Raw genomic sequence first — 327377 nt, forward strand, 5'->3', positions numbered from 1 at the left:
CCAGGACCGAGTGGGCTACACTCGCTCACCCTCCTATCTGATCTTCGACGAGCGACGGCGCTCCGCCGGTCCGATCACCTATCACGACCGCGGCGCATCGGCGTTCGGGATCTACGACTGGAGCATGGACAACCGGGCCGAGATCGATGCCGGCTGGATTGCGAGCGGGACCACCCCGGGTGCGGCGGCCGAGGCGGCCGGCATCGCTGACGGTCGCGCCGTGGACGCTGCCGTCGCCGCCTACAACGATGCGATCGCTGCTGGGACAACGGATCCGGTCGGGCGTCCACCCGAAACCATGATCCCGTTGGACCAGCCGCCGTACTACTGCCTCCCGCTGTACTGCGGAGGCCCGTACACCACCGGTGGTCCGCGGCGCGATGTGCTCGGCCGGGTGCTGCATGTCACCGGCGAACCCATTCCCGGCCTGTTCAGCGCGGGCGAGATGGGCCAGGCGGTGGGTCTGCTCTATCCGACATCGGGTGCGTCGATCACCGAAGCCATCTGTCTGGGCGAGATCACCGGCGAGTACCTGGCGGGGACGCAGCGGTGACGCAGCGATCGGGAGTGCCCGGCGACCTGTTCGACGTCTCCGGTCGCACAGTTCTGGTGACCGGCGGGACCAAGGGCATCGGACGCGCGATCGCCGAAGGCTTCGTCCGGGCCGGCGCGCACGTGATCATCTGTTCGCGCCACGCCGATGAGTGCGAGGGCGTCGCATCGGAGATGGCGCAGCACGGCCGATGCCAGGCGATACCAGCCGATCTCGGCACGGTGCAGGGTTGCCGGGACTTGGCCGCCGCGGTCGCACAGGAAGTCCCGAAGCTGGATGTCCTCGTCAACAACGCCGGGGCGATCTGGGTGGAGAAGCTGGCCGACTACCCTGAATCGGGCTGGGACAAGATCTATGACCTCAACGTCAAGGGTGTCTTCTATCTGGTCCAGGCCGTACTGCCGCTGCTGTACGCCGCGGCGGACCCGTCCCATCCCGCCCGCATCATCAACATCGGGTCGATCGACGCCTATCACGTTCCGGACCACGAGACCTACGCCTATTCGTCCTCCAAGGCGGCGGTCCATCACCTGAGCCGCCACCTCGCCGCCCGGCTGGCACCCGAGGCGATCACCGTGAACACCATTGCGCCGGGCCGGTTCCGCAGCCGGATGCTGGAGCGGGCGATCGAGAAAGAGGGTGAGAAGCCGCTGCTGGCTCCGATCCCGTTGAACCGCTTCGGGGAGGACGACGACCTGGCCGGCACGGCCATCTACCTTGCCTCGCGGGCCGGCTCCTTTGTCACCGGTGCGGTACTGCCCGTCGACGGCGGCCACTCGACGCTGCTGTAAGGCAGTAAAAGTAATGGCATACAACAAGATCCGAATATCCATCGATAAGGAGCCACCGTGCTGAACACGTACCGCGAGAAGTTTTCCGGCTTGAAGTTCGAGAACAACCAGCCCGGGGTTCTCGAGGTGATCTTCGACGGCCCGAACCTCAACGCGGTCACCGAGGTGACCCACGCGGACATTCCCGCGATCTGGCCCGTCATCGACCGCGATCCCGAGGTGCGTGCTGTCATCGTCCGAGGCGCGGGCAAGGCCTTCTCGGCCGGGGGAGACTTCGGTCTGATCGACCGCCAGATCGAGGATTACGGGTACCGCATGCGGATCATGCGTGAGTCGCGGGAACTGTTCTACAACATCCTCGGCTGCAGCAAACCGATCATCTCGGCGATCCACGGTCCCGCCGTGGGCGCGGGCCTGGTGGTGGCGCTGATGGCGGACATCTCGATCGCGGCTCACGACGCCCGCATCATCGACGGGCATACCCGCCTCGGAGTCGCGGCCGGTGACCACGCGGTGGTCTGGCCGCTGATGTGTGGGATGCCCAAGGCGAAGTATCTGCTGCTCACCTGCAAGGAGATCTCCGGGCAGGCGGCGGCCGATGCCGGGTTGGTCTCGCTGTCGGTTCCCAAGGAGGAACTGCTCGAGAAGGCACGCGAGATCGCCGGCGAACTCAGTAGCGGGGCGCAAGAGGCGATCCGATGGACCAAGTACTCGTTGAACCAGTGGTACCGCCAGAGCGGCCCGATCTTCGACGTGTCGCTGGGGTTGGAGTTTCTCGGGTTCGGCGGCCCCGAGGTCGTCGAGGGCGTCAGCTCGCACCGCGAGCGTCGGAAGCCTGTCTTCCCCACCGGGCTCGCGTCCGACCCATCCTCGGCAGAGAGCTGACCCGATGCCTCGGTCGCTCCCGGAGTTGCTGTTCGAGCCCCGCAGTGTGGTCGTGTACGGCGCGTCGTCGGACCCGGACAAGTTGTCCGGGCGCCCGCTCGACTACCTCAAGAAGTTCGGCTACCCGGGCCGGATCCTCGCGGTGAACCCACGCCGAGACGTCGTGCAGGGTGTCCCGTCCTACCGCTCGGTGAACGAGATTTCCGGTGAGATCGATCTGGCCGTCATCGTGGTGCCGGCCGAAGCAGTGCCCGACGCGATCGCCGCCTGCGCGGAGCGCGGTGTCGGTGCCGCGATCGTCTTCGCGTCCGGGTTCGCGGAAAGCGCAGACCGGGAACAGCTGCAGCGGCAGATCGCAAGCGCAGCCGGGGAGGGCGGCATGCGACTGCTGGGGCCGAACTGCCTGGGCGCGTTCTCCGAACCGCACCGGGCGTTCGCGACCTTCTCGACCGCCTTCGACGTTGAGGGCCGCCGCCCCGACAGCCCTATCGCCTTCGCCTCCCAGAGTGGCGCCGTCGGCACCTTCACCTACAGCGCGATGACGGACTACCGACTGGGTGTGCGCTACTTCGTCAACACCGGCAACGAGGCAGATGTCACCGCCGTCGAGGTGCTCACCGCGCTGGTCGACGCCGACGACATCGAGGTTCTCCTATGCCATATGGAGGGCTTCCGTGATCCGGCGGCATTGGACGATCTCGCGAGCCGCGCTGTCGCCGCGAACAAACCGTTCATCGTCCTCAAGGCCGGCCGAACCGCCGTAGGACGCCGCGCCATCGCCGCGCATACCGCCAGCCCGGGCGGAGACGATGCCGAGTTCGACGCAATTCTCCAGCGGCATGGCGCAATTCGGGTCGCCGGGATGGAGGAGATGGCCGATACCGCCCTCATCTTCGCCGCCGGCCGGCGGCCGAGGGGGCGCAGGGTCAGCATCGTCACCCTCAGCGGCGGGGCCGGAGCACTCGCCGCGGATGCGGCAACCGACGTCGGTCTCGTGGTGGAAGGGTGGGGCGAGGTCCCGCGAGACAAACTTGCGGACCGATTGCCGTACTTTGCATCCACATTGAATCCGGTGGATATCACTGGCGCCATGATCAACGACGTCGGCATCCTTGACGCTGCCCTCGACGTGGCGTGTGCCGCCGACGAGACTGACATGGTGCTCCTGGTCCTGGGTAATGCCGACAAGGCGGCACCTCGGGTGATCGAGACGGTGCACAGGGCCTGGCAGCGCACCGACAAACCGTTCGTGGTCGCCTGGACGGGCGGCTCGGGCGAGGCACGCAGCGATCTGCTGGCGCTCGGTATCCCGACCTACTCGGATCCGCTGCGCGGCGTCCGAGCGCTGGGACTGCTCACGCGGTTCAGTCTGCTCGCCTCCAACCGAAGGTGAGGGGCTCTGTGCTAGTCCCGCGCGAGGTCGGCGGTGCCGTTCGTCGTCCGCTTGGCGGCGGCGAAGGTGCCGAGCTTGTCCAGGTTCTGCACCACGAATTCGCCCTCCTGCAAGATGTGGTCCCGCATCAGGATGCGGGCCGAGCGGGCGTCCCGGGTGCGGAGGGCGTCGACGATCTCCGGATGGATGTCCACGGTGGCGTCGACCTGGTCGGAGAAGGCTGCGTAGAAACGGTTCGGGAGGTAGCGCACGATGGTGCCCAGCAGCATGGCCAGGCGATGCGAGTCGGCCGACCTGTTGATCAGCCGGTGGAACTCGTGCCCGAGTCGTTCCAGGGTGGCGGCGTCGCCGGCCTTCACCGCGCGTCGGTGATCGGCATTCAGTTGCTCGAGGCGCTCGATGTCAGCGTCGCTGATTCGCTTCGCGGCGCGGGCCGCCAGCTTGCCGGCGATCAGGGCTTGCACCCAGAAGAGATCCTTGACGTCCTGCCGGGAGAACGCGGCCACCACGAACCCTCGTCGAGGCAGCTGTTCGACCAGACCCTCGCCCCGTAGGATGAGCAGACCCTCGCGGACCGGTGTATTGCTCACCCCGAGTGCGGCTGAGATCGGTTCCAGGCGCAGGAATTCGCCCTGTTTGATCTGACCCGACAGAATGAGTTCGCGAAGATAAGCGGCAACCTCCTGGGGAAGCTGCTGGTGCTGATCGGCTCCGGTGCCGGGCGGCGAAACTCGGACCATCTGTGATCTCCTAAGGCGGTCCAAAGTCAGAACGGCGCATAATGTGTGATCCGCGAACGAGAGCGTTGCGCCGATGCAGCGACTTGTCCATTTTGCGGCTACATTATCGAATATAGTGTATCAGAATCGCTAGATCGCACAGCAGAATCCCAGGGACACGCTGTGTCAAATTCGCGGGCCTGCCTCGGGGCGCTGCTTCGCGGGCTTTGAAACATGTAGGTGTCGAGAGGCGTAGCCGAGAGAACGGCCTGTTCGAGTTAATGGGCCGTACAAAGTTGGGCCCTCGGGTAACCTCGCCGGCCGCGGGACCTTAATATATTGTATTTCCAGGACCATTGACACTCCCCGAGATATGGCCGTACATTAGCTAGAGGTCACGCCTTCGAAAGGGGTTAGATCATGACTATTGGCCAGGCGCAGGATTTGCTCATTCAAGCCAATGAGCTGCCGTGGCAGGAGTACGGCCCGGGAATGTCGATCAAGGTTCTTCGGGTGAGCGAGGAGACGGGCGCGTGGACCTGCCTGTTGAAGATGGAGCCGGGATCGGTGTTCACCCGACACTTCCACAAGGGCGCCATCGACATGTACGTGCTGAAGGGTGAGCTGAAGTATCGCGCCGGCGTCGTCAAGGAGGGTGGCTTCGCCTACGAGCCGCTGGGCGTCCTGCACGAGGCGACGAACGTCGACGTCGAAACCATCATCTACAGCCACCTCTATGGCGCCCTTGAGTTCATGGACGATGACGACAACGTCATCTTCATTTTGGACTGGGCCTGGGCGAAGGACTACATCGCGGCCGCGACTGCCGTCGAGTCCGACGGCCGGCTTTCCGAGATCAGCTACCAGCGGCAGGATGCGCTCCAGGGTTAGTGGGTCGACTATCTCTCCTAACGAGAATGCTTGTGGACCAAAGGATTTGGTGTTGAGGGTGGTCGACTCTCGCCGTCGGCGACTGCAACTCATCGGCTTGGGCGGCGGCGTGTCGTCCTCCAGGGAAACAAGCACCCGGGCGGGCATCGCGCCGACTCCGGCGTATCTGCATCAAATGACATCCGCCCGGATCGGTGGGCGCCCGACGGAGCCAAGGCAGGCACGACAATAATGATGTTGCGCGAGGGGCAGGTCGCCGTGGTCACCGGCGCGGCGGGCGGGATCGGTCTGGGGATGGCAAAGGTGTTCGCCAGACGCGGCCTGAACGTCGTCATGGCCGATGTCGAGGAACGGGCCTTGGCGGCAGCGGCCGCAGACGTCGCGTCGGCAGGCGTGACCGTGGAGTCGGTGGTGACCGATGTCAGCGACAGAGACCAGGTGTTCACATTGGCGCGCAAGACATTTGACGTATTCGGTCATGTCGACGTGCTATGTAACAACGCTGGGGTGTTCTGCGGTCTGTTGCCGGCGTGGGAACTGGACGACTCGGATTGGCGCTGGACCGTCGACGTCAACCTCTGGGGCGTGATCCACGGCATACAGGCCTTCATGCCCCGGATGGTGGAGCGCGGATCGGGCCATATCGTCAACACCTCTTCGTTGACCGGTCTGAGTCCGGTTCCTTTCAACGCGCCGTACAATCTCACCAAGTACGGCATCATCGGGCTCTCCGAGACGCTTCGTCTGGACCTCGACAAGACCGGTGTCGACATCGGGGTGACGGTGTTGTGCCCGGGCTATGTCCCTACCGGCATCGGTACTGCCGACCGGAATCGGCCGGCAGAGCTCACCCCGCAAGCGCGGGCCGGCGGCGATCCGTTTCTGTTCGGCGGCGACAAGGATCGCGCGGAGTCGGCGAAGCACGCCGATCTGTCGACTGCGCCGCCGACGCAACCGGAGGATGTGGGGCGCATGGTTGTTGGCGCGATCGAGACGAACACGCTGTTTCTGGCGACCGGTCCGGATGTCGCCGAGGCCGCGCGGTCGCGGACCAAGCGGCTTTTTGCAGACATCGACGGGTGGCAGGTCACCGACGTGGTAGCAGGAAAGGCGGAAATTTAAGTGCTGGAACAGGATTCGGGGACAAACGTGGCCCAGGACTTCAACATTTTTGACCCGCGATTCGCCGAGGACCCTTGGCCGACGCTGGCGAAGCTGCGGGGCACCTGCCCGGTTGCGCGCAGCGACGAACTCGGTGGCCACTGGGTGGTGACCTCGCACGAGATCGCCAACAAGGTGCTGGTGGACTGGCGGACCTTCTCAGCCGAGAGCGTGGGTATCGTCCCGCTGGAGAGCTTTCTGGGGCCCTTCATCCCGGCCGAAAGCGACGGTCCCGAACACACCCGATACCGGCGGATCCTGAACCCGGCGTTCTCCGCACGGCGGGTCCTGGAATTGGAGGATCGGATCCGGTCCTCGGCACGGGATCTGCTGCGCCCCATCGTGGAACGCGGATCCTGTGAGTTCATCGCGGATTTCGCAAGCCAGTTGCCGGCCTACGCATTCATGGCCATCATGGGCCTTCCCGCCGAGGACGTACCTCAGGTGCACCGGTGGCACGACGAATTCATGGCGGGCCTGGGACCGGACCCCGACATGCGCGAGTATGCGGAGAAGACCATGCTTCCGGCGTTCCTGGCGTACATGAACGACGCCATCGACGCCTGTGTCGCGGACCCGGGCCGCACCGGTCTGATGGCAGAGATGGTCTCGGTCCTCGATACCGAGGATGGGCTGACTCGCGACGAGATCGCTCGCCTCGGAATCATGATCATGTTCGCCGGATTCGGCACGACCGAGGCGTCGTTCGGCTTCATGCTGAATTACCTCGCCCAGCATCCGGATCAGCGGGCCAGGATCGTCGAGGATCCGTCGGTGCTGCCGGCCGCACTGGAAGAGCTCCTGCGATTCCATCCGATCGCGAACCCGGCGCGAGTGGTCAAACAGGAGGTCGAACTGGGCGGGGTCAAGCTCCAGCCCGGCGATCGAGTCCTGAACGTGCTGTACTCAGCGTCGCACGATGAGGCTCTTTTCGAGGATCCCGACACCGTTGACTTCGACCGCCCGAACAAGCGTCATCTGACGTTCGGCGCGGGCGAGCACCTATGTCTGGGGCGCCATCTCGCTCGTCTGACGCTCCGGGTCGGACTGGAGGAGATTCATCGCGTGATGCCGAACTACCGTGTGGCACAGGGGCATTCGATGCAGTTCCGGCTGGGTCAAGTTGCGGGTGTCACGCAACTGCAGCTCGAGATTCTTTCCTGACAGCGGAGGTCTGAACAGTGTGGTGGGAGAACGACGGCAGTAGGACATTCGCGAACGTGCTCGAGGACGTACCGATCCCCTTGGGCACCATCATCTCGGGGACGAGGGATCTTGCCGTTGTCGAGTTGGTGGCCACGGTGGGGTTCGACTTCGTCTGGCTGGACATGCAGCACGCCGCGGTGAGCATCGAGACCTTGGCCGACATGTGCCGGGTGGCGAGACTGGCGGGGGTGGTGCCCATCGTACGGCCGGACATGGTCAACGGCGACTGGGTCCACAAGCTGCTCGATGTCGGAGCTCAGGGGATCGTGTTCTTCGACGTTCGGACGGCGGCTCAGATCAAGGAGTATCGCGAGTGGGTGCGTCGGCCGGACGGAACTCAAGCGGCGCTGATCACCCAGATCGAGAGTCGCGAGGCGCTGGACAACGTGCGTTCGATCCTCGAAGAGGGACGGCCGGATATGGTGCAGATCGGCCGGCACGACCTCTCGACTGATCTTGGTGCGGCCGGCGACATGCGGGATCCATTGGTGCTCAATGCGATCGATGAGATCGTGAAGGCGGCAGGGGAGTTCGGGGTACCGGTGGCCGCAGGCGCTTACGGTCGGGAGGACGCCGAAGACCTGCTGGCCCGCGGCGTCCGGTGCCTGCACTACTCCAGTGATATCGGGCTGTTGCTGGCCGGTTACAAATCCGGGCTGGCCTGGCTCAAGGAATTGACCGAGGGCGCATCCCGATGACGGTCGGTACTGCTCAGTTGCTCGACGGCCTTGTGTTCCCCGAAGGCCCGCGCTGGCATGACGGCGAGTTGTGGTTCTCGGATATGTTCGACGGCAGGGTCTTTGCGGTCGACGAGCAGGGCCGTTCACGGGATATCGTCACCGTACCCGGGCGTCCGTCCGGACTGGGCTGGTTACCCGACGGACGGCTGCTTGTCATTTCGATGCAGCATCATCAGCTGCTGCGCCTCGATTCGTCCGGCCTACAATCAGTGGCCGATCTCGGCGCCCTGGTCACCGGTGAGCTCAACGACATGGTCGTGGACGCAAAGGGGACCGCCTACATCGGCAGCACCGGTGTGGATGCCACCGATCAGGCACAACTAGACGAATGGGCCGATACGGCGTTCGACGGCGAGGCGCCGGCCCGCGGAAACATCGTCGCGGTCAGGCCGGATGGTGAGATCCGTGTGGTCGCGGAGGCAATGAGCGGACCCAACGGGATGGTCATCACTCCGGATCAGAAGACGCTGATCGTCGCGGAGACCGCGGGGCACCGTCTGACGGCCTTCGACCTCGGCGCCGACGGGTCACTGTCGGGGCGCCGCGTATTCGCGGACCTGCCGGAGCGGATGCCGGACGGAATCTGCCTCGATGCGCAGGGATACGTCTGGGCCGGTTGTCCTTTCACGCAGGAATTCGTGCGGGTGGGTGAAGGGGGAGTGATCGCCGATCGTATCGAGTTGCCGGGTCGACTTGGCGTGGCATGCATGCTGGGCGGAGCGGATCGGCGTACCTTGTTCCTGCTCACCGCCGAAGCGACAGTGGAAGACCTGATGCAGGGCAAGTCCAAGGGTTCCATCGAGACCGTACGAGTGGATGTCGAGGGAGCCGGGACCCCTTAGACCCGGGACGTCGCCACCCGGCGGGCGAACCATCGAAAACTTTCTACATTTTATGTGATCTGAGATGAGACAGGGGTAAACTTCGTATATGACGCTTCTTGATGGCAAGGTTGCATTCATCACCGGTGTGGCACGCGGGCAGGGCCGCTCGCATGCCGTTCGGATGGCAGAGGAAGGCGCCGACATCATCGGTGTCGACATCTGCGCCGACATGAGCACCGTCCCGTATGCGCTGGCAAGCGAAGAGGACCTGGAGGAAACAGCTCGGCTGATCGAGAAGACGGGTCGTCGTTCCGTCCTCCGAAAGGCCGATGTACGCAGTTTGCCGGCGCTTCGGGCCGTCGCCGAGGAGGGACTCTCCGCCTTTGGGCATATCGACGTTGTCGTCGCCAATGCCGGGATCGCCCCGATGGGCGTCGCCGACACCGAAGAGGGCCGGATCGCGGTGTGGGACCAAGTCATCGCGGTCAATCTCACCGGTGTATGGAACACGGTGCTTGCGTGTGCGCCGTCGATGGTGGAGCGGGGTGAGGGTGGCTCGATCATCCTGGTCTCGTCCACTGCTGGACTCAAGGCGGTAGGCTATCCCGGGCAGATCGGTGGCGAGTCGTACGGAGCTGCGAAGCACGGGGTCGTCGGTTTGATGCGCCATTTCGCCTTGGAACTGTCCCCGGCAAGTATCCGTGTCAACACCGTGCACCCGGCCGGGGTGGCGACCCCCATGGTGATGAATCCCGCGATGGAGAAGTTTCTGGAGGACTTCGCCGAAGGCAGTTGGACGCCGAGCAATCTGCTGCCCGTGGAGATCCTGGAACCAGATGACATCAGCAACGCGGTGCTGTACCTCGGCTCGGACCTTTCGCGTTATGTCACAGGTGTGACCCTGCCGGTAGATGCCGGCTTCGTGGCCAAATAGCCACTGCGGATCTGAGAAGGAGTGCCTCACCAGTGAGGCGCTCCTTCTTTTTTGAGTTCTTCTTTGAGGCGATGCTGTTGAAGTGCAGCCGGTTTCGCCGGTCGGCGTGATGCGGCGTGTTCGAGATGATCACCACCCCAGCGCTGGAGACGCCGGAGCCTCAGGTCATCAAATCCCAGCCCGGCGGGATCGTCACGAGCGAACGATCGACCTCGTCGACCGAAGCCACGCCCAACAACCCGAGCGTCCGGTCGATTTCGTATCGGAAGTTCTCGAGCACCTGGCGGACACCGTCGTCGGCGGCCACGGCGAATCCCATGACGTATGCACGGCCGATCATCACCGCTCGCGCGCCGAGCGCGAGGGCCTTGACCACATCGGTGCCCTGCCGGATACCGCCGTCGACGAGCACCTCCGCAGCCCCGCCAACCGCATCGACGACCGCCGGGAGTGCGCGCAGCGTCGGAATCGTTCCGTCCAGCCCCATGCCACCGTGATTCGACACCACGACTGCGGCGGCGCCCTCATCGACGGCGCGGCGGGCATCGTCGGCGGTCACGATTCCTTTCGCGACGATCGGGCCGGCCCAGTTCTGCCGGACCCAAGCAAAGTCCTCCCATTCGGCGATCAACTTCGATTGCGGGCCGAGAGAACCGACCGCCTCGTTCACGACACCGAGCTGGAGTCCGTCGCGGACGAACCGATACGCCCATCGAGGCCGAACCATGAGCTCAGGTGCAAACTCCATGCAGTTCTTCAGGTTCATGCGAAACAGCGGGCGCCGCCGGGGAATGACGGGCGTATCCACGGTGATCATCAGGGCCTGGTAACCGCACCGAGCCGCTTGTTCGATGACGTTCTCCATGTGCTCGCGACCACGCGACATGGAGACGTGTTGCCACAGCGGTCCGGTTCCCGCCGCCGCGACCTCCTCGACGGAATGCCCCGAACTCATGCTCACGGCGCTGATGGTGCGGGCATCACCCGACGCGCGAGCAACCGCGAGGGCGCCCCGTGGATGCATAACGCGCAGGGCACCGACCGGGGCGGTGAGTAGCGGCATCGAAATCGGACAACCGAGGACCGTCGTTTGCAGGTTCCGGCCCTGTGGTGCCGACGCCGCGCGCGGGCGGAACATCACCTGGTCGTATACCGCGACGTTCTCTCGTGCGGTCACGCCGCGATCAGGGCCGCCGGCGGTCTCGTTGTAGAGCGTACGAGGGAGTCGCCGACGCGCGAGTCTCGCGGCATCTTCGTAGCTTTCGAACTGATCGCGGCGGCGCAGCACCGGCGCGGGCTTCGGGGACTCGAGGGTTCGCTCCATACCGACCTATTCGTTGACGATAATCACCTGGATTGGGCATCGTTACGCCGCGGCGCGCACGGCTTCACGGAAGAGAAATCACGGTCGCGCAGTCAACGTTGTATCTCGAGTCCGGCCAGGGTTCCTTCTTCGCGCCAATCGCTGAGCAACTGGAAAAAGGCCGTGCTACCCGCCGCGTAGACACCGGCCATGATTCCGTTGGCGTTGTCGATGTGGCCTTCGGAGTTGATGTAACCCGGCGTGCACGCCTCGAGGAAATTCGTCTGGCCCTCTACCGAGCTGTGAATCTCGGCCACCCAGGCGTCCTCCGCCTCCTGCGTGGGTTCGACCCACTTGAGGCCGCGCTCCCGAGCCTGCTCGATCACATAGCGCATGTGGGAGGTCTGCTCGTCGACGGCATGCGGATAGTTGAACGAGAGCCCACCTTGTGTGACCCCGACAAAGAACATGTTCGGGTACCCACGGCTGTGCAATCCGTAAAGGGTCCGTAATCCCTTGGCCCACTTGTCCGACAGCTCGAGGCCATCGCGACCGACGATGTCGAAGCCGATCCGTTCCACGAAAGGCTTGCCGAGATCGAAGCCGGTGGCGAAGAGGACGCAGTCAAGCGGATACTCCTTGCCACCCACCACCGGTCCGGCTTCGGTGAAGCGTTCGATACCCTTGCCCTCGGTGTCGACCAGGGTGACGTTCGGCCGGTTGAACGCCTGTAGATAGGTGTCGCTGAAGCCGGGTCGCTTGCACAGCGCCCGGTAGTAGGGCTTGAGGGCTGCGGCGGTGGCGGGGTCCTTGACGATCTCGTCGACTCGGGCTCGGATGCGCTCCATGACGTTGAAGTCGGCCCGCTCCAGCGCCGCTGCCAACTCCTCCGGCGTCGGGTTGTCGCTGGAAAGCTCGAGTTCCGTTAGTCCGCTGAGGACGTCGGTCCACCCGTCGTCGACGAGATTCAGCTCCGGGATGACGCCGGTGCCGAACGCGCTGAAGTTGCGCATCCGCTCCCTTTGCCAACCCGGCTTCAGTGACGCGACGAACTCGGCGTCGGTGGGCGCATTGTCCCGTCGGCTCACGGTGGAAGGCGTGCGCTGGAAAACGAAGAGGTGCTTGGCATATTCTGCGGTGGAGGGCACGACCTGCATGGCGGTTGCGCCCGTGCCCACCACACCGATTTCCTTGTCAGCCAGACCGCTGAGCCCGCCGTCGGGTCCGCCGCCGGTGTAGTCGTAGTCCCAGCGGCTGGTATGGAACATGTGCCCCCGGTAGGTGTCGATGCCGGGGATTCGGGGGAACTTCGGGGTGTGCAGCAGGCCGTTCGAGATCGCGACATACTGAGCGATGATCTCGTCGCCGCGGTCGGTCGAGACGATCCAGCGCAGGCGGTCCTCGTCCCACCGCATGCCGGTGATCTCGGTCCCGAAAAGTGCGCCTTCGTAGAGGTTGTGGCGTTTGGCCAGGGACTGTAGGTAGTCGCGGATCTCCGAACCCTTGGCGTACTTCTCGGTCGGCATGTACCCGGTTTCTTCCAGCATCGGGAAGTAGATGTACGACTCCACATCGCACTGGAGGCCGGGGTACCGGTTCCAGTACCACACCCCACCGAAGTCGCCGGCCTTGTCGATGACGCAGATCTTTTCGAGCCCGGCATCGCGCAGACGCACACCCGTCATGATTCCTGCCAGACCGGCACCTAGGACGACCGCATCGACCTCGGTGGTCACGGGGTCGCGTTCCGGGGCCTCCGCGTACGGATCCTCGGCGTACGGTTTCCAGTCACCGGTCGCAGGTTGATACTGGTCGAGCGTGTCCAGCCGCAGGCGCTTGTCGCGCTCGATCCGGTATCGCTCACGGGCGGCTTGGATGTCGGGATCGATATCGGTCACGAGAGACTCCTCATAATACATCATATAGTATATGGGCTTACGTCAAGAATGTAGCGATCGGCGGCCCCGAGTTTGTTCAGGGCTTTCGTGGTGTGAGCGCACCGAAATTCCCATGGCGGGCAACGGTATCCAACAGACCGAGACGGGTCGGGCGGGGTCGGAAACTCACGACCCCGCCCTCAAGTCCCGCCTACACGGGAGTCCATCGGCTCGATCAGAATCCGATCTTCGCGATACCGTGCTCGCTGGCGAACTCGGGGTGAACGGCCTGGGTATGCGGAAGGGCGACCGGAGGTTGGAGCTTGTCGGTTGGCCGGTAGCCCGCGTCGAGTCCGAAAGCCTTGCGCCCGTTGATATCGACGATCTTCGTTGCGGCGGATGCGCTGATGCCATCCTGTATTGCTATGGCGCTGTGGCCGCCCACCTGGGACGCGAGGTCGTTGTGGGCGTAGTCAGTGCCGAAGGCGAGCACATTCTCGCCGAGTGCGGAGGTGAGCAGTGCGAGGTCCTCGTCGACGAAACACCCTACGAACATGTTCTTTTCCTCCAGGACCGATGGATCGATCGCTCCTGCCTTGAACTCTGGCGATTGGCTGGCGACGATTCGGCGATAGTGGTGGAGCAGAGACAGCGCCCACGTCGCACCGACTTCGCTGAAGTAGAAGCGCAGCCGCGGAAAGCGCCGGTTCAGGTCGGTCGCCAAGACGGTCCAGAATGCCGACAGTGGTGAGTTCACACTGGCGTCCCAGTATGACGCCATACTGCGGAAAGCCGTGCCGATGGAGAACGTCGCGGCACTGTTCGACAAGGGTGCCCCGATGTGGACCACCACCGTGAGGTCGAGGTCCTGCAGTCGGGCATAAAGCGGGTCGAAATAAGGATCGTCGAGGTAGCAGCCGTTCTCGACCGCATGGAGATGCACGGCCTTCGCGCCGTGAGCCGCGGCGAACTCCGCCTCCTGGATGGCCCGGTCCAGCATCCGGGTCGGGATTTCCGCCGCCCACACGAAACGTCCGCCGGTGCCATCCACCCGCTCGGCCATCCAGCGGTTCCAGCTGCGCTTGATCGCAGCCTCGGCGATCGGATGCCCCATGGCGGACGTCAAAAATGTTGTCGTGTAGAGCATCTGCACGTCGATACCGAGCACGTCCAACTCGGCGATCCGGCTCGAAGGGTCTCGCATTGTTGCGGCGTCCGGGAAGTACCGATTGCCTGCTGTGGCCTTGAGCAACCCGTCCTCGGGGTAGACGCCGGCCCAGGAATCGCCCAGCCGCCAGAACCCCGGGAAGGAGGTACCCGCCCCCCCGACACCGCCGCTCACCTGAAGCGGGAACGGACGGTACTCGCTCTCGGACGGATCGAAATATTCCCATGTGTCCGCACACTCAAGAACATGGCTGTCCGTGTCGATGAATCCCACGGCCTTTCCTCCAGACTTCGTCGGCAATCTACCTGGCGATATTCGACTATATTTTATATCGTCCACGAACCGATGGTCAAGGGTGGGCCTGCTCGTAAATGGCGCACCCTGGGCGCTCAGGCCGGTAGCGACCCTGGAACGAGCGGGATGGCAACCGTCCGCACGGTGTCGGTGAGGCGCCGGCTGCGGTGGCCCCGTCCGGACGTGTCCTCGGCCAGTAGGAGTTGGCCTGGACCGATTCTGCGGACTTCGCCTCCGCCCACCTCGATCTCGACCTCACCCTCAAGCCAGAGGACGAACTGCCGGTTCCGCTCCACGTTCCACGCGCCCCACCCGCCTGATGAGGGTGATCCATCGTCATCACTGTCGGGGTCGACCGTCGTGAAGGTGAGCGGGCCGCCGACGGGCAGCGAGCTCCAGCTGCGGGCGCTGATCCCGGTCGCCGTCCGCATCGAGTGCACCGGCACCTCGACGTCCTCGAAGTGTGATTCGCCGTCGCTGCCCGGGTAGATCCGCAGGTACTCCACGGAATTCTCAGTGCTCAACATCCGTCCTTTCGTCATTGCCGCAGGCGCGGCTATTGGCACCACCATCCGGGCACCAATCCAGCATATATTTTCCACGATCCTACGCCGAGGCGTTGACTGGTTGTTGGGTGTTACCTAGAGTTGCTCACCAATGGCCGCCGCAGCATCGGCGAGCACCGTATGAAAGACGGTTGGCACCCAGTGTTTTCGTACCAGTTTTGGCTGACATCGTCCATGCAGAAATTCGACAAGGAGCACTCACCAGAAAATGTCTATCAGCGACGCGGAAGTGCGAGACCTGCTCGATCGGGAAAGTATCAGGACGGTACTGCTGAAGTACGCCGCTGCGGTTGATACGCCGGACATCGAGCGTTTCGACGAAATCTTCGCCCCCGAGGTCAGTGCTCAGTTCAATGTTGCGACCGTCGACGGATTGGAGGCGCTGAAGGCGCATTTCCAGGCGTCGATCGATGCGGGCGATGGCCAGGAAGACAGCCACGGCCTCATCTGGGGGAGAACGATGCACTTCTACGGCAACATGTCGATCGACGTAGATGGCGACCAAGCATCAAGCGACACATACCTTCTGACGATGATCGTCACCACCGCAAGCAAGGCAGTGATCCGCGCGAATCGTTACCGTGACACGTGGGCGCGTCGCGACAAAGGTTGGCTGATCACCAGCCGCAGGCAGAAGACGAACTGGGCGATCGAAGCCGACGCAGATCTGGATCCGCACTGACCGGAACCCAGCCGCCGACGCAGATGGTTGCATGGTGCGGCCCTTACTTCGCGGTGAAGCCCGCGTCGACAGGCAGGGCCACACCGGTGACGTAGCGCGACAGGTCGGATGCCAGGAACAGGACGGCATCGCTGATATCGCGAGGCTCCAGCATTTCCACGGGCAGCAGGTTACCCAAAGTCACGTTGGCTTCGCGGAAGTCGTCAAAGAACGCCTCCATTGCAGGGTTCAGCACCATCGGCGTGGCCACCCCGGCCGGGTGCACGGTGTTGACTCTGATGCCGGCGGTGGAGAGCTCCAGGGCGAACTGGCGCATCAAGCCGACCACGCCGTGCTTGGCGGCACCGTATGCCTCGTTCCCGAGCTTCCCCGGAACTCCGATCGGCTTCAGACCGGCGGTCGAGGAAATCAGGATGATAGAGCCTCCCTCGCCACGCTCGATCATCGATGGACCACACGCCAGCACGGTGTTCCAGACACCGGTGAGGTTGACGGCGAGGATATCGTCCCAAGCAGCCTGCTGTTCTTCGGCTGTCTTCTTGGCACGCGTGTTCCCGAGCGCGGCGTTGGCCACGACGACGTCGATATGGCCGAATGCCGCGCAGCCCGCCGCCACCGCGGCCCGGAGTTCGCCCGCCCGGCGGACATCGGCCTTCTGGACATGAGCACGGCCACCGGCCTGTTCGACGAGGTCGGCAGTCTCGGAGAGTTCGTCTTCGGTAGCGAGCGGATAGGGCACGGAATCGACGTCTGCGCAGATGTCGACACCGACGATGTCGGCACCTTCCTGCGCGAGTCGGACGGCGTGCGACCTACCCTGGCCCCTTGCGGCGCCGGTGATGAATGCGACCTTGCCTTCGAGTAGACCCACGACTGAATCTCACCGTTCTCTCATACACCGGATGTCGGCAGCTCAGTGAATGCGACGCCGGTGAGTCGCATCGACTCCTCCCACAAGCGGGCGGAGGTCTCGGCGTCATGTGCGCGTCGAGGCGGGTCGATGACGACGGGGGCACCGCGCATGTTTCTGTACCCGCCGGGAACGACATACTCGCCGCCGACAAGGTTCGGTGCCGTGGCCGCGTAGAGCGAGGGGAGTGCGCCGCCACTGGCAGGTTGTCCGAACATACGCTGAGCGACGGACATCGCGAACTCGGACGGCCGCCGTCTGCGCCCCCAATCGGAGCCCTTCGCCCGCACGATGTTGGTAGCGGCGATGCCCGGGTGGCTTGCTGTGCTGATCAGGTCCACGCCGAGGCGTTTGGATCGTCGATCCAGTTCGAGTGCGAACATCAAGTTGGCGAGCTTGGATGCCGTATAGGTGGTGACGAAACCGTAACTGTTCTCGGACTGGAGGTCGGCGAAATCTATGCGCCCGAACGCCGCAGCGGTGCTGGTCACCGTCACGACCCGGGCTCCAGGCCGTGCCAACAGGACCGGGAGTAGAAGACCGGTCAGCGCGAAGTGCCCCAGATGGTTGGTTCCGAACTGCATCTCGAACCCATCGACCGTGAGCCGGCGAGGGCCACCCGAGACCCCGGCATTGTTGACGAGGATGTCGACCCCATCATGGTCGAGCGAGATGTGTTCCGCGAACTGGGCGATCGAATCCAGATGGGCCAGATCCAACGGATATACCTGCACTGCAAGCGATATCGATCGGAGGCGATCAGCGGCCAGGCGACCGCGGTCAGGGTCGCGGCACCCCAGCACCACATGCGCTCCACGAGTAGCCAGTCCTCGCGCCGTTGCGAAGCCCAGCCCACTGTTGGCTCCCGTGACGATCGCGACCCGGCCGGCGAGTCGACCTGTGTCATCCGCGGTGGGGATCTTGTCCGGTCCGCTCATGCAGTCACTCCTGCTGTCGAGGCGATGAGGTCGGCGGCGCGGTTGCCCATCATCATCGCAGTGGCGTTCGGGCCGCGTGAGATCAGCGTCGGCACGACAGACAGGTCGGCGACCCGAAGGTTGTCGATACCGTGGACCCGGCAGTGTTCGTCAACCACTGTCCCCGGCACCGATGCAGGACCCATTCGGCACGTGCCCATCAGATGCCCGCTGGGGGCCGGATTACGAATCATCCAGCGGTCGAGCTCACGGTCGCTCGGGAGCGCCTCGATGATCTCGGAGGAGAGCTCCTTGACCATCGGTCTGAAGGCCGCGCTGCGCATCAGGCTCACTGTCAGCCGGATGGCCTCGCGCATCTGCCGCCTGTCCTCGGGCTCGCTGAACAGGTGGTGCTCGAAGCGAGGAAACACCGACGGATCGGCGGAGGTGAGGGTCATCGAGCCCCTACTGAGCTGGTTGAGAACCGAGACGATGAAGACGTTGGATCTCACCGACGACGTAAACCGTACGAGCGACGGCAGATCCGCTTTTCGGAGGGCGCGAACGGCGCCGATCGGGTGACTTGCCAACGCCACCGCGGACCGGACCCGGGACAAGCCTGCCGCGGCGCCCAAGAAGGCGTCGATCTGCGGCAGAATCATCGGCATGATCTCGACATTGCTCGCGATGGCGGAGTTGCCCGCGGTGGTGTGCAGCACCGCTTCGACGAGCCCGCGGTTGTTGGGGACGGCAGTTGATTTCGCTGCCGGCTTGAACCCTATGAACACCTCGGTGTGGTCCATGAACTCCTGACCCACACCGGGCAGGTCGTGCACGACGGTGATGTCGTGCGCGACGAGTTGATCAGCTGGGCCGATTCCCGAAAGCATCAGCAGATGTGGGCTTTTCGCTGCGCCTGCCGAGAGAATGACCTCCTCGGAGCGGATGGTGCGGAGCTTCCCGTCGATGACGACTTCGACGCCTACGGCACGTTGACCCTCGGTCACCACCCGTGAGACGACGGAATTTCCCCGGACCGTGAGGTTGGGTCGGCCGCGTCGGGGCGTCAGGTATGCCAGAGCAGAGTTGACCCGCACTCCGTCCCGGACGTTCGTTGGAACAGGGCCGATACCATCACCGGTGCGGAGTGCGTTCTTGTCCAGGTCCTCGGTGAAGCCGTGATCGAGACAGGCCCGGACGAAGCTTTCGCTGATCGGTGCCATCTCGCCGGGCATGGCGCGGGTGATCGGGATCGGACCGGACGAGCCGTGTGCAACTGCGTCGGCGCCGAACTCCCGATCGGCCTCGCTCTCGCGGAAGTAGGGGAGGACCGCGTCGAACGACCAACTGGGGTTGCCTGCCGCGGCCCATCGATCGAAATCAGAGGCGAGTCCACGCACGCAGTATGCGCCGTTGACCGCGCTGCCGCCGCCGATCACCTTGCCGCGCGGCATCGGCATCCGGGACGCCGGCGTCCATTGAGCAACACTGGGCCAGACGAACGGAGAACCTGGAGCCATCGCGGAAATGACGTTGGCCCGTTGGATCTCCAATGGAAAGTCCTCGGTACGCACAAAGTCCGGGCCGGCCTCGAGCACCAGAACCGAGCGGTCCGGATCGTCACTCAATCGTCCGGCCAACCCGGCCCCCGCCGATCCCCCACCGACGACGATGACATCGAAACGCTCCACCGCATTCCTTCCGATCGCGCTCAGCGCCTCATGGCACGGGGTCCTCAGCTCGCAGTCGCGACCGGTTCAGGTTCGGCGGAAGCCGGGATCGGCAGGTGGGTGCGGAGCAGTTCGGCCCCGCCTGACCAGGTCCAGCTCTGGGGGTCGAGCCTGCCGAGACCGCCCGACTCGAGGCAGTCGCCGAGCTTCGTGGCCAGCTGTTCGGACGTCGGTGGCAGCTGCGGAGATCCGGGCGGATAGCGCAGGCTGTTCGACAGCAGCCGGCCGTCGTTCGTGCGCACCTCGATGTGGAACTCGCCGTCCAGAAGCCAGTCGCCGCCGGGATCGAGTGTCACATCGACCAACTCGACAAGGCGGGTAGCGGCCGGCCTACAGACAGCAGGGTCGGTGAAGCTCTCAAAGCCCGGATACGGGTCGAGAAGGGCTGTGGCTAGCGCGTATTCGAGACTGAACTTGCCTTCGAGGCCGGTGACGGGGCGGTGATGGATCAGGGGCGCGACGGTGGCCTCCGGTGTTCGCACCGAGATGCCCGCGACCTCTTCCGCGCTGAGCGCGAGTGCTTGCAGGGCGGTGATCGGCCGTTGCAGCGCGTAGCACGCGGGAAATATCTTGATGGCGAGTCCGCCGGGCACGGCGGGCGCGTCGAGCTGCAGCCCGGCTGCGGTGCCGTGTTCGCGGCCGCCGAGCAGGGCAATCCACGAGTCGAGAGCAGTGAGGTCAGCGGTGGCGCCGGCGGCGGCGAGTCGCGCCGCGCGCAGGCCCGTCTCGACCGCAAAGCCGACCTGTAGGGACTTGGCGTCAGTGCCGAACGCCCGCTGCACCCCGCCGGCACCCGGGACCGCCAGGGCCATCGCGGTGGCGATCGCCTCCACGCCGAGACCCATCGCCACGGCCGCTCCGACCGCAGCTGCCGGCGCACCGGCGGTGCAGGTTGCGTGCCAGCCCGCCTCGTAATGCTGCCAGCCCAGTACGTTTCCCAGGCGGGCCATGACCCCTGCAGCGGCGAGGTAGGCTCGGGCTCCGCCGCCGGCGGCCAGGACTGCAGGCACGCAGACCACGCTGATATGGGTGGTCGACTCCATGTGCAGGTCGTCGAAATCGAGGACGTGACCGATCGCCGCCCAGCGCGTGGGCTCAGGGAGGACAGCCGCCGTCGAGGCAAGTGGATGGTCACGTGCCGCCAGCGTCACGGCCAGCGTGTCTCGCAGCGAGCGCTCAGCGAGGGCGAAGTCCTGCTCGGACGGCTCGAAACGGGCGGCCCATTCGGCCAGTTGTAGCGCGGTCGGTTTCACGGCTGCTCGTCACTCCCGCCAACTTGTGGGCATGTATACCTGGAGACCGACGAGCTCGGGCGCCGCCGGAAGATTTGTACGGCCAATATTGGCGATTGACGACCATTTGTCAACTGAACACCGTACGATCGCTCCGTTAATATAATATACGTGCCGCTCGCGTCGGAAGCCACGTGTTCCAACCGAGACGGTCGCCGAGTTGATGTGGCGGCCAACGGTATTCATACATCACGGGCGTCTGCGTGGGCATGGCACCCGCTACACGGAGGCATCGAGTACACATGGTTTGGCCAGCAGGAGAATCAGCATTTGTCACCGGAGCTGCCTCGGGAATCGGCCTGGGTGTAGCGCGCGCACTACTCGCGGCCGGGGCCAACGTGGCGGTTGCCGATATCGACGGCGCCCGAGTCGACGATGTTGTGCAGCAGCTGGCCGCCGCAGACGGCGCCGGCACCGTGACAGGTGTCGTGCTCGACGTGAGCGATCCGAAGCAGTGGCAGGCCGCAGCCGATCAGGCGGAGTCGGCGATCGGCCCGGTTTCCATCTTGTGCAACAACGCGGGTGTGACGGCAGGCAGTCGGATCGCGGACACGTCGTGGGAACTGTGGCGGTGGGTGCAGAGTGTCAATATCGACTCCCAATTCCTCGGGGTGTCCACCTTTCTGCCTCGTATCGAGAGTCGTGGTGGCCGCGGGCACATCCTGAACACCGCCTCGATGGCGGGCTTGGTGCCGATCGTCACCCAGGGCGCATACGCAGCATCGAAGTTCGCCAGCGTCGGCCTGTCCATCGTGTTACGAGATGAGCTGCAGGGCACCGGGATCGGTGTTTCTGTACTCTGCCCCGGCTCGGTTGCGACCAGGCTCGGGCGTACCGCCGCCGAGGGGGCGGCGAAGATCACCGGTGAGACGGTCAGCGAGGACGTCATGCAGCTGCACGAGTCCTTACTGGCCGGTGGCGCCGACCCGGATGAGGTTGGCAAGCAAGTGGTCGAAGCCATGCAGGACGGCCAGTTCCTCATAATCACCCACAAGGAGTGGACACCACTCGTCGAGCGGGTGCAGGGCGAGATCCTGGACACCTTCCATGATTTCGATGGCCGTCACGGCGTCGACGTGAACGCCCAGATGCTGGCATCGGGCGCCAACATCGACGGGACGGTGAAGTCGTAGCCCGTGCGGTGGCTGTGAACCAGAGGAGCAGAAGACGATGAGTCGGTCCGATATCGACGAGATTCTCACCATTGAGCGAACTCTTCTTACCGCCACCAGCATCGAAGAGGCCTTGCATCACTACGAGCCCGATGTCGTGCGCTACACCTTTGTGCCTCCGCATCAGATGGTGGGTCACGATGCCGTCGCGGCGTATTTCGACGCCATGTTCACGGCGAACAGGTCGGACTCGAAGGCGGAGTTCGTCACCGATCCCGTGGTCGTGCTCGAGGGCAACATGGCTGTGGCGTTCTGCATGGAGCAATACCGGTGGACCGAAGCGGATGGCATGCCCTACGAGTGCGTGTTCCGGGTGACCGACTGCTTCCACAAGGTGGACGGCAAGTGGAAGATCTACCACGCGCACATCTCCTGCCCGATCAACTACGAGACCGGCCTGATCCAGAAGACATTGGTGGAGTAGACCCGAACGGGAGATCTCCAGGGCCGGCCGCGCAGCTGCAGCGGTCGCGCCGGCGTTCGATGAAGCCGGTTTCGGTAGTGCGTCGGCGCGCCGCCAGTTGTCGGCGGACCGCTTGGGGGCAGGAACTTCGAGCGAGAGAACGAGAATACGTTCGAGCATGAGATCATCCTCGATGTGCACGGGACGTGTCGGCGCCGCACTCGCCCAATGGATTCTTCGCGGCTGTGTTGGCGACCAACAGCTCGAAGAAGAGCCCACTTTCCGAAGGTGGGATCGCATTCGCGACGGAAGCGGAGTTTGCGCAGTCGGCAGCAAAGCACGTTGCCGAACTCGATCGGCGATGCATCGATGTTCAGGTCATCGGGCCGAGGCCGGTGATGATGGCCTCGGTGGTCAACGTATTGAGTATCGCCGCCAAGGCCGCGCCGCCGGGATCCCTGCCGACTGCCGCGTCGCGAGCGGCCGGACTGGCCATCACCAAGGCGCTGTCGAAAGAATTGGGCCAGAATGATATCCGGATCGACGCCGTGCTGCTGGGCACCATCGAGAGTGGGCAGTGGGAGCGTCTGTCGGAGCGCACCGGACGGTCGATCGACGAGATCTATACACAGATGAGCAGCGGTGTGCCGTTGGTGTCGGGTCGGAAGGGCGTCGGAGTTCGCCGATCTCGTCACCTACTTGCTCCGCGCGTTCGTCGTATATCACCGGGTGCGCGATCAACCTGGATGGCGGGGCCAGCCCTGTGGTGTGAGACGTCAGGGCATCGGCCACGATCGGCGATCGCGACAGGACTTTGACCCCGACCGGACGTCGAAAGGGAGATGTGGAGAGACAGTTGGGATTCCGCACAATCGGTACTGGCGTTGCAGCACTCGAGGTTTCTACCATCGGGTACGGCTGCATGGGCCTCGATTGCGCGTGGGGCCCGCCGATGTCGCCCGCCGACGCCGTCGCCGTGGTGCGCCAGGCCTTTGATCGCGGCGTCATGTTCTTCGACACCGCGGAGGCATACGGCCAGGGAAGCAACGAGCTCATCGTCGGACGCGCCCTTGAGTCGGTGCGTGACGACGTGGTGATATCCACCAAGTTCGGCTATGCCGGTGGACGGCCGGCGGACGGAACCGACAGCAGGCCCGCGAGCATCCGGCGGGCCGTCGAGCGGTCGCTCGGGCGCCTCCGTACCGATCACATCGACCTGCTCTTCCAACACCGAATCGATCCGGCAGTCCCGATCGAGGACGTCGCCGGGGCAGTGCGGGAGCTCATCGAAGAAGGCAAGGTGCGCCACTTCGGGCTCTGCGAGGTCGGTGTCGCCACGATCCGCCGCGCGCACGCAATCCAACCGGTGACTGCGCTGCAGAGCGAGTACTCGTTGTGGTGGCGCGAGCCGGAAGCACAAATCATCCCGACGCTCGATGAGCTCGGGATCGGTCTCGTGCCGTTCAGTCCGTTGGGCAAGGGTTTTCTGACGGGCACAATCACCGCCGGCACCGTCTTCGCTGATGGTGATGCCCGCGCCGATCCGGGTGCGTACCCTCGCTTCACCGAGGACAACCGGCGCGCGAACCAGCTGTTCGTCGAACTCATCCGCCAGGTAGCCGACGAGTTCCACGCGACGCCCGCCCAGGTAGCGTTGGCCTGGATTCTCGCGAAGAGCCCGACGTATGTGCCGATTCCGGGCACCACCAAGCTGCAACGTCTCGGTGAGAACCTGGCCGCTACGGATCTCGTCCTGACCGCAGAACACGTCGGGCGACTCGATGCAGGGGCGGGTGAAATACAGGTCGCCGGCGACCGCTACAGCGCACGGCTGCAGCAGCTCATCGATCGCTGATGCTGCAAGAAGTCATATGAGATATCCACCGGGTCCGCCATTCCGGACTGGAGCAGGGTTGGATCCGCCTGGACTATTTGCTCGGCTGTCCTGCTGGCCGGCACCGAACCGGACCAGTCCAGCACAGTAACGCGGTTGGTTATCGCCCACCGCCCATCGCGGCGACTGAACGCATCCAGGTAGTGCTCACAATAGAGCGTATCCAGCGAGCCCCCGTCGGCAGGCTCTTCCGAGCGCGAACGACACGTCTCTACGCGAGCGGAGCCGCCATCGAGTTCGATCTGCATATTTGGTGACGTAGTGCGATGTCTTGGCGCGCGGGCTGCGAGAGTTCTCGGTGTAGTGAGTTCGAACAAAGTCGCCAGCAGATCCTCCAGAAGCATTGCGGCCCAAAGTCGCACCTTCGTGATGGCAGCTCAGGGCGAGGCCGCGATCTCGGCTGTCGGCGGCTCGGGCGCGGCGATGGATGACGTCAGAAATTTTCTGACGGTCGACGATCCGGCGCAGAGTCGCCTCGGTGGGGTTGACCACGGCGTGCCTTTCTCGGTGTTGTAGGGACCAGGTGTGCGAGGAAGCGCGCTCCGTCGGCCCGATCAGGTGCGAGATCGTGGAATGAAGCGGCGATTCGTCGAGGACTTGTCAACACACCGCCCGGCACGTCCAAAGAATCCTTGTCCCACATAAAATATTATGTACACTGAGAACGGCAGTGCGTCCGGTTTGCCGAAAACGGCATGTAGAAGCGTTTGAACATCGATAGAGTGATCTATCGACGTCGAGTACGGGATCGAGGATGCCGAAGTTGAATTGGTGCCGCGGCCATCGCCGGTCCGCAGCCTCCCGTGCCACGGCCGGTCTCCCGAAAAGCTAACGACCCCTTGGGCCAACGACGGCCAGGACAGGATCGGAGAACTCAAGATGAATCTTGACGAAGTCCGCGAGAAGTATCGCGCCGAGCGGGACAAGCGTATCCGCGCGGACGGGGATGCCCAGTATCTGGAGACTGGGGGCGAGTTCGCGCACTTCGCCAACGACGATCCGTATGCGTCGGAGCCACCGCCACGGGAACCGCTGAACGACGAGATCGACGTCGTGGTCATCGGCGGCGGATTCAGCGGCATGCAGATGGCAGCCCGGCTGTTGGAACGCGGCGTCGACAACATCCGAATCATCGAAGCCGCCGCCGACTTCGGCGGGACGTGGTACTGGAACCGCTATCCGGGAGCGCAGTGCGACATCGAGTCGTATATGTACCTGCCGCTGCTGGAGGAGACCGGGTACATACCCAAGGAGAAGTACTCCTACGCTCCGGAGATTTTCGAGCACGCACAGCGTATTGCGAAGCACTACGGGCTCTACGACCACGTGTGCTTCCAGACCCGCGTGAAGGAAATGCACTGGGACGAGTCGAGCCTGCGGTGGATCGTCACGACCGACCGCGGCGATGCCATGCGCTCCCGCTTCGTCGTAGTCTCCACCGGCCCGGTGAGCCGGCCCAAGCTGCCGAACATCCCGGGGATCAACGACTTCAAGGGACATAGTTTCCACACCAGCCGGTGGGACTTCAGCTACACCGGCGGCGACCACAACGGCAACCTCGAGAAGCTCGCCGACCAACGGGTGGCGATCATCGGTACCGGTGCGACCGCCATCCAGTGCGTGCCGCACGTCGGCGCGTCAGCCAAGGAACTGCTGGTGTTCCAGCGGACCCCGTCGTCCGTCGACTGGCGTCGCAACAAGCCCACCGATCCGGAATGGGCGGCCTCGTTGCAGCCGGGCTGGCAACGTAAGCGGCGGGAGAACTTCGACAGCATCGCCGTCGGGGAGCCGGTCGAAGAGGACCTGGTCGACGACGGTTGGACCGAGATGTTCAAGGAGCTGAACCTCTCGGCCATCGCTCCGGTCGGTGTGGCGCGCGACTTCAAACCCACTCCCGAGATGCTGGCTCAGCTGGCCGAGATGGCCGAGATGGCCGACCTGAAAGAGATGACCAAGATCCGGTCTCGCATTGACCAGGTCATCGAGGACCCGAATATCGCGGAGGCATTGAAGCCGTGGTATCGCCGGTTGTGCAAGCGGCCCTGTTTCAACGACGGCTACCTCGAAACGTTCAACCGGCCCAACGTGAAGCTCATCGACGTCGCGGCCTCCCACGGCGTCGAGCGCATCACGGAGAAGGGGCTGGTCGCCAACGGCCAGGAGTACGAGGTCGACGCCATCATCTGGGCGACCGGCTTCGAGGTCACGACGCCGTTGCGCCGACGGATCGATTTCGACATCGTCGGCGAGGGCGGGCAGTCGCTCTTCGATTACTGGTCGGACGGATTCAAGACCCTGCACGGGCACTCCAGTCGGGGCTTCCCCAACTGGTTCTACATCGGCCTCGGTCAGAACGGGCTGTCGTTGAACATGACGGCGGTCTTCAATGACCAGGCGGTCCACATCGCCTACATCATCGACGAAGTCCGCAATCGTGGTGCGCGCGCGGTGCAGCCGACCAAGGAAGCCGAAGAGGCCTGGGTCGCCGAGATCCGTTCGCTCGCGCTCGGAACCACCGCGTTCTTCGAGCAGTGCACGCCCGGCTACTACAACGGCGAAGGCAACACCGAGCACCTGGTCAGCTCCGCCTTCACCGAGTCCTATGCCCCGGGCATCAACGCGTTCAACAACCTGCTTGCCAAGTGGCGTGCCGGCGGGGACCTGGACGGCCTGGAACTGACCTCCTGATCCCAGTGCCGTTTCTGCCGACCGCCTTATCTCAAGTCCCGAGCGTAAAGGAAATGCCATGACGACGACTTACGACGCTGCCAAATCGACTGGGCCCAAAGAGGAAGTCGAGCGGATCGCCGAGATCGAGCGCATCCTCATCGAGGCCAGGAGCACCGAAGAGGCCATACCGTATTTCACCGACGATCACGTCCGTTTCACGTTCATCACTCCGACCCAGTTTGTGGGCATCGAGGCGGTTCGGGACTACTTCGATCAGCAGTTCGGCTCGATCAAAGACATCGAGTCGAAGTTCATCACCCCGCCGGTCATCACGGTCGACGGGAATCTGGCGTTTTCCTACTGTTTGCAGCAGTACGACTGGACGAATCCTGACGGTTCGCTATGGGCCTGTGTCCAGCGTGTCAGTGACACCCTTCGCAAGGAGGGCGGCGAATGGAAGGTGTTCCACACCCACGTCTCTTCGCCGATGAACCCGGCGACCGGTCAGATCGAGATGTCATTGGTGGAGTGAGTGCCACGTAGGCGCCGCGCGAGGACATCGCGCCGACGTTCTGGCGCTACCGGGCATCATATATAATGTATACTTAGTGTGGATCGGACATGCTCGTCCCCGGCGCGTGCCCGACACACTGACCGCTGCAGCATGCACGTTCGTTCGGGGAGCGTAAAGGTGGGAACTTGTCTCGGACCGCTGTCATCGTCGGGGTAGCCGACCACGAGCTGGACCGTGGCCGCCTCACCCCGGCGACAAGCGTGCTCTCAGCCCAGGCCCGTGTCGCTCGGGCCGCGCTGGCCGAGGCCGGACTCGGTTTCGGTGATGTGGATGGGCTACTGACGTCGGGAATGTGGGGTATTCCTGGTCCGGGGCAGCTGCCGACGCTCACCTTGGCCGAATTCTTCGGCATACAACCGCGTTTCAGTAACAGCAGTAACATCGGCGGCTCGGTGTTCGAGTCGTTCGTCCCGGCTGCCGCCCGTGCGATCGAGAAGGGTGACTGCGAGGTCGCCCTCATCGTCTTCGGCAGCACGCAACGCAGCGACCGCGGGCGGGTCCTCGGACGACGTGAACCGATCCTCACGACGCAGTATGAGACGCCATGGGGTCTGCCACTTCCGGTCGGTGCTTATGCACTCTGCGCCATGCGCCATATGCACGAATATGGCACGCGCCGTGAAGATCTCGCGCAGATTGCGGTGGAAACCCGTCGCTGGGCCCAGCTCAATCCCGCGGCCACCAGTCGGGACCCGCTGACCATCGACGATGTGCTCACCAGCACCGAGCTCTGCGATCCGTTGCGGGTCCTCGACTGCTGCCTGGTCACCGACGGTGCCGGGGCTATCGTGATGACCACAGAGGAGCATGCCCGCGCGGCTGGTGTCACGCCCATCTACCTTCGTGGCCACGGCGAATACCAGAGCCACTGGACCGTCGGCGCGATGCCGGATCTGACGGTGGCACCTGCAAAGCACAGTGCGGCTGCGGCGCTGCAGATGGCATCGGTCGGGGTAGATCAGGTCGATGTGATCGAGCTATACGACTCCTTCACCATCACGGTGCTCATGACCCTGGAAGCCCTCGGGCTCTTCGAGCCCGGGGAAGGGGGAGCGTGGTTGGCGGCGGGCAACATGGGTCCGGGCGGCGCGCATCCGGTGAACACGGCAGGCGGCGGGCTCTCGCACGCCCACCCTGGGATGTATGGCATCTTCCTGCTCATCGAGGCGGTTCGGCAGTTGCGGGGTGAGGCTGGTGACCGTCAGGTACCCGCCGCGAGGACCGCGCTGGTGAACGGCACCGGTGGCGCGATGTCCAGTGCCGCAACGTGCATTCTGGCGACGAGTTAGGGAAGGCCACGTGACTCGACCACTGCCCACAGTCGACCCTGACAGCGCACCCTTCTGGGAGGCGATCGCACGTCGGGAACTCCTATTGCCCTACTGCCCGGCCTGCGATGCGGCGTTTTTCTATCCGCGGCCGCACTGTCCGACATGCTTCGGCGACGAACTGAGCTGGCGGCCGTATCCCGGCACCGGGGTCGTCCATTCGTACACGGTCGTCCGCAGGGCGCCGGGCCCGGCGTTCGCTCCTCTCGTGCCGTACGTCGTCGCCCTGCTCGATCTCGATGGGGGCGCCCGCATGATGGGAAACGTCGTCGTCGATGACCCGGATGACATGCGGATCGGTGCGGCGGTGGTGCTCGATTTCACCGTCGTCGAGCGCGAGGACGGCGAGGTCGTGCTGCCGCTCTTCCGTCTCGCACCGTGACACCCAATCGACCTGGAGGCATACCGATGAAGACACCCGCACGGCCGCTGGGAGAGCACTCGATGGCGGAATTCTTCAGCCCGCGCAGCATTGCGGTGGTCGGCGCGTCCGACACGTCCGGTTGGTCGAACAACGTCGTGCAGAACAACCGCATCGCCGGTTTCACCGGTGAACTGGTGGGTGTCCACCCCCGGCACAAGACCGTGTTCGGCGCGCCGGCGGTGCCCAGTCTGCGCGACCTCGACCATGACGTGGATCTCGCTTTCATCATCGTCGGAACCAACTCGGTGGAGGCTGTCGTCGACGACGCCATCGAAGCGAAGATCCGCAACATCGTGGTGGTCTCAGCCGGGTTCCGGGAAAGCGGTGACGACGGCCGGGTTCTGCAGGACCGGTTGGCCACCAAGGTCGACGAAAACGGTCTGACCATGCTCGGACCGAACTGCATCGGGTTCGTCAACGCCCACAGCCGGGTCGCACCGTTGGGCGCGGCGATGCCACCCGCCCCATTCACCGCCGGCCCGGTCGCAGTGGTCACCCAGAGCGGCTCGCTGGCCGGTGCCGTGCTGCGTTTCATGCGCGGCCAGGCCGTTGGGCTCAGCTTGCTGGCCACCCTGGGCAATGAGGCGACGACGAGTGCCGTCGACGTCATCAACCACCTCATCACTGATGACCAGACCCGGGTCATCGCGCTGTTCCTCGAAGAGATCAGTGACGCGGCCGCTTTCGCCGACGCGGCACGCCGGGCGGCAGAGGCCGGTAAGCCGATCGTTGCGCTCAAGGCCGGCTCCAGCCCGCTGGGCCAGGAGATCGCGCTCGCGCATACCGGGGCGATCGCCGGTGATGACGCCGTGGTCAATGCGTTCCTCGAGGCCAACGCCGTCGTGCGGGTGCGTTCGTTGGAGGAGTTGGTGTCCACGGCAGCGCTGCTCGCCTATCACCCTGCGCCGCGCGGCCGCCGGCTCGGCGTGTTCACCTTCTCCGGTGGAGCCTGCGACCTCATCGCCGACCGTGCCGACGAGTTGGGCCTGCAGCTTCCCCAATTCGGGGACGACACGGCGTCGGAGATGCGGACGGTGCTCCCCGACGGGGTGACCATCCGAAATCCGTTGGATGTCACCGGTGTAGGACTCGCACGTCGCGGCGATTCGGCCCTGACACCCGTGGATCGTGCCGTTCAGGCCGGCACCCATGATCCGAACCTGGACGTGATGATCTCCGTCGACGTCCCCCCGCCGAACAATGCACCGGCCGACCCCGAGGTGGCGCGGTTGGGGCAGGATCGGCTGGACGCGTTGGTCGCGGCCAAGGCGGAATCGCCGGTGCCGATCGTCTTCACCTCGATGACGTGCTGCGACCTCGGTCCGTACGGTCACGAACTGTTGAGCTCCCGTGGACTGGTGATGATGCCCAGCATCGATCTGACCATGTCGGCCATCGATGGAGCCGCGCGCTGGCACGTGGCGCGCGAACGCCTGCAAAGTCGGTCAGCGCTGTCCCCGGCCGATCCGCCGGTCGGGGCCGTCGATGTGAAGTCCGGGGTCTGGTCGGAGGCAGAAGGACGAGACCTGTTGGAGCAGCTCGGGTTCCCGGTGGTACCGGGCCGCCTGGTACACACCGCGGCGGAAGCTGTCGCCGTAGCGCAAGAACTCGGGGATGCGGTGGCGATGAAGCTGTGCTCGGCAGCGATAGCCCACAAGTCCGACATCGGTGGAGTCGCACTCGGGCTGCGCGAGCCCGAGGAGATCGCCGCGGCGTTCGACCGGCTCACGGCGACCGGGCGTGCGGCGCTCGACGGTGGCGAACTCGACGGAATCCTGGTGACAGCGATGCGCTCGGGCGGAGTCGAGTTGCTCGTCGGCGTATCGTCCGACCCGGTGTTCGGACCGGTGCTGACCGTCGGCTTCGGCGGTGTGTGGGTGGAGATCCTGCGCGACGCGAGCACCCGGATCTTGCCGGTCACCGCGGTCGAGATCAAAGAGATGCTCATGGGTCTTCGCGGCTCCCGGCTGCTCACCGGGGCGCGCGGTGCCCGACCGGTCGATCTCGACCGCCTGGCCGAGACGCTGGTGCGTCTGAACGAGGTGCCCGCCGCCCTAGGTGATCGATTTGCGTTCGAGATCAATCCGGTGTGGGTGAACGGCGACCGTTTTGAGGCACTCGACGTGCTCGTTGTGGGCCAACAGGATTCGGGACGATGACACTGGACCTCGATGCTGTCGGGCGGACCGGTCCGGAAACGGTCCATGAATGGACCAGCAAGGACGCGATGCTGTATGCGCTGGGCGTCGGTGCGGGTCAGGATCCGGGAGGCGAGCTCGAATACACCACAGAGCTGGCACCCGCAGGGCAGCGTGTGCTACCGACCATGGCGATCGCGATCGCGATGGCCGGCAGCGAACGACCGGACTTCGGCGACGTCGACCGCACCAAGCTCGTCCATGCCGAACAATCGGTCACGATCCACGAAGAACTCCGGCCGAACGGGCGGGTGCGATTGCAGACCACGATCACCGGCATCCGCGACAAGCGGACCGGGGCGCTGATCTCGTGGCGTACCACCGGCCGCGACGCGTCGACCGGACAGCCTCTCTTCACGACCGAGGCCTCCGGCTTTCTGCGTGGCGCCGGCGGGTTCGGGGGCGACCCGGGCCCGTCGACGAAGGTGCTCTTTCCGGAGCGTCCCGCGGACGACACGATCACCATGTGCCTCCGTCCAGAGCAGGCACTCCTGTACCGACTGTCGGGTGATCGAAACCCGCTGCATGCCGACCCGGAGTTCGCCGCGCGCGGCGGATACGACCGACCGATCCTGCACGGGCTGTGTACCCTCGGCTTCGCCGCCCGGGCGCTGTTGGGGCGCCGCAGTGAGCCGAAACCTCGGTTGCACTCGCTGAGCGTCAGGTTCACTCAGGTGCTCTACCCGGGCGACGAGATCTGCGTGCACGTCTGGGACTGCGGGCCGGACGAGGTCCTGTTCCGCGTGCTGGCCAAGAACGGCGCGGCGGTAATCGACAATGGCTCGGCGGCGTTTCTGCCGTCGGCAGCGCAGGAAGGTGATCGATAGTGTCGCTTCAGCTCTCCGATGCAGACGAGGCGTTCCGCACCCGGATGCGCACGTTCTTCACCGAGCAGATCCCGACTGAGTTGCGAGTCGCAATCGCGGACGGCCGAGCTCCTTCTGCCGAGGACATCGTGGCCACGCAGCGGATCACCAACGCGGCAGGGCTGGCTGTCCCACACTGGCCGGAGCGCTGGGGCGGCCAGGACTGGACACCGCTGCAGCACCACATCTGGCAGCACGAGATGAACCTGGCCTGTGTTGCGCCGCCACTGTCGTCGAACACCAATCTGGTCGGCCCTGTGCTTGCCGAGTTCGGTAGTGACGAGCAGAAGGAGCGGTTCCTGCCGGCCGTCGCCAACCTCGATATCTGGTTCTGCCAAGGGTTTTCTGAGCCCGAGGCGGGCTCTGATCTGGCTTCGCTGCGCACTGCGGCGGTGCGCTCCGGGGACAAGTTCATCGTCAACGGGCAGAAGTTGTGGACGACCAATGCCCATCACGCGGATTGGATCTTCTGCCTGGTGCGGACCGACCCGTCGGCCTCCCGCCCGCAGCGCGGCATCTCCTTCTTGCTCATCGACCTGAAGACGCCGGGGATCACGATCCGCCCTATCTACCTGATCGACGGTGCTCACGAGGTCAACGAAGTCTTCTTCGAAGATGTCGAGGTGCCTGCCGAGAACCTGGTGGGCGAACTCAACAAGGGCTGGCAGTACGCCAAGTTCCTGCTCGGCAACGAGCGATCTCGCAGCATCCCGGTCGGAATGACCAGACGCCAACTGGCCCGAGCGAAGGCCCATGCTGCGCGGACGACCCGGGCCGGAAAGCCGCTGCTGACGCAGCGATGGGTGGCAGAGCGGATCGCGTTGATCGAGAACGAACTTGTCGCGGTCGAGATCACGGCTTTGCGTTCGAGTGCGAATTCGCACGGAGGCGAACCCGACCCGGCCTCATCGGTGCTCAAGCTGCGCATGTCCGAGCTCCAGCAGGAAGTGACCGAGTTGCTGGTCGACCTGGCGGGCCCGAACTCGGTTGCCGCTCATCCAGAGAGTGAGTCCGACATCGCGGCCTGGGTGCGCCATGCCGCCGCCGATCACATCAACTATCGGAAGACGACGATCTACGGCGGCGCGAGCGAGATCCAACGAACAATCATCGCCAAATCGATCCTAGGACTGTGAGATGCACGTCGACCTAGCCTTCAGCGAAGAGCAAGTTCTGCTCCAGTCCAGCGTTCGCAAGCTGCTCAGCCAGGGTGGTGATTTCGTCTGGTCCAGTGCGTCCGACTTCGACGCGGCATTGTGGACCGAACTGGCCGAGCTGGGTGTGTTCGATTTCGCGATCGACGGCATCGCCGACAGCGATGACGGCGGCGTTCGCGAAGCCATGATCGTCCTGCACGAGCTCGGCCGGTCGATGGCGCGGGTGCCGTATCTGGAGGTTGCTGTCCTGGCCCGGGCGCTGATCGAAGAATGCGCCGCACCGGAGCACAAGTCCCAGCTGCTCGGCGGGATCGCCTCGGGAGAGCAGATTCTGGTCCCGGCGTTCGCGGAGCCCGACGACGGGACCCTTTCGGCGAGCCCGGCCACGGTGGCCCGTGAGGAAGGCGGCCGGTGGATCGTTTCGGGCGTCAAGGAACCGGTGGCCTACGGCGCGGCCGCGACACGGCTGCTGGTCACCGCATCGGTCGGCGGTGAGGCCAGGTTGTTGCTGGTCGATCCGCGGGATGCGGCCGTCGAGGTGAGCGCCTACCCCGCGGTCGATTACTCGCCGACCGCCAGGGTCGTGTTCGGTGACGCACCCGCCGAGTTACTGGACGTTGCTGCGCCGCTCCACGACCGGCTCAGCAGGATCGAAGCGATCGTCCAGACCGCGGCCAGTGCGCAGGCGGTGGGCGTCATGGAACGCGCGCTCGAACTGACCGTCGACCACCTCAAGGCGCGTCGACAGTTCGGCCGCCCGCTCGGGGACTTCCAGGCCCTCGCGCATCGCGCTGCGGACATGTACATGGCGATCGAGTTGGCGCGTAGCGCGGCACTGTATGCCACGTTGGCATTGGCGGGACTCGTGTCCGACCCGCTTGCCGCTGCCGGCGCCAAATTGCGGGCCGGTCATGCCGGGCGCTTCGTCGGCCAACACGCGATCCAGCTGCACGGCGGCATCGGTGTGACGCGCGAGCACGCGATCGCGCACTACGTCGCCCGACTCATCTCGCTGGATGTCTCGTTCGGGACGTCACAGGAGATGCTCGACCTGTTGGCAGGTCGCATCGACCAATACGAGCTGCGGCGAATTGTCTAGGAGGACATGTGAATAGTCAACGAGTATCCCTGGTGACCGGCAGTGCTCAGGGAATCGGCGCGGCGATCGCCCGCAAGCTCGCCGAGGGCGGTTGCGCGGTCGTGCTCGCCGATCTGGCTGTCGACAAAGCACAGGATGTCGCGCAGTCCATCGTCAACTCCGGCGGCAAGGCCATCGCCGTGCGGTGCGACGTGTCGAATCGCGAGGACGCCGAAGCGGCCGTACAGGCGGCGGTCGACAACTACGGCAGCCTGGACATCCTGGTCAGCAACGCCGGCGTCACGCGCGACAACCTCATTCACAAGATGACCGACGATGACTGGGACCTCGTCATCGCGACTCACCTCACCGGCGGCTTCTACATGGCCCGCGCCGCGCAGCGGGTCATGGTCAAGAACCGGTATGGCAAGATCGTCTTCATCTCTTCGGGGTCTGCGGCCGGAAACCGTGGGCAGGCAAACTATTCGGCCGCCAAGGCCGGTTTGCAGGGCATGGCGCGCACGCTTGCCCTGGAGTTGGGCCCGTTCGGTATCAACGTCAACTGTGTCTCCCCGGGGCACATCGACACCGAGATGACCCGTGCGGTCGCCGCGCGACTTGGCCTGGAATACGAGGACGTCGCGAAGGACAAGATCGCGGCCAATTCGATCAAGCGGGTCGGGGTACCGGATGACATTGCCAACGCGGTTCGGTACCTCGTCTCCGACGAGGCAGGATATGTGACCGGCCAGGTGGTCAACGTGCACGGACGCCCGTCGCTGTGAATCTCGGTATTGCCGGCCGCCGCGCACTCATCACCTGCGCGAGTTCGGGTCTCGGCCTTGCCTGCGCGAAAGCCCTTGCCGCCGAAGAGGTCGACCTGGTGCTGTTTGCGCGGAACGCGGACGGGCTGGAGCGCGCCAAGAGCGAGTTGGAGATCGGCAAGCACGCTCGCATCGATCTGGTGACCGGCGACATGAGCGCCAAGGCGGATGTCGCCGCACTGGCCCGGTCGGTACGGGCCGGCGGGGGAGCGGACATCCTGGTGCTGAACACACCGCGACCGCCGAGCCCGATGCGGGAGTTCCTCGACGAGGACGACGATGAGCGGTGGCAGGACGCCTACCGCGATCAACTGCAGGCCGCGCTGCTCGTGTTGCGGCACTGCGCGCCTCTGTTGGTCGGCTCCGGGTGGGGCCGGGTCGTGGCGATCACCTCGGCCAGCGTCAAGCAGCCGATGCCACGGCACGCGCTGTCGACGGTCTTTCGGGCCGGAGTGCAGGCGTCAGTCAAACATCTGGCCCAGGAACTCGGACCGTCCGGGGTCACCGTCAACGCGGTGGCGCCGGCCACCGTGGTGACGCCGACGTTCGGGACCTATCACGATCTGGAGGCCCGAGTCGCCGGTACCTTGGTCAAGCGGGCCGGTCGCCCGGAGGAGGTGGCCGCCGCGGTTGCCTTCCTGGCGTCGGACCTCGCGGGCTTCATCACCGGCCAAGTGCTCCAGCTGGACGGTGGGCAGACGGCGTCTCTCGTCTGAGTTCACTCTCGGGGCGTGGCGATCAACGTCCTCGGCCAGGGAAATCTGCAGGCACTGCCTCGGGCTCGATGCTCTGCGAGGACTCCGGTCAGTGTGGGTACACCTGTGCGTCGGAATCCAACGAACAGTCGGGGCGTCCTGATCTTTTCCCGATCGACTGCGTTTCTGATTTCCCTGTTGTCAACAGACCTATGCCGGGCGGGCTTCCTTGCTCACTGTATTGTCCAACCACCGTCCACAGTGACCGTCGATCCGGTTGCGAACGATGCGGCATCTGAGCACAGCCACACTGCCACATCGCCGATCTCCTCCGGCTGTGCCAGCCGTCCGATCGGGTGAACAGCCGCGAGGGCGTTCACCGTCTCGTCCGAGTGTTGCGCCATCATCGGCGTGAGAACACCACCTGCGCACACTGCGTTCACTCGGATTCCGTGCTGGGCGTACTCCAGTGCCACCGACTTTGTCAGCCCGTTCACTCCATGTTTGCTCGCGCAGTACCCCGCCCCTCCTGGCACCCCGATCAACCCGCCTCCCGAGGAGATGTTCACGATGGCACCGCCGCCTCGCTTGAGCATCTCGATCACCTCCGCCTTCATACAGAGCCAGACGCCTTTGAGATTGAGGGCGATGGCCTGGTCCCACAACTGCTCACTTGCCTCGGCAATAGGCACCCCTTGCTGTCCGCCCACGCCGGCACTGTTGACGGCCCAGTCCAAACGCCCGTAGGTGGCGACGGTCTCTTTGACCAACGCGTCGACATCCGCCCACCGCGTCACGTCTGTCTTGATGAACACCGCTTCACCGCCTGCCGCGTCGATGAGCTGGACTGTTTCCTGCCCCGCATCCTCGCCTCGGTTGGCGATCACCACCTTCGCGCCGTGCCGGGCAAACGCCAGGGCCGTTGCACGCCCTATGCCCGAGCCCCCACCGGTGACCAGCGCAACCTTGCTATCCGCGACTGGAACCATACTGCGTCCTTCGTGTGTCAGGGGCATGTCCAGCGCGGGGTACTTACATCGCCTCGGACTTGGTCGAATTAAATCCTCTGCCCTGGAGGCGATTTGACTCAAACGCGCGCTGCTTCACAGCCGAGTTCCAGGTGGATCGTGACGTGTGGGATCTCAGTGCGCCAGTCGTTCATCGCAACGGTTCTCGGCGATCGCCTCGCGAGCTGGTGACTGACAATCAGCGTCCCAGGGAGGAGAGCGGTTTGTGTACGTCGCCGCGCGGGAAGTGATCTGCCTCCGGCGGAGTGAGAATCTCCTCGAGTGTCGGGCCGACCGTGTTCGCGACCGATCGAAGGGTGTGTGCATCGAAACCGTAGAGGTCGATGGCATTCTCGCCGAGAATGAGACGGGCTTCGTCGACGGGGACGCCGGCACCACCGATGATGGCGCGCATGTACTCGCGATGGCCTGGCCCCAGGCCCCAGGTGCCCTCCGGATGCGGGAAATCCATCCCGATCGTCATCTTGGTCAGGCCGATCTCGTGCCGAGCCTGCACTTCGGCTTTCGACACCACCGATGAGCCGAGGTGGCATTGCCGTGCGAAATACTCCGAAGGCCGATGCTTGACGATCTCGTGCACGTCGCGGCGGAGGTAGCTGCCCTCCCAGGAGTAGTCCATGTTCACGAGTTCGCCAGGGACCCAACCGGATCCCTGCTCGGTGAAGATGACTTGAAGTTTTGGGTGACGTTCGAGTACGCCACCCCAGATCAGCTGCTTGAGCAGGTAGTGGCAGAAGAAGAACATCGGTGGCGAGAAAATGGACATGGCCATCGCCGGATGCGGCAGCGGCGGGAGTTTGGGGACGTACTCCGAGGCACCCGAGATGGCGATGTGGCTGGCGACGGGCATCTGGAGGTCCTCGAGCAGACTCCAGATCGGTTCGTGCCGCTCGTGGAACACCGGGTGTTCCTCGCCGAACATCGGCATGACGATGCCGCGGAGTCCGGCGGTCTTCGCCCAGCGGATCTCCGCCAGCGCCGCGTCGACGTCCTCGAATCCTACGACCGCCAAGCCGGCGAATCGGTCCGGTGCGGCCGAGACGAAGTCGACGAGCCAGCGGTTGTAGGCCTTGTTGCCAAGCGCGATCTGTTCGGGGGTCCGACGGTAGTCGAGCGTGGCGGCGACAAAGGGCGCGTATAGTTCCCACGGCAGTCCGAAATCCGGAAAGAGGACTTCGGCCGCGACGCCGGCTCGCTCCATCTCCTGTAACCGGGCGGCTGCGTCCCAGGTGCCCTCGAGACGGTCTTGGTCGAGGACCTGTCGTTGCCAGATTTCGACGACGTCGAGGTCGAAGGCCTTCTCCATGGATTTGCGCTCGCTGTTACGTGATCCCTTCTCGCGATACACGGAACAGAACGCGTCGAACTCGTCGTGATACCTCGACGGCATGTAGTCGCGGTACTCGTGCATGCGCGCCGTGGCGTGACCGTCCGACGATATCATCAGCAGTCTCGGCTCGTCAGCCATGGTGGTCTCCGGTGCTGAACAGAACTCCTTGCTCGATGAGCGCGTCGACGTCGCCGGCATCCATCACCTCGACGGCGATCTCGCGACTGTGCTGGCCGACGCGCGGAGCACTGCCGGTACGCTGCGGACGCTCACCGCCGAAACGCCAGGGCACTCGAACAAGCTGTACCCCTTCACTTTCCGGTTCCAGCAGATCGAGCCATTGCACTTGTTCGTCCCGACGAAAGCCGTCCATGCTCAATGCGGGCGCAAACGGAACATCGAAGTCGAGCAGCAGTTTGTGCCAGTGCGCCGCCGGGCGCTTGACAAACTCGAGCTCCAGAATCGGGGTCAGTGCCGCATAGTCGGCCATCCGCTCGTTGAAAGAGCCAAACCGAGGATCTGACAACAGGTCTGGGCGCTCGATGGCGGCAGTGAGCGACCGCCAGAACTTCTCCGACGAGCTGAGGTGCAGGACGATGAACTGGTCGTCAGCCGTCCGTAGGCAGAAATTGAGCGCCTGAGGATGCCGGCTCTGGCGAGTCGGGGCGATGCCGCTCTCGCACAGTTGCGTCATGGCGTCTATCGTCAGTGTGCTGACGGCCTCGGTGATGGAGGTGTCGACCTGCCAGCCGACGGTGTGTCGATTTCCGACCAGCGCAGCGAGAACGCCGGTGGCGGTGGACAGTCCCGTCACCAGATCAGCAAGGCAGGTCCCGACCAGCCTAGCGTTGCCGGCGTCGCTCAGGGTGTGTACCAGACCGCCGAACGCCTGGCCGATCATGTCGTATGCCGGCCGTTGCGCCATCGGACCGCCTTCGCCGAACCCAGTGACCGATGTGTAGATCAGATCCGGCTTCAGTCGGGTCAACTCTTCGGGGCCAAGACCCAGCGCCGTCATCCGCCCCGGACGCATGTTCTCCACGATTGCATCGGCGGTGGGCACCAGCGCCTTCACCAGCGCGACACCCCGCTCGGATTTGAGATTTACTGCCAGACTGCGCTTTCCAGCGTTGTACTGTTTGAAGTACAAGCTGGCATCGTCGACGTTGCGCCGGAAATCGTCACCGGGTCCGGGACGTTCGATCTTGATGACGTCTGCTCCCAGGGAGCACAGAATCGACGTTGCGTACGGGCCGGCGATGTAGCCACCGAACTCGATCACTCTCAGTCCGCGTAGCGGCAGCTGCTCCATGGGATTCCCTGTCTTTCAGGCCGTCTCGAGCTCTATCACGCCGATCGGTTCTCCTACCGGTACCACGGCGCCGACCTCCGCGATGATCTGCTTGAGAACGCCGGTCGCCGGTGCGGGCACCTCGGAATCGACCTTGTCGGTCGACACTTCCACCAACGGGTCGAATTCAGCGACCCGATCACCGACGGCAACAATCCAATTCAGGATCTCGCCCTCATCGACCGATTCGCCGAGCCGGGGCATTACGACGATGTGCTCTGTCATTGTTCTCCATTTCTGATCGCCTCGAGACGTTGCTGCTCAAGGGTGGGGCTGAGTGTCTCGTATACGTGGTCGAAGATTGCCGCGGGCCCAGGGCGCGGCAGTGCCGTCACACGATGTACCGCGTCGACAACCCGCTTGCGGACCGTCTCCTTCAACTCCGTCAGTTCTTGCTCCGCGACCAGGCCGGCGCGAAGACAATACCTGACCACCCGGCCGATCGGTTCCAGCTGCAGCGCGTCTTCGACCTCGCGATCACAGCGGTAGGCCTTCGGATTGTCCGATGTGTTGTGGAAGCCGAGCCGGTAGGTCCGACATTCGATGAGCGTGGGCCCAGTGCCCGCACGGGCACGATCCACGGCGGTTCGCGTGGCGTCGAAGACCGCGAACAGATCGTTTCCGTCGACCGTCACGCCGGGCATTCCGTAACCGGCGCCGCGCGCGGCGAGGGTCGGGGCCGCGGTCTGCGATGCGACAGGTGTGGAGATTGCGTAGCCGTTGTTGATCACGACGACGACCAAGGGAACATGCTGCACACCTGCAAGATTCAGTGCCTCGTGAAAATCGCCCTCGGAGGTGGCGCCGTCACCGCAGTACACCATGACGACGCCCGGTTCGTTCTTCAGCTTCAACGCCCAGGCCAAGCCGGCCGCATGTGGCAGCTGAGCGCCGATTGCCTGCTGCCGGGGCAGCAGGTTCACGCCCGGTGGAATCGCTGCGTGGTCTAGTCGGCCCATGTAGGAACTCAAGAGGTTGTCGAGTGGCAGACCGTGATGCAGCAGAGCGGGTTGTTCCCGGGAAGCGGGGACGATCCAATCTATTGCGGGATCCAGTGTCATGGCCGATCCGAGTGCCGAGGCCTCCTGGCCGTGGACGGGTCCGTACACCCCGAGGCGACCGAGACGCTGCAACTTGATTGCCAGTTCGTCCAATTCGCGAGACTCGAGCATCCGCTCCAACGCCTCGCGAACCTGAGACGGTGACATCGGACAATCCCCGTCCAGGCGCCCCTCGGGGCTCAGACGGGACGGTACGACCTGCGGGCCGGCGGGCGTACTGGCGTGCATCAACTCGGCCATCAGTCGAAGCCGAGGACATCGGTCACGGCGTCGATCACGCGCCTGACGGACGGAAGGTAATGGTCTTCCAGCGTGCCGGCCGGATACGGTGCGTCGTAACAAGCCACCCGCCGCACCGGACCGGCCAACGCCCGGAAGGCTTCATTCTGTGTCACGGCTACGATTTCGGCGCCGAACCCACCGGTCAACGGACCCTCGTGGACGACGACGACGCGACCGGTGCGCGAAGCCGCGTCGATGAGGGTTTCGACGTCGAGGGGGACTAGCGTGCGCAGGTCGAGTACCGACGCGGCCACTCGGTGCTCCTGCAGTTGATCGGCCACCTCCAGGCACAGGTGAACTGCTGCACCCCAGGAAACGAGCGTGACGTCGGCGCCGGTGCGTACCAGGCGGCCGCCGCCGGTTGTCACCGGGTCGTCGGTCGCGACATCGGCGCGGAGCTTTCGGTAAAGGCGCTGGGGCTCGACCACCAACACGGGGTCGGGATCCCGGATGGCTGCCCGCAGCAGCGTCAGGGCATCTTGCGGAAAAGCGGGGCAGTACACCTTGATTCCGGGGGACTGGGTGAACTGCGTTTCCACCGCATCAGCGTGGAATTCCGGTGTCCGGGTGCCCCCACCCGATGGTGCTCTGATCGTCACCGGCATCGGGTACCGGCCGCGGGACCGCGTTCGGAAGCGGGCCAGCTGGGGGCCGATCTGGTGGAAGGCCTGATGTGTGAAACCCAGGAACTGGATCTCGGCCACCGGGATCAGGCCGCCGACCGCCAGTCCGATGGACGCGCCGATGATCGCACCCTCGGACAGCGGCGTATCGACAACCCGGCGCGCCCCGTACTTCTCGTGAAGGCCTGCAGTGGCGCGGAATACGCCGCCAAGCCGGCCGACGTCCATTCCGAGCAGCAGCATTCGCTCATCTCGGTCCATCTCCAGTGCCAGCGCGAGTCTGATGGCCTCGATGACGGACATGTTCGTGTTCCCGGTGGGAGGCGACTGCAGGCCGGGACCAGCATCCGGGGAGACGATCGTCACTCGCACAGTAAATGGCCGCACAAAAGCGTTTGTCAAGCACTTGGGCCTGTCGATCAGAATCGTGGGACGACTTTCCCGGCGAGATAAGTGTGCGGGTCGTCCCGCGTGGGAGCGTTGATACGCTTGACATCCGTTTGTACGGCCATTTAACTGATGCGGTGCGACCTGCCGAGGCGTGCAGGCGGTCCGGCAGTCCATCGTCATCGGGCTGACGCCGGCCGCGGCCTGCTCTCCCAAGGTGAGGGAAATACACCGAACGTGACCCGTTGGTCGATTCCTCCATCTATAATAAAATATATTCAGCGTTGTGGCGTTGGAGAGAGGGAGTGCTGAATGAAGGAATCGGGCCGGTACGACACCATCATCGTGGGAGCCGGATCGACGGGCTGTGCGTTGGGTGCTCGGCTTGCGGAGGACCCCTCCCGCTCGGTGCTGATCGTAGAAGCAGGAAAGCGGTTCGGCGGCATCGAGAACTACCCCGACGACATGAAGTTTGCACGGTCGACCGCGGCCGCCATGCCGGGTCATCCCAACGCGTGGTCGATGATGGGCGAACTCATCCCAGGCACATCCTTTCCCGTGTCCCGCGGCAAGGTCCTCGGCGGTTCGAGTGCGACCAACGGGGCAATCTTTCTCCGTAGCAACCCCGACGACTACGACGGTTGGGCACGCCTCGGAAACTCGGAATGGTCCTATGAAAAGGTGCTGCCGTACCTGATCAAGCAGGAGACCGACCGCGATTTCGGCGCGACCGCCATTCACGGTGGAACGGGACCGATTCCGGTCAACCGGTGGGGCAAGAACGACCTGGCGCCGGTATCGGAGGCCTTCGCTGAAGCGTGTGTCGGCGCCGGGCACGCCTGGGACGACGACATGAACAGTCCCGACAGCACCGGCGTCGGGTTGCTGCCGTTCAACGCCGTTGATGGCATCCGCCAGAACGCCGCGGTGTGCTATCTGGAACCGATCGCCGGCCGGTCTAATCTGACAATCATGGACGAGGCGCTGGTACACCGGGTGGTGTTCGACGGGTACCGGGCGGTCGGAGTCGAGGTGTCGCGTCCCGGCGAGGGACTGATCCGGCTATCGGCCGATGAGGTCGTGCTGTGTGCGGGGGCTTTGAAATCGCCGCAGCTGTTGATGCTTTCAGGTATCGGGCCGTCGAACGTGCTCAAGCCGCTCGGGATCGACGTGGTCCACGAGTCGCCGTACGTCGGCCAGAACTTCATCGACCATCCCTTTGCCAACCTGAAGTACCGGACCGACAAGTACATTCCCAACGCCGGCAAACGGCCGTTCTCCGAAGTGGCGCTGAACTTCGACCCTGACAGCAGCGGGACAGCAGAGCTCCGGATCTACGCGCAGCTCTACACCCATATGAACATGCTGTTCGGCATCTTCCACGGTCAGGGTATGTCCGATCGACTGCGGGCGACCGGAAACGCGGTGGCCCACCTGGGAAGCACCTTGCGCAGCCTGCGGGGAACCTCGCTGAAGGCGCTGAAGAACGAGGTGTCCGAACGGGGTGACCTGAACATCGGCCCCAGCCTCGGCACTGTGGACAGCCGAGGACAACTCAGCATCTCATCCACGGATCCGGCGGCGTCCCCGGTCATAGAGTTCAGGTATATGAGTGAACCGAAAGACCTGGAACGTATGAGATTCGGTGTTCGTACCGCTGTCGAGCTGATGAACCGACCCGAGTTCCAGCGTCTGAAGCCGGAGGTGACCACCGCGCCGTCACGCGACGAGCTGCGCAACGATGCAGAACTCAACAAATGGATCCTGGCCCACCTGAGTACGTCGTTCCACGCTTCGGGCACATGCAAGATGGGTCCGCACAGTGACGAGACGGCGGTGGTGGATCAGTACGGATCGGTCCGGGGAGTGGATGGGCTACGGGTGATCGACATATCCATCCTGCCCACGATTCCGCGGCGTCCGACCAACGCCACAGCGGTGATGCTCGGTGAGCGAGCGTCCGCATTCATGCAGGCGACCAGCCAGTCTGCACATTGAGGCAGCGACAACCAAGGAGAGGGACAGGGACAATGAGTAGCACCATCACCACCGAGGTCGGATACGACACCATTTCTGTGCAGCCGATGCCGGGCGGAGTCGGTGCGCAGATCGTGGGTCTCGATCTTCGAGACGAGTTGAGTGACGCCGTCATCAACGACATTCGCGTCGCCCTGGCCAACCACTGCGTCGTGTCCCTGGGCGTCCAGGACATCAAGCCCTCGCAGTATGAGGCGTTCGCCAAACGCTTTGGCAAGGTCTACATCCCGTCGCTCACGGGTTGCGTCATGGCGCCCGGCACCGAGGGGCTCGCCGTTCTCGACGCCGAAGGCGTTGGCGTCACCGCCCGCAAGGCGGGCGGTGACTGGCATGTCGACGAACTGTGGACCGCCACCCCGAACGAGTTGGCCACGATCCGTTCCGCGGAACTCCCGCCGCGTGGAGCCGGGACCGCATTCTCCAGTATGTACAAAGCCTATGACGCACTGACGCAGCCGATGAAGGATCTCATCGACCCGTTGCAGGCCGAGTATTCGGCCAGCATCTCGGTGAAGAACTACACCCTGATGGCGCAGAAGACCGATGAGCCCGAGCGCCGGGAGCGTTATGAGGCGGCTGCGCGTAACGCCGCCGCGCTGCCGCCGGTGGTGCATGACCTGGTCAAGGTGCACCCGATCACCGGGCGGAAGTACCTGTGCTACACGCATCATGTCTTCGAGCGTGTGGTCGGACTCAGCCAGCCCGAGAGTCAGATGCTGTCTGAATTCTTGTACGCGCACATCGCGTCACTGGACTTCATCTATACCCATCACTGGACGCTGGGCGAAGTCGCCATGTGGGACGAGCGTCTCTGCCAGCACGCCGGTGTTCTGCACCAGGGTGTTCCGGGCGAACCACCGCGGGTGATGTGGCGCGTCTACATCCAGGAGAATCCGTACACCCCGGCCTCGAACTAGGCAGTTCGTTCGCTGTCCCGTACCCGCGGAACCGCGGCCCGCATCGACATACCACCGCCGACATCCTGAAACCGGATTCCCGTCGGCATTGCTTGAGGAGGTTCAGGTTGACCGTATCCACCGGCGCTGTGCGCGAGCAGTTGAACAGGTCGGATTTCGAGTTCATGTATCGGGTCATGAAGACCTCGATGGTGGCCGATGACCGGGCACGGTCCGAGGCACGTGCCGGCGCGCTGCGTGCCGCCTTCTATCCGGTCAGAGGTCTGGAAGGCGTCTGCGCGGCGCTGGGCGCAGCCCTGGACGAGAGCGACTACGTGGTTTCGACGTACCGGAATCTCGGGGACCTGCTGGCCAAGCGGGTGCCGCTGCGAAGCATCATCTCCGAGCTTTACGGGCGATCGGACGGAACGGGACGGGGCAAGGGCGGCCCCATGCATATCAAGGACGCTTCCGTCGGGTTGATGGCCACCAGCGGCATTGTCGGCGCGGGAATTCCGATCGCAGTCGGCCTCGGCCTGGCGACGCAACTCGACGATTCTCCGCGTGCGGTAGTCGTGACTTTCGGCGACGGAGCCACCGCTACCGGGGCCTATCACGAGGCCATCGCCCTGGCCGCTGTCTGGCGCTTGCCCGTAGTCTTCGTCTGCCAGAACAACCAGTGGGCCGAACACACGCCGATCGTCGACTACACGTCCTCGCCTGAAATCGCGAAGCGGGCCGGCGCGTACGAATTGCCGGCCACCCGCGTGGATGGTTTCGATCCGATCGCCACATACGGAGCCCTGCGCGAGGCAATTGACCGGGCTCGTAACGGCAATGGACCGACGTTCGTCGAATGTGTGACCTACCGGCTCGGCAGCCACAGCGCGAATGCCGATTACTCCTACATGCCGAAGGACGAGCTGGCTGCGGCGCAGGTCCGCGATCCTGCCCCGACGTTCCGGCGTTGGCTCCTCGGCGAGGGAGTGCTCCAGGAGGCGGATTTGAGCGCCATTGACGACGACATCAGTGCCGCGGTGACAGACGCCTTCGATTTCGCGCAGAACAGTGCGCGGCTCGGACCAGACGAGCTGTACAGCGACGTATTCGGTGACAAGGAATGGGTGACTGGTCGATGAAATCATTGACAGAAGCGCAGGCTGGGCCGTCCAGCACGATGTCGATGGCGGTCGCGCTCAACTCCGCTCTCGACGCGGCGTTTGCCCGGCGCAGCGACGTGATCGCGCTGGGCGAGGACATCGCCGACCCGGCCGGTGGCGTGTTCAAGGTGACCAAAGGTCTGTCGACGAAGTATGGGGCCGACCGGGTACGTTCGACACCGATCGCCGAACAGGCCATTGTCGGTGCCGCGATCGGTGCCGCCCTCGGTGGTTACCGCCCCGTGGCCGAGATCATGTTCTTCGACTTCATCACCATCGCGATGGATCAGATCATCAATCACGCGGCAAAACTCCGCTATGTGAGCGGCGGACACTCGAGTGTTCCGATCACCATCCGCACGGCGATCGGCGACACGCGTTTCGGTCCGCAGCACTCGCAGTCGCTCGAGGCCTGGTTCATGCACACACCCGGAATCAAGGTGGTGATGCCGTCGAATCCGATCGATGCCAAGGGCTTGCTCACCGCGTGCATCGATGATGACGACCCGTGCCTGTTCATCGAGAACGTGAATCTGATGTTCTCGGTGAAGACACCGACACCGGACACCGAATACCAGATTCCCCTCGGGTCGGCGCGCATCGTCCGGCCCGGCGATGACGTCACTCTGATCACCTACGGGGCCATGGTGTCTGTGGCCGAGAAGGTTGGCGACATGCTGGCAGCGGAAGGTATTTCCACCGAGGTCATCGACCTTCGGAGTCTGGTGCCGCTCGACTTCGAAACGGTGTTGCGCTCGGTCGAACGTACCCGACGAGCGGTGGTGCTACACGAGGCAACGCGGTTTTGTGGCCCGGGTGCCGAGATCGCCTCGGTAATCACCGAAGAACTGTTCGGTGATCTGCTTGCTCCGACCTTACGCATCGGTGGCGCGTTCAGTCCTCGCCCGTTTACGCCGCTCGGTCATTTGCCGGATTCCGATCAGATCGTCACCGGGGTCCGAGAACTTGTAACGGGCGGTTGAGTACGGAAGACGAGCCGATTCGTCGATCCGGCTCCGTGACGGCGTCGCGCCGGCCGTCGGCCACCTCGGAACGGCTCCAGTCGAGAGCCGGGTGCGGTTGCTCTCGATGGCGATGACTCCCGCGCGGAACGGCCTACTTGACGGGAGGTCGCATGGGCCCGCAAACTGACATTAACAAATGTCAGATTAGTCACGAGCGTGGCGGGAAGTGACGCACGTTACCGGGCGGTAGAGCGTCGACACCAACTCGGTGAACATCTACAAGGGAGGTGGGTGAGGCGTGACGCATTTTCCGCGCGAGAGCGGTTCGCATCTGGAGGGCGTGTCCCTGATTCCGGCGACGTTCCAGCATGTTTGCCGATGTCCTGCCCGTTCTGACTACATCGAGTTGTGCTTCGAGACAGCAGAGGGACCGTGGAGGTGGTGCTTACCCGAACCGTCTGAGCCGAGCAAAACCGAGTTCAGCAGTGGCGTACTCGCGCTTACTGAAGGGCCATATGGCGTCCGGGCTCGTTGCGTCGAGGATGGCCGGTTTGGGTTCGTCCTGCCGATCTCGCAAGCCCTTCCGATGATTCTCGGTGGTTCCCGCACATTGGTGGCTCGAAAGCTGGTCGAGCGAGGATGGTAGCAAGATGGCCGTTGTGGGGCAGACGGCCCCGCCGATCGACATTTGCTGGCGCACTTTGTTGTCTTTCGATGGTGCTGGCGTTGTTGTGCAGTACCTCGGTCGGTCGTGCGGGTGCGGATCCGTGGGATCCGGCTCCGCCGATCTTGCCGGAGTTTGTTCCGGCTGCGAGTAGTTGGGCTCCGCAGTTTCCGTATCCTTATGATCAGACGCGCAAGAACGTGACGGATGTCGATATCAATGCGATGCGGGAGATGTGTCAGTGGTTCAATGCGCAGTATCGCGATCTGCGCAACCAGTTGGACAAGTTCGGGTTCAATCTGTTGCAGGCGAACAATGATTGGACTGCCGGCATGATCCAGGCCCAGGCTGACAATGTGGCCATGAATGTGGAGCGGACGGTCGCGTTCCTGACTCCGCGGACGACGGCGCTGACCATCAGTCAGGACTTCGCCGGGGATCTGTATTTCCCGATCTACCAGGGTGAGCCGTTCTATCGGTTGTGGCAGGAACTGTCCAATGTCGGGGTGGGTATCCGTGCGCGCAATACCGCGTGGGTGTATGGGCCTTCACAGCAGCGAGTCAAACGGTGGGCCAGCCAAATCGAGCGATCACGTATCTGCGACCAGTGATGGCCCGGGTGTGCCAATGAGCGTTTCCGAGCCCTGAAGTGGTTCCCGTAGACCTTCTTGCCGGTTTGAAGGGGGACGCCCGGAGAGATCGCTCCGAGTTGATCGGTTGGTTGCTCGACCGGGGTTTCACTGTGGAACAGATTCGGCAGTCGGACACGCCGATGCTGCTGCCTGCAAATCGGGTCATGGGTGAAGACGGTGTGTACGTGTCGGAGCGTCAGGTCGCCGTCTCATCGGGTGTCGAGTTGGAGCTCCTGAGGCGTCTGCAACATGCAGCTGGTCTGCCTCGAATCGACGACCCTGATGCCGCAGTTCTGCATCGCGTTGATGCTGAAGCCGCCGCCGCAGCAAGCTACTTCATCGATTTCGGACTTGACGTGGATGACGCGATAGCTGTCGTCCGTGTACTGATGGAAGGCCTCAGCCACACCGCAGCGCTGCTGCGCGATACGAGTTTCAAGATCTGGACAAAGCCCGGCGCGACAGAGATCGAATTGGCGCAGTCGGCCGAGGCCCTCACTCGTGACGCTGCACCCCGAATACTGTCGGTTGTCCAAGGGCTTCTACTTATGCAGATGCGACGGATGTTCGAGGCCGAGGGCATCGGATCTGCCGAGAGAGCGGCGGGCGAGTTGTCCGGGGCGCGGATGGTTGCCGTCGCCTTCGCCGATCTGTCCGGGTTCACGCCGCTTGGCGAGGTCGTCGCGCCAGAAGATCTGGCGCGAGTGGCGAGTGTGCTCTCCGATCTTGCGCATGACGTGGTGACCGCGCCGGTACGTTTCGTCAAGACAATCGGCGATGCAGTGATGTTGGTCAGCCCGGAACCGTATCCTCTCGTCGAGACTCTCATCGTGTTGCTCGATGAGGCGGCCGGCTGTGGGTTGCCACCAATGCGTGGGGGCGTGACCATGGGCCGAGCTGTCAGTCGCGCAGGCGACTGGTTCGGCAGTCCCGTGAACGTGGCGAGCCGTGTGGTCGGTCTCGCGGAGCCCGGCAGTGTCCTGGTTGCCGAGCCTGCTCGTGAACTCATCGGCGACGTGGCAGGCCTCGTGTGGAATTCGATAGGTAGGCAATCTCTTCGGGGCGTTGCCGCGGAGGTCGAACTGTTCCGTGTGGACCGCGATCGCGAAGGTCAGGGCCGGCAGCTGTCATGAACCTTGTCCGTCATCGCCGCAATGGCCGACGGCCGACCGCTGGTCAAACGTAGACCAGCTACCACAAAGTACTTTCACTCGGGATACTGCATTCGCCGAGGGTGGGATCGCTCACCGCGTCCTGCGGGCAGCGGGAAGTAGGCTCGCCGACTCGAACAGCGCGGCGATATGATCGGCGATCTCGTCCGCGCCGGCATTGATCTGGCCTTCGACCCAGGCCAGCGTGAGTTCCGAGCAGGCACCCGCGAGCGCGTACGCGGACATCTGCATGCTCAGTTTGTCCGCCGGAGTGGTGGCGCTTGTCGGAGGGAACTCCGACATCATGATCTCGACAGAGTTGTGCACCAGTCGGTTGCGTAGTCGAGTGAGACTGCCGGTGGCGCCGAATGTCTCGACGAGCACGAAGCGTGCCAGCCGCGGATCGGCGGTGACCGCGTCGATGAACAACATGATTCGAGCTCGCAGTCTTTCCGGACCCGGCTCCCCGGGGGGTTCAGGCGTCAGTTGCTCCTCGACCAGGTCGTCCATCAGCGCGTCCACGAACGTGTCGATCGAGTCGAACTGTTCATAGAAATAGCGCTTGATCAGACCGGCCTTCTGGCATATCTCGCCGACGGTCACGCTCGCGATGCCGCGCTCGGCGAAGAGCGCAAGACCGGCGTCGAACAGTCGTTGCCGACGATCTGTTCGACGCTGGGCCGCTGGTATCCCTCCGTATACGCGTCCAGGCTCCGTCATAGGACGAGTATGGCACCAGCCATCGCCGCAGAACTCGTGGCCAGTGCAGTTGCCACGACGGTTCGGCGGTGCTCGCTTCGGCGTCGCTTGCAGGAATCGCCCTGAATAGGATAATCATATTACTGTTAGACGGGTCGAGAGGTGGGTTTCGAGGTCAATGCGCGAGGTGGCGATTGCCGGCGTTTACCAGACGGTCCAGGGTGATCTGAATGATCGGAATCAGACCGAGCTGTGGTGGGAATGCGCACGCGGTGCCACCGCCGACGCCGGCCTCGGCCTGGGCGATATCGACGGACTGATCGGAGAGGGGCCCAGCGGGGTGGGTCTGCGGCCGAACATGCCGGCCAATGCCCTGGGCAACGATCTGCTGGGTAAGCCGCTGCGGTTCCACGCGGCGAGCAGCATCGGGGCCGCCAACACGGCAGCGGGGGTCAACCTGGCGGTCTACGCGATCGCCTCCGGGCGTGCTGACTGCGTGGTGATCGTGAACGCGGTGGCCGGGCCCACCGAGGGTGTATTCAGCGGCAACCGCGACGAGGCCGTCGCCGCGATGGGCAAGTTCAGCGGTCCGTATGAATACGTGTACGGCACCACCCGGGTGTCTGACTACGCGGTGTTCGCAATGCGACACATGTACGAGTTCGGTACGACATCCGAGCAGCTCGCCGAGGTAGCCGTCGCGCAACGGGCGAGTGCCACCCTGCATCCGCTGTCCGTCAACGGAGGCCGTGGCCTGATCACCACCGACGACGTGCTCGACTCGCGGATGATCGCCGACCCGCTGCACCTGTTGGACTGCTGTGCCATCAACCAGGGCGGCGGTGCCATCGTGGTCACGACCGCCGACCACGTGCGAAGCCAGGGACGTCCGGTGGTGTCGCTGCTCGGGTACGGCGAGGGCCACAGTCACATCGACGTCAACTCGGTTCCCAGCTTGGCCGAATTCGCCTCGAGCAAGGTCGCCGCCGACACAGCGTTCGCCGAAGCCGGCGTGAGCCGCGACGATATCGACGTCACCGGCATCGGTGACCACTTCACCATCAACGTCATCCTCGGTCTGGAAGGCGCGGGATTCTGCAAAGTGGGTGAGGGCGGTGCGTTCGTCGAGGGCGGCACACTGGGTGTCGCGGGTTCGTTGCCGACCAATACTGCCGGCGGTTTCCTGTCCTTCAGCCACGCCGGGCGGTGCGGGTTGTTCACCCTCGCCGAAGTGGTCGAGCAACTTCGCGGTACCGCCGGCCCCCGCCAGGTCGCGAACGCGAGGTACGGGTTCGTCAACGGGGTCGGCGGGGCGATGCAGAACAACTTCGCGATGGTCCTCGGGAGGGTCTGAGATGGCGGACTGCGCATTGCGACGGCCCGCCGTCGGCCGAAGTGGGTGGTGGCGTCGGGCAACCGGGTCAAGGAGTGCCTGGTGAGTTCGGAGCGGAAATCGATCTTCATTACCGGTGCGTCGGCCGGTATCGGTAAGGCCACGGCGAAATTGTTCGGCGACCGAGGCTGGCGGGTGATTGCGACGATGCGGCGGCCCGAGGCGGCACCCGACGTAGCGGCATTACCGGGTGTCGAAGTGCTCACACTCGATGTCGCCGATCCGTCCCAGATCGAATCAGCTGTCGCACAAGCGGTCTCGAAGGGAACCGTGGATGTGGTGCTCAACAATGCCGGCTATGCGGTGCCTGGTCCACTCGAAGGACTGTCCGATGGGCAGATCACCGACAATGTCGCCACCAACTTGCTTGGTCCGATCCGGGTGGTGAAGGCATTCATCCCACACTTTCGCGACAATGGCGGTGGCCTGTTCATCAACACCAGCTCGATCGGCGGTCTGATCACGGTGCCGCTGAGCGCCATGTACCACGCCACCAAGTGGGGTCTCGAAGGCTGGAGCGAGAGTATGGCCTTCGAGCTGAGCCGGGTGGGCATCGGTATGAAGATTCTTGAACCGGGTGGTGTCAACACCGAATTCATGTCGCGTTCAATGGAGGTCGCTGCCTACCACCCGGCTTACGGCGACATGTTGGACAAGTTCCTGAGCGGAGTCTCCGACCAGATCCAACAATCCTCGACAGCGGAGGATATCGCCGAGGTTGCGTACCGGGCCGCCACCGACGGTACGAACCAACTTCGCTATCTGGCCGGACCTGACGCGATCGCGTTGCACAAGACCCGACTCGAACTCGGCGCGGAGCAGTTTCGAGAAGTCGCACTGCGCGAGTTCCTCAAGAAGGCCTAGCGCCGTGTCGTGAACTGTCCTTCGCGCGTTCGGCATCCACCAGACCGGCCCTAGCATTAAGTACAATCCTATATAGGCTAGTCCCGATCCTCGACCTCCGAGAGGCATGAATTTAGACATGTCCGACTACGCAAAGTTGCTGCCCGAGGCCATCCCGGCCTGGCAGATGCCGTTCTGGGAGTCGCTCAAGCGCCATGAGGTACACGTCCAGGTCTGCGACGACTGCGGGAAGCACCGCTATGCACCCAAGGAGATCTGCGCGCAGTGCCACTCGGTGAACGCGACATGGACGCCGGTCGCCGGGACCGGCGAAATCTATACATACACAGTGGTGCGCCGGGCCCCCACCAAGGCCTTCCAGGCCGATGCACCGTATGTCATCGCCCATATCGCGATGGACGAGGGATTCCGCATGATCGGCACCGTGTCGGATGTCGACCCCGAGACCGTCCGGATCGGTGACCGGGTCGTGGTGGACTACCTCGACGTCACCGCGGACTGGACCCTGCTCACCTTCGTCCCGGCCTGAGGTAGGAACATGGAACTGGTAATCGACCCTGCCCTCGACGAATTCCGCGAGGAGGCCCGCACCTGGCTCGAGGAAAACGTGCCGTCGGAACCGCGACCGCATGCGGCCGGCGCCGCGATGCGTGATTTCGATATCGCCTGGCAGCGCCGGATGTATGACGGCGGCTGGTCCGGTATCGACTGGGCACCCGAGTACGGCGGACGTGGACTGTCCCTGGTGCAACAGGTCACCTGGTACGAGGAGGCGGTGCGCGCCGGCGCTCCCACAGACAGCATCTTCGGCGTCGCCTTCGCCCACGCCGGGCCCACGCTCATCCTGAAGGGCAGCGAGGAACAGAAGAGCTTCCACCTGCCCAGGATCCTGCGCGGCGAATCCCCATGGTGTCAGGGTTTTTCCGAACCCAATGCGGGGTCGGACCTGGCATCGCTGCGGTGCCGCGGCGTGGTTGAAGGCGACCACGTCGTGGTGACCGGGCAGAAGATCTGGACGACCTACGGCGAATTCTGCGACTACGGTGAGCTTCTCGTGCGCACCGACCAGGAAGCCCCGAAACACAAGGGCATCAGCTGGCTGATCGTGGACATGAAGTCTCCCGGTATCGACATCCGCCCGATCACCTCGATCGACGGCTTCCCGCACAACTGCGAGGTCTTCTACGACGAGGTGCGCATCCCGCTGTCCAATGTCGTGGGCGGGCTCAACAACGGCTGGAGCGTGGCGATGGCGACGCTGGCCGCCGAACGGGGACCCGGATTCCTCGATCGCCGGCTGGAGGTCATCACCATCGTCGACGACCTCATCGACGAGGCCAGAGAGCGCGGACTGCTGGCCGACGGCGACATCTACCGGCGGCTCGCCGAGACCCGTGCCGCGGTGACCGCGATCCGGTCGATGGCCTATTTTCAGGTGTCCGCGGCCGTTGCCGGCATGCAACTCGGGCCCGAGGTGTCGGCGAACCGAACCTTCCTGGTGGAGACGAAGATGGAGGTCGCCCGGCTCGCGGTGGACATCCTCGGGCCTTCGGTGCTGGAGAACGGACGCTGGGCCAAGAACTGGCTGACCGCGTTCTCCGGTCCGATCGCCGGCGGCACGACCGATATCCAGAAGAACATCATCGGAGAACGAGTGCTGGGACTGCCGCGATGAACCTCTACCCGGACGACGACCAGGTCGGGATCGCCGACGCGGCCCAGCACTATCTGGCCACCGAACTCCCGATCGGCCGGATCCGGGAAATGCATTCCGGCGCAGAGGCTATCGGCCCGGCGGCGTGGACGAAGTGCGCCGAACTGGGCTGGCTCAGCCTGGCGGTGCCCGAGGACGAGGGCGGAGTCGGCCTCGGGGTGCCCGAAGAGTCCATGCTGGCCCGCGAGCTCGGACGGGCACTGACACCGGGGCCGTTCGCGGCGACGGCGATCGCCGCCGTGGTCGCCGCCGGTGCCGGTCAGAGGGAGCTTGCCGGTGACCTGATGGCGGGCACCGTTCGTGCCGGCGTCGCGATCGGTTCGGGCCGAGTCCTGGACGCGACGCCGGAGGGTTTGGTGCTGTCGCTGAGCGGTGATCGGGCCGAGCTGTATCGGATCGCAGCGCTGCAGCCGCTGGACTGTGTCGATCCCGGAGCACGCCTGCATACGGCCGAGCTCGGCGAGGTCGTCGCCGCGGTGGACGATCCGTTGCTGCGCAGCCGGCTGCTGGTCTGGCTGTCCGCGCAGCTGCTCGGCGTTCTCGAGGCCGTCCGCGACATGTCGGCCGCGTACGCCGTCGCGCGTGAGCAGTTCGGTCGCCCGATCGGCGTCTACCAAGCGGTCAAACACCGCTGCGCCGATATGGCAGTGGGTGCCTACGCGGTGGCGGCCCAGGTCAACGCCGCGGCCGTGATGGTGCAGGCTGGTCACCCGGATGCGGCGTTTTATGCCGCCTCGGCACATCGACTGGCGGTGGCCCGGGCGCGGACCGCGGCCTCGGACAACATCCTCAACCATGGCGGCATCGGCTTCACCTGGGAGCACGATTCACATCTCTACCTCAAACGGGTCGAGTTGCTCGATCAGGCCGCCGGCCCGCGCCAGGACACCTGGGACGCATTGATGTCCCCGCCGCGCCACCAGTTTCGCTGACCCCTTTCACCAAGGAGCACAATGACTTCCGTCGACACCACCGCGTCCCTGTTCATCAACGGCGAGTGGCGCGGCGCCGATGCGACTTTCGAGGTCACCGATCCGGCCACCGGAGCGGTGATCGGTGCGGTCGCCGACGGCACCCGTGCCGACGCCGCCGCCGCGGTGGCAAGTGCCGCTGCGGCTTTCGACGCCTGGGCCGGATTGACCGCCTACCAGCGGTCCCGCTACCTCTACGACGCACACCAACTCATGCTGGACCGGGCCGAGGATCTCGCACAGCTGATGACCCTGGAGCAGGGCAAGCCGCTGCGCGCGTCGCGTACCGAAGTGCAGTACGCCGCCGACTTCCTGATCTGGTTCGCCGAGGAGGGCAAGCGCCTGTACGGGCAGACCATCCCGTCCTCGCGCGCCGATCAGCGTTTCATGGTGATGCATCAGCCGGTCGGCGTCGTCGGCGCGGTGACACCGTGGAACTACCCGATCTCGATGATCACCCGAAAGGTCGCACCCGCCTTGGCCGCCGGCTGCACGATCGTGCTCAAGCCCGCGGAGCAGACCCCGCTGTGCGCGGTCGAAACCTTCAAGATCTTCGAGGATGTCGGGCTGCCCGCCGGGGTGGCGAACCTGGTGACCACCGCCGACCCGGCCCCGGTCGGCGAGGAGTTCCTGACCAACCGGGCGGTGGCCAAGTTGACCTTCACCGGCTCGACCGAGGTCGGCAAGTACCTGGCCCGCGGGGCCGCCGACCAGCTCAAGCGGGTCTCGATGGAACTGGGCGGCCACGCCCCGTTCATCGTCTTCGATGACGCCGACCCGGTGCACGCCGCCAAGGGCGCGGCCATGATCAAGGTGCTCAACACCGGGCAGGCGTGCATCGTGCCGAACCGGATCTTCGTGCACCGCTCGATCGCCGACACCTTCCTGGAGACGTTGGTCAAGCGGCTGCAGGGGATGCGCGCCGGCGCCGGTGTCACCGACGGTGTCAGCATCGGTCCGCTCATCGACGGTGATGCGATGGCGCGGATGGAACGCCAGGTCGCCGACGCCGTCAGCAAGGGTGCCACGGTGCTGACCGGCGGTGAGCGTCTGCGCGGGGACGGTTTCGACGGTGGCTATTTCTTTGCACCGACCGTGATCTCGCAGGTGACACCGCAGATGACCATCTACCGGGAGGAGACCTTCGGTCCCATCGCACCCGTCGTGCTGTTCGACACCGACGACGAGGTGCTGGAGATGGCCAACGACACCGACTACGGTCTGGCGTCCTATGTCTACACCCCGAATATCGGGCGAGCCTTCCGGGCCGCCGAGCGATTGCGCTTCGGCATGGTCGGCATCAACGACATCAATCCGACCTCGGCGGCGGCCCCGTTCGGCGGGGTCAAGGAAAGCGGTATCGGTCGTGAGGGCGCCCAGCAGGGTCTGCTCGAATACGTCGACACCAAACTCGTCGGTATCAGCGTGGGGTCCTGAGATGGCCGAGCTGGTCGCGGAGCGCCACGGCGCGACGACGGTGATCACCATCAACCGCCCGGAGAGCATGAACTCGCTGACCGCGGCGCACCGCGCCGAGATCACCGAGATGGTGCGCGAATTCAACGCCGACCCGAGCCAACTGGTGGCGGTCGTCACCGGCACGGGCGAGAAGGCGTTCTGCGCCGGTGCCGATCTCAAGGAGATGGCCGACCAGGCGTCGACGGGCCGCGCCGTGCCGATGGCGCAGGCCCCTGACTTCGCCGGTGTCGGCGCCAGCGAGAAGCCGGTCATCGCGGCGATCAACGGCGCCGCCATCGCCGGCGGACTCGAGCTGGCCATCTGCGCCGATATCCGGGTCGCCTCGACCAACGCCTGGTTCGGCACGTTCGAGGTGAAGCGGGGCATCGTCGCCGGGGTGGCCGTCAACGTGCTGCCGCGGCTGATACCGATCGGTGCGGTGATGGACCTGATGCTCACCGGCGGCCGGATCGGCGCCGAGGACGCCTACCGGCTGGGCCTGGTCCAGCAACTCGTCGAGCCGGGCGAGCTGATCGACCGGGCACTGGAGAAGGCCGCGGCGATCGCCGCGAATTCCGGGCCGGCGGTGTGGGCGACCAAGGCGATCGTGAACTATTGGCGCGATCTGCAATTGGCAGAGCAGCATCGGTACTACCAGGCCGTCACGCACCGGCTGCTGCTGTCGGGCGAGTTCCTGGAGGGCCCGCGCGCGTTCGCGGAGAAACGCGAGCCGAACTTCTCCAACGCCTGGCCGGACCCGTTCGACGCGCGCTGAGCGCTACTGCACGGGGAAGTCGAGCTGGCTCAGCTTGGACTCGTAGCGCCAATCGGAGCCGACCTTGACGAAGGTGTCGGTGTAGAAACCCGTTGCCTGTACCCGCGGCCCGTGCTCGCCGACCACGCAGAGCGTCAGGTACGAGATCGCCACGATGTGGGTGTCGGTCTGCTCCTTGATCCAGGTGTTGGTGACGATGTGCCGAAGCTGCTCGGTGCGCGCGGCGAAACGCTTGGTGAACCGTTCGACCAGGGCATCGCGACCGACGGTCGGCCCGAAGGTCTTGCCGCCCTGCACAATCGTGGTGAAACTGCCGTTCTCGGCGTACAGCGACGCGAGCTCCTCGGCCTGCTTGGTGTCATACAGCCATGCCGAGTAGGCGATGAGGTCGCGGATGTCGTCGAGCGTGCTCACGGGTGAGATTCTCCTGGCTCAATCGATATCGCTCTGGCCGACGGCGGGGATGTGGCGGGTCACATCGGGCGATCGATGCAGTGGCTCGATCCAGTCGACATAGAACGTGCGCTTGGCAAACCGCCAGGCGCCGTCGGATCTCGCGAACTCGTCCAGGTAGCGCAGGTGGACGGTCATGAGTTTGCGTTCACCGTCCTCGGTGTGCACATGGTATGCGGTGCAATAGGTTTCGCCTGTCGCGGTGTCCCCGTCGAGCGCGACGGTGCTCTGACCGAGGAAGTGTTGGGTGACCTCGTAGTTGTCGAGAACCTGTAAATAGGGTTTGAGGTTGTCCAGACCGCCGATCACCTGCGACGGTGCGCACCCCTCGCCGTCCATGTGGATGACGAACTGGGCATCCGCGGTGAACAGTGACAGGTGCTGGTCGATCAAGCGGCGGTCGGCGCAGTGGGCATACCTCTCGACCAGCTGGCGGATGGCGAGGCGATCGGCGTAGTCGGAGGCTGTGGTCTCGCGCTCGGTCATGTTCGTCTAACCGCCTGTCTGTGTCGGCGGTTCGGCGAGCAGTGGTGCCAACCGCTTGCAGACCGTCTCGATGTTGCGCATGACGAGGTCTTCGGCCATGCCCCCGATCGACGCCCATAGATAAACGGTGTCAACGGGGGCGCCCGCGGTTGTCGAACGGATGCGGTCGGCCACGAGTTCGGGTGTGCCATAGCTGAAGGATCCCAGCGCTGACATCTTGGTCGAGCTCAGTATCCGGTCCAAGTCGACAGGCTTCGGTTCCGGCGCATCGGTGCCCTTGACCATGTGGCGACGGTAGGAATCGAAGTGCTGGGTGAGGTGCCGGGATACCGTGGGCCAGTCCCGTTCAGGGTCTTCGCATACCCAGGCGTTGAAATAGCCTGCCATCATGCCGATATCCGGTGAGTATCCGGCTTCGACGAGCCCGTCACGGTACGGGCACCACAACGAGGCATCGACCGACAACAGACGCTCGCCGAGCAGTCCGGCACGCCGGGCCCCTTTCGGTCCCTGGTAACCGAGCCAGATCGGGACCGGATCTTGCACCGGGGCGGGCCGAACTCCTTCAGGTGACCAGAGTCGGCGCAACTGCCGGACGGTGTCGTCGGTGCGCGTATATCGCCGCTGAAGCGTCGTGCCGAACAGCTCGAACTCGGGTACCCGGTAGCCGGTGCCCAAGCCGAGGTCCAATCGGCCACCCGAGACCAGGTCTACCACCGCACCCTGCTCGGCGATTTCCGCCGGATGATGGAGCGGTGCGATGAGGATCGAGGTGCCCAACCGGACCCGACTGGTACGCGCGGCCGCAGCGGCTGCGAGCGTCAGCGGGCTGGAGAGATAATCGTCGTCGAAGAGGTGGTGTTCGGAGAACCACAGCGACGATGCGCCGAGGCGCTCTGCCTCCTCGCACGCCTCCAGTGTGAACCCATACAAGCGCGAGGGATCATGCCGCCACTGCTCGGGGTTCCGGAGATCGAAACATAATCCGACCTTCACGACGTGTTCCTCTCTCCCGAATCAGTCGGGGCGGGATCTCTCGGCGTGAGACGATACCCGGGTTGTGGACCCGCGAAGTCCCAATTCCGGAGGATCTCGAAATAGGCCAGCGGCCCGGCCGGATAGCGCAGCCCGGTGAACAGGTCCGCACTGCTCTTCGCCGATCCTTCGGCGTTGAAGTAGCCCGGCGTGCAGTCCTGCAGAAATTCCAATTGCTTTTCCAGAAGGGGTGATTCGACGATCCCGGCCACCCATTCGTCGATCGCCTCTGGACTCGCCTCGATGACCGCGTTGTCGTGTGCCACAGCGCCGGCTATGGCACGGGCGATGTAGCAGGCTTGCTCGTCGAGCATGTGCACTGCGTTGAGCGCGGCGGCCGTCTGCGCGTTGCCGCCCAGGAAGAACAGGCTGGGGAAACCGTCGGTCGCCATCCCGTGCAGCGTGCGGATACCGGTGGACCAGTGTTGCGTCAGGGTGGTCCCGTCGCGGCCCTCGAACTCGAACCCGGTCAGTTGCGCGAATGAGTCGGGGGCGTCGAACCCGGTTGCCATGATGAGGCAGTCGATCCGGTGTTCGGCGCCGCCGGCGACGACGCCGGTCGGGGTGAATGCTTCCAGGCCGCGACCGTCGGTGTCGACCAGCCGGACATTGTCTCGGTTGAACGCCTCGAGATAGTCGTCGTGCCAACCGGCTCGCTTACACCACCAGCGATACCACGGCTCGAGGATCGCGGCGGTGTCCGGATCGGTGACGGTGGCCCGGACGCGGGCGCGGACCTGGTTCATCAACCGGAAGTCGTTCATCTCCGAGATGACCGCGAGTTCTGCTGCCGTCGGTTTGCGTCCCAGCCGCTCGATGGTGACGGCCTCCGGTTCGGCGAGCATGGCGCATGACTCGGTCCAGCCGTCGCCGACCGCGTTGTCGGCCAGAGGCACATGACCGGCCGGCGTGCCCTGCATGATGTGCTGCTGGAAGTTATCGCGCCGCCGCCGCTGCCAACCGGGCTCGGAGCGGTCCACCCAGTCGGGACCGACTTCGCGTTGATCGCGAACCCCGACGGTCGACGGTGTCCGTTGGAACACGACGAGTTCCTTGACGTACGGGGCCACCGCCGGAACCACCTGCAGCCCGGTCGCTCCCGTCCCGATGACGCCGACCCGCTTGTCGGCCAGGGCGGTCAGGTCGGGTCCGGTGTAGTCGTAGTCCCACCGGCTGGTGTGGAAGATGTGGCCGGTGAATTCGTCGACACCGGGAAGCACCGGAAACTTGGGCTGACTCATGCGGCCGCAGGCGATCACCAGGTAGTCGGCCGTCAGCTGGTCGCCGCGGTCGGTGCTGACCGACCAGCGGCTCTGGTCGGCGTCCCACCGAGCGGCCTCCACCGAGGTGTGAAAGCATGCGCGGTCGTAGAGCTGGTAGGTCTTGCCGATCGTGCGGCTCAGCTCCAGCAACTCCGGGGCATACGAATACCGGTGCTGCGGTATCCAATCGAGTTCCTCGGCGAGCGGAAGGTAGGTGTGTGCCTCGATATCGCACATGGCGCCCGGGTAGCGGTTCCAATACCACACTCCGCCGAAATCGCCACCGACCTCGATCACGCGGACATCGGTGACGCCGGACTCGTACAGTCGAGCACCCATCAGCAGGCCGCCGTAGCCACCGCCCACGATGATGACGTTGGTGTGCTCGGAGATCGGTTCCCGTTCGATCCTCGGTGTCCACGGGTCGTCCGCAAAGTGCGCATAATCGCCTTTGGCCGAGGTGTATTGGGCCTTCCCCTCGGGGCGGATACGCCGATCGCGCTCGTCCCGGTACTTCTCGCGTAGCCATTCGGGATCGAAGTCGATATCGCCGGCAACCGGATGGTAGGTCATTGGTGCTCCTTTACGGGCCGGTGGTTTTCCAGCGATTCAGGCATTGCGGCCACCGTCGACCGCGACGGTCTCGCCGGTGATGAAGCTGCTGTCGGACGAGAGGAGAAAGCGGACTGTGGCGGCGATCTCTTCGGGGCGCGCGAGGCGGTTCATCGGCTTTTGGCTGAGACTGGCACCTGCTGGTGCGTTCGTGCGGAGGCCTGACCGGATGGCCTCGATCATGCGGCCCTGAACACCCGTGGGGCAGACTGCATTGACGCGAATGCCGGCGCCGGCGGCTTCGAGTGCAGCAGTGCGGGTGAGCCCGATGACGGCGTGCTTGGACGCCGAGTACGCCGACATGTTGGCCACGCCGCGGAGACCGCTGGTGCTCGCCATGTTGACGACTGCGCCGCCTGAAGTCATGTGACGCAGGACGTGTTTGAGTCCGAGGAAGACGCCTTTGATATTGACTGCAAGTACTGCATCCAGGGCTGATTCCGGATAATCGGTGATCGGCCCGATCCAGCCCTCGATACCGGCATTGTTGACGAATCCGGTGATTTGGCCCTTGTCTCGGGCGAATTCGACATATCGCTGCACGTCGACATCGGAGGTTACGTCGACCGCGATCGTGACGGCTTCCGTTCGGGCCCTGAGCGTCTCGGCCAGCGGGGTCAAGCCGTCACCATCACGATCGACCAGGACCAGGGTGCCGATGCCAGGGGAGTCTGCCAAGGCATGCGCCACGGCGGTGCCTATCGTACCGGCGGCGCCTGTGATGATGGTGACGTTGTTTGTCGAGTTCTCGGTCATCTTCACTCTCGTCGGCATCGTCATGCGGGTGCCGGCCACAGTGCGTCGTCCTCGATGACGGCCAGCGCCACCGCCGTTCGACCGTGGAAGCGGTCGATGTGTCCCCGGCCGGTCCGGTCGGCTGCCAGAACAACGTCCCCGGCGGCGAACCGCTCGATGTGGCGGTCTTCGACCTCAAGCTCCAGACATCCGGTCAGGATCAGCACCAACTGATTGAGCACCTCGGGGTGCCAGTCGATGAACGCACCGTCCGGATACTCCCCGAACATGAGGCCGACGACAGGCCGGGCAGCGGACCAGCGGTCGGTCTCACCGGGGAAGAAGTCGTCGAATCCGTGAAAAAGTGAGGTGTCGTCCGGTGTCTTGCGCATCTGTTTGACGTTGGGTGTGCGATCCGCGGACGGTCCCGCGCCGGATTCGGGGGTTACCCACGGGCCATGGCGCTCGACGGGACCGGTGAGGTCGAACTGGACCAGCCGGGTCTGTCGATCGGCGGATATTCGGTATCCACCAACGGCGGCAGGCTCGGCCATGACGACGTCACCGGGCTGCAGTGCCACCTCGGTGTCGGATGTGGCGATCCGGAGCACCCCTGCGGAGATGAAGATGATTCCACCGAAGTGCTCCGCGACAGATCCGGTGAGGGGGCCCGCACTCAACGTGATGGTTCGGATCCGGCTCGCCGGAACATACTGTCGTTGGACCAACGGCTCTTCACCGCGCGCTCGTCGTCGGTAGCCCTCGGCGTCATACGGACCAGGGACATGTGGCATCGGCAGGGTCAGGCCGTCGACCCAGGCGCCATCTGTCCGGTGAAGCTTCACGGCCTTCACGATTCGCGTCCCCCGGGTGTACCGAGCCGCATGGCGATGTAACCGGCGATCTCGGTGACGGCCTGGCGGCCTTCCGGAAGGAAGGACCAGAACAGCGGCCAGACGTGGAACATGCCGGGGTAGTTCGACAGGGTTGCTGTCCCAGCGGATTCGTTGACGCGCTGAGCAAGTGCGATGGCCTCGTCGTGGAACAGTTCGGAATCGGTGGTGAGGATCAGCAGCGGAGGCAGCTGGTCACACGGGTCCCAATGGGGTGACGCGTAGACCGTGGCGCGCGGGTCGCGCCCTGCGAGGTACATCGAGCCGTGTCGCAGGATGCTCGCCTGACGCAGCACCGGATCTCGATGGCGATTGCGTTCCATCGACTCCGATGACGCGGTCAGATCAAGCTCCGGACAGATCAGCACGGCGCAGCGGGGCTGAGGCAGACCGCTGTCACGCAGTGTCAGTAGCAGTCCGGTTGCCAGTCCGCCACCGGCGCTGTCGCCGAGTACCAGGGTGTTGCGGGCTCCGTATTCCTCGATCAGCTCCAGATAGACGGCGCCGGCGTCATCGAGCGCCGCTGGAAACGGGTGTTCGGGGGCCAGTCGGTAGTCGCAGACGACGATCTCCAGGCCGGTCTCCAGCGCAAGCACTCCGGCGAACCCGCGGTAGCCGTGCGCCGAGCCCATGACGTAGCCACCCCCGTGCAGCATCAGCATCGAACCCACGGGGGTATCTGTTGCCCGAACTCGTAAGCACCGGACTCCGCCCACAGAATCCTCGACGATGCTCAACCCGTCCGGGATCGGCAACTCGGCGAGCATGCGTTCGTAACCGGCCCGGATGTCGGCGACCGTCGGATTGGGGGTGGTGACTGTGCCGGCGATCATCGCGATGGCGCGGTCGTACGGCGACTGCTGGTGCGCACCCTCAGGTGGGGGCACGGCGATCCGATGGCGCTCAGCGCGGGTGTCCTCCACGCACTCGTCTCCCTCGCAGCTGGACTCTCGGTAGCGGACCTTGCTACATCTATAGGATTGAACTATTAGAAAATCTAGGTGGCATGCCAGGTCATGTCAACAAAGGCATGACCTGCTCGGCGAGCCAGCGCAGCCGGTCCAGGTATTGCTCGTAGTCGGCCACTTTCGGTACCGGCAGCGTCACCTCGTTCACGCCCATCTCGCCGATGGCGGCGATCTGATCGACCATGAATTGGACGTTCCACGTGTCGAAGTCGTGCTGGTCGTCCTTGGTCGTGTGTGCGTCGCCGAGTCGCAGGAAGGAGAGGTTGTAGATTACGTCGATGCGTTGGCCGCGGTAGGACGGATGAGTCTTGATCCGGTCGATTCCTTCGCGAATCTTCTCCGGTGGTGTTTGGAACGGTGACCAACCAGTGCCGAACCGGGACACGCGACGAAGCGTGGCTGCGGCATCCCCGCCGAACACCAGTGGCAGCCCGCCGGTCTGTAAGGGTTTCGGTTCCGCGGCGATATCGGCAAATTCCACGAATTGACCTTTGTACGAGGCGAATTCATTTGACCAGATGGTCAGCATCGCTTCGATGTACTCATCGACCATCCGTCCGCGGCGGCGGAAGTCTACGCCGAGGGCTTCGAACTCCTCCTTCAGCCATCCGACCCCGACGACGAGCTCGGCGCGTCCACCGCTCAGCCAGTCCAGGGTGGCCCACTGCTTGGCCTGGACGACCGGGTGCTGAAGGGGCACGATCGAGACGCTGGGCGAGATTCGAATACGTTCAGTGTGTCCAGCGAGATAAGCAAGCGCGGTGGTGGTGTGGACGTAATGGGCGCCGGAGTTGTCCGTGTGGCTTCTGGGGATGGCGAAGTGTTCGCCAACGGTGAGGCGGTGGAACCCGAGTGAGTCGGCGAGGTCGGCAATGGCGCCGATTTCCCTGCCCCCCACGTGGTCTTGCCACGGTCGAACCAGGGTGGCGACCCTTGAGGTATTGGGAACCGTGAGGCTCAAGCGCATGGGGTACTCCTGTACGTGCTTGCCGCGAGTGCACTGGACGGCGCAATTAGTACAATGATATACCTATTACGCAACAAAGGATGCAGGTCGAATGTCCGACTCGCGCCGCAGCGAGATGACGCTGCCCGACTCCGTTCGCCTCAGCACTCGATTGGACCCGACATCATGCAAACCCGCGCAGCACTGCTGCTTGAACAACCCGGCAAGTGGCATGTCGCCGACGTCGAACTCGGAGAACCCGGGCCGGGTGAGGTGCTGGTCCAGATGGTGGCTGCCGGCCTGTGTCACTCAGACGACCACATCACCTCGGGTGACCTTCTGGTCACCAACTTTCCGTTGTGCGGTGGACATGAAGGTGCCGGGATCGTTCGGCGTGTCGGACCCGGGGTCGATGCGGTCGGCGTGGGTGACCACATCGTCACGTCGTTCCTTCCCAGCTGTGGGCGCTGTCGTTGGTGCGCAACGGGTTTGCAGAATCTCTGCGATTCGGGCGCGACCACCCTGGAGGGCAAGCGCCCGGGCGACACCTTCCGTATGACCATGCCCTCCGGTGAAGGGGTCGCCAAGATGGGACTGCTCGGAACATTTTCCGAGTGGCAGGTCTACCACGAGTCGTCGGTGATCAAGGTCCGCCAAGATGTGCCGTTCACGGTGGCTGCGATTGCCTCCTGCGCGGTTCCCACGGGGTGGGGATCATCGGTGGTTGCCGCCGATGTGCAACCGGGTGACGTCGTGGTCGTCATGGGGACCGGGGGAGTGGGCATGTCCGCAGTCTTGGGTGCGGTCCACGCGGGTGCTTCGCACGTCATTGCGGTCGATCCCGTGAAGTTCAAGCGCGACACCGCGCTGGCCATGGGTGCAACGTGCGCGTTCGACAACATGCAGGATGCGACGCGATTCGCCCGGAGCGTGACCAATGGGCAGGGCGCCGACTCGAGCATTGTCACCGTCGGACTCCTCGACGGTGAGGCGATCAACCAGGCCTTCGCCGCGATTCGCAAGGCCGGCACGTGCGTTGTCACTGCTCAGGGCGACACCCGGGCCCGTGGCATACCCGGCATCAATCTGTTCGAGATCTCGATGTTCCAGAAGCGGATCCAGGGTGCGATCTACGGGATGACGTCGCCGCGGCGGGCCGTGCCGTGGCTGCTCGATCTCTATGCCGAGGGCCGCCTGAGGTTGGACGAGCTGGTCACGACAGAGTACGCGCTCGACGAGATCAACGACGGGTATGCCGACATGCACGCTGGACGTAATATCAGGGGAGTCATCCGATTCCCGGATTGAGAGAGCGCGAACTCAATTCGGGCGGGTGGCACCGCAGCGGACGATGTCGAGTTCGCGCTGTTGAGCTCTGGCCCGAACCCACCGCATGCCCGAGGAGGAGGTGCCGTCACCCAGGTGAGGTCAGCGGGGCCTCGGCGAGATCGAACAGTTGCGCCGGATCCTTGTAGTAGACGTCCGAGCGTGCGATCTTGCCGTCCTCGATCCAGTAGAACTCGGCGACGGGCATGCTGACCTGGCGGCCGCCGTCTTTGGAGTGGAACGTGGCGGTCATCCGGGTGACCACGAATTCGCCCACGTCATAGAACGATTCATCGGACAGCTCAAGATGTCCGAACAGGTTGTGCAGCAGGCCGATCAGGCGTCGCTGCCCCTCTTTGCCGGTGTAGGTACCCGCGTGCGGCATCGAGCCGGATTCGACCGTGACCACATCGTCGGCCAGCACGGCAAGCGCGCCTTCGACGTCTCCTGCCTTCACGCATTCGACGAAGGTTCGTACGACACTGACATCTTCCGCGGACACGGTTTCTTCCTCTCGGTTGATGAGGATTCATATATATGATTACCCTATTAGGTAATGTAGAACCGCAGCGGACTGTGCGTCAACACCTTTGACGCGATCCGTGCGCCGACTCTCTCATTCGAGTCTGCGAACTCAAGTACAGATGAGCGAACCTCGAATCACACCATGACCCGCGACTCGGGGTTCGCCGGGGAGGAAGGAACTCGAATGGCACGAGACGCTGTGGCCTCGCAGATCCGCTCGGCGCCCGGTGTGGTCGACGAGGAACTGGTGCGCGAGATCCGCTCGCACGCCGGTCAGCCGATCGAGGTCGATCTCGGTGTTGTCGGGGAGCTGATGATTTCGCGGTATGCCCGGGCGGTCGGTCTGACCGATCCGGTGCACTACGACCGTGAAGCTGCACAGAAGCGCGGGTATCGCGATATCGTCGCGCCGCTCAACATGCTGCCCTCCATAGTCGACTGGACCGAAGGTGCGCCGGTGGATCGGCTGCGACCCGATGGCACACCGTTCGACGAGAAGACCGTCGGCATACCCGCGACCGGGTACCGGCTGATGGGCGGCGGCGAGCGAATGGAGTTCCACGAGCCACTCGTCGCCGGGAGCAGGGTGATCTTCACCGCGTCGATGACTGGTGTGGACCTGCGCGAAACGCGCAGCGGTCCGATGGCAATCATCAAGTACCGTAACGACTACCACACTGACGCGGGAGTGCTGCTGATGTCTTGCGAGCGTAGCGTTCTGGTGCGGAACGGAGACGCCGCATGACCACGCAGTTCTACTTCGAGGACCTCGCCGTTGGTGACTCTCTCCCCGAAACCGAGGAGGCGACCAGTCAGGTCCAGCTGTTCCGTTACAGCGCGGCGACTTGGAACAGCCACCGGATCCACTACGACAGGTCCTACGCAGAGTTCGAGGGATATCCCGATGTCCTGGTCCAATCGCATCTGCACGGCGCGTTCCTGACCCGGTTCTGCACCGAGATCGCCGGCCCGGCGGGCGTCGTCGAGATGATCGATCACTCGGTACGGCGATATGCCGTACCCGGGGACACCCTGACATGTCGCGGCCGGGTCACAGCCCTCGAACCGGGCGACGATTCCACCGGCGTGATCCTGTTGGAGATGGAGGAGGTACGTGGCAGCGACGGGGCGATATGCGCGCCGGGCAGCGCCCGCATTCGTCTGCCACGCCGGACCGCAGGAGATGTGAAATGACCGACCGGGAAATGTTGCGGATCGCGAACTGTTCCGGATTCTTCGGCGATCGGCTCTCGGCGGCACGTGAGATGGTCGAGGGTGGTCCGATCGACGTGCTCACGGGCGATTACCTCGCCGAGCTGACGATGATGATCCTGTGGAAGACCCGTCGTCGCGGTACCGACGGGGGATATGCGGCCACTTTCCTCAAACAGATGGAAGGCGTGCTGGGGACCTGTCTGGATCGCGGTATCAAGGTGGTCGTCAACGCCGGCGGGTTGAACCCTGCCGGCCTGGCCGAGCGGTTGGGAGAACTCGCAGAGCGGTTGGGCCTGGCGCCCTCGGTGGCCTTCGTCGGCGGAGACGATGTCCTGGCTCAGATGTCCGACCGTGACCTGCCGTTCACACATCTCGACACCGGTCGTTCGTTGCGCGATCTCGACCGCGAAATCATCACCGCCAACGCCTATCTCGGTGGCTGGGGAATCGCCGAAGCGCTCAGCGCGGGCGCAGACGTGGTGATCTGCCCGCGAGTGACCGATGCCGCACTTGTCGTGGGCCCGTCCGCATGGGCGTTCGACTGGGCGCGGGACGACTGGGACCGGCTCGCCGGTGCCGTCGCGGCGGGCCACATCATCGAGTGCAGCGGCCAGGCAACCGGCGGCAACTACTCATTCTCCGGCGAGATTCCGGACATGCGCCACATCGGTTTCCCGATCGCGGAGATGTATCCCGACGGTTCGTCCATCATCACCAAGCACGATGGCACCGGTGGGGCCGTGACAGTCGGTACCGTGACGTCACAGTTGCTCTACGAGATCGCCTCTCCGCAGTACCTCAATCCCGACGTCACCACCGACTTCGGCGCCCTGCACGTCGAACAGGTCGGTGCGGACCGGGTTGCCGTCACAGGCGCTCGCGGCACGCCACCGCCGCCGGAACTCAAGGTGTGTGTCAACTACCTGGGCGGTCACAAGCAGACACTGACCCTTCTGCTCACCGGCGACGAACCCGAGATCAAGTCGCAGATGCTCATCGACGGCCTGTTCCACGAACTCGGCGGCAGCGATCAGTTCGACGAGGTGACGACCACATTGCTACCGGGTGATCCGGATGCCACCCACAACGCGCAGGCGGTGTCCCGGTTGCTCGTCACCCTCAAACATCAGGATCCGGACAAGTTGGGCCGCAGGGTTTTCGATGTGCTCGCGAGTCTTGCTTTGGCGAGCTACGCCGGCTTCGCCGCTGATCTCGACAGCAGCCGCTCATCCAGCGCCTACGGCGTCTACTGGCCTACCCTCATCCCGCGCGACCGGGTCACCCACACAGTCACCTTGTCCGACGGTATCACCAGGACCATCGCGGATCCGCCGACTGCTGCCCTACCCGAAGCGGGATCGCCGGTGTCTGGGTGCGAAACCTACTCCACTGCAGTGGAATTCGATGGCCCAACCGAGCGGGTCCACCTGGGCCGGATTGTCGGAGCACGCTCCGGCGACAAGGGGGGAAACGCCAATATCGGCCTGTTCGCCGACTCGGATCTCGGCTACGCTTGGCTGCAGCACCACCTCACCGTCGAGCGGCTGCGTGAGCTGCTACCAGAGGCGGACGGCTTGGTCGTCGACCGCTACTCGTTTTCGAACCTCCGTGCCCTCAACTTCGTCATCCGCGGACTGCTGGGCGACGGAGTCGCATCGAGCACGCGAGTGGACCCGCAGGCGAAGGGGCTGGGCGAATTCCTCCGGTCCCGCACTGTCACGGTGCCGGTGGATGTCCTTGAGCGGGCCGACGCGGCGCGGCGGGCCGAGGCGGCCCGGCTTCGGTGCGCTGACACCGCGGGGGTGCCGGCATGACATCCGGTTCGATTCGCCACGCGTGGGTGCCGTTGACGGATGAAGCGGTCCGACAATGCCCGGTGTCGGTCGGCGTCTACGAGCTCGCGGATGAGACCGGCCGGATGGTGGACGCCGGATATGCCGGTGGACGCGCCACCTTCGGACTCCGCGGCGAACTGCGCGAACGACTGGCTGCGGCCACGACGCCGCTGTTGTTCCGTGTCGAGGTCAACGCCCAGTATCTCACTCGCTACCACGACTTGCGGCGTGCATTGGCCGCCGCCCGTCCTTAGAAAGAAGCCCAGCGATGTCGCTCGTTCTCACCGATGTACAACATGAACTTGTTCAGATGGTCCGCAAGTTCGTCCGCACCGAAGTGGTGCCGCTCGAGCACGAGCTCGACCCGGACGCCAGCAGGATAGATCCGGCCATCCGGGATCGGCTGCGGGACAGGGTGCGGCAGATGGGTCTCTACAACCTGGAGATGGACGAGGCGCACGGCGGCCCCGGACTCGACTACGTGACGCGCAGCCTGATCGCCATCGAGACCTCGCAGCACCGCGCGGGTCTGTACACCCCGTGCTATGAGGCTTTCGGGCCAATGCCGTTGGCAGCGTTGACCGATGGCACTGAGGACCAGAAGGATCGCTACCTGTGGCCGACACTACGTGGTGAGAGAATGGGTTGCTTTGCCCTGACCGAGCCCTCCGGTGGCAGCGATCCTCGGCGGGCGATCAAGACCTGGGCCCGCCGCGACGGTGACGACTGGATCATCAACGGCTCCAAGATGTGGATCAGCCTGGGAGCTGACGCCGATTACGCGATGGTGTTCGCGCGTACCGCAGCAGAGGGCGACGTCCCGGACGGGATCACCTGCTTCATCGTCGACACCGACACCCCTGGCTTCGAGGTACGTCGGGTGATTCCGACGATCCGTACCGGACACGAAGCCACGGAGTTGCAGTTCGACGACGTCCGGGTGCCCGATGCGAATGTTCTGGGACAGGTCGGCCGCGGTTTCGCCCTGGCGAACAAGAAGCTCACTGCCAACCGAATCCCTTACAGCGCTGGATGTATCGGCGTCGCAGTGCGTGCCCAGGAGCTCGCCATCGAGTACTCGAAGATGCGGTCCGTTTTCGGTAAGACGCTGGCCGAACATCAGGGTATCGAGTGGATGTTGGTGGACAACGAGACCGATATCCGCACCGCCACGCTGCTCGTGCTCGAGGCTGCCGCCCGCGCCGACCATGGACTACCGTTTCGAACGCATGCGGCGATGGCGAAGATTGCCGCGACCGAGGCCGCGGCCCGCGTGGTGGACCGGTCGATGCAGATCCACGGCGGCATGGGTATGGCGAAGGAGATGCCGCTCGAACGCTGGTATCGCGAACTCCGGATTCGCCGTGTCGGGGAAGGCCCCAACGAGGTTCAGAAGATGATCATCGGCCGCGAGCTGCTGGGCCGGCCGTACGAGTTCTTCCTGACGGCGATGTCGTAGGGGTAGCGATGAAGGCACTCGCAGGAATCACTGTTCTGGACCTGGGACAGATCTATCTGGGACCGTACTGCTCGATGCTCCTGTCGCGTCTCGGGGCCGACGTGATCAAGATCGAACCGCCCGGTGGGGAAGCGGTGCGGCTGCGCCGCACCGATGAGCCGACCGCGGCGTTCGCTTTGCTCAATGCCGGAAAACGTGGTGTGAGCCTCGATCTGAAGACCGCGGCCGGTCGTGATGTTCTCAAGCGCTTGGTCGACGAGGCCGACGTGCTGGTCGAGAATTACGCACCCGGAGTGATGGACCGACTCGGGCTCGGCTACGACGTGCTGAGCGCGATCAACCCCCGACTGGTGTACGCCTCTGGCAGCGGCTACGGAAGCTTGGGACCCAACGCCCATCTCAAGGCGATGGACCTGACCATCCAGGCGATGACCGCCGTGATGGCAGTGACCGGCTTCGCCGATCGGCCTCCGGTGAAGGCGGGTATCGCGGTCGCCGACTTCATGGGCGGCGTCCACCTCGCCACGGGTGTGCTGGCCGCCTTGGTGCAACGGGGACAGACCGGCCGTGGCGATCGCGTCGAGGTCTCGATGCAGGACGCGGTGCTGCCGAGTCTGACGTCCAATCTCGCCGGGTTCCTGGACAGTGCGGGCACGGCACCGGAGCGCACCGGGAACCGGCATGGCGGGCTGGGTGTCGCGCCGTACAACGTCTATCCCACCACCGACGGCTGGGTGGCTGTGCTGGGGATCAGCGATCGCCACTGGGCTGCTCTGTGCGGCCTGATGTCCGTCCCCGGTCTGTACGAGGATCCGAATTTCCGGACCAACGAGGCCCGGATCGAACGTATCGACGAAGTGGACGCCTACATGTCGTCCTGGTCGTCGACGCATTCGACAGACAAGGCGGTCGAACTGCTGGAGGAGGCCGGCGTGCCGTGTGCGCCGGTGCGGACATTGCGCAGCCTCTTCGATGACCCGCACATCCGGGCCCGCGGGATATTGGAGCCGCTGCAGACAGCAGATGGTAAGCAACAGTGGGTTTTCGGTTCGCCGATCCGCGTCGGTGAGGCGATCCCGCAGCCGCCCACATGCGCACCTCGGCTGGGGCAGCACACCGACGAGGTACTGCATGAGCGGCTTGGCCTGGAGACCGCCGATCTGGTAGAGCTGCGCCGCGACGGCGTGATCTGATCGCTCGCGACCATTCAGTCCGCGCCGCGGACGATCATCTTTCCGGGCAGGGGATTGCCCCGGAGTGCTGTGATGGCCGACGGCACCTGATCGAATGACCAGATCCGGCTGATCGGTGTGCGCACGCTGCCGTCGGCGGCCATCCGCGAGAGGGCGGCGAAAGTGGCGCGATCGCGCTCGGGTCCCATCGCGCCCGCGAAAACGCCGACGATGGTGTGGTTGGACAAGGCGGTACGCTCCCCGTTCGGCTGATGCCAGGTCCCGCTGGCATAACCGACCACCATCAGGCGACCATGTGGAACGAGGACTGCCGTGGCGGCGTCGCTCGCGGCACCACCGACCGGGTCGAATACGGCGTCGACAGAGCCGCCGTCGAGCAATTCCCGTACGCCTGCATCGACGGAGGTCCGGCTGCGGTCGATGACGTCGTCGGCACCGAGCGCACGGCAGAAGTCGGTGCCGGTGCGGCCACTCGCGACGGCGATGACGTGCGCACCGAGAGCTCTGCCGACCTGGATGGCGGCGGCGCCACTGCTGCCCGACCCGCCCAGGACCAGGAGCTTCTCACCCGGTTGCACATTGCCGCGGTGGACCAGGGCGCCGTAGGCCGTGCGAAACGGGATGAAGAAGCCGGCGGCGTCCTCGTCGCCCAGGACATCGGGCGCGTGGCACACCCGATAGTCGTAGGCGAGGCAGTAGTCGGAGAACCCACCCCAGCCCTCGGCATATTGCGTCAGGGCCAGCACCCGGTCCCCGGCACGGAAGGCCGAATGGATCCCGGCGGCCACCACCTCGCCGACGACTTCCTGGCCGGGCGAGATCGGCGGTGCGGTGACCAGCGGGTAGCCGCCCTCCGTCATGAGAAGATCCGGCAACCCGACGCCGGTTGCACGCACCCGTATAAGTATCCCATCGTCGGGAGGCGCTGGGGCCGTGATGGTTTCGATTCGCAGGACGTCATGGGGAGCGCCGAATCGGGCTGCCCGCCAGCCCCGAACTGTCGTCATGCCGCGGCCGCCTCTCGGGTCCGGTCGATTTCTCGGCCGACCATAGCCAACTTCCGTCATTTGGGTCAATCCTGTATATCTTTGTCGGAACCTGCCGGGAGAATTCACGGCGGGAGCAGCGGCAACGGCTTCGAGGAGGACTGGACATGACTGGGCATTTCGGTACCCATTACGTCAATGGGCAGCGCACGCCCGCACATGGCAGTGAGGTGCTCGACGTGGTCAACCCGGCCACCGAGCAGGTGATCGGATCGGTCGTCGACGGCGACGCCGACGATGTCGACACGGCGGTGCGCGCGGCGGCTGCCGGCGGCCTCTCGTGGGCTGCCGTCCCCGCCGTCGAGCGCGCTGCGATACTTCGTCGCTTCGCTGATGAGTTCGAGGCGCACCTCGATGAGATCGCCGAGTTGGTGACGCGACAGAACGGGACACCGATTCGGCTCTCCCGGTTCATCACCCGCGGCGTCCCCGGCTACTACCGATACTTCGCGACGTTGGCGGAGAACCTGGCTGAGGAGGAGTCGCTGGCGACGCCGGCGGGCGGTGTCGTGCTGCAGCGCACGCCCCGGGGCGTCGTGGCTGCCATCACCCCGTGGAACTCGCCGCAGGTGATGCTCTCCTGGAAGGTCGGTCCGGCGCTGGCCGCGGGCTGCGCAGTGGTGCTCAAGCCGTCGCCGGAAACCACGCTGGATGCCTTCCTCGTTGCCGAGCTCGCCACCAAAGCCGGTGTGCCCGACGGCGTGTTCAACGTGGTGAGCGGCGGGCGCGGAACCGGAGCCGCTCTGGTCGAACACCCGCTCGTGCGAAAGGTTTCGTTCACCGGGTCAACGGTCGCGGGGCGAACGATCGCCGAGGTGTGCGGGCGGGCGTTGAAGCCGGTCACTCTCGAACTCGGCGGCAAGTCCGCGGCGATCCTGCTCGATGACGTCGACCTCGAGGCGTTCGTACCTTTCGTCGCGGCGGCTTGCTCGCCCAACACCGGGCAGGTGTGCACGTCGCTGACCCGCATCTTGGCCCCTGCTTCGCGCTACGACGAGGTGGTGGAGGTGGTGAGCTCGGCCATGAACGCCATCCCTGTCGGCGATCCCATGGACCGGGCCAACGTCTTCGGGCCATTGGTTTCCGAGCGCCAGCGTGACCGGGTCGAGTCCTACCTGCAACTGGGTGTCGCAGAGGGTGCCAAAGTCGCCACCGGTGGCGGACGCATGGACGGATTCTCAACGGGCTATTACATCGCCCCCACGGTCTTCAGGGACGTCACCAACGATATGCGGATCGCGCGCGAGGAGATCTTCGGCCCGGTTCTCGTCGTGATCCCGTACCGGGATCTCGACGAGGCCGTCGCCATCGCCAACGACTCCGAATATGGGCTCAGCGGCGGCGTGTTCTCCCGTGATCACGACCTTGCCGGTGCGATTGCGCGCCGGATCGAGACGGGCACGATCGGGGTGAATGCCGTTGGTGTGCCGGTCGAGGCGCCCTTCGGCGGTGTCAAGAGCAGTGGCCTGGGGCGGGAGACGGGTCCGCGGGCTTTGGAGCCCTATCTGGATGTCAAAACGATCGTCGGCTGATCTTTCGGAAGTCATTGATCCGCATTATTTGATCTGATACGTTCAAGTATCAGATGTGGTCCACGACACAAAAGGCGGAGATTGTGACGGCAAATCTGGAGCGGACAGCGACATCGGACGCGAGCGCATTCAAGCCAAAACTGCCCATTCGGGACGAATTGATCACCAAGGAGGTCTGGACCGGTACGCACCGGCAGCTGCGCGAGATGGTGTCGGACCCCAGGCACGGTCTGTTCGGTCCGGATTCGTGGACGTGGAAGATGATCTCGCCGATGCCGGCCATCGTGCAGATGCTGTATCAGGGTGGTCTGCGCGAGATTCCGATTGCCGAGATCATGATGGGCACCATGGGTTCCGTCGTCGTGAAGGATTACTCGGGACGGATGGCGCGCAATTATGACGCCTTCATGTCGTGGTATTGCGGGGATCTCGATGCGGCACTGAAAATGGCGAGCAGGATCAACGGGTACCACAGCCAGGTCGGCGGCATGGCGCCGTATAAGTGTGGTCACATGAAGCAGGGGCAGGCGTTCCGGGCCGTCGAGAAGCAGCTGATGATCAAGACCGTGGCGACCATGATCTTCCCGCTCAAAGAATTCTACGAGGCGATGTACGAACCGCTCACGCCTGAGCAGTGCGAAGAGTACTACGAGGAGGCCAAGACCTTCGCGATGCTGTTCGGTATCGAGCGGGACGACATGCCGGCCGATTGGGTCGCATGGGAGGCGTGGTGGCAGGACCGGCTCGAATCCGACGAGTTCGAGATCACCGTTGACGTCCAGCGCCAGCTGCCTTTCCCGCAGATGAACGGCGAGCATTCCGACAGGCCGTTTCTGATGCGGAAATTCGAAGACTGGATGATGGCTTTCGAGCTCAACATGCTGCCGGACGTGACCCGGCGCAAGTACGAGCCGTTCACGAAATGGGCGAAGCGCCGCCCGCGATACACCGCAGCGGTGATCAGGCTCCTCCGGGCGATGCATTACCGGTTGCCTGCCGGACTGGTGACACCGCCACGCTTACGCGAGGCACAACGTCGCTGCGGCGTGGCGGGCAAGGAGCTTCGATTCGAACGATGGCTGGCGGGGAAACTGCGGCATCCCTTCGGAGAAGCGATGCCAACGCTGACCACGCCGATGGGCCCGGAGTACGCGCCACACAACTCGCCGGCGCTGAAGATGCGGCCGATCTGACCGCAGTCCGAACTCTGGACTCCGTGGTCCGACTGACCGTCCGGTCAGTCGGACCACTTTTTTGGCTCGGTCAACGGAATTCAGCCACGTCGGGCTTTGAACTCGAGGCGGGCGACCGTGCGGGCATGCACCTCGTCGGGGCCGTCGGCGATACTCACCCAGCGGGCGGTCCGATACAGCTCGGGCAAGCGGAAGTCATCCGTGAGGCCGGCTGCGCCGAACGCCTGGATGGCTTGGTCGATCACCCGGCGAGCCATCCGCGGGACCGCGACCTTGATCATCGCGACCTTCGCCAGCGCCGCCCTGATTCCTTCGCTGTCGATGGTTTCAGCGGCGTCGAGGGTCAGCAACCGAGCCATGTCGATGTCGATACGCGCCTCGGCGACCTTCTGCTGCCAGTGTTCGTTGTCGGCGAGGGTCCTACCGAATGCCGTGCGTGTCAGCAGGCGGTCGCACATCGCCTCAAGCGCGCGTTCGGCCAGTCCGATGGTGCGCATGCAATGGTGGATGCGCCCCGGCCCGAGTCGGCCCTGTGATATCTCGAAACCTCTTCCCTCGCCGAGAATTACATTCTCGGCGGGTACCCGCACGTTGTCGAAGGCCACCTCGGCGTGACCGGTGTAGCCTTCGAGCACACCCAGTACCGGCAAGGGGCGCACGATCGTCACTCCCGGTGTCGTGGGCTCGACCAGAATCTGAGTGTGCTGGGTGTGCCGGGATCCGTCGTTGCTCGACCGCCCCATCACGATCCAGATGGCGCACGACGGATTCAACACGCCGGTCGCGAACCACTTGCGGCCGTTGATGACGTACGAATCGCCGTCACGTTCGATGGTCGTCTCGATGTTGGTGGCGTCCGACGAGGCCACTCCAGGCTCGGTCATGAGGTAGGCCGAACGGATCTCGCCGGCCAGTAGTGGGGTCAGCCAGCGTTGCTTCTGCTCCGCAGTGCCGTATTTCCAGAGCAACTCCATGTTTCCGGTATCGGGCGCGCTGCAGTTGAACACTTCTGCAGACCAGATGATTCGGCCCATCTCCTCGGCCAGCGGCGCATACTGCCGGTTGGACAGACCGGCGCCGAATCCAGGTTCGGGCAGGAACAGGTTCCACAGTCCGGCTTCACGGGCTTTGGCGGCGAGTTCCTTGATGACCGGTGGGGTGGCGTTGCCTGAGTTCTGAACTTCGCTGTCCCAGCGGCTTTCGGCGGGTACGACATGTTCGTCGATGAAGGCGCGCAAGCGGGGGAGCAGCGTGTCAATGGATGTTGTCGTAGTCATATCGGTTTCCTCAGCGAAGGGTGGTGCCGCCGTCGACCAGCAGCATCTGACCAGTGATGTATGAAGATTGAGGCGATGCGAGGAACAATGCGGCAGCGCCCATTTCCTCTGGGGTGCCCCAGCGGCGGAGCGGGATCTTGGCCAGTGTCGCCGCGTAGACATCATCGCGATCGCGACTGGGCCGAGTCAGTTTTGTTTCCACAAAGCCGGGCGCGATGCCGTTGACACGGATTCCGTCGCGGGCCCAGGCATCGGCCAACGATTTGGTCAGCGTCACCAGGGCACCCTTGCTGGCGCCGTAGGCCGGCTGTCCGGGGGTGGAAATGAACGACGATGTCGAACCGACATTCACCACGGTTCCGTGCGCGCGGGCCAGATCGTCGTGAAACCTGACACAGCAACGCATCACGCCGTGGAGGTTCACCTCGACCACTCGGGCGAATACCGCTGGGTCGTACTCGGCACGGTGGTAAGCGACCGTGCCGACACTGTTGACCAGCACGTCGATCGCCGGTCCGGGTGAGAATTGCGCGACGGCATCGGCATCGCTGACATCAAGTTGGTGGTACGCCATGCCGCCGAGGTCGGACCCGTCCTCGTCCGCGTAGTCCCCGGCGTTCGGGCGGGTACCCGTGACATGGACACTCGCACCCTGGCCGAGGAACGCCCGCGCGATACCGTTGCCGATTCCGCTCGAACCGCCGGTCACCAGTACCGTACGCCCGTCCAGGCCTAGATCGAGCATGTTACCGCCTCGAGACGAGCCTGTTCGATCAATCCCGTTGATGCCCGATGGAATTGCTCACCCAGCGCGGTGGGCGCCTCTCCGCGGCTGGCTCGCACCGCCGTACCCTCCAGCAGCACCGCCAGCCGGAAGGCGGCCAACACCTTGTACCAGGGCAGGATGTCGAGATCTCTACCCGTCCTCGCCTCGTACTTCAAGATGATCTCACGTTCTGCGGCCAGGGCGGTGGTGTGTGGTACGGGCATGATCTCCGCAAATGCCTTCCTTCCGTTGGCTGTCGGCCAGCACACGAGAAACTGGGCGAGATCGAGTAGCGGATCCCCGATGGTGGCCAGTTCCCAGTCGACGATGGCGCTGACGGCGCCGGTGTCGGCAGACAACAGGACGTTGCCCAGATGAAAGTCGCCGTGCACGATGCCGCTCGACTCCGAGATCGGCCGATGGCCCTCGAGCCACTGCGCAACCGAATCGATCGTCCGCATCGGTAGTCCCTCATAGTTCGGACCGGGTCGATACGATTCGAGCTGCCACATCCACCGGGGCACTTGACGTTCGAGGAAGCTCCCCGGCCTCGCCATGTCGCCGAGGCCGACGCTCGCATAGTCGACCGCGGCCAGATCTGCGAGAGCGTCAGCGGTGCTCATGCCGATGCGATGTAGAGGGAAGGGCGAATCGGTGAAGCCGTCTGGCCAGCCCGATGGTGCGACGAATCCGTCAACCGCTTCCATCACGTAGAACGCACTGCCCATGAGGGCGGTATCGGATTCGGCGGCAACCAGGCGCGGGTGGGGGACCGGCGTTGTCGCGAGCGCTTTGAGGACGCGCGCTTCGCGGCGCATCGTTTCGTCACTGTTGGGACGTTTGACCTCTGGCGGCATCCGGAGCACGTACCGCCGGGCCGCCCGCCGGAACGCGATCAGTTGGTTCTGGGTCCCGCCGGACAGTGAGCGCATCTCGTCGACGGGCCCGGCGCCGACCCCATGCAGATCCAGCCAGGGGATCAACCAGGGAAACTGCATCGTCATGCTCCTTGAATGCCGGTGCTCGCACGCCGCAATCCACTCGTGCCACACCTGCACCTGTTCGTCCGGCGGATTCATGTGTGTCGGTGAGCGACTATTGCCTATACAGACCAATCCTATATAGGTTAGGTTGGTATTCCAATCTACCGTCGTTCGAGGTTGGTGAGAAGTGATGTGAACAAGTCGAGCCGCATCTCGACGGTTCCTGGTGCGTTCGCACTATCGCGCATCTGACACTGATACGTATCAAATGGTTAGCGGGGCGGCAGAGGTTCCGCCCTGCCTCGGTGTAGGGAGGACGTGGCGCATGGCTGAGTCCGGGCTTGGCGAGTATGAATCGGCAGAAGGGCTGGGTGCCCGGCTCATCCGATTCCTCACTCGGCACGACGAACGGCATGCGTCGGCTCGCGTGGTGGATATTCGTCCGATCGGTGGCGGGTACAGCCGTCAGATGTGTCGCGTCACGCTCGACATCGGTGGGCAGCCCGACGAACTCGTGCTGCGCAGCGACCCGGTGGGGCAGGCGATGATCGACACCGACCGAGCGGTGGAGTGGTCGGTGCTGCAAGCCTTGGCCAAAGTGGGTGGGGTCGCGATCTCCGTTCCCCGGTGGTTCGACGAAGCCGGCGAGATCACCGGTGCACCAGCTCTCTTGGTCGACTACGTGTGCGGATCGCCGTGGTCTCGGGTACCGCCGGAAGAGGCCGACGGGGCCATGCTCGCCCGAAAGCTCGGCGACCTTGCGGGCACCGTCCATGCCATCCCCGTCGGAGTCCTCCCGGCCGAGCTCGAGTCACCGCCAAGTTGGTCGGACTACATCGACGGTCGTATCGGCAAACTGCGGCAGGCTGAGCGTGCTTTTCCGGGCGGCGACCCGGTGTTGCGGTACCTGGTGTCCTGGCTCGACGCGAACCGACCTGTTGAGCTTCCACTCACATTGGTACATGGCGACTTTCAAGTGTCCAATGTCCTGCTGCAAGACGACGGCAACCTGGTGTTGTTGGACTGGGAGCTGGCGCGCATCGGTGATCCACGGGAGGACCTCGGTTATCTGGGCATCGTTGGTGCGGTGTCGGGCGTCGATCCTCTTGCCGAGCATTACGGCACTCTGCACCAGGCGTACCGCGCCGCGACCGGCCTCGGCGAAGACACCGTCAACCGTCAGACCATCGCGTACTTCGCCATCATCAGTGCGATAGAGGGCGTCGTGCGTTTCCTCCAGCCTCTCGGTGCCGCAGCCGGTGCGCGCGCCGTACCAACTGATATTGCCTATGTGGCCCTGGGCTTGACCGGTTTCCGTGCCGCCCTCATCGATGCGACGACCACTGCGACCGAGAGGGGCAGGCGATGATCACCACACCGACAGCGTCGCAGGCGGTCCGTGCGGTCGCCGCTGACCTCGATCGGCAGATGCCCACTGCGGTCGATGCCACCACACAGAAGGCGATCGCGATGATGGTCGCCGTGTTGAACGCCAGCGCCAATCGGGTGGATCTCGAAGAGGAGCTCATGCGCGCTGAGATCGCCGAAATCACCGATATGGCAGATCGGTTCACCTGGTCGACGGAAGATGCTGCGCTGACTGCCGCGTTGGCTGCGCTGAATCAGTGCCCAACGGACGCCAGCACGGTGCGGCGTTACGCGCTGGCCGGCGAGATCCTTTCCTGTGCAGCCGAAGCGTCGATCGCAAGGGCTGACACCGTAGCCGAGGACGCCGTCCGTCAGCTGTTGCAGTCGCGCCTACACAACGAGGCTCGATTGATCGGATCCGGCTTCGCGCTGGTCGCGCGGGCATGAACGAATTAGGAGGCAATGTGGAAGACACTGCATCGGAGACGGCGGTCGAGGATCTGAGCACGATGCTGGTCACCGGGCGGGTGCGCACTCCACGGGATGCCCTGACGGAAGCCGTGGATGCCGAACGTCTCGGTTTCCGGCGGGTCTTCGTGTCCGAGCGGTACGACCTGAAAGAGGCCGGCGCGTTGCTCGGCGGGGTGGGGGCGTTGACCGACACCATCGGCATCGGCACCGCCGCGCTCGCCGTCGGTTCACGTCACCCGCTGGTGACGGCTGCCCTCTCGGCCACCATGCAGGCGATGTACGGTCCCCGATTCATTCTCGGTCTGGGGCGTAGCGATGCAGCGCACTTCGTCGACCAGGGCATGCGGGAGGCCTCGTATCCGGCGCTGGTCGAGTACGCCGACATCATTCGGCGTCTCTGGGCTGGTGAGTCGGTCAGCTACGACGGTGAGCTCGGATCTTTTCGCGAGTTGCGCATGGCCGACCCGCTTGACGGGCCCCCTCCAGAGATCTGGAGCATCATGCTCGGGGGTCCGAGGGCGTGCCGCACCGCTGCCCGGTTCGCCGACGGGGTGATGTTCACCCCGTTCCTGACACCGGAAGCGGTTGCCAACGCGGTCGGCTGGATCCGGACGGAGCGGGAACGCGTTGGCCTGGATCCGTATTCGATTCGTATCTGCCAACCGGTCGTGACCGCTCCGGAACTCGACGACGATCGGACCTTGATCCAGACGGCCGGCCGGTTCGTCAACTACGTCGCGTCAGGGCCCACCAGCTTCCGTATCTACAAGGAATACAACGGCTGGAGTGAAAGCGTGATGACCGAACTGCGCAATCATCCGCTCTTCCGCCAAGTGCGTGAGGGCATCACGGTCGATCGGACCTTCACCCACGCCGATCTACTGGAGCCGGCGCGTCACGTTCCCGAGGAATGGATGCGGGAGACCGCAGCATTCGGGTCGATCGACGAATGCGTGAACACCCTTGCGGCCTATCGGGAAGCCGGAGCCGACGAAATCACATTCTATGGAACGACTCCGCAGGAGAACGCAAAACTGATCGAAGCCTGGCGTGCGAGATCCACTGCCGCAGCGGGAGTCAACTGATGGGTCCCAAGACGTGGGCGCTGGTCACCGGTGCGTCATCGGGAATCGGCTTGGAGTTCGCCCGGGCTCTCGCGGCAGACGGCCGCGACGTGATCGTCGCCGCGCGACGGATCGATGAGCTCGAACGCATTGCCGAGGAACTTCGGCAGCGCCATGGAGTGCAGGCGGTGGCACTTCGTGCGGATCTCTCCGAGGACGACGGCGCGGCAAAACTGGTCGCCGCCGCCGAGTCGGTCGGCCCGATCGAGGTGCTGATCAACAATGCCGGCTTCACGTTGGAAGGGAGATATGTAGAGCGGGAGTGGAGTGCGCAGAAGGGTTTCCTGAACACGATGCTGGCGGCGCCTTCCGAGCTGGTGTGGCGCCTTGTGCCGAGCATGCTCGAGCGCAAATCGGGCACAGTCATCAATGTGTCATCGCTTGGAGCGTTCTATCCGTCGTCTCCGACTTACAGTCTGTACGCGGCGACCAAGAGCTTTCTGTTGAAATTCACCCGGACGCTCGCCGAGGAGTACCGAGGCACGGGGGTGACGTTCACCGCGGTGTGTCCCGGATTCACCCGGACCGCGTTCATCGAGGACGACACGCTGGCGGGAGAGAACCTTCGCGCGGTTCCATCCTGGTTGATCGCCGAGCCGTCCAGAGTCGCGCAGCGCAGTTTGGCTGCGGCTCGTTCGGGTAAAGGCGTCGTGTACGCGAGTAACCCCGATCGTGCGGTTGCGGCGTTGCTGCGCCACGCTCCGCAGGAGCTCACCAGCCGGGTGGTCGGTGCTTGGACGACCAGGAGCTACGACACGTGGATTCGAGCGCACCGCTGAGTCCGGGCACCCGCAACGGCGTCCCGTGCGGCAATCCGCTAGTAGATTAGGCTGTACCGATGTCAATTGGTGCGCCTGGATCTGACAGCACTGTTCGGGTTCCGAAGACTGCTGATGTGGTGGCGAGTGCGCTGCGTCGCGACATCATCCGTAATGAACTCTTCGACGGGGACCTCCTGCCGACCGAGGCCGACTTGATGGCGCGATTCGGTGTGTCACGCCCGTCGTTGCGGGAGGCACTGCGGATTCTGGAATCGGAGAAGTTGGTCGTCGTTCGTCGCGGCAATCAGGGTGGCGTGCGGGCGTGTCGGCCGAGCGTATCGGTGGCGGCCAATTACCTGGGTCTGGTGATGCAGGCCGAGCAGGTCACCCTTGCTGATGTGTTCGCCGCGCGAGTGGCGATCGAACCCGAGGCAGTTCGGCTGCTGGCTGGATTGCGGAACCGCAGTCAGGCGGTGGCGGAACTCTCCGAGCTGCTCGAGCGCGAGGGGCAGCTCACCGACGATGTTGATGCCTATCCCGCGGCGACTTTTCGTTTCCACCAGAGGCTGGTCGAGCTGTCGGGTAACAAGACGCTGGCACTGTTGTGGGGGACATTGCAGTATGTCCTGGCGGGTGAGATGAGGGATATCGGCACCGGATTCACCCCCAAGCAACGTGCCCTCAGGGTCAAGAGTATCCGGCGCGCTTTCGCGCTCATCGAGGCCGGTGAAGCCGAAGCGGCTGCCGAGTTCTGGCGCCATGAACTGGCCGAAGCCGGCAAGCGCGTCATACAGCGACACGGAGCCAAGACCGTGGTCGATGTTCTCGGCTAGTCGACTGTAACGAATGCCGCTGAGCGGCATCTATATTGATCCAGCGCTGCGTAGGGCTGCGGGGAACACCCGGGGCCGTCCGTATCGGAGGTTCTTCCTGGCGTCGTCGCGGATGCGCTGTTGTCCCGTCCTTGTGGGCGGGCCGCACCCCGCGCTTTCCTGAGGTGTCCATCGTCTGGTCGGTCGACCGTGCGATATTGACAACGGCGATTCGCACTGCCTACCTTATAGTCCAATCATATATAGCTTAGAGATGACGATGCAGCGCCGTCGTGTGTTCGGACGGCCGGATGTCGAGGCCGCAGCCGGGTCCTCTGACGCACCGACCACCGATCGAACAACCAGGAGAATTGAATGCGTGACGCAGTCGACGTTGTCGTTGTGGGTGCGGGCTTTGCCGGTCTGTACCAGCTGTACGCCCTTCGTCGGAGCGGATACACCGTGCAGGTCATCGAGGCGGGCGATGACGTCGGTGGCACCTGGTATTGGAATCGTTATCCCGGTGCCCGATGCGATGTCGAGAGCATGGACTATTCGTACTCCTTCTCGCCAGAACTCGAACAAGAGTGGACGTGGTCGGAGAAGTACGCCACGCAGCCGGAGATTCTCCGGTACATCCACCACGTCGCGGACCGGTTCGAGCTGAGGCCGCACATCCGTCTGTCGACTCGGGTCACCAGTGCGGTGTACGAAGATTCGACACACAGCTGGACGGTCTCGACCAACCGCGGTGACGTGATCCGGGCACGGTTCCTGATCATGGCCACGGGCTGTCTGTCTGTACCCAAAGTGCCGGAAATTCCTGGTGCTGAGCGATTCTCGGGTCAGATCCTGCATACCAGCGACTGGCCCCACGACCCGGTCGACTTCCTCGGTAAACGGGTCGCGGTCATCGGGACGGGCTCATCCGGTATCCAGACGATTCCGTTGGTGGCGGAGCAGGCCGACGAGGTCATCGTCTTCCAGCGCACACCGAACTTCGCGTTGCCGGCCCGTAATCGGCCACTGACCGCCGACGAGATAGCAGAACGTAAGGCGACCTATCGGCAGTGGCGGGAGAAAGCGAGGATCAGCGATCCGGGAGTGCCGGCGACCCGCTCGGCACTCGCTGTATCAGATCAGGAGCGGACCGCCGCCTACCAGGCGGCCTGGGACAAAGCCGACCTGCCGGGAATCGTGCGGGCCTTCACCGACATCCTGCTCGATGCCGAGGCCAACAAGACAGTGGCAGACTTCCTCGGCGACAAGATCCGCGAGATCGTCGAGAACCCAGAAACCGCTGAGATCCTCACGCCCCGTACGTATCCCTTTGGAACGAAGCGGCCGTGCCTGGACACGGATTACTACCGCACATTCAATTGCGATCACGTTCACCTGGTCGATGTGCAGCGACACCCCCTGGTGGAGATCACCGCGGACGGGTTGCGTAACACCGAACGCGAGTACCGAGTCGACACGATCATCTTCGCCACCGGATTCGATGCAATGACCGGTGCTCTGCTTGCCGTGGACATCCGAGGCCGCGGCGACCGCTCCCTGAAAGAAGAGTGGGAGGACGGCCCGCGTACCAACATGGGCCTCGCGATTGCCGGCTTTCCGAACATGTTCATCATCACCGGGCCGCTCAGCCCGGCGGTCCTCTCGAACGTCGTAGTCGAGATCGAGGCTCACGTCGACTGGATCACCGCATGTATCGAGCACCTGGATCAACACGGGTACACCGAGGTCGAGACGACTGCCGAGGCGCAGGACACCTGGGTGCGGCGCACGGCGAGCCTGGCCGCCAAGACGTTGTACCCGCAGGCGGCGTCGTGGTACATGGGTGCGAATGTCCCCGGTAAACCCCGAGTTTTCATGATTTACGTCGGCGGTGTCGGGTCGTACCGGACGTGGTGTGACAGGGTAGCGGCCGACGGCTATATCGGCTTTGCGTTCGATCGGGTACCGCATACTCCATGATCGAGCGATCGGCGACTTGGCGGTGGAAACATCGATGACGGCTCGGTGACCAAATGGCGGCGGGACCGGTCGTAATATCCGGCCTTTGGCGGGTATCCGTCGGTCAGTAGGCCGACGAGCATGGTGGAGTCCGTGTGCATCGACGCAGCAACGAGATTTCCTGGAGTCCGGATGTTCAGTGCCACCGATAAGTTGCCATTCGACCCGGAGTTGGAAGCGATACTCGCCGCTGTTCGCGATCAGGTACCCAATGTCACGTTGGACACGATCGAGGACTTGCGCAGGGCTCCGGCGTGGATAGTTCGAGCACGATGCTGTGGCCGTCACCCAGGCCGCAATCGCCACCAGGAATGATTGGGTGGCAAAGCTTCTCGGCAGGCGTCGGTAGACAAGCCCGGTATCTGGGTTCGGCTGGCGACCGAAACAGTTAGTAGATCAATCTAGTAAACTCGAGATGGCAACGCGAAGCGCGGGGCCGGCAGTCAACTTGGTCGGGTTCAGGTGACCCCGACACGGTCTGGCTGACGGGCTTGACGCCATAGGAGTCATAGGGAAGGCAGTCGTAGATGAAAGCCGCGCAGTTTCATGGCAAGGAAGACCTCCGTGTCGAGGAGGTGCAGGAACCCAGTCCCGGGCCGGGGCAAGTGAAGTTGCGCAATGCGTATTCGGGGATCTGTGGCTCCGATCTGCACTTCTACTTCTACCCTGAAGCGCTACCGTTCGATCTCAACGAGCCGCATCCGCTCACCGGCGCGTGTATTCCGCAGACTCTGGGTCACGAGTTCGCCGGTACAGTGGTCGAGGTCGGAGAGGCTGTGACCGGTGTGAAGGTCGGTGATCGTGCCGCCGTCTACCCGCTTGCGGCCTCCTGCGGTGAATGCGTGGCGTGCCGTAAGGGTTTGCGCTTTTCCTGCAGGCTGATGGGCTCGATCGGTGCCAATGCACCCGGCGGTGGTCTGTCTGAATTCGTGACGGTCGATGTGTCGCAGCTGCACCTCTTACCGGAGAATGTGGACCTGCGGCTTGGCGCGCTGGTCGAGCCGATGGCGGTCAGCTGGCACGCCGTTGTGCGCAGCGGTGTTCAACCCGGCGGCAGCGCACTCGTCGCTGGAGCCGGTCCAATCGGCATCGGCGCGTGGTTTGCGTTCAAGGCGCGTGGAGTGGAGAACGTGCTGGTTTCTGAGCCCAGTGCGGAGCGCCGGGCGATCATTGCCGCACTGGGCGCGCACGTCGTTGATCCGGTGAACGACGACCTTGCCGCGGTGATCGCCGAGTTCACCGGTGGGGCCGGGGTGGACGCAGTCATCGATGCTGCCGGAGCCGCCGCCGCGATCACATCGGGCTTGGCAGGTCTGGCCGCCGGTGGCCGGCTCGTCGTCGTCGCGCTTCACGAGCACCCAATGGAATTCCAACCCACCATGCTCATGATGGGTGAGACCGAGATCGTCGGTGCGGTGGGTTATCAACCCGAGGAATTCGATGCCGTCATCGCCGCCATGGCCGAGGGGGTGTATGACACCACCGGCTGGGTGGAGGAGATTCCGCTCAGCGGGATCGTCGATGCGATCCACGCCCTGCGCAACGGTACGGGCGCGAAGATTCTCATCAAGACGGACTGACACCCAGTTCGCCGCGACCGCGGCGTAAAGGGTCGGGTCGATGAGCCGAGTCAGACGGATGGCCCCGGAGTGGCGTCATCCGTCTGACTCGGAGCGGTCAGAGTTCCAGCGCTCGACGGAAGAACTCGGCGCGGGTGGCGGACGAGGCCTGGGACACGGCCGCCTGCGCGATGTTCTCGAATCCGTGGAAGCCACCGCCCCACATGTGCAGATCCACGCTCACCCCGGCTTCGCTCAGCTTCATCGCGTAGCGGACGGCTTCATCACGAAAGCCCTCGGCGGATCCGACATCGATGAAGGTACGTGGCAACCCGGACAAGTCCTTGGCTCGCGCCGGCGCCGAATAATACGAAACGTCTTCGGTGCCGCGTCGGGCACCCAGCAATGCGGTCCAGCCGTACAAGTTGCCGTTGCGGTCCCAGGTTCCGTCGTCATCAAGCATGCGGGAGCTGTGGGTCTCGAACCGGTCGTCGAGCATGGGACAGACGAGCACTTGGTGGCTCACGTGCGGGAAGCCCTTGTCGCGGGCCATGAGTGCGATGCCTGCGGCGAGCCCCCCGCCGGCGCTGGTACCGGTGACGATGATGCGTGAAGGGTCGATTCGCAGCTGGCCGGCGTTGTCGGCACACCAGCGAAGTCCCCCGTAGCAGTCCGTGATCGGCGCCGGGTCGGGATGCTCGGGTGCGCGCCGGTATTCGAGCGAGACGACGACCGCGCTCCCGTTGACCACGTGCGAAATGTGGTCATCCAGACCAAGGTGGCGTCCGCCGGCGACCATTCCACCACCGTGGAGGTAGTAGATCAACGGCCAGGGGCCGTCTCCCTCGGCAGGAGTGAGCACGACGAGCGGCAAGTCGGCCTCGGCGGTCGGGATGATCAGCTCATCCACCTGGACTCGTCCGCCCGCGGTCAGGTCGATCGGATCCCGGCCAGGTATCGCCGCGCTGGTGATTTCGCGCATCTGCTCCAGCGTTTCGTCGGTGAGCGGCGGTACGGACGCACGAATCGCGTTAAGCCCGGGTACGAGCTCGGGATCATACGGTGGGCGTATCGGCGCCGGGCCGAATGTGTCAGCGGTCTGGGTCATGAAGAACCTCCTTCATCATCCAGTGAACAAGCTCTATGCCCGACACGACAGCCGCCAATGGGTGCGATCACTGCGTTGGTTGCCGACAACCGGCGGTAGCGGATGGGTTCGATACGTGAATCCGTTCGGCGGCCATCGCGATACGCCAAAGCGTCAACGTGGTGCTCACGCGGGCGCATCCGGTGCTGCTGAGCGGGCTGTACCCGAGCCGGCGTTCCAGCCATGCGATGTGTTGGCGGAGGGTGGAGTGGTGCACATTCTGTGATCGCGCGATCTCGCGGAGGCTGGTATGACCCAGCAATGCCTCCAGGGTGGGCACCACCCATGGTCGCTCCGCCTGCAGCTCGATCATCCGGCGCACATCGGGAGCTTGTTCGGCGGTTTCCGGGTCGATGTTCTCGATGAGGGTGGCGATGCTGCCGAGCTCGCCAAAGTGCACGTGCGTGTGATTACCGGTGGCGAGGTCGACCGCTATCCGCAGCGCGGTGACCGCGTGTCGCCACTCCCGGTGGATGTCGGCGCCGGCGCAGGTATGGATTCCGGCAGCGATGTCGGCAGGAATGCGGTTATGTGCCAACGGCGCTGGCGAGAGGTGGATCTGGTGCGCGTCGATGACAAGGCCCCGGGGCATGCGCCGGGCGTCGGTCAGGTGAGTAGCTATCACGGTGACCGTCGAGCCGAGCCCCAGCTGACGCAGCGCGTTGTCGCGGTCGGCAGGGGAGGCGTCAGGCGCGCACGCAATGCGCGTGGCGGCCACTACCGGGGAGGTGTCGCGGGCCTTCTTGACCGCGTGCAGGCTGCGCGCGAACCGCTCCAGGATGAGGTGGTCCAAGGACCACGGCGGACCGTCTCGGTCCAGCCAGACGGTGATGTCCTCGAATCGCTCGGTCTGACGTGAGGCGGTCCCAGGGGGGATCTCGTTGACCGCGCGACCGGCGGAGTCGACGCCCACCCGCAGGCCGCGTTCCGGATCTTCCAGTCCCACAGGACAATCAGCCAGCGAGGCGGCTGCCCTCAGCATGGCCAGCGCCGAACACCGTTCGTCAACCAGGGTGTCGAAGTGCTCGATCACGCGGAGCGCGTCTGCTGCGCCACCGTCGATGGTGTTGAGCTTGACTATCCACTCTCTCACCAAACACACCCCTCGAACCATAAGGCCCGCCATGTCACCGATGGCGGGCCTTACGACGTCCTGTTGTGGTATCTAGTGATTCGAGTCGGCCGCATGCGCGGCGGCGCGGTCCAGCCGCGGCACCGGCGGCGGGAACTTATCCGTCAACCGGGAAACGCCGGGGATTTCACCAAAGTCGGGGCCGAAGAACTGGGCCACCGTCCTGGCGAAGCCGGTGTCCATGTACATCCGCTCGGCCTTGATCTTGTCACCTTCGAAGTCCATCACGACGTTGTAGCTGCCGGTGGTCCGGACGCCGTTCTCGTCGTCGAAGAACACGTGCGCCTCGCGGATGAGACTGCCGGCGGCGGTGATCGCGTGCGTGCGCTTCTCCGCCCAGAAGTTGCGCACATCGCCGCCGTGCAGGAGGCGAACGTAGGTTTCCCTGACCGCGCCCATGCCTTCGACGTGCCAATTGAGCCCTGGGAACTCATAGATGGGGTTCTCGACCAGCGTTGCCAGTGTGCCGTCGATGTCGAGGTTGAACTCGGCCATCTCGTGGATGGCGAGGAGCTCTTCCATCTGGTCCAGGGTGAGTGTTGTTGCCATGGTCTTCCTCTCTGAGCTGAACTCACAGTCTGACATGACTTCATGTCAGATACCGTCAAAATGGTGAAATTGGTGGCCACCGCGTATGTGGGCCCGGTGGCCACCAAGACTGCCAGTTGATTACTCGAACGTCCCTAGAGGCGGACGATGGTGCGGCCCTTGACGCCACCGCCGAGGATGCTGCCCGTCACCGCAGGGATCTCGTCGAGGCCGATTTCATGCGAGATGCTCTCTGCCAGGTTCTTCGGCTTGAGGTCGGCGCCCAGGCGCTTCCAGACCTTGGCGCGGAGGTCAGCCGGGCACTGCACCGAGTCGATACCGAGCAGGTTGACGCCGCGGATGATGAACGGCAACACGGTGGTGCCGATGGCGAAGCCGCCGGTCAGTCCGCAGGTGGCGACAGAGCCGCCGTAGCGGGTGGTGCGCAGCAGATAGGAGGTGGTGTCTGCACCCACCGGGTCCACCGCGCCGGCCCACAGCTCGGCCTCCAAGGGGTTGTCGCTCGCCCCGGAGACATCCTCGCGGCTGAGGATCTTGCTGGCGCCGAGGTTCTGGAGGTACTCGTGTTCGGATGCCTTACCGGTGCTGGCGGCCACCTCGTAGCCGAGACCGGCGAGCATGTTCACCGCAACGCTGCCCACGCCGCCGGTCGCGCCGGTGACCAGAACCGGTCCGTCGCCGGGCTTGAGGCCGTTGTCCTCCAGGCGCTGGATCGAGAGACCCGCGGTGAACCCGGCCGTGCCCAGTGCCATGGCTTCCTTGAGCGTCAGGCCTGCGGGCAGTGGCTCGACCCAGTCGCTGGAGAGCCGAGCGTATTCGGCGTACCCGCCGAACTGTGAAATGCCCAGGTCGCGCCCGATTGCCAGGACTTCCTGGCCGGCGGTGAACCGTGGGTTGCTCGACTCGACGACGGTGCCGGCGAGGTCGATGCCCGGAACCATGGGATATGTGTAGACGACGGGACTTTCCGGCAGGCAGGCCAGACCGTCCTTGAAGTTGACGCTGGAGTACTGCACGCGCACGGTGACGTCGCCTTCGGGCAGATCGGCGAGCGTGAGCTGGCTGACGCCGGCGGTGAAACCGTCGTCACCCTTGTTCAGGACGAACGCGTTGAAAGATTCGGACATGACACCCTCCTAGATGGGCTCCCAGCGACAACGTCTGCGGAGGCCGCAGCGACTGTGGTCTCGGGCAAGCACTTTCTTCACTGGTTACTGCAATGGGACCGGATCTATCGCAGGTGGTCTGGCCGTCCGCATCCGTGGTACCCGTGAGGTTGGAGACGCGACGCGCCGGACCGTGCCGAGCGAGACGATAGATTGATCTAGTCGCTCAGCCTAACGGCGGCGGTGCGACCCCGTCAACGGGCCGGTCCGATGGCCCGGGAACGAAGATGCGCGCCGGACCGATTAGATGTGACAATCATTGACTGCGCGATGCCGATGTGATTAGGCTCATGTTCGTAGATCAATCTATTTAGTGTCGGCGTCGACCCAATCTGTGCGAACGCTGTCGAGCAGTCCCCTGGCAGCGGGAAACGGCCCGGTCGGGAATGGATCTGGTCTCAGCCCAGTGATGGATCGAAGGAGACACGCAGGCCATGCCGGAAATGACCAAGAACGAAATGGAAGAAGTCCTGCTCGCGCACGAAAAGGGCGAGCTGGAGGAGGACCTCGACGCCACGATGGCGACCTTGGTCGACAATCCCCACTACGAGCTCCCGACGCTGGGCTATGCCTTCGATGGCTACGACGCCGTCCGCGAGGCCTACAGCCGCATCATGCCCGGCACTCGGACCCGCAACGTGGCAGCCAAGATGCGGGTACACGCCATTGACAGCAACACGCTGGTCCGTGAGGCGCACGTGTCGTTCAACACGCGTTCCGGCGAGCGGGTCAACGGCAATTACATCGTCGTGATGTCCTTCGATCCTGAGCAGAAGCTGATTTCCGGTGAGCGGATGTACATGGACACCAACTTCGCGGCGATGATGTCGGAGAACCTCGGTCCGGATTTCGCCGACGTGCCCGGTGTTACGAAGCTGAGCGATGTGGCTCCGACGATCGACCGACACGACGCCTACGAGGTGGCCGAGCGTAAGGGCATCACCATCAACTAGCCGCTCGGTTCTTGCCTCTCGCGTTGCTCCTGCGGCCAGGGCGTGAAAGCGCGAGTAGTGACCGCCCTGACTGCAGGATCAACCGAGAGGAAGCCAACTGTGGGCGAAATTCAACTGAGAGCCACATTTCCGAATATCGCGAGCGAGAAGCTGGAGGAGTTCAAGGCCCTCGCGGAGAAGGCAGTCGTCTCGGTGCGGGGTGAAGCCGGCGCACTTCAGTACGACTGGTTTCTGAGCGATGATCAGACAAAGTGCGTGGTTCTCGAGAAGTACGCCAGTTCTGAGGCCGTACTCGCGCACCTGGCGAATGCCGGTGGCGTGATCGGTCAACTGGCGGGACTCGGCGGCGGCCTCGACCTCGAGGTGTTCGGCGACGTGTCACCGGAACTGCGGAAGGCACTGGCCGCCGCGGGGCCACCGATCTACGCGCCGTTGCTCGGCTTGTAGCCGATATCTGACTCTGAGTGACAGGGCAATCTGAACGGCCACTGAGGAGCACGGATGCTGAGCTTTGAGGGGCAGGTCGCGATTGTCACGGGTGCTGGGCGCGGTATCGGCCGTGCAACAGCGCTCGCGCTGGGCAAGCGCGGTGCCAAAGTGCTGGTGAACGACTATGGCGGCGGATTCGACACGTTGACGCCCGGCACCAGCGAGGTAGCACAATCGGTGGTGGACGAGATCGTGGCCGCCGGCGGCGAGGCGGTTGCGAACGGGACTGCCGTCGGGACGGGTGACAGCGCGCAGTCCATCGTCGAGGCTGCGACGAAAGCATTTGGGCGCGTGGACATCCTTGTGAACAATGCGGGTGGCAGTCGTCCTTTCCACAATGTGGATGAGGACGCGGATGAGAATCTGGAAGGCGTGATCCGCAGCAATCTGCTCGGCTCACTGATGTTGATGCGTCGGGTCTGGCCGCTCATGCGTGCGCAGAAGTACGGCCGCATCGTCAACACTTCGTCGAATACGGTGCTGGGACAACAGGGAATGCTGGCATACGTCGCTGCGAAGGGCGGTATCATCGGCATCTCGGGCTCCGCCGCCATCGAGGGCCGGCCCCTCGGCATTCTTGTGAATACTGTTTTCCCCCAGGCCTATACCCGCAGTGTCGATGACACCGCCGAACCCGGCGCCATGGACTGGTTCAGGTCCCACACGCCAGAACTGGTGGCCGAGGGCATTGCATTTCTCTGTAGTCGAGAATGCGACGCGTCCGGTGAGCTGTTCCGGATCGGCGGCGGGCGGTTCAGCCGCTACGGCATATATGGCAACAAGGGGATCGAGAGCGCCGATCTGACCACCGAGTTGGTGGCAGAACGTTTTGACGAAAGCGGCGACATGAGCGATGCGGAGGTCATCCCCGACGCCGCGTACGACATGGCGCGATTCAACGCAGAGCTGGATCCGGACTGGCAGGGAGACCTCAAGTCGGACTGGCGGAAGTAAGTTCTCGCCGCTGAATTCTCACGGCGACCGGGTCTGGGGATCTAGGTCAGAACTCGAGAACCGATCGGCCTCAACACTCCAGCTTCGGGCATCGGCCTCGGAATCGGTATCAGGGAACGATTCCACCGGTCGCCAGCACCAGTTGCCCGGTGATCCACCGTGCATCAGGCGATGCCAAGAGCGAGACCGCGTCAGCGATATCGGCCGGTAATCCGATGCGGCCCAGCGGTGTCCGCGCGATCAGAGCATCATCCTGTTCTTTGGTGTTCGTGCCGATCAGGTCCGTTCTGGTGAATCCCACCCCGATCGAATTGACGGTGATATTTCGCGGCCCGAGCTCGGCGGCAAGCGACCTGGTCGCGGCTTCAAGCCCGGCCTTGGTCGCCGAGTAGACCGTGCTCCACGGCACTGGATGGACCGTTACGCACGAGCTCATGTTGATGATGCGGCCGCCGTCAGGCAGCACTGGAGCAGCGGCCTGGATCGCAGCGATCGGCCCGAGGATATTGACCGCGAACTGCTTGCGTGTGAATTCTTCGGTGACGTCCTCGATGGGCTCTCGGCCCACCTCCTGTACGGCATTGTTGACCAGAATATCGAGGCGTCCGAACTCCTTCACCGTCTTCTCGACGAGCATCTGGGCCTGCGACCACTGACCCAGGTCGGCCTGGATGGCGATCGCCTTGCCGCCCGCCTGCTCGATACGCTTGACAACTTCCTGCGCTTTGTCCGCTGAGGCAACATAATTGACCACGACTGCGGCCCCGTCAGCGGCCAGTCGTTGCGCGGTTGCCGCGCCGATGCCCCGCGACGATCCCGTAATGATCGCGACCTTGCCTTCTAGATTTGCCATTCGAACTCTCCTTGAAATTGACGGAATCTTTGGCGTAGTGCACTTCGTGTTGCGCGGTTTCAGTCGATCGCAGCTCGCGCGGCAGCCGCCAACTCCCGGGGCCGGGCGGCCAGGACATCGAGCGGAGTCGAGGGGCGCCCCATCATCCCGGCGGCGTAGCGTTCGTGGACACCTTCCGCGATGCACGCGAGCCGCCACAGTGCGAAGCTGACATAGTAGGGGAGGGTGGCGGTATCACGACCGGTCAGTTGCTCGTAGCGGGCGGCAAGTTCGGGGACTGTCGGAAAACCTGCTGCGTGCCGCGGTATCCAGCCGTCGTCCTCGGCGAGGGTCCACCAGGCCGCGAGCCAGCCCAGGTCGGCCAACGGGTCGCCGACGGTCCAGAGCTCCCAATCGAGGACGGCCTCGATTGTGCCGGTCGGGGCTACGAGCATGTTTCCAAGCCGAAAGTCGCCGTGTGTCAAGCTGATCCACCGCTGAGGTGGCTCCGCCTTGTTGAGGATACGGTGAACCTCGACGATCTCCGGTGGCGGGCTGCCGACCTGATTCATCCAGAAGTCCAGTTGTCTGGCGATATAGGAGCGGGTCGGGGCATCGCGCCGCCGGTTCACCATGTCAGGATCGATACGGTGCAGGTCCGCCAGGGTGGTCACGATATCGCTGCCAAGTCGGTGTCGAGCTGAATGGGTAAGTGTATGAGCGTTCTCCGCACTGTCGATGACCAAACCGTCGACATGCTCCATGACATAGAAGTCGGCGCCGATCACCTCGGCATCCGTGCAGAATGCCACTGTCGGCGGGACCGGTACGGCACTGGCTTGTAGGGCGGTAAGGATCCGCCATTCGCGTTCCATGGAGTGGGCACCCGTACGCAGTGGACCGACCGGCGGCCGGCGCAGCACCCTGGAATGCCCTGCCCGATCGGTGACCCGGTAGGTCAGATTCGAGCGCCCGCCGGCGAGCAACTCGAACGACAGCGGTAGCTCCACATCCGGCACTGTCGTTGCGAACCATTGCTCGACCGCGGCAGGATCGATCCCGATGAGGTCGGCAGAGGTGGACTGCCCGCTCACGTGCTCTCCATTTCGGCGCGGGCGATGGACCGAAGGTGGACCTCGTCGGGGCCGTCGGCAATACGCATGGTCCGCGCGGCTGCCCACAGTGACGCCAATGGTGTGTCTGCGCTGACCCCGGCTCCACCGAAGATCTGCACCGCGTCGTCGAGGATTCGGCAGACTCCTCGTGGTACCGCCACCTTGATTGCCGCGATTTCGGTGCGAGCGGCATGTGCTCCATGCTGGTCGATAAGCCACGCCGTCTTGAGGACCAGCAGCCGCAATTGTTCGATGGTGATGCGTGCGTTGGCGATCCACTCGCGGATCACACCCTGGCTGGCCAGCGGCCGTCCAAACGTCGTACGCTCGGCAGCCCTCAGCTTCATCAGGGATATGCCCCGTTCGGCCATTCCGATCGCGCGCATGCAGTGGTGGACCCGTCCCGGTCCGAGCCGTGCCTGAGCCATGGCGAACCCCGCCCCGGCCGTACCCAGGAGGCTCGTACGTGGTAGTCGAACGTCGGCGAAGCTGACCTCGCCGTGGCCGTTTTGATCAGTGAATCCGTAGTAGCTCAGATCGCGTACCACCGAGACCCCGGGAGTGCCGACGGGAACGATGACGAACGAATGCCGCCGGGCACGGTCGGCTCCAGGGTCGCTGATTCCCATCACGATGTAGAACGCCGTGCGGGGATCCAAGGCGCCGGTGGTCCACCACTTGCGTCCGTTGACCACGATCTCGTCACCCTCGAACCGCACCGTGGTGCCGATGTTGCCGGCATCGCTACTTGCCACGTCTGGCTCGGTCATGGCGAAGGCGCTGCGAATCTCACCGCGTAGCAGTGGAATGAGCCACCGCTCGCGCTGTTCCTCGGTGGCAAAGAGGTCCAGCAGTTCAATGTTGCCGGTGTCGGGCGCCGAACAGTTCATCGCCTCCGGAGCCAGCTGCGGATACCATCCGGTGCGCTCGGCCAATGGCGCGTAGTCGAGCACACCCAGGCCGTGTGCCGGCTCGGTGGACTGTGGCAGGAAGAGATTCCACAGCCCGCAGGCATATGCCTCGGCCTTGAGTTCTTCGATGATCCCGGGCACCTCGTGAGGCGTACCAGCCGCGGTGAGGTCGCGTCGCTGCTGCTCGTAGCGCGACTCTGCGGGGGCGACCCGACCGTCGATGAACGCGTTCACGCGTTCGAGGTACTCGGATGCGCGTGCGCTCGGTTCGAAGTCCATGGCTCCATTCCGGTGGTGAACAAACCCAAGCTGCGATGTTGCGTGGTTACCTGGGGGACATGCGGATTGCGCCGTCGAGGCGGATGACCTCGCCATTGAGCATCGGGTTCTCGATGATGTGCACGGCCAGTGCGCCGTACTCGTCGGGATCACCGAGGCGAGCCGGATGCGGTACCTGCTGCCCAAGCGACTTCTGAGCCTCTTCGGGCAACGAGCCGAGCAGCGGGGTCTTGAACAGCCCCGGCGCGATCGTGCACACCCGGATCAGCTCACGTGACAGGTCCCGCGCGATCGGCAGCGTCATACCGACCACACCGCCCTTGGACGCCGAATACGCGGCCTGCCCGATCTGTCCGTCGAATGCCGCCACCGAGGCGGTATTGACGATCACACCGCGTTCTTCGCCGGTCAGAGGCTCGGTCTTGGCGATCCGCTCGGCGGCCAGCCGGATCACGTTGAACGTGCCGATCAGGTTGACCTCGACCACCTTACGGAACCCGTCGAGTGGGAACGCACCGTTCTTGCTCAAGGTCTTGATCGCATTACCGATACCTGCGCAGTTGACGTTGATCCGCACCGGACCCAACGACTCCGCGACATCGAGCGCTTCGGCCACGCCCGCCTCATCGGTGACATCGGTGGCCACGAACCTGGCCCGATCACCCAGTTCGGCCACCATCTCCCCACCCTTGAGGTCGATCACCACCACCGAAGCACCCGCATCCAGCAGCCGCTTGGTGGTGGCCAGGCCGAGGCCGGAGGCACCGCCGGTGACGACGGCTACCGCGTCCTTGATCTCCATGTTTCAGTATCCCTTGGTCGTGGTGTTGTCAGCCGGTCTGTTCGGCTTGGTACTCACAGGCCGATCGGATCAAAGAACTGCAGTTTCGGCTCGCCGTCGATCATGTCGATGATCTGGTTCATGATCCCCGTTTCCATCCGCCAGGCGACATAGCGCTCGTAGTCCTCGCGGCTGTTCCACTTCTCCAGCACCAGAATGTGTGCGGGGTTGTCCTGATTGCGTACGAATTCGATGCACACACAACCCTTGTAGGGTCGGGTATCGGGAAGAATCTTCACCATGAAATCGCGGAAGTCCTGGTAGCGACCTTCCTTGATGATCAGTTCCATAGTTGCCTGAATGGTCATATCCAATCCTTGCGATGTCTATGTGGTGACCGGACTGATGCCCTGCGCCAGGATCTGGGGAGTGATGTCGGGCCCGTGCCGGTTGTCGAATTCGTTGAATGCGGTTCGTATCTCGCTGTGCACGGCTTCGACGAGCGGCCACCAATCGCGGTGGGTGATGATCAGGAACTGCCCGTTCTGCATGGCCTCGACGACCTGTTCCCCGACACGGTCGGGGTCCGCACCCTGCGCCAGGAGTGCGCTGTTTCCCTCCACCACAGCGGAATTGACTTCCTCGCCGAGCAGACTCGCTTCGCCTGATCCTGAGGTTACGGCGATTCTGGTGTTCACCGTGCCGGGGCACAGCACCGAGACACCGATATCGGTTCCCTGGAGCTCACTGCGCAGCACCATCGACAGACCGAAGCTGGCGAACTTCGCCGAGGAATAAGCGCCGACCCGGGCCATCGGTACGATCCCGGCCATCGAAGCGGTGTTGAGGATGTGTGCACGACCACCACGGTTCTTGAAACGCGGCAGGAAGGTCGAGATGCCGATGAACTGTGCTTCGATGTTGATTCGGTAGACCCAGCGCCAGACATCCAGCGGCGTGTGGTCGAGGTCGGCACCGCCGTTGGCGCCCGCGTTGTTGCACAGGATCGAAATCGGGCCGAGGATCTCCTCCGCCCGATCGGCCGCGGCCGTCCATTTGTCAGCGTCGGTCACGTCGAGGGGCACTGCCACCACCGATCCGCCTGCTTCGGTCAACTCCTGTTCGACCGCGGTCAATCTGGCGGCGTCGATATCGGCGAGCGCCACTTTGGCACCCGCCGCAACGAGTGCCCGGGCCATACCGAGCCCCATTCCGGATGCCGCTCCGGTGACGAAAGCTGCTTGTCCTGCTGGCCAATTCGTTGTCATGCAAGCATGGTAGGTCGATATGACAGCTCAATATGTCAGATTGGCGAGACCGACCGCGATAAGTTCTATTTCTCCCTGCTCGGGTCGATCGCGAGTCCCTGCGATTCGGCCCACGCGTAGGCGTCGTGCTTGGCGATGATCGGCAACTTGTCGGCCGTCCGCGAGACGCCCGGCACCTCGCCGAAGTCGGCGCCGAGTTGCTCGGACATCATCTGCCCGAACAGAGGGTCCATGTACATGCGCTCGCCCGAGATGAGCTTCAGGTCGGGGTCGAACGCCAAGACCACCAGGTACAGCCCGCTGACGCGCTTGCCTTCGAGGTTGTTGAAGGACATGACGGCCTCGCGCAGCAGCGTGTTCTCGGAGGTTGCATGAATTCGCTTCTCAGCAGCGACATCTCGGTGGTCTACCGGCAAGATTCGACGGTACATTTCCCGCACTGCGGCCTGCCCGTCGATGATCCATCCGAGAGCAGAGAGCTCATAGTGCGGATCAGGTACCACGGTGGCCATCGTGGCATCGATATCCTGTTCCAGCTCAGCGATCTCGTGAGCCAGCAGGACGGCTTCCATTTCCTCCAGCGTCATGCTCATCGGGCCTCCTTCGAACAGGTCTGTGGTATCGAGGACCGCGGAGAAGGAGCCGTCACCGCCCCGCGGTCCTCGGGCTCATCCGGTCGCGACGGTGACTTCGTAATCGCTTGTGACAGAGTCGATCACGTACTCGGCAATCCGGTCGCGGTGCTCTTCGGCGCTGCCGAGCAACGCGGCATCGGTGAAGGCTCGCTTGAAGTACAGGTGCGCCTGGTGCTCCCAGGTGAAGCCGATACCGCCGTGGACCTGAACGGTGTCGGTGGCGATGCGGGTGAAGGCAGCCGAGCAGGTTGCCTGCGCGATCGATGCAGCCAACGCCGGGTCGTCACTGTTGTCCTCCAACGCCCATGCGCCGTAATAGGCGGCCGACCGGGAGTGTTCCTGCTCCACGAGCATGTCGGCTATGCGGTGCTTGACTGCTTGGAACGAGCCGATGGGCCGACCGAACTGCAGGCGTTCCTTGGCATACGAGACGCTCAGGTCGAGCAGGTGCTGGGCCCCGCCGACCTGTTCGGCGGCCAGCAGCACGGAACCGACGTGCATAGCGTGCTGACATACCTCGGGCGCCTGTGCCGGGCCGGCGAGCAGTGCGGCGGGTGCATCGACGAACTCGACTGTGGCCTGCGGCCGGGTGAGGTCCATGGTGGACAGCACAGTTCGTTGCACACCGGAATCTGTCGTATCCACGACGAACAGCGCTGTCCCGTCGGGGCCGGTCGCAGCCACCAGCAAGATATCTGCTGCGTCGGCGTCGACGACGCGTTCGGCCGTGCCGGACAGTGTCCACGTTTCACCTGAGCCGGTGGCCTGCACGGTCACCGCCTCGGCGGCGAAGCGCCCGGCCTGTTCGGGGACGGCGAAGGCCGCGGTGCGGGTCCCCGCCACCAGCAGCCCCAGGGTCTCGGTCCGCACTGCGGTATCCGGCGCGGCAACGAGCGCGGGGATCGACAAGGCGAGGGTGCCGAATACCGGCCCGCAGAACAGCGCGGCGCCCAGCTCTTCCACCACGATCGCGGCGTCGATCAGGCCGCCGCCCGAACCCTCGAGCTCCTCCGGGACTCCGAGACCGAGCACGCCGAGCTCGGAACCGAGTCGCGCCCAGGCCTTTTGGTCGAACGCTGGCCTGGACTCCATCAGTTTCCGGACAGTGGCCTCGTCGGAATGGTCGGCGCAGAAGCCGCGGACTGCCGTGCGCAGCTCCTGCTGTTCGGGTGTGAACGCGAATTGCTCGGTCGGGATGTGATCAGGGTCAGCCACGGGGCACCTCACGCCAGGGTCGTCCGGAGTCAGCGCGAAGATCTCCGGGAAGTCCCAGGATCCGTTCGCCGAGAATATTGCGCAGCACCTCAGAGGTACCGCCTTCGATGGTGTTGGCGCGTGAGCGCAGGAAGCGTTGTTGGATCGGGCCTCCGGCGTTCGCATCCTCGGCGGTGACCTCGCGCATGTTGTAGCCCTCGTAGAGGGTGCCCTCGGGGCCGAGCAAGTCCATGCAGAACTCGTAGACGCGCTGGTTGAGTTCGGCGCCGACCAATTTGTCGATCGATCCCTCGGGACCGGGACCACTCACGGTCGCGGTGGCTCGGGCCCGCTCCGAGGTGAGCCGCTGCGCCTCTGCACGGAGCCAGAGTTGAGCAAGGCGGTCCCGTCGGACGGGGCTGTGGCGGTCGGGGCGCTGCGCCCAGAGTGCGACGGCGTCGCCGATCGTGCCGGTTCCGCGACGGACCCCGGCCGCACCGATCGAGCTGCGCTCGTTCATCAGTGTCGTCATCGCCACGCGCCAGCCGGCGCCCACTGCGCCGATGCGGTGCGTGTCCGGGATTCGGACGTCGTTGAGGTAGACCTCGTTGAACTCCGCCTGGCCGGTCATCTGGCGCAGCGGACGGACCTCGATGCCCGGGTCGCGCATGTCGACGACGAAGTAGGTCAGTCCCTTGTGTTTCGGGACATCTGGATCGGTGCGGGCAATCAGGATCCCCCAATTGGCGCAGTGCGCCAGGGTCGTCCACACCTTCTGTCCGTTGACGATCCAGCCATCGCCGTCCCGGACCGCCGAGGTGGCCAGACCGGCGAGATCGGATCCGGCGCCCGGCTCAGAGAAGAGCTGGCACCAGATGTCCTCGGTGGTGGCCAGGGGTCGCATCCACCGGTGCTTGAGTTCCTCGGTCTGGGCGTACTCGACCAGGGTCGGTGCGGCCATGCCGTAGCCGATGATGTTCAGGTCGTACGGCGAGGGCGCGCCGGCCTTCTGGAAGATGGCGTCCGCAACTCCCTGGTATCCGCGCGAGATCCCGAGGCCACCGAGACCCTCCGGGAAATGCACCCACGACAATCCGGCGTCGTAGCAGGCTCCGAGGAACTCTGTGATGGGAACAGACCGGGGGTCGTGTTCTCCGACGACTCGGTGCGCGGCTTCGGCCACCCGCGTGGATTCGGCATCAGTGCTCAACGTCTACTCCAGTGATTACGTCACGCATGCGAGAAGACCGCATTGGACTCCTTCTGTCATCGCGGGCACACGGGGCCATCCGGTGCAGCCTGCAAAAAAATCGACCCTAGCCGTAGATAGAACGATCTACTACGCTGACGGTAAGTGATGCCCTCTGCGGTGTCAATTGCGGAGTGTCAATGTGGTTGACACGTGGGCGAGTTCGCGGACTGGTACACGGCAACGACCGACATCAACGTGGATGGGAGCACACTATGGTCTGGCCGGCTGGAGAAGCAGCGTTCGTGACCGGAGCTGCATCAGGTATCGGGCTCGGCATCGCGCGGGCGCTGGTGGCGGCTGGAGCGAAGGTCGCTCTTGCCGACATCGACGGCGAGAGGCTCGCCGATATCCGCCGCGAACTCGCCGACGCCGGGGGAGTGGTCACCACCGTGGAACTCGACGTCAGCCACGCCGGCGGGTGGACCGCGGCCGCCGATCTGGCCGAGGAAACGCTGGGGCCCATCTCGATCCTGTGCAACAACGCCGGCGTGGCTGGTGGTGGAGCAATCGAAGAGACGCCGTTCGAAGTCTGGCGCTGGGTGCACAAGATCAACGTCGATGCACAGTTCCTCGGAGTGTCAGCATTCCTGCCGCGCTTCAAGAGCCGGGGCGGGCGCACGCACATCATGAACACCGCGTCGATGGTGGGATTGGTGCCGATGGCCAACTTCGGCGCCTATGTTTCGTCCAAGTTCGCCAGCGTGGGATTCTCCCTGGTGCTGCGTGAGGAACTGCGTGGCACCGAAGTCGGCGTTTCCCTGCTGTGTCCTGGCGTGGTGGCTACCCGACTGGCCATGACGGCCGAGCAGGCCCAGGCCAAACTCCTCGGTCGTGAACCTGATCTTGTTGCCGCAGAGCAGAACCGCGCTCTGCAGGCGCAGGGCGCGGACCCCGATCGCGTCGGCGAGCAAGTTGTCGCGGCGATGCAGGACAACCAATTTCTGATCGTCACCCATGGTGATTGGGAGCCGCTCGTCGCCGGTCTGCACCGCGAGGTTGAAGAGGCGCTCACGGGGTTCGACGGCCGGTACGGCACCGATGTGACCGTGCAGATGATGCTCAACGGCGTGAACCCTGGTGCTTCGTAGCGAGAACCGCACCCGCGCCGGCAGGAACCAGTAGGAAGATGAACTGACGTGGCACGCATGAATCAGGGGTGGGTGCTCAAGCAGCGGCCCGAGCAGGAGATTCAGAGTTCCGATCTTGAGTTGGCCGACTTACCCGTTATGCGACCTGGGCCCGATCAGGTCTTGGTCAAGAACGTCTACCTGTCGATAGATCCCACCAACCGGGTGTGGCTCAGCGGCCGCGATCAGTACCTGCCACCGGTGGGCGTTGGTGAGGTGGTGCGCGGAATCACGGTCGGTGTCGTGGAAGACAGCGCTTCAACCCGGTTTCAGCCCGGTGACACCGTCCTCCTGGGGGAGGGCGGGTGGCAGCGGTACTCGACGTATGACGCCGCGGCGGTGACGCGCATCCGGAGCCGGGACAACATCCCGTTGACCGCTTCGTTGTCGGTCCTGGGCACCACCGGACTGACGGCGTACACAGGGTTGCTGGACATATGTCGCCCAGGTCCCGGTGAGACCCTCGTGGTTTCTGCGGCCGCGGATGCTGTCGGATCGATCGTCGGCCAGATCGCGAAGATCAAGGGCTGTCGGGTGGTCGGCATCGCGGGCGGTGCGGAGAAATGCCGGTGGATCGTCGATGAGCTGGGTTTCGACGGCGCGATCGACTACAAGGCGGAGAATGTGGCCGAGGCGCTGGACCGGTTGTGTCCGGGGGGCGTGGACATGGACTTCGAGAACGTGGGCGGACCGATCATGGATGCGGTCTTCTCGCGGATGAATGTCAACGGACGGATGGCGGTGTGCGGCCTGATCTCGTCGTACAACTCGGACGGACCGATGGTCGGACCTACAGACTTCGGCCGAGTCCTCATGCAGCGCCTGACAATTCAAGGGTTCGTCGTGCTGGACCACTTCTCCCGTGCCCGGCAGGCTTACAGCGATCTGGCGGACTGGATCGAATCCGGACAGCTGCGCTGGAAAGACCATGTGGTGCAGGGCCTGGCGGCCGCGCCGGAAGCGATGCACCGCCTCTTCACCGGAGATCACGATGGAAAGCTGATTGTGCAGGTCTCCGACGAACCGCCGCGTTCGGAATCGGTGAGCCATTCGAGAGTAGGGGTAGCCCAACGATGATCCAATTCGAATCCAACACCGCTGACCCCGCCCTGCTCCGCCAGGCGTTCGGGTGCTTTCCGTCCGGTGTGACGGCAGTGTGTGCCATGGTCGATGGTGGGCCGATGGGCATGGCGGCCAGCTCGTTCACTTCGGTGTCGCTGGAACCGGCATTGGTCTCGCTGTGCTTCCAGTCGTCGTCGGGCACTTGGCAGCGGCTACGCGAATTGCCGCGATTGGGCATCAGCGTCCTGGCGCAGGGCCAGGATGAGATCTGCATGAGCCTGGCCCGCAAGTCACCCGACCGTTTCGCAGGGATCGGGTGGGACAGCACGTCCGAGGGGTCGGTGTTCGTGCATGGGGCCACTGCCTGGCTGGAGTGCTCGGTGTATGGCGAACTTCCGGCCGGGGATCACGAGGTCGCGCTATTGAAGATCCACGGCCTCCAGGCCAAGCCGGGTGTCGCCCCACTGGTCTTCCACGGCAGCAAGTTCCGCCGGCTCGCCGGCATCGCCTTCGGCGGCGACGTGGCCGACTTCGTCGAGCACGAGAACTAGTGCATCTCGGGTTGTGCTATGGCACTGACCATTTGGCTTTGAGGTCACCGGCCAGGTGATCCGGGCGACCGGCGGTTTCCTCCGGTAGGCCGCACCTACGAAAATTGGCTCGACGCCAAAAGCGTCGAGCCAATTTTTTGGGCTGCTATCGATCAGGACTTGCCTGCGGCCGCTTCAGCGGCAGCCGCCATCTCGGCCTGCGCCTGGATGATGTTGTCCATCAACGATGGCTTGTCGAGGGCGAACGGCAGCTTGTCCATGCCGCCGTAGGGGTTCTGGAAGCTCGCGACTTCCTCCGGGGTGTTGTCGACATACACTTCCAGCTGATTACCGTCGGGATCGTAGAAGTAGACGCTCTTCGCGACGCCGTGGTTGATGGTGTAGGCGATCTTGACATCCTCGCTCAGCAGGGTGTCGTACGCCTCGCGCAGGTCGTCCTCGCTGCTGAGTTTGAAGGCGAAGTGCTCCATGCCGACCTGGAAGAACTTGCTGTCCGGCGCTTCGGCACCGACTTCGGCGATCCCCAGTTCGTGGTGATCGCGTCCGGTGGAAAGGAATTTCACCATCGGGTCGATGGACCCCATCACCTTCAGTCCGAGGACCCGGGTGTAGAAGTCGAGGGACCTCTCCATGTTGCGGACTTTGATGACGACGTGCGCAACCCTCTCGATCTTGATCATTGCTTTGGCCTCTCCAATATTCGTTCCGCTGGGCGGCTTTCGGCGCTGCGCGCTGCAGTGCTGCCTCGCCGGAAGAGCAGCAGAAACCATTTTACTAGATCAATCTATAAAGTGACAAGCGTCGCTGCCGATCGACTGCCGATCGGGGTTGGTGTCAGAAGACCATGTAGCCGCCGTCGATGACGATCTCGTCACCCGTCTGGAACCCACCGATACCGCTGGCCAGGTAGACGGCGATGCGCGCGAAGTCGGCCGGCTCCCCCCAGCGCCGCTGCGGCATGCGCTTCATGACGTTCTCTTCGAACGCCGGATTGCTCATTTCTCGGGAGATCAGCGGCGTCTCGGTCCAGCCGACCACCATCGAGTGTGCGTTGATTCGATACCGTGCCAGCTCGATGGCGCAGCTGCGCATCATCGCCGCCAAGCCGGCCTTGCTCGCCGCGTAGGCCTGGCCGCGTGGGGTGCCGTGGTGTGCCGAGACGCTCGAGGTGCCCACCAGCACGCCTCCGCCGCCGCGCTCCACCATGTGCCGGGCGGCGGTGCGCAGCGTCAGGAATGCCCCGTCGAGATTCACCCGGGTAACCCCCTGAAAATCTGCCAGAGTCGTTTCGAGGAACGGGATCTCGGGTGCGCGGACGCCGGCGTTGGCGAAGCATGAGTCGACCCTGCCGAAGTGGTCGAGCGTCTCCGCGAAAGCAGTGGCCACGGCGTCCTCGTCGCCCACATCGCAGCGGACGGCCCGAACTCGTGTGCCGTGCTTGGCGAGTTCCTCCGCGGCGGTCTTGTTGCGTTCGACGTTGGTGCCCCAGACGCAGACGTCGGCGCCGCTTTGGGCCAGTCCGTGGCCCATGGCCAGGCCGATGCCGGAGTTGGCTCCGGTGACCAGTGCGACGTGTCCGGTGAGATCGAAGAGGGGAGACATGCAAATCCTCGGAGTTGTCCGGGCGGCCCGGAGGGTTGTCGAATTTCCGCGCCGCGCGACTGTGACGGGTGCGAACAGCGTGAAGTCCCCACTGTGGGCAGTGGGGACTTCATCTGGAGGTCAACGAATTTTCGAGTACTCGGTCGGTTCGATGAACACCGACGTGGCGCCGGCGGTGACCTGCTCGCCACTGGCCCTCGCCGCTTGCCATTCCGGATCGGCCCAGAAGGCCTCCCATGACTTGGCCGCGGCCTCCCGGCTGGTGTGGGCGACGATGTAAGTCAGGGTGTCGGTCGCCTTGCCATCCTCGTCGGTTTGTACCCAGAAACCGATGTTGGTCATGCCGTGCTTCTCGAACAACGCCGCGGCGTGATCGCCGATGCGAGCCACGAGTGCGTCGATCTTGCCCGGGACCGCTTCGTAGGTACGAAGTTCAAAAACACGTGTGTCAGCCATTAGATCAATCTATCGTCAGGTGTTCGGGAGGTCAACGCTCCGGTCCGCATCGATGTCTCGGCGCTGGACTGCCGTCGGAACCGTCGAATCGAAAGGTGTATCTGGTGAGCGATATTGCGGGTTCGTACTGGTTGAACGCCAGGACGCAGCGGTGGTTCGTGTTCAGCGGTGTGGCCGCCGTCCCCGTGATGTTCCTGGGCTTGGTCCTGGCGCGGGTGTTCCCGGCACACAACGCGACATGGAGCGCGGAGACGATCGTGGGGATATACAGCACGAATTCCGACGTGATTCAGCTCGGGTGCCTGTTGATGATGGTCGCGTTCGCGGTCTGGGGTTGGTGGCAGGCGGTCATCTCGCTGTGGGTCTGGCGGATGGAATCGCCCCGGTATCCGATTCTGACTTTTGCGACGCTGATCTTGGCGGCCATCAACACCATGGTCGTCGAGATCATGTCGATCATGTACGCGGTAGCCGCGTTCCGGGCAGGTCGGATCGCGCCCGAGATCACCTTGACCCTCAACGACATCGCCTGGTTCTTCTACTACTACACTTGGCCGCCATACGTCCTGTGGCTTGTGGCCATCGCGATCGCCATTTTGCGCGACAAACGCAGCACGCCGTACTTTCCGCGCTGGCTGGCCTGGTTCACCTTGGCGCAGGTCGTCACTATCTTGCCCAACAGCCTGCAGACGTTCTCGTTCGGACTGGTCGGCCCGTTTGCCTGGGACGGGTTTGTCACGTGCACCGTGGTGGCGAGCTTTCACGGCGTGTGGACGATCTTGCTGGCCGTTTACGTGCTGAAGGCGATCTCGCGCGAAGAGGCTGAGCTTCGGTCGGGTGAATCATCAGTCGAGAGGCTTGACGAGATGAGCGGCTGGGGCCACCCCGGGGGAGTCGCTGGGGCCGAAATCACAGGCGATCGATGACGTAGACCGGGCGACAGATTGATCTAGCGGTTATCCTATGCGAGTGTCCACCACGACGACAACCGCAGGTAAGCCCGCCGATACCAAGGCTCGGCTGCTCGAATCTGCTACCGATTTGTTCAGTCGGCAGGGTTTTGGGGCGACCGGCATCAAAGCTGTCCTGGCGGCGGCCGAGGCGCCATACGGCTCGCTGTATCACTTCTTCCCGGGGGGGAAACAGGAGTTGGGTGCCGCTGCCCTCACCCATGGTGGTGGGCGCTATCGAGAACTTCTCGAATCGGTGTACCCCCCGGACGCCGACGTCGTCGAGGCGACGGCAGACTCGTTCCGCCAGGCGGCTGACCTGCTGGAAAAGACGGACTATGGGTACGCCTGCCCGATCGCCACGATCGCGTTGGAAGTGGCCAACAACGACGAGCTGATGCGGACCGCCGCCGCAGATGCGTTCGAATCATGGCTTGAGGTACTGGAGCAGCGTTTCACCGCTGCCGGCATGGCTGCCGATCGTGCTCGTGATGTTGCGGTAGAGATCTTCTGCTTGATCGAAGGCGCGGTCCTGCTGTCGCGCACCACGCGATCCTCGGTGCCGCTGCATACCGCTGGGCGTTCGGCGGCGGACGCCGTCGCGGCCGGGCTTGCCGCTGCCCTGGAGTAGTCGCAACGTTCGGCGGAAGGGCGCACGAGCGTCCAGCCGAATCTGGTCAGGCCGCACTGAGCCCTGTCACGTTCCGACGCCCTGTCACGTTCCGACGCCCTGTCACGTTCCGACACCGTCAGCCCTGCGCCACCACGCGGGTGGGGCGCAGTGTGACCGCGACGCGCCCCGCGGTCGGCGCCCCGGAGGCTGTCGGATCCTGGCCGTAGTGCCGGAACACCCGCTCGAAGAGCGTGAGGTCGGAGTCGTCGTCGACGTTCACGGTGCCTCGGATCTCGAGCGTGCGGAATGGGTTCTCCGGGTCGATGATGAACAAGGTTGCCTGCGGACGCTCGGTGACATTCCTGTACTTCTGACGTGTGCGCAGCAGCGAGATCTGCACGGCATCGTCTTCGATCACGAACCAGACGGCCGTCACTTGGGGTGTCCCGTCGGCGCCGATCGTGGACAGTGACGCGACCAGTGGCGCGTCGATCAGGTCGCGATGAGACTCGGGAATGATCGCCATATTGAACCTTCTGAATCGGTGAATGTGGAGACAGGCGCGGCCTGTTCTTCTAGGGTTGACGCTGTCGGACAATTGTGATTGTCTGATTGTGCTAGAGCAATCTATCTAGTCCGTCACACCGGCGAGACGGCGGGTCCGAAATTACCCGCTCACGTCGAACCCGAATCCGTCGGACTAGTGCCACAGAACCCATACACTCCACCGCCCGGTACTTCACCGGCCAACCAGCCCTCGGAGGTAGCGATGAAGCTCCTTGCACACGACGTTGACGCTCACGAGATGATCCCGAGCACGCGACTCGGCGACTACTTCGGCCAGGCCGGCCGCATCATGGGTGCGCTCTTCGAGGCCACCGACCGGTTGCGCCCCGATCCGACCGACACCAACATGCACGTCGCGGTCGATGACGTCATGGAGATCGACGAGGACTCCATCTGGAAGGTCAAGGGACCCAAGGCGCCCAGCGCCATCGACCTGACCCGGCGGGTCGAGGTTCTCGATGCCATGGGGATCGAGAAGCAGCTGGTGTTCCCGACCACGGCCATCGCCGCGATGATGGTCGGCGGTATGGACGACTTCGGTTTCGAGCAGCGTTTCGGTGGGGACACCACGATGCTCGAAGGCCTGTCGCGGCCGGAGTTCTCCAAGCTGTTCCTGCGTGCTTACAACGACTTCGCGATCGAGAACGCCAACCTCAACGGTGGTCGCGTCCGCCTCGTCGGCATCATCCCCACCAGCGACGACATCAACGAGATGGTCACCGAGATCAAGCGACTCATCGACGGTGGGGTCAAGGGTGTCTACCTGCAGGCCGACGTGCCGCCGGGCGGCGTGTCCCCGGCACACTCCTCGATGGATCCGCTGTGGAAGTTGCTGGAAGACAACGATGTCACCGCCAACTTGCATATCGGCACGGAGTTCTTCTTCCTGGACCCGCGCTGGACCTTCGCCGAGACCTTCCAGGATCTGTTCCAGTCCCCGGAGATCCCGAACACCAACATCGGGATGTTCGCGACCTGTCACATGGCGATCGACAACTACCTGAACGCCCTGGTCCTCGGCGGCGTTTTCGAGCGGTTCCCGCGGCTGCGCCTCGGCCTGTTCGAGGTCGGTGCGCACTGGGTCGGCCCGGCCGCCCGACGGATGGACATGTACTGCAAGGTGTTCCCGGGTGCGGCCGCAGCCAAGCTGCCGATGAAGCCGTCGGAATACATCGCGCGCAATGTGCGGGTGTCGCCGTTCAACTTCGAGCCGATCGATCGCTACATCCAGGATGACCCGGAACTGGTCGACGTGTTCTGTTACTCGACCGACTACCCGCATGTCGAGGGCACCAAGGACTCGATGAACAAGATGCTGGCCAAGGTCGAGCCACTGGGTGAGGAGATCACCACCAAGTTCTTCCGGACGAACGCAGAGTGGCTCTTGCCGTGAGTGTCGGCGACCAGGCTGCCGTCCCAAGCCTCGGTCCGCTCGGTATCTGGTCGTACCACCTCGATGTCCAGCCGATGGCCCGTGCTCAGCAGGCCGTTGCCGAGCTCGATGATCTCGGCTTCGGCTCGCTGTGGGTGCCGGAGGCTGTTGCCCGGGAGCCGTTCGCCAACGCCGCGCTGTTGCTGGGGGCCACCGCTCGTATGACGGTGGCCACCGGCATCGCCAGCCTGCACGCGCGCAGCGCGATGACGATGAACGCGGGCTGGCGTACGCTGAGCGAGGCGTTTCCCGGGCGGTTCCTGCTCGGCATCGGCGTGAGCCATCAGCCCATGGTCGATGTAGCTCACCAAGGTCGGTACGGAACCAAGCCGTACAGCACCATGGTCGACTATCTCGACACGATGGACAACAGCGAATTCTGGGGTGCCGCAACGTCTGTTGCACCTCGCCGGGTGCTGGCCGCACTCGGACCACGGATGCTGCGGTTGGCCGCCGAGCGTGGGGCCGGTGCGCACACCTACTTCGTTCCGGTCGAACACACGGCGGCTGCTCGCAAGGCACTCGGGGAGAAGGCCGTGCTCACACCCGCCCAGACCGTCGTGTTCGAGACCGACCCGGCGGCAGCACGTCAGATCGCCCGCAGCTTCATGTCGAGATATCTCGGTTTGCCCAACTACACCAACAACCTTCGACGCTTGGGGTGGGGCGATGACGATCTGCACGGTGGCGGAAGCGACCGGCTCGTCGACGCGATAGTTGCCTGGGGTTCCCTCGATCAGATCGCGGCGCGGGTGCAAGGGCACCTCGACGCGGGTGCAGACCACGTGTGCGTGCAAGTACAGACCGGAGACCTCCAGCACATGCCGGTGGCCGAATGGCGCGACCTCGCGTCGATCATCCCCGCCCTGCGCGCCAGATCAGCCCCCTCACCCCTCCCAAGCACCGAATAGAGAGTTCACAATGCCGCACAACGCCGCTACCAGCTATCTCGCCGCGCTCGTCGAGCACGGCGTCGAATACTTCTTCGTCAATGCGGGAACCGATTTCGCGCCGATCGTCGAGGCCTATGCCCTCAACAAGGACAACGACCCGAAGCTTCCCACGCCGGTGCTGTGCGCCCACGAGAACCTGGCCGGCGGCATGGCCCATGGTGCCGCTTTGGTGACGGGACGGCCTCAGGCCCTGATGCTGCACGTCAACGTCGGTACGGCGAATGCGGCATGCTCGGTCGCCAATGCGGCCCGTGATCGGATTCCACTGCTGGTCACCGCGGGTCGGTCGCCGATCCTCGAGGGCGGCGCGGTCGGTGCCCGCGACCTGCCCATCCACTGGTCGCAGGAGATGTTCGACCAGGCGAGCCTGGTCCGTGAATTCGTCAAATGGGACTACGAACTGCGCGATCCCCGCCAGGTCGAGTCCGTGGTCGACCGTGCCCTGAGCGTCGCCAACGCCCACCCGCGGGGCCCGGTATATCTCGCCCTGCCCCGTGAGGTGCTGGCCGAGCCGGCGCAGGCCCCCGCGGTGCCGGTTGCGCGCACCCCCATCCCGGCCACTGTGCAACCCGATCCGGACGCCATCGAGGAGCTCGCCGAACGGATCGCGGCGGCCGAGTTCCCGGTCATCGTGGCCACCGCCAACGGTGTCGAGCAAGAGTCGGTCGAGCTGCTCGGTGAGTGCGCCACCCGGTTCGGTATCGGTATCGCCGATCCGTGGGCTCGCTACCTGAACGTCGCATACAACCATCCGCATCGGGTGGCAAACATGGACGTGGCCACCACCGTCTTCGAACGGGCCGACGTCATCGTCTTCCTGGAGAGCGACGTGCCGTGGATGGAGACGCACACGCCGCCTCCGGCTGACACCTATATCGCTCAGGTCGGTGTCGATCCGCTGTACGCGACCTACCCGATCCGGTCGCATCGCTCCGACCTGAACATCAGTGCCACCCCGGCCGCCTTCCTCAGTCGGCTGTCCGCCGCGCTGGAGGCCCGTACCGACCGTATCGACCTGGGCCGCTCGGACGAGATCCGCGCGATGGCCGCGGCACGCCAGGGCCGTATCGACGCCCAGCGCCGTGACGAGAACGGTCGCGATGCAGATCAGCCGATCACCGCGGCGGCCATCTCGGCCGTTCTGGGTGAACTGCTGGACGAGGACGACATCGTGTTCAACGAGTACGTGGCGACCGCCTGCCTGCTCAACCGCACGAAGCCCGGCACCTACTACTTCCTGCCCGCCTCGGGTGGGCTGGGCTGGGGTCTGCCGGCCGCGCTGGGCGCCCAGTACGCCGCACCGGACCGTACCGTCGTCGCGACGCTCGGTGACGGCGCCTACATGTTCGCCAACCCGGCGGCGTGCCACCACGCGGCTGCCAAGCACAACCTGCCGGTGCTGACCATCATCGCCAACAACAACAACTGGTGGGCCGTCGACATGGCGACTCAGCTCGTCTACCCGGAGGGCGAAGCGGTTGCCACCGCCGAGGGACGTTTCTCGGATCTCTCGCCCTCGCCGGACCTCGCGGCCTACTGCACCGCCTCGGGCGGGTACGGCGTGACCGTTAGCCATCGCAGCGAGCTTGCCGGTGCGCTCAAGGAGGCGCTGCGCGTCGTGCGTGACGAACGGCGGCAGGCCCTCGTCGACGTCCGAACCGTTTGAGCCCTGCGACCCAAGCCGTGTCGCAGGCCCGGTCAGCGTTGCCTGGGTCTGCGACTCCCGATCTGGAGATCTGATGCGATACAACCACGCTGAGCTGTTCGCCGGCGTTGCGGCTGCCATACCCGAGCGAGACTGCATCGTTTTCCGGGACCGTCGGCTGACCTACCGTGACGTCGCCGCGCGAGTAAACCGGCTGGCGAACCTGCTGCTGTTCCACGGGATCACCGTTCACACGCCTCGTGCCGAGCTGCAGCAGTGGGAATCTGGTCAGGATCACGTTGCGCTGTACCTGCACAACGGCAACGAGTATCTGGAGGGGATGCTCGGCGCAGCGGCGGCCCGCGCAGTGTCGTTGAACGTCAACTACCGCTACGTCGAAGCCGAACTCACCTACCTGCTCAACGACGCCTCGGCACGCGCGATCATCTACCACGCCCGGTTCGCGCCCACCCTCGCCGCGGTCCTGCCATCGCTGCGCCGGCCGCCGACGCTGCTGCTCCAGGTCGCCGACGAATCCGGCAACGCACTACTGCCCGGCGCCCTCGACTACGAGGCCGCGCTCGCCGCGGGCAGCTCGGACACCCCCCCGACCGAGCCGGATGCCGACGATCTCTACCTGCTCTACACCGGTGGCACAACCGGAATGCCGAAGGGCGTGATGTGGAACCAGGCCGAAATCCTGCAGAGCGGGCTGGGCGGGTTCCTACCCGAGGGCGTCTTCGACGCAACGACCCTCGCCGAGGGCGTCGACCTCGTCGCCGCCGCCGACCGCTCCGTGGTGCTGCCGCTGCCGCCGCTGATGCACGGTGCGGCCCAGTGGATGGCGCTGGCCGGACTTCTGGGCGCCGGGACAGTGGTTTTTCCCGACGTCGTGGACCGGCTCGACACAGAATCGATCTGGCAGCTGATCGACCGCGAGGGCGTGCAACGGATGAACATGGTGGGCAACGCATTTGCCACCCCGCTGTGCGATGAGTTCGAGCGTGGTGACCACTCCGGAAAGTCCTTGCAGCTGATCGGTGTGGGCGGTGCGGTCACCAGCGCATCGGTCAAGGACCGCATCCTGCGGCTACTACCGCAGGTGGTGATCGCCGACGTCGCCGGATCCTCGGAGACCGGCTCCCAGCTCACCAACCTGAGCACCAGCCAGTCGCCGGCGACCTCCGGTGTCTTCACAGCCGCAGCCGGTACCTGTGTGGTGGCCGAGGACCATGGTCGCGTCCTCGACCCGGGCGATCCCGAGACCGGATGGTTGGCCCGCGAAGGCGCAATTCCGCTGGGCTATCTCAATGACCGTGACAAGACCGAACGCACGTTCCCCACGATCGACCGACGGCGCATGTCACTGCCGGGCGATCGGGCGCGGCACCGGGCGGACGGCTCCATCGAGTTGCTCGGACGGGACTCGGTCACGATCAACTCGGGCGGGGAGAAGATCTTCGCCGAGGAGGTCGAGGAAGCACTGATCGCGCACCCGTCCATCCGCGATGTGGTCGTGGTGGGACGCCCCAGCGACCGCTGGGGCAGCGAGATCGTCGCTGTCGTGGAACTGGTCGCCGGGCTCAACCCGACAGACGAGGAGCTGCTGGTGGATGCGGCGAAACGGCTGGCCCGGTACAAGCTTCCGAAGTCCGTTGTCCGTGTGGACAAGGTGCTCCGCAGCCCCGCAGGGAAGGCCGATTATCGATGGGCCAGAGACCTTGCCGCCGCAGCTGAATCGCCCGCACAGAAGGAGCTGATCAAATGACCATGACCACCGACTCACCTGTAGACGTCACACCTGCTGAGCTGCAAGGCCTCCTGGATGCGCAGCGCGCCGCGCAGTCCTTGGATCCGATCCCGGATGCCGCGACACGGCGCGATCGCATCGACCGCTTCGTCGCGGCGGTCCTGGAGCACAGCACAGAACTTGCCGAAGCGCTCGATGCTGACTTCGGCGGTCGTCCTGCGACCACCTCGATGGAGCTCGATATCCTCGGCGGGATGGGATCCATCGCCTATGCCCGGGAAAACCTCGAGGCATGGATGGCCCCGATCGAGGTGCCCGGCGGGCTGGGTGGTGCATTCCCGACTTTCGTCCAGAATCGTCCCAAAGGCGTTGTCGGCGTGATAAGTCCGTGGAACTTTCCGGTCGTGCTCGCGTTCGTGCCGACCGTCGAAGCGTTGGCCGCCGGCAACCGGGTGATGATCAAGTTCTCCGATATGACGCCGCGCACCGGGGAAGTGTTCGCTCGCGCAGTCGCTTCCAGGATGAGCCCCGAGGAGGTTGTGGTCGTCAACGGCGGGTTGCCGACCGCCACTGCCTTCACCGATCTGCGCTTCGACCACATTTTCTTCACCGGCTCGCCGAAGGTCGGACGTCTCATCGCCACCGCCGCCGGAAAGAACCTGGTGCCGGTCACGCTTGAGCTCGGCGGCAAGAACCCGGCCATTGTCGCGCCTGATGCCGATATCGCCGACGCGGCAACACGTCTGGCCGCTGCCCGACACGTCAACAGTGGACAGGTGTGCCTGTGCCCCGACTACGCCTTCGTTCCCGAATCCGGCAAGGACGCCTTCGTCGAGGCCTATAAGAAGGCGGTGCTGGCCCACTTCCCGACCTTCGTCGACAACTCGGACGTCGTCTCGATCGTCAATGACGCCAACTATGCACGGGTCTCCGGACTGGTCAAAGATGCGAAGTCCAAGGGAGCCGTCGAGATAGTCATCGTGCCGGAGGGGGAAAAGGACCGGGTGCCCGACGCCGGGTCTCGCCGGTTCCCGCCGACCCTGCTGCTCGACGTCCCGGAGAGCGCCGAGATCAACACCGAGGAGATCTTCGGTCCGGTGCTGGTGGTGCACACCTACTCCGAGGTCGACGAGGCGATCGCCTACGCTGCCACCGGTGAACACCCACTCTCGTCCTACTGGTATGGCGCGGATACCGACGATTTCCAGCGGTTCGTTCTGAAGACCACATCTGGTGCGGTGTCGCGTAACGACTTCGGCTTGGCGTATGTCAACGATGCTGTGCCGTTCGGTGGCGTCGGCATGAGCGGATCGGGCGCCTATCACGGCAAAGCCGGCTTCGACACGTTCTCCCACCAGCGTCCGATCGCACAAAGTGACCTGCCGACACCCTTCGCGGCGGCCTTCACGCCGCCGCTGACCCCTGAACGGGTCGCCACCGCAACGGGAACGGTCGCCGCGATCCTGGCCGACACCGCGTCCCGGCTGGATTGACGGGCGGTCCGGAAGGTGGGCGAGTTCCAGACAATTGTCTATGAGCGGCCGGCGGACAAGGTCGCAAGGATCGTGCTGAACCGGCCCGAGGCCAGAAACGCGCAGAGCATGCGGATGCTCTATGAGCTGAACGATGCATTCGACATTGCCGCACAAGATGATTCGGTGAGCGTGATCGTCTTGGCCGCCAACGGTCCGCATTTCTCCGCTGGGCATGACCTGCGCGAAGGAGATGCGCTGCAGGTGGTCAAGGATCACCAGCGAGTCGGCACGTGGTGCGGGTTCGGCTGTGCTGGTGCGGAATCGCAGATGGCGGTCGAGAAGGAGATGTACCTCGGGCTGAGTGAGCGCTGGCGCAACCTGCCGAAACCTACGATCGCTGCCGTACAGGGCAAGGTGATCGCCGGCGGTCTCATGCTGGTGTGGCCCTGTGATCTCATTGTCGCGGCCGACGATGCACTGTTCCAGGACAACACCGTGTCGATGGGCGTGAGCGGCGCCGAGTTCTTCAACCACCCGTTCGAGGTCGGAGTCCGCAAAGCCAAGGAGATGCTGTTCACCTCCGACTTCCTCACGGCCGCGGAGGTCCACCGGCTCGGGATGGTGAACCATGTTGTGCCGCCCGAGGAATTGGACTCGTTCACGCTGCAGTTGGCGTCGCGTATCGCCGAGAAGCCGCTCTTTGCACTCAAACTGGCGAAGGAAGCCGTCAATGTCGCTCAGGACAATCAGGGGCGGGCCAACGCCATGCAGACCTCGTTCGCATACCACCAGCTGTGCCACAGTCACAACCAGCAGGTTCACGGCATGCTGATCGACCCCGGTTTCATGGAGAAGACATTCAAGTCGAAATCCTAGGTGCGAGCGGAACGGCTCAGCGGACTCCGAAGGTGTTGCCCGCCAACGGAGTGCGCCGTTTTGTGATCCACGATTTCGACATCTCGCCCGAGATGTTGCCCGGCTGGGAGGTACTGGGCGTCGAACTGGTCGTTCCCAGTTGCCCGGTGGGGCCGGCCGAAGGGTGCACTGCGCGGTAATCTGGCGCCGGGCGTGTCAGGGGTCGCGTCGGCGTAGGCCGTCGAGCAGCAGATCTATCAGTCCTTCGTGGTCGGAGACCGGAAAGAACTCGGCCGTATTGTTGGCGTGCAACGCGATAGCGCCGATCACAGCATCCGCCACAGTGCTCGGTTTGATGTCGTCGCGAACTTCATCGCGGGCGATCGCGTCGTGTAATGCGTCCTCGATGGCCGCCAGGCAGCGATCGACCGAGTCGCGTTTGAAGACGGTGTACATGTCGGGGTAGTCGGCGATCTCGGCGGCGCACCGCTGCAGGATGCTGAGACGCGGTTCGACGAACACGGCGGCGACCTGCTCCAGCAGGATCGTCAGATCTTCGTGGATCGACCCGGTGTGTGGGGGGTTGCAGTCGGCTGCCAGGGTCGACATCCCGGCCAGGATGAGGTCCTCGCGGTGCGGCCAGCGCGCATAGATGCTGCGCTTGGCCGCGCGGGCACGTGCGGCCACCGAGGTGATGCTGAATTCGGCGATGCCCTTGTCCATCAGCTCGTCGACGGCGGCGGCCAGAACCCGATCGTCAACGGATGCATCCCGCGGTCGTCCGCGAGGCCGGGTGGTCACGCCGGAAGTATAGGTGACGCCCCATTCGGCTCGGTTGCTTCGTCGGGAGGCTGGCAAGCCGTGCCGTCACCGGCATATCGCCTGATAGGCGATATGAGCTGATATATGTCACGGCAACCGTTGCATAATGGTGGGACGCGATGTAAGCTGGATCACACAGCCCCGTCGGATGAGTCGACCGCCGCAAAGGCGAAGGCCGTCAACGAAATCCGACACCAGATCGTCACGTGTGGCGGCAATTCACAAGTCATGGACCGGCAGCCCGTCAGGTCCACCATCGAAAGCACGGAAGGTAGCAAGCATGGCAAAGATGACCGCCGAGGAGATGGACCATATCCTCATCGTTCACGAGATCGCCGAATTCGACAACGATGTCGAAGCGGTGATGGCGACCCTCGCGGACAATCCGCAGTACGAGCTGCCCAACATGGGCTGGCACATCAAGGGCGAGGTGGCTGTCCGGGAGCTCTACAACCGCTGGCTCAGCGGCGCGGACAAGCGAAACATCTGGGCGGAGAAGAGGGTTCAAGCCTATTCAGCAGATGGCGACGCGATGATCCGTGACGCGTTCGTGTTCTACGACAACGACGCCGGCGAGCGAGTCACCAGTCGGTACTCGACGGCCTTCTCCTTCGAGAATGGCAAGATCAGCGGTGAGCGTATGTTCATGGAGCCGCCGTTCGCGAAGGTCATGAACGACATCCTGGGTCCGGATTTCGGTGAGATCGAGGGTGTTTCGAGGATCGAAACCATGGGTCCGCCGCCGGTTCCGCGGCTGGATCGCGCCGCCGAGCACGCCGCCCGTCCGAATCACTGACAGCTCACAGCCCGATCGGTGGTGTGCGGCATCCTCCGGTGCGGCACGCCACCGATCGGCTCTCCCCGGATGGCGGTCCCGAATGAGCCGCGATCCCAAATACTTTGAGAGGTCGCAATGAAACTCCTTGCGCATGATGTCGACAGTCACGAGATGATCCCGAGTCACCTGCTTGAGGATGTCCTCGGCCAACCCGGCCGGATCATGGGCAATATTCTTGCAGCCGCCGACCAGAATCCGGGGAATGCGGACGCGATGTGTCAGCCGGACATCGTGGGCGACACGAGGGAGATCGACCCCGACGATATCTGGAAGGTCAAGGGCCCGTCGGCGCCGAGCGCGATCGATCTCGGACGGCGCGTCGAGGTTCTCGATGCCATGGGCATCGACAAGCAGCTGGTCTTTCCGACCACTGCGATCGCAGCGATGATGGTCGGCGGCATGAACGACGCCGCCTATGCAATGCGCTGGGGCGGTGACCTTTCGGTGTTCGAGGGAATGTCCAGGCCGGACTTCACGAACCTGTTCCTGACGGCGTACAACGACTGGGTCATCGACAACGTGGATCTGGCCGATGGACGCATCCGCATGGTCGGGATCGTCACCACCCAACCCGATGTGAACGACATGGTCGTCACAGCCAGGAGGCTGGTCGAGGCCGGCGTGCGCGCCGTGTACATACAGGCGGACGTGCCGCCCGGTGGTGTCTCGCCGGCGCACTCGTCGCTGGACCCGCTGTGGCGGCTCTTGGAGGAGAACGATGTTGCCGTGACGCTGCACATCGGCACCGAGTTCTTCTTCCTGGATCCGGGCTGGATGATCGCCGAGACACTCCTGGACCTGTTCCAGTCCCCGGAGATCCCGAACGCCAACATCCAGCTGTTCTCGACGGTGCACATGGCGCTCGACAACTATGTGTCGGCGATGGTCCTCGGCGGAGTGTTCGAGAGGTTCCCCCGGCTGCGGCTCGGCATGATGGAGGTCGGGGCCCATTGGATCGGAAATGCCGCGCGCCGGATGGATATGTACGTCAAGGTGTTCCCGGGTGCAGCCGCAGCGAAATTCCCGCTGAAGCCCTCTGAGTACATTGCCCGCAACGTACGGGTGTCGCCGTTCAACTTCGAGCCGGTCGACCGATACATCCAGGATGATCCGAATCTTGCCGATGTGTTCTGCTTTTCGACCGACTACCCGCATGTCGAGGGTACGAAGGACTCGATGAAGACCATGCTGGCCAGGGTCGAGCCGCTGGGGGAGGAGATCACGACCAAGTTCTTCCGGACGAACGCGGAGTGGTTGCTGCCGTGACCGATGACGGCCCGGTTGCATTTATCCCGAGAACCTCGAAGCGACACGTGCGGGAACGGCAATCGCGTGGATTCCAGTGAGCGCACCGTCATCACCTACTGCAGGATCTGCGCTTCGAGTTGCGGGTTGAAAGTCACCGTCGACGAGGCGACGAACTCGATCACGCGTATCGGTCCGGACAAGGAGAACCCCTACACCTGGCGGGATTTCTGCGCCAAAGGTCGCACTGCCGGCGAACTCGTCGGCCACCCGCGTCGGGTGGTGGAGCCCATGCGCCGGGTGGGGGACCACTACGAACCGGCAACGTGGCGGGAGGCGATCAACGACATCGCCTCCCGTGTGAACCGGATCATCGAGGACCACGGTGCCGACGCTGTCGGGTCCTACCACGGCAATCCCGCGGGCAATTCGATGGCAACGTCGATCTTCTTTCCCGGCTTACTGGACGCGATCGGGACGGGAAATCGATTCTGGGTCGGTTCGGTCGACCAGAACAATGTGCACGTGGTGAGCGAAAAGCTCTATGGATCCCCGCTGATCTCGCTGATTCCTGATGTGGATGAATGTGATTGCTTCCTGCTCATCGGGACCAACCCCGCGGTGAGCAAGATGCACTGGGTCGACGCGGTGGCTGATGGCTGGCAGCGTGTCCTCGCTGCTCAAGCGCGCGGGGCCGATCTGATCGTGGTCGATCCCCGGCGCACCGAGTCGGCCGCGAGCGCGACGACACACGTACCGATCCGGCCCGGCGGTGACTGGGCATTCCTGCTCGGCATCATCAAGGTCGTGTTCGAAAATGGTTGGATCGCAACCGATGTGCGGCCGAAGATCACCGGGGTAGCCGAACTGAGAGCGCTCACAGAGGCGGTCGACCTCGAGCAGCTCGCGGTTCATGCCGGGGTAAACGTGGCACTGATCGCCGATGTCGCCGAGAGGTTCGCCACAGCGCGAACGGCCTTCTGCAGCGCGCGGACGGGCGTGTCGCAGACGCCCACCGGGACCGTCGGGGAATGGTTGTCCATGGTCTTGAACCATCTCACCGGGCGAATCGATGTCCCCGGTGGTCGTCGATTCGAACGGAGCTATGTCGACACCGTCGGGCTGTGGGGCCGGTTCACGCCGCCGGCCACACATCGAAGCCGCATCCGCGGCCTCGAACCGGTGGCGGGGTTCCATTCGGTGGCCGAACTCGCCGACGAGATCACCACGCCGGGCCCCGGGCAGATCAAGGCGATGTTCTTACTGGCGGGAAATCCCGTCGTATCCGGACCGGATGGGGCCGCGCTCGATCGTGCCTTTGCCGCGCTCGATCTGTTGGTGGCCATCGATCTCGTCCAGCGGGAGAGTCAGCGCCATGCTGACTGGATCCTGCCCGGCACCCATTGGCTGGAACGCGACGAGCTTCATGCGCTCATCCACTCGCTGTACGACGAACCCTATGTCCAGTACGGCCGCCGAGCTGTGGCACCTCCGCCGGGCAGCCGGCAGGAATGGGAGATCTTCGTTGATCTCGCAATAGCGATGAAGCGGCCGATGTTCGGCACACGCGGCGTCAACACGTTCATCCGGGCGACTCGATGGCTGGCCAAGATCACCGGGAAGCGGGCTCTGGCCTTCCGGCCGGAATGGATCGAGCGCGCCCTCGTCAGACTCGGCCGGCGCCTGAAGTGGAAGGACATCCTCAACCACCCACACGGCTGGATCTACGCCGAAAAAGAGTACGGACAGCTCGAATCCGTACTGCGCACGCCGAGCCAGGTCGTCAATCTGGCTGATCCCGAGTTGATGGACGAGGTGCGCAGGCTGGCCCAACTTCCTGCGCCCTGTCCGCCACCGGGGTTTCCGCTGTTGATGATCGGCCGGCGTCGACTGGAGTCGATGAACTCGTTCCTGAACGAAAATCCGGGTCTGCACCGGCGGACGCGAACGAACGTCGTCGAGATTCATCCCTCGGACGCCCAGCGCAACGGGATCAGCGACGGTGACACGGTCCGCGTGTGGAGTGCAGTCAACAGCATCGTGGCCCCGGCGAGAGTTTCGGACGCGATGCGTCCGGGCGTCATCGCTACCGAGCATGGTTGGGGTTCAACGGTATACGCACCAGATGGCAGTGTCATGCCTGAAGTGCACGGCGCGAACCGGAATCTGTTGGTGTCGAGCGTCCAACTCGATCCGTTCAGCCAGATTCCGGCGCTGAACGAAACCTATGTGGCGGTCGAGCGGGTGCCGTCCTAGAGCGCGTCGACGGTGTCAGTGCTGCTGGCTTTCGGGCATGCGTACGATCAGGCCGTCCATGGCGTCGCTCACCTCGATCTGGCACGACAACCGTGAGTTGGCCTCGACGCCATCGGCGAAGTCGAGGATGGTTTCTTCCATGGTGGTGCGCTCGCCCGTCCGACTCAGCCACGCCTCGTCCACGAAGACATGGCACGTGGCGCAGGAGCACGAACCGCCGCAGTCCGCATCGATGCCGGGGATGTCATTTCTGACTGCCCCTTCCATCACCGAGAAACCGGGTTTCACGTCGACGGCATGCTCGGTACCGTCGTACTCGATGTAAGTGATCTTGGCCATGTGCTCCCTTTCACCGCCTTCGGAGTGCGTTAGGCGGCAACCTCTTTCATCGACACCGTCATGTCCACAAGTCGTTCTCGGGCAATCGGCTTCTGCGAGGCGATCAACTGTTTTCCGGCCATGAATTCCGGTGCGGCGTTGACCGCTTCCACGGCACGGATCACCTCGCCCTTCACGTGAAAGACGGCGAAGCTGCCGGCAGCGGGATCTCCGCGCAGCAGGACCGAGTCGGCATCCACCGCGAGCCCACCGATCTGAAGTTTCAGATCGTATTGATCAGACCAGTTCCAGGTGACTTCAGGCCGTAACGTTGGCTTGCCGACGATGGCCGCGGCGGCCTGTTTGGCCTGTTCCAAGGCGTTGGCAACGCTTTCCAAGCGGATGTCGCGGTCATAGAGCGGCATGGGTCGGCGGGTCAGGTCGCCGATCGCGAAGATGTCGGGATCCGACGTCCGGGCGGTCAGATCCACGATCACGCCGTCAGCACACTCAAGGCCCGCTTCCTGCGCCAGCTCGGCGTTCGGAACGGCGCCGATCCCGACAAGTGCTGCGTCGCAATGGATTGTCCGCCCGTCCTGGAGCACCACCCCGGTGACGCGACCGTTCTCGCCCTCGAACGCGGTGACGGCGACGCCCAGTTCGAACGTCACGCCGCGGGCGCGATGGTAATCCTGAACGAAGGTCGACAACTGCTCACAGGCGACCCGTGCCAGCACGCGCGGCATGACCTCGATGACCACCGCCTCGGCGTGCAGGGCTCGGGCGGACGCAGCCGCTTCGAGTCCGATATAGCCGCCCCCGATCACCGCCAGGCGTTTGCCTTTGCCCAACGACGCCTTGAGCATCTCGGCGTCTGCCGAATTACGTAGGAACAGAACCCCATCGAGGTCGGCGCCAGGTACCGGCAACGGCCTCGCGCGGGCACCCGTGGCCAGGATCAGCGTGTCGTAGTGGACCGCTCCGCCGGTGTCGGTGTGCACCGTCTTGGCGAGGCGGTCGAGCTTGACCGCCTTCTGGTTCAGCCGCAGATCGATATCGCGTTCGGCATAGAAACTGGCCGGCCGCAGCGCCAGCGAGTCGGCATCGGCCTCTCCTTTCAACCACGCCTTGGACAGCGGCGGCCGCTGATAGGGGACGACCACCTCCTCTCCGAGGAGGGTGATGGGCCCGGCGAATCCGTGTTGTCGCAGGGTTGCCGAGGCCGAGCCGCCGGCGTGGCCGCCGCCGATGATCACGATATGCGGGCCAGGCTCGCTCACGACACCTTCTCGGTCATATTGCTAGCTGGTCGGCTGGATGCCGAGATATCGATCCAGCGTCTTGTGGAAATGGCCGATACGAGCCTCGCTGCGTGCGAGGACCACTTTCTTGAGCGCCCGGTTGCGCAGACCGCGCTGCTGGCGCGGGATCTGCTCCCGGTCCTGGTCGAGCACGAGACCGAGGCTCTGGTCTTCCGGGATCCAGCTGTGCGGCGTGGCAAGCTTCTCGCGATCCTTCGGGGGAACCCACTGGTAGTTGACCACGTCGAAGATGCATCTGTTCGGATCGCCGGAGGGGTCGGGGCGGAACCGGAACAGCAGCGTTTCACGTGCGCGGACGACCATGGTTGTGTTCGGGAACAGCAACCAGGAATGAGCATCACTCATCTGGTTGTCGGTCATGCCGGAGACGTCTTGTCCCTCGGCCTCCGCCGCAGCGCGGTTCGCCTGCTGGAAGAGGGTGCGGACCGAGACACCCGGGGGGAACACAATCTTGCCGGCCGCGTCGAGGTAGGGGGTGACGAGTTCTTCCATAGGGTTGCTTGCGCCGGGCCCCTGGATGGCCTCGGCCATCGAGCCGAAACCTTTGACGATTCGTTCCGGTCCGACATCGCCGAGGCGCGGGCTCGGAACCGCGTAGGCCACGGTGAACACGTCATGGTCGCCGAAGAATCCGTAGTGCATCTGTTGGTCATCGCTGGTGGTCAGCACCTGGGGGTGGATGGCGTGTACGTGATACTGCTCGATGAACGCTTCGATGCCAATTTTCCAGTTCGCTGCCAGAGACTGGCTCACGTTGAGGCCCAACGGAATCAGCTCTTCCGTTCGGTAGGGCTCCAGCAGCGCCTTGACGTCGTCCCCGAGATAGTCGTCGAGCGAGCGCGCGTGGGGGTCCGGATTGATGAAGACGAATCCGCCGAAGAGACTGGTCTGGACGGGGACCAGCCCAAGGTTCGCCTTGTCGCAGGAGCCGAAGGTTTCTTCGTCGGAGATCTTGCGGAGACGGCCATCGAGTTCGAATTGCCAAAGGTGGAATGGGCAGGTGAGGCGCGCGGAATGGCCGTGCCCTTCGCACAAGGCGTTGCCGCGATGTCGGCACGCATTGATGAAACCTCGAACCACGCCGTCATTCCCGCGGACGATCAAATAGGACTGATCGAGCAGCGTGTATTCGAACCAGTAGCCCGGCTCCGGTACTTCGGACTCGTGGCAGGCGATCTGCCAGGTGTGCGGCCACAGCCGCTCGCGCTCAAGTTCGGCGAATTCTTGTGACCGGTAGCGTTCGGGGTCGAGCTCCATCGGCCATTGGGTGGTGTCGAGGTCGGCGACCATCGGACCGGCCTCAAGGCGCTGAGCCGGGGACAGGTGTGCCTCCGGTGCGTAGACAGATGCGGACATTTCGTAGCTCCAAATTTGTTGTCATTGCGGCGGGCTGGCCGGATGTGGTGGTTCGGTACCGTCCGAATGGTTCGATCTCCAAGGCGGTTGGGGATCCGGTGCGTTGCAGCGGATCCCGCAGGAAGCAGAGTGAAACGGAATAGCCGCCCCGAGGACGTCGCGCGTGAAGTAGATCAATCTATCTGTTGTGAGTCCGACCGTAGAACCGCCGCCGGAACACTGTCAATAGCTGGGCGTTTGCGAATTTACCAAATCTGACACGTATACGTGTCGGATTGAGCTAATCTCGCGGCAGGCGACCTCAAGCAGGACCGCTTCCAAGCGCTGGTGCCCGTCGGCGGGCCTCGAAACCTGTTGTACCGGAGGGGTTGGAGAGCAGGCCGACAGCCTTGGCCACCCATTGTCGACGCACGGTTTGTGCTCGGAGTGGACCCCGTATCCGTCGTTGGCGAATCTGAAAATGAAGGAGTGCAACATGTCTGGACCGAGCGTCGGGGTCTTCTTGCCCACCATGAGTCCTACGGCGGACATACCGCCGGATGTTGTGGCGGCTGCTCGACACGCCGAGGCCTTGGGTTTTGAGTCGGTGTGGGTGATCGATCAACTGGTGGCCGGCAGTCAGATGGCCTTTCATGAGAGCGTCACGGTGCTGGCTGCGGTCGCTTCGGCCACCGAACGTGTCAGGCTGGGCTTCGGCATCATGGTGCTGCCGCTGCGGCCGGTGGCCTGGGTGGCCAAGCAGATCGCCACGTTGCAGCATCTCTCCGGTGACCGGGTGATCTTTGGTGTCGGTATCGGCGAGGACCGCCACCCGGGATCCTGGGGAGCCGTGGGCGTTCCTCGACGGCGGCGCGGCCGATTGACCGACGAGGCGCTGCGGGTGCTCCCGGATCTGATCGCCGGCCGTCCGGCGCCGGGGGAGGACGGTGTCGAGTACCGGTTGCTTCCAGGTGCGACTGTTCCGCCGATGCTGGTGGGCGGCATCTCGGAAGCGGCCCTGAACAGGGCCGTCGATGTCGGCGGATGGTACGGCCTACCGTTACCGCCGGCCCAGATCGGGCGGATCCGCCAGGGCCTGGCTGAACTGGCCGCGGCCAAGGGCCGTCCGACGCCCGCCGTCACGGGGTTCGTGACGGCGTCCATCGCCGGCGATCCGACGATGCCCGATCGTCAGGCCGCGGTGAAAGCTATGGCGGACCCGGCCGGGATGTGGGGATTTCCGTACGAGGTTGCCGACGCCATGATCTCCGGCGGAACTCCGGCCGAGATCGCCGAGGAGCTGGCCGCCCTGGGCGAAGCCGGCGTCGAGCGGGTGACGGTGACACTGGTGGGTGACTGGTCCCGGCAGGTCGAGTTGCTCGCCGAAGCCGTCGGCATGCTCCCCTGATAGTGACTCGCAGCCGGCCTGCCGGCCAGATCCGCTGTGATGTGCTGCGGCACAGTGGAGAAGCGTGGGCCAAGCCACTCAAAATGCTTGACCTGGGCGGCTGTGGAGAGAAAACTGATACCTGCCGGTATCAGATAGATCGATCAGCCAACGATGGGAACGGCGCGATATGCGAGCCAGTTTTGATGTGCGGAATGCCGATGCGAGCACCCTGTCCAGTCCGGAACTGCGACCGATTACGATCGTCTCCGCGGACTCGCACGTGTCGTTGCCGCCGAAGATGTACAAGGAGTATCTGGATTCCGAGTACCACGGCTCGTGGGGTGTTTTCCTCGACGACATCGAGTTGATCAACAAGGTCGTCGATCTGCAGGGGTATCCGTTCCCGCCGGAGGCACTGGAGGTTTACGACAAGCGTGGTGTGGTCGAGAACGCCGGTGAGGTCGGCTTTTTTGATCCGGTGTGGCGGCTGCGTCAGGTGGAGGCCGAGGGGATTGCCGCGGAGTTCTTACATCCGCTCGGACCGATCGGTCCCGCGCCGTTCATCGATGTGACGAACTCGCGGTGTTCACCCGAGTTGCGGATGGCGGGGGCACGTGCGCACAACCGGTTTCTGGCCGAGTTCTGTTCGGAGGCTCCCGGCCGCCTGCTGGGGGTGCCGTTCATCTATCCGTGGCCGGATTGGGATGCTGCGGTCGCCGATATGGTGTGGGCCCGGGAACAGGGTTTCTTCGCTATTTTCCCTCCCTACACCGCGGGTGCGCCCGGGGATCTGCCGGCCCTGTACGACTCCTGGTGGGACCCGATGTGGGCGGCATGTCAGGACCTGGGTCTGGCAGTGCACATCCACGCCGGCTTCGGCAATCCCCAGGGTGCGGTTGCCGAGTTGGCGCGGCAAGCCTTCGGCAACCCCGACGGGGCCGGAGGCGGCAACATCCTCTCGATGATCGACATGAGCATGCTGCCCAAGTTCGATCCCGACGCCGAAGGCGAGGCGCCGCCCTCGTTCCTATCCGCGTTCTTCGAATCGTTCACCGAACGTCGGCCGTTGTGGCAGTTGATGTGGGGTGGCGTGTTCGACCGGTTTCCGAAGCTGAAGGTGGTGTTCACCGAGATCCACGCCGATTGGCTGCCGGCGACACTCGCGTATCTGGATCGGGCCTATATGGCTGTGCCAAGTGAGATGAAGCTGACGCCCACGGAGTACTGGCAGCGTCATTGTGCGGTCGGGACATCGCTGATGCGTTACGGCGATGTGGCGGTGCGCCACGAGATCGGTCTGAACAAGATGATGTTCGGGAGCGATTACCCGCATACCGAAGGGACGTGGCCGAACACGCACGATTGGATCCGAACGACACTGGGCTCGGTTCCCGAGGTCGAGGCACGTGCGATCTTGGGGGAGAACGCGATCGAGTTCTACGGGTTGGATCGCGCCTTGTTGGAGAAGACGGCCAAGCGGGTCGGCCCGTTGCCGGGTGAACTGTTCAGCGGCGAGCCGGTCGATCCGAAGTTGATCCGGCACTTCGAATTCCGGGCGGGCATCAACAAACCCATCAACTTCGATGTCGATCAGATGAACGAGGCGTTTGCCAGCGATCGTGCGGGTGCCATCACCGCTCTCGCGGCCACCACGAACCCCAGATGACCGTGTCGATACCCCTGACAACACTTTGGTTTTGAAGGTCGACCTGGAGAGAGGGCAATATGTCGGAAACTGCTGAACATACCGAGATCGGCGTCGAAGCTGTGGACCCGGAGGAGGTCGCCCGACTGCAGGCTGCGCTCTTCCGGCACGGTTTGATGGAGCTGGAGCAGGACCTCGACGGGACGATGGAAACCGTCGCCCCGGAGCCGCACTACGAACTCATGAACGTGGGGTGGCGGCTGGAGGGTAGGGATGCAGTACGCGAGATGTATCGACGCATGTACGCCGGCCCTCAGCCCCTGTCTGCCGAGCAAAGGATCGTCGGCGCGGCGCCGAACTCGATGACCATCGAGGTGGCAGTCCGTTTCGACTGTTTCGAGCCCGATGTTGTCAGCCACGATCTGACGATCCTCACCTTCGAAGATGGCTTGGTCGCTTCCGAACGGTTCTATACAGACCCCAATTTCACCGAAGCAATGCGACAAGCGCTCGGTGACGATTTCGGAGATGTTCCAGGCGTGTCGCGTATCTAGCGTCGTCGGGCCGCTGCCGTGGCGCACAGAGTGTGGGTTGTGTCACGGCAGATGCTTGACACGGGCTACATCACAGAGAGAAACTGACATGGAGATATGTCAGATATCGACAGCCTGAGAGGAACACTGATGCGAGTCAGTTTTGACGTCCGGAAAGCGGACGCGTCCACTTTGTCCAGCCCGGAGTTGAAGCCGTTCACGATGGTCTCGGCGGATTCGCACGTGTCGTTGCCGCCGAAGATGTACAAGGACTATGTCGACTCGAAGTACCACGATGCGTTCGACGGCTACCTCGAGGATGTGGGAGTCATCAACCAGGTCGTCGGGCTCACCGGCTACCCGGCGCCCGAGGAATCGCTCGAGGTGTACGACAAGCGCGGGGTGGTGTCGCGGGCGGGTGAGGTCGGATACTTCGATCCGGTGTGGCGGCTGCGCCACGTGGAGGCCGAGGGCATCGCCGCCGAATTCCTACATCCGTTCGGGCCCATCGGTTTCGTGCCGTTTCTCGATCCGCAGAACTCGCGGCGATCGAACGAGTTGCGCAAGGCGGGCGCACAAGCGCACAACCGGTTTTTGCAGGATTTCTGTTCCGAAGCTCCCGGTCGCTTGCTGGGGGTGCCGCTGATCTATCCGTGGCCGGACTGGGAGTCGACGGTGGCCGAGATCGAGCGTGCCCGGGAGTCGGGTTTCCACGCCATCTTCCCGCCGATGACGCCGGGGTCGGCGCCCGACGACCTGCCGCCCTTGTATGACGCTTGGTGGGACCCGATGTGGGCGGCGTGCCAGGACCTGGGCATGGTCGTGCACATCCACGCCGGTTTCGGCAATGCGCAGGGCTTCGTGGTCGGCTGGATACGCAGCATGTTCAGCCGCACCAGTGGTGAGGCCGCGAGCGGGGAAGGATTGGCGGCACTCGACGAAAGCATGCTGCCCAAGTTCGATCCGGACGCCGCACCCGATGGTGCCGGGACGAACTCCTTCTTGAGCGAGCTCTTCGAGACGTTCGGTGAACGACGGCCGTTGTGGCAGTTGATGTGGGGCGGGGTGTTCGACCGGTTCCCGAAGTTGAAGGTCGCCTTCAGCGAGATCCACGCCGATTGGGTGCCGGTGACGCTGGACTTCCTGGAACGCGCGCATGCGGCGAACCCAGGGCAGATGAAGCTGAAGCCGAGTGAGTACTGGGCACGGCACTGCGCCTGCGGAACCTCGCTGATGCGGTACGGCGATGTGGCCGTGCGCCATGAGGTGGGAATTGACAAGTTGATGTTCGGTAGCGATTTCCCGCATTTCGAGGGAACGTGGCCGAACACGCACGACTGGATCCGCGCGACACTGGGGTCGGTGCCCGAGGTTGAGGCGCGAGCCATTCTGGGGGAGAACGCGATCGAGTTCTACGGTCTGGATCGAGCATTGCTGGAGAAGACGGCCAAACGGGTCGGCCCGTTGCCGGGTGAACTGTTCACTGGGCAGCCGGTGGATCCGAAGTTGATCCGGCACTTCGAGTTCCGGGCCGGGATCAACAAACCAGTCAACTTCAACGTCGACCAGATGAGCCAGGCATTCGAGGAAGACCGGACCGGGGCGTCCCAGGCGCTGACCGCTGCTGGAAGCGGTGCCTGAGCGTCGGCACTGATCAAAACAGGCTGAACACGAACAGATTTCAAGCTGCCGGTGTTCCCCGGGGGCAATCCCCCGGGGAACACCGGTGCAGGTGTTACGTACGCGTTGCGTGACAGCGCGAAGTCAATTAGCCTGCCTAACATGACAATTCACAAATTCTCCGCGACTGCCGCTGACGGTTCCACGCAATCACTCGATGCCTACGCCGGCCGCGTGGCACTCATCGTCAATGTCGCCAGCAAGTGTGGATTCACCCCACAGTACGAGGGTCTCGAGGCGTTGTACAAGGAGAACCGCGACCGTGGACTGGAGATCCTCGGCTTCCCGTGCAATCAGTTCGGTGAGCAAGAACCCGGCTCGGATGCCGAAATTCAGGATTTCTGTTCGACGAATTACGGCGTAACCTTCCCGGTTTTCGGCAAGGTGGAGGTCAACGGTCCCGATGCCGACCCGTTGTACGCCTATCTGCGCGCGCAAGCCCCAGGTGACTTCGGCCCCTCGAATGGTCCGCTTTACGACCACATCAAGGCCACCCGGCCCGAGGCGCTCGACACCGACGAGGTGAAGTGGAACTTCACGAAGTTCCTGGTCGGCCGCGATGGCGAGGTGCTCCGCCGTTTCGAGCCGACGGTGACACCGGAGGAGATCAGTTCGGAGATCGCCGACCTTCTTGACTGATCGGGCTCGGAGGATCTCGCTCGGTGCGGCAGCGCCCGGCCTTCCCGGGCTATGCGATGCGACCCTCGGTCACCCGGTCTGTGGCGCGGCGGCATATGCTTGCCCGAGCAAGGTACACGGTGGTGAGGAGTACAGTTGTCGGCTTCGCGCACGAGCCGCGTTTACGGTGGGGCTACGACCGAGGAACGGGTCGCCGAGCGGCGAAGCCGGCTGGTGGCCGCCGGCATGAACTTATTCGGCTCAAAAGATTCCGGATCCGTGAGGATCAAGGATGTGATCGCCGAGGCGGGGTTGACCGAGCGGTACTTCTACGAGAGTTTTCCGGATCTCGAAGCGCTGTTCAGTGCTGTGTTCGAGCTGGCAATGGACATGATCGAACGTGATGTGAACTCGGCTATTGTTGGTGCTCCCGAGGATGCCATCTCGCGGGTATCGATCGCGTTGCGAGCCGCGCTGGACTCGCTATCCGATGACCAGCGGATGATCCGCATCATCTTTGTCGAGGCGCTCGGAAAAGGCGGCAGAGTCGGCCTGCAGCGTAATGAGGTTTTTGCCCGTGCCGCGCAGAACTTCCTCTTCTGGTCGGGATCTGACCTGAGCGACCCCGAACGCGTTCCGGTAGCTGCTCGCATGAGAGCGCTGGCGGTTTCGGGTGCGGCTTCGGAACTGCTGGTTTCATGGGCGGAGGGACTTATCGACATCAGTCCCGCTGAATTGTCGGACTTCCTGGTCGGACTGTACTGGCGCATCAACCTCCCCTGATATCCGGGTGCCGTAGGACGGGCGCAAGGGGCTGATGCCTTCGCGTGACGTCGAGTGCCTGGACCTCCGGCACCGGACTGGCCACCTCGGCTCGCCGCGGCCGACCAGTTCGGCACAGTCGATGTCCAATTCCGACTCATCCGGAAATCCACCGCATCGTCATCGCTCGCATATGCCGTCAGATCGCCACTCGTTGTCCTGTCGTTGCGGCCCTCACCGAGCACCGCGTCGTCAGCACCGACGAGGATAGTCCCGAAGGGACAATTCCCTTCGGCGACGACCGACAACACATCGTCGGACTCCGCCAACGCCGTGGCTCGCGAATCACCACCTATGGCCCGGACTCATCCCGGCACCGCCGATCTCGCGATGATCGGCGCTCCCAATATGTGGCGGGGTGACGCGGCCGTATTCCACGCTCACGCCCAGCTCAGATCGTCAGCGTGCCATCGTCATTGATGGTCCACTCCGGGTTGAGCGCAACCTCCCAGACGTGACCGTCGGGATCGGCGAAGTATCCCGAGTAGCCACCCCAGAAGACTCTCTCCGCCGGTTTCAGGATGGTCGCTCCGGCCGCTTCGGCCTGGGCCAGTACGGCGTCGACATCGACTTCGGTGCGCTGATTGATGGCAATGGTGATACCGCTGAACCGCCCGTCGACCCGATGATGGGCGTCCTCGGCGAGATCGTCGCGGCCGAACAGGGCCAAGGCGATACCGGGCAGTTGGTAGAAGACCACTCCCTCGGGTGCGTCCTTGGGTTTCCACCCCAGCCCTTGCTCGTAGAACGCGCGGGCCCGCCCGAGGTCATCGACGCCGAGGGTGATCAGGCTGATGCGTTGTTCCATGGGCCTGACGCTACGCACCGCCTCCGACACCGGGGTGATAGGTGCCGATCGACCACTGTCGGCCCTCCGGGTCGAGCAACTCGGTTCGGAAGTTCCCCCACGCCGTCGTCTCCGGCGCGATCAGGACCGTCGTCCCCGCATCGATGGCACGCTCGTGGATGGCCGTGACCTCGTTCTCGTCGACCACGACATACAAGCCGGAACCGACACAGTCACCCTTCGGAGCCGGCACGTCGTAGCCCCGGTCGTCGTGTTGCACGCACACCACTGCGTCGCCCCGGCGCAGTTCGACGTGAAAGAGCCGCTCGCCGTCGCCGAAGCCGCGCACCATGTCGAACCCGAGGATCTCGCGCAGCCAGCCGACCGCGGCCGCAGGGTCGCGGTAACAGATGAATGCGCTCAGCTGCGCAGAAGCCATGGCTCAGGTCTACCCGGCGCCACCGACACAATAGGGTGCCGAATTGGCCATCCGGAAGCGCTATTTGACCGAGTGCTGCGGCCCCTGCGCCTTCTTGTACAGCGCCTTGAGCATCCGGTCGCGGAACGCGGCGTTGTCGATCAACTTGATCCCGGCGTCGGCGATCTTCGGATAACCGATCAACTTGTGCATGTAGCGCCCGCGGCGGTACTCCTTGCCCCAGGCGGCTTCCATCCGCTGCGCGTAATTGGTGAAGTCGTCGGGTCCACCGTTCTGCAGGGCCGCGACCGCGCATTCACCGGCGGCGAGCCCCGACTCCAACGCCTTGGAGATACCCGCACCGGAGGCCGGTTTGCCGGCACCCAGGGAGTCGCCGGTGAACAGCACACCCGGCTGCCATGGCGGCCAGGCCGTGAAGCCCATCGGCAGTCGCCAGGCCCGCACGCTCTTGTTCTTCTTGAGTTCCTCGATCGGCGGCGCCTCCCACTCGGGCGGCAGCGTGCGCAGGAACTCGCCGAGGAACTGCGTGGCGTTGATCGCCTGCCAGTCCTTATAACTGTTCACATAACCCAGGCCGATGTTGAACACGTTGTTGCCCATCGGGAAAACCCACCCGTAACCGGGCAGCTGATCGCCTTGGAACAGCAGCTTCAGGTAGATGTCGAGGCTGTCGTTGTCGGGCCGGTTCAGTTGCATCTCGGAGCGGATCGCGATGGCCGAGTAGCCGTTGTACTCGGAGTCGAGCTTCAACGCGCGCTTGATGGGGGAGTAGGCGCCGTCGGCGGCGATGACGGCATCACCGAGCACCTTCTCGCCACTTTTGAGCACAACGCCGACAACGCGGCCGTTGGCGTCGAACTCCGGGCCGGCCACCTCGCTGCCCTGGCGCACCTCCGCCCCGGCCGACTCCGCGTGCTTGAGTAGCACGGTGTCGAGGTGTTCACGGGCCACGGTGTGGCCGTGATCGGGCATGCCGGGGCGGCGCGGGAAGGACAGCTCCCAGGCGCTCGGGCTGTACACCGTCACCTTGTTGACCTTGTGATAGGTGGCGACCTCGTCGGCCAGACCCATCTTCTGCAGATAGCTGACAGCGCGGGCGGTCAGCCCGTCTCCACACGGCTTGGACCGGGGGAACTCGGCCTTGTCCAGGACCACCACCTTGGCGCCGGTCTGGGCGGCCTGCCAGGCGGCGGCCGAGCCGGAAGGGCCTCCGCCGGCGATCACAACGTCGTATCGGGCAGTCATTCGCTCGTCTCGGTGAAAGTGGGCATGACATTGCGATGCTACTCGTGTCGTTCGCCGCGCGCTGCGCGAGCAAAGGCGTCGTCGGCCGCTTCCGCCGCGCCGGGCAGGGCTGTCTGAGCAGGTCAGCGACCACCCCCGGTATGGTGGACGGGTGCGTAGACCCTCGCTTCCCCTTCCGGGACAGCCCGGCGTGAAGGTCGATGCGCGCAGTGAGCGGTGGCGCGAGCACCGGAAGAAGGTGCGCGCGGAGATCGTCGAGGCCGCCTTCCGCGCCATCGACCGGCTCGGCCCCAACGTCAGCGTGCGCGAGATCGCCGAAGAGGCGGGCACCGCGAAACCCAAGATCTACCGGCACTTCACCGACAAGTCCGACATGTTCGCCCAGATCGGCGAGCGTATGCGAGACATGTTGTACGCGGCCGTCATCCCGTCGATCAACATCGAGACCGACTCGGCCCGCCAGGTCATCGGCCGGGCCGTCGCCCATTACGTCGAACTCGTCGACCAACATCCGAACGTGGTCCGGTTCCTGCTGCAGGGCCGGTTCGCCGATCATTCCGCCGCGGCGATGTCCACCGTCAACCGGGGCCGTGATATCACCCTGGCCATCGCCGAGATGGTCAGCGGTGAACTCAAGGACATGAACCTCAAGCCGGAGGTGTTCGATCTCGCGGCCTTCGCGCTGTTCGGCACCGCCGCATCGGCGACCGACTGGTGGCTCGGCGGAAATGAGAACGGCACCCGCCGGATGCCCGCCGACGATTTCGTCGCGCACATGACGACGATCATGATGGGCGCGGTGAACGGCACCGCCGAACTGATGGGTGTCGAGATCGACCCCGACCAGCCGATTCACAACGCCGTCCGGCGTCAGGACACCTCCGAGCACGCTGTCGGCTGAGCCGGCGCCGCGACACGCCAGACACAAGTTGTTGTGTTGGCGCGCGTTGTCGTCCCCCAGTTGTAGTGTCGTGGCAGCAGTCACCACATAGCGAATTGGGGTCCAAGGTGTCCGATGGAATGAAGCTGATCGACCGCGTCTCGGCCATCAACTGGAACCGTCTGCAAGACGACAAAGATGCCGAGGTGTGGGAGCGGCTGACCGGCAACTTCTGGCTGCCCGAGAAGGTGCCGGTGTCCAACGACATCCCGTCCTGGGGCACCCTCAACGACCACGAGAAGCAGCTCACCATGCGGGTCTTCACCGGCCTGACGCTGCTGGACACCATCCAGGGCACCGTCGGCGCGGTCAGCCTGATCCCCGACGCGCTGACCCCGCACGAGGAGGCCGTCTACACCAACATCGCGTTCATGGAGTCGGTGCACGCCAAGAGCTACAGCAACATCTTCTCCACGCTGTGCTCGACGGCCGAGATCGACGAGGCCTTCCGCTGGTCGGAGGAGAACCCGAACCTGCAGCGCAAGGCGCAGATCGTGATGGACTTCTACAAGGGTGACGACCCGCTCAAGCGCAAGGTCGCCTCGACCCTGTTGGAGAGCTTCCTGTTCTACTCCGGCTTCTACCTGCCGATGTACTGGTCCAGCCGCGCCAAGCTGACCAACACCGCCGACATGATCCGGCTGATCATCCGCGACGAAGCCGTGCACGGCTACTACATCGGCTACAAGTTCCAGAAGGGGCTGGCGCTGGTCGACGAGGCCAAGCGCACCGAGCTCAAGGATTACACCTACGAGTTGCTCTTCGAGCTCTACGACAACGAGGTGGAGTACACCCAGGACCTCTACGACGGGGTCGGCCTCACCGAGGACGTCAAGAAGTTCCTGCGCTACAACGCCAACAAGGCCCTGATGAACCTGGGCTACGAGGCGTTGTTCCCCAAGGACGAGACCGATGTGAACCCGGCCATCCTGTCGGCTCTGAGCCCGAACGCCGACGAGAACCACGACTTCTTCTCCGGGTCGGGTTCCTCTTACGTGATCGGCAAGGCCGTGGTGACCGAGGATGAGGACTGGGATTTCTGACTTAATTGTCGTAGCAAACACTCCTGCGGTTGTGGCAGTAACCGCGATTGGGCGGGTGAACTCGGCGCCTGCGTGCTAGAAACGCAAGCGGAATCAGCACGCCGCTAACGGCACCGAGGACTGGAGATCCGCCATGACCGAGCCCGTCAGCGGTGCGCAACCGGGCGAGTCACCCGCGGAGCCGAAACCGTCGGGTTGGCGCAACCTCGTCCACGCGCTGCATCCGAAGACCGTCTGGCACATGGCGGACGGGCAACCGGTGGTGCTCAAACAGTTCGTCCAGTTCTGCCTGATCCTGGTATACCCGGGCTGGGTACTGGGCATCTTGGGCTGCTTGGTGGTCTACGGACTGTTCTATGTGACCGTCTACCCGGTGCTGTGGTTGCTGTTCTGGCCGATGCGGGCCTGGATGAAAAAGAACCGCCCAGAGGAGTGCGCGGAGAGTCGGCGGAAGAAATAGCGGCGGACGTTTGCTCGTTCTTCCGAGTGGGCATTCTCACGAAGTTCACGGCTTTCGTTGAGGGTCCTCATCGGTTCACAGCGGAGTGTGAACGGTGACGGTTTCATACCGGCTCGAGGAGGACACCATGGCTGCGACCGCGATCAGCGATTCCAACGTTGTCGAGCTAACCCCGCGGCGCGCCCAGCGCAACCTGCGGGCACTGCGCGAGGCGCAGCGTCGCCACCCGTCCTACCTGGGCAAGGCGGCACGCGAGGCGGCCGCGCCGGCACCGTGCCGGGTGCTGCAGTTCACCCGTTGACGTCAGCCGGGATCGAGGCGCTGAGAGTGGTGCCGACACCCTGGGCGCTCGTCATCCCGAACTGACCCGACAGCGCCTCCACCCGGTCGCGCAACCCGACCAACCCCGAACCGGCCCCGGCGGCCGCACCGCCCACACCGTCGTCGGTCACCGACAGCGACAGCACACCATCTTCGACCGCGACGCGGACCGTGACCATCTCCGCGTCGGCGTACTTGGCGGCATTCGTCAGCGCCTCGGCGACAACGTAATACGCCGCGACCTCGACCGACTCCGGCAACCGCGCGTCGACCTGGACGTCGAGTTCCACCGGGACGGGTGACCGGCGGGCCAGGGCCCGCAGCGCCGGACGTAGCCCGCCCCGCGACAGCACCGCCGGATGCATTCCGCGGGACAGTTCCTGCAGATCGGTGTGTAGCTCGGCCAATCCGTCGACCACCCGGGACAGTTCACCGCGGACCTGTTCGTCGGCGGTCGTCTCGATGGCCCGTAGTTCCAGGCTCAGCGAGACGATCCGCTGCTGCGCACCGTCGTGCAGATCCCGCTCGAACCCGCGACGGGCCTCATCGGCTGCGGCCACCAACCGGGCCCGCGACGCCGTCAGCGCGGCACGGGTCTCGGCATTGGCGATCGCCGTGGACACCAGGTCCGCGAAATCGCCGATGTGATCCTCGCACTGCGCCGAGATCGACTCGGGTGCCCGCGATCCCACGATCAGCGCACCGCGGACGGCACCGTCGACGATCAGTGGGGCGCCCGCACCGGAGCGCACCCGCAACTGCTGCAGACGGTCGGCGATCGGCCCGGTGGCATCCGAGTAGTCGTCGATGCGCGCCGGCGCACCGGCCGCCCGGATGCGGCCGCTGATATTGTCGCCGGTCAGCGGAAAACGCTCACCCACAGCCATTCCCGGGGAATCCGGCAGATCGTGGGCGGCCACCACCAGACAGGTGTCATCGTCCTCGAAGCGCACCAGTGTGACGTGATCCACGTCGAGGCTGAGCGCCAGTTCGCGCACCGCCACCGCGTACACCTCCGACACCTCTGCCGACCGGGCGACCAGGGTGGCGACCCGCCGCAGCGCAGCCTGTTGGCCTGCGAGCTCATCGGCGTGCCGGCGGCGCTGCTCGGCCTCGGCTGCGCGTAACCGGGCTTGGCCGACCAGCACATTGGTCAGCAGCGCCAGCGTCAGGAACACCGCCAGTGCTGGAGCCAACGAATCCCGGCCCTCCAGATGCAGATACGCGTAGACGCCGGCACTGGCCAGCGAGGTCGCGATGGCCAGCGGAAAGTCCCAGCCGGCCGAGACGACCAGCACACCCAACAACAGCAGCGCACCGAACGCGTTCTCCGGAGCCACCAGTCGCAGCAGCGCCACCAGACCGATCTCCAGAGCCAGGAAGCCGATCGCGACCACGATGCCCACCCCGAGCGGACGCGCGTTCGGGCGCACGAGCTGTTCCAGCAGTCGGTTCGGCAGCGATTGCCAGTTCACCGGTCGATGGTAAGGGTGAGTGCGGCAAGACAGGCCACGTCAAACCCGAAGTTTCCCGTTAACGGGAATGTCATTCGTGGTCCGGCCTGACAGTCTGGAAGACATGAGTGCCGCACGCTGCCTGATCGTGGACGACAGCGCCGCGTTCCGTGCTGCCGCCCGCAGCATGCTGGAACGCGGCGGCTTCGAGGTCGTCGGGACCGCCGGCGACGCCGCCGAGGCGGTGCGCCTGACCGCGCAGCTGCATCCCGATGTGGCGCTGGTCGACGTCGACCTGGGCGCCGACAGCGGGTTCGATGTCGCCAAGCAGTTGGCGGGCGTGGCCGTGATCCTCACCTCGACCCACGATGAACAGGATTTCGCCGATATGATCGTGGCCAGCCCGGCGCTGGGGTTCCTACCAAAGCTGACGTTGTCGCCGGATGGGATCCGGGAACTGCTGGCCCGTTAGCGCGATTCCAGGTACATGATGACCGCCCGCACCCGGCGGTGATCATCACCGGTCTCCGGCAGGTCCAGTTTGGTGAGGATGCTGCGGACGTGTTTCTCCACGGTGCCCTCGGTGACCCACAACCGTCGGCCGATCCCGGCATTGGACAGGCCTTCGGCCATCAGCGTGAGCACCTCGCGTTCCCGGGTGCTCAACGCCGCGAGCGGGTCGTCACGACGGCGGGCCGAGACCAGCTCGGCCACCAGTGCCGGGTCGACCACCGACGCACCGTTGGCGATGCGTCGCAGCGTGTCCACAAAATCGGTGACATCGGTGACCCGGCTCTTGAGCAGATATCCGATGCTGCGTCCACCGGCCAGCAGTTCCATGGCGTGGTCGACGTCGACATGCGCGGACAACACCAGGATGGCGGTATCGGGTGAGCGCTCCCGGATGGCCCGGGCGGCCTCCAGGCCCTCGGCGTTGTGATCGGGCGGCATCCGGATATCGACCAGGACCATCTGCGGCTGCGCATCGTCGACGAGGCGCATGAGCTCGCTGGCATCCCCGGCCTGCCCGGCGACGTCGAAGCCCTCCCGCTGCAACAGGCTGGCCAGCCCCTCGCGCAGCAGTACATCGTCGTCGGCGATGACCACCCGCAACTCGCTCATGCTGTCCTTCCGCCGCCGAGCGTTTCGGCGCGGCGACATTGTCGCACCCGGCGCGGGCCTGTGCCGTGAACCGGCCAGATATGGGGGCTAGCCGGTAGTGCCGTATCAGGAAATCCGCCCTCTGGGTTGGCCGCCAGCATCGACGATTTCGGCTACCGAGAAGTCAAGGCTGAGAAGTATTCGGCCGTTCGAGGAGGACATGACATGACCACTGCACCGCCGCGCAGCATCCACAGCATCTCGCTGCTGGACAGCGATGACGTCGAACTCAGCGAGTTCGGATCCATCCACCGTGTCACCGCCGATAACTTCGGCATCCTGCGCGGCCTGTCGATCAAACGGCTGGTGCTCAATCCGGGGGCGATGCGCACTCCGCACTGGCATGCCAATGCCAACGAGCTGACCTACTGTGTGCGCGGCGCCGCGCTGGTGTCGGTGCTCGACAACGGCAGCAGTTTCTCCAGCTTTGTCGTGACTGCCGGGCAGATGTTCCATATCGATTCCGGTGCACTGCATCACATCGAGAACATCGGCACCGAGCCGGCCGAGTTCATCATCGCCTTCCGCAATGAGCGGCCGGAGGACTTCGGGTTCGGTGCCACCCTGGGCGCTTTCAGTGATGCCGTGCTGGGCAACACCTACGATCTGCCGTCCGCGGACCTCGCGACGATCCGGCGTGACACCCGCGACCGCAAGTTGGCCGCTGTCAGCGGGGATCCGGAGATCCCGGCCTCGGCGTACTTCGGCGACCCGCACAAGTTCGACATCGAGGGGCAGCCGCCGGGCCTGACGTATGCGTACGGCAACGCCCGTTTCGCCCGCGATCAGTTCTGGCCGGCGCTCAAGGACATGTCGATGTACTCGCTGCGGGTCGCCGAAGACGGCATGCGCGAACCGCACTGGCACCCGGTGACCGCCGAGATGGGCTACGTGCAGCACGGTTCGGCACGGATGACGATCATGAAGCCCGATGGGGCACTGGATACCTGGTGCCTGAACGAGGGCGACCTGTACTTCATCCCGCGGGCCTATCCGCATCACATCGAGAACACCGGCACCGACGACTGGCACTTCCTGATCTTCTTCGACCAGCCGGTCCCTGCCGATATCGGCTACCGCGCCTCGGCGAGTGCGTGCTCGCGCCGGGTGCTCGCCGCCGCGTTCGACACCCATGTCGATGCGTTGCCGGTGTTTCCGCTGACCACCGCGGATCCGCTGATCGTGCCGCGCCGCAACCCCGTCGACGCGTGACGCCGACCGTCGGCCGACCCGTCGACCGGGTCGAGGGTCGAGACAAGGTCACCGGCGCAGCGCATTACACCGCGGACATCGCTGTGCCCGGATTGGTCCATGCGGTGCTGGTGCAATCCGAGATCGCGCACGGCACCGTCACCTCCGAGTCCGTAGCCGGAGCCGCCGCCCGGGCCAAGGCGGCACCAGGTGTGCTGCACGTGCTGACACCGCTGAACTGCCCCAGCTTGAACGTCCTGCCCGCGGAGATGACCTGGGACCTGCCGCTGGAGCGGCGGCCGCCGCTGTCGGATCTCACCGTGCAACATGTCGGCCAGCACCTTGGGGTGGTGGTGGCCGAGACACTCGAAGAGGCGGCCGCAGCGGCGGCCCTGATGCGATTCGAGTACACCTGCGCCCCGGCGCAACTGAGCGCCGCGCAGGTACTTGTCGAGCCGGTGCCCGATGACGAGAAGGACGGCCAGATCCGGCACGGCAGCTATCGGCCCGACCACTTCGTCAAGTTGGCCGAGGAGAAACTGCAGGACCGCCGCGGCCCCGAGGCCGAACCCGAGGGTGTGCGGGTGGCAGGGCGTTTCACCACGCCGATCAACGCGCACTATCCGATCGAGCTGGCGGCCACCATCGCACAGTGGGATGGGCCGGACCTGACCGTGCATGACACCACGCGGTGGATCACCGGTGAACGCCGCGCATTGGCGGCTTACCTGGGCATCCCGGAACATCGGGTGCGGATTCTGTCCCCGCTGGTCGGCGGGGCGTTCGGATCCAAGAGCTTCCTGTGGATGCACGTGGTGCTGTGTGCCCTCGCGGCCAAGGTCGTCGACCGCCCGGTGAAGGTGGTGCTCACCCGCAATCAGATGTTCTGTTCGACCGGGCACCGACCGCGCACCGAGCAGCAGCTGTCCCTGGTGGCCGATGCCGCGGGCGCGCTGCTGAGCACCGAACAACACGCGCTCACCGAAACCTCGACCGTTGCCCACTTCTGCGAACCGGTCGGCATGGCGGCGCGATTCCTGTATCGGTCGCCGCGGCTGGTTGTGTCCCATACGGTGGCCCGGATCAACTCGCCCACACCATGTTTCATGCGCGGCCCCGGTGAGGCGCCGGGCTTGTTCGCCCTGGAGGTGATGATGGACGAACTGGCCTGTGCGACCGGGACGGACCCGGTGGCGCTGCGGCTGGCCAACGACCCGGAAGTCGATCAGCCCACCGGCAGGCCGTGGTCGGGCAAGCATCTGCGGGAGTGTTTCACCGACGGTGCGCAGCGGTTCGGCTGGGCGGCCCGACGGCCCGCGCCGCGTGCCCTGCGTCGCGGTGCTGTCCAGGTGGGGTGGGGGACGGCGACGGCAAGCTATCCGGGCCGTCGGATGCCGGCCGGGTGCCGTGTCATCACCACCGCCGACGGGCACGTCCGGTTCGCCGCCGCCACCCACGAGATCGGCACCGGGGTGCGCACCGTCATGGCGCAGATCGCCGCCGACGGCACCGGCCTGCCGCTCGATGCCGTCGGATTCGACTCGGGTGACTCACGATTCCCCGATGCGCCGTACAGCGGGGCATCCCAGACCACCGCGACAGTGGGCTCCGCGGTCGACCTGGCGGCGCGGGAGTGGCGTCGGCGGCTGGGACAGGTGGTGACGTCGGCGGACGAACTGAGCGCCATCCTGGCGTCCCGGCCTGATCTCGTCGAACGACTGTCCTTCACCGTCGACAGCGGCGGACCGGCCGACACCGGGCCGCTCTCACAGTCCTTCGGCGCCCATTTCTGCGAGGTCGAGGTCGACGAGGAGATCGGGCGGGCCATCGTGACCCGCTGGACCGCGGTGCTCGACTGCGGGCGGGTGCTCAACCCGAAGCTGGCCCGCAATCAGGTCATGGGCGGCATCATCTTCGGCCTCGGTATGGCGTTGATGGAGAAAGTGTCCCTCGATGAACGGGCGGCGGCTCCATTGGGCGAGTACTACCTGCCCACGCACGCCGACATCCCGGATTTCGACATCACCTTCATCGACACGCCGGACTTCGGGCTGGATCCCGTCGGGGTACGCGGCATCGGTGAGATCGGAACCTGTGGGGTGGCTGCGGCGATCGCCAACGCGATCTTCCATGCGACCGGCAAGCGGCTGCGTGATCTGCCGATCACGTTGGAATCACTGATGGAGCGGCATTGATGACCGAACTGGGACTGACGATCAACGGTGCGCCGGTGCGATTGTGTGTCGACATCCGCACCACTCTGCTCGATCTGCTGCGGGAGCGGTTGGCCCTGACCGGTACCAAGAAGGGCTGCGATCACGGACTGTGCGGTGCCTGCACGGTGACGGTGAACGAGGAACGGGTGCTGAGTTGCCTGACGCTGGCCGTGTCCATCGACGGCGCCGACGTCGGCACCATCGAGGGCGGCGATGCTATCGACGATGTGCAGCGGGCCTTCGTATCTCACGATGGGTTCCAATGCGGTTATTGCACTCCGGGCCAGATCACCTCGGCGCGGGCGCTGCTACGCGAGCATGCCCGCGGTGATCTGTCCGCTGCCACCTTCGAAGGTTGCCGCGCGGCGATCACCGATGGACCGGACGCGCTGTCCGACAACGAGATCCGCGAGCGGATGGCGGGCAACATCTGCCGCTGCGGCGCCTATGCCAACATGCTGGCGGCCGTGAAGGCGATTCTACCGTGAAGACCTTCACGTTCAGCCACGCCGACTCGGTCGAGGATGCGGTGCAGCGCGCGGCGGCCGGCGCGCGGTACTACGCCGGCGGGACCAATTTGCTGGATCTGATGAAACTCGGGGTCGAAACGCCGGAGACCCTGGTCGATATCGGGCGGCTGGATCTGGCGGAGGTTCGTGCAACACCCGAGGGTGGTGTGTTGATCGGCGCCGGCGTCACCAACAGTGCGGTCGCCAACCACCGGTTGATCCGGCAGCAGTATCCGATGCTGTCGCAGGCGATCCTGTCCGGTGCCACCACCCAGATCCGCAATATGGCCACCGTCGGCGGCAACCTGATGCAGCGCACCCGCTGCCCGTACTTCATGGATCCGTCCTTCAGGAACTGCGACAAACGAGCGCCCGGGACGGGATGCGCTGCGCGCGAGGGTTTCCACCGCGAACATGCGTTGTTCGGTGCCGGCCGTGGCTGTGTGGCGGTGCACCCCTCCGATATGGCGGTCTGTTTGGCGGCTCTCGATGCCCGCGTGCATCTGCTGGGGGTGCAGGGGCCGCGCCGGGTCGACATCGCGGACTTCTTCGTCCTGCCCGGTGATGCGCCGCAGCGGGACAATGTGGTCGGGGCGGACGAACTGATCGTCGCGGTCGAGCTGCCGGGCTCGCAGTTTTCCCGGCACAGCTGGTATCTCAAGATCCGGGACCGGCACAGCTACGCGTTCGCGCTGGTGTCGGTGGCCGCGGGGCTGGAACTGCGTGACGGAGAGATCGCCTCGGCCGCTGTTGTGCTCGGTGCGGTGGCGGCCCGGCCGTGGCGGGTGCGCGCGGCCGAGGCACAGCTGATCGGGCGGCCGGCCACCGAACAGGTGTTCCGCGCGGCAGCCGATGAGCTGATCGCCGGGGCGGAGCCGCTCGCGCAGAACGGATTCAAGGTCGATCTCGTGTACAACGCCGTCATTCGGGCGCTGCGGGTGGCGGCGTCGTTAAGCTGAGCCGATGACCGTCTCATCGTTGATGGCGTCGATTCTGAACTGGCTGCGTGCCGGCTATCCGGATGGTGTGCCGGGTCCGGACCGGGTGCCGCTGCTGGCGCTGCTGCGCAGCACACCGTTGACCGAGGATGAGATCAAGGAGATCGTGCGCAATATCGCCGAGGCCGCGGCGCCTGCCGATATCGACGATCCGATCACCCGCGACGACATCGCGGCGTTCATCGCCGAGTTCACCCATCATGACGCCGGGCCGGAGAACACCGCACGGGTGGCGGCCCGACTGGCTGCGGCGGGCTGGCCGCTGGCAGATCTGGGGTAGATCAGACCCGGGGTTCCCAGGGCTGTTCGTTGGCCTCCATGCGCTGGCGTTCCTCGGTCTGTTCCTCGGCCCAGTGGTCCTCGAACCGCTTGCCCGGGTGAACATTGGGCCCCTTGTTCAGCACACTGGACAGCCACTTGGGTGGCTGTGCGGGTTGCCATTGCGGCAGTGCGGTACTCAACGCCGCCATGGTCTTCAGCGCGACGAAGACGCCGAAGAAAGTGGATGGTGCCCCCGTGATGGCGATGCCGAGGAAACCGATCAGCAGGGTCATGTGAATGACCATGACCCGACTGAGGGCCTGACTGCCGATTTGTTCCAGTTGGCGAAACGGCCAGCGGCGCAAGCTGATCAGATCCACCAGAAAGTCGATCGTCATGAAGGCCAGCACGCTCAGGCACCCGAAACCGACACTGCGCCAATCCACCTGGACCAGGTGCCCGACATGGTTGTGGTTCAGCAGGAACAGCACGGTGCCGAGGAACAGCCCGTGGAAACCGCAGAAGCTCAGGCTGATCACCGCGAAACTGGACATGTAGGTCGACAGTGGTTTGCGGCGTCGACCCGGCCGGTATACCGCACCCTCGCCGCCGGGTGCGTTGTAGTTGTAATGGCCGTGCCGGGGTGACCAGCGCTGGTGCAGCGCGATCCGCGCGATGATGAACAGGCAGGCCGCCACCGTCTCGAACCAGTACACCGCCAGCGTGGTGCCGCCGGCCCAGTCCTGGGTGAACCAGCCCAGCGCGGGCACCGCGATCACCCCGAGCATGGCGAGAACGTGCACGATGCGGGTCACGGCGATGATCGTCGCATGCAAATCGGGCGGCCGCCGGAAACTGGCGGCCGCCCGATCGCGGTGTGTGGCTGTCGGTTACAGCGTCGCGGTGTCGATGACGAACCGGTACCGGACGTCGCTGGACACCACGCGGTCCCAGGCCTCGTTGACATACGCGGGCTCGATGACCTCGATCTCCGGGGTGACGCCGTGCTCGGCGCAGAAGTCGAGCATCTCCTGGGTCTCCGGGATGCCGCCGATCATCGATCCCGAGATGCTGCGCCGGCCGCCGGCCAGCGGGAAGAACGGCACCTCCAGGGGATACTCCGGGGCGCCCAGTTCGACCAGGGTGCCGTCGACCTTGAGCAGGCCGAGGTACTGGCCCAGATCGAGATTGGCCGACACGGTGTTCAGGATCAGGTCGAACTTGCTGTCCAGCTTTTCGAAGGTGTCCGGGTCGCTGGTCGCGTAGTACTCGTCGGCGCCTAGGCGCAGGCCGTCCTCCATCTTCTTCAGCGACTGGCTCAGCACCGTCACCTCGGCGCCCATCGCGTGGGCGAGCTTGACGCCCATGTGGCCCAGTCCGCCGAGGCCGATGATGGCGACCTTCTTGCCGGGACCGGCGTTCCAGTGCTTGAGCGGGGAGAACAGCGTGATACCCGCGCACAGCAGGGGAGCGACCTTGTCCAACGGGATGCTGTCGGGGATGCGGAGCACGAACTTCTCGTTGACGACGATGGCCTTGCTGTAGCCACCCTGGGTGACGGTGCCGTCACGGTCGGTCGCGCCGTAGGTGCCGATCATGCCGGTGCCGGTGCAATACTGCTCCAGGCCGGCCGCGCAGTTGTCGCACTCCTGGCAGGAGTTGACCATGCAGCCGACGCCGACATGGTCGCCGACCTTGTACTTGGTGACCTCGGAGCCGACCTGGGTCACCACACCGGCGATCTCGTGGCCGACGACGAGCGGGTAGGCCTGCCCACCCCACTCACCGCGGGCGGTGTGGATATCGCTGTGACATATGCCGGCGAACTTGATGTCGAAGGCCACGTCGTGCGGGCCGACGTCGCGGCGCTCGATGGTCGTCTTGGTCAACGGTGCGGTCGGCGAGGTGGCGGCGTAGGCGGAAACGGTGGTGGTCATCGATGATCCCTCTTTACATGCGTCTTTGTATGGTCTCGTGCGAATACGTGCACCTTCACCCGACAGTAGTGAAGGAAACAGAATCGGGCGCAGCAGTGCGCCCCGCGAATGCACAACCTCGCATGTGCCGGGCTTAGTCCCGGAACCCCTGTGAGTTGGCTTAAAGTCCCGCGGCGCGGAACCTGGCGTTGAAGCTGACCCGCTCGTAGCGGGCCACCCCGGCCTAGGTGTACGGGTCGGCGGGGTCAACGCGTCGGCGTCCTCGGCGGACATGTCGGCGGCGATCAGCACCGCGCCGACTGCGATTCCAGTCGGCCGGCCAGCAGGATACGACCGGCTTCGACCTCGATGCCCAGCCATTCCAGGTGGGCGGGCCGGGTCTGGTCGATGACGTCGAGGGGCTGCAGTTATGTGATGTTGAGGACGTGAAACACGAGCGCAGAGACTAGTTGATCGGGGCGTTGAGCCAGCGCAGGTCCTCGATGATGCCGCGCGCGGCCACCACACCCTGGCCGGTCTGCCACACCTCGTTGTTGACCGCAAAAACCCGGTTGTCCTTGCTCGCCGACAGCGCACGCCATGCTGCGCTTTCGAGCACCTCGGGGGCCTGGTCTCGGGCGGCCGGCGAGTCGAAGGACAGGTAGACGATATCGCCGTCGGCGGCCGACAGGTCGGTGTCCCCGGACAGTTCGGTGATATCGATCTCGAGATAGGGCTTATCGGTAAACCTTTGTGCGGCAGGGCGATCCACCCCAACGGCGGTGAGCACCGAGGCCGGGAAGTTGTCGGCGCCGTACACCCGCACGGTGTTCTCGGTGAACTGCACCACCGAGGCCTGGAAGTGGGTGGCGTCGTTCTCGGCGCCGACATCGCGGGCGTCACGTTCGAAATCGTCGAGCACCCGATCGGCCGCCTCGCCGCGGCCGGCCGCCACCGCGATGCTGCGCAGGGTTTCGCGCCAGTCGGGGGCGCCGCCGGTGAATACGGTCGGGGCGACCGAGCTGAGCGATGCGAAGTCCTCCAGGCTGTGCCCGGCGGACCCGAGGATGAGCTCGGGATCGGCGGCGCGCACCGCGGCCACGTCGGTGACGGCGGGAGCGTCATGCAGCACGGTGCCCAGATAGGACGGCGACGGTGGCGTCGTCCCGACCACCCGGCTCTGCAGCCCGAGCGCGCATAGTGCATCCAACTGGCCGGGGGCCAGCGCCACGATGCGCTGCGGGTCGCCGCGCATCTCGGTGGTCGCGGGCACACCGTCGGAGGACGCGTTGCGTACCGCACGGGTGGCCGGGTCGGCAGGAGCCGGATCGGCCGCACAGGATTCGTCGGGCCTGCGCTGGTTGCCCAGCACACCGGCATCGGCGATGCGGGTGGTGCTCGTCACCGGGGCGCCGGGTCCCGGTGCGGAACCGGGGGTGGGCACCGAATCGGAGGCTCCGCATCCGGTCAGCATGGTCAGTGTGGCCGCGACACTCGCGGCGAATAGGCCCGTGCGCGCAGTGCCGGCGAGGGTGGGAAACAGCACGTCGCCGACGGTAACATCCACCCGCTGCCGCGAATCTACGACAGTTTGTAGGACCCATGCCGCCGCCGACGGTGATGGGGGATAAGATCACGAACGAGCACTGCCGGGATGACCCGTCGACTTTTTATGGAGGATCTGTTGGTAGCCGAAGCGCCCCCAATCGGAGAACTCGAGGCACGGCGTCCGTTCCCGCAGCGGATGGGCCCCAAGGGCAACCTGATCTACAAGCTGATCACGACGACCGATCACAAGCTGATCGGCATGATGTACTGCGTCGTCTGCTTCATGTTCTTCTTCGTCGGCGGCCTGATGGCGCTGCTGATGCGTACCGAACTCGCGATGCCGGGACTGCAGTTCCTGTCCAACGAGCAGTTCAACCAGCTATTCACCATGCACGGCACGGTGATGCTGCTGTTCTACGCGACCCCGATCGTGTTCGGCTTCGCCAACCTGGTGCTGCCGCTGCAGATCGGCGCGCCCGACGTCGCCTTCCCGCGGCTGAATGCGTTCTCGTTCTGGCTGTTCCTGTTCGGCGCGCTGATCGCCATGGGTGGCTTCATCACCCCCGGTGGCGCCGCCGACTTCGGCTGGACCGCCTACTCGCCGCTGACCGACGCCATCCACTCCCCGGGCGCCGGCGGTGACCTGTGGATCATGGGCCTGGCCGTCGGTGGTCTGGGCACCATCCTCGGTGGCGTCAACATGATCACCACCGTGGTCTGCATGCGTGCCCCCGGCATGACCATGTTCCGGATGCCGATCTTCACCTGGAACATCCTGGTGACCTCGATCCTGGTGCTGCTGGCCTTCCCGCTGCTGACCGCCGCGCTGTTCGGTCTGGCCGCCGACCGCCACCTGGGTGCGCACATCTACGACCCGGCCAACGGTGGTGTCCTGCTGTGGCAGCACCTGTTCTGGTTCTTCGGGCACCCCGAGGTGTACATCATCGCGCTGCCGTTCTTCGGCATCGTCTCCGAGATCTTCCCGGTGTTCAGCCGGAAACCGATCTTCGGTTACACCACCCTGATCTACGCGACGCTGGGTATCGCGGCACTGTCGGTCGCGGTGTGGGCGCACCACATGTACGCGACAGGGGCCGTTCTCCTTCCCTTCTTCAGTTTCATGACGTTCCTGATCGCGGTGCCGACCGGTATCAAGTTCTTCAACTGGATCGGCACGATGTGGAAGGGGCAGTTGACCTTCGAGACACCGATGTTGTTCTCGGTGGGCTTCCTGATCACCTTTCTGATCGGTGGTCTGTCGGGTGTGCTGCTGGCCAGCCCGCCGCTGGACTTCCACGTCACCGACAGCTATTTCGTCATTGCGCACTTCCATTACGTGCTCTTCGGCACCATCGTGTTCGCCACCTACGCGGGCATCTACTTCTGGTTCCCGAAGATGACGGGCCGGCTGCTCGACGAGCGACTGGGCAAGCTGCACTTCTGGCTGACCTTCATCGGCTTCCACCTGACCTTCCTGGTGCAGCACTGGGTCGGTGACGAGGGCATGCCGCGTCGTTACGCCGACTACCTGCCCAGCGACGGGTTCACCACGCTGAACGTCATCTCCACCGCGGGCGCGTTCGTGCTCGGTGTGTCGACGCTGCCGTTCGTGTGGAACGTGTTCAAGAGCTGGCGTTACGGCGAGCCGGTTGTGGTCGACGACCCGTGGGGTTACGGCAACTCGCTGGAATGGGCCACCTCGTGCCCGCCGCCGCGGCACAACTTCACCGAGCTGCCCCGGATCCGTTCGGAGCGTCCGGCGTTCGAGTTGCACTACCCGCACATGGTCGAGCGGATGCGGGCCGAGGCCCATATCGGCCGTGCGCACGGGCCCGACGACGGCGACGTGACCCGACTCGACGACGAACACGTCCGTACCTGATCCGACTCGCCCGACCGAGGCATCCAAACGGAGGTAACTGTGCCAACGGCCTCGCAGTCCGTTGACGCTGCACGTGGACGTTCGTCGCTGCTGATCACCGTCACCGGTGTCGATCAGCCCGGCGTGACATCGGCATTGTTCGAGGTGTTGTCACGGCATCACGTCGAGCTGCTCAACGTCGAACAGGTGGTCATCCGGGGGCGGCTGACCCTCGGTGTGCTGGTATCGGTCGAAACGGCCGTCGCCGACGGCACCGAGTTCGCCGATGCGGTGCGCGCCGCCATTCACGGTGTCGGTCTGGACGTCTCGATCGAACGCAGCGATGACAAGCCGGTGATGGAGGAGCCCTCCACCCACACCATCGTGGTGCTGGGCCGACCCATCACCGCCGGGGCGTTCGGGGTGGTGGCCAGTGAGGTCGCCGCACTCGGGGTGAACATCGACTTCATTCGCGGGGTGTCGGACTACCCGGTGACCGGCCTGGAACTTCGGGTGTCGGTACCGCCGGGGGCGGTATACGCCGAGCTGCAGAACGTGATGGCCCGCACCGCCGTCGACCAGGGTGTCGACATCGCGCTGGAGGACTACAGCCTGTCGCGGCGGACCAAACGCCTGATCGTGTTCGATGTCGACTCGACGCTGATCCAGGGCGAGGTCATCGAGATGCTGGCCTCACACGCCGGCGCGGAGGCCGCGGTCGCCGAGGTCACCGAGGCGGCCATGCGCGGCGAACTGGATTTCGCGGAGTCGCTGCACAAGCGGGTCGCCACCCTGGCCGGGCTGCCCGCCGAGGTGCTCGACGATGTCGCCGAGCAGATCGAGCTCACCCCCGGTGCCCGCACCACGATTCGCACCCTGCGCAGGCTCGGTTATCACTGCGGCATCGTGTCCGGTGGATTCCGCCAGGTGATCGACCCGCTGGCGCACGAACTGAAACTGGATTTCGTGGCCGCCAACGAGCTCGAGATCATCGACGGCAAGCTCACCGGCCGGGTGGTCGGCACGGTGATCGACCGGCCCGGAAAGGCCAAGGCGCTACGCGATTTCGCCGATCAGGCCGGGGTACCGATGGCCCAGACGGTGGCCGTCGGCGACGGCGCCAACGATATCGACATGCTGTCGGCGGCCGGGCTCGGTGTGGCCTTCAACGCCAAACCCGCGCTGCGTGAGGTCGCCGATGCCTCGCTGAGCCATCCCTATCTGGACACCGTGCTGTTCCTGCTCGGGGTCACCCGTGGCGAGATCGAGGCCGCCGACGCGGTCGACGGCACCGTCCGCCGGGTCGATATCCCTGGCTGAAACCCGGCTACACCACAACCGCGTGGGTTTCCGGGGCGACCGTCACCCCGGTGATCGAGTGCCACGCCCGGGCCATCAGATCGACGGCGGCCTCCAGCTGCGGCTCCGGGAGCGCATAGGGCACCCGGATGAACCGCTCGAGCGTGCCGTCGACGCCGAAGCGGGGACCGGCGGGCAGATCGAGTCCCAGCCGCGATGCCGAGGCCGACAGCGCGGTGCTCATCGGCGCGGGCAGTTGCACCCACAGCGACATCCCGCCGCGACCGGGACCGGGCCGCCACTCGGGTAGCTCGCGGGCCAGCAGGTCGACCAGGAACGCTCGCCGCACCCGCAGCAGCTCGCGGCGTTCGGGCAGTACGTCATCGCGGATCTGCAGAAGCCTTGCCGCCGTGAGCTGTTCGAGAATCGGGGTGCCCAGATCGACCGCCGAGCGGATGGCCGCGATGGTGGCCAGGGTGGCGGGTTCGGCGCGGATCCAGCCGATTCGCAGGCCGCCCCAGAACGATTTGGACATCGACCCCACGGTGAGCACCAGATCACGACGGTTCGGTACCGCGGCAGCCAGCGGTTCCGGCGGTGCGTCGTCGACCCACATGTCCATGATCGACTCGTCGACGATGGTGCGGGTACGGGTCTCGGAGATGATGTGGCCCAACCTGTTTCGGTCGGTGGACGACATGGTGAACCCGGTCGGGTTGTGATTGTCCGGGATGAAATAGGCCAGGCTCGGGGCCAGCTGCCGGATGGCGGCGTGTACGGCGTCCAGTTCCCAGCCCTGTTCGTTGAGCGACACGGGTACCGCCCGTGCACCGGAGGTCGAGATCGCCGACAGCGCACCGTGATACGTCGGCTGCTCGACCAGTACCCGGTCACCGGGCTGGGTGAACGCGGCCAGGATCAGGCCGATGGCGTGCTGGGCGCCGCTGGTGATCATGATCTGGCCGGCCTCGGTGGGTAGGCCGCGTGCGGTGTAGCGGTCGGCGACGGCGGTGCGCAGCGCGCACACCCCGGTCAGCTCGTGACCGGGTTCGGCCAGATACGGCGTGATATTGCGGGCCGCGTCAGAAAACGCCTCCAGCACCGCCGCACTCGGTGCCGACAGTGCGGCGGCGGCCAGGCTGACCGACGGGGCCGTCGGATCGGTGGGCGTGACGGGGCGCTGCGGCAGGGCTGCGGTGCTGCGGGCTCCGCGGCGGGCATGGAGATAGCCGTCGTCGCGCAGTGCGGTGAAGGCGGCGGTCACGGTGGTTCGCGACACCCGCAGCACATCGGCAAGGGCGCGCTCGCTGGGCAGCCGGGCGCCGACGGGGATGCGGCCGTCGACGATGAGCAACCGGACCGCGTCGGCCAGACCCAGATAGGCCGGCCCGGTCAGACTGGAAGTGCGCCAGTTGCCGAGTTCGCGAGCCAGTAGGTCCACATCCAGTGATCTGGCACCCATATCGATGGACATAAGAGCCAGTCTCCGTCAACTGGCTATTGATGTGCAAGCCAAAATGACTGGATTATCGGTTCATGAGAGAAAACTGGATGTCTCGGATGGCGGGGAAGTACCGGCGGTCGGGACCATATGACCGGCACCGGGCCAGTGACCCGGACAGTGCCGATGCCCGCCGGATGCGCAACGAGCTCGACGCGATCCGCGCGCGTTTCCCCGACCACGCATGACCCGGGCCTTCACCCGCGCCGCACTCCTGCTGGTCGGACTATCCGGGTACGGCTTCTCGATGGCCATGATGGTGCAGGCCGGCCTCGGACTGGACCCCTGGGATGTCTTTCATCAAGGCCTGGCCCGGCACACCGGGATGACGATCGGGACCGCGTCGGCACTCGTCGGCATCGTGGTGCTGCTGGCCTGGATCCCGCTGCGTAACCGGCCCGGGATCGGGACGGTCGCCAACGTCATCGTCATCGCGGTGACCGTCGACCTGGGTATCGCCCTGCTGCCCGCGCCGCAGGACATCAGGGTGCGGGTCGCCATGATGCTCGGTGCGGTGTTGCTCAACGCGGTCAGCACGGTGCTCTACATCGGCGCCGGGCTGGGGCCCGGACCCCGTGACGGATTGATGACCGGTCTGGTGGCCCGGACCGGCCGCTCGGTCCGGGTCATCCGCACCGGCATCGAGGTGACGGTGCTCACCGCGGGCTTCCTGCTCGGTGGCACCGTCGGCATCGGCACAGTGGTGTACGCCTTCGGAATCGGGCCGCTGGTGCAACTGATGCTGCGATTCATGCCTCGCCGACTGCTGTTTCACGATTTCGGCGCGCCCACGCGAGCGGGGCGCACCCGAGTCGCCGAACCCGCCGACACTACGATGGGCGGGTGCCAGCAGACGAGCCCGTTGCAGACCCCGACCTGCTGATCGACTTCGCCAAGGTCACCCTGCGCCGCGGTGGCAAAACCCTGGTGGGCCCCATCAACTGGGCCGTCGAACTCGACGAGCGCTGGGTGGTGATCGGCCCCAACGGTGCAGGGAAGACCTCGCTGCTGCGCATCGCCGCGGCGATCGACCATCCGTCCTCGGGCACCGCGTTCGTGCTCGGTGAGCGGCTCGGCCGCACCGATATGAACGAGCTGCGCTCGCGGGTGGGGTTGAGCAGTTCGGCGCTGAGCCAACGGATTCCCGATGACGAGATCGTGCGCGATCTGGTCGTGTCGGCCGGCTATTCGGTGCTCGGCCGCTGGCGGGAGCGATACGACGAGGTCGACTACGAGCAGGCCGTCGACATGCTGGAGAGCCTGGGCGCCGAGCATCTGGCCGAACGCAGCTACGGCACCTTGAGCGAGGGTGAGCGCAAACGGGTGCTGATCGCCCGCTCGCTGATGACCGACCCCGAACTACTGCTGCTCGACGAACCCGCCGCCGGGCTGGACCTCGGTGGTCGCGAGGAGTTGGTGGGCCGGCTGGCTGATCTGGCCGCCGACCCGGATGCACCGGCCCTGGTGCTGGTGACCCATCACGTCGAGGAGATCCCGCCGGGCTTCAGCCACTGCCTGCTGCTCTCGGAGGGCAGTGTGATCGGGTCCGGACTGTTGACCGATGTGCTGACATCGGAGAATCTGTCGCGGGCGTTCGGGCAGTCGATCACGCTCGAACTCATCGACGGTCGGTACTTCGCGCGGCGGACCCGCAACCGCGCGGCACACAGGAGACGTGCGCAATGACAGACCCGCTGGTGCCACGGCCCGCGTCGACCGTGATGCTGCTGCGCGATCAGGGCACGCCGGAATCACTGGAGATCTTCCTGATGCGCAGGCATTCGGCGATGGACTTCGTCGCCGGGGTGATGGTGTTTCCCGGCGGCGGTGTCGACGACCGCGATCGCGGAACCGGGATCGACTGGTATGGACCCGGGCCGGATTGGTGGGCACAGCGGCTCAACGTCCACGTCGACCTCGCCGAGGCGCTGGTGTGCGCCGCGGCACGGGAAACCTTCGAGGAATCCGGGGTGCTGTTCGCCGGTGCGGCCGACGACTCCGACGTCCTGGTCGACGATGCCTCGGTGTACCGAGAGCAGCGGGCGGCCCTGGCCAACAACTCGCTGTCCTTCGCAGACTTCCTGCGCGCCGAGAAACTGGTCCTTCGCGCCGATCTGCTGCGGCCCTGGGCAAACTGGGTGACCCCCAAGGAGGAGCGCACCCGCCGTTACGACACTTACTTCTTCGTCGGCGCCATCCCGGACGGCCAGCGCGCCGACGGCGACAACACCGAAAGCGACCGCGCGTTCTGGTCCACCCCGCAGGCCGCCCTCGACGAGTTTGCCGACGGCCGCTCGTTCCTGCTGCCACCGACCTGGTCGCAGCTGGATTCGGTCAACGGCCGCACGGTGGCCGACGTGCTGGCCACCGAGCGCCGCATCGTGGCGATGGAGCCGAGCCTGACCGCGGACAAGGGGACCGGCGACTGGGATATCGAGTTTTTCGACGGCGCGCGCTACAACGAGGCCCGCAATCGTCGCGCACCCGACGGGTACGGGACGACATGACGGAATTCGTCTCATCGGTGGTGACCGACGCGATCGGCACCCTGGTGCTGTCCCGGCCACCCACCAACGCGCTGACCCGGCAGATGTACCGCGAGATCGCGCAGGTCGCCGGCGAGCTGGGCGCCGATACATCGGTGTCCAGCGTCATCCTGTTCGGCGGGCACGAGGTGTTCAGTGCCGGTGACGACATCTCGGCGCTACGCCGCTTGGATGCCGCCGATGCCGAGAGCGTCACCGTCGCGTGCCGCGCGGCGCTGGACGCCGTCGCCGCCATCCCGCAGCCGACGGTCGCCGCCGTCACCGGATATGCGCTCGGCTCGGGCCTGGCGTTGGCGCTGGCGGCGGACTGGCGGGTGGCCGGGGACAACATAAAGGTCGGCGTCACCGAGGTGCTGGCCGGGCTGCTGCCCGCTGCGGGCACCGACCGGCTGGTGCGCGCCGTCGGCGCGGCGCGGGCCAAGGATCTGGTGTTCAGCGGCCGGTTCGTCGGTGCGCAGGAGGCCCTGGCGCTGGGACTGATCGACGAGATGGTGGCCCCCGACGGTGTGTACGACGCCGCGCTGGCCTGGGCCCGCCCGCATGCCGAGATGCCCGCCAACGTGCTGGCCGCGGCAAAAGCCATGATCGACGGCGCTGGTGACGGGGTTGCCGGATACGTCGGGGTCTTCGGAGCAACCGTCGGCCGTTAGAGTGCCGGTATGACGAGCACGGACCACACGCCCGCCGGGAGTTCCGCCGAAGAAGACCCGGCTCCCAACCCGCACGCCACCGCCGAACAGGTCGAGGCGGCGCTGAAGGACACCAAGCTGGCGCAGATCCTCTACCACGACTGGGAAGCCGAGACCTACGACGACAAGTGGTCGATCTCCTATGACCAGCGGTGCATCGACTACGCCCGTGGGCGCTTCGACGCCATCGTGCCCGAGGACGTGCAGCGCGAGCTGCCCTACGACCGGGCGCTGGAACTGGGCTGCGGTACCGGGTTCTTCCTGCTCAACCTGATCCAGGCCGGGGTGGCCCGGCGTGGTTCGGTGACCGACCTGTCCCCGGGCATGGTCAAGGTCGCCACCCGCAACGGTCAGGGGCTGGGCCTGGACATCGACGGTCGGGTCGCCGACGCCGAGGGCATCCCCTACGAGGACAACACCTTCGACCTGGTGGTCGGCCACGCCGTGCTGCACCACATTCCCGATGTGGAGAAGTCGCTGCGCGAGGTGGTGCGCATCCTCAAGCCGGGCGGCCGGTTCGTCTTCGCCGGTGAGCCGACCAGCGCCGGCAACGTCTACGCGCGCAATCTGTCCACGCTGACCTGGCATCTGTCGACCAACATCACCAAGCTGCCCGGTCTGGAGAGCTGGCGGCGCCCGCAGGAGGAGCTCGACGAGTCCTCGCGCGCCGCGGCGCTGGAGGCCGTGGTGGACCTGCATACCTTCGATCCGCAGGATCTGGAGCGGATGGCCACCAACGCCGGTGCCGTCGAGGTCGCCACCGCCAGCGAGGAATTCACCGCCGCCATGCTCGGCTGGCCGATCCGCACCTTCGAGGCCTCCGTTCCGGCGGGCCGATTGGGTTGGGGCTGGGCGAAATTCGCCTTCAACAGCTGGACCACGCTGAGCTGGGTGGACGCCAACGTCTGGCGCAAGGTGGTGCCGAAGGCCTGGTTCTACAACGTGATGGTCACCGGGGTCAAGCCGTCCTAGCCTGGACCGTCGACGATGTCGACTATCTGCGCGGTGACGCCGGTCGCGCGGCGCTGGCCGAGGTGGCCTGCCTGGCATTGAGTGATGCCGGCCGGGTGGCCGATATCGCCTCGGTGCGAAACAGTTTCGGTGACCGCACCGCCGTGCTGGTGGAGACCACGCTGCTGCGCCGCCGCGCCCAGGCCAAGTTCGCCGATCCGGCGTCCTGGCTGTTCACCGATGACGCCCTGCAACAGGCGACCGCCGAACCGGTCGCGGTGCACCGCGCGCACCGATTGTCCGGGCGCCGCGTCCACGATGTGACGTGTTCGGTCGGCGCCGAACTGGCGGCCCTGGCGCCGCGGGCGGCGTCGGTGTTGGGCAGCGATCTGGACCCGGTGCGACTTGCCATGGCGCGCAACAACGTTGCCGGGGTCGAGGTGGTCCGGGCCGATGCGCTGGTCCCGGTGACCCGGGATACCGTGGTGGTCGCCGATCCGGGCCGGCGCGCCGGCGGACGGCGCCGCTTCGATCCGCGGGCGTATGCCCCGGCACTGGACTCGCTGCTGGAGGTGTACCGCGACCGGGATCTGGTGGTGAAATGCGCACCCGGTATCGACTTCGATCAGCTGGCGCGGCTGGGCTTCGCCGGTGAGATCGCGGTGACCTCACTGGGCGGCAGTGTGCGCGAGGCCTGCCTGTGGTCACCCGGGCTCAGCGATGTCCGGCGTCGCGCCACCGTGCTGGACCGCGCCGAGGAGTACACCGACGCCGACGCGGAAGACTGCACCGTCGCGCCGGCCGGGCGATGGATCGTCGACCCCGATGGTGCGGTGGTGCGGGCCGGTCTGGTCCGCCAGTACGCCACCCGGCACGGGCTGTGGCAGCTGGACCCCGATATCGCCTATCTGTCCGGCGCCGAACTGCCGGCCGGGGTGCGCGGATTCGAGGTACTGGCCCAGGTCGGCTTCGACGAGAAACGGCTGCGCCGGGAACTGGTGGCCCGCGACGGCGGTGCCGTCGAGATCCTGGTCCGCGGGGTCGACGTGGACCCCGATGTGTTGCGGCGGCGTCTCAAGCTGCGGGGCGGTCAGGCGCTGTCGGTCGTCATCGCCCGCATCGGTACCGGTGCGGCGAGCCGGGCGGTGGCATTCATTTGTCGGCCGTCGCGATAGCGCCACAGGTAATCTTGATCGCAGCGGTGCCTGTACCGCCCTGTTCTCCGGAGGATCGGACAAAAATGCGCGTACCCCCGTTGGCCGTCACCGTGCTGGCCGCAGCCACCACCGCCCTGCTGGGGCTCGCGGGTGCACCGGGCGCGTCGGCCGCGCCACCCACGTGCAGCGATGTGGACGGCGTGCTGAGCGCCGACAATCTCTGCACCATCACCCAGTCCGACCCGGCCTACAACCTGAACATCAGCTTCCCGGCCACCTTCCCGGATGCCAAACCCGTCATCGAGTACGTCAAGCAGACCCGTGACGGCTTCCTCAACGTCGCGAAATCGCCGGACTTCCGCGGGATGCCCTACGAGCTGGACACCACGGCGATCCAGTACAGCTCGGCGGTACCGCCGCGGGGCACCCAGTCGATCGTGTTCACCACCTACCAGAACATCGGTGGGGCGCATCCGCAGACGTTCTACAAGTCGTTCAGCTGGGATCAGGCCTACCGCAAGCCCATCACGTTCGAGAACCTGTTCCGTGAGGGTGTCGACGCGCTGCCGGTGATCTTCCCGGTGGTCCAGGCCGAGCTGGCCAAGCAGTCCGGCATGCCCGATCCGGTGCTGCCGGAGGCCGGTCTGGACCCGGTCAACTACCAGAACTTCGCCATCACCGAGGACGCAGTCATCTTCTTCTTCAGCCAGGGCGAGCTGCTGCCGGAATCGGCAGGCGCCGTGCAGGTTTCGGTGCCGCGTGCGACGTTGGCCCCGCTCCTGGCCTAAGCGGGAGCGAACCCGAAGACCTGGCCGTCACTGGTGGCGGTGACGACCCGTCGGTCGTGCCCCACCGACACCCCGACCGGGAATCCGGTCGCCTCCGGTAGCGGGTAGCGGTTGATCTCACGGCCGTCGGAGCTGTCGAACACCAGCAGTGCCTGACCGCGCTCACCGTCACGGACGACGGTGTAGCCGATGCGCATCCCGGCCAGGCTCGAGGTGGACAGCGGTTCGATATCGCCGTGGCTCCAGGCGATCTCGCCGTCGGCGGTGACGCCGACGAGCTGCGCCCCGGGTCCGCCGCCGACGATGATGTCACCTCGCGGTGTCACCGAGGGTGGGGTGAGCGGCTGAAAGTCCAGTGCCACCGACCATTTGGCGTTGCCGCTAGTGGTGTCGACGGCCCACAGCCGACCGTCGCGACCGTTGACGTAGGCGACCGTCCCGTCGGCGGAGAGCACCGGGCTGGCGATCGGGCCGCCCCCGACGGCGTCGCTGGTCCACTCCTGGGTCAGTGACGGGGTCTGGTCGGCGCGGTAGCGCAGTCCCATCAGGACCGGAGCCTCGGCGTCGGGCTCCCACAGCCCGGCCACCAGGATTCCGGACTCGGCGTTGAAGGCCGGTGCCGCCGAGACCGGGCAGCCGCTGCGCGCCGCGGCACAATCGTCGAGGCCGCGTTCGGAATCGGTGGGGTCGACGCCGGCGATCAGGTCCAGCGGGGTGCCGATGACGGTGCCGCGGTGCGCGTCGAAGACCAGCACCTGGCCGAGGTGGGTGAACACCAGCAGGTGCCCGGGGTCGAGAAGCCGTGGCGTCATGGGCATCCCGATGACCGGCTGTCGCCACCGAATCCACTGCGTCGGGGGATAGGACATCACCGCGCCCGGCTGGCCGATGTAGACGTTGTCGAAGCCGTCGAACAGCGGGCTCGCGAATCCGCCACCCTGCCACAGTCGTGTGCACCAGCGTTGCCGGGCGTTGTTGTCGGTCTCCCAGACCATCAATGAGCAGCCTGCGGGGGTCTGGCCGTTGACCGCGAGGTAGTTACCGGAGCCGAGCGCGACCTGGGCGCCGAGTTCGCCCTTGACCGACCGCTCCCAGTCCGCGCGCAGCGCCTCGGCGCCGTCGACCGGGCTATAGCTGGTGTTGGCGGCGTCGGCGTACTGGGCCGACCAGCCGTCCGACGCGTGGGCCTGGACCCACGAGTCGGTGTTTCCGCAGGCTGAGACGACCATGGCGGTCGCCCCCACAACGGCGGCAAGCCGGCGCGCAGATCTTCGGAGAGCAGGCATCGAGTCCCGAGACTAGCCCGTCACCGGTATGGGTAGGCTGACCGGCCATGACGACGATGTGGGGTGCGCCGTTGCACAAGAGGTGGCGCGGTTCGCGCCTGGGCGATCCGCGTCAGGCGCGGTTCCTGACCCGCGAATCGCTGCAGTGGGTGCTGGCGAACAAGGCGTACACACCGTGGTACCTGGTGCGCTACTGGCGGCTACTGAAGTTCAAGCTGCGCAACCCGCACATCATCACCCGGGGCATGGTCTTCCTGGGCAAGGGCGTGGAGATCGAGGCCACCCCGGAGCTGTCCACCATGGAGATCGGCCGCTGGGTGCACATCGGCGACAAGAACACCATCCGTTGCCACGAGGGGTCGCTGCGCATCGGCGACAAGGTGGTGCTGGGCCGCGACAACGTCATCAACACCTACCTGGACATCGAACTCGGTGACTCGGTGCTGATGGCCGACTGGTGCTACGTCTGCGATTTCGACCACAAGATGGACAGCCTGGAACTGCCGATCAAGGATCAGGGCATCGTCAAGAGCCCGGTCCGGATCGGCCCGGACACCTGGGTGGCCGCCAAGGTGTCGGTGTTGCGCGGGACGTCGGTGGGCCGCGGCTGCGTGCTGGGTGCGCATGCGGTCGTCAAGGGTGAGATCCCGGACTTCTCGATCGCGGTCGGCTCGCCGGCCAAGGTCGTCAAGAACCGCAAGGTGGCCTGGGATGCATCGGCGGCCGAGCGGGCCAAGCTGGCGGCCGACCTGGCTGATATCGAACGCAAGAAGGCCGCGCGCTAGGTTCTCAGGCCAGCGCGTCGTCGAGCAGTCGCTGCCACGCCGGCTGGGTGTCCGCGGCGCGCTGGGCCGCGTCGGCACCGTAGAAGAAGGCGTTGACCCCGGCTGACGTCCGGCCGCCGGGCGCGCAGGTGCCGAGCATGACGGTCCCGGCAGCCAGGCGCGCCACCAGATAGCGCTGCGCCGGGTCCTGGCTCACCCGCTCGACGGTTGCCTGCCCGGCTCCGGTGGCGCCCACCTGACCGTCCCCGAGGTCGAACGCGGCCAGCAGCCGTTTCCACACCTCGGGTTGGGGCAGGTCGGCGGTGGCCGCGACGTGGAACGTCACCGCCGGCTGACCGACGAAGTGCGCCAGGTAGGTCTGCAGCACCGCGAAGTGGCCGGGCCAGCCGGTCTCGAACCCCTCGATCTCGTCATCCCAGTCCTCGGCGTCGGTGAACAGCGAGTGTACCATCCGGATGACACACCGGTCCCCGGACCGGCCGGTGACGGTGATCTCGGTGGCCACCGGCGGAGCGTCACCGCACCAGTCCTTCTCGACATAACCGAGGCGCTGCGGGGGATCCCATTCGGTGATCTCGCCCTGTGAGCTGCCGTTCGGGCCGAAGTCGAATCGAATTGTCCCGCCCAGCTTCTCGTTGATCTCGGTGTTGGTGAACCAGCTGGTGTTGCCGGCGCCGGTGGCGATCGCCTGCCATACCTGTTCGGGGGTGCCGGGCACCACCAGGCTCATCTCGACCCAGCGTTTGCCGTCTTCGTGATTCACGGGCATGTCATGCTCCTTGCTTCTCGGCGGGCATCGGGTAGGAGGCGATGATCAGCCGGTGCGCTCGGCTGCCGCCGTCGTGGTGGTAGCGGGCCGCCAGCGTGGCGACCGCCTCGGAGAGGTCCCGGGTGAACGCCGCCCGCTCCGCCGGGGACCGGAAACCGATCGCCGTGTCGATGCACAGCGTGGCCAGTCGCTTGTCGCAGCGGCGCGCGGTGACCCACAGTTCGCCGACCTCGCGCACCACCCGCGCGGCCAGAGCGATGAGATAACCGGCGGACAGCCGGTCGTTGGCCTTGCCCGGGTCGGCGGCGACATCACCCAACGCACTGGGCGACACCACATAGGACGCCGCGCTGGCGATGAGCAGCCGCTCGGTGAGGCCACCCCAGGGCCGCTCCTCGGCCACCGAGACCAGCTGGTGCCGTTCCAACGCGTGCAGGTGGTAGTTGACCTTCTGACGTGTCAGTCCGACCCGCGCCGCCAACGTCGCCGCGGATGCGGGTTCGGTCAGTTCGGCCAGCAGCTTGGCGCGCACCGGATCGAGCACGCACGACGCCGCCGCGGGGTCGGTGATCACCTCAACCTCGACCATGCCCCGAGTCTGCATTGACAAAATTATTTGTCAAGGGTTGCGTGAGATTCGGCGAAACTCGCGTACCCGGGGTTACGGCGCGCGCAAATGCCCCGGGTACGCGGGTTTCGGCAGGGGTGATCAGCCGTAGTCGGGCAGCGGCCGTTCGACGATGAGCCGACGCGGCTGGGGCTGGCGTTCGGCGCGTTTGGCGGCCAGATACACCTGGGCGGTGTGGTCGGCGACCGTCGGCCACGAGAAGTCGGTCAGCCGGTCGCGGGCGGTGACGGCCCGCTGCTGGGCGGCCGCCGGATCGTCGAGGACCCGGCGGGCGGCGGCGGCCAGCGCGGCGACATTGCGCGGGGGACAGGAGACCCCGGTGACCCCGTCGATCACCGCCTCGCCCAGGCCGCCGACGTTGGAGGTGACCAGCGGTATGCCGGTGGCCGCGGCCTCCAGGGCGACGATCCCGAACGGCTCATAGTGTGACGGCAGCACCGCGGCGTCGGCGCGATGCAGAAGGTTCACCAGTCCCTGATGGTCGACTCGACCGATGAACTTCGTGGCTTTGAGCACCTTGTGCTTACGGGCCTGCTCGGTGAGGAAGTCCAATTGGGTGCCGTCGCCGGCGATGGTCAACGTGGTACCGGGATGGGACTTACGGATGCGCGGCAGTGCCGCGATCGCGTCGTGCACACCCTTCTCGTACTCCAGTCGGCCGAAGTACAGCAGCTCCGACGGACCGTCATGGGCGCGCCGCGGGGCGAACGGCCAACCGTCGGTGTCGATTCCGTTGGGGATGACGGTGGTCTCGGCCAGCCCGGGGCCGAACAGCGCGGTGATCTCCTCGCGCATCGACGCCGAACAGGTGATCAGCGAATCGGATTCGTGCACCAGCCAGGATTCCAGGGCGTGCACCTGACGGCTGACCGCACCCGACACCCAGCCGGAATGCCGGCCCGCCTCGGTGGCGTGGATGGTGGAAACCAAAGGCACGTCGAAGAATTCGGCCAACGCGATGGCAGGATGCGCGACCAGCCAGTCGTGTGCGTGCACCAGGTCGGGCTGCCAGTCCCGCAGGGTCAGGCCGGCGCGCACCATTGCATGCCCCATGGCCATCGTCCAGGCCATCATGTCGGTGCCGAAGGTGAACTCGTGCGGGTCCTGGGCTGCGGCGATGACGCGCACCCCCTCGCTCACCTCGTCGGTCGACGGGTGAGTGCTCGGGTCGGTACCGGTGGGTCGGCGGGCCAGCACCACCACTTCGTGTCCGGCGGCGACCAATTCGGTGGCCAGGTGGTGCACGTGCCGGCCCAGGCCGCCGATGATCACCGGCGGGTACTCCCAGGACACCATCAGGATCTTCATCGATGTCCTCTGCTCTTCGCGCAAGCGCTCATCGGTGGCCTCATGCGCTTCGCGCAAGCGCTCATCGGTGGCCTCATGATTTTCGCGCAAGCGCTCATCGCGGAAGCCTCCTGGCGTCCAGTGCGCCGAACAGTCCGTCGGCGCGGTTCCAGTCGTGCGCCAACCGTTCGGCCTGGGGTCGGCGACCCGAGGCCAGCGCGGCGCTGATCTCCCGGGTGGCATGGGCGTGCAGGTGTGCGCGGTAGCGGGCGTACTCGGCCGCGGAATCCTTGCTGACCATGAAGGGCCAGTCGCTGGACACCGTCAGCAGCGTCTCCCGCAGGATCTGATCGGCGACCAGATCGCGGCCGCCCGCCTGCGGATGCATCATCGCCTTGTCGACCGCGGCCAGTGCGGTGTCGACCACCTCGGCGTTGAGCCGCACCAGATCGGCCACCTTCTCACCGTTCCACACCTGCCAGTCCTTGCCGGAACCCCAAGAGCTGGCCGGCAATTCGACCGGGCTGCCGACAAAACCGTCGGCGATCGCATCGGAGAGGGTGCCGACCCGGATCCCGGCGGCGGGCAGGGCGCGCAGCAGTCGCTCCAACCATTGCGGACCCTCATACCACCAATGCCCGAACAGTTCGGTGTCGAAGGCGGCCACCACATGTGCCGGTCGGCCGATGCGCTCGGACTCGCCGATCAGCCGGCGCCGCACCACGTCGACAAAGTCCGCGACGTGCACGTCGATGGCGGCCGAGGCGCGTTCCGGGTCATACGGCGCCTTGGCTTCAGAGGCCACATTGCGACCGGTGACCCGGGCGGGCTTGAGTCCGGTCAGATGGTCATAGGTGTGGAAGTCGCGGTAGGCGGCGTGGCCAGGGTAGCCGGATTTCGGTGACCACACCCGGTAGCTGACCTGCAGGTCGCGGCCGAACGCCACCACATCGCTGTCGCCGACCGGGCGACCGAGCGCGGTGTCGCCGTGCAGCGACGGTCCGTCGACCATGAAGTGGCCGACACCTGCTGCGGCATAACCGATCTCCATACCGGGTGCGTAGGCGCACTCAGGTGCCCAGATGCCCCGCGGGGTGTGCGCGATGCGGTGCCGGGCGTCGGCGAGTCCCTCGCGCAGCGCGAACTCGCGAAGGCGCGGATTGAGCAACGGCTGGAACGGATGCGCCAACGGCCCGCCGAGCAGTTCGATGGTGCCCGCCTCGACCAGCGGGCGCAGCACCGGGCTGCCACCATGAGACCACCGCGTCGTGAAATCGTCGAGCGCCGCCTCAGCCGTGGCGGCCTCACGAATGCCGAACTGGCGCAGTGCTTCCGGGGTGGCATAACCGCTGTCGGGGCCGCTGCGCACGGTGGTCGCCTCCAGCGCCCGCAGCCGCCAGTTGGCCAGCCAGTGGTGCATACCGGTCAGGCTGTATGGATCGTCGAGCTGTGCGGTGACCACCGGGGTCATGCCCAGGGTCAGCAGATGGCCGCGACCCTCGGCGGCCAGTGTGTTCAGCACCCGCATCAGCGGCAGGTAGCAGGCGGCCCAGGACTGGTAGAGCCATTCCTCGCCGACCGGCCAGCGGCCGTGATGGGCCAGCCATGGCAGATGTGTGTGCAGCACCAGGGTGAACATCCCCGGTGCGGGTGTGACCTCCGGCGGGCAGGAGCGCAGCGACCGGGGAATCGACTCAGTCACCTCGCACCGCGATCGCCACCAGATCGAGGCTGTCATCGATGTTGCGGGCATCGGTCAGGTCGAAATCGTCGACACCCACCGCGGCCACATCGGCGAGCAGCTGCTCCGACCACGGCGCATCGGCGACCGCACGGGCGATCTGTGCGTCGATGATCGAGCCGCCGTGCCGGGCGTCGATGACGGCCAGCCCGGCACCGTGGAAGACCCCGAGCATGGACTCGACCCGGAAGCTGCCGTCTTCGAGCAGTTCGGTCAGTTCGGCGGCGTTCAGCTCCCGGGTGTGGAACGGGTTCAGCGGTGTGTCGCGGCCGGGGGAGAAGGTGATCCGGTTCGGGGTGGACATCAGCAGCTGTCCGCCGGGGCGCAGCACGCGCGCGCATTCGGCGACGAACTGGCCCTGATCCCACAGGTGCTCGATCACCTGGAAGTTGACCACCACATCGACCGAACCATCGGCTAATGGCAGCTCGGCCAGATTTCCCAGGTTCATCTGGACGCGCGGGTACTTGGCACGGATGTGCGCGACGGCCTGTTCGTCGTAGTCGACGCCGACGACCGAGCGGGCGACGCCGGCGATCAGATCGGCGCCGTACCCCTCGCCGGGGCCGGCTTCCAAGACGTCCCGACCCGCGCAGCGATCGGCAAGGTGCTGGTATACGACCTCGTGCCGGCGGAACCAGTAGTTCTCCTCGGCCAGGCCGGGAATGGTGCGCTCGCCGGTCAGGGGCAGGGAGTCCCCCGCGCCGGTGCTGTCGACGGAACCGAATGTGCTCATTGGAAGGCAGGCTAACCCGTGATGGCCGGTTCGCGAACGGATGCCCGACCGACCGTGCGGTCGGGAGATGCCGATTGACCAGTTATGGTGTCCTTACGTGCCGCTCAAGTTACCGACGAGTAACCTGGTGGCCGTTGCGTGAAACGTGATACGCCCAGGCCGGCAGACGGCCTCATCGAGGAGGACGACCCACACTCATGACGAACATCGTGGTCCTGATCAAGCAGGTCCCTGACACCTGGTCGGAGCGCAAGCTCACCGACGGTGACTACACGCTCGACCGCGAGGCGGCTGATGCCGTGCTCGACGAGATCAACGAGCGCGCCGTCGAAGAAGCGCTGCTCATCAAGGAGCGCGAGGGCGGCGACAGCACGGTCACCGTGCTGACCGCGGGCCCCGAGCGCGCCACCGAGGCCATCCGCAAGGCGCTGTCCATGGGCGCCGACAAGGCCGTGCACCTCAAGGACGACGGCCTGCACGGGTCCGATGTCGTCCAGACCGGGTGGGCGCTGGCCCGCGCGCTGGGCACCATCGAGGGCACCGAGCTGGTCATCGCCGGTAACGAGGCCACCGACGGCGTCGGTGGCGCGGTCCCGGCCGTCATCGCCGAATACCTCGGCCTGCCGCAGCTGACCCACGTGCGCAAGCTGAACGTCGAGGGCGGCAAGGTGACCGCCGAGCGCGAGACCGACGAGGGCGTCTTCGGCCTGGAGGCCGCGCTGCCGGCCGTGGTCAGCGTCAACGAGAAGATCAACGAGCCGCGCTTCCCGTCCTTCAAGGGCATCATGGCCGCCAAGAAGAAGGAAGTCACCGTCCTGACCTTGGCCGAGATCGGTGTCGAGGCCGACGAGGTGGGTGTCGCCAACGCCGGCACCAAGGTGCTGTCGTCGACCCCGAAGCCACCGAAGACCGCGGGCGAGAAGGTCACCGACGAGGGCGACGGCGGCACCAAGGTCGCCGAGTACCTGGTTGCCCAGAAGCTCATCTAGTCGCCGATCCCTCATCCACACGTAAAAGGACATATTCATGGCTGAAGTACTCGTGCTCGTCGAGCACGCCGAAGGTGCACTGAAGAAGGTCAGCACCGAACTGATCACCGCCGCCCGTGTTCTGGGCGAGCCGTCGGCCGTCGTGATCGGCGCCGAAGGCACCGCCGCCGCGCTGACCGACGGCCTCAAGGCCGCCGGTGCGGCCAAGATCTACGTCGCCGAGTCGGCCGACGTGGACAGCTTCCTGGTCACCCCGAAGGTCGACGTGCTGGCCGGGCTCACCGAGTCGGCCGCTCCGGCTGCCGTCGTCATCGCCGCCAGCGCCGAGGGCAAAGAGGTCGCGGGCCGGCTGGCCGCACGGCTGGGCTCGGGCCTGCTGGTCGACGTCGTCGAGATCAAAGAGGGTGGAGTAGGCGTCCATTCCATCTTCGGTGGCGCGTTCACCGTCGACGCCCAGGCCACCGGTGAACTGCCGGTGATCACCGTCCGTCCGGGTGCCGTCGAGGCCGCCCCGGCCGACGGTGCCGGCGAGGTCGTCGCCGTCGAGGTTCCGGCCCAGGCCGAGAATGCGACGAAGATCACATCGCGCGAGCCGGTCGTCGCGGGCGACCGCCCCGAGCTCACCGAGGCCAGTGTCGTGGTCGCCGGTGGTCGTGGTGTCGGCAGCGAGGAGAACTTCAAGATCGTCGAGGAGCTCGCCGACTCGCTCGGTGCCGCCGTCGGCGCTTCGCGTGCCGCCGTGGACTCCGGCTACTACGCCGGCCAGTTCCAGGTCGGCCAGACCGGCAAGACCGTGTCGCCGCAGCTCTACATCGCCCTGGGCATCTCCGGCGCCATCCAGCACCGCGCCGGTATGCAGACGTCCAAGACGATCATCGCGGTCAACAAGGACGAAGAGGCCCCGATCTTCGAGATCGCCGACCTCGGCATCGTCGGTGACCTGTTCAAGGTCACCCCGCAGCTGACCGAGGCGGTCAAGGCCCGCAAGGGTTAAATTTCTCTGCGCGAGCAGACACAAAGTGCCCCTTTTCCTCGCGAAAAGGGGCACTTTTGTTGGGGGCACCTCCCTCTGGGGGACTGCTCGCGGTGTTCATGTTTCGTGCACGGACACGTCACGCAGCCGATGCCGCCCGGAGACCCGCAGGCGCGACCGTGCTGTGTATGAGCGACGTATCTGTACTCATACCGGCTGATGACATCAATCAGGCGGCTGCCTCCGGGACGCCGCGCTACACCCTGTTGCTGTCCACCGATCCCGAGCACATCGAGGCGGCCCAGCGACTGCGCCACGATGTGTTCACCTCCGAGCCCGGATTCGCTCTTGCGGGTGCGGCCGACGGGCTCGACGCCGACCGCTTCGACCAGTTCTGCGACCACCTGCTGGTCCGCGAGGACGGCTCCTGCGAGCTGGTCGGCTGCTATCGGATGTTGCCGCCGCCTGGCGCCATCGCCGCCGGATGCCTCTACACGGCAACCGAATTCGACGTCAGCGCCCTCGATGCGCTGCGGCCGTCGCTGGTGGAGATGGGTCGCGCCGTGGTGCGCGCCGACCACCGCAACGGCGGGGTGGTGCTGCTGATGTGGGCCGGCATCCTGGCCTACCTGGACCGCTGCGGTTATGACTACGTGACCGGCTGTGTGTCGGTCCCGACGCACCCGGCCGGCGAGGAGCCCGGCCGGACGCTGCGTGGGGTACGCGATTTCGTATTGCGCCGCCACGGCGGGCCCGCCGAGTTGACCGTGCGGCCCTACCGCCCGGTGGTCATCGACGGCCGCGGCCTCGACGAGATCACCCCTCCGGCCCGGGTGAGCGTTCCCGCGCTGATGCGCGGCTACCTGCGACTGGGCGCCGAGGTCTGCGGCGAACCCGCACACGACCCCGATTTCGGTGTCGGTGACTTCCCGGCGCTGCTGGACAAACGGCGGGCCGATGTCCGCTACCTCAAACGGCTGCGCTCGGTATCGCAGGCCACCGACGGTGAGGATCGCTCATGACACACGCCTGGCTGCCCACAGCCTCCTGCGATGCCACCTGCATGCCCGCCGGCGCCGCGCCGCTGGGGTCGCGACCGGCCATCTGGACTCGCAGCACACTGCGCATCACCGGCGCGGTCCTGCTGTTTCTCGCGGTGCCACTGCTCGCGGTTCCGCTGCCCGGGCGCTCGCACCTGCAACGCGCCTACTGCCGGCTGATGCTGCGCTGTGTCGGTGTCCGAATCACCGTGTCGGGCGGCCCGATCCGCAACCTGCGTGGGGTACTGGTGGTCAGCGGGCATGTGTCCTGGCTGGACATCTTCACCATCGGTGCGGTGCTGCCCGGATCGTTCGTGGCCCGCGCCGACCTGATCGACTGGCCGGCACTGGGAATTGTGGCCCGGATCATGAAGGTCATCCCGATCGAACGGGAGAGCCTGCGCCGGCTGCCCGCCGTTGTCGGAGCCGTCGCCGCCCGGCTACGCAACGGGCAGACCGTCGTCGCCTTCCCGGAGGGCACCACCTGGTGCGGGCTGGGCTACGGACCGTTCCGGCCCGCGATGTTCCAGGCCGCCATCGACGCCGGACGCCCGGTGCAGCCACTGGCCCTGACCTACCACCACCGCGACGGCAGCCCCTCGACGGTGCCCGCCTATATCGGGGAGGACACGCTGCTGGACTCGATCCGGCGGCTGGTCACCGCCCGGCGCACCGTCGTGCACGTCCGGGTCGAGTCGCTGCAGTTGCCCGGCGAGGACCGGCGCGAACTGGCGGCACGGTGCGAGACCGCGGTGCGTGGAACCCGCCGGGCACCCGTCGGCCACGGCCATGCGCTGGTTGCCTGACCTCGATGCGTTAGACAACCCGGCCCGGCGGCTATCCTTGATGGGCCATGAGCGCCGTCTACCTGGATCACGCCGCCACCACCCCGATGCATCCCGCTGCCATCGAGGCGATGACGGCCGTGCTGGCGACGGTCGGCAACGCCTCCTCGTTGCACACCTCCGGCCGGGCCGCGCGGCGCCGGATGGAGGAGGCCCGCGAGACGCTGGCAGGTCTGCTGGGCGCTCGTCCGTCGGAGGTCATCTTCACCGCCGGGGGCACCGAATCGGACAACCTGGCCATCAAGGGCATCTACTGGGCCCGCCGCGATTCGTCGCCGCAGCTGCGCAGGATCGTCACCACCCCCGTCGAGCACCACGCGGTGCTCGACGCCGTCGAATGGCTCGTCGAACACGAGGGCGCCGAGGTGAGCTGGCTGCCTGTCGACGCCGACGGGTCGGTATCTGCCGAGGATCTGCGCACCGTGCTGGCCGCGCACGACGACATCGCGCTGGTCTCGGTGATGTGGGCTAACAACGAGGTCGGCACCATCCTGCCGATCGCCGACCTGGCCGCCGTGGCAGCCGAATTCGACATCCCGATCCACAGCGACGCGATCCAGGCGGTGGCACACATCCCGGTCGACTTCGCTGCGAGCGGGCTGTCGGCCATGAGTGTGGCGGCGCACAAGTTCGGCGGTCCGACCGGCGTCGGAGCCCTGGTATTGCGCCGTGACACCGCCTGCGTGCCGATTCTGCACGGCGGTGGCCAGGAACGTGACGTGCGTTCGGGGACACCGGATGTCGCCGCCGCCGTGGCGATGGCCACCGCCGCTGCCATCGCGATCGGAGAGCTCGCCGAGACCGGGTCCCGGATCCGCGCGCTGCGCGACCGTCTGATCGCCGGGGTCCAGGCCGCCATCGAGGATGTCGACGTCAACGGTGCCGACGGCGACCGCCGGCTACCGGGCAACGCGCACTTCACCTTCCGTGGCTGCGAAGGCGATTCGCTGCTGATGCTGCTGGACGCCAAGGGTGTCGAATGCTCCACCGGTTCGGCCTGCACCGCCGGAGTGGCCCAGCCCTCCCATGTGTTGATCGCGATGGGCGCCGACCCGGCCGCCGCACGCGGGTCACTGCGACTCTCCCTGGGGCACACCAATACCGACACTGATATCGACACCGTCCTGGCGGTGCTGCCCGCCGCCGTGGAACGTGCCCGACAGGCTGCATTGGCCAGTGCGGGGACCGTACGATGAGGGTCTTGGTCGCGATGAGCGGCGGCGTGGACTCCTCGGTGGCCGCTGCCCGGATGGTCGATGCCGGCCACGATGTCGTCGGGGTGCATCTGGCGCTGTCCGCGTCGCCGGGCACCTTGCGCACCGGATCGCGGGGCTGTTGCTCCAAGGAGGATGCCGGCGACGCCCGCCGTGTCGCCGATATCCTCGACATCCCGTTTTATGTCTGGGATTTCGCCGACCGGTTCAAGGCCGAGGTGATCGACGACTTCGTCGAGTCCTACGCCCGCGGGGAGACTCCCAACCCGTGCGTGAAATGCAATGAGACGATCAAGTTCTCGGCTCTGTCCGCGCGCGCGTTGGCCCTCGGGTTCGACGCCGTGGCGACCGGGCACTACGCCCGGCTGGCCGATGGCCGACTGCGTCGCGCCGTCGACGCCGACAAGGATCAGTCCTATGTGCTCGCGGTGTTGACCTCCGAGCAGCTGCGGCACGCGGTGTTCCCGATCGGGGACACCCCCAAGACCGAGATCCGCGCCGAGGCGGCCCGGCGCGGACTGGCCACCGCGGACAAGCCGGACAGCCACGACATCTGCTTCATCCCCTCCGGTGACACCCGCGCCTTCCTGGGCGCCAAGATCGGCATCCGGCCAGGTGCGGTCGTCGACGCCGGGGGTGCGGTGCTGGCCGAGCACGACGGCGTGCACGGGTTCACCATCGGTCAGCGCAAGGGCCTCGGGATCGGCGGACCCGGCCCGGACGGACAGCCCAGGTATGTCACCGGTATCGACGCCGCCACCGGCACGGTGCGGGTGGGTCCCGCGCAGGATCTCGATGTCTGGGAACTGCTCGGGGACAAGCCGGTGTTCACCGCCGGTGCCGCCCCGACCGGGCCGGTCGAGGGTGTGGTGCAGGTGCGCGCCCACGGCGGCCTGGCCGAGGCCGTCGTCCGGGTGGTGGACGGCCGGTTGGTCGCCGATCTGCGTGAACCGCTGCGCGGGGTGGCTCCGGGCCAGACGATGGTGCTCTACCGTCCGGATGCCCACGGTGACGAGGTCATCGCCAGCGCCACCGTCACGCGCGCGTGAGCGCTTTCGCCGCCGCCACCGGTATCGGTTCCTGGCCGGGCACCTCGGCGCACCAAGCCGCCGAGATCGTCGTCGGTGAACTGCACACCCTGGCGCATCTGGTCGAACTGCCGGCGCGTGGAGTCGGGGCCGATCTGATCGGTCGCACCGGCGCGCTGTTGGTCGATATCGGCTTCGACACCGCCGCCCGTGCCTACCGGATGGCACCCGGTCGCAGCGCGGTGCTGCGTCGGGCGGTCAGCCTGCTGGGCGAGGACCTCGACGCGTTGGAGGAGGCCTGGGAGAAGGCCGGTCTGCGCGGTGGCGGTCGCACCGTCAAGGTGCAGGCCGCCGGGCCGATCACGCTGGCTGCCCAGCTGGAGCTGGGTAACGGGCACCGCGCCATCACCGACGTCGGGGCGTTGCGTGACCTGGCCGGCTCGTTGGCCGAAGGACTGTCCGGGCACCGCGCCGAGGTGGCGCGGCGCCTCGATGCAGAGGTCGTCGTACAACTCGACGAGCCCTCGTTGCCCGCGGCGTTGGCCGGCCGGCTCACCGGGGTGACCAGTCTGTCCCCGGTGCATCCGGTCGACGAGCAGGTGGCCGCCGCCCTGCTCGACGAGGTGGCCGGCGCGGTCGGCGGTGCTGTCGCACTGCACAGTTGTGCTGCCGAACTACCGTGGAAACTGCTGCAGCGCAGTGCTTTACAGGCAATATCGGTCGACGTGTCGACCCTGCAGGCGGCCGACCTCGACGGGGTGGGGGAGTTCATCGAATCCGGCCGGACGGTGCTGCTGGGTGTCGTCCCCGCAGCCGCCCCGGATCGGCGCTGGGTCCCCGAACATGTCGCCGCGGCGGCGGCCGCGGTGACCGACCGGTTGGGCTTTGCCCGCACCGTCCTGCGTGAGCGTGTCGGCATCACCCCGGCCTGCGGTCTGGCCGGTGCCACCGACGGCTGGGCACGCACCGCCCTCGGTCTGGCGCAGAAGGCAGCCGACGGTCTGCAGACCGATCCCGACGCGATCTGAGCAGTCCACCCGACTCAGGTTTGACGAGCGGTAAAGTGGGCACCCGACGGCGGGGAGACTGTGAGCACACCGAAACGCTTACTGACGACCGGAGCGACAGCGACGGTCGCTTTTGCGCTGCTCCTGGGCTCACCCGCCGATGCCCTCGCCGACCGCGGGGATCGCGGGGATCGGGGTTCGCACTCCTCGCAATCCGATCGCCGCGGCGATAGTGGCCAGCGCGGCCGCGGTGAGCACGACAACCACCGTGAGAACGACCGTCGCGATGACCGCGCCGAGAGCCGTGACCCACGGACCGGTCGGGGCGAACAGGACAGCACGCCGGATATCCGCCGCACAGTCGCCGAAACCGATACCGACACCGAATCGGGGACCGAGGGCACCGAGGAAGAGTGGGTGAGTGAATCACCCGCAGCGAGTGCGCGAGTGAGTGCCACGGAGAGTCGGCAGGCCACCAGCGTCGCCGAGAACCGGCAGGCGACCAGTGCCGCCGCCACCACCGATACCGCCGAACCTGCCTCGTCGGGGCCGCCGCGGCCGGCCGTCGCCGACCGCGCCGGCTCCGAACGTAGTCCGTGGAATCCGCCGCCGGGCACCACGTTCGACATGCCCGAACGACCGGTGGCCGTCGTCGAACCGGCGCCGTCCCCGTTGCCGCAGGTGACCGCACCGGTGGCCCAACTGGTGATCATCGACGTACCGCCGGCGACGCCGCCGGTCGACATCGTGCCGGAACCCGTTGCGGCGGCGCTGAGTCCGGCACCGCGCGTCGTCAAGATGGACCAGTCGATACTGCGGCTACCCGAGACGCCGCGGCCCGGGCAGCCGATGTCCTCGTGGTTCGGCATCCTGGGCCTGCTGTTGATCCCGGCGGCCGGCGCGGCGCTCGGCTATCGCCAGGCGCGCGCCGCCCGCGCGGTGCAACAGCTAGTGACTCCGTAGGTCCTTGCGCAGGATCTTGCCCGAGGCCGACTTCGGGATGACATCGATGAACGCCACCTGACGGACCTTCTTGTACGCCGCGACCTGGCCGGCGACGAACTCCATGACGGTGTCGGCGTCCAGGTCGGTATCGGGTTGGCGCACCACGAAGGCTTTGGGCACCTCCTCGCCGGATTCGGTGTCCACCACCCCGATCACCGCGGCATCGGCGATCGCCGGGTGGCTCAGCAGCACGGCCTCCAGTTCGGCGGGCGGTACCTGATAGCCCTTGTACTTGATCAGTTCTTTGAGCCGGTCGACGATGAACACACAGCCGGTGGCGTCGACGCGGGCCAGGTCGCCGGTGTGCAGGAACCCGTCGGCGTCGATGGTCTGCGCCGTCGCGGCCTCGTTGTTCAGATAACCGGCCATCACGTTGGGGCCCTTGAACCACAGCTCGCCGGTCTCGGACAACCCGGATTCGGGCAGCCCGATCTCGTCCCCGGAGGCCGGGTCGATCAGCTTGCTCACCGAATTGGGCACCGTCCACCCGCACGACGCCATCGGCGCGGTGGCGCCGAGGGCGGACCGGCCGCCGTCGAACGGGGTGATATGGCTGACCGGGCTGAGCTCGCTCATCCCGTACCCCTGCACCAGTGGGCAGCCCAACCGCGCCGTCACGGCCTTGCCCAACTCCTCGTCCAGTGGTGCCGCGCCCGACATGATGCCGCGCAGCGAGGACAGGTCGTACTCGTCGACCAACGGATGCTTGGCCAGGGCGACCGCGACCGGCGGCGCGATGAACGCGTGGGTGCATTTCTGGTCGGCGATATTGGACAAGAACTCGGTCAGGTCGAAGCTGGGCATGATGACCAGCTGGGCGCGGGCGTGCAGGGCGGCGTTCAGCAGCACCGTCATGCCGTAGATGTGGAAGAACGGCAGCACGGCCAGCACCCGGTCGCCGGCTTCCATACGCTGCACCGGACGGATCTGGGCGACATTGGACACCAGGTTGTGATGGGTCAGCATCACGCCCTTGGGATTGCCGGTGGTGCCCGAGCTGTAGGGCAGCACCGCCAGATGGGTCGCCGGGTCGAAATCGACTGCGGGAACGGGATATCCGGGGCCGAGCAGATCGGCGGCGTTGGGGTGACCGTCGGCGTCGGCGCCCGGGCCGTCCAGCACGACGACGGCCGACGGATCGAGGCCCGCACCGACCGCACCCTCGACGGCCTGCGGCTTGAGTGCCGAGATCGTGACCAGCATCGCGGCCTTGGAATCGGTGAGCTGCTTGGTGATGTCCTTGGCGGTGAACAGCGCGTTGATGGTGGTGGCGGTGGCACCGGCGCGCAGGATGCCATGGAACGCGACGGCGAACGCCGCACTGTTGGGTGCCAGCAGGCCGACGACCGCGCCCGGGCCGAGGTTACGTTGGGCCAGTGCGCCGGCGAAGGCGTCGATACGGGCGATCATCTCGCGGTAGGTGGTGGGGGTACCCGACTTGGTGTCGAGCAGCGCGACCTCGTCCAGCACGGCCGGATCGATATCGGCGAAAAGGTAGTCGTAGACGCTTGACGTGGGAATCTGCACCTGGGGAAAGGGGCTTTCGATACTCATGGTGACGCCTATCTCATCATGACTTCGCGGGCTTCGTGGCGGCTCGGGCGGATGCGCACCGTTCACCGCGATACCGCCGGTACTGCATAACGTACAGTGTCGTGATGGCCGCCAACGTGGACAACCCGCCCGACCTCCCCGGCGTCGAACATCGTTACCTCGACCTCGGCGCCGGGGTGACGATTCACGTCGCCGACGCCGGGCCCGCCGATGGTCCGCCGGTCATGTTGGTGCACGGCTTCCCACAGAACTGGTGGGAGTGGCGCGACATGATCGGACCGCTGGCCGCCGACGGCTACCGGGTGCTCTGCCCGGATCTACGTGGCGCTGGGTGGAGTTCGGCACCCGATGACCGCTACCTGAAAAACGATATGGCCGACGACCTGGCCGCGGTGTGCGATCGACTCGGTGTCGGGCCGGTGAAACTCGTCGCCCACGACTGGGGCGGGCCGGTGGCCACCATCTTCCTGCTGCGCCACCCGGAGAAGGTCGCCGCATTCATGGGGATGAACACCGCCGTGCCCTGGCTCAAACACGACCGCAAGGCGATCCTGGAGATCTGGCGGATGTGGTACCAGGTTCCGATGATGCTGCCGCTCATCGGGCCGAAGGTGATCGCCGACCGCAAGACCCGCTACTTCAACATCCTGGGCCCCTGGGTGGGCGGCAGCTTCCAGACACCGGCCGAGGACATCAACTTCTATGTCGCGTGCATGCGCCGACCCGGCTATGCCGAGGCCGGTTCGCGCTGGTACCGCACCTTCCAGCGCCGGGAGGCATCACGTTGGCTGCGCGGCGAATTCGACGATCACAAGGTCACCGTCCCGGTGCGCTGGTTACACGGCACCGACGATCGGGTGCTCACCCCGGACCTGCTGCGCGTACTGCCCGAACACTGTGCGGACTTCGAGCTGGAACTGGTCCCCGGAGTGGGGCATTGGATCGTCGAGCAGCGCCCCGAACTCGTGCTCGACCGGCTACGGACGTTCCTCGCGACCACCTAGGATCGGAGGGTGTGAGGTTGTCCACCCTGGATCTGGCGACACGAAAGTTCTGGCGGGCCACCGGCCGTGAGGTGGATCTGCGCGGTGCACACGACTGGCTGCAGGCTCCGCTGGGAGACGGTGCGGACGACTGGTTGGCAGCGGAGGCGACCCGACGCGGTGGCACCTTGGTCGAAGACGATCCCGATGCCGGTCTGCAGCCGTCACTTTCGGTGCTGGCCGGGCCGGGATTCGATCCGGCTGCCGTGCATCGGTTGATCCACGACTTCTACACCCACACCGCCCGCTGGCGTATGGAGGTGTGGAGTAGTTGGTCGCCCCTGTTCTGGCCGGCGGGCGAATTGGTCTCGCGGCTGTTCGGTCGGCGGGTGCAGCAGCTCGCCCTGCCGATGCGGCCGCTGGACGTCGCCTACGGTATGGAGGGGCGGGTCTCGGTGATCAGCGACGCCACCGGCGCCCAGGTGGCCGCCGGCTGGGTGCGCACCCTGCGCCGCAACGGTGACACGGTGTTCAGCGGATGTTATTCGCGCAGAACCCTTCCCGGTGCGCCCACGCCGAGTGTGCACGTCACCTTCCCGCTGGAGGACGGCAACGTCCAGGTGTTCCTGCAGCCGCAGAACCGTCGCGGGGGTGGGCTGCGGCTGGTGTCGCCGCCCGGCGGATGGGGTGCGGACGGGGCCTACGTTCTTGTGCGCGACGGCGGTCGGCACTTCGCCCGCCGCGTTCCGTTGCACGAGACGTTTGATCTGTATCTCGACGACGAGGGCGTGTTGCGTACCGACCACGTCCTGCGGATCGGCAACCTGACCGCGGTTCGCCTGCACTACAAGTTGGAACGCCAAGGGACATAACCGGTGTGGCCGTCCCAGTGCCCGTGCTCGGACAACGGTCGGAACCGGTAGGTGGCGAACTCGCGGTGAAAGTCTCGCCGACGCCGCTCGGTCATCGCATCGGCATGCCGGCTCGGTGCATCGACCGGACCCCGGCTCGGTTCGTTCCCACCCGGATCCCGCCCGTGCACCATGTCGGTCATCGCCCGTACCGACCGCCAGATCGAGAAGGTCGATATCGACCGTGGTGGGCGCATCGCGGCCAAGGCCAATGTGACGTCGGGATGGTCGCGGACCAGACGCTCCACCGGCTTGCCCCAGTGCAGAAACCGGGGAATCTCCGGCAGGCGCATCCGGGCCAGCGTGACCGCGACGACGGGTTCGGAGTCGTCCCAGGTGTCGGCGCGCTCGGGCAGGTCGGGTAGGGCGGCCAGGGTCGACCAACGTCGCAGGTATGCCATCCGGACATGCCAGCCGGAGTCGAACCATTCGCCTGCCGGGCTAGTCAGGAACTTCTCGACGGCGGACTCGTCCTCCCAGCGGGCGAACATGGCCAAGTGGCGCAACTGCATTCGGTCCGGCGACAGCGTGGGTGCACCCAGTCGCATCAGCGACAGGCATTCGGCGTGGCGCAGGCCCGGCACGTCGCGGGGTGGGCGGCCCAACAGGGGCAGCGCCGTTCGCGACGGTAAGCGGACGAGGTGGAACGTGAACAGCTCAGCGCTCATCGAGTTGGCGGATCAGCTTTTTCGAGGCGATCAATCGGAACGAGGCGTCCAGGAGTTCGGTGACCTCGTCCCAATCCACCTTCGCCGCGGTGAGATCCAGGCCCAGCCAGCCGAACGGGCCCATGTAGGCCGGGAAGAAGAATCGAGCGTCTTGTTCGAGTGATCGGCGGTCGGACTCGTCGACCTTGACCAGCAGCGAGTAAGGATAGGCGACCATCCTTTCTGCGCCCTTCACGTTGCCGCCGTACATCGCGAACATCTTCGGTGCACAGAACACCGGTCGTCCCCAGGAGATCTTCTCGAACGCCTCGGGGAAGCCCAGGGCTAGTTCGCGCAGCTCGGCCAGCCCGAGATCGTCGTCGGAGAACATCACCGGATGGGGCACAGGTAGCAGTCTAGACGTCCCGAACTTGAGTTAGGCTGCCCTTACTTGCGCAGGTGAGGAGAGTGATGATGCCGACCACTTGGATGGACACCGTGCTCCGGCAGACGCGGCGGGTCAGCGATACGCCGTATCCGCACTGGGCGGCGGCGCTGCTGAACAATCCCGTCCGCCGCCTGATCGGGCGACCGGGCGCGGTCATCGACTCGCTGCGGCTGGCCGGTGACGAGCGGGTGCTGGAGATCGGACCGGGGCCCGGTTACTTCAGCGCCGAATTGGCCCGCCGGCTACCCGTGGGCCGGCTGGATCTGTTCGATCTGCAACCACAGATGCTGGACCGGGCTCGGCGCCGATTGGCCGGTATCCCGGGCTGCCACGTCGGTTTTCACGCCGGCGACGCCGGCTCGGGGCTGCCGTTTCCCGACGAATCCTTCGATGTCGCCTTCCTGGCGGCGGTGCTCGGCGAGGTACCCGACCCGGACACCTGCGTACGGTCCCTGGAGCGGGTGTTGCGCCCTGGTGCGTTGCTGGTGTTCGTCGAGGCCTTCCCCGACCCCGACCGCCAAAGCGTCGCGGCGCTGCGTGAGCTGGTGCAACCGCGCGGGTTCGTCCTGCAGAGTTGGGTGGGCACGACCTGGCGTGACGTGGCCCAGTTCCGCCGGGTGCCGACACTGTAAAGCTGTCGGGGGCCTGCACTAGCCTGACCAGAGTGAGCTCACCGGACGCGCAGGAACGTGGTCGCTGGCAGGAACTTGCCGAGGAGGTGCGCGGTCACCAGTTCCGGTACTACGTCAAGGACGCGCCGGTCATCTCCGATGCCGAGTTCGACATCTTGCTGCGCCAACTCGAGGCGCTCGAAGAGCAGTATCCGGAACTGCGCACCCCGGACTCGCCGACCCAGTTGGTCGGCGGAGCGGGATTCGCCACCGATTTCGCCGCGGCCGATCATCTGGAGCGTATGTTGTCGCTGGACAACGCGTTCGACACCGACGAGCTGTCGGCCTGGGCAGCGCGGCTGGGCGCAGAGGTCGGCACCGAGATCGACTATCTGTGTGAGTTGAAGATCGACGGTGTCGCGTTGGCGCTGGTGTATCGCGACGGTGTGCTGGTGCGCGCGGCCACCCGCGGTGACGGCCGCAGCGGCGAGGATGTCACGCTCAACGCCCGCACCATCGACGACATCCCTGAACGGCTCACCGGCACAGACGAATTCCCGGTGCCTGCGGTGCTGGAGGTGCGCGGCGAGGTGTTCTTCCGGGTGGCCGATTTCGAGGACCTCAACGCCGGACTGGTCGCGGAGAGCAAACCACCGTTCGCCAACCCGCGCAACAGCGCCGCCGGGTCGCTGCGCCAGAAGAACCCAGCCGTCACCGCCCGGCGACGGCTGCGGATGATCTGCCACGGCCTGGGCAAGATCGAGGGCATCACGTTCGGCTCGCTGCACGACGCCTATCGGGCGCTGGGCGCCTGGGGGCTGCCGGTGTCCACGCACACCACCAAGGTGGTGGGCATCAAGGCCGTCGCCGAACGCATCGCCTATTGGGGTGAGCACCGCCACGATGTCGAGCACGAGATCGACGGTCTGGTGGTCAAGGTCGACGATGTCACCCTGCAGCGCCGCCTCGGCGCCACCTCCCGTGCCCCGCGTTGGGCCATCGCCTACAAGTACCCGCCCGAGGAAGTCACCACCAAACTCCTCGACATCCGGGTGAGCGTCGGGCGCACCGGCCGGGTCACCCCGTTCGCGTACATGGAGCCGGTCAAGGTGGCCGGCTCGACCGTCGGACTGGCGACCCTGCACAACGCCACCGAGGTCAAGCGCAAAGGTGTGCGGATCGGCGACACCGTGGTGATCCGCAAGGCCGGTGACGTCATCCCCGAGGTACTGGCCCCGGTCGTCGACCTGCGCGACGGCACCGAGCGGGAGTTCGTGATGCCGACCCAATGCCCGGAATGCGGCACCACGCTGGCTCCGGCCAAGGAGGGCGACGCCGATATCCGTTGCCCCAACACCCGCAGCTGCCCGGCGCAGTTGCGCGAGCGGGTATTCCACGTCGCCGGCCGCGGTGCCTTCGACATCGAGGGGCTGGGGTATGAGGCCGGCACCGCACTGCTGGCCGCCGGGGTGATCACCGACGAGGGTGACCTGTTCACCCTGACCGCCGAGCAACTGCTGCGGACCGACCTGTTCACGACCAAGGCCGGCGAACTGTCGGCCAACGGCAAGCGGCTGCTGGCCAACCTGGGCAAGGCGAAATCCCAGCCGTTGTGGCGGGTGTTGGTCGCGCTGTCCATCCGGCATGTCGGGCCCACCGCCGCGCGCGCACTGGCCGGTGAGTTCGCCAGCCTCGATGCCATCAGAGCGGCCTCGGAGGCCGAACTCGCGGCCGTCGAAGGGGTCGGGCCGACCATCGCCGCCGCGGTGATCGAATGGTTCGACGTCGACTGGCACCGCGACATCGTCGACAAGTGGCGCGCCGCCGGGGTCCGGATGGTCGACGAACGTGACGCCGGGATCGAACGCACCTTGGAGGGGCTCTCGATCGTGGTGACGGGGTCGCTGACCGGCTTCTCCCGCGACGAGGCCAAGGAGGCGATCCTGGCCCGCGGCGGCAAGGCCGTCGGGTCGGTGTCGAAGAAGACGTCCTATGTGGTGGCCGGGGATGCGCCGGGATCCAAGTACGACAAGGCGATCGAGCTCGGGGTGCCGGTGCTCGACGAGGACGGGTTCGCCAAGCTGCTCGCGGAGGGACCGGAGCCCGTGGCCGAAACCGACGCCGACGTCGACTAGCGATACCCCAGCCGCATGTCCTCGACGATCCGCGGATTCTCCAGCGTCGAGGGCTCCAACACCTGCGGTGCATTGTCCGGCGGGAACACCGTCGCCGCGTCGAGCACCTGCTGGGTCAGGAAGCGCAGTGGGGGAGCGGTTTCGGGCACCGTCGGGGTGGGGGCCGGAGGGCCCCGGCGGGCCAGGGCGAAACCCCAGTCGCCGAATGTCGGCACGTGCACGTGATACGGCGTCACCGCGAAACCCGCGGCCCCGAGGGTGGACACGGTGCGCCAGAACGCCTTCGGCGTCGAGAACGGGCTGCCGGACTGTACGACCACCAGCGCGTCGGGGGCCAGCACCCGGGTCGCCAGGGCGTAGAACTCCTGTGAGTACAGCCGGCCCAGCACCGGATTGTCCGGATCAGGCAGGTCGATGATCACCGCATCAAAACCGCCACGCGGCGCATCACGCAACCACGTCATGGCATCGTCGACGACGACCTGCACCCGCGGATCGTCCAGTGCGCCGCCGTTGGTGTCTCGCAGCGGCCCGCGGGCCAACTCGATCACCGCGGGATCGAGTTCCACCTGCACGATCGTCTCGACGTCGGGCATCCGCAGCAGTTCCCGGGCAGCCAGCCCGTCGCCGCCGCCCAGGATCAGCACCGACGCAGCCCCGTCGCCGAGCGCGGGATACACCAGACTCTCGGTGTAGCGGTACTCGTCTCGGGTCGAGAACTGCAGTCCGCCATCGAGATACAACCGGGTATCGGTGCCGCGCCGGGTCACCACGATCTCCTGATACGCCGACTGCTGGTAGGCGACGATCGGGTCGGCGTAGAGGCGCTGCCGGGTCGTGGTCTGGATCCCGTCGGAGGTGATGATCAGGGTGGTCAGGGTCAGCGCCGCGACCGTCAGCACCGATAGTGCGGCCGCGAGTTGGCGCCGGCTGATGATGGCGCGCAACAGGAACACCGAGACCACCGCGGCGGCGGCCAGATTGATCATGCCGGTGACCGCGGCGCCGCGGATCATGCCGAGCTGAGGCAGCACCAGAAACGGCCAGGCCAATCCGCCGATCAGCGCACCCAGATAGTCGGCGGCGTTCAGGTTCGCCAGCACCCGGCCGGCATCGGCGGCGCCCGCGGTGCGGCCGCGCTGCAGCAGTGTCATCAGCAGCGGCACCTCGGCACCCACCAGCGTGCCGATCAGCGCGGTCCCGAGCACCAGGATCCACAGCCCGTCGCCGATGAACGAGAACGCCACATACATTGCGGCAGCCGATAATCCACCGATCAGGCCGAGCAGTGTCTCCACGGCGATGAAGGTGATCGCCGCATGACCGAGAAACGGTTTGACGGCCAGCGCACCCGCACCGAGCGCGGCGACGAAACCGGCGACGATCAGCGAGGTCGCGACGATCCCGCCGCCGTGCAGGCTGGTCGACAGTGTCAGCAGGGCGAGTTCGTAGATGAGCCCGCACGCGGCGCACGCCGCCACCGCGGCGAGCAGCAGCGCCCGCCACCGGGTGGTGGTCATGACTGCGCCTCCGTCATGACAGCGCGGCGGCGTTCACCCCTCCCACCGCCAGCAGGATCACCGCGGTCGCGATGGCACCCGGGTGCAGCTTCTCATCGGCGATCAGATCGCGGAACCGCCCGGGTACCAACGCCTCCAACACCAGCAGTGTCACCCCCTGCAGCAGCACGCCGACCAGTCCGTACACCAGGGCATCGACCAGTCCCTGGCCGAGTTCGGCCGAGCTCGCGATGATCGCGGTGGCCGTCACCAACGACAGCGCCCCGTACATGCCGGAGGCCACCGCGACCGCGTTGGGGTGATGGTTGACGAACAGCAGCTCGCGCAGGCTGCCGGGGGTCAGCAGATCGGTCATCAGGAACCCGGCGCCGAACACCACGATCCCGACGACGAAGTACAGCGCCGCAGCGACCACGTTCTGGGTCAGTAGACCCCCGTCGACGGAGCCGAACTCAAGCGCAAGATTTGACGGCACCGCCGTCGTCGCCAGATATGAGGTAGTACCCATCGGTTCTCCGCTCCTACTTCGATCCGCCGGGTCCGCCGGGGCTGCCGCCCGAACCACCCGCTGGTGAGCCCGGGGTGAACCCCGGACCCAGGAAAATGAATCCGCCACCGCTGTAACGGGCATTGGTGTCCTCGACCCGAATGCTGCACGGGTACTGGCCATCCGGGCCCACGGTGACGATGTCGTCGTTGTAGCGCAGGTACTCGGTGCCGCGGTCGCTGGCCCGCGCCTCGGGTGCGTCGTACCGTGCGATCTCGTCGGCGACCTGTTGGGGTGAGCCGCTGCATTCGTAGCGTCCGTTACCGCCGTCGGCCGAGTACTGCCGGTACGTGTCGCCGACGTGACCGCGAACGTCCTTGCCCAGCATCAGCATTCCGGCGAGCAGCAGGATCGCGCCCAGAGCACCCATGCCGCCGGCGAGCCAGAACAGGAAGGTGCGGGTCATGGCTGCCACCGGCTCACGGTGTGCACGACGGTGCCGCCGCAGCTGTCCGGATACAGATGCCAGGTCTGCCACCGCCACCCGGGGCCGTCGGGCTCGGCACACAGCGCCGTCAACGCGGCCTCATCACCGGGGAAACTGCCGCCGAGCCATCCGCTGTCACGTTCGCAGTGGGCGCGCAGATCCGCAGCGATGCGCCGGAAGGACTGATCGTCGTGGGTGGCGATGTCCGAGCGCAGTTGATAGCCGGGTCCCTGTGCGTGGGGTGGCAATTCGGCGCTGTCGACCAGCACGGTGCACGACACCTGTTCGGTGAAGCGGCCCACGCTGACCACGTGTGAGGCACCGAGCACGCCGAGCACCAGTTCGGTGCCGTCCGGGTGGACCAGCGTCGCACTGGCCAACGGAACCGGGGCCGGGGCATTCAGGGTCAGCCGTAGGCCCGCACCGCTGACGTCGGCGGGCAGCACACTGAGTCGGTGCAACGGCACGGTCGCCTTATGCGCCCGCGGGCGGGGCCGGGTAGACGGTCAGCTCTCCGGCGCGAACGGGCCTGCCGTAGGACACTTCCCAGGCCATCCCCGGGGCCCACCGCTCGTAGCCGAGTTTGGCGCCGGCGGGGCCGCTGTAATCGACATAGTCCATCTCGCCGCCGGCGGGCAGCCCGGTGGTGCCCTCGGTGGTGTAGGACGCGCGGCCGTTCTCGTCGACGCTGAAGGTGGCTCCGTCGACGGTGATGCTGCTGCCCGGATCTGACGGCAGGTCGGTGCGCTTGTACCACCACACCAACTCCAGGCGGCCCTCGTCCTCCTCGACGCTGAACCACACCGGCGGCTCGTCGGGGTTGCCCTCCAGCAGGTGCTCCCACCAGACGAACGGACCCTCACGCAGGGTCACCGAGCCGCGCACCACATAGTCGATGCCGCCGTGACTGACGATGGCGCCGGGCCCGAGCTGGCGCGGACCGAAGGTCTCGGTCTGTGTGGCGAACCGCATCGGATCCTGGCGGGCGCCCGGTGTACTGGGCTGCTTCGGGCGGCTACGTGCGACGAGGAAAACGACCACTGCGGCCAGAATCAACACGATGGCGAGGACGATCAGCAGTTCTCCCACGCAACACCTTTCACGGTCCGGTCACAGGCCACGTTCCACGGTAACAGCCGAGCCCACAGCGGACTCTCAGCTTCATCAGCGAACGGAGGTCAGCCCACGATGGTGGCGACGATGCCGGCCAGGTAGCCGAGCCGGGCGACCTCTGACGGGCGGAACGCCGGACCCCCCGCGCGGCCGAGCACCACCGCGGTGTTCGGATCACCCAGCGGGGCCGCCGCCAGCGCCATGTCCATATCCCGCCACACCTGGGGCACCCAATCTCCGGTGGCGTCCAGGGCCTCGGCCCGCTGCAACGGCAGCCAGGGGGCGGTCTGGGCCTGGGTCTCCGGGGACCCGGAGCTGCCGACGACGCGCTCGACACCGTCGCCGACGGCCCGCACGACGGTGCACCAGCCCACCCGCAGCACCTTGGGTGCCTCGTCGGCGAGCACCTGCAGCTTGTCGTGGCGGCCGTGGGCGGCGGCGATGTGGTCGATGAGCTCCAGCTCGCGATGGGCCTCCAGGAGGCCGGTGTGCGGCCGCACGCTGTCGACGTACACACCCTTGATGTGCTCGGCGGCGGTGATCAACGAGTCGGGCATGGCCCCGGGTGGCAGTTCGACGACCAGGTCGTCGATGGCGTAACCGGCTCCCCGCTCGACGACGTCGAGGGAGAGGATGTCGGCGCCCACCGAACCGAGCGCGACGGCCAGCGAGCCGAGGCTGCCCGGTCGGTCCTCCAGCTGGACCCGCAGCAGATAAGACGGCACGGCGATCACCCTGTCACAGCCCACGGGTCGCGGCGATTCGACCCGTGGGTCACGACTAGGCTTGTGCGCCGTGTCCCAGATTTCCCGAGACGAGGTCGCCCACCTGGCGCGACTGGCCCGGCTCGCCCTGACCGACGGTGAGCTGGACAGTTTCGCCGGCCAACTCGATGCGATCCTGGCCCATGTCGGCCGGATCCAGTCCGTCGACGTCACCGGCGTCGAACCGACGGACAATCCGCTCAAGAGCGTCAACGTGACCCGCCCGGACACCGTGGTGGCCGGATTGAACCAGGACCAGGCGCTGGACGCCGCGCCGCGGGCCGAGGACGGTCGGTTCGCCGTGCCGCGGATCCTGGGGGAGGCCGAATGATGAGCCCGAGACGAGCGCGAGTGAGGAGCGCAGCGAAGCGAGGACCGGAGCGAGTGGGAGTCGAGGCATGAGTTCCGAGTTGATCAGGGAAGACGCCGCGACGCTGGCCGTCAAGATCGCGTCCAAGGAGCTGTCCTCCACCGAGGTCACCCAGGCCCACCTGGACCAGATCGCCGCCACCGACGAGCGCTACCACGCCTTCCTGCATGTCGGCGCCGAGCAGGCGCTGGCCGCGGCGGCCGAGGTCGACAAGCGGGTCGCCGCCGGTGAGACGCTGCCCTCACCGCTGGCCGGTGTACCGCTGGCGCTCAAGGACGTGTTCACCACCACGGATATGCCGACCACCTGCGGGTCGAAGATCCTGGAAGGCTGGAACTCGCCGTACGACGCCACCGTCACCACCCGGTTGCGTGCCGCGGGCATCCCGATCCTGGGCAAGACGAACATGGACGAGTTCGCGATGGGCAGCTCGACCGAGAACTCCGCCTACGGCCCGACCCGCAACCCGTGGGACACCGACCGGGTACCCGGCGGCTCCGGCGGCGGTAGCGCGGCCGCGCTGGCCGCGTTCCAGGCCCCGCTGGCCATCGGCACCGATACCGGTGGCTCGATTCGCCAGCCCGCCGCGCTGACCTCGACGGTCGGCGTCAAACCCACTTACGGCACGGTCAGCCGGTTCGGGCTGATCGCCTGCGCCTCATCGCTGGACCAGGGCGGTCCTTGTGCGCGCACCGTTCTGGACACCGCGCTGCTGCACCAGGTGATCGCCGGGCACGACCCGCGCGATTCCACCTCGGTGGACGTGCCGGTGCCCGATGTGGTGGCCGCCGCCCGTGCCGGTGCGACCGGCGACCTCACGGGTGTGCGCGTCGGTGTGGTCAAGCAGCTGCGCGGCGAGGGTTATCAGCCCGGGGTGCTGGACGCCTTCAACGCCGCGGTTGCCCAGCTGGAGGGCCTCGGCGCCGAGGTGACCGAGGTGGACTGCCCGAACTTCGACCACGCGATGGCCGCCTACTACCTGATCCTGCCCTCGGAGGTGTCCTCGAACCTGGCGCGTTTCGACGCCATGCGGTTCGGGCTGCGCGTCGGCGATGACGGCACGCACAGCGCCGAAGAGGTGATGGCGCTGACCCGCGCCGCCGGATTCGGCCCAGAGGTCAAGCGCCGCATCATGATCGGCACCTATGCGCTGTCGGCAGGATACTACGACGCCTACTACAACCAGGCGCAGAAGGTCCGCACCCTGATCGCCCGCGATCTGGAGCAGGCTTACGAAAAGGTCGACGTGCTGGTGTCGCCGGCGACCCCGACGACCGCGTTCGGAATCGGCGAGAAGGTCGACGATCCGCTGGCCATGTACCTGTTCGACCTGTGCACGCTGCCGCTGAACCTGGCCGGGCACTGTGGCATGTCGGTGCCGGCCGGGCTGGCCGCCGAGGACAATCTGCCGGTCGGGCTGCAGATCATGGCCCCGGCGCACGCCGATGACCGGCTGTACCGGGTCGGCGCGGCCTACGAGCAGGCCCGCGGAGCGCTGCCGACGGCGCTGTAGGTCAGTCCAGGATCCGGCGTGCGACGTTGGTGCTGACCAGGTCGAGCAGCTCGTCGGAGCGCCCGGCCATGATGGTCCGGATCGCGTACAGCGAGAAGCCCTTTGCCTGTTCGACGGTGATCGCCGGCGGGATGGACAGCTCCTGACGGGCGGTCACCACGTCGACCAGTGCGGGCCCGTCGTGGGCGAAGGCCTCGGTCAGTGCGGCGTCCAGGTCACCGGGTTGCTCGACGCGTCGGCCGAACATGCCGAGCGATTGTGCGACGGCCGCGAAGTTCGGGTTCTGCAGGTCGGTGCCGAAGGTGACGATGCCGGCCGCCTTCATCTCCAGTTCCACGAAGTTCAGTGACGAGTTGTTGAACACGATGGTCTTCACCGGCAGCCGGTTCTGGGTCAGCGTGATCAGCTCACCGAACAGCATGGTCAGCCCGCCGTCGCCGGCGAAGGCCACCACCTGCCTGCCGCGGTCGACGGTCTGCGCGCCGATCGCCAGCGGTAATGCGCAGGCCATGGTGCCGTGGTTGAACGACCCCAGCAGCCGTCGGCGCCCGTTCATCCTCAGATAGCGGGCCGCCCACACCACCGGAGAGCCGACATCGACGGTGAACACTGCGTCATCGGCGGCCAGTCGGTCGGCGACGGCGGCCAGGTGTTCCGGTCGGATCGGGGTGCGGTCACGGTCGTTGCCGGCCAGTTCGTCGAGCCGTCGGCGGGTCTTGCGGTAGTGCGCCAGCGAGCGGTCCAGGTGGCTGCGGTCGGGTTTGTCGGTCAGCAGCGGCAGCAGCGCGGGCAGGGTGTCGGCCACCGAGCCCACCAGGCCGATGTCGATCGCGGTGCGCCGACCCAGGTTGCGGCCGCGGATGTCGAGTTGGATGACGGTGGCGTTCTCGGGATAGAACTGCCGATACGGGAAGTCGGTGCCGAGCATGAGCAGCACCTCGGCCTCCTTGATGGCCTTGTACCCGGAAGCGAAGCCGAGCAGGCCGGTCATGCCGACGTCGTACGGGTTGTCGTATTCGACGAACTCCTTGCCGCGCAGGGCATGCACGACGGGTGCCTTCAACGTCGCCGCGAGCGTCACCAACTCGTCGTGGGCGCCCTCGACACCGGCGCCGGCCAGGATGGTGACCTTGTCTGAGTTGTTGAGAACCGTTGCGGTGCGACGTAACTCGTCATCGGTCGGTCGGATCATCGAGCGGGTGAGCCGCACCGGGTTGATCCGGGCGTCGGTCTTGTGCAGCAAGATCTCACCCGGGATGACGACGACGGCCACCCCGTTCTCAGCGATGGCGGCGCGCATGGCCATCTCCAGCACCCGCGGCGCCGATTCTGCGGTGGTCACCAGCTCGCAGTACACGCTGCACTCGCGGAACAGTTCCTGGGGTCGGGTCTCCTGGAAGTACTGCGAGCCGATCTCCGCCTGCGGGATGTGCGCGGCGATGGCCAGCACCGGCACCCGACTGCGCTGCGCGTCGAACAGCCCGTTGATCAGATGCAGATTGCCGGGTCCGCAGCTGCCGGCGCAGACCGCCAGCCGACCGGTCAATGCCGCATCGGCCGCGGCGGCGAAACCGGCGGCCTCTTCGTGCCGGACGTGTTCCCAGCTGAAGTCGTCGGCCCGCCGGATGGCGTCGGTCAGGCCGTTGAGACTGTCGCCGGGGAGCCCGTAGATCCGCGTGACATCGCTGGCCTGCAGGGTCGCGATGACGTGATCGGCAACTGTCGTCATGACTCAACCCTAGGACCACTTTCGTGTGCTCAACGCGCCCGCGCTGGACGGAACTGGCAGGATCGAGGCCATGCGTATCGGAGTGCTGACCGGTGGCGGTGACTGTCCAGGCCTGAATGCGGTGATCAGGGCGGTGGTGCGGACCAGCGACGCCCGCTACGGATCCTCGGTGGTCGGATTCCTGGACGGCTGGCGGGGCCTGCTGGAGGACCGCCGGATCCAACTCGCCAACGACGATCGCAACGACCGGCTGCTGGCCAAGGGCGGCACCATGCTGGGCACCGCCCGGACCAATCCGGACAAGCTGCGCGCCGGTCTGCCCCAGATCAAGCAGACCCTCGAGGACAACGGCATCGATGTCCTCATCCCGATCGGTGGTGAGGGCACCCTGACGGCGGCCAACTGGCTGTCCGAGGAGGGCGTGCCGGTGGTCGGTGTGCCCAAGACCATCGACAACGATATCGACTGCACCGACGTCACTTTCGGACATGACACGGCGCTGACCATCGCCACCGAGGCCATCGACCGGTTGCACAGCACCGCCGAGTCACACCAGCGTGTGATGCTCGTCGAGGTGATGGGCCGGCACGCCGGCTGGATCGCGCTGAACGCCGGCCTGGCCTCCGGCGCGCACATGACGCTGATCCCGGAGCAGCCCTTCGACGTCGAGGAGGTCTGCCGGTTGGTGAAACGGCGCTTCCAGCGCGGAGATTCGCATTTCATCTGTGTGGTCGCCGAGGGTGCCAAACCGGCCGAGGGGTCGATGCAGCTGCGTGACGGCGGTATCGACGAATTCGGTCATCAGCGATTCACCGGTGTCGCTGCACAATTGGCCGTCGAGATCGAGAAGCGGATGAACAAGGAGGTCCGCACCACGGTGCTGGGCCATGTGCAGCGCGGTGGCACGCCCACCCCGTACGACCGGGTGCTGGCCACCCGCTTCGGGGTCAACGCCGCCGACGCCGCGCACGCCGGCGAATACGGGATGATGGTGTCGTTGCGGGGGCAGGACATCGGCCGGGTCGCGCTCTCGGATGCGACCAAGCAACTCAAGCTGGTTCCGCAGAGCCGCTACGACGACGCCGCTGCGTTCTTCGGCTAGCCCGAGCCCACGGCGGGTATCGGCCGGGCACTAAAATCACCACCATGACCGCCTCGACTGCCGAACTCGCCGACTACGACGACGTCATCGCCGAGTACGACCCCGTGATGGGCATGGAGGTGCACGTCGAACTGTCGACCGCCACCAAGATGTTCTGCCCGTGCGCGAACAAGTTCGGTGCCGAGCCCAACACCCAGGTCTGCCCGGTCTGCCTCGGGCTGCCAGGGTCGCTGCCGGTGCTCAACCAGGCCGCGGTCGAGTCGGCGATCCGGATCGGGCTGGCGCTCAACTGCGATATCGCGCCGTGGGGCCGCTTCGCGCGGAAGAACTACTTCTACCCGGACCAGCCGAAGAACTACCAGATCAGCCAGTACGACGAGCCGATCGCCGTCAACGGCTACCTGGACGTCCCGCTGGAGGACGGCAGCACCTGGCGCATCGAGATCGAGCGGGCGCACATGGAGGAGGACACCGGCAAGCTGACCCACCTGGGCAGCGACACCGGTCGCATCGCCGGCGCCACCACCTCACTGGCCGACTTCAACCGCGCCGGGGTACCGCTCATCGAGATCGTCACCAAGCCCATCGAGGGCACCGCGGAACGGGCACCCGAGATCGCCCGCGCCTACGTCACCGCCCTGCGTGATCTGCTGCGCGGACTCGACGTCTCCGATGTCCGGATGGACCAGGGCTCGATGCGGTGCGACTCCAACGTGTCGCTGAAGCCCAAGGGCACGACCGAGTTCGGCACCCGCACCGAGACCAAGAACGTCAACTCGCTCAAGAGCGTCGAGGTCGCCGTCCGCTACGAGATGCGCCGCCAGGCCGCCGTGCTCGGCGCCGGCGGCACCGTTACCCAGGAGACCCGGCACTTCCACGAGGACGGTCACACCACCGCCGGCCGCAGCAAGGAGACCGCGCAGGACTACCGGTACTTCCCGGAGCCCGACCTGGAACCGGTCGCCCCGCCCGCCGAACTCGTCGAGCAGTTGCGCGCGACCATCCCGGAACTGCCCTGGCTGGTACGCAACCGAGTCCAGCAGGAGTGGGGCATCTCCGACGAGGTGATGCGCGACCTGGTCAACAACGGTGCCATCGACCTGGTCGCGGCCACCGTGGCCAAGGGTGCCTCCAGCGAGGCTGCCCGCGCCTGGTGGGGAAACTTCCTGGTGCAGAAGGCCAACGAAGTGTCCGTGTCCGTGTCCGATTTGCCCATCACCCCCGCCCAGGTGGCCGCCGTCGTCAAACTCGTCGACGACGGCAAGCTTTCGAACAAGCTGGCCCGCCAGGTGGTCGAAGGTGTGCTGGCCGGTGAGGGTGAGCCCGAGCAGGTGATGAACGACCGTGGACTGGTCGTGGTGCGCGACGATTCACTGATCCAGGCCGCCGTCGACCAGGCGTTGGCCGCCAATCCCGATGTCGCCGACAAGATCCGGGGTGGCAAGGTGCAGGCCGCCGGCGCGATCGTGGGTGCGGTCATGAAGGCCACCAAGGGTCAGGCCGACGCCGCCCGGGTCCGGGAACTGGTGCTCGCCGCCTGTTCTTGACTCGACTTCGGCGCGGAAACGTTCAGTCACCGAACGTTTCCGCGCCGAACTCGCTAGGTCTTGTCGGCGTTCTGCCGCGGGAACCCGCCGCCGGACGGGAACAGCGGGAAGACGACATCATCGGTGTTCTCGGCGTCCCCGGAGGTCTTGTTGACCGTGGCACCCCAGATGTTGCCGTCGGGGGAGACCGCCAGCGCCCAGGCGTGACCGTGCTGGTCCTGGCGGACCACCTCGGGCTCGCCGGTGACCGCACCGGTCTCCGGGGCCAGCCGCAGCGCCACCGTCTGCTTGGTGTTGACCAGGTTCACCAGCACCGTGCCGTCCAGCGCGGCGCAGCCCGCCACACCCGGTCGGTCCGGCCACGTCCACACCGTGGACACCTGCGAATCCTTGGTGATCTTCTGCATCCGGTCGGCCGACGGGGTGCGATCGGTGACGTAGAGCGCTCCGTCGGACGGGTCGACGCACATCCCGCCACCGGCACCCATCCCGGACAGCGCCGTGGTGGTGGGGGCCTGATTGACCGTTGTCGGCTGCTCGATGCGCAGCACCTTGCCGGCCAGCGAGGCGGGATCGTTCGCCTGCGCCGGATTGCCGGCATCGCCGGTGAACACCAGCAGCGTGGTGGGGCTGGTGAAGATCAGCGAGCCGGCATTGCCGACCGCGCCCTTCGGGATGCCGGTCAGGATCGGCTTGGGGATATCGCCGTCGGCGATGCGGATGACGCGGTTGTCGGTGGGGGTGCTGATATAGGCATACATCAGCCGGTCCTGCTGGTAGGTCGGCGACTTCACGATGTCGAGCAGACCGCCGTCGCCGGCCGGGTCGACCGGGATGGTCAGTTTGACCACCGGCTCGGCCCTGGTGGCCACTTCCTTGATGACACCGGTCTGCCGCTCGGCCACCAGCGCCGACTGGCTGTCGCCACCCATGATCAGCCCGCTGGTGCTCTCCAGGCAGCCCTGCATCACGCCCTGGGCCTTGCACGCCTTCGGGAACGGGGTGGCCGGCAGTGGTGGTGGCGGCTCGGGTTTGGTCGGGGGCGGCGGCGCCATCTGAGGTTCGGTGGTGAACGGCTGGGACTGTGCGTCGTCGAACCGCGCACATCCGGAGCCCGCCAGCATCACCGCGCACAGCACCACGGCAATCCGCGCCGGTCCGCCCAATGTCATGCTGGCCAGGTTACGGATTGTCCGGCGGTGCGCGCCACGAAGGGCGGCTGAGCGGGCACGTGTGTCACAACTTGGCAACAGTGCGGACAAGGTGCACAATGCGCCGCGCCAATCCCTGGTTATGGGGTGAGGAGCCCCTACCCTGGTTTTCGTGACCGCTGAACCTCAGAACCTGACCGACTGGCAACGGCCCGCGTCGGCGCAGTTGGTCGACCCGGAAGACGATCTTCCCTCGTCGACCTACGGGGGCGATTTCGAGACCACTGCCATTCCGCGTTACGACACCGGTGGCGAGTCCAAATCGGACCAGCCGAACTTCCCGCTGCTCAACGACCCCGAGCCGCTGCCCTATGTGTCGCCGGCGGCGTCCAACCCGTACGCCACGACACCGGCCGCGCCGGCCGAGATCGGTCCCTACGACGCCGAGCGGCAGATCCGTGCCGCCGGCCGGCGGGGCACCCTCGACCTGGGCCTGCTGTTGCTGCGCCTGGGTCTGGGTGTGTTGATGGTCGTACACGGCCTGCAGAAGGCCTTCGGCTGGTGGGGCGGAGCGGGCCTGTCCGGTTTCGAAGGCTCGTTGGCCGAAGCGGGCTACCAGCACGCCGGTCTGCTGACCTACGTCGGCGCCGGTGCCCAGATCGGTGCCGGTGTCCTGCTGGTCCTGGGTCTGTTCACCCCGATCGCCGCCGCTGCTGCGCTCGCCTACCTGATCAACGGCCTGCTCGCCGCGGTCGCCGCCGGCCAGAACGTCGGCTTCACCGATTTTGTCGTCCCGTCCGGACACGAGCATCAGGTCACCCTGGTGCTGCTGGCCGCCGCGCTGACGCTGACCGGACCGGGGCGTTATGGCTTCGACGCGGGCCGCGGTTGGGCCCGCCGCCCGTTCGTCGGGTCGGCCCTGGCACTGCTGCTCGGCATCGGCGTGGGCGTCGGCATGTGGGTGCTGCTCAACGGCGCCAATCCGATCGCCTGACGCCGATCAAGCGGCGAGGCACGAGCCGCGTTGAGTAGTCGGGCCATCAGGCACGGCCTGAGTGCTACTCGTAAGGGTTGGGCACCCGGCCGCCGCTGGCCGCCGTCAACAGCGGCAGCGTCGCGAACGTGACGGCGGGAAGCATGATTTCGCTGCCGTCGGTGCGCCGGGCCCGCGCCCATGCCGACCGCCCGAACCGCAGGCCCGCAATATCGGTCCACGGCAAGGTTTCTCCACCGAGCAGCGTCCGCGTCGACACCTGATCGCGGTCGGCGACCGTGCGGTAGCGCACGATGATCGTCGAGGCGATCACCGGAAAGGCCAGCAGAACCCAGCTCCAGCTGGGCAGCGCGTAGATCAGCGCGAAGATCCCGAGAGTGATGAAGCCGACCGCGATATGGGCCATCGGGGAGATGCGGATGACAAGCGGGGAAGGCTGACTCACGCAGGCCATCCTCTCATCGACTGAGTACGACCTCCGCGCCCACAGGGGCAATTTGACCTTTGCGCCGTGCGGGGACTACCGTCTTCTGCTATGTACACCCCGGGCGAGCTCGTAGTAATTGGTTGGCGCGTTGATGCCGCGCTAGCTCTCTGCCGGGCCTAGCCAAACAGCATCGACGCGCCAACCCTCGTACAGCGGACTCCGCTGACGGGGGTTTTTTGCTGTCACAGGACACCACAACACAATTCACCTACCGGACCAAAGAGGACACAGTGAGCGCACCCACCACGCGACCGCCGGAGCCGACCCAGCGCACCAATGGCGCAGCGGCTCCCGCCAAGGCGGCACCGAAGGCCAATGTCGTTGCCCCGCAGCAGATGACCGGTGCGCAGTCGGTCGTGCGGTCGCTCGAGGAGATCGGCGTCGAGGTCATCTTCGGCATCCCCGGTGGCGCCGTGCTGCCGGTCTACGACCCGCTGTACGACTCGCAGAAGTTGCGCCACGTGCTGGTGCGCCACGAGCAGGGGGCAGGCCACGCCGCCAGCGGCTACGCGCATGCCACCGGCAAGGTCGGTGTGATGATGGCCACCTCCGGTCCCGGTGCCACCAACCTGGTCACCCCGTTGGCCGACGCCCAGATGGACTCCATCCCGGTCGTGGCGATCACCGGCCAGGTCGGCCGCGCGCTGATCGGCACCGACGCCTTCCAGGAAGCCGATATCACCGGCATGACCATGCCGATCACCAAGCACAACTTCCTGGTGCGCGACGGTGACGACATCCCGCGAGTGATCGCCGAGGCGTTCCACATCGCCCAGAGCGGCCGGCCGGGCGCGGTCCTGGTCGACGTCCCGAAGGACATCCTGCAGGGTCAGTGCACGTTCGCCTGGCCGCCGGTGCTGGACCTGCCGGGCTACAAGCCGAACACCAAGCCGCACAGCCGGCAGGTGCGCGAGGCCGCCAAGCTGATCGCCGAGGCCCGCAAGCCGGTGCTGTATGTCGGCGGCGGCGTGATCCGTGGTGAGGCGACAGTCGAGCTGATGGATCTGGCCGAGCTGACCGGCATCCCGGTGGTCACCACCTTGATGGCGCGCGGTGCGTTCCCCGACAGCCACCCGCAGCACATGGGCATGCCGGGTATGCACGGTTCGGTGTCCGCGGTGGCCGCTCTGCAGAAGAGCGATCTGCTGATCGCGCTGGGCACCCGCTTCGACGACCGGGTCACCGGCAAGCTGGACTCGTTCGCCCCGGACGCCAAGGTCATCCACGCCGATATCGACCCCGCCGAGATCGGTAAGAACCGGCATGCCGACGTGCCGATCGTCGGTGACGTCCGCAACGTGCTGACCGATCTGCTGGAGGTGCTGCGGCGCGGCACCGGCGGGCAGGAGCGCAGCGACGGGGGATTCGGCCCGGTCTCGGCGGCGTCGCTGCAGCTGGGCAACTGGTGGGAGTACCTGTCCAGCATCAAGGCGACCTACCCGCTGAGCTATGGCCCGCAGAGCGACGGCAGCCTGAGCCCGGAGTTCGTCATCGAGAAGCTGGGCCAGCTCGCCGGACCGGAGGCGGTCTACGTCGCCGGTGTCGGCCAGCATCAGATGTGGGCCGCGCAGTTCGTCAAGTACGAGAACCCGAAGACCTGGCTGAACTCGGGCGGTCTGGGCACCATGGGCTACTCGGTCCCGGCAGCCATGGGTGCCAAGTTCGGTCGGCCCGAGGCCGAGGTGTGGGCCATCGACGGTGACGGCTGCTTCCAGATGACCAATCAGGAGCTGGCCACCTGCGCCATCGAGGGTGCGCCAATCAAGGTCGCGCTGATCAACAACGGCAACCTGGGCATGGTGCGGCAGTGGCAGACGCTGTTCTACGAAGAGCGGTACAGCCAAACGGATCTGGCCACCCACAGCCGCCGGATCCCCGATTTCGTGAAGCTGGCAGAGGCGCTGGGCTGCGTCGGATTGCGTTGTGAGCGTGCCGAAGACGTCGAATCGGTGATCCAGCAGGCGCGTGAGATCAACGACCGACCGGTGGTCATCGACTTCATCGTCGGCAAGGACGCCCAGGTGTGGCCGATGGTCGCCGCCGGCACCGGCAACGACGAGATCCAGGCCGCCCGCGGTATCCGGCCGCTGTTCGACTCCGAAGAAGGGCACGCCTGATGACTCTGTCCACCCACACCCTGTCGGTGCTCGTCGAGGACAAGCCCGGCGTGCTGGCGCGTGTCGCCTCGCTGTTCTCGCGGCGCGGTTTCAACATCCAGAGCCTGGCCGTCGGCGCGACCGAGCAGAAGCATCTGTCGCGTATGACGATCGTCGTGGAGGTCGAGGATTTCCCGCTGGAGCAGGTCACCAAGCAGCTCAACAAGCTGATCAACGTCATCAAGATCGTCGAGCAGGATGAGGCGCAGTCGGTTTCGCGGGAACTGGCACTGATCAAAGTGCGCACCGATGCGGCCACCCGCAGCCAGGTTATCGAAGCGGTTAATCTATTCCGGGCAAAGGTGGTGGATGTGTCCACCGAGTCACTGACCATCGAGGCCACCGGGACCCCGGAGAAGCTCGAGGCATTCCTGCGAGTGCTCGAGCCGTACGGGATCCGGGAGATCGTGCAGTCCGGCATCGTGTCGCTGGCGCGCGGGCCGCGCGGTATCGGCACGGCCAAATAGCTTTCAAAACGAGAAACAACGAGAAGGAAAAGCAAGTGGCAATCGAACTGTTCTACGACGACGACGCAGATCTGTCGATCATCCAGGGCCGCAAGGTCGCGGTGATCGGCTACGGCAGCCAGGGCCACGCCCATTCGCTGTCGCTGCGTGACTCGGGCGTGCAGGTCAAGGTCGGCCTGAAGGAAGGCTCGAAGTCCCGCGTCAAGGTCGAGGAGCAGGGCCTGGAGGTCGACACCCCGGCCGCGGTCGCCAAATGGGCCGACGTGATCATGGTGCTCGCGCCCGACACCGCGCAGGCCGAGATCTTCCGCAACGACATCGAACCGAACCTGGAAGACGGTAATGCGCTGTTCTTCGGCCACGGCCTGAACATCCACTTCGGCCTGATCAAGCCGCCGGCCAACGTCACCGTCGGCATGGTCGCCCCCAAGGGCCCCGGCCACCTGGTGCGCCGCCAGTTCGTCGACGGCAAAGGTGTGCCCGCGCTCATCGCCATCGATCAGGACCCCAAGGGTGAGGGCCAGGCCCTGGCGCTGTCCTACGCCGCCGCCATCGGTGGTGCCCGCGCCGGCGTCATCAAGACCACCTTCAAGGAAGAGACCGAGACCGACCTGTTCGGTGAGCAGGCCGTGCTGTGCGGTGGCACCGAGGAGCTCATCAAGACCGGTTTCGAGGTCATGGTCGAGGCCGGTTACGCCCCCGAGATGGCCTACTTCGAGGTGCTGCACGAGCTCAAGCTCATCGTCGACCTGATCTACGAGGGTGGCATCGCCCGGATGAACTACTCGGTGTCCGACACCGCGGAGTTCGGTGGCTACATTTCCGGTCCGCGCGTCATCGACGCCGACACCAAGGAGCGCATGCGCGGCATCCTCAAGGACATCCAGGACGGCACCTTCGTCAAGCGCCTGGTCGCCAACGTCGAGAACGGCAACAAGGAGCTCGAGGGCCTGCGCAAGGAGAACGCCGAGCACCCGATCGAGGTCACCGGGAAGAAGCTGCGCGACCTGATGAGCTGGGTCGATCGGCCGATCACCGAAACCGCTTAGCGCTTGCTTCGATTTGTGGCGTCTTACCCGTAACCATCACGGGTGAGACGCCACAGGTCGTTCTAGGGGTGCGCTTCGTGGCCTGCGCGGCCCTCGGTGCGGCGTTCTTCCTTCATCTCCGCCTCGTACACGTGCCGCTTGCCGCCCGTCAGTTCGTCACGCACCCGTTGCTCGTGGGCACGGAACAGGGACCAGTAATCGTCGTCGAACTCCTCGACGACCTGGAAGGTCCACCGGCCATTGATGACATTGCGGCCGACCATGTCCTCGCTCAGCCGGTCGGCGATATCGGGATGCCCGGCCGCCCGCAGTGCATCCGCCGCCTCGCCGAGCAGCAGGTCGGCATGACCCATCAGTTGGTGGAACGAGTACAGATGGCCGCGGGCGCGTTCCACGTACTCCAATGCTTCGGACACCTTGCCGACGGCACCGACCGTCTCATCGGAGACCCCGTCGGGCCGGGCATGCGCATCATCGAGCCGGGACACCTGTAGGGAGTACCCGCGGTGCGGCGCAACTACTCAGGACGACAGGCGCCCGGCGACCCGGGCTGACGGTCATGGCTTCAGCGTAGGCAGGTCCCTGATCCCGAATTCGCGTCGCAGGACCGTGCGCGCGGCATAGAACCCGGCCATGCCGTGCACACCGCCGCCGGGCGGGGTGGCCGAGGAACACAGGTAGGCCTTGGGGATCGGGGTCGACCACGGGTTCCACCGTGGGGTGGGTCCCGCGATGGCGCTGCGCATGTTGTTGCCGCCGACGCCGATATCACCGCCGACCAGATTGGCGTTGTGCCCGGACAGTCCGGCCGCGGGCACGCTGCGCACGGCGACGACGACATCGCGGAAACCGGGGGCGAATCGCTCGAAGATGTTGATGACGGAGTCGGCCATGTCCACAGTCGACCCGGCCGGTACGTGCGCGTAGGTCCACAGCGGTCGCCGGCCCTGCGCGTCGATGCGGCCCGGGTCGGCCAGATGCGGCAGCGCCGCGAGCACCATCGGCCATTCGGCGTGGCGGCCCTTGGCGATCTCGGATTCGGCCAGCGCCATCTGCGCCCGGGCGCCGCCCATGTGCAGGGTCGGTGCGTGGATCAAACGTTCATCGCGCCAGGGGATGTCGCCGGACAACACAAAATCGACCTTGGCCACGCCGGGTCCGTAGCGGTAGCGCTGCAACGCCTTCGTGTATCCGGCAGGCAGCATCGACCCGTAGATCGACAGCAGTGCCGTCGGTGCGGTGTCATAGAGCACCACCCCGCCGGGCGGTGCGCTGACCCGCTCGCCGAGAACGAGTTCGCCGCCGTGGGCGCGCAGATCGGCCAGCAGCGCATCGGGGATCGCCTGCGACCCCCCGACCGGGATCGGCCAGCCCACCGCGTGGCCCAACGTGGCGAGCATCAGCCCGGCGCCGGAGGCGACCAGCGACGGCATCGTCGAAATAGTATGTGCGGCAACGCCGGTGAATAATGCACGGGCGTCCTCGCCCTTCAGGGTGCCCCACAGCGGGCTGCCCTGGCCCAGCAGTCGCGGTGCCACCTTCAGCGCCGCGGGTATCGACGGCGGCAGGGATCGCTTGTCGCCAAGCAGGAGTCCGACGACACCGTCACAATCGGCGGCCAGCGGCCCGAGCAGGCGGCGCCAGGAATCACCATCGGACAGCTCGGCGCAGGTGCGGTCGATATCGCGGTAACCGACGGCAGCGGGGGCATTCGGCAACGGGTTGGCATAGGCGATATCGGGCACCGCCAGCTGCACACCGCGGGCCTGCAGGTCGTAGGCGGCGAAGAACGGGGAGGCCAGCGCCAGCGGGTGCACCGCCGAGCAGATGTCGTGGCCGATGTCCGGATACTCCGGATCGGGCAGTGTCCGGGCACCGCCGCCCACGGTGGTCTGCTCCTCGATGACCCGCACCGACAGACCGGCCCGGGCGAGGATGACGGCTGCGGTCAGGCCGTTGGGCCCGCTTCCGACGACGGTGACGTCCACGCCGTCCAGTAGACAACATCGGTGGAAGTGTCTGCTCGTTTCGGTGCTGACAGCACGTGACTGTGGTGCCGAGATCGGCACACACTAGGCTGTAGCGCCGTGAGTCTCCCCGTTGTACTGATCGCCGACAAACTCGCCGCCTCGACCGTCGCCGCACTCGGCGACCAGGTCGAGGTCCGCTGGGTCGACGGCCCGGACCGCCCGAAGCTGCTGGAAGCCGTCGCCGATGCCGACGCCCTGCTGGTGCGGTCGGCCACCACCGTCGACGCCGAGGTCATCGCCGCCGCGCCCAAGCTCAAGATCGTCGCCCGCGCCGGCGTCGGCCTGGACAACGTGGACGTCGATGCCGCCACCGCCCGCGGCGTGCTGGTGGTCAACGCGCCGACCTCCAACATCCACAGCGCCGCCGAGCACGCGATGGCGCTGCTGCTGTCCGCGGCCCGTCAGGTCCCGGCCGCCGACGCGACGCTGCGCGAGCGCACCTGGAAGCGCTCGTCGTTCTCCGGCACCGAGATCTACGGCAAGACTGTCGGCGTGGTCGGCCTGGGCCGCATCGGCCAGCTGGTCGCGGCGCGGCTGGCCGCCTTCGGCACCCACGTCATCGCCTACGACCCGTATGTGTCGACGGCACGGGCTGCCCAGATCGGCATCGAACTGGTCAGCCTGGACGAACTGCTGGGCCGCGCCGATTTCATCTCGGTGCACCTGCCCAAGACCAAGGAGACCGCGGGGCTGATCAACGCCGAGGCGCTGGCCAAGACCAAGCCCGGCGTCATCATCGTCAACGCCGCCCGCGGCGGCCTGATCGACGAGCAGGCGCTGGCCGACGCGATCAACAGCGGTCAGGTGCGGGCCGCCGGTCTGGACGTGTTCTCCACCGAACCGTGCACAGACAGCCCGCTGTTCGACCTGCCGCAGGTCGTGGTCACCCCGCACCTGGGCGCCTCCACCGCCGAGGCCCAGGACCGCGCAGGCACCGACGTGGCTGCCAGTGTGAAGTTGGCGCTGGCCGGCGAGTTCGTGCCGGACGCCGTCAACGTCGGCGGCGGAGCGGTCGGTGAAGAAGTCGCGCCGTGGCTTGAACTGGTGCGCAAGCTGGGTCTGCTGGTCGGTTCGCTGGCCGAGGCGCCGGTGGTGTCGCTGTCGGTGCAGGTGCGCGGCGAGCTGGCTTCCGAGGACGTCGAGATCCTGCGACTGTCGGCGCTGCGCGGCCTGTTCTCCGCCGTCGTCGACGAGCAGGTCACCTTCGTCAATGCACCGACCCTGGCCAAGGATCGTGGCGTGACGGCCGAGATCAGCACTGCCAGCGAGAGTCCCAACCACCGCAGCGTGGTCGATGTCCGCGCGGTGTTCGCCGACGGCGGCGCGCTCAATGTGGCGGGCACCCTGTCGGGGCCGCAGCAGGTCCAGAAGATCGTCCAGATCAACGGCCGCAACCTGGATCTGCGGGCAGAGGGCTACAACCTGGTCGTCAACTACACCGATCAGCCCGGTGCGCTGGGCAAGATCGGCACGCTGCTCGGCGGCGCCGACGTCAACATCCTGGCCGCGCAGATGAGCCAGGATGCCACCGGCGAGAGCGCGACGGTCATGCTCCGCCTGGATACCGATGTGCCCGAGGATGTGCGCACCGCGATTGCCTCGGCGGTCGGTGCCACCACCCTGGAAGTGGTCGATCTGTCATGAAACTAGCTGTCATTGCCGGTGACGGCATCGGTCCCGAGGTCATCGACCAGGCGCTGCGGGTGCTCGACGCCGTGCTGCCCGGGGTCGAGCGCACCGAGTACGACCTCGGTGCCCGGCGCTATCACGCGACCGGAGAACTGCTCACCGACGAGACCATCGAGGAACTTCGCGGGTACGACGCGATCCTGTTGGGCGCCATCGGGGATCCCTCGGTGCCCAGCGGTGTCTTGGAACGCGGCATGCTGCTCAAGTTGCGCTTTGCGCTCGACCATCACGTCAACCTGCGGCCGGGCCGGCTCTATCCCGGTGTGGCCAGCCCGCTTTCGGGTGTCACCGGTATCGACTTCGTGGTGGTGCGTGAGGGTACCGAGGGGCCCTACACCGGCAATGGCGGCGCGCTTCGTGTGGGGACACCGCACGAGGTGGCCACCGAGGTCAGCGTCAACACCGCCTTCGGTGTCGAGCGGGTGGTGCGCGATGCCTTCGCCCGGGCGAAGTCCCGCCGCAAGCATCTGACGCTGGTTCACAAGACCAATGTGCTGACCTTCGCGGGCAGCTTGTGGTCGCGGGTGGTCGCCGAAGTGGGTGCCGAGTACCCCGACGTCGAGGTGGCCTACCAGCACATCGACGCCGCCACCATCCATATGGTCACCGACCCGGGCCGCTTCGACGTCATCGTCACCGACAACCTGTTCGGCGACATCATCACTGACCTGTCGGCCGCGGTGTGCGGTGGCATCGGCCTGGCTGCGAGCGGCAATATCGATGCCACGCGCACCAATCCGTCGATGTTCGAGCCGGTGCACGGCAGCGCGCCCGATATCGCCGGGCAAGGTATCGCCGACCCGACCGCCGCGGTGATGAGCGTGGCGTTGCTGCTCGGCCATGTCGGTGAGACCGAAGCGACGGCACGTGTCGACAAGGCTGTCGGTGAGCATCTGGCGACCCGTGGGGATGCCAAGCAGTCCACCAGCGCGGTCGGCGACCGGATCCTGTCGCTCCTCTAGAGCACGCGCAAAGGGCCCCATTTCCGCCGGGAATGGGGCCCTTCGCGACTGCTCGCGGGCGGACGGTCAGCGCGGTGCGTTCAGCGCCGGCGCCATGACCTCCTCGATCGATCCCGACAGGTACTGCGCGTACGGTGTCGTGACGTGGTAGAGGCCGGAATACACCAGTTGATCGGCGATCACCGCGGGGCAGACGTCGGCGCAGAACCAGGGATCGATGTCGACATAGGTCTGCCCGGTGAGCTCCGCGGCCTCGGCCCAGGGGCCCTGAGCCGGTAGCACCTCAGCCGCCGGTTCCGCACACTTGGTGAGATCGCTCGGGTTGTTCGCGACACACTCCGACGGACTTTGTGACGGGCGCGGGATGTTGCCGATGGTGAACGTCTTTGTACCCGGTGGCAATTCGTTGATGGTCTGCACCAGGGCGTCGCGCCAGATCTCCGGGGTCGTCTCCTTGCCGGGGCCCTGATTGCCACCGTCGAAAAAGCCGGTCATCAGCACGATCTCGGCCTTCTCCTGACCGATGACCTGCATTCGCCAGTCCTGCCATTCATCACATTCGGTGTAGGGCCGCTCGAGCTGGTACTGGTAGTAGTTCAATGTGGCGGGGCCGCAATTGCTCTTGGCCAGCACAATCACCCGCCACCCGTTGCGCTTGCCGATCAGATCCAGCGCGCCGTGCCACATCGAGGCAGCCGAATCACCGATCAGCACCATGGTGCGTTCGCCGTCCTTGTCGCCGACGGTGCACGGTCCGAGGTCGTCGAGTCGGCTCTGCTGCAGCGGTGGGTCACAATCCTCCAGCGACCATTGGTCGGCGTAGTCGCCGCTGGCGGCCAGCAGTTGGTCATTGGTGATGTTCGCGGGGAGATCGCGCGCGCCGGCGGCGGCCTGCACCGCTGCCAGGACTTCGGTTTGCGGTACCGCGCTGGGTGCCGAGCCTGTCGCTGCCGGCTCCGGTAGCCCGCCGAGGGCGGGCCGATCAGATTGCGCCTGACACCCGGATGCCATCAATGCGGCGCACAAAGCCATGCCCGCAATCATTTTGGCGCTCGACAACATCGCCATGCACACGATCCTTTCGCAGAACTCTCAGAACAACTGCTGTACAAGGGGGACCGGCAGCGCCCAGCGGTAACGCTCGAAGGCGGCGACCGCGAACACGATGGCGATGCTGACCGGGATGATCGCCAGACTGAGCCACGGACGCGCCGCGAGGATGCGCGACCGACGGATGGGATTCTCGAAACCGTGATACATCGCCGCCGCTGACGCGAAGGTGGCGCCGATCAGCAGCACCAGAACCGGCCACGAGAAGTCGTCGCCGATGCGGGCGGCAGTGATGGTCAGGATCGGCCAATGCACCAAGTAGAGCGAGTACGAGATATCGCCGACGTACGTGAACACCCGACTGCTCAAGATGGCGGTGGGCACGGTGCGCTGTTCGTGCATGCCGCCGATGAGGATGAATGCGGCGCCCAGCACCGGGATTGCGGCGATCCAGCCCGGGAAGCGGCTGGTGTCGTCGAGTGACAGCACCGACCAGGCGGTCGCGCCGACACCGCACCACACCAGGGCGCCGGCCACCCGTGACTGCGCCGATATCGTCGCGGCCAACCACGGTTGCGCCACGGCGATCAGGGCGCCGATCGCCAGTTCCCACGCTCGGGTGAGAGGAGAGAAGAATGCCTCGACCCCGTTTGTGGCCGTCACGGTGATCGAAAGCAGGTAGCTGGCAACCACGATCACCACAAGCAGCCCGAACAGCAGGTGGCGCAACGTGGCTCGCTGTGAGCGGGCCGCGACTGCGATGGCCATCAGCACCAGCAGGGGCCACACCAGGTAGAACTGCTCCTCGACGGCCAGCGACCAATAGTGCTGTAGTGGAGAGGGATCGCTGCCGAGGCGGGCGTAATCGGTACCGGTGGCGATGAAGTGGAAGTTCGCGAGGAACAACGATGACGCCGTGGCGTCCGGAAGCACCCGGGCTCCGCGCAGGAAGTTCGTCAACTCGAAGGTCGCGATGACCGTGAGGGCGATGACCAAGGTCGCCGCGGGGACGATCCGACGTGCTCGCTTGGCATAGAAGTCGAGGAACCATGCACTGGGGGATCGGGTGGACTTGTGCAGGAGCATCCGGGTGATGACGTAACCGGAGATCACGAAGAAGACGTCGACCCCGATGAATCCACCGGGGAATCCCGGCACCCCGGCATGGTCGAGGATGACCACCAGTACCGCGACGGCCCGCAGACCCTGAATGTCGGCGCGGCGGTGCCGGGCCGATGGTGCGTGGGGATCGGGCTGCCCACCGCGTGCGGCACCTACTGCAACCGCCACCGGCCCTGCCTTCTATCTGGGAACTCGCTGTACAAAACGCTGTGAGTTACCTGTGCAACTCTTGCCGGGCACCATAGCAGTTAGATTAGGCTTACCTCAATTCGAGTGGGCGGGCTGTGCGGACACCGGCCGCTACCTGCGGTTATCACTTGTGGTAAGCCGCTGGCTGCCCGAAGCTCGGCCAGAACAACTGATTTGCTGAAATCGCTGGTCGGCGGCACGCGGATATCGCGATGAATCAGCCCACCATGCGAGGTCTAACTGGCATGGGACTCATCGACATCGAATTGTTCGCGACGCTGGATCTGGTCGGGCAGGCGCCCGGCGGCCCCGACGAGGACCCGATCGGGTTCGGCTTCGGCGGATGGCAGGCACCGCTGGTCAATGAGACCGCAGGTGCGCAGGTGGCTGCCGCCTACGACGGCACCGATGCGCTGCTGCTCGGCCGGCGCACCTATGACATCTTCGCGGCCCATTGGCCGCAGCAGGACGACGAATTCGGGGCGATGTTCAACCGCATCCCGAAGTACGTGGCCTCGCGCGGCAGGCCAGACCTGTCCTGGGCGGGGTCGACGCAGCTCGGTCCCGATCTCGGTGCGGCCGTGCGCGAGATCCGGGACCGGCACGAGAAGATCAAGGTGGTCGGCAGTCTCAACCTGGTGCAGACGCTGTTGCGGGAGAAACTGTTCGACCGGATCGACCTCTGGCTGCACCCGATCATGCTCGGCGTCGGAAAGAAGGTGTTCGACGACGGCGTGATCCCGACCAATCTCACACTGCTCGATCCGCCCGCGGTGTGCCCGACGGGCACGGTGTATCTGCGCTACGGACTGGCAGAGGGGGAGCCGGCGACCGGAGATATGGCCGCGCAGCCCTGACGAGCAGGCGCAAACTTGCACGAAAAGGCTTAAAAGCGCAAGTTTGCGTCTGCTCGCGAGAAGGCTAGGAAACGCCGGCCAGTGCGTCCACCGTCGAGAGCGCCTGGGCCACACCGGATACGATCGATGCCAGTCGGATGGCTTCGAAGATCGCGGTGCGTTCCACCCCGGCATCGCGGAGCACGGTCTCATGGGCGGCCAGGCAGTGCCCGCAGCCGTTGATCGCCGACACGGCCAGCGACCACAGCTCGAAATCCTCCTTCGCCACACCGGGATTGCCGATGATGTTCATCCGCAGACCGGCGCGCAGGTCGTCATAACGACCGTCGAGCTGACCCTTGGTGCGGTAGAACACGTTGTTCATGCCCATGATGGCCGCCGCGCCCAGGGCCGCGTTGTAGGCATCCTCGGACAGGGTGTCCAGCGCGTCCTCGCTGATCTCACGGAGCACCCGCTGCGATCTGGTAGCCGCGGCCGTCGCAACCAATGCGCCCCACAGCTGCTGCTCGTTGAGCTCGGTGGTGCGCACGATTGTGCCCAGATTCAGCTTGAGATCCTTGGCGTACTCGGGCAGCGCGTCCTTGATGTTGTCGACGGACATGATCAGACCGCCTCGGCCAGCAGCTCGCCGGCGTCGATTGTGGGATCGCCCTTGCGCCAGTTGCATGCACACAGTTCGTCGGACTGCAGGGCGTCGAGCACGCGCAGCACCTCATCGACGTTGCGGCCCACCGAGCCCGCGGTGACGGACACGAACTGGATCTCGTTGTTCGGGTCGACGATGAAGGTCGCGCGGTCGGCGACACCGTCGGCGTTGAGAACGCCGGTGGCCACGGCGAGTTCGCGCTTGAGGTCCGAGACCATCGGGAACGGCAGCTTTTTGAGCTCGTCATGCTGTGCACGCCACTGGAAGTGCACGAACTCGTTGTCCACGGAGACGCCGAGTACCTTGGCATCACGGTCTTCGAACTCGTCGTTGAGCTTGCCGAACGCGGCGATCTCGGTGGGGCAGACGAAGGTGAAGTCCTTGGGCCAGAAGAACACGATCCGCCACTTGCCGTCATGGTCGGCACTCGTGACGCGGGTGAAGTAGTCATCGGGCTGCTTGGCGTCGACCTTGGTCAGGTCGCCGCCGATCACGGCAGTCAGGTCGTAAGCGGGGAACTGGTCGCCGATCGTCAGCAACGGCATCGAGCACTCCTTAATCTGGAATAATTCCAATGTACGACTCAATTGTGCGTGCCGTTCTGCGCGTCGACAAGCCGTACCCGCGTGATGGTGGACACAACACCGTGGGTCTGAAAGTTGTTCGTAGATGTGCTATTTCACGCGCGCGCGGCAGTGCTGGCGTCCGGGTCGGCCGGTACCAGTGGGTATGCCGCGATGGGGAACAGTGCGCACACCGCAAATGCCAATGGGTAACCCACAACACCGATCAGCGCGCCGAACAGCGGTGAGGCCACGGCGGTCGCGAGGTGCTGGCTGGTGTTCTGGGTGCCCAGCGCACGGCCGCTCCAGAATGGTCCGGCGATCTCGGCGATGGCGGTGAATGCCAGACCGTTGTCCGACACCGTCACCACCGAGGCGATGACCATCAAAGCGATACTCACCGGGGAGTCCAGGGCATCGGTGAGCGCGAGCAGGGCCAGCGTTGCCGATGCTGCCGCGGCGATATAGCGGATGGGCCGCAACCGGGATCCGATCACATCCGACCATCGGCCGGCGGCGATGCGGCCGCCGGCGCCGAGCACCTGAGCGAAGGTCACCAGTGCACCCGCCGATGCCGCCGACCAGTCGCGGTCGGTCATCAGCCACACGAGCATGAAGGTCCACACGAAACCCTGCGGGATGACCAGCAGCACCGAAACCGCATGAATGCGCACCAGAACCGACGAACCCCGGTACGGATTGGCCAGATGTGCCGGTGGCGCCTCGGCCCGCGGGGGGCGGGGTGGGTCGAGCACGCCGGCCGCACAGATCACTGCCGACGCCGCGCAGACGATGGCGGGGAACAGCAGTGCGGTGGCGATGCCGTGGCTCTCGGCCACCCGTGGGATCACCAGGGCTCCGATGCCCACGCCCAGCGGTGTCGCGGTCTGTCGGATACCCATCGCCAGGCCGCGTTGCTCGGGCGGGAACCAGCCGACGACCACCCGGCCGCTGGCGGAGTTGCTGCTCGCGGCGGCCATGCCGCCCAGTAACAGGAACGCCCCGACCGCCCACAGTGAGTTGACCGCGGCGGCGCCGAAGGCGAAGGCCGCGGTCAGTGCCGATCCCACGGTGAGTACGAAGCGTTCGCCCACCCGATCGACCAGCCAACCCCATGCGATCAGCGTCACCACCATTCCGAAGCTGGGCATCGCCGAGAGCAGGCCTGCCGCAGCCAGATCGAGGCCACGATCGCGGTGCAGGGTAGGAATCAGAAACGCCGCTCCGTTGATGAACACGTTGGCGCATGTGGTCGCGGTCAGCGCGATGACCAGCATCGACCAGCGGCGGGCGGTGCTGATCGAGCGGTCCATGCTGCCCATGTTGCCACGGCGATCTCAATATATTGAATCTTGGTACCAATATATGAGACGCTCGACAGAGGCCGGTCCCGCGCACGGGCGGTGTCGGCGGCTAACTAGGCTGGAGCCATGCGCCTCGGTCGAATTGCCAGTCCAGACGGGGTCGCCTTCGTGGTCATCGAAGGCGACTCGACAGCCAGTGCCGTATGCCGCGAGATCGCCGAGCAGTACCTCTCGCGCAATCCCACCTTCACCGGGCGCAGCTGGCCGCTGGCCGATGTCCGGCTGCTGGCACCGATCCTGGCGTCCAAGGTGGTCGCGATGGGCAAGAACTATGCCGCCCACGCCCGCGAGATGGGTAGCGAGGCGCCCGAGGATCCGGTGATCTTCCTCAAGCCCAACACCGCGATCATCGGCCCCAATGTGGCCATCACGCTGCCCGCCGACGCCAATCCGGTGCATCACGAGGGTGAGCTCGTCATCGTCATCGAGCGGCCCTGCAAGGATGTTCCGGCCGCCAAGGCCGCCGAGTACATCCTCGGCTACACCATCGCCAACGATGTCTCGGCACGCGACCAGCAGGCCAAGGATGGTCAGTGGATGCGGGCGAAGGGGCATGACACTTTCTGCCCGGTCGGGCCGTGGATCGAAACCGCGGTCGACCCGAGCGATCTGGACATCCGTACCGAGGTCAACGGACAGCTGCGACAGGACAGCAACACTGCGCTGCTGCTGCATGACGTCGGCGCGATCGTCGAATGGGTATCGGCGGTGATGACATTGCTGCCCGGCGATCTGATCCTGACCGGTACGCCTGAGGGCGTCGGCCCGATCGAAGACGGTGACACCGTCAGCATCACCGTCGAAGGTATCGGCACGCTCACCAATCCCGTTGTGCGAAAGGGAAAGTAGATGACCCCCGAGATGAGCGCGAGTGAGGATCGTGCGAGGACCGGAGCGAGTGGGAGTCGAGGCATGACCCAAGAGAACGTCCGGGTACGTTTCTGCCCGTCGCCCACCGGCACTCCGCATGTCGGCCTGGTCCGTACCGCGCTGTTCAACTGGGCCTACGCGCGACACACCGGCGGCACCTTCGTCTTCCGGATCGAGGACACCGACGCTGCTCGCGACAGCCAGGAGAGTTACGACGCCATCCTCGACGCGCTGCGCTGGCTCGGGTTGGACTGGGACGAGGGTCCGGAGGTCGGCGGGCCGTACGGGCCGTATCGGCAGTCCGAACGCTCCGAGATCTACCGTGAGGTGATCGCGAAATTACTCGACGCCGGCGAGGTCTACCCGGCCTACTCCACCCCCGAGGAGGTGGAGGCCCGGCACCTGGCGGCCGGCCGCAATCCCAAGCTCGGCTACGACAATTACGACCGCGAACTCACCGACGCCCAGCGCGCCGAGTTCGAAACGCAGGGGCGCAAGCCCGTTCTGCGGCTGCGGATGCCCGATGCGGATCTGTCGTGGACCGACCTGGTGCGGGGCGAGACCACCTTCGCCGCGGGCGTGGTGCCCGATTTCGCGATCACGCGAGCCAGCGGTGATCCGTTGTACACCTTGGTCAATCCGGTCGATGATGCGCTGATGAAGGTCACCCACGTGCTACGCGGTGAGGACCTGTTGCCCTCGACGCCGCGGCAACTGGCGCTCTACCAGGCTTTGATCCGCATCGGGGTCACCGACTTCATCCCCGAGTTCGCGCACCTGCCAAGTGTTCTCGGTGACGGCAACAAGAAGCTGTCCAAGCGTGATCCGCAGTCGAACCTGTTCCTGCACCGCGACCGCGGCTTCATCCCCGAGGGCCTGCTGAACTATCTGGCACTGCTGGGCTGGGGCATCGCCGACGATCACGACCTGTTCAGCCTGGACGAGATGGTGGCCGCCTTCGATGTCGCCGACGTCAACTCGAATCCGGCCCGGTTCGACCAGAAGAAGGCCGACGCCATCAACGCCGAGCACATCCGGATGCTCGAGCCTGCCGATTTCACGGTCCGACTGAAGAACTTCCTGGCAGCTCACGGACATGACACCGGCCTGGACGACGCCGGGTTCGCCGAAGCGGCCGCCCTGGTGCAGACCCGCATCGTCGTGCTCGGCGACGCCTGGGATCTGCTGAAGTTCTTCGACGATGCCGGCTTCGCCATCGACGAGAAGTCCGCCGCCAAGGAGCTCAAGCCCGAAGCGGCCGCCGTGCTGGATGCGTCGCTGACGGCGTTGCAGGGGCTGGGGGAGTGGACGACCGCCGGGATCGAGGAAGCGCTCAAGGCGGCACTGCTGGACGGACTGGAGCTCAAACCGCGCAAGGCCTTCGGTCCGCTGCGGGTGGCCGTCACCGGTGCGACGGTGAGCCCGCCACTGTTCGAGTCGATGGAACTGCTCGGTCGGGACCGCAGTCTGGCGCGGCTGGCGGCGGCCAGAGACCGGGTGTGAAAAGTGGTCCGAAATCTTTGGTAGTCTTCTCGTCGGCCCGGTAACCACCAGAGAGTGATCCTCACCGGTGGGAAATGGTCCGAAAGGTGCTCTGAGCTGCAGCGATGAGCACCAAATGGGGTATGGTGTAATTGGCAACACTAGGGATTCTGATTCCCTCATTCTAGGTTCGAGTCCTGGTACCCCAGCTGTCCCGGCGATTAGGCCAGTAGAAGCTCCTGAGCTATGCTGACCGTCCGGAACAAGTTCTAGCCCCCGTCGTCTAGCGGCCTAGGACGCCGCCCTCTCACGGCGGTAGCGTGGGTTCGAATCCCATCGGGGGTACAAACAAAAGTCCCAGGAGAAATCCTGGGACTTTTTTGTCCGGTGGTCTGAACCGATCACAGGAATCCGATGTTCCGACGGCCGGGCCCGATCGACGGCTCCGGGTCGGCGCCCAACGTCTTGTCGAGCAGCTCGTGATAGACGTCTCGAAAATCGGTTGTGGTCTTCAGATCGCCGTCCTGTAGGTCGGTCAGGCTCGGGGCGTCGCCGTAGAACCCGCCGCGGACGGGCTCGCCGACGATCAGGACCGGACCCGAGGTGCCGTGGTCGGTGCCCTGGGTGGTGTTGGCGGCCACCCGCCGGCCGAATTCCGAATAGATCATCGTGACCACCCGCCGGCCGTAGGCGTTGTTGCGCATCTGCTTCAAGAACGGCGTCAAGGCGGCATCGACGGCGGCGAGCAGTCGCTGTTGGTCACCGCGCTCGTTGGCATGGGTGTCGAAACCGCCGAGTGAGACCATGTACACCTTGGTGGGGACACCGGCGCGGACACATTGGGCCACCAACTCCAGATCGTCGGCGAGTTGCTTGCCGAGATCGGTCGCAGCGGTCGGCGGCAGTGGACTGTCGGTGAAATTCCGGAAAGTGTCATCGGTCACGCGATAGGCCCGGTAGTCGTCGCGGACCGCGGCCATAGCCGGGGTGTCGAGCGGGTCCGGCGCGCTCAGCGCTTCCAGCGCTGCGGAGATGTCGGCAGGCATCTTCGGGATCGTCGCCGAAAGCCCGGCTGCGGTGCGCTTTTCGCCGATGGCCAACGGCGGCAACACAGTGCCGATGTTGACTGCCCGCAACGGGTCGTCGCCTGTGGTGTCCAGCCAGCGCCCGATCCATCCCGATGCGGTCGGATCGTCAGGGGAGGCGGTCTGCCAGATGTCCATGGATCGGAAGTGACTTCGGTCCTGTCGCGGGTACCCGACGCCGCGGATGATGGCCATGTTGCCCGCGTCCCAGGATGCGGCCAGACCGGTCAGCGCAGGGTTCAGTCCGACGGTCCCGTCGAGATCGAGCACCGAGCCCGGCCTGAACGCCAGGTCGGGGCGTGCGTCGTAGTATGCGTTGTCGGTGTATGGGATTACGGTATTGAGACCGTCGTTGCCGCCGTAGAGCGTGAGGATCACCAGGATGCCGGTATCGACGGGCAGGGGCTGGTCCTGTGCGCGCTCGAACAACTGGGGCAGCGTGACCGCCGCTCCTGCCGCCGCAGCCAGGCCTGCCGCGCCGGCACTTGCGATCAGAAACCTCCGGCGATTGATGTCGGTGATTGTCTTCGCCTCCAACTCCACTAGACCGTCAGGTATTCGGGCGTGTTGACGGCAGCCGTGATCAATCGATCCGGGTTGCCGGCCAGCGAGGACAGCGCCGCGGCCGTGGTGTCCGACCAGGCTCCGATACCCAGTAGGTAGCCCGCCGCGTCGACGCGATCGCCCATGGCGGCATCCTGGACCAGCGATGCATCGCCGAGAGGCACGAAGTTGTCTGCTGCCCAGACCCGTGCCGCCGCAGCAGTATTGGACAGCCACACCCGGCCCTGCGGCCAACCGTCGACATCGGGCGGAGCGAACGGGCGCTGGCCCATCACCTTGAGCACGACGTCGCAGGCGGTCAGCGTCTTCGGGCCGTCGAGCGGTACCGACAGCGAGCGCAGCATGCCGATCAGCCACTCCACCGGCGTGACAACCGCGGTGCCGGTGCCGGCGATGAAGTCCGGATCGAGAAAAATAGCCTTGGTCAACGCCTTCAGATCCCGGTTCGGGCCGTAGGCGGCCACGAGTCGGTCCGAGGTGGCTGCGCCCGGGTCGGCATCTGTTGCCAACAGCCGCCACAACTTCGAACTGACGAAACGTGCCGAGGCGGGATGTGCGAGCACGATGTCGCAGAACTCGCGGTCCCCGAGCGGGCCGGTCACTCCGAGCACGGTTTTGGTGCCGCCGTCGTGCTGGGCTGCCACCAGCAGTGTCCCGTTACCCAGCGTGTCGACGCGGCCGGTGAGTGCCCGCGCCCCCTCGCGCACGTCGCTTTCGGTGTAGCCGTTGTCGTGACCGAGGGCGAAGAGTTCCATGAATTCGCGGGAGAGATTCTCGTTCGGCGCCTCCTTGGTGTTGCCCAGCCCGTCGAGCCAGCGCAGCATCGCGGAGTCGGTGAGCATGGCGTAGGCCAGGTCGCGGAAGTCGCCGAGGGCATGCCGGCGCAGCGTCTGGTTCTGGGCCGCCATGAACTCCGCGGCCACCACCTTCTCCACCGAGGTGGCGAAGTGGTTGTGCCAGACGAATGTCAGCTTCTCGTGGATCGGTTGGCGCACGGCCACCATCCGTCGGATCCACCAGCCGGACAGGTCCTGCATCTGGGACAGCATGGTGCTGACAAAGGGGCCGGTGGCGGCTTCGCTGGTCGGCAACGCGGGGGTGGCGTAGGACGCCATCGGGGTCGCGATCGCACCGGGGTCGGCGGCCGGGTCTGCGCCGAGGACCCCGTCGAGGTAAGCGCTGCGATCTTGAACCACCGCCGCATCGACGTCGCGTCCGGACGCGCCGAAACCCGACCGCCGCAACATTCGCGCGGTGGCCTGCCATTGCGCTGATTGAGAACCCGTGATCGACACCTCCGGCCGGCATCGATGTGCCCCAGCCGTCATGAGGATAAGGGGCGCGTGGACAGTTTGCTATAGGCGGCGGGTGAGGGCTTCGGCGGCGGCCAACAGATCGGCGGCCCAGCGCGCCCCCGGCCGTCGACCCATCCGATCGATCGGGCCGGACACCGACACCGCGGCGATGACGGCTCCGCGCCCGTCGCGCACCGGTGCGGACACACTGGCGACACCGGTCTCGCGTTCGGCCGCACTCTGCGCCCAGCCACGCTTGCGCACCTCGGCCAGTGTCCGCTCGGTGAACTTGGCCGCCGGTAGGACCGCCTGCTGGGTCGCCTGATCGCTGTAGGCCAACAGAACTTTGGCGCCCGAGCCTGCGGTCATCGGAAGCCGGGTCCCGACGGGCACGGTGTCGCGCAATCCGACCGGCGGCTCCAACGCTGCCACGCACACCCGCGATGTACCCTCGCGCCGGTAGAGCTGCACACTTTCACCGGTGAGTTCGCGCAGCCGCGGCAGTACCACTGCGCCGGCGGCCAGCAGCGGATCGTTGACCTGACCGGCCAATTCGGTGAGGGCCGGCCCCAGTCGCCACCGCCCCTCGCCGTCGCGGGCCAGCAGTCGGTGCACCTCGAGGCCGGCGGCCAACCGATGCGCGGTGGCTCGGGGCAGGCCCGTGCGCTCGCACAGTTCGGCCAGCCCGCACGGGGACTCGGCCACCGTATGCAGCACGCCCACCGCTTTGTCGAGGACGCCGATACCGCTATCCTGTCTCACAGGGAGATACTAGCGTTCCGCATTGTGAGATAGCCAGCCCGTCACGGCAGGACGCCCGAGTCGAATAGAGAAGCCCATGGAGCAGCCCAAGCCACGCACTTTGGCCGAGAAGGTATGGGACGACCACGTCGTGTCCCGCGGCGCCGGTGAAGGAGCGGCCAAGGAGCCCGACCTCATCTACATCGATCTGCATCTGGTGCACGAGGTCACCAGTCCGCAGGCCTTCGATGGTCTGCGACTGGCCGGCCGCCCCGTGCGCCGCCCCGATCTCACCATCGCGACCGAGGACCACAATGTCCCGACCGTCGACATCGACAAGCCGATCGCCGACCCGGTTTCGCGGACACAGGTCGAGACACTGCGCCGCAACTGCGAAGAATTCGGGATCCGATTGCACCCGATGGGCGATGCCGAGCAGGGCATCGTGCACATCATCGGTCCGCAGCTCGGCCTCACCCAGCCCGGTATGACGGTGGTGTGCGGTGACAGTCACACCTCGACGCATGGCGCTTTCGGCTCGATCGCCATGGGAATCGGCACCTCCGAGGTCGAACACGTCATGGCCACCCAGACTTTGGCGCTCAAACCGTTCAAGACCATGGCGGTCAACGTCGACGGTGAGCTGCCCGACGGGGTCAGTGCCAAGGACATCATCCTGGCGGTGATCGCGAAGATCGGTACCGGTGGCGGGCAGGGCCACGTCATCGAATACCGGGGCAGTGCCATCGAATCCTTGTCGATGGAAGGCCGGATGACGATCTGCAACATGAGCATCGAAGCCGGTGCGCGGGCGGGCATGGTCGCCCCGGACGAGACGACATACGAGTTCCTCAAGGGTCGCCCGCATGCGCCTACGGGGGAGGATTGGGACGCCGCGGTCGCGGCCTGGAGCCAGTTGCGCACCGACGAGGGAGCCGAATTCGACACCGAGGTGTACCTGGACGCGGCGGAACTGAGCCCCTTCGTCACCTGGGGCACCAACCCCGGACAAGGTGTGCCGCTGTCGGCCACCGTCCCGGACCCGGAGCTGATGCACAGCGATGACGAGCGCCAGGCAGCCGAGAAAGCCTTGACCTATATGGACCTTCAGGCCGGTACGCCGATGCGGGATATCCCGGTGGACACGGTGTTCGTCGGGTCGTGCACCAACGGCCGTATCGAGGATCTGCGCGTCGTCGCCGAGATCCTGGACGGCCGCACGTTGGCCGAGGGGATCCGCATGCTCATCGTGCCCGGTTCCATGCGGGTGCGGGCCCAGGCCGAATCCGAAGGCCTGGGTGCGATCTTCACCGCCGCGGGCGCCGAGTGGCGGCAGGCCGGTTGCTCAATGTGCCTCGGTATGAATCCGGACACACTTTCCCCCGGCGAGCGCTGCGCTTCGACATCGAACCGGAATTTCGAGGGCAGGCAGGGCAAGGGCGGTCGGACCCATCTGGTTTCGCCTGCGGTGGCCGCCGCCACCGCGGTCCGGGGCACGCTGTCCTCACCGGCAGACCTGGCCACCGTCGCCGCCCACTAGACGTCGAACTTTCAAGGAGTACTAGGACATGCAGGCATTCCACACCCACAAGGGCATCGGCGTCCCGCTGCGACGGTCCAATGTGGACACCGACCAGATCATCCCGGCGGTGTATTTGAAGCGGGTCACCCGAACGGGTTTCGAGGACGGTCTGTTCGCCGCCTGGCGCAACGATCCGTCCTTCATTTTGAATCTGGCGCCCTTCGACAAGGGTTCGGTATTGGTCGCCGGACCGGACTTCGGGACCGGATCCTCCCGCGAGCATGCCGTCTGGGCGCTCATGGATTACGGATTCCGGGTCGTCATCTCGCCCCGATTCGCCGATATCTTCCGGGGGAACGCCGGAAAAGCGGGTCTGCTGGCCGCCGAAGTCGCTCACGATGATGTCGAACTTCTCTGGAAGCTGATCGAGCAGAATCCGGGCTTGGAAATCACTGTGAATCTTCAAGATCGAACCATCACCGCCGGAACGGTCGTGGTGCCGTTCAACATTGATGACTACACCGCCTGGCGGCTGCTCGAGGGGCTCGACGATATAGGCCTTACGCTGCGGAAACAGGATGAAATCGCGGCCTATGAGCAGGCTCGTCCGAGCTTCAAACCGACCACTCTGCCGGCCTGAATTCGGGCCCTTCGGAGCCCCAAATATGGCCCGGCAACCGCATTCTCGGACGCGGGTACCACTACCTATGTGGGCCAACCAGATTGCCGAAATATCTCTCAGCTACGACTGAAACTGCGCGTGGCTCTTGGAAATATGCAGCAAATAGGTTTACCGTGTCCTCTAGTCGGTCCAAGGTGGACCACTGGACTTCGGAGGGTTTGCATGAACAAAGCAGAGCTCATCGACGCACTCACAACCAAGTTGGGCACCGATCGTCGACAGGCTACTGCCGCGGTTGAGAACATCGTCGATACGATCGTGCGTGCCGTGCACAAGGGCGAGAGCGTCACCATCACCGGCTTCGGCGTCTTCGAGCAGCGTCGTCGCGCTGCCCGTGTCGCTCGCAACCCGCGCACCGGTGAGACGGTCAAGGTCAAGCCGACGTCGGTTCCGGCCTTCCGTCCGGGCGCGCAGTTCAAGGCGGTTGTCTCTGGCGCGCAGCGCCTCCCGGCTGACGGCCCGGCCGTCAAGCGTGGTGTCGCGGCCGCCCCGGCCAAGCGCACCGCCGCGAAGAAGGCCGCTCCGGCCAAGCGCGCTGCGGTGAAGAAGGCCGCGCCGGCTGCCAAGAAGGCGGCTCCGGCGAAGAAGGCCGTCGTCAAGAAGGCAGCTCCGGCTGCCAAGAAGGCCGCACCGGCGAAGAAGGCTCCGGCTGCCAAGAAGGCCGCACCGGCGAAGAAGGCTCCGGCTGCCAAGAAGGCCGCACCGGCGAAGAAGGCTCCGGCCGCCAAGAAGGCCGCACCGGCCAAGAAGGTCGTCGCCAAGGCTCCGGCCAAGAAGGCCCCGGCCAAAAAGGCTCCGGTCAAGCGCGGTCGTCGCTAGTCGATCTACCCAAAAACACCCCAAACCGCCCGGTTTGGGGTGTTTTTGCGTGTCAGTCCAGTATCGCCAGCGGACTGCCGATATGGTCGGCGGCAATCGGCCCGTTGGAATCCGAGGACAGCACCCACGTGCTGGCCTTGCGGTTACGTGACTTGTCGGGGCGGACCCCGCCGCGGTCGCACCACCAGCTGATCAGATCGGGGATGACCGCGCCCTGCGTGCAGATCACCGGAACCCCACCGGCTCCCGCGATATCCAGGATGCGGTGCCGGGCGGCCTTACGATCTTCGGCGTAGGCCTCTTCGGTGAGGGTCGGCTCGACCTCGATCGGCACCCCGAGTTCCTGCGCCAGCGGTTCGACGGTCTGCTCGCACCGCACCCGGGGGGCGGCGTGGACGTGGGTGGCCCCGAACGCCAGTAGCTGACCGACCAGCGATTCGGCCTGTGCCCGGCCGTGCTTGTCGAGCGGCCGTTTACGGTCCTCACCCTTGTACTTGGCCCGGGACCCGGCGCGGGCATGCCGGACGATCAGCAGGGTTTCGGTGTCGTACGGTGCTTTGGTGAAGCGTCGCAGCACCTTCCGGTCCGCCGGATAGTGCACCTTTTTCATGGCCTCGTCGACCGGCAGCCAGCGCAGCTCATCGACCTCGTCGGCCGCGTGGAATTCACCGTCGACCGTACGTGCAGCCCAGTAGACGACCCGCTTGGTGGTCTCACCGACGGGATAGGTGACGACACACAGCCGTCGGCCCAACCGACTGGCGAATCCGGTCTCCTCGCTCAGCTCACGAACAGCGGTGACCGGATGTGTCTCGCCGGGATCGACCTTGCCCTTGGGCAGTGACCAGTCGTCATAGCGGGGCCGGTGCACCACGGCAACTTCGGTGCGCCCCGCCTGATCCCGCCACAACACCGCACCCGCCGCGTGAATTGTCTTTACCTTGCGTCGGGTCTGGGTGTCCGACACATCAGCTCCTCGATACTGTCAGCGGACACGTCTGGCGGATCACGGTGCGCGATGCCTGGCCATGAGCTCGACCTGGTGGTCGCGCACCGTCTGGCCCGGCAGCGGCAGCGCGGTCCACCGACCGTCGGGCTGAAGCTCCCAGCAGCGGGTCGCCGGATCCATGGTGGACTCGAACATCTCGTCCAACTGCGTGGTCAGTCTCGGATCCTTGACCTGTGCCATCACCTCGACGCGACGGTCCAGATTACGATGCATCATGTCGGCACTGCCGATCCAGAACTCGTTGATGGCGCGGAAGTGAATAATTCGCGAGTGTTCCAGGAACCGCCCCAGAATCGAACGCACGACGATGTTCTCGGACAGTCCCGGTTGACCGGGGCGCAGTGCACAGATTCCCCGGACCACGACCTCGACTCGCACTCCGGCCTGCGAGGCACGGTAGAGCGCATCGATCACCTGCTCGTCGACCAGCGCGTTGGCCTTCAACCGGATCCGGCCCTGCCCGGTCTCCAGGTGGGCCGCCGTCTCCTGCTCGATGCGGTTGATGATGCCCTTGCGGACGCTGTGCGGCGCTACCAACAGATTGCGGTAGGACACCTTGCGCGAATACCCGGTCAGTGAATTGAACAGGTCGGTCAGATCGGCGCCGATCTCGGGGGCCGCGGTCAGCAGGCCCACATCTTCATACAGGCGGGCGGTTTTGGGGTTGTAGTTACCCGTGCCGATGTGGCAGTAGCGCCGGATCGCCGATCCCTCGCGGCGCACCACCAGCGCGGTCTTGCAATGCGTCTTCAGACCGATGAGCCCGTACACGACGTGCACCCCGGCCTGCTCCAGCGCGCGCGCCCACTTGATGTTCGCCTGTTCGTCGAAGCGCGCCTTGATCTCCACCAGTGCGACGACCTGCTTGCCGGCCTCGGCGGCGTCGATCAGCGCGTTGACGATCGGTGAGTCACCGGACGTGCGGTACAGAGTCTGCTTGATGGCCAGCACGTTCGGGTCGGCGGCTGCTTGTTCGATGAACCGCTGCACGGTGGTCGAGAACGAATCGTAGGGATGGTGCACCAGCACGTCCCCGTCGCGCAGCGTCGCGAAGATGCTCTTGGGGGTTTCGCGTTCACCGAATGCCGCCGGGGTGGCGGGCACGAACGGGCGATCCTTGAGGTCGGGCCGGTCGACACCGTAGATCTGCCACAGTGACGAAAGGTCCAGCAGTCCCGGTACCTCGATGACATCACCGGGATTGACATCGAGTTCGCGCAACAGCAACTCGAGCATGTTCTCGGTCATGTCGTCGGCGACCTCGAGACGCACCGGAGAACCGAAGCGCCGGCGGGCCAGTTCACGCTCCAACGCCTGCAGCAGATCCTCGTCGCGATCCTCGGCCACCTCGAAGTCCGCGTTGCGGGTGATCCGGAAGGCGTGCTGCTCCACGATCTCCAGACCGGGGAACAGGACCGACAGGAACGCACCGATCAGTTCTTCCAACGGCAGGAAGCGCACCGGGCCGGGGGTACCGTCCTGCGCTTCGCGGCGTGGCAACTCGACGAAGCGGTCGACGTTGTCGGGCACCTTGATTCGGGCGAAGTGCTGGGTACCGTCATCGGGTTGGCGCACCGTGATGGCCAGGTTCAGGCTCAGCCCGCTGACGAACGGGAACGGGTGCGCGGGGTCCACCGCCAGCGGGGTGAGCACCGGGAAGACCTGCTCGTGGAAATACTTGGACAGCCCATCGCGCTCGTCCTCGCCGAGGTCGGCCCAGCTGACGATCAGGATGCCCTTCTCGGCCAACGCCGGTCGCACCGACTCGAGGAACACCTGGGCGTGCCGGCTGGCGATCTGCTGGGTGCGCTCACCGATGCGGCGCAGCTGCTCGCGCGGGGACAGGCCGTCGGCCGAGCGCACCGACAGGCCCATCTCGTCGCGGCGTTTCAGGCCGGCCACCCGCACCATGTAGAACTCGTCCAGGTTCGACGAGAAGATGGCGAGGAACTTGGCTCGCTCCAGCAGCGGCAATGACGTGTCGGCAGCCAGTGCCAGCACGCGAGCGTTGAAATCCAGCCAGCTCAGCTCGCGGTTGAGATAACGATCCTCGGGAAGCGCGTCGTCGACGGCATCGAATGAGGCCGCCGGCGGGGCATCGGGAGCCGAGTCGTGCGAATCCGTCGTCCACTCGGCTGGTGATGTCTCGGCTTCTGTCATTGTTCGATCATCGCCTATCCCGATCGCGCATTCCAGTAGGAGGGGTCAGCGCTGACAGCCCGTCGGGCACAGCTGTCCGGCGACCTGCGCGGTCGCCGCACCGACGCCGAGAATGAGCGCGGCGGTCAGATCCTCCGGGGTGTCGATATCGCAACGCAGCCCAGGCCAGTCGCCGGTCAGCTGTACCGCCCCCGAATCGGCGTGCCGCCGTGTGGATTCCGGGCCGAATCGAGGATCCAACGGGGAATCGAAGGCAAACAGCGCGGCGGTGCCGGTGCCGTGCCGGTCGCCGACGAAGCTGCGTCGATGGTGCGCCGCGGCGGCGATCGCCTCGGCGAGCTCGGTGGCTCGAAGCGCCGGAAGATCTCCCTGAATAACCACGATATTCGCTGTGGCGCTTGCGCTTTCGGCAGCAGCGAGGGCATTGTTGAGTGGGTCGGGATGGCCCGGCGGCGTGGGATCCATGAACACCTGGGCGCCCAACGCGCGCGCGGCGGCCGCAGCATCCGGGTCCGGGGTCACCACCGTGACCGAACTCACCGCCGCAACCGCTGCCGCCGCGGTGACGGTATCGGTCAGCATGGCGAGCACCAGCTGCTCGCGGGCGGCGGCCGACAGTACCGGCGCCAGTCGCGTCTTCGCCGCGGTCAGTCGTTTCACCGCGATCAGCACGCCGACCTGCGGCCGCCCGGTGGTGCCTGTCATGCCACCATCCTGCCAGTACCGCCGATGCAGCTAGGGTTGAGCCGTGGTCGAAGCCGCGGTGATGGGTGCAGGTGCATGGGGAACTGCGCTGGCGAAGGTACTGGCCGATGCCGGGAACGGGGTGCGGTTGTGGACCCGGCGGCCCGAGTTGGCCGCCGAGATCAACAGTTCCCGCCGCAACCCGGGCTACCTCGGTGACACCGAGCTGCCCGCGGGCATCCAGGCGACCGGGGATCCCGCGGAGGCCCTCGACGGTGCGTGCACCGTTCTGCTCGGCGTGCCGTCGCAGACACTGCGGTCCAACCTGGACAACTGGAAACACCTCATCGGCGATGACGCGACGCTGGTCAGTCTCGCCAAGGGCATCGAACTCGATTCCCTGATGCGGATGACGCAGGTCATCATCGCGGTCACCGGCGCGGATCCGGCCCGGGTGGCCGTGGTGACCGGACCAAATCTGGCCAAGGAGGTTGCCGACGAGCAGCCCGCCGCCACCGTGGTGGCCTGCACCGACTCGGGCCGTGCGGTGGCGTTGCAGCGCGCGCTGTCCACACCGTACTTCCGGCCCTACACCAACTCCGATGTCGTCGGCGCCGAGATCGGCGGTGCCTGCAAGAACGTCATCGCGCTGGCCTGCGGTATGGCTGCCGGTGCCGGGCTGGGGGAAAACACCTCGGCAGCGATCATCACCCGCGGTCTGGCCGAGATCATGCGATTGGGAATCGCGTTGGGCGCCAAGGGGGCAACGCTGGCCGGACTGGCCGGGGTGGGGGACCTGGTGGCGACCTGCACCTCGCCGCAATCGCGTAACCGCACCTTCGGGGAGCGCCTCGGTATGGGTGGTTCGATGGAATCGGCACTACACGCCACCCAGGGTCACGTGGCCGAAGGGGCGACCTCGTGCCAGTCGGTGCTCGCGTTGGCGTCCAGTTATGACGTCGAGATGCCGCTCACCGACGCCGTCTACCAGGTGTGCCATCACGGGTTGTCGGTCGAGCAGGCCGTGATGCTGCTGCTGGGGCGTAGCACCAAACCGGAGTAGGCCTGGACGGGAGATCAGCACAAATGGAATACGGCGATTCCACCCGCACCGTCAATGCCGTTGGTGCGCATGCGGTTCCGGGTGATCCGGTGGCGCCGGTCCCGGTTCCGGCATCGGCCTTCCACCTGTCCGACGACGAGTCGGCGACGCTGGACACCTACGGCCGAGCCTCCAATCCGACCTGGCGGCAGCTGGAATCGGCGCTGGCCGAGCTCGAGGGCGCGGCCGCGGCGGTGGTCTTCGGTTCCGGGATGGGCGCCATCAGCGCGGTGCTGCGGGTGCTGGCCAGACCGGGTGCGACGCTGGTGGTGCCCGCCGACGGCTACTACCAGGTCCGCCGGTACGCCGCCGAATATCTGGCGCCACTGGGAGTCTCCGTCGTCGAGGCGAGCGCCGACCAGATGTGTGCGGCTGCCGGGCATGCCGATGTGGTGCTCGCCGAAACACCGGTGAACCCCACCCTGGATGTGGTGGATCTGCACCGGCTCGCCAATATCTGCCGGGGCCGCGGCACCATCCTGGTGGTGGACAACACCGCCGCGACGCCGCTCGGCCTGCAGCCGCTGTTGTTGGGAGCCGATCTGGTGGTCGCCAGTGCCACCAAGGCGCTGTCCGGTCACAGCGACCTGCTCGCGGGGTACGTCGCGGGCAGCCATCCCGAGCTGATGGCCGCCGTCGAACGCGACCGGCTGTTGGCAGGCCCGATCCTGGGCCCGTTCGAGGCCTGGCTGGCGCTGCGCAGCCTGGGTAGTGCCGGGCTGCGCATCGAGCGGCAGTGCCGCAACGCGCACGCCGTCGCGTTGATGCTGCGTGATCACCCGGCCGTCCGGTCGGTGCGGTATCCCGGGCTGCCCGACGATCCCTCGCACCCGGTCGCGGTCGAGCAGATGCGCCGATTCGGCGGGCTGGTGTCGGTGGAACTGGCCGATGCCGCGGCCGTACACCGGCTGATCGAACGCAGTGCCCTGCTGGTGTCGGCGACCAGTTTCGGTGGTATCCACACCTGCGTGGACCGGCGCGCCCGCTGGGGTGACCCGGTTCCCGAAGGGTTCGCGCGGATCTCGCTGGGCATCGAGGACACCGACGATATCGTCGCCGATATCGAGGGTGCGCTCACCTGAACAGCCGGTCGGTGGCCCCAGCCGGTAGCCTCTGCAGGTTGTGAGTGCCCGTACCCGAGTCGCCGTCATCTATGGCGGACGCAGCTCCGAGCACGGGATTTCCTGTGTTTCTGCAGGCAGCATCCTGCGCAATCTCGACCCGGACCGGTTCGAGGTGGTCGCCGTCGGCATCACCCCGGATGGCAGCTGGGTGCTGACCGATGGCCGGCCCGAGACGCTGGCCATCACCGCCGGCGAACTGCCGAACGTGTCCGACGGCACTGCGTTGGCGTTGACCGCCGATCCGGTCCGCCGCGGTGAGCTGCTGTCGCTGGGAGAGGGTGCCGGCGAGGTCTTGACCTCGGTCGACGTGGTCTTCCCGGTGCTGCACGGACCGTACGGTGAGGACGGCACCATCCAGGGTCTGTTGGAGTTGGCCGGGGTGCCCTATGTCGGTGCCGGGGTGCTGGCCAGCGCCACCGGGATGGACAAGGAGTTCACCAAGAAGCTGTTGGTGGCCGAGGGCCTGCCGATCGGTGACTACATCGTGCTGCGACCCGGTCAGGACACCGTCGGCCTCGACGACCGGGAGCGACTGGGCCTGCCCGTTTTCGTCAAGCCCGCGCGCGGTGGCTCCTCGATCGGGGTCAGCCGGGTGACGGCATGGGATCAGCTGCCCGCCGCGATCGCCGATGCGCGCCGACACGACCCCAAGGTCATCGTCGAGGCCGCCGTGATCGGCCGCGAGGTCGAGTGTGGTGTCCTGGAGTTCCCCGACGGCCGGGTCGAGGCCAGCGAAATCGGCGAGATCCGGGTGGCCGGTGTGCGCGACCGCGAGGACACCTTCTACGACTTCGCCACCAAGTACCTCGACGATGCCGCCGAGCTCGATGTCCCGGCCAAGGTCGACGACGATGTCGCCGAGCAGTTGCGGGCGCTCGCGATCCGGGCGTTCCGCGCCATCGACTGCCAGGGCCTGGCCCGCGTCGACTTCTTCCTCACCGAGACCGGCCCGGTGATCAACGAGATCAACACCATGCCCGGGTTCACCACCATCTCGATGTACCCGCGGATGTGGGCGGCCAGCGGGGTCGACTACCCGACGCTGCTGGCCACCATGGTCGAGACGGCGATCGCCCGGGGCACCGGCCTGCGCTGACCTTCCCGCCCAAACGTACAAACGGGCCAAATTGTGCGAGTAGCTGCGTACCAAACGTCCATCTCGGCGGGGGAATCTAGCGTGCCGGGCCCGGCGTGGGCTGCTGCGCCGGCATCGTCCGCGCGATCGCCTTGGAGATGAGCTGGATTGGCGTCGGCCCGGAATCCGAGGGCAGGGTCAGTGCCACGTAGGCGCTGCGGTCGACAGCGAACCACGTGCTCACCCCGTGCTGGCTGACCTCGAACCACTGCACCTCGTCGACGACCTGCACCGGGGTGCCGACCACAAAATCGATGGGCCGGTCCAGCCCGCACCGCATGATCACCGGATCGGCGTCCGGGTCGGCCTGCCAGGCGGCTGCACCGGCGGGCACCGGTTCGACGGCCTCGGCGCGCCGGTAGTCACCGAGTTGTTCGGGAAGTACATCCATCAGCGCGGTGCACTCCGCGGACTCGGCCTGCGGCGCCGGTGCGGCGGCAATCGGCACCGGCTTGTCAGCCGGCGCGGCCTGTCGGGTCGCGGCGAAGGTCAGCAGCACGATCACGGCCGCGACCGCGACCCCGACCGCGGCGATGATCAGCGAGCGGGGCGGGCCGTCCCTGTCAGCCGGGTGTTCATCGGGGTCGGTCACGCCGTCAACTCTATGGCTGGCCTGTCTCGGCGATCGGGCAGGTCAGGGTGCGCGTGATGCCGGCCACTTGCTGCACCCGATCGACCACGGTGCGCTGCAGTTCCTCCTCGGAGTCCGCGCCGAGGCGGGCCACCACGTCGTAGGGGCCGGTGACGTACTCGGCCGAGACCACCCCGGACAGGCCGGTCAGCTGCTTCGCGACGACCTCGGCGCGGCCCACCTCGGTCTGAATCAGCATGAATGCCTCCACCACTGGGGTGCCCTCCGTTTCCGCTGCCTAGACTCAAGCAGGCAATAAACGTACCGCAGGTCGCGCCGGTGGACAGGGCGCCGATCCTCAGGCAGGACGGTGAGATGACCGACAACGGGCCGACTCTGGCGCAGGTCGGCGAGTTCGGTGTGATCGATCGGATCGTCGCCGATCGAGCCCAACCCGCGGCGGTGACCCTCGGCCCCGGCGATGACGCCGCCGTGATCGCCGGGGTGACCGCGGTGTCCACCGACATGCTGGTGCAGGACCGGCATTTCCGGCTGGACTGGTCACGCCCGTACGACGTCGGCCGCAAGGCGATCGCTCAGAACGCCGCCGACATCGAGGCGATGGGCGCGACGCCCACGGCGTTCGTCGTCGCCTTCGCCGCCCCACCGGACACCCCGGCCGCCGCGGCGCAGGAGCTGTCCGACGGCATGTGGGCCGAAGCACAGCGCTGCGGCGGCGGGATCGCCGGCGGTGATCTGGTGAGCGCACCGCTGTGGGTGGTGTCGGTGACCGCGCTCGGCAATCTGGATGGGCGCGAACCGGTCCGCCGGGACACCGCGCGGCCCGGACAGACGGTGGCCGTGGCCGGCGATCTGGGCACCTCGGCGGCCGGACTTGCCTTGTGGCTCAAGGAGGTCGGTGGCCATGACGAGCTACGTGCCGCTCATCTGACGCCACATCCGCCGTACGGGCAGGGAAGGGTTGCGGCCGAATCCGGGGCCACCGCAATGACCGATGTCTCCGATGGGCTGCTGGCGGATCTGGGGCACATCGCCACCGCATCGGGCGTCGGGATCGACCTGTCGCAGCAGGCGTTGGCCGCCGATCACGACCGGTTGGCGTCGGCCGCCGCGGCAGCCGGCCACGATGCCTGGAGTTGGGTGCTCGGCGGCGGTGAGGAACATGCGCTGGTCGCGGTCTTCGGCGCGGCGGTGCCACCGGGTTGGCGGGTGATCGGGACGACGACGGACGGGCCCGCCGGCGTCCTGATCGACGGGCGGCCATGGCACGGAAGTGCGGGCTGGCAGTCCTACTGACCCGCGGGCACGCTAGTTTTGGCCCTCGTGACCGCACGCCCGTTGACCGAAATCGTCGAACCCGGCTGGGCCCGGGCCCTGGAACCGGTGGCCGGCCAGGTCGCGCAGGTGGGGGAGTTCCTGCGCGCCGAACTGGCCGCCGGGCATCGCTATCTACCCGCCGGTGAGAATATCCTGCGGGCGTTCACCTATCCGTTCGACGCGGTGCGGGTGCTCATCGTCGGCCAGGATCCCTACCCGACGCCGGGGCACGCGGTCGGGCTGAGCTTCTCGGTGGCCCCCGATGTCCGGCCGGTGCCGCGCAGCCTGGTCAACATCTTCACCGAGTACAGCGCCGACCTGGGTCACCCGACGCCGTCGAACGGCGACCTCAGCACTTGGTCGCAGCGCGGTGTCATGCTGCTGAACAGGGTGTTGACGGTGCGCCCCGGAACACCGGCGTCGCACCGCGGAAAAGGTTGGGAGGCCGTCACCGAATGCGCCATCCGCGCATTGGTGGCGCGGCCGGAACCGCTGGTGGCGATCCTGTGGGGCCGCGATGCGGGCACGCTGAAGCCGCTGCTCACCGAGGCCGGGTGCGGTGTCATCGAATCGGTACACCCGTCACCGCTGTCGGCGTCGCGCGGGTTCTTCGGCTCCAGACCGTTCAGCCGCACCAACGAACTATTGGCGCAACTGGGCGCCGAGCCGGTGGATTGGCGACTGCCCTAGCGATGACCTCGCCGGCCCCGGTTGTACGTGGCTTCAGGATGATCGGCGATGTGGGGTCCCGGCTGTACTGAGGTAGGTCCCGGAGCGATTCTGCGTCCCTGGTTTCAGCCTCGCGAGCACTCGCCCGTCGTGACTGAAACCTGGTAGGTCTGACAACGGTCGCGCGCGACGTGCAGTCACAAAACGACGGTCACCGAGAGGTGACCGTCGTTCTTGGTGTGGATCGAGGCGGCGAACCGCGTGAGCGGAACTAGCCGCGGGTGACCTTGCCGGCCTTCAGGCAGGAGGTGCAGACGTTGACACGCTGCTTGTTGCCACCCGGACGCGCCACGGCGCGCACCGACTGGATGTTCGGGTTCCACCGTCGGCTGGTCCGGCGATGGGAGTGTGAAACCGACTTACCGAAGCCGGGGCCCTTTCCGCAGACATCGCACACGGCAGCCATGTGTAAAACTCCTCGTATCAGTACTGGTAGGCCAACGACCCACACGGGGTGACCCGACAACCTGGCCAGGATACCCGGCCCGGGAACCGATCTCCAAAACGGCTCACAACCTGTGTATGTCCACAGCCGCTGTCAGCGGTGATGACTATTCTGACGCGCACGGCTGGTGGGACGTTCGGGAGGTGTAGATGTCGGCTGCGCGGCTCGACGCTCCGACGTTGAGACGCTGGGCGCACACCGCGGTCGGGCAGCTGATCACCCACGCCGACGAGATCAACCGCCTCAACGTCTTCCCCGTCGCGGACTCCGATACCGGGACGAACATGCTGTTCACCATGCGGGCGGCGGTGGCGGGCACCGAGGGCCGCGACGACCTGGACCTGGTCGCGCTGACGGCACTGTTGGCCGACGGGGCATTGCGGGGAGCCCGCGGTAACTCCGGGGTGATCCTGTCGCAGATCCTGCGCGGCCTGGCCGATCTCACCGCCGACAAACACCTGGCCGTCATCGACGGGCCGGCCTTTGCGGCCGCACTGCGGTGCGCTGAAACCCTGGTGGTCGCCTCGATGGGACAGGCGGTGCCCGGCACCATCGTCTCGGTGCTGGCCTCGGCCGCCGGTGCGGCCGAGCAGCACGCCGATGCGGATATGGCCGTGGTCGCCGCGCAGGCAGCCGCGGCCGCGGCCGTCGCCCTCGACTACACCACCACCCAGCTCGATGTGCTGGCCGCGGCCGGCGTCGTCGACGCCGGCGGCCGCGGCCTGCTGGTACTGCTCGACGCCATGACCGCCACCCTCACCGGCACCGCGCCGGCCCGCCACACCTACCACCCGGCGGCGGCCAATCCCGAGCCCGCGCGCACCGAGCCGGCGCCGCCCCGGTTCGAGGTGATGTATCTGCTGACCGGCTGCGCCGCCGATGCCGTCGAGGGGCTGCGCACCGCCCTGGATGCGTTGGGTGATTCGGTGGCGATCACCGCCGGGCGCAACGGCGCGCATTCGGTACACGTGCACACCGACGCCGCCGGTGCGGCGGTGGAGGCCGGCTTGGCCGTTGGGGTGCCCAGCGGCATTCAGGTCACATTGCTCACCGGTGCCCGGCCGGTCGCCGCGGGCAGCCTCGACCGTGCGGTGCTGGCCGTGGCCGACGGTGCCGGAGCGGCAACGTTGTTCGCCGACGAGGGCGCGCGGGTGCTGTGCCCGACCGACGGTCACCCGATCAGCGCGCAACAGCTGTTGCGCGCTCTGGTGGACGCCGACGCCGCGCAGGTCATGTTGTTGCCCAACGGTTATGTCGCCGCCGAGGAGTTGGTGGCCGGCTGTACCGCGGCCACCGGTTGGGGTATCGAGGTCGTCCCGGTCCCCACCGCGTCGATGGTGCAGGGTTTGGCCGCGATGGCGGTGCATGACGCCGAACGCCACGGTGTCGATGACGGTTACACCATGGCACGGGCGGCCGCGGGCGCCCGGCACGGCTCGGTCCGGATCGCCACCGAGGACGCGCTCACCTGGGCCGGGTCCTGCAAAGCCGGTGACGGGCTGGGTATCACCGGTGACGAGGTGCTGATCGTCGGACGTGATGTGGTGGCCGCCGGTGCCGGGCTGATCGACCTGCTGTTGGCGGCGGGTGGCGAGTTGGTGACGGTATTGGTCGGTGCCGGCGTCGATGATGGTGTGGGGGATTGGCTGCGCGAGCATGTCCGGCGCGAGCATCTGGGTGTCGAACTGGTCAGCTACCGCACCGGTCACGACGGCGACGCATTGTTGATCGGAGTGGAGTAACCGTGGCGGTTCTGGGCGATCTGCTGTCCCATGTGCTCGGCGCGAAGGCCGCGACCTCCCTTGAGGAGGCCTTCGGCCTGCGCACCGTCAACGATCTGCTGCGGCATTATCCGCGCAAGTACAGCGACGGCATCAGCGTGCGCGAGGAAGGTGAGGAGATCGAACTCGACGAGGGGACACATGTCACCTTTGTCGACACGATCACCAAGGCCGAGTCCAACTACATGCGGCGCCAGCCCGGCAAGAAACAGCGCAAGTTCCTGCGGGTCACACTCGGTAACCGCAACCCGGCCATCACCGCGACCTTCTTCAACGCCGACTACCTGGTCAACAGTCTGACCGAGGGCACCCGGGTGATGCTCTCCGGTGAGATCGGCTACTTCCGCAACACCCTGCAGTTGTCGCACCCCGCCTTCCTGGTGCTCGATTCGCCGACCGGCCGGACGATCGGGACCCGGTCCTTCGCGAAGATCGCCGACGCGTCCGGGGCATCTGGGGACGGTGTGCTGGCCGCGTTCGACAAGGAGTTCTTTCCGATCTACCCGGCCACCAAGAAACTGCAGAGCTGGGACATCTTCGCCTGTGTCAGTCAGGTGCTGGCCGTGCTCGACCCGGTGCCCGAGCTGCTGCCGGAATCGATTCTGCAGCAATGGGATCTGATTTCCGAGGATGCCGCGCTGCGCGGGGTGCACCTGGCCGAGAACTCGTTGGAGCGCGCTGCTGCGCAGGAGCGGCTGACCTACGACGAGGCCGTGGGTCTGCAGTGGGCGCTGGTCTCCCGGCGCTACGGCGAGCTGGGCGAGACCGGCCCGTCGGCGCCGGCGCGCGCGGGTGGGCTGCTCGCCGCGCTGCAGACCCAGCTGCCCTTCGAGCTCACCGGTGGGCAGCGTGAGGTGCTCGAGGTGATCTCCGGCGAGTTGGCGGGCACCCGGCCGATGAATCGCATGCTGCAGGGTGAGGTCGGCTCGGGTAAGACCATCGTGTCGGTGTTGGCGATGCTGCAGGTGGTCGACGCGGGTATGCAGTGCGCGCTGTTGGCCCCGACCGAAGTTCTTGCCGCACAGCACTATCGGTCGATCCGGCAGGTGCTGGGTCCACTGGCCATGGCGGGCGAACTCGGCGCGGCCGACGGCGCGACCGGGGTGGCGTTGCTCACCGGGTCCATGTCGCCGCAACAGAAGCGCCAGGCCCGTGATGCGATCGCCTCCGGTACGGCGGGCATCGTCATCGGCACCCACGCGCTGATCCAGGAGTCGGTGGAGTTCGCCCAGTTGGGCATGGTGGTGGTCGACGAACAGCACCGCTTCGGTGTCGAGCAGCGGGATCGGTTGCGCGCCAAGGCGACCGGCGGGATCACCCCGCACCTGCTGGTCATGACCGCGACACCGATCCCGCGCACCATCGCGCTGACGGTCTTCGGTGATCTGGAGACCTCCACCCTGCGTGAACTACCCCGCGGGCGCCAGCCGATCGTCAGCAATGTGATCTTCTCCCAGGCTCAGCCCACCTGGCTGGACCGGGCCTGGGCGCGGATCAACGAAGAGGTCGCCGCCGGGCGGCAAGCCTATGTGGTGGCCTCGCGCATCGACGAGGAACCGGACAAGAAGAACGGCAACGAGCACGGCCCGCCGCCGATCACGGTGCTGCAGATGCTGGAGCGGCTGCGCACCGGCCCGCTGGCCGGGCTGCGGCTGGGCCTGATGCACGGCAGGCTGGCGCCTGAGGAGAAGGACGCCGTGATGGCGGAATTCCGTGCGGGCGATCTCGACGTACTGGTGTGTACCACCGTCATCGAGGTCGGCGTGGACGTCCCCAACTCGACGGTGATGGTGGTGATGGACGCCGACCGGTTCGGTATCAGTCAGCTGCACCAGTTGCGCGGCCGGATCGGTCGCGGCCAGCATCCGAGCCTGTGTCTGCTGGTGACGCGGATGCCCCCGACCTCCAAGGCCGCCGAGCGGTTGCGGGCGGTGGCCGGGACGTTGGACGGGTTCGAGCTGGCCGATCTCGATCTGCGGGAACGTCAGGAGGGTGATGTGTTGGGCTACAGCCAGTCCGGGCGGCTGACCACCCTGCGCTACCTGTCGCTGGCCGAACATCTTGAGGTCATCCAGGAGGCCCGCGGCTTCTGCGAGAGGGCGTATCTGGACAGCCCTCGGCAACCCGGCCTCGATGTGTTGGCCGCACCGTTCTCCGATACGGACCGTGTGCAGTACCTGGACATGTCGTGAAACGCGCCGCGCTGTTCGCGGTCGGTGCGGCGTTGGCCGTGCTGGTGGCGGTGCAGACCGGCGCCGAACCGGGCACGGGCTCATCACATTACGTGGCCGATGCCGAGATACCGACGGTGGCCGCGGGGGTCGACGTGCTGGCCGGGGTGGCCGAGATCCCGGCGCGAATACCCGGATATGACTACCGGCGCGATGCGTTCGGGGACGCCTGGGATGACGCCAACGACGCGCCCGGCGGGCGCAATGGCTGTGACACCCGCAATGACATCCTCGACCGTGATCTGATCGAGAAGTCCTACGTGTCGATCAAACGTTGCCCGACGGCGGTGGCGACGGGCACGCTGGTCGACCCGTACACCAACGAGAAGATCGCCTTCGTGCGCGGCAACCAGATCGGCGCCTCGGTGCAGATCGACCACATCGTCCCGTTGGCGCTGGCCTGGGATCTGGGCGCGCGCAATTGGCCCGATGCGCTGCGGTTGCGCTTCGCCAACGATCCGGCCAACCTGCTCGCGGTCGCCGGCGGCGCCAACCAGGACAAGGGTGACAGTGAGCCGGCCATCTGGATGCCGCCGAACCGCGCCTTCTGGTGCCAGTACGCGGTGCAGTTCGCCGAGGTGTTGCGTGGCTACGGGCTGCCGGTGGACGCGTCGTCGGCGCGGGTGCTGCGCGAGGCTGCCGGTACCTGCCCGACCGGTTGAGCTGCGGATTTCGGATCGGCGAACTCTGGCATCAGGGTGCTCCACAGCCGAGTTCGGGAATTCCCGGCGATGCGTTCGGAAATCCGAACATCTTGGTTTCGGATCCCAAAGTTGTTGCGAAGAACCATCTTTCGATGGACGTGCAGTTGCGCGCGGCGCGTCGGTCGGATACTGTCGGCTGCAGCGAAGGGGAGTAGCCCCCAATCGGACAATCGACACACTGGATACACCGGCAATGACGTCGGATATCCCGGTTGCCCGGACCGGCCCGCGCCGGTGGACGAGACCTTCGGCCGTTTTGCCAATCGTGGCTGTCGGCCGGAGTCCGCTCACTCTGGCAGCCACTGAGCCGGGAGGTGCACATGTGGTCGGCCCTGCTGCTGAGCTTTGCCGTGATCTTCGTTGCAGAGCTAGGTGACAAGAGCCAGCTGATGGCGATGACGTTCGCGTTGCGTTATCGCTGGTGGGTGGTGGTGGCTGCCATCACTGCGGCGACGACCGTCGTGCACATTCTCTCGGTCGCGATCGGACACTATCTGGGCGCCGCATTGCCGACGCACCTGCTCGGCCTCATCGCCGGCGTGATGTTCATCTTCTTCGGGGCGTGGACGCTACGCGGTGACAAGCTCAGCGATGGTGAGGCCGGCCTGGCCCAACGCGCCACTGCCCCCGCGTTCTTCGTGGTGACGTCGGCGTTCTTTCTCGCCGAACTCGGGGACAAGACGATGCTCGCCACCGTCACGCTGGCAGCTGACAACCACTGGGTGGGTGTGTGGATCGGATCGACGGTAGGAATGGTGGCCGCCGACGCCTTGGCCATCATGGTCGGAGCCGTGCTGGGCAAGCATCTGCCGGAGCGGATCATCCAGATCGGGGCCGCCGCGTTGTTCCTACTGTTCGGCTCGTACATGGTGTTGGAGAACGTGTTCCCGGCGGCGCCCTTGGTGGCGATTGTCGGCGGCACCGCGGCAATCCTGGCCGCCACCGCTCTCGCGCTGCGCGCGCTCCCGGACCGGCTGCGACCTGCGGTGTTGCTCCGCGAAGCGGCCCCCGCCGCGGAAGGTGAATCGGAACGGAGCGCGCTGTAGTCGCTTGACTACGCCAAAGCCTGGTCCTCGTGTAGTCGTGTGACTACACGAGAGGGCAAGGCCGTCGTCGGCCGCGATGCGGTGGTGGCGGCGGTGCTGGCGGCAGTGACGGAGTTGTACTCCGAGAATGGACCGGCCGCCACGTCGATCCGTGAAGTGTCCACCCGCAGCGGGGTCAACCACGGATTGGTGTTCCGGCACTTCGGCTCCAAGGAGCAGTTCGTCACCGCGACGCTGAACCACCTCGGCGGGTGGGTGGCCGAACCGATCGAAAGCAATGCCCCCGCCACCGAACTCGACACGGCCCTGCAGCAGCCTTCCACCGTGATGGCGCGTGCCCTGCTGGAAGGGTTCGCCATCGAGGACGCCCAGACCAACTTCCCGGGCATCGCCTTGTTCCTGGACGCGGTGCGCTCCCAGCACGGCGATGAGCAGGGCGCGCGCATCGCGGCGGCCAACGCCGTGGCCCTGCAACTCGGTTGGCGCCTGTTCGGCCCCTTGCTGCGGGCCGTGTCGGGGCTGGAGGATCTGCCTGCCGAGGACCTCCGGGCGGCTGTCAACGCCGAGATCGCTCGTGTGATCACACCCCACACCGACGATTGGACGGGACACGTCTTGGACAGCTATCCGAAAAATCCGAAACCGGCGACGGCACACACCGTCGTGGCGAATCGAAAGGTGCTCACCGAACTCGACTTCGGCAACACCGACGACCTGCGTGACGCGAACCGTGGTTTCCTCGGCGGGGTACCGGACGGGCGGATCGCCGCCCCGATGGATCGACACTGCTGAAACTGAACAACCTTGCGCATCGACCCGGCCACACCTGCGCCGGACAGCGTGAACCCGAGCCTGTGGCGGGTGGTGGCGCTCAACGGCGAAGCCGGACTCTACGAGGTCACCGACGGCATCTATCAACTGTGCGGCCTGGACCTCGCCAACATGACCGTGGTCGAGGGGGAGCACGGCATCATCACCCGTGGTCATTACGGCACCGTCAGTCACAACGCGCCTTTCCGATGTTCTTCCCGATCGTCACCCGTCCGGCGGTGCCGGGATGATCCGCCGACGGAAGTGGTTGCCGCGCGCCGCTGTCGCCACTCTGGGTGCTGGTCGTGCTCGGCGGTGCGGTGGTCTATCTGCATCGTGAATGGCTGATCGACCGCGCCATTCGGCATCAATTGCAGGACATCACGGCACCCGGATTCACGGCTGCACCCGACGAGTTCAAGGTGATGCTGTGCGGCACGGGATCACCGCAATTGAGCGCAGCCAAGGCGCAGGCCTGCACGTTGGTCGCCGTCAACGGAACGATCTTTGGGTTCGATGTCGGCGAGGGGGCCACCAAATCGATGGCGGTGGTGGACGCGATCAACGCGGCCTACCGGATCGATATCGGTTACCGCACCGCCAACATGCCCGAGCAGGGTTCCGCCGCGGCCGCCCAGGCGCGGCCTGCCGAGATCGACTTCCCGCCCGATGCCACCGATGTCCGTTTCTACGACCGCGATGGCATCACCGTCGATGCACACCTGGTGGATCACGCCCCGGTGGAACCGGCCCTCGGCTATGTCATCACCTACGCCGGTGAGAAGGTGTTCATCAGCGGGGACACCAAGCTGAGTCCGCTGAACCTGCCGGCAATGCAGGATGCGGACCTGGTGGTCCACGAGGCCTACGCGGGTCATCTTGTGCGACAGGCGATTCCGGTGATGTGCGAGCTGGGCCTCGACGAGCAGGTGCAGGTCGCCGAGCGCACCACCGGCTGCCACGCCGATACCCTGGAGCCGGCCGAACAGGCCCACGTCAAACACCTCGCGCTGACGCACCTGGCGCCCTACCCGGACGGATTCCTGGCCCGGCAGCTATTCATCCAGGGAATGGGAGACCGGTACAGCGGGCAGATCACCGTCGGGCGCGACGGCACGGTCACACCGTCTGACGGCGCATCTACGGAGCCAGGGCGTAGATTGGGGCGATGCAACAGCGCGGGTTCGGCGATCTGGAGGCGACGGTGATGGACCGCGTCTGGGCCTCGCCGGACGGCACCACCGTCCGTGCGATCTTCGACGACCTGGCCGACGCCCGCCAAATCGCCTACACCACAGTGCTGTCCACAATGGACAATCTGTACCGCAAGGGCTGGGTCCGGCGGGAGCGCGAAGGTAAGGCCTACCGATACTGGGCCACCATGACCCGGGAGGAGCGCTCGGCCAATCTGATGCGTGCCGCGTTCGACTCCGGAGGCAACAGCGAGGCCGTACTGGCGTTCTTCGTCGAACAGATGACCGCCGAGGAATCGGCGCAATTGCGGGCAGCGCTGCGGCATTCTCCCAAGCGGTCGCGATGACCGCCGCGACCTACCTACTGCTCTACGGTGCAGCCGTCAGCTGGCTGGCGCCACCGATGCTGACCCGGCTGACCGGACGCGGTCTCAACCCGCGGCTGGGGGTGGCGGCCTGGCTGACGGCGCTCGCCGCGGTGTTGACGGCGTGGGTGGTCGCGGTCGCGCTGATCGTCAGCGCCGGCGTGACCGGTCTACCCGGATCTGCCACGGTCGTACTGTGTCTGGAGATGTTGGGCATACCGGAGCAGTCGGTCACCCCGGGCGCGGTCAGCCTGACGATACTCGTCGTCGCCGGCCTGTTGATCTCCGCGCTTGTGGCGGTCCGGGTCAGCCGCACCGTCGCGGCTTCGCGTGCCCGCAGCTGCGAACACGCCGCGGTGGCACGGATCCTCGGGGCGCCCACCGACCGGCCGGATGTCTTCGTGATCAGCGCCGACCGGCCGGCCGCGTACTGCGTGGCAGGGCGCCCGCACGCGATCGTGCTCACCACCGCGGCGGTGCAAACGCTTGATGCCGCGCAACTCGGGGCAGTACTGGCACACGAGGATGCCCACCTGGCCGGACACCATCACCACCTGCTGATGGTGCTACGCGCGTTGGCCGGCAGTCTTTCTCGGCTGCCACTGTTCACGCGCGGTGCGGTGGCGGTGGCACAGCTGCTGGAGATGTGCGCCGATGACACCGCGATCCGGCGGCATGGCAGCCGCCCGTTGATCGCCGGGGTGCTCAAACTTGCCGGCGCGCAACCGGCTGTCGGTGGGCTCGCGGTGGCCGCGCACAGCGTGGCGACACGGGTGAACCGGCTGCAGGCGCCGGCCGACCGGATCACCCTCGGGTGTCACAAGCTGGCCGGCGCCGCGGTGATCGCGGCGACCGTCGTCACGCCGATCCTGATCAACCTGGTGTGCCGGCACTGATCACAGCGCGGCGTTACCCACCTTCCACTGGTCCCAGGGGATGTTCCAGTCGCCGAGGCCGTCCGTTCCGGGCAGGGTCGGGCCGACCGTGTTGACCACCTCGACGATGTCCCCGCGTTTGGTGTTGTCGTAGAACCATTTCGCGTTCTCGGTACTGGCGTTCAGGCAGCCGTGGCTGACATTCGCATAACCCTGGCTACCCACCGACCACGGTGCGGCGTGCACGAAGATCCCGCTGTAGGACATTCGGGTCGCCCAGTTCACCTCGGTGCGGTAACCATCGGGGGAGTTGACCGCAACGCCGTAGGTCGACGAATCCATCACCATGTGCGGCAGTCGCTCGGCGACGATATAGGTGCCGTTGTCGGTCGGCGTCGAGTTCTTGCCCATCGAGATCGGCATGGTCTTGGCGACCTCACCGTTGACCCGCACGGTCAGCATCTTCGTGGTGTCATCAGCGGTCGCGATCACCTCGTCGCCGATGGTGAAGCTGCTGGCGGCGTCGTCCTGCCCGAACAGGCCGTCCCCGAGATCGGCGCCATAGGTGCGGACCTGGACATCGACCTTGGTGCCGGGCTTCCAGTATTCGGCGGGCCGCCAACGGACTTCGCGATTGTTCAGCCAGTAGAACGCACCCTCGACCGTCGGCTCGGTGGTGATCTTGATGGCCCGCTGCGCGGCGAGTCGGTCCGGGATGGGCTCGTCGAAGCTGACCGCGATGGGCTGCCCGACACCCACCACCTCTCCATTGCCGGGCAGCACGTAGGGCATGGTCAGGTTCTGTGGCGAATGGGTTTCGAAGGTGGCACTGCTGCGGGTGCGCCCACCGAGGCCCAGTGCCTCGGCATGGAGTGTGTAGGTCCGGTTGTAGCCCAACGGTTCGGCCGACTGCCAGGTGACGCCGTCGGGGCTGAGCTCGCTGGCGACCACCCGGCCGGACTCGTTGACCAGGGTCACGCCGTCGAGCACGCCGGCCTCGGCGGTGACGGTCACCGGGGACTCCACCGGGACGCCGATGGCGCCGTCGGTGACCGACATCTGCAACCGGGGCACCAGCAGATCGCCGAACGGGGTGCCCTTCTCGGTGATGGTCTGCGGTTGGGCCTGCGACGGTGTCGTGGTGCACCCGGTCAGTCCGATCACCAGTGCGGACAATGCGATCAGGGCCATCGTGACCGCCCTGAGATCGCGTCGCCGCGCATTGATTCGTCTCATGCCCGTCGTCCTGTCGCTTGCGGTGGCCGTTGCGCTACCATCCTACGGACTTACTACGTAGATGCACGCGGCCGACTCGTGTGCCGGGAGGTACCGTGCTGAGAACCCCGCTTGGTCGCATGCTGCTGACCGCCCTGGTGGTCATCGTCGTGACCGCCGTAGCGATCGTGGTGCTGGTCATGCGTTCCGACGATGCCGCGCAGCGCCTGCCCGCAGAAACCGGCGGTGTAGAGGTGGTCCGCGCCGACAGTCACCGACTCAACGACCCGCCCGATGCGAAGGTGACTTTCGTCGAGTTCCTGGATTTCGAATGCGAGGGTTGCCTGGCGGCCTACCCGATCGTCGAGCAGTTGCGGGCTGATTTCGGTGACCGAGTGGAGTTCGTACTGCGTTACTTTCCGCTGGCGGGGCACTTCAACGCCGAGCGCGCCGCGCGTGCTGTCGAGGCGGCCGCGCAACAGGGGCGACTGGAGGCGATGTACCACAAGATGTATGAGACCCAGCCGCAGTGGGGCGAGCGCAGCACCCCGGCCGACGATGTGTTCCGTGGATTTGCCGCGGAACTCGGGTTGGACATGGACCGTTTTGACGCCGATTATGCCGATCCCGCCACGGCCGCGCGGGTCCGCTCGGATTTCGAGGACGGCCTGGCGCTCGGTGTGATGGGCACTCCGACGTTCTTCGTCGACGGTCAGCAGATCCTGGTACAGGACCGCGACGATCTGCGGCGTGCCCTCGAACAGGCGCTGCAATGACCACCGTGCTACGGGTGGCCGTGGTCGGCGCGATACTGCTGATCGCCGCGGTGACCGGCCAGTCGGTGGCCGCCGCGGCATGCCGGGCCGGGGACACCGTGTGCGTCTTGCAGCAACGCCTCGAGGCTGCCGAGCGCTACCTGACCGACCGGCCCGGCACCGTCGGCTTTGTGCTGCGCGACCGGGTGACCGGCGCCAAGTACCGCAATGCCGCTGCGGCAAAGCCGATCTGGACAGCCTCGACCATCAAGTTGGCGATGGTCGCCGACCTGCTTGCCCGTGAACAATCCGGGTCGGTGCGACTCACTGCTGCCGACCGCGAGGACATGGTGGCGATGCTCCGCAGCTCCGACAACGACGCTGCCGACGCACTGTGGTCCCGATACGGGGGCACCACGAATGTGTTCAATACGAACTTCCCTCGGTACGGCATGCGGATGGTGAGCCCGCAACCCGGGTTCGGTGATGTCTTCCCGTACTGGGGGTTCCAGAAGGGCACAGCCGATGACTTCGACGCCCTGATGAATTTCGTGTTGACGAGCTTGCGGCCGGCGAACGCGACCGCCGTCGTCGCCGAGATGCAGCGTGTCGACGGTGACCAGCGGTGGGGTGTCTGCGGTGTCGGCCCGGCGATGACGCCCGGCTGCAAGAACGGATGGTCCCAGGAGCAGGGCGGCTGGGTGGTCAACAGTGTCGGCTTCGCAGGTCCGCAGCAGCGCTACACACTGGCGATCATGAATTCTCTCGATGGCGAGGGCGGTTACGACGACGGCGTGGCGACCACGTCCGAACTGTCACGAATCCTGCTGGCGTCCTAGCGGTTACGGCGGGTAGACCTGCTTGATGCTGCCATCCGGGTTCAGCTTCAGGAAGCCGGTGCCCGGCTCCGTCGAGTGGATGATCAGCTCCAGGCCGCCGCCCTCGGCGCCTTCGATGATCAGGTAACTGCCCGTGCCGACCGGCGCGCCCGTGTGTTGCGGCGCATTACCGAGGACGTCGGCCACCGCGTTCGTATTGATCTGGCTCAGATCGGACAGGATGTCGAAGGCGCTGGTCGACATTGATGGGCCCCACTCCTCCCAGCCGTCGCCACGGTAGGTGAAGCTGTCTTTGACGTTCGGATTGGTCGGGGTCGGTCGGTCGTAGACCGCGTATTCGGGATAGGCCACCAGGGAGAAGCCCATGGTGTCACCGAACTTGTCGCGCATCGTCTGCAGCAGACCGGTCAGCCCGTCGGCGGTCTGGATCTGCGGCGGGCTCACCGGTGTCGGAGTGGCCGTCGGTGGGTTGGTTTGCGGTGCAGATGTATTCGTGCTGCGACGCTGAGTTTCGGTCGGGCTCGCCAGCTGCTGGCCCGGAGCGGGTCCGTCGTCTCCGCTCATCACCAACACGACGGCGACCACGGCGATGACCAGTGCGGCGACGAGTCCGATCGGGATGAGGATTGCCGGACCGCGCCACCACGGCTGGGCGGCCGCGGGCTGCCACGGCGGCGGTGCCGGCCAATGATGCGGTGGTGGCTGGTGCCCCATCGGTGGGGCACCCGACGGCGGATACGGCGTTGCAGCCGGGAAGGGGGCCGGTGTCGGGGCCGGCCAGTGCCCCGCCGTGGGCTGCGCATGCGCGGCGGAGGGGCTGACCGCGGCGCGGGCGGCGGCGGCGAGTTCTCCGGTGGTGGGGTAGCGGTGCTCGGGTTTCTTGGCCATCCCCGTCGCGATGACCTGATCCATCTGCGGTGAGATACCGGGCTGCATGGTCGAGGGCCGTGGCGGCGGCAGTGTGAGGTGGCCGGTTATCTGGCGTTCGACGCTGTCACCCGGGAACGGCTGCGATCCGGTGAGGCACTCGTGCAGCACACACGTCAGTGCATAGATGTCCGCCCGGGCGTCGGAGCTGTCGCTGGACAGCCGCTCGGGCGCCATGTAGGCCAGCGTGCCGATGGTGGATCCGGTGCTGGTGAGTTTGGTTCCGCCGGTGCTCTGGGCGATCCCGAAATCGATCAGATAGGCAAAGCCCTCGGGTGTCACCAGGATGTTGGAGGGCTTGACATCGCGGTGCACCAGCCCGACCCGGTGCGCGGCCTGCAGTGCCGCGGCGATCTGCTCGGTGATGGCGACGGCTCGCTGCGGAGACAGCGGTCCACCGTCGAGAAGCTCGTTGACGGTCTTGCCGTCGATCAGCCGCATCGTCACGTACAGCCGGCCGTCGATCTCGCCGAAATCGTGGATCGGGACGATATGTGGCTCGTCCAGGCCGGCAGCCATCTGCGCCTCACGGCGGAAGCGTCGTTGGTAGGTGTCGTCGTCGGCGAGGTTGGGCGGCAACACCTTCAGGGCGACCAGCCGGTTCATCGCGGTGTCGAAGGCTTGCCACACTTCGCCCATACCGCCGCGACCCAGCACCTTCACCAGGCGGTAGCGGCCGAACGGGGTGCCTTCCACCGGCTAACCATAAGGCACGCCGATGCCCGACTCGTGAGCTGCGGTCATCCGCTACGGAAATGGGCGCTGGCACCGCTTCGAAGATCGTCGCCAGTACTGGGAAAACCTGTGCGATTCCTGTGAGGGCAAGGCCCCCACCAGCGGGAACATCTCGCTAAAGTGAGCTTCCCTAACGTTAATTTTGTTTGCTGGAAGGCGCGGTGGGTGTCATGAGGGTGTGTGTTGTCGGTGCGGGTCCGTGTGGGCTGACGACGATCAAACAGCTGGTGGACGAGGGGCACGACGTCGTGTGCTTCGACAAGAACGCCGACATAGGCGGGATCTGGTTCCGGTACGAGGGCGACGGCGATCAGATGAAGGCCTACGACAATCTGGCGTTGACGATATCGATGAAACTGATGGCGTACTCGGATCATCCGTTCGCCGGCGGCAGGGTGTTCTACAACCGCGCGCGCTATCTGGAGTACCTCAACGACTACGCCGAGCGATATCAGTTGCGGGACCGGGTGCGCGCGGGCCATGCGGTGACCGACATCCGGCGTGCCGGTGACGGCTGGACCGTCGTGGTGCGCCACGACGGGCTGGAGAGCAGGCACGAATTCGACGCGGTCGCCGTCTGCTCGGGACCGTTCAAGACGCCCAATCGCACCATCGGTGGGCTGGAGGACTTCACCGGGGAGATCGTGCACTCGTCGGAATACCGGGACAACGAACGATTCCGGGGCAAACGTGTGCTGATCGTCGGGCTTGCCGAATCCGGTGGCGACATCGTCCGCGAGATCGCCGACGTGGCGGCCGAGTGCACACTGTCGATCCGCTCGTATACCTACCTGCTGCCGCGGATCGTGGATGTCGACCGCACGACCGACCACGGGACCGTCCGCGCGCACCACCACGAGATGTACCGGCGCGCCACGACACGTCCGCTCGTCCCCGCCACGGTCTGGGGTCACAGCGTGGCGGCCAAGTTCCTCGTCCTGCTGGCCTCCGTCGTCTACGGTTGTGCGGCAACCGTGTTCGGCGCGCTGCGCGGGATCGGCCGCCGACGGTCGGCGGCCGAGACCGGCTCGAATCCGATGGGCGAGCCCCGCCATCCGGCGAAGATCGACATCGGCACACTCGACAACGCCGCGAACCGGAATCTGATCAGGACGTGGAACCATCGGTCGCATCCGCAGGGCAGCTGGAGCCAACGGGGCATCTTCTGCAAGAACGTCAGCTTCATCCCGGCCATCGCTGAAGGGCGGGTCATCGTCAACGATTCCGGTATCCTCAGCGCGCAGGGCGACAGCGTGCTCTTCCGTGATTCGGCCGTCGGGGAATTCGACACCGTGGTGCTGTGCACCGGTTTCACCCAGGATCTGTCCCTCGGTGACCTGACGGTGACCGACGGCAATGTGCGCAATCTCTATAAGCACTTCCTGCATCCCGAGCATGGCGGAACGGTCGCCTTCATCGGGTTCGTCCGACCGTTCTCCGGGGGAATTCCGGTCTGCGCCGAGATGCAGGCCCGATACTTCGCGCGGGTCTGCAGTGGAAAGCTGCAACCTCCGACCGATCTGGACGATGTCATCCGCGCGGACCGGGAATGGGAGGAGTACTGGACGGCGCTGAGCCCGCGGCACACCGAGTCCATTCCGTCGCAGATTCTCTACCTCGACTCCCTGGCCCGCGAGATCGGCTGCCTGGTGCCGTGGTGGAAAATGGTGATCAACCCGAAACTGTTCGTGCAGTTGTGGTTCGGGAGCTTCAACCCGTCGGGATACCGCATCGTGGGTCCACACAACCGCGGCGCTGCGGCGCTGGAGGATCTGTACTCCGAACCCGTCGCCAACAAGAAGGACACCGCGCTGCGTTTCTCGCTGCTGCAGTTGATGCCGTCGGGAGTTCATCCCAGAGACCTGATGGGTGAGTCCAAGGCGGTCGCCCGGCTGGGAACGCACGGGGCCCGGATCGGCGGGTCCGCTGTGGTCGACGCCGATGCCGCTCGGTGATGCCCTGGCGGGGCTGACCACGCTCGCGGCGATCGTGCTGGCGTCGCACGCCCTCGCGACGCTGTTCGCCCGCTGCGGGCAACCCAGAGTGCTCGGGCCCATCACACTCGGAATCGCTACCGCCACCGCGCTGGCGGCGTGCGAGGAAGCGTTGGGCTGGACGCCGATGACGGACCCGTCGTTGCATCTGCTTCAGGATGTCGGCACCGCGGGACTGCTGCTGCTGATGTTCTCGGTCGGTGCCGAACTGCGCGGTGCCGGAAAGACCGGTGGTACCGCGACCGGGTGGCGATTGATGGCCAGCGTGCTGCTCCCGATCGCGGTGTGCGCTGCGGCGGCGTGGCCGTTCGCGGATCTGCTGCGGGCGCCGCGTGGGAGCCCGCACTGCGGATGGGTGTTCGTCGGTATCGCCCTGGGCGTCACCGCGGTACCCGTACTGGTACTCATCATCCGCGACCTCGGCATCGCCGGACTGCCGGTTGCCCGGGCGGCGTTGCACATCTCGGTGGTCACCGACGGACTGGCATGGATCCTGGTGTCCGGCATGGTGATTGCCGGTACTGACCGGCACCTGCTGTCCGGCCCGGCACTCGCTGTCGGCATGATGATGCTGGGCGTGGTGACGGTGGTCATCCCGTACGCCACGCGCCGCCTGGCGGTGACCCACGGCGGTCGACGGGTGGTCCTGATGGTGGTCGCCGCGCTGGCCGGTGGGGCCGCCACGCAGCTGTTGGGATTTCACCCGGCGATCGGCGCCATCGTCGCGGGCTTCTGTTTCCCGGCTGCGGTGGTCGACGAGTCGGCCGGCACGGCCTTCGGTGCGGCACTCGACCTGCTGCTACCGGCCTTCTTCGTCAGCGCGGCGATAGCCGTTCCGCTGCAGGCGCTGCGCGAGCTGGGTAGTTGGCCCGGGGTGGTCTGCCTGGTCACCCTCGGTGCGGTAGCCGTGGCGGCGAAGTTGATCTCGGGAATGGTCTTCGGGGCGGTCAGTAAGTGGCCGGTCCGGATGTCGGCGAGTCTGGGGGCGTTGCTGAACTGTCGTGGCGTCACCGAGATTGCGGTGGCCACCGTGGGTTTCGATTCGCAACTGATCGGCCCGTTCGCATTCGCAGTGCTGTGCGGGCTGGCGATGGTCAGCGTGGTGGTGACCGCGCCGCTGTACCGGGCGTTCGCCGCTCGGGAGGTCGCGACCTCGGCGCCAGGCTGAGCTCAGCCGGCCTCGGTCCGCGTCTGCTGTGCGGCGACCGCACCGCCGAGCCAGCGTCGCAGAAAGCTCCGCAATTGGTCCGGCGAGCGGTTGGTGTCGTTGGGCGCGACGAAGAACGACAGCATGGTGCGCAACGTGAACTCCACCAGCTCGTGCAGGCTGTCCTCGTCGTATCCGTGTGCGGCCCAGTCGACGTCGAAGCGGTCGACCATTCGCATGCCGATGGCGCGGGCCTCCTGTGAGGTGAGCGCCTCACTGCGGTTGTGCGGGTAGGACTCCGACAACAGGATGCCGAGGTGCGGTGTGCGGGTGATCTCGTCGAGGGTGAACAGCGTGCCCTCGGTGATGGCCTCGGCCGGATCGTGGATCCCGCGCACCTGGGCCGCGAGCCGGTCCAGGAAGGCATCCACCGAGGCCATTGCCACCGCGTGCATCAGCGCATCCGAGGTGGGGAAGTACCGGTACACGGTCTGCCGGATGATGCCCAGTGAATTGGCCACATCGGCCAACGAGATCGCCGCCCCGGTGGCGCTCACGAGGTCTACGGCGGCGGTGACGATGCGCAGGGTGGCTTCGTCATCGGTCTGCGGGGGATCCCCGCCCCATCCGCGCCTGCGTGCCATCGGCACCTTCCTTTCGGGTACGCGACGCTAGCACGCGGAAAGTAATCATACAGTTAGACGCTTTCACGTATGATCGTGTGATAGTTTCCGGTCATGACCGACCTCCAGGTGCGCAAGATGCGCTTCGCTTTTGCCGACCACGACGTGCCATTTCTGTGGAATGAGACGAACCCTGCGTTCTCGGCGATGGCCAATGCGGTGTCCTTTCTGGCCATCGCGTTCGAGAAGATGATCGTCAGCACCATGGCAGAGGCCAAGCCGCTGTTGGTCGACTCGCCGATCGCCGACGAGGCCGACGCCTTCGTCCGCCAGGAGGGCCAACATTCGATGGCGCACCGGCAGCACGCCCGCGGACTCATCAAGGCCTACCCGGCGCTCAAGGAGACCCTCGACGAGGTGATCGCGGCATTCGACGATCTGGTCGCCAACAAGCCGCTCAAGTACCGGTTGGCCTACACCGCCGATCTGGAGGCGACGTTCACCCCGGTGTTCAAGCTGATGCTCGACAATGACGCCACCCTGTTCGCGCCGGGTGACGACCGGGTGGCCTCGCTGTTCCTGTGGCACTTCGTCGAAGAGGTCGAACACCGCAGTTCCGCGCTGATCATCTACAACGATCTGGTCGGCGACCCGTGGTACCGCGCCAGGGTGGCGCCGTCGATCTTCAAACACGTCCTCGACGTCGTGCGGATGGCGTGTGACGGTTTCAACCGGCATATCCCGCTGGAGGTGCGAAAGGTCGACGCCGTGTCCACCTTTGCACTCGAACGCGCCAAGAACGCGCTGCTGCAACGGGTCGGCCGGCGGCCGGATTACGGCCCGTTCCAGAGTCCGTTCCCGAATCTGGGCAAGCGCGAAACACTCACGGCGCTGGTCGGTATCGTGCGCTCTCAGATCCCTGGCCACGATCCGACACACGAGAAGTTGCCCGCGCTGGCCGGCGAATGGTTCAAACGTTATGACGAGGGATATGACGTGACCCAGTGGTATACGAGCCAGGAGGTGGCCGCCGATGTCTGATCTGTGTCGCCCCACCTTCGAGCAACTCGCCGAGCGGCTGGGTTTCAGCTGCGCCGAGGCCGGTGGACTGGTCGAGGTCCGCAATCCGTTCGCACTGGAGAACTGGACGCTGCCGGTGCTCGAGCTGACGATCATCGTCGGCGCCGTCCTGGCCCTGGTGTACGCGGTGATCCGGCTGCGGCGCCACGGTGACGCCACCAACCTGGTGCTGTGGTTCGGCGCGATCGCCTACCTGTTGATCATCGAGCCGCCGCTGTACTTCCCGGCTGCGTTCGGCATCGAGGAACACATCGACACGATGTTCGCGCACAACGTGTTCACCGTCGAATTCCTCTGGGGCAGACTGCCGCTCTACATCGTCGCCATCTACCCGTTGATGGCCACCATCGCCTTCGAGATCGTCCGGACCCTCGGCGTCTTCCGGCGCTACGGCACCTTGGTCGGCGCCGTCTGCGTCGGCTTCGTGCACCACGCCTTCTATGAGGTTTTCGATCACCTCGGCCCGCAGCTGCGGTGGTGGGAGTGGACGCTGGAACATCCGATGAACCAGCCGCTCCTGGATTCGGTGCCGCTGCCCAGCGTCGTCGTGTTCGCGGCGCTGTGGCCGATGTCGCTGGCGTTCTGTGTGCAGTTCTTCGTCGGACGACACGTCGACCGCGGCCGGCGTTTCACCGGCGGACAGATCGTCTGGCGCACGGTTGTCGTCGGCCTGTTGGCCTCGATCGGCACCGTCCTGCTGCCGTCGCCGGCGACGATCATCGGCTCCTTCACCAACTTCACCGTCATGGGTGTGGTGTATGCGCTGGAGCTGGTGGTGATCACCGTGGTGGCGGTGCCGGTGCTGGTCAAACAGTGGCAGCGGTTGCGCAACACCGCGGCCTCGGCCACCGAGGCGCGCTACGTCAATCCGCCGATGATCCGTTACGGGGTGCTCTATCTGGCGGTGATGGCCGTGCTGTGGGTGACCGCGCTGCCCGCCTACTTCGGTGCCGTGGACGGGGTCACGGCCAACGGCGATCCGATCGGCAGCCTGTGGTACACGGTGTTGTGCTTCGTCATCGCCGGCCTGAGTGCCTTTGCCGCGCTGACGGTTTCGGCGGCACGGCCGGTGAAGCAGCCCGTTTCGGTGTCCTGAGAGCCCGCCGAGCAGACGCAAACTCCCCCGGAAACGTTGGTTTCGGGGGAGTTTGCGTCTGCTCGTGAGTAAAGGGCTAACTACCGGTATAGGTGGCCGGGTCCGGCCGGAACCGGGTGCCGTCGTCCAACGCGGTGAGCGCAGCCTGGTGCTCGGCGGCCAACTCGAAATCGAACACGTCCAGGTTCTCGGCGATCCGTTCCGGCTTCGCCGAGCGGGCCACCACCGAGTTGTCCAACTGCAGATTCCACCGGATCAACACCTGGGCCGGGGTCTTGCCGTACTCGGCGGCGATCCCGGCGACCGTCGGGTTGTCCAACAGCTTGCCGACACCCAACGGGCTGTAGGCCTGGGTGACGATGCCGTGCTCGGCGTGCGCGGCGCGCTGTTCGGTCTGCACGAGCTGCGGGTGCAACTCGATCTGGTTGACCGTGGGCACCACGTAGGACAGGTCGATGATGTTCGACAGGTCCTCGGGAGTGAAGTTCGCGACACCGATCGACTTGGTCAGGCCGTCCTCACGGACGCGCAGCAGCCCACCCCAGCTGTCGACGTACTTGCCGGTGTCACCGCCGGGCCAGTGGATCAGATACAGGTCCACGTAATCGAGCCCGAGCTTTTCCAGGCTGACCTTGGCGGCATCCTGGGAAGCCTGGAAACCCTGATCGCCGGTGGCCAGCTTGGTGGTGACGAAGATCTCGGCGCGCGGAATCCCCGACGCGGCGATGGCCCGGCCGACACCGGCCTCATTTCCGTAGGAGGCAGCGGTATCGATAAGGCGCACACCGATTTCCAGTGCGGCCGCAACGGCGTGCTCGGCCTCGGCGTCGGTCAGCTCGCCGACGCCGAGGCCGAGAACCGGCATCGTGTTGTCGTCGTTCAAACCGGTATTGGGCACCGCTGCTGCCGATGTCATTGTCCTGCCTATCCCGTGAAGTTGAAGGTGCGTGGGTCGGGCCCCAACCGGTTCCCGTCATCGAGCGTCGCGATGGACGCGACGTCCGCCGCGCTCAGCTCGAAGTCGAACACGTCGAAGTTACTCGCTATCCGATCGGGGTTCACCGACTTCGGGATGACGATATTACCCAGCTGCAAGTGCCACCTGATCAGCACCTGGGCTGGCGTTTTGCCGTGCGCCTCGGCGACGGTTGCCACGGCGGGATCGTCGAGCAGACCGCCCTGACCCAGCGGGCTCCACGACTCGGTGGCGATGCCGAGCTCGGCGTGCAGGTCGCGCAACTCCTGCTGGGGTAGCCGCGGGTGCAGTTCGATCTGATTCACCGTGGGTACGATGCCGGTGCCGTCGATCAGCGTCCGCAGGTGCTCGGGCGCGAAGTTGCTGACGCCGATGGATCGGACCCGGCCGTCGTCACGCAACTTCGCCAGTGCCTTGAAGCTCTCGACGTACAGGTTGATCTCGGGCAGCGGCCAGTGGATCAGGTACAGGTCCACGTAGTCGACATCCAACTTCGCGACACTGGCGTCGAAGGCCGCCAGGGCCTTGTCATAGCCCTGTTCGGCGTTCCACAGCTTGGTGACCAGGAAGATGTCCTCGCGCGGTACCCCGGAGGACTTCAGTGCCTGGCCCACCTCGGTCTCGTTCTCGTAGGCGGCCGCGGTGTCGATGTGCCGATAGCCGGTACGCAGCGCGCTCTCCACGGCAACCCTGGTGTCCTCGGGCGGGGTCTGCCAGACTCCCAACCCGACCGTGGGAATCGAATTTCCGTCGTTCAGTAAGAGCGTGGGGCTTGAAGGGGCAGTCATGACGCAGAGTCTGCCAGCGCGGCAGAACCCGAGCCCGGCGCGGCTCAAGGTCGCGAACGTCGCGAGCCGGGTATCGGTACCGGTGATGGCACGCATCCCGAACCCGGTGAAGCGGCTGCTGCTGGGCCGACGTTCGGTCACCATCGACGGCAACACCTTGGACACCAGCCTGCAGTTGCTGCTGACCGCGCAACGGGCATCCCGGATTGGGGGCCTCGTGGCCAGCGACGACGTCGCCGTCGCCCGCGCCCAACTCGACGCCGCGTCGGCCGCGTTCGGCACCGACATCGTAGTGCCGACACACGATTTCACCGTGCCGGGACCGGCCGGGCCGCTCACCGTGCGGCACTATCGCGCCGAGCCGGGCGCACCGCTGCTGGTTTTTCTTCACGGTGGCGGTTTTGTCGTCGGCAGCCTCACCACGCACGACGGGTTCTGCCGTCGGCTCAGCCAGGACGCCGGAGTGCACGTGCTGTCCGTCGACTACCGGCTGGCTCCCGAACACAAGGCGCCGGCGGCCGGTGAAGACTGTTTCGCGGCCTACCGGTGGGCGCTGGAGAACGCCGCCGAGTTGGGTGCCGATCCGGAACGGGTCGCCATCGGCGGCGACAGCGCGGGCGGCAACCTTGCCGCGGTGGTCACCCAGGCGGCCCGGGATGAGGGTGTGGCGCTGCCGGCGCTGCAGCTGCTGATCTACCCGATGGTCGATCCGGTGGCCGAGACCGTGTCGCGGTCGCTGTTCGCCGACGGCTTCTTCCTGACCAAGGCCGATATCGAGTGGTTCGACCTGCATTACATCGATGGAGCCGAGATTCCGCAGGACGACCCGCGGGTGTCGCCGCTGCGCGCCCCCGACCTGTCGAGGCTGTCCCCGGCACTGCTGGTCACCGCTGGTTTCGACCCGCTGCGCGACGAGGGTCGGGCGTATGCCGAGGCGCTGGCCGCCGCCGGGGTCCCGGTCGATCACCGTGAGTACGGCTCACTGGTCCACGCGTTCATCAATTTCTTCCCCCTCGGCGGCGACAGTGAACTCGCCGTGGCCGACCTCACCTCGGCGCTACGGGCTCATCTGAGCCGGTAGGCTGCATTCCGTGGCGAACAAACCGAAGAAGCAGGCCAGTTACGACTTGAAGGCCGCTGACCGTAAGCGCAACCTTCTCGTCCAGATCGGGCTGACCTCGGTCGTCGTCCTGTTCGCGGTGGCGCTGGTGCTGTGGATCGTGCTGTCGGGTGAGACCAAGCCCGACGCCGGTGAGGCACGGGCTGTTCGCGTCGAGACCAGCGATGTGGTGAAGAACGACGACGGCGTCGACCCCAAGGTGGTGCTCTCGGTCTACGAGGATCCGCTCTGCCCGCACTGCGGCGCCTTCGAGAAGGCCTTCGGTCCCACCATCAACCAGCTCATCGACAAGGGCGTCATTGCCGTCGACTACTACATGGTCGGCATCCTGAACAGCGCCGCCAACCAGAACTACTCGTCGCGCGCCAGCGGTGCGGCCTACTGCGTGGCCGACGAGTCCAATGAGGCCTTCCGCCGATTCCACGGCGCCCTTTATGCCCAGCAGCCGCAGGAGGTCGGCGGCGCCTACCCGACCAACACCCAGCTGGCCGAGACCGCGCGCCAGGCCGGCGCCGGCGGCACCGTCGCCGAGTGCATCGACAAGGGCCGCTACGTGGAGATGGCCGCGGGCATGGCTCAGGCGACGGGTATCAACGCCACCCCGACCGTGCGGATCAACGGTGAGGACTACCAGTACAGCACTCCGGAGGCCCTGGTCGGCGAGATCAAGGAGATCGTCGGCGACGTGCCGGGGCTCCCGTGACCACTGAGCTACCCGCCGCCGATATCGACTCGGCCGAGCCCGCGGCGGAGACGGGCGGGCTGCGCAAGGCCAGCGCGATCGGGGTGCTGATCGCCGGTGTGCTCGGCCTGGCCGCCGCAGCCGCGCTGACCATCGAGAAGATCGAGATCCTGATCGATCCGAGCTATGTGCCGTCGTGCAGCCTGAACCCGGTGCTGTCCTGCGGGTCGGTCATGACCACACCGCAGGCCTCGGCGTTCGGATTCCCCAACTCGCTGATCGGCATCATCGCCTTCACCGTCGTCTTGGTGACCGGCGTGCTCGCGGTGGCCAAGGTGGCGCTGCCGCGCTGGTACTGGACCGGGCTGGCCATCGGCACCGCGCTCGGCGTGGCGTTCGTGCACTGGCTGATCTTCCAGAGCCTGTACCGGATCGGTGCACTGTGCCCCTACTGCATGGTGGTGTGGGCGGTGACCATCCCGCTGCTGGTGATCGTCGCCTCGATCGCGCTGCGCGCCGAGGGCGCGACCGGGGTCGGCGGGGTGGTCTATCAGTGGCGTTGGTCGCTGGTTGCACTGTGGTTCACCGCGGTGCTGCTGCTGATCCTGGTCCGCTTCTGGAACTACTGGTCGACGCTGCTCTGATTCGGCTTCAACGTTGCCGAATTTTCACAGCCGGGGGATCCGGCGCGGTGAGCAATCCGCTGGTCAGTATCCTCATACATGCACATCAGCCCGCAATTTGGTGCTGCCCTGTGCGCCGAATCTGACAACTGGACCGACCAGTTCGGTCCGGGCCGTCGCGATCCGAAGGTGAAGAGGAGACGAGTTCGATGATTTCGAAGCTCTTGGTGGCCAATCGCGGCGAGATCGCCATCCGCGCGTTCCGCGCTGCGACCGAGATGAACATCGCGACCGTCGCGGTCTATCCGTTCGAGGACCGCAATTCGCTGCACCGGTTGAAGGCCGACGAGTCGTATCAGATCGGCGAGGAGGGCCACCCGGTCCGGGCCTACCTGTCGGTGGACGAGATCATCCGGGTCGCGAAGCATGCCGGCGCGGATGCGGTCTATCCGGGTTACGGGTTCCTGTCCGAGAATCCCGAGCTCGCTTCGGCGTGTGCGGCCGAGGGCATCACCTTTGTCGGACCCTCTTCGGATGTGTTGGAGCTGACCGGGAACAAGGCCCGCGCGATCGCGGCGGCCAAGGCCGCCGGCCTGCCGGTGCTGACCTCCTCGGAACCGTCGGACTCGGTGGACGACCTGGTCGCCGTATCGGAATCGATGGAATTCCCGCTGTTCGTCAAGGCCGTCTCCGGCGGCGGTGGCCGCGGCATGCGCCGCGTCGCAGAGGCCTCGGGCCTGCGTGAGGCGGTGGAGGCGGCCTCGCGGGAGGCCGAGTCGGCCTTCGGCGACGGCCGTGTCTACCTCGAGCAGGCGGTCATCAACCCGCGCCATATCGAGGTGCAGATCCTGGCCGACGGCGCCGGCAACGTGATCCACCTGTTCGAGCGGGACTGCAGCCTGCAGCGCCGGCATCAGAAGGTCATCGAACTCGCGCCGGCGCCCAACCTGGACCAGGCCGTGCGCGAGAAGATCTGCAATGACGCCGTCGCGCTGGCCCGCCATATCGACTACTTCTGCGCGGGCACCATCGAGTTCCTGCTCGACGAGCGCGGCCACCACGTCTTCATCGAGTGCAACCCCCGAATTCAGGTGGAACACACGGTGACCGAGGAGATCACCGATGTCGATCTGGTGTCCAGTCAGCTGCGCATTGCCGCGGGGGAGACGCTGGCCGATCTCGGGCTGAGCCAGGACGGCCTGCAGATCCGGGGCGCTGCCATGCAGTGCCGGATCACCACCGAGGACCCGGCCAACGGTTTCCGGCCCGACACCGGCCGCATCACCGCCTACCGGTCCCCGGGGGGCGCGGGAGTGCGCCTCGACGGTGGCACCCACATCGGTGCCGAAATCAGTGGCCATTTCGACTCGATGCTGGTCAAGTTGACCTGTCGGGGGCGGGATTTCGACACCGCGGTGCGACGAGCACGGCGGGCGGTCGCGGAGTTCCGCATCCGCGGTGTGTCATCGAATATCCCGTTCCTGTTGGCGGTCATCGACGATCCGGATTTCCGGGCCGGGCGGGTGACGACGTCGTTCATCGACGAGCGCCCGCAGTTGTTGACCTCGCACACCCCGGCCGACCGGGGTACCAAGATCTTGAACTATCTGGCCGATGTCACCGTCAACAAGCCCCACGGGGAACGACCGTCAGCCGTTTACGCACAGGACAAACTGCCCCCGTGCGATCTGAAGAGCAAGCCGCCGGCCGGTTCGAAGCAGAAGCTCGTGGAGCTGGGGCCGGAGGGTTTTGCCAAGTGGCTCAAGGACTCCCCGGCTCTGGGCGTGACGGATACGACGTTCCGGGATGCCCATCAGTCGTTGCTGGCCACCCGGGTCCGGTCCAACGGGTTGTTGTTGGTGGCGCCCTATATCGCACGGTTGACCCCGCAGTTGCTGTCGGTGGAGTGTTGGGGTGGCGCGACCTACGATGTGGCGCTGCGGTTCCTGAAGGAGGATCCGTGGGAGCGGTTGGCCGCGTTGCGGGAGGCGATGCCCAATATCTGTCTGCAGATGTTGCTGCGGGGCCGCAACACCGTGGGCTACACCCCGTATCCGGAGTTGGTGACCCAGGCTTTTGTGGATGAGGCGACCGCGACCGGGGTGGACATCTTCCGGATCTTCGACGCGCTGAACAATGTGGAGTCGATGCGGCCGGCCATCGACGCGGTGCGCGCCACGGGGACCGCGGTGGCCGAGGTCGCGATGTCCTACACCGGGGACCTGTCGAACCCGGCCGAGGATCTCTACACCCTGGACTACTACCTGCGCCTGGCCGAGCAGATCGTCGAGGCCGGCGCGCATGTGCTGGCGATCAAGGACATGGCCGGACTGTTGCGCCCGCAGGCCGCCACCAAGCTGGTGACGGCACTGACCGAACGGTTCGATCTGCCGGTGCATGTGCACACCCATGACACCCCGGGCGGGCAGCTGGCGACCTATCTGGCGGCCTGGACCGCCGGTGCGTCGGCGGTCGACGGTGCCTCGGCGCCGTTGGCGGGCACCACGAGTCAGCCGGCGCTCTCGGCGATCGTGGCCGCCACCGCGCATACAGATCGCGACACCGGCCTTGATCTCACAGCGGTGTGTGATCTGGAGCCGTACTGGGAGGCGTTGCGCAAGGTGTATACGCCGTTCGAGGCCGGGCTGCCCGCCCCGACCGGGCGGGTGTACACCCACGAGATCCCGGGTGGGCAGTTGTCGAATCTGCGTACCCAGGCCGTCGCGTTGGGGTTGGGGGATCGGTTCGAGGATGTCGAGAACGCCTATGCCGGTGCTGATCGGGTGTTGGGCCGGTTGATCAAGGTGACCCCGTCGTCCAAGGTGGTCGGCGATCTGGCGTTGGCGTTGGTGGGTGCCGGGGTGGATGCGTCAGAGTTCGCCACCGACCCGGACCGCTACGACATCCCTGACAGTGTGATCGGGTTCCTGCGGGGTGAGTTGGGGGATCCGGCCGGTGGTTGGCCGGAACCGTTGCGCAGCAAGGCGTTGCAGGGCCGCGCCGACGCCAAACCGGAAACCCCGCTCTCGGCCGAGGACGAGGTGGCGCTCAAGACCGGTGGGCGCAACCGCCAGGAAGTGCTGAACCGGCTGCTGTTCCCGGGGCCCACCAAGGAGTTCCAGGCACACCGTGAGCAATACGGCGACACCTCGACGCTGAGCGCCAACCAGTTCTTCTACGGCCTGCGGCAGGGTGAAGAGCACAAGGTCGTTCTGGAACGCGGTGTGGAGCTGCTCATCGGGCTGGAGGCGGTGTCCGAGGCCGATGAACGCGGGATGCGGACCGTGCTGTGCATCCTCAACGGCCAGCTGCGCCCGGTGCTGGTGCGCGACCGCAACATCGCCAGCGATGTCGCCGCTGCCGAGAAGGCCGACAAGACCAACCCCGACCACATCGCCGCCCCGTTCGCCGGTGTCGTCACCGTCGGTGTGGCCACCGGTGACACGGTCGACGCGGGGCAGACCATCGCGACCATCGAGGCCATGAAGATGGAGGCGGCGATCACCGCACCCAAGGCCGGCACCGTGGCCCGTATCGCGGTCACCGGCACCGCCCAGGTCGAGGGCGGCGACCTGCTGGTGGTCGTGAGCTGACCCGGATCATCGCCGGAGTCTACGGCGGGCGCCGAGTCTCGGTGCCCGCCAGTGGGACTCGTCCCACCACCGACCGGGTGCGCGAATCGCTGTTCAATGTGCTCGCCGCGCGTATCGATTTCGACGGGATCGCCGTGCTCGATCTGTACGCCGGATCCGGTGCACTGGGTCTGGAGGCACTCTCACGGGGGGCGTCCTCGGCGCTGTTCGTGGAATCGGACCGGCGCGCCGCCGCGGTGATCGAGACGAACATCGTCACGCTCGGTGTCCGCGGTGCCGCGGTGCGCCGCGCACCCGTGGTGAAGGTTCTCCAATCCACCGGGCGCCCGGTCGATCTGGTGTTTGCCGACCCGCCGTACGAGGTGAGCACCGGCGCCGTCGAGGGTGTACTGGCCGCGCTGGTCACCAACGGATGGGTGCGTCCGGGTGCGCTCGCGGTGATCGAACGGCCGGCCGGTTCTCCGGTGCTGACCTGGCCCACCGGCTGGGCAGGCGAGGAAGAGCGCCGCTACGGAGACACCCGACTGGAGTTCGGCGGTATCGCGTAGCGTCTGGGGACATGACTGGCGCCGTATGTCCCGGATCCTTCGACCCCGTCACGCTCGGCCACGTCGACATCTTCGAACGGGCTGCCGCCCAGTTCGATGAGGTCGTGGTGGCGGTGCTGGTCAATCCCAACAAGAAGGGGATGTTCAGTGCCGAGGAACGTATCGAGTTGATCGAGGCCTCGACGACACATCTGCCCAATCTGCGCGCGGAATCCGGTTCGGGATTGGTCGTCGACTTCGTCAAGGAGCGTGGCCTTACCGCGATCGTGAAGGGTCTGCGCACCGGTACCGACTTCGAGTACGAGCTGCAGATGGCCCAGATGAACAAGCATGTCGCCGGTGTGGACACCTTCTTCGTGGCGACGACACCGCAGTACTCGTTCGTGTCCTCGTCGCTGGCCAAGGAGGTCGCCACGTTGGGCGGCGATGTCTCCGACCTGCTGCCCGAACCGGTGAACAAACGTCTGCAGGCCAAGCTCAAGGGGTAGTTTTCCGCGACACACCGGCCACAAAACCAAGTCACACGAGTAACACCAGGCACACTGGTCACTAACAACTACGCCTGGAGGGTGCTGCCGTGTACCGAGTGTTTGAGGCCCTTGACGAACTCAGCGCGATCGTCGAAGAAGCGCGTGGTGTCCCGATGACGGCCGGCTGCATGGTCCCGCGCGGCGATGTCCTGGAATTGCTCGACGACATCAAGGACGCCATCCCGGGCGAGCTGGACGATGCCCAGGACGTGCTGGATGCCCGCGACGGCATGCTCAACGAGGCCCGCGACCACTCCCAGTCGATGGTCGCCACCGCCACCGCCGAGGCCGACTCACTGGTCGACCACGCCCGCGGCGAGGCCGACCGGCTGCTGGCCGACGCCAAGGCCCAGGCCGACCGGATGGTCGCCGAGGCCCGCGCCCACAGCGACCGGATGGTCGGCGAGGCCCGCGAGGAGGCCGGCCGGATCGTGTCCACCGCCAAGCGCGAATACGAGGCCACCACCGGGCGCGCCAAGTCCGAGGCCGACCGCCTGATCGAGAACGGCAACGTCTCCTACGAGAAGGCCGTCCAGGAAGGCATCAAAGAGCAGCAGCGGCTGGTGTCGCAGACCGAGATCGTGCAGACCGCGACCGCGGAGGCGACCCGGTTGGTCGACACCGCGCATGCCGAGGCGGATCGGTTGCGCGGCGAATGCGATATCTACGTGGACAGCAAGCTCGCCGAGTTCGAGGACTACCTCAACGGCACGCTGCGTTCGGTGAGCCGGGGCCGGCACCAGCTGCGCACCGCCGCCGGCACCCACGACTACGCCACCCGGTAACTCAAAGCTGGCCGTGTCGGGGCGGTTTCGTCGCCGACAGCGTGTAGCGCCCGATGTGCTGTAGCTTCCACCGCGTCGCATCGTGCAACGTGTGGGTGCGGGCGTCGCGCCAGTAGCGGGACAGATTCGCCGCACCGGAGGCGCTGCGCGTCCCACCCAACTCGAACAGGGTGCTCGACGCCTCGAGTGAGGCCCGGGTGGCGGCGACCTTGGCCACCGCGACGGCCACCGACGCCTGCGCCGCACTGTCCTCACTCAGATCGGCCGCGGCAGCATCAACCGTCCGGGCGGCCTCGGTCAGCAGCGCCTGGGCACCGCGGACCGTCACCGTCAGCTCGCCGGCCAGATGCACGACCGTCGGGTCGTCGGCCGCGGTGTCGACGCCGGCCTCGAAATGCGGACGGGCCTTGGCTGCCTGTCGGACCCCCTCGGCCAGCGCGGCCGTGGCGATCCCGACATCCAGTGCGGCGTGGAACAACTGGGCCCGCGCCCCATACACACTGGGCTGCTTGAAGATCGGGGTAAACGGCACCACCTGGGCGGCCGGCACCCGGACGGCCTGCAGTGTCACCGTGCCGGATGCGGTGGTGCGCTGACCCATCCCGTCCCAGTCGTCGACGACCTGCAGGCCATCGATATCGGTCGGCACGAAGGCCAGAGCCTTCGAGGTCGACGATGTCGGGGTCTCACCGGGATTGTCGGGTAGCGACGCCCGCACGATCACCCAATCGGCGAACAGCGCGCCCGTGGAGTAGTACTTACGCCCGTCGAGCAGATAGCTGCCCGGCTCGGTCTGCACCAAGGTCGTGGCATCCACATCGATGGGGTGCGGCCCCCGTTCGGACTGGGCATTGGCGAACAACGCACCGCCGAGCACCTTCTCGTAAAAGAACGCCTGCTGGGCGTCGGTGCCCCGCAGCCGCAACGCCTCCAGGAAGGTGTAGTGCGAATGCGGGATCTGCGCCAGCGACGGATCGCCGTGCGCCAGCAGCCGGAACACCTCGGCCAGCACGGCCGCCGGCGCGGCGATGCCGCCATATGCCACGGGTACCGTCAAGGCCAGCAGCCCAGAATCCTTGAGGGCCTGCACCTGTTCATGCGGTAGCTCACGGCCGGCGTCACGCGCCGCCGCGCCCTCGGCGAACAGCGCGGACAGGTCGGCGGCCACTGCCAGCGCCTGTGCGGTGTCGGCGATCCGGGTGGCGGTCCCGCTGCCTACGGAGTGAAGACGTGGAGTCACCTCGGGATCATGCCCAGCCTTCGTGATCCGTACACGCGTTCGGTTCAGGGTGATTGTTTCGCCGCGAGTTATCGCTGCAGGAACCGGGCCAGACTATCGTCGAGTTCGGACCACCACGTGGTGCTCGGTACCGGACCCACCGTGCCGGTGCACGGAGAGGCGAAGGATTTGTCCCGGTAGCCGGTGATGCTCTCGTCTTTGTCGTGCTCCCAGGTGACAAAATGCTGCCGCACCATCTCCAGGTCGAAGGTCCGGTAATCGGTCAGCGTCATAAGATCGCGTACATAGTCGGTCTGGAAGTCGATCTGGCCCATGATGTCCTCGACCGCGGCGTACTTGGCCAACCAGGTGTCGACGTCGGCGGCCATGGTGTCGGCGCTGGGCAGCACCAGTCGGCCCAGCACCACATCCCGCGCGAGGAAGGCCTGCGCATCGAACATGTTGAACGTGTAGTACTGATCCTGCATGCCCAGGTACAGCAGCTTCGGGTTCGCCGTCCACACCACGCCCTTGTACAGCCCGGCCGGGTACAGGTTGTTCGGTGTCTCCAACCGCAGCGCGGGATCGATGAACGGGAAGTGATGCTGGTAGCCCGTACACAGCACGATGGTGTCGACCTCGCGGCTGGTGCCGTCGGAGAAGTGCGCGGTGCGACCCGAAACATGCTGCAGTGCCGGGACTTCGGTGATGCCGTCCGGCCACCCGAAGCCCATCGGCGCAGTGCGGTAGGCGATCGTGATGGATGCCGCGCCGTACTTGAGTGATTGCAGCGCGATGTCCTCGGCCGAGTAGCTGCTGCCCAGGATCAACAGGTCCTTGCCGGCGAACTCGACGGCATCGCGGAAGTCGTGGGAGTGCAGGATGCGCCCCGGGAAGGACTCGAAGCCGGGGTACTCGGGCACGACGGGGGTGGAGAAGTGCCCGGTGGCGACGATGACGTGGTCGAACGTCTCGGTGCGCAGCACACCGGTCCCGGACTCCCAGTTCTCGACGGTCACCGCGAAACCGTCACCGGCCGCGCTGATATCGCGTACCGCGGTGTCGAACTGGATGAACTGACGCACGTTGCTCTTCTTGGCCCGGCCGATGATGTAGTCGTAGAGCACCTCCCGCGGCGGGAACGACGGAATCGGACCGCCGAAGTGCTCGTCGAAGCTGTAGTCGGCGAACTCCAGGCATTCTTTGGGGCCGTTGGACCACAGGTAGCGGTACATGCTGCCGTGCACCGGATCGCCGTGTGCGTCCAGGCCGGTGCGCCAGGTGTAGTTCCACAGCCCGCCCCAGTCGCTCTGCTTCTCGAAGCACACCACCTCGCCGACGTCGACACCGTCGGCGCGGGCCTGTTCGAAGGCGTGCAACTGGGCCAGACCGCACGGGCCTGCGCCGATCACAGCGGTTCGGGTCATCGGGTTCTCCTCACGAGCGGGGCCGGGACTTGTCGGGGTCGTAGAACGGGAACGTGGTGACGGTGGCGGGAATCCGCTTGCGGTGGCCGTCGAGCTTGCCGATCTCGACGCGGGTGCCGGGCTCGGTGTACTGAATCGCGAGGCGGCACAACGCGATGCTGGCGCCCAGCACGGGGGAGCGGACCCCGCTGGTCACCACGCCCACCCGGGAGCGGCCGATGTGCACACAGTCGCCGTGGTCGGCGGTTTCGTTTCCGTCGAGTCGCAGACCGACCAGTGCGCGCTGCGGGTGCGTCTTGCGTTCCAACAGCGCCGCGCGGCCGATGAAGTCGTCGGTCTTGGTCTTGAGCGGCACGGTGAACCCGATACCTGCCTCGAACGGGTCGATCTGGTCGTCGAACTCGTGGCCGGCGGCCACCAGACCCGACTCCACCCGCAGCAGCTCGAGGGCCTCCAGGCCGAGCGGGGCCAGCCCATGCGGTTCACCGGCCCGCCACACCGCATCCCAGAGCGCCGTGGCGTCGTCGGGATGCACCCACAGCTCGAAGCCGAGTTCACCGGAGTAGCCGGTTCGCGAGACCAGTAGCGGGATACCGTCGGGCCCGCCGAGGCGTCCGACCAGGAAGCGGAACCACCCGAGATCACGCAACGCAGGTTGGGTGGGTGGTGTCCAGATGAGCTCGGCGAGCAGATCGCGGCTGGCCGGCCCCTGCACGGCGATATTGTGCAGTTGATCCGACGAGTCCTTGATCCACACCTGCTGCAGGCCCAGCTTCTCGGCCTGGGTACGTAACCAGATCCCGTCGTAGGGATCACCGCCGACGAACCGGAAGTTGTTGTCGCCCAGCCGCATCACCGTGCAGTCGTCGACCACACCACCGGCCTCGTTGCACATCGCGGAGTACACCACCTGGCCGCGAGCGAGCTTGCGGATGTTGCGGGTCAGCGTGGTCTGCAGCAATGCCTCGGCATCCGGTCCCAGCACCTCGAACTTGCGCAGCGCGGACAGGTCCATCACTGCCACACGTTCCCGACAGGCCCAGTACTCCTGGTGCGGACCGTAGTTGTCAAAGCTCGTGGGTAACCAGTAGCCCTGGTACTCGGTGAAACTCGAGGTCAGTTCGCGGGTTCGGGTGTCGAACGCCGACGGTTTGGTCAGTACCGGATCGGCGTCCGGTGTCAGCCGGTGTCCCACCGCCACAGAGAACCTCCTGGTGGAGTCGTAGACGCGTATGTGGATATCGGTGGGCAGCCAGCCATTGGCCGGATCGATATCGTCCGGACAGGCCGAGGAGGCACAGACCAGGTCGGTACAGGCCCGCAGCAGCACGTAATCGCCGGCCCGCGACCACGGTTCGTCCGAGGTCAGCTGGTGTGCCGCGTCGAAGGCGGTGTTGTAGAACAGGTTCAGCGCCGGCCACCCCGCGCGGGCGGCCACCCCGTACCGGCTCAGCGCGGCGTTGAAGTTGTCCGTGCAGTTGATGTGTCCGGGGTAGCCGAAATCGGCGTAGTACTTCGCATTACACGCCAGCGCAAAGGTGTCGTGCCGGCCGACGGTATCGCGCACCACCTCGATCAGCGGTCGGGCCCGGCCGTCGAAGAACTTGCCGGCCAGCCCGGGCTGGGGATAACTGCCACCACCGATGGTGCGGGTGGTGGTGGCGTCGAGTCCGTACTCGTGGCCGGTGTCCAGACCGCGCGCATCGAACGCCAGAAAATCCGAGCACTGTTTACCCAGCACGTCGATCACCTGGATGAACTGTCCGGCGCAGATTTCGTAGGACGATGCGGTGGACGCGTCGATCCGCATGTCCCACAACGGTTCGGCCAGCGGCGCGGGCAGTTCACGTTCCTCGGGCCGCAGCGGGCGGGCGCGGTGCACCTCCAGCAGTAGCTCCGAGGGTGGGTTGGCGTCATCGTTGAGCAGACTCATCGGTGCCGCCGGCGCGGCGGCCAGCACCACCGCATCGGCGTCGACCGCGAAGCCGACCCGGGCACCCGCCGGTGAGTCGCCACCGAACAGCCGGATGGCGCGGGCATCGGCCTGGTCGACGTCGAGCAGCGACAGGATCCGCCCGGCGGCATAGCCGTTCTCGTCGGGTCCGGCCACCAGTCGGCGCAACACGGTGGCCGGCGCGTCGTGCACCGCGCCGGCAACGGCATGCGGATCGGTGGCCAGCACCGTCAGCTCGGCCGGCTGCCTGCCGTAGCGGTCGATGACCTCGAAACGGTCACCGCCGGCCACGGTCAGCGCGGTGACCGAGCCGGGCGCGACCCGGAAACGTTCGATCATGGCGTCCCGCAACGGGATCTAGGGTGCGAACGACCGGTAACCGACGTAGAAGGCCAACGCACGATCCGGCGTCGAGAACAGGATGCGCGAGCCCTTGGGGAAGAAGATGGCGTCCTTGGCGCGGGCGATCTGCACCTGGCCGGTGTCCGGGTTCTCCAGCCGGAACTCGCCTTCCAGGACGACCTTCATCTCGTCGTAGGCATAGTAATAGTCCAGCGGCGCATCGGTATTGCGCAGTTCGAAGTAGCCCGAGCACATCGGCACGCCGTCCGGGTTGGCGTAGACGTCGTCGATGAAGCCCTCGGTGCCCGGGTACTGCGTCAAGGGCATCTGCGGCAGTGTCTCCCAGAAGCCGGATGTCACCTGGAAGATGGGTGGGGCGGTGCTCGTCACTGGACCTCCATCGTGATTTCTCTCATGAAACAACGTCTGATGAGAGGAAACCAGTCTGGGGTTTCGGCAACATTACGCCGACGTTAGGGCTCCAGAACGCCTGCGGTGCGTCAGCGGGCGCCGACAAACGGGATCGACACGCTCGGTGCCTCATGGGATCCCGAGTTGAACAGTCCGCGCTGCCGCAGGATCGGCACCACACCCTCCCCGAACCAGAACAACTCCTCCAGGTGCGGGTAGCCGGAGAAGATGAACTCGTCGATGCCGATGGCCGCGTACTCGGCGATCCGCTCGGCCACCTCGGTGTGGCTGCCGACCAGCGCCGTGCCCGCCCCGCCGCGCACCAGGCCGACACCCGACCACAGGTTGGGGGCGATCTCCAGACTCCGTGCGTCACTCCAGGTTCCGTTGGTGCGGTTGGCCTCGTGCAACGCCAGCATCCGCTTCTGACCCTCGGACTGGCTGCGTGCTAGCCCGGCCTGTGCGTTGGCGACGGTCTGCTCGTCCAGGGCCGCGATCAGCTTGTCGGCCTGTGCCCAGGCTTCCGCGGAGGTGTCCCGGGAGATGGTGTGCAACCGGATGCCGAAACGCAGTCGGCGACCCTGTTCTTCGCCGAGTGCCCGGATCCAGGCGATCTTCTCGGCGACCGCGGCCGGCGGCTCACCCCAGGTCAGATAGACATCGGAATGCCGCGCGGCGACCGGCCCGGCCGCCTTGGAGCTGCCGCCGAAGTACAGCGGCGGGATCGGATTCGGCGGCACCGCCAGCGCCGCCTCCTCGACGTCGATGTAGGTGCCCTTGTGGGTGACGGTCTCACCGGCCCACAGCCGGCGCACCACGTCGAGGAATTCGTCGGCCCGGTGATACCGCGCGTCCTTGTCCAGGTGATCGCCGAACGCGCGCTGCTCGTGCGCCTCACCGCCGACCACCACGTTGAGCAGGATGCGCCCCGGCGCGTGCCGCGCGAACGTCGCCGCCATCTGCGCCGACAGTGTCGGGCTGACCAGGCCCGGGCGGAACGCCACCAGGAAGGCCAGCGAGGTGGTCTCGCGGGCCAAGAGCGCGGCGGTGACGAACGCGTCCTCGCACCACGCTCCGGTCGGGATCAGCGCACCGGTGAAATCGAAGCGCTCCGCGGCCCGCACGATCGATGCCAGATAGTCGATCGAGGCCTCCCGATCGCCACTGGCCGACCCGGCCGGCGTACCGTGCCCGCCACCGACGATCAGCCGGCTGTCGCCGTAGGTGGGCAGAAACCAGTGCAACTTCACGGTCACAGAATTCGTCCTTACGCAGCCAGTTGTCCTCGTGCCGTCGAGTATCGGCCGCCGCCGCGGCAGCGACGGTTCCGCGCGGCGCCCGGTGCCGGACGCAATGACCTCACCGGCTACGGGACGGGCCCAGACTTAAAATCTCGCTGATCCGGTGTCGGGTGCCGGTCAGTGGTATGGCCGTCAAAGTAGAATCGACGGATGGCCGCCAAGAATCCGCTCGCGATCGACATCTCGCGTCTGGGCCGTCGGCCGGGTTCACTGATGGAGGTGCGCGAGACGGTGCCGTCACCGTCGCGCATCGGCCTGGACCTGATCCGCGTCGAGCAGGGCGCCTCGCTGGATCTGGACCTGCGCATCGAATCGGTATCCGAGGGTGCCCTGGTCACCGGCACGGTCTCCGCACCGACCACCGGTGAGTGTGTGCGCTGCCTCGAGCCGATCACCGGCGATGTGACCATCGACCTGACCGAACTGTTCGCCTATCCGGGCAGCACCACCGAGGAGACCACCGAGGAGGACGAGATCGGCCACGTCGTCGACGACCGGGTGGACATCGAACAAGCCATCGTCGACGCCGTCGGACTGGTGCTGCCGTTCACCCCGGTGTGCCGGGAGGATTGCGCCGGGCTGTGCCCGGACTGCGGGATCGTGCTGGCCCAGGCCGAGCCGGGGCATCAGCACGACAAGATCGATCCGCGCTGGGCCAAACTCGCCGCACTGCGCGACGAGGTGGGAGGCTCCAGTGACAACTGAACACGAGGCGCTGATCGAGGCGCTGGGTGTCGAGCTGTCCGCAGAACTGTTGACCATCGCACTGACGCATCGCAGCTATTCCTACGAGAACGGCGGGCTGCCCACCAACGAGCGGCTGGAGTTCCTCGGCGACGCGGTGCTGGGGCTGACCATCACCGAGGAGCTCTATCACCGCCACCCCGACCGTGCCGAGGGTGATCTGGCCAAACTGCGGGCCAGCATCGTCAACACCCAGGCGCTGGCCGACGTCGGGCGCAAGCTCCGTCTGGGGCAGCACCTGCTGCTGGGCAAGGGGGAGGAGAGCTCGGGCGGGGCGGACAAATCCAGCATCCTGGCCGACGGCGTCGAATCCCTCTTGGGCGCAATCTATCTGGAGCGCGGCAACATGATCGCGCGGGAGGCCATCCTGCGCCTGTTCGCCGAGTTGCTCGATACCGCGCCGACACTGGGCGCCGGACTGGACTGGAAGTCGAGTCTGCAGGAGCTCGCCGTGGCGCGCGGGCTCGGGCCGCCCGCCTACACGGTGACCGCGCAGGGGCCCGACCACGACAAGGAATTCACCGCGGTGGTCACCGTCGCCGAACGCGAATACGGGCGCGGCACCGGACGGACCAAGAAAGAGGCCGAGCTCAAGGCCGCCGCGGCGGCGTGGAGCACCCTCGACGCCGCGGGCACCGACGAGACGACCGACGGTGCCGGAGCTTCCTGAGGTCGAGGTGGTGCGTCGCGGCTTGGACGCACACGTACTCGGCCGGACCATCGCCGATGTGCAGGTGCTGCATCCGCGCGCCGCGCGCCGGCACCTGGCCGGTTCGCTCGACCTCACCGCGCGACTGCGCGGTACCGAGATCACCGGCACCGGACGGCGCGGCAAGTATCTGTGGCTCACACTGAGCAGCGGCGAGGCCATCGTCGTGCACCTGGGGATGAGCGGGCAGATGCTCATCGGGGAGGTGCCCAACCCGTCGCACCTGCGGATCGCCACGACGTTCACCGACGGCACCTCGATGAATTTTGTCGACCAGCGCACCTTCGGTGGCTGGATGCTGGCGGATCTGGTGACCATCGACGGCACCGACCTGCCCGAGCCGGTCGCGCATATCGCCCGTGACCCGCTGGACCCGGCGTTCGACCGGGATGGTGTCGTCACGGTGTTGCGGGGCAAGCATTCCGAGATCAAGCGCCAGTTGTTGGATCAGACGGTGGTGTCCGGAATCGGCAACATCTACGCCGACGAGGCGCTGTGGCGGGCGAAGGTCAACGGCGCGCGACTGGCGTCGGCGTTGACCCGCAAGCAGCTGGCCGGGGTGCTCGACGCCGCGGCCGAGGTGATGACCGGGGCGCTCGGCCAGGGTGGCACGTCCTTCGACTCGCTGTATGTCAATGTCAACGGTGAGTCCGGCTACTTCGATCGGTCGCTGGAGGCCTACGGGCGGGTCGACGAACCGTGCCGACGCTGCGGCGCACCCATGCAGCGGGACAAGTTCATGAACCGGTCGTCTTTTTACTGCCCGAAATGTCAACCGCGGCCGCGGATTCGGCGCACCGCTATCTCTGGCTGAACTCCACCGCGGCGGACATGCAGACCTTCCACTTGCCGTTCTCCTTGCGGAAGTATGCGGTCTCGAACGGTCCGTTGGCGCCCATGTTCGCCGAGGCGACATCGCCCTTGACCTTGATATCGGTCGCCGACAGGTCGGTCGTCGGTGCGGTCTGGGGCACCTCGATGCCCTCCAGGATCTGACCGAGTTCGCCGAGGGCACTGAACATTCCGGCCTCGGCGGCGCAGAAGTACTGACCGAGGTCGGAGAACTTGCCGGTGCTGCCGGCCGCACTGAAGTCCTGGACCAGCTGTTGGATCTCGGCCTCGTCGCCGGAGGCCAGGATGTCGTCGCTGTTGCGGAGCAGGAAGACCCCGCCGATCACCAGGGCCGCGACGACCAGGATGGTGGTGACACCGCCCAGGATCCACCAGGTGGTGTTGTTCTTGCGGGGCGGTTGCGGCGGATACGGGTAGCCCGGGGGCGGGAATCCGTAGCCGTAGGGCTGCTGTTGTGCAGGGGGTGCAACGTCATAGGCCGGGTACTCGTACGCCTGCTGCGGGGGTTGCTGCCGCGGGTCCCACGGACCCGGCGGTCCCGGTTGCTGCGGCGGGTAGTACGTCACTGAAAGGCTCCTCGACTGGTGTCTTTCAACACTAACGCGCCTGGCAACCACCAGCGCGTCCGTACACTCGCCCGCGGACGCCAGTCTTTAACTCGGATATCAGGAGGCCAGTCACACGATGACCGAACTGTGGGTTGAGCGCACCGGAGTGCGCCGCTACACCGGACGCAGCTCGCGCGGCGCCGAGGTGCTGGTCGGCTCCGAAGATGTCGAGGGCGTGTTCACCCCCGGTGAGTTGCTGAAGATCGCGCTGGCCGCCTGCAGCGGGATGAGCAGCGACCATCCGCTGCGTACCCGCCTCGGCGACGACTACCCGGTGACCATCCGGGTGTCCGGGGTCGCCGACCGCGAGCAGGAGGTCTATCCGCACCTGGACGAGCGCCTGGAGGTCGACCTGTCCAGCCTCACCGAGGAAGAGCGGGTCCGGCTGCTCACCATCGTGCGGCGCTCCATCGACAAGGTCTGCACCGTGGGACGCACCCTCAAACAGGGCACCGAGGTGACCTTGAGCGTGACCGATGTCGGCCAGTCCTGACGTCCGGCTCAACGCCTGGGTACACGGCTACGTGCAGGGCGTCGGCTTCCGCTGGTGGACCCGGTCCCGGGCGCTGGAGCTGGGCCTGACCGGGTACGCGGCTAACAAGCCCGACGGCCGGGTACATGTCGTCGCGCAGGGACCGCGGGCCGATTGCGAGCGGCTGCTGGAGCTGCTGCAGTCCGGCACGACCCCGGGAACAGTCGATAACGTGGTGGCCGACTGGTCCGAGGTCGGCGACCCGATAGCGGGCTTCAACGAACGTTAACCCCCGCGACGGTAGGGTTTCACGTCATGCATCTCAAGAGTCTGACGCTGAAGGGCTTCAAGTCCTTCGCCGCGCCGACGACTCTGCGCTTCGAACCGGGCATCACCTGCGTCGTCGGGCCCAACGGATCGGGTAAATCCAACGTTGTCGACGCCCTGACCTGGGTGATGGGCGAGCAGGGCGCCAAGACGCTGCGCGGCGGCAAGATGGAGGACGTCATCTTCGCCGGCACCTCCTCGCGGGCGCCGCTGGGCCGTGCCGAGGTGACCCTGACCATCGACAACTCCGACAACGCGCTGCCCATCGAGTACTCCGAGGTGTCGATCACCCGCCGGATGTTCCGCGACGGTGCCGGCGAGTATGAGATCAACGGCAGCAGCTGCCGCCTGATGGACGTGCAGGAACTGCTGAGCGACTCCGGTATCGGCCGGGAGATGCACGTCATCGTCGGGCAGGGCAAGCTCTCGGAGATCCTGGAGTCCAGGCCCGAGGACCGTCGCGCCTTCATCGAAGAGGCTGCCGGTGTGCTCAAGCACCGCAAGCGCAAAGAGAAGGCGGTCCGCAAGCTCGACTCGATGCAGGCCAACCTGGCCAGGTTGACCGACCTGACCACTGAACTCCGTCGTCAGCTCAAACCGCTGGGCCGCCAAGCCGAGATGGCGCGTCGTGCGCAGACCATCCAGGCCGATCTGCGCGACGCCCGGCTGCGGCTGGCCGCCGACGATCTGCTGCGTCGCCAGACCGAGTTCAACGACACCAATCAGGCCGAGACCACGCTGCGCCGCGAGCATGACGAGGCGACCTCGCGGCTGGAGGTCGCCTCGGCCGAGCTTGCCGCGCACGAGTCGGCGGTGGGCGAGCTGACCGAACGCGCCGAAGCCGCCCAGCAGACCTGGTTCCGGTTGTCCGCGTTGGCCGAACGTGTCAGCGCGACGGTGCGGATCGCCACCGAGCGCACCCAGCTGCTCGACGTCGAACCCGAGACGTCGACGGGTCGTGACCCCGACGCGCTGGAGGCCGAGGCCGATCAGGTGGCTCAGCGGGAGCAGGAGTTGCTCGCCGAGTTGGAGGCCTCCCGGGAGACGCTGGAGTACGCCCGCGCCGAGTTGGCCGAGCGCGAGAACCTGGCCGCCGAGGCCGAGCGCGCGCACCGCGCCGCTGCCCGCGCCGAGGCCGACCGACGGGAGGGCCTGGCCAGGCTGTCCGGGCAGGTCGACACGCTGCGCGCCCGGGTCGAGTCCACCGATGACGGCATAGCCAAACTGGTGGCCCGCATCGAGGAGGCCGCTGCCCGGGTGCAGCACGCGCAGGCCGAGTTCGAGACGGTGCAGGCCCGGGTCGGGGAACTCGACGAGGGTGAGGTCGGGCTCGACGATCAGCATGACCGGTCGGTGACCGCGCTGCGACTGGCTGACGAGCGCGTCGCCGAACTGCAGGCCGCCGAGCGGGGCGCCGAGCGTTCGGCGGTGTCGTTGCAGGCCCGTATCGACGCGCTTTCGGTCGGTCTGGAACGCAAGGACGGCGCCGCCTGGCTGTCCGAGAATCATGTTGAGACAGGGCTTTTCGGCTCAGTTGCCAAGCTGGTCCGGGTGCGCCCGGGCTACGAAGTGGCGGTGGCCACCGTGCTGGGCCCGGCCGCTGATGCGCTGGCCGCGGACAATGTCGGCGCCGCCCGGGCCGCCGTCGCCGCGTTGAAGGAAGCCGACGGCGGTCGCGCGGCGATCCTGTTGGGGGACTGGCCGGTTAGTGATGGCCGCAATGGTGAGGTACTGCCCGACGGTGGTCAGTGGGCACTCGATCTGGTCGAGGCGCCCGATCGGTTACGTGGCGCGATCACCGCGCTGCTGTCCGGTGTGGTGGTGGTTTCGGACCTGGCTGCCGCACTGGATCTGGTGGCCGCGCGTCCGCATCTTCGGGTCGCCACCGCCGAGGGAGATCTGGTGGGCGCCGGCTGGGTCAGCGGTGGGTCGGATCGTAAGGTCTCCACACTGGAGATCGCCTCCGAAATCGACAAGGCCCGAACCGAACTCGCGACGGCCGAGCGTCAAGGCGGCGAGTTGGCCGCTGCGCTGGCCGGGGCCAAAGAGGAGCAGGCGGCCCGCCAAGATGCCGCCGAGCAGGCGCTGGCCGCGTTGAACGAATCCGACGCGGCGATCTCGTCGATCTACGAGCAGTTGGGCCGGTTGGGTCAGGAGTCGCGCAACGCCGACGCCGAATGGCAGCGGCTGATCAAACAGCGCGACGAGCTGGAGACCGGGCGTACCGCCACCGTCGAGGAGCTCACCGAACTCGAATCGCGACTGCACAACGCGCAGCAGACCCCGATGTTCGAGGTCGACGACACCGAGGACCGTCAGGAGTTCGCGCTGGCCGCGGAGACCGCGCGGGCCACCGAGGTGGAGGCCCGGCTGGCGGTGCGGACCGCCGAGGAGCGCGCGAATGCCGTTCGCGGGCGCGCGGATTCACTGCGGCGCTCGGCGGCCGCGGAGCGTGAGGCGCGGTTGCGCGCGGCCCGTGCCCGGGAGGCCCGCGAGCACGCCGCGACGGTGGCCGCTGCGGTGGCCGATTCCGGCCGGCTGGTGGCGGCACGGTTGGCCGCGGCGGTGTCGACGGCCTCGCGCACACGTGATCAGCTGGCCGTGGAACGTGGTGCCCGTGCCGAGGCGTTGAACCGGGCACGCGCCGAGGTCACCGAGCTGACGGCGTGGATCACCGCGCTGACCGATTCGCTGCACCGCGACGAGGTGGCCAAAGCCCAAGCGGCCCTGCGTATCGAGCAGCTGGAGCAACAGGCGCTGGAACAGTTCGGGCTGGCCGCCGCGGACCTGATCGCTGAGTACGGACCCGATGTGCCGCTGCCGCCCACCGATCTGGAGATGGCCGAATACGAGCAGGCCCGTGAGCGGGGTGAGCAGGTGACCGCGCCGGCGCCGATGCCGTTCGACCGCCCGACCCAGGAGCGACGGGCCAAGAAGGCCGAGCGCGAGCTGTCCGAGCTGGGACGGGTGAACCCGCTGGCGCTGGAGGAATTCGCCGCGCTGGAGGAGCGCTACAACTTCCTGTCCACGCAGCTGGAGGACGTGAAGGCGGCGCGCAAGGACCTGATGGATGTCATCGCCGATGTCGATGAACGGATTCTTCGGGTGTTCGCCGAGGCGTATGAGGATGTGGAGCGCGAATTCACGCAGGTGTTCGCGTCGCTGTTCCCCGGCGGAGAAGGTCGGTTGCTGTTGACCAATCCGGATGATCTGCTCACCACCGGTATCGAGGTGGAGGCGCGGCCGCCGGGTAAGAAGGTCAAGCGGCTGTCGCTGCTGTCCGGTGGCGAGAAGTCACTGACCGCGGTGGCGATGTTGGTGGCGATCTTCCGGGCCAGGCCGTCGCCGTTCTACATCATGGACGAGGTCGAGGCGGCGCTGGACGACGTTAACCTGCGCCGATTGCTGGGGCTGTTCGAGCAGCTGCGTGAGAAGTCGCAGCTGATCGTCATCACGCACCAGAAGCCGACCATGGAGATTGCCGATGCGTTGTATGGCGTCACCATGCAGGGTGATGGCATCACGCAGGTTATTTCGCAGCGCATGCGTGGTCAGGACCTGGTCGGGGCCGGCTAGATTTTGGTGCGGTTCGGGGGCGCCGCGCTCCGGTAGGGTTTTTGGGGTTGGAGGGGGCCCGATGACGCTTGAACCGTTGAAGGTGGACGCCGAACTGCTCAAGGCGGCGGGGGAGCGGTTGCTGAGTGCCGCGCAGGGCTTGCCAGATGCGCCGGAGCCGTTCACCCCGTCGTACGGATCCGATGCGCTGTCGCAGGCGTTGGCCGCCGATGTACCCAAGGCCGAGGCACCCATCATCGAGGGGTTGCCGCCGCTGAAGGCCGCGGCGATCGGGACCGCGGAGTCGGTGATCGAGGCGGCGCAGCGATACGCGACGGCCGACGCGAAGCTCAAGGAGACGATCGAAGGACAGGCTTCGCAGCTGCCGTCTGCCGGCGGTTCTTCGGGTGGCGGAGGTGCTTCTGGCGCGGCTGTTTCCGGTGGTGCTGCGAGCGCTGCGGTGCCGGCGGCAGCATCGACGGCTTCTTCGGCTGCTGGCGGCATCGGTGGCCAGATGGGCGGGATGCTCGGTATGCCGATGCAGATGGCACAGCAGGCCGGGCAGATTCCGCAGCAGGTCGCGGGGATGGCCGGATCATTGCCGCAGTCGATGATGCAGGGCGCGCAGCAGGTCGGTGAGCAGGTGCAGCAGATCGTCGAGCAGTTCTCGACGGAACCGCCGTCCGAGGAGAAGGACGAAGAGCGTTCAGTTGCCGACGGTATCGGCGAACGCGCCCCGGTGGAGCGGCCCGAGTCACGCTCGCAAAGCGATCCCACCGTCAACCTGTAGCGGCGGGCGGTCGCGCGCCGAATTTGGGGCGACAATGCCCCTGCAGAAGCGGTACTACCCGTAGTACTACGTGGCCATCGCGGATATGGCGTCCGAGGTCAGCACGCTGACGTGTTGCCAGTAGATCCAATCGGTGATCGCGGCCCGCTGAACGTCGGGATCCAGCGCCGTGTGGGCGCGGTGGAGCGCGACTGCCTGGAGGTAGTTGGCGTAATTGACCATGGCTTTGAGGTGGGCGCCGGCGCGGTCGGGGTTCGCCGACAGCAGCGGTTTGCAGACTTCGAGCAGCAGGTTGATGCGGTTGCCTGGCGGCGGGGTGTTGTCGGCCGGTGCCGGCGGCAGGAGTTCGGCCAGTCCGGTGGGGCCGATGGTCGCGAGTTTGGCGGCGACGTCGGGAGCGATGACTTCAAGTTTGTTGCGGCCCTGCATTTTTCCGTTGTCGGGCATGTCCTCGGGGGTGAGGATGTCGCGGGCGGCGCCGAGGTCGAACCCTTTGAGGTTTTCTTCGGTGCCGCAGACGGCTTGCAGGGTGGCGTTGTGGTGGCGGGCCCATTCTTGGACGGCCAGCAGCGGGTAGGTGGCCCAGGTGCCGCGGACTTGGGCGGGGATGGATTCGTCGGCGGTGACCATCTTGACCTGTGGGGGCATGAAGACGTGGTCGGGGATGTAGGCCAGGCCGTAGTTGTTGGCGGCCAGGATGTGGCCGTCGGTTGTGGTCGCGGTGATCCAGAACAGGCTTGGGTCGGTGATGCCGACGTTGAGCGCGGCGGCGATGTGGCGGGCGAGTTGGCGGGGGTTGTTGCCTTTGCGGCGCAGAGCGCCGGCGGTGGCTGCGGCGGCGATGGCGTCGCGCTCGGCGCGGGCGGCCGAGATGGGGACCGGTGCGGCCGCGGCGCCGGCGGCACCTTGGTTGGTGGATGCGGGAGCGACGCCGGGGCCGAGCGGTCCGGCGCCGGTGGGGGCCACGGGTGCGGCTGGGGCCGGGGTGGCCGGGGGCGCCAGGGGCATGGAGGGTGCCGCGGTCGGGGGTGCTGAGAGTCCGGCGGCCGGGGCGCTGGGGGCGGCGGGACCGCTGGTGTGATTGACCGCGGCGGCCGGGGAAGTGGAGCTTGAGGTGTCCGGTGCTTGGTAGACCGGTGGGGGCGGCGCGGCCGCCGGTGAGGGTGAGCTGAGTGGGGATTGTGTCAGTGGGGCCGAGGTGTTGCCGGCGGCTTTGGTGACGTCGCTGAACCCCTTCTGGAAGTCCTGTTGTGGGGTGTTGACCGGGGCCGCACCGGAGTTCGTGTTCGGGCCGGCAGAGGCAGCGGGGGACTGCGAGCCACCACCAGAGGCGCCGCCGCCGGACAGGCCGCCGCCGCCGGAGCTGGAGCCGCCACCGCTGGAGCCGAGGCTGGGGGCGCCAGGGGAACCGCCTTTGGGACCGGCCGAGATGGGATTGGCTGGTTGGCCGGGGAGCGTCGAGCTGGGGCTGACAGGATTTGCACCAGTTCCACCGCTGTGCGCTGGAGGTGGTGGAGCTTGAAGTCCCGGCGTTTGATTCGACACGGTTTGGATTGGTGGCGTAGCGGCAGGGCCGGGTTGGGCTGGCGAAACTGGCGGCGCGTTAGGGACGGGCGCTTGGTTTGTAACAGTTTCTGCTGGTTCGGACGCCGGCTGTTGGGGTTCGGTGACAGTCGACGGCGGTGCAGCTGCCTTAGGTGATGGATCGGCACTTACTTGTTGCTCACGCAATAGGGTGGGCGCCTGATTCGTCACTGTCTGCGGATGATCCATTGGTTTGGGAGCGGCCGTCGAATTGACGAAGTTAGATTGAGACTGGGGCGTCGACGGTGGTGCGTTCGTACCGGATGCTCGAAGCAGGCTTTCTAGCGATTTCGCGAGGTCGCGTTGCGACAACGTCCAGTCTGCTAGCGCAGCAGACTTGGCAGCAGCAGAAACGTCAGCGACGTTCGCTTCGCGCGTAGCGTCGATTAGTTTGGCAATCCTATCCGACCGAACTTCAGGCTTAAGGCTGGCTGCTTCGAGCGCAGCGATCTCTGCTTGGCAGGCAGCAACTCGAGTGTGAATCGCAACTTTGGTATTCAATATGACGGTAAACAGATTCTGCATCCACGTCACAATCCGAACAAGAGCAGCCTGCTTGTTTATCATCACGTCGATCGACTGTTGGGCTGCCGCAGTTCCTGCAGCAGCGCCGCTACCTGCCCAGATCGAGCCTGATCCGATTTCGGTCTGCTCATGGAGCCATGACTCAAGACTGGTGGTGAGTTGATGTAGGACATCGATGAGTTCGACAGCGCGGTTCAGAAACTCAGTTTCGTCGACATCGGGCCAGCCGCCATTCGCCAGCATTTCTTCCGCATATTTGCCTGCCGGCCTACCAATGCCCATTGCAATTAGCTACCTACAGCCGCGCATGCGTTGAAAGGAACAAAACCGGATGACGATGCAGCACCCGACAGGTAGCTGTCAGCCGGTTCATAGGTAGGTATCGCGTTGACAAACGCTCGCCAATATGACGCCGATAGGACGGCGAGGTCCTCGAAGGTCTGATCGCCGCTAACCCGGCCGGTGGATTCGAGATCATCAGCGTACTCAGACATAAGTTTACCCATGCGTTCCATGGATGATCGTTGTTCGGCAGTCCAATTGCTCGCCGGGATGTTTGGGTCCAGATTGACCCATGGCGTGGCATTCTTCTCAAATTCGAGTTGCAGATCCGCCCATCTACTGCACTCGTCGTTTGGGCCAGAAGCCATGAACAAAGGCGGGTTGTCGATATCAGTTGTAGGTGATTTGTTAGATGGTTCTCCAACGGGGGCGGAAAGTGGTGCACGAGCGGCAGCTGAGCCTTGGTCGATCGCTGCGCAGATTGAGATCAAAGTGTTGGCGGTCGCGTTCGCGACTTTGGCCAATTCATTATCTTTCTCTGTGTAGCTGGGTACGGCTGCTGCGTACGCTCGCCAGTACGCGATCGATTGTTCATAAAGTTCGCGCATAACTCGATGAGGAGTCATTTTGGCAAGAGCGATGGTTTGATCTGCAGCGATTGACATCGCTTCTGCCACCGCTTTATGAATGGCGGATTGGTCGCTGGTCCAATCTTCAGCGGGAATCGTGATGTCACGATCCTTCCAGCCTTGATCTTGTTGATTAGATAGCGTGGTCGATATAGGGCGCCACGGCGCGCACGTGGGGTCCTCGGTGATGATCGAAACTGGACCAGTATCGTTTGTGCTTGCGATATCACCGGTCGCGGGCGGAGTCCCATTGGCGGTGTGCGTCGGTCCATTCTCGCCGTCACGCGTAACTAAGAGCGTCGCACCGACTGAGATCGCTATCACCAGCAACACTGCAACGCCGATCAGCAACCATTTGAGGACGTTGCTCTTTGGCGGCGTCGGCGGCGGCCCCCACCCCGGTTGTTGCGGTGACCACTGTCCAGGCCCATACGGCGGTTGACCTTGGCCGTATGGGGGCTGCGGCGGTCCCCAGTTGCCCGGCGGCGGAGGATTCGTCACTGGCGCCACCTCTGAGAATTGCGCGCCGTCACCAACCCACCCCCATCGTCGTCGAACATCAACAGTCTGATGCTAGCCACGCTGGCCCGTCTGCCAGTTTAAGTGAGCTGACAACGCACCCTGCGCACTTCTTTCACCGTGCCGTCGCAGCTGGTGTTGGGCTGAACGGACCACTCGCTGTCTCTCACTGTGGTGTGGTTTCGGCTGGCCACCCCGGTGTTGCCGGCGAGGTGGGGAAATCAGATCGGGGATAGGAATTCCCGGGACGGAAATCGCGGTCTGCTGGGGGGCGGTCCGCCCGTGCTTCACACTCGACTTGGTCTTCTGATTCGTTGGCCCATTCAGCCAGCGCGAAGTGCCCCCCTTGGAAGTTGCCGATATGCCAGCCCCCGAACACGTTCGTTGACGGAGTGCGTGCTGGGCCTTGTTGGGGTGGACGGGTCTCGGCGTTCTCGGGTGAAACCAATTCGATTCGGAATGCACGGATGCCCGCGCCTGGCCCTACACCCCCGACGTTTGCGTGATAGTCGCCATCCTCCTCGGCTGCGGTGCCGTACATGTAGGCACAGGCAACAGCTTCTGCGTTTCGGCCGGATTGATCGATCCGGAGTATGTGGTGTCGTAGCGTCCCGACCCATGTTTTAGGACGGTTGGGCGTAGGCCAGAGGTCTTCAGTGCCGGCTGGACCGTCGGAGCTGTTGGCATCCACGGATTGTGCGAATCCTGGATACAGATACTTTGTATCTTCAGTAAGAGCTGCCAAGTAATAGGATTCCATGTAGGCGCGCACGGGAACGGCGGGTCCATGGAGTAGATCGATGTCTGGCTCGGCTGTCCACACTACGGTGAAGTCGTTCAAAGCTTCTGGCCACCCGGCAGGTGCTGATTCTGTATGCGGCAGTTTTGCCTCGGGCGACTGGCAACCGGCGCCGATCATCATCGTCAGCATCAAAGTGCTAGCGATCAGACGTTTTTGGTGTCGTCGGTTCAACTCTCTCCGTCCGTCTTCGGGGCCGATTCGATGTCAGGATCTTGGGTGACGTTGTTGTACCGGTTTGTGTACACCTCGTCCGGGCCCTTCGCATTTGACACGGAAGTTTGCTCGCCGACTTGCCCATTCAGAGTGGTGGCGTAGATGTCGTCGGTTACGCCCGGTGGCCTGGTTAGACGTGGGTTCTCCGGGTCGGTGCGGTCAACCCAGCCTTCTGGTAGCGAGAGTGGATGCCCCGCAGCAAGCATCGAGTTGAGGATCTGCTCACTGGCTCGCGTCGTCGTCATATCTGGGAGTGGCCTATCCACAGGAGGAGGCGCGTTCTCGAATAGCTGTTGGCCGAAGACGAATCCTACTTGGCCGATTACGGGTCCGGCGACTATCCCGGCTCCGGGGATGGTGGAAGCGCCGGTGCTCAAGCCAGCGACGGCCGCGTCGAATCCGTTCTTCTTCCACTGAGTCTCGTTTACTGTCGCATCGTATCCATTTTGTTGAAAAGCTTGGAATGCTTCATGCGCGCCAACATCGACGAGGCCGCGCATTGTGGCCGCGGCGTACATGTGTGAATGCGCGTTTGGATCTTGGGGGTTCATGGCAAACGCAGTCTCGTGCTTGATCGCTTCCCGATATGCTGCCTCGTTGATCACGCCTGCGGCGTCTTCGTCTGTATTGAGGACGGCGAAGACGCCCTTCGCGTTGGGCATCAGACCGTCTTCGCGGTCGTCGTCCTTGTCGATCGTGAAGTTCGATGTGTCGCCGACCCCGGCCATGTCGTCCACAAACGGTACGAGCCCTTGTGCATACCGTTCGGTCAGTTCGGGGTTGAGTTGCCCTAGCGTCTGGCCGTCGATATTCATCAGCTCGGGCCTGTGCTCGCCCAGGTATGTGGCGTATCTGTCGGCGACTTCCGCGGCCATCTGTGACGGCTGACCATCGGGTCCAAGCTCACCGGTCCAACTGAACAGGTACCCCGCGGCCTTGCCGTCGTCTTCCCATTCTGTGGTGTTGATGTCGTGCAGGAAGTCATCGACATCGACGCCGTTGCGGCCCATGAGATGGTCATTGATGATCTGGTGGTCGTCATCGATGGCCTCGAGGATCGCTTGCGCCGTGGTCTTCCGATCGTCGTACGTGCCGTACTGGTCTGGCACATCCATGATCTTGTCCGCGGCGACGATGAGCTTCCGGTCGAGTTCGGTGCCCGTCTGGAGCTTCGGGTCTCCGTCCTTGACGATTCCGGCGATGTCGGTGATCTCCTTGCCGTACTGCAGCGTCGTGCCGTGGCCGCCGTAGTCGCCGGTCAGGCTGGACCCGGCGTTGTCGAGCGCATTCTGGACGCTGTCCGGCAACTGACTGGCCGACCCGGTCACCGGACCTTCGGCGCCCATCATTTCGACATCGTCGTTACTCATCAGCTGCCAGGAGTCGGCGAGGATGTTCTTGTTGTCGCCGAGCGCATCTCGTGCGTCCGTGAGCTCGTCGACGCTCATGCCCTTCTGCTGTTTTTGCATCTGAGTCAGGTAGGCATTCTGTTCCGGTGTCAGAGCGGTGCCCGGCTGGATGGAGTCGAGGACGTTGTTCACCCGCTCGGCCGATCCGGAGTCGCCGTCCTTGAGCGCCTCCTCAACGTCGCGAGCGGCTTGCTGCTCGATCGGTAGAGCGTGCGCCTCCTCATCGCCCAGCATCTGGGCATCGCTGTCCTGCTTCTCCTCTTTGTCGGTCCCGCCGAACTTCTGATCCTGCAACGCATCCCACTCGGTCCCGAGTTTGGTGATGTCACCGGCGACCCGGTTCAGCTCGGTGTTCGAGGTGTTGACGATGCCGGATAACTCCGACAGGCCGCGCGAGACGATGGGCAGCAGCAACTGCTCGCGGTTCTTACCCGGCGGCACCGAGGCGGCAGCATCGACGACCCACTGACGCAAGGTGTCGAGATTCTGTCGCCCCATCGTGACGACCTGCGCGGACTGGTTGACCTGGGCGGCCAGTCGCTTGTCCAGCGAGGCCAGTTCGCCGAGCACCCGGGCGTGTTCGGTATTGGCCGCGCCGTAGGCGTTGGCGGCCGTCCCTGTCCACGCCGATCCCGGCGCGGCGGTCTGCACCGTGGTCTGTAACTGCTGCAATTGGGCGCTCTGGTCGAACTGCGCACCGGTCTGTGGCACACCGGAACCGAAGGTCTGTCGGGCCTTGTCCCAGGTCGACAGAAACCCTTCGAGCGCACCCACCAGTCACTTCCTCCCCGTGAAACCATCCTCATCGTAGGCACGCATCGCACTCAGCAAATGCACCAATTTGGTTGCGGATGCAGGAAGCCAATATGGCAAAAGTGACAAAACTTACACCGCATACCGGTAGCGTCCAGGCAGTGGAGCTGACCCTGCAACGCATCGGCGCCTGGTGCGGAACCGTCATGATCCTTCTCTACGGCGCCAGCTTCTCCGGCATCGCCCAACTGTTCCCGCCGCTGTCACCGGCCGCCTCGGCCGACGAGATCGCCGCCTTCTTCGTCGACCACAAGCTGTGGATCCGCTTCGGCGTCTCCGGCGCACTACTCAGCGCCGTCCTCGCACTCCCATTCCTGGCCGCGATCATCCTGCGCATCCGCCGCGTCGAGGGCCGCTTCGGCATGCTGTCGATGACCCAACTCATGGCCGCCACCGTCTTCGTCCCGGCCCTGCTGTTCCCGCAGTTCTTCCTCGGCGTCGCCGCCTACCGCCCCGAAGAACGCTCGGCCGAACTGACCCAGGCCCTCAACGACGTCTTCTGGCTGTGGTTCATCGGCATCGTCGGCACCATCATCATCCAGAATCTGACGTTGGCCGGCGCGGCCTTCATGGACAAAACCGACCCGCCGACTTTCCCGCGCTGGTACGGCTACCTCAACCTCTGGGTCGCCACGCTGTCGCTACCCGGGTGCGTCGTGGTCGTCTTCAATGACGGGCCACTGGCCTGGGACGGCATCTTCGCCTTCTACATCCCGGGCCTGGTCCTGGTGGTGTGGCTGTTCTCGACCACCGCGGTGATGCTGAACTCCATCAAGGCGGAACAACAAGCCCTCGTCGCCGCGTGACCGCCACCAAAGCGCCGCCCATCCACAAAAAGATCCCGGGCGAAAGCGGCACCTGGGTCTTCCTTTTCGGCGACATGCTCGTTTTCGGCGCTTTCTTCGTCACCTTCCTCGTCGAACGCGCGAAGGCCCCCGAGGTGTTCGACGACGCCCGCACGACTCTGCACATCGGCGTAGGCGTCATCAATACCCTTGTGCTGCTCAGCAGTTCGCTATGTGTGGTGCTCGCCCTCAACGCCATGCGCGCCGGCCACCGCGCACTCGCCACCAAGGCCACGGCGACCGCGATGGCCTTCGGGGTGCTGTTCATCGCACTCAAGGTCTACGAATACATCTCACTGGGTACCGCCGGGCACGGCCCCGGCGCCAACGACTTCTACCTCTACTACTTCATTCTCACCGGACTGCACCTGTTCCACGTCTGCCTCGGCCTCGGCGCGCTGACCTTCGTGCTCACCCAAACCAGAAGAACCGAACTCAGCGACACCCGCACCGCACTGGTCGAGGGCGCCGCCTGCTTCTGGCACCTGGTCGACCTGCTGTGGATCTTCCTGTTCGCCCTCCTGTACCTGGTGAGCTGAGATGACCGCCCTGAATCTGCTGCGCAACCGCGCCGGCGCCAGCTGGCTGTTCCTGGTCGCCGCCACGGTGCTGTCCTGGGCCGTCGGCGCCGAACACGGCACCGGCTCGCTGATCGCCGTCGTCGTGCTCGGCATCGCCGCCATCAAGGTGCGCCTCGTCGGTCTGGACTTCATGGAACTGCGGCACGCCCCGCTGCCGCTACGCGCGGCGTTCGAGACCTACTGCGTGGGCATGTGGGCGCTGCTGTCCGCGCTGTACCTGTGGCTTTAGATAGCGTCGACGCCGACGGCGCGTAACGCCGCCAGATCAGCGGCCCCGCACCCGTGCAGACACACCCGCAACTCCGCGATGAACCTGCCCAGCCATTCCTCGACGGCCGCCGTCGACTCGATGGCCGGCACCAGCAGGGGATGGGCGACGGCCACCACATCGGCGCCCAGCGCGATCGCCTTGGCCGCGTCCATGCCGGTGCGAATGCCGCCGGAGGCCACCAGCGGCGTCGTCGGCAGCGCCGAACGCACCTCGACCAGGGCCTGCGCCGTCGGGATGCCCCACTCGGCCAGTCCCAGGTCATCGATGGTGCCGTAGCGCACGAACTGCTCCACCCGCGCCCACGACGTGCCGCCCGCACCGGCCACATCGACCGCGGCCACCCCGAGACCGGCCAGCGACCGGGCTGCGGCCGCCCCGATCCCGTGGCCGACCTCCTTGAGCAGCACCGGATAGCCGATCGCATCGACCACCTCGCGCAGCCGAGTCAGCGAGCCGGCGAAGTCGGTGTCACCATCGTGTTGCACCGCCTCCTGCAACGGATTCGTATGCACCGCAAGGGCATCCGCACCCACACCATCCAGCGCGCGGCGTAGTTCGGGCACCATCTCCAGGCTCAGCTGAGCCAGCCCGATATTGCCGATCACCAACACGTCCGGGGCGACTTCGCGGACGTGGAAACTGGGTACCGAGTCCTCGCCGAGCATGATGCGCTGCGAACCCAGCATCATCCCGATACCGAGCGATTGCGCCGCGGCCGCCAGGTGCCGGTTGATCGTCCCGGACAACTCGGAGCCACCCGTCATCGCCCCGATCAGCACCGGCGCCCGCAGCCACTTGCCCAGGAACTTCACGCCGAGGTCGATCCGGGTCAGATCCGTCTGCGTCAAACAGTTGTAGGGCAAGCGGTAGCGCTCCAGCCCGGTGGTCACTGTCTGGTACTGCACGGCCTCGGACAGGCACACGTCGATGTGTCGACGTTTGCGGACCTGAATGCGGTCATCGAAGCCGGGGCCGATCGTCACCCGCACGAGACTGCCACACCCGTCCTCGGCAAGCGGGCTTCGATGAGATGCCGGCTGGAATGCGCGACGAAGCATCCGTCGGCCGCGATGCGCCGGTGCAGGTCGGCCAACCGGTCCCGGTACCGCTCAGCCGAGAAGTCCGGCACCCACCAGATCACCTTGCGTAACAGGTACACGACGGCGGCGATATCGAAGATCTCGATGCGGGTTCGGGCCGTCCGTAGGTCGACGACCTCCAATCCCGCGGCGCGCGCTGCGGCGGCCTCACCGTCGGGTTCGCGGTTGCGTCGGCTGTCAGGTAGCGGTCCCAGGAAGAATTCGATCAACTCGAACGCACTCGCCGGACCCACATGCTGGGCCAGGTAGCTGCCACCCGGCCGCAACACCCGGGCGATCTCGGCCCACGGCACCGTCGCGGGATGACGGCTGCTCACCAGATCGAACGCCGCCTCGGCGAACGGCAGCGTGTCCTCCGGCGCGGCCACCACCGTGACACCGTCGAGCAGTCGTGTCGCCGCCGCGACATTCGGCGGCCAGGCCTCGGTGGCCGCCAGCACCCGCGGCCGCGAACGAGCGGCGACCAGCGCCTCACCGAACACCTCGCCGCCGCCGGTCTGGATGTCCAGTGCGGCCGCGACGGTGCCGAGCCGCGACGCCAGCAGTCGCACATAACCCCACGGCGGTCGTTCCTCGGTGGCCCGCCCGTCGAGCCAGCCGAAATCCCAGCCGGTGACATCGGCGGACTCACCCTCGGCGATCAGCGCGTCGAACCTGCCCGAACCCACGGCACCAGTGTCCCGTGGCACCCGCGGACAACCGCCCCTGAGACAATGGCGGCGTGTCAGATGCCTTGTGGATCGCGCTTGCGGTCGTCGCTGTCCTGGTCGTCGTCGCACTGGTCGTCGGACTGGTGCGCTACCGCAAGCGGCGGATCACCCTGTCCGCCCCGGACACCACCACCCAGCTCGACAAGTCGGGCGGCTACAAGGCCTCGGCGGGCATCACGTTCAGCGGACCGAGCACCGCGCCACCGGCCGACAAGGTCGACCCGACCGGTCTGCCGGGTGTCGGCGACGACGCCGCCGTCCCGCGTGACGCCCCCAAGCGCACCATTGCCGACGTCAAACTGCCCGAGCCGCCGGTCGTCGAACCGCCGACCGTCGAGCCGAAGCCGGTCCTCGAACCGGAGCCGAAGCCAGAACCGAAGCCCGAGCCGACCCCGGAACCCGAACCGGCGCCCGTCCCTGAGCCGACCCCGGAACCCGAGCCTGAGCCCACACCGAAACCCGAGCCCGTACCGGTCGTCGAGGAGATCGCCCCCAGCGAGGGCCGCCTGGAACGCCTGCGCGGGCGCCTGGCCAAGTCGCAGAGCACCCTGGGCCGCGGCGTGCTGGGCCTGCTCGGCGGCGGTGACCTCGACGAAGACTCCTGGGAGGAAATCGAGGACACCCTGCTGATCGCCGACCTCGGCCCCGTGGTCACCCAGTCGATCCTGGCCTCACTGCGCTCCAAGATGGCCAGCGCCTCAGTACGCACCGAGGCCGATGCACGCGCCATCTTCAAAGAGGTGCTGATCGGCGAGCTGCGTCCCGAGCTGGACCGCTCCATCCGCGCCCTGCCCCACGCCGACAAGCCGTCGGTGCTGCTGGTCGTCGGTGTCAATGGCACCGGTAAGACCACCACGGTCGGCAAGCTGGCCCGGGTGCTGGTCGCCGACGGCCGCCGCGTCGTGCTGGGGGCCGCCGACACCTTCCGCGCCGCCGCCGGCGATCAGCTGCAGGCCTGGGCGTCGCGGGTGGGCGCCGACGTGGTCCGCGGGCCGGAGGGGGCCGACCCCGCCTCGGTGGCCTTCGACGCCGTCGACAAGGGCATCGAAACCGGCGCGGACGTCGTCGTCGTCGACACCGCCGGTCGGCTGCACACCAAGACCGGCCTGATGGACGAACTCGGCAAGGTCAAACGTGTCGTCGAGAAGCGGTCCAAGGTCGACGAGGTGCTCCTGGTGCTCGACGCCACCATCGGCCAGAACAGCCTGCCGCAAGCCAAGGTGTTCGCCGAGGTCGTCGACATCACCGGGGTGGTGCTGACCAAGCTGGACGGGACGGCCAAGGGCGGCATCGTGTTCCGCGTACAGCAGGAACTCGGGGTGCCGGTGAAACTCGTCGGACTGGGTGAGGGGCCCGACGATCTGGCGCCTTTTGAGCCCGCCGCGTTCGTCGATGCGCTCCTCGGGTAGCACACTTCGCAACGGGGAAACACAGGTGTAACAGACAATGGGAATCCGTTCACGCCGAAGAAACATCTGTGAACCACAGATGAAACGAGGGCAAAAGAGTCTCTTCGGGAGGCCGATTCGTCGGCGAAATCCCGAGGAGGTTCAAACAAAGTGGTTCCCGGCTTGCTTGACGTGGCCTTGGCCATACCTGACGAAAACTTTCTGCCATTCGGCCCAGACGGGCTGAGTGCAGGCGACACGGCGTGGGTTCTCGCATCCGCCGCCCTGGTGCTGTTCATGACGCCGGGCCTGGCGTTCTTCTATGGCGGTCTGTCGCGGCAGAAGTCCGTGCTGAACATGATGATGATGTCGTTCGGATCGCTGGGCCTGGTCAGCGTCATCTACGTCCTGTGGGGCTACTCGATGTCGTTCTCGGCCGGCCACACCGGTGAGACGCCCGGCCTGTTCTTCGACAACCCGTTCGCGCTGTTCGGTGTCAACCAGCTTGCCGAGGCGCGCGAGATCAACGGCGTCGAGAGCTACGTCCTCGGCGGTTTCGGCACCGTGCCCGCCATCGTCTGGGTCGCCTTCCAGCTGACCTTCGCCGTCATCACCGTCGCCCTGATCAGCGGTGCGGTGGCCGAGCGGATGAAGTTCGGAACCTGGCTGGTGTTCGGCGGCCTGTGGGTCACCTTCGTGTACTTCCCGCTGTCGCACATGGTTTGGGGCGGCGGCCTGCTGTCGGGCTCCGATATCGGCCTGGCGGCCAAGATGTTCGGTGTCGATGAGGAAGGTGCGGCCAACGTCGCGCCGATCGACTTCGCCGGTGGCACCGTGGTTCACATCAACGCCGGTATGGCCGCGCTGGTGCTCGCCATCCTCCTCGGCAAGCGCACCGGTTTCGGAAAGACCGCCTTCCGTCCGCACAACATCCCGTTCGTGATGCTGGGTGCGGCCATCCTGTGGTTCGGCTGGTTCGGCTTCAACGTCGGCTCTGAGGGCGCCGCCGACATGCTCGCCGGCCTGGTCTGGGTCAACACCACCGCCGCCACCGCCGCCGCCATGCTCGGCTGGTTGATCGTGGAGAAGTTCCGCGACGGCCATGCCACCAGCGTCGGTGCCGCCTCCGGTGTGGTCGCCGGTCTGGTCGCCATCACCCCCGCGTGTGGCAACCTGACCCCGATCTGGTCGCTGGTCGTCGGTGCGATCGCCGGCATCCTGGCTGCGCTGGCCATCGGCCTGAAGTACAAGTTCGGCTACGACGATTCGCTCGACGTCGTCGGCGTCCACCTGGTCGCCGGTCTGTGGGGCACGGTGTCGCTGGGCTTCTTCGCCACCGATGCGGGCCTGTTCGTCGGCGGCGGTTACGAGCAACTGGTCGTCCAGATTGTCATTGCCGTTGTCGCGCTGGTCTTCACCGCGGTGCTCACGACCATCATCGCCTTCGTGGTCAAGCCACTAGGCTGGCGGGTCAGCAAGGAAGATGAAGACACCGGTATCGACGAGACCGAGCACGCGGAAACCGCTTATGAACTCGCATGATCGGGAACAATTGACTTCAGTTCTGGAAGGAATCGACTAAATGAAGCTGATCACTGCGATCGTCAAGCCATTCACCCTCGAAGACGTCAAGACCGGCCTGGAGCAGACGGGCATCCTCGGTATGACCGTCAGTGAGGTGCAGGGCTACGGGCGCCAGAAGGGTCATACCGAGGTCTACCGCGGCGCGGAGTACTCGGTGGATTTCGTGCCCAAGGTGCGCGTCGAGGTCGTCGTCGACGACTCGGCCGTGGACAAGGTCGTGGACGTCATCGTCCAAGCGGCCCGCACCGGCAAGATCGGAGACGGCAAGGTGTGGGTGAGCCCCGTGGACACCGTTGTGCGCGTGCGTACCGGTGAGCGGGGAGTCGACGCACTCTGATCACACAGTGATGGAGGTCGTTTCCCGGCCGTGCAGTAGAAACGTTCGAGTGTAGGGCCGGGGGAGGAACCGAAATGACTGATCAGACAAGAGATCCCGCCGCTGGGGCATCCCGATGGGAGGCCCCGGCGGCGGGATCGCCGCGTCCGGCCACTGATTTGGCCAAGGCCACCGAGCAACTGGTCAATACTGGTGGCAAGCAACTGGATTCGTCGGCACTGCGTGATGCGCTGCTGGATCTGCACGAATTCTGGTTGTCCACCAAGGCCGCCGAGATCGGCATCACGCCGACCAGTGGATTCGCCATCGTGGCCACCGGAGGGCTGGGCCGCGGCGAGCTGCTGCCGTACTCCGACCTGGACCTGACACTGCTGCATGACAACATGCCGCCCGAGATCGTCAGTCAGGTCGCCGAACTGCTGTGGTACCCGCTGTGGGACGCCAACATCCGTATCGACCACAGCGTGCGCACTGTCCCCGAGGCGCTCAAGGTCGCCGGCGAGGACATCGCCGTCGGCATGGCCATGCTGGACGCCCGCCACATCGCCGGCGACTCCGAACTGTCCGGTCTGCTGACCGGCGGTGCGCGGCGGCAGTGGCGCATCGGGATCGCGGGACGCTACGACGAACTCGTCGAGCACACCAACGCCCGCTGGGAACGCAGCGGGCAGATCGCCCACCGGGCCGAGCCGGACCTGAAAAACGGCCGCGGCGGTATCCGCGACGTCCAGCTGCTCAACGCGCTGGCCATCGCCCAGTTGGCCGACGTGTACCCGAGCCGGCTGCTGGCCTCACCGACCGGCACCCTGGGCGGGGCGCACCTGTCGCTGCTCAATGTGCGCACCGAACTGCACCGTGTCTCACGACGCGGCCGCGAACAGGTGCTGGCCCAGTACGCCGACGAGATCGGCGCCGCATTGCGCATCGGGGACCGTTTCGACCTGGCCCGGGCCATCTCGGATGCCGCTCGGACCATCAGCTACTACGTCGACGCCGGGATCCGCACCGCCGGAAACGCGTTGCCCAAGCGCGGCTTCGCGGCATTGCGCCGCCCCACCCGACGCCCGCTCGACGAGGGCGTCATCGAATACGCCGGCGAGGTCATCCTGGCCCGCGACGCCCGACCGGAACGCGATCCGGGCCTGATCCTGCGGGTGGCCGCCGCTTCGGCCACCACCGGGCTGCCGATCGCCGCATCCACCTTGAGCCGGCTGGCCGGTGCCGCACCGGAACTGCGCACCCCGTGGCCGCGGGAGGCGCTCAAGGACCTGCTGGTGCTGCTGTCGGCCGGACCGGCCGCGGTGGCCACCGTCGAGGCGCTGGACCGCACCGGGCTGTGGGGCCGGCTGTTCCCGGAATGGGGTGCGGTGCGCGACCTGCCGCCCCGTGATGTCGTGCACATCTGGACCGTCGACAGACACCTCGTCGAAACCGTTTCCCGGGCCGCCGCATTCACCACCCGGGTGTCGCGACCCGACCTGCTGGTGCTCGGCGCGCTGGTGCACGATATCGGCAAGGGGCGCGGTGGGGACCACAGTGTCATCGGTGCCGAACTGGCCACCCAGATCGGTACCCGGCTGGGCTTGTGGCCCTCCGATGTCGAGGTGCTGTCCAAGATCGTGCGCTACCACCTGCTGCTGCCCGATACCGCCACCCGGCGGGACCTGCAGGACCCCAACACCATTGCCGCCGTCGTCGACGCACTCGGCGGTGACTCGCTGCTGCTGGAACTGCTGCACGCGCTGGCCGAGGCCGATTCGCTGGCCACCGGCCCGGGGGTGTGGGGCGACTGGAAATCCTCACTCATCGGCGATCTGGTGCGCCGCTGCCGGCTGGTGATGGCCGGTGAGCCGCTGCCCACCCCGGACCCCGTCGAACCCCGCTATGTGGAACTGGCCGCCGATGCCGGTGTCCATGTCGAGATGGTGGCCGGTGAAGGCCCGCACATCCACAACGTCACGATGATCGCCCCCGACCGGCGCGGGCTGCTGTCCAAGGCCGCCGGGGTGCTCGCCCTGAATTCGCTACGGGTGCACTCGGCATCGGTGAACAGCCGAGACGGCGTGGCAATCAACACCTTTGCGGTGTCCCCGCACTTCGGCATACCGCCGGCCGCCGAGCTGCTGCGCCAGCAGTTCATCCTGGCCCTCGACGGTGGCCTTGACGTCATCGAGACCCTGGAACGCCGCGACCTGGAGGCCGCGGCGGCCGGTCCGACGCGGGCGGGGGAGACCCCGGCATCGGTGCCCGTCACCAATGCCACTGCACCGCCGCGCATCCTGTGGTTCGACGGTCACAGCCCGGGCGAGCTGGTGCTGCAGGTGCGCGCCAGCGACCGGCCCGGGTTGCTTTCGCGCCTCACCGCGGTGATCGAACGCGACGGCCTCGACATCACCTGGGCCAAGGTGACCACGCTGGGCTCGGTGGTGATCGATGTGTTCAGCATCGTGGTGCCATCGGTGGAGGCCAACGAGGCACGCATCGAGGCGGTCCGTGACGAACTGGAACGCGACCTGTATGCGGTGCTGCCCACACCGCCGCGCAAGAAGGTCTCCGAAGCGAGCTAGTCTGCCGCGGCGACCGTCACCCAGGTGTTGTTCACCGCTGCGGTCCCGGTGAACGTATCCACCCGATCGGGGTCGTGCAGATCGTTGACGTTGGCGCCGGGCAGCGTATTCGCGTGCAGCCAACCTGTGTTGCGGTGTCCCCAGCCGTGCGGCACGGCGACGGTGCCCACCCGCATCTCGTCACTGATGTCCACCGGGATGTCGATCTGCCCGACTTCGGAGGCCACCCGCACCAGGTCACCCTGGGTCAGGCCGCGGGCTGCGGCGTCGGTGGGATGCATCAGCACGGTGCACTTGTTGTTGCCGCCGGTCATGGTCGGCACATTGTGCAGCCAGGAGTTGTTGCTGCGTAGATTGCGTCGGCCGATCAGTTGCAGACGACCGTCGGTGGGGCCGTCGGGCCGCGCGGCCAGCCGGGCCGCCGCGTCGGCGACGAATTCGGCCGGGGCCAGTTGCACCCGGTGGTCCTTGGTGGCGATCACCTTGTCCAGCCGTGGCTGCAGCGGACCCAGATCCACACCACCGGCGCTGTCCCGCAGGGCCTGCATGGTCACCCCCTTGCGGCCACGTCGCAGCCGGCCGTAGGGGCCGGTGGCCAGTGCCAGGCCCGCCAGCCGCAGCGGGTCGGTGGCGGCGATGAAGCGCTCCCGCAACGGTGTGGCGAGCCGGCGCAGCGGGGCGGGCAGCAACTCGAAGGTCAACCGGGACAGGATCTCCCAGTCCTCCATCGCGCCGGGCACCGGTTCGAAGGTGCGGTGCTGATAACGGATGTTGTTGCGCACGCTGAAGACCGTGGTCAGCAAGCCGACATCCTCGCGCTCCAGCGGTGACACCGGCGGCAGGATGAAGTCGGCGTGCCGGGTGGTCTCGGTGATGTACATGTCCACGGCCACATACAGATCCAGCGCGCCCATCGCCTCGTCGAGGCGACCCTTCTGCGGGATCGAGGACACCGGGTTGCCGGCGTAGGTGATCATCGCGCGGATCTTGCCCGGGCCGTCGGTGAGGATCTCGTCGGCCATTGCCACGGCGGGCAGCTCGGTACGGAATGCCTTGTGGCGGCCCGACCGGTCGGTCCACCAGCCGTGCCCGACCGGCATGAACTTGGCCAGCCGCGGAACGTCGACGATGGGAGTGGAGAACATGGTGCCGCCGGCGCGGTCCAGGTTGCCGGTGACGGCGTTGATCACCATGACCAGCCAGCTGACCAGGGTGCCGGTCTCCTGCTGGCAGATACCGATGCGGGCATAGATGGCCGCGGATTCGGCGGCCGCGTGTTCGCGGGCGAGCGCACGGACCTCCTCGGCGCTCACCCCGGCGATCTCGGCGACGGCTGCCGGGGTGGCCTCGGCGACCAACGCGCGCAGCTCGGCCCAACCAGCCGCCCACCGGTCGATGGTCGCGGTGTCGCACAGGTCCTCGGTGATCAGCACGTGCAGCATGCCGAGCAGCAGGTGCACATCACCACCGGGTTTGACCGCGACATGCTGATCGGCGAGGCGGGCGGTCTCGGTGCGGCGCGGATCGATGACCACCACCTTGCCGCCGCGATCGCGGACGGCCTTGATGCGTCGTTTGGCCCCGGGCATGATCGACAGCGACCCGTTGGACACCGCCGGATTGGCGCCCAGGATGACCAGTCGCTGGGTGCGGTCGATATCGGTGATCGGCACCAGCGCGTTGGACCCGAAGACCCGCCAGGCGGCGTACTCGTGCGGCATCTGATCGATCGACGAGGCCGAGAAGAAATTGGGTGTCAGCAGCGCGATGCGCAGTGCCAGGCCGTAGAGCGCACCGGAACTGTGCGCGGCCGGGTTGCCGAGGTACATGCCGAGCGCCCGGAACCCGTGTTTGCGCCGGACCGCGCGCAACCGGGAGCCGATCTCGTCGAACGCCTCGGCCCAGCTCACCGGCTCGAAGGAGTCCCCGACACGCCGCATCGGCGTGCGCAGCCGGTCGGGGTCGTGGTGCAGCGCGCCCATCGCGGTGGCCTTGGGGCAGATGTAGCCCTTGGAGAAGATGTCGTCCGGATTACCGGCGATGCGGCTGACCCGACCGTCGGTGACGGTGACGTGGATACCGCAGTGCGCCTCGCACAGTGTGCACTGACTGATATGCGTCGTGCTCTCGGCGTCGGCAGACGTGCTGCGTGCCTGGCTGAGGGGGAGGTCTAGGGCTGTCATCGGGGCCTCCGGCCATATCTGTCATCGGGCGTTGACAGATTAACGCCGAGATGTCGCCCGAGGCCAGAGTGCGCCGTGAGTTCATCTCGACAGACCGTTAGGCTTACCAGGTGTTTGAATCGCTGTCTGACCGGTTGACCGGTGCTCTCCAGGGGTTGCGTGCCCGCGGCCGGCTGACCGACGCCGACATCGACGCCACCGCCCGTGAAATCCGACTGGCCCTGCTCGAAGCCGACGTGTCGCTGCCCGTGGTGCGCGCCTTCGTCGGCCGCATCAAGGACCGCGCGAAGGGCGCCGAGGTGTCGGCGGCGCTGAACCCGGCCCAGCAGGTCGTCAAGATCGTCAACGAGGAGCTCATCGGCATCCTCGGTGGCGAGACTCGTCAGCTCGCGTTCGCCAGGAACCCACCGACGGTCATTATGCTCGCCGGTCTGCAAGGCTCCGGTAAGACGACCCTGGCCGGCAAGCTCGCCAAATGGCTTAAGGCACAGGGGCATACGCCGCTGCTGGTGGCATGTGACCTGCAGCGTCCCGGTGCGGTGCACCAGCTGCAGATCGTCGGCGAGCGCGCCGGGGTGTCGGTCTTCGCCCCGCACCCGGGCGTCTCCCCGGACGGCGTGACCATCGACCAGATGACCACCGGCGACCCGGTCTCGGTGGCCGCCGCCGGTCTGGCCGAGGCCAAGGCCAAGCACTTCGACGTCGTCGTCGTCGACACCGCCGGGCGCCTCGGTATCGACGCCGAGCTGATGGCCCAGGCGGCCGCGATCCGCGACGCCGTCAATCCCGACGAGACGCTGTTCGTCCTCGACGCCATGATCGGCCAGGACGCGGTGACCACCGCCGAGGCTTTCGGCGCCGGTGTCGGTTTCACCGGTGTCGTGCTGACCAAGCTCGACGGTGACGCCCGCGGTGGTGCCGCGCTGTCGGTCCGTGAGATCACCGGTGTGCCGATCCTGTTCGCTTCCAGCGGCGAGAAGCTGGAGGACTTCGATGTCTTCCACCCCGACCGGATGGCCAGCCGTATCCTCGGTATGGGCGACGTGCTGTCGCTCATCGAGCAGGCCGAGCAGGTCTTCGACGCCGAGCAGGCCGAGGCCGCCGCCGCCAAGATCGGTTCGGGCGAGCTGACCCTGGAGGACTTCCTGGAGCAGATGCTCGCCATCCGCAAGATGGGCCCGATCGGCAATTTGCTGGGCATGCTGCCCGGCGCCGGACAGATGAAGGACGCGCTGGCCGCCGTGGACGACAGCCAGCTCGACCGGGTGCAGGCCATCATCCGCGGTATGACACCGGCCGAGCGTGCCGACCCGAAGATCATCAACGGTTCGCGCCGGTTGCGTATCGCCAACGGTTCCGGCGTGTCGGTGGGCGAGGTCAACCAGCTGGTCGACCGCTTCTTCGAGGCCCGCAAGATGATGTCGCAGATGGCGGGCCAGATGGGAATGCCGTTCGGGCGCAAGGGCGGCGGATCCAGTCGCAAGGCCGCCAAGGGCAAGAACAAGCAGGCCGGTAAGAAGAAGGGCCGGCCACAAACAGGGAAAGGTCCGACCCAGCCGAAGAATCCGATGGGCGCCGGGATGCCCGCCGGGTTCCCGGACCTGTCCAACATGCCCGCGGGGCTCAACGAGCTGCCGCCGGGCCTGGCCAATATCGACCTGTCAAAGCTGAAGTTCCCCGGGCAGAAATAAGGTCGATGCATCTACCACTGCATATCCGAGGCCGAGGGTTACCCGATGGTGAGGAGGTGCAGTGGTGGGTGGCCCACGGTCACCTGTCCGCCGAGGCGGTCGCCGATGCCGACACCGTCTTCGACGGAGGCTGGATCATCCCCGGGTTGGTCGACGCGCACTGTCACGTCGGGCTGGGGCCCGGCGGGGCCACCAGTGTCGACGAGGCCGTCGAACAGGCCGAGACCGAACGTGACGCCGGAGCGCTGCTGCTGCGCGACGCCGGTTCGCCGGTGGACACCCGCAGCTTCGACGACCGTGACGACCTGCCCCGGATCATCCGGGCCGGCCGGCATCTGGCGCGGCCCAAACGGTACATGCCCGGCCTGCCGATCGATATCGAGGACGAGTCGCAGCTACCGGAGTATGTCGCGCAGCAGGCCCGCTGGGGCGACGGCTGGGTGAAACTGGTCGGCGACTGGATCGACCGGGGCGTCGGTGACCTGGCCCCGCTGTGGTCCGACGAGGTGCTGGTCGAGGCGATCGCGGCCGCGCATGCCGAGGGTGCGCGGGTCACCGCGCACGTCTTCGGGGAAGAGGCACTGCCCGGGCTGATCAAGGCCGGCATCGACTGCATCGAACATGGCACCGGGATCACCGAGGACACCATCGATCTGATGCTGGAGTACGGCACCGCGCTGGTGCCGACGCTGATCAATATCGAGAACTTTCCGGGCATCGCCGACAAGGCCGCGAAGTACCCGACCTACGCCAAACACATGCGTGACCTGTACGCGTCGTGCCACCAGCGGGTCGGTGCCGCCCATGAGGCCGGTGTGCCGATCTTCGCGGGCACCGACGCCGGCGGAATGGTCGCCCACGGGCGTATCGGCGATGAGATCACCGCGCTGCGCCGGGTCGGGATGACGCCGACGGAGGCGCTCGGTGCGGCCTGCTGGGATGCCCGGGCGTGGCTCGGGCGACCCGCACTCGAGCACGGCGCCTCAGCGGACCTGCTGTGCTTCCGCGACGACCCGCGCGACGTCGGCGTCGCCAATCCGGATCTGGTGATCCTGCGCGGCCGCGTCTGGGGCTAGCCGATCTCACGCCGAGATTGACGTTTCGGCTGATTCTTCTCGCACTTTGCCGCCCAAAGGTGAGATTGGGCGGAACGGGAGTGCGGCTCAGTACACGTCGCGGACGTACCGGTGGCTCTTGATCAGGTCATTGACATAGGCGTGTGCGGCCGCGGCGTCCAAGCCGCCGCAGCGGGCGACGATATCGTGCAGTGCGGCGTCGACATCCTTGGCCATCCGGTCGGCGTCACCGCACACATACACATGCGCGCCGTCGCTAAGCCACCGGTAGAACTCCTCTGCATTCTCCTGCATGCGCTGCTGCACATAGACTTTCGCGTCCTGGTCGCGGGAGAACGCCAGGTCCAGGCGGGTCAGCACTCCGGACTCCAGGAACCCGTCGAGTTCCTCGCCGTACAGGTAATCGGTACCGCGTCGCCGGTCGCCGAAGAACAGCCAGGACCGCCCCGTCGCCCCGGAGGCCCGGCGCTCCTGCAGGAACGCCCGGAAAGGTGCGATGCCGGTGCCCGGGCCGATCATGATGACCGGGACGTCGCCGGCGGGCAGGCGGAAATGGTTGTTGGGCCGCAGGTGCACCCGCAGGGACTCACAGCGGTCGGCCAGGTAGGTCGAGGCCACGCCGCCATGTGCGCGGCCGCCGTGGTCGTAGCGCACGCTGGCCACCGTCAGGTGTACCGATTCCGGATGTTCCAGCGGGCTGGACGCGATCGAGTAGTCGCGGAACTGCAACGGCCGCAACGTATCCAGCACCTCGTCGACCTTCAGATCGGCGAGCGCGACGATATCGAGCACATCCTTGCCGTACAGCCAGGAGTTCTCGGTGCCACCGTGGGTGTCACCGGACTGCAGCGCCTTCGCCACCTCGGCGTCGGTGGTGCGCGATGCTGCCAGATTCAGCAGCGCCTTGGACGGCGTACGGATCTCGAAATGCTCGGTCAACAGGGTGCCCAGCGGCTGGTCGTGCCCGCTGACGGTGTGCTCGGCACCGACGCCGAAGGCGGCCAGCAGCGAGTCCACCAGCGCCGGATCGTTGGTGGCGTGCACCGCGATGGAATCGCCTGCGTGGTAGCTGATCCCGGTTCCGGACAGGTCGATCTCGAAATGCCGGACCTCCTTGTCCGATTCGGTGGCATTGAGCCACCGGTTGACCGCGAGGCGTGCGGTGACCGGCACATTGCGGTCCCGGGGCTCGGCACGCTCGACGGGCGGAGCCCCGGCGGCCGGGGCCTCGCCGGCGCCACCCTGCTGGGCGGTCAGCTGCTTGACGATATCGGCGGTCCAGGCCTTGGCCGGGTCCTCGTAGAACCCGTCGACGTCGACCCGGTCGACCATGCGGTGCGCGCCGAGCGCCTCAAGGCGTTCGTCGAGCAGCTTGCCGGCGTTGCAGAACAGTTCATACGAGCTGTCACCGAGCGCGAGCACTGCGAAGTGGAGATGTTCGAGTTGCTCGGTGTCGGCGCTGATGGCCTCCCAGAACAGCGTGGCCGAATCGGGGAACTCGCCCTCACCGAAGGTCGAGACCACGACGATGAAATGCGTGGCATCCTGCAGCTGGCTGAGTTCGACCTGATTGAGCTCCACGGCCTCGACCTCGATGCCGATCTCGCCGACCGATTCGGCGAAGGTCATCGCGGCGTCCTCGGCGTTGCCCATATCGGTGCCGAACGCGACGATGAGTGAAAGGTCAGATTGGCCGGCCACAAAGCCCCCTCGGTCACGCGCTGGACGGGTGTCAAGCACTCAAATTAGGGTGACCTTACTTGGTTGGTCGCGGTGGTGGGGAGCTACCCCTCATGGCTGGCCGAAGCCCCAGTCCAACAAGCTGATGGCCTGGCCGTACAGATCCCCCGAACCGTACATCTGTACCACAACGAGCCTGCGATTCCCGCGCTGCGCCGCTCCCACATACGTCTTGCGGGCCAGATTGGTGAACCCGGTCTTGCCGCCCAGATCGCCGGGATAGCGGCTGAGCAGCTCGTTCTGGTTGGACAGGGTCTTGCCGGGGAACGCCGCCGACGGTGACTGCATGATCTGGGCGATCAGCGGATAGCGCAGCGCGGCGCGGAAGATGACGGCCAGGTCATGCGGGGTGGTCGTCGATTCCCAGCCGGGCCCGTCCAGGCCGGACGGGGAGGAGGCCCGGGTGCCGCGGGCGCCGACACTGGCGGCCTTGCGGTTCATCGCGGCCACCGCGACGCGCTGGCCGCCGAGCATATCGGCCAGCATGTTCGCCGAATCGTTGCCCGACACCATCAGCAGCGCGCTGAGCAGTTGGGTCACCGTGTAGGCCTGACCGGGTTTGAGCCCCGCACAGGAGCATTCGACCTTGGTGTGCGACTGGTTGGCGCGGGCGAAGTTGTCCGGGCGCAGATTGTCGAGCACCGTCATCGCCAGCAATACCTTGATGGTGCTGGCCGGGGCGTAGGAGCCGTAGGGGTCGTTGGCCGCCAGGACCCGTCCGGTGTCCAGGTCGGCCAACAGATACGCCTTGGCCGGGCCGTTGATGAACGTCTGCGCGCCAATGGGTTCCACGGTGGGCGCCGCGTGCGCGGGCGCCGCGATGACCGTGCTGAGGGCGAGCGCGGTCGCCGCGAACAGATGCCGCACGTGCGTCACGCTAGGGAGCGCAGGACTCGAAACGTCGGCGGGACGGTCTCTGTCGGGTCTCGACTACAGTGGGGTCTCGACTACAGCACGCCGATACTGGCGGCCCGATTCTGGGCGAATCCCCAATCCAGCAACGCCGACGCCTGATCCCAATAGGTCGGCCCGCCCTCGCGCACCAGACCGAACATCAGCACCACCACCAACCGGCGTCCGTCGCGTTGGGCCGCACCGACGTATGTCTTGCGGGCCAGATCGGTGAACCCGGTCTTCCCACCCAACATGCCCGGGTAGCGGCCCAGCAACTCGTTCTGATTGACCAGGACCCGGTCGCCGGTGCGGCCGGGGAACACCGCCGTCGGCTGCGCGGTGATGGCCGCGAAGGCCGGATTGGCCATCGCCGCCCGGAACAGCACCGCGAGATCGTGCGGGGAGGACCAGATGTCGATACCGGGACCGTCCAGACCCGACGGGCTGCCCGCCACCGTGGCGTGCGCACCCAACTGGGCGGCCTTGGCGTTCATCTTGCCCACCGCCGCCGGTATGCCGCCCAGCATGGTGGCCAAGGTGTTTGCTGCGTCGTTTCCGGACACCAGCAGCAGTCCCTGCAGCAGCTGATGGACGGAGTAGGTGTGCCCGGGCGCCACCCCGGCGCAGTTGCACTCCACCCGGGTGTCGACCTCGTTGGCCACCACCGTCGCGTCCAGGGGGAGTTCGTCGAGCACCACCATGGCCAGCAGCACCTTGATGGTGCTGGCCGGTGCGTAGCGGCCGTAAGCGTCGCGCGAGGCCAGCAGAGCGCCGGAGTCCATATCCGCGATCACCCACGCCTGCGCAGGTCCGTCGGGTATCGGCACCGATCCGAGCGGCTGATCCACCGCCGGGATCGCAGCCGCCGAACCAATGCCGGCGGTGAGGAGAAGGAGCACCGAAATGAGACCGGCGACAAGCCTGCGCATGGGTTGTGAGCCTAACGACCTTTCGACTCCAGAGGTTTGGGGAGGTCGCTGACCGGTAACGTAAGACCAGCGCGAACCAGAGTGGCCACAAACCTCCGAGGGGGACGAAAACAATGTGCGGCATCGCCGGCGAGATTGCTCGCGGACGGTCGGCAGATCTCGGCGCAGTCGCCGAGATGGCGCAAACAATGGTGCCGCGAGGCCCCGACAGCGGGGGTGTCTGGTCCCAGGACGGCATCGCCTTCGGGCACCGCCGGCTGGCCATTATCGATCTGTCCAGTCACGGTCACCAACCGATGCACGATCCCGAACTCGGGCTCACCGTCGCCTTCAACGGGTGCATCTACAACTACCCGCAACTGCGCCAGGAACTGCTCGGCAAGGGCTACCGGTTCTTCTCGCACAGCGACACCGAGGTCGTCCTCAAGGGTTACCGCGAGTGGGGCGACCGGGTCGTGGAGCACCTCTACGGCATGTTCGCCTTCGCGATCACCGAGGTGGACAGCGGCCGGGTGCTGCTGGCGCGCGACCGGCTCGGCGTGAAACCGCTGTACTGGACCGAGACCGCCGACGCCTTCCGGTTCGCCTCCTCGCTACCCGCGCTCCTGGCCGCAGGCGGTGTCGACACCGACATCGACCCGGTTGCACTGCATCACTATCTGAGCTTCCACTCGGTGGTACCCGCCCCGCACACCATTCTGCGCGGGGTCAAGAAACTGCTCCCCGGCACCGTCATGACCATCGAACCGGACGGTAAACGTTCCGAGCACACCTACTGGGAGCCGGTGTTCGAGCGCGCGGCCGAACGCGCCGACTGGTCGGATACCGAATGGGAGGAGGCCATCCTCGCGTCGTTGCGCACCGCGGTGGAGCGCCGCCTGGTCGCCGACGTCCCGGTCGGTTGCCTGCTCTCCGGTGGTCTGGACTCCAGCCTGATCGTCGGCCTGCTCGCCGAGGCCGGTCAGCACGGCCTGGCCACCTTCTCCATCGGCTTCGAGGCCGCCGGTGGCGAGGAAGGTGACGAGTTCAAGTACTCCGACGTCATCGCCCGGCACTACGGCACCGATCACCATCAGATCCGCATCGACACCGCCCGCATGCTGCCCGCGCTCGGCGGGACGATCGGCGCGATGAGCGAGCCGATGATGAGCCACGACTGCGTCGCCTTCTACCTGCTGTCCCAGGAGGTCAGCAAGCACGTCAAGGTGGTGCAGTCCGGGCAGGGCGCCGACGAGATCTTCGCCGGTTACCACTGGTACCCGCCGATGGCCCACGCGCCCGACGGGGATCCGGCCGCCGCGCTGGCCAGCTATCGGCAGGCCTTCTTCGACCGCGACCACACCGCACTGAACACGCTGGTGGCGCCGTCGTGGCGGCTGGACGCCGATATCGCCGGTGATTTCGTGCTCGACCATTTCGCGCATCCGGGGGCGGCGACCGCCACCGACCGGGCACTGCGGCTGGACACCACCGTCATGCTGGTCGACGATCCGGTCAAGCGCGTCGACAACATGACGATGGCGTGGGGACTGGAGGGCCGGGTGCCCTTCCTCGACCATGAGCTCGTCGAGCTGGCCGCGACCTGCCCACCGCACCTCAAGACCGCATACGATGGCAAGGGTGTGCTCAAGGAGGCCGCCCGCAAGGTCATCCCGCACGAGGTCATCGATCGCCCCAAGGGGTACTTCCCGGTGCCGGCCCTCAAGCACCTGGTCGGGCCGTATCTGGACCTGGTGCGCGATGCCCTGCACAGCGACGGCGCCCGCGCCCGCGGCCTGTTCAACCCGGCCGAGGTCGACCGCCTGCTCGCCGATCCGAACGGTTACCACACCCCACTTCGGGGTAACCCGCTGTGGCAACTCGGTCTGCTGGAACTCTGGCTGGCGCACCACGTGGATGGGGTAGGAAACGCATGACCCTGCATAAGCCGACCTTGCAGAAAGAAGTCGTGCAGGACCTCGGCTGGGGTCGGCTGGTGTTCGGCCAGACCTTCGACGACCCGGGGGAGCTGGGCACCGCGCTGCGTGCCGAGGCCAGTGGCCGCCGCGATATCGGGATGTACCTGGAGGCGCCGCATGTCTTCGTCGCCCTCAACCCGCAGGAATTTTTCATCGACCCGAGCTTCACCTACCGCCTGGATCTCACACAGCCGCTGGCCTACCGGCCCGCCGACCTGCCCGGGGTGACGGTGCGCCCGGTGCAGTCGATGGCCGACTGCGCCGCGATCAACGAGATCTACCTGCAGTGTCGGATGGTGCCCGCCGATGTCGACCTGATGTGGCACAACAGCCAGGCCGAACCGCACATGATCTACCTGGTGGCCGTCGACGAGCACACCGGAGCGGTGGTCGGCACCGTCACCGGAATCGACCACGCCCAACTGTTCGACGATCCGGAGAACGGGTCCAGCCTGTGGTGCCTGGCGGTCAGCCCCACCCTGTGTCGGCCGGGTGCCGGCGGACTGCTGGTGCGTTCACTGGTCGAGGAGTTCATCCGCCGCGGCCGGGCCCAGATGGACCTGTCGGTGCTGCACGACAACGAGGGCGCCATCGCGCTCTACGAACGGATGGGTTTCGAGCGTGTCCCCGAGCTCGGCGTGAAGCGCAAGAACGCGATCAACGAACGGTTGTTCGCGCCCGCACAACCCGAAGAAGAACTGGCACAGCTCAATCCGTACGCCCGCATCATCGCCGACGAGGCGATCCTGCGGGGTATCGCCGTGCAGGTCCTCGATGCGCAGGGCGGCTATCTGAAGATGACCCACGGTGGCACCAGCGTCGTCACCCGGGAGTCGCTCTCGGAGTTGACGAATGCCGTGGCGATGAGCCGCTGCGACGACAAGCGCATTGCCCGCAAGGTCGTCGGCGAGGCCGGAATCGTTGTGCCGCAAGGGGTGAACGCCACCTTCGGCGAAGACGACCACCGGTTCCTGGCAAGGGTCGGCTCCGTGGTGGTCAAACCGGCACGTGGCGAGCAGGGCAACGGCATCACCGTTGGGGTCACCCGCCACGACGAGCTGGACCGGGCCTTGCAGGTGGCCAGCAAGAACTGTCCGGATGTGTTGATCGAAGAGCGTTGCGCCGGTGAGGATCTGCGCATCGTGGTGATCAACGGCAAGGTCATCGCGGCGGCGGTGCGGCGCCCACCGGAGATCGTCGGCACCGGCAAACACACGATCGGTGACCTCATCGAGGCGCAGAGCCGCCGGCGTGCGGCCGCCACCCACGGTGAATCGAAGATCCCGCTGGACTCGGTCACCGAGGACACCGTGCGGGAAGCGGGTTGGGACCTCGGTGATGTGCTGCCGGCCAACGAACGGCTGATCGTGCGGCACACCGCCAACCTGCACACCGGCGGCACCATCCTGGACGTCACCGACGACCTGAACCCGGTGCTGGCCAAGGTCTCCGTCGACGCCGCCGACGCCATCGGGATCCCGGTCACCGGTATCGACCTGATGGTGCCCTCGGTCGCCGGTGAAGAGTACGTCTTCATCGAGGCCAACGAGCGGCCCGGATTGGCCAACCACGAACCGCGCCCGACGGCGCAGGCGTTCGTGGATCTACTCTTCCCCCGTACCGCGGCGACGCCCTGGGCCTGGCAGCCCGATCCCGTCGATCAGGGCTAGTTCCTGCGTGGTCGCTGTCGCGCTGTTCCATTGCTTGAGAAGGAGGCGTTTTGTCCAAACGTGCAGTCATGCCGGAGGCCACCCGGGCGTGGATGATCGACACGCTGCTGGGACTGCTGCAGACCCCGAGCCCGTCGGGCCGCACCGATGCCGTCATGCAGCTGATCGGCGACACTCTCAACGAACTGGGCCTGCCGTTCACCCTGACCCGCCGCGGCGCGCTGACCGCCGAGCTGCCCGGTGAGTCCAAGACCACCGACCGTGCGGTCGTCGTGCACGCCGACACCATCGGGTGCATGGTCCGCGACCTCAAGGACAACGGTCGCCTGGAACTCATCCCGGTGGGCACCTTCTCGGCGCGGTTCGCGACCGGTGCGCGGGTGCGGATCTTCACCGACGACGCGGACGAGTTCTTCACCGGAACCGTGATGCCGCTCAAGGCCTCCGGCCATGCCTTCGGCGATGCGATCGACACCCAGCCCACCGAGTGGGAGCACGTCGAGGTCCGCATCGACCGCAAGGTCGGCACCCGTGCGGATCTGCAGAAGCTCGGCTTCAACGTCGGCGACTTCGTCGCACTGATCGCCGCGCCGGAACTGACCGCCGACGGTTACATCGTCTCGCGACACCTCGACGGCAAGGCCGGTGTGGCCGTCGCGCTGGCGCTGGCCAAGACCGTCGCCGAGGAAAAGATCGTGCTGCCGCACAAGACCACCATCATGGTGACCATCACCGAGGAGGTCGGCCACGGCGCCAGCCATGGCCTGGACCCCGACGTCGCCGAACTGGTGTCGGTGGACAACGCGGTGTGCGCGCCGGGGCAGCACTCCCTCGAGGACGGCGTGACCATCCCGATGGCCGATCTGCACGGGCCGTTCGACTATCACCTGACCCGCAAGCTGTGCCGGCTGGCCGATGAGCGCCGAATTCCCTACGCGCGCGATATCTTCCGGTTCTACCGCTCGGATGCTGCCGCGGCGATCGAGGCCGGCGCCAACACCCGTGCCGCGCTCGTCGGGTTCGGTCTGGACGGCAGTCACGGCTGGGAGCGCACCCACATCGACTCGCTGGAAGGTGTGTACAACCTGCTGTTTGCCTGGTTGCAGACCCCGCTGACCTTCGCCAAATGGGATGCCAAGCCGACCGGCAAGTTGCGCGACTTCCCGTCGTCCAAACAGCCCGCACCGACCGAGCAGTGGGTGCCGCTGTCGCGCGGCGAGCACGCCGAGCCGGGGGAGTGGTCCGGCGATCACTGGCCGCCTTCGGAGGGTCCGGTAGGGCCGTCCGTCTGAGTGGTTCAATCGAGAACGTGCTGAGCCTCGAAGAGATCTCCGACCGTCTCGAAATCCAGCAGCTGCTCGTCGCGTACTCGACGGCGATCGACAACCGCCGCTTCGACGACCTCGATCAGGTGTTCACCGCGGATGCCTATATCGACTACCGCGCCATGGGCGGGGTTGACGGGCATTTCCCGGAGGTGAAGGCCTGGCTGTCCCAGGTGCTGCCGAACTTCCCGGCGTATGCCCACATGCTGGGCAACTTCGATGTCCGGATCTTGCGTGATCCGGCTGGGGACACCGCGACTTCGCGCACGCTGTGCTTCAACCCGATGGTGTTGGGCGGTGACGACGGGCAGGTGCTGTTCTGCGGCCTCTGGTACGACGACGAGTTCATCCGCACCGCCGAGGGGTGGCGGATGACCAAGCGTGTCGAGCAGAAATGCTTCGACCGGGTGGTGTAGCCGGGATTTGGGCAGGCCATACCCGCTCTGGCACAATGGGCGGCTGTCCGTTCGCGACCCGTTAGATGCGCCGCGCGGCGGTCACACACGTAAGGCAAAACCGGATCCCGGCACTCCCGCCGGAGATCGCCGAATTGCAGCGTGGCAAGCACAGGAGTGATTCATGGCTGTCAAAATCAAGCTCACCCGTCTGGGCAAGATCCGCAATCCCCAGTACCGCATCTCCGTCGCCGACGCGCGTAACCGCCGCGACGGCCGCTCCATCGAGGTCATCGGCCGCTACCACCCGAAGGAAGAGCCGAGCCTGATCGAGATCGACTCGGAGCGCGCGCAGTACTGGCTGGGCGTCGGCGCCCAGCCCACCGAGCCCGTTCTCGCGCTGCTGAAGATCACCGGTGACTGGCAGAAGTTCAAGGGCCTGCCGGGCGCCGAGGGCACCCTGAAGGTCAAGGAGCCCAAGCCGTCCAAGCTGGATCTGTTCAACGCCGCGCTGGCCGCTGCCGATGACGCCCCGTCCGGCCAGGCCGTGACCCAGAAGAAGAAGAAGGCCCCCAAGGCCGAGGAAGGCGCGGCGGCTGCTGAGGCCCCGGCCGCAGCCGAAGAGTCCGCCGCCGAATGAGCTCCGTCGTCGTCGACGCCGTAGAGCACCTGGTGCGCGGGATCGTCGACAACCCCGACGATGTCCGGGTCGACTTGGTCACCAACCGGCGCGGCCGGACCGTCGAGGTGCACGTTCACCCCGATGACCTGGGCAAGGTCATCGGCCGTGGCGGTCGGACCGCCACCGCGCTGCGCACGCTGGTCGCCGGTATCGGCGGTCGCGGTATCCGCGTCGACGTGGTGGACACCGACCAGTAAGCCATGGAGCTGGTCATCGGACGGGTCGCCAAGGCACACGGTGTCACCGGCGAGATCGTCGTGGAGGTCCGTACCGATGATCCCGCGGAGCGCTTCGCCCCGGGTGCGTCGCTGCGCGGCCGCAAGCCGCGCGGCGGTCCGGAACGGACCTATCAGATCGAGACGGTGCGTGAGCACGCCGGTCGACTGCTGGTGCGGTTGACCGGCGTCGCCGACCGCAACGCCGCCGACGAGATGCGCGGCACGTTGTTCCTGGTCGATTCTGGGGATCTGCCCGCCATAGACGACCCCGACGAGTTCTACGACCATCAGCTCGAAGGGCTCGCGGTGCGCACCGTCGACGGCACCGCGGTGGGCACGGTCGGTGAGGTGCTGCATACCGCCGCGGGCGAATTGCTGTCGGTGAAAACCCCCGAGGGCACCGAGATCCTGGTTCCGTTCGTCAGCGCGATCGTCACCGCGGTCTCGCTGGCCGACGGCACCGTCGAGATCGACCCGCCCGACGGTCTGCTCAACATCGAAGACGTGTAGCGCCATGCGGCTCGACGTCATCACGATCTTCCCCGCCTATCTCGACGCGTTGCAGCAGGCATTGCCGGGCAAGGCAATTGCGTCGGGCATCATCGGCCTCGGGGTGCACGACCTGCGGGAGTGGACCCACGATGTGCACCGCTCGGTGGACGACTCGCCGTACGGTGGCGGCCCGGGCATGGTGATGAAGGCACCGATCTGGGGTGCCGCGCTGGACGATATCTGCACACCCGAAACTCTTTTGGTGGTGCCGACCCCGGCGGGCCGGCCGTTCACCCAGGCCACCGCGCAGCGCTGGAGCACCGAGTCGCATCTGGTGTTCGCGTGCGGGCGTTACGAGGGCATCGATCAGCGGGTCGCCGATGACGCCACCCGGCGGATGCGGGTCGAAGAGGTCTCGATCGGCGATTACGTGCTGGCCGGCGGCGAATCCGCAGCCCTGGTGATGATCGAGGCGGTCGTCCGTCTGATCCCCGATGTGCTGGGCAATCCGGCGTCGCACCAGGAGGATTCGCATTCCGACGGTCTGCTCGAAGGACCGAGCTTCACGCGGCCACCGGTGTGGCGCGAGCTGGAGGTCCCGCCCGTGCTGCTGTCCGGGGACCACGCCAAGATCGTGGCCTGGCGACGCGAGCAGTCGCTGCAGCGCACCCGGGAACGTCGGCCAGATCTGTTGCCGGATGACCGGGTCGACGGCGTGTAGGTCCCGCTGAGGTACGTGAGTTCAGCCGAGTCGCTGACGGTGCCGAGTTGGCTCACACCAGGTAGGTGGCATGAGCCGGCCGGACCTACAGGTGGCCACCAGGGAAGATGGTGTGCACCGCATCGGTGATGGTCTGGCGGGCCTCGTCCGCCCCGGCGGCCTGCATCGAGCTGATCGCCATCACGTAGCGGCGGTCGGGCCCGATGACGCCGGTGGACAGATGCATCCAGTCGGCGCCGACACAGCACATCCAGCCCTGCTTGACCGCGACCGGCTCACCCGGGATTCCCTCGGGGATGCCGAACCGCTGCGGATACACCCCGCCGGGCACCATGCCGTCCGGTGCGGTCGGGGTGGATTGCGCAAGGTTGGCCAGGATGATCGCCGCCCGTTCCGGCGGGAGCCCACCGGAACCGGCGAGCAGCTTGTCGTAATAGCGGACCAGATCGGTGACGGTGCTGATGGTGTTGAACCAGCGGCCGTTCCCCGGGGCCGTCGTCGAGGACAGCGCGTACCGGCCGGCGACCCGTTCGACGATCTCGCTGCCACCGCTGCGATTCCAGAACACCTCGGCGGCGCTGTCATCAGATGAGCGAAGCATCACATCGAGCATGACGCGATCCTCGGGGCTCAGCTCGGTCTCGCCGTTGGCCTCCTGCAGCAGCAGATCATCGGCGATGAACAGTTTGACCACCGACGCGATCGCGATGGTGTTGACGACGCCGTTGGTCACCAGTTGACCGGTCTTTCGGTCGAGCACCGCGACCGTGAGGTCTGCACCTGCGGCGGCGGCGTCGGCGCTGGCCTCGGTGACCCGGCCCTGCAGGCCGTCGAAGGTGGCGGCCGGCTGAGCGGGCGGCGCCTCGGGCAGCGGTGCCGATGTCGCCAGTGGCGCGACGACGGTGAGCTGCGGGGCGGCCGGCGAGGCCGGCGCGGCGCTGTAGCTCCTGGCCTCGCACCCGGCGACCAACGTCGCGGTACACGCCGCCACCAGGGCCACCAGTCGTGCATGCGATGGCCGTGGCATGGGCTCCTCCAGGTGATTGCGGGGCGGGCAGTCCCGGCCACGATGACAAGACTTCTACCCCTGTTGTCTGTAGCCTAACCACCGAGGCAGCAGGCTGCCGGACGGGCAGTCGGGCGTTTCACAGAGCGATCGGGACGCGATTTCGCCTGCTGGCCCTTGTCTGGCACAATTGAGCAGTCGTCTGCGCAGGGTCACCCCCTGCTGCCTGGCACACACAGTCAGATCCGCCCGAATACGTCGGCTCGGCTGCGCGAACACTGCGCCGCCCACGAAGAGCCGCCAACAGCAAGGAAGAGTCACCGATGAACACGCTTGACTTCGTCGACCAGGCGTCGCTGCGCGACGATATCCCGGCTTTCGGCCCCGGCGACACCGTCAACGTGCACGTCAAGGTCATCGAGGGTTCCAAGGAGCGCATCCAGGTCTTCAAGGGTGTCGTGATCCGTCGCCAGGGTGGCGGCGTCCGCGAGACCTTCACCGTGCGCAAGGAGAGCTACGGCGTCGGCGTCGAGCGGACCTTCCCGGTGCACTCGCCCAACATCGACCACATCGATGTCGCCACCCGCGGTGACGTTCGTCGCGCCAAGCTGTACTACCTGCGCGAACTGCGCGGCAAGAAGGCGAAGATCAAGGAAAAGCGCTGACGCTTGCGCCGGGTCTCGGCCTCTCTTCAGCCTCGCTGGCTACCCTGATGCCGTGACCGACGACGCCGAGGACACCGCGACGCCCGAACAGGGCACCGACACCGACGGTGACGAGCAGCAGGAGCCGAAGAAGAAAAAGGGCGGCGCCCTCCGCGAGGGTGCCATCCTGGTCACCATCGCGCTGGTGCTCTATTACGTGATGCTGACCTTTGTCGCGCGTCCGTACCTGATTCCTTCGGAGTCGATGCAGCCGACATTGCACGGCTGCCCGGGCTGCGTCGGTGACCGGATCATGGTCGACAAGCTGACCTACCGGTTCACCGAGCCCGAGCCCGGCGATGTCGTCGTCTTCAAGGGCCCGCCCAACTGGAACATCGGCTACAAGTCGATCCGCTCCGACAACACCGCGATCCGGTGGGTGCAGAACGCGCTGTCCGTCGTCGGTTTCGTCCCGCCGGATGAGAACGACCTGGTCAAGCGCGTCATCGCGGTCGGCGGTCAGACGGTGCAGTGCCGCGCCGCGACCGGGCTGACCGTCGACGGTAAGAAGCTCAACGAGCCGTACCTCGATTCCACCACCATGAACGCCGACACCGAGATCTACCCGTGCCTGGGCAATGAGTTCGGCCCGGTGACGGTGCCCGAGGGCAAGCTGTGGGTGATGGGTGACAACCGCACCCACTCCGCGGATTCGCGGTCGCGGTGCTCGAATCTGCCGCAGGACGCCCAACGTGGGCTGATCTGCACCGGTGACCCGGAGGCGGGAACCATTCCCGTCGACAACGTCATCGGCAAGGCGCGGTTCATCGCGTGGCCGCCCGGCAGGTGGGGCGGCGTGAGCAGCGTGAACCCGCAGACGGCCCCGCAGGCCGACTAGGAGTCGGTGCCTTGCCGGCAAGCTGGCCGCCCAGAACCGTGATCCGCAGGTCCGGTCTGCGCACCCTGGAATCGGCGCTGTACCGCAGCGGGTTGGGGCCGGTGGCCGGGGTTGACGAGGTCGGTCGCGGCGCCTGTGCGGGACCGCTGGTGGTGGCGGCTTGCGTGCTGGGCCCCAACCGGCTCACCAGCCTTGCCGCGCTGGATGATTCGAAGAAACTCAACGAGGCCGAGCGTGAGCGGCTGTTCCCGCTGATCCGGCGGTACGCGCTGGCCTATCACGTGGTGTTCATTCCGTCGGTGGAGGTGGATCGCCGCGGGGTGCACCACGCCAATATCGAAGGTATGCGCCGCGCGGTGGCCGGACTGCCGCTGCGACCCGGCTATGTGCTCTCCGACGGCTTCCGGGTGCCGGGGCTGCCGATGCCGTCACTGCCGGTGATCGGCGGAGACGCCGCGGCGGCCTGTATCGCGGCTGCCAGCGTGCTGGCCAAGGTCAGCCGGGACCGGCTGATGGTGGCCATGGACGCCGATCACCCCGGATACGGCTTCGCCGAGCACAAGGGGTACAGCACCGCCGCCCATATGGCCGCCCTTGAGCGGCACGGTCCGTCCAGCGAGCATCGCCATTCCTTTGCGAACGTGCGAAGAGTTACCGGTACGGATGCCGCGGTGTCGCGGTTGGATGTGACGGCGGCGTGGGGAATGATGGAACCCAACCTAGACGAAGGACAGCAGAGCAGATGAGTGCCGAGGATCTCGAGAAGTACGAAACCGAGATGGAGCTCTCGCTGTACCGCGAGTACAAGGACATCGTCGGGCAGTTCAGCTACGTCGTGGAGACCGAGCGCCGGTTCTATCTGGCCAACAGTGTCGAGATGGTGCCCCGCAATGCCGACGGTGAGGTCTACTTCGAGCTGCGTCTGGCCGATGCGTGGGTGTGGGATATGTACCGACCCGCCCGCTTTGTCAAACAGGTCCGGGTGATCACCTTCAAGGACGTCAACATCGAAGAGGTCGAGAAGCCGGAGTTGCGGCTTCCCGACTGAGCATGGCCTGCGGGGCAATGCGCCCCGACATTGCCCAACGACGGTCGGCGTCCGGGGAAGCCGACGTGGACGTCGCGTCGCCCCTCTTGCGGGGCCAATGGCCCTGAACTGCACCGTCTTTCGGTCAGCCACCTTTTCTATCCGGCGATCCGCCGCGCGTTGACCGGCGGCGGCGGTGATCTTGTTGTAATCGAAAAGGGTTTGCCTTCAACTGGGTCGCAAAAGGTCGCTCAGCGTTACACAACGTGAGGTGACCCACAGTGCTTGAAAACGGTTGTGTTTGTGTGTTTATCGTGGCGTAACACCAACGAATTCGGCCCGTATCAACCAATTTCGCCGTTCTGGAGGTGAAACACTGTGCACTTTTCAGCATTTCGACCAGGTGCAACGCAACGAACAACGCCGTTCTGCGTACTGCGACCACGCCGCCACGGTGTGGAAGCAGGTACGCATAGGTGAGCCTGACGATCTCGACCGGCCAACCGGCGCCCACACAGGTGCCGCCGTCGAAACCGGAGCCACATGTCCATAGATTTCCGAGAACACGGAAGTTGTCCGGGGCCGGCGCAGTGCCGGCCTTTTTGCTGTTGATCGCCGCGCTGGCTGCCGGGACGCTGCTGCTGTTGCGGGCGCCCGTCGCGCCACATGTCGCCGAGACCGTGCCCGGGGAACTGCAGGGCGCCGCCAACCGGGTGGCCACGCAATACCTGGCAACCACCGACCGTCTGGTGCAGACCGCCGAGAACGATCGAGCGGCCATCGCGGCCAAGAGACGCGGTGCGCTGTTACGGCTGTCGCGTGCCAATCCCGATATCGACGGGCTGGCGTTGATCGACACCGCGTCACGTGCCGTCCTCACCAAGCGCGGCGACACCGTCGCGATCCCGCCCGCGCTGCCTTCCGAGCAGGACGGTGCCGTCGCCGCGGTCGTCGACGACGAACTGGTCATCGCCGTGGCGGTGTCACCACAACGAACACTGGTCGGCTCGTCGCCGGCGCGACCGCCCGCGGCCGCACCCGGACAGCGAGTCCTGATCACGCGTGCCGACGGTGCGGTGCTCGCCGAGTCGACCGGCCGCCCGGTTGTGCCCTCGACCATCACACAATCGGTCGCGATGACGGCCGCCCGAGGCGAAACCGATTTCGCCGTGGACGACTCGCGTCTGGCCGGGGCCGCCAACCGGGGGATACTCGCCATCCCGAACCGCTCCGATGCTCCGGATCACGTGGTTGCCGTGGGTGCAGCGCCGATCCGCGACGGCCTCTCCGTGCTGGTTGGCGGCGAGGTGCCGGTCACCTCGGCCGAGACGGTCAACCCGGGCCGCGCCGCGGCCGTTGCGGTGGCCCTCGGCGGTCTGGCGGCGGCCGCACTGTTGTACCTGTTGTTGGTGCGACCGGTGCGCAGGCTGCGCGCCGATGTCGACGGTGCGGTCGCCGACGTCGACGACGGCCGGATGCCCACCGGTCGCATCCGCCGATCCCGCCTGCGGCAGGTCGATCGCATCTCCGGTGCGATGATCGGCGTATTGCCCACTGCCGAAGGACATCTCGGCGATCGTCACAAGATCACCGTGCCCGGTACCGGACTGATCCTGGCCGCGGGCGCCGTCTTCGTCACGGCACTGACGGTGGCGTTCGCCGGAGTCGGCGTCCACGAGTCCGCCCGCACCGACACCCTCACCGAGCGCAGCAGGGTGACGGTGGAGGACACCGCGGACAGCCTGGAAAACGCCATGGCTACCGGTTTGGCCGCAGTACAGGCCACCGCGGTACCGAAAGTCGGTGACGTACGCGATGATTGGTCGGCCGCAACGGCGGTCTTGCGCGCTCAGCGCCCGGTGTTCCGGTCGGTCTACGTTCGGGCCGACACCGGCGAAATCGTTGCCGCCGCGGGTGAGGCACCGCTGGCAGAGGTGATTCCGCCGGCCGCGCTGGCACAGCTGAACACGTCCGGACCGCAGCCGATCGTCACCGCCGCCGAGCGTACCCCGGACGGAAAGTTCACCGTGGTGGGCGAATACGATGTGCGAGCCCTCAACGACATACTGCGACGGGCCGACAGCCCGACCGCGGTGTACGACGGCGGTGCCCGCACGGTGCTCGGCTCGGACGGCTATGTCTCGTTCAGCGAACTCGACGAGCCCGCACTGCGCCGTGTCGCCGCCGAATCCGGTCTGGCGCCCCGGGCCGACGTGCAGTCGGTCGCGGGCACCGATCAGCTGGTGGCCGCGCAACGCCTCGGGCAGACGGAGGTGACCGCCGCACTGGGCTGGACGGTTCTGCAGCACCGCGAGGTCACCGTTGCCCGCTATACCGTCGACCCGATCGGTCGCGCCGTCACCGTGATCGTCGGCGCCGCAGCGCTGCTGGTGCTCGGACTGCTGTGCTGGAGCTACCTGGCCATCATCCGGCCGCTCGGGTCGACCGAACGCTGGTTGACCGACATCGCCGCCAACCCCCGCCGTGCCCGCCCCGCCGGGCCACCACCGCGGCGGCTCGACGAGGTGGGCGCGGTGATGGCCGGCCTCGACCATTGTGTGAACCGAGGGGAGCGCCGATGAGCTTTCTGTTCAGCGTCTACCTGGCCGGTTGCACGATCATGTTGATCGCCGGCCTGCTGGAGCAGCGGGCACACCACCGCAGCCTGCACAGCATCCCGCAGCGCGTGGTGATCAACGGTATTCGTGGCAAGAGCTCGATAACCCGGCTCTGCGCCGGTGCGCTGCGCGGCGGCGGTGTCAGCACGGTCGCCAAGACCACCGGTACGGCCGCACGTTTCATCGGACCCGACGGCGTCGATCGGCCCATCTACCGGAAGTTCGGCATCGCCAACGTGATCGAACAGGTCGCGATCGTCCGCCGTGCTGCCGCCTACCGGCCCGATGCGTTGGTCATCGAGTGCATGGCCGTCCTGCCGGATCTGCAGGAGATCAACGAGCGCAAGCTGATCCACTCCACCATCTGTGTCATCTGCAACGTGCGCGAAGATCACCTGGCCGAGATGGGCCCGACACTTCCGGACATCGCCCGCTCCCTGTCGCGATCGATGCCGCGGGGCGGGGTGTGCATCACGGCCGAGAAGGAGCAGATCGCGGTGCTGCGCCAGCAGGCCAGGCGGCGCCGGTGCGAGCTCATCGAGGTCGACCCCGACGATATCGATGATGCGACGGTGGCCGCGTTTCCCTTCATCACCTTCAAGGAGAACATCGCCATCGCGATCGCCGTCGCCGGAATGTGTGGGGTCGAACGTGAATCGGCTCTGCGCGGCATGATCGAATCCGCGCCGGACCCCGGCACCGTCGCTGTCGACGAATACGACACCGGCGGCCGGCGCCTGCGATTCGCGAACCTGTTCGCTGCCAACGACCCCTCATCGACGATGATGAACATCGAGCAGCTGACCGAGCGTGGACTCATCGACCGTCCGCTGAACATCGTCATCAACTGCCGCCCCGACCGGGTCGAGCGCAACGGTCAGATGGGTGCGTTGACGGCCACCATCGACCCCGAGAAGATCATCCTGATCGGTGACCCGACCAGATCGGCACGGGTCGCGGTACCGCCCGAGTTGACGGATCGGATCCAGGATTTCGGCAGCCGCCCCGACTACGACGAGCTGCTGGGCGCGGTGGTCACCGATGACGGCCGGGGTTCGGTCGTGACCATCGGCAACATCCACGGTCAGGGCGAAGTGCTGCTCGACCATGTCCGCAAGCTCCCAGCACCCACGGAGGACGCATGCTGAACGGAACACTGGGACCCGAGGCCGCGACGATCGCACTGGCGATCGGACTGATGTTCGCCTTCGTGTGCTACCTGGTCACCAATCTGTCCCCGGGCGGGATGATCACCCCAGGGTGGCTGGCGGTGACCGTCACCGAAGATCCACGCAAGGTCATCGTCATCGCCGGGGTCACCGTGCTGACCTTCCTGTCGACGCTGGCGCTGCAACGTGGCGTGATCCTCTACGGCAAGCGCCTTTTCGCCGCCGTGATCATGGTCAGCGTGCTGTTCTCCACCGGGCTGTTCCTGCTGGTGCACAACGACTACCCGGTGCTGTTCGTGCACCAGACGCTGGGATTCATCATTCCCGGCCTGATCGCCTACCAGTTGGTCCGCCAGCCCCGCCTGGCCACCGTCGCGGGCACCACCGCGGTGAGTCTGGCCACCTACGGCGTGCTGGCCAGCGGGATCCTGCTGAATCTGGTGCCCACCGGCTGACCGATACGAAGGGAGAAGTCCATTGCGTATGACTGGGTTACATCAACGCACCATCAGGCAGATCGCCTTCACCGCGGCGGGCGTGCTGATCGGCGTCGGCGGCATGGCCAGCGGGGCGGTGCGAGACGAGACCGCCGCGGGGGCGGCAGGGCCGGCCGTCGAATCATTCTCGGCCGCTGTAGATCTGCGCTTCGAGCGGCAACCGGACCCGGCACGCACCACGGTGATCGACGGCACCGGTCGGGTCGTCGCCACCTTCACCGACGGGGCGCGCACCGTCAACCTGCTCGGGCCCAACCGCCGATTCAGTGAACCCGGGGGCGCAGCGGTGGCGTCCCAGACCTGGGTGCGCATGCTGTCGGCGCCGTGGGCGGCCGGGGACGAACACCAACCGTGGTTCCGGCCGTGGCTGGACGGTGCATTACGCGACCGCACACCGGATGTGCTGGCCGCGGCGACCGAGTACCTCCCCGGCCAACCCGTGCACCGCGATGCCCGCTTCGGAGGATTCGACACCGACGGCGACGGACGTGGTGAGCACGCTGACTTCTTCGACTATCTCGGCCAGACATGGACCTACGCCGACGGCCGGGTGAAGCAACCCGACCCGGCCCAACGCGGCGCCGTAGATGCGCCCGGGTTCGTGCGACTGGTATTCGGGCACCGCTCGGGTATGCCGGTGCGCGCCGACAGCGATGACGAAGCGGACGCCATTCCCCGCAGCGCCGATGACATCGCCACTAAGGGGCCGGGCGCGGTCGTCGTGCCCGACCGGCAGTCCAGGGTGACCCGATTCGGCGCCATCCAACCCGGTGATCTCGTGTTCTTCGACACCGATCCCGACCAGCGGACCGATGTTGTGGGTATCTACCTGGGGCGTGACGAGTCCGGCCACCTCCGGTTCATCGCCAGCCGTGCCGCCGCGGACGGACCCACCATGAGTGATGCGGGCGGAGCATCCACCCTCGACGGCAATGGCGACTATCCGTCCGGGTTCCGCAGCGTGAAGCGGCTGTGAGTGTCGGCCACGGGAAGTTGGACCGCCGTGCCATGTTGCGGGTGTTGACCGGTGCGGCGGCCGCCGGGATGTCGGCGGCCTGCGGCGCACGGGTGGAGCAGAACTCGACGCGAACGCTGGATCACGAGATCGACATGTTGACCGCGCGACTGAGCCCCCGGCAGCACTATCGTGCGCCCACCGATCCCGAGGCGCGGCGGGCGGTGCGCGGTGTCGAACAGTTGATATTCGGTGACATCGAGGCGGCACGAGGCCGATTCGCGCCATTGGGGTTCACGGTCGAGCAGTTGCACGACGCGCCCGCCCGACGTGACTGCCTGCTGGCCGCCGGGGAATCCGAGGGCCGGCGCACCTGGGGTCTGCTGGCGGTGCCGGCGGCGGACAACCGGCCCGGCACCCTGATCGAGGTGCCCCATCCGCGCGCCGACCGGGACACCGAAGGTATCGGTTTGCAGCTGTTCCGTGCGATACCGGACGCCGGACTGCTCGTCGCCGGGGCCCACCGCCGCGCCGCGAAGGGCACGGCCGATGTTGCGCATCAGCCGGATTCACTGTTCCATGCCATCGCCCAGGAATTCGGTCGCCAGGGTTCGATGCAACTTCAGCTGCACGGCTACGCCGACGAGAGCCTGCACGGAACCGATGTGGTGATCTCCAGCGGCCGGGCCAGGGTGGGGGAGCGCGCCCGCCGGCTCGCCGATGCGTTGGAGGGGATCGGACTCGATGTGTGCCGGGCCTGGCGCGACGGCTGTGGCGCACTGGAAGGCCGGACCAACGCCCAGGGCCGGACCGCGGGTCGGCACGATCTGGAGTTCGTGCACCTGGAGCTCAGCCATACGACACGGACGGATACCGCACGGTGCGAGGATCTTGTCGGTGCGGTCGCCGGTGTGCTAGGCGGCATCGGGAATAGGTGACCGCGGGCCCGGGTATGTACCTGTCATGGAGAAAGCAGATTTCGATGCGATGAACCGCGCCGTGATCGAGGAGTTCCGCACCACGGGCGGCACCGCGGGCGGGGTGTTCACCGGTAAACCGCTGGTGCTCGTCCACCACACCGGCGCGAAGTCGGGTGCCGAGCGCATCGCACCGCTGGTGCCGCTGCTCGACGACGGCCGGGTCTACATCTTCGCCAGTAAGGGTGGTGCGGACAGCAACCCCGACTGGTACCGCAACCTGGTGGCCAACCCCGCCATCACCGTCGAACTGGGCACCGAGACCTACGCCGCGTCGGCGCGGGTGCTCGACGGTGCCGAGCGCGACGAGATCTACGCCAAGCAGGTCGCCGCCGAGCCGCAGTTCGGTGACTACCAGCACAAGACGACGCGGGTCATCCCGGTGGTGGAGCTGGTCCGTTCCTAACCACGCAGGTGGGTGTCGAAGAAGCCGAATACCCGGCGCCAGGCATCCTCGGCGACGGCCTCGTTGTAACCGAACCCGGTGACCCGCATCAACGCCTGGGCGGGCAGCTGGTTGGCGAAGCTGTGCCCGGCGTCGGGATAGACCTTGATGTCGGCATCGATCTGATGCGCGGCCACCGCCTTGTTGAGCTTCGCCGGAGCGCCGCGGCCCAACGGATCCTTGGCCCCGAAGCTCGCCACGATGGGGCAGGCCCCGCTCAACGTCTCTTCGAGGTTCTTCGGCAGCGGTGTGCCGTAGAACGGTGCGGCCGCTCCGAAACCCTTGGGGGACATGATGAGTGCAAACTGTCCACCCATGCAGAAACCGGCGATCCCGACGGTGCCGGTGCAATCGGCGCGCCCGGTCAGGTAGTCGCGGGCCGCCAACAGATCATCGATGGCCGGACCGTGTTTGGTGAGCGCGGCCCGCATCACCTTGGTGATGCAGCGGGCCCGGCCGCCGCGGGCGTACAGGTTCGGGGTGATGGCCAGATAGCCGGCGGCGGCCACCCGCTCGGACACCGCCTCCTTGTCCGGGAGGTAGCCGATGGCGTCGTGCACGATCACCACACCGGGCCAGGGCCCGGCGCCGTCGGGTGTGTCGACCAGGGCGTCGATGGGACCGTCCGGGGTGTCCAGGGTGATCTCCAGGGTGATCGTGGTCATAGCCCCAACCTAGAGCCCGTATGGTCAGTTGTCGTGTCTGACTCCGTCGAACTGGCGCCCCAGGTCATCGCCGCCGTCGCGGCTCTGCGCGACCACGGCGACGTGCCGTTGCGCTGCCACAAGGGTCCGATCCGCACGGCGGTGGCGGCCGCGGTGCGGGCCCTGCGGGACGACGAGCTCGGATCGAAGGTGCGGCCCTGGGACCTGTCTGCCCTGCGTACCGCCGCTGCTGGGCTGGGTGCGGTCAGTGGAGCGACGGCTGTTTTCGTCGATGCCGAGGTGCTGGTCGCCGAGATCCACCCGGGTGGGCGGCACATCGTGTTGCGCGGGGTCGAGGACGGCTGGCGGCTGGTGCGTTTTCTCGGTGACGGGGAACGTCCCGATCAGGTCCGGCTGGCCCCGGAGACCACCCGGGAGATCGAACTGGAGATGCTCTCCCCGGAGGCGGTGCTGATCGCGCTGGGTATCGCCAAACCCGACGATGTGGAGCTCGACATCGACTCCGAGGACCTCGGACAGGGCGAGACGGAGACCCGGTACCGCTACCTGTTCACCGACAACGGACGCTCGGTGCTGGCCGAGGAGGTCAAGTCGGAGATCTTCGACGGCGCCACCCCGTGTTCGCGGTGGGTGCGTGGAGTGGTGATCGACCGGGGCCGCGGTGTGCTGCTCACCGCGAACCGGGAACGGGCCCTGTTGATCCAGGGTTGATACCTTGACCGGGTGACTGGTGTGGCGACGGGGCCCCTGGCGGGCGTGCGGATCATCGAGATATCGAGCTTTGTGGCAGTGCCGCTGGCCGGAATGACACTCGCCCAGTTGGGTGCCGAGGTCATCCGCATCGATCCCGTCGGCGGCGCCGCCGACTACCGGCGCTGGCCGGTCACCGATGACGGTGACAGCATCTACTGGGCCGGGCTGAACAAGGGTAAGCAGTCGGTGGCCGTCGACATGCGTGCCGCCGCGGGTCAGGACCTGATCCGCCGGTTGATCGCCGACGCCGGTGTGCTGATCACCAACGTCGCCGGGCGCGCTTGGCATTCCTATGACGAACTGGTCGCCCTACGTCCCGATCTGATCCACGCCGAGATCTCCGGGCGGGCCGATGGCACCACCGGTGTGGATTACACGGTCAACGCCGCGGTCGGGTTTCCGATGGTCACCGGACCCACCAACCTGGCGACTCCGGTCAACCACGTGCTGCCGGCCTGGGATGTGTCCTGCGGGCTGTACACCGCACTTGCGGTCACCGCCGCGGTGCGCCACCGCGACAGCACCGGCCGCGGTGCACGGCTGGCGATCCCGTTGGAGAATGTCGCGCTGGCCACCGCAGGAAATCTGAGTTTTCTCACCGAGGCGCTGCTGGGCGGGCCGGAGCGGCCCCGCGTCGGCAACGCCATCTTCGGGCAGTACGGCAACACCTTCACCAGTCGGGACGGTGCGGTGTTCATGCTGGTGGCGTTGACCGGCAGGCATTTTCGCGATCTCACCGAGCTGACCGGCACCGCGACGGCCGTCACCGCCCTGGGTGAGGCGCTGGGCGCCGATTTCACTGACGAGGGTGACCGTTACCGGCACCGCGACGCGCTGACCGGGTTGTTCACCCTGTGGTTCGCCGAACGTGATGCCGACGAGGTCGCTGCCGCGCTGTCGCAGACCTCGGTGTTGTGGGATCGCTACCGCAGTTTCGCCGAGGTCGCCGCCGATCCGCGGGTCACCGAGAACCCCCTGTTCACCCGGCTCGACCAACCGCGGATCGGTCCGCATCTGGCGGCGGGACTACCGATCTCGATCGACGGCGGCTATCCGGCGGCCGAACCGGCACCGGCACTGGGCGATCACACGGCGCAGGTGTTGACGGCGCTGGGGCTGTCCGGTGCGGAGATCGATGACCTGCTGGGGTCGGGAACCATCGCGTGAGCGTGCTGCTGGACCTGCTGACGCTGCATCCGTTGGGTTCTGACCGCTGGTCGGGGCCGGCTGCCGGACCGGCGGGCAAGCGTTCCTTCGGCGGGCTGTTCGCCGCGCAGAGCCTGGCCGCGGCGTGCGCGACCGTGCACGCCGACAAGCAGCCCACCAATATGCATCTGCAGTTCCTGCGCGGTGGTGAGGCCGGCGACGGCACCGATTACGACGTCGAGCGGGTGTATGACGGGCGGACCGCCGCCGCGCGTCGGGTGCAGGGCCGCCAACACGATCGGTTGCTCACCACCGCCACGGTGTCGTTCTCGGCGCCGATGGCCGGGCCCGAACACGGTGCCCGTCACCCGATGCCACCGCATCCGGACACCCTGGACCCGTCTGTCTCACTGGGCCCGGCACCGTCGGTCCCGCTGGACGAGTTCGACCTTCGGATCGACGATCAGCGCAGCGCGGGGGAGTTCGTGCGCCGGCTGTGGTGGCGCACCGTGGTCCCGCTACCCGAGGACGCCGTGCTGCACACCTTGGTGGCGGTCTACCTGACCGACCTGTACGGCGTCGATCCGGTCTTCCAGACGCACGGACACTCGATGCGCGAGCGCGTATTTCGCAGCGGCACCACCGATTCGTCGGTGTGGTTCCATCGGCGGGTGCATGCCGATCAGTGGAATCTGCTGGAGTCGCGGTCCCCGGCCTCGGCGCGGGGCCGGGGTCTGGTCACCGCGTCGCTGGTGCGCGCCGACGGGGTCATCGCCGCCACCGCGGTCCAGGAGGGCCTGGCTGCCGATCGGTGACGAGGCCGGCGTCGCAGCCAGTTCAGCGCCTGGGCCAGCACCACGCCGACCACCAGTGCGGCCAGCATTCCGAGCAGTCGGTGCGTGCCGAACAGCGGATAGACCTGGAAATGCGTCAGATAGATGTAGAGCGAGGCATCGGCGAGCACGGCCAGTACGCTCGTCGCCCCGACCGGGCACCGGACCGCGGGCAGCCAGATGAGCAGACACAGCCCGGTGAACACCAGCGCCTCGCGGAACGGATCCGCGAAATAGCCGTAGAGGGTGACCGCGGTGACCGCGGTGAGCGCGGCGCGCTGCCAGGTCGACGACGCCTTGGATACCGCCCACCCGAGGGCGAAGAACCAGAACGCCAATATGCTGAACCAGGCGGCCTCGCCGGTGACCGTGTACCGGATGGCCAGTCCGGCGGCCAGAAACACTGCGGCGAAACCCCATTCGTGCCGCCGCTCGAGTCGGTCGACCGGCGGTAGTGCCAGCAGGCAGGCCGCCAGCACCAGGATCCACACCAGTACTTCGATGAACCACAGCCGGCCGGCGGTCATACTGTCGAACGGGCCAAGGAGCTTGTTGGCCAGCAGCAGATTCGTCCACCCATAGTGGTCGCTGACGAGCATGGTGAGTGCCACCCAGGCGACGGCGGGCACCGCGATCCAGCCGATGGTGTTGCGTAGCTGTCGGATTCGTTCTGCCCGCGGGGCGGCCGTCAGGCAGAAGCGGCCGAAGTTGTAGCCGGCCACCCCCAGTAGGATGTGCGCCCCGCCCCACATCTCGAACAGTTCGGCATGTGATCCCACGATGAGCACGATCGCGACGGCTCGCAAGGCCACGCTGGTGTCGAGGGTGGCGGTCCAGCGGCGCCGCCGCGGCTGCGCAGCCTCGAGGTCGGCCAACGGCATGCGGTGCCACTGCGCGGGGAGGTGTCCCAGCGCGCGTTCCAATCGCACCGATGCCGTCACGTAGGTCAGCGAGTTGCCGCCCAGGTCGACGAAGCTGGCCGCCGTGTCGATCTGCGCGGGGTCCAGGTGCAGCACGTCGGCGAACACCGCACGCAGCGGTGTCACCGCGGCGGTCTCGGCGTGCAGTGCGCGCACCGCGGGATAGTCGGGCTTGCCCGACGGCAGCATCGGCAGGCTCTCGACACCGACCGCGCGCACCGAACCGCCGGGCAGGCCGGTCATCTCGGTGACCGCGGCGCGGGCGGCATCCGGGGGGCCGGTGGTCGCCACGACCAGGGTGTCAGCGGCGACGGCGCACAAGGCCGGCAGCTCCCGTTCGCGCAGCGTGTTCTCCACTCGCTGCAGATCGATGCGTAGCCCGAACAGCTTGGCGAAGCGGTTAACACGCCCGACGATCTCGAAGAGACCGTCCGGTGCCTGTCGGGCCAGGTCGCCGGTACGCAATTCGGCGGGGCCGGCCCCGCCGGCGAGGTCGGCGCGGGAGTGCGCGTAGCCCATCATCACATTGGGGCCGGTGTAGACGAGCTCACCGTCGGTGTCGATCCGCAGCTGCCCGCCGGGGATGGCCCGGCCGATCGCATCGGGTCGGTCGATCGCGAGTTCAGGTGGTAGGTAAGCCATCCGGGCGGTGGCCTCGGTCGCCCCGTACATGACGAACAGTTGCCAGCCGCTGTGCCGGCCGAGCTCGGCGAACGCCCGGACCCGCTGCGGTGCGAGCGCCCCGCCGGCCTGGGTGACATACCGCAGATGCGGCAGATCCATCGCCGCGAACCCGATCCGGTCGAGCAGATCGAAGGTGTAGGGAACACCGGCGAACGTGGTGCCCCGGTGGGCGCGGAACAGCCGCCAGAAGGCGTCGTCGATGACCGACAGATCGGTGAGGATCAGTGCCGCCCCGCGCAGCAGGTGGCTGTGGATGACCGACAGGCCGTAGCAGTACGACATCGGTAATGTTGTTGCCGCGCAATCGGTGTTGCGGATGTCGAGATAGTCGGCGATGGAGCGGGCGTTGGCGATCAGATTGGCTGCCGACAGTCGCACCAGTTTGGGGGAGCCGGTGCTGCCCGAGGTCGACAGCAGCAGTGCCAGATCGGGATGCAGTTGCGGTGGCGGGCTGTCATGCCGGTGCAGTCCATCGGCGTCGATCACGATATTGGGGCGGTAGGTGCTCAGCAGCTCACTGTGGTCCCCACCCGGTGGCACCGGGATCACGACGTGGCCACCGGCCAACGCGCCGAGATAGTAGGTGAGGGTGGCGATATCGTTGCGGGTCTGCAGCAGGATGAGCTTTCGGCGGGATCCGAACTCGGCAGCCGCCGACTCGACCAACCGGGCCAGCGACCGGTAACTCAGGGTGGTGTCTGCGGTGTGGACGGCAGGCTGTTCGCCGTGGCCGAGCAGATGGTCGACGATACCTTTCATGGCAGCACCAGGGCGCGGCCGATGACCGCGATGCGCACCTTGGTGTCGACCGTGGGTGGGTCGATGCTGTGCTGGCGCACTGTGATCGGCGGGATGTCACCGATATCGATGGTGAGCAGCACATCGTGGCCGAGGAACTCGGTGGCCAGCACGGTGCCGATACCGGGTTCGGTGATGTCGACCTCGTCGGTGATCTCGGCGGCCACCAGCTGTTCCGGGCGTAGCAGCGCGGTGCCGGGCCCGTCGGGTGCCGGGGTCGCCAGTGCGATGCGGCCGAGCGCGCAGTCGACGTGACCGTCGCGCACCGTCGCGGGCAGGAATACACAGTCGCCTAGGAACTCGGCGGTGAACCGATCGCCGGGGCTCCGGTAAACCTGTTGTGGAGTGCCGATTCCGGTGAATCGGCCGTCCCGCATGACGGCCACCTGATCGGCGATGGACAACGCCTCGCCCTGGTCGTGGGTGACCAGCAGGGTGGTGACTCCCGCATCGGTGAGCACCTTGGTCACCGCCCGGCGGGTGGCCGCCCGCAACCCGGTGTCGAGTGCGGAGAACGGTTCGTCGAGCAGCATCAGGGCAGGCCGCCGCGCCATGGCGCGGGCCAGTGCGACGCGTTGCTGCTGCCCGCCGGACAGTTCGTGCGGGCGACGTGCTGCGAACGATGGATCCAGCGAGACGGTGTCGAGCAGCTCGGCCACCCGGGCATCGCGGTCCCGGCCGCCGAGCCCGTAGGCGATGTTCGCCCCGACACTGAGGTGCGGGAACAACGCACCGTCCTGGGCCACGTAGCCGACCGAACGGCGATGCGGTGCCACCGATGTCTGTGCCGAGGCGACCCGGCGCCCGGCGATGTCGATGGTCCCGGCGTCCGGTTTCTCGAATCCGGCGACCAGTCGCAGCAGGGTGGTCTTCCCGCAGCCCGATGCGCCCACCACGGCGGTGATGCTGCCCTGCGGCAGCGTCAGGTCGACTCCGTCGAGAACCGGTGCGCCGGTGAAGGATTTGGTCAGCTCATGGACCCGCAGGACATCGGTGTTCATGACGCCGCCCGGGTGGCTTCGCGGAACAGGGCGACGGTCACCGGGATCGACAATGCCACCAGCACCAGTGCGTACGGTGCGGCGGCGGCGTAATCGAGTTCGCTGGACAGCGACCAGAACCGCATCGCCAACGTCCGGGTACCGGTCGGGGCTAGCAGCAGCGTCGCGGTCAGTTCGGTGGCCACCGCGACGAACACCAGGGCCGCGCCCGCACCTGCCGCCGGTGCGGTCAAGCGCAGGGTCACCTGCACAAAGCTGCGGGCCGGCGAGACACCCAGTGACCGGGACGCCTCCTCCAGTCCGGGCGGGATCTGTGCCAACCCGGAGCGCAGGCTGATCAAGGCGCGTGGCAGGAACATCAGCACGTAGGCGCACAACACCAGCACTACGGTCTGATACAGCGGGGGAGCGAACCGGATCGCGACGGTCACCAACGCCAGGGCGGTGACGATGCCGGGCATCGAACTGGTGACGAAGTTCGCACCCTCGACGGCGCGGGCGAACGGCCCGCTGTAGCGGACCGCGAGCCAGGCGAACGGGAAGGCCGCCACCGTGGTCACCCCGGCAGCGAGGGCGGCCAGCACCGCGGTCTGACCGAGCGCCTGCGTCAGGTCGCCGTAGTCCCATACTGCGGCACCACCGATCCACAGCCAGCGCAGCAGCGTCCACACCGGCACCCCGAGCGCCAGTATTGTCAGGGTCGCCAGCGCGGCGCACGCGGGAACGGCCCAGCCGCCCAATCGGATCGGGGTGATGGTCCGCGGTGCGCCGGAACCGACCCGGGCGAATCGCGCGCTGCCCCGCAGCGCGGCCTCTCCTGCCAGCAGTGCCAGGCACAGCAGTACCAGCACGCCGGCCAGGGTGGCGCCGGCCGCACCGTCGAAGGTGGCCTGGAACTGCTCGAAGATGGCGGTGGTGAAGGTGGAGAAGCGCAGCATCGCGAACGCTCCATATTCGGCCAGTAGGTGGACCCCGATCAGCAGGCCGCCGCCGAGGATCGCCAGCCGCAGCTGCGGCAGCACCACCCGGAAGAACACCCCGACCGTGCCGGAGCCCAGCGCCTGTGCGGACTCCTCGATGGCCGGGTCGAGTCGGCGCAGGGTCGCCGCCGCGGGCAGGAAGACGAACGGAAAATAGGACAGCGTCGCCACCAGGACGCCGGCGCCGAACCCGTGTAGCGTCGGCCAGACGCTGACCCAGGCGTAGCTGTTGATGAAGGCGGGCACCGCCAGCGGGGCCACCAGCAGCGGCCGCCACACCGACCGGCCGATGACATCGGTGCGTTCGACCAACCAGGCCGCTCCGACGCCCAGCACGACGCACAGCGGCACGCAGACGGCGACCAATCCGACAGTGTTGAGCAACAGTTCGCCGACCCGGGGACGGACCACCAGCTCGTAGATCCGGGCGGGCCCGGTGCTGACGACCGCCCACACGACATAGCCGAGCGGGATGAAGGTCGCGGCGACCAGTAGACCGATACCACCGGTCAGCAGCGGACCGGGCCGGGCGGGGGGACGGGGTCCGGCGGTGGGTCGGTCGGTGTGCGTCGAGACCACCTAGAGCAGGCCAGCCTTGGTCATCAGGTCGGTGACCTTCGCCGCGTCCAGGGTGGACGGGTCGACGGCCGGGGCCTGCAAGGTGTCCAACGCGGGCAGCGCCGGATTGGCCGGCACACCGCTGGCCACCGGGTACTCGAAGGAGGTGCCCTTCTCCAGGACTTCCTGGCCGGCCTGGGAGGTGATGAATTTCAGGAACTGCTGTGCCTGATCCTTCTTCTTGCTCGATTCGAGCACGCCACCTCCGGAGATGCTGATGAACGCACCCGGATCCTCGTTGCGGAAGTAGTGCAGCGCGGTGTTGGCGCTGATCTCCTTGGTCTTGGCCTGATCGCGGAACCAGTAGTAGTGGTAGATGATGCCGCCGTCGATCTCGCCGTCGTTGGCGGCGCGGAGGGTGGCGATGTTGTCCTGCAGCAGCGTGGCATTGGACTTCATCGCCGCCAGCCAGGCCGCGGTGGCCGGTTCACCGGTCAGCTGCAGCATGGCCGAGACGATGGCCTGGAAGTCGGCCTTGGCCGGTGGTGCACCCCAGCGGCCCTTCCACTCCGGCTGTTGCAGATCCATGATCGACTGCGGCAGTTGGGCTTCGGTGAGTTTGGTGGTGTTGTAGACGAACACCGTGGTGCGAGCCGCGACCCCGGTCCACTTGTTGGTCGACGGCCGGTACTGGGCGGGCACCTGTTCCACCGTGGCAGGGTCGACATCGGCGAACAGCCCGGCCTGCTCGACAGCCGCCATCGCCGGTGAATTCTCGGTGAGGAACACATCGGCCGGTGACGCGTCACCTTCGGCGATGAGCTGGTTGCCCATCTCGGTGTCACCACCCTGCCGGTAGGTGACCTTGATCCCGGTCTCCTTGGTGAAGGCGTCGATCCACTCCTTGGTGAGCGACTCGTGCTGTGCGTTGTAGATCAGCAGCTCATCGCCCTGATCGCCCGATGAGCACGCCGTCATGGCGCTCACGAAGGTCAGGATGGACAACGCCGCGACGATGCGGTTCCACGGGGTCCTCATTGCAGGAATCCTTGCACTTCGGACCAAGGTGAGGCTGTCCTTCCAGCATATTCACAGTTAATCCAGCTGCGCCTCCGTCCAGTGGATGGACTGGCTGTCCGCGACGCGACGGAAGTGCAGCGCGGTGCGTCGGCCGAACCGGCGATCACCGGCCAGGCGCGGCGGTAACGGCAAGCGGTACAGGTCGGTGCCGACCGGTGTCGCGCCGGCCCGCTCTGCCTCGTCGAAAGTCAAGTAGCGCATGGCGATCGGACGTTGCTCGGCGTCGGGTAGAGCGGCGATCTGGCGGACCGACAGTTCGCCGCCGATGACGGCGCGATACAGCGGCTCGTCGAACTCGGTGCCGTGCAGGTAAAACGCACCCGACCCGTCGGCCCATTCGATGGCGCGTCGGTTGGTATCGCAGTGCGGCACACCGTCGGCATATCGGGTGACGGGAAGCGGAACCAGCAGCACCTCGCGGCGGATCGGCAGGATCCAACCCAGGCCCAGCTGTTCGGCGGCGCGCATCGTCGGGGCGAACCGGGCCCAGCGACTGACCGAGACGACGGTGTTGGGCGGTAGCCACGCCGCCTCGGGCATACCGGCCACGAACCGGTTGTAGAGCACATCGCGTTCGTTGCGCATGAGCACCGTTTCCGGTACCCCGTCGACATCGCTGTTGCCCGACCAGCGGGCCATCCGCCGCCACCGAGCGTCCGGGCCGACCAGCGACGCCGTACGCAATGCGTGTTCCAGATTCGGGACGACCGCGTAATGGGTGTGCCGGTGGACGTCGTAGGACAGGCAGAACTGAGTGACCAGAGCGGTGGCTGCGGCAGCGTCGAACGTCGTGGTGGGTGGCGCGAAACCGGGCCGAACGACGGGGCTGGGGGTCGTCATGGCGCGAGCGTAACCAGGGGGTCTGACAGGGGTTTGACATAGCCATTTCGCGACAAGACGGTGCAGCGGGGCGGCCGATCACGCAGGATCGGAGGATGAAATCGATTGTCGCGATCACGCTCGGCGGTCTGACCGCACTGTCCGTCCTGGCAGCCCCGACCGCGGTGGCCGCGCCACCGTGCTCGGCGAGCAACCTGGCCACCGTCGCCAGCGGCGTGCTCGCGCAGGCGGGCGGCTATCTGGACACGCATCCGTCCGCCAACGATGTGCTGACCGCGGCGGCCAATCAGCCGACCGCCGATGCCGAGCAGGCGATCCGCGGCTACTTTCTCACCCACCCGGGTGAGTTCCTGGACCTGCAGAACATCGCGCGACCGCTGATCGACCTGCGGCGCTCCTGCGGGGTGGCGGTGTCGCCGGGGCAGTTGGCGGCGCTGATCGACGCCCTGAGTTAGCCACCGGTAGCGGGATCTGCGTGCCGCGATGGTCGATATCGAACTGATCGGCCTCCCATTCGACGGTTACGGCCGTGCCGGACACCAGGCTCACGCGGCAGCTGCTCTGCGCCGGGCCGGCCTGGCGGCGGCACTCGGTGCGGTCGTCATCGACGAGGACATCGTGTTGCCGGCGCCGGATCCGAGGCGCGGTGACAGCAGCCTGATCAACGAACCGGCGCTGATCGCCATGACCGATGCGTTGAACGTCCGCGTCGGGCGCGCCATCTGGTCCGGCCGGTTCCCGGTGGTGGTGGGCGGGGACTGCGCGATGCTGCTGGGCATCGTGACCGGTCTGCGCGACCACGTCGGCGATACCGGCCTGGTGTTCGTCGACGGGCACGAGGACACCATGCCGCTGGATGTCTCCGAGGACGGCGAGGCGGCCAATGCCGAGATCGGGCTGCTGCTCGGTATCACCGGCCGGCTGCTGGGTGGGCCACTGGGCGCACGGTTACCCGCCCTGGATCCACGTGATCTGGTGGTGCTCGGCCCGCGCGACGAGGCATGGCGCGCGCAGTTCAACGTCGGCACCCTGGCCGATGCCGGCGTCTGGCTGGCGGCGTTGCCCGCCGTCGCCGCCGATCCGGCCGGTGCCGGCGCTCGCGCGCTGTCGGCTCTACGCAGCCAAAGGTGGTGGCTGCACATCGATCTCGACGTGCTGGACCCGGTCGTCTTTGCCTCGCAGGGTCTGCCCGACGTCGCCGACGAGCCGGGCGGACTGACGTGGGAGCAACTGCACGAACTTGCCTCGACGATGATCGGTTCCGGTGGCTGTGTGGGTGCCAGCCTGGTGATCTACGATCCCGACCAGGACGTCGACGGCGCTGACGCCGCGCGCATCGTCGCCTTCGCCGGGGATGTGCTCGGTGCCCGTCAGAGCCGACCGTAGCGGCTACGCACGAAGCTGTAGGCGCCGAAGGCCGCGATCCCCAGTGCGGCCAGGATCAGCAGGAACTGGCCGAACGGGACCTGGCCCAGTGTCTTGACCGCGGCGTCCAGACCGGAGGCCTTGGCCGGGTCGGCCTGCAGCGTGGCGAACACCACGAGTAGCCCGGCACCGGCCAGCACCAAGCCCTTTGCCGTGTAGCCGGCAATGCCGACGGCGTTGATGCCGGTGCCCCCGGAGACCCTCAGATCCTTGAAGAACTTCTTCGACACGCCCTTGTACGCGTGATAGGCGCCGACACCGAGCACGCCGAGCCCGACGATGATCAGCACGGCCTTGCCCCAGGTCGACTGCATCAGTTGTGCCGACAACCCGGCGTTCTGCTGTCCACTGGACTGGCCAGTGCCGGTCGCAAAGCGCATGGCGGAGAATGCGATTGCGATGTTGGCGACCGCCAGACCGATGGACTTGGAGCGTTTCCAGGCCGGTGAGTCGTCGTCACCGGAACGTTCGCTGGGCTTGGACCCGACGATGGACTCGGCCATATGCCACAGGCCCAGGGCGAACAGCCCGATAGCGGCCGCCCACAGGATGAACTCACCGGCGGGCTGGGCGGCCAGGGTCGCCAACGCGCCGGACTGGTCGGCGTTGCCGGCCGTGCCGAAGGCCAACCTCGCGATGATGAAGGCGAGCAGCAGATGCAGCACGCCGCTGGCGGCAAAGCCCGCCCGGGCGGCGTACTGGAAAGTGTCGCTGTCGGTGGCCCGGTCCACGGCGCCGTGGACCGGGCTGGCACCCATACTCATGGTTTCTCCTGAGAGGCCGTCATGTTGATGGCCCCGGGTACCACTTTTTGACGGGCGCGAAACTATCCGATGATGAGGCTGCCGGCCTGGCTGGTGGCGCGTGCGTAGCGGTCCTGGACGTCGGCCCAGTTGACGACGTTCCAGAAGGCCTTGACGTAGTCGGCCTTGACGTTCTTGTACTGCAGGTA

312 protein-coding genes, 2 tRNA genes and 4 pseudogenes (1 of these 318 cut by a window edge) are annotated in these 327377 nt (G+C 66.1%); 195 read left to right on the forward strand and 123 right to left on the reverse strand.

Annotated features, from left to right (window positions below; translation table 11 throughout):
* The 4 genes in view from ACLBYA_RS07620 to ACLBYA_RS07635 are tightly spaced (at most 60 nt apart) and all read left to right on the forward strand, a layout consistent with a single transcriptional unit that may run on beyond the window.
* Window positions 1–553: the final stretch of an FAD-dependent oxidoreductase gene (locus ACLBYA_RS07620; protein ID WP_447708773.1), read on the forward strand. It extends 971 nt beyond the left edge of the window; 553 of the gene's 1524 nt are visible here — the last part of the coding sequence; the start codon falls outside the window, past its left edge; the stop codon is at window positions 551–553.
* Entirely contained in the window at window positions 550–1344 is a 795-nt protein-coding gene (locus tag ACLBYA_RS07625) for an SDR family oxidoreductase (protein WP_447708774.1), read from the forward strand. Before ACLBYA_RS07620 ends, ACLBYA_RS07625 begins: the two co-directional genes overlap by 4 nt.
* A gap of 60 nt (window positions 1345–1404) precedes the next feature.
* A complete protein-coding gene (locus tag ACLBYA_RS07630) occupies window positions 1405–2229 on the forward strand; it encodes an enoyl-CoA hydratase/isomerase family protein (RefSeq protein ID WP_447709069.1) in 825 nt (274 codons plus the stop codon).
* Window positions 2230–2233: 4 nt separating this feature from the next.
* Window positions 2234–3622: a CoA-binding protein gene (locus ACLBYA_RS07635; protein ID WP_447708775.1), complete on the forward strand. Its 1389-nt coding sequence runs from the start codon at window positions 2234–2236 to the stop codon at window positions 3620–3622.
* Window positions 3623–3633: 11 nt separating this feature from the next.
* On the opposite strand, the gene ACLBYA_RS07640 is transcribed toward ACLBYA_RS07635, so the two are convergent.
* The gene (locus tag ACLBYA_RS07640) at window positions 3634–4362 is read right to left on the reverse strand and encodes a GntR family transcriptional regulator (RefSeq protein ID WP_447708776.1); all 729 of its coding nucleotides are present in this window, start codon (window positions 4360–4362) and stop codon (window positions 3634–3636) included.
* A 399-nt stretch (window positions 4363–4761) separates the two neighbouring features.
* On the opposite strand from ACLBYA_RS07640, the gene ACLBYA_RS07645 reads away from it, so the two are divergent.
* The 6 genes from ACLBYA_RS07645 to ACLBYA_RS07670 all read left to right on the forward strand — a co-directional run bounded on the left by ACLBYA_RS07645 (window position 4762) and on the right by ACLBYA_RS07670 (window position 10097).
* Window positions 4762–5232, forward strand: a complete 471-nt coding sequence (locus ACLBYA_RS07645) for a 2,4'-dihydroxyacetophenone dioxygenase family protein (RefSeq protein WP_447708777.1) — start codon at window positions 4762–4764, stop codon at window positions 5230–5232.
* A gap of 231 nt (window positions 5233–5463) precedes the next feature.
* On the forward strand, window positions 5464–6354 hold the full coding sequence (locus tag ACLBYA_RS07650; RefSeq protein ID WP_447708778.1) for an SDR family NAD(P)-dependent oxidoreductase: 891 nt from the start codon (window positions 5464–5466) through the stop codon (window positions 6352–6354).
* Complete coding sequence (locus ACLBYA_RS07655) at window positions 6355–7557, forward strand: cytochrome P450 (protein WP_447708779.1); 1203 nt, start codon at window positions 6355–6357, stop codon at window positions 7555–7557.
* Between the two features lie 56 nt (window positions 7558–7613).
* Window positions 7614–8297 (forward strand): HpcH/HpaI aldolase family protein, encoded by a 684-nt coding sequence (locus ACLBYA_RS07660; RefSeq protein ID WP_447708780.1) that lies wholly within the window; start codon window positions 7614–7616, stop codon window positions 8295–8297.
* Window positions 8294–9181: an SMP-30/gluconolactonase/LRE family protein gene (locus ACLBYA_RS07665; protein WP_447708781.1), complete on the forward strand. Its 888-nt coding sequence runs from the start codon at window positions 8294–8296 to the stop codon at window positions 9179–9181. Before ACLBYA_RS07660 ends, ACLBYA_RS07665 begins: the two co-directional genes overlap by 4 nt.
* A gap of 88 nt (window positions 9182–9269) precedes the next feature.
* The gene (locus ACLBYA_RS07670; protein ID WP_447708782.1) at window positions 9270–10097 is read left to right on the forward strand and encodes a mycofactocin-coupled SDR family oxidoreductase; all 828 of its coding nucleotides are present in this window, start codon (window positions 9270–9272) and stop codon (window positions 10095–10097) included.
* Window positions 10098–10257: 160 nt separating this feature from the next.
* Here the strand turns inward: ACLBYA_RS07670 and ACLBYA_RS07675 are convergent, their stop codons facing one another.
* From ACLBYA_RS07675 to ACLBYA_RS07690, 4 genes are all read right to left on the reverse strand, one after another.
* Window positions 10258–11421, reverse strand: a complete 1164-nt coding sequence (locus ACLBYA_RS07675; RefSeq protein ID WP_447708783.1) for an alpha-hydroxy acid oxidase — start codon at window positions 11419–11421, stop codon at window positions 10258–10260.
* Between the two features lie 92 nt (window positions 11422–11513).
* Window positions 11514–13298, reverse strand: a complete 1785-nt coding sequence (locus ACLBYA_RS07680) for a flavin-containing monooxygenase (RefSeq protein WP_447708784.1) — start codon at window positions 13296–13298, stop codon at window positions 11514–11516.
* 214 nt (window positions 13299–13512) lie between these two features.
* Window positions 13513–14718, reverse strand: a complete 1206-nt coding sequence (locus ACLBYA_RS07685; RefSeq protein WP_447708785.1) for an amidohydrolase family protein — start codon at window positions 14716–14718, stop codon at window positions 13513–13515.
* Window positions 14719–14834: 116 nt separating this feature from the next.
* Window positions 14835–15263, reverse strand: coding sequence for a hypothetical protein (locus ACLBYA_RS07690; protein ID WP_447708786.1), 429 nt, complete (start codon window positions 15261–15263; stop codon window positions 14835–14837).
* Window positions 15264–15513: 250 nt separating this feature from the next.
* Between ACLBYA_RS07690 and ACLBYA_RS07695 the strand changes: the two genes are divergently transcribed.
* Window positions 15514–15987 carry a nuclear transport factor 2 family protein gene (locus tag ACLBYA_RS07695; RefSeq protein WP_447708787.1) on the forward strand — a complete coding sequence of 158 codons (474 nt, stop codon included), beginning with the start codon at window positions 15514–15516 and terminating at the stop codon, window positions 15985–15987.
* Window positions 15988–16030: 43 nt separating this feature from the next.
* On the opposite strand, the gene ACLBYA_RS07700 is transcribed toward ACLBYA_RS07695, so the two are convergent.
* From ACLBYA_RS07700 to ACLBYA_RS07715, 4 genes are read right to left on the reverse strand one after another with little or no spacing between them, the layout of a single operon-like run.
* Window positions 16031–16858 carry a mycofactocin-coupled SDR family oxidoreductase gene (locus ACLBYA_RS07700; RefSeq protein WP_447708788.1) on the reverse strand — a complete coding sequence of 276 codons (828 nt, stop codon included), beginning with the start codon at window positions 16856–16858 and terminating at the stop codon, window positions 16031–16033.
* A 20-nt stretch (window positions 16859–16878) separates the two neighbouring features.
* On the reverse strand, window positions 16879–17835 hold the full coding sequence (locus ACLBYA_RS07705; RefSeq protein WP_447708789.1) for an oxidoreductase: 957 nt from the start codon (window positions 17833–17835) through the stop codon (window positions 16879–16881).
* Window positions 17832–19505, reverse strand: a complete 1674-nt coding sequence (locus ACLBYA_RS07710; protein ID WP_447708790.1) for a GMC family oxidoreductase — start codon at window positions 19503–19505, stop codon at window positions 17832–17834. The genes ACLBYA_RS07705 and ACLBYA_RS07710 overlap by 4 nt, the downstream gene beginning before the upstream one ends.
* A gap of 44 nt (window positions 19506–19549) precedes the next feature.
* On the reverse strand, window positions 19550–20797 hold the full coding sequence (locus ACLBYA_RS07715; RefSeq protein WP_447708791.1) for an MmgE/PrpD family protein: 1248 nt from the start codon (window positions 20795–20797) through the stop codon (window positions 19550–19552).
* A gap of 281 nt (window positions 20798–21078) precedes the next feature.
* Between ACLBYA_RS07715 and ACLBYA_RS07720 the strand changes: the two genes are divergently transcribed.
* The 15 genes from ACLBYA_RS07720 (at window position 21079) to ACLBYA_RS07790 (ending at window position 36140) form a co-directional block, all read left to right on the forward strand.
* Entirely contained in the window at window positions 21079–21969 is an 891-nt protein-coding gene (locus tag ACLBYA_RS07720; RefSeq protein WP_447708792.1) for an SDR family NAD(P)-dependent oxidoreductase, read from the forward strand.
* A gap of 37 nt (window positions 21970–22006) precedes the next feature.
* Window positions 22007–22432 (forward strand): YybH family protein, encoded by a 426-nt coding sequence (locus ACLBYA_RS07725; protein WP_447708793.1) that lies wholly within the window; start codon window positions 22007–22009, stop codon window positions 22430–22432.
* A gap of 185 nt (window positions 22433–22617) precedes the next feature.
* A complete protein-coding gene (locus tag ACLBYA_RS07730) occupies window positions 22618–23229 on the forward strand; it encodes an SDR family oxidoreductase (RefSeq protein WP_447708794.1) in 612 nt (203 codons plus the stop codon).
* 38 nt (window positions 23230–23267) lie between these two features.
* The gene (locus ACLBYA_RS07735) at window positions 23268–24266 is read left to right on the forward strand and encodes an aldo/keto reductase (protein ID WP_447708795.1); all 999 of its coding nucleotides are present in this window, start codon (window positions 23268–23270) and stop codon (window positions 24264–24266) included.
* A gap of 342 nt (window positions 24267–24608) precedes the next feature.
* Window positions 24609–24821, forward strand: a complete 213-nt coding sequence (locus tag ACLBYA_RS07740) for a hypothetical protein (RefSeq protein WP_447708796.1) — start codon at window positions 24609–24611, stop codon at window positions 24819–24821.
* A 363-nt stretch (window positions 24822–25184) separates the two neighbouring features.
* Entirely contained in the window at window positions 25185–26993 is a 1809-nt protein-coding gene (locus ACLBYA_RS07745; protein WP_447708797.1) for a flavin-containing monooxygenase, read from the forward strand.
* A 58-nt stretch (window positions 26994–27051) separates the two neighbouring features.
* A complete protein-coding gene (locus ACLBYA_RS07750) occupies window positions 27052–27507 on the forward strand; it encodes a YybH family protein (RefSeq protein ID WP_447708798.1) in 456 nt (151 codons plus the stop codon).
* Window positions 27508–27674: 167 nt separating this feature from the next.
* The gene (locus ACLBYA_RS07755) at window positions 27675–28838 is read left to right on the forward strand and encodes an acetyl-CoA acetyltransferase (RefSeq protein WP_447708799.1); all 1164 of its coding nucleotides are present in this window, start codon (window positions 27675–27677) and stop codon (window positions 28836–28838) included.
* A gap of 10 nt (window positions 28839–28848) precedes the next feature.
* On the forward strand, window positions 28849–29259 hold the full coding sequence (locus tag ACLBYA_RS07760; protein ID WP_447708800.1) for a Zn-ribbon domain-containing OB-fold protein: 411 nt from the start codon (window positions 28849–28851) through the stop codon (window positions 29257–29259).
* Between the two features lie 26 nt (window positions 29260–29285).
* Complete coding sequence (locus ACLBYA_RS07765) at window positions 29286–31460, forward strand: acetate--CoA ligase family protein (protein ID WP_447708801.1); 2175 nt, start codon at window positions 29286–29288, stop codon at window positions 31458–31460.
* Entirely contained in the window at window positions 31457–32326 is an 870-nt protein-coding gene (locus ACLBYA_RS07770) for a MaoC/PaaZ C-terminal domain-containing protein (RefSeq protein ID WP_447708802.1), read from the forward strand. The genes ACLBYA_RS07765 and ACLBYA_RS07770 overlap by 4 nt, the downstream gene beginning before the upstream one ends.
* Entirely contained in the window at window positions 32326–33501 is a 1176-nt protein-coding gene (locus ACLBYA_RS07775) for an acyl-CoA dehydrogenase family protein (RefSeq protein WP_447708803.1), read from the forward strand. Before ACLBYA_RS07770 ends, ACLBYA_RS07775 begins: the two co-directional genes overlap by 1 nt.
* 1 nt (window position 33502) lies before the next feature.
* Window positions 33503–34621 (forward strand): acyl-CoA dehydrogenase family protein, encoded by a 1119-nt coding sequence (locus ACLBYA_RS07780; protein WP_447708804.1) that lies wholly within the window; start codon window positions 33503–33505, stop codon window positions 34619–34621.
* An 8-nt stretch (window positions 34622–34629) separates the two neighbouring features.
* Complete coding sequence (fabG, locus tag ACLBYA_RS07785) at window positions 34630–35385, forward strand: 3-oxoacyl-ACP reductase FabG (protein ID WP_447708805.1); 756 nt, start codon at window positions 34630–34632, stop codon at window positions 35383–35385.
* Window positions 35382–36140, forward strand: coding sequence for an SDR family oxidoreductase (locus ACLBYA_RS07790; RefSeq protein WP_447708806.1), 759 nt, complete (start codon window positions 35382–35384; stop codon window positions 36138–36140). The genes fabG and ACLBYA_RS07790 overlap by 4 nt, the downstream gene beginning before the upstream one ends.
* Before the next feature lie 212 nt (window positions 36141–36352).
* Here ACLBYA_RS07790 and ACLBYA_RS07795 read toward each other — a convergent pair whose 3' ends face one another.
* From ACLBYA_RS07795 to ACLBYA_RS07820, 6 genes are all read right to left on the reverse strand, one after another.
* The gene (locus ACLBYA_RS07795; RefSeq protein ID WP_447708807.1) at window positions 36353–37108 is read right to left on the reverse strand and encodes an SDR family oxidoreductase; all 756 of its coding nucleotides are present in this window, start codon (window positions 37106–37108) and stop codon (window positions 36353–36355) included.
* A 217-nt stretch (window positions 37109–37325) separates the two neighbouring features.
* Entirely contained in the window at window positions 37326–38615 is a 1290-nt protein-coding gene (locus ACLBYA_RS07800) for an amidohydrolase family protein (RefSeq protein WP_447708808.1), read from the reverse strand.
* On the reverse strand, window positions 38608–39789 hold the full coding sequence (locus ACLBYA_RS07805) for a CaiB/BaiF CoA transferase family protein (protein WP_447708809.1): 1182 nt from the start codon (window positions 39787–39789) through the stop codon (window positions 38608–38610). Before ACLBYA_RS07805 ends, ACLBYA_RS07800 begins: the two co-directional genes overlap by 8 nt.
* A 15-nt stretch (window positions 39790–39804) precedes the next feature.
* Window positions 39805–40032 carry a biotin/lipoyl-containing protein gene (locus ACLBYA_RS07810; RefSeq protein WP_447708810.1) on the reverse strand — a complete coding sequence of 76 codons (228 nt, stop codon included), beginning with the start codon at window positions 40030–40032 and terminating at the stop codon, window positions 39805–39807.
* A 17-nt stretch (window positions 40033–40049) separates the two neighbouring features.
* Window positions 40050–41129, reverse strand: coding sequence for a thiamine pyrophosphate-dependent enzyme (locus ACLBYA_RS07815; RefSeq protein WP_447708811.1), 1080 nt, complete (start codon window positions 41127–41129; stop codon window positions 40050–40052).
* On the reverse strand, window positions 41129–42097 hold the full coding sequence (locus tag ACLBYA_RS07820) for an alpha-ketoacid dehydrogenase subunit beta (protein WP_447708812.1): 969 nt from the start codon (window positions 42095–42097) through the stop codon (window positions 41129–41131). Before ACLBYA_RS07820 ends, ACLBYA_RS07815 begins: the two co-directional genes overlap by 1 nt.
* A gap of 396 nt (window positions 42098–42493) precedes the next feature.
* Between ACLBYA_RS07820 and ACLBYA_RS07825 the strand changes: the two genes are divergently transcribed.
* The 6 genes from ACLBYA_RS07825 (at window position 42494) to ACLBYA_RS07850 (ending at window position 49668) form a co-directional block, all read left to right on the forward strand.
* On the forward strand, window positions 42494–44179 hold the full coding sequence (locus ACLBYA_RS07825) for a GMC family oxidoreductase (RefSeq protein ID WP_447708813.1): 1686 nt from the start codon (window positions 42494–42496) through the stop codon (window positions 44177–44179).
* 32 nt (window positions 44180–44211) lie between these two features.
* Window positions 44212–45135: a TauD/TfdA dioxygenase family protein gene (locus tag ACLBYA_RS07830; RefSeq protein WP_447708814.1), complete on the forward strand. Its 924-nt coding sequence runs from the start codon at window positions 44212–44214 to the stop codon at window positions 45133–45135.
* A gap of 107 nt (window positions 45136–45242) precedes the next feature.
* A complete protein-coding gene (locus ACLBYA_RS07835; protein WP_447708815.1) occupies window positions 45243–46253 on the forward strand; it encodes a thiamine pyrophosphate-dependent dehydrogenase E1 component subunit alpha in 1011 nt (336 codons plus the stop codon).
* Window positions 46250–47257 (forward strand): alpha-ketoacid dehydrogenase subunit beta, encoded by a 1008-nt coding sequence (locus ACLBYA_RS07840; protein WP_447708816.1) that lies wholly within the window; start codon window positions 46250–46252, stop codon window positions 47255–47257. The genes ACLBYA_RS07835 and ACLBYA_RS07840 overlap by 4 nt, the downstream gene beginning before the upstream one ends.
* A 696-nt stretch (window positions 47258–47953) precedes the next feature.
* Complete coding sequence (locus tag ACLBYA_RS07845) at window positions 47954–48514, forward strand: hypothetical protein (RefSeq protein ID WP_447708817.1); 561 nt, start codon at window positions 47954–47956, stop codon at window positions 48512–48514.
* Between the two features lie 38 nt (window positions 48515–48552).
* The gene (locus tag ACLBYA_RS07850; RefSeq protein WP_447708818.1) at window positions 48553–49668 is read left to right on the forward strand and encodes an adenylate cyclase regulatory domain-containing protein; all 1116 of its coding nucleotides are present in this window, start codon (window positions 48553–48555) and stop codon (window positions 49666–49668) included.
* A gap of 111 nt (window positions 49669–49779) precedes the next feature.
* Here ACLBYA_RS07850 and ACLBYA_RS07855 read toward each other — a convergent pair whose 3' ends face one another.
* Entirely contained in the window at window positions 49780–50406 is a 627-nt protein-coding gene (locus ACLBYA_RS07855; protein WP_447708819.1) for a TetR/AcrR family transcriptional regulator, read from the reverse strand.
* 157 nt (window positions 50407–50563) lie between these two features.
* Here ACLBYA_RS07855 and ACLBYA_RS07860 point away from each other — a divergent pair, with 157 nt between their 5' ends.
* From ACLBYA_RS07860 to ACLBYA_RS07890, 7 genes are all read left to right on the forward strand, one after another.
* On the forward strand, window positions 50564–51739 hold the full coding sequence (locus tag ACLBYA_RS07860) for a thiolase family protein (protein ID WP_447708820.1): 1176 nt from the start codon (window positions 50564–50566) through the stop codon (window positions 51737–51739).
* An 81-nt stretch (window positions 51740–51820) separates the two neighbouring features.
* Complete coding sequence (locus ACLBYA_RS07865) at window positions 51821–52642, forward strand: SDR family oxidoreductase (protein WP_447708821.1); 822 nt, start codon at window positions 51821–51823, stop codon at window positions 52640–52642.
* 118 nt (window positions 52643–52760) lie between these two features.
* Entirely contained in the window at window positions 52761–53171 is a 411-nt protein-coding gene (locus ACLBYA_RS07870; RefSeq protein ID WP_447708822.1) for a Zn-ribbon domain-containing OB-fold protein, read from the forward strand.
* A gap of 9 nt (window positions 53172–53180) precedes the next feature.
* Window positions 53181–54317 carry an acyl-CoA dehydrogenase family protein gene (locus tag ACLBYA_RS07875; protein ID WP_447708823.1) on the forward strand — a complete coding sequence of 379 codons (1137 nt, stop codon included), beginning with the start codon at window positions 53181–53183 and terminating at the stop codon, window positions 54315–54317.
* Complete coding sequence (locus tag ACLBYA_RS07880; RefSeq protein ID WP_447708824.1) at window positions 54314–55288, forward strand: acyl-CoA dehydrogenase family protein; 975 nt, start codon at window positions 54314–54316, stop codon at window positions 55286–55288. Before ACLBYA_RS07875 ends, ACLBYA_RS07880 begins: the two co-directional genes overlap by 4 nt.
* A gap of 21 nt (window positions 55289–55309) precedes the next feature.
* On the forward strand, window positions 55310–56764 hold the full coding sequence (locus ACLBYA_RS07885) for an NAD-dependent succinate-semialdehyde dehydrogenase (RefSeq protein ID WP_447708825.1): 1455 nt from the start codon (window positions 55310–55312) through the stop codon (window positions 56762–56764).
* A 1-nt stretch (window position 56765) separates the two neighbouring features.
* Window positions 56766–57560, forward strand: coding sequence for an enoyl-CoA hydratase/isomerase family protein (locus ACLBYA_RS07890; RefSeq protein ID WP_447708826.1), 795 nt, complete (start codon window positions 56766–56768; stop codon window positions 57558–57560).
* 3 nt (window positions 57561–57563) lie between these two features.
* Here ACLBYA_RS07890 and ACLBYA_RS07895 read toward each other — a convergent pair whose 3' ends face one another.
* The 8 genes from ACLBYA_RS07895 to ACLBYA_RS07930 form a co-directional block, all read right to left on the reverse strand.
* A complete protein-coding gene (locus ACLBYA_RS07895; protein ID WP_447708827.1) occupies window positions 57564–57974 on the reverse strand; it encodes a nuclear transport factor 2 family protein in 411 nt (136 codons plus the stop codon).
* A gap of 18 nt (window positions 57975–57992) precedes the next feature.
* Window positions 57993–58499, reverse strand: a complete 507-nt coding sequence (locus ACLBYA_RS07900) for a nuclear transport factor 2 family protein (protein WP_447708828.1) — start codon at window positions 58497–58499, stop codon at window positions 57993–57995.
* A gap of 6 nt (window positions 58500–58505) precedes the next feature.
* Window positions 58506–59495: an LLM class flavin-dependent oxidoreductase gene (locus ACLBYA_RS07905; protein WP_447708829.1), complete on the reverse strand. Its 990-nt coding sequence runs from the start codon at window positions 59493–59495 to the stop codon at window positions 58506–58508.
* Entirely contained in the window at window positions 59492–61369 is a 1878-nt protein-coding gene (locus ACLBYA_RS07910; protein WP_447708830.1) for a flavin-containing monooxygenase, read from the reverse strand. Before ACLBYA_RS07910 ends, ACLBYA_RS07905 begins: the two co-directional genes overlap by 4 nt.
* 36 nt (window positions 61370–61405) lie before the next feature.
* Window positions 61406–62164 (reverse strand): SDR family NAD(P)-dependent oxidoreductase, encoded by a 759-nt coding sequence (locus tag ACLBYA_RS07915; RefSeq protein ID WP_447708831.1) that lies wholly within the window; start codon window positions 62162–62164, stop codon window positions 61406–61408.
* A gap of 20 nt (window positions 62165–62184) precedes the next feature.
* Complete coding sequence (locus tag ACLBYA_RS07920; protein WP_447708832.1) at window positions 62185–62988, reverse strand: hypothetical protein; 804 nt, start codon at window positions 62986–62988, stop codon at window positions 62185–62187.
* Between the two features lie 5 nt (window positions 62989–62993).
* The gene (locus ACLBYA_RS07925) at window positions 62994–63959 is read right to left on the reverse strand and encodes an alpha/beta hydrolase fold domain-containing protein (RefSeq protein WP_447708833.1); all 966 of its coding nucleotides are present in this window, start codon (window positions 63957–63959) and stop codon (window positions 62994–62996) included.
* Window positions 63960–64050: 91 nt separating this feature from the next.
* A complete protein-coding gene (locus ACLBYA_RS07930; protein WP_447708834.1) occupies window positions 64051–64971 on the reverse strand; it encodes a TIGR03619 family F420-dependent LLM class oxidoreductase in 921 nt (306 codons plus the stop codon).
* A gap of 165 nt (window positions 64972–65136) precedes the next feature.
* Here ACLBYA_RS07930 and ACLBYA_RS07935 point away from each other — a divergent pair, with 165 nt between their 5' ends.
* Window positions 65137–66258: an NDMA-dependent alcohol dehydrogenase gene (locus tag ACLBYA_RS07935; RefSeq protein ID WP_447709070.1), complete on the forward strand. Its 1122-nt coding sequence runs from the start codon at window positions 65137–65139 to the stop codon at window positions 66256–66258.
* Between the two features lie 106 nt (window positions 66259–66364).
* Here the strand turns inward: ACLBYA_RS07935 and ACLBYA_RS07940 are convergent, their stop codons facing one another.
* Window positions 66365–66778, reverse strand: a complete 414-nt coding sequence (locus ACLBYA_RS07940) for a nuclear transport factor 2 family protein (RefSeq protein WP_447708835.1) — start codon at window positions 66776–66778, stop codon at window positions 66365–66367.
* A gap of 252 nt (window positions 66779–67030) precedes the next feature.
* Here ACLBYA_RS07940 and ACLBYA_RS07945 point away from each other — a divergent pair, with 252 nt between their 5' ends.
* The 6 genes from ACLBYA_RS07945 to ACLBYA_RS07970 are packed head-to-tail and all read left to right on the forward strand — an operon-like array spanning window position 67031 to window position 72503.
* Window positions 67031–67546, forward strand: coding sequence for an FAS1-like dehydratase domain-containing protein (locus ACLBYA_RS07945; protein WP_447708836.1), 516 nt, complete (start codon window positions 67031–67033; stop codon window positions 67544–67546).
* Window positions 67543–67995 carry an acyl dehydratase gene (locus tag ACLBYA_RS07950; protein ID WP_447708837.1) on the forward strand — a complete coding sequence of 151 codons (453 nt, stop codon included), beginning with the start codon at window positions 67543–67545 and terminating at the stop codon, window positions 67993–67995. The genes ACLBYA_RS07945 and ACLBYA_RS07950 overlap by 4 nt, the downstream gene beginning before the upstream one ends.
* Window positions 67992–69830, forward strand: coding sequence for an acyclic terpene utilization AtuA family protein (locus tag ACLBYA_RS07955; protein ID WP_447708838.1), 1839 nt, complete (start codon window positions 67992–67994; stop codon window positions 69828–69830). The genes ACLBYA_RS07950 and ACLBYA_RS07955 overlap by 4 nt, the downstream gene beginning before the upstream one ends.
* Window positions 69827–70105 carry a DUF7508 domain-containing protein gene (locus tag ACLBYA_RS07960; RefSeq protein WP_447708839.1) on the forward strand — a complete coding sequence of 93 codons (279 nt, stop codon included), beginning with the start codon at window positions 69827–69829 and terminating at the stop codon, window positions 70103–70105. Before ACLBYA_RS07955 ends, ACLBYA_RS07960 begins: the two co-directional genes overlap by 4 nt.
* Window positions 70106–70119: 14 nt before the next feature.
* Window positions 70120–71310 carry an acyl-CoA dehydrogenase family protein gene (locus tag ACLBYA_RS07965; RefSeq protein ID WP_447708840.1) on the forward strand — a complete coding sequence of 397 codons (1191 nt, stop codon included), beginning with the start codon at window positions 70120–70122 and terminating at the stop codon, window positions 71308–71310.
* An 8-nt stretch (window positions 71311–71318) separates the two neighbouring features.
* Window positions 71319–72503 carry a CaiB/BaiF CoA transferase family protein gene (locus ACLBYA_RS07970; RefSeq protein ID WP_447708841.1) on the forward strand — a complete coding sequence of 395 codons (1185 nt, stop codon included), beginning with the start codon at window positions 71319–71321 and terminating at the stop codon, window positions 72501–72503.
* Window positions 72504–72517: 14 nt separating this feature from the next.
* Here ACLBYA_RS07970 and ACLBYA_RS07975 read toward each other — a convergent pair whose 3' ends face one another.
* A complete protein-coding gene (locus ACLBYA_RS07975; protein WP_447708842.1) occupies window positions 72518–73570 on the reverse strand; it encodes a zinc-binding dehydrogenase in 1053 nt (350 codons plus the stop codon).
* An 86-nt stretch (window positions 73571–73656) separates the two neighbouring features.
* Between ACLBYA_RS07975 and ACLBYA_RS07980 the strand changes: the two genes are divergently transcribed.
* Both ACLBYA_RS07980 and ACLBYA_RS07985 read left to right on the forward strand, forming a co-directional pair.
* Window positions 73657–75081: an aldehyde dehydrogenase gene (locus ACLBYA_RS07980; protein ID WP_447708843.1), complete on the forward strand. Its 1425-nt coding sequence runs from the start codon at window positions 73657–73659 to the stop codon at window positions 75079–75081.
* Between the two features lie 83 nt (window positions 75082–75164).
* A complete protein-coding gene (locus tag ACLBYA_RS07985; protein ID WP_447708844.1) occupies window positions 75165–76274 on the forward strand; it encodes an oxygenase MpaB family protein in 1110 nt (369 codons plus the stop codon).
* Window positions 76275–76354: 80 nt separating this feature from the next.
* On the opposite strand, the gene ACLBYA_RS07990 is transcribed toward ACLBYA_RS07985, so the two are convergent.
* From ACLBYA_RS07990 to ACLBYA_RS08000, 3 genes are read right to left on the reverse strand one after another with little or no spacing between them, the layout of a single operon-like run.
* The gene (locus ACLBYA_RS07990) at window positions 76355–77551 is read right to left on the reverse strand and encodes an acyl-CoA dehydrogenase family protein (protein ID WP_447708845.1); all 1197 of its coding nucleotides are present in this window, start codon (window positions 77549–77551) and stop codon (window positions 76355–76357) included.
* 10 nt (window positions 77552–77561) lie between these two features.
* A complete protein-coding gene (locus ACLBYA_RS07995; protein WP_447708846.1) occupies window positions 77562–78296 on the reverse strand; it encodes an SDR family NAD(P)-dependent oxidoreductase in 735 nt (244 codons plus the stop codon).
* The gene (locus ACLBYA_RS08000; protein ID WP_447708847.1) at window positions 78284–79396 is read right to left on the reverse strand and encodes a phosphotransferase family protein; all 1113 of its coding nucleotides are present in this window, start codon (window positions 79394–79396) and stop codon (window positions 78284–78286) included. The genes ACLBYA_RS07995 and ACLBYA_RS08000 overlap by 13 nt, the downstream gene beginning before the upstream one ends.
* Before the next feature lie 229 nt (window positions 79397–79625).
* Here ACLBYA_RS08000 and ACLBYA_RS08005 point away from each other — a divergent pair, with 229 nt between their 5' ends.
* The 7 genes from ACLBYA_RS08005 (at window position 79626) to ACLBYA_RS08035 (ending at window position 87435) form a co-directional block, all read left to right on the forward strand.
* On the forward strand, window positions 79626–80669 hold the full coding sequence (locus ACLBYA_RS08005; RefSeq protein WP_447708848.1) for a phosphotransferase family protein: 1044 nt from the start codon (window positions 79626–79628) through the stop codon (window positions 80667–80669).
* Between the two features lie 101 nt (window positions 80670–80770).
* Window positions 80771–81115 (forward strand): hypothetical protein, encoded by a 345-nt coding sequence (locus ACLBYA_RS08010; RefSeq protein WP_447708849.1) that lies wholly within the window; start codon window positions 80771–80773, stop codon window positions 81113–81115.
* A gap of 62 nt (window positions 81116–81177) precedes the next feature.
* Window positions 81178–82224 (forward strand): TIGR03857 family LLM class F420-dependent oxidoreductase, encoded by a 1047-nt coding sequence (locus ACLBYA_RS08015; RefSeq protein ID WP_447708850.1) that lies wholly within the window; start codon window positions 81178–81180, stop codon window positions 82222–82224.
* Window positions 82224–83042, forward strand: a complete 819-nt coding sequence (locus ACLBYA_RS08020; protein ID WP_447708851.1) for an SDR family NAD(P)-dependent oxidoreductase — start codon at window positions 82224–82226, stop codon at window positions 83040–83042. The genes ACLBYA_RS08015 and ACLBYA_RS08020 overlap by 1 nt, the downstream gene beginning before the upstream one ends.
* A gap of 116 nt (window positions 83043–83158) precedes the next feature.
* On the forward strand, window positions 83159–83857 hold the full coding sequence (locus ACLBYA_RS08025) for a FadR/GntR family transcriptional regulator (protein ID WP_447708852.1): 699 nt from the start codon (window positions 83159–83161) through the stop codon (window positions 83855–83857).
* Window positions 83858–84211: 354 nt separating this feature from the next.
* On the forward strand, window positions 84212–85816 hold the full coding sequence (locus ACLBYA_RS08030) for a flavin-containing monooxygenase (RefSeq protein WP_447708853.1): 1605 nt from the start codon (window positions 84212–84214) through the stop codon (window positions 85814–85816).
* 566 nt (window positions 85817–86382) lie between these two features.
* Window positions 86383–87435 (forward strand): alcohol dehydrogenase catalytic domain-containing protein, encoded by a 1053-nt coding sequence (locus ACLBYA_RS08035; protein WP_447708854.1) that lies wholly within the window; start codon window positions 86383–86385, stop codon window positions 87433–87435.
* Window positions 87436–87532: 97 nt separating this feature from the next.
* On the opposite strand, the gene ACLBYA_RS08040 is transcribed toward ACLBYA_RS08035, so the two are convergent.
* From ACLBYA_RS08040 to ACLBYA_RS08055, 4 genes are all read right to left on the reverse strand, one after another.
* Window positions 87533–88522 carry an alpha/beta hydrolase gene (locus ACLBYA_RS08040; protein ID WP_447708855.1) on the reverse strand — a complete coding sequence of 330 codons (990 nt, stop codon included), beginning with the start codon at window positions 88520–88522 and terminating at the stop codon, window positions 87533–87535.
* A 67-nt stretch (window positions 88523–88589) separates the two neighbouring features.
* Window positions 88590–89663, reverse strand: coding sequence for a hypothetical protein (locus ACLBYA_RS08045; RefSeq protein ID WP_447708856.1), 1074 nt, complete (start codon window positions 89661–89663; stop codon window positions 88590–88592).
* Between the two features lie 63 nt (window positions 89664–89726).
* Window positions 89727–90242: a hypothetical protein gene (locus ACLBYA_RS08050; protein ID WP_447708857.1), complete on the reverse strand. Its 516-nt coding sequence runs from the start codon at window positions 90240–90242 to the stop codon at window positions 89727–89729.
* Between the two features lie 134 nt (window positions 90243–90376).
* A complete protein-coding gene (locus ACLBYA_RS08055; RefSeq protein ID WP_447708858.1) occupies window positions 90377–91369 on the reverse strand; it encodes an acrylyl-CoA reductase family protein in 993 nt (330 codons plus the stop codon).
* 473 nt (window positions 91370–91842) lie between these two features.
* On the opposite strand from ACLBYA_RS08055, the gene ACLBYA_RS08060 reads away from it, so the two are divergent.
* The 3 genes from ACLBYA_RS08060 (at window position 91843) to ACLBYA_RS08070 (ending at window position 93804) form a co-directional block, all read left to right on the forward strand.
* Window positions 91843–92361, forward strand: coding sequence for a hypothetical protein (locus ACLBYA_RS08060; protein ID WP_447708859.1), 519 nt, complete (start codon window positions 91843–91845; stop codon window positions 92359–92361).
* A gap of 99 nt (window positions 92362–92460) precedes the next feature.
* Window positions 92461–92808, forward strand: a complete 348-nt coding sequence (locus tag ACLBYA_RS08065) for a putative quinol monooxygenase (RefSeq protein WP_447708860.1) — start codon at window positions 92461–92463, stop codon at window positions 92806–92808.
* 54 nt (window positions 92809–92862) lie between these two features.
* Window positions 92863–93804 (forward strand): SDR family NAD(P)-dependent oxidoreductase, encoded by a 942-nt coding sequence (locus tag ACLBYA_RS08070; RefSeq protein ID WP_447708861.1) that lies wholly within the window; start codon window positions 92863–92865, stop codon window positions 93802–93804.
* A gap of 109 nt (window positions 93805–93913) precedes the next feature.
* On the opposite strand, the gene ACLBYA_RS08075 is transcribed toward ACLBYA_RS08070, so the two are convergent.
* From ACLBYA_RS08075 to ACLBYA_RS08115, 9 genes are all read right to left on the reverse strand, one after another.
* The gene (locus ACLBYA_RS08075; protein WP_447708862.1) at window positions 93914–94657 is read right to left on the reverse strand and encodes a glucose 1-dehydrogenase; all 744 of its coding nucleotides are present in this window, start codon (window positions 94655–94657) and stop codon (window positions 93914–93916) included.
* Window positions 94658–94716: 59 nt separating this feature from the next.
* Window positions 94717–95730, reverse strand: coding sequence for a phosphotransferase family protein (locus tag ACLBYA_RS08080; protein ID WP_447708863.1), 1014 nt, complete (start codon window positions 95728–95730; stop codon window positions 94717–94719).
* Window positions 95727–96941, reverse strand: a complete 1215-nt coding sequence (locus ACLBYA_RS08085; protein ID WP_447708864.1) for an acyl-CoA dehydrogenase family protein — start codon at window positions 96939–96941, stop codon at window positions 95727–95729. The genes ACLBYA_RS08080 and ACLBYA_RS08085 overlap by 4 nt, the downstream gene beginning before the upstream one ends.
* A 46-nt stretch (window positions 96942–96987) precedes the next feature.
* Window positions 96988–97743 (reverse strand): 3-hydroxyacyl-CoA dehydrogenase, encoded by a 756-nt coding sequence (locus ACLBYA_RS08090; protein ID WP_447708865.1) that lies wholly within the window; start codon window positions 97741–97743, stop codon window positions 96988–96990.
* Window positions 97744–97796: 53 nt separating this feature from the next.
* Window positions 97797–98090: a putative quinol monooxygenase gene (locus ACLBYA_RS08095; protein ID WP_447708866.1), complete on the reverse strand. Its 294-nt coding sequence runs from the start codon at window positions 98088–98090 to the stop codon at window positions 97797–97799.
* An 18-nt stretch (window positions 98091–98108) separates the two neighbouring features.
* Window positions 98109–98990, reverse strand: a complete 882-nt coding sequence (locus tag ACLBYA_RS08100; protein WP_447708867.1) for an SDR family NAD(P)-dependent oxidoreductase — start codon at window positions 98988–98990, stop codon at window positions 98109–98111.
* 65 nt (window positions 98991–99055) lie between these two features.
* Complete coding sequence (locus ACLBYA_RS08105; protein WP_447708868.1) at window positions 99056–99583, reverse strand: hypothetical protein; 528 nt, start codon at window positions 99581–99583, stop codon at window positions 99056–99058.
* A 75-nt stretch (window positions 99584–99658) separates the two neighbouring features.
* On the reverse strand, window positions 99659–100840 hold the full coding sequence (locus ACLBYA_RS08110) for an acyl-CoA dehydrogenase family protein (protein WP_447708869.1): 1182 nt from the start codon (window positions 100838–100840) through the stop codon (window positions 99659–99661).
* Window positions 100833–102029 (reverse strand): acyl-CoA dehydrogenase family protein, encoded by a 1197-nt coding sequence (locus tag ACLBYA_RS08115; RefSeq protein ID WP_447708870.1) that lies wholly within the window; start codon window positions 102027–102029, stop codon window positions 100833–100835. Before ACLBYA_RS08115 ends, ACLBYA_RS08110 begins: the two co-directional genes overlap by 8 nt.
* Before the next feature lie 284 nt (window positions 102030–102313).
* Between ACLBYA_RS08115 and ACLBYA_RS08120 the strand changes: the two genes are divergently transcribed.
* Genes ACLBYA_RS08120 through ACLBYA_RS08130 form a run of 3 tightly spaced genes read left to right on the forward strand, consistent with a single transcriptional unit; the run spans window position 102314 to window position 104811 of the window.
* Window positions 102314–103159, forward strand: coding sequence for an SDR family NAD(P)-dependent oxidoreductase (locus ACLBYA_RS08120; protein ID WP_447708871.1), 846 nt, complete (start codon window positions 102314–102316; stop codon window positions 103157–103159).
* Between the two features lie 57 nt (window positions 103160–103216).
* Window positions 103217–104275 carry an NADP-dependent oxidoreductase gene (locus tag ACLBYA_RS08125; protein ID WP_447709071.1) on the forward strand — a complete coding sequence of 353 codons (1059 nt, stop codon included), beginning with the start codon at window positions 103217–103219 and terminating at the stop codon, window positions 104273–104275.
* Window positions 104272–104811, forward strand: a complete 540-nt coding sequence (locus ACLBYA_RS08130; protein WP_447708872.1) for a flavin reductase family protein — start codon at window positions 104272–104274, stop codon at window positions 104809–104811. The genes ACLBYA_RS08125 and ACLBYA_RS08130 overlap by 4 nt, the downstream gene beginning before the upstream one ends.
* Before the next feature lie 152 nt (window positions 104812–104963).
* Here the strand turns inward: ACLBYA_RS08130 and ACLBYA_RS08135 are convergent, their stop codons facing one another.
* From ACLBYA_RS08135 to ACLBYA_RS08145, 3 genes are all read right to left on the reverse strand, one after another.
* Window positions 104964–105581, reverse strand: coding sequence for a VOC family protein (locus ACLBYA_RS08135; RefSeq protein ID WP_447708873.1), 618 nt, complete (start codon window positions 105579–105581; stop codon window positions 104964–104966).
* Window positions 105582–105645: 64 nt separating this feature from the next.
* Window positions 105646–106413 (reverse strand): SDR family NAD(P)-dependent oxidoreductase, encoded by a 768-nt coding sequence (locus ACLBYA_RS08140; RefSeq protein ID WP_447708874.1) that lies wholly within the window; start codon window positions 106411–106413, stop codon window positions 105646–105648.
* A gap of 120 nt (window positions 106414–106533) precedes the next feature.
* Window positions 106534–106869, reverse strand: a complete 336-nt coding sequence (locus tag ACLBYA_RS08145) for an NIPSNAP family protein (protein ID WP_447708875.1) — start codon at window positions 106867–106869, stop codon at window positions 106534–106536.
* A 104-nt stretch (window positions 106870–106973) separates the two neighbouring features.
* On the opposite strand from ACLBYA_RS08145, the gene ACLBYA_RS08150 reads away from it, so the two are divergent.
* Window positions 106974–107795, forward strand: coding sequence for a hypothetical protein (locus tag ACLBYA_RS08150; RefSeq protein ID WP_447708876.1), 822 nt, complete (start codon window positions 106974–106976; stop codon window positions 107793–107795).
* A 43-nt stretch (window positions 107796–107838) separates the two neighbouring features.
* The gene (locus ACLBYA_RS08155; protein ID WP_447708877.1) at window positions 107839–108450 is read left to right on the forward strand and encodes a TetR/AcrR family transcriptional regulator; all 612 of its coding nucleotides are present in this window, start codon (window positions 107839–107841) and stop codon (window positions 108448–108450) included.
* Window positions 108451–108568: 118 nt separating this feature from the next.
* Here ACLBYA_RS08155 and ACLBYA_RS08160 read toward each other — a convergent pair whose 3' ends face one another.
* Complete coding sequence (locus ACLBYA_RS08160) at window positions 108569–108958, reverse strand: PPOX class F420-dependent oxidoreductase (protein WP_447708878.1); 390 nt, start codon at window positions 108956–108958, stop codon at window positions 108569–108571.
* Window positions 108959–109201: 243 nt separating this feature from the next.
* Between ACLBYA_RS08160 and ACLBYA_RS08165 the strand changes: the two genes are divergently transcribed.
* The 6 genes from ACLBYA_RS08165 to ACLBYA_RS08190 all read left to right on the forward strand — a co-directional run bounded on the left by ACLBYA_RS08165 (window position 109202) and on the right by ACLBYA_RS08190 (window position 117130).
* Complete coding sequence (locus tag ACLBYA_RS08165) at window positions 109202–110392, forward strand: amidohydrolase family protein (protein WP_447708879.1); 1191 nt, start codon at window positions 109202–109204, stop codon at window positions 110390–110392.
* Window positions 110389–111342: an LLM class F420-dependent oxidoreductase gene (locus ACLBYA_RS08170; protein ID WP_447708880.1), complete on the forward strand. Its 954-nt coding sequence runs from the start codon at window positions 110389–110391 to the stop codon at window positions 111340–111342. The genes ACLBYA_RS08165 and ACLBYA_RS08170 overlap by 4 nt, the downstream gene beginning before the upstream one ends.
* A gap of 10 nt (window positions 111343–111352) precedes the next feature.
* On the forward strand, window positions 111353–113050 hold the full coding sequence (locus ACLBYA_RS08175) for a thiamine pyrophosphate-requiring protein (protein WP_447708881.1): 1698 nt from the start codon (window positions 111353–111355) through the stop codon (window positions 113048–113050).
* 73 nt (window positions 113051–113123) lie between these two features.
* Entirely contained in the window at window positions 113124–114797 is a 1674-nt protein-coding gene (locus ACLBYA_RS08180; RefSeq protein ID WP_447708882.1) for an acyl-CoA synthetase, read from the forward strand.
* A complete protein-coding gene (locus ACLBYA_RS08185) occupies window positions 114794–116272 on the forward strand; it encodes an aldehyde dehydrogenase family protein (RefSeq protein ID WP_447708883.1) in 1479 nt (492 codons plus the stop codon). Before ACLBYA_RS08180 ends, ACLBYA_RS08185 begins: the two co-directional genes overlap by 4 nt.
* 15 nt (window positions 116273–116287) lie before the next feature.
* Window positions 116288–117130 (forward strand): enoyl-CoA hydratase, encoded by an 843-nt coding sequence (locus ACLBYA_RS08190; protein ID WP_447708884.1) that lies wholly within the window; start codon window positions 116288–116290, stop codon window positions 117128–117130.
* Window positions 117131–117325: 195 nt separating this feature from the next.
* Here ACLBYA_RS08190 and ACLBYA_RS08195 read toward each other — a convergent pair whose 3' ends face one another.
* Window positions 117326–117910: a TetR-like C-terminal domain-containing protein gene (locus ACLBYA_RS08195; protein WP_447708885.1), complete on the reverse strand. Its 585-nt coding sequence runs from the start codon at window positions 117908–117910 to the stop codon at window positions 117326–117328.
* Window positions 117911–118220: 310 nt separating this feature from the next.
* On the opposite strand from ACLBYA_RS08195, the gene ACLBYA_RS08200 reads away from it, so the two are divergent.
* The 3 genes from ACLBYA_RS08200 to ACLBYA_RS08210 all read left to right on the forward strand — a co-directional run bounded on the left by ACLBYA_RS08200 (window position 118221) and on the right by ACLBYA_RS08210 (window position 122270).
* Window positions 118221–118727, forward strand: coding sequence for a hypothetical protein (locus ACLBYA_RS08200; RefSeq protein WP_447708886.1), 507 nt, complete (start codon window positions 118221–118223; stop codon window positions 118725–118727).
* A gap of 117 nt (window positions 118728–118844) precedes the next feature.
* Window positions 118845–120035 (forward strand): amidohydrolase family protein, encoded by a 1191-nt coding sequence (locus ACLBYA_RS08205; RefSeq protein ID WP_447708887.1) that lies wholly within the window; start codon window positions 118845–118847, stop codon window positions 120033–120035.
* A 3-nt stretch (window positions 120036–120038) separates the two neighbouring features.
* Window positions 120039–122270, forward strand: coding sequence for a molybdopterin-containing oxidoreductase family protein (locus ACLBYA_RS08210; RefSeq protein ID WP_447708888.1), 2232 nt, complete (start codon window positions 120039–120041; stop codon window positions 122268–122270).
* A 15-nt stretch (window positions 122271–122285) separates the two neighbouring features.
* On the opposite strand, the gene ACLBYA_RS08215 is transcribed toward ACLBYA_RS08210, so the two are convergent.
* The 3 genes from ACLBYA_RS08215 to ACLBYA_RS08225 are packed head-to-tail and all read right to left on the reverse strand — an operon-like array spanning window position 122286 to window position 125266.
* Entirely contained in the window at window positions 122286–122609 is a 324-nt protein-coding gene (locus ACLBYA_RS08215) for a 2Fe-2S iron-sulfur cluster-binding protein (protein WP_447708889.1), read from the reverse strand.
* Window positions 122610–122638: 29 nt separating this feature from the next.
* On the reverse strand, window positions 122639–123868 hold the full coding sequence (locus ACLBYA_RS08220) for an NAD(P)/FAD-dependent oxidoreductase (RefSeq protein WP_447708890.1): 1230 nt from the start codon (window positions 123866–123868) through the stop codon (window positions 122639–122641).
* A gap of 21 nt (window positions 123869–123889) precedes the next feature.
* The gene (locus ACLBYA_RS08225; RefSeq protein ID WP_447708891.1) at window positions 123890–125266 is read right to left on the reverse strand and encodes an aromatic ring-hydroxylating oxygenase subunit alpha; all 1377 of its coding nucleotides are present in this window, start codon (window positions 125264–125266) and stop codon (window positions 123890–123892) included.
* 475 nt (window positions 125267–125741) lie between these two features.
* Here ACLBYA_RS08225 and ACLBYA_RS08230 point away from each other — a divergent pair, with 475 nt between their 5' ends.
* The 6 genes from ACLBYA_RS08230 to ACLBYA_RS08255 all read left to right on the forward strand — a co-directional run bounded on the left by ACLBYA_RS08230 (window position 125742) and on the right by ACLBYA_RS08255 (window position 131894).
* Complete coding sequence (locus ACLBYA_RS08230) at window positions 125742–126653, forward strand: LLM class flavin-dependent oxidoreductase (protein ID WP_447708892.1); 912 nt, start codon at window positions 125742–125744, stop codon at window positions 126651–126653.
* Between the two features lie 262 nt (window positions 126654–126915).
* Window positions 126916–128301, forward strand: coding sequence for an amidohydrolase family protein (locus tag ACLBYA_RS08235; RefSeq protein WP_447708893.1), 1386 nt, complete (start codon window positions 126916–126918; stop codon window positions 128299–128301).
* A 59-nt stretch (window positions 128302–128360) separates the two neighbouring features.
* On the forward strand, window positions 128361–128834 hold the full coding sequence (locus tag ACLBYA_RS08240) for a nuclear transport factor 2 family protein (protein WP_447708894.1): 474 nt from the start codon (window positions 128361–128363) through the stop codon (window positions 128832–128834).
* A gap of 129 nt (window positions 128835–128963) precedes the next feature.
* The gene (locus ACLBYA_RS08245; RefSeq protein ID WP_447708895.1) at window positions 128964–130454 is read left to right on the forward strand and encodes an amidohydrolase family protein; all 1491 of its coding nucleotides are present in this window, start codon (window positions 128964–128966) and stop codon (window positions 130452–130454) included.
* 141 nt (window positions 130455–130595) lie between these two features.
* Window positions 130596–131132, forward strand: coding sequence for a glutathione peroxidase (locus ACLBYA_RS08250; RefSeq protein ID WP_447708896.1), 537 nt, complete (start codon window positions 130596–130598; stop codon window positions 131130–131132).
* Between the two features lie 135 nt (window positions 131133–131267).
* Window positions 131268–131894, forward strand: coding sequence for a TetR/AcrR family transcriptional regulator (locus ACLBYA_RS08255; RefSeq protein ID WP_447708897.1), 627 nt, complete (start codon window positions 131268–131270; stop codon window positions 131892–131894).
* A 430-nt stretch (window positions 131895–132324) separates the two neighbouring features.
* Here the strand turns inward: ACLBYA_RS08255 and ACLBYA_RS08260 are convergent, their stop codons facing one another.
* Genes ACLBYA_RS08260 through ACLBYA_RS08270 form a run of 3 tightly spaced genes read right to left on the reverse strand, consistent with a single transcriptional unit; the run spans window position 132325 to window position 134404 of the window.
* On the reverse strand, window positions 132325–132741 hold the full coding sequence (locus ACLBYA_RS08260) for a VOC family protein (RefSeq protein ID WP_447708898.1): 417 nt from the start codon (window positions 132739–132741) through the stop codon (window positions 132325–132327).
* 10 nt (window positions 132742–132751) lie between these two features.
* Window positions 132752–133159 (reverse strand): VOC family protein, encoded by a 408-nt coding sequence (locus ACLBYA_RS08265; protein ID WP_447708899.1) that lies wholly within the window; start codon window positions 133157–133159, stop codon window positions 132752–132754.
* Window positions 133160–133219: 60 nt separating this feature from the next.
* Window positions 133220–134404: an NAD(P)/FAD-dependent oxidoreductase gene (locus ACLBYA_RS08270; RefSeq protein WP_447708900.1), complete on the reverse strand. Its 1185-nt coding sequence runs from the start codon at window positions 134402–134404 to the stop codon at window positions 133220–133222.
* Window positions 134405–134555: 151 nt separating this feature from the next.
* On the opposite strand from ACLBYA_RS08270, the gene ACLBYA_RS08275 reads away from it, so the two are divergent.
* The 4 genes from ACLBYA_RS08275 to ACLBYA_RS08290 all read left to right on the forward strand — a co-directional run bounded on the left by ACLBYA_RS08275 (window position 134556) and on the right by ACLBYA_RS08290 (window position 137148).
* On the forward strand, window positions 134556–135305 hold the full coding sequence (locus ACLBYA_RS08275) for a TetR/AcrR family transcriptional regulator (protein ID WP_447708901.1): 750 nt from the start codon (window positions 134556–134558) through the stop codon (window positions 135303–135305).
* A gap of 119 nt (window positions 135306–135424) precedes the next feature.
* On the forward strand, window positions 135425–136387 hold the full coding sequence (gene nrdF / locus ACLBYA_RS08280) for a class 1b ribonucleoside-diphosphate reductase subunit beta (RefSeq protein ID WP_447708902.1): 963 nt from the start codon (window positions 135425–135427) through the stop codon (window positions 136385–136387).
* A gap of 133 nt (window positions 136388–136520) precedes the next feature.
* Window positions 136521–136847 carry a hypothetical protein gene (locus tag ACLBYA_RS08285; protein ID WP_447708903.1) on the forward strand — a complete coding sequence of 109 codons (327 nt, stop codon included), beginning with the start codon at window positions 136521–136523 and terminating at the stop codon, window positions 136845–136847.
* Between the two features lie 127 nt (window positions 136848–136974).
* Entirely contained in the window at window positions 136975–137148 is a 174-nt protein-coding gene (locus ACLBYA_RS08290; RefSeq protein WP_447708904.1) for a hypothetical protein, read from the forward strand.
* Here the strand turns inward: ACLBYA_RS08290 and ACLBYA_RS08295 are convergent.
* Window positions 137138–138643 carry an ATP-binding protein gene (locus ACLBYA_RS08295; protein ID WP_447708905.1) on the reverse strand — a complete coding sequence of 502 codons (1506 nt, stop codon included), beginning with the start codon at window positions 138641–138643 and terminating at the stop codon, window positions 137138–137140. The two genes, ACLBYA_RS08290 and ACLBYA_RS08295, sit on opposite strands and share 11 nt — an antisense overlap.
* A gap of 103 nt (window positions 138644–138746) precedes the next feature.
* Here ACLBYA_RS08295 and ACLBYA_RS08300 point away from each other — a divergent pair, with 103 nt between their 5' ends.
* Entirely contained in the window at window positions 138747–139094 is a 348-nt protein-coding gene (locus tag ACLBYA_RS08300) for a response regulator (RefSeq protein ID WP_447708906.1), read from the forward strand.
* Here the strand turns inward: ACLBYA_RS08300 and ACLBYA_RS08305 are convergent.
* Window positions 139091–139744, reverse strand: coding sequence for a response regulator (locus tag ACLBYA_RS08305; protein ID WP_447708907.1), 654 nt, complete (start codon window positions 139742–139744; stop codon window positions 139091–139093). The two genes, ACLBYA_RS08300 and ACLBYA_RS08305, sit on opposite strands and share 4 nt — an antisense overlap.
* A gap of 204 nt (window positions 139745–139948) precedes the next feature.
* Here ACLBYA_RS08305 and ACLBYA_RS08310 point away from each other — a divergent pair, with 204 nt between their 5' ends.
* Genes ACLBYA_RS08310 through ACLBYA_RS08330 form a run of 5 tightly spaced genes read left to right on the forward strand, consistent with a single transcriptional unit; the run spans window position 139949 to window position 144977 of the window.
* Window positions 139949–140995: a cupin domain-containing protein gene (locus tag ACLBYA_RS08310; RefSeq protein ID WP_447708908.1), complete on the forward strand. Its 1047-nt coding sequence runs from the start codon at window positions 139949–139951 to the stop codon at window positions 140993–140995.
* Window positions 140992–143169 (forward strand): xanthine dehydrogenase family protein molybdopterin-binding subunit, encoded by a 2178-nt coding sequence (locus tag ACLBYA_RS08315; protein ID WP_447708909.1) that lies wholly within the window; start codon window positions 140992–140994, stop codon window positions 143167–143169. The genes ACLBYA_RS08310 and ACLBYA_RS08315 overlap by 4 nt, the downstream gene beginning before the upstream one ends.
* On the forward strand, window positions 143169–143678 hold the full coding sequence (locus tag ACLBYA_RS08320) for a (2Fe-2S)-binding protein (protein WP_447708910.1): 510 nt from the start codon (window positions 143169–143171) through the stop codon (window positions 143676–143678). The genes ACLBYA_RS08315 and ACLBYA_RS08320 overlap by 1 nt, the downstream gene beginning before the upstream one ends.
* Complete coding sequence (locus ACLBYA_RS08325) at window positions 143675–144658, forward strand: FAD binding domain-containing protein (protein WP_447708911.1); 984 nt, start codon at window positions 143675–143677, stop codon at window positions 144656–144658. The genes ACLBYA_RS08320 and ACLBYA_RS08325 overlap by 4 nt, the downstream gene beginning before the upstream one ends.
* Window positions 144659–144662: 4 nt before the next feature.
* Window positions 144663–144977, forward strand: a complete 315-nt coding sequence (locus ACLBYA_RS08330; RefSeq protein ID WP_447708912.1) for a DUF3349 domain-containing protein — start codon at window positions 144663–144665, stop codon at window positions 144975–144977.
* Window position 144978: 1 nt separating this feature from the next.
* On the opposite strand, the gene ACLBYA_RS08335 is transcribed toward ACLBYA_RS08330, so the two are convergent.
* The 4 genes and pseudogenes from ACLBYA_RS08335 to ACLBYA_RS08350 all read right to left on the reverse strand — a co-directional run bounded on the left by ACLBYA_RS08335 (window position 144979) and on the right by ACLBYA_RS08350 (window position 148348).
* Window positions 144979–145773: a DUF6498-containing protein gene (locus ACLBYA_RS08335; RefSeq protein WP_447708913.1), complete on the reverse strand. Its 795-nt coding sequence runs from the start codon at window positions 145771–145773 to the stop codon at window positions 144979–144981.
* A 75-nt stretch (window positions 145774–145848) separates the two neighbouring features.
* A complete protein-coding gene (locus tag ACLBYA_RS08340) occupies window positions 145849–146895 on the reverse strand; it encodes an NAD(P)-dependent alcohol dehydrogenase (protein ID WP_447708914.1) in 1047 nt (348 codons plus the stop codon).
* Between the two features lie 160 nt (window positions 146896–147055).
* Window positions 147056–147302: pseudogene (locus tag ACLBYA_RS08345) on the reverse strand (YciI family protein).
* Between the two features lie 38 nt (window positions 147303–147340).
* A complete protein-coding gene (locus ACLBYA_RS08350) occupies window positions 147341–148348 on the reverse strand; it encodes an iron-siderophore ABC transporter substrate-binding protein (protein WP_447709072.1) in 1008 nt (335 codons plus the stop codon).
* A gap of 210 nt (window positions 148349–148558) precedes the next feature.
* Between ACLBYA_RS08350 and ctaD the strand changes: the two genes are divergently transcribed.
* On the forward strand, window positions 148559–150304 hold the full coding sequence (gene ctaD / locus ACLBYA_RS08355) for an aa3-type cytochrome oxidase subunit I (protein ID WP_447708915.1): 1746 nt from the start codon (window positions 148559–148561) through the stop codon (window positions 150302–150304).
* Window positions 150305–150343: 39 nt separating this feature from the next.
* A complete protein-coding gene (gene serB, locus ACLBYA_RS08360; RefSeq protein ID WP_447708916.1) occupies window positions 150344–151603 on the forward strand; it encodes a phosphoserine phosphatase SerB in 1260 nt (419 codons plus the stop codon).
* 7 nt (window positions 151604–151610) lie between these two features.
* Here serB and yczR read toward each other — a convergent pair whose 3' ends face one another.
* Window positions 151611–153056, reverse strand: a complete 1446-nt coding sequence (gene yczR, locus ACLBYA_RS08365) for a MocR-like transcription factor YczR (RefSeq protein WP_447708917.1) — start codon at window positions 153054–153056, stop codon at window positions 151611–151613.
* 62 nt (window positions 153057–153118) lie between these two features.
* Here yczR and ACLBYA_RS08370 point away from each other — a divergent pair, with 62 nt between their 5' ends.
* The 8 genes from ACLBYA_RS08370 to ACLBYA_RS08405 all read left to right on the forward strand — a co-directional run bounded on the left by ACLBYA_RS08370 (window position 153119) and on the right by ACLBYA_RS08405 (window position 159214).
* Entirely contained in the window at window positions 153119–153271 is a 153-nt protein-coding gene (locus ACLBYA_RS08370; RefSeq protein ID WP_447708918.1) for a hypothetical protein, read from the forward strand.
* Entirely contained in the window at window positions 153268–153966 is a 699-nt protein-coding gene (gene yczE / locus ACLBYA_RS08375; protein ID WP_447708919.1) for a membrane protein YczE, read from the forward strand. The genes ACLBYA_RS08370 and yczE overlap by 4 nt, the downstream gene beginning before the upstream one ends.
* Window positions 153927–154769, forward strand: coding sequence for an ABC transporter ATP-binding protein (locus ACLBYA_RS08380; RefSeq protein ID WP_447708920.1), 843 nt, complete (start codon window positions 153927–153929; stop codon window positions 154767–154769). Before yczE ends, ACLBYA_RS08380 begins: the two co-directional genes overlap by 40 nt.
* Window positions 154766–155590: an NUDIX hydrolase gene (locus ACLBYA_RS08385; protein ID WP_447708921.1), complete on the forward strand. Its 825-nt coding sequence runs from the start codon at window positions 154766–154768 to the stop codon at window positions 155588–155590. The genes ACLBYA_RS08380 and ACLBYA_RS08385 overlap by 4 nt, the downstream gene beginning before the upstream one ends.
* A complete protein-coding gene (locus ACLBYA_RS08390) occupies window positions 155587–156279 on the forward strand; it encodes an enoyl-CoA hydratase-related protein (RefSeq protein ID WP_447708922.1) in 693 nt (230 codons plus the stop codon). The genes ACLBYA_RS08385 and ACLBYA_RS08390 overlap by 4 nt, the downstream gene beginning before the upstream one ends.
* Window positions 156280–156288: 9 nt before the next feature.
* Window positions 156289–157290, forward strand: coding sequence for a class I SAM-dependent methyltransferase (locus ACLBYA_RS08395; protein ID WP_447708923.1), 1002 nt, complete (start codon window positions 156289–156291; stop codon window positions 157288–157290).
* A complete protein-coding gene (locus tag ACLBYA_RS08400; protein WP_447709073.1) occupies window positions 157248–158444 on the forward strand; it encodes a THUMP-like domain-containing protein in 1197 nt (398 codons plus the stop codon). The genes ACLBYA_RS08395 and ACLBYA_RS08400 overlap by 43 nt, the downstream gene beginning before the upstream one ends.
* A gap of 65 nt (window positions 158445–158509) precedes the next feature.
* Window positions 158510–159214 carry an esterase gene (locus tag ACLBYA_RS08405; RefSeq protein ID WP_447708924.1) on the forward strand — a complete coding sequence of 235 codons (705 nt, stop codon included), beginning with the start codon at window positions 158510–158512 and terminating at the stop codon, window positions 159212–159214.
* Here ACLBYA_RS08405 and ACLBYA_RS08410 read toward each other — a convergent pair.
* The gene (locus ACLBYA_RS08410) at window positions 159211–160443 is read right to left on the reverse strand and encodes an outer membrane protein assembly factor BamB family protein (RefSeq protein ID WP_447708925.1); all 1233 of its coding nucleotides are present in this window, start codon (window positions 160441–160443) and stop codon (window positions 159211–159213) included. The two genes, ACLBYA_RS08405 and ACLBYA_RS08410, sit on opposite strands and share 4 nt — an antisense overlap.
* Window positions 160444–160547: 104 nt before the next feature.
* Between ACLBYA_RS08410 and ACLBYA_RS08415 the strand changes: the two genes are divergently transcribed.
* On the forward strand, window positions 160548–161285 hold the full coding sequence (locus tag ACLBYA_RS08415) for an acyltransferase (RefSeq protein WP_447708926.1): 738 nt from the start codon (window positions 160548–160550) through the stop codon (window positions 161283–161285).
* A 4-nt stretch (window positions 161286–161289) separates the two neighbouring features.
* Here ACLBYA_RS08415 and ACLBYA_RS08420 read toward each other — a convergent pair whose 3' ends face one another.
* The 5 genes from ACLBYA_RS08420 to ACLBYA_RS08440 all read right to left on the reverse strand — a co-directional run bounded on the left by ACLBYA_RS08420 (window position 161290) and on the right by ACLBYA_RS08440 (window position 166446).
* The gene (locus tag ACLBYA_RS08420) at window positions 161290–162054 is read right to left on the reverse strand and encodes an SRPBCC family protein (RefSeq protein WP_447708927.1); all 765 of its coding nucleotides are present in this window, start codon (window positions 162052–162054) and stop codon (window positions 161290–161292) included.
* A 1-nt stretch (window position 162055) separates the two neighbouring features.
* Entirely contained in the window at window positions 162056–162643 is a 588-nt protein-coding gene (locus ACLBYA_RS08425) for an ArsR/SmtB family transcription factor (protein WP_447708928.1), read from the reverse strand.
* Between the two features lie 120 nt (window positions 162644–162763).
* A complete protein-coding gene (locus ACLBYA_RS08430) occupies window positions 162764–163990 on the reverse strand; it encodes a glycosyltransferase family 4 protein (RefSeq protein ID WP_447709074.1) in 1227 nt (408 codons plus the stop codon).
* 94 nt (window positions 163991–164084) lie between these two features.
* Window positions 164085–165608: a 1,4-alpha-glucan branching protein domain-containing protein gene (locus ACLBYA_RS08435; RefSeq protein WP_447709075.1), complete on the reverse strand. Its 1524-nt coding sequence runs from the start codon at window positions 165606–165608 to the stop codon at window positions 164085–164087.
* 55 nt (window positions 165609–165663) lie between these two features.
* Window positions 165664–166446, reverse strand: a complete 783-nt coding sequence (locus ACLBYA_RS08440; protein ID WP_447708929.1) for a class I SAM-dependent methyltransferase — start codon at window positions 166444–166446, stop codon at window positions 165664–165666.
* Window positions 166447–166643: 197 nt separating this feature from the next.
* Here ACLBYA_RS08440 and ACLBYA_RS08445 point away from each other — a divergent pair, with 197 nt between their 5' ends.
* From ACLBYA_RS08445 to ACLBYA_RS08480, 8 genes are all read left to right on the forward strand, one after another.
* Window positions 166644–167435: an electron transfer flavoprotein subunit beta/FixA family protein gene (locus ACLBYA_RS08445; RefSeq protein ID WP_447708930.1), complete on the forward strand. Its 792-nt coding sequence runs from the start codon at window positions 166644–166646 to the stop codon at window positions 167433–167435.
* A 37-nt stretch (window positions 167436–167472) separates the two neighbouring features.
* Window positions 167473–168429, forward strand: a complete 957-nt coding sequence (locus tag ACLBYA_RS08450) for an electron transfer flavoprotein subunit alpha/FixB family protein (protein ID WP_447708931.1) — start codon at window positions 167473–167475, stop codon at window positions 168427–168429.
* Window positions 168430–168596: 167 nt separating this feature from the next.
* The gene (locus ACLBYA_RS08455) at window positions 168597–169430 is read left to right on the forward strand and encodes a GNAT family N-acetyltransferase (RefSeq protein WP_447708932.1); all 834 of its coding nucleotides are present in this window, start codon (window positions 168597–168599) and stop codon (window positions 169428–169430) included.
* Window positions 169427–170254, forward strand: a complete 828-nt coding sequence (locus ACLBYA_RS08460; RefSeq protein ID WP_447708933.1) for a lysophospholipid acyltransferase family protein — start codon at window positions 169427–169429, stop codon at window positions 170252–170254. The genes ACLBYA_RS08455 and ACLBYA_RS08460 overlap by 4 nt, the downstream gene beginning before the upstream one ends.
* 47 nt (window positions 170255–170301) lie before the next feature.
* On the forward strand, window positions 170302–171489 hold the full coding sequence (locus ACLBYA_RS08465) for a cysteine desulfurase family protein (RefSeq protein ID WP_447708934.1): 1188 nt from the start codon (window positions 170302–170304) through the stop codon (window positions 171487–171489).
* The gene (mnmA, locus tag ACLBYA_RS08470) at window positions 171486–172556 is read left to right on the forward strand and encodes a tRNA 2-thiouridine(34) synthase MnmA (protein WP_447708935.1); all 1071 of its coding nucleotides are present in this window, start codon (window positions 171486–171488) and stop codon (window positions 172554–172556) included. Before ACLBYA_RS08465 ends, mnmA begins: the two co-directional genes overlap by 4 nt.
* The gene (locus ACLBYA_RS08475; RefSeq protein WP_447708936.1) at window positions 172553–173563 is read left to right on the forward strand and encodes a methionine synthase; all 1011 of its coding nucleotides are present in this window, start codon (window positions 172553–172555) and stop codon (window positions 173561–173563) included. Before mnmA ends, ACLBYA_RS08475 begins: the two co-directional genes overlap by 4 nt.
* Window positions 173564–173623: 60 nt before the next feature.
* A complete protein-coding gene (locus ACLBYA_RS08480) occupies window positions 173624–174505 on the forward strand; it encodes a hypothetical protein (protein ID WP_447708937.1) in 882 nt (293 codons plus the stop codon).
* On the opposite strand, the gene ACLBYA_RS08485 is transcribed toward ACLBYA_RS08480, so the two are convergent.
* Window positions 174491–176101, reverse strand: coding sequence for an AMP-binding protein (locus ACLBYA_RS08485; RefSeq protein WP_447708938.1), 1611 nt, complete (start codon window positions 176099–176101; stop codon window positions 174491–174493). The two genes, ACLBYA_RS08480 and ACLBYA_RS08485, sit on opposite strands and share 15 nt — an antisense overlap.
* Before the next feature lie 104 nt (window positions 176102–176205).
* Between ACLBYA_RS08485 and ACLBYA_RS08490 the strand changes: the two genes are divergently transcribed.
* Both ACLBYA_RS08490 and ACLBYA_RS08495 read left to right on the forward strand, forming a co-directional pair.
* Window positions 176206–177105, forward strand: a complete 900-nt coding sequence (locus ACLBYA_RS08490) for an alpha/beta fold hydrolase (protein ID WP_447708939.1) — start codon at window positions 176206–176208, stop codon at window positions 177103–177105.
* 11 nt (window positions 177106–177116) lie between these two features.
* A complete protein-coding gene (locus tag ACLBYA_RS08495; protein ID WP_447708940.1) occupies window positions 177117–177956 on the forward strand; it encodes a hypothetical protein in 840 nt (279 codons plus the stop codon).
* Here the strand turns inward: ACLBYA_RS08495 and ACLBYA_RS08500 are convergent.
* Window positions 177929–178663 carry a hypothetical protein gene (locus ACLBYA_RS08500; RefSeq protein ID WP_447708941.1) on the reverse strand — a complete coding sequence of 245 codons (735 nt, stop codon included), beginning with the start codon at window positions 178661–178663 and terminating at the stop codon, window positions 177929–177931. The genes ACLBYA_RS08495 and ACLBYA_RS08500 overlap by 28 nt on opposite strands.
* Window positions 178653–179048: an MmcQ/YjbR family DNA-binding protein gene (locus ACLBYA_RS08505; RefSeq protein ID WP_447708942.1), complete on the reverse strand. Its 396-nt coding sequence runs from the start codon at window positions 179046–179048 to the stop codon at window positions 178653–178655. The genes ACLBYA_RS08500 and ACLBYA_RS08505 overlap by 11 nt, the downstream gene beginning before the upstream one ends.
* A gap of 83 nt (window positions 179049–179131) precedes the next feature.
* On the opposite strand from ACLBYA_RS08505, the gene ACLBYA_RS08510 reads away from it, so the two are divergent.
* Together ACLBYA_RS08510 and ligA are read left to right on the forward strand one after the other, a co-directional pair.
* Window positions 179132–179722, forward strand: a complete 591-nt coding sequence (locus tag ACLBYA_RS08510) for a class I SAM-dependent methyltransferase (RefSeq protein ID WP_447709076.1) — start codon at window positions 179132–179134, stop codon at window positions 179720–179722.
* Window positions 179723–179754: 32 nt separating this feature from the next.
* Complete coding sequence (gene ligA / locus ACLBYA_RS08515; protein ID WP_447708943.1) at window positions 179755–181836, forward strand: NAD-dependent DNA ligase LigA; 2082 nt, start codon at window positions 179755–179757, stop codon at window positions 181834–181836.
* On the opposite strand, the gene ACLBYA_RS08520 is transcribed toward ligA, so the two are convergent.
* The 6 genes from ACLBYA_RS08520 to ACLBYA_RS08545 all read right to left on the reverse strand — a co-directional run bounded on the left by ACLBYA_RS08520 (window position 181833) and on the right by ACLBYA_RS08545 (window position 186168).
* A complete protein-coding gene (locus ACLBYA_RS08520; RefSeq protein WP_447708944.1) occupies window positions 181833–183356 on the reverse strand; it encodes a polyamine aminopropyltransferase in 1524 nt (507 codons plus the stop codon). The genes ligA and ACLBYA_RS08520 overlap by 4 nt on opposite strands.
* A 13-nt stretch (window positions 183357–183369) precedes the next feature.
* Window positions 183370–183864 (reverse strand): DUF350 domain-containing protein, encoded by a 495-nt coding sequence (locus ACLBYA_RS08525; RefSeq protein ID WP_447708945.1) that lies wholly within the window; start codon window positions 183862–183864, stop codon window positions 183370–183372.
* A 13-nt stretch (window positions 183865–183877) separates the two neighbouring features.
* On the reverse strand, window positions 183878–184309 hold the full coding sequence (locus tag ACLBYA_RS08530) for a DUF4247 domain-containing protein (RefSeq protein ID WP_447709077.1): 432 nt from the start codon (window positions 184307–184309) through the stop codon (window positions 183878–183880).
* Window positions 184306–184797: a DUF2617 family protein gene (locus tag ACLBYA_RS08535; protein WP_447708946.1), complete on the reverse strand. Its 492-nt coding sequence runs from the start codon at window positions 184795–184797 to the stop codon at window positions 184306–184308. The genes ACLBYA_RS08530 and ACLBYA_RS08535 overlap by 4 nt, the downstream gene beginning before the upstream one ends.
* Window positions 184798–184804: 7 nt before the next feature.
* Complete coding sequence (locus tag ACLBYA_RS08540; RefSeq protein ID WP_447708947.1) at window positions 184805–185419, reverse strand: DUF4178 domain-containing protein; 615 nt, start codon at window positions 185417–185419, stop codon at window positions 184805–184807.
* An 89-nt stretch (window positions 185420–185508) separates the two neighbouring features.
* Window positions 185509–186168 carry an amino acid-binding protein gene (locus ACLBYA_RS08545; protein WP_447708948.1) on the reverse strand — a complete coding sequence of 220 codons (660 nt, stop codon included), beginning with the start codon at window positions 186166–186168 and terminating at the stop codon, window positions 185509–185511.
* A gap of 70 nt (window positions 186169–186238) precedes the next feature.
* Between ACLBYA_RS08545 and gatC the strand changes: the two genes are divergently transcribed.
* Complete coding sequence (gene gatC / locus ACLBYA_RS08550) at window positions 186239–186538, forward strand: Asp-tRNA(Asn)/Glu-tRNA(Gln) amidotransferase subunit GatC (protein ID WP_447708949.1); 300 nt, start codon at window positions 186239–186241, stop codon at window positions 186536–186538.
* 67 nt (window positions 186539–186605) lie between these two features.
* Window positions 186606–188090: an Asp-tRNA(Asn)/Glu-tRNA(Gln) amidotransferase subunit GatA gene (gene gatA / locus ACLBYA_RS08555; protein ID WP_447708950.1), complete on the forward strand. Its 1485-nt coding sequence runs from the start codon at window positions 186606–186608 to the stop codon at window positions 188088–188090.
* A gap of 1 nt (window position 188091) precedes the next feature.
* Here gatA and poxB read toward each other — a convergent pair whose 3' ends face one another.
* Window positions 188092–189819 (reverse strand): ubiquinone-dependent pyruvate dehydrogenase, encoded by a 1728-nt coding sequence (gene poxB, locus ACLBYA_RS08560; RefSeq protein ID WP_447708951.1) that lies wholly within the window; start codon window positions 189817–189819, stop codon window positions 188092–188094.
* A 70-nt stretch (window positions 189820–189889) separates the two neighbouring features.
* On the opposite strand from poxB, the gene ACLBYA_RS08565 reads away from it, so the two are divergent.
* Window positions 189890–190921, forward strand: a complete 1032-nt coding sequence (locus ACLBYA_RS08565; RefSeq protein WP_447708952.1) for an ATP-dependent 6-phosphofructokinase — start codon at window positions 189890–189892, stop codon at window positions 190919–190921.
* A 44-nt stretch (window positions 190922–190965) separates the two neighbouring features.
* Window positions 190966–192468: an Asp-tRNA(Asn)/Glu-tRNA(Gln) amidotransferase subunit GatB gene (gene gatB / locus ACLBYA_RS08570; protein ID WP_447708953.1), complete on the forward strand. Its 1503-nt coding sequence runs from the start codon at window positions 190966–190968 to the stop codon at window positions 192466–192468.
* Between the two features lie 53 nt (window positions 192469–192521).
* On the opposite strand, the gene ACLBYA_RS08575 is transcribed toward gatB, so the two are convergent.
* The gene (locus ACLBYA_RS08575; protein WP_447708954.1) at window positions 192522–193640 is read right to left on the reverse strand and encodes a PQQ-dependent sugar dehydrogenase; all 1119 of its coding nucleotides are present in this window, start codon (window positions 193638–193640) and stop codon (window positions 192522–192524) included.
* A gap of 151 nt (window positions 193641–193791) precedes the next feature.
* Between ACLBYA_RS08575 and ACLBYA_RS08580 the strand changes: the two genes are divergently transcribed.
* Window positions 193792–194613, forward strand: coding sequence for a DoxX family protein (locus ACLBYA_RS08580; RefSeq protein WP_447708955.1), 822 nt, complete (start codon window positions 193792–193794; stop codon window positions 194611–194613).
* 64 nt (window positions 194614–194677) lie between these two features.
* Here the strand turns inward: ACLBYA_RS08580 and ACLBYA_RS08585 are convergent, their stop codons facing one another.
* Window positions 194678–195067 carry a PH domain-containing protein gene (locus ACLBYA_RS08585; RefSeq protein WP_447708956.1) on the reverse strand — a complete coding sequence of 130 codons (390 nt, stop codon included), beginning with the start codon at window positions 195065–195067 and terminating at the stop codon, window positions 194678–194680.
* A 263-nt stretch (window positions 195068–195330) separates the two neighbouring features.
* On the opposite strand from ACLBYA_RS08585, the gene ACLBYA_RS08590 reads away from it, so the two are divergent.
* From ACLBYA_RS08590 to ilvC, 3 genes are read left to right on the forward strand one after another with little or no spacing between them, the layout of a single operon-like run.
* Entirely contained in the window at window positions 195331–197217 is a 1887-nt protein-coding gene (locus ACLBYA_RS08590; protein WP_447708957.1) for an acetolactate synthase large subunit, read from the forward strand.
* Window positions 197217–197723 (forward strand): acetolactate synthase small subunit, encoded by a 507-nt coding sequence (gene ilvN / locus ACLBYA_RS08595; protein ID WP_447708958.1) that lies wholly within the window; start codon window positions 197217–197219, stop codon window positions 197721–197723. The genes ACLBYA_RS08590 and ilvN overlap by 1 nt, the downstream gene beginning before the upstream one ends.
* Window positions 197724–197770: 47 nt before the next feature.
* A complete protein-coding gene (gene ilvC, locus ACLBYA_RS08600; RefSeq protein ID WP_447709078.1) occupies window positions 197771–198772 on the forward strand; it encodes a ketol-acid reductoisomerase in 1002 nt (333 codons plus the stop codon).
* Window positions 198773–198834: 62 nt separating this feature from the next.
* Here ilvC and ACLBYA_RS08605 read toward each other — a convergent pair whose 3' ends face one another.
* Both ACLBYA_RS08605 and ACLBYA_RS08610 read right to left on the reverse strand, forming a co-directional pair.
* Entirely contained in the window at window positions 198835–199260 is a 426-nt protein-coding gene (locus tag ACLBYA_RS08605; protein ID WP_447708959.1) for a hypothetical protein, read from the reverse strand.
* A 69-nt stretch (window positions 199261–199329) separates the two neighbouring features.
* Window positions 199330–200760: a phytoene desaturase family protein gene (locus ACLBYA_RS08610; RefSeq protein ID WP_447708960.1), complete on the reverse strand. Its 1431-nt coding sequence runs from the start codon at window positions 200758–200760 to the stop codon at window positions 199330–199332.
* Window positions 200761–200859: 99 nt separating this feature from the next.
* Here ACLBYA_RS08610 and serA point away from each other — a divergent pair, with 99 nt between their 5' ends.
* Together serA and ACLBYA_RS08620 are read left to right on the forward strand one after the other, a co-directional pair.
* A complete protein-coding gene (serA, locus tag ACLBYA_RS08615) occupies window positions 200860–202446 on the forward strand; it encodes a phosphoglycerate dehydrogenase (protein WP_447708961.1) in 1587 nt (528 codons plus the stop codon).
* Entirely contained in the window at window positions 202443–203453 is a 1011-nt protein-coding gene (locus tag ACLBYA_RS08620) for a 3-isopropylmalate dehydrogenase (RefSeq protein ID WP_447708962.1), read from the forward strand. The genes serA and ACLBYA_RS08620 overlap by 4 nt, the downstream gene beginning before the upstream one ends.
* 66 nt (window positions 203454–203519) lie before the next feature.
* Here the strand turns inward: ACLBYA_RS08620 and ACLBYA_RS08625 are convergent, their stop codons facing one another.
* Entirely contained in the window at window positions 203520–204485 is a 966-nt protein-coding gene (locus ACLBYA_RS08625) for an SGNH hydrolase domain-containing protein (protein WP_447708963.1), read from the reverse strand.
* Between the two features lie 60 nt (window positions 204486–204545).
* Window positions 204546–205793 carry an acyltransferase family protein gene (locus ACLBYA_RS08630; protein ID WP_447708964.1) on the reverse strand — a complete coding sequence of 416 codons (1248 nt, stop codon included), beginning with the start codon at window positions 205791–205793 and terminating at the stop codon, window positions 204546–204548.
* A gap of 266 nt (window positions 205794–206059) precedes the next feature.
* Between ACLBYA_RS08630 and ACLBYA_RS08635 the strand changes: the two genes are divergently transcribed.
* A complete protein-coding gene (locus ACLBYA_RS08635) occupies window positions 206060–206671 on the forward strand; it encodes a dihydrofolate reductase family protein (protein ID WP_447708965.1) in 612 nt (203 codons plus the stop codon).
* 64 nt (window positions 206672–206735) lie between these two features.
* Here the strand turns inward: ACLBYA_RS08635 and ahpD are convergent, their stop codons facing one another.
* From ahpD to ACLBYA_RS08650, 3 genes are all read right to left on the reverse strand, one after another.
* Window positions 206736–207272, reverse strand: coding sequence for an alkyl hydroperoxide reductase AhpD (gene ahpD / locus ACLBYA_RS08640; protein ID WP_447708966.1), 537 nt, complete (start codon window positions 207270–207272; stop codon window positions 206736–206738).
* Window positions 207273–207274: 2 nt separating this feature from the next.
* The gene (locus ACLBYA_RS08645; protein ID WP_447708967.1) at window positions 207275–207862 is read right to left on the reverse strand and encodes a peroxiredoxin; all 588 of its coding nucleotides are present in this window, start codon (window positions 207860–207862) and stop codon (window positions 207275–207277) included.
* Window positions 207863–207996: 134 nt separating this feature from the next.
* Entirely contained in the window at window positions 207997–209193 is a 1197-nt protein-coding gene (locus ACLBYA_RS08650) for an MFS transporter (protein WP_447708968.1), read from the reverse strand.
* A gap of 117 nt (window positions 209194–209310) precedes the next feature.
* Here ACLBYA_RS08650 and ACLBYA_RS08655 point away from each other — a divergent pair, with 117 nt between their 5' ends.
* From ACLBYA_RS08655 to ACLBYA_RS08670, 4 genes are all read left to right on the forward strand, one after another.
* Entirely contained in the window at window positions 209311–210093 is a 783-nt protein-coding gene (locus ACLBYA_RS08655) for a fumarylacetoacetate hydrolase family protein (RefSeq protein WP_447708969.1), read from the forward strand.
* A 63-nt stretch (window positions 210094–210156) separates the two neighbouring features.
* The gene (gene gltX / locus ACLBYA_RS08660; protein ID WP_447708970.1) at window positions 210157–211617 is read left to right on the forward strand and encodes a glutamate--tRNA ligase; all 1461 of its coding nucleotides are present in this window, start codon (window positions 210157–210159) and stop codon (window positions 211615–211617) included.
* Window positions 211618–211733: 116 nt separating this feature from the next.
* A tRNA-Gln gene (locus ACLBYA_RS08665) sits at window positions 211734–211805 on the forward strand.
* Between the two features lie 63 nt (window positions 211806–211868).
* Window positions 211869–211941, forward strand: a tRNA-Glu gene (locus tag ACLBYA_RS08670).
* Between the two features lie 56 nt (window positions 211942–211997).
* On the opposite strand, the gene ACLBYA_RS08675 is transcribed toward ACLBYA_RS08670, so the two are convergent.
* The 3 genes from ACLBYA_RS08675 to ACLBYA_RS08685 all read right to left on the reverse strand — a co-directional run bounded on the left by ACLBYA_RS08675 (window position 211998) and on the right by ACLBYA_RS08685 (window position 215302).
* Window positions 211998–213203 (reverse strand): DUF1501 domain-containing protein, encoded by a 1206-nt coding sequence (locus tag ACLBYA_RS08675; protein ID WP_447709079.1) that lies wholly within the window; start codon window positions 213201–213203, stop codon window positions 211998–212000.
* Window positions 213204–213223: 20 nt separating this feature from the next.
* Complete coding sequence (locus tag ACLBYA_RS08680) at window positions 213224–214492, reverse strand: DUF1800 domain-containing protein (protein WP_447708971.1); 1269 nt, start codon at window positions 214490–214492, stop codon at window positions 213224–213226.
* A 108-nt stretch (window positions 214493–214600) separates the two neighbouring features.
* On the reverse strand, window positions 214601–215302 hold the full coding sequence (locus ACLBYA_RS08685) for an IclR family transcriptional regulator (protein WP_447708972.1): 702 nt from the start codon (window positions 215300–215302) through the stop codon (window positions 214601–214603).
* A gap of 76 nt (window positions 215303–215378) precedes the next feature.
* Between ACLBYA_RS08685 and leuC the strand changes: the two genes are divergently transcribed.
* From leuC to ACLBYA_RS08700, 3 genes are all read left to right on the forward strand, one after another.
* Window positions 215379–216821, forward strand: coding sequence for a 3-isopropylmalate dehydratase large subunit (leuC, locus tag ACLBYA_RS08690; RefSeq protein WP_447708973.1), 1443 nt, complete (start codon window positions 215379–215381; stop codon window positions 216819–216821).
* 28 nt (window positions 216822–216849) lie between these two features.
* Window positions 216850–217443, forward strand: coding sequence for a 3-isopropylmalate dehydratase small subunit (gene leuD / locus ACLBYA_RS08695; RefSeq protein ID WP_447708974.1), 594 nt, complete (start codon window positions 216850–216852; stop codon window positions 217441–217443).
* 204 nt (window positions 217444–217647) lie between these two features.
* Window positions 217648–218304 carry an HU family DNA-binding protein gene (locus ACLBYA_RS08700; RefSeq protein WP_447708975.1) on the forward strand — a complete coding sequence of 219 codons (657 nt, stop codon included), beginning with the start codon at window positions 217648–217650 and terminating at the stop codon, window positions 218302–218304.
* 52 nt (window positions 218305–218356) lie between these two features.
* Here the strand turns inward: ACLBYA_RS08700 and mutT1 are convergent, their stop codons facing one another.
* Genes mutT1 through cofC form a run of 3 tightly spaced genes read right to left on the reverse strand, consistent with a single transcriptional unit; the run spans window position 218357 to window position 222178 of the window.
* Entirely contained in the window at window positions 218357–219271 is a 915-nt protein-coding gene (gene mutT1 / locus ACLBYA_RS08705) for an 8-oxo-(d)GTP phosphatase MutT1 (RefSeq protein ID WP_447708976.1), read from the reverse strand.
* Window positions 219272–219310: 39 nt separating this feature from the next.
* On the reverse strand, window positions 219311–221473 hold the full coding sequence (locus ACLBYA_RS08710) for an RNA degradosome polyphosphate kinase (RefSeq protein ID WP_447708977.1): 2163 nt from the start codon (window positions 221471–221473) through the stop codon (window positions 219311–219313).
* 45 nt (window positions 221474–221518) lie between these two features.
* On the reverse strand, window positions 221519–222178 hold the full coding sequence (gene cofC / locus ACLBYA_RS08715) for a 2-phospho-L-lactate guanylyltransferase (RefSeq protein ID WP_447708978.1): 660 nt from the start codon (window positions 222176–222178) through the stop codon (window positions 221519–221521).
* Window positions 222179–222221: 43 nt separating this feature from the next.
* Between cofC and ACLBYA_RS08720 the strand changes: the two genes are divergently transcribed.
* The 3 genes from ACLBYA_RS08720 to ACLBYA_RS08730 are packed head-to-tail and all read left to right on the forward strand — an operon-like array spanning window position 222222 to window position 225479.
* Complete coding sequence (locus tag ACLBYA_RS08720) at window positions 222222–223220, forward strand: NAD(P)H-dependent glycerol-3-phosphate dehydrogenase (protein WP_447708979.1); 999 nt, start codon at window positions 222222–222224, stop codon at window positions 223218–223220.
* 23 nt (window positions 223221–223243) lie between these two features.
* The gene (locus ACLBYA_RS08725) at window positions 223244–224341 is read left to right on the forward strand and encodes a cystathionine gamma-lyase (RefSeq protein ID WP_447708980.1); all 1098 of its coding nucleotides are present in this window, start codon (window positions 223244–223246) and stop codon (window positions 224339–224341) included.
* Window positions 224342–224381: 40 nt separating this feature from the next.
* On the forward strand, window positions 224382–225479 hold the full coding sequence (locus ACLBYA_RS08730) for a D-alanine--D-alanine ligase family protein (RefSeq protein ID WP_447708981.1): 1098 nt from the start codon (window positions 224382–224384) through the stop codon (window positions 225477–225479).
* Window positions 225480–225555: 76 nt separating this feature from the next.
* Here the strand turns inward: ACLBYA_RS08730 and ACLBYA_RS08735 are convergent, their stop codons facing one another.
* A complete protein-coding gene (locus ACLBYA_RS08735) occupies window positions 225556–226110 on the reverse strand; it encodes a DUF3515 domain-containing protein (RefSeq protein ID WP_447708982.1) in 555 nt (184 codons plus the stop codon).
* A gap of 10 nt (window positions 226111–226120) precedes the next feature.
* The gene (locus tag ACLBYA_RS08740; RefSeq protein ID WP_447708983.1) at window positions 226121–226363 is read right to left on the reverse strand and encodes an Lrp/AsnC family transcriptional regulator; all 243 of its coding nucleotides are present in this window, start codon (window positions 226361–226363) and stop codon (window positions 226121–226123) included.
* 101 nt (window positions 226364–226464) lie between these two features.
* On the opposite strand from ACLBYA_RS08740, the gene ACLBYA_RS08745 reads away from it, so the two are divergent.
* Both ACLBYA_RS08745 and ACLBYA_RS08750 read left to right on the forward strand, forming a co-directional pair.
* Entirely contained in the window at window positions 226465–227406 is a 942-nt protein-coding gene (locus ACLBYA_RS08745) for a thiamine-phosphate kinase (protein ID WP_447709080.1), read from the forward strand.
* Between the two features lie 27 nt (window positions 227407–227433).
* Window positions 227434–228117 carry a uracil-DNA glycosylase gene (locus ACLBYA_RS08750; RefSeq protein WP_447708984.1) on the forward strand — a complete coding sequence of 228 codons (684 nt, stop codon included), beginning with the start codon at window positions 227434–227436 and terminating at the stop codon, window positions 228115–228117.
* Window positions 228118–228367: 250 nt separating this feature from the next.
* Here the strand turns inward: ACLBYA_RS08750 and rpmB are convergent, their stop codons facing one another.
* Window positions 228368–228562, reverse strand: a complete 195-nt coding sequence (gene rpmB / locus ACLBYA_RS08755; protein ID WP_030135717.1) for a 50S ribosomal protein L28 — start codon at window positions 228560–228562, stop codon at window positions 228368–228370.
* Between the two features lie 188 nt (window positions 228563–228750).
* Between rpmB and ACLBYA_RS08760 the strand changes: the two genes are divergently transcribed.
* The 9 genes and pseudogenes from ACLBYA_RS08760 (at window position 228751) to ACLBYA_RS08800 (ending at window position 237627) form a co-directional block, all read left to right on the forward strand.
* Window positions 228751–230343, forward strand: a complete 1593-nt coding sequence (locus tag ACLBYA_RS08760; protein ID WP_447708985.1) for a DAK2 domain-containing protein — start codon at window positions 228751–228753, stop codon at window positions 230341–230343.
* Window positions 230344–230345: 2 nt separating this feature from the next.
* Window positions 230346–232574 carry an ATP-dependent DNA helicase RecG gene (recG, locus tag ACLBYA_RS08765; RefSeq protein ID WP_447708986.1) on the forward strand — a complete coding sequence of 743 codons (2229 nt, stop codon included), beginning with the start codon at window positions 230346–230348 and terminating at the stop codon, window positions 232572–232574.
* Window positions 232571–233275 (forward strand): HNH endonuclease family protein, encoded by a 705-nt coding sequence (locus ACLBYA_RS08770; protein WP_447708987.1) that lies wholly within the window; start codon window positions 232571–232573, stop codon window positions 233273–233275. The genes recG and ACLBYA_RS08770 overlap by 4 nt, the downstream gene beginning before the upstream one ends.
* A gap of 362 nt (window positions 233276–233637) precedes the next feature.
* The gene (locus ACLBYA_RS08775) at window positions 233638–234363 is read left to right on the forward strand and encodes a TMEM165/GDT1 family protein (protein WP_447708988.1); all 726 of its coding nucleotides are present in this window, start codon (window positions 233638–233640) and stop codon (window positions 234361–234363) included.
* 39 nt (window positions 234364–234402) lie between these two features.
* A pseudogene (locus tag ACLBYA_RS08780) lies at window positions 234403–234954 on the forward strand (TetR/AcrR family transcriptional regulator); the annotation flags it as partial.
* A 213-nt stretch (window positions 234955–235167) separates the two neighbouring features.
* Window positions 235168–235521: a hypothetical protein gene (locus ACLBYA_RS08785; protein ID WP_447708989.1), complete on the forward strand. Its 354-nt coding sequence runs from the start codon at window positions 235168–235170 to the stop codon at window positions 235519–235521.
* A complete protein-coding gene (locus tag ACLBYA_RS08790; RefSeq protein WP_447708990.1) occupies window positions 235470–236381 on the forward strand; it encodes a hypothetical protein in 912 nt (303 codons plus the stop codon). The genes ACLBYA_RS08785 and ACLBYA_RS08790 overlap by 52 nt, the downstream gene beginning before the upstream one ends.
* A complete protein-coding gene (locus tag ACLBYA_RS08795; protein WP_447708991.1) occupies window positions 236342–236713 on the forward strand; it encodes a BlaI/MecI/CopY family transcriptional regulator in 372 nt (123 codons plus the stop codon). The genes ACLBYA_RS08790 and ACLBYA_RS08795 overlap by 40 nt, the downstream gene beginning before the upstream one ends.
* Entirely contained in the window at window positions 236710–237627 is a 918-nt protein-coding gene (locus ACLBYA_RS08800) for a M56 family metallopeptidase (RefSeq protein ID WP_447708992.1), read from the forward strand. The genes ACLBYA_RS08795 and ACLBYA_RS08800 overlap by 4 nt, the downstream gene beginning before the upstream one ends.
* Here ACLBYA_RS08800 and ACLBYA_RS08805 read toward each other — a convergent pair whose 3' ends face one another.
* Entirely contained in the window at window positions 237628–238842 is a 1215-nt protein-coding gene (locus ACLBYA_RS08805; protein ID WP_447708993.1) for a L,D-transpeptidase, read from the reverse strand. It abuts the gene before it with no gap.
* A 119-nt stretch (window positions 238843–238961) separates the two neighbouring features.
* Between ACLBYA_RS08805 and ACLBYA_RS08810 the strand changes: the two genes are divergently transcribed.
* Window positions 238962–239597, forward strand: coding sequence for a DsbA family protein (locus tag ACLBYA_RS08810; protein ID WP_447709081.1), 636 nt, complete (start codon window positions 238962–238964; stop codon window positions 239595–239597).
* On the forward strand, window positions 239594–240415 hold the full coding sequence (locus ACLBYA_RS08815; RefSeq protein ID WP_447708994.1) for a tat pathway signal sequence: 822 nt from the start codon (window positions 239594–239596) through the stop codon (window positions 240413–240415). Before ACLBYA_RS08810 ends, ACLBYA_RS08815 begins: the two co-directional genes overlap by 4 nt.
* A 3-nt stretch (window positions 240416–240418) precedes the next feature.
* On the opposite strand, the gene ACLBYA_RS08820 is transcribed toward ACLBYA_RS08815, so the two are convergent.
* Window positions 240419–242038, reverse strand: a complete 1620-nt coding sequence (locus tag ACLBYA_RS08820) for a serine/threonine-protein kinase (RefSeq protein WP_447708995.1) — start codon at window positions 242036–242038, stop codon at window positions 240419–240421.
* A gap of 209 nt (window positions 242039–242247) precedes the next feature.
* On the opposite strand from ACLBYA_RS08820, the gene ACLBYA_RS08825 reads away from it, so the two are divergent.
* Both ACLBYA_RS08825 and ACLBYA_RS08830 read left to right on the forward strand, forming a co-directional pair.
* A complete protein-coding gene (locus tag ACLBYA_RS08825; RefSeq protein ID WP_447708996.1) occupies window positions 242248–244032 on the forward strand; it encodes a flavin-containing monooxygenase in 1785 nt (594 codons plus the stop codon).
* Window positions 244019–245239, forward strand: a complete 1221-nt coding sequence (locus ACLBYA_RS08830) for a cation:proton antiporter (RefSeq protein ID WP_447708997.1) — start codon at window positions 244019–244021, stop codon at window positions 245237–245239. The genes ACLBYA_RS08825 and ACLBYA_RS08830 overlap by 14 nt, the downstream gene beginning before the upstream one ends.
* 2 nt (window positions 245240–245241) lie before the next feature.
* Here ACLBYA_RS08830 and ACLBYA_RS08835 read toward each other — a convergent pair whose 3' ends face one another.
* Window positions 245242–245862, reverse strand: coding sequence for a TetR/AcrR family transcriptional regulator (locus ACLBYA_RS08835; protein ID WP_447708998.1), 621 nt, complete (start codon window positions 245860–245862; stop codon window positions 245242–245244).
* Between the two features lie 93 nt (window positions 245863–245955).
* On the opposite strand from ACLBYA_RS08835, the gene ACLBYA_RS08840 reads away from it, so the two are divergent.
* Complete coding sequence (locus tag ACLBYA_RS08840) at window positions 245956–246882, forward strand: metal-dependent hydrolase (RefSeq protein ID WP_447708999.1); 927 nt, start codon at window positions 245956–245958, stop codon at window positions 246880–246882.
* Window positions 246875–248017 carry a hypothetical protein gene (locus ACLBYA_RS08845; RefSeq protein WP_447709000.1) on the forward strand — a complete coding sequence of 381 codons (1143 nt, stop codon included), beginning with the start codon at window positions 246875–246877 and terminating at the stop codon, window positions 248015–248017. Before ACLBYA_RS08840 ends, ACLBYA_RS08845 begins: the two co-directional genes overlap by 8 nt.
* A gap of 76 nt (window positions 248018–248093) precedes the next feature.
* On the opposite strand, the gene ACLBYA_RS08850 is transcribed toward ACLBYA_RS08845, so the two are convergent.
* Both ACLBYA_RS08850 and ACLBYA_RS08855 read right to left on the reverse strand, forming a co-directional pair.
* On the reverse strand, window positions 248094–248933 hold the full coding sequence (locus ACLBYA_RS08850) for an aldo/keto reductase (protein ID WP_447709001.1): 840 nt from the start codon (window positions 248931–248933) through the stop codon (window positions 248094–248096).
* A gap of 8 nt (window positions 248934–248941) precedes the next feature.
* Entirely contained in the window at window positions 248942–249781 is an 840-nt protein-coding gene (locus ACLBYA_RS08855; RefSeq protein WP_447709002.1) for an aldo/keto reductase, read from the reverse strand.
* Here ACLBYA_RS08855 and ACLBYA_RS08860 point away from each other — a divergent pair.
* The 7 genes from ACLBYA_RS08860 to sepIVA all read left to right on the forward strand — a co-directional run bounded on the left by ACLBYA_RS08860 (window position 249780) and on the right by sepIVA (window position 257662).
* Window positions 249780–250862: an alpha/beta hydrolase gene (locus ACLBYA_RS08860; protein WP_447709003.1), complete on the forward strand. Its 1083-nt coding sequence runs from the start codon at window positions 249780–249782 to the stop codon at window positions 250860–250862. The two genes, ACLBYA_RS08855 and ACLBYA_RS08860, sit on opposite strands and share 2 nt — an antisense overlap.
* Before the next feature lie 10 nt (window positions 250863–250872).
* Window positions 250873–251604, forward strand: coding sequence for a DsbA family protein (locus tag ACLBYA_RS08865; protein WP_447709004.1), 732 nt, complete (start codon window positions 250873–250875; stop codon window positions 251602–251604).
* A 23-nt stretch (window positions 251605–251627) separates the two neighbouring features.
* Window positions 251628–252227, forward strand: coding sequence for a vitamin K epoxide reductase family protein (locus ACLBYA_RS08870; RefSeq protein WP_447709082.1), 600 nt, complete (start codon window positions 251628–251630; stop codon window positions 252225–252227).
* A 188-nt stretch (window positions 252228–252415) separates the two neighbouring features.
* A complete protein-coding gene (locus ACLBYA_RS08875) occupies window positions 252416–255799 on the forward strand; it encodes a pyruvate carboxylase (RefSeq protein ID WP_447709005.1) in 3384 nt (1127 codons plus the stop codon).
* Window positions 255796–256347 carry a 16S rRNA (guanine(966)-N(2))-methyltransferase RsmD gene (gene rsmD / locus ACLBYA_RS08880; RefSeq protein WP_447709083.1) on the forward strand — a complete coding sequence of 184 codons (552 nt, stop codon included), beginning with the start codon at window positions 255796–255798 and terminating at the stop codon, window positions 256345–256347. Before ACLBYA_RS08875 ends, rsmD begins: the two co-directional genes overlap by 4 nt.
* Window positions 256348–256358: 11 nt before the next feature.
* A complete protein-coding gene (gene coaD, locus ACLBYA_RS08885) occupies window positions 256359–256835 on the forward strand; it encodes a pantetheine-phosphate adenylyltransferase (RefSeq protein WP_447709006.1) in 477 nt (158 codons plus the stop codon).
* Between the two features lie 89 nt (window positions 256836–256924).
* Entirely contained in the window at window positions 256925–257662 is a 738-nt protein-coding gene (gene sepIVA, locus ACLBYA_RS08890) for a cell division protein SepIVA (RefSeq protein WP_447709007.1), read from the forward strand.
* Between the two features lies 1 nt (window position 257663).
* Here the strand turns inward: sepIVA and ACLBYA_RS08895 are convergent, their stop codons facing one another.
* The 5 genes from ACLBYA_RS08895 to ACLBYA_RS08915 form a co-directional block, all read right to left on the reverse strand.
* The gene (locus tag ACLBYA_RS08895) at window positions 257664–258857 is read right to left on the reverse strand and encodes an SfnB family sulfur acquisition oxidoreductase (protein ID WP_447709084.1); all 1194 of its coding nucleotides are present in this window, start codon (window positions 258855–258857) and stop codon (window positions 257664–257666) included.
* Window positions 258858–258970: 113 nt separating this feature from the next.
* Entirely contained in the window at window positions 258971–260308 is a 1338-nt protein-coding gene (locus ACLBYA_RS08900) for an NAD(P)-binding domain-containing protein (protein ID WP_447709008.1), read from the reverse strand.
* 10 nt (window positions 260309–260318) lie between these two features.
* Window positions 260319–262601, reverse strand: a complete 2283-nt coding sequence (locus ACLBYA_RS08905) for a DUF1989 domain-containing protein (RefSeq protein ID WP_447709009.1) — start codon at window positions 262599–262601, stop codon at window positions 260319–260321.
* Between the two features lie 18 nt (window positions 262602–262619).
* On the reverse strand, window positions 262620–262994 hold the full coding sequence (locus ACLBYA_RS08910; protein ID WP_447709010.1) for an ethanolamine utilization protein: 375 nt from the start codon (window positions 262992–262994) through the stop codon (window positions 262620–262622).
* 110 nt (window positions 262995–263104) lie between these two features.
* Window positions 263105–264271, reverse strand: a complete 1167-nt coding sequence (locus ACLBYA_RS08915) for an LLM class flavin-dependent oxidoreductase (RefSeq protein ID WP_447709011.1) — start codon at window positions 264269–264271, stop codon at window positions 263105–263107.
* Window positions 264272–264466: 195 nt separating this feature from the next.
* Here ACLBYA_RS08915 and ACLBYA_RS08920 point away from each other — a divergent pair, with 195 nt between their 5' ends.
* Genes ACLBYA_RS08920 through mutM form a run of 3 tightly spaced genes read left to right on the forward strand, consistent with a single transcriptional unit; the run spans window position 264467 to window position 266583 of the window.
* A complete protein-coding gene (locus ACLBYA_RS08920; RefSeq protein ID WP_447709012.1) occupies window positions 264467–265021 on the forward strand; it encodes a YceD family protein in 555 nt (184 codons plus the stop codon).
* The gene (rnc, locus tag ACLBYA_RS08925) at window positions 265011–265730 is read left to right on the forward strand and encodes a ribonuclease III (RefSeq protein WP_447709013.1); all 720 of its coding nucleotides are present in this window, start codon (window positions 265011–265013) and stop codon (window positions 265728–265730) included. The genes ACLBYA_RS08920 and rnc overlap by 11 nt, the downstream gene beginning before the upstream one ends.
* Window positions 265714–266583 carry a bifunctional DNA-formamidopyrimidine glycosylase/DNA-(apurinic or apyrimidinic site) lyase gene (gene mutM, locus ACLBYA_RS08930; protein WP_447709014.1) on the forward strand — a complete coding sequence of 290 codons (870 nt, stop codon included), beginning with the start codon at window positions 265714–265716 and terminating at the stop codon, window positions 266581–266583. Before rnc ends, mutM begins: the two co-directional genes overlap by 17 nt.
* On the opposite strand, the gene ACLBYA_RS08935 is transcribed toward mutM, so the two are convergent.
* Complete coding sequence (locus tag ACLBYA_RS08935; RefSeq protein WP_447709015.1) at window positions 266570–267187, reverse strand: Rv0361 family membrane protein; 618 nt, start codon at window positions 267185–267187, stop codon at window positions 266570–266572. The genes mutM and ACLBYA_RS08935 overlap by 14 nt on opposite strands.
* A 118-nt stretch (window positions 267188–267305) precedes the next feature.
* Between ACLBYA_RS08935 and ACLBYA_RS08940 the strand changes: the two genes are divergently transcribed.
* From ACLBYA_RS08940 to ACLBYA_RS08955, 4 genes are all read left to right on the forward strand, one after another.
* Window positions 267306–267722, forward strand: a complete 417-nt coding sequence (locus ACLBYA_RS08940) for an OsmC family protein (RefSeq protein WP_447709016.1) — start codon at window positions 267306–267308, stop codon at window positions 267720–267722.
* Complete coding sequence (locus tag ACLBYA_RS08945) at window positions 267706–267990, forward strand: acylphosphatase (RefSeq protein WP_447709017.1); 285 nt, start codon at window positions 267706–267708, stop codon at window positions 267988–267990. The genes ACLBYA_RS08940 and ACLBYA_RS08945 overlap by 17 nt, the downstream gene beginning before the upstream one ends.
* A 26-nt stretch (window positions 267991–268016) precedes the next feature.
* Window positions 268017–271604, forward strand: a complete 3588-nt coding sequence (smc, locus tag ACLBYA_RS08950; RefSeq protein WP_447709018.1) for a chromosome segregation protein SMC — start codon at window positions 268017–268019, stop codon at window positions 271602–271604.
* Window positions 271605–271665: 61 nt separating this feature from the next.
* Window positions 271666–272373 carry a hypothetical protein gene (locus ACLBYA_RS08955; protein WP_447709019.1) on the forward strand — a complete coding sequence of 236 codons (708 nt, stop codon included), beginning with the start codon at window positions 271666–271668 and terminating at the stop codon, window positions 272371–272373.
* 66 nt (window positions 272374–272439) lie between these two features.
* On the opposite strand, the gene ACLBYA_RS08960 is transcribed toward ACLBYA_RS08955, so the two are convergent.
* The 3 genes from ACLBYA_RS08960 to ACLBYA_RS08970 form a co-directional block, all read right to left on the reverse strand.
* A complete protein-coding gene (locus ACLBYA_RS08960) occupies window positions 272440–273381 on the reverse strand; it encodes a secretion protein EccK (protein WP_447709020.1) in 942 nt (313 codons plus the stop codon).
* Between the two features lie 1388 nt (window positions 273382–274769).
* Window positions 274770–275894: a hypothetical protein gene (locus ACLBYA_RS08965; RefSeq protein WP_447709021.1), complete on the reverse strand. Its 1125-nt coding sequence runs from the start codon at window positions 275892–275894 to the stop codon at window positions 274770–274772.
* Between the two features lie 987 nt (window positions 275895–276881).
* Complete coding sequence (locus tag ACLBYA_RS08970; protein WP_447709022.1) at window positions 276882–279110, reverse strand: TPR repeat region-containing protein; 2229 nt, start codon at window positions 279108–279110, stop codon at window positions 276882–276884.
* Window positions 279111–279295: 185 nt separating this feature from the next.
* Between ACLBYA_RS08970 and ACLBYA_RS08975 the strand changes: the two genes are divergently transcribed.
* The 3 genes from ACLBYA_RS08975 to ACLBYA_RS08985 are packed head-to-tail and all read left to right on the forward strand — an operon-like array spanning window position 279296 to window position 280804.
* Complete coding sequence (locus ACLBYA_RS08975) at window positions 279296–279955, forward strand: hypothetical protein (RefSeq protein ID WP_447709085.1); 660 nt, start codon at window positions 279296–279298, stop codon at window positions 279953–279955.
* Entirely contained in the window at window positions 279952–280533 is a 582-nt protein-coding gene (locus ACLBYA_RS08980) for a cytochrome c oxidase subunit 3 (RefSeq protein ID WP_447709023.1), read from the forward strand. The genes ACLBYA_RS08975 and ACLBYA_RS08980 overlap by 4 nt, the downstream gene beginning before the upstream one ends.
* Before the next feature lies 1 nt (window position 280534).
* Window positions 280535–280804 (forward strand): cytochrome C oxidase subunit IV family protein, encoded by a 270-nt coding sequence (locus tag ACLBYA_RS08985; RefSeq protein WP_447709024.1) that lies wholly within the window; start codon window positions 280535–280537, stop codon window positions 280802–280804.
* Here ACLBYA_RS08985 and fni read toward each other — a convergent pair.
* Both fni and ACLBYA_RS08995 read right to left on the reverse strand, forming a co-directional pair.
* Window positions 280801–281829 carry a type 2 isopentenyl-diphosphate Delta-isomerase gene (fni, locus tag ACLBYA_RS08990; protein WP_447709025.1) on the reverse strand — a complete coding sequence of 343 codons (1029 nt, stop codon included), beginning with the start codon at window positions 281827–281829 and terminating at the stop codon, window positions 280801–280803. The two genes, ACLBYA_RS08985 and fni, sit on opposite strands and share 4 nt — an antisense overlap.
* Window positions 281826–282614 (reverse strand): methyltransferase domain-containing protein, encoded by a 789-nt coding sequence (locus ACLBYA_RS08995; RefSeq protein WP_447709026.1) that lies wholly within the window; start codon window positions 282612–282614, stop codon window positions 281826–281828. The genes fni and ACLBYA_RS08995 overlap by 4 nt, the downstream gene beginning before the upstream one ends.
* A 53-nt stretch (window positions 282615–282667) precedes the next feature.
* Here ACLBYA_RS08995 and ftsY point away from each other — a divergent pair, with 53 nt between their 5' ends.
* From ftsY to ACLBYA_RS09015, 4 genes are all read left to right on the forward strand, one after another.
* Window positions 282668–284065 carry a signal recognition particle-docking protein FtsY gene (ftsY, locus tag ACLBYA_RS09000; protein ID WP_447709027.1) on the forward strand — a complete coding sequence of 466 codons (1398 nt, stop codon included), beginning with the start codon at window positions 282668–282670 and terminating at the stop codon, window positions 284063–284065.
* 171 nt (window positions 284066–284236) lie between these two features.
* Window positions 284237–285586 (forward strand): ammonium transporter, encoded by a 1350-nt coding sequence (locus ACLBYA_RS09005; protein ID WP_447709086.1) that lies wholly within the window; start codon window positions 284237–284239, stop codon window positions 285584–285586.
* Between the two features lie 40 nt (window positions 285587–285626).
* A complete protein-coding gene (locus tag ACLBYA_RS09010; RefSeq protein ID WP_030133509.1) occupies window positions 285627–285965 on the forward strand; it encodes a P-II family nitrogen regulator in 339 nt (112 codons plus the stop codon).
* A 74-nt stretch (window positions 285966–286039) separates the two neighbouring features.
* The gene (locus ACLBYA_RS09015) at window positions 286040–288532 is read left to right on the forward strand and encodes a [protein-PII] uridylyltransferase (RefSeq protein WP_447709028.1); all 2493 of its coding nucleotides are present in this window, start codon (window positions 286040–286042) and stop codon (window positions 288530–288532) included.
* Here ACLBYA_RS09015 and ACLBYA_RS09020 read toward each other — a convergent pair.
* A complete protein-coding gene (locus ACLBYA_RS09020) occupies window positions 288529–290715 on the reverse strand; it encodes a molybdopterin-dependent oxidoreductase (protein ID WP_447709029.1) in 2187 nt (728 codons plus the stop codon). The genes ACLBYA_RS09015 and ACLBYA_RS09020 overlap by 4 nt on opposite strands.
* A 110-nt stretch (window positions 290716–290825) precedes the next feature.
* Here ACLBYA_RS09020 and ffh point away from each other — a divergent pair, with 110 nt between their 5' ends.
* Together ffh and ACLBYA_RS09030 are read left to right on the forward strand one after the other, a co-directional pair.
* Window positions 290826–292406 (forward strand): signal recognition particle protein, encoded by a 1581-nt coding sequence (gene ffh, locus ACLBYA_RS09025; protein ID WP_447709030.1) that lies wholly within the window; start codon window positions 290826–290828, stop codon window positions 292404–292406.
* Window positions 292407–292411: 5 nt separating this feature from the next.
* Window positions 292412–293482 (forward strand): amidohydrolase family protein, encoded by a 1071-nt coding sequence (locus ACLBYA_RS09030; protein WP_447709031.1) that lies wholly within the window; start codon window positions 292412–292414, stop codon window positions 293480–293482.
* Window positions 293483–293569: 87 nt separating this feature from the next.
* On the opposite strand, the gene ACLBYA_RS09035 is transcribed toward ACLBYA_RS09030, so the two are convergent.
* The 3 genes from ACLBYA_RS09035 to ACLBYA_RS09045 all read right to left on the reverse strand — a co-directional run bounded on the left by ACLBYA_RS09035 (window position 293570) and on the right by ACLBYA_RS09045 (window position 297045).
* Window positions 293570–295183: a diflavin oxidoreductase gene (locus tag ACLBYA_RS09035; protein ID WP_447709032.1), complete on the reverse strand. Its 1614-nt coding sequence runs from the start codon at window positions 295181–295183 to the stop codon at window positions 293570–293572.
* A gap of 90 nt (window positions 295184–295273) precedes the next feature.
* A complete protein-coding gene (locus ACLBYA_RS09040; protein ID WP_447709033.1) occupies window positions 295274–296089 on the reverse strand; it encodes a D-alanyl-D-alanine carboxypeptidase family protein in 816 nt (271 codons plus the stop codon).
* An 80-nt stretch (window positions 296090–296169) separates the two neighbouring features.
* On the reverse strand, window positions 296170–297045 hold the full coding sequence (locus ACLBYA_RS09045) for a D-alanyl-D-alanine carboxypeptidase family protein (protein WP_447709034.1): 876 nt from the start codon (window positions 297043–297045) through the stop codon (window positions 296170–296172).
* Between the two features lie 113 nt (window positions 297046–297158).
* On the opposite strand from ACLBYA_RS09045, the gene ACLBYA_RS09050 reads away from it, so the two are divergent.
* The 8 genes and pseudogenes from ACLBYA_RS09050 (at window position 297159) to trmD (ending at window position 304506) form a co-directional block, all read left to right on the forward strand.
* The gene (locus ACLBYA_RS09050) at window positions 297159–298961 is read left to right on the forward strand and encodes an N-acetylglutaminylglutamine amidotransferase (protein ID WP_447709035.1); all 1803 of its coding nucleotides are present in this window, start codon (window positions 297159–297161) and stop codon (window positions 298959–298961) included.
* Window positions 298958–300673 (forward strand): N-acetylglutaminylglutamine synthetase, encoded by a 1716-nt coding sequence (gene ngg / locus ACLBYA_RS09055; protein WP_447709036.1) that lies wholly within the window; start codon window positions 298958–298960, stop codon window positions 300671–300673. The genes ACLBYA_RS09050 and ngg overlap by 4 nt, the downstream gene beginning before the upstream one ends.
* Window positions 300674–300741: 68 nt before the next feature.
* Window positions 300742–301965, forward strand: coding sequence for an osmoprotectant NAGGN system M42 family peptidase (locus tag ACLBYA_RS09060; RefSeq protein ID WP_447709087.1), 1224 nt, complete (start codon window positions 300742–300744; stop codon window positions 301963–301965).
* 17 nt (window positions 301966–301982) lie between these two features.
* Entirely contained in the window at window positions 301983–302414 is a 432-nt protein-coding gene (locus tag ACLBYA_RS09065; protein WP_447709037.1) for a nuclear transport factor 2 family protein, read from the forward strand.
* 163 nt (window positions 302415–302577) lie between these two features.
* Window positions 302578–303022, forward strand: a pseudogene (gene rpsP, locus ACLBYA_RS09070) (30S ribosomal protein S16); the annotation flags it as partial.
* A 7-nt stretch (window positions 303023–303029) separates the two neighbouring features.
* Window positions 303030–303272 (forward strand): RNA-binding protein, encoded by a 243-nt coding sequence (locus tag ACLBYA_RS09075; RefSeq protein WP_024450383.1) that lies wholly within the window; start codon window positions 303030–303032, stop codon window positions 303270–303272.
* Between the two features lie 3 nt (window positions 303273–303275).
* Window positions 303276–303803 carry a ribosome maturation factor RimM gene (gene rimM, locus ACLBYA_RS09080; protein ID WP_447709038.1) on the forward strand — a complete coding sequence of 176 codons (528 nt, stop codon included), beginning with the start codon at window positions 303276–303278 and terminating at the stop codon, window positions 303801–303803.
* 4 nt (window positions 303804–303807) lie between these two features.
* Window positions 303808–304506, forward strand: a complete 699-nt coding sequence (gene trmD / locus ACLBYA_RS09085; RefSeq protein WP_447709039.1) for a tRNA (guanosine(37)-N1)-methyltransferase TrmD — start codon at window positions 303808–303810, stop codon at window positions 304504–304506.
* Window positions 304507–304591: 85 nt separating this feature from the next.
* Here the strand turns inward: trmD and ACLBYA_RS09090 are convergent, their stop codons facing one another.
* Window positions 304592–305533 carry a hypothetical protein gene (locus tag ACLBYA_RS09090; protein ID WP_447709040.1) on the reverse strand — a complete coding sequence of 314 codons (942 nt, stop codon included), beginning with the start codon at window positions 305531–305533 and terminating at the stop codon, window positions 304592–304594.
* Between the two features lie 302 nt (window positions 305534–305835).
* Between ACLBYA_RS09090 and rplS the strand changes: the two genes are divergently transcribed.
* The 10 genes from rplS to ACLBYA_RS09140 all read left to right on the forward strand — a co-directional run bounded on the left by rplS (window position 305836) and on the right by ACLBYA_RS09140 (window position 314703).
* Window positions 305836–306177 carry a 50S ribosomal protein L19 gene (gene rplS, locus ACLBYA_RS09095; RefSeq protein ID WP_447709041.1) on the forward strand — a complete coding sequence of 114 codons (342 nt, stop codon included), beginning with the start codon at window positions 305836–305838 and terminating at the stop codon, window positions 306175–306177.
* Window positions 306178–306229: 52 nt separating this feature from the next.
* A complete protein-coding gene (gene lepB / locus ACLBYA_RS09100) occupies window positions 306230–307054 on the forward strand; it encodes a signal peptidase I (RefSeq protein WP_447709042.1) in 825 nt (274 codons plus the stop codon).
* Window positions 307055–307065: 11 nt separating this feature from the next.
* Window positions 307066–307800 carry a ribonuclease HII gene (locus ACLBYA_RS09105; RefSeq protein WP_447709043.1) on the forward strand — a complete coding sequence of 245 codons (735 nt, stop codon included), beginning with the start codon at window positions 307066–307068 and terminating at the stop codon, window positions 307798–307800.
* Entirely contained in the window at window positions 307797–308102 is a 306-nt protein-coding gene (locus ACLBYA_RS09110; protein ID WP_019511324.1) for a DUF2469 domain-containing protein, read from the forward strand. Before ACLBYA_RS09105 ends, ACLBYA_RS09110 begins: the two co-directional genes overlap by 4 nt.
* 569 nt (window positions 308103–308671) lie before the next feature.
* Window positions 308672–310663: a hypothetical protein gene (locus ACLBYA_RS09115; protein WP_447709044.1), complete on the forward strand. Its 1992-nt coding sequence runs from the start codon at window positions 308672–308674 to the stop codon at window positions 310661–310663.
* Window positions 310660–311847: a poly-gamma-glutamate synthase PgsB gene (pgsB, locus tag ACLBYA_RS09120; RefSeq protein WP_447709045.1), complete on the forward strand. Its 1188-nt coding sequence runs from the start codon at window positions 310660–310662 to the stop codon at window positions 311845–311847. Before ACLBYA_RS09115 ends, pgsB begins: the two co-directional genes overlap by 4 nt.
* Window positions 311841–312323 (forward strand): poly-gamma-glutamate biosynthesis protein PgsC/CapC, encoded by a 483-nt coding sequence (locus ACLBYA_RS09125; RefSeq protein WP_447709046.1) that lies wholly within the window; start codon window positions 311841–311843, stop codon window positions 312321–312323. The genes pgsB and ACLBYA_RS09125 overlap by 7 nt, the downstream gene beginning before the upstream one ends.
* Before the next feature lie 28 nt (window positions 312324–312351).
* Window positions 312352–313341: a hypothetical protein gene (locus tag ACLBYA_RS09130; RefSeq protein ID WP_447709047.1), complete on the forward strand. Its 990-nt coding sequence runs from the start codon at window positions 312352–312354 to the stop codon at window positions 313339–313341.
* Window positions 313338–314258, forward strand: coding sequence for a hypothetical protein (locus ACLBYA_RS09135; protein WP_447709048.1), 921 nt, complete (start codon window positions 313338–313340; stop codon window positions 314256–314258). The genes ACLBYA_RS09130 and ACLBYA_RS09135 overlap by 4 nt, the downstream gene beginning before the upstream one ends.
* A 25-nt stretch (window positions 314259–314283) precedes the next feature.
* Entirely contained in the window at window positions 314284–314703 is a 420-nt protein-coding gene (locus ACLBYA_RS09140; protein WP_447709049.1) for a nitroreductase family deazaflavin-dependent oxidoreductase, read from the forward strand.
* Here ACLBYA_RS09140 and ACLBYA_RS09145 read toward each other — a convergent pair.
* A complete protein-coding gene (locus ACLBYA_RS09145) occupies window positions 314700–315407 on the reverse strand; it encodes a dienelactone hydrolase family protein (RefSeq protein ID WP_447709050.1) in 708 nt (235 codons plus the stop codon). The genes ACLBYA_RS09140 and ACLBYA_RS09145 overlap by 4 nt on opposite strands.
* A 33-nt stretch (window positions 315408–315440) precedes the next feature.
* Between ACLBYA_RS09145 and ACLBYA_RS09150 the strand changes: the two genes are divergently transcribed.
* From ACLBYA_RS09150 to ACLBYA_RS09160, 3 genes are read left to right on the forward strand one after another with little or no spacing between them, the layout of a single operon-like run.
* Window positions 315441–316118 carry a hypothetical protein gene (locus ACLBYA_RS09150; protein WP_447709051.1) on the forward strand — a complete coding sequence of 226 codons (678 nt, stop codon included), beginning with the start codon at window positions 315441–315443 and terminating at the stop codon, window positions 316116–316118.
* A 21-nt stretch (window positions 316119–316139) separates the two neighbouring features.
* Entirely contained in the window at window positions 316140–317327 is a 1188-nt protein-coding gene (locus ACLBYA_RS09155; RefSeq protein ID WP_447709052.1) for a CoA transferase, read from the forward strand.
* Complete coding sequence (locus ACLBYA_RS09160; protein WP_447709053.1) at window positions 317324–318121, forward strand: acyl-CoA thioesterase; 798 nt, start codon at window positions 317324–317326, stop codon at window positions 318119–318121. The genes ACLBYA_RS09155 and ACLBYA_RS09160 overlap by 4 nt, the downstream gene beginning before the upstream one ends.
* Before the next feature lie 983 nt (window positions 318122–319104).
* Here the strand turns inward: ACLBYA_RS09160 and ACLBYA_RS09165 are convergent.
* The 5 genes and pseudogenes from ACLBYA_RS09165 to ACLBYA_RS09185 form a co-directional block, all read right to left on the reverse strand.
* A pseudogene (locus tag ACLBYA_RS09165) lies at window positions 319105–320502 on the reverse strand (AMP-binding protein); the annotation flags it as partial.
* Window positions 320499–321542, reverse strand: a complete 1044-nt coding sequence (locus ACLBYA_RS09170) for an ABC transporter ATP-binding protein (protein WP_447709054.1) — start codon at window positions 321540–321542, stop codon at window positions 320499–320501. The gene ACLBYA_RS09170 and the pseudogene ACLBYA_RS09165, both read right to left, overlap by 4 nt.
* Window positions 321539–323101: an ABC transporter permease gene (locus ACLBYA_RS09175; protein WP_447709055.1), complete on the reverse strand. Its 1563-nt coding sequence runs from the start codon at window positions 323099–323101 to the stop codon at window positions 321539–321541. The genes ACLBYA_RS09170 and ACLBYA_RS09175 overlap by 4 nt, the downstream gene beginning before the upstream one ends.
* Window positions 323102–324118 (reverse strand): iron ABC transporter substrate-binding protein, encoded by a 1017-nt coding sequence (locus ACLBYA_RS09180; RefSeq protein ID WP_447709056.1) that lies wholly within the window; start codon window positions 324116–324118, stop codon window positions 323102–323104. It lies immediately after the preceding gene.
* Window positions 324119–324175: 57 nt separating this feature from the next.
* Window positions 324176–325000 (reverse strand): hypothetical protein, encoded by an 825-nt coding sequence (locus tag ACLBYA_RS09185; protein WP_447709057.1) that lies wholly within the window; start codon window positions 324998–325000, stop codon window positions 324176–324178.
* 95 nt (window positions 325001–325095) lie between these two features.
* Here ACLBYA_RS09185 and ACLBYA_RS09190 point away from each other — a divergent pair, with 95 nt between their 5' ends.
* Window positions 325096–325455 carry a heme-binding protein gene (locus tag ACLBYA_RS09190; protein ID WP_447709058.1) on the forward strand — a complete coding sequence of 120 codons (360 nt, stop codon included), beginning with the start codon at window positions 325096–325098 and terminating at the stop codon, window positions 325453–325455.
* Window positions 325456–325483: 28 nt separating this feature from the next.
* Entirely contained in the window at window positions 325484–326386 is a 903-nt protein-coding gene (locus ACLBYA_RS09195) for an arginase family protein (protein ID WP_447709059.1), read from the forward strand.
* On the opposite strand, the gene ACLBYA_RS09200 is transcribed toward ACLBYA_RS09195, so the two are convergent.
* On the reverse strand, window positions 326371–327189 hold the full coding sequence (locus ACLBYA_RS09200) for a DUF1206 domain-containing protein (RefSeq protein ID WP_447709060.1): 819 nt from the start codon (window positions 327187–327189) through the stop codon (window positions 326371–326373). The genes ACLBYA_RS09195 and ACLBYA_RS09200 overlap by 16 nt on opposite strands.
* 62 nt (window positions 327190–327251) lie before the next feature.
* Window positions 327252–327377: Fe-Mn family superoxide dismutase (locus tag ACLBYA_RS09205; RefSeq protein ID WP_447709088.1), on the reverse strand; the 126-nt coding region annotated here is incomplete at its 5' end.

The sequence above is a fragment of the Mycobacterium sp. C31M genome (assembly GCF_053345865.1).

Bases quoted from the DNA above. Each gene is read 5' to 3' on its own strand.
- ACLBYA_RS08955 (WP_447709019.1), top strand. From the start codon at position 271,666: ATGACGCTTGAACCGTTGAAGGTGGACGCCGAACTGCTCAAGGCGGCG.
- rpmB (WP_030135717.1), bottom strand. From the start codon at position 228,562: ATGGCTGCCGTGTGCGATGTCTGCGGAAAGGGCCCCGGCTTCGGTAAG.
- ACLBYA_RS08310 (WP_447708908.1), top strand. From the start codon at position 139,949: ATGACCACTGCACCGCCGCGCAGCATCCACAGCATCTCGCTGCTGGAC.
- ACLBYA_RS08100 (WP_447708867.1), bottom strand. From the start codon at position 98,990: ATGACAACGAATTGGCCAGCAGGACAAGCAGCTTTCGTCACCGGAGCG.
- ACLBYA_RS09125 (WP_447709046.1), top strand. From the start codon at position 311,841: ATGCTGAACGGAACACTGGGACCCGAGGCCGCGACGATCGCACTGGCG.
- ACLBYA_RS07745 (WP_447708797.1), top strand. From the start codon at position 25,185: ATGAATCTTGACGAAGTCCGCGAGAAGTATCGCGCCGAGCGGGACAAG.
- ACLBYA_RS08525 (WP_447708945.1), bottom strand. From the start codon at position 183,864: ATGGGTACTACCTCATATCTGGCGACGACGGCGGTGCCGTCAAATCTT.
- ACLBYA_RS08370 (WP_447708918.1), top strand. From the start codon at position 153,119: ATGAGAGAAAACTGGATGTCTCGGATGGCGGGGAAGTACCGGCGGTCG.
- ahpD (WP_447708966.1), bottom strand. From the start codon at position 207,272: ATGTCCGTCGACAACATCAAGGACGCGCTGCCCGAGTACGCCAAGGAT.
- ACLBYA_RS08010 (WP_447708849.1), top strand. From the start codon at position 80,771: ATGATGGTCGCCGTGTTGAACGCCAGCGCCAATCGGGTGGATCTCGAA.
- ACLBYA_RS08105 (WP_447708868.1), bottom strand. From the start codon at position 99,583: ATGAGCATGACGCTGGAGGAAATGGAAGCCGTCCTGCTGGCTCACGAG.
- ACLBYA_RS09185 (WP_447709057.1), bottom strand. From the start codon at position 325,000: ATGACGACCCCCAGCCCCGTCGTTCGGCCCGGTTTCGCGCCACCCACC.
- ACLBYA_RS08260 (WP_447708898.1), bottom strand. From the start codon at position 132,741: ATGGAACAACGCATCAGCCTGATCACCCTCGGCGTCGATGACCTCGGG.
- ACLBYA_RS08070 (WP_447708861.1), top strand. From the start codon at position 92,863: ATGCTGAGCTTTGAGGGGCAGGTCGCGATTGTCACGGGTGCTGGGCGC.
- poxB (WP_447708951.1), bottom strand. From the start codon at position 189,819: ATGACGACAGTTGCCGATCACGTCATCGCGACCCTGCAGGCCAGCGAT.
- ACLBYA_RS07780 (WP_447708804.1), top strand. From the start codon at position 33,503: ATGCACGTCGACCTAGCCTTCAGCGAAGAGCAAGTTCTGCTCCAGTCC.
- ACLBYA_RS08490 (WP_447708939.1), top strand. From the start codon at position 176,206: ATGGCCGCCAACGTGGACAACCCGCCCGACCTCCCCGGCGTCGAACAT.
- ACLBYA_RS09195 (WP_447709059.1), top strand. From the start codon at position 325,484: ATGGTCGATATCGAACTGATCGGCCTCCCATTCGACGGTTACGGCCGT.
- ACLBYA_RS08700 (WP_447708975.1), top strand. From the start codon at position 217,648: ATGAACAAAGCAGAGCTCATCGACGCACTCACAACCAAGTTGGGCACC.
- ACLBYA_RS08350 (WP_447709072.1), bottom strand. From the start codon at position 148,348: ATGCTGACCGGATGCGGAGCCTCCGATTCGGTGCCCACCCCCGGTTCC.
- ACLBYA_RS08655 (WP_447708969.1), top strand. From the start codon at position 209,311: ATGCGCCTCGGTCGAATTGCCAGTCCAGACGGGGTCGCCTTCGTGGTC.
- ACLBYA_RS08140 (WP_447708874.1), bottom strand. From the start codon at position 106,413: ATGTCTCCCCTCTTCGATCTCACCGGACACGTCGCACTGGTCACCGGA.
- ACLBYA_RS08500 (WP_447708941.1), bottom strand. From the start codon at position 178,663: ATGAGCGCTGAGCTGTTCACGTTCCACCTCGTCCGCTTACCGTCGCGA.
- ACLBYA_RS08160 (WP_447708878.1), bottom strand. From the start codon at position 108,958: ATGGCGATCATTCCCGAGTCTCATCGCGACCTGATCGACGCGCCACTG.
- ACLBYA_RS07675 (WP_447708783.1), bottom strand. From the start codon at position 11,421: ATGGAGCGAACCCTCGAGTCCCCGAAGCCCGCGCCGGTGCTGCGCCGC.
- ACLBYA_RS07900 (WP_447708828.1), bottom strand. From the start codon at position 58,499: ATGACCGAGCGCGAGACCACAGCCTCCGACTACGCCGATCGCCTCGCC.
- ACLBYA_RS08340 (WP_447708914.1), bottom strand. From the start codon at position 146,895: ATGACCACCACCGTTTCCGCCTACGCCGCCACCTCGCCGACCGCACCG.
- ACLBYA_RS08565 (WP_447708952.1), top strand. From the start codon at position 189,890: ATGCGTATCGGAGTGCTGACCGGTGGCGGTGACTGTCCAGGCCTGAAT.
- ACLBYA_RS07720 (WP_447708792.1), top strand. From the start codon at position 21,079: ATGGTTTGGCCAGCAGGAGAATCAGCATTTGTCACCGGAGCTGCCTCG.
- ACLBYA_RS08725 (WP_447708980.1), top strand. From the start codon at position 223,244: ATGGAATACGGCGATTCCACCCGCACCGTCAATGCCGTTGGTGCGCAT.
- ACLBYA_RS07815 (WP_447708811.1), bottom strand. From the start codon at position 41,129: ATGGCCGAGTTGATGCACGCCAGTACGCCCGCCGGCCCGCAGGTCGTA.
- ACLBYA_RS08135 (WP_447708873.1), bottom strand. From the start codon at position 105,581: ATGGTTTCTGCTGCTCTTCCGGCGAGGCAGCACTGCAGCGCGCAGCGC.
- ACLBYA_RS07635 (WP_447708775.1), top strand. From the start codon at position 2,234: ATGCCTCGGTCGCTCCCGGAGTTGCTGTTCGAGCCCCGCAGTGTGGTC.
- ACLBYA_RS07825 (WP_447708813.1), top strand. From the start codon at position 42,494: ATGAAGGAATCGGGCCGGTACGACACCATCATCGTGGGAGCCGGATCG.
- ACLBYA_RS08850 (WP_447709001.1), bottom strand. From the start codon at position 248,933: ATGACATCGGCAGCAGCGGTGCCCAATACCGGTTTGAACGACGACAAC.
- ACLBYA_RS07845 (WP_447708817.1), top strand. From the start codon at position 47,954: ATGGTGCTGGCGTTGTTGTGCAGTACCTCGGTCGGTCGTGCGGGTGCG.
- ACLBYA_RS08040 (WP_447708855.1), bottom strand. From the start codon at position 88,522: ATGACCCAGACCGCTGACACATTCGGCCCGGCGCCGATACGCCCACCG.
- ACLBYA_RS08305 (WP_447708907.1), bottom strand. From the start codon at position 139,744: ATGAGCGAGTTGCGGGTGGTCATCGCCGACGACGATGTACTGCTGCGC.
- ACLBYA_RS08455 (WP_447708932.1), top strand. From the start codon at position 168,597: ATGAGCGACGTATCTGTACTCATACCGGCTGATGACATCAATCAGGCG.
- ACLBYA_RS08035 (WP_447708854.1), top strand. From the start codon at position 86,383: ATGAAAGCCGCGCAGTTTCATGGCAAGGAAGACCTCCGTGTCGAGGAG.
- ilvN (WP_447708958.1), top strand. From the start codon at position 197,217: ATGACTCTGTCCACCCACACCCTGTCGGTGCTCGTCGAGGACAAGCCC.
- ACLBYA_RS08415 (WP_447708926.1), top strand. From the start codon at position 160,548: ATGACGACGATGTGGGGTGCGCCGTTGCACAAGAGGTGGCGCGGTTCG.
- ACLBYA_RS09110 (WP_019511324.1), top strand. From the start codon at position 307,797: ATGAGTGCCGAGGATCTCGAGAAGTACGAAACCGAGATGGAGCTCTCG.
- ACLBYA_RS08085 (WP_447708864.1), bottom strand. From the start codon at position 96,941: ATGGACTTCGAACCGAGCGCACGCGCATCCGAGTACCTCGAACGCGTG.
- ACLBYA_RS08145 (WP_447708875.1), bottom strand. From the start codon at position 106,869: ATGGCTGACACACGTGTTTTTGAACTTCGTACCTACGAAGCGGTCCCG.
- ACLBYA_RS07665 (WP_447708781.1), top strand. From the start codon at position 8,294: ATGACGGTCGGTACTGCTCAGTTGCTCGACGGCCTTGTGTTCCCCGAA.
- ACLBYA_RS09050 (WP_447709035.1), top strand. From the start codon at position 297,159: ATGTGCGGCATCGCCGGCGAGATTGCTCGCGGACGGTCGGCAGATCTC.
- ACLBYA_RS07930 (WP_447708834.1), bottom strand. From the start codon at position 64,971: ATGCGCTTGAGCCTCACGGTTCCCAATACCTCAAGGGTCGCCACCCTG.
- ACLBYA_RS07670 (WP_447708782.1), top strand. From the start codon at position 9,270: ATGACGCTTCTTGATGGCAAGGTTGCATTCATCACCGGTGTGGCACGC.
- ACLBYA_RS08435 (WP_447709075.1), bottom strand. From the start codon at position 165,608: ATGTTCACCCTGGTGCTGCACACACATCTGCCATGGCTGGCCCATCAC.
- ACLBYA_RS09190 (WP_447709058.1), top strand. From the start codon at position 325,096: ATGAAATCGATTGTCGCGATCACGCTCGGCGGTCTGACCGCACTGTCC.
- ACLBYA_RS08245 (WP_447708895.1), top strand. From the start codon at position 128,964: ATGCGAGTCAGTTTTGACGTCCGGAAAGCGGACGCGTCCACTTTGTCC.
- ACLBYA_RS09200 (WP_447709060.1), bottom strand. From the start codon at position 327,189: ATGAGTATGGGTGCCAGCCCGGTCCACGGCGCCGTGGACCGGGCCACC.
- ACLBYA_RS08875 (WP_447709005.1), top strand. From the start codon at position 252,416: ATGATTTCGAAGCTCTTGGTGGCCAATCGCGGCGAGATCGCCATCCGC.
- coaD (WP_447709006.1), top strand. From the start codon at position 256,359: ATGACTGGCGCCGTATGTCCCGGATCCTTCGACCCCGTCACGCTCGGC.
- ACLBYA_RS08075 (WP_447708862.1), bottom strand. From the start codon at position 94,657: ATGGCAAATCTAGAAGGCAAGGTCGCGATCATTACGGGATCGTCGCGG.
- ACLBYA_RS08205 (WP_447708887.1), top strand. From the start codon at position 118,845: ATGAAACTCCTTGCGCATGATGTCGACAGTCACGAGATGATCCCGAGT.
- ACLBYA_RS07795 (WP_447708807.1), bottom strand. From the start codon at position 37,108: ATGGTTCCAGTCGCGGATAGCAAGGTTGCGCTGGTCACCGGTGGGGGC.
- ACLBYA_RS07990 (WP_447708845.1), bottom strand. From the start codon at position 77,551: ATGACTACGACAACATCCATTGACACGCTGCTCCCCCGCTTGCGCGCC.
- ACLBYA_RS08760 (WP_447708985.1), top strand. From the start codon at position 228,751: ATGTCGGCTGCGCGGCTCGACGCTCCGACGTTGAGACGCTGGGCGCAC.
- pgsB (WP_447709045.1), top strand. From the start codon at position 310,660: ATGAGCTTTCTGTTCAGCGTCTACCTGGCCGGTTGCACGATCATGTTG.
- ACLBYA_RS08520 (WP_447708944.1), bottom strand. From the start codon at position 183,356: ATGACCACCACCCGGTGGCGGGCGCTGCTGCTCGCCGCGGTGGCGGCG.
- ACLBYA_RS07995 (WP_447708846.1), bottom strand. From the start codon at position 78,296: ATGCTCGATCTAGGCCTGGACGGGCGTACGGTACTGGTGACCGGCGGT.
- ACLBYA_RS08940 (WP_447709016.1), top strand. From the start codon at position 267,306: ATGACCGAACTGTGGGTTGAGCGCACCGGAGTGCGCCGCTACACCGGA.
- ACLBYA_RS08460 (WP_447708933.1), top strand. From the start codon at position 169,427: ATGACACACGCCTGGCTGCCCACAGCCTCCTGCGATGCCACCTGCATG.
- ACLBYA_RS08030 (WP_447708853.1), top strand. From the start codon at position 84,212: ATGCGTGACGCAGTCGACGTTGTCGTTGTGGGTGCGGGCTTTGCCGGT.
- ACLBYA_RS08175 (WP_447708881.1), top strand. From the start codon at position 111,353: ATGCCGCACAACGCCGCTACCAGCTATCTCGCCGCGCTCGTCGAGCAC.
- ACLBYA_RS07870 (WP_447708822.1), top strand. From the start codon at position 52,761: ATGTCCGACTACGCAAAGTTGCTGCCCGAGGCCATCCCGGCCTGGCAG.
- ACLBYA_RS07960 (WP_447708839.1), top strand. From the start codon at position 69,827: ATGACATCCGGTTCGATTCGCCACGCGTGGGTGCCGTTGACGGATGAA.
- ACLBYA_RS07980 (WP_447708843.1), top strand. From the start codon at position 73,657: ATGACTGGGCATTTCGGTACCCATTACGTCAATGGGCAGCGCACGCCC.
- yczE (WP_447708919.1), top strand. From the start codon at position 153,268: ATGACCCGGGCCTTCACCCGCGCCGCACTCCTGCTGGTCGGACTATCC.
- ACLBYA_RS08625 (WP_447708963.1), bottom strand. From the start codon at position 204,485: ATGGCTTTGTGCGCCGCATTGATGGCATCCGGGTGTCAGGCGCAATCT.
- ACLBYA_RS07640 (WP_447708776.1), bottom strand. From the start codon at position 4,362: ATGGTCCGAGTTTCGCCGCCCGGCACCGGAGCCGATCAGCACCAGCAG.
- ACLBYA_RS08485 (WP_447708938.1), bottom strand. From the start codon at position 176,101: ATGAGTATCGAAAGCCCCTTTCCCCAGGTGCAGATTCCCACGTCAAGC.
- ACLBYA_RS07800 (WP_447708808.1), bottom strand. From the start codon at position 38,615: ATGGCTGACGAGCCGAGACTGCTGATGATATCGTCGGACGGTCACGCC.
- ACLBYA_RS08225 (WP_447708891.1), bottom strand. From the start codon at position 125,266: ATGTCCGCATCTGTCTACGCACCGGAGGCACACCTGTCCCCGGCTCAG.
- ACLBYA_RS08645 (WP_447708967.1), bottom strand. From the start codon at position 207,862: ATGCCGTTGCTGACGATCGGCGACCAGTTCCCCGCTTACGACCTGACT.
- ACLBYA_RS07890 (WP_447708826.1), top strand. From the start codon at position 56,766: ATGGCCGAGCTGGTCGCGGAGCGCCACGGCGCGACGACGGTGATCACC.
- ACLBYA_RS08775 (WP_447708988.1), top strand. From the start codon at position 233,638: ATGTGGTCGGCCCTGCTGCTGAGCTTTGCCGTGATCTTCGTTGCAGAG.
- ACLBYA_RS08290 (WP_447708904.1), top strand. From the start codon at position 136,975: ATGGCTGCGACCGCGATCAGCGATTCCAACGTTGTCGAGCTAACCCCG.
- ACLBYA_RS09030 (WP_447709031.1), top strand. From the start codon at position 292,412: ATGCATCTACCACTGCATATCCGAGGCCGAGGGTTACCCGATGGTGAG.
- ACLBYA_RS08020 (WP_447708851.1), top strand. From the start codon at position 82,224: ATGGGTCCCAAGACGTGGGCGCTGGTCACCGGTGCGTCATCGGGAATC.
- ACLBYA_RS08285 (WP_447708903.1), top strand. From the start codon at position 136,521: ATGACCGAGCCCGTCAGCGGTGCGCAACCGGGCGAGTCACCCGCGGAG.
- ACLBYA_RS07810 (WP_447708810.1), bottom strand. From the start codon at position 40,032: ATGCCCCGGCTCGGCGAATCGGTCGATGAGGGCGAGATCCTGAATTGG.
- ACLBYA_RS08200 (WP_447708886.1), top strand. From the start codon at position 118,221: ATGACCGCCGAGGAGATGGACCATATCCTCATCGTTCACGAGATCGCC.
- ACLBYA_RS08635 (WP_447708965.1), top strand. From the start codon at position 206,060: ATGGGACTCATCGACATCGAATTGTTCGCGACGCTGGATCTGGTCGGG.
- ACLBYA_RS08180 (WP_447708882.1), top strand. From the start codon at position 113,124: ATGCGATACAACCACGCTGAGCTGTTCGCCGGCGTTGCGGCTGCCATA.
- ACLBYA_RS08530 (WP_447709077.1), bottom strand. From the start codon at position 184,309: ATGACCCGCACCTTCCTGTTCTGGCTCGCCGGCGGCATGGGTGCTCTG.
- ACLBYA_RS08680 (WP_447708971.1), bottom strand. From the start codon at position 214,492: ATGTTGCGGCGGTCGGGTTTCGGCGCGTCCGGACGCGACGTCGATGCG.
- ACLBYA_RS07875 (WP_447708823.1), top strand. From the start codon at position 53,181: ATGGAACTGGTAATCGACCCTGCCCTCGACGAATTCCGCGAGGAGGCC.
- ngg (WP_447709036.1), top strand. From the start codon at position 298,958: ATGACCCTGCATAAGCCGACCTTGCAGAAAGAAGTCGTGCAGGACCTC.
- ACLBYA_RS08095 (WP_447708866.1), bottom strand. From the start codon at position 98,090: ATGACCATTCAGGCAACTATGGAACTGATCATCAAGGAAGGTCGCTAC.
- gatB (WP_447708953.1), top strand. From the start codon at position 190,966: ATGACCGCCTCGACTGCCGAACTCGCCGACTACGACGACGTCATCGCC.
- ACLBYA_RS08650 (WP_447708968.1), bottom strand. From the start codon at position 209,193: ATGGACCGCTCGATCAGCACCGCCCGCCGCTGGTCGATGCTGGTCATC.
- ACLBYA_RS07805 (WP_447708809.1), bottom strand. From the start codon at position 39,789: ATGGAGCAGCTGCCGCTACGCGGACTGAGAGTGATCGAGTTCGGTGGC.
- ACLBYA_RS08900 (WP_447709008.1), bottom strand. From the start codon at position 260,308: ATGACCCGAACCGCTGTGATCGGCGCAGGCCCGTGCGGTCTGGCCCAG.
- cofC (WP_447708978.1), bottom strand. From the start codon at position 222,178: ATGACAGGCACCACCGGGCGGCCGCAGGTCGGCGTGCTGATCGCGGTG.
- ACLBYA_RS08860 (WP_447709003.1), top strand. From the start codon at position 249,780: ATGACGCAGAGTCTGCCAGCGCGGCAGAACCCGAGCCCGGCGCGGCTC.
- ACLBYA_RS07860 (WP_447708820.1), top strand. From the start codon at position 50,564: ATGCGCGAGGTGGCGATTGCCGGCGTTTACCAGACGGTCCAGGGTGAT.
- rplS (WP_447709041.1), top strand. From the start codon at position 305,836: ATGAACACGCTTGACTTCGTCGACCAGGCGTCGCTGCGCGACGATATC.
- ACLBYA_RS08585 (WP_447708956.1), bottom strand. From the start codon at position 195,067: ATGGCCTGCGTGAGTCAGCCTTCCCCGCTTGTCATCCGCATCTCCCCG.
- ACLBYA_RS07970 (WP_447708841.1), top strand. From the start codon at position 71,319: ATGAAGGCACTCGCAGGAATCACTGTTCTGGACCTGGGACAGATCTAT.
- ACLBYA_RS08300 (WP_447708906.1), top strand. From the start codon at position 138,747: ATGAGTGCCGCACGCTGCCTGATCGTGGACGACAGCGCCGCGTTCCGT.
- ACLBYA_RS08420 (WP_447708927.1), bottom strand. From the start codon at position 162,054: ATGCCCGTGAATCACGAAGACGGCAAACGCTGGGTCGAGATGAGCCTG.
- ACLBYA_RS08240 (WP_447708894.1), top strand. From the start codon at position 128,361: ATGTCGGAAACTGCTGAACATACCGAGATCGGCGTCGAAGCTGTGGAC.
- ACLBYA_RS07645 (WP_447708777.1), top strand. From the start codon at position 4,762: ATGACTATTGGCCAGGCGCAGGATTTGCTCATTCAAGCCAATGAGCTG.
- ACLBYA_RS07910 (WP_447708830.1), bottom strand. From the start codon at position 61,369: ATGACCTACCATCCGGTTGCCGGCGATATCGACTTCGATCCCGAATGG.
- ACLBYA_RS08015 (WP_447708850.1), top strand. From the start codon at position 81,178: ATGCTGGTCACCGGGCGGGTGCGCACTCCACGGGATGCCCTGACGGAA.
- ACLBYA_RS08000 (WP_447708847.1), bottom strand. From the start codon at position 79,396: ATGAATCCGCCGGACGAACAGGTGCAGGTGTGGCACGAGTGGATTGCG.
- ACLBYA_RS09010 (WP_030133509.1), top strand. From the start codon at position 285,627: ATGAAGCTGATCACTGCGATCGTCAAGCCATTCACCCTCGAAGACGTC.
- smc (WP_447709018.1), top strand. From the start codon at position 268,017: ATGCATCTCAAGAGTCTGACGCTGAAGGGCTTCAAGTCCTTCGCCGCG.
- ACLBYA_RS07935 (WP_447709070.1), top strand. From the start codon at position 65,137: ATGCAAACCCGCGCAGCACTGCTGCTTGAACAACCCGGCAAGTGGCAT.
- ACLBYA_RS07695 (WP_447708787.1), top strand. From the start codon at position 15,514: ATGTCTATCAGCGACGCGGAAGTGCGAGACCTGCTCGATCGGGAAAGT.
- ACLBYA_RS08620 (WP_447708962.1), top strand. From the start codon at position 202,443: ATGAAACTAGCTGTCATTGCCGGTGACGGCATCGGTCCCGAGGTCATC.
- ACLBYA_RS08905 (WP_447709009.1), bottom strand. From the start codon at position 262,601: ATGATCGAACGTTTCCGGGTCGCGCCCGGCTCGGTCACCGCGCTGACC.
- ACLBYA_RS07975 (WP_447708842.1), bottom strand. From the start codon at position 73,570: ATGACGGAAGTTGGCTATGGTCGGCCGAGAAATCGACCGGACCCGAGA.
- ACLBYA_RS08945 (WP_447709017.1), top strand. From the start codon at position 267,706: ATGTCGGCCAGTCCTGACGTCCGGCTCAACGCCTGGGTACACGGCTAC.
- ACLBYA_RS07750 (WP_447708798.1), top strand. From the start codon at position 27,052: ATGACGACGACTTACGACGCTGCCAAATCGACTGGGCCCAAAGAGGAA.
- ACLBYA_RS09060 (WP_447709087.1), top strand. From the start codon at position 300,742: ATGCCGGAGGCCACCCGGGCGTGGATGATCGACACGCTGCTGGGACTG.
- ACLBYA_RS07955 (WP_447708838.1), top strand. From the start codon at position 67,992: ATGACCGACCGGGAAATGTTGCGGATCGCGAACTGTTCCGGATTCTTC.
- ACLBYA_RS08985 (WP_447709024.1), top strand. From the start codon at position 280,535: ATGACCGCCCTGAATCTGCTGCGCAACCGCGCCGGCGCCAGCTGGCTG.
- ACLBYA_RS08815 (WP_447708994.1), top strand. From the start codon at position 239,594: ATGACCACCGTGCTACGGGTGGCCGTGGTCGGCGCGATACTGCTGATC.
- ACLBYA_RS08005 (WP_447708848.1), top strand. From the start codon at position 79,626: ATGGCTGAGTCCGGGCTTGGCGAGTATGAATCGGCAGAAGGGCTGGGT.
- ACLBYA_RS08445 (WP_447708930.1), top strand. From the start codon at position 166,644: ATGACGAACATCGTGGTCCTGATCAAGCAGGTCCCTGACACCTGGTCG.
- ACLBYA_RS08835 (WP_447708998.1), bottom strand. From the start codon at position 245,862: ATGGCACGCAGGCGCGGATGGGGCGGGGATCCCCCGCAGACCGATGAC.
- ACLBYA_RS08425 (WP_447708928.1), bottom strand. From the start codon at position 162,643: ATGGTCGAGGTTGAGGTGATCACCGACCCCGCGGCGGCGTCGTGCGTG.
- ACLBYA_RS08430 (WP_447709074.1), bottom strand. From the start codon at position 163,990: ATGAAGATCCTGATGGTGTCCTGGGAGTACCCGCCGGTGATCATCGGC.
- ACLBYA_RS08795 (WP_447708991.1), top strand. From the start codon at position 236,342: ATGCAACAGCGCGGGTTCGGCGATCTGGAGGCGACGGTGATGGACCGC.
- ACLBYA_RS08800 (WP_447708992.1), top strand. From the start codon at position 236,710: ATGACCGCCGCGACCTACCTACTGCTCTACGGTGCAGCCGTCAGCTGG.
- mnmA (WP_447708935.1), top strand. From the start codon at position 171,486: ATGAGGGTCTTGGTCGCGATGAGCGGCGGCGTGGACTCCTCGGTGGCC.
- ACLBYA_RS07840 (WP_447708816.1), top strand. From the start codon at position 46,250: ATGAAATCATTGACAGAAGCGCAGGCTGGGCCGTCCAGCACGATGTCG.
- gltX (WP_447708970.1), top strand. From the start codon at position 210,157: ATGACCCAAGAGAACGTCCGGGTACGTTTCTGCCCGTCGCCCACCGGC.
- ACLBYA_RS08440 (WP_447708929.1), bottom strand. From the start codon at position 166,446: ATGAGCACATTCGGTTCCGTCGACAGCACCGGCGCGGGGGACTCCCTG.
- leuD (WP_447708974.1), top strand. From the start codon at position 216,850: ATGCAGGCATTCCACACCCACAAGGGCATCGGCGTCCCGCTGCGACGG.
- ACLBYA_RS08395 (WP_447708923.1), top strand. From the start codon at position 156,289: ATGACGAGCACGGACCACACGCCCGCCGGGAGTTCCGCCGAAGAAGAC.
- ACLBYA_RS07770 (WP_447708802.1), top strand. From the start codon at position 31,457: ATGACACTGGACCTCGATGCTGTCGGGCGGACCGGTCCGGAAACGGTC.
- ACLBYA_RS09170 (WP_447709054.1), bottom strand. From the start codon at position 321,542: ATGAACACCGATGTCCTGCGGGTCCATGAGCTGACCAAATCCTTCACC.
- gatA (WP_447708950.1), top strand. From the start codon at position 186,606: ATGAGTTCCGAGTTGATCAGGGAAGACGCCGCGACGCTGGCCGTCAAG.
- yczR (WP_447708917.1), bottom strand. From the start codon at position 153,056: ATGTCCATCGATATGGGTGCCAGATCACTGGATGTGGACCTACTGGCT.
- ACLBYA_RS08130 (WP_447708872.1), top strand. From the start codon at position 104,272: ATGATCCAATTCGAATCCAACACCGCTGACCCCGCCCTGCTCCGCCAG.
- ACLBYA_RS07885 (WP_447708825.1), top strand. From the start codon at position 55,310: ATGACTTCCGTCGACACCACCGCGTCCCTGTTCATCAACGGCGAGTGG.
- trmD (WP_447709039.1), top strand. From the start codon at position 303,808: ATGCGGCTCGACGTCATCACGATCTTCCCCGCCTATCTCGACGCGTTG.
- ACLBYA_RS08840 (WP_447708999.1), top strand. From the start codon at position 245,956: ATGACCGACCTCCAGGTGCGCAAGATGCGCTTCGCTTTTGCCGACCAC.
- ACLBYA_RS07820 (WP_447708812.1), bottom strand. From the start codon at position 42,097: ATGTCCGTCATCGAGGCCATCAGACTCGCGCTGGCACTGGAGATGGAC.
- ACLBYA_RS08405 (WP_447708924.1), top strand. From the start codon at position 158,510: ATGCGCGTACCCCCGTTGGCCGTCACCGTGCTGGCCGCAGCCACCACC.
- ACLBYA_RS08450 (WP_447708931.1), top strand. From the start codon at position 167,473: ATGGCTGAAGTACTCGTGCTCGTCGAGCACGCCGAAGGTGCACTGAAG.
- ACLBYA_RS07915 (WP_447708831.1), bottom strand. From the start codon at position 62,164: ATGACCGAGAACTCGACAAACAACGTCACCATCATCACAGGCGCCGCC.
- ACLBYA_RS08270 (WP_447708900.1), bottom strand. From the start codon at position 134,404: ATGACTGCCCGATACGACGTTGTGATCGCCGGCGGAGGCCCTTCCGGC.
- ACLBYA_RS08385 (WP_447708921.1), top strand. From the start codon at position 154,766: ATGACAGACCCGCTGGTGCCACGGCCCGCGTCGACCGTGATGCTGCTG.
- ACLBYA_RS08805 (WP_447708993.1), bottom strand. From the start codon at position 238,842: ATGAGACGAATCAATGCGCGGCGACGCGATCTCAGGGCGGTCACGATG.
- ACLBYA_RS07650 (WP_447708778.1), top strand. From the start codon at position 5,464: ATGATGTTGCGCGAGGGGCAGGTCGCCGTGGTCACCGGCGCGGCGGGC.
- ACLBYA_RS08845 (WP_447709000.1), top strand. From the start codon at position 246,875: ATGTCTGATCTGTGTCGCCCCACCTTCGAGCAACTCGCCGAGCGGCTG.
- ACLBYA_RS08330 (WP_447708912.1), top strand. From the start codon at position 144,663: ATGACCGTCTCATCGTTGATGGCGTCGATTCTGAACTGGCTGCGTGCC.
- ACLBYA_RS07965 (WP_447708840.1), top strand. From the start codon at position 70,120: ATGTCGCTCGTTCTCACCGATGTACAACATGAACTTGTTCAGATGGTC.
- ACLBYA_RS07765 (WP_447708801.1), top strand. From the start codon at position 29,286: ATGAAGACACCCGCACGGCCGCTGGGAGAGCACTCGATGGCGGAATTC.
- ACLBYA_RS08060 (WP_447708859.1), top strand. From the start codon at position 91,843: ATGCCGGAAATGACCAAGAACGAAATGGAAGAAGTCCTGCTCGCGCAC.
- ACLBYA_RS08920 (WP_447709012.1), top strand. From the start codon at position 264,467: ATGGCCGCCAAGAATCCGCTCGCGATCGACATCTCGCGTCTGGGCCGT.
- ACLBYA_RS08825 (WP_447708996.1), top strand. From the start codon at position 242,248: ATGAGGGTGTGTGTTGTCGGTGCGGGTCCGTGTGGGCTGACGACGATC.
- ACLBYA_RS07725 (WP_447708793.1), top strand. From the start codon at position 22,007: ATGAGTCGGTCCGATATCGACGAGATTCTCACCATTGAGCGAACTCTT.
- ACLBYA_RS08710 (WP_447708977.1), bottom strand. From the start codon at position 221,473: ATGACAGAAGCCGAGACATCACCAGCCGAGTGGACGACGGATTCGCAC.
- ACLBYA_RS09090 (WP_447709040.1), bottom strand. From the start codon at position 305,533: ATGCCACGGCCATCGCATGCACGACTGGTGGCCCTGGTGGCGGCGTGT.
- ACLBYA_RS09045 (WP_447709034.1), bottom strand. From the start codon at position 297,045: ATGCGCAGGCTTGTCGCCGGTCTCATTTCGGTGCTCCTTCTCCTCACC.
- ACLBYA_RS08215 (WP_447708889.1), bottom strand. From the start codon at position 122,609: ATGGCCAAGATCACTTACATCGAGTACGACGGTACCGAGCATGCCGTC.
- ACLBYA_RS08465 (WP_447708934.1), top strand. From the start codon at position 170,302: ATGAGCGCCGTCTACCTGGATCACGCCGCCACCACCCCGATGCATCCC.
- ACLBYA_RS08575 (WP_447708954.1), bottom strand. From the start codon at position 193,640: ATGACATTGGGCGGACCGGCGCGGATTGCCGTGGTGCTGTGCGCGGTG.
- ACLBYA_RS08230 (WP_447708892.1), top strand. From the start codon at position 125,742: ATGTCTGGACCGAGCGTCGGGGTCTTCTTGCCCACCATGAGTCCTACG.
- ACLBYA_RS08210 (WP_447708888.1), top strand. From the start codon at position 120,039: ATGACGGCCCGGTTGCATTTATCCCGAGAACCTCGAAGCGACACGTGC.
- ACLBYA_RS08250 (WP_447708896.1), top strand. From the start codon at position 130,596: ATGACAATTCACAAATTCTCCGCGACTGCCGCTGACGGTTCCACGCAA.
- ACLBYA_RS07830 (WP_447708814.1), top strand. From the start codon at position 44,212: ATGAGTAGCACCATCACCACCGAGGTCGGATACGACACCATTTCTGTG.
- ACLBYA_RS08960 (WP_447709020.1), bottom strand. From the start codon at position 273,381: ATGCCCCTGGCGCCCCCGGCCACCCCGGCCCCAGCCGCACCCGTGGCC.
- ACLBYA_RS08265 (WP_447708899.1), bottom strand. From the start codon at position 133,159: ATGGCTTCTGCGCAGCTGAGCGCATTCATCTGTTACCGCGACCCTGCG.
- ACLBYA_RS08810 (WP_447709081.1), top strand. From the start codon at position 238,962: ATGCTGCTGACCGCCCTGGTGGTCATCGTCGTGACCGCCGTAGCGATC.
- ACLBYA_RS09015 (WP_447709028.1), top strand. From the start codon at position 286,040: ATGACTGATCAGACAAGAGATCCCGCCGCTGGGGCATCCCGATGGGAG.
- nrdF (WP_447708902.1), top strand. From the start codon at position 135,425: ATGAAGCTGATCGACCGCGTCTCGGCCATCAACTGGAACCGTCTGCAA.
- ACLBYA_RS07950 (WP_447708837.1), top strand. From the start codon at position 67,543: ATGACCACGCAGTTCTACTTCGAGGACCTCGCCGTTGGTGACTCTCTC.
- ACLBYA_RS09140 (WP_447709049.1), top strand. From the start codon at position 314,284: ATGGAGAAAGCAGATTTCGATGCGATGAACCGCGCCGTGATCGAGGAG.
- ACLBYA_RS09075 (WP_024450383.1), top strand. From the start codon at position 303,030: ATGAGCTCCGTCGTCGTCGACGCCGTAGAGCACCTGGTGCGCGGGATC.
- ACLBYA_RS09020 (WP_447709029.1), bottom strand. From the start codon at position 290,715: ATGACAGCCCTAGACCTCCCCCTCAGCCAGGCACGCAGCACGTCTGCC.
- ACLBYA_RS07705 (WP_447708789.1), bottom strand. From the start codon at position 17,835: ATGAGCGGACCGGACAAGATCCCCACCGCGGATGACACAGGTCGACTC.
- ACLBYA_RS08975 (WP_447709085.1), top strand. From the start codon at position 279,296: ATGATCCTTCTCTACGGCGCCAGCTTCTCCGGCATCGCCCAACTGTTC.
- ACLBYA_RS08410 (WP_447708925.1), bottom strand. From the start codon at position 160,443: ATGGTCGTCTCAGCCTGCGGAAACACCGACTCGTGGGTCCAGGCCCAC.
- ACLBYA_RS08830 (WP_447708997.1), top strand. From the start codon at position 244,019: ATGCCGCTCGGTGATGCCCTGGCGGGGCTGACCACGCTCGCGGCGATC.
- ACLBYA_RS09130 (WP_447709047.1), top strand. From the start codon at position 312,352: ATGACTGGGTTACATCAACGCACCATCAGGCAGATCGCCTTCACCGCG.
- ACLBYA_RS08390 (WP_447708922.1), top strand. From the start codon at position 155,587: ATGACGGAATTCGTCTCATCGGTGGTGACCGACGCGATCGGCACCCTG.
- ACLBYA_RS08055 (WP_447708858.1), bottom strand. From the start codon at position 91,369: ATGTCCGAATCTTTCAACGCGTTCGTCCTGAACAAGGGTGACGACGGT.
- ACLBYA_RS09180 (WP_447709056.1), bottom strand. From the start codon at position 324,118: ATGAGGACCCCGTGGAACCGCATCGTCGCGGCGTTGTCCATCCTGACC.
- ACLBYA_RS08745 (WP_447709080.1), top strand. From the start codon at position 226,465: ATGACCGACAACGGGCCGACTCTGGCGCAGGTCGGCGAGTTCGGTGTG.
- ACLBYA_RS08510 (WP_447709076.1), top strand. From the start codon at position 179,132: ATGGACACCGTGCTCCGGCAGACGCGGCGGGTCAGCGATACGCCGTAT.
- ACLBYA_RS07880 (WP_447708824.1), top strand. From the start codon at position 54,314: ATGAACCTCTACCCGGACGACGACCAGGTCGGGATCGCCGACGCGGCC.
- ACLBYA_RS08125 (WP_447709071.1), top strand. From the start codon at position 103,217: ATGAATCAGGGGTGGGTGCTCAAGCAGCGGCCCGAGCAGGAGATTCAG.
- ACLBYA_RS08165 (WP_447708879.1), top strand. From the start codon at position 109,202: ATGAAGCTCCTTGCACACGACGTTGACGCTCACGAGATGATCCCGAGC.
- ACLBYA_RS09145 (WP_447709050.1), bottom strand. From the start codon at position 315,407: ATGACCACGATCACCCTGGAGATCACCCTGGACACCCCGGACGGTCCC.
- rimM (WP_447709038.1), top strand. From the start codon at position 303,276: ATGGAGCTGGTCATCGGACGGGTCGCCAAGGCACACGGTGTCACCGGC.
- ACLBYA_RS08185 (WP_447708883.1), top strand. From the start codon at position 114,794: ATGACCATGACCACCGACTCACCTGTAGACGTCACACCTGCTGAGCTG.
- leuC (WP_447708973.1), top strand. From the start codon at position 215,379: ATGGAGCAGCCCAAGCCACGCACTTTGGCCGAGAAGGTATGGGACGAC.
- ACLBYA_RS08320 (WP_447708910.1), top strand. From the start codon at position 143,169: ATGACCGAACTGGGACTGACGATCAACGGTGCGCCGGTGCGATTGTGT.
- ACLBYA_RS08855 (WP_447709002.1), bottom strand. From the start codon at position 249,781: ATGACTGCCCCTTCAAGCCCCACGCTCTTACTGAACGACGGAAATTCG.
- ACLBYA_RS08090 (WP_447708865.1), bottom strand. From the start codon at position 97,743: ATGGAGATCAAGGACGCGGTAGCCGTCGTCACCGGCGGTGCCTCCGGC.
- ACLBYA_RS08050 (WP_447708857.1), bottom strand. From the start codon at position 90,242: ATGGCAACAACACTCACCCTGGACCAGATGGAAGAGCTCCTCGCCATC.
- ACLBYA_RS07855 (WP_447708819.1), bottom strand. From the start codon at position 50,406: ATGACGGAGCCTGGACGCGTATACGGAGGGATACCAGCGGCCCAGCGT.